This is a genomic window from Erwinia sp. CGal63 (genome assembly GCF_037026505.1).
In the GTDB taxonomy this organism is placed as follows: domain Bacteria; phylum Pseudomonadota; class Gammaproteobacteria; order Enterobacterales; family Enterobacteriaceae; genus Erwinia.
Window position 1 is genome coordinate 1313479 of record NZ_JAKUMN010000001.1, and the last position, 461373, is coordinate 1774851.

Here is a 461373-nt window from a genome sequence, read left to right on the forward strand (position 1 = left end):
ACCAAATCACGTTTTCCGTCTCGTTGACCAGATTGCCGCTCAGGCAAACAAGCTAACGCCATAAGTTCGGGTCATCCACAACGCTTTACCTACTCTTCCGCACTTTTAAAGACCTTTTTATCGTTTATCTGCCAGCCCTTTTCGAACCGCTCTTTTTCGCCCGCCAGCCGCTTTTTTTGCGCAACAATCTGATCTGGTGCAAGCTTTCCCCGCTTCGCAACCACTTTTTAATTGGTTTTCAATGGTCTGAGTAGCTATAATACGAAACGTTGTTTCACTTGAATGGTTTCAGCGTATGGTTGGCCCTTTAGCAAAAACGATAGCTGGTTGCGCAACCAAATTTTGCGCCGGCGCCAAATCCGCGTTTAAACTTCCTCTGCACGCTTTTTTTCTGTCACCTATCCTTAAGCTGTATCGCAGTTCGCCGTCAGGCAATCATGCTTTTCCGGCGCGCACTACCAACCACCGGGATTTCGCTTTATTTCATCCATTAACTTAACAGATGACTCGTCATGAAAAAGACCAAGATTGTTTGTACCATCGGTCCAAAAACCGAATCGGAAGAAATGTTGACCAACCTGCTGGACGCGGGCATGAACGTCATGCGTCTGAACTTCTCTCACGGCGACTATGACGAACACGGTAAGCGTATCGCTAACCTGCGCGCGGTGATGAGCAAAACCGGCAAACAGGCCGCTATTCTGCTGGACACCAAAGGCCCGGAAATCCGTACCATGAAGCTGGAAGGCGGCGCGGACGTTTCCCTGAAGGCCGGACAAACCTTCACCTTTACCACTGACCAGTCCGTTATCGGCAACAGCGAGCGCGTTGCGGTCACCTATTCGGGCTTTGCCGCCGACCTTTCCATCGGCAACACCGTGCTGGTGGACGATGGCCTGATCGGCCTGGAAGTCACCGAAGTCACTGAACACACCGTTGTTTGTAAAGTGCTGAATAACGGCGACCTGGGCGAAAACAAAGGCGTTAACCTGCCGGGCGTTTCCATTCAGCTGCCTGCGCTGGCCGAGAAAGACAAACGCGACCTGATCTTCGGCTGCGAACAGGGCGTGGATTTCGTCGCCGCTTCCTTTATCCGCAAGCGTTCCGACGTATTGGAAATCCGCGAGCACCTCAAGCAGCACGGCGGTGAGCATATCCAGATCATCTCTAAAATTGAAAACCAGGAAGGCCTGAACAATTTTGACGAGATTCTGGACGCTTCCGACGGCATCATGGTGGCGCGTGGCGACCTGGGCGTGGAAATCCCGGTTGAAGAGGTCATTTTCGCGCAGAAGATGATGATCAAGAAGTGTAACCGCGCGCGTAAAGTGGTGATCACCGCGACGCAGATGCTGGACTCAATGATCAAAAATCCACGCCCTACCCGTGCGGAAGCCGGCGACGTGGCTAACGCCATCCTGGACGGTACCGATGCGGTAATGCTCTCTGGCGAAAGCGCCAAGGGTAAATACCCGCTGGAATCTGTGACCATTATGGCCACCATCTGCGAACGCACCGATCGCGTGATGAAGAGCCGTATCGACTCTCAGCACGACAACCGCAAAATGCGCATTACCGAAGCGGTATGCCGCGGCGCGGTAGAAACGGCTGAGAAGCTGGAAGCGCCGCTGATTGTGGTAGCGACCGAAGGCGGCAAATCGGCTAAATCGGTGCGTAAGTACTTCCCGAACGCCACCATTCTGGCTTTAACCACCAACGAGCAGACCGCGCGTCAGCTGATCCTGAGCAAAGGCATCGTGGCTTCCGTGGTTAAAGAGATCGCTTCTACGGACGATTTCTACCGTATTGGTAAGGAAGCGGCGATCGCCAGCGGTTACGGTCAGAAAGGCGATGTGGTAGTGATGGTTTCCGGCGCGCTGGTACCAAGCGGAACCACGAATACCGCCTCTGTGCACGTTCTGTAATCAAAGATTACGCCTTGTAGTGAAAAAGCGCCCCGAGAGGCGCTTTTTTTACAATTCCGCTAACAACTTTTTCTAAAAATTCCAATCGAAATTAACGATGCAATCAGCCCATAAGCCGGGATAACTCCGATTGAAATTATCTGTTTTCGCTTAATTTTTTAGCCTTTTCCGCAAAGACGATGCATCTTTGAGCGAACGATCAAATTTAAGCACGTTCTCACCAAAAATTTATTCTCATTGGAAAAAACTTTGTGTAATACTTGTAACGCTACATGGAGATTAACTTAATCTAGAGGGTATAAATAATGAATCGTACTAAACTGGTACTGGGCGCGGTAATCCTGGGTTCAACTCTGCTGGCTGGTTGCTCAAGCAACGCTAAAATTGACCAGCTGTCTACCGACGTTCAGACTCTGAACGCTAAAGTTGACCAGCTGAGCAACGACGTGAACGCAATCCGTTCTGACGTTCAGGCTGCTAAAGACGACGCAGCACGCGCTAACCAGCGTCTGGACAACCAGGCTCACTCTTACCGTAAGTAAGAGTTCTGGTTTAAAAATGGCGCACAGTGTGCGCCATTTTTTTTGTCTGCGTTTTATCTCTGCTGAAGGGCGCTCCAGCCCGTCGAAAACTGCTCTGGCCCTCTTTCTCTCAGCTTTCTGGCAAAATCGCTTACAGCGCTTCTGACGCCTTTACAGGCGCTGCCGCTGAAGCCTCTCCGCTGTTCACCAGCACCGGCATTCCGGAACGCCTTGTCAGCGCCTCTCTAACGACCTCCCGATCGCTCAGCTCGCTGCTGATAAACTTTTTCGTTTTCGTTGTCAGAGCGATCGGTAGCGTCTGCGGATCGTCTTTTTCACTATGCGACAGCGGCTGATGCACTTCAAGGTAGCGTTTGCCGTCCGGTTCCACCGCGTATTTAACCGGCTGATTGATTATCTGCACTCGGGTGCCTTCCGGCACGCTGTTAAACAGGCTTTCAATGTCGTCAGGCCGCAGGCGAATGCAGCCGGAGCTGACGCGCATCCCGATACCGAAATCGGCATTGGTGCCGTGGATCAGATAGTGGCCTTTGCCCCAGGCCAGACGCAGCGCATAAAGTCCCATAGGGTTATCCGGGCCGGCCGGTATAGTAACCGGTAGCGTTTTGCCTTCCGCCGCATAGCGCTTGCGGATATTAGGCGTTGGCGTCCAGGTGGGATTTGGGATTTTCTGGCTGATGCGGGTGATCATCGCGGGCGTGTTAGCGCCGAGCTGGCCGATGCCGATGGGATAAACCACTACTTTATTTTCATCTTTCGGATAGTAATAGAGCCGCAGCTCCGCCACGTTGACGACTATCCCTTCCCTTTTCGTGTCGGGCAGCAGCATTTGACCGGGAATAACCAGCTGCGAGCCCGCTTTGGGTAGCCAGGGATCGGTGCCGGGGTTCGCCTCAAGCATTCCCAGCAGGCCCGTCTGAAACTGCGCTGCGATGCTCTCCAGCGAGCGGCCATCGTTGGGCACGGTGTAGAGTTGGTTTTCACCAATCAGGCGGCTGTCGGCTGCGGGAAGAGGATATTCAGCCGCATGGACGGCAATGCAGAAGAAAAACAAAAAAGAGGATAGCAGAATGTTCATTGTCGTTTCTCGTCAGGAAAATACTTCCCGTCTCGCTGACGGGAAGTCTGTCGAGAAGTGTAGCAACTTAGCCGATGCTGTCCTGCGCTTTCTGGCGAATAGCGCGGATCATCGCTTCCAGCCCCTGCGAGCGCGAAGGCGTCAGGTGCTGGGTCAGCGCCAGCTCGGCGAACCACGGCCGCACGTCGAAATCCAGGATTTCCGCTGGGGTCATCTGCTGGTAAAGTACGAAAACCACGGCAATCAGGCCTTTGACGATAGCGGCGTCGCTGTCGCCCTGTAGCAGCGCGCGACCCTGCTCATCCAAATCCATTACAATCCAGACCTGGCTCTGACAGCCGGAAATGGTGTTTTCCGGCAGGTGCTGCGACTCCGGCAGCGGTGGCAGCTTCGCGCCCAGCTCTATGACATAGAGGTATTTCTCTTCCCAGTTGGCGCAGCGGGAAAAGTTACGTACCAGTCTCTCTTTATCAGGCAAGGTTGCCATCGGTTCTCCTTTGCCGGTCTAGCCGCCCAGCAGCATATGTATACGTGTCAGGCCAGCCGCCAGGCGATCGACCTCTTCTTCGCTATTATACAAAACAAACGAAGCGCGACACATTGCCGGCACGTTGTAGTGGTGCATCAGCGGCATGGCGCAGTGATGGCCGGTACGAATAGCGATACCGTAGCGATCCAGGAAGCTGCCCACGTCATAGGCGTGATGCTGTCCCAGATTGAAAGCGATAACGCCTGCACGCGCCTGCGGGCCGTAGATGATCAGATCGGGAACAGTAGCCAGCTTCTCCATCGCGTAGCGCATCAGCTCCTGCTCGCGCTGCGCAATGTTTTCCAGCCCCAGCTCCTCGACCCACTTCAGCGCCGCGCCCAGGCCCATAATGCCGCCGGTGTTCGGCGAACCGGCTTCAAAGCGCCACGGTGCTGCGGCATAGGTCGTGCCTTCGGTCAGGCTTACGGTCGCAATCATCGAACCGCCGCCTTCCCACGGCGGCATTTTATCCAGCATGGCCTTGCGACCGTAGAGGATACCAATGCCTGATGGGCCGTAAATTTTATGGCCGGAGAAGAGGTAAAAGTCGCAGCCCAGATCCTGCACGTCAACCTTCGAGTGCATTACCGCCTGCGCGCCGTCGATCAGCGTGGCGACGCCTGCGGCTTTCGCCTGCGCCACCAGCTGTTTCACCGGGTTGATGGTGCCCAGCACGTTGGAAACATGCGTGACGGCCAGCATACGGGTACGGCTGTCCATCAGCTTCGGCAGCGCGGTCAGATCCAGCTCGCCTTCGGCCGTCAGAGGAATAAAACGCACTTCTGCGCCAGTACGCTCGGCCACCATCTGCCACGGAACAATATTGGCGTGGTGCTCCATCTCGGTAATGATGATGTTGTCGCCGGGCTGCAGCTCACTGCCGCCCCAGCTGCTGGCCACAAGGTTGATACCTTCGGTGGTGCCTTTGACAAACACAATCTCTTCCGGCGACGCGGCGTTAAGGAAACGCGCAGCGCGTGCGCGAACCTCTTCCATCTCCGTGGTCGCTTCGGCGCTCAGGGTATGAATACCCCGATGCACCGCCGCATAACCGTGCTCGTAGAAATGGCTCTCCGCGTCGATAACCGCCTGCGGTTTTTGCGCGCTGGCGGCGCTGTCGAGGTAAGCCAGCGGCTGGCCGTTTACTTCTCGCGCCAGTACGGGAAAATCAGCCCTGACGCGTGTCAGGTCGAAACTCATTTAATGCCTCCGGGAAAGCGCTGCGCGATACGCTGCATCACCGCTTCCTTCAGTACCTCGTCCGTGATGGCTTCGGTCAGCTCAGCGGCAAAGGCGTAGATAATCATGCGCTGGGCAGACTCTTCGCTGATGCCGCGAGCGCGCAGATAGAACATCTGCTCGTCATCGATACGGCCGATAGTGGCGCCGTGGCTGCACTTAACATCGTCGGCGTAGATTTCCAGCTGCGGCTTGGTGTCCACTTCCGCCAGACGTCCCAACAGCAGGTTGTTGTTGGTCATCTGTCCGTCGGTTTTCAGCGCGTGCTTCGCCACTTCGATCTTGCCGTTGAACACCGCTCTGGCTTTGTCGCGCACGATAGTTTTGTGCAGCTGACGGCTCTGGCAGTAGCCCTTGTTGTGCTCCAGATAAGTACGGCTGTCGCACACTTCTTTCTCTACCGGCAGCATCAGGCTGTTGATAAACAGCTCGGTGCCTTCGCCGTTCAGCTGCGTGCTGGTGTTATGGCGGCTCAGGCCGCTGCCCAACAGGAAGCTGTGGCTCTGCACGCGCGCATCGCGCTCGATCAGCAGATCGTTATGGGCGAAGTGGTTGCTGCTGGCGTGTTCGAAAGCCAGTTTGTAGTGCGTCAGCTGCGCGTTGTTGCCTACAGACGCGGTGAAGCGGGCGCCGGTAAAGTGCGTGCTCTCGTTCAGGCTGACGTAGTGCTCGATAACCGTGGCTTCCGCGCCGTCATCCAGCTGCAGATGATGCCGATAGTGCGAGGTATTCATCTCATCCTGAGCGCTGCCGCTGCTGATATGCAGCAGATAGACAGCGCGCGCGGCGGACTTGCCGCGCGGCAGATGAATGGTGGTCACCTCTTCCGCCAGGCTCTCCGTCAGGTGCAGGAAGATTTCCGGCTGGATCGGCGCGTTCAGCTCGCGGCGGCCTGCGGCTTTAGTCACCTGAATATCGAACAGATCGTAGCTGCTGTCGCTCAGCTGCGCATTGAAACGGCCATCGATGAAGACCAGTTTGATGGCGTCGATATCCAGCGCCAGCGCAGCGACATCGTCGGCGCTCAGCTCGGCGGCGGTCGGCAGCACAAAGTTGTGCGCCAGCAGGCCGTCCAGCGGCGTATATTTCCAGTTCTCATGCTTGCGCGTCGGCAGCCCTAAGCGCAGCACCTGCTGCCAGTGTTGCTGAGCCTGCATGGAACGCTGCTCGCCCTGGGTTTCGAACAGGTGATGCCACTGCTGCAGGGCGTTTTCACTACTCCTGTTCGGTAAGCCAGCCATAGCCTTGCTCCTCCAGTTGTTTCACCAGTGAGAAATCGCCTGATTTGACGATTTTCCCCTGATAGAGCACGTGTACGAAGTCAGGCTTGATGTAGTCCAGGATGCGCTGGTAGTGCGTGACGATGATAAAAGAGCGCTTGCCGTCGCGCAGCGTATTGACGCCGTTAGAGACGATTTTCAGCGCGTCGATATCCAGACCGGAGTCCGTTTCGTCGAGGATGCAGAGCTCAGGCTCCAGCGCCGCCATCTGCAGGATGTCGTTACGCTTTTTCTCACCGCCGGAGAAGCCGACGTTAACGGAACGGGTCAGCAGATCTTCCGGCATTTTCAGCAGGTGAATCTTGTCTTCGATAAAGTCCTGGAAATCAAAGCGATCCAGCGACTCCTGCTCGCGATATTTGCGCACCGCGTTAACCGCGGTCTGCAGGAAGAACTGGTTGCTGACGCCCGGGATTTCTACCGGATACTGGAAGGCCATAAAGATGCCTTCGCCCGCACGGTCTTCCGGCGACAGCTCCAGCAGATCTTTGCCTTTGAACTCGATGGAGCCGCCGGTGATTTCATACTCTTCGCGGCCCGCCAGCGTGGCGGAAAGCGTACTCTTGCCTGAGCCGTTCGGCCCCATAATGGCGTGCACTTCGCCCGGCTTCACCTCAAGGTTCAGCCCGCGCAGGATCTCTTTGTCTTCGATACTTACCTGTAAATCTTTAATGCTTAACATATTTTTTCCTGGGCAGTACCTGTCGGCACTGCGCAAAATGAATAAGCAGCGGGGATCAGCCCACGCTGTGTTCGAGGCTGATCGCCAGCAGTTTTTGCGCTTCCACCGCAAATTCCAGCGGCAGCTCGGAGAAAACGTCTTTGCAGAAGCCGTTGACGATCATTGAGATCGCGTCGTCTTCGCTGATGCCGCGCTGCAGGCAGTAAAACAGCTGATCTTCGCCGATGCGCGAGGTGGTCGCCTCATGCTCCAGCTGCGCGGTGTTGTTGCGCGCTTCCACATACGGGAAAGTGTGCGCGCCGCACTCCGCGCCAATCAGCATAGAGTCGCACTGCGTGAAGTTACGGGCGTTGGTCGCCGTCGGCATAATCTTCACCAGGCCACGATAGGTGTTCTGGCTTTTACCCGCCGAAATCCCCTTAGAGATAATGGTGGATTTGGTGTTCTTGCCGATATGGATCATCTTGGTGCCGGTATCGGCCTGCTGATGGCCGCTGGTCAGCGCTACGGAGAAGAACTCGCCTACGGAGTTGTCGCCGCGCAGGATCACGCTTGGGTATTTCCAGGTGATCGCCGAACCGGTTTCCGACTGCGTCCAGGACATCTTGCTGTTTTCGCCTTCGCACAGCGCGCGCTTGGTTACGAAGTTGAGGATGCCGCCTTCTGCTTCGCCGCCGGCGAACCAGTTCTGAACGGTGGAGTACTTCACTTCCGCGTCTTTATGGATGATCACTTCCACCACCGCCGCGTGCAGCTGATAGCTGTCGCGTACCGGCGCGGAGCAGCCTTCGATGTAGCTGACGTAGCTGCCTTCATCGGCAATCAGAATGGTGCGCTCGAACTGACCGGTTTTCGCCGCGTTGATGCGGAAATAGGTCGACAGCTCCATCGGGCAACGCACCCCTTTCGGGATATAGACGAAGGTACCGTCCGAGGCGACCGCTGAGTTAAGCGCGGCGAAGAAGTTATCGTTGGCCGGCACCACGCTGCCCAGATACTGTTTTACCAGCTCCGGATGGTCGTGAATCGCTTCGCCAAACGAGCAGAAGATAATGCCCTGCTCCGCCAGCTTGCCGCGGTAGGTGGTGGAAACCGATACCGAGTCGAAAATGGCGTCCACGGCCACTTCCTGGCCTTCGCGCACCGGTACGCCCAGCTGTTTAAAGGCGTTTTCCACTTCTTCCGTCAGGTAGTTCGGCGCGGCGGCGCCGGAGCTCTGCTGAGCGCCCGGCTCCGAGGCGCAGCTGTCGTCGCAGCTGCCGCAGGATGGCGCAGAGTAGTAGCTGTAATCCTGATAGTTCAGTGACTTATAGTTAGCTTTCAGCCAGTGCGGCTCTTCCATCTCCAGCCACGCCGCGTAGGCTTTAAGGCGAAACTCGAGCATCCAGTCCGGCTCGTTGCGTTTGGCGGAGATCGCACGCACCACATCTTCGCTGATGCCGTGAGCGAACTCTTCGGTTTGCAGCTGGGTGAAGAAGCCTTCCTTGTATTTCTGGCGGCTTCCTTCCCAGACCTGCACGTCGTCTGATGTATCAGTATTTCGGGACATAAAATTTACTCAACGCCAAAGCTCTCACCACAGCCACAGGCGTGTTGAGCTTTAGGATTATTAAATTTAAAAATCTGGTTCAGACCTTCACGCACGAAATCCACTTCGGTTCCGTCGATAAAAGGCATAGCCTGCAGCGGCACATAGAGGTTCGCGCCGTTATGGGTAAAGACTAAATCATCCGACGCAGGCTCTTTAATCAAATCCATGGTATAGCCGAATCCGGCGCAGCCGGACGTTTTAACGCCCAGCCGTAACCCCTTCACATGCGGGTCGCCGGCGGACAGCGCGATGATTTGCTGTGCGGCGCTGTCGGTAAGCGTCAGTCCTTTCCAGACGAAGTCGTCGGGAGAAAAAGAAGCGGTTGTTGCTGATGGCATAACATTACCTCGCGAGTCGGTAGCCCTGCGGGCTGATACCCCTATGTTAGTGATAATGATTGTCTCTTCAACCTCTTGTTTTGCAGGGATTAAGGTCAACCGTGTTTTTTTGGGCCTTTTTATTCAGTTTAGACCCTGCGAAGAGGTTTGCGATGTGTGTCACGCAGTGATTTAACGAAATGGTAACACATTGAAAAGCGGCCAGTAAATATTAGTCGCGTTGCGCTAAGCCCGAAGAATACTTATTTTAACGCTTTCACCCTTAACGCGTATCGTTATTACCAATTTTTCTGAGAGGCAGCATAAATCGATAAAAATTATTTGCGTCGGCGTTGAATATTGCGCCGGTTATAATATGATAATGATTATCATTAGCACCAACAGGAGTGCGCATGACTCTGTCGATAAATGCCTGGCTGCAACATAAAATTGATGAATACCACTTTTCTATCCGGGATATAACGGTTGATTATATTCTGGCCCTGGCCAAACTAAACCGGCCCGAGTGCAGCCCTGAACAGCTACGCAATTTTAACGATACCTGTCTTGATATCGCCGAGCTTTGCCAGCTTAACGGCGACGATCAAAGCTATTTGCATGCGTTGGGCAGGCTGCATCAGCGGCTGCTGCAGGAGCTGAGCGACACGACGCGTGAACGCCTCTTCCGTATGCAAGCCTGGCAGCTGGCACGCCATTCGCTTACCCGACTGTGCCATCAGCTGGCTTTAAACGGCGAGTGGGAAAAAGTCGTCTCGCTGCAAAATGAGTTTGTCCGCCAGGCGGCCTGGATTCTGTAGCGCGCCGCCGCAACGGGCTATTATACCCTGGCGGCGGCAAGATTTCCGCTTCTCTTTATGCAGGCTTTTACAGCAGCTCCAGCAGAGCCTGCAGCGGATGGCGCATCCCGTTGCCTTCGATGCGTTTTACCTGGCTGCGGCAGGAGTAGCCGGTCGCCAGGCAGCGCTGGCGCGGCAGCTTTTGCAGCGCCTGATGCCAGGAGAGCTCATAGATGCCCAGCGAGTTAGCGAGATTTTTCGTTTCGTGGCCGTAGGTGCCCGCCATGCCGCAGCAGCCCACGCTGACATTCTCCAGCGTTGCGCCGAAGCGGGCGAAAATCGCCGCCCACTGCTGGCTGGAAGCGGGCAGCGCGGTTACTTCGGTACAATGACCAAACAGATACCAGGCTTCGCCGCTGCGCGGCACCGGCGGCCGTTCCGGCAGCGCTTTCTGCAGCCATTCATGCACCAGCTGCACGTGAAAATCGCCTCTTTTCTCGCCCAGCACCTCTTTGTATTCGTCCCGGTAGCAGAGCACCAGCGCCGGATCGACGCCGACCATCGGCAGGCCCAGCTTCGCGACGCGATTCAGAAAATCCGCCGTTTTCTGCGCCGTTCTGGCGAATCGCTGCAAAAACCCTTTGATATGCTGCGCCTTGCCGTTCGGCGAGAAAGGTAACACCACAGGCTGATATCCCAGCTTTTCCACCAGCCGTACAAAGTCGCCGATCAGCTGCGCTTCGTAATAGCTGGTAAAGGGATCCTGAACGATCAGCACATGGCTGGCGCGCTGCTCGTCGTTCATCGCCTCCAGCTGCTCCAGCGTGACGGCGGCGGCGCGCTGGCCGGCCAGCTGTTGTTTAAGGTTGGGCGAAGAGAGCTGCGGCAGATCAACCATGCCGATATGTTTTTTGCTCAGCTCCCGCACCAGCGGCTGGCGCAGGAAGAAGTTAAAGAACTTCGGCGCTTTCGCCATCAGCGGCGCATAGCTTTCCACGCTAGCGACAAGGTGATCGCGCGCGGGACGCAGGTAGCGGGTATGGTAAAGCTGCAGAAAACGCGAACGGAATCCCGGCACGTCGATTTTTATCGGACACTGCGTGGAGCAGGCTTTGCAGGCCAGGCAGCCCGACATCGCCTCTTTAACCTCATGCGAAAAATCATACTCGCCGCGCTTCGCGTGCCAGCTGTTACGCGTGCGTTCGATCATGCCGCGCAGGCTGACCTTTGCCTGCGGCAGCGCGCGCTCCAGCGCCAGCGGATCGACGCCCTGCTCTGCCAGCAGCCGCAGCCACTCACGGGTCAGCGTGGCGCGGCCTTTCGGCGAATGAATGCGGTTGCCGGTAATTTTCATTGACGGGCACATTGGGCTGCGCACGTCGAAATTAAAGCAGAGCCCGTTGCCGTTGCACTCCATCGCGCCCCGCCAGTCGCTGCGCACCTGAACCGGGATCTGGCGGTCGAAAGTGCCACGTTTGACCGCATCCACTTTCATCATTGGTTCGTCAACGCCCCAGGGCGCGCAGATTTTCCCTGGATTGAGCCGGTTGCCCGGATCGAAAGCAGCCTTGATGCGCCGCAGATCGTTAAAAAGCTCTTCGCCGAAGAAAGCCGGACTGTACTCGGCGCGGAAGCCTTTGCCGTGCTCGCCCCACAGCAGTCCGCCATAGCGCGCCGTCAGCGCCACGACTTCGTCGGAGATCTGCTTCATCAGCATCTCCTGCTGCGGATCGCACATATCCAGCGCCGGCCGTACATGCAGCACGCCAGCGTCGACATGGCCAAACATACCGTAACTGAGGTTATGGCCATCCAGCAGCTGACGGAACTCGACGATATAATCCGCCAGATGCTGCGGCGGCACGCAGGTGTCTTCGACAAACGGGATCGGCTTGGCGCGACCTTTGGCGTTGCCAAGCAGCCCGACCGCTTTTTTCCGCATGGCGTAGATACGTTCAATGCCGCCGATATCATCGCATAGCTGATAGCCGATCACGCCCGCTTCGTTGGTCGCCATCAGGCTCTCCAGCCGCTGGCAAAGCGAGGCGACCTGGCCGTCGATCAGCGCCCGATCGTCTCCGGCGAACTCGACGATATTCAGTCCCTGCATATCGCGGTCAGGCACGTCGGTAATCAGTTCGCTAACCGAATGCCACACGATATCTTCCCGTGCCAGGTTCAGCACTTTGGAATCCACCGTCTCTACCGACAGCGCCTGCGCCTCCACCATAAAGGGCGCGCTGCGCAGCGCTGAATCGAAAGAGTCATATTTGATATTGACCAGCCGGCGCACCTTAGGGATTGGCGTGATGTTCAGCCGCGCTTCGGTGATAAAGGCAAGCGTGCCTTCCGCGCCGCACAGCAAACGGGTCAGATCCACCTGCTGTAAATCATCGCTGATAACGTGGCGCAGATCGTAACCGGTAAGAAAGCGATTGAGTTTGGGGAATTTCTCGATAATCAGCTCGCGGCGATCGCGGCAGCGCTCCAGCACAGTGCGATAGATTTCGCCCTCGCGTGTTTGCTCTTTCGCCAGCGTTTCCGCCACGCCGACCGGAATAGCCCGCGTATCCAGCATATCACCGCCGGGTAATATTGCGCGCAGCCCAAGAACATGGTCGGAGGTTTTGCCATAGACCAGCGAACCCTGCCCGGAAGCATCGGTATTGATCATGCCGCCGAGCGTGGCGCGATTGCTGGTAGAGAGTTCAGGAGAAAAAAAGTAGCCCAGCGGCTTCAGGGCGGCGTTGAGCTGATCTTTGATCACGCCCGCTTCCACTTTTACCCAACCCTGCTCCACGTTGATTTCCAGTATACGATTCATATGGCGCGACATATCCACCACAATGCCCTGATTCAGCGCCTGACCGTTGGTGCCGGTGCCGCCGCCGCGCGGCGTAAACACCAGGCTGCGATAGCGCTCTTCGCCCGCCACACGCGCGATCAGCGCAACGTCGGCGGTCGATCGCGGGAAAAGCACCGCGTCGGGCAGCAGCTGATAAATGCTGTTATCGGTGGACATGGTAAGACGGTCGGCGTAGCTGGTCGCGGTATCACCAGTAAAACCCTGCTGCTCCAGCGTCTGCAAAAAATTCAGCACCAGTTGAACGAGGCCCGGCGCCTGAGAAATCTGTGGGATCATTGTCGTGTAACCAGGTTATGTTTGCGGTGAGGCGTTTGGCATGGTTTTATCACATTTTTTTATGACCTGTCGCCATTTCAAAACCATAGCGAAAAGAATAACGTGCCGTTTCCACGGAAAATGCGTTTAATACGCAGGGTTCAGCATTCCGCCTGCCGGTCTACTCTGGCGGCTCTCTTACTCGAGGTTAACAGTCATACATGAAGAACACGCAAAACGGATGGGATATGCTGCAGATCATCTTCTCCATCCTGTTTATTACGCTGCTGATCGTCGCCTGTCTGTGGGTAGTGCAGCCCTTTGTACTGGGTTTCGCCTGGGCGAGCATGGTGGTGATCGCCACCTGGCCGCTGATGCTGAAGATCCAGGGCTGGCTGTGGGGACGCCGATCGCTGGCGGTGATCGCAATGACGCTGCTGCTGGTGCTGCTGTTTGTCATTCCGGTGGCGCTGCTGGTCAACAGCCTGATTGAAAACAGCGGGCCGGTGATCGCCTGGGCGACCTCAGGCCATCTGATGCTGCCGCAGATGCTCTGGCTGCACGATGTGCCGCTGGTAGGCAAAAAGCTCTATTCCGCCTGGCATCATCTGCTGGCTGGCGGCGGCTCGGCGATGATGACCAGCGTGCAGCCCTATATCGGCCGCACCAGCATCTTTCTGTTCGCCCAGGCCGGCCACTTCGGTCGCTTTATGTTGCATCTGGGCTTGATGCTGCTGTTCAGCGTCCTGCTCTACTGGCGCGGCGAACAGGTTGGCAACGGCATCCGCCATTTTGCCTATCGGCTGGCCCATCGTCGCGGCGACGCCGCCGTGCTGCTGGCGGGCCAGGCGATCCGCGCCGTGGCGCTTGGCGTAGTGGTGACGGCTCTGGTGCAGGGCGTGCTGGGCGGCATTGGCCTTGCAATCTCCGGCATTCCTTACGCGACCGTGCTGACGGTGGTGATGATCCTCTCCTGCCTGGTGCAGCTGGGGCCGCTGGTGGTGCTGATTCCGGCCATTATCTGGCTTTACTGGAGCGGCGATACTACATGGGGAACGGTACTGCTGATCTGGAGCTGCGTGGTGGGCACGCTGGACAACGTGCTGCGTCCGATGCTTATTCGCATGGGCGCCGATCTGCCAATGATTCTTATCCTTTCCGGCGTGATCGGCGGGCTGGTCGCCTTCGGTATGATAGGACTCTTTATCGGCCCGGTGGTGCTGGCTGTCTCCTATCGACTGGTCTCGGTCTGGATGCACGAGGAGCCTGCGCCGCTGGATGACCCGGAAGAAGTGGTAGAAGAACTGGCTGAATTTGAACAGGAAAATTCAGACAAACCGTAACTTTTCCGCGGCCAGCACGGCTGGCCGCCTCAATCTGTCAAAACCACTAATAACTTTAAAAGGGACGTTTGTTTAGCGGTTTTTACCATTATCTGCCCGGCTGCCGCCATTCCCATCTCTCTTAATAAGAATTGATTAAGATAAATACAGTTATTGCGCCCTGCGACTGCAATTCCGCTAATTAAATATAATTATCTTTAAACTAATAAGAGGATTCTTAAAGACTCATTTCAGTGTGGGGAATACTATATCGGTTATGTTTAGCGGCAACGCGCTGATTTATAAACAACCTTTTTCCCCTGAACAGAACAAAGAATTGCTGTGTGTAGTCTTTGCCCATCCCATGTGATGGGCTTTTTTTTATGTATGGTACAGCAAAAAGGCCGAACAAGTCGGCCTTTCAGGCGTTAAAGTGAACAATCGCTACGCTTTTGGCAGTTCCGCCAGACTTAGCCAGGTCTGCACTACCGTATCCGGGTTAAGCGACAGGCTGTCAATTCCCTCCTCCATCAGCCATGCGGCGAAATCTTCATGATCCGACGGCCCCTGGCCGCAGATACCGACATATTTGCCGGCTTTTTTCGCCGAGCGGATCGCCATCGACAGCAGCGCTTTAACCGCGTCATTTCGCTCGTCGAACAGCTCCGACACTACGCCAGAGTCCCTGTCCAGTCCCAGCGCCAGCTGCGTCATATCGTTTGAGCCGATAGAGAAGCCGTCGAAGTATTGCAGGAACTCGTCCGCCAGCAGCGCGTTGGAAGGGATCTCACACATCATAATGATCTTCAATCCGTTTTCACCGCGCTTCAGGCCCTGACGCTCCAGCTCTTCCACCACCGCTTTCGCCTGCGCCACGGTACGCACAAAGGGCACCATAACCTCTACGTTGGTCAGGCCCATCTCGTTGCGCACGCGCTTAACGGCCGCACACTCCAGCGCGAAGCAGTCGCGGAAGCTGTCCGCTACGTAGCGGCCCGCGCCACGGAACCCCAGCATCGGGTTTTCCTCTTCCGGCTCGTAGTTTTCGCCGCCGACCAGATTGGCATACTCATTGGTTTTGAAGTCTGACAGGCGCACAATAACCCGCTTCGGTGAAAAAGCGGCGCCAAGCGTGGCGATGCCTTCCGTCAGGCGAGCGATATAGAACTCCACCGGATCGTCAAACCCTTTCATCATCTCGCGGATCTGCTGCTGCAGTTCAGGCGTCTGGCGGTCGAACTCCAGCAGCGCTTTCGGATGCACGCCAATCATGCGGTTGATGATAAATTCCAGTCGTGCCAGGCCAACACCTTCGTTGGGCAGGCAGGCGAAATCAAAGGCGCGATCCGGGTTGCCGACGTTCATCATGATTTTCAGCGGCAGCGCGGGCATCTCGTCGACCTGAGAGCTTTTCACCTCAAAGTCGAGCAGATCGTCATAGACGTAACCGGTATCGCCTTCAGCGCAGGAGACGGTCACTTTATGCCCATCGCGCAGGCGATCGGTGGCGTCGCCGCAGCCTACCACAGCCGGAATGCCCAGCTCGCGCGCGATAATCGCGGCATGACAGGTGCGTCCACCACGGTTGGTGACGATGGCGGAAGCCTTTTTCATGATCGGTTCCCAGTCGGGATCGGTCATGTCCGTTACCAGCACGTCGCCTTTCTGAATGCGGTTCATTTCGCTGATATCATGGATGACTTTCACTTCGCCCGCGCCGATGCGGTGACCGATAGCGCGCCCTTCCACCACGATTTTACCCTTGCCCTGCAGCGTATAGCGCTCCATAACCTGGCCGTTGGAGCGAACCGTTTCCGGGCGCGCCTGCACAATAAAGAGCTTGCCGGTATGGCCATCCTTCGCCCATTCAATATCCATTGGCCGCTGGTAGTGCTTCTCTATCTGTACCGCCTGAGCCGCCAGCGCTTCCACTTCTTCGCTGTTCAGGCAGAAGCGATCGCGTTCTGCTTCCGGCACATCCTCGATTCTTACCTGCTCGCCATGCGCCTGGGAATCGGCATAGACCATGCGAATTTTTTTCGAGCCCATCGTGCGGCGGACGATTGCAGGACGCGCAGCCGCCAGCGTCGGCTTATGCACGTAGAATTCATCCGGGTTCACCGCGCCCTGAACCACCATCTCGCCCAGGCCATAGGCGGCGGTGATAAAGACGACCTGGTCGAAGCCCGACTCGGTATCGATAGTGAACATTACGCCTGCGGCGCCGACATCGGAACGCACCATGCGCTGCACGCCCGCTGACAGCGCCACGCCGCGATGATCGTAGCCCTGATGCACGCGATAGGAGATCGCCCTGTCGTTAAATAACGAGGCGTAAACATGCTTAACCGCCACCAGCACGGCGTCAAAGCCCTGGACGTTAAGGAAGGTTTCCTGCTGGCCGGCAAACGAAGCATCCGGCATATCTTCGGCCGTAGCGGAAGAACGAACGGCGAACGAGGCGTCGTCGTCATCGGCGGAGAGCTGCTGATAGGCCTCGTGGATCGCCTGCTCCAGCTCTGGCTGGAAAGGCGTTTCCACGATCCATTCGCGGATCTGTTTCCCCGCTTTGGCCAGCTCGTCCACGTCATCAATATCGGTCTTGTCCAACAGCGCATAGATCCGCTGACTGACGCCGCTCTGATCGAGGAACTGATTGAATGCATCGGCTGTAGTGGCGAAACCGTTGGGAACGGAAACGCCGAGCGATGACAAATTAGTGATCATTTCACCCAGAGAGGCATTTTTACCTCCCACCCGATCAACATCGTTCATGCCAAGCTGGTTATACCAGAGCACAAGCGGCAGTGCGCCTTGATTGGACATTGAAGCAATCCTTTTATAAATGAATTAACGGGAATAGCATCGTGCGTTTTTGAGCCTGGCATATTCCCTGCCGGGAAAGAAAGTGTTGAATCGTTCAAGCTAAATAAAAGCGCGCTTTTAAGAAAATTCCGCCAGCAATAATCTTTTTTTGCCAGAAGAAACAATATTTAAGTTATTGATTTTAAAGAAAACAACCCCAACAACTACGCGACGCGCCAATTTACCCGTTTCCGATTCGTTTTCAGAATGCTTTTCAGTTTAATATCTATTTTTATGCATAATAAAAAGAAACGTGATTTCATAATCCTCATATAAGCGTGCTGCTGACGCCCTGGCAGCATAAATGTTTCATTAAATTTAGCAATGAATTATATGTTTTGAATATCCCTGCTGGCGCTATTTGCTATAAGACTGTAGTTTAATTCAATCCTTATCGAGACGTTTATCGGGAGCCAAAAATGGAAAATAACGAGCGCAGCGTATTTTATATTTCCGACGGGACGGCCATTACCGCCGAAGTGCTGGGCCACGCGGTTCTCTCCCAGTTTCCCGTCGGCATCAACAGCGTTACCCTGCCTTTTGTGGAAAACGTTCAGCGCGCGCAGGCCGTTAAAGCGCAGATTAACGCTATCTGGCAGAAAAGCGGCGTGCGGCCGCTGGTCTTTATCTCTATCGTCACGCCGGAAATACGCGATATCATCCTGCAAAGTGAGGGCTTCTGTCAGGATATCGTGCAGTCGCTGGTGGCGCCGCTGCAGCAGGAGTTAGGTATTGCGCCCGCACCGGTCGCCAACCGTACGCATGGCCTGACGGCTAATAACCTGGGCAAATATGACGCCCGTATTGCGGCTATCGATTATACGCTGGCGCACGACGACGGCATCTCCCTGCGCGGTCTGGAAGAGGCGCAGGTTATTTTGCTGGGCGTGTCGCGCTGCGGCAAAACGCCAACCAGCCTCTATCTGGCCATGCAGTTCGGCATTCGCGCCGCCAACTATCCCTTTATCGCCGACGATATGGATAACCTGAAGCTGCCGCCCGCGCTGCGCCCTTTCCAGCAAAAACTCTTTGGCCTGACCATCGATCCGGAACGACTGGCCGCTATCCGCCAGGAGCGCGCGGAGAATACTCGCTACGCCTCTATGCGGCAGTGCCGGCTGGAAGTTGGCGAAGTGGAGGCGCTGTTCCGTACCCATCAAATCCGTTACCTCAACAGTACCAACTACTCCGTTGAGGAAATCGCCACGAAAATAATGGACATCATGGGCCTGACGCGCCGGATGTACTGAAACGTCATTTTTGATCGTGCGCCAGAAACAGTGATATTTATCCCGTTGCGCCATCCGAGCGGGCGTTTCGGGTTGAAATTGCTGGCATGTCAGGTTTATTGTGATCGCCATCACTTCCCGGTACTCCCGCCGCTGCGAAGAACAAATTTTTTGGATGGTTATGAACAAGACAGATGAACTGCGGACCGCGCGCATCGAGAGCCTGATTACGCCTGATGAACTGGCGCAGCGTCTCCCGATCACGCCGGAAATTGCCGCTAACGTTACCGCTTCCCGCCAGCGTATTGCCAAAATCCTCTCTGGTGAAGATCGTCGGCTGCTGGTGGTGATCGGCCCCTGCTCGCTGCACGATCCCGCCGCCGCCCTGGAGTACGCTGCAAAACTTAACGCGCTACGCCAGCGTCATGCGGCGGAGCTTGAGATCGTCATGCGTGCCTATTTTGAAAAACCGCGCACCGTCGTGGGTTGGAAAGGCCTGATTTCCGATCCCGATCTCGACGGCAGCTTTCGCGTCAACCACGGCCTGGCCGTCGCGCGTGAGCTGCTGCTGGAGATCAATCGTCTCGGCCTGCCTACCGCTACGGAGTTTCTGGATATGGTGGTCGGCCAGTTCCTGGCGGATCTGATTAGCTGGGGAGCCATCGGCGCCCGTACCACCGAAAGCCAGATCCATCGCGAAATGGCTTCCGCGCTCTCCTGTCCGGTCGGTTTCAAAAACGGTACGGACGGCAATATCCAAATCGCCGTCGACGCGATCCGTGCCGCCCGCGCCAGCCATATGTTTCTTTCGCCGGACAAACATGGCCAGATGACGATCTACCAGACCAGCGGCAATCCTTCCGGGCACATTATTATGCGCGGCGGCAAACAGCCGAATTATCACGCGGATGACGTTGCCGCCGCGGCCGCCAGCCTGCGTGAACATAAGCTGCCGGCGCGGCTGGTTATCGACTTCAGCCACGGCAACTGCCTTAAACAGCATCGTCTGCAAAAAGAGGTTGCCGCTTCCGTGGCGCAGCAGATCCGCAGCGGTTCGCAGACCATCGCCGGCGTGATGATTGAAAGCTTCCTGAAAGAAGGCACGCAGAAAGTGCAGCCGGGTACGCCGCTGGTTTACGGCCAGTCGATTACCGATCCCTGCCTGGGTTGGGAAGACAGCGAGGAAGTGCTGACGCTGCTGGCGGATGCGGTAGCGTCACGGTTTTGAGTAGAATCGGGCGCCGCAATGGCGCCCCTGTTTGATTATGACGAGGCATTAACGCGCTGCGTCAGTCCCGTTGCTCAGCTTGAACAGCTGACCTCCAGTTTTTTGCCCCAGTCCGGTGGGCGACGCATCAAATCCGCAAACTCCGGCGCATCATCGTAAGGCCGCAGCAGCGCCTGGTGCAGCCTGGCCAGCACGCTGACATCATCCTTTTCCGCCTGCTCGATCGCCTGCTGCGCCAGATAGTTTCTTAATACAATTGCCGGATTAACCTGCTTCATCTTCTGCTGCCGCGTCGCGTCGTCGCTCTCCTCTTTTAACAAACGCTGGCGATAAATGTTGTACCAGCTGTCAAAAGCCTCACGATCGATAAACTCATCCCGCAGCGGCGAATGCGCCTGCTGCTGCTCGCTGTCGCAGAGCATACGGAACGTCAGCGTGTAGTCGCTGCCCTCTTTGGTCATTAGCGACAGTAGTCCGGTCAGAATATCGTTATCGTCTTTGTCCTGCGTCATCAGTCCCAGCTTCGCGCGCATCTGGCTTCCCCAGCTGCGCATTAGCTCCGGCTCATATTCCGCCAGCGCCTGCTTCAGCTGCGCCGTCTCCAGCAATCCGGAGAGCGAATGCGCCAGCCTGTTCAGATTCCACAAGCCAACCACCGGCTGGTTATCAAAGCTGTAGCGTCCCTGATAATCGGAATGGTTGCAGATAAAGTCGGGCTGATAGTCGTCCAGAAAACCATATGGGCCATAATCCAGCGTAATGCCAAGGATCGACATGTTGTCGGTATTCATGACGCCGTGCGCAAAACCGATGCTCTGCCAGTGAGCGATCAGTCTTGCCGTGCGTTTCACCACATCGCTGAACCAGAGCAGATAGCGATCCGGCTCCTCCTGCAGATGCGGCCAGTGATGGCGGATCAGATAGTCCGCCAGCTCGCGGACTTTTTCCGGCTGCTGTGCGTAGAAGAAATGTTCGAAATGGCCGAAGCGGGCATGGCTTTCCGCCACGCGCAGCAGCATGGCGCCGCGTTCGGTGGTTTCGCGCTGCACCGGCTCGTCGCTGGTCACTACCGTCAGCGCGCGTGAAGTGGGCACACCAAGATGATGCATGGCTTCCGAAGCCAGGAACTCGCGTAGCGAAGAGCGCAGCACGGCTCGTCCATCGCCCATGCGCGAGTAAGGCGTCAGACCGGCGCCCTTGAGATGCCAGTCCATTTTGCGTCCGTCCGCCAGCTGCTGTTCGCCCAGCAGAATGCCTCTGCCGTCGCCCAGTTGCCCCGCCCAGACGCCAAACTGATGCCCGCTATAGATCTGCGCCAGCGGCGCCATACCCGGCAGCAGCTGCGCGCCGCTCCAGATGGGCGTTTTATCGGCGGTAAACCAGCTTTCATCCAGCCCTAGTTCCGCGGCGAGCGGCGCGCTGTGATAAAGCAGCCGTGGGTTTTTCAGCGGTGTAGGGTTGAGGGCGGTATAAAATCCCGCCAGCTCGTCATGCCAGCTGTTTTGAAAATGCATACGCTCCCCTTACTGTTTGCCGATGCCTTTGCAAGGCCAGCTTTAAGTGTAAACCTCCTGCACGGCGGCAAACACGGAGAGAGTAAAGGGATATTACAACGCTTCGCCGACCAGCTCTCTTGGCGGCACGATCAGAGAAGTGAGCGACTCTTCCGCTACCGGGGAAAAGAGCGCGCTTTGAATACCGTCGAACTGATAACGGCTCACTTTTTCCAGTCCGGTAATATCATCCACGCCCTGGACGATAACCTGCTGGCAGTGAGGTTTGATATGCTCCAGCAGCGCGTTGATAAACGGCTGAAAAGAGTTACGATTAATATTGTGCTGAATAAAGCCTTTATCCAGTTTAATGCGGGAAAAGAGATTGTCGTATACTGCTTTTGACGGCGCTTTGCCCGCGCCGTAATTCGCCAGGCATAAATCAAATCTTTCGCTAAGCGCCATCAGTCCGGGATGATCTTTCCCCAGTTTTAAATCGGCGAAGCTTTCGGTTATTTCCAGTTCCAGCCAGCCCAGCGCGTCCAGCTTGCGGCTTAAAAACTCGCTGTCGAGAATGGTTTGCGCCAGCAGCTCGTCTATTTTCAGCGTCACCTTTACTTTTTGCTGGCTGAAAAAGTCTGCGTGTTTTTCAATGCTGTTGATCTGGTTCTGCAATAAAACGATCCGCTGCTCTTTATCAAGCTGCGGTAGCAACAGCTCCTGCGGAACCGCTACGTTAGCGGTGCTGTGCGAGAAATGGGTCAGCAGTTCGACGGCGATAAGCTGCCCGCCGAAACCGTAGATCGGGTTAAATGCCGTGTGACTTATATAATCCGCTTCCAGATGGATATTCATTTTTATTCAGCCATGATGAAGTAGCCGTACAGCGCTTTAATACGCCCCTCGTCCAAACGCCGGGAAGTAAGCATGTAGCGAGTTAAGCTATCACATATTCCACAAGAAAGGTGTTTTATTATTAAATCATATTTTCGTGCCAGAAAATCCCCATAGCGCATTTCTTTAAACTCTCTTTACAAAATCCGACAAGGGAAAATCGTTTTAGCGACGATGGCGAATTAACCGACAATTAATGCCACAACTGAGTCGCCCTAAAAAAAGATGATAGTGTCAAAAGACAACCAGCAGATATATAAGCATTTTCTTAAACCCTTAGCAGGCTAAATAATTAAATGCGTCGCGCCTGCCAGAAGACTTTCTTCCAGTAAACGTTATTTAAGGAGGAGCGGATAACGCCCTGGCTGGTGGAAGCATGGATAAACTGGTCGTCGGTATCGTAAATGCCGACGTGCAGTCCGTTTTCTCCCGCACCCGTTTTAAAAAACAGTAAATCGCCGGGCAGCAGATCTTTTTTACCGATGCGCGTGCCGGTTTTCGTCTGCGCAAGCGTGGTTCGCGGCAGCTGCAGATCAAAACGATCGCGGAAGGTCAAATAAACGAAACCTGAACAGTCGATTCCCCTGCGTCCCATACCGCCGTAACGATAAGGCGTGCCGCGCCATTCGCGCAGCTGCTCGTTCAGTCGCGCGATAACCATAATGGAGTCGGAGAGATGGCCATTCGGCGGCGGCGCGTGGCTGCTGCAGCCCGCCAGCAGAACAGCCAGTAAAAAAAGCAGGTAGCGCATAACAGAATCCCTTTATTGGCTGCGATTACTCATACTTCGAATCAGAACAACGTGGTCAGTAACGAGCGCCCTTCCGCCTCGATTTTTCGGAAAGGCACCTGGTAAACCGCCGACAGCGTTGCGGGCTGTAAAACGTCCGCGGTCAATCCCTGCTTCAGCAACGCGCCCTCTTTCAACAGCCAGACGCGCCGGGCATGATGCAGCGAATGATTGATATCATGACCGCTCATAATAACCGTCAATCCTGCCGCTACTTTGTCGGCCACACAGCGATCGAACGCGGCCTGCTGCGCCAGATCCAGGCCGGTGAGCGGCTCATCCAGCAGCAGCAAACGCCCTTCCGGCTGCGCTAGCTGACCCAGCACGGCCGCCAGGCGCACTCGCTGCCACTCGCCGCCGGAGAGGCGGCTAAGCGGCTGCGCCAGCTTAGCCGTTAGCTGAAAAGTTTCGCAAAGCGCCGTCAGCGTCTGCTCATCCCCGGTTAAATCAGCCGGCTGGTGCAGCTTAAGGTAGTGCCAGACCGGCATATTGCCAACGGGCCGCTGTTGCTGGGCCAGGTAAGCGCGTCGACGCGCCAGCGCGTAGCCCGTCCAGGCGGATATTGGCCTGCCCGCGAACATAATCCGGCCTTCGGCCGCCAGCAAACCGGCCAGCGCCGCCAGCAGCGAGCTTTTTCCGGCGCCGTTCGGCCCCAGGATATGAATCAGCTCGCCTGTGTCGACGCTGGCGGTAAAAGAGGTAAGGCGTCGCGCTATCGCAACGCCTTCACACTGCAGCAGCATCTATTTTGCCAGCGCCGCTTTAATGCTTTCCATCACGATAGGATCTTCCGGCGTCATGTCTGGTGAAAAACGCTGAACTACCGTGCCGTCGCGTCCGATCAGGAATTTCTCGAAATTCCATAAAATATCGCCCGGCTCTTTCGGTGCGCGGCCTTTGCTGCGCATTTTCTCCAGAAAACCGCTCTCTTCCGGCGCTACCGCTTCGGGCCTGGCCGCAATCAGCTGGCGATAAAGCGGATGCCGATCCGGGCCGTTGACCTCAATTTTACTGAACATCGGGAAAGTGACGCCATAGGTGGTGCTGCAGAAGGTTTTAATCTCTTCGGCGCTGCCCGGCTCCTGCCCCAGAAACGCGTTGCAGGGAAAACCCAGTACCGCGAAACCGCGATCCTGCCAGGCCTTATGAATATTCTCTAACTGCTCGTACTGCGGCGTCAGACCGCATTTTGAAGCGACATTGACCACCAGCAATACTTTGCCCTGCCAGTTGGCCAGCGTGGTGTGTTCACCCTCCAGCGTTACCAGTTCTGTATCGTAAATACTCATTGGTTTTTCCTGTTTCAGTTGAGAAAAACACTGACCCGGAGTCAGTGACGATGACGTATCAGCAGCCAGATAAAAATCGGCGCGCCCAGCGTCGCCGTTACCACGCCGATCGGCAGTTCCGCCGAGACGATGGCAACGCGGGCGATAATATCGGCGGCAAGCAGAATGCCGCCGCCGGCCAGCGCGCAGGCCGGCAACAGCATACGATGATCGTTAAAGTTATTCAGTCGCAAAATATGCGGGATCACCAGGCCAACAAAGCCGATGGCGCCCGCCAGCGCTACGCTGACGCCGGTCAGCCAGCCGGTCGCCACCACCAGTAAATTGCGCCACAGCAGCAGCGGCAACCCCAGCTGTCGCGCGGAGATTTCGCCCAGCGCCAGCAGATTCAGTACGCGCCACTGCCCGCATAGCCAGAGCAGCGCGGGCAGCAGCGCCAGCATCAGGCCGCCGTCGCGCCAGTCCACGCCGCTGAAGCCGCCCATCATCCAGTACAGCAGCTGACGCAGATCCAGACTGGTGCTGAAATAAACGGTCCAGGTCATGATTGCGCTACAGATAATGCCCAGGGCGACGCCAGCCAGCAACAGGCGGCTATTGGAGAGCGAACGACGTGAAAAGCGTAGCAGGATAAAAGTGATCAGCAGCGCGCCGGCGATGGCGTAAAGACTTAACGACCACACTCCGCTCGCACCGAAAAAAATGCTCAGCGCCAGCCCGACGCCTGCCCCGTTCGCCACGCCAAGCAGGCCCGGCTCCGCCAGCGGATTTTCAAACAGCGCCTGCATCACCGCGCCGGTGACGGCCAGCGCCGCGCCAACCAGAAATACCGCCAGCGAGCGCGGCAGCCGCAGCTGCCAGACAAACAGCTGATAGTCCGTATCAAACCAGCGTTGCGGCGGCAGCCAGCGATCGCCGGCGCTCAGGCTCACTAAAAAAAGCACCAGACAAAAAGCGCCCAGCGCGGCGAGCCAGCGCCGCTGATGGCGACGAGTCAGCGCTATATGCAGAGAAAGCGGAGTCATAAATCGGTGCCTGGCTAACAAAACGAACAAAATTAAGCGATAAAAAAGGCCGCGTAAGCGGCCTTTTGCAGAGCACTGGTCAGTCTTCTTTCGGCGTAGCGTTTTCAACCCGGCTTTTCAGCTTCTGTCCCGGGCGGAAAGTGACTACGCGACGCGCCGTAATCGGAATATCCTCGCCGGTTTTGGGATTACGTCCCGGACGTTGATTTTTGTCGCGAAGGTCGAAGTTACCAAATCCTGACAGTTTTACCTGCTCGCCGTTCTCCAAAGCGCGACGCACCTCTTCAAAAAACAGCTCTACCAGCTCTTTGGCATCCCGTTTGCTAAGCCCCAGCTTTTCAAACAGGTATTCAGACATCTCAGCTTTTGTAAGCGCCATAGGTTCAATCCCTCAAGGTTGCCTGGAATCGCTCTTTTAACGCCGCAACACATTTGGCGACGGTTGCAGCGATCTCCTCTTCTTCGAGTGTCCGGCCGGTATCTTGCAAAATCAGGCTGATAGCAAGGCTCTTAAAACCTTCATTAACACCCTTACCGCGGTACACATCAAACAAGTTTACGCCAACTACCTGATTTACGCCAACTTTCTTACATTCGGCGATAATATCTGCTGCGGGGACGTTTTCGGCCACCAGCACGGCGATATCACGGCGGTTTGCGGGGAAGCGTGAAATCTCGCTCGCTTCAGGCAGGACGCGGTCTGACACCTTGTCCCACTCCAGTTCGAAGACCACGGTACGCCCGTTAAGATCCAGTTTCCGCTCAAGTTCCGGATGCACCACACCCAGATAGCCGATACGCTGCTCCTGCAACCAGATGCCGGCGCTCTGTCCCGGATGCAACGCCGGATGCGCCTCTGGGCGGAACTGAATCTGCTCCAGTTTGCCGGTCAGATCGAGGACGGATTCCAAATCACCTTTTAAATCATAGAAGTCAACTGTCTGACGCGCCAGATCCCAGTGCTCTTCGTAGCGCGCGCCGCTGATTACGCCCGCCAGCATAACGTCCTGTCGAATGCCGAGGTTTGCCTGCGTATCAGGCACAAAGCGCAGCCCGCTTTCAAACAGGCGTACGCGGCTCTGCTGACGGTTCTGGTTATAGACCACCGCCGAGAGCAGCCCCGTCCACAGCGACAGGCGCATCGCTGACATTTCTACTGAAATTGGGCTTGGCAGTACCAGATTTTCCTCGCCGGGATGCAGCAGCGCCTGCACTTTAGGATCGACGAAGCTGTAGGTAATCGCTTCCTGATAGCCTTTATCCACCAGCATCGCTTTTACGCGCTTCAGCGACAGCTTCGCTTCGCGGTGCGAAGTCATCACCAGACCAGCCTGCACCGGCACATCCGGGATATTGTTGTAGCCGTACACGCGAGCCACTTCTTCGACCAGGTCTTCTTCAATCTGCATATCGAAACGCCAGCTTGGCGCGACCGCCTGCCAGACGCCGTCGCCTGCCGTCACTTCGCAGCCCAGACGGCTCAGAATATCGCTGACTTCCTCGTCGGCGATAACGTGGCCAATCAGGCGATCCAGTTTTTCACGGCGCAGCGTGATGGTCGCGCGTGGCGGCAGCGTCGCCTCGTTGGTTTGATCGATAACCGGGCCAGCTTCGCCGCCGCAGATATCCAGCAGCAGACGGGTTGCGCGTTCCAGCGCCTTATACTGCAGCTGCGGATCTACGCCACGCTCGTAGCGATGGGAAGCATCCGTATGCAGACCGTGACGGCGCGCGCGTCCGGTGATAGCGAGCGGGCTAAAGAAGGCGCACTCAAACAGCACGTTGGTGGTTTCTTCATTAACGCCGGAATGCTCGCCGCCAAAGATGCCGCCCATCGCCAGCGCTTTGTGGTGATCGGCAATCACTAAGGTGTCCGCATTCAGCTTCGCTTCCGTGCCGTCCAGCAGAGTCAGCGTTTCGCCCTCTTCCGCCATGCGCACGTTGATCCCGCCGTCGATGCGATCCAGATCGAAGGCGTGCATCGGCTGGCCCAGCTCAAGCAGCACATAGTTGGTGATATCCACTACCGGATCGATAGAACGGATACCGCAGCGGCGCAGCTTCTCTTTCATCCACAGCGGCGTGGCAGCCTTAACGTTGATGCCTTTGATCACGCGGCCCAGGTAGCGTGGGCAAGCGTCAACCGCATCCACGCGAACAGGGAAGGTATCCTGAATGGTCGCCGCGACCGGCTCGATAACCGGCTCGTTCAGCGGCAGCTTGTTCAGTACGGCAACGTCGCGCGCGATGCCGATAATGCCCAGGCAGTCGGCACGGTTCGGCGTGACGCTGATTTCAATGGTGCTGTCATCAAGCTTGAGATAGTCGCGAATATCGGTGCCGACCGCGGCGTCCAGCGGCAGTTCGATAATGCCGTTGTGATCGTCGGCAATGCCCAGCTCGGAGTAAGAGCAAAGCATCCCTTCTGAAGGCTCGCCGCGCAGCTTAGCCGCTTTGATTTTGAAATCGCCCGGCAGTACCGCGCCGATGGTCGCCACGGCCACTTTCAGACCCTGACGGCAGTTTGGCGCGCCGCAGACGATATCCAGCAGGCGATCGCCGCCCACGTTGATTTTGGTCACGCGCAGCTTATCGGCGTTCGGATGCTGGCCGCACTCGACCACTTCGCCCACCACTACGCCATGAAAAGTGCCGGCTACCGCTTCCACGCCGTCCACTTCCAGACCGGCCATGGTGATCTGTTCGCTAAGCGCCGCGCTGTCGATGGCTGGGTTAACCCACTCACGTAACCAGAGTTCGCTGAATTTCATAGGTTTTGCCCGCCCTTACTTAAACTGTTTGAGGAAACGTAAATCATTTTCGAAGAAAGCGCGCAGATCGGTCACGCCGTAGCGCAACATGGTCAGTCGCTCCATGCCCATGCCGAAGGCGAAGCCGGAGTAAACTTCCGGATCGATGCCGACGTTGCGCAGCACGTTCGGATGCACCATGCCGCAGCCCAGTACTTCCAGCCATTTGCCGTTTTTGCCCATCACGTCCACTTCTGCGGAAGGTTCGGTAAACGGAAAGTAGGAAGGACGGAAGCGGATCTGCAGATCTTCTTCAAAGAAGTTGCGCAGGAAATCGTGCAGCGTGCCTTTCAGGTTGGTAAAGCTGATGTTTTTATCGACGATCAGCCCTTCCATCTGGTGGAACATCGGCGTGTGAGTCTGATCGTAATCGTTACGATAGACGCGGCCTGGCGCAATAATGCGGATTGGCGGCTGTTGGTTTTTCATGGTGCGAATCTGCACGCCGGAAGTCTGGGTGCGCAGCAGGCGCGTGGCGTCGAACCAGAAGGTATCGTGATCGGCGCGAGCCGGATGGTGGCCAGGGATATTCAGCGCGTCGAAGTTATGGTAGTCGTCTTCGATTTCCGGGCCGGTTTCCACGGCAAAACCCAGCTCGCCAAAGAAGGCTTCGATACGATCGATGGTGCGGGTAACCGGATGCAGGCCACCGTTTTCGATGCGGCGTCCCGGCAGCGAGACGTCGATAGTCTCCTGCGCCAGACGGGCATTCATCTCAGCGGATTCCAGCTCGCTTTTACGCGCGTTCAGCGCTTCCTGCACTTTCTGCTTGGCTTCGTTGATGACCGCGCCCGCAGCCGGACGCTCTTCCGCCGGCACATCGCGCAGCGTGGTCATTTGCAGCGTCAGGTGTCCTTTTTTGCCCAGATATTCAACGCGTACCGTGTCTAACGCGGCAACATCGTGTGCATTCTCGATGGCCGCTTGCGCGTTCGCCACCAGTTCTGCGAGATGTGACATGCTTTCCTCTTCTTCCAGCCGCCGTGGCCGGTCTGTTTTTTTATGGGGACGACGAGGCGCCCTGGATCTGCCGCGCCGGAAATAAAAAAGCCTCCACGAGGGAGGCTTTCAGCGCGATTTTTCGTTTCTTTTCTTTGCGCACAAGCCCCCGATGTTCAGGTGCTAAAGTAAAAAAAGAAACGGAAATTCGCGGTCATAATGCGTTGCCTTGTTGCCGGGTAGTGAAGCGTGGCCCTATTGAAAAACGCACGGACAAAAATGTCAATCATTTGCTGCGGTTACAAAATAAAAGAGGGAGCAAGCTCCCTCTTTCACCTGACTTACGCCAGAGCTGATTTCGCTTTTTCGACCAGGGCGGTGAACGCCACTTTGTCGAATACGGCGATGTCAGCCAGAATCTTACGGTCGATTTCGATCGAAGCCTTTTTCAGGCCATTGATGAAACGGCTGTAAGAGATACCGTTAGTGCGAGCCGCTGCGTTGATACGCGCGATCCACAGCTGACGGAACTGACGCTTACGCTGACGACGGTCACGGTAAGCATACTGACCAGCTTTGATAACAGCCTGGAAAGCAACGCGGTAAACACGTGAACGTGCACCGTAGTAGCCTTTAGCTTGTTTTAAGATTTTTTTGTGACGTGCGCGAGCAACTACACCACGTTTTACACGAGCCATTTAGCTCTCCTGTTTAATATTCTGATTTAAAAAAAATAGACTTATGCGTACGGCAGGCAGGCAATAACCAGACCCAGATCGCCTTTGGACACCAGGCCTTTCGGACGCAGGTGACGCTTACGCTTGGTAGATTTTTTGGTCAGAATATGACGCAGGTTCGCGTGTTTACGCTTGAAGCCGCCAGAGGCGGTCTTCTTGAAGCGCTTGGCCGCGCCACGTACAGTTTTAATCTTTGGCATTTAAAACATCCACTTCGCATTGTTAATAAAATAAAACAGACAGGCGAGCAGGATTCGGCGGCGAACCGCCGAACCGCTGCCACTTTATGGCCTACTGTTTCTTCTTAGGAGCGAGCACCATGATCATCTGACGACCTTCGATCTTCGAAGGGAAGGATTCGACAATCGCCAGATCCATGTCTTCACACAGATCTTTACGGACGCGGTTAAGCATTTCCATACCGATCTGCTGGTGCGCCATCTCACGACCGCGGAAACGCAGCGTGATTTTGGCTTTATCACCCTCTTCCAGAAAGCGAACCAGGTTGCGTAGTTTTACCTGGTAGTCGCCATCATCGGTACCAGGACGGAATTTAATTTCCTTAACCTGGATAATTTTTTGCTTTTTCTTCTGTTCTTTAGAAGATTTGCTTTTCTCGTAGAGGAACTTGCCGTAATCCATGATACGGCAAACGGGCGGCTCGGCGTTAGGGCTGATCTCTACTAAATCAACGCCTGCTTCCTCAGCTTTTTCTAAAGCCTCGTTCAGACTGACAATACCAATCTGCTCGCCATCGACGCCAGTCAGACGAACCTCAGTGGCGCGGATTTCTCTGTTAATGCGATTAGGACGCGCCGGTTGAACTCGTTTTCCGCCTTTAATACCTTATTCCTCCAGTTGATGAAGATTGCGACTGCGGATTTCATCCTGCAGTTTCGCTATCACTTCGTTTACGTCCATGCTGCCCAGGTCTTTACCACGGCGGGTGCGAACGGCAACCTTGCCTGCTTCCACCTCTTTATCACCACAGACCAACATATAGGGGACACGACGTAAAGTGTGCTCGCGGATTTTAAAGCCAATCTTCTCGTTTCTCAAGTCCGCTTTTACACGAATGCCCGCATTCTGAAGTTTTTGGGTCAATTCTGCAACATATTCGGACTGGCCATCGGTGATATTCATCACCACTACTTGTACAGGAGCCAGCCAGGTCGGGAAGAAACCGGCGTACTCTTCGGTCAAAATACCGATAAAGCGCTCCACAGAACCCAGGATAGCGCGGTGAATCATCACCGGCACCTGACGTTCATTATTTTCACCCACGTAGGAGGCGCTCAGGCGGCCCGGCAGCGAGAAGTCCAGCTGAACGGTGCCGCACTGCCATGCGCGATCCAGGCAGTCGTGCAGGGTGAATTCAATCTTAGGACCATAGAAAGCGCCCTCGCCCGGCAGATATTCGAACGGGATATTGTTCTCTTTCAGCGCCGCCGCCAGATCCGCCTCGGCGCGATCCCACATCTCGTCGCTGCCGATACGCTTCGCCGGACGGGTAGACAATTTCACCACGATTTTTTCAAAACCGAAGGTGCTGTACATGTCGTACACCATACGGATGCAGCTGTTGACTTCATCCCGCACCTGCTCTTCCGTACAGAAGATATGGGCGTCGTCCTGCGTAAAGCCGCGCACGCGCATCAGGCCGTGCAGCGCGCCAGAAGGCTCGTTACGATGGCAGCTGCCGAATTCCGCCATGCGCAGCGGCAGGTCGCGGTATGATTTTAGACCCTGATTGAAAATCTGCACGTGTCCGGGGCAATTCATCGGCTTGATGCAATATTCACGGTTCTCGGAAGAAGTGGTGAACATCGCCTCTTTATAGTTTTCCCAGTGGCCGGTTTTTTCCCACAGCACGCGGTCCATCATCAATGGGCCTTTAACTTCCTGATAGTCGTATTCGGTCAGCTTGCTGCGCACGAAAACTTCCAGCTCACGGAAAATCGTCCAGCCGTCGTTGTGCCAGAACACCATACCCGGCGCTTCTTCCTGCATATGGTACAGGTCGAGCTGCTTGCCGATTTTACGGTGATCGCGCTTGGCAGCCTCTTCCAGACGCTGCAGGTAAGCCGCCAGCTGCTTTTTATCCGCCCAGGCGGTGCCGTAGATACGCTGCAGCATTTTATTGTTGCTGTCGCCACGCCAGTAGGCGCCGGAAATTTTCTGCAGCTTGAAGTGATGGCAGAAGCGCATGTTAGGCACGTGCGGGCCACGGCACATATCCACGTACTCTTCGTGATGATAGAGACCGGGACGATCGTCGTGGCTGATATTTTCATCAAGAATGGTCATCTTGTAGGTTTCGCCGCGCGCAGCGAAAGCGTCGCGAGCCTCCTGCCAGCTAACCTTCTTCTTGACGACGTCATAATTGGTTTCGGCCAGCTGGTGCATACGCTTTTCCAGCAGCTCGATATCTTCCTGGGTCAGGGTATGATCGAGGTCGACGTCATAGTAGAAGCCGTTGTCGATAACCGGACCGATCGCCATTTTGGTATCCGGCCACAGCTGCTTGATCGCGTGACCCAGCAAGTGGGCGCATGAGTGACGGATAATTTCCAGACCGGCTTCATCTTTCGCGGTGATGATGGCGACGTTCGCGTCTTCCGCGATCGGGTCGACCGCATCCACCAGCTCGCCGTTTACGCGGCCTGCGATACAGGCTTTCGCCAGGCCCGGACCGATGTCCTGGGCAATGTCCATCACGCTGACGGCGCGATCGAAGGTACGCTGACTTCCATCAGGAAGTGTAATTACGGGCATGATACATCCTTACCTGCAGTGGTAACCCATACGCAAGGCTACATACAAAATTGAGTTTGATTTATATATCAGGCGGTTGTCTCTTAAAATCAACTCACGTTTGTCGATTTGGAACAGCGCCTGATACACAGGTTCAAAAGCAAGCGACGGCTAAAAACTTTCGAAGGAGTAATATCTTACACGCTATGAGCGGTACGTCAAAGCATCAAGGGAAAGAGTTTTTATGCGCGCGGAGAAGCCTTTCCGGCAGGAAGAGGATTTCGTCGCGGTCGGCGGAGAGGTTCAGGCAGTGCACAGCGGGCCGCTCGCAGCCCGCTACGGCAGACTTACATTGCGTAAGAGAGCTGGATAGTGGTTTTGGTATCCGTTTTATCCGGCGCCGACGCTGGCGGATTCTGGTTCCAGGTGACGTTATAGGCCATTTTCAGCGAGAAGTGTGAGTTAATCGCTACCTGCAAACCCGTCTCGGAGTTCACCGTGGTGTCGTCGCTGCCCAGCACGGAAACGCCCTGAATAAAGCGGGTGGTATCGGTGAGCTGCCACTGGTAGCTGGCCGCGCCGTAAGCCAGCGCCTGAGTTTCATGGCCGCCGTCGTGATAGTCGTCGTAGCGCACGCCAGGACCGGCTTCCAGACGCAGCGAGTGTACCGGGCCGTTCAGGATCTGACGACCGTAACCGGCAGCCAGAATAGAGCGGCCGTCGTAGCCGTTAAAGCGGTCGCTTAACCAGCTGGCCTGACCGAACAGGTAATCGGAAGGATTCAGGTTGTAGCGCGTACGTCCGCCTACCTGGTAAGTTTCCGACGAGCGCTCGTCATTGGAAGAGGTGTTGCTGGCATTGCCCCACAGGCTGTAGGCCATCTGCGACTGATACCAGGTCATGTTGGTGTTGGCCGTCAGCGAAGAGCTGGTGGTGTTGCCGGTCTGCGCCAGGTAACCGGCCGCCGCATTGCCTTCAAAATTCTTTTTGGCTGAAGAAGGATCATCCATGACGGTAAAGACATTGTTGTCTGCCAAAGCCTGGTGACAAAAAACGCCGCCGGAGAGTAAAAGTATTGCCGACAGCTTGTTAAGCGCTTTCATTAAATATGATCCATACGACTGTTGAAAAAAGGCTGAGTCTGAAGAGTTTTACGAGACGTTCAATCTCTTTTATAGAAAGATTGGTAACATTTTGTTAAATGCCATTGAGCGCTAACAGATAAGCCGATAAGCGGCTCGAATGGGACTATTCTCATTGCTGGAGTACGCCGCGACAGCTCTTTTTCTCCTCTAAAGTCCACAGCAAATGAGTGAAATTACCAGGTTTTTCCATATATGTGACGATGTAACTCAACACGGCCTCGCTACCAGCTATGTCGTGAAAGATGAATAGCCTTGTCAAGGTCTCTAAAAAAAAGCGCGGTAAAGGCGCTAATCTGCGCTGCTGCCCGATAACGGCTGGCGATGAACTATGCTAAGAACATTCAGGTTCACTTAAAGGAGTACAGCATGGCCCCGACAGATATCGAACAGTATGTAGTCACTTTCCACTTTAAGGATGAGGGGCTTACGGACGTGCTGGAGTTAAACAGCGCCCTTACCAATGGCGGCTTCACTACCTCTCTGCACGACAAGGAAGGTCATCCACATGAACTGGGCACCAACAGTTTTGGTATCGTCAGCGCCTTAAGCGCAGAGCAGATCCGCGAGCAGGCCATCAGCCTGGGCGAGATCGTGCTGGGAGAAAAACCCGAGGTGGACGTGACGCGCTGGGAGGCGTTACAAAACCACAGCAAAAGCTAATGTTTTGTAAAAGATGCATCCTGCACTGCGTAAATGCTGGTTTTGTATATTATTTAAGCGTTAGTATCAGCATGTCCCGCAAGACACAGCGAAAAAGAGGAAACCGCTATGTGGTCAGCCATTAGTCGTCTGTTGAGTGAGCAGTCAGGTGCCGCTGAAATCAGCCAGCGTACCGAGTTGCCGGGTGGCGATGTTCATCCGGCCTGGCGCATCCGCTACGGAGAACGCGACATTTTCGTCAAATGTAACGGGCGCGACATGCTCGATCTCTTTACCTGGGAAGCCGACCAGCTGGAGCTGCTTGCCCGCACGGGCGCGGTTCGCGTGCCGGCGGTATACGGCGTTGGCTATGACCGCGACGTCAGCTTTCTGCTGCTGGAATACCTCCCCTTATCGCCGCTGCACGCCCAAAGCGCCCATCAGCTTGGTCAGCAGCTGGCGCGCCTGCACCAGTGGAGCGAACAGCCGCAGTTCGGGCTCGATTTCGACAACAATATCAAAACGTCGCCGCAGCCCAACAGCTGGCTTAAGCGCTGGTCGCTGTTTTTCGCCGAACAGCGTATCGGCTGGCAGCTGCAGCTGGCGGCAGAGAAAGGCATTCAGTATGGCGATATCGATCTGATCGTCAGCTGCGCCAGAGGCGTGCTTGACTCGCACCATCCGCAACCTTCGCTGCTGCATGGCGATCTCTGGCCCGCTAACTGCGCGACCACCACGGAAGGGCCCTGCATTTTCGATCCGGCCTGTTACTGGGGCGACAGAGAGTGCGACCTGGCAATGCTCTCCTGGTTCCCGGAGCTGCCGCAGGAGATTCTGGAAGGCTATGAATCGGTCTGGCCGCTGCCTCGCGACCATCAGCAGCGCCAGCCGGTTTATCAACTCTACTACCTGCTTAACCGGGCGAACGTTTTCGGCGGCGAGTGGCTGAGGGAAGCCCAGCGGGCGGTTGGCGCCCTGCTGGACCAGGCGGAAGCGGGCAACAGGCTCGCCCGTCCGGCCTGAGCGGTCAGCCAATAAAGCCGGCCAGCTTCAGGACAAAATAGCCCGCGACGGCTATCAGCACCGGCAGCACATAGAGCGGGAAAAACTGCAGAAAAATCGTGTGGCGCGGCACCACGATTTTCTCTTCCAGCTGCTGGCGGCTGCGCCCTTCTTCTCCTTTTGCCTTTTCCAGGATCATCTGATCTTCGATCCCTTCGCGCACGTGTTGCGCCTGGCGCCACATTCTGGCACCGGAAGCCTGTAAAGCCAGCCCGACGAAAATCAGAATATAGATAAGCCAGAACAGCCAGTTGCCGCCCTGATTAAAATCCGGTACCGGCGAATTATGCCAGAAGGCGTTCAGAAAGCCGGTATTAAAGCGGATCATATCGATCATCACATGGGAAAAGTCCTGCATCACCGCGTTGATGCCTTCCCGCTTTTCGCGGCTCGCTTCCAGAAAGCGCAGCAGCGAAACCAGCGTGGAAATCAGTGCCGGAATAAATAGAATCCAGCCGGCGATGCGCTTTAGTATCGCGACTCTTCCAGCCTGTTGATAAGTCATGCTTTCTCCTGTCCTTAAGCTCTGAGGGCTGTAAGTTTACCCCCGCCTGGCAAACTCTGCCTGAAAAAAGTAGCGCCTTTACGACAAAAGGCGAGTTAACGCGCGCAATGCCCTATGCCGTAACTTCATGTTAAGGTGTCGGAAAACTGCTAACGGAGCCGTATTATGTCTTATTCACGTCCTGTGCTTGCCGCAATTTTTGATATGGATGGGTTACTAATTGATTCCGAACCTTTATGGGAGCGCGCGGAGCTGGACGTTTTCGCCACGCTGGACGTCGATCTGTCCCGGCGCGAAGAACTGCCGGATACCGTCGGTTTACGTATCGATCAGGTCGTGCGCATGTGGTATGAAACGCTGCCCTGGCTCGGCCCGACTCAGGAAGAGGTCACGCAGCGAATCATCACCCGCGCGCTGAACCTGATTGAAGATACGCGTCCGCTGCTGCCGGGCGTGGAGACGGCGCTAAAGCTTTGTCAGGCGGAAGGATTGAAGATTGGCCTGGCTTCCGCTTCGCCGCTTTTTATGCAGGAGCAGGTGCTGGCGATGTTCGGCCTGCGCCACTATTTCGAGGTGCTGGCCTCGGCGGAGGCGCTGCCTTACAGCAAGCCGCATCCCCAGGTCTATCTGGACGCTGCCGCCCGCCTCGGCGTCGATCCGCTCAACTGCGTGACGCTGGAGGATTCCGTCAACGGCATGATCGCCACCAAAGCGGCGCGGATGCGCTCAATCGTGGTGCCTGCGCCGATTTACGCCGAGGATGCGCGCTGGGCGCTGGCGGATGTAAAGCTAAGCTCGCTCACCGAACTAAGCAGCCGGCATCTGCTCGGCCAATAGAAACAAGGGCGTCGCCGCCCTTTTCTTCCGCTTCAGGCCGGCTGGCCAAACTGAGCGTCCAGCACGGTCCAGCTTCTGGCCTGGTCGCTAAGGGTAAAACCCAGACCAGGCCGATCTGAAAGCCACATCCTGCCGTCCTGCAGCAGAAGCTGCTCGTTAAACAGCGGATTCAGCCACTCGAAATGCTCCAGCCAGGGCTCAAGCGGATAGGCGGCGGCAAGATGCAGATGAATCTCCATCGCGTAATGCGGCGCCAGTTTTTTATGATGGCGCGCCGCTAAATCCATAATTTTCAGGAAAGGCGTGATGCCGCCTACACGCGGCGCATCGGGCTGCACAAAGTCGTTGGCGTTCGCCAGAATCAGCTGCTCATGCTCACGAAAACTGGTCAGCATCTCGCCCGTCGCCACCGGCGTGTCCAGCGCGGCGGCCAGCGCCGCATGGCCTTCCACGTCCCAGGCGTCCAGCGGTTCTTCAATCCAGACCAGATTAAACGCCTCCATCCTACGGCCCATGCGGATCGCGGTTTCACGATCCCACTGTTGATTAGCATCCACCATCAGGGGGAAATCATCGCCCAACGCTTTGCGCACGGCGCTGAGACGACGCAGATCTTCGGCGGTGTCAGGCTGGCCAACCTTGATTTTAATGCCGCCGATGCCGCTCTGCCGCGAAATAGCGACGTTTTCCAGTACCTGCTCCAGCGGCGTATGCAGAAATCCGCCGGAGGTGTTGTAGCACTGCACGGAGTCACGATGAGCGCCGAGCAGCTTCGCCAGCGGCAGACCAGCCCGTTTCGCCTTTAAATCCCATAAGGCGATATCGAAAGGCGAAATAGCCTGTACCGCCAGCCCACTGCGGCCGACGGAAGCGCCTGCCCAGAGCAGTTTGCTGTAAATCTTGTCGATATCGCTGGGGTCTTCACCCAGCAGATTGTCGGCGATCTCTTTGGCGTGCGCGTAAATGCCCTGCCCGCCGGCACGCTTGGAATAGCTGAAGCCGATGCCTTCCAGCCCGTCACGCGTCTGGATTTCGGCGAAGATAATAGCGACTTCCGTCAGGGGCTTTTGCCTGCCGGTAAGCACCTTAGCATCGCTAACCGGCGTCGCAAGCGGCAGGAAAGCCAGCGACAGCCTGACGGCGCTGATTCTGTCGCCGGATTCAGCGGCGGTTTTTCCCGTGGCGGCCTGAGCATAGCTTACGGCCTGCGAATTGGCGCTGCTGGTCATCATACTCTCCCGTTCAACGTAAATGATTGCGCTAACATTTATGCGCCACGCCTCTGTGCCATGCTATAAAAAGAACAAATAATCGCCATCTTTGTCACAAAATTAATCCTTTCTCGCTATCCGATGTGAAATAAATGTGGCAAAAATCCTGTCACTGTTTGGGCTATGATTTTATGCTGTGCGCCTGTTTCTTCTGCGTCAAAACCTCGTTATGGAGTAGCCTGGCTATGGATAAAAGCTCCGGAAAAGCTGCGCAAAAACCTCGCGCGCCAACGTTGCAGGATGTGGCGCGCAGCGCCAGCCTGTCGCCGATGACGGTGAGCCGGGCGCTGAACACGCCGCAGCTGGTGAAGGCGGCGACGCTGGCCAGGGTTATGGAAGCCGTACAGGCTACCGGTTATATCCCCAATCTGCTGGCTGGCGGCCTGGCGTCGAACCGCAGCAAACTGATTGCCGTGGTGGTGCCGCAGATCAACAACAATATGTTTACCGATACCATTCAGGCGCTCAGCGACGAGCTTTCCCTGCGCGGCTACCATATGCTGCTCTGCGTGGCGGGCTACGATCCCCAGGACGAAGAGGCGATTGTCGCCGCCCTGCTCTCCAGAAAGCCGGACGGCATCGTGCTGACCGGCATCCACCATACGCCGCTATTGAAGAAGCGGCTGCTCAACGCCGCGCTGCCGGTGGTGGAAATCTGGGATCTGACGCCAACGCCGCTGGATATGCTGATCGGCTTTTCTCACGAAAAAGCGGGTTACGCCGCGGGCGACTATATCGCCAGCAAAGGCTGTCGGCGCGTGGGTCTGCTGTGGACGGAAGATCGTCGGGCGCAGCTGCGGCTGCAGGGCGCGCGGGAAGTGCTCAACAAATATGGGGTAATTTGCCAACAGGCTTTCGTGCCGCTGCCGGCGACAATGGCAGCAGGAAGAGCAGGAATGCAAACGCTGCTGGCGGAAAAGCCGGACGCGGTGATTTGCAGTTCTGATACGCTGGCGCAGGGCGCGATGCTGGAGGCGCAAAGTCAGGGGCTGACCGTGCCCGACGATATCGCTATTATGGGGTTCGGCGATTTGGATTTCGCCGCCAGCACGCTGCCGCCGCTAACTACTCTCGCCATTGACCGCTGGCAAACAGGAAAGCTGGCGGCAGCAATGCTTACCGATAAAATCGCGGGCCTGCCGCCTGCCGACGCCATCGTCGATCTCGGTTTCTCGCTGGTGCTCAGAGGATCGGCGTAAATAAAATATTAACTTTTGGTTACAGCGTCACATATTTCTTCTACTGTATATATCCCCTATACTGGATGCATTGACAGTTCAGCTACCGAGCGTTTCCATGACGGCCGAAGGCCACGTTATTTTTGCCATTGCCAGCGCGATTTTCGCCAAGCGCGCCGAGCTGACGCCGGTGCTTGGCGACGGCGACTGGTGGCACATTATTCCCGCAACGCTGCTGACCTGTCTGCTGCCGGATATCGACCATCCGCGCTCCACGCTCGGCCAGCGCCTGCGCTGGCTCTCTCAGCCTATCGCGCGGGCTTTCGGGCATCGCGGTTTTACCCATAGCCTGCTGGCCGTTATCGGTGGCGTCTTGCTGCTCCAGCTCAGGCTGCCCTCACAGTGGGCGCTGCCTGCGGATGTTTTCCAGGGCATGGTGCTCGGCTACCTCAGCCATATTGTGGCCGATATGCTGACGCCCGCCGGCGTGCCGCTGCTCTGGCCGTGCCGCTGGCGTTTTCGCCTGCCGCTGCTGAGCAGCCGCAACGGCAACCAGCTGGAGCGGATGCTCTGTCTGGCGCTGGTCGGCCTGGCGATATGGTTTCCGGCCGGCTCGCCCTCTTTTGGTGCAGATGGCTGGCCCGTTCAGATGCTGGATTTGGTGCAAAACAGCCTCAGTCGGTTTATAAATCACCAGATGGCGCAATAAGCAGCCGACTTTATTCAATAAGTTATAAACTATTCCTTTTGATTATATTGGCCCTTCTCCGCGAGCTGTTACCATCGCCGTCACGCGTAATGGTTGCGCAATAAAAATAGCTAATTAACGAGACGGCTTTAACGTCTCGGTTTAACCGGAGATCTGGGGATGAACTTTCCATTAATCGCAAACCTGGCGGCTTTTATCCTGCTGCTGGGTCTGCTGGCTAAAAGCGGCAACGCCAGCTGGAGCCTGGCGAAAAAAGTACTGCTGGGTTTGGTGGTCGGCGTCCTGTTCGGGCTGGCCCTGCACACTATTTACGGCGCCGATAATCCGGTGCTGAAAGAGTCCATCAGCTGGTTTAACGTGGTCGGTAACGGCTATGTGCAGCTGCTGCAGATGATTGTGATGCCGCTGGTATTCGCTTCCATTCTCAGCGCCGTGGCTCGTCTGCACAACGCCTCGTCGCTGGGCAAAATCAGCGTGCTGACTATCGGCGTGCTGCTGTTTACCACGGCGATTTCCGCGTTGGTGGGCGTGTTCGTCACCTGGTTGTTTGGCCTTAATGCCAGCGGACTGGTGCAGGGCGTGCAGGAAACCGCGCGACTGTCGGCGCTGCAGTCGAACTATATCGGTAAAGTAGCCGATCTCAGCGCGCCGCAGCTGCTGCTTTCGTTTGTGCCGAAAAATCCTTTTGCCGATCTGACCGGCGCAAACCCGACATCAATTATTAGCGTAGTGATTTTCGCCGCCTTCCTGGGCGTCGCCGCGCTGCATCTGCTGCGTGACGACAAGCCTAAAGGCGAGCGCGTACTGGCGGCGATCGACGTGCTGCAGGCCTGGGTGATGAAGCTGGTGCGCCTGATTATGAAGCTGACGCCTTACGGCGTCATGGCGCTGATGACCAAAGTGGTCGCCAGCTCCAACCTGGCGGATATCATCAAGCTGGGCAGTTTTGTTATCGCCTCCTATCTGGGTCTGGCAATCATGTTCGCCGTCCACGCGCTGCTGCTTTCCGTTAACGGCGTCAGCCCCGCGCGCTTCTTCCGCAAGGTCTGGCCGGTAATCACTTTCGCCTTTACCAGCCGTTCCAGCGCGGCCACTATTCCGCTCAGCGTGGAAGCGCAAACCCGCCGCCTGGGTATCCCGGAATCGATCGCCAGCTTCTCGGCCTCGTTTGGCGCCACTATCGGCCAGAACGGCTGTGCGGGCCTTTATCCGACCATGCTGGCGGTGATGGTCGCGCCGACCGTGGGCATCAACCCGTTCGATCCGGTCTGGATCGCCACGCTGGTCGGCATCGTCACGCTGAGTTCGGCTGGCGTCGCGGGCGTTGGCGGCGGTGCGACTTTCGCCGCGCTGATTGTGCTGCCGACGCTGGGTCTGCCGGTGACGCTGGTGGCGCTGCTGATTTCCATCGAGCCGTTGATCGATATGGGCCGCACCGCGCTGAACGTTAACGGTTCGATGACCGCAGGTATGCTCACCAGCCAGTGGCTGAAGCAAACCGACAAGTCCCGCCTTAACACCGAGGCGGACGAAGAAGCCGAGCTGGCGCACAGCTAACCTCTCAGGGCCGCCTCGCGGCCCTTTTTTTATTCTCTGCAATCATTAACCTTGCGGTTTCCGGGCGTACCTCACTCACTGTTCTATAGTTACTGGATAGAAACACTCATCACAGGAGCAAGTGAGCATGTCGAAAGAAACCGATAACAAGGAAATCACCCATAACGCCCCGTTAACCGGCCCCGATCAGGCGAAGCCGGGAATGGACTCTCTGGCACCCGCAGATGGTTCGCACAAGCCTTTGTCAGAACCGACGCCGCCAGGCAAGCAGCCTACCGCGCCGGGCAGCCTGAAGGCGCCCGATACCCGCAACGCTAAACTCGATGCGCTTGAAACCTTCCGTAAAGGCGGCGAGAACTTCCCGCTGACCACCAATCAGGGTACGCGCATCGCCGACGACCAGAATTCCCTGCGCGCCGGCACCCGTGGCCCGACGCTGCTGGAAGATTTTATCCTGCGTGAAAAGATTACCCATTTCGACCATGAGCGTATTCCGGAGCGTATCGTCCATGCTCGCGGTTCCGCGGCGCACGGCTACTTCCAGCCCTATCGCGACATGAGCGACGTCACCAAAGCGGACTTCCTGCGCGATCCGGAAAAGCTGACGCCGGTATTTGTCCGCTTCTCTACCGTGCAGGGCGGCGCGGGCTCGGCGGATACGGTACGCGATATTCGCGGCTGGGCCACCAAGTTCTATACTGATGAAGGCGTTTTCGATCTGGTTGGCAATAACACGCCGGTGTTCTTTATTCAGGACGCGCATAAATTCCCCGATTTCGTGCACGCGGTAAAACCTGAGCCGCATAATGAAATCCCTCAGGGCCAGAGCGCGCACGACACTTTCTGGGACTACGTCTCGCTGCAGCCGGAAACGCTGCACAACGTTATCTGGGCGATGTCCGATCGCGGCATTCCGCGCAGCTATCGCACGATGGAAGGCTTTGGCATCCATACCTTCCGCTTTATCAATGCCGAAGGCAAAGCCACCTTCGTTCGCTTCCACTGGAAGCCGGTCGCGGGGAAAGCCTCGCTGCTGTGGGACGAATCGCAAAAGCTTACCGGCCGCGATCCCGATTTCCATCGCCGCGATCTGTGGGAAGCCATTGAAGCGGGCGACTATCCGGAGTACGAGCTGGGCGTCCAGCTGATCCCTGAAGAAGACGAGTTTAAATTCGACTTCGATCTGCTGGATGCTACCAAGCTGATCCCGGAAGAGCTGGTGCCGGTGCAGCTTATCGGCAAAATGGTACTGAACCGTAACCCGGATAATTTCTTTGCCGAGACGGAGCAGGTCGCCTTCCATCCGGGCCATATCGTTCCCGGTCTGGACTTCACCAACGATCCGCTGCTGCAGGGACGTCTGTTCTCCTATACCGACACGCAGATCAGCCGTCTCGGCGGGCCGAACTTCCATGAAATCCCGATTAACCGCCCGACCTGCCCTTACCATAATTTCCAGCGTCAGGGCATGCACCGCATGGATATCGATACCAATCCGGCCAACTACGAGCCGAACTCCATCAACGATAACTGGCCGCGCGAAACGCCGCCTTCGCCGCACCGTGGCGGTTTTGAAAGTTATCAGGAGCGTATCGAAGGCCATAAAGTGCGCGAGCGCAGCCCTTCCTTCGGCGAATACTATTCGCAGCCGCGACTCTTCTGGAACAGTCAGACGCCGGTTGAGCAGCAGCATATTATCGACGCCTTCTCTTTTGAGCTGAGCAAAGTCGCCCGTGCCTATATTCGCGAGCGCGTGGTGGATCATCTGGTGCATATCGACGTTTCGCTGGCGAACGGCGTGGCGGAAAACCTGGGTATCGCGCTCTCCGACGAGAAAATGCATACCGCGCCGCCGAAAGACGTCAACGGCCTGAAAAAAGATGCCAGCCTGAGCCTTTACGCAGTGCCAAGTGGTTCGATTAAGGGACGCCAGGTCGCGCTGCTGATCAGCGATGGCGTAGTCGCGGCGGACGTGCTGGCGATCCTGCAGGAGCTGAAGGCGCAGGGCGTACATGGCAAGCTGTTGGCGCCGCATATGGGTCAGGTTCGTGCCGACGATGGCTCCAACCTGCCGATTGATGCGACCTTCAGCGGTCTGCCTTCGCTGACCTTTGACGCGGTTATCGTGCCGGACGGCAATATCGACGCGCTGCTGCTGAGCGGCGACGCCCGTTATTTCCTGCTGGAAGCCTACAAGCACCTTAAAGTGATCGGCCTGAGCGGCGACGCCCGCCGTTTCAAATCGCAGTTTGGCCTGGGCGACAGCGAGCGCGAAGAAGGCCTGATTGAAGATGACAAGGCTGAAGGCGTGCTGATGAGCGAATTCCTCTCCGCGATGGGCGCGCACCGCGTCTGGTCGCGCAGCCAGAAAGCGCTGAGCGTGCCGGCTTAACCGCCTGTTTTGTCCTGTAAAGGTGCAGCCGGCAACGGCTGCGCCTTTTTATTTGGCTTTAACTTATTAATCCGCAAAGATAAAACGGCTTTCGCGAACCGTGGCACCAAATTTGCTTCTCTCTGATAACAACTCGTTGTTCAGGAGAAGATCCATGAGAGTCGACACCCGCTATCGCTACCGCATTTTCGCCATGCTGTTTTTTATCGCGCTGATCAACTATATCGATCGCGGCGCGCTCTCCTTCGCCGCCAATGCCATCTCCGGCGAATTTCATTTCAGTAAGACCGAGCTGGGCGTGGTGCTGAGCTACTTCGGCTTTGGCTACCTGTTCGGCTCGCTCTGCGGCGGTTTTCTGGCGGATCGCCTGGGCACGAAAAAAGTCTGGCTGCTGGCGGGCGTGCTCTGGTCGCTGCTGGAGATCGCGACGGCCTGGGCTGGCGAACTCGGCGTGGCGCTGTTTGGCGGCTCCGCTATTATGGGCTTTGCCGTGATGCGTATCCTCTTCGGCTTTGCCGAAGGCCCGGCCTATGCGCTGATGAATAAAGCCATTGCGCACTGGGCGCCCGACAACGAACGCGGCATGGCGCTGGGCATAGGTTTGTTGAGTACCCAGGTTGGCGCGCTGTTAACGGCGCCGATCGCCGTCGGGCTACTGCTGTTAACCAATGACTGGCGAATGATGTTTATCCTGTTAGGCGTGTTTTCCCTGCTCGCCATGCTGATTTTCGCGCGCATCTTTACCGATACGCCGCTGCAGCAGCCGCGCGCCAGCCAGGCGGAACGCGAGCTGATCCTGCAAGGCCAGCAGCAAAGCGCGACCGGGCCGCGCCTGCCGTGGTGGCGCTTCTTTACCAGCCGCACGCTGGTCTGTAACGCGCTGGGCTATTTCTCTTTTCTCTATGTCACTTTTACGCTGGTCACCTGGGGGCCGAAATATCTGCAGGACAGCTTCCACTACGATCTGCATTCGCTCTGGTACGTGGCGATGATCCCCTGGAGCGGCGCCTGCGTGACCGTGCTGCTGGGCGGTAAAATCGCCGACACGCTGCTGCGGCGCACCGGCAATCTGCGGCTGGCGCGCAACCTCTTCGCCGCTGTCGGACTGCTTTGCACCGCGCTCTGTTTTATGGCCATTCCGTTGATGAGTTCTGCAGCGGAAATTATCCTGCTGATGACTTTGGGCAACGCGCTAAACGCGCTGGTCAACAACGTTTACTGGTCGGTGGTGATCGACGTCACGCCGAAATCCACGGTCGGCACCTACAGCGGCATGACGCTGGCGATCGCCAATCTGGCCTCGATTATCTCGCCGATGCTGAGCGGCTGGCTGGCGCAGCACTTCGGCTATAACGCCATGTTCAGCGCCACGGCGGCAATCGCCTTCGGCAGTATGCTGGCGATGCTGCTGCTGCAGCCAGAGAAGAAGCTGAGCGCCACATCCGCGCCAGATCTGGCAGTGAACATGGAGGCTGAGTTAAGAATACGTTAAGCAGTGTAAGCAAGCCGCAATAGCCCGCGCTTGCCTCTTGCGTTTTCACTGGCCCGGCGTAATGTTATTCGCAGTGAGAACCAGGAGAAACTGTATGAAAAAGGTGATGAGTGCGCTGTTCGCCTTAACGCTGCTGTCGCCCGCGCTGGTTTCAGCGCATCCCGGCGGCTGGGGCCCGGGCTGGGATCGCGGCCACGGTTGGGATCGCGGTCCAGGCTGGGATCGCGGTCGCGGTCCAGGACGGCTCTCCTTTTTGCCGGAAGCGGCAGCGGCGGTCATTATCGGCGGCCTGACCTATTACGCGCTTAACGGCAACTATTATCAGCGTCAGAACGATAACACCTACGTGGTGGTTCAGCCGCCAGCAGAGCGTTACGGTAGCGAGATGCGTGCGCTCGACTACAGCGGCGAACGCTTCTACGTGCAGGATGGCCACTACTATCGTCGCGATATCGACGGTCGCTATCTGGAAGTGCCAAGACCGCCAGGGCTGTAAGGCAGCAGGCATCAGACGTAAAAAAACCGGCCTGGGCCGGTTTTTTCTTTACAGCGGTAAGCTTACTGACCGGCCTGCGGGTCGGTGTCGTACTCTTTACAGCTCTGGAAGCCGTAGTTCATCACGCGGCCAGTATCGCTGTAGCTGACGAAATAGGTCTGCTGTTTGCCGTCACGCTGGCCCAGCACGTAGGTCTGGCAGGTGCCGCGAGCGTGAACCATCGTAATTTCGGTAGAAGGCGGCCCGGCGATGTCACGAACCTGCTGGCGAGTCATGCCCTTCTTCACATCCTGGACGACAGGTTTGGTGACGTAGCTTTCCGCACGGTCATAGGCCGTACAGCCGGATAATACAGCAAGCGCCACTGCCGCACCGATAAATCCTGTTACCTTATTCATGATTTTTATTCCTCATTTATTGTCCATGTCGCCTTAAGCTTGGATCATAAATGCTGATTTATCAATTTTATGGAAGAAAAAAGAGGGGGACAAAACGCTTACCGCATCGCGACAAAGCGGCTTATAATACCGCCTCTGAGAATGAACGTTCATTCTCATTTACCAGCTATCGTTTTTAATAAGGCCCGCCGTATGAGCAGAGCAAACCCGGCCCGCGAGGCCCGCCATCGTCAACGCCAGGATGAGATTATCGCCGCTGGCCGGCGCTGCTTCCGCCAGTCAGGCTTTCATGCGGCCAGTATGGCGCAGCTCGCCGCCGAGGCGCAGCTCAGCGTGGGTCAGATCTATCGCTACTTTGTCAGCAAAGACGCCATCATCGAAGAGATGGTGAAACGTATTATCGACACCCGCCTGCAGCATATCAAAGAGACGGCCACAGCGGATCTGCCGCGCCTGCTCGCCTGGCGTCACGCGCTGAATGAGGAAGACGAAGCGCTGATGAGGGAAGTCGCGGCGGAAGCGACGCGCAATCCGGTGGTCGCCCGCATGATGGCGGAAGCGGATAACCGTATGTTTACGCAGGCCTGCCAGAACGTGAAGCGCGACCATCCCGAAATGAGCGACGAAGCTATTCGCGCCTGCGTGGAGGTCATGGCGGTGCTGACGGAAGGTACCGCCTGGCGTCGTCTGACGCCGCAGAAAGCGTCGGCAGATCGCCTTTACACCCTTTATCAACAAATCAACACACTACTTTTCAGGACAGAAGATTAATGACATCTGCACACCCTAACCGTTTTGGCTACGCCATTACGCTTGGCCTGCTGGCGGCGCTCGGGCCGCTTTGCATCGACCTCTATTTGCCTGCCCTTCCCGCGCTCGCCAGCGATCTGGCCGCGCCCACCGCCACCGCTCAGCTCAGCCTTACCGCCGGTCTGATCGGTCTTGGCGCAGGCCAGCTGATTTTCGGGCCGATGAGCGACAAATATGGCCGTATCAAACCGCTGCTGCTGTCGCTGGCGCTGCTGCTGATCGCTTCCGTTGGTTGCGCGATGGCGCAAACTATCCACCAGCTGCTGCTGGCACGCCTGTTTGAAGGGCTTTCCGGCGCGGGCGGCGCGGTGCTTTCACGCGCTATCGCCAGGGATATGTACAGCGGCCACGATCTGACGCGCTTCTTCGCTCTGCTGATGCTGGTCAACGGGCTGGCGCCGGTCGCCGCGCCGGTGCTGGGCGGCGCGCTGATGGCGCTGCTCAGCTGGCGCGGCCTGTTTATGGTTATCGCCGCCATCGCGCTGCTGCTGTTTATTCTGGCGCGCGTAAAGCTGAGCGAAACCCTGACGCCGGAGCGGCGCAGCCAGGGCAGCCTTTTTTCCGCCTGGGCCGCGCTGGGACAGGTCATCACGCACCGGCCTTTTATGGGCTTCTGCCTGACTCAGGGCTTTATGATGGCTGGCATGTTCGCCTATATCGGCGCTTCGCCTTTTGTGCTGCAGCAGCTCTATGGCCTGTCGCCGCAGGCGTTCAGCTTCTGCTTCGCCGCCAACGGCATCGGCCTGATTATCGCCTCGCAAACCAGCGCGCGACTCAGTCCGCTGTGGGGCGAATATCGCGTGGTTAAAGGCGCGCTGGTGCTGGCTTTCGTCTCTTCCGCCAGCCTGTTCCTCGCTGGCCTTAGCGGCGCGGCGCTGCCTTTGGTGCTGGTCGCGCTCTTCTTTAGCGTAGCGAGCAACGGCGCGGTTGGCGTTGCCGCCGCCTCGCTGGCGATGCAGAGTCAGGGGCATCGCGCGGGCAGCGCTTCCGCCGTATTGGGCGTGGTGATGTTTACGCTGGGCGGCATCGCCGTGCCGGTAACGGGCATCGGCGGCACCTCGGTGCTGACTATGACCGCCACTATCTTCGGCTGCTATATGCTGGCGATCGCTATGTTTGTGTTTCTGGCGCAAAAACCGAAAAAGCCTGAATAATCAGCAAAAGGCGTGTAAACATCGGCTTCCGCCTTGTTGTTTCGCGCCTGGCGCGTTAGTTTTAAAACAGCGACTTTCGCAACTGCCCCGACACTACATCTGAGGAGAGATAAATGGCTCTGCAACAGGAAATTATCGAAGCGCTGGGAGTGAAACCCACTATCGATGCGCAGCAGGAAATCCGTACCAGCGTCGACTTTCTGAAAGCTTACCTGAAGGCTTACCCGTTTATTAAATCGCTGGTGCTGGGCATCAGCGGCGGTCAGGACTCCACGCTGGCCGGCAAGCTGAGCCAACTCGCTATCAGCGAACTGCGCGAGGAAACCGGCAATAAAGAGTATCAGTTTATCGCGGTGCGCCTGCCCTACGGCAACCAGGCGGATGAACAGGATTGCCAGGACGCGCTGACATTTATCCAGGCGGACAAAGTGCTGACGGTCAATATCAAAGAAGCGGTGCTGGCCAGCGAAAAAGCGCTGCGCGACGCGGGCGTTACCCTTTCCGATTTTGTGCGCGGCAACGAGAAAGCGCGCGAAAGAATGAAGGCGCAATACAGCATCGCCGGCATGACTTCCGGCGTGGTGGTAGGCACCGATCACGCGGCGGAAGCGGTGACGGGCTTCTTTACCAAATATGGCGACGGCGGTACCGATATCAATCCGCTGTTCCGGCTGAACAAGGGTCAGGGCAAACAGCTGCTGAAAGCGCTGGGCTGTCCGGAACATCTCTATCTCAAGCATCCTACCGCCGATCTGGAGGACGATCGTCCTGGCCTGCAGGATGAAGTGGCGCTGGGCGTCACCTACGAGATGATCGACCAGTATCTGGAAGGGAAAAAAATCGATGACAGCGCGGCGAAAATCATTGAGGGCTGGTATCTGAAAACCGAGCACAAACGCCGTCCGCCGATCACCGTCTTTGATGATTTCTGGAAAAAATAACCTCTCTGTTCCGGCGGGCGATATTCAGATCGCCCGTTTTTCTCCCCTCTTCCCGCGCCATTCAGCCTTATTCGACTCTTTTTTATCCAGCGCGCGCCTGATACACTGTATAAGCAAACAGTAAGCGGAGTGCAATGTGGTCAGACGTACAGCCAGCCATCGCCTGTCATTTGAACCGGCGGCAATTTATCAATATCCCGAGCATCTGCGGCCTTCGCTTGAAGGGCTGCCTTCCCTGCCGGGCGTTTATACCTTTCACGGCGACAGCGAATCCCTGCCGCTCTACATCGGTAAAAGCGTGAATTTGCGCAGCCGCGTGATGTCCCATTTCCGTACGCCGGATGAGGCGAAAATGCTGCGCCAGTCGCGCTACGTCAGCTATATCACCACCGCTGGCGAGCTGGGCGCGCTCCTGCTGGAAGCGCAGATGATCAAGGTACAGCAGCCGCTGTTCAATAAGCGCCTGCGTAAAAATCGCCAGCTCTGTTCGCTGCTGATAAGCGACCTCAAGCCCAGCGTGGTTTACGCCAAAGAGGTCGATTTTTCCCATACTTCCAACCTGTTCGGCCTTTACTCCAGCCGCCGTTCCGCGCTGGAAACGCTGCAGAAAATCGCCGACGAGCAGCGCCTTTGTCTTGGCCTGCTGGGGCTGGAGAACGTCAGCAAAGGCCGCGCCTGTTTTCGCGCCAGCCTGGGCCGCTGCGCGGGCGCCTGCTGCGGCAAAGAGCCGCCGGAAGCGCACCATGAAAGGCTGCTGGCCGCGCTGGAGCGCGTGCGCGTGCAGTGCTGGCCGTGGCAAGGGGCGGTCGGCGTGTTGGAGGAAGGCCCGGAGAAAACGCAGATCCACGTGATCAATAACTGGTTCTACCTGGGGTCGGTGGATGATATCAGCGACGCGGGCAAGCTGACCTCGACGCCGCAGGGCTTTGACAGCGACGGCTACAAGATCCTCTGTAAGCCGATCCTTAGCGGTAAATTTCCCATCATCCCGCTGCAGACGTAAAAAAACCGCCGACGCTGTTCACAACATGAAAGTCATAAACAAGGTCGGCGGTCTTGATTATCCTGCCGGGCGAACGCTGTCGCCCGGTTAAGCGCCTTATTCAGCGGCTGGCGGCTGAGGCTCGCCGTGGTGCGGCTTTTCGGTCAGACGTTTTTCAAAGTTCGCGTTGAACTCTTTTTTCTGCTCTGGCGTCAGCACGTTATACATTTTGTTCTGCGTTTCCAGCATAGAGAGCGCGCGCTCTTTGCTGTTGGCGGTCATTTTCTCCGCCTGCGCTTCCGCTTTCGCTTTGTCGAAGCTGTCGGCAGCGATAATGCTGTGCAGCTCGCGGCGCTCTTCCGGAGAAGGACGCTGTTTGTCTTTATGCGCCTCTTTCATGATGGTGCGCATCTGCTCTTTCTGCGCGTCGGTCAGTTTCAGGCCTTTGAACATCTCATGTGGCCCGCCGTGACGAGGCGGCTTGTGCATCATGGGTTTATCCGCGCCTGCCGGTGGCGGCGTGATGTTGTCCGCTGCGGCGTGCACAATATTCGCCGCGCCCATTGCCAGTGTCATAGCTACAACCAGAGAAGTTAATTTACGCATTCTATTTTCCTTTTGCATTTCTGTGACGACAGCGTTGTCGTGATGTCGGAAATCAGTTTATTGCGCTGAACGTCAAGTACTCAGAACGAGAGTAAAGCCCTGAAAGCATAAAAGATAAAAAAGCGGCGATCATGGAGAGAATGCGAAGATTCAGGTGAAGAATTGCAAAAAGATATGACGATAGCGCGTTTAATGCAGAAATTGTGGAGGAGTGTAATACAGCCGACAGGAACGAGAAAGGAAAAAGTAAGGCTTGCGCCGACGGCACACTCGCCGTCGGCGCCGTCAGGCTCAGCCGCTGCCGCTGGTTTCGTTATGGGCGTTGTCCTCCACCAGCATCAGCCCGGCGCGCTGCCCTTTCGCCACGTCGGGATTAGGAAACAGCACGTACTCTCTCGCCTGCTGCACGTAGCTACGCCGGTCGCCATCCTCAGCCAGCAGCGTGCCCTGAGGAAAAGCGGTGAAGTTCAGCGTTTCCCGGCTCATATGCAGCACGAAAGCTTCGCTGAAGCGCGTAATCTGCTGCGATACCCGATAGCGCAGCGGCTCTGCCTCTACAGGCGGCAGCGGATCGCCGGAAAGCACGGCGGCCAGCGCAGCCTGCGCGGCGCCAAACTGCGTCAGATCGTTGTGGCCGAAAGGCAGCGCCTGGCCCAGCTCCAGCGTGCAGCTGGCGGCGTTAAAGTGCTGCGAACTGTAATGGGTAAAGGTGCCGCCCGGCGCGCGATGAAACACCAGCGCTTCCAGACCTGCCGCGCTCAGCCAGTGCATAAAATCGTCCGGCCACGGCGTTTCACGCAGCGGCAGCACGCCGAAGCGGCTGTGCCAGGAGCCACGGATGGCGGTATGCAAATCAAGGTGCCAGCGCGGCTCCTCAGAGCAGCCTGCCTGCCAGAACGTTTCCAGCGCCTGCTCCAGACGCCACGCGCGCTGTGCTTCCGGGTGATCGTCATATTGCTGCCAGCGGCCGCCGAAAAGGCGATTCAGATCGCAATGCCGGTAACGCTTGCCGCTGATGATCGCCTGTGGATTGCCGAGTATAACCAGCACGCGCGGCTGAAGCGGCCGTTTGCCGGCCAGCAGCTCGCCAACCAGCTGGTTAATGATTTCGATGGGCGCAGTTTCGTTGCCGTGGATGCCGGCCGAGATCACAAGCGCCTGCGAAGAGGGCTGATGCGGCGTGAGTTCAAGAATGCCGTCGTCCAGCCACTGCCAGTTTAGCTGGTCATTGCGGCCGGAAGCGCGCGCAGGCGGCTCTGTGCTTAATGTCTGCTGAAGAAAGTCCTGCATAGGTTCTCCTTATTATAGTTCCCTGCGACTACCGGCGCGCGAAGGCTCAGCCCGGCGCGCCCCGTTCCTCCCTGATTAGCGTTGAAAAGAGTAGATACTCCCTAAGTCTAGCAGCTTCGTCAGTTCATCCAGCGCTTCGCGATTTTCCTGCAGCAGCTGCGGGTCGGCCAGATCCGCCTGGCAGAGCCGGTCGCGATAGTGGCGATCCACCCATTCATTCAGCAGCGTAAACAGCGTATCGGTCAGCATCGTCGCCGGATTGACCGCCGCCAGCTCCGCCTCGTTCATCACCACGCGCAACCGCAGGCAGGCGGGCCCGCCGCCGTTGCCCATGCTTTCGCGCAGGTCGAAAACCCGCAGCTCGTCTATAATGCCGCCTTCCGTCAGCTCGCTTAGCCAGTGCCAGACGCCTTCATGGCGACGCGCTTCTTCCGGCAGCACCAGCATCATTTTACCGTTCGCTTTGCTTAACAGCTGGCTGTTAAACAGATACGTGGCAACGGCGTCGCCAACGCTGACCCGCGCCTCGGGCACGACAATGGGGGTAAAGGCCGGCAGCCTTTCGCGCAGCTGGTCGAACAGCGCCTGCTGGTGCAGGAAAGCGTGTTCGTGACAGAACAGCACCTGCTGGTTGCTGACGGCGATAACGTCATTGTGAAACACGCCCTGGTCAATAACCGCCGGATTCTGCTGCGCAAACAGCGTGCGCTGCGCGTCAAGCTGATGCAGCCGCGCCACCGCCTGGCTTGCCTCCAGCGTTTGCCGCGCCGGATAGCGCGCCGGGATCAGCCCGCCATTCCCCTCTTCGCGACCATAGACAAAGAGCTGCACGCCCGCTTCGCCGTAGCCCGCGCTGAAACGGTTATGGTTAGCCGCGCCCTCGTCGCCGAACATCGCTACCTGCGGCAGCGCGTCATGCACGCAGAAATGACGGACATCGCGGAAAATCGCGCGCAGGATCGCGGTCGTTACTGGCGCCTCCAGCGAGCGGTGAAATTTATTGTTCAGGTTCGCCACGGTGAGATGCACGCGACCGTCAGCGCTGTCGACGGAAGGGGAAACGGTGGCGGCATTGGCGACCCACATGGCGGAAGCTGAGCCGACCGCCGACAGCAGCGTCGGCGCCCGTTCGGCCGCTTTCGCCAGCACCTGCGCCTCGGTGCCGCTAAAGCCCAGCTGGCGCAGCGCGGCGATATCCGGCCTTTCATGCGGCGGGATGACGCCCTGCGCAAAGCCCATATCGGCCAGCGCCTTCATCTTCAGCAATCCCTGTTTCGCCGCCAGTTTGGGATTAGAAAGCTGGTGCCGATGACGGGCCGAAGCCTCGTTGCCGAAAGAGAGACCGGCATAGTGATGCGTTAAGCCGGGCAGACCGTCGAAATTAACCTCGCGTGCGCTCATAACGTTCCTCCTTCCGTGCTGAAATCCAGGCCGGGCGACAGCGCGGCGGGCAGCGTTAACGCAGCCGAAGCCATAGATGCCAGCGGCCAGGCGCAGTAGTCCGCCGCGTAGAAAGCGCCGGGACGATGATTGCCGGAAGCGCCGACGCCGCCAAAAGGCGCGCTGCTGGCCGCGCCGGTCAGCGGTTTGTTCCAGTTGACTATGCCCGCCCGCGCCTCGATCAGCAGCCGATCGAACTCTTCGCGCCGTGGTGAGATCAGGCCGCAGGCAAGTCCGTAGCGCGTGGCGTTGGCGATGCGGATCGCCTCGCTGAAGTCGTCATAGCGGATCACCGCCAGCAGCGGGCCGAACACCTCTTCATCGGGCAGCGGCAGCGCCGTCATATCGATAATGCCCGGCGTCAGCAGAGCGCTTGCGCGTTCCGGCCAGCGCATCGGCAGCAGCACTTGTCCGCCCGCCGCTACGCGAGCCTGCCATTCGCTATAGATATGCTCCGCCGCGTGCGGTGATATCACGCTGCCCATAAAGGGCTGCGGCTCTGCATCCCAGCGGCCCGGCTCAATCTTCGCCGCCACCGCCGTCAAACGTGCCAGAAAAGCGTCGCCCTGCGCGCCGCGTTTCACCAGCAGCCGACGCGCGCAGGTGCAGCGCTGGCCCGCAGTGATAAAGGCCGACTGAATGGCGATATGCACGGCGGCGTCGATCGCCTGCGGATCTTCGACGATCAGCGCGTTATTGCCGCCCATCTCCAGCGCCAGCATCTTCTCCGGCCGACCGGCGAACTGCCTGTGCAGCTGATAACCTGTTGCCGCGCTGCCGGTAAAGAGCACGCCATCCAGCGCTTCGGTTTGCGTCAGCGTTCTGCCGCATTCGCCGCCGCCCTGCAGCAGATTTATCACGCCATCCGGCAGGCCCGCCTGCTGCCAGAGCTTTACCGTTTGTTCAGCGGTGGCGGGCGTCTGTTCGCTGGGCTTGAACACTATGGTATTGCCAGCCAGCAGCGCGGGTACGATATGGCCATTCGGCAGATGGCCGGGAAAGTTGTATGGCCCCAATACCGCCAGCACGCCGTGCGGCCGATGTCGCAGCAGATTTTCGCCCTGTTGCGTTTCTCCGCTGCGAAGCTGATAAGCCGTAACGGAAATCGCGATTTTATTGATCATCGCCTGTACTTCGGTCATCGCCTCCCAGCGCGGCTTGCCGGTTTCCTGCGCGATAACCTCCGCCAGCGCCTTCTGGTTTTCCTGCAGCAGCACGGCAAATTTCTCCGCCACCGCGACGCGTTCAGCAAAAGGGCGACGCGCCCAGTCAGGGAAAGCGGCGCGCGCTGCCTCAACCGCCGACGCAATCTGTAACGGGCCGGCCGCTTTGCCCTGCCATAAAAGTTCGCCGTTAACCGGATCCCGCTTGCTGAGCGATTCGCCGTCGCCGCTCAGCCATGCGCCGTTAATAAAATGGGTCATGCTTTTTTCTCCTCGCAGCCCAGAGTGACCATGCGCAGGCTGTCGCCCTGCCCGCAATGTAAAATCGCCGCCTGTTCCGACGTCAGCGCGACCGTTTCCGCATGAGGATCGGCATTCAGCAGCACGGCGCGGAAATCCTCATAGCGCTCGTTGCCCGCCAGGCAGAGCGGCAGGTTTTCATCCGGCTGCCCGATAACGACCTTCAGCAAGCGACTTTTACGAATCGCCCGCACGCGATCGATTTCGCACTCCAGCGTCGGGCCGCCGTCGAAGATGTCGACGTAGTTCAGATAGCGGAAGCCCTCTGCTTCCAGCACGGCGCGCGCGGGCGCGGTTTGCGGATGTGTCTGGCCGATCGCCGCCTGCGCTTCGGCGGAGAGATAGTCGATATAGAGCGGATGCCTGGGCATCAGTTCAGCGATAAAGGTCTTTTTGCCGATGCCGCTCAGATAGTCGGCGGTGGCGAACGAGATGGAAAAAAAGCGGCTGCCTACGCTTTCCCAGAACGGGGACTGCCCGCTTTCGTCGCTGACGCCGCGCATCTCCGCCACCACTTTTTGCATAAAACGCTGGCGAAAAGCGGCCATAAAGAGAAAGCGGGATTTAGAGAGCAGATAGCCGTTTTTGCCGTTGCGGTAGTCGGGATGCAGAAACAGCGTGCAGAGCTCGCTACAGCCGGAGTGATCGTTACTGAGCGACAGCGTCGGCAGCGCTTTATAGACGTTCAGCTCGCGGGAAGCGTGTACCTGGGTGCCGACACGAAAGTTATACCAGGGTTCCTGCATGCCGACCGCCACCTCAATGGCGCAGATGCCGATAATGCGGCGTGTCTCCTGCTCTTCCAGCACAAACACATAGCCCTGTTCCGCCTGCGGTAACTGGTTGCGCCAGGTTTGCACAGCGCGTTCGATACGCGCGCTCAGCGTCGCGCTGTCGGCGGGCAGCGACGTCAGGCCGCCGCCGGTTTGACCGGCCAGCGCCAGCAGCTGCGTCAGGTCGTCATGCTCAACGGGACGGATGACCATCATGGGAAAGCTCCTCGGACGCGGCAGGTGAATTAAAAGTTTAAATAATGTTAAATCCGCGTACTTCACTCTATGTTGCAGGCTTTGTGCCAGCCAGCGAAAAAATGCATAGAAAAAAGGGTGAAAAGTAAAATCAATAAGTTAACAAGGACGCCTATTCACTTTAACTGCATATAAAGTGAATAAAGAGCGGACGGCACGCGCTGGCGAGCCGGCAAAAAAGCACGATTATGCACCCTGACAGGTTAATCTTGTTTTTGTGATCGCGAAGAGGTTCCGGCGGCGAAAAGCGTCGCAAACGCACCAGAAAAGCGCGTTACGCCCCAGCGGGAAGCGCCCGGCCAGGCCGGGCTTCAGGTCAGACGATGATATTTATCGGGCAGCGGCGCGTCGGGAAGCTCGCGCTGGTTATTCATCTCCAGCAGATTGATCTCGATATTGCTGCACATGGCATCCATCGGCAGATGGTTGTTGGCGTAGCCGAACGGCATCTCCAGCTCTTCCGCCAGCGTATCCAGCGAAAGGAAGCTATAGGCGATAAATACGGAAACCAGCGGCGTCATATAGTGCAGATCCGGCACCAGCGCGAAAGGCAGCAGCGTACAGAAAAGATATACGGTGCGGTGCAGCAGCAGGCCGTAGGCAAACGGCACCGGCACGCTGGCCAGCCGTTCACAGCCGCCCAAAACCTGCGAAAGCTGATGGATGCTGCTGTCGAGCTGGGCGTAAACGATATCGGAGATCTCGCCGCTGCGGCGCTTGTCGGCCAGCCACTGAGAGATTTTCAGTTCGATCATATTGGTGCGCGCGCGTCTTTTCAGAATGTCATCTGCCTCATCGCCCAGAAAGCGACGGAGATCGACCTGCGCGTCGCTGCGCCGAAGCTGATGCTTCAGGCTGTAGCAAAACGCCAGCAGTAACGTCGCGATGCGCGGCGCGTCGGCAGGCGAGATCGCCAGAACCTGGCGCTGGATATCACGGCAGGTAATCAGCAGGCTGCCCCACAGCTGCCGCGCCTCGGAGAAACGCGCATAGCAAACGCTGTTGCGGAAACCGAGGAAGATAGCGATGGAAACCCCCAGCAGGCTGAAAGGCGCGAGCGTCAGCTTAATGCCCAGCGTTTCATACCAGTCCAGGCAGAAGATGGCGATCACCGACATCAGCAGGTTCAGGCTAAGCCGGAACAGGATGCCGGGCAGCACGGAGCCGTGCCAGGAGAACAGCCGAATAAACCAGTGGCGATGCGGACGAACGATCATAATAAGCCAGCCGTGAGTCAAAGAAAGAAGGCGGCGACCCGCCGCCCGAATAGTTTAGCGCGCGCTGTTCGGCTCAGGGCGTCAGCAGGTTAAACTGGCCCGCGTCGGGATTTTGCAGCGTCACCGGCGGCGTTAGCTTCAGGGTAATCCAGTTGGACGTCACCCGCTGCTGCCTGCTGTCCTCTATCGTCACCGACAGATGATACTCGTTGCTCGCCTCAGGCGAGCTGTCCCAGGCCGGAATAATAATACTCCAGCCGTTGGGATTGGTGTTATCCGCCGGCGGCGTCAGGCTCAGCGCCTGGGTATCGCCCTGCCAGACGATCGCCTTTAGCGGATTAGCCTGGCGGATTTGCAGCTTCAGCGGCAGCGTTTCGCCCGGCTGCACCTGCCACGGCGGCGTCGCCAGGAATACCGACAGGGTTTTACGCTGGCGGTACTCCATCACCGGCAGATTGTTGCGCGTCACCGCATCAAAACGGCTGCCGCTCAGCGAACGCGCCGCCGCCACGTTGTCCGCAGAGAGCTGCTTGCTCAGCGCCACGCCGATCCGATAATTCATCTTTAATCCCAGCTGATCCTGGGTTTGACCGCTGTCCGCCGTTTTGTGCGAGGCGGTCAGCGTAAACAGCGGCACCGGCGTGTAGCTGACGCCCAGCTCGATAGCGGAAGGATTGCTGCTCAGCGTGCCGTTGTTAAAGAGATCGACATTGTCGCCCAGGTAGCGCTCGTAGCTGAGCGAAACGCCAAGCTGCTGGTAGAACGGCAGATAGCCCTGCGTGGTGATATCGTAGCCGCGCGCCATACGCATCTCCTGGCTCAGCGAGCGCTGCCGCCAGCCCGAGAGCGGCTGATAGTAGTTGGTGGAAAAGCGCAGAAAGTGGCTCCAGGCCTCCGCGCCCAGCGAACCGCGCTGCTGGTTGCCGGTAAACAGCTGGTCGACAAAAGCGTTATAGCCCAGCCGCCAGTTGCCCGCCAGCCAGCGCTGGCCGAGTCCCGCATTACCCACCAGGCCTTCACTGGTCTGCTCAATGCCCAGCTGGCTGAAAGTAAGATACTGGTAGTTGTCCTGCCACGGCGTGATCAGCTGCGCGGAAGAGCCGTCAAAGCTGCCGTTACTGTCGACAAGCAGCGACATATTGGCCTGTCCATAAGGAGAAAGCAGCTGCTGGCCTTCATCTTCTATACGGCGCGCCGCCTCGTCGCGAAAGTGATTAAACGCCCAGGCGCCGGCTTCGCTGCCCAACGATTTATCGTCGTCGCTGCTCATGCTCGCTTCGCCGATGCTTTTCATCGCCTGGGCGATACGTTTTTCCAGCGCGTCGTTCGGCGTGGCGCTGCTGCCCAAATCGGGCAGCTCGCGACTGAAACGGGCGGGATCGTCAAAAGGCGCCTCGGCGACGCGAGTTTCGGTAGTCAGCGCATGGCCTGCGGGCGAGAGCGCCAGCAGCGCGGTCGGAATCAGTTTCCTGGCGAAAAAAAGAACAGCGGTAAATTTTTTCATCACGTTAGCAGCGTTGGGTAACCCTTTTCTGAGTATGAGATACAGATCACAAATTTAGCCAAAGGGTAGCTTAACACTTTTGTTTTGCCAGCGGCACCCGCCGTGGCTTTTCCGCAAGTTGCTGGCGAAGCGGCGATTTATCGACCAGGCTTTGCGCAAACCGTCTGATAAGGAAACTGCTGATGAAAAGAAGTCTGCTTGCCGCCAGCCTGCTGTTGACGGCCGCGACCGCTGCCGCCGCGCCGCCGTTCACCCTTAGCTCGCCCGATTTCAACGATAACGACGTAATGGCGAAGAAATTCGCTGGCGCGGCTAAAGGTAACGCCAGCTGTACGGGCGAGAACGTTTCGCCTGCGCTGAGCTGGAATAACGCGCCGGCAGGCACCAAAAGCTTCGCGCTGGTGATAACCGATCCGGTTGGCGCAAAGGGGCTGGGCGTCGATCATCTGGTGGCCTATAACATTCCTTTTCAGCGCACCAGCTTCGCGCAGGGCGAGCTGACCGACGGCAAAGGCTATACGGGCGGCAAGAATTCGCCGGGCACGCTGCACTATCACGGCCCTTGTCCGCCGGTCGGCAGCGGCCAGCATCACTATAACTTCACGCTGATCGCCACCGATTTACCGGCGAACGGGCTGGAACAGGGCTTAACGCGCGAGGCGCTGTTCGGCAGGCTGAAAGGCCATGCGCTGGGCGCGGCTGGCCTGATTGGCCGCTTCGGCAACGACTAAGACATAATCAGTCCGCCGTCGACGTTGATGGTCTGTCCGCTGATATAGCGCGCGTCACCGGACGCCAGAACAGCCACCAGCAAGGTTTCCATATTCGCGCTGCGCTGCGACTGGAGCAATATCCACTATCTGATTACCGACAGCGGCATCTCCGCGCAGTTGGTTGCCGCCTTCGAGGCGCTGGGCGTGAAGGTGCTGGTGGCGTCGTAAAGCGAAACCACGTCGCCGATGATCAGCAGCGCGGGCGACTGCGGTTTTTCGCGCGCGACCGTGTCGGCCAGCTGGCAAAGCGAGGTAAGAGTGACGCGCTGATCGGCTCGGGTACCGCGCTCCACGATAGCGACCGGCGTATTGGCCTGACGTCCGGCGGCGCGCAACTCTTCGCTCAGTGCCTCGCACCAGGTCAGTCCCATATAGAACACCAGCGTCTGCGTGGGATCGCGCAGGCTGAGCCAGTCCAGCGCCGGCATTCCCTCTTTGCCGTGCCCGGTAATAAACCGCACCGATTGCGCCAGACCGCGATGGGTCAGCGGAATCCCCGTAGCGGCGGCGCAGCCCGTGGCGGCGGTAATGCCCGGCACGATCTCGCAGGCGATGCCCGCTTCCCGCAGCGCCAGCATCTCTTCGCCGCCGCGGCCAAAGATAAAAGGATCGCCCCCTTTCAGCCGGATGACCCGTTGCCCGGCCATTGCCAGCTCCACCAGCAGCCGATCGATCTGCGGCTGCGCCATCGCGTGGCAGCCCGGCTTTTTGCCGACGTCGATGCAAAGCGCGTCGGACGGGATCAGCGCCAGGATCTCTTCGCTGACCAGCCGATCGTAAACCACCACTTCCGCCGCGCTAATCAGCCGCAGCGCCTTAACCGTCAGCAGATCCGCGTCGCCAGGCCCGGCGCCGACCAGCCAGACATGACCTTTGGCGTCGCCCTTGCGGCAAGCCAGCAATTTATCCAGCGCAGGCAGGATCGTCGTCATAGTTACCTCGCAGTAGCCGAGCGCTCACGCGCAATCAGCTGAGTCAGTTCAGGAATACAGGAGCCGCAGTTGGTGCCGCATTTCAGCTTGTCGCCCAGCGCCGCCGCGCTGCGGCAGCCTTCTTCAATAGCGGCCAGAATCGCCTTCTCGCCGACGCCAAAGCAGCTGCAAATGGTTTTACCCTGGCCGCCGCCAGCGGCGCGGCCGGTCAGCAGATTAAAACGTTCGGCCGCCGTGGTCGGCGGCGTGGCGAAAGCGCTGTTTACCGCTTGCGCATCAATGTCGCCGCCGCTAAAAAAAGCCAGCGCCAGCTCGCCGTCGCGCCAGCCCAGCAGATAAAAGTAGTCGCCCTTCGCCTCCGCTATCTGCAGCTGCAGCCCGTTGACGAAAGCCTGCTTAAGCAGCCAGCTGCCCGCTTCGCCCTCTCCGGCGAGCTGCCAGCGCGTGGCGGCCGTTTCCGGGATTTTCGCCCACCAGCTGAGATTGTCGGGACGAGCGTCGCCCCGCAACCAGAGCGTTGCTTCCCAGTCGCGTTGCCAGCGGCTGAGCCTGACCGCCGTCTGCTTGCTTTCCGGCTGGCCCGATTGCGGGCAGACTTCGGCGGCCACCAGCGCGTCAACATGGCCCTGGCTGCAAAACTGCCGGTTCCAGTGCATCGGCAGAAACAGCGTGCCGGGCTGCTGCCCTGTCTCCAGCTTCGCCCGGCAGGCGATCCAGCCCTGCGCCGACTGCACGCGCACCAGATCGCCATCACCGATGCCGTAGCGCGCCGCGTCCTGTGGATGTAGTTCGCAAAAAGGTTCGCTGCGATGCTGCATCAGGCGCGGCACCTGACCGGTTCGGGTCATGGTGTGCCACTGGTCGCGAATGCGGCCGGTGTTGGCGATCAGCGGATAAGCCGCTGAAGGCTTCGCCACCGGCAGGCGCGGCGCGACGGGCAGCAGCCGGGCTTTGCCGTCGGCGTGGTAAAAGCGGCGATCGCTAAAGAGCCTGGCGCAGCCCTGGGGAAAGCGGGCGTTTACCGGCCACTGTATGGGCGCCAGCTTCTCCCATTGCTGATTGCTTAAGGTCGCCAGGCCGCTGATATCGAAAACGCGTTCGCCGTGATTTTCAAAGCCGGAGAGCGCGGCATGCTCGCGAAAAATCTCCGCCGGATGCCGCCAGCTGAACGCCTCGGCAAAGCCCAGCCGTTGCGCCACCTGCGCCAGGATCCACCAGTCCGGCCGCGCCTCGCCCGCCGGTTCGACAAAAGCGCGCTGACGAGAAAGGCGTCGTTCAGAGTTGGTTACCGTGCCGTTTTTCTCGCCCCATCCCTGCGCGGGCAGCAGGATATCGGCCAGCGCCGTGGTATCGGTTTGTGCGCAGACGTCGGAGACGATCACCAGCGGACACTGCTGCAGCGCCTGCGTCACCGCCTGATTGTCGGGCAGCGAGACGGCGGGATTAGTCGCCATAATCCATACCGCCTTGATTTCGCCGCGCCCCATCGCCTGAAAGAGATCCACCGCCTTAAGGCCAGGCTTGTCGGCAACATGCTGGCTGCCCCAGAAGCGCCGCAGCCGGTCGACTTCCTGCTCGCTGAAGCCCATATGCGCCGCCAGCTGATTCGCCAGGCCGCCAACCTCGCGGCCGCCCATCGCGTTTGGCTGTCCGGTCAGCGAAAAAGGGCCGCTGCCCGCTCTGCCGATTTTGCCGCTGGCGAGATGGAGATTGATAATGGCGTTGCACTTGTCGCTGCCGCTGGTGGACTGGTTGATGCCCATACAGTAGAGCGTCAGAGCTTCCGGCGAAGCGTGGAACAGCCGACAGAAAGCGACCACCTCCGCCACGCTAAGCTGGCAGAATGCCGCTACCGCCTGCGGCGTCCAGATCGCGGCAGCGCTCAGGGTTTCTTCCACGCCGTTAAGATAAGGCAGCATGGCGCTGTCGATACCGCCGTGCTGCGCCAGCCAGTTCAGCACGCCGGCAAACAGCGCCGCGTCGCTGCCCGGCTTCAGCGCCAGGTGCATATCAGCGAGATCGCAGCTCGCCGTACGCCGGGGATCGATCACCACGACTTTAAGCGCCGGATTGGCTTTTTTCGCCTGCGCCAGCCGCTGAAAGGCGACCGGATGCGCCCAGGCGGCGTTGGAGCCGGCCAGGATCACCAGATCGCTTTGCTGCAGATCCTCATAGCAGCAGGGAACCGCGTCGGCGCCCAGCGCCCGCTTGTAGCCGACCACCGCCGAAGCCATGCAGAGCCGCGAATTGGTATCGATATTGGCGACGCCGAGAAATCCCTTCATCAGCTTGTTGGCGACGTAGTAATCCTCCGTCAGCAGCTGCCCGGAAGCGTAAAAGGCTACCGCCTGCGGCCCATGCTCCGCGATGATCCGACGCAGCCGATCGGCGACCTCGTCCAGCGCCTTTTCCCAACTGGCTCGCTGACCGTCCACCTGCGGATAAAGCAGCCTGCCCTGCGGCGTCAGCGTCTCGCCCAGCGCGGCGCCTTTTACGCACAGCTTGCCGAAATTAGCCGGATGCGTCTTATCGCCAGCCACCTGATAGCCGCCGTCCCCGCCGGGCGCAATCTGCACGCCGCAGCCGGTGCCGCAATAAGGACAGGTGGTTTTCATAGCGTCACCGCTTCGATAAGCGCTGGCTGCCGCGCGGCGACCCACACTTTTCCGCCCTCGGTTTTGACTCGCCAGCTGCGCACCGCCAGGCCGCTGTTGTCCGGCGCCTGACCATCGCGCAGCCGGAAACGCTGCTTATAGAGCGGCGAAATCACGATCGGCTCGCCCTCGCTGTCGCCAAGAATGCCGCGTGACAGCACACAGGCGGAGGTGCCCGGTTCCCGATCGTCGAGCGCATAAACCCGATCGTTCAGGCGAAACAGGGCGATGCGCCGCTGCCCCAGTCGCGCGCCGATCCCCGCCTGCGGCGGAATATCCTCAAGGCTGCAGATTTCTGTCCAGGTTTCCTCAATCGGCGCGGCGCGCTCCGACAGCGGCAGATCGGCAGGCGCGATTTGGCCTCGCACCTGGCGCCACTGCACGCTTTCATCCGGCAGGTCGCTATTGAGCGTCGGGCGAAACAGCGCCAGCCGATCCGGACTGGCGAGCGTGGTTTGCCATTCGCACTGATAGCTTGCCGCCACGCGCGCCATCTCCTGTTCCAGCTCAGCGGCGACGCCCAGTGAATCGTCGATAACGACCTGGCGCAGATAGTCCAGTCCGCCCTGCAGATTGTCCAGCCAGACGCTGGTACGCTGCAGGCGATCCGCCGTGCGGATATAGAACATCAGCAGCCTGTCGACGTAGCGGATCAGCGTGGCGTCGTCCAGATCGCTGGCGAACAGGTCGGCATGGCGCGGCTTCATGCCGCCGTTGCCGCAAACGTAGAGATTCCAGCCTTTTTCCGTGGCGATCACGCCGATATCTTTGCTTTGCGCCTCTGCGCACTCCCGCGTACAGCCGGAAACGGCCATTTTGATTTTGTGCGACGCGCGCAGCCCTTTGTAGCGGTTCTCCAGCGCGATGGCGAAGCTGGTGGAATCCTGCACGCCGTAGCGGCACCACGTCGAGCCGACGCAGGATTTTACCGTGCGCAGCGACTTGCCGTAGGCGTGACCCGTTTCAAACCCGGCCGCCAGCAGCGCCTGCCAGATTTCAGGCAGCTGATCCAGCCGAGCGCCGAAGAGATCGATACGCTGGCCGCCGGTGATTTTGCAGTAAAGGTTATGGCGATCGGCTATCTGGCCGATGGCGATCAGGCCCGCTGGCGTGATCTCTCCTGCGGGAACGCGCGGCACCACCGAATAGGTGCCGTCTTTCTGAATATTGGCGAAATAGCGGTCGTTGGTGTCCTGTAAAGGCAGATGCTGCGGCTTCAGCAGATAGTCGTTCCAGCTGGAGGCGAGCAGCGAGGCGGCCAGCGGCTTGCAGATTTCACAGCCCAGGCCTTTTCCGTGCTTCGCTAAAAGTTCATCAAAGGTTTTGATGTCGCCGGTGCGGATCAAATGATGCAGCTCCTGGCGCGACCAGGCGAAGTGTTCGCAGATATCTTTCTTTACCTCCACGCCCTGGCGGGCGAGCTGGTATTCCATCACCTGTTTGACCAGCGCCGTACAGCCGCCGCAGCCGGTCGCCGCTTTGGTGCAGCTTTTAATGGCGCCCATGTCGCTACAGCCCGCCTTAACCGCCGCGCAGACGTCGCCCTTGCTGACGTTGTGACAGGAGCAGAGCTGGGCGCTCTCTGGCAGCGCCGCCACGCCGGCCGCTTTCGCCGGTTCTGTGCCGGGCAGGATCAGGGATTCCGGCGCGATCGGCAGCGGCATGGCGTTCAGCATCATCTGCAGCAGCGTGCTGTAATCGCCGCTGTCGCCCACCAGCACGCCGCCCAGCAGCCGTTTGCCGTTCGCCGAAACCACGATTTTTTTATAGGTTTGCTGCGGCTCGTTCATCCAGTAATAGCTCTGGCTGCCCTCAGTGCGTCCATGCGCGTCACCGAACGAGGCAACCTCCACGCCCAGCAGCTTGAGCTTTGTGCTCATATCCGCACCGCTGAAAGCGGCCTGTTCGCCCGCCAGGACGGCAGCCAACACGCGCGCCATCTGATAGCCCGGCGCCACCAGCCCAAAGATTTGACCGTTCCACAGCGCGCATTCGCCGATCGCAAAGATATCTTTGTCGGAAGTGGCGCAGCGATCGTCGACCAGGATGCCGCCGCGCGGCCCCAGCGTCAGTCCCGCTTCGGCGGCCAGTTGATCCCGTGGACGGATGCCGGCGGAAAACAGCACCAGGTCGGTTTCCAACGCCTCGCTGTCGGCGAAGTCGAGCCGCAGCGATCCTTCCGGCTGCGGGCTGATACTTTGCGTCGCCTTGTTGGTTAACACCGTCACGCCCAGCGCTTCGATTTTGCGCCGCAACAGGGTCGCGCCGCCGTCATCCAACTGCACCGCCATCAGCCGCGGCGCAAACTCCACCACCGAGGTTTGCAAACCGAGCTGCTTCAGCGCGTTTGCCGCCTCCAGCCCTAACAGACCGCCGCCGATTACCACGCCTCTGCTGGCTTTGCGCGCCCTGACGGCGATGGCGTCCAGATCGTCAAGCGTGCGGTAAACAAAACAGCCCGCCTGGTCATGACCAGGAATGGGCGGCACAAAGGCGTACGAGCCGGTTGCCAGCACCAGTTTGTCCCACGCCATCTCGCGGCCGCTGGCTTCGCGCACGCAGCGGCGCTCGCGATCGATAGCGACTATCGGGCAATGGCTGCGCAGCTCGATGCCGTGTTCAGCAAAGAAGTTATCCGCCACCAGCGACAGCTCGGCGTGCCCTTTGCCGGCAAAATATTCGGAAAGATGCACGCGGTCGTAGGCGACGTGCCGCTCTTCGCCATAGACCACCACATGGAATTTGCGGTGCTGGCCGCTGGCGACCAGCTGTTCAAGAAAATGGTGGCTGACCATGCCGTGGCCAACGACAACTAAAGTGGGTTTGCTCATGCTTTTGTTTCCTTCAGCCTGGGGCCGCGTTGCGTTTAGGGGATCCAGCAGCGCACGCGTGGAAAGCGGCTGCGCTGCGCGCATCTGCTGCAATAAGAGTTCGCCGTCGCTGACGTCGCCATAGAGCAGGATGCCTTTCAGGCGATCCCCGACGAAGTTCAGGCGGCGGTAGTGACCGCTTAACGGGTCAAACGAGCAGGCGGAGCGATGGTCGGCAGCGTCGCTGAGGTCGCCCGCGCTGAATACGGAGACGCCGGTCACCTTCAGGCGCGTGGCGATATCCTCGGTGTAAAAGTCGGCGATGGGCACACCCGCAAGACGATGCGCCAGCACTTTCGCCTGCGCCAGACAGGGCGCAAGCAGTCCCCAGGTTTCGCCTTCGATTTCACAACATTCGCCCACCGCGCTCACGGACGGAATGCGGGTCTGGCACTGGCGGTCAATCACTATGCCGCGTCCGCAAGGGATGCCCGCCTCGCGAGCCAGCGCGATATCCGGCGTGACGCCGGTGGCGACGATGACGCTGGCGGCGGCGAGGCGGCTACCGTCGTTTAACCCGACGCTGTGGGCGTCGATATCGGTCAGCTGCGTTTGCAAACGGCAATCAATGCCGCGCCGCTGCAGCTCGGCCAGCAGCAGCTCGCCCGCTCTGGCGTCCAGCTGCCTGTCCATCAGCCAGCCGTTGCGGTGCAGCAGCGTTACCTGACGTCCACGCAGCCGCAGCGCGGCCGCCGCTTCAATACCCAGCAGGCCGCCGCCAGCCACCACCGCCGGGCCGTCGCAGCTCAGCATGGTTTCCACATCCGCCAGCGTGCGGAAGCCGGTAACGTGCGGCAGATCGCTGCCCGTAAGCGTCGGGATGGACGGCAGCGAGCCAGTCGCCAGCAGCAGGCGATCCCAGCGCAGACGACGGCGCGCGGTGGTCACCAGGCTGTTTTGCAGATCGAGCGCCAGCGCCGCTTCGCCGCTCAGTAGCGTTATGCCGCGCTGCCGATACCATTCGGGCGGATGCAGCAGCGTTTGCGCGAAAGCTTTCTCGCCGCTCAGCACCGGCGAAAGCATGATGCGGTTGTAGTTGCCCAGCGGTTCGCGGCCAATGACGGTAATGCGATAGCGTTCGGGCGCGAGCTGCCACAGCTTCTCTACCGTGCGCATTGCCGCCATGCCGTTGCCGATCACCACCAGATGCTCTGCCATACGCCGCTCCTTACGCCGCCTGCTTTTCATAAAGAAAACGCAGGATCTGCTGGCGCAGCTGGTGATAATGCGGATCGTCCGCCAGCGCTACCCGCGAACGCGGACGCGGCAAATCCACCGTGAGGATTTCCCCAATCCTGGCCGCAGGGCCGTTGGTCATCATCACCACGCGATCGGAAAGCAGCACCGCTTCATCCACGTCATGAGTGATCATCACGATAGTGGTGTTGAGCTTCTGCTGGATCGCCATCACCGCATCCTGCAAATGCGCGCGCGTCAGCGCGTCCAGCGCGCCAAAAGGCTCGTCCATCAGCAGAACCCGCGGCTTCATCGCCAGCGCCCGGGCGATGCCGACGCGCTGCTTCATGCCGCCCGACAGCTCATCGGGACGCTTTTCCGCCGCATGGTTCATTTGCACCAGCTGCAGGTTGTGATCGATCCAGTCGCGCCGTTCGGCCCGGCTCTGCTCGCGGAATACCCGATCGACCGCCAGCGCCACGTTTTCCCGCGCGGTCAGCCAGGGCAGCAGCGAGTGGTTCTGAAAGACCACCGCCCTTTCCGGGCCTGGCCCGGCGATCTCGCGGTTGTCGCACAGCAGCACGCCCTGCGTCGGCAGCGTCAGCCCGGCAATCAGGTTCAGCAGCGTCGACTTGCCGCAGCCGGAATGGCCGATCAGGCTGACGGTTTCCCCGGCCGCTATCGCCAGGCTGACCTTGTCCAGCGCCAGAAATTCGCCCTGCGCCGTGTGAAAACGCTGGCTGACCTGCTGAATATCAAGAATGTGCGGCATTAGCTCTCTCCTCTGCGGCTGCTCTGCCAGGAAAACTGCCGGGCGAGCAGCAGCAGCGCCTGCTCCAGCAGCAGACCGACCACGCCGATCACGCCGATGGCGATCAGAATGTGTTCTACGTTGAGGTTGTTCCACTCGTTCCAGATCCAGTAGCCGATGCCCATGCCGCCGGTCAGCATCTCTGCCGCCACGATCACCAGCCAGGCGGTACTGATGGAAAGCCTGACGCCGGTCAGAATCGACGGCAGCACCGCCGGAAAGAGGATTTTGCGCATCACCGTGGCTTCCGACAGCCTGAGTACCCGCGCCACATTCAGGTAATCCTGCGGCACGTGCCGGACGCCTTCGGCGGTGTTAATCAGCATTGGCCAGATCGAGCAAATAAAAATCGTCCAGCTGGAGGCGGGTTCCGCGCGCTGGAACAGCAGCAGCCCTACCGGCAGCCAGGCCAGCGGGCTGACCGGTCGCAGCAGCGCGATAACCGGCGTGAACATGCGGCTGAGAAACAGCGAGCGTCCCAACAGAAAGCCGCCCGGAATGCCGACCAGCGCCGCCAGCCCGAACCCCACGCCGACCCGCTGCAGCGAGGCCAGGATATTCCAGCCGATGCCCTGGTCGTTCGGGCCGTTGTGGTAAAAGGGATGAGCGAAGATCTCCCGCGCCGCCAGCCAGGTGCGATAAGGGCCGGGGAAGTCCTGACGGCTCAGCGAAGCGATCTGCCAGAGCAGCAGCAGCAGCGCGATGCCGCAGGCCGCCGGAAACAGCTGCCGCATAGCGGGACGCAGGCGCCCGGAAGACCGTTTTTTACGGACTTTCAGCGGAATGACCTGGGCGGCAACCGGCGGGTTTTCGGCGATCGGCGGCACGGTGCGGGCCTGATTTTTCATAACTGACCTCCAGAGTGAAGAGTGAAACTGTCGGCATAGGCGGCAGGATCGTTGCCGTCCCAAACTTTTCCATCCAGCAGCGTGCTGCGGCGCATCACGTCGGCAGGCACGCTTACGCCCACCGCCTGCGCCGCTTGCCGATAGATGTCGATACGGTTGATTTCGCGCGCCACGCCCAGGTAGTCGGGCGCGGTTTTCAGCAGTCCCCAGCGCTTTTGCTGCGTAAGAAACCACATGCCGTCAGAGAGCCAGGGAAAGTTCACCTCGCCGTCGCCAAAAAAGCGCAGCGGATGCGCATCCTGCCAACTGCGGCCCAGCCCATCCTCGTAGCGGCCCAGCATCCGGCCTTCGATAATTTCCGGCGCGACGTTGAGATAAGCGCGCCCGGCAATGACGCGGGCGGTTTCTTTGCGGTTGGCGTCCGACGCCTCGATCCAGCGACAGGCTTCCAGCACGGCGGCGGTAAGCGCCCTTGCGCTGTCCGGATTTTCCTCGACCCACTCCGCGCGGGTAGCGAGGATCTTTTCCGGATGATCCGGCCAGATTTGCTGCGAGGTAGCGGCGGTAAAACCGACCTGGCCGCTGATGGCGCGCTGGTTCCAGGGTTCGCCTACGCAGTAGCCGCTCAGGCTGCCGATTTTCATGTTCATCACCATCTGCGGCGGCGGGATCACCAGCGTGCGGATAGCTTTAATCGGATCGATAGCGGCGTTCGCCAGCCAGTAATAAAGCCACATCGCGTGGGTGCTGGTGGGAAAGGTATGGGCGAAGGTGTAGCTGCCTGCGGGCGCGGCGGCGATTTTTCGGCGTAAACTCTCCGCGTCGGTGACGCCCGCTTCGCGCAGCTGGCGTGACAACGTAACGCCCTGCCCGTTTTGATTCAGCGTCATTAAATTCGCCATCTTGTGCGCACGGCCAGCGACGCCCAGCTGCAGACCGTAAATCATGCCGTAGAGCGCATGCGCCGCATCCAGTTCGCCTGAGGTCAGCTTGTCGCGTATCGCGGCCCAGCTCGCCTCTTTGCTCAGCTGCAGAGCAATGCCGTGTTTCCTGTCGAACCCTTTCACCGCCGCCATCACCAGCGGCGCACAGTCTGTTAAGGGAATAAATCCTATCCGCAGCGTTCGGGTTTGCGGCGCGTCCGAACCGGCCGCCCAAAGGCTGCCCGGTAGCAGCAGACTGCCGCCCAGCAGCGCGCTGCCGGTTAAAAAGCGCCGCCGGGTTAGCGGAAAAACGGGCTTGCTCATCTGGCCTCCTGAAAACAAAAAAGGCGTCCGGCCGACATGCGCTGGGCATGCGGCTGGACGCCTTTATCCACATCGTTTTCCCACCGCCGTTGGCGGGCAAACGTTTTCAGAAAACTATTGCAAAGGACGTGCCAGGTAAAAAAAGCGGCCGGACGGCGCTAATACCTCAGCAATCGCCGGGTTTCTGCCCTCTGATGGAGCGAAATACGCACGGCCTTTGTGCAACTACTCATTTGGGAGTAGAAGGAAAAACGGCGGCGACCGACAGCAGCGCGCCGGCGATATCGGCCACGCGCCGGTTTTGATCCATCGCCATTTTACGCAGGCTTTGCCAGGCCTGCTCCTCGCTAAATCCCTGGTGACGCATCAGCAGCGCTTTAGCCCGGTCGATCTGCCTGCGCTCCTCCAGCGTGGCGCGCATCGCGGCCAGCTCATCATCCTGCGCCTGCAGCCGCCGGGACTGCTCCTGCACTAACCCCAGCACAAAGCGTCCCAGCTGTGGCGTCAGGCCTTCCGTTTCCAGCGCTTGCATCTCCTGACGCAGCGCGTCCCGGCCATCCACGTAGAGGCTCCAGGCGGGATCGCTGTCGCCGTCCGCCAGCGCCAGCTCCAGCTTCGCCAGCCCGTCGTCGGCCTCTTCAGCCCGTCGGATGCTTTCGCGGCAGCGCTGCGTCAGCTGCTGCGCCAGCCGATCTTCCAGCCGTTTCAATCTGTCGATGCGGCCCGTCATCAGCTGATACCAGCCGAGCGCCATCTCCGTTCCCGCGCTGTCGGGAACGCCACGCGTGCAGGCGATGCGCCGCAAACGCTCTATATCGCCGCTTTCCGCCTCCAGCGCCTGCCACTCGGCCCGCGCCTCCTCATCGGCAAAACGGGCGAAACTGGCGAAGCAGCGCTCCTGGGCGGCGATCAGGGCGACCATCTCTTCGCTCTGCGCCACGGTAAAAGCGCCGCTGGCGTAGCCTGCCGAGCCAATGGCGCGCTCCTGACCCGCCAGCTCCTTTGCCTGCATAAAGCTGAACATCGCCACCAGCGTTCTGGCCACGGCCGGATCGCAGGCGCTGTCGATGGTGGCGAAGCCCAGATTGAGCAGCTGGCGGATAACCTGACTGAAACGCGCCATCGCATCGGCGTGGGAGAGTTGAAAGCGGCGGATTTGCTGGCGCAGCGCGGGCAAGGTTTCCAGGCCGTAGAGCGCAGCGGCGATGCGATTGCACAGACGGCTTTGGCCGCCAGCCGCGTCGCCAGGCAGCGGGAGCGCAGGCAGTCTGGCGAGAACGTGCGTCGTCGCGCTGGCTACCTGTTTTTCCCGCAGCGGCAGCTCTTCGCCGAACAGTGCGCCCTGTGAACAAAGCCAGATATTACTGGCGCCGCGCTCGCGCTGCAGCTCATGGATCAGCTGGCTCAGGGCCGCGCTCAGTTCACCTGTCTGCAACAGCATTCTGAGTTCGGCTATCTCGCACTGACGGGAGGCGGAAAGCCAGTCAATAACGGCAGGCATCATCTTCTCTCCTTCTTTTAAAAGGAGGGATTAAGCAATATTCATGCTCATTCTGTCGTCAAACGCGTTGTAATAATTCAGCGCGCCTGTCAATAACATGTTACGGCGCCGCCTGCAATTGTTCCCATTCTCAAAAGCGTCATGTAGACTAAATACAAATTTATCTTTCTGTAAAACAGAATGATTTTCACGTGGTGGCTATCGCGCCCGTGAAGAGTGGATTGCAGCCCTACCCACTGACCATATTCACGAGGATCAATGTGAAAATTAGCATCGCATTAACTCTGCTGGCAGCGCTTACCCTGTCAGCCTGTAAAGCTCCCGCGCCGCAGATAACGGACGATACCATTGTGACCTCCAGCGTTGACGGCGTCACGTTGACGCACCGCCACGCGGTTCGGGCACCGACCTCTTTTACCCCGGTCAATGAAACCTACCGCGCGCTTTACAACGCCTCCGTTATGAGCAGCCCCGATTTTGGCAGCCACGTTATCCGCTATCTGGAGAACGGCAAGCCTTTCATCGTGCTCGGCGAAGTGGAAAACCACTGGCTGGCAATAGCCGAGCCGGATCAGGAGCAGCTGATCGGCTATGTGCCTTACAAAGCGGGCGTGAAAAGCGAGCTTTACGAGGCTACGCTGCGCAGCGATCGGCCGCGCCCGCGCAAAACGAAAAAGGTTTGCGTCGATGTCGGCGGACAAAGCAAGGCCTGCCGCAATAACGACACGGCCACCTGGATTCTGGAATAGGCGCGGCCCGCAGGGAACGCCCACTCTGAGAGAGCACAAGGCGCCTGTCTGGCGCCGCCAAGCTGAGAAAGTAAAGTCTGATGACCCCGGAACACCACGCTGACGCGCCCGTTTTCGTCAGCCAGGAAAACCCGTTACTGTGCGCCGCGGCACCGTTGCTGAACGCAATCGTGCAGATCCGCCTGGCAGCAACGCATGACGATCCCGCTGGCCTGCGCCAACAGCTGGTCGATGAGATCCGCCAGTTTGAAAGCCGCTGCAAGCAGGCCGGTTTGCCTTTCGATATGATTATCGGCGCCCGCTACTGCCTGTGCAGCGTGCTGGACGAGGCCGCCGCGCAAACGCCCTGGGGCACGCGCGGCGTCTGGTCGGGCAATGGCCTGCTGGTGACTTTTCACAACGAAAGCTGGGGCGGCGAAAAAGTGTTTCAGCTGCTTTCGCGTATTTCCCAGACGCCCGCGCAGCATCTGTGGCTACTGGAGATTATTCACTACTGCCTGCTGCTGGGCTATGAAGGCCGCTATCGCGCCATTGAGCAGGGGCGGCTTCAGCGCGACACCATCCGCACCCGTCTGGCGCAGCTGATTGCGGACACGCGCGGCGAACAGCCGCAGCCGGCACTGCCGCAGCCGCTGGATCCGGTAGGGCAAAATACGCTGTGGCGTCCGCCGGTTCCGCTTTGGGCAAGCGTGGCGCTGGCAGCCTTCCTGGGCTGTCTGATCTACTCCGGACTGAACTGGCGGCTGGGCAACGCCGCGGAGCCGCTGCTGCGCGCCATCTGGCAGACGCCGCTCCCGCGCAACGAAATCGCCCGCAACAGCTCGGCTCAGGCGCTGCTGGATCTGCGGCAGAGGCTGGACGATCTGATTGCGGCCCGTCAGCTGGACGTGGCCGACGGCACCAACGGCAGCAAGGTGATTATTCCGTCCGATAAGCTTTTCAGCCCGTCGGGCAGCGATTTATTGCCGGAAGGTCGCGCCATTATCACCCGCGTCTCGGCCGCGATGGACAATATCAAAGGAACCGTATTGGTCAGCGTTTATACCGATAATCAACCGGCGCATGCCTCTAATTTCGCCTCTAACTATGAATATTCGCTCGCGCAGGCCCGCAGCATCAGCGCCCTGATGCGCCAGCAGATGCTGGAACCGAGCCATCTGATCCGCAGCGAAGGCCGCGGCGACAGCAATCCGCTGCTGCCCAACGACAGCAACGAAAACCGCGCGCGCAATCGCCGGGTTGAGATCGTGCTGCTGCCGGCCCCTGAGGTTCAAACCAGTCAGACGGGGAAATAACCATGCCTTCCGTATTTTTCAACTTATTTTCCAGCAGGCTGCTGTGGGGCTTTTTCGGCATCACGGCGCTCTCCGCGCTGATTTGGATTACCGGCCCGCTGCTGTCGCTAAACGGTATCCACTGGCTGGAGAGCAGCGTCAACCGACAGATCGCCATCGGCCTCTGCTATTTCTTCTGGATCCTGTTTCAGCTGATCCCCCAGCTCTATCGCGCCTGGTTTAACAGCAAGCTGCTGAACAACCTTCAGCACTACAGCGTCGATCACGCCGAGCAGGCGGCGGCGGAAGAGCTGCTCAGCGCCCTGTTCAGCGAAGCGGCGACGCTGCTGAAAAAAACGCACTTTCCCGTGCGCAAACAAAAAAGCGGTGGCGGCTGGCTGCAGCGTTTCAGCGCGCAGTACCTCTACCAGCTGCCGTGGTACATCATCGTCGGCGCGCCGGGCGCGGGCAAAACCACGGCGCTGCTTAACTCCGGGCTGGAGTTTCCGCTGGGCGATACGCTGGGCAGAAGCGCGCTACGCGGCGTCGGCGGCACTCGTCACTGCGACTGGTGGTTCACGGAGGAGGCGGTGCTGCTGGATACGGCCGGGCGCTATACCCTGCAGGAGAGCCAGCGCGCCAGAGACGCCAGCGAATGGCAGACTTTTATTTCGCTGCTGAAGCGCTATCGCGCTCGTCAGCCGATCAACGGGGTGATCATGACCATCAGCGTCGCCGATCTGCTCAGCGATTCGGCGGACGCGCGCCACGTACAGGCGACCGCCCTGCGCAGCCGGATGCAGGAGCTGCATCAGCAAACCGGCATTCATTTTCCGGTGTACGTCATGGTCACCAAGACCGATCTGCTGAAAGGCTTTATGAGCTACTACGGCACGCTGGACAAAAGCCAGCGCGATGAGATCTGGGGCTTTACCTTTCCCTGGGAGCCGGACAAGCTCAGCGACCCGACGCTGCGCACGCTGTTTGAACAGCAGTTCCGGCAGCTGACCTTACGTCTGCAGGCGGATCTGGCGGGAAAAATGGCGAAAGAGAACGATCTCTCTCAGCGCGCCGACTGTTTTCTTTTCCCGCAGGAGTTCGCTTCGCTGCAGCCTCTGCTGGCGGACTATCTTTCGATCGTCTTCACGCCGGAAAAAGAGGCGCTGCCCTGGGTGCCGCGCGGCCTCTTCTTTACCAGCGGCACGCAGGAAGGCCTGCCCTTCGACCGCATTATGGGCGAGCTGACGCGCAAGCTACAGCTGCCGCAGGCCTCCAGCCACTCTATCGCCAGCTGGGATACGGTACATCGCAACGCGCCTATTCCGGCCAATAAAGGGCAGAGCTATTTTATCCGTTCGCTGCTAAGCGAGCTGATTTTTCGCGAAAGCGGCCTGGCGGGGAGCGACCGCCGCTGGGAGCATCGCAACCGCCTGCTGCACTGGGCCAGCTATCTCTCGCTGGCGCTGACGCTGCTGCTGGCCACGCTGCTCTGGACCACCAGTTATTATAAAAATCAGCACTATCTGCAGCAGGTTGAAACCCGCCTGGCGCCGGTCGAGCTGCAGGCCAGGCAATTGCTGAACAATAACAACGGCGACATCCTGGATCTGCTACCCTTTCTGAATAGTCTGGTGGCCCTGCCGCAGAGCGACAGCTTCGCGCTAGACGATCCGCCTTTGAGTATGCGCGCGGGTCTTTATCGCGGCGATCAAATCAGCGCCGCCGCGCTGGGCTTTTACCAGAACGCGCTGAAAACGCTGCTGCTGCCGCGCGTGGCGCAAAATATTACTGAAACTCTGCGCAACGATAAGGGCGACGACAGCGATTTCAGCCGCAATGCCCTGCGCGCTTATCAGATGCTGTATCAACCGCGCAGCTACGACGGCGAGTTCCTGCGCGGCTGGGTAATGCAGAACCTGCAGCGGACGCTTCCCGCCGGCGTGACGACCCGCCAGCTTCAGCAGCTGGATCAGCATTTAAGCCAGCTGCTGGATCGGCAGATTCAGACGTCGCCGTTCGCCAGGGATAACGCGCTGATTATGCGCAAGCTGGCGGTGAATCTCGACAGCGCGCCCCGTCAGGAGGCGACAGCCACGGCTTCGTCTGACCGGGCCTCGAATCATTAGCGGGAAGGTGATAACCATGCCGGGAAAAAATGAGCTGGGTTGGTACGGCAAGCTGCCGGGTACCGGCGATTTTTTACAGCGCCGCATCCCTGAGCCCATAGTAGCCACCTGGTCGAACTGGTTTCAGCTCGGCCTGGCGCACTGGTATCAGCGGGACGACGCTGCGGGAGAGCTGTTCAGCCGCGCGCCCGTCTGGAACTTCGCCCTGCCCGCGACGCTTGGCGTACAGCGGGTTCAGATAGGCTGTCTGCTGCCCTCGCGCGATCGCGTCGGCCGCAGCTGGCCTCTGCTGGCGCTGCAGAGCGTGCCGGTCAGCCACTGGCATCCGGCGCAGCTTGCCGTCTCCGGCGAATGGTTTCAGGCGCTGGGCGAAGCGCTGCATCAGGCCGTGAAGCAGGCCTGTACCCCGCAACAGCTTGAGCAAAAGCTGCTTGGCCTGCCGCCGCTGTCGCTGCCCGATACCAGCCGGTCGGATATCATGGATGTTATCGGCTATCAGGATCTTCCCTGCACGCTGGCCTGGCACGAGGTCGCCAGGTGTTTCGATCCGGTGCGCTACACCAGCTACTGGTGGACGAATCAAAGCGACGGCTATCCGTTGGCCAGCCATAAACATAGCGGTAATCTTACCGCCCGGCTGTTTACGCAACTTTTTGATCCGGCCGCCGTTACGCAGCCGGGTCGTCATGGACTCTATCCACCAATGTTTGAATAGGGTGACCTTAATGCCCCAGGCTTCAGGAAAAGCGCATGCGATTTACCATTGTTGAGAGTAAAACCGAGGCGCCCGTCACGACCTGCGATTTTGCTCCGCCCGGCGGCACCATAGGCCGAAGCGTCGACAACGATCTGGTGCTGCCCGACAGCGAACGCGCTATTTCGCGTCTGCAGGCCGTCGTCCACGTGGCGGGAAACGGCGAGTGTCGGTTAACCAATCACGGCAGCGTGATCGCGGTGCTGCACAACCACGTGCCGCTGGCGCGCGGCAAGCAGATTCTGCTGCATCATGGCGATCTGCTGGGTATCGGCGACTACCAGATTGCGGTCAGCGATCCCAACCGCGTGGAAGAAGCGCCGTTCAGCGATGTCGATCCGCTGGCGCTGTTTAGCGAGAACCGGACGCAGCCCGAAGATCCGCTGGGCATTCTCAACGAGCAGGTGCCAATCGTCACGCCGGTGCCGGAGCGAGAACCTTCGCCCGTGCGGCAGCCGCCGCGTTCAGGCGACGCCCGCCTGGATATCGGCCCCATTGCCCGCGGGTCGGCTCCGGCGGAGCGCGCCGATGGCGAAAGCCATGAGCAGCGGCTGCTGGCGGCGCTGATGGAGGGGATGGGGCTGGAAAACGGGCCGGGCAAACCGCTTTTCACCGAAGAGCAGATGCGCACCACGGGCAGAATGCTGAGCCTGTTTTCTCAGGGTACCGTCGCCCTGCTCTCTTCCCGCTCGATCCTGAAGCGCGGCGTTAAGGCAGAAATGACGATGATCCTGAACGAGGCCAACAACCCGTTCAAGATCCTGCCTTCGGGCAAAACGGTACTGATGCAGATTTACCAGAGCCAGATGCCGGGCTTTATGCCGCCAGAGCAGGCGGTGCGCGACGCGCTGGTTGATTTGCAGGCGCATCAGCTTGGCATGATTGCCGGCATCCGCGCTATCATCGCCGCCATGCTGCAATCGTTTAATCCGCAGCGGCTGGAAGATCACGCCCGTCGCGACGGCAACCTGCCGCGGGTCGGGCTGAGCGCCTTAAAGAAAGCCGCGCTCTGGGACTACTTTTTGCGTCATTATCAGAATACCTCTGGTGAAATCGAGGATGATTTTCATACGCTGTTCGGCGACGCATTTTTGCAGGCTTATGATATGGAAGTGAATCAATATAAAGATTCGCAAACCAGACCGGAACAAGAATGAAGATAAACTATGCCTTTACGTCGCACACAGGCGAGCGTGAGAGTAATCAGGATGAAACGGGCGCGCGCGTAGGCGAACACAGCGCCTGCTTTCTGGTCTGCGATGGCGTGGGCGGCACCGCTGGAGGCGATCGCGCCGCCCGCATCGCTCGCGACGTGCTGCTGGCGCGTCTGGACGATCGCTCCTTTACCGCCTGCGACAGCAAAGCCTGGGTGGAACAGGCCGAACTGGCTATCCGCGAGGCGCAGAGGAAAAATCTGAATTTTGAGCGAATGAGCACCACGCTCGCCGCCCTGTTTATCGACCGCGACCGGCAACTGGCCTGGTGGGCGCACGCGGGCGACAGCCGGATTTATCACTTCCGCCGCGGCTTTATCCATAATGTGACGCGCGACCACAGCCTGGCGCAGCAGTTAAAAGACGCAGGTGTAGATAATACCGGTATTAACAGTAACTTACTCTATAATGCTCTCGGCGCGGATGGGAGCCAGTCCGTCAGCTACAGTGAAGTTATGCCGCTTGAAGATGGCGATGCCTTTCTGGTCTGCACCGACGGCTTCTGGTGCAACCTGCAATCAGGCGAAATGGAGCAGGCTTTGCGTATGGTCAGCTCGCCTCAGGAGTGGCTTGCGTTGATGCATAAGGCGATAGGTCGCAACGAGAATAAAGATAATTTAAGCGCGGTAGCTGTCTGGGTTGGCTCGCCGCAGGACACTACCCTGTTACAATCGATGGCGGATTCTGTTCGCTTCCTGCCGTCGCGTGATTAACCAAGGAAAGCTATGAAATTCTGGTTGCCGGCTGTCACATTGTTGTTTGCAACCGCCGCTCAGGCGGAAGATTACCGCGTGGTCTATTCTCCCAGCCTGGCGCTGGAGGTTTTTATCGATAACGTGGCGAGTAACGCGCCGAAAGACTGGTGTGAGGCGAGCATTCATCTGCGTATCGTCTCCGGTAAAAATAAAGAATCCAGCGTGCTGAACAGCTTCCTGCCGCGCGTGGGCAAGCTGTTGAACAACCAGTGCAGTAGCCTGACCGAGCTTCCCTGGCAGATGACCAACGAGGCCGGCTCGGTGCTCGCCTCCGGCACGGCTTCGAAAGTACAAAACTGGCGCCCTATCGTTATCGCCGACGGTACGGCTACCGCTACGGCCAGTAATGCCGAGCCGCTGGATCTTTCCCAACCGGCCAATAACGCGCCGCTGCAGCATTTCGATCTGCCGGGCGGCTGCCATTTCCGCACCTGGTGGGATGAAAACGGCCAGTCGCTGTTTATCCCGGACGCTCAGCATCTGAACTGCTCGACGGAAGGCTGGCTGGAAGGCAAAAGCGAGCTTACGCTTGCCAGCAATGGCAAAGTTCAGCAGATCCCCGTGCAGTTTTACCAGGGCTTTCCTCTGCGCAACCTGCATCCGGCAACGGGCGAGCTGACCATCGTCTCGGCCAACAACCAGCGGCTGGTGGTTAGCCTTAAGGATGCGCCTGACAGCTGGCTGCTGCTGACATTCAACCCTATGCTGCACGTCTGGTCTTTCGACGGCACGCTGCTGGTGAAAATGAGCAAAACAGAGGCGGCTGATTCCGTGCAGCTAAAAAGCCGCGTGGATGGGCTGCGTAAAACCTGGAGCAGGCTGACCAGCCCGCAGGTTAAAATTAACGTGCTGCTGGTGAACGACCTGCATGCAGACCTGGCCGATCCGGCTATTGGCGCCTGGCGCACCGTTAACTGACCGCACGTTTCCTCAGGGAAGAAGGTGGTTAACGCTTAGAGAGTGTTTACTATGTCGGCAAACGAAAAGAAAAACGTACCCAACGCCCTTCCGGCGGGGCATCGTTTTAACGAATTTGAGATCAAAGAGGTCATTGGCGGCGGCGGCTTCGGCATTGTCTATCGCGCCTGGGATCATCTGTTGGAACGCACCATCGCCATTAAGGAATACCTGCCCGTCTCGCTGGTATCACGCGATGAGCATCTGACCATTACGCTACGCGGCGAGCGCTACCAAAAACTGTTCACCGCGGGCCTTAACAGTTTCATTCAGGAAGCTCGCCTGCTGGCGCGGTTCAACCATCCTGGCCTGCTGCACGTGCTGCGCTTCTGGGAAGAGAACGGCACCGCCTATATGGGTACGCTCTACTATAGCGGCATGACGCTGAAAGAGTGGCAGCTGAGCAGCCCGGAAACCATTACCGACGCCTGGATCCGCCAGCTGTTGCCGCCGCTGTTCGGCGCTATCGATACTATTCATCAGGCCGGCTATCTGCATCGCGACATCTCGCTGGATAATATCCAGATTCAGGATAACCAGCTGCCGGTGCTGCTCGATTTCGGTTCCGCCCGCAAAACTATCGGCAATCTCTCCGACCAGACCGAAATCATGCTCAAGCCCGGCTATGCGCCGATTGAACAGTACAGCGAAGAGAGCGACAGCGATCAGGGGCCCTGGACGGATATCTATGCGTTGGGCGCGGTGCTGCATACGCTGGTGACGGGCGATCCGCCGCCGGTCAGCGTCGTGCGCTGTATTGAGGATCGCTATCAGCCGCTGACTCAGCTGCGGCCGGAAGGGTTCTCGCTGCCTCTACTGAACGCCATCGACCGGGCGCTGGCGATGAAACCGCAGGATCGTCCGCAGTCCGTCGATGAGTTCGCCGCGTTGATCGCGCTGCCGGTCAGCACGGTGGAAGAGCTGGTCAGCAGCGTGACTAAAGTTGCCGAAGAGAGTCCGGTTTCCGAGCCGCAGCCACAGCCGCAGCCACAGCCACAGCTGACTATCGCGCCCGCTTCCGCCAGCGCGGAATATGCCTCTCTGCGCCATCACAAGCTGGCGAAGCCGCTGGCGATCGCCGCTGGCGTCGCGGTGCTGGCCCTTGTCGGACTGCTGTTTGCGTTCAGCTCTTCAGACAACCCGTCGGCGCCAGAGCCTTCCGCCGCGGCAGATAACAGCGCCGATAGCGCAGCGCCTGCGGCAACGATCGCGCCAGCCAAAAGCCAGGCCATCGCCACGGTCTACCTGAAGCTGACCAGCGGCGAAACGCTGCGGCTCAACGGCAGGCCGGTCGAGGCGAAACCCAACACCAGCGGCTACGCTTCGCTTAATTTGCCAGCGGGACAGTATACTATTGAGGTACAGGCCGGAGAGAAGGTGCACAGCCAGCGACTGGATATCGACAAGCCGGGCACCTGGCTGATTAATCCCGGCTCCTGACTTTCAGGCTAACCAGCCAAATCGTTGTGATACTCCTGCAGTTCGCGCACGCGCTGCACCAGATCGGTCAGGCAGTCATCGTAAAGGCCGCGCCTTTTCAGCTCCTGCTCCAGCGAGAAGAGGTATTGTGCATTGGTACCCAGCGGCCCGCTCGCCTGGGCGATAAGCGGCGCGATAGTTTGCGGGCAGGAGTCGGCTTCATAAAGCGCGTGGCGAGGATCCATGACGAACGCCAGCGCCGTTACGCTGCGGCCGTCTGCCAGGCCAAGCTCGCACCAGGTCGGCAGGTAGCAGCCGGTGACCATTTCGCGCTTCCATAACAGCTCCAGCTCCTCCGTCAGCTTCGCCTCCGGCAGGCGAAAAGCCAGGCCAGTGGTGCTGCCGCCCTCTTTCAGCGCCAGCATACGTCCGGGCTGTTGCGCGGTGCCGCGTCCGGCGGTAAGCCGCAGGCAGAAAGCCCGATGCCAGCCCTGCAGCGTTCCTTCCGCCACCTCGTCGGATTCGAATACCGGATTCCACATCAGCGAGCCGTAGCCGAAAATCCATACCGGACTGTTATCGGGACGGCAGGCCAACGCGGCCGCCAGCGAGGCCGCACGCTGTTCACAGCTCCATAACAGCGATTCCTCAATTGCGCCAAAGGCCGTTTTACAATCCGCTTTTGCCAGGAAATCTCTTGTTAACATCAGCCCTCTCTACCCCTGCCTGCCGCCTGGTTCTGAATTTTAGTGTCGTTACGCTTAACCTGACCTTAAGTCATTTCAGGCGCGGCGATCAAGTTTGAAGCGCGTCACAAAAGAATAAATTTATCTCAGGTTTATCATCGGCGGCATAACGGGAAACTTCAGAAAGCGCGGCAGGAAAATATCAGGAGTGAGATCGCGTCCGCAAAGGGAAGCGTCGCGCCGCTGCTGGAGAACGGCGCAACAGCGTTAACGTTACTTTTTATGCCACTTGTCGTCATCGCCTTTTTCATACTGATTTTTTACCGCTGCCCAGGCGACTTTATGCGCCACTTCTTCACGCGAGTCGTCGCCTCGCCGATCTTTTTTCTCTTTGTATTCATCCCAGGCGCTGTTAAAAGCTTCCTGATAGATATCCTGCGCATGAGCGGGCAGAACGTTTTTTACGCTGTCGGGCAGAGAAGCTCTTGAACTGTATGGCATCATCTATCTCCTTGTTAACTGACTTATTAAGCCTGGAACAAAAAGTCCGGCGCTGCCAGTTAGCGCTTTTTGACAGAGCTGACAGATAACCAAATCATAACCACTGTTTGTGGCAGGAATAGCGATGAAAAATTATCGTTAAAGGTATGATAATAGCGCCAGAGTATTTAAAAAGACGTTTAAAATCATAAAATTAAATAAATAACAGGCTATTAAGACACTTACAGGCGTTAATACCTTCCCCCCGGTAAAATCGTGTAAAGTTTACCGAGTGTTAACCTTACTGCCGTTACACTGCTGCCGCTTGTTATATAATCAAATTACGCTGAAGTGGTTTCGCCTGTGCCGCAGGCTGATGGTCAGAAAAGGAAATAATGCTTATGAGCGCGCAAGAAAGCGTCAAAACCCGTCACAAAGAATCCTCCTTGGTTCTTCCTCTCGCCGCCCTGATCGTACTCTGGTTTTGGGGCGCTTCCGACTCGCTGCCGACCATTATCGGCATAAACCTGCTTGCGCTGGTCGCGATCCTCAGCAGCGCTTTTAGCGTGGTACGTCACGCCGACGTGCTGGCGCATCGTCTCGGCGAACCTTATGGCTCGCTGATCCTGAGCCTCTCTGTGGTGATCCTGGAGGTCAGCCTGATTTCCGCCCTGATGGCGACAGGCGATGCGGCGCCGATGCTGATGCGCGATACGCTTTACTCTATCGTGATGATCGTTACCGGCGGCCTGGTCGGCTTCGCGCTGCTGCTGGGCGGGCGCAAGTTTGCCACGCAATATGTCAACCTGGCCGGCGTCAAACAGTATCTTATCGCCATCTTTCCGCTGGCGGTACTGGTGCTGGTCTTTCCTAACGCGCTGCCGACCGGTAATTTTAGTATCGGCCAGTCGCTGCTGATCTCGGCGATTTCTGCGGTGATGTACGGCGTCTTTCTGCTAATCCAGACCAAAACCCACCAGAGCCTGTTTGTCTATGAGCATGAAGACGACGGCGACGATCCGCATCACGGCAAGCCTTCCGCGCACTCCAGCGTCTGGCATACCTGCTGGCTGCTGGTGCATCTGATCGCCGTCATCGCCGTGACCAAAATGGACTCCAGCACGCTGGGCGCTCTGCTGACTGAAATGAACGCGCCCGAACAGTTTACCGGTTTCCTGGTGGCGCTGCTGATCCTCTCGCCGGAAGGCCTCGGTGCAATCAAAGCCGTGCTGGCGAACCAGGTACAGCGCGCGATGAATCTCTTTTTCGGTTCGGTGCTGGCGACGATTTCTCTCACCGTGCCTACCGTGACTATTATCGCCACTTTGACCGGCCAGGAGCTGATTTTCGGCCTGGAGCCGCCGCATATGGTGATAATGCTGGCTTCGCTGCTGCTCTGTCAGATCTCCTTCTCCACCGGCAGAACCAACGTGCTGAACGGCGCGGCGCATCTGGCGCTGTTTATCGGCTATCTGATGACGGTCATGCTGTAGCCATCTGCCTGCCCTTTTCCGCAAATGTTCGAGACATCGCGCATTTGCGGAACGCAATTTCACGAAATGCTTGCCGCTTCGTCTCCTTGCTGATTACTAGTCCGATAAGCAAGCTATCAGCAAGGAGGCAGCAAAATGATTCACTGGCAGGCGCACGATTTCGATCACCCCTTTGGCCCGGACTACGTGCAGCGAACTTTTACCGTTGGCGGCTCGCTCTATAATGTCGCGTTTACGAAAATCCATACGCTGGCAGAGCTAAAAGCCTGGCATGCTGACCCGACGCAGATTTCGCCTGCTCTGACCGTTATGCCCGCCAACAGCGTAGGGTGCGTAATGTTTGATAAAATTACGCCGGACTATAACAATAATTTTCAGCACGTTATGGAATTATCCGGATTACAGGCGGTAAAAGTGATTCGATCGGTTGCTCGCGCCGTTTACGATCATTACACTGTTTGCAAGTCCGCACTTTATATGTGGGTTGCCGCAAAGGATACTGCGCGCAGGCGGAAAAGAGATTTGACCGAAATTTATGATGCCATACTGGGTTTTAATCATAAAACGGCGACGTGCATTCCGCTGACGACAAGTGTAAATCATCTCTGCACTGACAGGAGGGGCTATGCCATCATCACAAGCTATGTCTGAACTGAGCCCAACGCAAAAAGCGTTTTTCGCCATGAACAGAATGCTGCAGGAACGTGGCTGGGCACTGGCGCAGCGCAAGCTGGCGTCGGGCGAATACGTTGAAATCGACGGGAAATACTATACGGCTGCGGAGCTGCGCAAGGCAGCGACTAAATAAAGCAACAGGCCAGCGCCGTTGCGGCGGCTGGCCCTGATTATCAGTTGCTGGTATCCAGCGCCGGGAAGCCCTTCACCAGATCATCAATCGCTTTTATCTGCTTCAGGAATGGCTCCAGCTTGTCCAGCGGCAGCGCGGATGGGCCGTCGCACTTCGCGTTAGCCGGATCGGGATGCGCTTCGATAAACAGACCCGCCAGGCCAACCGCCATGCCGGCGCGAGCCAGCTCGGTCACCTGACCGCGACGGCCGCTGGAAGCGGCGCCGAACGGATCGCGGCACTGCAGCGCATGGGTGACGTCGAAAATCACCGGGCTGCCGTTGGAAACCTGCTTCATCACGTTAAAGCCCAGCATGTCCACAACCAGGTTGTCGTAGCCGAAGTTCGCGCCGCGATCGCACAGGATAACCTTGTCGTTACCGCCTTCGGCAAATTTCTCGACAATGTTGCCCATCTGGCCAGGGCTGACGAACTGCGGCTTCTTGACGTTAATTACCGCGCCGGTTTTCGCCATCGCTTCAACCAGATCGGTCTGACGCGCCAGGAAGGCCGGCAGCTGAATGACGTCCACCACATCGGCAACCGGCTGCGCCTGGCTGGCCTCGTGCACGTCGGTAATCACCTTAACGCCGAAGGTCTGCTTCAGCTCCTGGAAAATCTTCATGCCCTCTTCCAGGCCCGGCCCGCGGTAAGAACGAATGGAGGAACGGTTAGCCTTGTCAAAAGAGGCTTTGAACACGTAAGGGATGCCCAGCTTCTGGGTCACGGTGACGTAGTGCTCGCAGATACGCATGGCGAGATCGCGGGATTCCAGCACGTTCATGCCGCCAAACAGCACAAACGGCAGATCGTTTGCGACCTTCACATCACCAATGCTAACGACTTTTTGTTTCATCTCTTCGCCTTATTCTTTGTTATACAGATTAGTGCAGCGTGATCTGTTTCTGTTCAATCGAGTGAATCTGTAATTTAATCATTTCGCTGACCGGATCTTCCGGACACTGCTCAACAAAATAGGTCAGATCGCTGACAGCGACGTGTTCACACTCCAGCTGGGCGAAAATCAGCCCGCGGTCGCGAATTTCATAGGGATCTTCCGGGTCCATATTCACCAGCACCTGGCTGACCTGCAGCGCCAGCTCCATCTGCTTCTCTTCCATCAGCGCGGCCTTCAGCGTATCCAGCATCTTGTTCAGCACCAGCTGCGGCTCGGCCTCCTGCAGATCGTCATCGTACAGCTCGGCGATAGGGCCGATATTGCCCTTCAGCCAGACTTCCAGCGTATGCTCGTCCAGCGTCTCGCCGTTAAAAGGATTGATCAGCCACATCTCTTCATCAATCCAGTCGGCACGCAGGATAAGCTGCGTCGGAAAAATCACCGGCATCAGCGGTAGCGACAGCTCATGAGCGATATGCAGAAAAATAATCCCCAGCGACACGGCGGTGCCCTGACGGGTTTTCAGCACGTTATCCAGCCACAGCGTGTCGGAGAGGCGGTAAACGCCGCTGGCCCCGCCAAATCCCCACTGCTGCCAGAACAGCTCAATCAGTTTCTCCAGCTGCAGATCCTGCTCCAGCTGGCCTGGAATGGTGGCTCGCGCCTCTTCAACCAGCTCCGCCAGCTGCTTTTTTACGTCTTCAGCAGGAAAATCGGGACGGATGGCCAGCGTAGCCGCAATCACCGCCTCGCACAGCGGGGTCGCTGTGCCTTCATCAATTGCTATCGACGTCATACATTCCCCAACAATGGCATTTTTGTGACGGCCAGATGGTAAATCACCACCAGCATTGCGGCCGCCACGATAAAAGCTATCCAGCGCACTTTTTGCGCGCGTGGTTTGCGCCCGAGCGCAACAAAGCCAAGCGCGATATAGATAATAACGCCAAACAGCTTCTCAGTCAGCCAGGCGCCCTGAGGCGTAAAGGGATAAAAATGCGTTATCGCCACCAGCGCCGCACCCGACAGCAGCAGCAACGTGTCGTTGAGATGCGGCAGGATGCGCACCCAGCGCTTGTTCAGCATCGGTGAACCGGTCTGCAGCCAGAAGAAGCGCAGCAGAAACAGCGTCGCGGTAAACGCCACCGTCAACAGATGCAGGTTTTTTATCGAACCGTACCATTCAGCCATGAAGTTTCCCTCGTTCAGGGTTTTTGCGCACAGGTTACGCGATCGTTGCCGCCAAAATCCTGACGGGTGACAATATTGCAATAACCTTTTTCATTGAGGATCGCCTGCACCGCCATCGCCTGCCGCCAGCCATGCTCCAGCAGCAGCCAGCCGCCCGGCAGCAGCGCTTCCTGCGCCTGCGCGGCGATGGTTTTGATATCCGCAAGGCCGCCATCCGCCGCGACCAGCGCGCTATGCGGTTCGAAACGCACATCGCCCTGACACAGATGCTCATCGGCTTCATCGATATAGGGTGGATTACTGACGATAACGGCGAAACGCTCGCCCGCCAGCGCGCTGAACCAGTCGCTGAGGCGGAACACGGCATTATTGATACCAAGCCGCTCTGCGTTGCGCTGGGCCAGCGCCACCGCGCCCGGAATACGATCCACGCCGGTTAGCTGGCAGTCGGGACGTTCGCTGGCGATGGCCAGCGCGATAGCGCCGGTTCCTGTTCCCAAGTCCAGCACCGATACCGGCCCGGCGGGCAACAGCGCAAGCGCCTGCTCCACCAGCGTCTCGGTGTCGGGTCTGGGGATCAGCGTATCGGGAGAAACGCTGAGCGGCAGCGACCAGAATTCACGCTCGCCGATCAGGTAAGCAACGGGTTCGCCTGTGGCGCGACGGGCCAGCAGCGCATCAAGCTGCGCCAGCTCGGCCGGCGCCAGGTGAGCGTCGTCAAAGGCGATTAACCAGCTACGGGAACGGCCAGTGACAAATTCCAGCAGGATCTGCGCATCCCTTTTCGGGCTTTCACTGCCCGCCAGTTTATCGATGGCTCCTTTCAGCCACTGGCGAATTTCCATTAATCCTGCTCGGACAGCGCGGCCAGCTGATCCGCCTGATATTCCTGCACCACAGGTTCAATCAGCATATCCAGCTTGCCCTGCATCGCTTCGTCCAGGCGGTAGATAGTCAGGTTGATGCGGTGATCGGTAATACGGCCCTGCGGATAGTTGTAGGTGCGGTTGCGGTCTGAGCGATCGCCGCTGCCCAACAGGTTGCGGCGCGTTGAGGCTTCTTCCTGCTGGCGACGGGCAATTTCCGCCGCACGAATGCGTGACCCCAGCACCGCCAGCGCTTTAGCTTTGTTTTTATGCTGCGATCGCTCGTCCTGACACTCCACCACGATGCCGGTCGGCAGGTGGGTGATACGGATAGCGGAATCGGTGGTGTTGACGTGCTGGCCACCTGCGCCCGATGAGCGGAAGGTGTCAATTTTCAGGTCGCTCGGGTTGATATCCGGCAGCTCCGCTTCCGGCACCTCCGGCATCACCGCAACGGTACAGGCTGAAGTGTGGATACGGCCCTGGGATTCCGTCTCCGGCACGCGCTGCACGCGATGGCCGCCGGACTCGAACTTCAGGCGGCCATAGGCGCCCTCGCCGACGATTTTGGCGATCACTTCTTTATAGCCGCCATGCTCGCCTTCGTTGGCGCTCATCACTTCCACTTTCCAGCGGCGGGCTTCGGCATAGCGGCTGTACATCCGGAACAGATCGCCGGCGAAAATAGCGGCCTCGTCGCCGCCTGTACCCGCGCGCACTTCCAGATAGCAGTTGCGTTCGTCATCTGGATCTTTCGGCAGCAGCAGTACCTGCAGCTCCTGCTCCAGCTGCTCGCTGGCTTCACGCGCCTCTTTCAGCTCTTCCTGCGCCATATCGCGCATTTCCGGATCGTCGAGCATCTCTTCGGCGGCGGCGATATCGTCCTGATTCTGCTGCCATCTGCGGAAGCACTGACTGACATCGGTCAGCTGGGCATACTCACGCGATAGCGCGCGAAAACGCTCCTGATCGGCAATGACGCCAGCATCGCCCAGCATCGCCTCAACTTCTTCATGGCGTTCCTGCAGGGCTTCCAGTTTGGCAACAATAGAAGGCTTCATTAATATACGTACCCTGTATTTAAAGAGGTAAAAACGCTACAGCCCGAGGCCGTCGCGTAAAATCTGCAGGCGTTCGTCATCGCCGTCGCGAGCGGCCTGCTGAAGGGATTTGGTCGGCGCGTGGATTAATTTGTTGGTCAGCTTATGGGCCAGCTCGCGCAGCACGGCCTGCGCGTCGGCTCCCTGAGCCAGCGCCGCCAGCGCGCGCGCTTCCAGCTCGGCGCGCACCTGCTCGGCCTGCGAGCGATATTCACGGATGGTTTCGCTGGCGCTCTGCGCGCGCAGCCAGGACATAAACTCGCTGCTTTCCTGCACGACGATAGTTTCCGCCTGCACCGCGGCCGCCTCACGCTGCGCCATGTTGCTGTCGATAATCGCCTGCAGGTCGTCCACGCTATAAAGATAGGCGTTCGGCAGCTTGCCTACTTCCGGTTCGACGTCGCGCGGCACGGCGATATCCACCAGCAGCATCGGCTGATTGCGGCGCTGTTTCAGCGCGCGCTCCACCATTCCCTTGCCGATAATCGGCAGCGGGCTGGCGGTAGAACTGATAATAATGTCGGCTTCCGCCAGGCGCGCGTCGATTTCCGCCAGCCCAATCACTTCCGCGTCCACCTCGTCAGCCAGCTTCTGGGCGCGTTCGCGGGTACGGTTGGCAATAATCAGCTTCTGCACTTTATGCTCGCGCAGATGGCGCGCGGCCAGTTCGATGGTTTCGCCCGCGCCGACCAGCAGCACGTTGACCGTCGACAGCGATTCAAAAATTTGCCTCGCCAGCGTACAGGCGGCAAAGGCCACCGAAACGGCGCTGGCGCCGATATCGGTTTCCGTGCGCACGCGCTTGGCGACAGAGAAAGATTTCTGAAACATCCTCTCCAGCTCGCTGGAGATGGTGTGGCCGCGATGCGAATCGGCGTAGGCTTTCTTCACCTGACCTAAAATCTGCGGTTCGCCCAACACCAGCGAATCCAGCCCGCTGGCTACGCGCATCAGATGGCTGACCGCGTCGTTGTCGTGATGCCAGTAAAGGCTTTTGCGCACTTCGTCAGCGCTGAGCTGATGATAGTCGCACAGCCATTTAACCAGCTGCTCCTGCAGATTTTCCTGCTGTTCAACGCTAAGGTATAACTCGGTCCTGTTACAGGTAGACAGCACAACGCCGCCCTGTACCAGCGGCTGAGCAAGCAGGCTGTCGAGAGCCTGATCCAGCGTATCCGGCGAAAACGTCACGCGTTCGCGCAGAGCCACAGGAGCCGTTTTATGATTTATTCCGAGTGCCAGCAACGTCATGGTGATATGGTCTTGGAGATCCCACTGTTGATAGGGTTTTGTGAGGCGCATTCTACAAGATGCGCGAGATCAAGAAAAGCCACATTCACCGTTCGTTGTGATTGATATAGCTATTGAGCACGAAACAGAACAAATTGAGCATTGACGCCGTCTCTGGCGCTGGCTAGCTTAAACGGTTAATTCGCGCGAAAGCGCATGGACGAAGTCTGAGGAGCCTATCCCCTATGTTGATGAAGAGCACATTGCGTCTTCTCCCGCTTGCCAGCGTGCTGCTGGCAGCCTGTAGCGTTAATACACCCCAGGGGCCAGGGCAAAGCGTCACGTCTCCCCAATGGCAGCAGCACCAGGCGGCCGTAAAAAAAATTACGCAGTACCAGACGCGCGGCGCTTTCGCCTATCTTTCCGATCGGCAAAAGGTTTACGCGCGCTTCAACTGGCAGCAAACCGCACCGGATCGCTATCGCCTGCTGCTGACTAACCCGCTGGGCAGCACCGAACTGCAGCTGGACGCCCAGGGCAGCGTCGTGCAGCTGGTCGACAATAAGGGCAAGCGCTATACCAGCAACGACGCGGAGAAAATGATCTCGCAGCTGACCGGTATGGATATTCCGCTGAATAACCTGCGCCAGTGGATGATGGGCCTGCCGGGCGAATCGACAGACTATTCGCTGGATGACCAGTATCGCCTGCGCGAGGCCAACTACAGCCGCGACGGCCAGCAGTGGAAAGTGACTTACCAGGCTTATGACAGCAAGCAGCAGCCCGCGCTGCCTGCCAATATGGAGCTGCGCGAAGGCGATCAGCGCATCAAGCTGAAAATGGATGGCTGGACGGTAAAATGACGGCAGCCGATACGTCGGCGCGAGCTAAATGGCCCGCGCCCGCTAAGCTTAACCTGTTTCTCTATATCACTGGCCGTCGGCCTGATGGCTACCACGGGCTGCAAACGCTGTTTCAGTTTCTCGACTATGGCGATACGCTAAGCATTGAGCCGGACAGCAGCGGCAGAATTACGCTGCTGACGCCGATAGAAAGCGTGCCGGATGAAGAAAACCTGATCGTTCGCGCGGCTAAGCTGCTGCAGGAGAGCGCCAGCGCGCGAGGCACGCTGCCGGAGAACGCGGGCGCCTCCATCGCCATTGAGAAACGCCTGCCGATGGGCGGCGGACTCGGCGGCGGCTCGTCGGATGCTGCCACGGTACTGGTCGCGCTTAACCACTACTGGCAAACCGGCTTCAGCTTCAGCGAGCTGGCCGCGCTGGGATTGCGGCTTGGCGCGGACGTCCCTGTTTTTGTGCAGGGTTTCGCTGCCTTTGCCGAAGGCGTTGGCGAGACGCTGACGCCGGTCGCGCCAGCGGAAAAATGGTATCTGGTCATTCACCCTGGCGTACATATCTCGACGCCGGAGGTGTTCAACGACCCGGAACTGATCCGCGACACGCCGGTAAGGGAAATCAGCCAGTTATTAGCGGAAAATTACCGCAATGATTGTGAGCCAGTAGTAAGAAAACGTTTTCGCGAGGTTGAACAGCTCGTTTCCTGGCTGCTAGAATACGCGCCGTCGCGCCTGACCGGAACCGGCGCTTGCGTGTTTGCCGAGTTTGACACCGAGCCCGCTGCCCGTCAGGTGGCTGAGCTTGCTTTGAAAAAGTGGCAGGGCTTTGTTGCGCGAGGCGTTAACGTCTCGCCGCTGCACCGCCACCTTTCCGAGCAATAAGAGCTGCCGCGACCGCTTCACCCTGTTCCTGAAGCGGCGCGCCACTCGATTACACCCGTATGAACCCGTCAGCGGTATACCGCCCAGTGCCGCTGACGTCGTTGTTCATTCTCTGGACGCAAAGCCTGAGGTTCTTCTCGTGCCTGATATGAAGCTTTTTGCTGGTAACGCTACGCCGGAACTAGCACAACGTATTGCCAACCGCCTTTACACTAGCCTGGGCGACGCCGCCGTCGGTCGTTTCAGTGATGGTGAAGTGAGCGTACAAATCAATGAAAATGTACGCGGTGGTGATATTTTCATCATCCAGTCCACCTGCGCGCCTACCAACGATAACCTGATGGAACTGGTTGTGATGGTGGACGCTCTGCGCCGCGCTTCCGCTGGTCGTATTACTGCCGTTATCCCCTACTTTGGCTATGCTCGTCAGGATCGCCGCGTGCGTTCCGCCCGTGTGCCAATCACCGCTAAAGTGGTGGCGGATTTCCTTTCCAGCGTCGGCGTCGATCGCGTTCTGACTGTGGATCTGCATGCTGAACAGATCCAGGGCTTCTTTGACGTCCCGGTTGATAACGTTTTTGGCAGTCCAATCCTGCTGGAAGATATGCTGCAAATCGGTCTGGAAAATCCTATCGTGGTTTCTCCGGATATCGGTGGCGTGGTGCGCGCCCGCGCTATCGCCAAGCTGCTGAACGATACCGATATGGCTATCATCGACAAGCGTCGTCCGCGCGCCAACGTCTCTCAGGTGATGCACATCATCGGTGACGTGGCGGGCCGCGACTGCGTGCTGGTAGATGACATGATCGATACCGGCGGCACCCTGTGCAAAGCCGCCGAGGCGCTGAAGGAGCGCGGTGCGAAGCGCGTATTCGCTTACGCTACGCACCCGATTTTCTCCGGCAACGCCGTGGAAAACCTGCGTCATTCCGTGATTGACGAAGTGGTGGTTTGCGACACCATTCCGCTGCCGGAAGAGATCAAAGCGCTGCCGAACGTGCGTACCCTGACGCTCTCCGGCATGTTAGCCGAAGCGATCCGCCGTATCAGCAACGAAGAGTCTATCTCTGCGATGTTTGAGCACTAATTGGCTGATAGCTGAACACCCCCTGTTTTTTGGCGAAGGGGTTTAAAGCTGACAATAAAAAAGCGGGACAGAATTTCTGTCCCGCTTTTTTTAGCCCGTTTACTGATGGTGGCCGTGGCCCGAAGCGCGACGACAGCGCTTATCGCCATAGTGGCGAACCCAGTAATAGTGATCGGTGATTTTCTCGCGGCCGCTGAGGCGCGCGCCCGCCAGCCACATCAGCGCGCCGATAAAGATCGCGAAAATAGCGCCATTAACCAAAATTTGCGGCAACTGCAGCTGCGGTAGCTGATTCAGCACGGCATAGCCAATCCCCGTAACCATCACGGCCAGGCCGATGACCATCAGGGCGTTGCCGGTTAAGTTCGCATGTCTGCGTTTCATATGTCACCTCCAGGATCCTGTGCGGTTAGTACCATAAGTTTATGCAATGGCTGGCCGGATGGTTGCGGGAGAGATCACATTTGTTGCTAAAAGTTTGACAATTCTTTACTTGCAGTAGACTGATTTTTCTATAGAAAACGCATTATCACGCTGCTTAACTATTGTGACGCAGCGCGCCTTTTGAGTTCTGCCGCCGCTCTTAGTACACTAGCGCCCTTCCCCGATGCAGCCTTGCAGGAAAAGAGACAAATGAGCAGCATTAAACTGATTGTCGGCCTTGCCAATCCCGGCGCGGAATACGCCGCCACGCGTCACAACGCGGGCGCCTGGTATGTGGATTTACTGGCTGACCGACACAATCAGTCGTTAAAAGAAGAGAGCAAATTTTACGGCTATACCGCCCGTCTGAACATCGGCGGCGAGGATGTCAGGCTGCTGGTACCGACCACCTTTATGAACCTGAGCGGCAAAGCGGTAGCGGCGATGGCCACTTTTTACCGCATTGCGCCGGAAGAGATTCTGGTGGCGCACGATGAGCTGGATCTGCCGCCGGGCGTGGCGAAATTCAAGCTGGGCGGCGGCCACGGCGGTCATAACGGCCTGAAGGATATCATCAGCAAGCTGGGCAATAACCCGAACTTCCACCGGCTGCGCATCGGCATCGGGCATCCGGGCGATCGCAATAAGGTGGTAGGCTTCGTGCTGGGCAAACCGCAGGCGGCCGAGCAGACCATGATTGATAACGCTGTGGATGAAGCGGCGCGCTGCACGGAAGTATGGCTGAAGGAAGACAAGCTGAAAGCGATGAACCGACTGCACAGCTTCAAGGGCTAAGACGGCGGCTGGCGGAGAGGAAGAGAACACCGTCCCGCCAGCCGTATCCCAGCTGCTTAAGCAAACAGCTTAAGCAGTTCCGTACAGGTGAGAATAAAGACGGCCAGGCAGAGCAGCGCCCAGACCACCGAAAACCATGAGAAATTCATCCATTCCATTAATTTCCACGGGCTGGCGAAAACGCGGCTCATCACCATGCCGGGACGGCGGATAAAGGGAACGCCTTGCGGCCAGGCCGCCCAAAACACTATCGATAAAACCAGAATCGCAAGCATTGCCACCAGCGCCAGGCCGCCGTGACCGGTAGGCGGCATGGAAACCACGGCGGCAAAAAACAGCCCGCCAAAAAATAGCTGGATGACCATCAGCGAGAATATAAATTCAGTAAAAATAAACCATTGCAACCAGCGTGGCCTGCGGTGAAGGCCGAGCATAATGGCATCGCTGATATAGAGGTAAAATATCACTGTCGCAATAGCGATAGCGCTTACGGTGGTATTAATGCCTGACAGTGGAATAACCGAGTTAAAAACCAGCGCCCAGAACCCCAGTAAAAAAATCCCCTGCCAGCTGAGCGCTGCCCGCGGCTGACTCAGAAATTGCAGCATAGCCTGGTTAAGTCGTGGGGCGATCTCAGGATAGTAATTCAGCAGCCTGTTGGCCTGACGGGCGAGAAGCGTAATCATACCCGGCACCAGGCGTAACCAGAAAGGCGCTTTCTCTCTGTCGCTTTTCAGCAGGCGTATTGCCATCCTGTTCAACAACATGCCGTGCCGCTCTTCCGCCTCCATCTCTTTCCAGGCCCGATTCACTTCCGTTTCGCGCAGCCGCTCGCGCAGTGCCTCCTGAATGGGCCAGGGAATGATATGGCTGTAGTCGTACTCTTCTATTCCCCAGCCCAGCAGGTCGCTAACGCGTTCGAGCAGACCTTCGGTCAAACCGGGGATGTCGGCCAAAGCGGCCGCGAGCTGTTGATGAAAAAGCTGTTGCTGCTGCAGGCTGCCGGTGCGGGATAGCCGCTCCGACAGGCGATTCAGCGCCACAATCCCCATCATTTCGGTGTTGACCAGCTGATGCGCCAGCTTTTGCAGCTCTTCATGGCTGTAGAGCGGGTCGAACTCAGGGAAAACCTCGCTGTTTTCAACAGGGACTTCTGCACAGGTTTTACGCTGCTGCCTTAGCGGCTCAGGCTCGCTCTTCGGCTGCGCTGGTAAAACTTCGTTAACGCTGTGCTCATCGCCAACGACGATTTCAGCCTGCGCCAGACGTTTCGCCTCGTCGAAGGCTTCCCGCAGCTGCTGATAGCCTTCAGGATCGCTATCGGGCCGGTGTTTTTTTAGCTGGCGAGCATAGGCGCGGCGGATCTCGCCTTCATCGCGCGTGGGAGAGAGGTCAAGCGTTTGCCAGATATTCATTGCAGGGTACCGCTTTCGTACTGCCGGAGAACGTTTTCGGCCTCTTCTCTTACTGCGGCAATGCGGCGAAGATCCTGACTCTCCAGCGCCTGTTCAAACGCGGTGGTCAGCCCATCTACCCATGCGCGTTCGTCGCCAAGTAAGCGCTCATACAGGCGCGAACAGCGGGCAAGCAGCTCACGGTTTTCCTGACGATCGCGGGGATGCTGTTTTATATCGGTCAGTTTGCGCAGGCTGGCGGCGATTTGCTCTTCACTCATCTGGCCCGGCACTTTTTCTATCACCGTTCGCGCTACCGTTGGACTACCGTCGTAGCGGCATTCCACTTCAAGCAGGCCATCCAGGGTATAGGTAAAACGCACGTCGATGCTCATCTCGCCTGCCGCCCGTGGCGGAACGTCGATACTCATTTCGCCCAGAAAAACGTTATCCTGAACCCGCCGCCCTTCTCCCTGATAGATTTTCAGCAGCACGCAGGTCTGATTGTCGCTGACCGTATTCAGCGTCTCGTTTTTGCTTACCGGTAAAAAGGTGTTGCGCTCAATAAGCGGCAGAAAAAAGCCCGGCTCGACCTGGTTGCCGTGGCGCTTAACGACCTCGATGCCCAGCGAAAAGGGCATAACGTCGGTAAGAATAATATCTTCAACCGCGGCGTCGGCCATTACCATGCCGGCCTGGACGCCTGCGCCAAGCGCCACGGCTTCATCGGGATTCAGATCGTGACGGGGAAATCGACCAAAAAGCCGGGCGACGGTTTGCCTGACCAGCGGCATACGGGTTGCGCCGCCCACCAGCACAATGTGGTCGAGATCCTGCAGGGAAAAACGCGCGTCGTGCAGAGCCTGCTGCACCGGACGCTGCAAACGCGCCAGCAGCGGCTGGCAGCACGCGGTCAGCTGCTCTTCTGTCAGCGTCCAGTTCCACTGCCGACCGTTCCACTCCAGCGAGGCCTTCGCTTCACTGGCGTGGCTTAGCGTTTGCTTCATGATCTCCGCTTTTGCCAGCAGCTGCGCGGCCAGCGTCGCCTGCGCGGTTTTCAGTTCAGGCTGCTGGCTTAACATCCACTGCACGATCGCCTGCGAAAAATCGTCGCCGCCAAGCCGGACGTCGCCGCTGCTGGCGCGAACTTCCACCACGCCTTCGAACATATCGATAATAGAAACGTCGAAGGTTCCGCCGCCCAGATCGAAGGTGAGGTATTTCTGCTCACGATTATCCAGCAGGCCAAAAGCCAGCGAGGCGGCGGTGGGCTCATTGAGCAGGCGCAGCGCTTCCAGGCCGGCGAGTCTGGCGGCGTTCTTTACCGCCCGCCGCTGCACATCGTTAAAATAGGCCGGCACGGTGATAATGGCCTGGCTCAGCGGTTGCCCGAGCCAGTGCTCCGCATCCTCTTTTAGCTGACGCAGCAACAATGCCGACAGCTCTTCGGCGCGAAACTGCCTTGAGCCGAGAGTCAGCAAAGCTTCAGTGCCCATATAACGCTTAAAGCTGCCCTGAGTTAGCGAAGGATGAGTTTGCAGCCGCTCGCGCGCCGGACGTCCAATAATAAGGTTATCTTGCTCATCAAGGCCCACGACCGAAGGCGTTAATATCTCGCCCCATTTATTGGGAATTAAAACCGCTTTGCCGTCCTGCCAGAGGCAGACCGCGCTGTTAGTGGTGCCGAGGTCAATTCCCATGACTGGATTAATTAACATCAATTATCCTTACTTCCCTGTGGAAGCTATTTAATTGCAGATAAGGCAAATAGCGACGATAACGAATAACGTCTTGCTGGCTGAAGATAGCGTTAATATCAATGAGTATTCCTGTCTGAACAGGAGCAATAATATTATTTATTACGGCGAGATTAAATAATCTGTCCGGCGAACGGCTCGCGCCATTTATCCTCCATCCGTGCCATCAAGCGCGTCTAAGGTCATCGTCTCGGCATAATAGCCCTGCACGCCCCAGACTTTGCTCGCCGCCAGCTTTTCCAGCTGCCCTTCGTTCTCCACGCCCTGCACCAGCACGCGGTTGGTATAACGACGGATATGCGCGATTAGCACGTTGAAAAACGGCTTGCTGATGTTATCGAGGTAGAACTGGCGATCCAGTTTTACCACCTCGAACATCTTCGACTGCAGCGCGTTCAGGTTAGCGTCGCCCGCGCCCAGATCGTCCAGCCATAAGATATTCAACTGATCGGTCAGCGCGCGCAGCAAAGGATTATTGGTGCCGTCATGCAGGTTAGGAAAATCTTCGGAAAGCTTCAGCCGCACAAAAGGCAGATGGCTGAGGATTTGCTGAATAAAGGAGGATTCCGTCACCGCTCTCGCCAGCTGGAAATCGATAGTCAGACAGCAGAGCAGCCCGTGCAGCTGAAAATAGTCCGCGTAGCGTTCTACCGTCAGCAGCTGATCCAGTAGGCGATTCTCGGCATCGCCGCTTTGTGGCGCATTCTGGTGTGGTAAAACGGTAAGCTCCAGCGCTATCAGCTCGCCGCTAAGGGAATGAATCGGAACGTAACAGTAATTATTTGTCATGCTTTATAGCCAGCTCAGGACGTCCTGCCAGTGATTATATTCGCCATATCGCCCAAAACCAGTGATTAACGCTAAGGCGCTGGGCAATATAACGATTTTTGTATATATCGGCAGGACCGGCCATAGCTTTACGCTTTAGTCGCTGTCAGCCGCAACTTTATAATCAGGCGCGTCCAGCTCGTGACTACAGAAAGGGCCTGCCTGCTTTAACAAACTGATGCAATCTTCGCTAAGGTGCCGCAGCCTGACGCTTTTTCCTTCCGCGATATAGCGCGCGGTCAACTTATCAATGGCCTCAACGCCGCTGGAATCCATCACTCGCGTGCGGGCGAAATCGATCGCTACTTCCTGCGGATCTTTCGCCGGGTTAAACAGCTCCTGGAAGCTGGCGACCGAGGCGAAAAACAGCGGGCCTTCCAGCCGATAGGTTTTCCGGGTATCGCTCTCTTCCTGCGCGATGATGCTGATACGCGCGTGCTGCCAGGCGAACACCAGCGCGGAGATAATCACCCCAAAAATCACCGCCATCGCCAAATCGGTATAGATGGTTACCACGGTCACCGCAACCATAATCACCGCATCGGGCTTCGGCATCCGCTTCAGGCGCTTCAGCGAGCTCCACTCAAAGGTATTGATGCAGACCACGAACATAATGCCCGCCAGCGCCGCAACCGGCAGCAGCGCAATATATTTCGACAGGCTGACCACAAACAGAATCAGCAAAATCGCGCCGACCAGATTGGAAATACGTCCGCGACCGCCGGAGGTAAAGTTAATGATCGACTGTCCAATCATCGCGCAACCCGCAAAACTGCCGAAAAAGCCGCACAGCGTATTGCCGATGCCCTGCGCTACGCACTCTTTGTTGCCGTTACCTTTCTTACTGCCCATTTCGTCCAGCACTGCCAGCGTTAACAGCGATTCTATCAACCCAACCAGCGCGATAATCACCGAATAAGGCAGCACAATCTTCAGCGTGGCCCAGCTTAGCGGCGCTTCCGGCAGATGGAAAAACGGCAGCGTGCCGGAGATATCAGCCAGATCCCCTACTCGTTTGGTATCCAGCCCAAAGCCGATAGCAATAGCGCTGATGGCGATCAGCGCCGCCAGCGACCCTGGAATCACTTTGGTAAACTTTGGGAACAACCAGACGATCAGCATCGCCAGCGCCACCAGACCATACATTACCGGCCCCTGATCTTTAATCATCGGGATCTGCGCCAGCGCAATGACAATCGCCAGACCGTTAACAAAGCCGTAGATAGCCGGCTGCGGCACCAGCCGGATAAATTTCCCCAGCCGGAACAGGCCAATCGCCAGCTGAATCAAGCCGGCGAAGATGGTTGCCAGCAGCACGTACTCATAGCCGTGCGTTTGAATAAGACTGACCAGTACCACCACTATCGATCCCGCCGCGCCGGAGATCATGCCCGGCTTACCGCCGAACAGCGCGGTGATCAGACCCAGGATAAAGGCGGTATGCAAACCTATGGTCGGCGACAGGCCGGCCAACAGTGAAAAGGCCGTGGCTTCGGGAATAAGGGCCACAGAGACGACAGCGCCCGCCAGAACGTCATTTTTGACGTCGGCAGCCCTGAGGTTGCTCAAATTGAACATGCTGATTTCCGTTTTTCTATAAATGCAGGTGATTACCGCACCGCCAGCAAGGGGCACAGATCGAACTCGTCAGAATGACGAGAAGCGCAACAGACGTTGCCTGAAGGGAGGTTCTCAGGGTGGCGTAAGCAGGAAGCGATGCATCCGCGCGGTTCTCCGTCCGTTGTAAAGGAACGTCAGTATGGTAAAACGTGAGCAAGATCTCAAGCCCGTTCTCCTGCGCGCGGGTAGAAATCAGCGCCATCCAGGCGATAATTACGTGTATAATGCGCGAAAACTTGTGCCAACCAGCTTACCGGAGAAGCGTTCTTCTCCTGCAATTAATTAAGGTGATTCAAACATGGGATTCAAATGCGGTATTGTGGGCCTGCCTAACGTCGGGAAATCCACACTGTTCAATGCGTTAACCAAAGCGGGTATCGAAGCGGCAAACTTCCCGTTCTGTACCATTGAGCCGAATACCGGCGTGGTGCCAATGCCCGATTCCCGTCTCGACGCGCTAGCGGCGATTGTTAAGCCGCAGCGCATCCTGCCAACCACCATGGAGTTTGTGGATATCGCGGGCCTGGTAAAAGGCGCGTCGAAAGGCGAAGGTCTGGGCAACCAGTTCCTGACCAACATCCGCGAAACCGAAGCGATCGGCCACGTGGTGCGCTGCTTTGAGAATGACAACATCATCCACGTTAACAATAAAGTTAACCCGGCTGACGATATCGAAGTGATCAACACCGAGCTGGCGCTGTCCGATCTGGATACCTGCGAGCGCGCCCTGCAGCGCGTGCAGAAGCGCGCCAAAGGCGGCGATAAAGACGCGAAAGCTGAACAGGCCGCGCTGGAGAAATGCCTGCCGCATCTGGAGAACGCCGGAATGCTGCGCTCGCTGGATCTGAGCGAAGAAGATAAAGCGGCTATCCGCTACCTGAGCTTCCTGACGCTGAAACCAACCATGTATATCGCCAACGTCAACGAAGATGGTTTCGAAAACAACCCGTATCTGGATCAGGTGCGTGAAATCGCCGCCAAAGAAGGTTCTGTAGTGGTGCCGGTTTGCGCTGCCGTGGAATCCGACATCGCCGAACTGGAAGATGCCGACCGCGAAGAGTTTATGGCCGAGCTGGGTATTGAAGAGCCAGGCCTGAACCGCGTTATCCGCGCCGGTTACTCCCTGCTGAACCTGCAAACCTACTTCACCGCAGGCGTGAAGGAAGTGCGTGCCTGGACCATTCCTGTCGGCGCAACCGCCCCGCAGGCCGCCGGTAAAATTCATACCGACTTTGAGAAGGGCTTTATCCGCGCCCAGACCATCTCTTATGAAGATTACATCACCTATAAGGGTGAACAAGGCGCGAAAGAAGCCGGTAAAATGCGTTCAGAAGGCAAAGAGTACATCGTGAAAGATGGCGATGTGATGAACTTCTTGTTTAACGTTTAAGTAATTATTTTATATACTAATACTTGAATCTTTTTAGAAGTTCGCCTTTCAAAATCCACGCTCAGGCGTGGATTTCTATTTTTCACTTTCCGGGCAAGAACAAAAAAGCTCAACAGGCATCGATATCCTCCCTGTCTTAACCTTAGTAAATAACACGTCGCTCAAGCCATGATATATATTCTCAATCATTCACAATGACTACCTGATAGCGATTTTTCAGACACAACTTAATGTGATAAAGCGATTTTTAGATTCCACTTCTGAGATAAGGGCATCTGGTCGTCGCATGTATCATGCTGATTCTAAGTAACATGCCGAGGTGGGCATCCAGCCCACAAGCCTGGCCTTTACATATTATAAGTACGGTTAATTTTTTTCCATTAACCGGTCAGTTCAGAATAAAAAAATTAAACTCACGCTTCCCGAATAACCATTAGCCGCTTAGCCAGCCGTCCGTTTTGGGCAGAGCTGCCTTCCAGTGCATCCAGCTCATCCTGTAACTGCTGCACTATCGGCGTGAAAATCTGCCGAACAGTATCAGTGAAAGCTTCCTGCAGGGCCTCTTCCACTTCCGTTACCAGTTGCGACGCCTGTTCGGAAATACGCTGCAGGTAAAGGCGACGAGCTTCTTCTTGCTTCTCTTCTGCCGCTTTCGCCTGATAGTAGTCATATACTCCCATGGCCAGATCCATGGCTGGGCCGATAAAGGGCACGACTCTGGCGGCATATTTCTCCATGGTTTTCGGGCCGATGCCTTTAAATAACGCCGGGAAATAGTCTTTCCCCAGCTTCATTGCGCCAATCATGCCCTCTTTTAACGCGCCCTCGTCGAGCTTCAGCTTGCGGCCAAGCTGCACCAGATCGGCCAGATTGAAAAAAGATGGGCCTTCGCTGGAGAAAGTAGCTGCGCCGCCTAATCCGCCGCCGGAGAAACGAGGAATAGCGGAAATCAGCTTTTCCGCCTGCTGGCCGATTTCAGCAAGCGCAACGCCCAGTTCATGCTGAAAATATTCCGCGTTGTGATCCTGCCACTCTGCCAGCGAAGTTTTTACCTGTTCATATTGCTGCTCCGACAGCAGCTGGAACACATTATCTTTCATCCTTACTTTGGCAGAGCGAATATTACGTTCGGTTTTAGCCTGCAATGTCTGGCGGGATTCCGTCACGCGCGCAAGCAGCTTAGACAAGCTTTTTGCTTCGCCCTCCGGTTGTAAATCTTCAAGTTTAAAGATCGCGCTATCGATTTCATTACGCACCAGGCTCTTGAGCGTCTTCAGCATCGCTGCCTTGTCCGTCGCCATAAACAAACGCTGCACCTCACGCTCCAGCGCCTGAATATTGCTTCTGGCCAGCAGAACCGACTTCTGCTCCAGCTTGCCCTTCAGAGCCGATTTCGCGTTAATCAGCCAGACGGGAACCTGCAAGGCTATTTCGGCCAGATCTGGGCTGGCCAGACGGCACAGGTTATGTTTGATCTTATCGACAATGGCGGTGTATTCCACATCCGCTTCGCTATAGCCGCTTTTATTATTAATTACCAGCAGTAGCGGCTTGCTGGCTTCCAGAATACGGAAAATTTCCGCGTAGGTAGCCTGTTCATCAAACACGCCGTCACTGCTCAGCATAAAAATAACGGCGTCGGAGAGAGAAAGCTGTTCGCGCGTTACCAGCTCATGCTCCACCGGCGCGTCTATACCGGGCGTATCAATGATTTCAAACCGGTCAAAAGGATAGCGGGTTACCCGATCGGTCACGGGGATGTCATTCATCTCCGCCACCACTTTCCCGGCCAGCGCGTTGATAAAAGTACTTTTGCCTGCGTTATAGACGCCGTAAACCATCACGACCGGCCTGCAATTTTCAGCCCTTGCGGTCAGCTCATTGTCCAGCTTTGTGAGCCTTTCTTCAGCAAGGCAACCTGACAGCAATGGGCGTGCATCTTGCCAGAGCTGCTGAAGCAACACTAAATCTGAAAACATTTTATAACTCCTTTTGGGCATATTCCGCCGCCCAGCAACGGATTGTTTCTACCTGCATCAGCAGCTCATTTATCGTCTCTTTCATCGGCTCCAGAAGCACTCTGTTAACGTCAGATGCGCTCCTTGTAATCGTCGTATCAACGGTTTCTGTCGCCAGCGTCGTCAGGCGTTCCGCCAGCGCCAGCCTGTTATCGCCGACTTCCACTTCCGTCTGGCGAGAAGTTTTGATTTTTTTTCCGATATAGCTGCCGATAGTCTGCCCCGCCACACCGCCAATGCTGCCTCCTAATCCTCCGGTCAGCATGAAAGCCGCACCGCCAAAGAGAGCCGCGCCAAGACTGCCGCCAATGGCGGCATTGCGGCCAGAAGTGTCGATCTCGATTTTCTGATATACCGGCTCAAGCCTGATATGGTTTTTCAGATTCAGCGTGCCTGTCATCTGATTAATATCAATCGACAGCGTCTCCGTAACTTCATTGATGACAGGGGGAAGTTGGGTTTCCAACTGGATGCGTACTGCGACAGCAATCGCTTTCTCCAGCTTTGCACTCTGCTGATGCCGGGCATACTCCTCGACAAAGCCTACTATCTGGATGGCTATATCATTCGCGAGCTTGGTTTTCAGTTCTTCACAGCGCTTTTCAAGGCGGGCCTGTAGCGTAACGATGCGCTCTGCAAGCTGATTTAGCGGCGTAAGCAGCGTATTGATGCTGGTTGATTCTTCCTGCCCGGCCAGCAGTTGGCGATAAAATGCCTGTAGCGCTTTGTGCGGCACGTTTTTTTTCAGCGTCACGCCTTCGCTGTCTACCGTTTTAAGCAGCTTAGCGATAAATTCCTGCGCGCCTGATTCGAGAAAGGCTTCCGGATGATTTCCGGCACTGGCAGAGAAGCGTACCGAAAGCGTCAGCACTTCAAAATCGATCTCCTTTACGCCCAGTTCGTCGCACAGCGAGCTAAATTCCTTACTGACATAGTCTGACTGTAAGTGACGGTTTCTGGCGCTTTTCATCTGATAAGAGGTCACTATGTTACCCTCTTCATCTTCGTCGGCTTCCTGCTCATCGCAGCGCGTAATCAACAATAAAAGGCGTTTGCGTCTGCGTACCAGCTCCCGAATTTCCTGCATATCGGTTCGCCGCCCCGGCTGAGCGGAGTTCATCGGATAGATAATAAGGTCGGCGCTGTCGACGTACTTCTGCGCCAGCGCCTGGTTTTCCGGCGTAACGGAATGAATTCCCGGCGAATCGATCCAGGTTAGCCCTGGCAGCGTAAAGCCCTGAATACAGCTTGTGGCCTCGGCGGAATCGACATAAAAACCATTGCGGTGCGTGGTATCTTCCACGGAGCTCTCGCCCTTTTCTGCTACAAAAAATGTTGGTTCATGTCCCTGGCTTTTTAATTGTTCGCGCCATTCCGGCAAGGCTTTTTCCTGGCCATAGGCGATAAAGTTGCCCAGCGAACTTTTGCCCGCCTTCACTTTGCCGTAAACATAAACCAGCAGCGAATCGCCGTAATGTTTGCGGAATGAAGTATTAAGCTCGTAATTATCAATATCAGCGATCCAGCAGGCCACAACCTGTGAAATCTGACTGAGCGTTTGCGCGAAGAACTGATGCAGCGGTTCGCTGCCTTGTTCTTTCTCCTGTTGCGTAATCAGCAATTGTTCGAGAGTGCGGATCAAGGAAAAGAAATGGCTTTCATTGTTTTTGGCGGAGTGCTCTATGTCTGCCAACTCATCGTGCAACGTTTTAAGCTTATCGTAGAGCGGCAAGTGCCCTTGCAATATATCAGGCGCGACCATTATTTTTTTCCTTTTCGCTCTCCAGTGACTCAATCAGGTGAGCCAACTGCGCCAGTTCACTTTCCAGCGCCTGAATTTGCTGCGCTTCACGGCGCCGGTTTAGCCTCATCCGGCTGCCGGTGAGTGATGACAGCGCGCTCATGGCGCTTTCTGGCGTCACTGTATCAGCCTGCACAAAGGTGGCGATATCGCCCATAGTGATTTTCGTGCCTTGCAAAGAAAGACTGGCGTGGCGGGTAATCAGGCCACTGGCACCCGAGGTGGCATAAGCGCAGATATTTTTTCGCATCTCTGCTGCGCGCGTCTCTTTTTGCTGCTGCTGATATTGCTCACGCTTTTGCTGTTCAGTAGAAGAGGATGAGTTTGAGCTGTCATCACTGGTAAAAATGTCATAGGCAACTTTGCCTGCCGCTATGGCAATGGGGATTAAAAACCACATTCAGAATCGCCTCAGATGAGTTTGTTATAGTCCGCCAGCTTTTGTTGCAGCTCGCGCCGGAAATGCTGGACGTCATGCAGAAACTGCTGCTGTCGGCTCGCCATGTTATGCGTTTTATCTTGTAAAGCCGTACGGGCTGCGCGCTGACGCGTTTTTGCTGCCTGTAGCAACTGCTCAAGCAGAGCAGTGCGTCTGGCTTTCCGGTCGTTTTCCAGCTCAGCACGCAGAGCGATACTTCGCTGCTCCAGCTGCGCGATCAGCGCGGGAATGCCACTGGCGGATGCCAGCTTCAGCTTGCCTTCTCGCATGCCTTTAAAATAGCGTGGCGTGGCTACCGGGAAAATTGGAATGGGCTTTGCCGTAAAATTATTGAGCATTTCTGTAATTTCACTAATTAATCCCGTCTCTTCTTCCGCCTGCTCTGCGCCGGTAAGAACCAGTAGTACATCACTGACTTCGGCGAGCCGTTTAAAAGCCGCCGCATCCTCTTTTTGCAATGAGCCAGCGGAAAGCCGATGTACCAGCAGCACTAAATCTGCAGATGCAATCCCGTGCCGGGCAACACGATCGTCCCATAGGTCAACATCCAGTCCGGGCGTATCAATATAAATAAAATGCTCGCCTTCCCAGGCGGTTTCCGCACGGGTTTCCGGGATATCGTTTACGCGGAAAAAATCCGTCTCGTAGTGACCGGTCAGGGCATTCAGCAGCGAACTTTTACCGGCGTTATAGGTGCCATAGACCACCAGTCGCGGTTTACTCTGCCCTTCAATAGCCGTTAGCCTTTCCAGCCGTTCTGTCTCCTCTTCGCTATCAGGCAATAGCTGGCGGAGAGCGTCAAACTGCGCATTATCCATTTTTCGCCTCTGTGTCAGCGCGCTACGCGCCTTTAAAGCTTCTTTACGATATGACTTAACTTATATCGGTTAGCAGAGCGGTAATCTTGAGACAAAAAAAGAATAAATATTTGCTTCACCGGAAATAGCAGACTCATCCTGCGGAAAACCGGCTACAGACAGAGTAAACAGCCCGTATCATTGCTACAAATAACTGCATTTAATTTCCTGAATGAAATATTTCAGTACTAATTATCAAGAGGATAAAATTTCTTTCCTGATAGCAAATTTATTACGGATAAAACCTCAAGGGCATGTAAAAGAGTTATTTCTGCATACCGTATTAATGAGTAAGACTCTCAATATTTGCCACAGGCATTCTAAATCGGCCGAACTGCGTCTTATCCTGCGCCTGAATTTACTTCTTGAACAGATAATGAGCATGGAATGATATAACGCCGTAGGGTGTGAGCAGGCTGCAAAACAGCGGTATACCGCAAATCGCGCCTGGCGAAGAAGCTAATCGTCCTGCCAGCGTCCTGGCGGATCGAGGCTGCAGCATCATTCCCGATGAGCGAGGACTAACCACAGAATTGAACAATACTTTTGTGAACAACAGCGCGCTGTACAAAGCTTCCGCATAGATTACGACAGAAATGGCCGTGCAGGCTGGGTCAACCAAGATTGCCCGGACGCTGGCGGAATGAATGAGTGCCTGAATGGCAAATTTCGTCGTCGCAGAAAGCAACAGCGTTAGCTTTCGCTGTCCGTTGAAGATTTGGGTTAAGAGAAAGAAGCCTGCCGTTAGCCGACAAGCAAAGAAGTTGTGGCATTCCGTCGCCACCCTGATTTACTGCGGATGGTACGCCGTCTCTTTGGCTTTCCACACGGCAAACAACGTAATCGCCAGCGCCAGGCAAACATACAGCGACACCCATAGCGTGCTGCCCATCTCTTTATAAAGAGAAGTGATAATCAACGGCGCGAAGCCGCCGCCGACGATACCGGCAAGCGTGTAGGCCAGCGAAGAACCGGCGTAGCGCACGTGGCCAGGAAACTGCTCGGTAACGAACGCCGCCTGTGGGCCGTACATCATCGCATGGATAAGCAGTCCGCCGATGACCGCCAGCACGATCAGCAGCGGCTGCGAGCTGTCGAGCAGCGCAAAGAACACAAACGACCAGACGATAGCCAACAGCGCGCCGGTGATATAAACAGGACGCCTTCCCCACTTGTCGGACAAAGCGCCAAACATCGGCACGGTAATGGCGTTGCCGATCGCGCCGAGCATCGTCGCCGTCAGCGCCAGCGGGCGCGGCAGATGCAGCACGGTAGTTACGTATGTCAAGGTAAAGACCACCACCAACGCGTACAGCACGTCGGAACCAATCCGCGATCCGCCCGCAATCAGCAGCTGTTTGGGATAATTAAGGAAGACCTCTTTCAGCGGCGTATGGGTGGTTTTCTCCGCAGCCTGCATCGCAACAAATGTCGGCGTCTCTTCCACGCCACGGCGCAGCCACAGCCCGAACATCACCAGCAGCAGGCTCAGCAGAAAAGGAATGCGCCAGCCCCAGGCCTGAAACTGGTCAGGGCTTATCGCTACCGTCACCAGGGTGATAAACCCGGTGCCGATCAGCGTGCCGCAGGAGGGGCCAACCTGCGCGAACGAGGCGTTACGTCCGCGCTTGTTGGCATCGCCATGCTCCATTGACAGCAGCACCGCGCCGGCCCACTCGCCGCCGAGCGCGATGCCCTGCACAAAGCGCAGCGCCACCAGCAGGATCGGGCTCCAGATCCCCCAAACCGCATAGCCGGGCAGCAGCCCCATCAGCGCCGTGGTCACGCCCATAATCACCAGCGTAATAATCAGCACCGCCTTACGCCCGGCCACATCGCCAAGATGGCCAAACACAAAGCCACCAAGCGGACGCGAAATGTAGCCGACCGCATAGGTCGAGAATGCCAGAATAGTGCCTACCAGCGGGTCGAAGCTGGGGAAGAAGACGTGGTTGAACACCAGCGCGGCCATAATGTTGTAAACGGTAAAGTCATACCATTCCAGCGCGGTGCCGATGGAGCTGGCCGCCGCGAGGCGACCGGTTTTCGATTTGGCGCGCTTCTCGCGCACCGCCTGCTGCAGCGTAGAGTCGGTGTTAGCCATGCGCTTTCTCCTGTCGGGTTAACTGCCAGCTAAAGGCGTAGCGCTGAACTTCGCCGCCCAGCCGTTCCGCTGCCGCAGCGGCGAGGCGATCGCAGCACTGGGCATCGCTACAGTGGATCAGCAGCATCGGCGCCATCTGGCGATGCTCTTTGTTCTCCATCGGCAGCGGCGAGCTAAGCCCGACATCCGGCGTCAGCAGGCTGGAAGCGATATAGCCCGGTGTCTGGCCGATCTGCTGCTGCCACGCGGACAATGCGGCCTCATCGACCGTTTCAAGCGTTATCACCGCCAGCTGGCTGCCGCTGCCTTTGCCGTGCCTGTGGGTAACGGCGCTGACCCGACGCATTGGGTTGATCATCTTTTGCAGATTTTTCACCGACCATTCGGTCTGGCGCGTAAAGGCGGCGTGATAGTCCGCGCTGGTAAAGGCTTCCAGCGATTCGGTTTCGTACAGGCCCAGATATTTACGCTCCGCGTCGACCGCCTGATAGCGCGTGCCGCTTAAAAAGCCGGTGATGGCCACGCGCTCCTCGACGTGTTCATGGTCATACCACTGATTGAAATCCGCTTCGTCATCCGCGCCGATATTGGTGGCGACAAACAGCATGCCGTGAGGTTGGTTCATGTTCAGGATCTCCGGTTAAGGGCAGTTTCCACGGCGAGCGACCAGCTGATTAAGCGGGCGTCGTCGCCATGAATGGAAGCAAGGCTGAAGCCAACCGGCGCGCTGCCGGGTTGCTGACAGGGTAAAGAGACGGCGCAGCCGTCCAGCATATTGATCACGCTGGTGTTGCGCAGCATCAGGGCGTTAATGGCCATATAGCGCTGGGGGTCGTCCAGCGAGGCGATTGTCGGCGCGATCTGCGCCACAGTAGGCATAATCAGCGCGTCGAAACCTTCCAGCCTGGCGTTAACACGCTGCCGCCAGGCTTCGCGCTGTTGATAAAGTTCGGCGGCATCCTGTTCAGTTAAAAGGCTGCCGCGCTGGATGCGCATCAACACCTGCGGATCGTAAGCTTCCGGCTGCGCCAGCGCGGTGCGCTGATGCCACTGCCAGGCTTCATAAGCGGTGATGCCGCCGCGCGCGTTCATCGCGTTTAGCTCGTCCAGTTCGTCAAGCGGCAGCTCTACCAGCGTGGCGCCCGCCTCAAGCAGAAGGTCGACCGTTTGCTGCCAGGCCTGCACCACGTTCCGATCCAGATCGTCCAGCACGCGAGTCTGCGGCACGGCGAAGCGGGCGTCGCGCAGATCCAGCGTCTGCAAATCCAGAGGATATTCCGCGATAACGCTATCGAGCAGCCAGCAGCTGCGAACGTCATGGGCGATAACGCCAATGCTGTCCAGCGAGGCGGCAAGCGGCAGCGTACCGGCCTGATTGATGCGGCTGGCGGTGGGTTTAAAACCGGTTAGTCCACAAAGCGCAGCGGGAATACGTACTGATCCGCCGGTATCGGTGCCGACAGCGCCCAGGCACATGCCGTCCGCTACTGTCACCGCCGCGCCGGAAGAGGAACCGCCGGGAATACGCCGCTCTTCGCGCCGCCAGGGATTGGCTGGCGTGCCGTAGTGCGGATTGATCCCCAGGCCGGTAAAGGCAAACTCGGTCATATTGGTTTTGCCGACTATCGCCGCGCCGGCCTGAGCGAGTTTCTCCACCACGCTGGCGTTCGCTGTCGCTGGCGGCGCATCGCGCAGCAGCAGCGAGCCCGCCGTTGTCGCTTCGCCCTTCACGTCAAACAGATCCTTGATGCTGATGGGCAGCCCATCAATAGCGCTGAGCGGCCGCTTCGTCTGCCAGCGATCTTTGGCCTCTTTAGCCTGCTGTGCCGCCTGGGCCTGGTAACGGCTGATAAAGACGCGCGCGCCCTCTTTTTGCGGATCGCTTGCGGCGCGCAGCGCGGCCTCGGTAAAGGTGTCAGGTTGAGCTTCGTTGGCCTGAAGCTGTTGGCTTGCCTGCCAGAGTGTCGTCATCGTTCGGCTCCTTATGCAACGACCGGCAGCGCGGCGGTTTGGTAAACGTGCTCCAGCGTGCGGCCCAGTACCGGATCGTGCAGCGCCATGCGGAACTCGCTCGAAGGACGAATGCCGCCGATGGCGCTCAACGTGCCGCAAGACATCGCCAGCCCTTCTTCGGGCTTTTCTCCCGCCAGGTAGCGCGCCAGCAGATCCTGCGGCGTCAGCAGCGATGCCAGCGTACCCTGCTGATAAACGACCCATTCGCCCTGCTCTTTGATCCAGGAAGTCAACTCCAGCGAATCCCAGTGCTCCGCCACTTCGCTCATGCGCCAGGCGGTGCTCGCCACCGGTTTGACGCAGGCCTGTTTGGAAAGCGCGACGCTGAAGGTTTCCAGATAACGATCGGTGTGGTCGGAAGTCAGGGAAACCCAGAACTCGCCGCGATGGAAAAACACCAGCGGTTCTGCTTCGCCGGAGGTTTGATCGCCGACCACTTCCAGCGCTGCCTGCTGGCTGAGCTGATTGGCGGCGACGCGATAAAACAGCGGCACCGCACCGGGAGCGGGCACGCCTAACGCTTCCAGCTCCCTGATATGGTGCAACACAGCTTCTTTATCGCGTCCAACCCAGCCCGCGATAATCAGGCGGGTGACAGCAACATCCAGTTGGGTAGCGGCTTTATCATCGGTCATAAACTGCAGGCGCATGGCATTTCTCCTGGTTTGAAATTAGTGTGAAATTTCACACACGTTTCAAGTTAGCGATTTTCATGCCAGCTTTTTGTGTAATATGTCGCAAAGGCAAAAAAGGACGATCGAAATGAGCGAGTCAGTAAACGTGAACCCGGCGATCCGCAGCCCGTCGCTGAACGAACAGGCCTACAGGGCGTTTCGACACAGGCTGATCACGCTGCGCTACAAGCCCGGCGATTACCTGAACACGGCGCAGGTTATGGAGGATCTGGCAATGGGACGCACGCCGGTCAATCAGGCGATCCACCGGCTGGCTACCGAAGGGCTGCTGCAGATTATTCCGCGCAAAGGCGTGATGGTGGCGCCGCTGTCGATCGACGATGCGCTGGAGCTGATAGAGGTTCGCCTGGTTAACGAAACGCTCTGCGCGCAGCTTGCCAGCCAGAAGGTCGACGAGGCGCATATTATTGCGCTGCGCGAGCTGAACCAGCAGATTGCGGCAGCGAGCGAAGCGCGCGATCGGGAAAAAATGATGCTGCTGGATCGGGAGTTTCATCAGGTGCTGGCGGAGATTGCCGGAAACCGCCGCCTTGCGGATATCCTGAGCGTTATTCATGCTCAGGCGCAGCGCTTCTGGGCGATGACGCTGTCAAGCGTCAGTCATATGGACGAAGTGATTGCTGAGCATGATGAGATTATCGCCGCGCTGGCGGCGGGCGATACGCAGCGCGCTGCCGAAGCGGCCCGCGCGCATATCTACTCTTTTAAACGCGCGCTATTGGCGACCTGAATCGGTAGCGCCGCGTTCACATCGCCGCTACCTTCGCAGAGGATAACTGAGCCAGCTTACCCTGCGCAGAAGATTTAACCGGGTGCGGAGAACACAATAAAGCGGGAACATCGGCTTTATTGTGTATGGCTCAGCGGCGTTAATTTGGATCGATTAGATTAAAAAGTCGTCAAGGACGCGGCCTTGCTCAATCGCCTGCTGTACCGGCTTTGGCGTGCGGCCCTGACCAGTCCAGAAGCGCACTTCATTATTCACATCGGTATATTTATATTTGGCGGGACGCGGCGCGCGTTTAGTTTTAATTTTGCCAGCCACCTTTCCACTCTGTGAAAGCTCTGCCGGAGAAATGCCGTCTTCCAGCAGCAGTTCACGGTACATCGCCAGCTTTTCCGCTTTTTCGCGGGCTTCCGCCGCCGTAATCTGCGTTTCTTCACGACGCTCGCTGACCACGATCTTCAGCTTCGCCAGTATCTCTGCAAGATCCTCTGTAGCCATATTGCGCGCCTGCGCGCGTAATGAACGGATATTTTTCAGGCTGCTCAGGGATAAACTCATTACTAACTTCCTTAAATACTCTGATTAAAAAAACAGCGAGTATTCGCTGTCGGCGGCAAGGATAACATTTATTAAGGCGGGAATTCTGCTAATTGCCGACTATCAGGGGAGTTTGAGGAATAATTGCACCAGCTGTTATCTGGTCAAACGCATGGCGGTCGAAAATAAAATGAAAATGCATATTACCAGAAGAAAAAATCATGACTACGAGGCGGTTCCCAGCAGGGTCAATGAGTTATATATTTAACATTTCGTTCACATCCTTTTCTTGTTTTTGTGAAACGACGCGGGTTTCACAGCTAAGCAGCAACCCCTTTAAAATAAAATCTTTTATAATCAAAATATTACGTATTAGCGATTGTGCTTACAAACATTTATCCAGCCAGAAAATATAACATTTAACTTACAATAACGATGAATCCCCCTTCTTTGCCACTTCTGCCCCGCTGTTATCTGCAGGCTTCTCTATACTACAAAGTCATAGTCGGCTACGACTTTGCTTCACCCACTACCCGGCTATCAGCAGCATGTTTTGTCGCGTTGTGAGGCCTGGCCCAAACACAACCTGTCGGCGTGACTGTTTCATCTGTTACTGATCATCAGCAGTTCAGGCAGTTACACCGATCCCGAACAGCGACACATTTCCAGAATTTTCCACAAAATCCTAAAAAAAGCATATTTTCTGACCTATCCGTTATAATTAATGGAAAGAATAACAAGGGGGGAGATGCAAATGACCAGGGATACAGTTTTCGAACAACGTAAGAACCGTGCGATGGCGATAATGGAAGGTAAAGGGATGTGGCCAAGTATCTACGCGCCGCCCTGCCATATCTTTCTGTGGCGGATGGGCATCCACGTGCCGCCGCCGCCTTTCTCGCACTTCTGGACAAACTTTCTCAGCTTCGCCTGCGTGTATACGCCGTTCTGGGGCGTGGTGATGTGGTTTATTTTCTGGAAAGACCACGGCACCTCGCTGCACCTTGCCGCCGCGTCGGCCCTGTTGGCCGGTCTGGTTTTCGGCATAGCGATGGCCACGTTCCAGAAATGGCGACAAAGAGTTAACCGTTTGCCGCAATGGGAACAGCTCTGAGCACAGCGGCAGCGAAACGGCCTTCAGTCACTTTTGCAGGCCGTTTCGCGTATCTGTCGTAAAGGCTGTTAGCTGGTCTGCCCTGCAGGCCGGAAGCGTGCTGCCCGGCTATTCAGGCAGGTAGCCTGCCTGGACACGTTTCCGTTGTTCCTGTTACAGAAACCTGCCCCTGCCAGATATTTCCTGCAACAAGGCATACCCACATTATTAACAAACAATATTTTATCCTGCTTTGATTCCGTTAGCATAAAGGGCTCGCAATTTGTAAAAGGGACGGCTAATGGCAAGGAAAAAAATCTGGGCTTACGCCTGCGATAAAAATGGGCAATATATCCGCAGTGAAAAAGTCAACAAAGAGCGGCTCTATTTTATCTGGGAAGCGCTGAAAATAAGAGATAAAGATCCTGGTGCCTTTTCACAGTTAACCTTTATGAGCACGCAATCGAACAAAAAGAAACGTGCCGAGCTGGTACCGGTTAAAAAAGGTTTTTTTCGCTATAAATCTGACAGCGGAGCAGCGGATAAAACGCTCAATCCCGACCACGATTCGTTTTCTCACGAGATGGCGATTGCGGTGCTGGCAGAAATGAAAACGATTAACTTCCAGTCATACAGCCAGGCGTTTGCCATCACCTTTGACGAGCTGAAAAAAGACGATCTGAAAATCAGATTTGAAGATGGATCCGTTTACTACCCTGATCTGACAGGCTTTTTCAGCGAACCCGCCGATCTTGCCCGCAAGTGGGGCGGAAAAGTCGCTCTTGAAGTCAAAGTCACCCATGCCTGCGAACCGGCAAAAATTAAGGCTTTTCGCGACCACAATATTCCGATTATTGAAATTTTCCTGCGGCCGAGTATGCGTCTGGCGGCAGAGAAAAATAAGGTTGCTTTCGATGAGTATCAGATGGAAAGGTATTACCACTATCTGCAGGAGAAATTCTCTTCGGTAGTCTATATGGCTATTTTATCTGATCCAACCATGCCTGATGAATATGAAAAAATCGTCAATGAAAAGAGCAACGAGCTCAGTCTGGCGGAAAACACAGCGCGTCGTCTTAATGGCAACCTGAGCGATCTCTCCCGAATCAACGAGGAAAATAGCGGCATCATCGGTACGTTGAAACATCAGCAGGCTTCCGCCAGTCGACTCGCGATGACTCTTCAGGACAGCCTGGATAAAGAAAAGATCGCGAACCGGAAAATCAGCGAAGCATTGCGTCGCGAACGTGAAGATGCCGCCACGCTGCAGAAAGAAATATCCACGCTGCGGGAAACGGATTATCGTTCCATGAGCCTGCTGAAGAAATTATCCCGGCTTTTCCGCTAACAACCGCCCTTAGTGGCGAAATCCCTGACAGACCGCGATGGCGAACGGACAGCCATAGTTTTCGCCGGTTATCATAGTAATCGGTGAAATAGCTTTAATATCAGCAGAATGTTGCTGCCCCGCTCTGCTTGCCGACCAGCCAACCCCGCTATCCTCTACTACAATTAGCCCCTTACCAACTCAGTGTTAAGGAGGCCGTGTGAAGGAAATCTTTCATACAAATTATTTGAAGTTAATTACGTCAGTGACCTTCTGGGGTAACATTCTGCTGGTAGTGGTGATCACCGCCGTGACCTATTTAATCATCCGCAAGGTCATTTCGCTGCTGCAAAAACGCATCGGCTCGTGGGCGGAAAATCATGAAAACCGCGTGGCGCACCGCGTCTTTCTTGATGTGCTGGCGAAAACACGCGTCACGCTTATCTTCTTCGCTTCCTTTCTCTTCAGCCTGCAATTTATCGTGCTGCCCGGCCAGGTCAGCGGCACCATTCCGCACGCCTGGTTTCTGGTGCTGGCGTTGCAGATTGCGCTCTGGCTGGATCAGGCCGTGCAGTCCTGGCTGCGCTATTCGCTGACCAATTACGGGCCGGATTCGCACCGCAATCCGGTTACTACGATTATCCTGGGGCTGCTGCTGCGGGCGCTGGTCTGGTCAATTATGATCCTGTCGATTCTGGCCAACGCGGGCGTTAATATCACCGCGCTGGTAGCGAGCCTGGGCGTCGGCGGTATCGCGATCGCGCTGGCGGTGCAGACGGTGCTGAGCGACCTTTTCGCCTCGCTCTCCATCGGCATCGACAAGCCTTTTGAGATAGGCGACTTTGTGGTGTTTAACGATGTGGCGGGCACCATTGAGCATATCGGCCTGAAAACCACGCGCATCCGCAGCCTGAGCGGCGAGCAGATTGTCTGCGCCAACGCCATTTTGCTGCAGCAGACCATCCACAACTATAAAAGGATGGAGACGCGCCGCATCGTCTTCAGTTTTGGCGTACCGCTGGCGACCTCAGCCGAGCAGCTGCGCAAGATCGGCCCGATGATTGAAGAGGTCATCAGCAGCATCGATAAAACTCGCTTCGACCGCGCGCACCTCTCCTCTTTCGAGGCGGATCGCATTATGTTCGAAGTGGTGCATATCCTGAAGTTTTCCGATTACAACCAGTACATGGATATTCAGCAGGAGATCAACCTGCGTATCAAAGAGTACCTGGAGGAAACGGGCATCGGCCTTGCCGGGCCGCACCGCTTTGTCACCTTTGAGAATTCACTGCCGCTGGAGGAGCCAGCCTGAGGCGAACGCCGGGAGTTCGCTCCCGGCATCTTCGCGCTAATAGTCGATATCCACATTGCCGCCGTTTTTACTCTCACGCCTCGGCTTCAGGCGGTCTGGCCGCCGGGTTGCGGCACGCCAGCCCGCTATTATGAAACGCCCGATTTTATAAACCGGATTTCGGGCCGCTGACAATCCGCATTTGGCAGATCTACGGATCGGATAGCGCAGTTGCGCAAACAACCTGCAAATCGACGCGAAATCCGCCGCTCCCTTATCTGAGTGGCATCGTCCTTAACGAGAAAACACTACCGTGCGGTTGTCATATAAAAACAGCCGTCGCTCGGCATAGCAGGAAACCGCGTGCGCCAGCGTCAGCCTTTCGATATCCCTTCCTTTATCAACCAGGTCGTCGGCGTAGTCGCTGTGACTCACCACCTCGACCTTTTGGCTGATAATCGGCCCTTCATCCAGCTCCTCATTGATAAAATGCGCGGTGGCGCCGACCAGCTTGACGCCTTTGTTATAGGCCTGATGATACGGCTTCGCGCCCTTAAAACCCGGCAGCAGCGAGTGATGAATATTGATCGCCCTGCCCGCCAGCTTTTTGCTCATCTCGTCCGACAAAACCTGCATATAGCGCGCGAGGATCACCAGCTCCGCGCCGCTGCCCTGAATCACCTGCCAGACCTTTTTTTCTTGTTCGTCGCGCGTCTCTTTATTTACCGGCAGATGGTAATAAGAGAGGCCGTGCCAGCGTACCAGCGGCTCCAGATCGGGATGATTGGAAACCACGGCCCGAATATCGATCGCCAGCTTGTTGGTGCGGTGGCGATAGAGCAGATCGTTTAAGCAGTGATCGGTTTTGGACACCATAATCACTACCGGCACCCGATAGCCCGGCTCGGTCAGTTCAAAGGTCATCTCAAAAGCCGCTGCCTTCGCGCCAAACCCATCCCGAAAAGCGGCAGCGTCGAAGTTTTCCTTTTGCGGCTGAAATACGGTGCGGATAAAAAACCGCTGCGCGTGCTTATCGTCAAACGAGTGCTGCTCGGTGATATAGCAGCCGTTCTCCTTCAGACAGCGCGTAACCACATCCACGGTGCCGAGCTGGCTGGGACACTGCGCCGTCAGGATCCAGCCGGTATTGTTGCGACTCATAAAAGCGTCCTTAAGCCGGGCCGCGATGACCCGGCAGCAGAGAAAGGGTTAACGAGCGACGTTGATGCCATATTCCGCGCCCGCGTCCAGCAGCCAGCGGAAAACGTAATCCGCAAAGCTGCGCCGCACCACCAGTTCCCAGCACGCTTCGTCGGGTCTGCGCAGCGCCAGCGGCGTATTGGCGAAGACCGTAGTGACGCCTTTGCCGGGCGGGAAATTGGCCGGATGCACGTCATAGACCGCGGATTTCATCAATACCGGCAGCGTGTTTTTGCCCGTCAACGTAAACAGGGTTTGCCCGCCGCTGACGTTGACGATGGCATAGTGTTCGCCTGCCAGCTGCTCGCGCAGCCCGCGCTCAACGGCAAACTCTTCGCCCTGCGGCACAATCAGCAGCCATTCATCCGGCGCCAGCCACTGTACGCTGTAGCCCTCTTTTACAATCAGCGACAGCGGTCTGGCGGGCAGTGAAAGGTTAAGCACGCTGCGCAACGCTTTATCCAGCGCGATGGCGCCGCCGCGCAGCAGCAGATGGCCGAGGAAAGCGCGCTCGTGCAGCAGCACCGTGCTCTGCTTATCCTGCTTCGGCAGACCGGTATGCTGATACGACCACGCCAGAGGCGACTCCATCGGCATCGCGCTGGCGGGATGCGACTGAAACATTCTGTAGGCAGACTCAGGCATTCTGGCGCTCTCCTTTCGGGTCAACAAAAATGGTATCGACAATGGTGGCGGCGTTGAATTTGCCGTCGGAGGAGGCAAGCCACACTTTTTGGCCTTTACGTTGATGGCCGCCCGTGACCACCGCCAGCGCGAAGCCGCCGCCCAGCGTCGGGCTGTAGTAGCTGGATGTGACATGGCCATACATCGGCATCGGAATGCTGTGCTGCGGATCGAAAACCACCTGCGCGCCCTCTTCCAGCACCACAGAAGGATCTTCCGGCAGCAGGCCGACCAGCTGCTTACGATCTTCACGCTGTGTATCGCTGCGCTGATGGGCGCGTTTGCCGATCCAGGAGAACGGCTTGTCGTTGGCCACGCACCACTGCATGCCCAGATCCATCGGCGTCATTGAGCCGTCGGTATCCTGGCCGCCGATAATAAAACCCTTCTCTGCGCGCAGAACGTGCATGGTTTCCGTACCGTAAGGCGTCAGGCCATACTTTTCGCCGTGGCTGAACAGGGTTTCCCAGACGTGACGGGCATAGTTGGCCTGCACGTTGATCTCCCAGGAAAGCTCGCCGGTAAAAGAGATGCGGAATACGCGTGCAGGCACGCCAGCAACGTTGCCTTCCCGCCAGTCCATAAATTTAAACGCCTCTTTCGCCAGATCGATATCACAGACTTCCGCCAGCAGCTGCCTCGACAGCGGCCCGGAGATCGACAGCGTCGCCCAGTGATCGGTAACGGAGTTGAAATAAACGTTCAGCTCCGGCCACTCTGTCTGGTGCCACAGTTCCAGCCACTCCAGCACGGTCGCCGCGTTGCCGGTGCTGGTGGTCATCAGAAAGTGATTGTCACCCAGACAGCTGGTGGTGCCGTCATCAAACACCATGCCGTCGTCGCGGCACATCAGCCCGTAGCGCACGCGGCCCGGCGGCAGCTTCATCCATTTGTTGGTGTAAACACGCTCCAGAAACTCGCGCGCGTCCGGCCCCTGAATATCGATTTTGCCGAGCGTGGAGGCATCCAGAATGCCTACGCCTTCGCGCACCGCCCGGCACTCCCTGGCAACAGCTTCATGCATCGTCTCGTTTTTACCGGCCAGCGGGAAATACCACGGACGTTTCCATTGGCCGACATCCTCAAATTTCGCGCCGAACTCGACGTGACACTGATGCAGCGCGGTATAGCGCTCCGGCTGGAAAAGCTCGTTGCAGTGCCTGCCGGTGATAGCGCCAAAAGCGACCGGCGTGTAGTTGGGTCGGAACACGGTAGTGCCAACTTCCGGGATAGTGCGGCCCAGCACGCGGGCGGCAATCGCCATGCCGTTGATATTGCCCAGCTTGCCCTGATCGGTACCAAAGCCCATTACCGTGTAGCGTTTGATATGCTCTATCGACTCGAAGCCTTCGCGCGTGGCCAGCTCAATCGAGGCCGCCGTCACGTCATTCTGTAAATCGACGAACTGTTTCGGCGCGCGCATCGTCGGCTTGCTGTGCGGCACCTGATAAAGCGCCATCGCTGCGCCGTCACGCCGCTGTTTAGCCTGCGGCAGCTTCACCGCCGCAACGATACCGCCCGTTTCTTCGGCCGCGCGCAGTCCGGCGTTGCCGCCTTCCTGAATCACATCCGCCAGGCTGTAACAGCCGTGTGCGCCGCCCGCTGCAATCATCCCTTTCACCGCGCCGGGCACGAAGCCCAAAATATCCTCGCGCCAGACCGGACGCGCGCCGGTATGGGAAGAGAGATGGATTACCGGACTAAAGCCGCCGGAGCTGGCGAGCGTATCGCAAGCAAGCTTTGTGATCGGCCCTGTGACGCAAAAGCGTTCCGCGTCGATTTCGGCAACCAGCGCGCCCTGAACGCGGGAGGTACCTGTCGCTTCGATTACCGCGCTGTTGGTGATAACCCGTATCCCTTTCTGACGGGCTTCTTTGACTAATTCGCCGTCCGGATGAGGACGGGCATCGACAATCGCCACCACCTCGCGTCCGCTGTCGAACCAGTCCAGCGCGGCACGCCAGGCTTCGTCGTTAGTGGCCGAGAGCACCAGCTTCTGACCCGGCACCACACCGTAACGGCGGATGTAGGTGGAAACGGCGCCCGCCAGAAAATTGCCGGGAATATCGTTGCCGGCGTAAACCAGCGGCCGTTCAAGCGCGCCGGTCGCCAGCACCACGCGCTTCGCTCTGACGCGATGCAAACGCTGACGAGCCTGGCGCTGGCCGTTGAGCAGCGGCGCGACGATAGCCAGATGATCGGTGCGGCGCTCCACCAGCGTCACAAAGTTGTGATCGTGATAGCCGTTAGCCGTGGTGCGCGGCAGTAGCTGCACGTTCGCCATGCTTTTTAGCTGCTTCAGCGCTTCCGCTACCCAATTATCTGCCGCTGCGCCGTCCAGCTTTTCACGGCTCTCCAGCAGGCTGCCGCCCATCTCTTCCTGCTCATCCGCCAGAATGACGCGCACGCCGCTTTGTCCCGCAGCCAGCGCGGCGGCCAGGCCTGCCGGGCCCGCGCCGATAATCAGCACCTCGCAGTACTGGTTAAAATTGTCGTAAATATCGGGATCGGCTTCCTGCGGACTCCGGCCCAGCCCGGCGCCTTTGCGGATATATTTTTCATAGGTCATCCACATCGAGGCGGGTCTTTTAAAGGTTTTGTAGTAGAAGCCCGGCGGCATAAAGCGCCCCAGCAGCTTGCCCGCTACGCCCATCGCATCGTGCCTTACGTTGGGCCAGCCGTTGGTGCTGCGCGCCTCCAGCCCCTGATAAAGCGCCTGCTGCGTGGCGCGAATATTCGGGATCTGTTCCGCTTCTTTGCTGCCCAGCTGTACGATAGCGTTCGGCTCTTCCGCGCCCGCCGCAACGATGCCGCGAGGCCGGGAGTATTTAAAACTGCGGTTAACGATATCGATGCCGTTGGCCAGCAGCGCCGAGGCCAGCGTATCGCCCGCATAGCCTTCCAGCACCTCGCCGTTAAAACGGAAAGTCAGTTTGCGAGCGCGGTCGACGCGCCCGCCAGCGTTAAGACGATTAACCTGCTTCATGCGCGCTCTCCCACTTTCACCCTGATGCTTTCCGGCTCTTCGGCGGCGCGTCGCGGCAGCGGCAGCACTTCCGCCTGCGCCAGCTTCGGCTGCTCGCCGATCTTATAGGTTTCCAGGATTTCATAGGTCTGGGTATTGCGCGCAATATTAAAGAACCGGCGGCAGCCGCCGTTGTGTACCCACAGCTCGTGGTGGAGGCCGCGCGGGTTTTCCCGGAAAAACAGGTATTCGCCCCATTCGGCGTCGCTGCATTTTTCCGGTTCAGGCGGGCGAACAAGATGCGCCTGGCCTTTGGCATGAAACTCTTCTTCTTCACGGTGCTCTTCGCACCACGGACAGTAAATATGAAACATGATCCAGCTCCTTTAACGGCTTAGTGGGCTACGGCGGCGGCGCCGTGTTCATCGACCAGCGCGCCGCTGTGGAAGCGATCGATGGAGAACGGCGCGGCCAGCGGATGCATTTCGCGCTTCGCCAGGCTGGCGGCGAAAACGTGGGCCGAACCGGGCGTCGCCTTGAAACCGCCGGTGCCCCAGCCGCAGTTGAAATAGAGGCCGTCGATATCGGTTTTGGAAATAATCGGGCTGGCGTCCGGCGTGGTATCAACAATGCCGCCCCACTGGCGGTTCATGCGCACGCGCGAGAAAGCGGGGAACATTTCGACGATCGCCTGCAGGGTATGTTCGATAATCGGGTAGCTGCCGCGCTGGCCGTAACCGGTATAGCTATCAATGCCCGCGCCGATCACCAGATCGCCCTTGTCCGACTGGCTGACGTAGCCGTGAACGTGGTTGGACATCACCACGGTGTTGACCACCGGCTTCAGCGGCTCCGATACCAGTGCCTGTAAAGGATGCGACTCCACCGGCAGCCTCAGCCCGGCCATTTTCGCCAGCACGCCGGAGTTGCCCGCCACCACGCAGCCCACGGTTTTGGCTTCGATATCGCCACGGTTGGTCTGTACGCCATAAATTTTGCCGTCGCGGATCTTCAGCCCGGTCACTTCCGTCTGCTGCAGAATATCCACGCCGTGCGCGTCTGCGCCGCGAGCAAAGCCCCACGCGACCGCATCGTGACGGGCTACGCCGCCGCGCGGCTGCCACGAAGCGCCCATAATGGGAAAGCGAGCGCGGGAAGAGCAGTCCAGCAGCGGTTCCAGATCCTGTACGCCGCGCGCATCCAGCACTTCGCCATCGATACCGTTCAGGCGGTTGGCGTTGACGCGGCGCTGGATATCGCGCATATCCTGCAAGGTATGCCCCAGGTTGAGCACGCCGCGCTGAGAAAACATGACGTTGTAGTTCAGCTCCTGGGTTAAGCCTTCCCACAGCTTCATGGAGTGTTCGAACAGCGCCGCCGCCTCGTCCCACAGATAGTTGGAGCGCACGATAGTGGTGTTGCGCGCGGTGTTGCCGCCGCCCAGCCACCCTTTTTCAATCACCGCCACGTTGCGGATGCCAAACTCTTTCGCCAGGTAATAAGCCGTGCCCAGGCCGTGTCCGCCGCCGCCAATGATGATGACATCGTAAGATTTTTTCGGCACCGGGTTGCGCCAGAGCTTTTGCCAGTTTTCGTGGTAGCTCAGCCCGTGGCTGAGCAGGCCGAAGCCGGAATAACGTTGCATAGGTTCTCCTTATGGGCGAATCAGGCGAAAGCGGCTTTAGCGAGCGAGGTCTTATGGTATTCGCCGTAAACCGGATAGCGGGCGCAAAGCTCGGCGACGTTAAAACGCACCCAGGCTTCGATGTTGGTGCTCTCCTCTTTTTTGGCTAAGGCATCGAGGATGTCGCAGATCCAGCCCGCCAGGTTTTCGCAATCTTTCTGGCCGAAACCGCGTGTAGTGACTGCTGGCGTACCGATGCGCAGACCGGAAGTCACAAAAGGACTTTGCGGATCGTTTGGCACGCTGTTTTTATTCACGGTGATATGCGCGCGCCCCAGCGCCGCGTCGGCTTCTTTGCCGGTAATGCCTTTTTTAATCAGCGAAACCAGGAACAGGTGATTGTCGGTGCCGCCGGAAACGATGTCGAAACCGCGCTCGATAAAGACTGTCGCCATGGTTTTCGCGTTATCAATTACCCGCGCCTGATAGTGGATAAAGTCCTGTTCCATCGCTTCACGGAAAGCCATCGCCTTGGCGGCGATAACATGCATCAGCGGGCCGCCCTGCTGGCCGGGGAAAACCGCGCTGTTGAGCTTTTTATAGAGCGATTCGTCACCGAGCGCCGAGAGGATTAAACCACCGCGCGGGCCACGCAGCGTTTTGTGCGTGGTGCTGGTAACAACGTGGGCATGCGGCAGCGGGCTTGGGTAACAGCGTGCCGCCACCAGGCCGGCGACGTGCGCCATATCCACCATCAGCCAGGCGCCGACGCTGTCCGCAATTTCGCGAAAGCGCTGCCAGTTAACCACGCGTGAATAGGCAGAGAAGCCAGCAACGATAAGTTTTGGCCGGTGCTCCTGCGCCAGTCGCTCTACTTCGCGGTAATCGATTTCGCCGGTTTCCACATCCAGCCCGTACTGCACGGCGTGATAGTGCTTGCCGGAAACGTTAGGCGCGGCGCCGTGAGTTAAATGACCGCCATGCGCCAGACTCATGCCCAGAATGGTGTCGCCGGGCTTCAGCAGCGCCATAAATACCGCCGCGTTGGCCTGTGCGCCGGAATGGGGCTGCACGTTAGCGTAGTCGGCGCCAAACAGCAGGCAGGCGCGTTCGATCGCCAGCCGCTCTACGACGTCCACATGCTCGCAGCCGCCATAATAGCGTTTGCCCGGATAGCCTTCGGCATATTTATTGGTGAGCTGGCTGCCCTGCAGGGACATCACCTGATTGCTGACGTAATTTTCCGAAGCGATTAACTCAATATGCGCTTCCTGGCGCACCATTTCGTCAACTACGGCGGCAAACAGCTGTGGATCGACAGTATTTAAATCATTTGCGTTCATCTTTTCACCTTCAGGCGCAAGCAGTAAGGGCACAGTGGCTTTAGCGAAAATAAAGCCGGACGAAGCAGGCGGAATAAATAAGGGCGGCATCGTGAGGTAAATCACACTTTCTCAGGAGCTCGTCCACCACCGCTTCAGAATAGCCAGCCGCGTGCGCAATAAGCTTGAACGTTTGCGACAGAAAAGATGACATTTCTGCGACAATCCTTAAAAATCAAATAAATAAAATATTTTAATTTTTAAAAATCTTTGTATGAAGACTCAGGGGATATAAGAAAATATGATTGCTGGAGGCGATCGTAAAGCAGAGGGAATAATAACAATGACGCCGCTACGATAATTAAACAGGTGCCGCCTTATATTGTTATAAGGTGACCCGTGATGTTCTTAATGCTCGCTGGCAATATGTAAAAAGAAGGGATCAACATGCTCCTGAGTCCCTTTACGCACGCCGGAAGGGGGATAGCCAAAAGCCTCGCGGAAATGCCGCGAAAAGTGCGCTGAATCCGCAAAGCCGCAGCGCTCGCCGATTTCAGTCACGCTTTTGGTGGTGTAGTGCAGCAGCCATAAGCCATAGCGCAGCCTTAAGTCGCGGGCGAAACGCTGCGGCCCGACGCCTAATTCGTCCTGAAACTTACGCTCTATGTTTCTGCGCGAGGTATTCAGCCTTTTCGCCAATGCGTCGACAGAGATCACCTCGCCCATATGCTGGGAAATAATATCTATTGCGCTGCGCACCAGGCGATCGCTGACTTTTTCGAAAATAACCGGCTGCGGTTGCGGATGATCGCTGCGGCGAACCTCGTCGATCAGCATAATGTGCAGGCTTTTTATCGCCCAGGCGCGGCCCAGATGGCGCTCTACCAGGTGCGCGGCCACGTCCGCCGCCGCGACGCCGCCCGCGCAAGTGATCAGCTTGCCGTCATCCACAAACAGACGATCCGCCACCGGCGTAATCGCCGGAAAGCGCCGCGCCAGATCGCCGTGATGATACCAGCTGACGCAGCAGCGTCTGCCGTCCATTACGCCTGCCTGAATCAGGGCAAAGACGCCGGTACAGAGGCCCACCAGCGGCACGCCAAACTGCGCGGCCAGACGAAGATAGTCGATGGCGCGGCGATCCAGCTTCTCTTTTTCGTCCTGCACGCCGCCGATCACCACGATATAGTCGAATTTTTCTGGATTAATCAGCGTTTCGCACGGCGTGATCACCGCACCGCAGCTGGAGATCGCCGGCTCGCCGTTGGGAGTCATAAACGTCCAGTGACAGCGCAGCTGACGGCTGCGATCGCCCTCGTCCGCCGCCAGCCGCAGGCAGTCCACGAACGCCGCAAAAGGCAGCAGCGTAAAACGGTGCAGCAGAATAAAGCCGACGGAGAGCGGCGAGGCGGACGCGGATGCGTGAGCTGGCTTCATTGGTTCAGGCGTTTCCATAGCGGGACAAGGCGTTAATAGTTAACGAATTGTGACAAATAACGCAACGATTTTTGCCGGGCAGTCACGCTGCGGAGGATTTTAGCCTGTTGTTTCATAGCGATTCCTTAAATAAAGAAGCCGCGCGAAGATGACCTCAACAGTTGCTTCCCATTAGTGAATATCATTAAACTTAATCCCCTTTACCGCCGCCAGAGTGCAATCGCTTTCCCTGCAGCATTGAATCTGGCTCATCCTGGATTACGCGCTATGCCCGCTAAACCTGCCGCCGCGCTGTCGCGCAGCGATCTGGCCGACCTGAACGCCTTTCGTATGGTGGAGCGCCTGCGCAGCTTTACCAAAGCCGCCATTGAGCTGGGCATCACCACTTCCGCGCTCAGCCACGCCATCCGTAATCTGGAAACGCGGCTGGGCGTGCGGCTGCTTAACCGCACCAGCCGTACCGTTTCGCCGACCGAGGCAGGCGCCAGCCTGGCTTTGCGCCTGAACGTCGGCTTTCAGGAGATAGGCGACGCGCTGGACGAGATCAACCGGATGCGCGACCGGCCAGCGGGTCGCCTGCGCCTGAACGTGCTGAGCGACGGCGCGCGGCTGATTGTGGGCCGCTATCTGCCGAAGTTTCTTAGCAAATACCCGGAAGTGGAAGTGGAAGTCTGCGTGGATGACCGCATGGTCGATATCGTGGCGGAAGGCTTTGATGCGGGCATCCGCTTCGGCGGTACCGTGCCGGAAGATTTGGTCGCCGTGAAGCTGGGCGCGGATCTGAAATGGGTCGCCGTCGCCTCGCCGCGCTATCTTTATCATCGTGGGCAGCCCACGCAGCCTGAAGATCTGCGCACGCACGCCTGTATTCGCATGCGAACCGGCCAGGGCATCATTTATAAATGGGAGTTTCGTCAGGGCAACGACTATCGCGTTATTGATGTGCCGGGACAAATTTGCGTCAGCGACACCACGCTGGCGCTGGATCTGGCGCTTGCCGGATCCGGTATCGCCTACTGCCTGGAAAATCGGGTGACGGCGCAGTTGCAGAGCGGCGCGCTGCGCGTGGTGCTGCCGGACTGGTCGCCCGTCGAACCGGCCATGTATCTTTACTATCCCGGCCATCGCCGCGTGCCGCAGGGACTGCGTGAGCTGATCGCCCTGCTGCGGGAAGAGATAGCGGCGGAGGCGTTGCGCGCCGACAACGCCACTCTGAACCGCGTCGCGTCCGGCGCCGTCGCCTGATCTTCGACAGCCTGCGCGCTCAGGCTAAACCGAAACCGCTATGGAGCGATGATGAGTAATCCGCCGCAGTCCCGCAAGCGTCCGCTGAAGCTCAGCACCTCGGTCAGCCTGATGGTTGGCGCCGTGCTGGCCGCCGTTTTGCTGATCGTGCACCTTTTTTACTTTTTTCAGATTAGCCATATCACCCGCACCGGCGTTAAAGACAAGGCGCTGGCGGTGGCGCGCACCCTGGCCGACTCCGCCGAAATCCAGCGCGGCCTGCTGCTGCCGCCCGATCGCCATATTATCCAGCCGCTGACTCAGGCCGTGCAGCAGAGCAACCATCTGCTGTTTGTAGTGGTCACCGATATGCACGGCATTCGCTACTCGCATCCCAATAAAAACGCCATCAGCCGCCATTTTATCGGCGACGATCTGCAGCCCGCGCTGGCGGGTAAAGAGAACGTCTCGGTCAATCGCGGTCAGCTGGCGCAGGCGCTGCGGGTGTTTACGCCGGTTTATGACGCGCAGCAGCGGCAGATTGGCGTGGTGGCGGTAGGCATTTCGTTAAACGAGGTGGCGCAGCAGATCGCGCGCAGCCGCTGGTCGGTGCTCTGGACGGCGCTGTTCGGCATGCTGGCGGGCGCCATCGGCACTTACTGCCTGGTCAGAGCCTCGCGCCGCGTGCTCTCCGGGCTGGAGCCCTATGAGATCTCTATGCTGTTCGAGCAGCGCCAGGCGATGCTGCAATCAGTGAAGGAAGGCGTGATCGCGGTCGACGATCGGGCGCAGGTGACGCTGATCAATCGCGCCGCCCAGCAGCTATTCACCGAGGCGCGTCATCCGCAGGACGAAGCGCCCGGCCCGCTTATCGCCAACCTGCGCGAGGTGCTGCAAAGCGGCGTGCCGCAGCGGGACAAAGAGCTGCATTTTAAAGGCCGCGAGCTGCTCAGCAACACCATGCCGGTGCGCAGCAAAGGCGTAATTATCGGCGCGGTCTGTACCTTCAGGGACAAAACCGAGGTAAGCCAGCTGGTGCAGCGGCTGGACGGGCTGGTCAGCTATGTCGACGCGCTGCGCGAGCGCTCCCATGAGTTTATGAACAAGCTGCACGTCATCCTCGGCCTGCTGCATATGAAAAACTATCAGCAGCTGGAAAACTATATTCTGAAGACCGCGAACGGCTACCAGACGGAGATCGGCTCGCTGCTGCTGAAAATTAAATCGCCGGTGATCGCAGGATTCCTGCTCAGCAAGATCGAGCGCGCCGCCGAGCGCGGTCACCGACTGATTATCAGCGAAGAGAGCCTGCTGCCGGACAGCGGCAGCGAAACGCAGTCGGCCGCGCTGATTACCGTGCTGGGCAACCTGATTGAAAACGCGCTGGACGCCGCGGACGGCGAGCCAGGCGGCGAGATCAGCGTGCTGCTGCATTATCAAAACGGCTGGCTGGCCTGCGAGGTCAGCGATGACGGGCCGGGCATTCCGCCGGCACAGCTGGATGCTATCTTTGAGAAGGGCGTATCCAGCAAAGGCGAGGATCGCGGCGTGGGCTTATTCCTCGCCAGACAACAAACTGAAAGCCTCGGCGGGAAAATTATTGTAGAGTCCGAGCCCGGCGTTTATACGCAATTTTTAGTCCAGATGCCCTGGGATAGAGGAAACAAAAGCGCATGATTAACGTGTTAGTCGTCGACGATGACGCCATGGTCGCAGAGTTAAACCGCTGTTATATCGGTCAGCTGGAGGGGTTCCACTGCGTGGGCGTCGCTGCGACCCTGCAGCAGGCGAAGGAGATGGCGCTGCAGGGCAGCGTCGATTTGATCCTGCTGGATATTTATCTGCAGCAGGAGAGCGGGCTGGATCTGCTGCCCGCGCTGCGCCAGGGGAAGCAGGCCGTCGATGTGATTGTGATCTCCTCCGCGGCGGATGCCGATACCGTCAGGCAGTCGCTGCACTACGGCGTGGTGGATTATCTGATCAAGCCTTTTCAGTTCTCGCGCTTTGAAGAGGCGCTGACCGGCTGGCGTCGCCGCAAGGCGCTGATGGACAGCCAACCCTGGTATCAGCAGGCCGATGTGGATCGGCTGATCCACGGCGATCAGAACGCGCCGACGGACGGCAAACGGCTGCCGAAAGGCCTGACGCCGCAGACGCTGCGCACGCTGTGTCAGTGGATCGACGCGCATCCGGCCGAGGAGTTCTCGACCGACGAGCTGGCCTCTGCGGTGAATATTTCGCGCGTCTCCTGCCGTAAATATCTGATCTGGCTGGCGCAGTGCAATATCCTTTTTACCAGCATTCACTATGGCGCGACCGGCAGGCCGGTTTATCGCTACCGCCTGCAGGCGGAATACAGCGCGCTGCTTAAGCAATACTGTCAGTAACGTAATACGTCTCGTCCAGCAGCCGGAAAGGCTGCTGCGTCGCCAGCACCACCTGCTGCGCTCGGGTGACGAAAATCGCCTCGATTTGCGGATAGTCGGCCAGAAACGCCAGCCCTTTTTCCACGCCCAGGCCGTAGAGCAGCGTGGTAAAGATATCGCCGTCCAGCGAACTGTCGGAGATAACCGTAACGCCGAGCAGCTCGTTATCCAGCGGATAGCCGGTTTGCGGATTGAGGATATGGTGATAGCGCTGGCCGTTCAGCTCGAAATAGCGTTCGTAAACGCCGGAGGTCACCAGCGATTTATTGCTGACGGCGATCGTGCCGACCAGCGCGCCCGGCTCGCCGAACGGCTTTTGCAAGCCTATCGCCCAGCTTGCTTCGCCTGCGGGCGCGTCCAGCGTTTGCAGATTGCCGCCAAGATTGATCAGCCCGCAAAAGCAGCCGCGCTGCCGCAAAAAGGTTTTGACCACGTCGGCGATATAGCCTTTGGCTATCGCGCCCAGGTCGATCTCCATACCGGCCAGCGGCAGAAACACCGTACGCTGCTGCGCATCCAGCTCGACGCGAGCGGGATCGGTTAACGCCAGCAGCGCCTGCAGCTCGTGCGCGGGCGGCACGCTGTCGCCTTTAAAACCAATCTTCCAGCGTTTGACCAGCGGCCCGATGGCGAAGTTAAAGCAGCTGCCGGGCAGCACGCTGACCTCTCTGGCCCGTTCGATCAGGGCAAAGACTGGCGCGCTGACCGCTACGGGATGTTTGCCCGCCGCCTCGTTGATGCTCATAACCTGCGAGCCGGCGCGGTTAACGGTAAACAGATTCTCCTGCTGGCGGATCAGGCGGAACACGTCGCCCGCCAGCCGTTCGTCGGGTTCCGCCAGCTTCAGCACTATCGGCGAGCCCATCAGTACCGCAGAGTATGAGCAGAGCCGCTGTTCAACTGGCATAACGTCCTCGCCTGCTTTAGTGGCGCAGCGCGAAATCGGCCGCGTGGCGTCCGGCGAGCGTGCCGAAGATAATAATATCGGCGATGGCGTTGCCGCCGATGCGGTTGCCGCCGTGAATGCCGCCAACCACTTCGCCCGCCGCCCAGGCGCCGGTAATCACCTGCTGCTGCTCATTCAGCACCGCGGTGTCGCTGTTAATGGTGACGCCGCCCATCGTATGGTGGACGCCCGGCGCGACGCGAATTGCATAGAACGGCCCCTGATTCAGCGGATGGCGCAGCGCGGTCTGGCGGCCAAAATCTTCGTCCACCTGACGGCCAACAAAGAGGTTGTAGCGTTCCAGCGTCGCCAGCAGCGCGTGCAGATCCATATTGAGTTTGATCGCCAGCTCCTGCGGCGACGCGGCGCTGACCACAAAGCCTTTGGCGATATACTCGTCGGCGGCCTTGTTGTTGAGCCTGACCTGCTCGTCAAACACCACCCAGGCGCTTTTCTCCGGCAGCGCGATGATCTCTGCGGAGACTTTGTCGCGGGTCGCCATCTCGTTACAGAAACGGTGTCCGGCCTGGCTGACCAGAATCGCCCCGCCGCCGCGAATCGCTTCAGAGATCAGATAGGAAGTGGTCTGTTCCACGGTTGGATGGATCTGGATTTCGCCCATATCCACCGTGCCCGCGCCGATTTTCTGCAGCAGCGCGATGCCGCTGCCGGTCGCGCCTTTATGGTTAGTGGTGACGAAGCCATCCAGCTCTGGCCGGTATTTGGTGACCATCTCGCGGTTGGCGCTAAAGCCGCCGGTAGCGACGATCACGCTGCGGGCGTTGAGGATGCGGCTGTCGTAATATTCATCGACCACCTTCACGCCGGTCACTTTGCCTTCGCTGAAGATAATCTCTTCCACCGTGGTTTCCAGCAGCACTTCAATATTGCGCTTGTTGATGTTTTTCACCAGGCCGCTGATCAGGAAGCCGCCTACCGCAGAGCGATCGGCCGGACGGTGGGTACGGTCGATGCTCATGCCGCCGGTAATGGTAATGTCGTTCAGTTCGATATCTTTCGCCGCCAGCCATTCAATGGCTTCGGGCGCCAGCTCCACAAACTCTTTCAGCAGCACCGGGTTATTTTTAAAGTGGCCGCCTTTCAGGGTTTCCTCATAGAACAGCGTTTTGCTGTCCTTGATGCCTTTCAGCTTCTGGAAACGGGTTTCCGCCGCGTTCATGCCTACTGACGCTTTGATGGTGTTGCCGCCGATGGTCGGCATTTTTTCGATAATGGCTACGCGCGCGCCCTCGTCGTGCGCCTGGATAGCCGCGGCCAGCCCGGCGCCGCCGCTGCCGATGACCACCACATCATAGTTCTGCGGCGCCTGCGGGTTGCCGCCCTCTTCCAGCACATGCTCTTTGCTGGAGGTGGCCAGCGCGCGCGATACCGCTTTTTTCAGCGCCTCGCTCTGGGTGGTGGCACCGGTAATCGCATCCACATGCGGGCTGTTGGCGACCAGGATGCGGTTGCGCAGCGTTTCGAAAGTGGTGGTGAAATCGACATCCAGCGTATCGTCCGGCACCAGCGAGATATCGGTGATGCGGTCGGTATCCAGCGCGACGTTAATCTTCAGCTTCAGCGCTTCCGCCTCGACTTTCTCCTGATAGACGCCCGCCTTATATTTTCTGCCGGTAGCGCTCATATCGCGGATCATCGCGTCCACCAGCGAGAAGCGCCATAGCGGCTCCGGTATCTTCAGCTCCTCGCGGCGGTTGCTGTCGATATAGAGTTCCAGATGGTCGTTGCGGATAACGCGATCGGCCCAGTCGGGATAGGCGATGCAGGCCTTGCCGATGGCGACCAGATCGTAGCCATTTTCCAGCGCGAGTTCGGCATCCGTTTTGTTGACCACGCCGCCAACGCCGATAACCGGAATTTTCGCCAGGGTTGCGGAGCGCATGGCGCGGAATTTAGTGATAAGCGGCGTAGGATCGCTGGTGTCGACGATGGAAGGCCGCAGCAGCTGGCCCATAGAGAAATGCACGTAGTCCAGACCGCGCTCGGCGAGCTTCTCCAGCAGGTACAGGGTATCTTCAAAGCGGATGCCGGGCACTTCCAGCTCTTCCGGCGAGAAGCGATAGCCGATAATAAAGGTGTCGTCGGCAAGGCGCTCGGCCATTTTATGGGTGATATCCAGCACCGCCAGCGGGAAACGCGCCCGGTTCTCGCGGCTGCCGCCCCACTGGTCGTCGCGCTGGTTAGAGTTGGGCGAATAAAATTGCTGAATCAGGTAGGTGTTGGCGCCGTGCAGCTCCACGCCGTCGAAACCGGCCTTAATGGCGCGGTTTACCGCGTCGCCGAATTTGGTGATCATCACCTCGACTTCTTCGCCGGTCAGCGCCTGCGGCGTGGTGGTTCCTTCACGTGGCGCGGCGATGGCGCTGGGCGCCACCGGCGTTCTGCCGCCAATCAGCTCCGGCTCGACCATTCTGCCGCCGTGGTAAATCTGCAGGATCGCCTGCGAACCTTTCGACTTGATGGCGCTGGCTATGCGCGCCAGGCCGGCGATTTTGTTGTCGTTATCAATGCCGATCGCACCGGGAAAAGCAGGCCCTTTGGGATCGATAAAACAGCACTCCACGATCACGGCGCCCAGGCTGCCGGCACGGTCGCGATAGTATTCCACCAGCTCGCTGGTCACCGTGCCGTCGTAAAATCCCGTACAGGTGGTCATCGGCGCCATGACCAGGCGGTTTTTTAATACGGCGCCGTTCGGCAGCGTCAATGGATTAAGGATCGGGGTGAGCGTGTTCATTATAATCGACTCCAAAATTAGAAATTTTTGAACCGTGCCGCCTGAGACACATCATCGCTTAATTAACGGGCGCTGAATTATAGGGTGAATATAACAATTTTAATTTTATAAATTCAGTTAATTTAGTTATTAAACTTTTTAAATTATCTACGTAAATTACGCTATTATATTGCTTTATTGTCGCCATTGATTGTTACCCATAAGTTAACTAAAAGCAAATTCCAGTTTTCACCTGAAAATAAAATAATAAATATCAGTAAGTTAAAATTAGTACCAGTTATTTCAGGAAATGAAAATGCAACACCAAAGTTGCATCTGGTGTAACATTTTTTAAGATTTATTTCGGGAAAGGTTATTTTATAAAAAATGCGGAAAGTTGCTGGAAATATTTATTGATCCAGATCAATATTATTATTCGGGGCGACCTGCATTATCTTCACAGTTCCTTAATGGTGTGTTAAGAACATGTTTAAAAAGGTCATCACCTCGCCAGGGTCGCGGTATAAAATCAGGCCGTCTTCAGGCTGAATAAAGGCACGATAACCGGGGCATTATTCACTATTCCGATAACTTGCAGACCATCACTATGAAACCAAAATCAACGCCGAGTGACTCTCCCGCCTCGTCGGGATCAAAAAAACATCTTGTTATGCTTTGTCTGCCCGTGCTGGTCACGGTGCTGCTGTTGCTGACGCCGGTGCCTGCCGGGCTGGAACCTTACGCGTGGCGCTTCTTCGCGGTCTTTGTCGGCGTCATCGTCGGTTTGATCTTCGAGCCGCTGCCCGGCGCGGTGATTGGCCTGACCGGCGTCGTGGTTATCGCCCTGTTCAGCCACTGGCTGCTGTTCAGCCCGGCGGAGCTGGCGGATCCGTCATTTAAGGCCGCCACGCAATCCTTTAAATGGGCGGTCAGCGGCTTCGGCAACTCCACGGTGTGGCTGATCTTCGGCGCCTTTATGTTCGCCGCCGGCTACGATAAAACCCAGTTTGGCCGCCGTCTGGCGCTGATCCTGGTAAAATACCTGGGCCGTCGCAGCCTGACGCTGGGCTACGCTATCACCTTCGCCGACCTGCTGCTGGCACCTTTCACGCCGTCCAACACGGCGCGCAGCGGCGGCACCATTTATCCGATTATCGCTAACCTGCCGCCGCTATATGGCTCTAAGCCTAACGATCCCAGCGCGCGTAAGATCGGCTCCTATCTGATGTGGGTAGCGATTACCGCCGCCTGTATCACCAGCTCGATGTTTCTGTCGGCGCTGGCGCCCAACCTGCTGGCGCTGGCGCTGGTGAAAAACATCGTCGGCTTCGATATCACCTGGGGAAGCTGGTTCCTGGCCTTCCTGCCGCTGGGCGTGCTGCTGATCCTGACCATGCCTTTACTGGCCTACTGGTTCTATCCGCCGGAGGTGAAAATCAATGACGAGGTGCCGCGCTGGGCGAAAAGCGAGCTGGAGAAGCTGGGCAAGCTGTCGCGCAATGAGATCCTGCTGCTGATCTTCGTCTGCTGCGCGCTGCTGATGTGGATTTTTGCCGCCAGCTGGATCGAACCGGCGCTGGCCGCGCTGCTGGTGGTGGTGCTGATGCTGTGGACGGGCGTGCTGAACTGGAACGATATCACCAGCAACAAGCCTGCGTGGAATACTTTCGCCTGGTTCGCTACCCTGGTGGCGCTGGCGGATGGCCTGGCGCGCGTCGGCTTTATCGCGTGGCTGGGCAAGGAAGGCGGCCAGCTGTTGACCGGTATCGATCCGCAGGTCGCCGCCGTGATGCTGCTGGTGGCCTTCTTCCTGCTGCACTATCTCTTCGCCAGCACCACCGCCCATACCACCGCGCTGCTGCCGGCCATGCTGACCATCGCCGCCGCGATCCCCGGCATTAATATGCCGGTCTACTGCCTGATGATGGTGACGTCGCTGGGCGTTATGGGCATTATTACGCCTTACGGCACTGGCCCAAGCCCGATTTACTACGGCAGCGGCTATCTGCCGACCAAAGATTACTGGCGGCTTGGCACCATCTTCGGCGCTATTTTCCTCGGCGGCATGATGCTGATCGCCTATCCGTGGATGGTGATGATGTTCTGAGCAGGTCGTTAATAAAAGCTGGCGGCAAAACCGCCAGCACTATTTCAGCCTTACCGCGGCGCGCGCTGCGGCTTATCCGGTGAGCAAAATGTCGAATAAACCTTTCTTTTACCAACCTCCCTTTCCTCTCGCGGCCGACGATGCCGAATACTATCTGCTGAGCCGCGACCACGTTTCCGTTAGCGAATTCGACGGCCAGCCGGTGCTGAAAGTCGAGCCGGCCGCTTTGACCCTGCTGGCGCAGCAGGCGTTTCACGACGCGGCTTTTATGCTGCGCCCCGCGCACCAGCGCCAGGTTGCCGCCATTCTCAGCGATCCCGAAGCCAGCGAAAACGACAAGTATGTGGCGCTGCAGTTTTTAAGGAACTCGGAGATCGCGGCAAAAGGCGTGCTGCCGACCTGCCAGGATACCGGCACGGCGATAATTATGGGCAAAAAGGGCCAGCGCGTCTGGACGGGCGGCGGTGATGAAGCCGCATTGTCGCAGGGCGTTTATAACACTTACTGCCAGGATAACCTGCGCTATTCGCAGAACGTTGCGCTGGATATGTATCGTGAAATCAATACCGGCACCAACCTGCCCGCCCAAATCGATCTCTATAGCGTGGACGGCGACGAGTACAAATTCCTCTGCATAGCGAAAGGCGGCGGCTCCGCCAACAAAACCTATCTCTGGCAGGAGACGCGCGCGCTGCTCAATCCCGCCAGGCTGGAGGCTTTCCTGACGGAAAAAATGCGCACGCTGGGCACGGCGGCCTGTCCGCCCTACCACATCGCCTTTGTGATTGGCGGCACTTCTGCCGAAAGCACGCTGAAAACGGTCAAGCTGGCCTCAACGCATTACTATGACGGGCTGCCCTTTGAGGGCAACGAGCATGGCCAGGCCTTTCGCGACCGCGAGCTGGAGCAGGCGCTGCTGGCGGCGGCGCAGAAGCTGGGGCTGGGCGCGCAGTTCGGCGGCAAATATTTCGCGCACGATATCCGCGTGATCCGCCTGCCGCGCCACGGCGCTTCCTGTCCTGTCGGCATGGGCGTCTCCTGCTCCGCTGACCGCAATATCAAGGCGAAGATCAACCGCGAAGGTATCTGGATCGAGAAGCTGGAAGAGAACCCGGGGCGCTATATTCCGGCCGAACTGCGCCAGCAGGGCGAAGGCGAAGTGCATCAGGTCGATCTGAACCGGCCGATGGAAGAGGTACTGGCGCAGCTGTCGCGCTATCCGGTTTCCACTCGCCTGTCGCTGAGCGGCACCATTATCGTCGCCCGCGATATCGCCCACGCGAAGTTTGCTGAAAGGCTGGAACGGGGCGAAGGCTTGCCGCAGTACCTGAAGGATCATCCCGTCTACTACGCCGGCCCGGCGAAAACGCCGGAAGGCTACGCTTCCGGCTCGCTTGGCCCGACAACCGCCGGACGCATGGACTCCTATGTGGATAAGCTGCAGGCCAACGGCGGCAGCCTGATCATGCTGGCCAAAGGCAACCGCAGCCAGCAGGTAACGGACGCCTGCCATAAGTATGGCGGTTTCTACCTGGGCAGCATCGGCGGCCCGGCGGCGGTGCTGGCGCAGCAAAGCATCAAGAGCCTGGCGTGCGTGGAGTACCCGGAACTGGGGATGGAAGCGGTGTGGAAAATCGAGGTGGAGAACTTTCCGGCGTTTATCCTGGTGGATGATAAAGGCAACGATTTCTTCTCGCTGATTGCGCAAAACCAGTGCGGTAAATGCGCTAAATAAGCGGTCGCGGCCGCCTGGCTTACATAAAAGCATCAAAACGCCGTGCAGTTTGTTTTCTGCACGGCGTCATTTTTTAGTCAGAAAGACTTAAAAAAATAAGCTTCCATTTGTCATCTTCTTTGATCAGACCGACTTCGATCGCTCTTTTATCCCCCTCATCGGTCACGAAATAGCCTTCCAGCCTGGCCTTGTTGTTATTTACTGCAATACGGTTAAATGTGTACTCTTTTATTTGCGGTATCGACATTTCGGATATGACTGCGTTAAATTCATCCTGACTCAACCGCTTTTTCAGGCTGCTGGCGCTGCCCTGGTAAACCTCGGTTATCTTTCCTTCACGCAGCAGATCTATCTGATTACGGGCGCTCTCCTTGATATTCCCCATCCCTGAAAACAGGAAAAAAAGTATCGTCGCCAGTATCAGAAATCCCCCGGCAATAACAAACAATAATTTTTTATTACCGCTACCGGTAAAACCTGAGGCCCGTTTCCAACCGGCTTGTTTTATCACCGCGAAAATCGGATCGGTGATCTGAGTAGTAGAGAAACTCTGGTCGTAGATCTTACCCCAGCGCCCATCTGCTTTTCTTCCCAATGAGAAAGCCCGTTCATGATGGCGTATATTGCCCAGTATGACTTCCTTACCGAAGCGGATTGTGCCGCCATCGCTTCCCCATTCTACCTCCGTGATTTTTTGCTGGCAGTGAGCCCGCCGTTTCTTTTCGTCAAAAGAGAGCCTTATTTCAAACTGCTTTTCTAATTTACCCTGGGCAAACTTCCCGGCCCATCTGGCATTAGCAATATCCCAGCAGGCAATAATTTCATCACCTTCCTCACGAATAACATAAGGAAGATCGCCGCTGCTGTTTAATTGCAGTAGTTGCTCTTTTAGCTGGGCAGAAGAAAGGGTTGAAGCGGGTGTCGTACTCTGGTTCATCAAATTACACTCCATGTAGAAATAATTAAGGCGCGGCGTCTGGTTGAGCACACTCCGCGCTATCTAAAATAACATTTATCCTGGCCGAGGGAAAATTTACGTTCCTTTATCGACCAAACCTTGATATCCGCGTTGCCGACACGGGTAAACAGGGATAGCTGTTGAATATAACCCGCCACACCCGCAGGAGAGCCGCAAGCGCTGGCGGAAATCGATCTTATTTCCAGCGATTATTGCTGCCGGAATGCCGGAAGAGATTATTTTATCCAGCTGGCGGGAAATCTGTTCAGGTTCAACATCTTTCACATAGCGAAGTCAGCCTGCGCCGCCGCCGAGCGTATCCGGTACAGTTCCCGAGGCGGTAAATAACCTAATGCATCGTTAAAAGAAAATAAAACAGACAAACATTAATTTGCATAAATCAATAGACCCCAGCAAAGTAAACCCCATGAGCTCTATAAAAAAATTAAGACAGCCAGCCAATAATAAAAAAGTTTACTAATGATATCCTGAGGTTAATCAATTTCACGCAGGCTATAAACATTTACCCCTGACGGATTAATTATACCGCCAGGGATAAATAGTCCGTCAGGAGAGTATGGAAACTATTTCTGTGCCGCATCTTTCTCATCCGCCTGTAAAATAAGCGCATAGCGCGCCATCAGCTGTTTAAGACGATGTTCCGTTTTACCCCGCAACACGGGCGAATGCTTATCCGCCTCCAGCTGGCGCAGCAGCTCCTCCACCGGCTGCATCTCTTCCAGCGGCTGCCGGATAGTCATCAGCTGCGCTTCAAGTTCAGGATAGGAGAGACACTCTTTCCGCTGTGCTTCCTGAACGGCGACAGTGGTCAGCAGTTTTTGCAGCCGCAGGCGTGCCGTATGCCACAGCGCCAGCTGTTCCACCGGCAGCGCAACGGTAGCGGCGTCGGCCTGCCAGTTTTTCTCCTGGCTGGCCAGCTCCGGCGTTAGCTGCTGGGCGAGCATGGCGATACGCTGCGCTTTTCCCGGTACGGGCTCCGCCAGTTGAAACACCCATAACCCCAGCGCGCACAGCAGCACAGCTAACAGCATACCCGCCAGAAATCCCCGGCTGCGCTCCCACAAGCTAAAGCTGACGTTAAGCGCGCTGGAAGAGGTTAAGTCTCTCGGCACGTAGATCAACGGCGTAAACTCATCGCTGTGGCCGGCACGCTGCGCCATCGTCGCCATCGCCAGCGTCGTCTGGCTGGCGGTCGGCTGGCTTTCCGGCAAGGCGAGCTGCGTAATAAGGTTGCTGAGCTGAATAGCCAGGCGGTCAAGCTGGCTCAGATGCTTGTGCGCCAGCGCTTCCAGCGTTCTAATATTTTGTTCAAGCTGCGCCTGCAGTCGATAAAGCAGATCGAGATCGTACTCTTCCGAGGGCAGCTTCCGCAGTACCTGCTGCATCCCGACGCTCAGCCAGGTGACGATAGCCAGCCGCGCCGGGAGCGGCTGTGGCCAGAGCGTTGCCCACTGGTGCTTTAACATTGCGGTCACGATCTCAAAGCCTTCGCACAGCCCCGGCAGCCCCGCGCAGTACGCTCTGGCCAGCGTGTACCAGGCCACGCTCTGCAGATCCATGCCGTTGGCCCGGAAAAGCGCAATGGCGAGCCGCTCCACCCGCTGCCAGTTGGGGCCGGGTTCGCCTGCCATTAAGGCGATTTCCTGGCGCAGTGCGCTGAATTCCGCCAAAGCGCGGGGATCGCTGCCGGTGTGCAAGATGTTATCGCCGGGTGTCGTCATGCCAATTGTTCCTTTTTTCAATAATCCTGTCTTTCCCTGAATCTGCCGCCCGATCTGAGAGGATCAAAGTCGCCATACTTTTTTCAGGATATTGAATAAGCAAGCCACGTTGCTAATAAACTACGGTTAATATATTTATCAGCATAATGATTTGCAAAGGGAATTTTTATATCCCGTTTGTATAAAGCTCACAGATTTACAAAAACAGCGCTTTTAATTTTCATTACGCTATTAATTAACCGCCACAGATAACCTATTTAATTATTTTCGTCACTTTATTATAATTGAATTTAACAGTTACAAATAGCCGTATCACGCCTGAAACACGCTCTATTTCTCCGCAACCCCGCGGAAAAACAGCCTTAATTATTGAATTGCGATTTAAAAGGCGATGAATAAATCAGTAAAAATAATCTGGTCAGCGACTTTTTTATTAAATGTTTTAGTCATTAATCTGATGAGTTATTTCAGCTTTTCAGGCAGCGCAACTTGTCCAAAAAAAAAAGCCAGACAAGGTCACATTTCGCGGCAGATTGCCAGGCGATCCGCAGAAACTCGTCTAAAGTTTGTTTCAGGGTCAATAACTTACAGATACCCGATTGGGATATGGAGAACGACTAATGCAGAGAATTGAAAAACGTCAATGGAAAACCGCGCTGGCGCTGCCGCTGCTGATCGCTGCCCTGACGCAGGTCGGTTACGCTAACGCCGCCGATAAGCAGACCAGCAGCGCGCCGCAGCCGCCGGATATTACGCTGGGGCCGCTTTTTAAAGCGGTGCAGGCCGCCAAACTGTTTCCCGATCAGAAAACTTTTGCCGACGCGCTGCCGAAAACCAGTCCCAGTCTGATTCTGGCGGACTGGCAAATGCAGCGAAAGCAGCGCAATTTCGATCTGCGCCGCTTTGTGGAGACTAATTTCACGCTGCCCACTAAAGGCCCGGCCTATGTGCCACCAGCCGGCCAGAGCTTACGGGAGCATATCGACGGCCTGTGGCCGGTGCTCACCCGTAACGCCACGCCGGCCAGCCAGTGGGATTCCTTGCTGCCGCTGCCTAAACCTTATGTGGTGCCTGGCGGTCGCTTCCGCGAGATCTATTACTGGGACAGCTACTTCACCATGCTTGGCCTGGCGGAAAGCGGTCACTGGGATCGCGTAGAGGATATGGTCGATAACTTTGCTTCGCTGCTGGATAAATATGGTCATATCCCCAACGGCAACCGCAGCTACTACCTTAGCCGCTCGCAGCCGCCCTTCTTCAGCCTGATGGTGGATTTGCTGGCGACGCATAAAGGCAACGGCGTCTACAGACAATATCTGCCCGAGCTGCAGAAAGAGTATGACTACTGGATGAGCGACGCCGATACGGTGAAAGCGGGCGAAGCCAGCAAGCGACTGGTGAAACTAAAAGACGGTACCCTGCTTAACCGCTACTGGGACGCCCGCAATACGCCTCGCACCGAATCTTATATGGACGATGTCGCCACGGTGGAAAAAGCCGCCGATCGCGACAAGGGCGAGCTATACCGCGATTTGCGTTCGGGCGCGGCATCCGGCTGGGACTTCAGCTCGCGCTGGTTCGCTAAACCAAACGATATCTCCTCGATCGAAACAACCGCTATTCTGCCGGTCGATCTTAACTCGCTGATATTCCATCTGGAGAAAACCCTGGCGCGCGCCAACAAGGAAGCCGGTCACGCGGACGCCAGCGAGCGCTTTGCGCAGCTGGCCGAGCAGCGCCAGCAGGCGATCAACCGCTATTTCTGGGATGAAAAACAGGGCTGGTACGTCGATTACGACTGGAAAGAGAAAAAGGCGCGTACGCAGTTGACCGCCGCCGCGCTGTTCCCGCTCTATCTGAAGGCGGCGACGGAAGACAAGGCGAACCGTACGGCGGAAGCGGTGCAGTCGCAGCTGGTCAAGGAAGGCGGCCTGATCACCACCAACGTCAATAACGGTCAGCAGTGGGATGCGCCAAACGGCTGGGCGCCGCTGCAGTGGGCCGCGGTCGAAGGCCTGAACAACTACGGCAAGCAGACGCTGGCGAAAGATATCGGTATGCGTTTCCTGAAAAATGTCCAGGCCACCTACGATAAAGAGCACAAGCTGGTCGAAAAATATGTGGTGGAAGGCAGCAATCTGGGCGGCGGCGGCGGCGGCGAATATCCGCTGCAGGACGGCTTCGGCTGGACTAACGGCGTGACGCTGAAGCTGATGGATCTCTACTGCCCGAAAGGCGTGGTATGTAACAATGTCGGCGATATAACCAAAGGTCAGTAACCCTTCTCAGGCGATCGCAGATCGCCTGCTCCTCTCTTTATCCCGCGCTTGCCGTCATTATCAGAAAAATCACGGATTGTGCGCCGTAACAGTAAAGATAATAATTATCATTAAGATTATCATAATCTTTACATTTGCTGCGCGCGCTGAAGTCGCGGCGGCGTTTTTTCGTTCAATTATTGAAAGGGATAAATCAATGGTTTTCGCCCGCAAGCGCAGCGCCGTACTCTGTGCCGCCCTTACCGTTTCGCCTGCCGCCGGCTGGGCTGCGGAGACGCTGGTTGTCACCGCCGCACCAGCGGAAACAGCGACCACGCCGACCTCCGGCTATAACGTGACAACCAGCCAGGGCGCCATGAAGACCGACCGGCCGCTGGCGCGAACCGCGCAATCCGTTTCCGTTGTCACTCGTCAGCAGATTGAAGATCTGGGCGCGACCGACGTTAATCAGGCGCTCAGCTATACCGCCGGCGCCTTCACCAATTTCGCTGGCGCAGCAACCCGCTACGACACGGTTTCGCTGCGTGGCTTCCACGGCGGCGACGTGGATAATATTTTCCTCGACGGCCTGCGGCTGATGAGCGATCCCGGCAGCTACAATATCCTTCAGGTCGATCCCTGGTTTCTGGAACGTATCGACGTGATTAAAGGGCCATCTTCAGCGCTGTATGGACAAACGGTGCCCGGCGGCCTGGTGATGGAAAGTTCAAAACGTCCGCAGTTCCGTCAAGAGGGCCATTTCCGCGCCTCGGCAGGCAATAACAACAGCCGCAGCACCGCCTTCGACTATACCGACGCTATCAATGAGCAGTGGGCGTTTCGCCTGACCGGCCTGACCCGCCACAGCGATACGCAGTATCAACATACACGCGAAGAAAAATATGCCCTCTCCCCTTCGCTGCTCTGGCAACCAAACGAGGATACCTCTCTGCTGCTGCGCGCTTATCTGCAGAAAGATCCTTCCGGCGGCTATCACGGCGCGGTTCCCGGCGACGGCAGCATTACCGGGCACGCTGGCCGTAAGCTGAGCAACGGCTTTTACGACGGCGACAGCTCGCTGGATCGCTTTAAACGGCACGAGCAAATCTACAGCTATGAGTTCATGCATCAGTTTAACGATACCTGGATTTTTCGCTCCAACGCCAGCTATGCGCACTCCAACGTCGATCTCGATCAGGTCTATCAGATTGGCTGGGATGCGGACAATCCGGCGCTGCTGAACCGCTACTATTCCGGTTCGCGCTCTTCGCTGGACGCTTTCGCGCTGGATAATCAGCTGGAGGCGGATTTCGCCACCGGTCAGCTGACGCATAAAGTAGTGCTGGGCGCGGAGTATCATCAGTATAAAAACAACCTGAACGAAGCCAGCGGCAACGCCAGCCAGCTGAACGCGCTGACGGGCCAGGCGCTGGCGCCGCAGCCGGACTACGATTTTACCCGTTCGCAGCGTCGCTACTATCAGACCGGCGTCTATTTGCAGGATGAGATGCTCTGGCAACAGTGGCATCTGGATCTCTCAGGGCGCTATGACCGCATCGTTTCACAAACGGAAGATAACGCCACGGCGGATAAGCATCGTCGCCAGGACGATCACGTCAGCGGCCGCGTCGCGCTGCTTTACGCCTTCGACAACGGCGTTTCGCCTTACGTCAGCTACAGCCAGGCGATTACGCCGCAGTCGCTCTCCGATAGCAATAACAATCTGCTGAAGCCGACCACCTCGCAACAGTATGAAACAGGCCTGAAATATCAGCCGCCGGGCACAACGGATCTCTATAGCGCGGCGCTGTACGACCTGACGCAGAAAGATGTCGGCAATCGTGTGGTTAAGGAGTCTTACTACCAGCCCGCAGGTAAAGTGCATTCACAGGGACTGGAGCTCGAAGCTCACAATCAGTGGACGCCGCGTCTGAGCACGCTGGCGAGCTATACGCTGAACCACGTGCGTTATAAAGATGCCGTGGACGGTAATGACGGCCATACGCCTTACGTGACGCCGAACGCGATGGCCTCGTTTTGGGGAAAATATCAGTTTGCCTGGGGCATCAGCGCGGGCGCGGGCGTGCGCTACATTGGCAAACAGTGGGCGGATAACGAAAACACCACCAGGCTGCCTTCCGTTACGCTGTTCGATGCTTCGCTACGCGCCGATCTAGGTACCTGGTACGGCAGTCTGAAAGGCGCTTTTGTTCAGCTAAACGTGAATAACCTGACCGATCGCAACTATGTCGCCGCCTGCTACGGCACGGGCTACTGTTACTGGGGCGCTGAGCGTTCGGTGACGGCGACCGTCGGCTACGATTTCTGACGCCTTCAGGCTATAAAAGAAAAACCCCACGTCAAGGCGTGGGGTTATTCACAGTAAACTTTCCGCCAGGCGGTCAGCTCCTGACTTTACGGTAGATCCACAGTACGACAATGGCGCCGATAACCGCGACAACAAAACTGCCGAAGTTGAAACCGTCCACTCTGCCGAAGCCGAAGAGCGTACTGATCCAGCCGCCAACTACGGCACCGACGATCCCCAGGATCACGGTGATGATAAAGCCGCCGCCATCTTTACCTGGCATAATCCACTTGGCAATGATCCCGGCAATCAGACCAAAAATGATCCATGACAAAATTCCCATATACTGCTCCTTTGCTTGTACTGATTAGACGGGATAAGTATAGGCAAAGATTCTAACTCTGTGATTTAAAGCCAAACTTTTTGCACCTTTTTTTTACCCTTGCCTAAAGCGCCGCGTATTGATGCCGATAATTCGCGTATTAACGCCAGGCGCGCATTTTCTGACACTCAACCGGAGCAGGACGTGAAAGAAGAAGAAAAAGAACAATATCTCAAGCGCGGCCCGCTCGCCGTGCTTGCCGTACTAAAAAATTTGCTGAAAAATCAAACGCCCGTAATGGTTTCCCACGCCAGGGGCCAGTTTATTACCCGCCTGCTGTTCGCGGACAAAGAGCGCCTGCTCGTCGATTACGGCAGCAATGATTATGAAAACCAGCTGGCGCTGGAGATGAGCGACCTGCAGCTTACTGCCGAAACGCATGGCGCTAAGGTAGAGTTCACGCTGGCCGCGCTTGAGAACGACAGCCATGACGGCCTGCCCGCTTTCGGCGCCGGGCTTCCTGACGAGCTGTGGATGATCCAGCGCCGCGAGTTCTTTCGCGTGGCCGTGCCGCTCGACCCGGTTTTTTACTGCTACGCCAAATGGCCGGACGGCAGCGGCGAAGGCAAAATGCGGCTGCAGGATCTCTCGCTGGGCGGAATCGGCGTGCTGGGCGACTCTCCCGTTCCGGAAACGCTCCAGGGCGGCGAGGCGTTTAAAAAGATGCGCATTGAAATGGGCGAATATGGTCAGCTGGAAGTCGATGCCTCACTGATTAACGTGGGCCAGCGCAGCGTGGTAGGCAATAAAAACGAGACGGTAGTGACGCCGCGCCTGAGCTTCCGCTTCGCCTCGCTGAATTTTGCTCAGGAACGTCTGCTGCAGACTGTGATCTTCTCGCTGGAACGGCTGGCGCGAGAAAAAGCTACCCGCTTTCAGTAAGCGATAAAAACGCCGCCCGATACCGGCGGCGCTGAGAGCCGCACCATCAGATGGTGCGATAGGCCGTAGTGACTTTCCACAAATAGCGAGGCGCCTGCGCAGCGGGATGTTTGTTCTGCACGTGCTGATAAAACTCTTCCGGCGTCAGGTTATTGATCATGGCGATAGCCCGATCGCGATCGCGCGAGAAGGTTCTTAACAGCGCGCCAGCGCCGTTGGCGTAGGAGACGATAGTGGCATAGCGCAGCGTTTTTGGATCGCGAATGCCCGCCAGCGACTGATCCTGCAGAATTTTCAGATAAGCCGTACCGATATCGATATTTTTCACCGGATCGCGCAGTTCAGCGCTGCTCGGCTGGCCGTGACGCCCCTGCACCCGATAGACTTCCCGCCCGGCCGTGGAGGCTTTAATCTGCATCAATCCAATGGCATTCGACCTGCTGACTACCGTTGGATTGCCGCCCGATTCCACCGAAATAATCGCCTCGACCAGCTTCTGATCGACGCCGTAGTTGTGCGCGGCGTTTTCCGTGAACATTGACCAGGCCTGCGCGACTTTGGCCGGCGGCGCCTTAGTCAGCGGCGTTTGCGGCTGTTTTTCGTGCTGTTTATGCGACTGACCGGCACAGCCGGCCAGCAGGAACACACCCAATATTGCCGCTGTTTTTAAGTTTCTCACGCTATTTTATTCCTCTGCGCTCTGGCTTCGCGCTTTATCATAGCGGCTGTTGGCCGCAGGAAAATTACCGCTACTCTTAATTTCACACCCTGGTGGATGACTTCAGTCGCGCTTTTCGTCATTATCAGCCGTATTGGACCCTGAATTGCGCAAAATGATTCACTAACTCCGCGCGGAAAACGGCCCTTCCGCCTGAATCTGTGAGGCTAACAGCTTTTTCGCCATGTAAAACCGTTGAATAAGGGCCAAAATTTAGCCAATTAAGGATAAAAGTGAAGATTATGTCCGTTACTCCACGCACTTTTCATCTGATCGCCCCTTCCGGCTATTGTCAAAATCAGGCGGCCGCGCAGCTTGCCGTACGCCGCCTGCAGGAACAGGGACATCAGGTGAATAACCAGGCGGCGATCGCTCGTCGCAGCCAGCGCTTTGCCGGCAGCGATGAAGAGCGGCTGCGGGATTTGGATTTGCTGCAGACCGAGGCGGATATCGTCATGGCGGTTCGCGGCGGCTACGGCGCAACAAGGCTGCTTGCTGACTTCGACGCCGCCGCGCTCGCGGCGCGCCTGAAGGAGCGTCCAATGGCGATTTGCGGCCACAGCGATTTCACCGTGATCCAGATGGCGCTGCTGCAGGCGGGCGGACAAAGCTTCAGCGGCCCGATGCTGACCGCCAATTTTGGCGCGGAAACCCTGTCAGATTTTACCGTCGAGCATTTCTGGCAAGCGCTGACCTCGCCTGCCTTTACGCTGGAGTGGCAGACAACGCCGCAGGAGGTGGATGTTTCCGGCACGCTGTGGGGCGGCAATCTGGCGATGCTGACATCGCTTATCGGCACGCCGTGGCTGCCGGAGATAGAGGGCGGCATTCTGGTTATAGAAGATATCAACGAGCATCCTTTTCGGGTGGAGAGAATGCTGCTGCAGCTGGCGCAGCATGGCGTGCTGGCGCGGCAGAAAGCTATTGTGACCGGCAGTTTCACCGGCGTAAAACTCAGCGACTACGACAACGGCTACGATTTCGACAGCGTGTGGCAGCTGATCCACCAGCTTACCGGCCTGCCGGTGGTCACGGATCTTGAATTCGGTCATCACTGGCGCACCGTGACGCTGCCGCTTGGCGCCGAAGGAAGACTGCGAGTGACAGGCGACGCCGCGCGGCTGCATATTACGGGACACCCTACCTTGCAGGAGCGCGCATGAAGCAGCTGTATGAAGATCTCTGGGTTTCCACGCCGGAGTTTCCGCCTGGCGAACGCGATCCTGAAGTCATGATGCACGGTTTTTTACTGCGGCTCTCACGCGGCAACGTGCTGATATCGCGCGTTGAAAATACCCGGGATCACAATACCATCGAGTCACTAGGCGGCATCTTTCGTCACTATCTGACCCACTGGCACGAAGCGGGCCCCGGCACGCGTATTCTGCAACAGCGCTTTAATTCGGCGCTCTACTGCCACAATCGCGCGCTCGGCCCGGTCAGCCCTTTCGCCGAAGCGGACGACACTTTCAACCAGGCGGAAGTCCACTGCGGCAGCCTGCATGTGGTGCCTACACCGGGTCATACGCCGGGCAGCACCACTTATCTGTATGCGTCGCCCTACGGCAAAACCTATCTTTTCGTCGGCGATACCGTCAGCCTTAGCCACGACCGCTGGGTTACCGTGCTGGTGCCGGAAAGCAACGAGGGCGATCTGAAGCGGACGCTGGAATTTTATCGTGCGCTGCGGCCTGACGTGGTGCTGATGGGCACCACCAAAGGTCATCTCTCCTGGCAGGAAGTGACGATGCGGGAATGGCTGGCGCTGCTGGACGAGGCGGAAAGCTCGCCGCTGGATCTACGTCATCGGCCAGGAGAGCAGCAGGCAAGTTAAAGCGTTTTGGCCAGGTTCAGGACTCAACTTTACCAGCGGCGTCCGTTCGCTGCAGCGTAACCGTACTTTTTTCCCGCTCGCTGGTGCGGCTGCAGGAAACCAGATGTTTCTGCCCGTTATAGGAGAAAAAGGTTTCATCGGTGTTTTTGTTGGTAACCATCTGATCGCCATTGCGAAACAGAATAATAGCGACGCTGTCGCCGTTATCGGTATGGGAGCGCTGGCTGCCGGCGGCGACCTGGAAGTGATCGCCCGCCCACAGCAGCGTGGTCAAACCGTACTGCGCGCTGGTAACGGTCATGGTCGGCCTGCCCGGGCAGGTTATCTGATATTCGCTGTTTTGCGGCGGCGCCGCGCTGTTTGAGGCATGGGCGAAAAAGGAGCAGGCAACAAGGGCGGCGGCAACAGGTAAACGAAACATGGCTTTCTCCGGGCAGATATCTGGCCCGGTATGCTGCCTGTCTCGCGCCGCCGCCGCAATCGGAAGTGGCCTGGTCTGCGCTACAGGCTGCTCATCTCTTTAATATCCGCCTGGTTAACCGCCTGCTGTCGGCCGCTTTCATCGGTATAGATCACCATGCCGGTCGCCTTGTCGATCTCCGGCTTGCCCGACACCACTTTGGTGCTGCCGTCGCGCATATGCATAATATGATCGTTAGCGCAGCCGCTAAGCAGAGTGGCGGCGGCAATCAGCGGAACAAGGAATAATTTTTTCATCTTCTCTCTCCGTAAGTTAAAGCAGAAAAGTGTAGCCTAAGCGGACAAATCACGCTGACGACTGCGGCGTGCAGCGTCGGTCGCGCGCTTGCGGGCGAAGAAGAAAAGTTATCGCGATCATCTATAAATTTCAGTTGAAGCCGGGCGGAAATAACTGTATTTTTATCCAGCATTTATAACCAGGACCCCTCTTATGTTTGTTGAACTGATTTACGATAAGCGCAACGTTGCGGGCTTGCCAAACGCGCAGCAGCTGATTTTGGATGAACTGGAAAAGCGCATCAGGCGGGTTTTTCCGGATGCCGAAGTAAAGGTAAAACCGATGCAGGCGAACGGCGTAAAGACGGATGCCAGCAAAAACGACAAGTCGGTAATGTTGAGAATTATTGAAGAAATGTTCGATGAAGCGGACCAGTGGCTTATTGCGGAAGAATTTTGACGGCCCTCGCACTTTGGTCGCGCCGCCCCCTGTTTTAGCCCGTCGATGGTTGCATTTTGCCCTCGCCATGCCACTATTCTTCTATCAAGTTTCCCTGGTGTTGGCCCGTGATTATCCTCTTTGCGGGCATTTTTTTACCTGAAAAATGAAACAGCATTGATATATCGTCCCCGCTTACCCGGTGCCTGTCGGCATTTGTTAAAATTTTATTTATAATATTTTAAATATATATTAAATAATCACATCTTCGTCAGAAACGGAGTCGCACAGCCCGGCCTCCTTTATTGCCCTCTTCGCGCCACAGACGTTATTAATTACAGGCGATCGACAATGGTGCGGTTATAACGCGACAGGCTGGTTAAAGCAGAATGGCGAAATCCCGTACGTTTGGCATTGGAAAACGGCAGGCAGAAAAAGAGGGCTTGGCAAACAGGTAATAGTGTTTCGCAACAAAGCGCAGAACAGAATACAGGGCCGCTACGCGGGTGAAAGCGGCCCGATAATATTAGCGGGCCTGTTTCGCTTTCTGTTGTTCAGCAATTTCGGCGTAGAGCAGCTCATAGACCTGAGTCGCATAGGCCGAGCTGTCCCGCAGCATCTGAATAGCATCCTCCAGCGTCTGCGGCTCCATCTGGCCTACAATTCGCCACCCCAAAGCGATATTCTTCGCTTCTTCCAGTCGTTCCGGATGATAATCACACGCAGCTTCTGACACGAAATTCTCCTGATTTGAGTTTTGGCCCTATTTTACTGAGCAATGGCTGACCATCAACCCTTGATTTTTTGTTGATTTAGCTAATGTGCCTTTTTTACGCTTTTTTTACCGCAAAATGATTTTTTAACCGTCAACAAGCGCGGTTTTCTGGCTAAAAACAGATTAATCCTGGTAAAGTAATATCGCGAAAAACGCGATTATCAACTACTTCGTGCAAATAGTGTAAGAAATTTGATCGTTTATTCTTAAATAAGAAAGATTAACCGTAACTGAACGTTTCAACAGCATTTTATCTTTTCATTAGCCATAATTAATTTAATTAAAAAAGAGATCGGGCACAAAAAATATATTTTTTAATACAGTAAGTTAAGTGATTTTATAACTTTATGAAAGGTCGAAGAAATAGCCTGCCGTCTCATGCTATACGCCTGCAAATCGCCTTATGTCAGCATAAAATATTGCCATTGCTCTTTATTCCATCAGCGCCGCATAAAATAAGGGGGTGCTGTTGGTCAGTGCAATAGCCGGAAAGCCATCAGCATTATCTTCCCGGACGTAATACGGCAAGGATTTCCGCCACGTTGCCTCTGGAGCGAAATACAGCGGCGCAAAACACAAGGTTAATCGTGATAGAAGCCCAGCTGGCGTGATCGTAATGATCAAAAAAATAGCGGAACGGCACGGAACCGTAAGCCAGTACCAGTAAATAAGCCAGCCAGGATGCCCACCACTGGTGATGCGCGCCGGGCTTACGAAAAAACATTAGTCGCAGGGCAATTGCCGAACAGATAGAGACATTGGCAATGACCATAGGATCACTTGTGACCATGGAAGCCTCCTTTTATCCGGGAGAGCCAGGCTGCCGGATCTTGTTGATTGAAGAACGTTAAGGTCTTAATCGCCAGCGCCGACAGCAGCACGGCCCCAAGACCGTCCAGTGGTCTGTCGCTATAGCCCAGAATGCTGGCCAGTTTCGAGCCAACAACGCCAGCGCCGAATACGCCGACAATCCATGAAACCACAAAATAAGCAGCTCGCACGCGCAAGGCGATATCCGCTGCGCCGGCCACATAAAACACCGAGCCGGCAAAAGCCCCAAACAACACGCTGTAATTCATACCGCCTAACTGACTCGCCACACTCGCACCGGCTGAAGATACCGTCCCAATCCCCACTACCATCTCATGAATGAACATAGAGCCCCCTTTCTGCTTCAGCGTCTTCTCAAATGGACGAGAAAAAATCCTGATACGCGCCAGGAATAAGAAACTTCGATTTTTCATAGCTGGAGTAGTCGCTGCTTTTACATTAGTGCGGGAAATGCGTACGCGTGAGCCTGCTGTAAATTTATTTGGAGCTGATTCTGAAAACATTGAGGCCTGTTAACCGCCGTGGAATCCACTGCTGTCGGCAGCGTCGCAGGTTGCGGTGGCGCTGCCTGTCAGGCGATAAGCGTCGTTGGAGAGGAAGAGAAAACGGTAACGCCCGCCAATGCTTCAACTGTGACCAGCAGTTTATCAAGTTCCTGGGCTGTTCGACTTCCCGCCTGGTTTTTCTGCGCAAACGATTCACAATGAAGATAAGAAATGATGGCGAACAAAGTTTCCGGTTATCAGGATTGCTACCCTACCGGGCCCGTAATCCCTGCTCTTTTGGGCCTGGCTGTGAGAATGTTGGACGCTGTGACAGAAACTGAACTAAACAAATCGTTGAAAGAAAGAGTGTTTCACTCAATACTTTTTGAAGTAGTGGCCAATATCCTGATCGCGCTGATGCTGGCGGTGATATTGGCTGTTCCGGTAACAAAATCTGCCGTGCTGGCCGCACTTTCCGCCTGTACGGCGATGCTGTGGAACGTGATCTTTAACCGTCTCTTCGACGCCGTTCAGCAGCGAACCGGCTTCAGCCGTAATTTGCTCGCCAGAATCGCCCATGCCGTACTGTTCGAAGCCGGCCTGCTGGCCGTGCTGATCCCGGTGACGGCCTGGTGGTTTAACGTTTCGCTGGTCAAGGCGCTGGCACTGCAAATCGCGCTGGTCGCTTTTTTTCTTCCTTATACCGTGGTGTTTAATTATCTGTATGACTTTTTTCGGCTTCAGTGGGTCAACCGCTCCCGAGGCGCTGAGAGGTGACAATGGTTCGCATCATTTTGGTAATCTTGCTGGTTTTGCTGCTGGTAACCGTGCTTTTTGTCGCTTTCTCACTCCCTGTCCGGTACAAACTTGAAAACATGATGTACCACCTGGCGCTCTGGCTGATGCGCAATCGCACGCCATAAAAAATGCGCGTAGTCCGATTTCCGTTGTCGAGTCGAGGTATAAATGATCAGACGAGCAAGGCCTGAAGAGGCGCAGGCGCTATGGCAAATAAGAAATCTGGCGATCCGTGCCGAATGCCGGGATGCCTATGGCGAAGAAGCCGTGATGGCCTGGACTCCTGACATAATGCCAACAGGCTATCTTCGCGCCATCAGCCAGAATCCCTTCTTTGTTGTCGACACGCCTGGTTTTCCTGTAGCGACGGGCTTTCTGGATATAAAGGCGCAAAGCGTGGAGGCCATTTTTACTTTGCCAGGCCATATGGGCAACGGCTACGCCTCGCAGATTATGAGGGCTATTAAAGCCGAAGCGTCGGCCAGAGGAATAGCCGCGCTGACCCTTTCCTCCACGCCGAATGCCATGACGTTTTATCAGCGCCACGGTTTTACCCTGCTCAGGGAAACCTACTACCCTTCCGCCCTGGCGGGGGACCTGCGCTGCATGGATATGCAGGCTCACTTAACCCGCCTTCCGCCAGGCGCTTACAAATAAGGCAAACAATCCCGCTTTTCTACCCAAAACTTGCGTTCCGTCACAGATTTGCCAGGGTTAATCAGACGTTTTTTACAACAGATTTACCGCAACAGGAGGTTCATATGGCCCGTTTTCAGCAAAAAGTAGTCGTGGTGACCGGCGCAGGTTCCGGTATCGGCCAGGCAGCGGCAGAGCGCTTCGCCAGCGAAGGCGCTTCTGTGGTGCTGGTAGGCCGCACCAAAGAGAAGCTGGAGAAAACCCAGGCTTTGCTGGCTCAGGGCGAGCATCTGGTGGCGCCCTGCGACGTGGGCGAAGCGGAACAGGTGGAACAGCTGGCGAAAACCGTGCAGGAGAAATATGGCCGGGTCGACGTGCTGGTTAACAACGCCGGTCAAATCGTGCAGGGCCGCATCCATGAAATTGCCCTGGAAGACTGGAAAAGCCTGATGAAGGTCGATCTGGACGGCGTCTTCTACTGCGTGCACTACTTTATGCCTGCGCTGCTGAAGAGCAAAGGCAACGTGGTTAACGTCTCTTCGGTTTCCGGCCTGGGCGGCGACTGGGGCATGAGCGTTTATAACGCGGCCAAAGGCGCGGTCACCAACTTTACCCGTTCACTGGCGATGGATTACGGCGAAGACGGCGTGCGCGTAAACGCAATCTGTCCCGGCTTTACCTTTACCGATCTCACCGAAGAGATGAAGGATAACCAGCAGCTGCTGAACAAGTTCTATGAGCGCATTCCGCTGGCGCGCGCGGGCGAGCCGGAAGATATCGCCAGCGCCATCGCTTTTATCGCCAGCGATGACGCAAAATATATTACCGGCGTTAACCTGCCGGTCGACGGCGGCATTATGGCCTCCAACGGCCAGCCGAAACAGGCGTAACCGGAAAAGGCGGCCTCAGCGCCGCCTTCTTTTTGCTCTCTGCTAACTGCCCGTATGCGACTCACGCCACTGCCTGACCATTTCCGCCGTTACCTCTTTTGCATAGCAGATCGGCGCGTAACCGCCCTGTCGACTCCAGGCGCTTCTGCCGCCGCAGCGGCTGCCGTTTCTGGCGGCATTAAACGGACAGGCGCAGTTGCCGGGATAGCTGTCGATCGATTCCTCAATGATTTGCTGTTTTACCTCCGCATCCGACAAGCGAGCGGCTTTTTTCGCCGGCGCTGTCGACGAAATCGCCAGCAGCATCAAAGCTAAAGCTATTCTGCATACAGGTTTCAGGCCCATCCGATGGCTCCTCTTATCTATAAACATCGTTTATATATAATGGATTTCTGACGATTTGTCTTTCTGAGGTACGCGCTATACCAACAGGGCCGATGGCCTACACCAGCGGATCGGCGATTTCATCAATCAGCTCCGCGCCCTGATTGCGGATGTTGCCGACAGCTTTGTTAACCGGATGCCAGGCGAAAGCCTCAACAGGCACCACGCCTTCATGCGCAATCTCGCTCGCCTGCGCCGGCGTGGTTTTTTCACTCATCCAGGCCAGCGCGGCCTCGGGTGTCAGCACCAGCGGCCGCCGGTCGTGAATAGCGACCAGACCTTCATCGCTAGCGGCCGTCACGATCACAAAGCCCTCATTCTCCTCTTCTTTATCAAAAGGCGCTTTACCGATAGCCGCAAAGAACAGCGGCTCACCGCTTTGATGATAAATAAAGTATGGCTGCTTTTTACTGCCGTCGCGCTTCCACTCGAACCAGCCGTCGGCCATCACAATAGCTCGTCCGCCGTTCCACAGAGGTTTAAACATTTTGCCCGTCGCCGCCGTTTCCGATTTGGCGTTAATTAAGGGCTGCTTGTGCCACCAGACCGGACTGTAACCCCAGTGAACCGGATCGAGATGCAGCGCTTCATCGCGTTCGTTGAGCAGCAGCACGCGCGTGCCGGGCGCAACGTTATAGCGCCCAAGCGGTTCAGGGTCATAAGCGATCTGCCGTTCGACTTTATCTCCGAGGGCTTCCAGATAAGTCTCACGGGAGTGATACTGCGCAAAGCGTCCGCACATAGTTTCCTCTTTTCCACTGCCGGCAGATGGCTAGCGGGCCGCTTCCGTCTGCCTGGATGAAATTTTTCTCACGTGAACCAGTTCGGCAAGCGTGATGGCTGGCCGCATCAGCAGCTGCAGGCTGCCCACGACGAACAGCCAGGTCCCGCCGGTCATCAGCGAGTCAAAAAAGAACAGAATGCTGCCCGTCAGAAACCAGATGGCGATAAAGAGATCGTTCAGCGCGCCCAAGAATTTGTAGCGGCGCTGAATCACTACTTCGTCAGAACCAACTTCGAACACTTTTGTACGGTTAGCGGGCATAGCCTCTCCTTATTGATGCAATAAGGGTAGCATTCCCTGGAAAGGTTATGCCTGCCGACCGGTGTGGACGGCAGGTTTTGGTTATCAGGCATGGGCCTGACGGTCAGCAAGCAGTTCCTTAACAAAAAGGACGATTTCCGGCTTATCGCGCTCGATTTCCGCGATTTTATCACCAAACTTTGGCAGATAGTCTTTATGCGCATAGAGCAAGGCGTCCAGCACTTTAATCGCCGTGTCGCCCGCCGGGATCAGCGGATTAATGGTAAAGGCGTGCAGCGCCGCGCCATAGTTGCCGCTGACGGCCGCCTCTATCGTGGTTTCCTCCATCGCTTTCATTAGCTGGATCATGCCTCGTGCCGCGGGCGGCAGTTTTCCCCATCGCAGCGGCTCTGGCCCGTGCGCGGTAATGGCGGCGGTCACCTCCACCACGCAGTCGAAAGGCAAATCGGCGATAGCGCCGTTATTGCGCGTGGAAACCACCATCTGTTTGCCGCTGTTATTCTGGATGGCGGCGATCAGATCGCAGGCCGCGTCGCTATAGTGGGCGCCGCCGCGCTGGCTTAGCTCCTCCGGCTTATAGTTAAGATTGACGTCTTTATAGAGCTCAAACAGGCGGCGCTCGGTTTTTTTTACCACTTCCGCCCGGGTTTCGTAATTTGCGAACTCTTCAACCGCGTGCGCCAGCATCGGATCCTGCAGATAGTAATAGCGATGGTAGCCGCACGGCAGAATGCCCAGATGTTTAACCTGATCGTAGTGGAAGGGAATTTGATGAATATTTTTCAGCCCTTCGTCAGACTGTTCGCGCTGCTCGGGCGCGTAGATTTTGTCGATCAGTTCAGCGGTGCGCTCTCTGCCAGCACGATCCCAGACGCGGTGCCAGTGAAAGTGATTAAGCCCGGCGAATTTGAAATTCAGCTCGCTTTCATCCGTTTCCAGCAGTTTGCAGGCCTGCGTGATATGGCCGAAAGGCACGTTGCACAAACCTACCGTTCTCTCCCACTTACCGTATTTGATCGCCGCCTCGGTCACCATGCCGGCTGGATTAGTGAAGTCCACCAGCCAGGCGTCGGGACAAAGCGCGCGCATATCGTCAATAATCTCCAGAATAACCGGAATGGTGCGAAATGCCTTGAACAGACCGCCCGCGCCGTTGGTTTCCTGGCCCAACAGGCCGCACGCCAGCGGAATGACTTCATCTTTGAGGCGAGCATCCAGCAAACCGACGCGGAACTGCGTGGTGACATAGTCTGCGTCTTTGAGCGCCTGTTTGCGATCCAGCGTCAGATGAACCTGCCAGTCCAGACCGGCCGCCGCGATCATGCGTTTCGCCATATTGCCGACGATTTCCATTTTCTCCGCGCCGTCCGCAATATCCACCAGCCACAGCTCCGCAATGGGCAGCAGATGCTGACGAAGAATAAGCCCTTCAATCAGCTCCGGGGTATAGCTGGAGCCGCCGCCGATAGTGACAATCTTGATTCTGTTTTGCATAAAAACACGCCTTTTAAAGAGCGGATAAAAGGCTCCGGGGCTGAAAAAAGCTGGCCGAACGCCTCACCGCAGGGATGATTTGATGGGAGAACAGGTAAAAACTTTTATTAACGCTGGCTGGTCAGATAGTGATAAACGGCGCCGGTCAATCCGGCGCTATTGCCATGATGCGCGCCAGCGACGGCAATCGGCAGGTTATACCAGGCCAGATGCGCTTTGATTTCCGCGATAAATTCCGGCCTTTCGGTAATGCCGCCGCCGAGGAACAGACATTCAGGGTCGAACAGATGCGCCAGGTTATAGATCCCCGAACAGAGATCCTGATAAAACTGATCAACCAGCCGCGCGCAGATTTTTTCGCCCCGATCGTAGCGCGCGAAAACCTCTTCGCCGCTGACCTCTTCCGGCGGCCTGTCGACCATCAGGGCGTAGCGCCTTCTTAGCACCGCCAGCGTACAGTTTTCATTCATGGTGTAGCTGTTCAGCCTGCCTGAACCGGCCCTTTCGCTGAGCAGATAGCCAAATTCGCCCGCCCTGAAGCGATGGCCGCGCACCAGCGTGCCGTTGCAGAATATCGCGCCGCCGATGCCGGTGCCGACGGTCATCATCAGGAAGTTATCCATCTCCTGCGCCTTGCCGAGCCAGCGCTCCGCCAGCAGCGCACAGTTGGCGTCGTTCTCTACGGTGACGGGCAGCCCCGTTCTGTCGCGCAGCCACTTTTGCAGGGCGAAACCGTCGAAATCGCGGATGGAACCGCCCATGGTGACAAAGCCGGTCCAGGGATCGACATAGCCGGGCACGCTCAGCGCTAATCCTTCGCATTCGGGATGGCTCTCGAGCCAGACAAGAATAGCGGAGAGAATATGCTCGCCGGAAAAGTCAGGGATGGGGGTTTGCGATCTGGCGACAATCTCGCCCTGCTCGCTTAGCACGCCCATTTTTAATGAGGTGCCGCCAATATCGTAAGCCGCAATGTTCACAGGGTAACTCCCGATCCGGCTGCGGGCTAACCCGCCCGCAGCACCCGATTTAAAGCGATTCGCCGTTTGAAGCGATCACCTGCTTATACCAGTCGAAACTTTTCTTTTTGCTGCGGGAAAAGTCGCCGCTGCCGTCGTCGCTGCGGTTGACGTGGATAAAGCCGTAGCGCTTGTCGTACTGGCCGGTGCCGAAAGAGACGCAGTCCAGGCAGCCCCAGGGCGTAAAGCCCATCAGATCGACGCCATCCTCCAGCACCGCTTTTTTCATCTGCACGATATGCTCGCGCAGGTAGCTGATGCGGTAGTCGTCGTTGACCTGGCCGTTTTCAACCTTGTCATAGGCGCCGAAGCCGTTTTCCACAATAAACAGCGGCTTCTGATAGCGCTCGTACAGCGCATTGAGGGTGTAGCGCAGACCCACGGGATCGATCTGCCAGCCCCAGTCGGAAGCTTTAACGTGCGGGTTTTTGCGGCTGCCGGGATAAGCTTCCAGCGGCGTATTTTCGGTCTGCTTAGCGGTGGCGTATTCCACCGCGTTGCTCATGTAGTAGCTGAAGCCAAGATAGTCGGCGCAGCCTTCGCGCAGCGTCTGCTCATCTTCCGGCGCCATCTCGATATGGAAGCCGCGCAGCGCCCACTCTTTGCGAATATACGCAGGATAAGCGCCGCGCATATGCACATCGCCGAACAGATAGCGCTCCTGCATCGCTTTATGCGCATACATCACATCATCCGGATGGCAGGACCAGGGATAGAGCGGCACAATCGCCAGCATGCAGCCGATTTTAAAATCGGGATTGATGGCGTGACCCAGCTTCACCACTCTGGCGCTGGCGACAAACTGATGATGCAGCACCTGATACATAACCTCTTCCGGCTTTTCGTGGTCGGTAAAAATAACGCCGGAGTTGCTGTAGCCATACAGCGGCTTACGCCAGTTACGCTGGTTGTTGATCTCGTTAAAGGTCATCCAGTACTTCACTTTGTGCTGATAGCGTTTAAGCACCACTTCGCTGTAGCGCACAAAAAGGTCGATCAGCTCGCGGTTGAGCCAGCCGCCGTACTGCTTCACCAGGTGCAGCGGCATTTCGAAATGCGACAGGGTAATCACCGGTTCGATGCCGTGCTTTAACAGCTCGTCGAAGACGTCATCGTAGAACTTCAGCCCCGCTTCATTGGGCTCCAGCTCATCGCCTTTTGGAAAGATGCGTGTCCAGGCAATCGAGGTGCGGAAGCATTTAAAGCCCATCTCCGCGAACAGCGCGATGTCTTCTTTGTAGTGATGGTAAAAATCGGTGGCGAGATGGTTGGGGTAGTTTTTGCCTTCGATTACGCCATCGGTGATTTCGCGATCCACGCCGTGCGAACCGCCGGTCAGCACATCCACAATGCTCGGCCCTTTACCGCCTTCCTGCCAGCCGCCCTCGACCTGGTGCGCGGCAACGGCGCCGCCCCATAAAAAATCCGCGGGTAATTTCTCAGACATAATGATTCCTTTTCAAAGCTAAGCGCTTATTGCGTTCGGGTTTTAGTCAGCTCCTGCACTTCGCGGTGCAGCAGGATAATTTCTTCCACCAGCTCGCGACAAAGCATGGCGTTCATCAGATGATCCTGGGCATGCACCAGGATAAGGCTCACCGGAATTTTGCCGCAGCCCTCATCTGCGCCGATCAGCGCGGTCTGGATGCGGTGCGCTTCGCGCGCGGCCTGCGTCGCCTCCTGCAGCGCCGCTTCCGACTCTTCCCAGCGCTGCTTTCTCGCCGCCTGCAGCGCCTGCATCGAGGCCGAGCGCGCCTCGCCGGCGTGGATAATCAGCTCCATCACGGTGGTTTCCATATCCAGCTGTTCCGCCATTATTTCATCTCCTCTGCCAGCGTCATTTCGGTCGCCATCGCCGCTTCCTGTTGCAGCAGCTGGCGCTCATACATTTTGAAGAACGGGTAGTAGATCAGCGTGGAGAGGCCAATTAACAGGGCGACCAGCACCACTGCACGCCAGTCCCAGCCGGTTGACCAGGCCGCGCCGATCGGGCCGGGCGTGGTCCACGGCGCCAGCGAGATCACATGGTTGATCAGGTTGGTACGCGTCGCGGTCCAGGCAATTACCGCGTTGATTAACGGCGTGGTGATAAAAGGGATAAACAGCAGCGGATTCATCACCACCGGCGAGCCGAAAATAATCGGCTCGTTGATATTAAACATGCCGGGTACAAAGCCCAGACGGCCGATAGAGCGCAGATGGGCGGATTTGCTGCGCAAATAGAGGATAACCAGCCCCATCGTGGCGCCCGAGCCGCCGACCGTGATAAAAAACTGCCAGAACGGTTCAATAAAGATTTTGCTGACATCCTGCCCGGCGTTCAGCGCTTCCTGATTGATGCCCAGGTTGGTCAGCCAGAACGCCTGCAGCAGGCCGCCGACGATGGCCGCGCCGTGAATGCCGGCGAACCACAGCAGATGACACAGCAGCACCGCTATCAGTACCGCAGGAAGCGAATCCGCTGCGGAGATCAGCGGCGCGAACAGCGACATAATCGCCTGCGGCAGGATCATGCCGAAGTGGCTCTGCATCAGCAGGTTCAGCGGGTAAAGGGTCAGAAAAATCACCATAATCGGGATCAGCAGATCGAAAGACTGGCGGATTTTCGGCGGCACCTGTTCGGGAAGCTTGAAGCCGATATTGTGCTTCGTCAGCAGATGCATCACTTCCGTGCAGTAGAGGCTGATAAGAATGCCGGTAAAAATCCCTTCGCCGCCTAACGAGGCTATTGGCAGCGCGCCGTTTTGCTGTGGCGCGGCAATCAGCAGAAAGGTCATCAGCGAGAGCAGCGCGGCCATCAGGCCGTTCAGTTTGTAGCTCTGCGCCAGGTTATAGGCGATGGCGCCGGTGATAAAAACGGCCATAATGCCCATCGTCATGTTGTAAGGCATCATCAGCTGGTCGTTGTACTGTCTGACCATGCCCAGCCACCACTTTGCAAAAGCCCACTGGCTGTTTTCGCTGAACGGCGGATGTGAAAACAGCAGCATGAAAGAACCCACAATTAAAAACGGCATGGAAGCGATAAAGCCGTCTTTAATGGCAACGACATGTCTTTGTGAAGATAATCGCGCCGCTACCGGACTGATACGATTTTCAATCACGCCAAACAGCGAATCGGCCAGTGTGCTCATTATGCCCCCTGATGAGAGTTAATCAGCGCCAGGGCGGATTGCAGAATTTTTTCACCGTTAAGCATGCCGTAATCCATGGTATTAATTACGGCGACCGGCTTATTGTATTCCTCGGCGTAGCGTTGAAAATCATTCAGCTTATATTTAATTTGCGGCCCCAACAGGCAGCAGTCGAAATCGCCAATCTTTTCGCTGAACTCCTCCATGCCAACTGCCTGAATTTTCGCATTAATGGCGAGTTTAACCGCCGCTTTTTCCATACGCTGCACCACCATGCTGGTGGACATTCCCGCAGAGCAACATAATAAGATCTTGATCATAACATCCCCCTTTGTTTCCTGAACTTTTACGCGCCATTACGCGCCTCTGCAACCGGTTACAGATTCTGTTTTTGTTTTTTGTGATCCATCACCCAATCAAAACCGACGTTATTTAACGGCAAACATAAAATAATGTGAAACCGGTTGCAGATTATTTATTTCCTGCGTCTTTATAACGCGTTTAAGCGCAGGCTGTTGTTATCTTCCCGGCGACTTGTTCTCCGGGAAAATTTGCGGGTTTTACCTGAGACGTTTTTGGTTACAATGAACGGCCGATACAGAAGGAAACTTGTCATGATTACTATGCTGGACGTGGCCAGACGCGCTGGCGTTTCGAAAGCGACCGTCTCTCGCGTGCTGGCCGGGCGCGGCTACGTTTCTAAAACGGTGCGCGACAAGGTAATGAGCGCCGTGGAAGAGATGGACTATCGCCCTAACCTGCTGGCGCGCAATCTGGCGACCCGGCGCAGTCAGAGCATCGGCCTGATGGTACCCAACACGCTCTATAACGGGCCCTTTTTCAGCGAGCTGCTCTATCAGGTGGCGACGCTGACCGAACAGCTTGGCTCGCAGCTGGTGCTGGCGGACGGCAAGCATACGGCGGAACAGGAGCGTCAGGCGATCAATTTTCTGATCGACAGCCGCTGCGACGCCCTTATTCTTTATCCCAGAACGCTAAGCGTTGAAGAGATCGACGAGCTGATCCCCACTATCAGCCAGCCGCTGCTGGTGCTGAACCGCAGGCTAAAAAAGTTTCCGCACTATGCGGTCTGCGCCGACCATGAAAATGACACCTTCCAGGCAGTGAGCTATCTGATTAGCCAGGGACATCGGGATATCGCTTTTATTAAAGGTCTGTCGGGGTCGCATACCGGCCTCAGCCGCCTGAACGGCTATTTGGCCGCGCTGGAAAAACATGATATAGCTCCGCAGCCCGCGCTGCTGCTGGAGGGCGGCTGGACTAACGAAAGCGGGCGGCTTGCCGCCGTTGAGCTGCTGCAACGCCGGGTCGCCTTCTCTGCGATCGTCGCCAGCAACGACGATATGGCTATCGGCGCCATCTGCGCGCTCAACGCGGCGGGTTTGAGCGTGCCGAAGGATGTCTCTTTGCTCAGTTTCGACGATATTCCCGTCGCGGCATTCCTGACGCCTGCGCTGACTACCGTGCGCGTGCCGGTTGATAAGATGGTTTCCAGCGCCATGATGCAGCTGGCGAAAATGCTGGATGGCGAACAAGTCGGGCCGCTGGCGCTAATGCCGGGCGAGCTGATACGGCGGCAGTCGGTAGGATTAGGGCCATCTCCCCTCAAAGGATAATGAAACCAGGCAAAGATCCCTGACTAAAAAAAACCGATGTCATAACGACATCGGCTTAGAGAGTATTTCCGGTTTAATACAGGTTATTCAGGAAGCGCATAGGCAATGATGTTATCGCCGCGTTGGGCTGAGTGAGGCGATCCTCCGGCGAAAATCACAACATATTGCTTGCCCGTTTTTTCAGAGCGATAGGTAATCGGGCCGCTCTGGCTTCCCACCGGCAGGCGGGATTTCCATACCTCTTCGCCCGTGTGGCTGTTAAACGCGCGCAGATAAAAGTCCTGAGTTCCGGCAAAGAACAGCAAGCCCGAGCGCGTAGCCAGTGACGGCCCCAGCGTCGGCATACCAAGCGGCATTTGCAGTCCCACCGGAATACCCAGCGGCCCGGTGTCCTGAACTGTGCCTACCGGTATCTGCCAGACCAGTTTATGCGTCTTAAGATCGACAGCAGACAGGGTGCCAAATGGCGGAGCCTGGCACGGAACGCCCAGCGGGGACATCAGACGCTCGCGCAGCGAGCCATAGGGCAGCCCTTTCTGGACAATCCATCCCATTCCTTCGCTGGTGCCTTGTCCTGGCGGGATATCTTTGGCCGCGACCATTTTGTAATAGAGTCCCAGCCGTAAATCGTTAACGAACATCAGGTTAGTCGTAGGATCGACGGAAACGCCTCCCCAGTTGATGCCGCCAAGCGAGCCAGGATACTGCAGAGCCATATCCAGTCCGGGAGGGGTAAAGATGCCGTCATAGCGGCTTGATTTAAAGCGAATGCGGCACAGCAGCTGATCGAACGGCGTCGCGCCCCACATATCCGCTTCTTTCAGCGTTTCATTGCCAATACCCGGCATTGATGAGTACGGCTGCGTAGGCGAGTAACGTTCTCCCGGCAGGTTACCTTGCGGTACCGGGCGCTCTTCAATCGGCGCTACGGGCTTACCGTTACGACGATCGAGCAGATAAATCATGCCGGTTTTCGAGGTTTCCGCCAGCGCTGGCGTGACGGAGCCATCGTCGTTTTTGATGTCATACAGCAGCGGCGTGCCGGTAGCATCAAAGTCCCATATATCATGATGCACAGTCTGGAAATGCCAGACCGGACGGCCTGTTGCTACATTAACCGCGACGATAGATGAACTGTATTTTTCGTCCCCTTCTCTGCGCTCGCCACCGAAGAAATCAGGCGTCGCATTGCCGGTTGGCAGATAAACCATACCCAGATCGGCGTCGTAAGACATACCAACCCAGACGTTTGGCGTTCCGCGCGTGTAGCCTTCAGGCGACAAAGGTTCGCGCGTGACTTCAGGATTACCCGGATCCCACGCCCAGACCAGTTTACCGGTAACCGCATCGTAGGCACGTACCACGCCTGGCGGCTCGCCTGTTTCAAAATTATCGATGACGCGGCCGCCGACAATCACCACATTACCCGCCACCAGCGGTGCTGAGGATTGCTGATAGTAGCCAGGCTTCACTTCACCCATACCCACTTTCAGATCCACTACGCCGTTATTACCAAAGTTTGCTGCCGGCTTGCCGGTATGGGCATCAATAGCTACCAGTCGCCCATCGCCGGTAGGGAAAAACAGACGTTGCGGGCTGACAGCGGTATCCAGCGGCTTGCCTGGCGCCACGACATTTTTCGCGCTGGCCGCGTCAAAATAGCCGATGCCCCGGCAGCGCTGATAGGTTGAGTTCCCGCGTCCTGCCGTATAGCGCCACTTCTCTTTCCCGCTATCAATGTCATAGGAAATCAACGAGGTATAAGCGGTACAAACAAACAGACTATCGCCAACCTGAAGAGGCGTATTCTGATCTTCAGCATCCCCCTTGTCCGGGACTACCGCCTCGCCAGTATGGGCGGTCCAGGCAACTTTCAGGTCTTTTACGTTCTCTGGGGTGATATCACTTAGCGTTGAAAAACGGGAGCCTTTGGTATCACCAGCCCAGGCCTGCCAGTCTTTCGGCCCGGAATTTGGCGCAATATCATGCGCGTTGTCGGTATTAGCCTGCACCTCTGCGTTGCGGATAATGCCTTTAGGCTGGAACGAGCTGATGAAAGATGAAAGCACGGCAATGGCAATCACGCCGCCTACGGCCACTGACCAGCGGCGCGTTGAGCGATGCGGCGTCAGCAACGGCACGGTAAAGGCAATCAGAACGGCTCCGGCTGCGGGCGCAAACAGACGCGAGAAAAGCGGCCAGAATTGCAGACCGACTTCCCATAACGACCAGACAAGACTGAATACAAGCGTAATGCCATAAAATAGCGCACCGGCAAGACGCTGGCGGGTGAGTAATACACCGCTTACCAACAGTAAAATTCCGGCGATGATAAAATACCAGCTTCCCCCCAGCCAGGCGAGCCAGCCGCCGCCGCCAATAAAATAGATCCCTGCGAGGCCAGTGACAATGCCAATCAGCATTAACCAAAGCCGGCCCGCTTTCCCCGGATTTCTTACATCCATACATTATTTCCCGTCAGAATGAATTAAATAACGCGCACACTGCTTCAGGCCGGAATCTCCAGCCGAATATAGTTACTTTTGCCTCTCTTTTTCAGGCGACAATAACCCCACTCTCCCGCTATAAGCAGAAAAGTTAATTCACTGTTCAGGTAGTTAAACTACGTTGAAGAAGTTATGTCATGGTCAGCTTAATACCCTGTTCCCCTGTGGAAGTTGCCTGGAAAATCCTATGCATACAATCCTGCACACAAGATCGATGCGCAGCATAGAGCGCCATTGTTAACAAAGTCAATGAAGTGGGTTTACATAAATTTAAATTATGGGCAATGCAGCGGATCGTTGTGATCCGCATCACATTTTTATGAGGTGATTGAGTTGGCAGTGGCTAAGGTGCGCATCGCTGCGCACCTGAGAGTGCTGACAAACCTAAATCGCTTCTGGATGCTGGTTTTTTCTACAGCGACACAGCAGCTTTACAGCAGTACAGGATACTAGCGCACGTAATCAGCGCCGGTAATATCAATGGTCGATCCTGTGGCATGACGGCAGCGCCCGCTGGCCAGAAATGCCACCATCGCGGCAACATCGGATGGCGGCGTCACTTCACGTAACGGCAGATTGGCTGTCACCGCCGCTTCCCCTACGCTGGCGATATGGTCTTCGGCCATTGCTGTCCGTACCCAGCCCGGAGCCAGCGCATAGGCCAGCACGTTTCTGTCGCCATAACCTCGCGCGATCCCTTTGGTCAGCGCCAGTAAGCCACCTTTAGCCGCGCCATAAGCCAAATGTTCAGGCCCGTCGCCACGGTGCGACGAGCGGCTGGCCATATTGATGATAATGCCGCCGCCGCGTGAGCTGTAATGATGGATAGCTAACCGGCATAAGTCAGCGGGCGCCTGAAGATTCACCTGAAGATTCGCCTGCCAGCCCTGTTGCCACGCTTCAGTGCTGTCCAGCGGAGAGGCACAATAAATTCCCGCGTTATTCACCAGCACATCAATGTTGTCGGCCAAATCCGTTGCCTGCTGCCACAGCGTTGCCGCGCCATCAGCATGGGACAAGTCTGCCCGTACCAGTTGCAAACGCTCGGGCCAGGTTGCCAGCATCTGTCGGGCGCTTGCCTCGTCGCGGCCATAGTGCCCTATGATCTCAGCGCCCTCAGCGTGCAGAGCCTTCACAATTTCACTACCGATACCTTTAGTCGCGCCGGTGACCAGAATGGTTTTACCTGCCAGCATACTCATAGTTTCTCCTTAGACGACGGCCTGCGCGCCGGTGATTTCCAGCAGCGAGCCGCAAAGATAGGGCGCCTCGTCAGAGGCAAGAAAAGCGATGGCGGCGGCGATTTCTGCCGGTTCGCCGATACGGCCAAAAGGCACTAACGCATTGAGATCGTCGAGCGAGCGCCCGCTGCGCGCCAGGTTGCTTTCTAACATCGGCGTACGCACTTCACCCGGGCATACTGCATTTACGCGCACTTTGTCAGGCGCATAATCGCGCGCCAGATTAAGCGTAAAGGCCGCAACCGCTGCTTTTGACGTGTTGTAAGCAATATGGCCAGGCGCGGGATGCAGCCCCCATTGCGAAGCGGTATTCACGATAGCGCCGCCACCTTGCGCAATCATATGGGGCAATACTGCGCGGCACATATGAAATAACGCGTCGAGATTAACGCTAAAAGTCGTCTGCCAGTCTTGTTCACTTAATTCCAGTAGCGCGCCGCGACGATTAATACCGGCGTTATTAATCAAAACGTCAATACGCTCCGTCTGGCTTTTTAATTCTGAAATAAAGGAGAAAATATCTGCTGCGCTGGCCAGGTTGACTTCGCGCCATGCGGCATGCCCGCCTTGCTGATTAATATCCTCGGCAAGCCGCCGGGCCAATTCAGCATTGCTGTCAACAATCCAGACATGCGCGCCCTCGTTAGCAAACCGGCGACAAATTGCCTCGCCAATGCCGCCTGCGCCGCCGGTAATAATCACGGTTTTATCCTGAAAGCGATTCATCTCTACTCCTCTTTGATGACGTAATAACGAATAGCGGACGGTAAAAAGCAAAAGCAGGGCCAGGCCGGAACACGCCTGTTCCGGCTCAGGTAAGGAAAAACAGGTTAGTCGTTGAGTTTCATATCTTTTAAGAGATTACGCTGCATAAAAGTCAGAAAACGACTCTGGAATAACAGGGTATGTTCATGAGCCATTCTGTCGGCATTTTCAGCCTCGCCCGCTTTGATGGCGGCAATCAGATCGTCGTGGTCGCGGCCCAATTTTGAAGGCGCATCCTGGCGCGTCATAAAATCAAACTGGAGGTGCTGGATGCGTTGTCCTTCCGATAGCAGCTTATCGTAGTAGGCGGCCAGGTAGTTATTGCCCGCAGCCCTGGCTATCGCCAGGTGAAACTCTTTGTTACGCTCGGTCATGGCGCTAAAGTCGCCTTTATAGACCATTTCCATATAGGCTTCATTGGCCGCTTCAATATCCCGAATATCGTCATCGCTACGATGAATGGCCGCCAGCCGCGTTACCGCACGCTGCACTAAATCTAACGCGGTGATGTAATCCGGAAACTCTTCAATCGCAAACGGCGTAACTATGGCGGTACGATTCGGCAAAATCGTTACCAGTCCCTCACTCACCAGGCGCGCCATGGCATCCCGCACCGGCGAACGCGACAGGCCAAAAGCAGTGGCCAATGAAATCTCGTCAAGCTGCTCGCCGTGCTTGAGCTGCAGCGTAAGGATTTGGCGGCGCAGCTCCTCGTAGATATAACGCCCGCCATGACGACGGCCAGTCCCCTCTTCTTTTTCGTCTTTTTTGCTCATCATTTACGTCTCTGGCTGAAAGTCACAGGGGCATGTTAGCGGCGCAGGCCAGTCAGGACAATGCCGGCCCCCATGTATCACTCAGCATAAAACCTGCGGAAAGCGGATCGTCCGGATCGATTCCCAGTTGCTGGATGCCGTAAATCCAGGCCCGGCCTGTAACACGCGGCAGAACGGCAAGTTTTTCGCCTACCTGCGTGCGCCCGCGCAGCTCAATCCGGAATTCGCCGTTGATGGTGGAGCGTGAAATCAGCCGATCGCCGGGTTCCACCTCACCCCGCGTGTCGAGCGTGGCGAGATTTGCTGAACTGCCGGTGCCGCAGGGTGAGCGATCCACGCGTCCCGGCGGTAAAGTCGTACAGGTGCGCCAGACATTTTGTTCTTCGCGCTGCCTGAACATGACGTAGGCCACTTCATTAATCTGGGGCAGTAGCGGATGCTGCACCTGAATCTGCTGGTTAATATAATGGCGGAATCCCACGCCGAAAGCGGCCAGTTCACGGGCATTTTCTGGCGCGATACTGAGTTTGATTTGCTCTACGTCTATCAGCGCGTAGTAGACGCCGCCAAAGGCGATATCTGCGGTGATAGTCCCAAAATTGGGGATCTCAAACTGGCGATCGAGCTGCTCGGTAAAGGCTGGCACCATATCCAGCGATACGCTGATACAGCGTCCGTCCGAGCAGCTCGCTACTGCGGTGACCAGCCCCGCAGGCGTGTCCAGCACCACGGTAGTTTCTGGCTCCTGCATGGTGATCATGCCGGTTTCCAGCAGCGCCGTGACCACGCAGATACAGTTGCTGCCCGACATCGGGTGGGCTTTATCAGCCTGCAGCACGATAAACCCGGCGTGCGCGCCGGGCACCGTCGGCGGCAGCAGTAAGTTCACCGACATTTGCAGGCAGCCGCGCGGCTCCATCGTCACCAGCCGGCGCAGGCTGTCATCGACTTCGTTGATGTAGTTCATCTTATCGAGCATGGTGGCGCCGGGAATGTCGATCACGCCGGAGGTAATCACTTTGCCGATCTCACCTTCGCAGTGCACTTCTATTAGCTGTAACGTTTTTTTCCAGCGCATAATGTTCTCTTATTTCAGATACCAGCCCCAGGGCTGGCTGCTGTCATAACGGGTAATTTGCTTGGTTTCAAGGTAGTTATTCAGACCCCATTCGCCCAGCTCGCGGCCAATCCCGCTCTGTTTGTAACCGCCCCATGGGGCTTCGGTAAAAGTCGGCTGTGAACAGTTGATCCAGACAATGCCCGCGCGTAGTTTACGCGCCACGCGTTCGGCACGCTTCAGGTCTTCAGACATCACAGCCGCCGCCAGGCCAAAGCGTGAACGGTTAGCTGAGGCAATGGCTTCGGCCTCATCATCAAAAGCGCGCACGCAGACCACCGGGCCAAAAATTTCCTCGCGCCACAGCTCGCTCTCTTCTGTCATCTCCGTGAAAATCGTAGGCTGCAAAAAATAGCCTTTTTCGTGCTGCTGAGGACGTTTGCCGCCGCTCAGCAGCCTGGCCCCTTCTTCAACGCCCTGCGCGATGGCACGCTGGACTTTTTCATACTGTGCGGCATTAACCAGCGGCCCTAACAGCACGCCGTCATCCATACCGTTGCCGATTTTAATTTTTTCGGCTTCTTCAACCAGCCGTGCCAGCAGCGGTTGATAAAGATTGCGCTGCACTAATACGCGCGAAGTGGCAGAGCAGACTTCGCCTTTGTTCCAGAAAATGCCAAACAGGATCCACTCCACCGCTTTTTCGATGTCGCTGTCATCGAACAGGATAAAAGCGGATTTGCCGCCCAGTTCGAGGCTGACATTTTTGATCTCCGCCGCCGCGACCTGCATGATTTTGCGTCCCGTTGCTACGCTGCCGGTGAAAGCCAGTTTATCGACATCGGGATGTTCAGTCAGCGCCGCTCCGGCCTCCGCGCCCAGCCCGGTGATCACATTCAGCACGCCTGCCGGTAATTCCGCCTGATGGGCGATGTCTGCCAGCTGCAACGCGGTGAGCGGCGTCACTTCCGAAGGCTTCAGGACGACGGTGCAGCCTGCCGCCAGCGCGGGCGCTACTTTCCATGCCGCCATCAGCATCGGAAAATTCCACGGAATGATGGCGCCGCAAACGCCAACCGGCTCTTTACGCGCTACGCTGCTGAAGCGGTCGTCTGAAAGCGCTACCGCCTGCTCCTGTTGCTCATCAAGCTTTTCCGCCAGGTCGGCGTAAAAATCGAAGCAGTAAGCGGTATCGCCAATGTCCCACAGCGCTTCCGGCAGCGGCTTGCCGTTGTCACGCACTTCCAGCTCCGCCAGACTTTGCTGCTTTTCGCGGATAAGAGTGGCGATACGCCGCAGATAGCCGGCGCGTGCTTTACCGCTCAGTTCAGGCCAGCCGCCTGTCTCAAACGCTTCTCTGGCTGCTTTCACCGCAAGGTCAACATCTTCTCTGCTGGCTGCGGCAATACTGGCAATTTCTTTTTCACTGCCAGGATCGATGCTGGCGAAGCTGCCGCCTTTTAGCGGGTTAACCCATTTGCCATTGATAAAAAGTTCTGTGGTAACACTCATGTGCGATCTCCTTCCATAAAACGGTAAGCGCTGAACGGCGTCAGATCCTGCGCAGCAGGCCGCTTCGCCGCGAGCTCGGCAATAAGACGACCGGTAGTTGCGCCCAGCGTTAAGCCCAGTTGCCCATGCCCAAAGGCCATCAGTACATTACTCAAGCGGCGTGAACGGTCGATAACAGGTTTAGTATCGGGTAGGAACGGACGATGCCCCACGCCAAACTCTTTTGCCGTGTCGTTGAGCTGCGGCAGCAGTTTGCGCGCCTTCTGCAGAATAATTTCCGCGCGCTGAAAATTGGGTTTGGCATCGGCACCTGCAAACTCGATGGTGCCGCCGATCTGCAAACCGCGCGTCATCGGAGTGAAACAGAAGCCGCCGTCGGCGTAGATCACCGAATGGCGAAACTCGACTTCAGGCTGCGGCAGCAGCGCCTGATAGCCTGAGATGCCGGTTAGCGGCACGCGTACGCCCAGCGCAGAGAAAAAGCGGCGCGATCCGGTACCTGCCGCTACCACTACGTGATCGGCGGGCAGGCTACGGCCATCGCGCAGCTTCACGCCATTCGCCAGACCGTTCGCTTCCAGAATGCTTTCGGCTTCGCTATCAATACGCGTGCCGCCTTGCTGCACAAAGGCAGCCGTCAATGCGGCAATAAATCCTTGCGTATCGCTTACTGCACGCCAGTCAGGAAACAGAACGCCATGGGCAAATTTGCCCGCCAGCGCCGGTTCCAGTTCCGCAATCGCCGCCTCGTCCAGCGTTTCCGCGCTGAAACCCAGCCGCTCACGCAATTGCAGATGTTCACGCTCCGCCGCTAAACCGCGCGGCGTATCAAACACTTCAATGACCGGACGCTGGCCCAGCAGCGTTTTATCGGGACACATCGCCAGCAGGGAGGCAAAATCGGGATAGACCTGATGCGTCAGGGAAGCCATGGCCTGGGCAATCGCGTTGATGCGGCCGTGACGCGCATTAGCAATAAAGCGCAGAAACCAGGGCAGCATCGCCGGGATCGCGGCTGGACGCAGCGCCAGCGGCCCGGTTTGATCGAGCATCCAGCCGGGAATGCGTTTCAGAATGCCCGGCTTTGAAAGCGGCACGATTTCGCTTACCGCCATCTGTCCGCAGCTCCATTTAGCCGTGCTGTCGCCCGGCGCAGCCGGATCGATTAGCCACACCTGGTGGCCTTCCTTTTGCAGGTAAAGGGCGCAACAAACGCCGACGATACCGCCACCTATCACCACTGACTGCTGTTTCACCATCTTTTTTTCACTCTGAAAAGCGGCCGGTGACTATCTCAAATTCACCAGCCCGCGTCGCCAGTAAATTCAGGCCTGAGATGCTTCGAAGATTTTGCGGAATGCCGCTTTCTCTTCGGTCGTTAACGGCTGCAACGGCATACGTGCATTGCCCGCCTTAAAGCCTGCCAGTTCACAGCCATATTTCACTTTCTGAATAAACTTGCCCTCTTCCATGCTTGCCATTACCGGGAACAGCGAGCGCATCACGTTTTGCGCCCCCGTCAGATCGCCGCTGCTGAATTTGCGGTAGAACTCGCAAATATGATCGGGGAAACAGTTCGCCGGCCCGCAAATCCAGCTGCTGGCGCCCCACATAAAGAAGTCAAAGGCGACGTCATCGGAACCGCAGGAGAGCTGATAATTTTCTTTGTAGCTGTGGCCAATTTCCACCGCGCGCAGTACGCTGCCGCTGCTCTCTTTGATAGCGATGACGCGCGGATGATCTTTAAAAGCCTCAAGAACCTCAAAACCCACTTCAACGTTGGTGCGCACCGGATAGTTGTACAGCACCAGATTAATGTCGCTGAATTCATTGAGGATCGCCTGATAATGGCCAATCAGCTCCTGCTGAGAAGGCAGCGCATAGTATGGCGGCGCAATCAACAGATTGTTATAGCCGGCATCGACGGTTTGTTTAACCTGTTCCAGCACTTCACGCGTACATGAGCCATTGGCGCCGGCAATCAGGGTGCCGCGATCGCCTACCACGGTTTTTACCGTTTTTAATACCTGACGACGCTCTTCATTGGTTAGCGCGTAATATTCGCCGGTAGAGCCAAGCGGCACAAAACCGCTGACGCCTGCCTTAAGCTGATATTCCAGAATGTCCGCCAGCCGATCGTGGTCGACCGCGCCCGCTTCGTTAAATGGAGTAACCAGCGCCGGTAAAATGCCTTTCAGTTTCATTGTTACTGCTCCTGTGGATCGGTTATCAAAGGGCATAACGCCGTAACAAACGCGATTCGACCACGCCAACAAGGCGGGTTAAGGGGAATGCCACGACGAAGTAGATCACGGCGACGGCGGAGAGAAACTCAACCGGACGCGCCGTGCTATTGGAAATGTTCTGGCCGACAAACATCAGGTCAGCCACGCCAACAGAGGAGATCAGCGCGCTCTCTTTAAACAGGCTGACCACATTGGAAAGCAGCGTAGGGATCGCCCGCAGCAGCGCCTGCGGAAAGATGACGTAAAGGATTTTGGCGGCGGGCGTCAGGCTGAGCGCTATGCAGGCGTCATGCTGCTCGCCAGCAATCGACTTCAGCGAACCGCGAAAGGTTTCGCTGGTAATCGCTGCCATATACATCACCAGCGACAGGGTGACGCACATCCAGGGCGCAATGTTGAGGCGGAATACCACCGGGAAGCAGAAAAACACCCAAAATAGCTGGATCAGCAGCGGCGTTCCGCGAAAGAACTCAACATAGAGCGTAACCAGCCAGCGCAGCGGCGCCAGCGGCGACAGCCGTAGCAGGCTGATGATAAAGCCCGCCACGCTGCCCAGTACCGCGCAGCTCAGCGTAAAGGCCAGCGTCAGCCCTAAGCCCTGTAGCAGCACCTGCCAGTATGAGAAAACCTGAGTAAAATCAAGTATCATAATGCAATCCTCAGCGCGCGGCGGCCGCATCTTGTCGGCGCTCAATCCAGGCAACCAGCTGCGAAATCGGCAGTGAGAGCGCGAAGTAAATCAGCGCGATCAGCGAATAGGTTTCCAGCGGACGATAGGTTTCGGTAGCGATGTTTTTTCCGACATACATCAGATCGGAGATGGCAACGATGGCGACCAGCGCGGTTTGCTGCAAAATGGCAATGCCGTTGGTCATCAGCACCGGCAATGCGCTGCGAAGCGCCTGCGGCAACACCACATACAGCGTTTGCTGCGCTTTATTCAGTCCTAACGCGATACCGGCATCGTGATGTTCGTGCGGTACGGCCTGAACGCCTGCGCGATAAGCTTCCGCATTAAATGCCGCCAGGTTTAACCCCAGCGCCAGGAAACCCATATAAATGGGATCGATAAATAAGTTGAACATCATCGGCACGCAGTAATAAAACCAGACGATTTGCAGCAATATTGGCGTGCAGCGAAAGAACTCAATAAATACCTTTATCGGCCAGCGAATAAGAGCAAGGGAGCTCATCGCCATCATGCATAAAACAAACCCCATCGTCAGGCCAAGCATATTGGCCATTAAAGAGAGTTCAAGCGTGACTTTAAGCCCATCCCATAGAGCGTCCAGATTGCCGTTAAGAAAATTAAAGTTGAATTGATAATTCATTTTTAATCCCCTTAATCCAGGTGCAAAACTTTTTCCAGAAATTCACGCGTACGCGTTTCTCTGGGGCGGGTAAAAAGCATTTCCGGATTGCCCTGCTCGACTATTTTACCATTGGCGCAGAACACCACGCGCGAGGCAATATTACGGGCAAAGTGCATATCATGGGTCACAATAATCATCGCCATCTTTTGATTAGCCAGCTGCATCATAACGTTTTGCACTTCCGTGACCATTTCCGGATCCAGCGCTGAAGTGACTTCGTCAAACAGCATCAGTTCAGGTTCCAGCATCAGTGCCCGCGCTATGGCTACGCGCTGCTTCTGGCCGCCCGAAAGCTGGCTCGGCCAGGCATGCAGCTTACTCTCCAGACCAAAACGCGCCAGCAGGGCACGCGCTTTTTCAGTGGCCTCGCGCTTAGGGATATGGTGCACTTTGACCGGAGCCAAAATCAGGTTGCTCAATATTGAGAGATGAGGAAAAAGCGTATAATGCTGAAATACCATGCCGATCTTTTTCTGGATATTTTTATCGAGAATCTTAGCGTTTTTACTCTTATCACCAATGATATAGTCATTCTTCTGGAAATTAATCTCACCACTCTGAATCCCTTCCAGCCCCATTAATACACGCAACAAAGAGCTTTTACCGCTGCCGCTCGGCCCAATAATCACCAGGCGATCGTCATTGCGCATGCTCAGGTCAAAGTTATCCATCACTTTTAGTTCACCGTAGGATTTGCAGACTTTTTTCAAATGAATGAACTCTCCCTTATTAAACTCATTCATAAATATCGGCTGCTCACTATTTTGGCAAGACGGTGCCGTTGCCAGACTGGATGAGGCGTTCATGGTTATTCCTCCGCTGCGTGCGGTATGCACAGGGTTCGTTGAGTCGGGATGTCTTACTTAGCGGCGTTTGCTTCCTGTGAGGCTTTATTGACTAATTGATCGATTTCACCGGTGGCGCGCCGTTGCGTCAGATAAATATTGAGAACGTCCATATCAGCTTCCGAGATCGAACGCGGCAAGCCGAACGAGACGCCCTGTTTTGCCAGCGCGGGCGCAGGCAAAACTTCTTTAGCCCAGTCGGGATTAGCAACCGCGAATAAGTGGTTGGTATCGCTGGCGTCTACCAGCACGTCGGCTCGTCGGGCCATCAGCGCCATACGGCTTTCATCATTGCCGGGCAAACGCATAATTTTGCCTTTTTTAATAGCGGCGCTGATGGTTTTATCCTGAACGGTGCCGGACATGACCGCAAACGTGATGCCTTCCTTATCAAAATCGGCGAGCTTATTGCCTAACGCGTTAACTTTTGGGTTCTGCTTGTTGACCAAAAAGGAGATCTGATAATCCTGTGCCGGCGTTGAGAAGGCGACCGCCAGCGCGCGCTCGGGCGTCTGGTTCAGCCCCAGCGCCAAATCCCATTTGTCGCTCTGCAAACCGGCCACCAGCGTATCCCAGCTGGCATCGACAAACTGCACCTTAACTTTTAAGACGTTTTGTCCGAAATCGCGGCAGAGTTCTGAGAAGTAGCCGCTGTACTGCTGGGTTTTCGGATCGCGCATAACATAAGGCGCCGCAGGCGCAGCTCCGCAGCGCAGCACGCCTTTTTGTTGAATTGCCTGCCAGTAATTATCGGCGGCCACCGCGGTAAACGATGAGAGCAACAGCGTCCCGCCAACGGCCAGACAACAGGATAAATTCTTTAAAGCAGATAAATGAATGCTGACCATGATGACCTCGTCCAAACGTTATTGTTGCGAACAGGAGCAGTAAGAGATGCCTTCTTTTTACCTTTTGTATGCAATGTTGTATGCACCAGAAGTTAAGAGAATAGAAGCACGAAATTAACAAAGTCAACCAATATGGTTTACTTATGAGCAAACTTTGATGCCGATCGACTGCCACGTGTGACCGGCATCATAAAAGGGAAATTTGCGGGAAGATCAGAGCGCGAGGGATTGCAGAAATTTTTCCAGAATGGCATTTGAACGGCGTCCAGCGCGGGTAACGATGGCGATTTTGCTGCTGAAATGAAGGCGCTGTGGCGCGACGCTGCGCATCAGCTGCTTTTCGACCCACTGCGCGGCATAGTGATCCGGCAGGAAACCGATAAAACGGCCGGTAAGGATCAGAAAGGCAATGCCTTCCCGGTCTGAGGCCGTTGCCGTGCAGTGCAGTTTTTGATGCATGCCTATCGCTTCTGCCGTCATGCGGAAGCTGGGCGCTATCGCATCATAGCTCATGAGTTCCCGATCGTCCGGCGCGGCTTGCTGGCTGAAAAGCGGATGTTTATTACTACAGTAAAGGTTTGATTTTTCGTCATAAAGCTGGGTATATTCCAGCCCGGAAATCGGCGAGGTCAGCGGAAGCGCGCCAACGTGCAAACGGCCATCCATCAAACCGCGCTCAATATCAGCGGCGGTCATCATGCTGATATTAAGCCGGATATCCGGGCCATTTGCCCGCAGGGAATCCAGCGCGTGAGTGATTTTCATCCTGGGCTGCGTGACCAGGTTATTAATGATACCGATGTTAAATTCACCGCGTAACTGCTTGTGCATCTGGTTTACCTGCTGACGAAAACTCTCAATCGCCGCCATCATGCTGTCGCTGTGGCGCAAAATCTCCCGCCCTTCGTCGGTCAAAGCAAAACCTGCGCGCCCGCGCTGGCACAATCGCATGCCCAGCCGTTTTTCCAGATCGCTCATATTAAGGCTAATAGCTGAACGGGTTATACCGAGCAGGCTCTCCGCCGCCGAGAAGCTGCCGCACTCGCTTACCGTTTTAAAAATACGCAGTAATTTCAGATCAAAGTCGGTGACCTGAGCCAGCGATTTGTTTTTCATATAGGTGAGTATTTCCATAAGTGAAGGTGAGTTTATAGGGATTTAACTTAATCAACAGTTGATTGCAAACTCTTCCTACACCTGTCTGGAGGAAGAGCCCATGTCTGAAACCCCAAATATCGCGTCACTTAATTTGCAAGCGCACTGGATGCCGTTTAGCGCCAACCGTAATTTCCAGCGCGATCCGCGCTTTATCGTTGCCGCGCAGGGGCGTTGGCTAACCGACGATAAAGGCCGTCAGATTTTCGACAGCCTGTCAGGACTCTGGACCTGCGGCGCGGGCCATACGCGCAGCGAAATTCAGACGGCCGTGGCGAAACAGCTGGGCACGCTTGATTACTCGCCGGGCTTCCAGTATGGCCACCCTCTCTCCTTCCAGCTGGCTGACAAAATTGCCCGACGCATGCCGGGCGAGTTGAATCATGTCTTCTTTACCGGCTCAGGTTCCGAATCCGCCGACACCGCCGTCAAAATGGCGCGGGCCTACTGGCGCGCCAAAGGCCAGCAGGGCAAAACCAAATTCATTGGCCGTGCGCGTGGCTACCATGGCGTCAATATTGCCGGCACCAGCCTCGGCGGCATTGGCGGCAACCGGAAAATGTTCGGGCAGTTTATGGACGTCGATCATATTCCCCATACCTTGCAGAGCGATTTGCCATTTACCGCCGGCCAGGCGGAAACCGGCGGCGTTGCGCTGGCGAACGAGATGCTCAAGCTGATTGAGCTGCATGATGCCTCCAATATCGCCGCGCTGATTGTCGAGCCGCTTTCCGGGTCGGCAGGCGCCATCATTCCGCCACAGGGCTACCTGCAGCGCCTGCGTGAAATCTGCACTCAGCACAACATCCTGCTGATTTTTGATGAGGTGATTACCGGCTTTGGCCGGATGGGGCGCTGGAGCGGCGCAGAGTACTTTGGCGTGACGCCCGATCTGCTGAATTTCGCCAAGCAGGTAACCAATGGCGCAATTCCGCTCGGTGGCGTGGTGGCCAGCAGTGAGATCTATCACACCTTTATGTCGCAGCCGCTGCCGGAACATGCGGTGGAGTTCGCGCACGGTTACACCTATTCAGCCCATCCGGTCGCCTGCGCCGCAGGTCTGGCAACGCTGGATCTGCTGGAGAACGAAGCGCTGATTGCCCAGTCTGCCGAACTGGCGCCGCACTTCGAACGCACGCTACACGGGCTGCGTAACTGCCCGAACGTGGTGGATATCCGCAACTGCGGTCTGGTTGGCGCCATTCAGCTTGCGCCACGCGATGGCGATGCCGCCGTGCGTCCGTTTGATGCAGGTATGGCACTGTGGAAAGCCGGTTTTTACGTGCGCTTTGGTGGCGATACGCTGCAATTTGGCCCGATGTTCAATACGCAACCGGCGGAACTGGATCGTCTGTTCGACGCCGTGGGCGAAGCGCTGCACTACATCAACTGAACGAGGCAAGTTTATGACCATTATCACCCATCTGATCAACGGCAAGATGCGTCAGCCTGATGGCCGCACCGCCAGCGTGTTTAACCCTGCCACTGGCGAAGCTATCCGCCAGGTAGAGCTGGCAAGCGTCGCCACTGTACAGGAAGCGATTGCTGCAGCGAAAGCGGCGCTGCCCGCATGGCGCAATCTGCCGCCAGCGAAACGCGCGCAGGTTTTATTCCGCTTTAAACAGCTGCTGGAAGCGAATGAAAAAGAGATCGTCCAGCTAATTAGCGAAGAGCACGGTAAAACGCGGGAAGATGCCGCCGGAGAACTGAAGCGCGGTATTGAAAACGTCGAATACGCCAGCGCCGCGCCGGAGCTGTTAAAAGGTGAATACAGCCGCAATGCCGGGCCCGATATCGATTCATGGAGTGATTTTCACGCCGTTGGCGTTGTGGCGGGCATTACGCCTTTCAACTTCCCCGCTATGGTGCCGCTATGGATGTATCCGCTGGCGATTGCCTGTGGCAATACTTTTGTGCTTAAGCCCTCCGAGCGCGACCCAAGCTCCACGCTATTGATCGCCTCTCTTTTCCAGCAGGCCGGTTTACCTGCGGGCGTGTTAAACGTGGTCAATGGCGACAAAGAGGCGGTAGATGCATTGATTGAAAGCCCGGATGTCAAAGCGATCAGCTTCGTCGGCTCTACGCCGATTGCGGAATACATTTATAGCGAAGGCACTAAACGCGGCAAGCGCGTGCAGGCGCTGGGCGGCGCGAAAAATCATGCGGTGGTGATGCCGGATGCCGATCTTGATAACGCGGTCAGCGCACTGATGGGCGCGGCTTATGGATCCTGCGGCGAGCGCTGCATGGCTATCTCCGTAGCGGTTTGCGTGGGTGATGCAGTAGCCGATGCGCTGATCGCCAAACTCACCCCAAAAATCACCGCGCTAAAAGTCGGTGCAGGCACAGAGTGCGGTCTGGATATGGGGCCGCTGGTCACTGCTGCGCATAAGGCCAAAGTGACCGGTTACGTTGATGAGGGCGTCGCTGCGGGCGCTGAGCTGGTAATCGACGGACGGACGCTCTCCGTAAGCGGCTATGAGAACGGCTATTTCATCGGCGGCTGCCTGTTTGATCGCGTCACGCCCGAAATGCGTATCTATAAAGAGGAGATCTTTGGCCCGGTGCTGTGTGTGGTGCGTATGAATTCGCTGGATCAGGCTATCGCGCTGATTAATGAGCATGAATACGGTAACGGCACCTGCATCTTTACCCGCGATGGTGAAGCAGCGCGCACCTTCGGCAATGAGATTGAGGTTGGCATGGTTGGCGTTAATGTACCGCTGCCGGTGCCGGTTGCCTTCCACAGTTTTGGCGGCTGGAAACGTTCGCTGTTTGGCGATCTGCATGCTTATGGGCCGGATGGCGTGCGTTTCTACACGCGTCGCAAAACTATTACTCAGCGCTGGCCAAAACAGAAAGCACAGGAAGCCGCGCAGTTTGCCTTCCCCGGCAGTCACTAATCCGCTGGCGGCGCTTTCTCAAGCCGCCCATGCATGGAGTACGCCAGATGAAAGTTTTGATTTTGGGCAGCGGCGTGGTCGGTGTTACCAGCGCATGGTATCTCGCAAAGGCCGGACATGAAGTAACGGTGGTCGACCGCCAGGCGGATGCGGCTGAAGAGACCAGCGCGGGCAATGCCGGGCAGATTTCTCCCGGTTACGCCACGCCGTGGGCGGCGCCGGGCATCCCACTCAAGGCCGTTAAGTGGATGTTTCAAAAACATGCGCCGCTGGCGATCCGCGCCGATGGTTCGTTGTTCCAGCTACAGTGGATGTGGCAGATGCTGAAAAACTGTAATAACGCCAGCTATGCCACTAATAAAGCGCGTATGGTGCGCATCGCCGAATACAGCCGCGACTGCCTGCGTGAGCTCCGGCGTGATACCGGCATTCATTATCATGAACGCCAGGGCGGCACTCTACAGCTTTTTCGCAGCGCGGCGCAGTTTGAGCATGCGGCACAGGATATTGCCGTCCTGAAAGAGGCCGGCGTGCCCTATGAACTGCTGCAACCGCATCAGTTAGCGCAGGCCGAACCGGCGCTGGCGGCAGCGGCGCACAAGCTGACCGGCGGATTGCGGTTGCCCAATGATGAAACCGGCGACTGCCAGATGTTCACTAAAAAGCTGGCGCTGCGGGCAAAAGCAGCAGGCGTGACCTTTATCTATAACCGCGCAGTCGATCGTTTGCTTGATGACGGCGAACGCATTACCGGCGTGCAGTGCGGCAACGAGGTGATGACCGCCGATCGTTATATCGTCGCTTGCGGTTCCTGGTCCACGCCACTGCTTAAAGGTTTAGTGTCGATCCCGGTTTATCCGCTGAAAGGCTACTCGCTAACCATTCCCATTACCGATGCCCGTTATGCGCCCGTCTCCACCATTCTGGATGAAACCTATAAAGTTGCGGTCACGCGCTTCGAGGATCGCATCCGCGTAGGCGGTATGGCAGAGATTGTCGGTTTCAATAGCGACCTGAAACAGGCGCGGCGCAAGACGCTGGAACTGGTGGTCAATGACCTCTATCCCCGAAGTGGCAACGTAGCGCAAGCCAGCTTCTGGACCGGCATGCGTCCAATGACGCCGGACGGCACGCCGATTGTTGGCGCTACGCGGTTTAAGAATCTCTATCTCAACACCGGGCACGGCACGCTGGGCTGGACGATGGCCTGCGGTTCAGGACAATTGATTGCCGATCTGATTTCCGGCCAGACGCCTGCCATCCCCTTCAGCGATTTAGCCGTTGCGCGCTATCACGGCGGCACAGGCCAGTTATTTAACGATATCGTGACGGAATAGGGAGAAACAGATGCCGCGCCCAATTCGCGCCGAGATCGATCTCGCTGCGCTGCGTAACAATCTCAACGTCATACGCAATACCGCCGGAACGGCAAAAGTCTGGTCGGTGATCAAAGCCAATGCTTACGGTCATGGTATCGACAACATTTATGCCGGTTTACAGGCAACCGATGGCTTTGCCCTGCTGGACTTTGCCGAGGCAATCCAGCTACGCGAAAGGGGCTGGGAAGGCCCAATTCTGCTGCTGGAAGGCTTTTTTGAGCCAGACGATTTAGCGCTAATCGATCGCTATCAACTGACTACCGTCGTGCACAGTTTCTGGCAGTTAGCGGCTATTGCAGACGCGCGGCTAAAACAGCCGGTTGCTGTCTATCTCAAGGTCAATTCCGGCATGAACCGCCTGGGCTTTGCGCCCGATCGGCTACAGGCTGCCTGGCTTGAAGCCAGCGCTAACCCTAATATTGGCGAGATCGCCCTGATGACGCATTTTGCCAACGCAGATAGCGCAGAAGGCGTTGCTGAACCAATGAATTTGCTTGACGAATTTTCTCAAACAATGCGGGTTCCGCGCTGTCTGGCAAACTCGGCGGCCATCTTGTGGCATCCGCAGACACAAGCGGACTGGGTGCGGCCTGGCATCGTACTCTATGGCGCATCACCAAGCGGTAGATGGCAGGATATTGCCAGCAGCGGTTTACAGCCGGTAATGACGCTGCGCAGTGAGATCATTGCCGTCCAGCAGCTGCACGCGGGACATCGTGTTGGTTACAGCGGCCGTTACCGTGCAGGCGGCGAGCAGCGTATTGGCATTGTTGCCTGCGGTTATGCGGACGGCTATCCGCGCCATGCGCCGACCGGCACGCCTGTGATGGTAGAAGGCGTGTTGACGCAGACGCTGGGGACTGTCTCAATGGATATGATCGCCATAGACCTGACGGCTTGCCCGCCGGCAAATATAGGCAGTCCGGTTGAGCTGTGGGGAAAAAATGTCGCGGTTGATACCGTTGCCGGCTATGCGGGTACATTGGGATATGAATTACTTAGTGCTGTGACATCCCGGGTCAGGAAATATAGCGTTTAATTAAGCATCCGGTCGGCTATCTGGCTAAATAGTATTTACCCTGTTCCAGCCCGCATGCCGGGCTGGTTATCAACAAGAAGCTGGTTTCAATTATTTACTCTCCTGCGTTTTCTGGCTGAGCTTCCCTTCACTACCGCATAGGCGTATTTTCTTCTGCACTAAATACAATTTTGCGTAATTTTTCCAAAAATTATTTTTGGCAAAACAGGGTTGGGGCTTTCGGGCCTGAAAAAGACAGGCCGTCTGTTGAGGCATTTTCGAACAGGCCGCCTGTCAGCGGCGTTTTTATCCGTGTTTTCTCAGGAAATTGGCAGAGCGGTTTCATGCAGATGACGCCAGATAACCTGCCCTTGCTGGTTCACTTCAAACACCACGGTAGAGAAACGTAGCGTGGCCTCCTGGCCCGGCAACTGCTGTTTTTCCTGATAAACGACCGTTGCGCCCTTCTCGCTCTCGGCAATAACCTGCATAGCAGCAATATCAATGTTCAGCCCGGCTTTTGCGCCGCGCTGCGTGCGGAAAAAAGCGTCTAACGCCGCATAATCAAGCCGGGCACCGCTCGTCGTGACCATTGAATAGGCCGGACTAAAGCGAGCGAGCAAATTTTCACAGACTTCTGTCGGGGTTGAGGCGTTGCCAAGCCAGCGACGAATCAGCTCGTGCGCATCTAAAACTTCCTGAAAATAACGGTTCATTGCTTCTCCTGTTGAAGGGTGAGGATAACGCTTCGGTTGGCGATCCGAAGGCTGAAAAGAAGGGGAATGATGGCGCTACAGGCTGCCAGCACAAAACAGAGACGATAAGCCTGATCAACCTGCAGACCCGAATTAAGCAGCACATTCAGCAGCAGTCCGATTAGCGTGACGCCAAAACAGAAGCTCAGCTGGCGGTTAATATTCCACAGCGCGCTGGCATCGGCTAATTCGCGGTCTTCGATCTGGATAAACGCGGCGCTCTGGGCCGTGCTGCTACACAGACTGCTGCCGAACCCCATTAAAGCGAAAGCCACGGCGGCAATAGCGATACCTTCAGTCTGGTTAGTTAATGTCAGCAGCCCGATCCCGACGGCCTGAACAAGACAACCCGTAATAAAAAGAGGTTTTGGCCCCAGCTGGTTAAACTTTTTGCCGGTCAGGCTGATGGCAGCAAATGCAGCCAGCGACCAGGGGATCATCATTGCCCCAACCAGCGTGGCACGCATGCCCAGCTGATTTTGCAGATAAAACATGGTGATAAGGCTGATGCCGGTAAAAACACCGGGAACAAACTGGTAGATCAGCATGGCCGTATAAAAGAGAGGATGGCGAACCAGTTGCAGGTTGAGCAGCGGTTTTGGTTTACGTAAGGCACCACGCACATACCAGACCATCAACAGAAAGCCCGGCAGCAATAAAAGCGCGCCCTGGCGAACGCGACCGGCTTCGCCCATACAGGACAGGCCAGAAAGAATCAGCATTAGCGCTGAACAGCCAGCAAGCAGGCCGCCCGTATCAAGACGGCCGCCCGCGCCAGTCTGAGTATCGGCTTTTAACCAGCAGGCGGCCAGGATCAGCGTAACTATCGCCAAAGGTAAGCTTGCCAGAAACACCCAGCGCCAGCTGGCCCAGTCGACCAGCATGCCACCGATCACCGGCGAGAGCGCCGGCGCCAGCAAGGCCACCAGCATGACGGCTGATGAGAGTTTTGCTTTTTCATTGTTGCGATACAGCGCGTAGGTCATCGTCTGGCCAAGCGGAATAAGCAGCCCGCCGCCCATTCCCTGTAGCCAGCGCCAGGCAATAAGCTGTTGCATTGAAGAAGCCGTGCCGACGCCGCCGGTGCCGATGATAAAAATCACCAGCGACAGCATAAACAGCCGCTTTGCACCGACGCGGTTTGCCAGCCAGCTGCTGACCGGAATCACTAATGTCAGCCCCAGAATATAGCCGTTGCTGACCCAGGCCAGCAGAGCAACCGGCGCGGCAAAATGTCGCCCCATGTCAGGATAAGCAACATTGGCTATAAACATGTTAATCAGATCTATAAAAAATCCCAGCAGATACACACTGGCGACACGCACCCGATAAATCATATTTTTCCCATGAAAAGAACAGAGTGCGCGCAGTATAGGGAGTGCTTCGTCAGGAATAAATTCACCTTCGCCACGAATACTGTCAAAATTATTTTGACAATCAACTGCGTGGAGAGAGGGATTGATGTTGAATATGCAACGGCTGGAAGTGTTTACGGCGGTGGTAGAGGCGGGAAGTTTTACAGGCGCGGCCCAGACGCTTGGCCTGACCAAAGCGGTGGTCAGTTTTAACATCAAGCAGCTGGAGAAGGATCTCGGCGTTTCTCTGCTCTCCCGCAGCACCCGTAAAGTCGCGGTTACCGGCGCTGGAGAGCGTTTTTATCACCGCTGCCAGCAGCTTCTTCAGGATGCCGAGCGCGTACTGGATGAAGTGCGCAGCGATCATTCAGGCCTGAATGGCATACTGCGCATCACTACCACGTCGGAATATGGCGCAAAAGTGGTTGTGCCAGCCCTGGCTGCTTTTGCCGAACAGAACCCACAACTACGCATTCAGCATGTGTCGTCGTCGAAAAACGACGATCTTATCTCAGGCCGTTTTGACGTCGCCATTCGGTTAGGCCAGCTGGCCGACTCAACGCACCATGCCAGACTTATCGATAGCTTTGCGATTTACCCTGTTGTTTCGCCGGACTACTTAAGCCGCTGCGGCCAGCCTGCTATCGCCAGTCTGGAAGAGCTGGCCGAAGCGCGCTGGATAGGCCATAGCCGCCTTGCGACGCCGTTAAGCTGGCAGGTAGTAACGCCCTCAGGGGTAAGCCTTCTTTTCAAAGCGAATCACGCGCCTGCCATCATGGCCGACAGCGCCGCCTCGCTGCTGGCTTTTGTGAAAAGCGGAGCGGGCGTCGCCCTGCTGCCTGGCTGGCTGGTCGAAAATGACCTTAACACGGGCCGACTTATCGCTCTGCTTCCCGGTTATCGTTTTCCCCGCCAGGGGATCTATGCCCTCTACCCTAATACTCGCCATGTGCCTGAAAAAGTACGACTGTTTATCGATTTTTTTCAGCAACGCGTAGCGGAAGGCAAACACAGCATCATCCAGCCTTGAGCAAAAGCGCCGCCTTTCTGTGCGGCCCGCTCACTTATTCTTAGCGCTGCATAATCCGGCTAACTTGACCTCGCCAGAGCGATGGCGTTTTTAAAAGATGGCCCAGGTGAAAAAATTCAATAAAAAAGGGAACCCTCGGGTTCCCTTGACGTTACACCGTAACGTAATTACATATGGCTAATCATGGCTTCGCCGAACTCTGAAGATTTCAGCAGCTTAGCGCCATCCATCAGACGTTCAAAGTCATAGGTCACGGTTTTGGCCGCGATGGCGCCTTCCATGCCTTTAACAATCAGGTCTGCGGCTTCGAACCAGCCCATATGGCGCAGCATCATCTCTGCAGAAAGGATCACGGAACCTGGGTTCACTTTATCCTGACCCGCATATTTAGGCGCGGTGCCGTGGGTAGCTTCGAACAGCGCGCATTCGTCGCCGATGTTGGCGCCAGGCGCGATGCCGATACCGCCAACCTGCGCTGCCAGAGCGTCGGAGATGTAGTCGCCGTTCAGGTTCATACAGGCGATAACGTCATATTCCGCCGGACGCAGCAGGATCTGCTGCAGGAACGCATCGGCGATCACGTCTTTAACCACGATCTCTTTGCCGGTGTTCGGGTTTTTGATTTTCAGCCACGGGCCGCCGTCAATCAGTTCGCCGCCGAACTCTTCTTTCGCCAGCTGGTAACCCCAGTCTTTGAAAGCGCCTTCGGTGAACTTCATGATGTTGCCTTTGTGCACCAGGGTCACGGAATCGCGATCGTTGGTAATGGCGTATTCGATAGCCGCGCGCACCAGGCGCTTGGTGCCCTCTTCCGAGCATGGCTTCACGCCGATACCGCACTGCTCAGGGAAGCGAATTTTTGACACGCCCATTTCGTCGCGCAGGAATTTAATGACTTTGTCCGCTTCCGGCGTACCGGCTTTCCACTCGATACCGGCATAGATATCTTCGGAGTTTTCGCGGAAGATCACCATATCGGTCTCTTCCGGACGCTTAACCGGGCTTGGCGTGCCGGTGTAGTAGCGTACAGGACGCAGGCAAATGTAGAGATCCAGCTGCTGGCGCAGGGCCACGTTCAGGGAGCGAATACCGCCGCCGACTGGCGTAGTCAGTGGGCCTTTGATCGCCACACGGTACTCTTTGATTAAATCCAGGGTTTCTTGCGGCAGCCAGACATCCTGGCCGTACAGCTCTACTGACTTCTCACCGGTATAAATTTCCATCCAGGAAATTTTACGCTCACCGTTATAAGCTTTCTGCACAGCGGCATCGACCACCTTGATCATCACGGGAGAAACGTCGACCCCAATGCCGTCGCCTTCAATAAAAGGGATGATCGGATTGTTTGGGACGTTCAGCTTGCCCTGATCCAGGGTGATTTTCTGACCTTCCGCCGGAACAACTACTTTGCTTTCCATTAACCTCTCCTTCGAGCGCTTTTTTGTTAATGATTTGTAAGATGCGCGTCAATACTACTCGAATATTCACGCCGCGCCAATCTTCACCGCTTGCGCTATAATGCGCCGATTGAGAACAAGTGCAAAGACTATGCGTAAATCTTCCGTTAATAATCACCGCCTTAAACGATTCAGCCCGGCGCAGCGCCCAAAGGGACCGCGTCGCGTTATCATTTTTAACAAACCCTATGATGTGCTGCCGCAGTTCAGCGACGAAGCGGGCCGCAGCACGCTGAAAGATTTTATTCCGGTCAGCGATGTTTACGCCGCCGGACGCCTGGATCGCGACAGCGAAGGGCTGATGGTGCTGACCAACGACGGCGCGCTGCAGGCGGCGCTGACGCAGCCGGGCAAACGCACCGGCAAAATCTACTATGTTCAGGTGGAAGGCGCGCCGCAGGAGAGCGATATTCAGCCGCTGCGCGATGGCATTAATCTGAAAGATGGCCCTACTCTGCCTGCCGGCGTGGAAATCGTCGCTGAACCTGACTGGATCTGGCCGCGCAATCCGCCGATACGCGAGCGCAAGGCCATTCCCACCAGCTGGCTGAGAATTACCCTGTTTGAGGGGCGTAATCGTCAGGTTCGGCGCATGACCGCCCATATCGGTTTTCCGACGCTACGCCTGATCCGCTTCGCTATGGGCAGCACGGAGCTACAAAATCTATCGCCGGGAGAGTGGCGCGACGTTACCGCCGACTTCCCACTCTGAATTTTTCGACAGCAAGGAGCCAGCATGTTTAAACCGCACGTTACCGTCGCCACCGTCGTACAGGCGGAAGGTCACTTCCTGGTGGTCGAAGAGATGGTGCGCGGTCGCGCGACCTGGAATCAGCCCGCCGGTCATCTGGAAGCCAACGAAACCCTGCTGCAGGCCGCCGCGCGCGAGCTGCACGAAGAGACGGGCCTTGAAGGCGTGCCGCAGGCTTTCCTGCGTCTTCACCAGTGGATCGCGCCTGACAATACGCCTTTTCTGCGCTTTCTGTTCGCGCTGGATTTACCGAAAATGCTGCCGACTTATCCGCAGGATCGCGATATCGATCGCGCGCTGTGGCTGCCGCCGGAAGAGATTATCGGCGCGAAAAAGCTACGTTCGCCGCTGGTTGCCGAAAGTTTGCGGATTTACCAGCAGGGCACGCGCTACCCGCTTGAGGTGCTGAGCGCGTTCCAGTGGCCCTTTAGCGAGGATGCGCCCGCCGCCGACGCGTGGTAGACTACGCCGCAATTTTAAAGTGCAGCCTTTAACTGCAACTCAAAGTCGGGTACTTCTCATGTCAAGTCAGAAAAAAGTGATCGTCGGTATGTCCGGCGGCGTAGATTCCTCCGTTTCCGCCTGGTTGCTGCTGCAACAGGGCTATCAGGTCGAAGGCCTGTTTATGAAGAACTGGGAGGAGGACGACGGTGAGGAGTACTGTACCGCGGCGGAAGATTTAGCCGATGCGCAGGCGGTTTGCGACAAGCTGGGCATTCATCTACATACCGTGAACTTTGCGGCGGAATACTGGGACAATGTGTTCGAACATTTCCTGGAAGAGTACAAGGCCGGCCGCACGCCAAACCCGGATATTCTCTGCAATAAAGAGATCAAGTTTAAAGCCTTCCTGGAGTTCGCCGCTGAAGATCTGGGCGCGGACTTTATCGCCACCGGCCACTACGTGCGCCGTCAGGATGTCGACGGCAAAAGCCAGCTGCTGCGCGGCCTGGACGATAACAAAGACCAGAGCTATTTCCTCTATACCCTGAGCCACGAGCAGATCGCGCAGAGCCTGTTCCCGGTCGGCGAGCTGGCCAAGCCGGAAGTACGCCGCATCGCCGAAGAGCTGGAGCTGGTGACGGCGAAGAAAAAAGATTCCACCGGCATCTGCTTTATCGGCGAGCGTAAATTCCGCGACTTCCTGGGACGCTACCTGCCCGCGCAGCCTGGCCGCATCGTCAGTACGGAAGGCGAAGTCGTCGGCGAGCATCAGGGATTGATGTACCATACGCTGGGACAGCGCAAAGGGCTGGGCATCGGCGGCACCAAAGAAGGCAGCGAAGAGCCGTGGTACGTGGTGGACAAAGATGTGGCGAACAATCTGCTGGTGGTGGCGCAGGGTCACGATCATCCGCGCCTGATGTCGGTCGGCCTGATCGCTCAGCAGCTGCATCTGGTGGATCGCGAGACGATTACCGAGCCGTTCCGCTGCACGGTGAAAACCCGCTATCGCCAGAGCGATATTCCCTGCCTGGTGACGCCGCTGGGCGAAGATCGTCTGGAAGTCCGCTTTGACGAGCCGGTTGCGGCCGTAACGCCGGGCCAGTCCGCCGTGTTTTATCAGGGCGAAGTCTGCCTGGGCGGCGGCATTATCGAAGAGCGCCTGCCGCTTTAAGGGTTACACCGGGCGGCTAACCGCCTGGTGACGACGCATACAGGAGTTACCGTGGCGAAAAATTATTACGATATCACCCTGGCCCTGGCGGGCATCTGTCAGGCGGCGCATCTGGTGCAGCAGCTGGCGCATCAGGGTCACTGTCCGCCCGAGGCGCTGAAGGTGTCGCTGGCGAGCGTTATCGACCTGAATCCCTCCTCGACGCTGGCCGTTTACGGCGGCCAGGAGGAAAACCTGCGCTTCGGCCTGGAGACGCTGATCGCGGTGCTTAACAGCAGCAGCCGTCACGGCGCGGGCGCCGAGCTGACCCGCTATACCCTGAGCATGATGGTGCTGGAGCGCAAGCTGAGCGCCAGCAAAACCGCGCTCGACGATCTCTCAAAGCGCATCGCGCAGCTCGACAGGCAGCTGGTGCATTACGATTTAGAATCCGATACCCTGCTGAGCGCGATGGCCGCGATCTACGTTGACGTGATCAGCCCGCTGGGGCCGCGTATTCAGGTTACCGGCTCGCCCGCCGTACTGCAGAATACGCAGATCCAGAGCAAGGTACGCGCCGCGCTGCTTACCGGCATTCGCGCCGCCGTGCTCTGGCAACAGGTCGGCGGCGGCCGCCTGCAGCTGATGTTTTCCCGCAATCGCCTGGTAAACGAGGCGAAGCAAATTTTATCCCGTTGTTCCCAATCTCTTTAATCTTCAGGAGTTACACTGATGGAATTATCCTCTCTGACTGCCGTCTCCCCGATTGATGGCCGTTATGGCGACAAAGTCAGCCCGCTGCGCGCTATTTTCAGCGAATTTGGCCTGCTGAAATTCCGCGTCGAGGTTGAAGTACGCTGGTTACAGAAACTGGCCGCCTGCGCAGAGATCAAGGAAGTTCCTGCATTTGATGCCGACGCAAACGCTTACCTTGACGCGATCGTTACTAATTTCAGCGAAGAAGACGCGGCCCGTATCAAAACTATCGAGCGCACCACCAACCATGACGTCAAGGCGGTGGAATATTTTCTGAAAGAGAAAGTAGAGCCGGTCGCCGCGCTGCACGCCGTTTCCGAGTTTATTCACTTCGCCTGTACTTCTGAAGATATCAACAACCTGTCGCACGCGCTGATGCTGGAAACCGCACGCCGCGACGTGATTGTGCCTTACTGGAACAAAATCATCGCCGCCGTGAAAGATCTGGCAGTGCAGTACCGCGATATTCCGCTGCTTTCCCGCACGCACGGTCAGCCCGCCACGCCTTCCACGCTGGGCAAAGAGATGGCCAATGTCGCATACCGTTTTGAACGCCAGCTGCGCCAGCTGGAACGCATCGAAGTGCTGGGCAAAATCAACGGCGCGGTCGGCAACTATAACGCCCATATCGCCGCCTACCCGGAAGTTGACTGGCATCAGGTCAGCGAGAGCTTCGTCACCTCGCTGGGCATTACCTGGAACCCGTACACCACCCAGATCGAGCCGCACGACTATATCGCCGAAATGTTCGACTGCATCGCCCGCTTCAACACTATCCTGATCGACTTCGATCGCGACGTGTGGGGCTATATCGCGCTAAACCACTTTAAGCAGAAAACCATCGCCGGCGAGATCGGCTCTTCCACCATGCCGCACAAGGTCAACCCGATCGACTTTGAAAACTCCGAAGGCAACCTGGGCCTGGCTAACGCGGTGATGCAGCATCTGGCGAGCAAGCTGCCGGTTTCCCGCTGGCAGCGCGACCTGACCGACTCCACGGTGCTGCGCAATCTGGGCGTTGGCATCGGCTACGCGCTGATCGCCTACCAGGCGACGCTGAAAGGCGTCTCCAAGCTGGAAGTGAACCGCGAGCGCCTGCTGGACGAGCTGGATCACAACTGGGAAGTGCTGGCGGAGCCGATTCAGACCGTAATGCGCCGCTACGGCATCGAGAAGCCTTACGAGAAGCTGAAAGAGCTGACTCGCGGCAAGCGCGTGGACGCAGCGGGCATGAAAGCCTTTATCGACGGCCTGGCGCTGCCGGAAGAGGAGAAAACTCGCCTGAAACTGATGACGCCTGCCAACTATCTGGGCCGCGCGGTGCAGATGGTCGACGAGCTGCCGTAATTTCCCGCCGGCGCGCGCGCAAGCTGCCATACTCTTCACAGGCCGACATAAGTCGGCCTGTGTTAACCTGTTGTTTACCTGCTTTAACCTATACTTTTCTCAGATCGAAATCAGGCACCGGTCTTTGACCAAATCTACAGAAAGGATAATGTTATGCGCGTACTGATTGTGGAAGATAATCCGCTGCTGCGTCACCACCTGGCTGTCCAGCTGCGCGAAATGGGACACCAGGTCGATGCAGCGGAAGACGCGAAGGAAGCCGACTATTTTCTTACCGAACATACTCCTGATATTACCCTTGTCGATTTAGGTCTGCCGGATGAAGACGGCATGACGATGATCCGCCGCTGGCGCGGTCTGGAAGTCAAACAGCCGATTCTGGTGCTGACGGCGCGCGAAGGCTGGCAGGCCAAGGTTGAAGCGCTGGAAGCCGGCGCCGACGACTATGTCACCAAGCCTTTCCACATTGAAGAAGTGGTGGCACGGATGCAGGCGCTGATGCGCCGCAACAGCGGCCTGGCTTCGCAGATCGTGACGCTGGCGCCTTTTCAGGTCGATCTTTCGCGCCGCGAGCTGAGCATCAACGAGCAGCAGATTAAACTGACCGCTTTTGAATACACCATTATTGAAACGCTGATCCGCAACGCCGGCAAGGTGGTCAGTAAAGATTCCCTGATGTTACAACTTTATCCCGACGCCGAACTGCGCGAGAGCCACACTATCGATGTGCTTATGGGTCGCCTGCGCAAAAAAATCCAGGCCGTTTATCCTCAGGATGTGATTACCACTGTCCGTGGGCAGGGTTATCGGTTCGATCTCTGATGTCGCTGTTTCGTCCTGAAACACCCTTTTCGCTGCGTGCGCGCTTTCTGCTGGCGACCGCGGCGGTAGTGCTGATCCTGTCACTCTCCTACGGCATGGTGGCGGTGGTCGGCTATATGGTCAGCTTCGATAAAAACACCTATCGGGTAATGCGCGCCGAGAGCAACCTCTTCTTTACGCTGGCGCAGTGGCAGGATAATCAGCTGACTATCGCCCAGCCCGAGCGGATGTCGCTGAACTTCCCCACGCTGGTCTTTATTTACAACGAGAAAGGGAAACTGCTCTGGCAGCTGCGGGACGTGCCGGAAATCCGTTCGCGCATCAAGCGGGAGTGGCTAAAGCGCGCCGATTTTTATGAGATCGGCACCGACAACAGCACCAGCCGTCGGGCGCTGGGCAATAATCCGGACGCGCAGGACAAGCTGACTGCCTATGACGGCAACAACAACGACACCTTTACCCATTCGGTAGCGGTTAACCGCTACGCGGCCACGCCCACGCTGCCTGCGCTGACGGTGGTAGTGGTGGATTCGATTCCTCAGGAGCTACAGCACTCCGACGTGGTCTGGTCATGGTTCAGCTATGTGCTGCTGGTCAACCTGCTGCTGGTGATCCCGCTGCTGTGGCTTGCCGCACACTGGAGCCTGCGTCCGATAGGCTTGCTGGCCGCGCAGCTGCGCGAGCTGGAGCACGGCACGCGCGAAACCCTGGCTGACGAAACGCCGCAGGAGCTGAAAAGCCTGGTGCGCAATCTTAATTTCCTGTTAGACAACGAGCGCCAGCGCTATACCCGTTACCGCACCACGCTGAGCGATTTGACGCACAGCCTGAAAACGCCGCTGGCGGTGCTGCAGACCACGCTGCGCTCGCTGCGCGGCGGCCGCAATATTTCTGTCGAGCAGGCAGAGCCGATTATGCTGGAGCAGATTAGCCGCATTTCGCAGCAGATTGGCTACTATCTGCATCGCGCCAGTATGCAGGCCGATCACAACGTGCTGAAACGCGAGCTGCATTCCGTGCCGGCGCTGCTGGACAGCCTTTGCTCGGCGCTGAACAAGGTCTATCAGCTAAAGGGCGTTGAGCTGACGCTGGATATTTCGCCGGAGATCACCTTTGTGGGCGATCAGAACGACTTTATGGAAGTGTTGGGCAACGTGCTGGATAACGCCTGCAAATATTGCCTGGAGTTTGTCGAGGTGCGCGGCCGTCAGACCGATGACGAGCTGCATCTGATTGTCGAAGACGACGGGCCGGGCATTCCGGAGAGCAAGCGCGACCTGATTTTTATTCGCGGCCAGCGGGTTGATACGCTGCGTCCCGGTCAGGGGCTTGGCCTGGCGGTGGCGCGCGATATCCTTGAGCAGTATGCGGGCGACATCATCGCCACCACCAGCGAGCTGGGCGGCGCCAGGATGGAAGTGATCTTCCGCCGTCAGGGAATGGACAGCGAAGCCTGATTGCGGCAAATTGCGGCGCCTGCCGCAAATGCTTTTCCCCGCCCTGCTGTCCCGCTGTTATAATCGATGAAATTCAGCGTTTCAGGAACACCCATTATGGATTATCAGCTCGATCTCAACTGGCCCGATTTTATCCAGCGCTACTGGCAAAAGCGTCCCGTCGTGCTTAAGCGCGGTTTTAAAAACTTTGTCGATCCGATCTCTCCGGACGAGCTGGCCGGGCTGGCGATGGAAAACGAGGTCGACAGCCGTCTGGTCAGCCATCAGAACGACAAATGGCAGGTCGCGCACGGCCCGTTTGAAAGCTACGACCATCTTGGCGAGAACAACTGGTCGCTGCTGGTGCAGGCAGTGGATCACTGGCACGAGCCTTCGGCCGCGCTGATGCGCCCTTTCCGTTTTCTGCCCGACTGGCGCACCGACGATCTGATGATCTCCTTTTCCGTACCCGGCGGCGGCGTTGGCCCGCATCTGGATCAGTACGACGTCTTTATTATTCAGGGCACCGGTCGCCGTCGCTGGCGCGTGGGCGAGAAAGTCGCCATGAAGCAGCACTGTCCGCACCCGGATCTGCTGCAGGTCGAGCCGTTCGACGCCATCATCGACGAAGAGATGGAGCCGGGCGATATCCTCTATATTCCGCCAGGATTCCCGCATGAAGGCTACTCGCTGGAGAGCGCGCTGAACTACTCCGTCGGCTTTCGTGCGCCCAGCGGACGCGAGCTGATCAGCGGCTTTGCGGACTATGTGCTGTCACGCGAGCTGGGCAGCCGTCGCTTTAGCGATCCGGACGTGCCTGCGCGCGAACACGCCGCTGAGATCCTGCCGCAGGAACTGGACGGCATCCGCGAAATGATGCTGGAAGTGATCAATCAGCCGGAGCATTTCAATCAGTGGTTCGGCGAGTTTATTTCTCAGTCGCGGCATGAGCTGGACGTTGCGCCGCCGGAGCCGCCTTATCAGCCGGATGAGATCTACGATGCGCTGCAACAGGGCGACAGTCTGCAACGTCTGGGCGGCCTGCGCGTGCTGCTGATTGGTGACGCCGTGTTCGTCAACGGCGAGAAGCTGGAATCGCAGCAGCCTGCTGCCTTGCGCGTGCTGGCCAACCAATACGCGGTAAGCGCGGCGGATCTGGGCGAGGCGCTGGACGATCCGTCGTTCCTGGCGCAGCTGGCCGCGCTGGTCAACAGCGGCTACTGGTACTTCAGCGAAGAAGAGTAAGGTTTTACGCTGCAGAGACGCAAACGGCCCTGATTTAAGGGCCGTTTTTCATTGCGCCATTAAGGCTTTTTCGCCTCTTCGGCGGCCAGTGACGCGATGCGCATAATCACCGCGACCGTTTTTTCCATGATATCCAGCGAAGCGAACTCATGCTTGCCGTGATAGTTGTAGCCGCCGGTGAAAATATTTGGACAGGGCAGCCCTTTAAACGACAGCGCCGCGCCGTCGGTACCGCCGCGAATCGGTTTGGTTAACGGCTCCACGCCGCACTCCCGCATCGCCTGTAGCGCCAGCGCGATAATATGCGGATGCGCCTCAATTTTCTCACGCATGTTGTAGTAGCTGTCTTCTGTCTGTACCTCGACGCTTACGCCCGGCTGTTTGCCCGCGGCCAGCGTGGCGGCGATATCCTTCATGGTCTGTTTGCGGGCTTCAAAGCTCTCGCGGTCGAAATCGCGGATAATGTAGTGCAGTTCCGCTTTATCCACGCTGCCCTTGATGCCGTGCAGGTGGTAAAAACCCTCGTAGCCTTCGGTATGCTCCGGCACTTCGGCTTCCGGCATCGCCGCGTGAAAGCGCATCGCCAGATCCAGCGCGTTGACCATCACGCCTTTGGCGCTGCCGGGATGCACATTATTGCCGACGATTTTCACGGTCGCGGAAGCGGCGTTGAAGTTTTCATACTCAAACTCGCCCAGCCCGCTGCCGTCGACGGTATAGGCCCATTCCGCGCCGAACGCCGCCACGTCGAAGCAGCTGGTGCCTTTGCCGGTCTCTTCGTCCGGGGTAAAGGCGATGCGGATATCGCCGTGCGGAATATTTTCGCTTTTCAGCCGGGCGATCGCCGTGACGATCTCCGCCATGCCCGCTTTGTCATCCGCGCCCAGTAGCGTTTTGCCGTCGGTGGTGATCAGCGTGTGGCCGGTCAGGCGGTGCAGCACGGGAAACATTACCGGCGACAGCACCTCATCGCCGATCCCCAGCGCGATATCGCCGCCGCGATAATTTTCTACGATCTGCGGACAAACATTTTTACCGGTAAAATCCGGCGAGGTATCAATATGGGCGATAAACCCTATCGTTGGCACCGGCCACGCGACGTTGGCGGGCAGCGTCGCCATGACAATCGCGTGCTCGCTCAGCGTGACGTTGCTCAGACCCAGCGCTTCCAGCTCCTTTTTCAACTCGCGAGCCAGCCGCCACTGCCCTTCCGTGCTGGGGATTTGCCGAACATGCGCTTTAGACTGCGTGTCGAATGAAACATAGTGCAAGAAGCGTTCGAGTAAATTTGTCATCTGCCTTCCCTCTGAGTGCGGATGGTTATTATCTGTTATTTAGCCTGACATTTATTGCGTCAGGTCAGTTACGCGTGTGGAACATCCGGCTACATCCCCGCGTGGATAGTGGATCAGGCTGTAAAACCGCACCGGTTGCTCGCTGTCGTTGCGATAGCTGTGCGACGTGTCCGCCTGAAAGCGCAGCCCTTCCCCAGCTTTAAGCGTATGCCATTGCGCGCCGGTCGCCAGCTGCAGTTCGCCGGCAATCACCACAACGTGTTCCACTACGCCGCGTTCATGAGCGGAAGATTCGCTGAGCGCGCCTGCGGCCAGCTCTACCACCAGCATATCGAAGCCCAGCTGAGGATCGTAGGGAAACAGCGGACTGGCCTGCATGGTCGCCGCTGTTTGTGGCCTGCGGCGCCTTTCCTCTCCGGTCGCCCGCATGGCCTGTTCGTTGATAAACAGCGAGAAAGGCACATTGAAGCCCGTTGCTATCTTCCATAGCGTGGCCACGGTCGGGCTGGATTCACCGCGTTCAATCTGACCGAGCATCGCTTTACTGACGCCGGTCTGCGTGGCGGCTTCACTGAGGCTCCAGGCGCGGGCCTGCCGTAGGGTTTTCAGCACAAGGCCGGGTTCAGGACATTCTGTGGTCATTATGGCTCCTTGCAAATAGCCCCAGTATAGCGCTTGTGCGTTATAGCGCACAGTGCTAGTCTGTGCGCTATAACGCACAACCCGGAGGTTATCATGCGCCCGGCTTTCTCTCTACGTCATCTTACCCTGCCTGCCGTGGTGGCGGGATTTGTCGCGGTGCTGGTCGGCTATACCAGCTCCGCCGCGATTATTTTTCAGGCGGCGGACGCTGCAGGCGCCACCACGGCGCAGCTGGGCGGCTGGCTGAGTATGCTGGGCCTGGCGATGGGCATGACTTCGATCGGGCTATCGCTTTATTACCGCGCGCCGGTGCTGACAGCCTGGTCCACGCCCGGCGCGGCGCTGCTGGTCACCAGCCTGCCCGGCACCTCGATGCCGGAAACCATCGGCGTATTTGTTTTCGCTTCGGGTCTGATTTTTCTCTGCGGCGTAACCGGCCTGTTTGCGCGGCTGATGAACCATATTCCCCAGGCGATCTCCGGCGCGATGCTGGCGGGCATCCTGCTGCGCTTTGGTCTGGACGCCTTCGCTTCGCTGCAGCCCGACTTCGCGCTGACCGCCAGCATGTGCCTGGCTTATCTGTTGGCCCGTCGCTTTCTGCCGCGCTATGCGATTATGGTGACGCTGCTGGTCGGTCTGGCGGTCGCGGCCGCCAAAGGCGACATTCACCTTTCACAGCAGCCGCTGGCGTTTGCGCTGCCGCAGTTTATCGCGCCGCAGTTCAGCTGGTCGACGCTGCTGGGTATTGGCGTGCCTTTTTTTATAGTGACGATGGCGTCGCAAAACGCGCCGGGCATTGCCACGCTGAAAGCTGCGGGCTATCCGGCGCCGGTCTCCTCGCTGATGAGCTGGACCGGGCTGACCTCGCTGCTGCTTTCTCCTTTTGGCGGCTTTTCGGTCTGTATCGCGGCCATTACGGCGGCCATCTGTATGGGGCCGGAAGTCCATCCCGATCCACAGCGCCGCTACTGGGGCGCCGTCTGCGCGGGGTTTTTCTATCTGCTGGCGGGTCTGTTCGGCGGCGCCATCGGCCAGCTGTTCGGCGCGCTGCCGCCCGCGCTGATCCATACCATCGCGGGGCTGGCGCTGTTGGGAACCATCGCGGGAAGTTTACAGCGGGCGCTGGCGGAAGAGAAACAGCGCGAGGCAGCAGTGATAACTTTTCTGATTACGGCTTCGGGGCTCTCTTTACTGGGCATCGGCGCGGCGTTTTGGGGATTGGTCGGCGGCATTGTGGCGCATCTGATTTTCTCTTTACCGCGTCGCGGCCGCCCGGCCTGAAGAGAGAAAATAAAAAGGACGGCTGCTGCCGTCCTCCCGCTATTGCGTTTATTGCGTTTTCTGCAGCAGCCGCTGTACAAAGCGCGGCACCACTTCGCTTGCCAGCCCGTACTCTTTCTCTTCGAACTCGCTGCCGACCTGGCTTGGCTCCAGATTCAGCTCCACGGTATGCGCGCCCTGCAGCTTAGCTTCATGGACAAAGCCCGCCGCAGGATAGACATGGCCCGAAGTGCCGATAGCGATAAAGTAGTCCGCCTGCGCGATCGCCTGATAGATTTCATCCATCTGCAGCGGCATCTCGCCGAACCACACCACGTGCGGTCGCAGCACGGACGGGAACTGGCAGCAGTGGCAGCGATCCTCTTCCTTCACGTCTTCCTGCCAGTGCAGCACCTGGCCGCTGTTGACGCAGCGCACCTTCAGCAGCTCGCCGTGCATATGGATAACGTTGCGGTTGCCTGCCCGCTCGTGCAGGTTGTCGATATTTTGCGTCACCAGCAGAAAATGGTCGCCCAGCGCGGCTTCCAGCTTCGCCAGCGCCTCGTGCGCCGCGTTGGGCTGAATATCGCCGCTGGTTAACTGGCGACGGCGGGCGTTATAGAACGCCTGCACTTTTTGCGGATCGCGCGCGAAACCTTCCGGCGTCGCTACGTCCTCCACTTTGTGCTCTTCCCACAGGCCGTCTGAGGCGCGGAAAGTGCGGATGCCTGACTCGGCGGAAATGCCTGCGCCGGTCAGCACAACGACTCGCGGTAAAGGATGCATAGCTATCTCCAGGTTACGGTCGCGTTCGAAAATCCGCTGGCGAAAACGCTGCTGAACTTTGCGGCGGGTTTTCTTGTAGCGGGCCAGTCTCAACCGGCGACGGGGTGTACGCATCATAAATCCTCTAGTCCTGAATGTGCAAAAAAGCGGCGCCGCGCGTGCCGCCCGCGTCGCCATGACGGGCCTGGACGATGCGCGGCGGCTTCGCGCGCGGCAGCAGATGCGTCGCCACCTGTTGCTCCAGCCCGTCATAGAGCGCTTTAAAACCCGACAGCCCGCCGCCCAGCACCACCAGATGCGGATCCACCAGCGTCAGCCAGTTGGCCAGGCAAACGGCCAGCAGCGCCTGATAACGGGCCGTATGGGCAATAGCCTGCTGATCCTGTTGATAATAACGGCTGACGATCGCGGGCGCACTGAGATCTGACTGATAATGCAATCGCCACAGCCGGGCGAAACCTGTGCCGGAGAGCCACGGCTCGATGCAGCCGCGCTTGCCGCAGCCGCACAGCGGCTGTTCCACATCCCGGCCAGGTATCTCCAGCACCTCCAGCGCGTCCAGCGGCAGCCGCATATGGCCGAATTCGCCCGCGACGAAATTACGGCCGGTCAGCGGTTTGCCGTCCACAATCAGCCCGCCGCCCACGCCGGTGCCCAGGATCAGTCCCAGCACTACCGGAAAGGTTTTGAACTCGTCGTCCCAGGCTTCCGACAGCGCGAAGCAGTTGGCATCGTTATCGATACGGACTTCGCGGCCCAGCCGCTGGCTGAGATCGGCCTGCAGCCGCTGGCCTTGCGCCGCCGGAATATTGGCGGTGAACACGGTGCCGTCATCCGGCACCGGCAGGCCGGGAATGCCGACGCCAACGCGGCCCCGGCTGCCGCAAAACGCATCCGCTTCAAAAGTCAGCGCGGCGATCCGCTCCAGCAACAGAGCATAGTCATGCGCCGGCGTGGCGACACGTTTGCTCCAGATCTGCCGTCGCGCCTTATCATAGACGCCCAGCGCGATTTTGCTGCCGCCGACGTCGAAGCCATAATAAAAGTTATTGCCCACTGAGCACCCGAGCCGGATCGATGCGGCTGGCCCTTCGCGCCGGATACCAGCTGGCGACCAGCGAAAGCAGCAGCGAGGTGATCAGTACAATACCTACGTCCAGCCAGTGCACTTCCGACGGCAGGAAGTCGATAAAATAGATGTCGCCCGACAGGAAATGATAGCCGGTTAAGGTTTCAATACCGTGGATGATCGGCGTCAGATTAAAGGCAGCCAGCACGCCGACCACCACGCCGCTGACGCTGCCCAGCAAGCCCGCCATCAGGCCGTACCAGACGAAAATCGCGCGGATCAGCCCATCTTTCGCGCCCAGGGTGCGCAGCACGGCGATATCGCCGCTCTTGTCTTTTACCGCCATTACCAGCGTCGAGACGATGTTAAAGCAGGCCACGCCGATCACCAGCACCATCGCCAGATACATAATGGCGCGGATCATCTGGATATCGCGATACATATAGCCATAGGTGCCAATCCAGCTGCGGATATAGACGTAAGCGTGGGTGACTTCGCCCGCGTCCCGCACCAGCTTCTGCGCGGCGAAAGGATTGGTCATCTTCAGCGCGATGCCGGTAACGCTGTCGCCCATTGCCAGATAGTTTTGCGCATCCTGCAGCGGCACCAACGCCAGGCTGTGATCCAGCATGCCGCTCAGCGCCAGAATGCCGCTGACCTGCAGGCGTACGCGCTTCGGCTGCAGCAATTTATGTTCAGGATCGCTGTTAGGGATCATGATGGTCAGCCAGTCGCCCTGTTTGACTTTCAGGCTGTTGGCGACGCCCTGGCCGAGGATAATCTGCTGTTTGCCCGCGGCAAAGCTCTGCCAGGCGTTGTTTTGCACATAGGCGGGCAGCGCGCTGAGTCGGCTTTCCTGCTGCGGATCGACGCCTTTTACCTGAATCGCCTGCAGCTTCGCACCGCTTTCGATCAGGCCGGTAAAGTTGATATAGGGCGCGGCGGCGGCGATGCCGTTGACCTTTTCCACCGCCGGCAGCAGCGACTGCCAGCCGGTAAAGGGCTGGTTGACCGGTTCGATTTCGCCGTGCGGCACCACCGCCAGAATACGGTTGTTCAGCTCGCGCTCGAAGCCGTTCATGGCGCTGAGGCCGATAATCAACACCGCCACGCCCAGCGCGATGCCGACCGTGGAAATCACTGAAATCAGCGACACCATACCGCCGCGACGGCGGCCCCGGCTGAAGCGCAGCCCCAGCAGAAGAGAAAGAGAGCCTGCCATTACGCTATGCCCGCCAGCGTCAGTTCTTCGCTGAGCACGCCGTCGCGCATCTCCATCTGGCGGTTAAGCCGCTTCGCCAGATGCAGATCGTGCGTGACCACCAGAAAAGCGGTGCCCTGACGCGTGTTCAGCTCGCCCAGCAGATCGAAGATCGCGTCCGCGTTGCGCGCATCCAGATTGCCGGTCGGCTCGTCCGCCAGCACCAGCCGCGGATTGTTCACCAGCGCGCGGGCGATAGCTACGCGCTGCCGCTCGCCGCCGGAAAGCTCGGAAGGCCGATGCGCCGCGCGCTTTTCCAGCCCTACCGCACGCAGCAGCTCGGTCGCTTTCGCCTCGGCCTGCGCTTTGCTCGCTTTACCGATCAGCAGCGGCATCGCGACGTTTTCCAGCGCGCTGAAGTCGGGCAGCAGATGGTGGAACTGGTAGATAAAGCCCAACTCGCGATTGCGCAGCTCCGCTTTCGCCGTGGAAGACATGGCGTTCAGCGAGTTGCCGTTGAAGATGACGTCGCCGGAGGTTGGCGTATCCAGCCCGCCCAGCAGATGCATCAGCGTACTTTTGCCGGAGCCGGAGCTGCCGACAATCGCCATCATTTCGCCAGGCGCCACGCTGAAGGAGACGTTGCGCAGCACGTCTGTCTGAACGCTGCCTTCCTGGTAGCTTTTGCACAGGTTGTCGCACTGCAACAGAATTGGGTTACTCATAACGTAAAGCCTCAGCGGGTTGAACGGCGGCGGCGCGCCAGGAGGGATAGAGCGTGGAGAGCAGCGCCACGGCCATCGCAATAACAACAATGGTCACCACCTGAACGGCGGAAATCTCAACGGGCAGCGCCGCGCCGTCGAGGAAAAGGCCGATCAGCGGCATCAGGTTATTGAGCTGGCTGGCCAGCAGCACGCCCAGCAGCGCGCCGACCACGGCGCCGACGATGCCGGCGGTCGCGCCCTGCACCATAAAGACCATCACGATCTGACGGCGCGTCAGCCCTTGCGTTTGCAAAATCGCCACTTCGCCCTGCTTTTCCATAATCAGCAGGCCCAGTGAGGTGATGATGTTAAACGCAGCGACGGCGACAATCAGGCTGAGCAGCAGCCCCATCATGTTTTTCTCCATCTTCACCGCCTGGAACAGCTCGCCTTTGCGCTCGCGCCAGTCTTTCCACACCAGACCTGCGGGCAGCTTCTGCTGGCTGAGCGAATCGACCTGTAGCGGCTTCTCCAGCCACAGGCGCCAGCCAGTGATATGCCCGGCCGGATAGCGCATCAGGCGCGAGGCGTCCTGCTGGTTAACCAGGATCTGATAGCCGTCCACTTCGCTGTTGGCGGCGAAAGTGCCGATCACCGTGAACAGACGCTGGCTCGGCAGCCGTCCCATTGGCGTAAACTGACTGGCGGACGGCACCATCAGGCGAACCTGATCGCCGCGCTTCAGGCCCAGCTGCTCCGCCAGCTGCTCCCCGACGATAATGCGGTATTGATTGGGCTGCAGATCGCTCTGCTTCACGTTGCTTAAAAAAGGCGTGAGCGGATCGGGTTCATCAGGATTGACGCCCAGCATGACGCCAACGCCGACGCTGCGCGCGCTTTGCAGCACCACGTCGCCGGTGGTCAGCGGCGTGACGCGGCTGACTCCCTGCAGCTGCAGCGACTCCGCCGTCACCTGCTGCGGGTCGATGGAGCCTTTCTCGCTGCTAATCAGCGCTTGCGGCATCAGGTTTAGCGTGCTTTTTTCCAGCTCGTGCTCAAAGCCGTTCATCACCGACAGCACGGTGACCAGCGCCAGCACGCCCAGCGTGATGCCGATAGCGGAAAGCCAGGATACAAACCGTCCGAAGCGGTCCGATGCTCGCCCGCGCATATAGCGCAGGCCGATAAATAACGCGACAGGTTGATACATGTAATCCGTCTTCTGGCGGTAATAAGGCAAAAAGTGATCGAAGATGATAAAGGTTAGCCCGGCGTTATGGAACCTCTAAGCCGCTGACTCTTTTGCTAACTTTTGTTATCGCCTTCGCCACGCCGGTTTATTGTCGAAATATCACGCGAAAAACGACCGCTAATTACTCAATTGTTACGCACAAAAGGGCGTAAACTTACTTATCCCTCAACGGGAAAGGCAAGACGTAGCGTAGAGTAAAGGCGGGAGTCGTTATAATGTCAAAATATCCAAAAGGCAGTATTGTCCGGCACAAAACGGGCGAAATTAAGGGGTTGGTGGTAAACGTCTTCGATCAGGGCGACGCGCCCGCAGGCTATTATGTGAAATGGGACGACGGTAATCACAGCTATCACGGCGAAAAAGAGCTGGTTTGGGCAAACATTGACCGTCCCCGAATGCACTACACCCATCAATCGCCGAAATAGAGGTATACTCGGTTAGCCGAACAGGAAACGCGTCGTTTTCTGCTCTCCCTTTTTGTGAAGAGACCGACTGACTGATTATGCCTGAACAAGCCCGATATACCCTGCCAGCCAAAGCAGGCGACCAGCGCCAGCTGGGACAACTAACCGGTGCCGCCTGCGCGGTGGAATGTGCGGAAATCCTGGCGCGACACGGCGGCCCCATGATGCTGATCGCGCCGGATATGCAAACTTCGCTGCGGCTGCAGGATGAGATCCGGCAGTTTACCGACGAGCCGGTGCTGAGCCTCGCCGACTGGGAAACGCTGCCCTTCGACAGCTTTTCGCCGCATCAGGAAATCATCTCTTCTCGTCTCTCCACGCTCTATAACCTGCCGACGCTGAAAAAAGGCGTGCTGATCCTGCCGGTGAATACGCTGATGCAGCGCGTCTGCCCGCACAGCTTCCTGCATGGCCACGCGCTGGTGATGCGCAAGGGCCAGCAGCTTTCGCGGGATGCGCTGCGCGCCCAGCTGGAGCAGGCTGGCTATCGCCATGTCGATCAGGTGATGGAGCACGGCGAATACGCCACGCGCGGCGCGCTGCTGGATCTCTATCCGATGGGCAGCGAGCAGCCTTACCGCATCGACTTTTTCGACGACGAGATCGACAGCCTGCGCCTGTTCGACGTCGACAGCCAGCGCACGCTGGAGGAAGTCGAGGCCATTAACCTGCTGCCCGCGCATGAGTTTCCGACCGATAAAGCGGCAATCGAGCTGTTTCGCACCCAGTGGCGCGAACACTTCGACGTGCGGCGCGAAGCCGAGCATATCTATCAGCAGGTCAGCAAGGGCACGCTGCCCGCCGGTATCGAATACTGGCAGCCGCTCTTTTTCGAGCAGTCGCTGCCCGCGCTGTTCAGCTATCTTCCCGCCAATACGCTGGTGGTCAACACCGGCGATCCGGAAGGCGCGGCGGAGCGTTTCTGGCAGGAAGTGACCACGCGTTTTGAAAACCGTCGCGTCGATCCCATGCGTCCTCTCCTGCCGCCGGAGAAGCTCTGGCTGCGCACCGACGAGCTGTTCGGCGAGCTGAAAAAATGGCCGCGCGTGCAGCTGAAAAACGACGAGCTGGCGGAGAAAGCCGCCAATACCAATCTTGGCTATCAGCCGCTGCCGGATCTGGCCGTACAGGCGCAGGCGAAGGCGCCGCTGGACGCGCTGCGCCGTTTTCTGGAGTCGTTCAGCGGCCCGGTGATCTTTTCGGTCGAGAGCGAAGGCCGCCGCGAAGCGCTGCAGGAGCTGCTGGCGCGCATTAAACTGGTGCCGAAAACCCTTCACGCCTTAAGCGAGGCGGAACAGCCAGGCGCTTATCTGATGATTGGCGCCAGCGAACACGGCTTTATCGACAGCCTGCGCAACCGCGCGCTGATTTGCGAAAGCGATCTGCTGGGCGAGCGCGTCAGCCGCCGTCGCCAGGATACGCGCCGCTCGATCAATCCCGATGTGCTGATCCGCAATCTGGCGGAGCTGCATCCCGGCCAGCCGGTGGTGCATCTGGAGCACGGCGTTGGCCGCTATATCGGCCTGACCACGCTGGAAACCGGCGGCATTACCGCCGAATATCTGATGCTGGCCTACGCGGGCGACGCCAAACTTTACGTGCCGGTTTCCTCGCTACATCTGATCAGCCGCTACGCCGGCGGCGCCGATGAAAACGCGCCGCTGCACAAGCTGGGCAGCGACGCCTGGTCGCGGGCGCGGCAGAAAGCGGCGGAAAAAGTACGTGACGTGGCGGCGGAGCTGCTGGATATCTACGCCCAGCGCGCCGCCAAAGCGGGCTTCGCCTTTAAGCACGACCGCGAGCAGTATCAGCTCTTCTGCGACAGCTTCCCGTTTGAAACCACGCCGGATCAGGCGCAGGCGATCAACGCCGTGCTCAGCGATATGTGCCAGCCGCTGGCGATGGACAGGCTGGTCTGCGGCGACGTCGGCTTTGGTAAAACCGAAGTAGCGATGCGCGCGGCTTTCCTCGCCGTGGAGAACCACAAGCAGGTCGCGGTGCTGGTGCCAACGACCCTGCTCGCCCAGCAGCACTACGACAACTTCCGCGATCGCTTCGCCAACTGGCCGGTGCGTATCGAGATGCTCTCCCGCTTCCGCAGCGCCAAAGAGCAGGCGCAAATTCTTAGCGAGGCGCGTGAAGGGAAAGTAGATATTCTGATCGGCACCCACAAGCTGCTGCAAAGCGAAATCAAATGGCGCGACCTGGGCCTGCTGATTGTGGATGAAGAGCACCGCTTCGGCGTGCGCCACAAGGAGCGCATTAAAGCGATGCGTGCCGATGTGGATATCCTGACGCTGACCGCCACGCCGATCCCGCGCACGCTGAACATGGCGATGAGCGGTATGCGCGATCTGTCGATTATCGCCACGCCGCCTGCGCGTCGTCTGGCGGTAAAAACTTTTGTGCGCGAGTTCGACAATCTGGTGGTGCGCGAGGCGATCCTGCGTGAAGTGCTGCGCGGCGGCCAGGTTTATTATCTCTACAACGACGTGGAGAATATCGAAAAGGCCGCGCACCGCATCGCCGAGCTGGTGCCGGAAGCGCGCGTGGCAATCGGCCACGGCCAGATGCGCGAACGCGATCTGGAACGAGTGATGAACGACTTCCACCATCAGCGCTTTAACGTGCTGGTCTGCACCACCATTATCGAAACCGGCATCGATATTCCGACCGCCAACACCATTATTATCGAGCGCGCCGATCACTTTGGCCTGGCGCAGCTCCACCAGCTGCGCGGTCGCGTAGGCCGCTCGCATCATCAGGCCTACGCGTGGCTGCTGACGCCGCATCCAAAAGCGATGACCACCGACGCGCACAAGCGGCTGGAAGCGATAGCCTCGCTGGAGGATCTGGGCGCCGGTTTCGCGCTGGCGACGCACGATCTGGAAATTCGCGGCGCGGGCGAGCTGCTGGGCGAGGATCAGAGCGGCCAGATGGAAACCATCGGCTTCTCGCTCTATATGGAGCTGCTGGAAAATGCGGTAGACGCGCTGAAAGAGGGCCGCGAGCCGTCGCTGGAAGATCTCACCAACAGCCAGACCGATATCGAACTGCGGATGCCAGCGCTGTTGCCGGATGACTTTATCCCGGACGTGAACACGCGCCTGTCGTTCTATAAGCGCATCGCCAGCGCGCAGCAGGAAGGCGAGCTGGAAGATCTGAAAGTCGAGCTGATTGACCGCTTCGGCCAGCTGCCGGACGCGGCGCGCAATCTGCTGGATATCGCTGCGCTGCGCCTGCTGGCGAAAAAGATTGGCATTCGCCGCGTCGAAGCGAGCGAAAAAGGCGGCTTTATCGAGTTTGCCGAGAAAAACAAAGCCGATCCGAGGTGGCTAATTGGCCTGCTGCAGAAAGAGCCGCAGAACTGGCGGCTGGACGGCCCGACAAAGCTAAAATTTACGCGCGATTTGGCCGAGCGTAAGCTGCGCATGAAATGGGTGCGCGACTTTATGGCTCAGGTGCTGGAAAACGCGGCCTGACGCTAACCGCTTCAGCCTCTCCTGACCGTCAGGCTGAAGCGGTTATACTATTCGTCGTTGCTCGAGATCCCCAACATAAAGCCGTCTATTTCTTCTATCTTGATCCTGAGCAGGCCGTTTTTATGGTGCGAGAACTTTTCCGATCCCAGCCTGAACGAAACATCTTTCAGATGTAAAAAATTAAGCGGCACGGAAGCTTCATCATCTTCGGGCGTATAGTAAGCGTCGCCGGTGCGTTTAAAATAGTTGGCTACCGCCTGCTCTACGGAGCCTTCCTCTGTTTCGCCAAAAAAGGCGACGACGCTTTCATAGTATTCCTTGCCGGAAATGGTGTTTCCCGTTACCAGCGCGCCTTTGACAAACAGCGTCACGCCCAGCCCTACGCCTAACTTACTGGCGATATTAGCGATAAAATTCAGATCGGCGTCGCGCATTTTACTGGCGAAAACGTTGGTCATTTCACTCTGTTCAGACATGGTTATCTCCTTGCGCTGTTGCGGTAATGCATCAGCATTAGTAATGAGTTTAGTGGATTATGAAAGGCTGACCAGTTGCGCGCAGAACAGGGAATGGCCGATATGCAACAGGATGGGATGTTTGCGGCTGCCCGCCGCTTCGCTGAATTAACCTTTTCAGCTAAACAGGAGCAATCAGGATTGCGGCAGGTTATCGTTAATTAATGGCAGCGAAGTATCAGGGCCAAATAAAAGTTAGAGTCGTCGATTTGTCCATAGACATTTCGCAGGACAACATAATTTAATAAAACCCTGGGCATAATGTTCGCAGAATTAAGGCTGCTGTTTTCTTCATCCGCATAAGGAATGAACGACATGTTATAACGTATTGTAGAGACAGGAGTATTTAATTTGCGCGACGTTTAAAAGAAAAAGCGAGGCTACAAGGTAATATTCTGGAAAAATCGGGGCATAAGCGTTTCCGATTTTAAAGGTGAAAGTTTCAGGTTATATTAACGCGCATTAAATCAGAATTGGCCGAAGCCAGAACGAGTCATTATGGATAAAAAAGTTTATATTGTTGATGACGATGAAGCTGTGGTCGCCGCGCTGCAAAACCTGCTCAGTTCGGAAGGCTATCTGATTGCCACTTTTCTTTCCCCGGCTGATTTTCTGAGCCAAACGGATTACGGCACGCCTTCCTGCCTGATCGTGGATCTGAACATGCCCGGCCTGGATGGTTTTGACGTTTCGCTGCATCTTACCGAACGCGGCTACGCTATTCCTACCATTTTCCTTACCGGCTACGGCACTATCCCCATTACCGTCAGGGCGATGAAAGCCGGCGCCTTTGAGTTTCTCACCAAGCCGGTAATGCCGGACGAACTACTAAGAGTGGTTGCGGAAGCGCTGGCGCTGGCGGAGAAAAACGCCGACGCCTTCCGGGAAAAGGTTACGCTGACCGGGCGCTATAATTCGCTGACGCCCAGAGAAGCGGAGCTGATGCAGCTGACTATTCGCGGCCTGTTAAACAAACAGATCGCGGCGGCAATGGGCATCAGCGAAATCACCGCTAAAGTGCATAAGCGCCGGGTGCTGGACAAAATGCTGGTTCGTTCCGTGCCCGAACTGGTTATTGCCGCAGAGAAACTGGGACTGCTGCACGAAAGTTGATCGTCAGCGGTCGGCGATGCGCGCTCCCGCAGAAAGCTGCGGGAGGCCTTTTCAGACGGCAGTAGCTTCGCCCAGGCGCAGCGTAAACCAGAACAGGCTTCCGCCTCCCTGAGCGTTTTCCGCGCGCAACACGCCGCCGTGGCGCTTGATGATTTCGTTACTGATGGTCAGCCCCATTCCCATGCCTTCCGCTTTCGTGGTGTAAAACGAATCGAATATCTTGCCGATCACCTCGTCAGAGAGGCCCGTGCCGTTATCGGCCACCGCGATACGGATAAGGTCGCGGGTGGGATGGGAAGAAGATATCCGCAGCACGCGCGCGCCAGGATTCTCCTCCATCGCTTCGATGGCGTTTATCACCAGATTAAGCAGCACCTGCTGGATCTGGACGCTCTCGCAGCAAACCAGATCGTTTTCCGCCTTCAGATCCAGCTCCAGAGAGACGTAGCGGCGCTCCAGCTCCAGGCGGGTCAGAATTAATATATCCCGCGTAATCAGATGCAACCTGGCCGACGTAAACCCGGTGACCTGGTTACGCGTCAGCGCCTGCAGGCCGCGGATAATATCGCCGGCGCGGCGGCCTTCCCGAATAATCTCTTCGATGCTCTGGCTGGCGTTTTTCAGCTGCGCGGGTTCACGCTTCAGCCAGCGCAGGCTGGCGCCCGCGTTAGCCACGATAGACATCAACGGCTGGTTGATCTCATGCGCGATGGCGGAAGTGAGCTGGCCTACGGTGGTGGCGCGCGCGACGCGGGCGAGCTCCGCCTGAGCGATCCTGACCGCATCCTCGGCTTGACGCTGCGCCGTGATATCCGTCAGCGTGCCAAAATACTCGGCCACCTCCGGCCAGTTGTCGTTCGGCTCCCCGATCCCTTTGATATAGCGGCATTCGCCGTTGTCGCGAATAATGCGAAATTCCGCCTGCATCACCACGCCGTCGCGGACGCTGTTTTCAATCAGCTCCCTGAGACAGAGAATATCGTCCGGATGAACGCGGCTCTGGAACTCCGCCATCGAGGTGGTGGTCTGCGTCTCCGGCAGTCCCATGATGCGTTTATACTCATCGGAGATATATTGAATATCGGGTTCAAGATGCCAGTGCCAGGTGCCGGTATGGCTGATTTTTTCGCCCAGCATCAGCGAGGTCTGGCTGGCCCGCAGCTGCTTTTCGATTTTGCGACGCTGATTGTTCTCGTCCACCAGCTCGGCGTAGAGGCGCGCCGTCTCCAGTGAAACGGCGGCCTGCGCGCCAAGCATCGACACTATCCTTGAGTGATCGGCGGTAAACACATCGGGCATCAGCCGGTTTTCCAGATAGAGCACGCCGACCAGCTTCCCCTGTCTGAACATCGGCACGCACATCACCGCCGCGCCGGACGCCACCAGATAGTTATCCTGGCTGAAGGGACTGAACACTTCCGGTTTTCCGGTGCGGATCTCCTGACCGGTGCGGATCACCGCGGCTAAAACCGAAAGCGGCAGATCGGTCGCGACCGGCAGCTCGCGGACAATTTTGACCTGCACGCCTTCCACGGTGGTGGAAGCTCTCGCCTGAATTTCCGGAATATTGCCCTCGGTCAGCCGGATCAGCATGCAGTGCTGCGCGCCAGCTCGCTCAACCAGCATCACCATCAGAATATGGATCAGGCGCTCCAGATTGATCTCTTCCGTCAGCGCCCGCATCACGGTAACCATGCTTTGCAGATCGCTGCTGGTGGCGCTTTGCTCAAAAGAGACGGTGCTCAGCGCGGTCTGCGTATGATGGGCGACGAGAGCAGGATAGTCCCTTTCCAGCTGGCGAACCCTGGCCTCCGCGCCCCAGCGTTCCCAGCCTGAAATCGCGCCTTTCATATAGGCTTCTGCGGCAAACGGCATCTTGTTAGCCCAGGCCATACGCGCCGCCAGCTCACAGGCCAGCCCGTTGATATGATGGAACTGCCCTTCGCGCGACAGCGTAATGGCTTTTTCATACTGTTCAGACGCCAGCGCCGTCTCGCCTTCCAGACGAAACAGCTCGGCCCGCAGCAGCGCCTCTTTGTCGGCAAAGGTTTTCGCGTTTTCATTCGTCCAGGTGACGAGCTTATCGAGATGGGGTTTTAACCGCAGACGTAACGGATCGTCGATTGTCCCGGCCGCCAGCGGGACGGTCACGGCCAGCGCGCTGTACAGATGGAAGTCGAGCATATGCACATGGCCCGGAATAAGCGTGGTGAAGGCTGACGCGACGGTGAAACAGTGCTCCGCCAAAGCGTATTCGGCAGCGAAAAAGTGCGCCATGCCTTTATAAAGCCGCGACCAGAACTGCATCAGATACATCGGCTCCACAGCGTTTTCAGGCTTGACCACGTCCAGCTCAGGCGTCAGAAAATCATTGCCTGAAAAGAGCACGCCCCGGGGTTTACGCAGAAAAAGCACGTAGTCCAGCTGCATGCCCAGAATGACTTCCACATCGCGATACTGCGCTTTTCGCGCGAACAGCAAGCCGCGCGTGATGGAAGTGTGCAACCCATCCAGATGATCGCCACGGGCGAGAGAGTTCATCACAATATGGCGCAGCGCCAGACAGGCGGAAGTGCGATCCCCAGTTTCCACCGCGACGTCGAAGGTTTCCTTCGCCCGATCGATGGCGTAGCTTAGCGGCATCGTCCAGACGCTGACCTGATCGAGCGGCATCAGCGTGCGCGCTTTATAGCTGATAAAGTCATGTTTATACATCAGCTCGCGAGCCAGCAGCGAGCTGGCGAATCCCCGGCTGTATTCATCATACTGATCGCCGCACGCCACGCCGTACCAGGAGAGCGCGAGCGTGGAAGCGCCGCTCAGGCCGTGCGCCATCGTCAGATGAAGCAGTTTACACAGGATGATAAAGTGCAGGCGCGGATTGATAAAAGCGGCAAAGGTACTGGCGCTGGCCATCAAATCCATCACGGCTTGCGTTTTTTTACAGGTCAGCCGCGGGAGTGAACGGAAGCGGGTATAGGGATTTTTACCCACATCCTCCTTCAGCCGCAGCCTCGCCTCGTCGCACTCTTGCTTGTCGGGAAAGCGGTTCAGCTGGATGCCAAACACCGCAAGCCACGCCAGCGCCGTTTCCAGCGCGAGCTTTCCGTCCGACTGGCGCATATGAATTTCAGCAATCAAACAGGCTGCTTCCGCTTTATCGGTTATCTCGCCGGGCGAAGCCTGAATTTGCAGGCTCAGCGACAGCGCAACGGGCAGGTTGCCGTTGAGAAACTCGCATTCCGCCTCTTCCAGCAGCAGCTCCCTGCTCTCTTCCTGACCGGCGCGCAGCGAGCGGGCTTTCTGCAGGTAGCGGAGCGCCGAAACATAATCGCCAATGAATTTAGCGCGCCTGCCCGCTTTCAGCATTAACTGGCCGAATTTCTCCGCATCCGGCGCCAGCCGCGCCCTGTTTTCGAGGGTGAGCAGATGATGCGCCGCCCTGAAGAGCAGCGCATTGCTGAGATCAAGGCTGGAGGCGCGCATATAGTAGAGCGCTGCGGCGTAGTGACAGGCCTCTTTCTCCCCGGCGTCGCAAAGGTTGAGCGCCGCCTGATGCATGGTGTCATGCATAAAAGCGTAACTTGTTTCGCTAAGCGAGATCAGCCGGGAGGTCACCGCCGGCAGCAGCAGTGCAACCAGCTCGGGAACGGGAAGATGAAGGATATTGCTGACCACCTCCAGCTCTGCCGTATTGCCCAGCGTGGCCAGCTGCCCCAACAGGTGAAGCGTCGGATGCGGCAGACTCTCCATATGCGGCAGTACGCAAGCCGCCACGTTAGCCGTGAAGGGACGGTTTCTGAGCGCCTGGGCGTCGTAGCTCCAGCGGGAGGACGCCGCATGGCTAATAAAACCATCCCGTACGGCCTGGCGATAAAACTCCTGCGTGGCGAGCGGATTACCCGCCGTTTTTTCATGGACGATCTGCGCCAGCTCCGCCGTCGCCGCGCTCCGCGTGTGGAACAGTCTGGCCAGCCAGCGGGCAATATTTTTTTCCGTCAGGGGTTCAGGCGAGATATCGACGATGCGGTTGGCGCAGTGCCGAAGGCGATGCAGGCTGGCGGTGGTAGCGGGACAGAGGCTTTCCCGGTGCGAAATCACCAGCAGCAGAGGAATATCTTCACTCAGACTGAACAGATTCTGCAGCAGCAGCAGCGTGGCGCGATCGGCCCAGTGAACGTCGTCAATCAGCATCACCAGCGGACGGCCCGGCGCGCTAAAAGCTTTGACCAGTCGACAGGCCATCAGGTTAAAGCGATTTTTGGCTTCCATCGAGTGCGTGTTCAGCTGCACGGCGGCCTGCTGGTTAAGCAGAACACTGAGCTCCGGCACCAGACTTACCGCCAGTCCGGCATACTCGCCCAGCAGACGCCTGATATGCGCCTTCCAGCGCGCCACGTCGGTCGCAGGCAGACCGAGCAGATGCAGCGTCAGCGCCCGGAAAGCGGCGGTGAAAACAGCGTAAGGCAGGACGGGCGAATACTCCTCCGCTTTCACCACGGTCAGCAAAGCGTTTCTGCCGCGCAGCAGCTTAAGCGACGACGCGATCAGAGAGGATTTCCCCGCGCCGGGCGCGCCGCTGATGGCGACCAGACTATGTTTGCCGCTGCTGCTTACCTCGTCGAAAGCCGCCAGAATAGCGGCAGCCTGCGGATGATCCGTCCAGAGCGCATCGGTTGCGATCGTTGCAGGCGGCACATCCTGTAACCCCAGCGCAAAAGGTTCGATGCTGCCATCCGGCAGCAGATTGGATTCGCAGCGCCGCAGATCGGCCAGCAATCCTTCCGCGCTCTGGTAGCGCTGTTCCGGGGACTTGGCCAGCAGGCGTAGGATAATGGCGGAAAGCACCACAGGCACATCCTTGCGCAAACTGTGGGGCGGCAGCGCTTCCGAGGCGATATGGTGATGCACCCATTCGGCATGGCCGCCCGCTGCGCTGCCGTAGGGCAATCTGCCGGTCAGCAGCTCATACAGCACGATGCCAAAGCTGTAGAGATCGCTGACGCGACTGACAGGATGAGCCGCGCGGTCGGTGTGTTCAGGGGACATATAGGCCAGCGTGCCTGCCGTTACCGGCATTCGCGGCGTCGTCAGGCTATCCTTTTCCATTGAGGTTAGCCCAAAGCCGCCCAGGCAGACGCCGCCGTCATCGCTGTAAAAAAAGTTGGCCGGTTTGATATCGCCGTGCACCATTCCCTGCTGATGCAGCCTGCTCAGCGTGATGCAAAGCAGCGCCGCGCTGCTGAGAAAGTCGGCGATATCGCCTGGCGCGGCGGAGAGGCGTTCCGCCAGCGTATGATAGCTGAATGGTTTATACACCAGCGCGTAACGGCCCTGATACAGGGTATGGCGCCAGGGCTTTAGCGCCCAGCTTTCCGACAGCCGGTCGCGCAGCGAATACTCCTGTTTCAGCAGCTGCGTCACCTGAAAAACCGCTTCTTCTGCCGCTGCGGCCAGCACAAAGGTTTCACCTGAGCTGGCATTTTGGCACAGCAGCCAGTCAATATTGCCTTCCTGCGCCAGCAAGCGGAAAGCGACCTCTTCGGAGAGGATCAGCGCTTCTTTTTCTGGCCTGTTCAACGCCTGCGGATTAGTGCTCATTGGCGGGCTGCCTGTGAGGAAAACGCCTGACGAATATGTTCGAATAACGTATCAATTTCGATCGGTTTTAGCAAAAAAGCGATGGCGCCCAGCTCAAGCGCCCGGCGCAGCATCTCCTCATCGCCGTTGCCGGAGATAATAATGCCCGGCGGATTTTCGAGCCGACGGGCTAACTGGATGAACAGCTCGAAGCCGCTCATGCCCTGCAGTTGCACATCAATGATAAAAAGCGCGGCGTCGGCCATCGCCGCTTCATCATCAAGCAGAGATTCCGCCGACCCGAAGGCCTGCGTCCGGTAGCCTTCGGACTGAAGCAGGTTAGTCAACCCGCTGCGGACAGAACCTTCATCATCGACGACGACAATGCGCTGCGACAGCTGCATGCTGTTTTCCTTAAATAAAACTCGGGCGCTTCCTTAAGAGGGTTTATCACCTGAGGGCGGAGGAGTGTCGCCGATTTTATGGATATACTCGTGGCGAAACCAGCGCAGGTTAACCGGCTGGCGCTTAATCAGCCGTTTCGCCAGCGGGATCAGGTGTTCGCCAATCTGCATCCCGAACAGGCCCAGCAGCGCAATAACCGGCGGCGCCGGCGAGTTTACATCCAGCACGGCATAAATTACGCCGGCCAGCACGCCCACCGCCAGCGAGACGGAATAGGTTTTCAGCATGATCGGCCCGCCTCTCTGGTGATGAATGTCAGCGCAGCGGGCCGTTTTTCCGCGATTATCTCTGTTTTTTCGCCAGCCGAAAGCGAGGCGGTCGCCACAGGATGCAGCAGCTTGCCGCCCAGCGTACTGCCGACGATCATGCCCAGCAGACCAACCAGCGCTACCGCCGGCGGAGCCGGAGAGCGGACGTTGAGCAAGGCGTAAACAAGGCCAACTAAAATCCCCGCGCCCAGAGAGATCAATAATGGATTCACGGGTTCTCCTTATAGAGAAGGCTGGCCCGCCAGGGACTGGCCAGCCGGGCGGATTAGCGCACGTTGGCCGGAACCGGCGCCAGGGTACGATGCTCGCTCTTCTGACGCGAAGGCGCTTTATGCACCATGGTATAGGCGTAATCGACGCCGATGCCGTAAGCGCCCGAATGCTCTTTGGCGATATCCATCACCGCGTTGTAGGTCTCTTTGTGCGCCCAGTCGCGCTGCCACTCCAGCATCACCTGCTGCCAGGTCACCGGGATCACGCCAGCCTGGATCATGCGCTGCATAGCGAAGTCGTGCGCTTCTTTCGTGGTGCCGCCTGAGGCGTCCGCCACCATATAGATTTCATAATCGCCTTCCAGCATGGCGCACAGGGCAAACGTGTTGTTGCAAACCTCAGTCCACAGGCCCGACACCACGATCTTTTTCCTGCCGTTGGCCGCCAGCGCGTCGCGGACTTTCTGATCGTCCCAGGAGTTCATTGAGGTACGCTCAAGGATATCCTGACCAGGCAGCGCATCCAGCAGCTCCGGGAAGGTATGGCCAGAGAAGCTTTCCGTCTCAACGGTGGTCAGCACGGTCGGAATGTTGAAGACTTTGGCTGCCTTAGCCAGCGCCACCACGTTGTTTTTCAGCACCTGGCGGTCGATCGACTGCACGCCGAAAGCCATTTGCGGCTGCTGGTCGATAAAGATGATCTGGCTGTTCTGCGGCGTCAGTACTTCAAGTTTGCGATTGGTCATGTTTTTGCCCATTGAGGTTGAGGTGGCTAAGCTTTGTGGAAAGCTTTAACAGTATTAATTAACAGTGGCCCTGACACGCGGCGGTTGATGGCTCGTCCTGCTACGCTGACGTCAGCTAACTGTCTGAGCGCAGTCTATAAACCTTTTTTTCAGCAAACTATTATCTATAGGTATACCTATACGAACGTATAAGTATCCCTTTGTATAACTGGACGCTTTCCGGCTCGCCTGAGCATAATCCCGCCATCAATTATCCTGCGTTTACGGCAGGGCTACTCTCTGTCCGCGATGCTCTTACCGCTTCGGACACTTCACTCCAGGAGATCCTATGGTTACCCTTGGCAAAGCCGATGTGATTCTTACTAATGGCAAATTTCACACTGTCGATCGCGAAAACCCGGTCGCCGACGCCGTGGCTATCCGCGACGGTAAATTTCTGCAGGTGGGCAGCCAGGCTGAGGTCATGCAGTATCACTGCGAAGGCACCAAAGTTATCGACCTGAAAGGCCATACGGCCGTGCCGGGCCTGAACGACTCGCACCTGCATTTGATCCGCGGCGGCCTGAACTACAACCTGGAGCTGCGCTGGGAAGGCGTGCCTTCCGTCGCCGACGCGCTGCGGATGCTTAAAGAACAGGCGTTACGCACGCCTTCGCCGCAATGGGTGCGCGTGGTCGGCGGCTGGACCGAGTTCCAGTTCGCCGAACGCCGTATGCCAACGCTGGATGAGATCAACGAAGCGGCGCCGGACACGCCGGTGTTTGTGCTGCATCTCTACGATCGCGCCCTGCTCAACCGCGCCGCGCTGAAGGTGGTCGGCTACACCAAAGAGACGCCGAATCCGCCGGGCGGCGAAATCCAGCGCGACAGCAACGGCAATCCGACCGGGATGCTGATTGCCCGGCCAAACGCCATGATCCTCTACGCCACGCTGGCGAAAGGGCCGAAGCTGCCGCTGGAGCAGCAGGTAAACTCCACCCGCCAGTTTATGCGCGAGCTGAACCGTCTGGGCCTGACCAGCGCCATCGACGCGGGCGGCGGCTTCCAGAACTACCCGGACGATTACGAAGTCATCGCCGAGCTGCACGAGAAAAAGCAGATGACGATCCGTATCGCCTATAACCTGTTTACCCAGCGGCCAGGCCACGAGCTGGAAGATTTTGAAAAATGGACCGATATGCTGACGCCTGGCCAGGGCAGCGACTACTTCCGCCACAACGGCGCGGGCGAGATGCTGGTCTTCTCCGCCGCCGATTTCGAAGATTTCCTGGAGCCGCGCCCGGATTTGGCGCCGGGTATGGAAGATGAGCTGGAGCGCGTGGTGCGTCACCTGGTTGAACATCGCTGGCCGTTCCGCCTGCACGCCACCTATGACGAATCGATTAGCCGTATGCTGGACGTGTTCGAAAAGGTTAACCGTGATATTCCCTTTAACGGCCTGCACTGGTTCTTCGACCACGCCGAAACCGTTACGCAGCGCAATATCGACCGCATCAAGGAGTTGGGAGGCGGCATCGCGGTACAGCATCGCATGGCGTTTCAGGGTGAATACTTTGCCGAACGTTACGGCATTGAAGCGACCCGCCATACGCCACCGGTAGCGCGTATGCTGGAAACCGGCGTGCCGGTCGGCCTCGGCACCGACGCCACGCGCGTGGCGAGCTATAACCCGTGGACGGCGCTTTACTGGCTGGTTTCCGGCCGTACCGTGGGCGGTATGCAGATGTATGACGTCAACGCTCGCCTGGATCGCGACACGGCGCTGATGCTGTGGACGCAGGGCAGCGCCTGGTTTTCCAGCGAACAGGGGAAAAAAGGACAAATCAAAGCCGGACAGCTGGCCGATATGGTGGTGCTGAGCAAAGACTACTTCAGCGTGCCGGAAGAGGAGATCAAGGGGATCGAGTCCGTGCTCACCGTTGTGGACGGCAATATCGTTTATGCCGCTGGCGCCTTCAGTAGCGAAGCGCCGCCTTCTATTCCTGTGCTGCCCGAATGGTCGCCGGTGGTAAAAGTGCCTGGCCACTACCGCAGCGCGCCGCCGACCGCCGCAACCCGTGCCGGAATGCAGCAGATGCCTCATCAGTGCAGCGGCCCGTGCGGCGTTCACAGCCACTCGCACGATATCGCGCGCGGCGCCAGGCTGCCTGTCTCCGAGGAGAACGCCTTCTGGGGCGCGCTCGGCTGCAGCTGCTTTGCGTTTTGATCATGAGAACGTTAACTCAGCCGCCCCGCGTTGATGCGGGGCTGTTCTTCCTGCGCCTTACCGGCTGCCTGCTGCTGCTCTACGTACACGGCCTGCCGAAGGTATTTCACTTCAGCGAAGAACTGTTACGCATCGAGGATCCCTTTGGCTTCGGGCCTTATCTGAGCCTGCTGCCCGCTATTTTTGCCGAAGTGGTCTGCCCGATATTTATCCTGCTCGGCCTCTTCGCCCGGCTCGCCTGCCTGCCGATTATCGGCGTGCTGCTGGTGGCTATGGTGGTGGTGCATCCCGGCTGGAGCCTGGCGGAAGGTCAGTTTGGCTGGCTGCTGCTGATTATTTTCACCACGCTGGCCATTACCGGCCCGGGCCGCTGGCGCGCAGGCTTCCCGTATAAAGAGGTTCGCTATGGCGCAGGTTAACGAAATCAATAATGTTGTTCAGGAAGAGGCGACTGGTCACGCGCCAGCGGCGTCGCCCTGGCAGCCGCTGCGTCAGCCCGTGTTTCGTCTGCTTTGGATAGCCACGGTGGTGTCCAATATTGGCTCATGGATGAACGACGTGGGCGTGAACTGGACGATGCTGACGCTCAGCGCCGATCCGCTGAACGTTGCGCTGGTGCAGGCGGCAAGCAGCCTGCCGATGTTTCTGTTCGCCCTGCCCTCTGGCGTGCTGGCAGATATCATCGACCGGCGCAAATACCTGCTCTTTTCCCAGCTGTGGGTATTTATCGCCGCTGCGGGTCTGACCGTGCTCTCTTTTACCGGACAGGTCACGCCGCTGATGCTGCTGATAGCGGCTTTTCTGATGAGCGCCGGCGCCGCGATGAGCTCGCCGCCGTTTCAGGCCATCGTGCCGGATTTAGTGAAAAAGGAGGAGCTTGGCGCGGCGGTGGCGCTCAACTCGTTGGGCATTAATATCAGCCGCGCCATCGGGCCGGCGCTCGGCGGGCTGATCCTCTCGTTCGCCGGCCCGTGGATGGTATTTTTGCTCAACGCGCTGTCCGTTTCCGGCGTCGCGTGGGTGCTCTATCGCTGGAAAGCGGAGCCCAACGTGCAGCGCCTGCCGCCGGAACACTTCTTTTCCGCCGTGCGCGCGGGCCTGCGCTACGTGCACGCCGCACCGGTGCTGCGCAACGTTCTGGTGCGCACCGCGGCCTTTTTTGTCTTCGGCAGCGCCGGCTGGGCTTTGCTGCCGCTGGTCGCGCGCCGCGAGCTGCATCTTGGGCCAGGCGGCTACGGCATTATGCTGGCTTTTATCGGCGTCGGCGCCATCTGCGGCGCCATCCTGCTGCCGCGACTGCGTCAACGCTTTAATCCCGATCGGCTGATGACGCTGGCCAGCCTGATGTTCGCCGCCACCATGCTGGCGCTGGCGTTTATCCGGCATTTCTGGCTGCTGAACGCTTGCGAGTTCTTTACCGGGTTTGCCTGGATTACGGTGCTTTCCACGCTGAATGTGGGCGCGCAGCGCAGCGCGGCGAAGTGGGTGAAAGCCCGCGCGCTGGCCGTCTACCTGACCGTATTCTTTGGTGCCATGACCGTGGGCAGCGCCGTTTGGGGACAGCTCGCTTCCCATTACGGCATCCCGGTTTCGCTCTGCGTGGCGACGCTGGGGCTGGCGCTGGCCTCTCTTACCGCGCTGCGCTGGCGTCTGGATAAAGATCCCGATTTGAATCTGGATATCAGCGAGATGGGCGAACCCGTGCCGACACTGGATATTCATCACGATCGCGGGCCGGTACGGGTCAGCTATGAATACCGCATCCCGAAGGAAGAGGCGCGCGCCTTTACCCTCTGTATGCAGGATATGCGGCGCGTTCGCCGTCGCGGCGGCGCCATTAACTGGGCCGTCTATGAAGATATCCTGCAGCCCGGCATCTTTGTCGAGACATTTGTGGTGGGCTCGTGGATGGAACATCTGCGCCAGCTTGAACGCTACACTATGAACGATCGCAAAATAGAGCGCCGCGTCTACGCTTTCCATCAGGCCGAACAGTTGCCGACCGTACGTTACCTGGTCGCGCCTGAATAGCCGTTGTTTTTTATCCAACATCACAAGGAAACAACCATGAGCACGATTAAAACCGCTGACGGCACGCAAATTTATTACAAAGACTGGGGCACTGGTAAACCGGTGCTGTTCAGCCACGGCTGGCCGCTGGACGCGGATATGTGGGACAACCAGCTAAACTTCCTGGCGGAAAAGGGCTATCGCGTTATCGCTTTCGATCGCCGCGGCTTCGGGCGTTCCGACCAGCCCTGGACAGGCTACGATTACGATACTTTCGCCTCGGATATCAATGAGCTGGTTACCAGCCTCGATCTGCAGAACGTAACGCTGGTGGGCTTCTCGATGGGCGGCGGCGACGTGACGCGCTATATCAATAACTATGGCACTTCACGCGTGGACGGCCTGGTGCTGCTGGGCGCGGTAACGCCCATTTTTGGCCAGAAAGAGGATTATCCGCAGGGCGTCGACAGCTCGGTCTTCGCCGGTATTCAGGAAGGGCTGCGTAAAGATCGCGCGCAGTTTATCAGCGATTTCGCCACGCCGTTTTACGGCACTAATGCCGGGCAAACCGTCTCTGAGGGCGTGCTGACGCAAACGCTGAATATTGCGCTGCTTGCTTCGCTGAAAGGCACGCTTGACTGCGTCACGGCGTTCTCCACCACGGATTTCCGTCCGGATATGGCGAAAATCGACGTGCCGACGCTGGTTATCCACGGCAGCAATGACCAGGTCGTGCCCTTCGAAACCACCGGTAAACTGGCCGCGGAGATGATAGAAGGCGCGCAGCTTAAGGTCTATGACAATGCGCCGCACGGCTTCGCGGTTACGCACTCCGGGCAGCTAAGCGAAGACCTGCTGGCGTTTCTGCAGTCTCTCTGATTGCCGCTGATCGGCCGCACGCTACTCCTGAACCGGCCAAACGGCCGGTTTTTAGCCTGTAGCCCGCGCTTTGTTATTGCCCGCTCAGAGCGTTTCGCGCAGGGCGAATTTCTCCAGCGCCGGGCCGTCGAGACGATAGCGCACCCACTCCGCCAGCGGCAGCGCATCAATACTCTGATAAAAATCTTTCGCTGACTGATCCCATTCCAGCACGTTCCACTCGATACGGCTGCACTGCCTCTGTACGGCAAGCTGAGCGATATAGTGCAGCATCGCCTTGCCTGCGCCCTGCCCACGATAATCCGGGGTAAAATAGAGATCTTCCATATTCAGGCTGTAGCGGCCCAGCCAGGTCGAATAGCTCATTGAGACAATGGCGTAACCCGCGACACGCCCTGCAATTTCGCAAATGTAGGCTTCCGCCGTGGTTTGCGCAGAAAACAGCGACTGGCGGAGCGTATCGATATCCGGCACCGTCTCTCGCGGCGCTTCCCGGTAGACGGACAACCCGTTGATCATGTTATGAATGGCATCCGTATCTTCCGGTCTGGCCTGCCGAATAATCACACTCATAAAATTTCCCTGATCCTGATAATTTGATGCCTGTCAGGATAATCGGTATCGTCCAATGAATTAAGTGCAATAAAATCAATAAAGGATGAATTTCATGCATCATGCGCTGCGCCGACTGGATCTGAATCTTCTGCCGGTTTTCGATGCCGTGTTTCGACATCGTTCCGTCCGGCTGGCCGCGATTGAGCTTTCCATGAGCACCTCTGCGCTGAGCCACGCTTTGACCAGGCTACGGGAGTGTCTGCAGGACCCGCTTTTCTACCGCGACGGACATAAGATGTGCCCGAGCGTTTACGCCTGTCAGCTTGCGCCCGCTATTGCTGAAGCGCTGATCGCATTAAATCAGCATCTCAGCCCTGTTCAGCCGTTCGATCCCTCCACCAGCGACGACTCTTTTCGTATCGCCGTGACGGACTACACGGCCTTTTGCGTGTTTCCGGGACTGATGAATAAGCTGCAAAGCGTTGCGCCCCATCTGAATTTTGAACTGCGCTATTTACCTCATAATCCCGCCCTGACGGAATTGTTGGCTGGCGAGATCGATTTGGCTTTGAGCTTCAGCGAGCCCGAAGAACCGGTTCATCCGGATCTTGAAGAAATGGATCTGTTCAGCGATGAATTTGTGGTGATCGGCAATAAGAACCGCACCAGCCTGACGCTGGAGGAGTATTTGTCCTGCGGACATCTGGTGGTGACGCCCTGGAATGAAAAACAGGGGCTGCTGGACACGCATCTTGCGCGGGCAGGTTTAAAGCGCCGCATAACCATTAAGACGCCCTCTATGCTGAGCGCGCCATTTATTATTGCGGAAAGCGAGTTGCTGATGGCGATCCCCTCCTTTGTCGCCGGTAAAATTGCGCGGGCAACAGAGGTCACTACCTTTAAATTGCCTTTTAGCGCGCCCAGCTTCACCGTAAAAATCTATTCGCATAAGCGCAGCGGGAAAAGATTACCCACCGACTGGCTCAAGGCGCAGATCGGCGAAAGCGTCAGTGAAAAGGGATTTTGTCCGCCCAGCTAAACCGGGATTTCAGCTTAACGGCTACGCAGATTGTTCTTCGCGAGCAAGGATCGTCGCCAGATAGTGCTCAAGGTGATGGCGCTGTAAATAATCCCGAACCTCTCTTTCCCAATCCTTGCCATCAAGTATGGCGCGACTACAGGTAACGGCGCGGGTATAGCGGGTGTCGTACAGGTTTATCAGCGTCTTGTTGATAGCATTAATATTGATGCCGCCTGGTTTTTTCTGCTGCAGCGCCAATGAGCGAAGAACTCGATCCTGCGCCTCTTTATCAGGCGTATAAACCTGCTCCTGAATCTGGCTCAGCACCAGAAACTGAGGCTGTACGCCTTCTGCCAGCGCCGCCTGAAGCCGGTCATGCCCATCCAGAATAACAAAGGAAGCCAGCCCGCCGATAAACCAGACCAGCACGGGCGGTAAAACGCCCTCGCGGCTTTTTTTGCGCCACCATTTTACGCGTCCGCTATCAGGATCGACCGGGTAACGGGCCAGCAGTAAATAACCTCCCCACCACCAGTCGACCAGCTTAACTTTTTCCGGAGCCTGCAGATCCGGGAAATCCTCGCTGTAGAGCGTCCAGCTTATGCCAGCCTGCTCGCTGCAGGCGGGCGTCTGAAAGCGCCATTGTTCAAAGGGAAGCCGTTGGTTAAGCACACAGGGCGCTGCTGGCTTAATTTGCTCCATGGGCCTCAGCAGCCAGCGGCCCGGCGCTATCAGTGGCGTTGGGCGCGCCAGCTCTCGTGCGAAATAACGACACCAGTGACCGATCCAGTTTTCTCTGCCCGCCCGCTTCGCGCTTTCCACCTCGGCTGAATTAATAGCCGGCAGCAGTAGCTGCTGAGCGGGATGATCGGCGTTAAACACCAGCCATACACCGCCATGGTTTTTTAGCACCGTCGCCCAGAACAGCGGCTTGCCGTTCACCTGCAAAGTCATGCGCCCATGATGGCCGCTTTGCATCTCCATCGCCTGCCCGTCACCCTGCCTGACCTGCAGCTCCAGACCCTGCCAGCGACTATCGCGGTCGAGAAAATCTTTCCACCAGTAATGCTTCATCATATTCGCAGTAAGCTGCCCTGAACGCTGATTGTTTTACGCCAGCCGTTCTTCGTCTGGCCGTACAGGCCGCCTGAGTTATTGAAAATCCCCCAGAACCATTTTCCGGGTATCCGGCGAGGGTTCTGGTTTTAAGGATTCAGCCTTAATCAGACAGACGCTGCTGGCGACAATACCAAACAAAGAGTTTTCAGGAAAAGATTCCCACTGACCAACGGGTTTCCGTTTGGCGATGGCTTCGCCTGCTCCCCAATATTCAGAGAGATAGATCCGCTCGAACAGCGCTCGCTCTTTTGTATCGCAGTTAACAACGTTAACCACGCGAGAGCTGGCAATCCATAAGGACGGATTTTTTATAGGGGTTGGCGGAAGGTAGTTATTCACCGTATAAAAGCGGCGCAGACGCGTATTGCCATGATAAGCGGAAATAGTCCGAAAATCGACATAGGTTCCGCCGGTTTTGTCTTCCAGAAGCGGCATAAACCCCGCTGGTCGGGCTCCCTGCACAGGCGCATCTGTCTGCTTGTGGCTGACGCAGCCCGCTAGCAAAACGATCGCCAGGTAAAGCAAAGCGCGCCCTGTCATTTCGTTATCCCGCTAAGATCCGGCCGCAGTGAGCCAAGCACTTTGTTATCAACACTGCCCTGTACGGAACAGAGCAATTTAGTTTTGCCATTGCTGACGCTTAGCAGCGCCACTTTTTCTATAGTGCCTTTGGCTGGCGCGATGCCGCCTGCGGCGCCGGTATTTATTTTCCACTCTTTATCTTCGGGTTTTTTGATCATGGCGTTGGCGCTAAACTCATCCTCCTCCTGGTGCCAGTTGACCTCAGGGAGCGCCGCCATAACAGCTTGCGGAGAATTATCAAAAACTAGTCCCCAGTAATAATATTTCCCCATGTCACCCAGATCGTTTTGCTGCACATAGTAACCGGAGGCGGCAAGGTCATCGATTTTTAAGGGCTCAGCAAACCAGACGGTGCCGTTATTTTTTTCAGGGGGAACAAACCACGTATGATGAGCGTTATCACTCTTAACAGGAGCAAGCTTTTGGATTTGATTTCTTTGCTCATAAAGCCTGTTAAAAAAACCACTATCACAGTGAAGCAGACTTTGCGCTAAAGACTCGGCGTTAACGACGCCCGGAATGCTGAGGGTAAAAAGAAACGGCAGAACAAATTTTTTCATAAAGCGTCCTTACCTGAGTTGACCATCCTGACCAGGAAGCGTTTCAACATGCTGTAAAACAGTTAACAACGCAGCGGAACAGATAATAGTTTCTAAAAAGGCAATCTTTATGCTCACGAGCGGATCGTCATAACTTAACGCCATCAGCCCCAACCGAAAAGCCGGGGCATGATTGGGTTAAGATCAGAAGCGATAGCCAAGACCGATATTAAAACCGTTCACCGCTACGTTTTCATTATACTTAACGCGAGTCCCTTCATAACCGATATTAACGGAAAGGTAGTCTGTCGGGTTGATAGCCACGCCAGCGCCCCAGGCAAATGACGTTTTGCTGTCGCTATACTCTTCTGTGTAGTCCGGAAGGTAAGTTGTTTTATCGTCTACTTTGGTGTGCGCCATACCCGCCAGCGCGTAAAGGCTAACGTAGTCATTGATACGGTATGCCGGGCCAGCCATAAGCGAATAATATTTTACGTCCGTCTTGCCTTTATAACCGTCGATTTCGCCAAACTCTTCTACCTGCTCAGAATAGCTGTCGTCACCTTTCATATAGGTAAAAGAGCCGATAACGCTGACCGGTGAATCCCACTCATAGCGATACTGAACGTTAACGCCGCGGATATTTTTAAAATCTTCAACCTTGCTCTGCGCATAGCCAACTGAAAGCGTATGGTTGTCCGCCAGTGCGCCAGCACTAACAAACAGACCGCTGCAAAGTAATGCCATAGCTGTAATTTTTAATTTCATTATTGAGTCCATTTTAATTAGATTAATTAAATCCCTGTTCTGTCGCACGGGATTATACTACCTGATTTATTGAGATGCTTTTGACAGAAGATATAAGCTTTCTGTTAAAACATGCTGAACAGAAATAAAAACCTCTTGCCCTTTTACTGATAGCGCATTGGCCAGGAAGTAATGGCTGCGGTGAACCTTGATAACGCTAAGCTCGTCCATGCATCCGAAAGCGCTAAAGCTGCCTTTCGTTTTCCACGCCTGACCATTAAAATGTAACAAAATGTACATAGCAGGTTTTTATGCGCACATTATGCATCCTGAGATGAAAACCTCAAGAAAAAAATGCAGAAAAACTTACAGAAAACTTACGTTACCTGTCCCCTCACTGGCGTAGATAAGTAGATTAGCTAATAAATAAAAGCTAATTTCCTGGTCGATTGCTGATCTGCGACAGGAAGCCGTGTAAATGGCCACCCTTGCTAACCACCAGTAATAACTCAATATAATCAATATTTTAATTCGTGCCCATATAGATAAAAAACCTGAAAGAATGATGATATTTTATACAGTTTCTTTTTTCAATCTTTGCGAAGCGGAAAGCCGAAGAGGATTGCTTAAATTTCGATTAACAATGGCGCATTCATTTAAAAAGCCACACTAACGGTTTGAGTTAAGTCAATAGTTAACGGAGCAAATTAAGAATAAGTACATTCGGGCACAGGTTTTCATCTGTAAGAGACATGAGCAAAAAATGGACGGCTGGCACAGGTAACTGACCAGGAAAATCAGCTTTCACAGACTCGCAAAAAGTGTTAGTCCGTTAAGCATTTATATATACGATCGCAATACTGCATGAAAGTGATGCAAGGCTTGATTGCTATGGTCGAGTAAAGGTCAACTAAGGTAATAGCTGCTTTTGAAGCAGAAACCACGGTAGACTGGCCTGGTATCTAACGCTAATAGTCTGCTTCAACTCTTCGCGCGGGTTGGCCGGGCTAATGCCCTTATCGTTGCCAGCCTTGAGAGATACATTATTAGCGGCGATTCACGCGGATATAGCTACCGCTTTTCAGGGCTATTTGTTGTCCGGGCATTGGGCTGCGGCGTGAAATAAATTAATTCATTTTGTGGAGATGTCTCGCATTTTCACAGCGTATTTTTAACGAGTTAATTTGCAGTAAGGTGTATATTTGAACAGGTAAAAGCAGAAAAAGAAGGACAGAAGGACAGAAGGACAGAAGAAATGATTTTAGCGCGGCGATAGTGGGTCGCACCCCTCTATCGCCGCTGACCACCACCAACTGACAAGGAGTTGATTATGGCTGAGCCACATCATAAGCCAGAGATCGCTACATCCACAACCCGCTCTTATACCGTGGGTTATGTCAGCGATGCGAAGTATCAGCCGCTGCCATCTATTCATCTGAAGGGGCACTGGCTGGGAGAAGTCGGGTTTGAAACGGGGACGCCGATTAACGTGCGGGTGATGCCGGACTGCCTGATTATTACCCGGCAGGAACCGCAGGCAGAGCCGCCCGCCGAACCGGAAGTGGTAACCACGCTGAAGCGTGCCTGTAAGAAGCTGTCGGCCCGCAAGCAGCGGGAGATTGCGGCGTTTATCCAGGCGATCGCCACGCCGCAGAAGCGGCCACGGAAGATCCCGGATGGAACGGTTGAGTGGCGGCCTGTTTAGGGTAATTGGCTGGTTATAGATTGATAATCCCGGCTCAGCTGTAGAATGACCGGGATTATAATTTAATTATCGTATTTAAAATCGAAGTTTATCTTAAGTGTTTCAACATCCACAGTTACTTTACAACCGTGCCAGAACGGCTTTTCCTGGGAATTAAAGTTAGCAACAAAATAATTTCTTAACTCGACAAGAAGATCCAGAAGATTTTCGCTTGCATTACCAGTTTCAGTTACCCAACGTTGATCACCATGCTTATCAACATAATCATAAGTAAATTCACCACAATCACTTTCTGGCTCTAAAGTCATATGCAAAATAATTTTTGTTGCATTCTCAGGTGTGATTGAGAGTAATACTGAACCGATATCATTGTATATTTCCTGGTCAGAACGCATTACTTACCTCCAGGTGCATTGTTAGTATCCGGGCGCCGTTTTCACATTGTTCTGCCGCGCCTTTTCTTCCAGCTGCGCCTTCGCCGTCGCCATCTTTTGCGGGTCCAGCTTCGCCTTCTCGCCCGCTATCTTACCCTCAGTCCTGACGATATCGCTGACCTGCAGGCCGATATCCTCCACCGCCTGCACCGTGTCCACCCGGCGCTGCTCTTTCTCCTTATCAAAGATTTTTTCCAGCCCAGGATTCGCATTTGTCACGTCGCGGCTCAGGTTAGCAACATCCTATTACTGGCTTTACTTATCGCGAATAATAATCAGCTCTTCACTCACAGCCGCTTTTGCCTTCTTAAGCTATTGCTGCTTCCAAATTTTTATCATATGAAAAAATTCAACCGCTGGCTTTAACTTATCGTAATCTTCCCGGTTGCATGAAGCAGCTTTGTTGCTATGTAATCGGTCATCGAATCAATTTATTTTCCGCATACTCATCAGAAATCCCTCCAAAAGTTTTATACTCCTTACATTTTTTAACGGCAATGGTAATAAGACGATCCCTAATTCGCCCGTACCACTTAGTGGGTTGTTCTCAACTGCAATGTAAACTAAAAGACTATCGTTAATATAGTAAATAACCACCCTACGTTATTTTGTAATTTCCTTTACTCTCACACATCATGACCCAGCGCTAATATTCCTCCTGGAATAAGTCACACTAAAAGTATCATACAATGATGCCAGCATATCTTTGAAAAAAGGATCTTGTACGACTTCATCATAGCGTTTATGTATTTTTGCAATCAATTCTTCTGAAAACTTCATTCTGAATTGTTCTTCACTGTATTGATATAGGCCATCCATCGCTGAGCCTAATACAGGAGCAGGCATATTTTCTACATGCGTCAATACATAATTTAGAGCATAGTCTTTATTAAGGTCAAAAAGATGCCCTAAACAAAGACTATCTAAATAAGCATCTCCCACAGCACTGGATAAAATAATTCTTTTGCACAAAAATTCACATGCAGCACCATCAATAAAATGTAGCTCTGTAAGCGCCGTTGCAGCTTCATCGAGAGGATTGTCAAAAGAATTGATATCCAGATAGCCATTATCTATATAGCTGGTTAACTCTTCAATCAATTGTTCTTTGGTTCTTGGCATTTTTATTTACCATTAAAATCATTCAGTAGTTAGTCTTGACAATTTTTTCTTTACATCAGACATCAATTTCCCGATTATCCTACTCTTCACGGAATCACTTGAACAATATACCATCTTTCTGAGATTTTTCTTCCACCTGCTTTTTTCCAAAAACCAGCTTTGTCTTCTCGCCCGCTATCTTACCCTCAGTCCTGACGATATCGCTGACCTGCAGGCCGATATCCACCACCGCCTGCACCGTTTCCACCCGGCGCTGCTCTTTCTCCTTATTGAAGATTTTTTCCAGCCCCGGATTTGCGTTCATCACATCGCAGATTAGGAACGCCGGTTAACATGCGGGTGATGCAGGACTGCCTGATTATTACCCGGCAGGAGCCGCAGCCGGAATTGCCCGCCGAGCCTGAAGTGGTGACCACGCTGAAGCGGGCCTGCAAAAAGCTATCGGCCCGCAAGCAGCGGGAGATTGCGGCGTTTATCCAGGCGATCGCCACGCCGCAGAAGCGGCCACGGAAGATCCCTAATAGGGTGATTGAGTGGAGATCGATTTGAGGTCAACAGCTGATTATAAAATAAAATCCCGGTTCAGCTGTAGACTGACCGGGGTTCGTATTTAAAATTAATGTTTATCTTGAGTGTTTCAACATCCACAGTTACTTCACAACCGTGCCATAACGGCTTTTCCTGAGAGTTAAAGTTAGCAACAAAATAATTTCTTAACTCGACAAGAAGATCTAGTAAATTGCCATTGGCTCTCGCTCCGGCAGAAAACCAATTTACTTTTCCTGTAACTTTATCTACATAATCAAATTCACATTTACAGTGATCATTTTCAGGAGATAATTCTGCCCGCATGATTACCTTCAATGCAGCATCAGGAACCACTGCCAGTAATATTGAACCAATATCATTGTATATTTCTTGGTCTGTCCGCATTATTTACCTCCCGGTGCATTTTTGAAGGTTTCCTCGATAGGCCTCCCTCCATCTATCGTATATTCTACATAAAGTTTATCGGGTCTGACACTATCACCCACATATGATGGCTGGATATTGACCTTCACTTCCTTTCCTTCACTCAACGCTTTAGCCCAGGTATTTTCCATCTGCTTCCAGGCACCTTTATACAGATTACCATTCATCGGCAGAAGATTCAGTTTTTCGCCCAGCCCGTTAAAGATAGAGGCTATTAAATGGCCACCTTCCTCTCCTGCAACCCCACATTTACCCGCTTTACATTGCTGATAAGTATTTCTGTCTTTTACACTGGAGCTAAGAGTCGCTTCCACCTGGATTGGTCTTGCAAGATTATCCGTCTTGTAAACCTTATCACCATCCAATTTATAAAGTGTATTCGGCTGTGGATTATTTAAATCTTTACTCCAGTCTCCCTTACCGCCAGCGTTGATATTGGCAACCCTCAGTTCTGACACAGCATTATCACTTGTTTTTACCAGCTGGCTGACTGTCTCGGTTGATACGTTTGTACCGGTCTGCTTCTCAACCGTCATCAGCGCCTTCAGCTCTGACAACTCTTTAGTCGACATTTTACTGACTGTCGCTACCGTCAGGCCCGCTGGTGCCGCATCACCGGCAATCATATCTGCTATCCAGGTACCCACTTCATTGACACAGAGAACCGGGTTTTCTACGCAACCGCTGGCTGCGGCTCTTGCTGCGGCGATCACCTCCGGCGCGACCGTACCGGCAGCCACGGCACCGTAAGCAGCGACGGCTATTCTGGCATTTTCTTTCGCCTCTTCAAGCTTGTGTAATACCTGGATCGCTAACGGATCGCCTGCTTCAGCCTGTTCCCTGACTTCCTGCTCATATTTTTCAGTCAGCCGGTAAAGCGAGTCACCTGTTTTCTTAAACTCATCCTGATAGGCATCGGGATTGACGTACTAAAGCAGCGAGTTATTTTCAACCGCATTCTTCCTGGCCTGAGCGCCCGTCACCGCGCTGCCTGCGCTGTCTCCTGCCAGGCCGCCAGCCAGACCCGCCGCCAGCGTCCCCAGCGCGCTTATCGTCTGACGCTGCTCTTCGCTCAGGTCTTTACGGTCAACGCCCGGATAGAGCTGCTGCGCGATATACTCGCCCGCCGCGCCGCCCGACGCGCCCGCCAGCGCCGAACCGCCCGATGCCTGCGCTACCGCCGCGCCCAGCACCGCGTGCGCTATCAGGTTCGCCTCGACGTTCACCACGTCTTTGCCATTCGCATCTTTGGTGGTGGTCGCTTTATGAATAAGCTCCGCCAGGTACGGTGCCGCGCCGCCCGCTACCGCTGCCGACAGGTTCCCGCCCGCCAGCGCCGAGACGGCCGCCGTTGCCGCGCTGATGCCCTGCTGAATGGCGCTGCCCGTTCCCCACGGCGCCATGGCATTGTTGTAAGCCTGCTGCGCTATATCCTCGTATCCGGGCGCCGTTTTCACGTTGTTCTGCCGCGCCCTGTCTTCCAGCTGCGCCTTCGCCGTCGCCATCTTTTGCGGGTCCAGCTTCGCCTTCTCGCCCGCTATCTTACCCTCAGTCCTGACGATATCGCTGACCTGCAGGCCGATATCCACCACCGCCTGCACCGTTTCCACCCGGCGCTGCTCTTTCTCCTTATCGAAGATTTTTTCCAGCCCCGGATTTGCATTTGCCACGTCCCGGCTCAGGTCATTGACGTTTTGCTGCTGTTTATCGCCGTTGCGAACGGTAATGGTGCCTTCGCTTACCGCCGCTTTGGTGGTCGAACCCGCGCTGCCGCCGCCGTTGATGCCCGCCAGCATCGTGCTGGCCATATTACCCAGCATCTGGCTGCCAATCGGGCCGCCGCTGCTCATGCCCACGCTCTGGTGCTCAACCTCGTAGTCCGCGTGGTTCTCAATGTTGCTGAAGCCCAGCGTGCCGGTATCCAGCTTATTGAGGCTGGCATCCGCCGTCGAGCCGATAACCGCGCCGTTCAGCTGCGTGTGCCCGCCGACCGTTACGTCAAAGAGCGCCCCCCTAATGAAATTTCTGCATTCTGCAATATACCTCACCCCGGAGCAAATGCACCGGTGGCAGCCGCAGAAGCGCTGCTCGTCTTTGCGTAACGTAAGGCCTGTAAAAAACTATCTGCCCACAAGCAGCGGCAGATTCTGGAGTCTATTTAGGCCACTTTTAGGCCGCAAAAGCGGCCATGGAAAATCTTGGATAGGATGATTAATTGGTGAAGGATTTGAGGTTATTTGCTGTTTTTGAAATAAAAGCCCAGCCGTTTGCCTGTGACAATAATAATCACTTAATACTATTAAAAAAACCATCTATGTCAATTGGATAACGCCAGCTTTCAGTAGGTGAATATTTTGATATTTCATATACCCCCCCTAATTTACCGATGTAAATTTCAGGGAAATCGTTTCCTCGAGCTGCAAATCTCAGACAATGTCCACTCCGATATTCGTACATTTTATCTACAATCTCATCATCCTCAACATCCTCAACATCCAATATATTATAGGATAGATAGATGTTTTCTGCTAATGATTGCCCACTTAATTTATTAATTGGGATTTCATGTTCTCTAATTTCTTTTTCATGTTCAAAAAACCACTCTATAAATTCATTTACATCGACTTCCCCTACAAAAAGAGAGTGTTTTTCTCCATTCACTATTACTGACAAGTCAATTAATTGAACAGCATCACTTTCTTTGCTTTTTGTAATTAATAATTTATTCATCATTTGCCTTTTATTAATTTATTGTATTCAGCTTTAGTAACATCACCTCGATTTAAAAACTCTCGTAAGATCTTCGGTGGTGCTTCAGTACCAGGTATAGGATAGCCATGCCACCCTCCAACATTATCAGGTTGGAATTCATAAACTTTTCCACTATTCATCCCATAACGTTGCTTACCGCCTTGAATCGAGTCATTTAAAACTTCTTGCGCTTTAGTATCGCTTAAGTCCATCGGTGTTCCCCATCCCCCAAGAGCATGTTTTGGGCTGGGTACATATTTATTTTCACTGCTGTCAGACAAATAAGCCAGATCATCCTTATTCTGCTCAGGGATCGGCGTTACCGTACTGCTTCCGCCCGTATCCGGCGCACCTTCAGTATTTCCGGTATTGCTTGCGGCCTGTTCCCCAGATCGATCTGGTGTTGCCAGCCACGTTCCTTTACTTTCTTCCTGCACGGGATTAACCAACTTCCCGCCCGTCAGGTCGTCATTAACCGGCACCGTTTCGGTCTTGCTGCCAGCTTCATCCGTATGTTGCTGATTCAGTGCCATGTTCGAATTGCGCGATCTTGCAGCCTCATCGCGCGCTTCAACAATTGAAGGACCGTCAGTAATAGGTGGCGTATTTACCTCAACTCCCGCACCATTCAGCGCCTTATCCAGCTCCGACGCAATGTTATTGTTAGCGTTCTGAACAACTTTATCGCCCGGACTCAGCGCCAACCCTGGAACAGGCACCACTACTGGCCTCGGCGTTAAAAGATAATTGTTTTCCAGCGCATTCTTCCCGGCCTGAGCGCCCGTCACCGCGCTGCCTGCGCTGTCTCCTGCCAGGCCGCCCGCCAGACCCGCCGCCAGCGTCCCCAGCGCGCTGATGGTCTGACGCTGCTCTTCGCTCAGGTCTTTACGGTCAACGCCCAGATAGAGCTGCTGTGCAATTAACTTGCTGCCACATTGTCGCCTGCCAGCGCTGAATATTTGTATTAATTGCTATAAGATTTTGGAAAATAAAAATTAATTTTGTCATTCTTAATTAGACGTTTTTTAGTGAAATCAATATTATCTGAAACGGCGAAAGCATGGCGTAGTTCTAATGGAAAATCTTCAATGGATGCATATATAGTTGGAATCAAATATCTAAAGTAGTCACCCATTTTGCTTTCACCTTCATAACCGACAGGGTAGTCTTCTCCCTCACCACTCCCCTCAACTGCGTGATATTGAAAAAAACCTTTATTAATAGATAAATTAGCATCGCTATATCGACCTGAGCATTCAAAATCTTTTATAAGTTCTGCCGTTATATGCTCTCTGGAATCACTCCGTCCATAACGCCATGAAGAATATAAATCCAACTCAAAAGAACCATTTTTTTCTTTCGGATAAGGCAAATAGAGCGCTGACTCCTCCCAAATATACTCATTTATGGCATCCAATAAGAATTCAATATCCTTTTTGATAAGTAATGCCTTTGGCAAATCGCCAAAGCAATTATTTACCATCACAGCAATTCTTCCTGCCTTATCCATGGAAAACCATGTAAAAATGGTTCCAAACCTTGGTTTCCAATCAACATTTAATGTGCTCATATTTATATCCCTTTTGGTGATGTAATCTGACAACTTAAACATTATGGAATTATCGTATTAAAGCAAGAAACCCTTATCTTCTACACTTATTTATTTTTTAAAATTAAATTTCATTTTAATATTAGAGCTATACTCACGACGCCATGCAGTTATTGTAAGCCTGCTGCGCTATATCCTCGTAGCCGGGCGCCGTTTTCACGTTATTCTGCCGCGCCCTGTCTTCCAGCTGCGCCTTCGCCGTCGCCATCTTTTGCGGGTCCAGCTTCGCCTTCTCGCCCGCTATCTTGCCCTCAGTCCTGACTATATCGCTGACCTGCAGGCCGATATCCACCACCGCCTGCACCGTTTCCACCCGGCGCTGCTCTTTTTCCTTATCAAAGATTTTTTCCAGCCCCGGATTTGCGTTCATCACATCGCAGATTAGGAACGCCGGTTAACGTGCGGGTGATGCAGGACTGCCTGATTATTACCCGCCAGGAACCGCAGCCGGAGCCGCCCGCCGAACCGGAAGTGGTGACCACGCTGAAGCGTGCCTGCAAGAAGCTGTCGGCCTGCAAGCAGCGGGAGATTGCGGCGTTTATTGAGCTGGTTGCCACGCCGCAGAAGGGGCCATGGAAAATCTCTGAGGGAACGATTGAGTGGCGGACACTTTAGGGTAACCTGCTGATTGGGAAAAAAGATCCCGGCTTAACTTAGCCGGGATCTTTTTTAATCATAGCGGTAATCTAAGTTGATCTTCATTTTCTCAATATCAACTGTAATAAGGCAACCGTGCCATGCAGGCTTATGATTAGTAAGATTATTTACCACATAATATTTTCTTAGCTCAACTAGCTTTTCAAGAAGCAGTCTATCTGTGGCAGGCATTCCCGGTAAAAACCAATTTTTTACTCCTTTTGTATCAACATAATCGTATAAGAATTTTGCATGATCATCTTCAGGCGATAACTCGGCATCAAGCAAGATCCTCTGCGCACCTTCAGGCGCTGATTCAAATAATATACGCCCTATCTCTGAGTATAATTCATCATCACGAGAAGCCATCATTTACCTCCAGGTGCATTATTAAAAACCTCCCTTACTGGGCGCTCAGTATCTATTCGATAAGTAACACTAAAACTATCAGGCCTTACATTGCTCCCACTATAAGATGGCTCTATTTTAACATCAACTTTCTTTCCATCTTTTAACGCATTTGCCCATGTGTTTTCCATTTTTTTCCAGGCACCTTTATTCAGATTTCCATCCATTGGAACCAGATTGAGTTTTTCTCCGGGGCCGTTAAATATACTGGCTATCAGGTGACCTCCTTCATCACCAACAACACCACACTTACCTGCTTTACACTGTTGATAGGTATTTCGGTCATTCTTAGACCAAGCTAATGAACTTTCAACGCTCTCCGTCCTTCCCAGAGAGTCGGTTTTAAATATTTTATTATCATCCACCCTGTGAGGTGTATTCGGCTGTGGATTATTCAACTCTTTACTCCAGCCTCCCTTACCACCCGAGTTGATGTCGACAATTCTCAGTTCCGAAGCAGCATTATCACTTGTTTTTACCAGCTGGCTGACTGTTTCGGTTGATACTTTTGTACCGGTCTGCTTCTAAACCGTCATCAGCGCCTTCAGCTCTGACAACTCTTTAGTCGACATTTTACTGACTGTCGCTACCTTCAGGCCCGCCGGTGCCGCATCACCGGCAATCATATCTGCTATCCAGGCACCCATTTCATTGACACAAAGAACCGGGTTTTCTGCGCAACCGCTGGCTGCGGCTCTTGCTGCGGCGATCACCTCCGGCGCGACTGCACCGGCAGCCACAGCACCGCAAGCAGCGACGGCTATTCTGGCATTTTCTTTCGCCTCTTCAAGCTTGTGTAATACCTGGATCGCTAACGGATCGCCTGCTTCAGCCTGTTCCCTGACTTCCTGCTCATATTTTTTAGTCAGCCGGTAAAGCGAGTCACCTGTTTTCTTAAACTCATCACGGCGCCTGGCATTATTGTAAGCCTTTAAGATGATCCTGGATGTGGTCCGGCTGATTATTAATTGGCTAAAAAAAATAATAACACACTGAAATTAAAATAAAAAAATGGATGCACTGCCGGGGTTTTTTCAACAACTCAATGAATAGACCTTTCTAAAGTTACTATAAATTTTATCTAGATGGTAAAATTTTGCATCGGGAGCATCTTTTAATTCCTCATATCTCTCTATGATTTTGTTAAATAATCCTTCTGGTACGGGATAAGGATTTCTCTTATTTTTTGCACAATAGAAGTAGAAAAGCGCCTTTTCGAGCTCAGGAATGCTGATATTTTCATTTAGAATATAATTAATTGCAAATAACCATTCACTCTCAGATAGAAGTAAGTTATTAAGGCAGGCTGCTTTAAAAAAATAATCGTCAACATGCGTTGACTGCAAGGTCTTTTTACACATATCTTCAGCCAATCTGATATCTGTTGAAAAAAGAGCGTTGAGGTAGTCGATCACCTAACTAACAGTGATCTTCATAAGATTCGATATCCGCGCAACCATTCACTAAATAGTTATCTATGTTTTTTGTTAAATTTTCATTAGTCTTATCAATTATCATTGAAATGCCCATATTTTAACAGGGGCTAATCGCTTCAAACCATCGGGTACAATTTCCCTCACCGGCTTTATCGAGATTATCTGATGGTCTCGCACCAAAGGAATTACCCCCAGCCTAACCTCCATTTACCTGCTTATATTACATGATGCAACGTTAAGATAAAAGAATATTAGTAATATAATCACGATGTTTTTCCTGAAAAACTACCTCTAGTGTATGCTGCTCATAACCATACCAATGCAATACGGTATCTCTTAAAATTTCTAAATATATTTTTAGATCAGCACTTGAAATATTTGGCAGCACATCATGAACTATTATTATTTTTTCCTCATTGATCCAATCAAAATCACGCAAGCAATCTTCCAATGCATTCCAGTTGAAACCAAAATACCCCGGAAACCATAGCAGATAATAAAGTGATTTTAATAACTCATCAGTATTGGAAATTAACGGATCTAATCTGGCGAAGAAGACTTCGCCTGTGTCATATGATGCTGGGCCATCAGTAAACCTGAACACATCATTATTATCAGTCATTCGTGTTTTCCTATTTAATTCTTATAAACGTCTTATAATGGTCATTCGTATAATATGTTTCACCTTTCTGGCCAACAACTATCCGTTGGGGACCAGGACCAGAAATTCCAGGGGTTGGGTGTACATATTCCTTATAGTATCCGGGCTGTTGCGGAGGAAGCCCTGTTTCACCGGTAACCCTGTCAGGACGATTCTGGAATGTAGTTCCATCATTTCTATGTGGATAAGAACCACCAGTCTGTATCCTGTCAAGAGTAGGTTTTAAATCTACGGTTCCGCTAAAATTTTCACCTGTTTTTATATCTCGTACATTTACACCATCAATAAATCTAATTGGTTCATTCGCATTTTTCCTGGCAATATTTTCTCCAGTTGACAAATAAGCCAAATCATCCTTATTTGGTCCATTCGGAACCGGTGTTACTGTGGTATTCCCGCCTGTATCCGGCGCACCTTCAGTATTTCCGGTGTTAGTAGCACCATTTAGCTCTCGCTGATCTGGTGTGGTCAGTGTCGTTTCCCTATGGTTATCCGGAAGTGGATTTTCCAGGCTGCCAATTGTCAGCGGCTTATCCGGTGCAGGGAAGATAGTAACCAGCCCTTTCTGATCCTGTGCAACCATATAGTCATAGGCTGCCCGCTGCTCCGGCGTTAGTTTTTCTATCAAATCGGCACGACCGGTCGCAGCAACACCCAATAAGTACTCTTTATCAGTATCTGAAAGCTTATCCAGTACGGTGGCTGCGGTACCTATTCCCAGAAGACTTCCTAAACCTTTCTCGATCAAAGCATTACGACAGGCAGCGATTTTAGTACATCCTTCTGCGGCAAGTATTGCCCCTTGTCTCAGCACAGCCAGATTATTATTCTCAACCGCATTCTTCCCGGCCTGAGCGCCCGTCACCGCGCTGCCTGCGCTGTCTCCTGCCAGGCCGCCCGCCAGACCCGCCGCCAGCGTCCCCAGCGCGCTTATCGTCTGACGCTGCTCTTCGCTCAGGTCTTTACGGTCAACGCCCGGATAAAGCTGCTGCGCGATATACTCACCCGCCGCGCCGCCTGACGCGCCCGCCAGCGCCGAACCGCCCGACGCCTGCGCTACCACCGCGCCCAGCACCGCATGCGCTATCAGGTTCGCCTCGACGTTCACCACGTCTTTGCCATTCGCATCTTTGGTGGTGGTCGCTTTATGAATAAGCTCCGCCAGGTACGGTGCCGCGCCACCCGCTACCGCTGCCGACAGGTTCCCGCCCGCCAGCGCCGAGACGGCCGCCGTTGCCGCGCTGATGCCCTGCTGAAGCGCCCCGCCCGTTCCTTTACCGCTGTCCAGCATCGCTTTGTTGTATGCAGTCTGGTACAGCTGCTGAACGATATCGTCCTGCGCTGGCGTTTTGTCCGGGTTAGCCTTCTGCCACTCTGCCTTCGCTGCCGCAAGCTCTTTCGTACCGGCCCTGTTCAGCGCTTCCGTGGCTGACTTCGTTGCCGCTATCTTACCCTCAGTCCTGACGATATCGCTGACCTGCAGGCCGATATCCACCACCGCCTGCACCGTTTCCACCCGGCGCTGCTCTTTCTCCTTATCGAAGATTTTTTCCAGCCCCGGATTTGCATTTGCCACGTCCCGGCTCAGGTCATTGACGTTTTGCTGCTGTTTATCGCCGTTGCGAACGGTAATGGTGCCTTCGCTTACCGCCGCTTTGGTGGTCGAACCCGCGCTGCCGCCGCCGTTGATGCCCGCCAGCATCGTGCTGGCCATATTACCCAGCATCTGGCTGCCGATCGGGCCGCCGCTGCTCATGCCCACGCTCTGGTGCTCAACCTTATAATCCGCGTGGTTCTCAATGTTGCTGAAGCCCAGCGTGCCGGTATCGAGCTTATTGAGGCTGGCATCCGCCGTCGAGCCGATAACCGCGCCGTTCAGCTGCGTGTGTTCGCCGACCGTTACGTCAAAGCCGCCTTTCCCTGCGAAGATGCCCGTCTGCTCGTTCACGCTCTGCCAGGTGCTGTGCATCTTGTCCCGGCTCAGGTTCACGCTGACCGAGCCGCCGCCTCCACCGAAGGTATAGCTCGCTCCGGCGCTGGCGCTCTGCTGCTTCGAATCATAGCGGTCGCTGTCCTGTTCCGAGGTCAGCGTCAGGTTGCGCCCGGTGTCCACCTTCACGCTGTCGCCGCTGACCTGCGCGCCCTGAAGCAATGTATCGCGTCCGGCGTTCAGGCTCAGGGCTTTGCCCGCGTTCAGCGTGGTTTCCGTCTGGGTCACGCCGTTGCCGTTCTCACGCCCTTTGCCGGCGTTGATGCTGGCCGATACGTTGACGCCGGTGCCGCCGGAACCGGCGGTCAGGCCCACGCCGATGCTGCCGCCCTTGCTGCTGTTGGTGCTGTCGGTACGCTCGCTGTTCTGTGCGGAAAGCAGGTTGATATCATTTTTTGCCGTCAGCGCCATATCGCCGCCCGCCTGAAGCTGGCTGCCCTGCACGGTGATATCGCCCTGGTTGCCCGCCTGCGCACCCGTGGCGGTAATATTCAGATTGCCGCCCGCGCCCAGCGTGCTGCCCTGCGCCTGGCGGCTTTCGCTGCGGGTTTCGCTTTTCGATGACTGGCTGCCGTAAGAGAGGTTGACGCCAACGGTATCGGTCGAGCCTTTTTGATAGCCGTCATCGCCCGGCTTCAGGCCCAGCGCTTCATTATGCGCGTTTGCCGCAGCGGTCTGCGCGCCATCCATTTCGGCCGCCTGCGCCGCCTGCTTTACGCTCAGCGCCGCTTTGGTAGCCTGTAAGGCTTTCATACGGCCGTCGCCAGTTTCCGCCGCCGTATGGGCAACCTGCGTCGCCGTGTTCAGCGCAGAGCCAACGGTGCCGGAAAGCGCCAGCGTCAGGCCGCTCTGTTTCTGTTCGGTTTTGGTCAAAGAGGTATGGCTGTTTTCCGCCGCAGTGATTGCTACGTCGCTGCCGCTCAGCGTCAGATCCTTGCCTGCGATAACGTCGCTGCCGTGGACGTTAAGCTGATTATTGGCGCTGAGGGTAACGTTGCCTTCGCTGCTGCCGATGGTGCTGCCTTTGTTCAGCGAGCCGCTGGCGTCGGTGGTGCTTTTCTGCATCGCCTGGCCGACGGTAAAGCCGATACCGCCAGTGCCCATCAGGCCCGATTTTTTCTCTTCGCGCTGATGGATTTCCTGGCTGGACTCGCCTGCGGTGGTCACGCTGAGATCGCGGCCCGCGCTCAGCGCGACGTCCCTGGTGCCCGCCACGTTGCTGCCCGTAACGGCGATATCGCGGCCCGCCTGAAGCTGGACGCTGTCGCCGCTGAGGGTAGTGCTGAGCGCCTGCTGGTTATGCACCTCGTCGTGCGTTTCCAGGCTGCTGCCCGACAGCAGTCCTTTGCTGCTCTGTTTGCTGTGCTCAACCAGATCGCTACGGTCGTTGCCGGCATTGAGCATAATGTCGCGTCCGGCGCTGGCGGTCAGCGCGCCGCCAGCCGTGACGTCGGCAGCGTTCGCCTGAATATCCCTTCCGGCGCTGAGCTGTAGCGCGCCCGCTGCGTTAATCCGCGTGCCGACGTCCGTCTGCTGTGAAAGACGGCGATAGTTATCGCTGCCCCAGCTATCGTTTTCGCTGTGCTGCGTCGTGACAGTACCCAGCGTCAGATCCTTGCCCGCCTGGATACGCGTCGTGCCGTTCGCGCCTGCATTGCCGATATCGCTGGCGGCCAGCGTGATATTATTCAGCGCACTCAGCGACAGCGCGCCGTCACTTCCCTGAACATAGATGCCCGCCGGACGATCCACCCATCTGTCCGTGCCGTCGCCACGCAGCGTCGACTGGCTGGTGATATCGCGTCCCGCCAGCAGCGAAACGGATTTATCGCCGCTGATGGTGCCGCCGAGGTTGTTGATATCCTGACGCGCGGTCAGGCTGACCTGGTTGCCGTCGATGTAGCCGCTGTTGGTCAGCGACTGCGCGGTGAGCTGGGTGACTTCCCTTCCCAGAATAGTGCCGCTGTTGGTGATATCTTTTTGCGCGTTAATAGCCACGCTACCGCCACCGAGCAACGCGCCGTCGCCGGTTAAATCCCCTTCTTTGACCTTCGCATAGACCTGAGGCACCAGCACGGTTTGCTGCGTACCGTCCGGCAGCGTTACCGTCTGATTCACCAGCCAGACGATATCGCTGGTCAGCAGCGCCATCTGCGCCGGAGTCAGCGCCACGCCCAGCGTCAGCTGATACTCCTTGCCGAAGGCGATGCCGTTGTTCATCAACCCGCGATACTGATCTTCATCGCTGCCGTAGCCGCTGATATAGCGGCCGCCGGTCAATTGCGTGACCTGATCGCGTACCAGCCTCTGTTCATAATAGCCGTCGCCCAGCCGTTTCATGATCTGGCTGCCGTCTGTGGTGAGCGCGTTTTGCATATAGTCGCTGCCCAGCCACTGCTTTTGATTAACGAAGCGTGGATCGGTTTCCACCAGATAGCGGCTTTCGCTGGCGGGCTGTAGCTGATACAGGCTGTTGTCCGGCAGACGCGTGTCCGGCGAAACGGCGCGAATCACTGGCGTAATGGTTTGTCCATCAACCACCGTAGAAGGCAGCGTTAATGAAAACTGCTGTCCGTTCGGCAACAGCAACGGATTATTTTTGACATCGCTAAGTTTATCAAGGGTTAATGTACTGTCGTAACGCTCTCCGGCAGGCAATACCGTGTCGCCGCTGGCTACGCTACCCAGCGTTACCGCTGTTTTAGCCTGCTGGCCTTTTATCGCACCGACCGTCCCGGCCTGAGCCGTTACCGCCTGCTGTTGCAGCCCATTAGTTTGATAGCCGCTGCCCTGCGGCGCGGCATTAGCCTGCCACGTGAGGGTTTGTAGATCGATAGTTTCCGTGACCGGCGCTGGCGCGTAGTTACTGCTGCTTTTGCCCTGCGAGGTTTTAGTGCCGCCAAATTTCTTTTTCTTCTTTTTGGCGTACCAGCGTACCGATTTGCCTTTATCGGTAGTGACGCGCGTACCTTTAGTGGCTTCGTTGTCCAGCTCGCCAATCTGGCCGCCCAGCGTCGCGCCCGCCACTATCTGGCTGTCCTGGTTCATCAGCCGATCGGCGGTAAAGGTCATATTGCCGCCCGAGAGGATTTTTCCCGGATCGCTCGATTTAATCTGCGTTTCTTTCACTACGCGCTGGTAGGTGTATTCGTAAAATTCGCTGCCGCTGGTGCCGTCCGGCATACGGGCGCTGTGTACGCCATATTTGTTTTTATGGCTGGTATCTACTTCGTCCCAGTCGAAGCGATCGGTATGGCCTTTCAGGACGACATCATGATGCTGGGCGTTTTCCGTGGTGACGGTTTTCGTGGTGAGGTTGCGGTTAGTGTTGTTCACCTCGGAAACAGCAAGAGTGGCATCGCGGGCAGCTTCAATGGTCGCGCCGTCATTATTTAGCTGCCGGGCCTGTCCGGTTGCGTGGTAGCTGGCATCCAGCTGGCGACCAAAATGCATATCGCCGTCGCTGTAGATTAACGCGTGATCGCGGTTATTGATGGTGTCGGCGCCTATGTCCAGCCTCTCCCGCGCAGCGATAACGGCAGCTTTGCCCTTATCGCTGAGGTTATTCAATACCGTAGCGGCAATAGCGATACGATCGCCGTAAATGCGACCCGTGCCGATATTGTTGAGTACGTTAGCGGTAAGGTGCGTCAGGCCGCCGTCAATCAGCCCGGTGTTGGTCAGGGTATCCGCCGCTGCGATATGCGTTTCCTGCGCGCTGATTTCGCCCTTTTTATTATTGGCGACGTTCTGTGCAGAGAGCCAGAGCGCCTGCTGCGCGCTGATAGTACCCTCGTTAGTGAGGCTGCCGCCCGTAGTCAGCCGCAGCGTGCCGTTAGCTTTAACTTCAGAAGCGTTATGGAAATCTCCCGCCAGCGTAATACCAAGATCGCCCTGCGACAGCACCTGCCCGTCGCCGCTTAGCGAGGCGGCACCGATTTGGGCCTGCCTGTCGGCGATCACTGTTCCTTTGCGGTTATCGATAGCAAGCGCCTGTCCCTGAGCCGCATCCTGAACAATCAGCGTATTGGCGGAGGAGATCAGCCCGTTGAGGTTCTCCAGCGCCTGACGCACCGTCAGCGAGAGCAGGTTGCTCGCCCGTAGCGCGCCTTTGCTGTTATCCAGCGTGTCGGTTTGCAGCGTCAGCGTGCCGCCTTCAATGCCTTTGTTGTTTTGCTTGCTGTTCTGGTTGATCAGCCGTGGCGTAACAATATCCAGCGCCTGACTGCCGTGGATCAGGCCGCCCGTGTTGTCGAGCTGCTGCGTCAGCGCCAGGCTGGCATTGTCCACGCTCTGCAACTGCCCGGACTGGTTGTTGAGCTGACCAGCCTGTAGCGTTAGCGTGCCGGCAGAGAAGAGTTTACCGCTCTGGTTTTGCAGCCCGTTCGCGCCCAGATCCAGCGTTAAATCTTTGCCGCCCTGGATTTGCCCCTGCTGGTTATCCAGTTCGCCGCTGGCGATACGGCTATTTTTCGAACCGGCAATCAGGCCGCGCTGGTTACTCAGCGTCCGGCCTGCGGTATCAAGGGTGATATCGCCCGCCGACTGGAGTTTGCCGTCATCGTTATTGAGCGCCTGGCCGCTGTATGCCAGCCCGCCGTTGCCCGCTATCTGGCCCTGGCTGTTGTTCAGCTCGCCGGTATGCAGCGTCGCCTGATTGCCTGCGGCAATAAAACCGGTGTGGTTATCCGTCGCGCCGCTGCGTATATCGAGATCGCGCATGGCGACGATGCCGCGCTGGCTGCCGCTGCCGGTATTCACCAGCTGCTGGCCCTGAGTATCAAGCAGCAGATCCGTGCCTGCCTGTAGCAAGCCGCCCTGATTTTCCACTTTACCGCTGAGCAGGCTAAGCAGGCCGCTGCCGCCATTCAGCACGCCGTCCTGATTATTGACATCGCCAGCGACGATATCCGCTCCGGTTTTACCGGTAAGACCGCCTTTTTGGTTATTCAGATTGCCCGAGCGCAGCCTTAGCTTGCCGCCGCTGAACAGGCCGCCCGCGGTGCCGCTATCGCTGTTATTCAGGCTGTTGCCGTGCGTATCCAGCAGCAGATCGCCAGCGGCTTCGATTCTGCCCGCGCGGTTATTCAGCTCGCCGCTGTCCAGTTGTAAAACGCCGCGAGCCCCTAACTGCCCCAGCTGATGGTCGAACGTTTGCTGATGCGTATCTACGGTAACGTTCTGCCCGAGAATAACGCCGCTGCCGCCGTTGATTTGGCCGGTTGAGAGCAGCAGATCGCCGCCTGCAATAATGCCGCCAGTCGTGCCGCTGTCGCTGTTGGTTAGCTGCGCGCCCTGCGTATCCAGCGACAGCGCATCCCCTGCCTGCAGCAGGCCATGCTGGTTTTCTACCGCGTTGGTTATCAGATTCAGCGTTTTATCCGCGGCGAGCGTGCCGAGGTTATTGGTTAAAGCGCCGCTGTTTATCCTGGCGTCACCTGCCGCCACTATGGCGCCTGCGCTGTTATCCGTGTCGCCACTGTTCAACAGCAGATCGCCGCCTGCAATAATGCCGCCCGTCTGCGCGCTTTGCTGGTTATCCAACGCCCCGGCGGTAAGCTGCATGTCGCTGCCGGACTGAATGCGCCCCGCCTGGTTATTTAACGCGCCGCTCTCCAGCAGCAGCGTGCCCAGGGAGCTGAGGATACCGTCCTGATGCTGGAAATCCTGTTGATGCGTGTTAATGGCAATATTTCGCGCCTGAATAAAGCCTTTGCCGCCTTCGATTTCACCGGTCGCCAGTTGTAGATCGCCTCGTGCCAGGATACCGCCGCGCTCGCCGCTGTCGCTGTTGTTCAGGCTTGCGCCGTGCGTATCCAGCGACAATTCGTCGCCCGCCTGAAGTAAGCCACGCTGGTTATCTACCGCGCCAGTATCAAGAGAAAGCGCCCCATCCGACATCAGAACGCCCTCGGCATTAATCAGCGCTCCGCTGGTTATGTTGCTGTCTGAAGCAGCAGCGATTACGCCCCGGCTGTTGTCTGTGTCGCCGCTGGCGATAGCGAGCGTGCCGCCGCTGATTATTCCGGCTTTGCCGCTGTCAGTATTGGTTAACGCTTCGCCGTGAGTATTGATTGCCAGCGCCTGGCCGGACTGAATCAGGCCCGACTCGTTCTTCAGCTTGCCACTGTCGAGGTTTAGCGCGGTCTGCGCCACTATATTGCCGCTGGCGTTGTTCAGTTCGCCAGCCTGCGTAGCAACAGAGAGCTGTTTGCCCAGCAGCGTGCCGCCCTGGTTGTCCAGCCCGTGACTCTGTGTAGTCAACTGCTGCTGCGCCTCTATGCGCCCTTTGGCGTTATTAATGCGCTGGCGCGTGACCACTTTGGCTTCGCCGCCGGTGGCGGAGATCGCTCCCTGCTGGTTATTCAGGCTTGAGCCGGAAAGATTCAGGTTTTGGCCAGCGAGCATTGAGCCCTGCGTGTTGTTCAGCACATCATTCGCGCTGACATGCAAATCGCCCTGCCCGGCAGCCAGCAGCGTGCCGCGACTGTTATCCAGACTGCCTGACGCGATACGCAAATTGCCGCCGCTTTCGATGCGGCCATCCTGGTTTGCTATCGCGCCAGCCACATCCAGCGCCATTTCGCCCTCGCCGCGCTGCGACAGGACGCCCTGTTGATTATTCAGCGTGTCAGATTTGAGCGTTAACGCCTGCGCCTGGGTATGCCCCTGCGAGAGATCAAGATTGCCGCCGGTTACCTCTAACGCGCCTGCCGACAGCAGGCTGCCCTGATTGCCGTCCAGCTGCGCGATATTCAGCTTTAATTTGCCCTTGCCCGCCAGCTGAAGCGTGCCCTGCTGGTTCTCCAGCTGACGCGCATCAAGCGTAAGATTGCTGCCGTTGCCCGCGATCAGGCCGCTGCGGTTATCAATGCTGTCCGCCTTGATAGCCGTGTCGCCTTCGTTAACGATGGTGCCCTGATTATTCAGTAAAGCGCCGGTATTCAGTGCCAGCGCCTCCTGGTTTTGCTGCCGTAGCAGGCCGCGATTGTTGCTGATGTTTTTTGCCGTAACGCTCAGGCTGCCTGCGGAAAGTTTGCCATCATCATTGTTTAGTTTTGTCGCGGCGCCGATCTGAATCGCTCTGGCTGATACGGTGGCGCCCGCAGTGCTGATATCGCCTTGTGTAGAAGCCAGCCCAATGCTGTCGGCTGAAGTCTGGCTGCCGGCGAGATCGACGCGGCTGCCCTGCGCCTGAATATGGTCATGCGCCAGGTTTTTGCCCTGCGCTTTCAGCTCGCCCTGGCTGGTCAGAGAGAGATTGCCCGACTGTGTCAGCGCCCCGCTGTCATCCACGCCCGCCGCCAGCGTGCCCTCATTGGTGCTCTCAATACGATTGGCGCTAAGCGTTGCGTGACTGCCCGCGCTAACCAGCCCGCTGTTTTGCAACGTGCCGCCCGCTGAAAGCGCCACCTCTTGCTTAGCGAGTATTTTGCCGCTGTTTTGCTGATCGCCCTTGCTGGCTACCTGCAAACTGCCGCCGCTTTGCAGCGTGCCGCTGTTTTCCAGCTTGCCGTCCACGCTCAGCTTAAGTTCGCCCACGCTCGCGCCCAACTCGCCCGCGTTGCGCACGCCGACGCCTTTTTCGGTGCCGGTCAGCGTAATTTTATTGGCGTACATGCCGCCTATTGCCGCTACGTCGAGTGCGAACGCGGGACGCGTAGCTTCATCGCTGGCTTTGACCGCCGTTACGCCGCCATCGGCAGAAACCTGGTTTTTACCGGTCACAACGTTCAGCTCGCGGGCGTGCAGTCTGGCATTCACCTCGACCGACTGCGCGATAAGCTGCGTGTAGTCCGCCTCGCTGTCCTGCAGGCCTTTACCGGCGATATTGATGCGGCCGCCGTTGACGTCGAAGCCTTTCAGCTGGCCGTTTTCCATCACCGCCTGGCCCGTAGTCAGCGTATTGCGGCTGGCATTGATAAAGCCGCAGCCGTCGCAGGTGATGCCTGCCGGGTTGGCGATAACGACCGCCGCGCGTTTACCGGCAACTTCGATAAAGCCGTTGAGCTGGCTGGGATTGCGGCTGTTGACCTCGTTGAGAATGACGCTGGCTTCCTGCTTTGACAGCCAGGGATTGGCCGCCACCATCCCGCCCAGTTGGGTGCGGGTGTTCTGGTGGCTGTTGTTGAGGATGGCGCCGCGTCCGTCGACGTCGAGCTGGCTATATTTATTGCGCGAAACGCCCTGAGCATTCGGCGTCTGTATGTTGATCTGCGGCAGGCCGTTGGCGGTGGACATCACCGTCGGCTGCTGATTGCCCGGCGCGCTGCCGTCCGCAACGATATTCGCCTGCGCCGGCAAACTGACCGCGCCAGCCGCCAGCCAGAGCGCAAAGGTGACCGGACTGATACGCGCTCGCGTTTCCGTACGCGAAGCGCGCTGGCGGCAGCGGGCCACGCGTGAATAGCCGCTGCGGGCGATATCCGGCACCACCATCAGCATGCCGCGAACTTTATTAAAGATAATGCGATAGCAAAGCTTGTTCATGTTGCGCACAGTCCCTTGTCAGGCAAAAGAATGGGGTCAGTAGTTCCAGTTCAGGCTGAAGCCGAAAGTCACCGGATCGGTTTTAAAACCCGCCGGTTTCGACAGCGGTATCCCGGCAAAAAGGTCGTAGCTGAGGTTGGCGGGCGCGATGCCGCCGCGCAGGCCTGCCACGCCGCCGGCAAGATGGCGGCCGAGCAGCTCGGTGTTGGTTGTGCTGTGGCCTGCGACTTCGCCATAGTCCGCGCCCAGATAGAGCTCCTGCGCCGGAAGCGGCGTTCGCCAGGCCAGCGTGTTTTGCAGCGTCCAGCCCCGGCTGGCGCTCAGCGTCCTTTCGCCGTCGAAGCCACGCACGCTCCAGCGGTTGCCGATAGCGAACTCATCCTGCGGCGTCAAAGGCGTGTTACTCATCTGCCGACGGTATTGTATGTTGTAACTTAACTGCTGTTTGCCCAGCGTGAACGGCGCGTTCAGGCCAGCCTGCCAGGTAAGGATTTTTGACAGCGCGGTGGCGTAAGTGGCGTCCTCATAGGACTCTTCCCACGCGGGCAGCGCGCCAAACCAGCGCGTGCCGCGCTGATAACTGACGCCCGCGTCCAGCGTGGCCGCGCCAATATAGTGACGATGTGCCAGACCCAGCCGCCAGGCGCTGGTGCGGCGCTGCTGGCTGACAACTTCGGTATCGTTGATAAAGTTACGCGACTCTTTGACCAGCACATCCCAACTGGCGGTGGTTTTGGAGGTGGCGTTACGGTGCAGCACGCGACTGAGCTGAAGATCCAGCGAGCGGCTTTTGCCCGCGTAGAGGAAATCCCGGCTGTAGCCAGCCACCGTCTGATGGTAGTCGTAATCGCTGGCGGTCACGCCGACCAGCCACCAGCCGAGCGGCACAGAGTAGTGCCCGGCCAGGCTTTTGCTGCTTTTTCGACCGGCGAAGCCCAGATCGCGGCTGGCGGTAAGGTAAAAGAGATCGCTTAACGACGTGGGATTATCCAGCGCCAGCATCACGCCGCTCTGATAGCGGCCCGTGCTCTCAGTGCCGGAGTCGTCCAGCCACGCGCCGAGCCGCCAGAAGCGGCGCTGGGTGCGCTCAATAACAATATCGCTTTCGCCGGGTTTCTCGCCCGGACGTAGCGCCATATGCGCTTCCACGGTCGGCAGACGCTGCAGGTTTTCCAGCCCCTGCTCAATATCGCGCAGATCCAGCAGGTTTCCGCTATGCGCGGGCATCGCCGACCAAAGGCTGACGTGGCGCGAAGAAGAGGGTTCGAGCGTTACGCTGCGTATTCTGCCCGGCACGATCAGCAGCTTAAGCTCGCCCTGGCGCAGATCCTGCTGCGGCGCGAGCACCCGCGTGGTAACCCAGCCGTGGTTGATTAAGCGGTTTTGCAGCGTGCCCATCAGTTGATTGATGCCCTGAACGCCAATGCAATGACCAATCGCCTGATTAGCCAGCCGCTGTAAAGGCACCCAGTGCGGCAGCGCTTCCTGCCCGGAGAGCGTAACGCGATTCAGCGTAAAGCAGGGTTTTTCTGCGGGGAAAGCTATCCGGGAAGGCGCCGGAACAGGTTCAGCGAGACGCACATCCGGCGCCTGTGGCGTCAGCCTCTCTTCACGGGCTTTTTGCTGCTCCTGCTGATGCTGTAGCTGCTGGTCGCCCGGCGCGGCGTAAACGGTGCCCGTGATGATAACGGTAAGCGCGAACCACGCTATGCCCTGTCGCTTTCTCTCTTTTCCCTGCATAAGACTTCCGGCTGTGAATGTGTAACAAAATATGTATATGAGACTTTTTATGCGCACATTATGCACCCGCAAGAAAAAACCTCAATAAAAAATGTAGAAAAACTTACAAAAAACTTACATTGATAATCAGTTTGGCTTAACTAAATAAGTAACGAAGGTGACTACTCAGGCAGGCAGAAACGATTTTATTTAGCGGAAAAATGACAAGGGGTAGATAATAATATTCTTTATTATCAGAGGGTAAATGGCGAACCGCCTGTTTACAGCTGAAGGCGTACGCTATCTGAATGGCTTACAGGAAAGCTACCGGAAGGATAAATTGGAAAGATTTACTACTGCGCCTGTAAATTTCACTTAAGTCATTTACGACCAGAGATTACTGAGGCTTTATCATTCATTTTGGGTCAATACCTGAACTGACAGATTCAGATATTACCTGGCAAAGGGAGGTGGGTAGCGATAAACGCTCGTCGACAACAACCGTTCAGATACCGATAAAAACAAAAAAGCCTCATCCGCGAAGATGAGGCTAATGTTGCTGACAAGGCTGAAATGGCGCGCCCTGTTTTTCCCGTTTATTCAGGGAGAACTCAGGCCTGGTTCTGACTGTTGAGGATCAGCTGGCCGTTGCTGTTTAACGGGATGCGAGTGCCCGGATCGTTATCCATGCGGATTTTGCCCTGCTGGTCGCCGATTTTATAGGTGACGTCATAGCCCAGCGTCTTTTCCTGCTTGTCGTAAACGGTTTTGCAGCGCTGCTCTGTGGTGGTGTAGGTGTCACGATCCTGCAGCGCGCCCTGTACCTGGTTGCCGCCGTAGCCGCCCGCCAGCGCGCCTGCAACGGTCGCCACATCGCGCCCACGTCCGCCGCCGAACTGATGGCCCAGCACGCCGCCCGCAACCGCGCCCAGTACGGAACCGGCGATACGGTTTTCATCCTGAACGGCGCGTCGATGGGTCAGCGTAACGTTGCGGCACTCCTGACGCGGGTTTTTAATGGTTTCTTTAATCGGCGTGGCGGAGAGAACCTGAGCAAACTGCGGCCCGCGATCGAACACATTCATACCCGCCACAGCGGCGACGCCCAGCGCGGCCGCTACCCCAATACCAATACCTGCCAACATCGATTTATTCACAGGGCTGCCTCCTGAAACGGTTATCACGCATCTTTACCCGGCGCCCACAGGGCGCGTACGCGACGCGTTTTGTTGAGTAAAGTTTGCTTATCAGGACCAGTTGTGACAATAAGAATTCAGGACGAAATAAACCACTAAAGTCAAATGCTAAGCTTTTAAGAGAGTTCTTAGGGCGGGCTGCGGTGGCGTAAAGGCTTATAGCGACCAGAGCGCTATAAGCCCGATTACTTTAGTGGCGGCGGTACTGATTAATGCAGTTTAAGACGCGGACGGATCACCCGGTTGAGGCTGCCGACCAGCATCATCAGGCCCGTTTTAAAATAGCCGTGCAGCGCGACCTGATGCATACGGTAAAGCGAGATATAAACAAAGCGGGCGATGCGTCCTTCGACCATCATCGAACCGCGCATCAGGTTGCCCATCAGGCTGCCTACCGTACTGAAGCGCGACAGCGACACCAGCGAGCCGTGATCTTTATAGACGTAGGCCTTTTGTTCGCGTCCTTTCATCTGCGCCAGGATATTATCCAGCACGCGCGACGCCATCTGGTGCGCCGACTGCGCGCGAGGCGGCACGAATCCGCCGGAAGGCAGCGCGCAGGAAGCGCAGTCGCCAATCGCGTAGATATCCGCATCGCGCGTGGTTTGCAGCGTCGGCTGCACCACCAGCTGATTGATGCGGTTGGTTTCCAGACCGCCAATCTCTTTCATAAAGTCCGGCGCCTTGATGCCTGCGGCCCAGACCATCAGATCGGCGTCGATAAACTCGCCTGATTTGGTATGCAGGCCCTTTTCATCGGCGCTGGTCACCATCGTCTGGGTCAGCACGCGCACGCCCAGCTTGGTCAGCTCCTGATGCGCCGCCGAAGAGATGCGCGGCGGCAGCGCAGGCAGGATGCGCTCGCCCGCTTCCACCAGCGTTACGTTCAGCGCGCTGTTGTTCAGGCCTTTATAGCCGTAGCTGTGCAGCTGTTTTACCGCATTGTGCAGCTCGGCAGAGAGCTCCACGCCGGTGGCGCCGCCGCCAACGATAGCGATATTTACTTTTTCCTGACGGCCTTCGCTGGCGGAAAACTTCAGGAACAGGTTCAGCATTTCATTATGGAAGCGGCGCGCCTGATGCGGGTTGTCCAGGAAGATGCAGTGATCCTTCACACCCGGCGTGCCGAAGTCGTTGGAGGTGCTGCCCAGCGCCATCACCAGCGTGTCGTACGCCAGCTCGCGCTCGGGAACCAGCAGTTCTCCCTGTGCGTTGCGGATCTCCGCCAGCTGCAGTTTTTTATTTTCGCGATCGATTTCGGTCAGCGTTCCCAGCTGAAACTGAAAATGGTGATTACGGGCATGAGCCAGATAGCTGAGCGCATCGATCCCTTCATCCAGCGATCCGGTCGCGACTTCATGCAGCAGCGGCTTCCATAAATGGCTGTGATTGCGGTCCACCAGGGTGATTTCCGCCTTTTTTTTCCGTCCCAGTTTCTGACCAAGCTGCGTCGCCAGCTCAAGCCCGCCGGCTCCTCCGCCGACAATAACAATCTTCTTCATTGGTGTAGTCAAACGACCCCCTCAAATTGTGAACCATTCGTTAATTAAAGGTTAAATAATATCCTTAATTAACATAGGGTTGGCGATTTATTCGCTATCTGCAGGCAGAATAGCACGAGGTTATTCGGTCGTCCTGCAAAAATTGATATGGGTCAATTTTTTTAAACTATTTCTTATTACCGCCTTGATTTTCCTGAATAACTTTCCGCTTTTCAGCACGATAATTTTACCCCACTTTCTGGCGCCCTTCCCAACGGAGTAGTTTTTTATTCCGGCTTCAGGAATCAGAAGGAATAGTCATACCAGAGCCGACAGTCATCGACGAAACCGGTTTAACGTCGCCTTTCTATTCACAAAGACTCCAATAAACCCGCTTCTTGTTTTCTGAATAAGATTTTTATATTAAAAAACAATAAAGCATGTTTGAGGATTTATTTCCCGTAAATATTTAAATCTCATGCAAGGCAATATATTCGTCAGAGATCAATAAATTTTAAGATGGTCTGATTTATTAAGATTCCCTTAAGATATTCTGGCTACCCTGCCGGAAAAAGAAAAAGGGAACGGAAATGAAAACACTAAACAGATTGCTGGCAAGAAACCGCAGCTGGGCGCAGCAGCAGAAACACCGGGATGCGGAATTTTTTTTAAATCTGGTGCCCGCTCAGCAACCGCAAGCGCTTTGGATTGGCTGCTCCGACAGCCGCGTGCCTGCCGAGGTATTAACTAATGCGCATCCCGGCGAGCTATTTGTTCACCGCAATATCGCCAATATGGTGCTGGAAGAGGATGAAAGCCTGATGAGCGTGCTGCAATACGCGCTTGAACATTTAAAGATCGATACCGTTATTCTTTGTGGCCACTACGGCTGCGGCGGTATCAACGCCGCGCTGGAATTACAGGAAACCGATTCGTCGCCTTATTCCGATCCGCTCACCCGACGGCTGCAAAAACTTTATCAATCCCTTAACAGCTGGATGGCAACGTTTCAGCCTGAAAAGAAAATAGCCACGACGGATAAAGAAAAGTTAACGGAATATCACCTGATGGCGCAGGCGATTAATTTAATTAATGCCTGGCCGGTGAAAGCGGCGAAAAAAGCGGGCAGAGAAGTCGCTATTTACGGCTGTGTCTATGAACTGCACAGCGGCTATTTAAAAAGACTGGTTTAAGAAGGTGCCAAAGATGAATATGAAAAATCTACGCGACGATATATTGGCAGGCACGGTAGTATTTTTAGTGGCGCTGCCGCTTAGCCTGGGGATTGCCCAGGCCTGTGGTCTGCCGCCTTTTGTCGGGCTGCTGACCGGCGTGATCGGCGGACTGGTTGTGACGCTGTGCAGCCCTTCCCGCTTCGCCGTCAGCGGCCCGGCGGCGGGTCTGGTGACCATTGTGGTCGCCGCTATGGAGAATCTCGGCAGCTTTTCCCTGCTGCTGGCCGCGCTGGTGCTGGCGGGCTCGCTGCAAACGCTGGCCGGCATTCTGCGTTTTGGGCGCTGGATAAGCCTGATCCCGGGCTCGGTGATCCAGGGCATGATGGCGGCAATCGGCCTGCTGCTGATTCGCCAGCAGACGCCTGCCGCGCTGGATGCCGAAGGGGAAACGGTAACCAAACTCTTTTCGCCCCTGTCGGTTTTTGTGGCGCTGGGCGCGCTGTTTATTCTTTTTCTGTGGCACAAGCGCCGTCAGCACAATCGTTTTTTCGGCCTTGTGCCCGGCGAGCTGGTAGCGGTGCTCTGGGGCGGCATGGTGCTGCTGATAGCCGAGAAGCTGTTACCGCAGGCGGCCGCCACGCTGGATCGCCTGAGCCTGCCGCAGGTGGACTCCTGGGCGTCACTGGCGCAGCAGTTCAATCATCCCGACTTTTTCAACGCCTGGAGTCATCCCGCCGTCTGGCTTACCGGCCTGACGCTGGCGCTGGTGGCCAGCATGGAGACGCTGCTTAGCCAGCAGGCGCTGAAAAAGCTGGTCGACCAGCGCCCGCAGCCTTCACCGGATAAAGAGCTGCTCGCCCAGGGCGCCGGCAATATGCTGAGCGGGCTGCTGGGCGGTATTCCGGTGACGGCGGTGATTGTCCGCAGTTCGGTAAACGTCAACGCCGGCGCGCGTAGCAAGCTCTCGGTGATCCTGCATGGCGTACTGATGCTTTGCTGCGGTCTGCTTTTCGAATCGCTACTGAACCGAATCCCGCTGGCGAGCCTGGCCGCCATTCTGATCTATACCGGCTACAAGCTGGCCTCGCCGTCGCTGTTTATCAGCCAGTGGCGTCAGGGTTTGGTGCAGTTTATTCCTTTTCTGGCGACCACCTGCGGCATTATTTTTATCGGGATGCTGCCGGGTTTGCTGGCGGGCGTACTGACGCAGCTGCTGTGCAGCTCTGTCGCCAGCCACCAAAGCGCTATCCAGCTCAGCCGCTACAACGATCATTTCGTGGTGCGTTTTAATCAGAATCTGATCTTCCTGCACAATGCCCGTTTACAGCAGCTGCTGGCGAAAATCCCCGACAACAGCGTGGTGATCGTCGAACATGAGAACGCGGAGTATCTGGATAAGGATATTAAAGCGACGCTGGCGGAGTTCAGCGATATGGCCAATATGCGTAACATTACGCTGGAGCAGTGGCCCAGGCTGGAAAACGGTTAGATAAAGAATCGCCCGCCGAACTCGCGCGGGCGAAAAAGCGGCTAGCCCAGCGTCTTGAAGGCTTTGATCCGCTGCAGATGCGAGGTGATATCTTTGAATTTATGGCCCTGGCTTTCGTCCCAGACCAGCTCATAGTAGCTGCTCAGCAGCTGCGCGCTGCGCTGGCTCTCCAGCGCTTCGTCGCGGCGGGAAAGGATCGTCAGACAGCGATCGCGGTTTTTTTCGCGGAAATTGCTGACGCATTTGGTGGCGATATCAACATACTCTTCCGGCCTGTCGATTTTGCCCGGCATGTTCTCTTCCGGCCACAGGTTGGGATTGAACATCACCTGACGAATATCATTGAGAAAACCGATGCGCTCGGCCCAGTATCCGCCCAGCCCCACGCCGCAGATCAGCGCTCTTTCATCGTCGCTGGCGCGCAGCAGCTTATCGGTTTCTTTCAGCAGATGCTGCATGTCGTGTTTGGGATGCAGCGTGCTGTAGCTGAGCAGCCGTACATCCGGATCGATAAACTGTAACTGCAGCACCTTTTCATGGTTGCCGGGACTGGTTGAATCGAAACCGTGCAGATAGATGATCATCGTTTTCCCCTGTGATTTACCTCAGTCTGAACTCTCGCCGTTCTGCTACGCGCCGGATGCGGCATCCGGCGGCGTTGTTTAACGTTGCTCCAGCCAGCGCGTTTGCAGCGCGCTTAGCGCCTGACTACTCTCTTGCCAGCGCGACGAAGCCAGCAGCTCCCGGCGGGTAAAGTTACCGCCATGATAGAGTCGGGTTGCACGCTCAGCATTGATCGGTGACAGATTATCCAGCACGCTGACCGCGCCGTCGCGGTTGTTGCAAACCAGGATCATATCGCAGCCGGCATCCAGCGAAGCCTGACCGCGCTCGGCATAGCTGCCCATAATCGCCGCGCCTTCCATCGACAAATCGTCGGAGAAAATCACGCCATCAAAGCCCAGCTCGTTGCGCAGCACCTTCTTCAGCCAGTGCGACGAGCCGCTGGCCGGACGCGGATCTACCTGAGTATAGATAACGTGCGCGGGCATCACCGCATCCAGCATTTGCTCGTCAATCAGCTGTTTAAAGATTTGCATGTCGTGCTGACGAATAATCTCTTCAGGGCGTTCGTCGCGCGGCGTTTCTTTATGCGAGTCCGCGCTTACCGCGCCGTGACCGGGAAAATGCTTACCGGTGGTTTTCATGCCGGCTTCGTGCATGCCCTTGATAAAACAGCGCGCCATCGCCAGCGCTATCGCCGGATCCTCATGGAAGCTGCGCTCGCCGATCGCCGCGCTGCCGTGACCGATATCCAGCACCGGCGCGAAGCTGATATCGATATCCATTGCAATCATCTCGGCGGCCATCAGCCAGCCAGCTTCCTGCGCCAGCCTTGCCGCTTCGGTCTCGTTGTTGAGCGCGGCGAAAGATTGCATCGCCGGCAGCCGCGTAAAACCTTCGCGGAAACGCTGCACGCGACCGCCTTCCTGGTCCACCGCCAGCACCAGACGATGACGCGAAGCCGCGCGGATCTGTCTGATCAGCTCCTGCAGCTGCTCAGGATCGTGATAGTTGCGCGTAAACAGGATTAGCCCGCCCACCAGCGGATGCTGCAAAATTTCCCGCTCTTCCGCGTCCAGCTCGTAACCGAGCACATCTAACATTACCGGTCCCACAAATTACCTCTTATGATCGTACCCGCTGCCAGGCCTGCGCCGCCAGCGTATAAAATGCTTCGTTGCCGCTCTGCTGCCAGCGTAGCTCATACCAGCTGGCGGCCAGCAGCGTCAGCCAGGGCTGCCAGCGCGCCATCTGCCGCCGCAGGCAGGTCGCATCCAGCCGCTGCAGAGCGGCATAATGTTCGATTAGCGCCGACTGTTGCGTCGGCTCCAGCGCGTTTCCGGCGACCAGCGCCGCCAGCTCCAGCGCGATATCGCCATCGCTGGCGTACTCCCAGTCAATCAGCCGCAGTTTATTTTCCTGCCGAATCAGGTTGCCCGGATGCACGTCCATATGCAACAGCGCCAGCCGCAGCGGTTTCGGCTCGCCGATCCGCTGCAGGCGTCGCAGCGCGCGCAGCCAGCCGCAGTGCCGTCGCGACGGCTGACTGAGCTGCCAGTAGCGTTCCAGCAATTTTTGCAGCTGTAAAGGATAACCGCTGGGCGGCTGCCGGTGCAGCTTTGCCAGTTCGCCAGCCACGCTTTCCAGCGCCGCCGGGAAACCCTCTTCGCTCAGCGCCTCGCCCGGCAGCCAGTCAAGCAGCAGCCAGCTATCGGCGTAGCCTCTGACGGCTGGCGCCAGATCGGTCTGGCGCAGCTGGCGCAAAATGCGGTATTCGCGCTGCCGATCCACGCCTGGTAGAGACTTCTTTTGCGGCTGATAGCGAGCCAGCAGCGTCGTATGCGCCAGCTCGATTTTCGTCGTCAGCCCCGTCAGGCCGGAAAGCGGCAAAAAAGAACCGGCGGATTGCTCCGCCGGAAATCGTTGTTGGATCAGCCTTGTGAGCTTGGGATCAATGCTGTACGACACCGTTGCCTGACCAGATGATTTCGCCGGTCTGCACCAGCATCAGCTGCATCTGCAGCTCTGGCGATTTAACGTCGCCCTGCGCGTTGGTATAGAGCACATACTGCGCGCCGACGTAGCGAGCCAGACCGACCGCTTTACTGCGCGAGCCCAGGCTATCCTCGGCGGAGAGTCCCAGCGTCTGTTTAGCCGTCGCCAGCTGCTCTGGCGCCACCAGCTTGAACTGCGCATTGTTCTGCAGCGCATTCTGCAGCGCGGCGGTGGCTTTGGCCCGCTGCAGGCTGCCGTTAGTGCTGTTTTTCACGCTGTCGATCAGCAGCACGCTGCCGGGCGTGACGCCGTCCGCCTTCAGCATCTGCGCGACCAGCGGCGAGACGCTGGCGTCCCAGTTGATCGACTGCATTTTCGGCGGCTGCGGCACTGTTTCCACCGGCGGCGGCTGAGTCGGCGTCGGCACGGGCTGCGTCGGTTCCGGAACCGGCTGCGCCGGCTCTACGGGCGCGGGCTGCTGCTGCTTAATCACACAGCCGCTCAGGATAAGCGCCAGCAACACGACGCCCGAAAATTTAGTTATCTTCCTTTCCACGCAAAAATCTCCTACAGATACAGGTAAAGGCGAACCTTGTTGGCCGTCAGATTACCCGTTTGCGACGATATATCAACACTGCTGTGCGGCGCGACGGTGACCCTGCGGGGCGCTTCAAAAGGCAGGATTTCCAGCCCTTTTTCGTCATACCAGTAAAAACGATAGTGCAGCGTGACGGGTTTTTCCTGCTGGTTGTAAAGCCGCGATGACGCGCGCTGCTGGCCTTCATGTACCGACATCGTCGGTTCATCGGTAAGAATGCCCGCCGACAGCACCGACGACTCCATCACCAGCGACTGCGAAGTATCAATCGCGGCGCGATCGCTGGCGCAACCGTTTAGCGCCGCCAGCACGACGCCCAGGGCGATCATCCGCATCATAGTTGCTCCGGCATCTTATTCAGCCAGCATCGGGCCCAGCGGACGACCGCCGACCAGATGCAGATGGATATGATAGACCTCTTGTCCGCCGTGCTGGTTGCAGTTCATGATCAAACGATAGCCATCCTCGGCGATCCCTTCATCTTTGGCGATTTGCGACGCCACCACAATCATCCGACCCAGCGCGGCTTCGTGTCCCGCAACCGTGTCGTTGGCGGTTGGGATCAGAATATTCGGCACGATCAGAATGTGCGTTGGCGCTTTCGGCGAGATGTCGCGGAAAGCGGTAACCAGCTCGTCCTGATAAACGATATCGGCCGGGATTTCGCGACGGATAATCTTACTGAAAATCGTTTCTTCAGCCATGATGCATGTCCTTAAGCTATGAGTAGAGTTACGGCAGTATGAGCGAGATATTTGTTTTCTTTCAACCTTCCGCAGGATTTTCTTTGCCTGTCCGTTGCTTTTAGCAGCGGCGGCCATAAAAAAAGGGAGCTTTCGCTCCCTTGTTTCTCGACCAAATCGCTTAAGTATTACGGATGTAGTCGTCCATCTCGGTTTTCAGGTTGTCGGACTTGGTGCCGAAAATCGCCTGCACGCCGGAACCTGCTACTACTACGCCCGCTGCGCCAAGCTGTTTCAGGCCGGACTGATCCACTTTGGATACGTCCGCCACGCTGACGCGTAGACGCGTGATACAGGCGTCAAGGTTAGTGATGTTCTCTTTACCGCCGAACGCCGCCACCAGGTTAGCCGCCATTTCGTTAGCGGCGCCCGCCGTCTGCGTCGTGGTGACATCTTCACGACCAGGCGTTTTCAGATTGAGTTTGGCTATCAGCACGCGGAACACGGTGTAGTAAATCAGGCCATAGATAATACCGATTACCGGGAACAGCCAGATACGGCTGCTGTTGCCGCTCAGCACCACAAAGTCGATCAGACCGTGTGAGAAGCTGGTGCCGTCACGCATACCCAGCAGGATACAGATTGGGAATGCCAGACCGGCCAGAATCGCGTGGATCGCATACAGGATCGGCGCCACGAACATAAAGGAGAATTCGATAGGTTCGGTGATGCCGGTCAGGAACGAGGTCAGCGCAGCGGAGATCATGATACCGCCCACTTTCGCACGGTTTTCAGGCTTGGCGGAGTGCCAGATAGCAATCGCCGCCGCAGGCAGGCCATACATTTTAAACAGGAAGCCGCCGGAAAGTTTGCCCGCCGTCGGGTCGCCCGCCATATAGCGCGGGATATCGCCATGGAATACCTGACCTGCAGCGTTGGTGAACTCGCCGATCTGCATCTGGAATGGCACATTCCAGATATGGTGCAGGCCGAACGGCACCAGAGAGCGTTCAATCACGCCGTAGATGCCGAAGGCAACCACCGGGTTCTGATAGGCAGCCCACTGCGAGAACTCCTGAATCGCGGTGCCCACAGGCGGCCAGATAAAGGAGAGCACAACGCCGACGAAAATAGCCGTAAAGCCGGAAATAATCGGCACAAAACGTTTACCGGCAAAGAAGCCGAGATATTCCGGCAGCTTGATGCGGTAAAAGCGGTTAAACATATAGGCCGCGATGGAACCGGCGATAATCCCGCCCAGTACCCCGGTATCGGCAAGATGCTTGGCTTCGATCTCGCCGGCGGGCATATGCAGCACCAGCGGCGCCACCACCGCCATAGTCTTAACCATGATGCCATAGGCGACCACGGCCGCCAGCGCGGAAACGCCATCGTTGTTGGTAAAGCCTAAAGCAACGCCGATAGCGAAGATGAGCGGCATGTTGGCAAAGACGGAACCACCTGCTTCCGCCATAACGTGAGAGACGACGGCGGGCAACCAGCTGAAGTTGGCGGAGCCTACGCCAAGCAGGATACCGGCTATCGGCAGCACCGATACCGGCAACATCAGCGATTTACCGACCTTTTGCAGGTTTGCAAATGCATTTTTGAACATATGTGAAACTCCTGAGTATGGGTGCTTTTACGCGCTTTCAGACGCGATATAACGGGGGGAGGACCCGCTATGAGTGGAGCGCTGGGCGCCCTCATGATTTATTACGAACTGTAAAATAATTCCGTCAGGATTTGTTTGACGGTTATCACGTTTCACTGAACATCCGCCTGCTGTGTAGCTGATTTCCGGTTAAATCGCCAGTTTTTACCCATTAAAAAACCGTATCGCCCCCTGCGGAACGATACGGTCGACTTTTTTTCACAAATTTATTACGAGTACTGAAATAAAACCCTCAGTCTGTCAGGCGCTCTATTGGCACATGGAAAAGACGAGAAAAGTTGGCGGTTGTGGCTTCCGCCAGCGCTTCGATACTGACGCCTTTCAGTACGGCCATATATTCCGCCACGTCGCGGGTGTAAGCGGGCTGATTCTCTTTGCCCCGATACGGCACCGGCGCCAGATAAGGCGAGTCGGTTTCCACCAGGATTCTGTCCAGCGGCACATAGCGCGCCGCCTCGCGGATGGTTTCGGCGTTGCGGAAAGTCACGATGCCTGAAAATGAGATATAAAACCCCATATCCAGCAGCTTTGCTGCCGTTTCGCGATCTTCGGTAAAGCAGTGCAGCACGCCGCCGCAACCTTCCACCTGCTCTTCTTTCAAGATCGCCAGCGTATCTTCGCGGGCGTCACGCGTATGGACGATAACCGGCTTATTCAGCTCGCGACCAACACGGATATGCTCGCGAAAAGAGGCCTGCTGCTGCGCCATAGTCTCTTTTTGATAATAGTAATCCAGCCCCGTTTCGCCCATGGCGATAACGCGCTCGTCAGCGGCCAGCTGGCGCAGTTCCGCAAAATCGAATGGCTCATCCTGATTGAGCGGATGTACGCCGCAGGAGTACGCCACGTTATCACGATCGCCGATCAGCTGCGTCATGGCTTTGTAGCCTGGCAGCGTGGTCGCCACCGCCAGCATAAATTTTACGTCGCGCGCGGCGGCTTTCGCCAGCACGTCGTCCACATTCTGGTGCAGGCCCGCATAGTCGAGCCCGTCGAGATGGCAGTGTGAATCCACTAAAAACATAATTATTCCAGCTTGATTAGCCGACTACGGAGGCGTGCAGCATCTGCTCCCACGCCAGCAGCCGGTCGGTCAGTAACAGTTCGCGGTTAACGGCAACCACGTTCAGCAGGCGATCGCGGCACAGGAACCATTGACGCACGCTCTCATCCAGCGCGCTGGCCGGTAGCTGACGGGCGATCTCCGCCACCAGCGCCTGGCTGTCGGCATTGGCGATAAAACGTCCGCCGCCCTGCTGCCATTTCAGCGCGTCCACCAGCAGCGCGCAGAGCCAGCCGGTGCGCTGTGCCGCGTCGTCATGATTTAAAACAGGCAGCAAGGATAGCATATCCTGCTGCAGCGCTCCGGGCAGCGCCTCGCACAGCGTCTGACGCGCGGCCCAGTGTTTTTCCAGCAGCGTCTGCGCCGCTGCTGGCGCGCCGCCGCTCAGCCGCAGTGCGGTCAGGCAATCCTGCTGCGAGGCGTTGGTCTGCTTCTGCAGCCAGCCCAGGCTTTGCGTTTCGTCCGGCGCGGCCAGGTGAATAGCCTGACAGCGGCTGCGCAGCGTGGCCAGCAGCTGCGACGGCTGCTGGCAGCAGAGCAGAAACCAGGTATTGACCGGCGGCTCTTCCAGCGTTTTCAGCAGGGCGTTGGCAGCGGCTTCCGTTAGCTGCGCGGCATCAGGCAGCCAGACCACCTTAGCGCCGCCCTGCTGGGCATGATGGAAAAGTTTTTCCGTTACGCCGCGCACCGCGTCTATCCCCAGCGAGCTTTTGCCTTTTTCCGCCGACAGTTCGTACCAGTCCGGGTGCGTATGGGCCTGCATCAGACGGCAGGCGTGACACTCTCCACAGCTTTTCAGCCCGTCTCTGCGCTGGCACATCAGCCAGCGGCTGATGCCCCAAACCAGCGAGGCGTCGCCCATGCCCGGCAGCGCCTGCAGCAGCAGCGCATGGTGTCCGCGTCCCGCCTGATGCTGGCCGATAATCTGCCGATAGGGCTGGCTAAGCCAGGGATACCAGATCATAGCTCTTCCTGTAGCCACTGCGTCAGCGTCTGGCGGATAGCGGCGGAAACCTGCTCAATGTTTTGCGTGGCATCGATGGTTTTAATGCGTGGATCGGCAGCGGCCAGCGTCAGGTAGCGTTCGCGCGTGCGGATAAAGAAGTTCAGCGACTCCTGTTCAATCCTGTCCAGCTCGCCTCTTGCCCTGGCGCGCTGCAGGCCGATCTCCGGCGTGACGTCCAGATAGAGCGTCAGATCGGGCGCGAAGTCGCCCAGCACGCTACGCTTCAGTTGCAGCATCAGCTCGCTGTCCAGACCGCGTCCGCCGCCCTGATAGGCCTGGGAAGAGAGATCGTGACGGTCGCCGATTACCCAGGCGCCGCGCGCCAGCGCTGGTTTAATCACGTTTTCCACCAGCTGCACGCGCGCCGCATAAAGCATCAGAAGCTCTGCCCGATCGGTGATCGGCTCGCCATCAATGCCCTGCTTGATTAGCTCGCGCAGCTTTTCCGCCAGCGGCGTACCGCCGGGTTCGCGGGTAAAAACGATATCATCAACGCCGTGCTGTTTCAGTACCGCGACAAGGCTATCGCGAGCGGTGGTTTTACCCGCGCCTTCCAGACCTTCAATGACGATAAATTTACTGTTCATTTTTTTCCTTGTTCAGCTGGCGCCAGACCTGAACCGCCCGATTGTGGCTCGCCAGGTTGGTGGTAAAGGTGTGGCCGCCTTTGCCGTCCGCGACAAAATAGAGGAAATCTGTTTTTTCCGGCTGGGCGGCCGCTTCCAGCGACGCTTTGCCTGGCATGGCGATAGGCCCCGGCGGCATCCCGGCGATAACATAGGTATTATAAGCCGTCGGCGTTTCCAGATCCTTGCGGGTCAGCGTGCCCTTATAGCTGTCGCCCATGCCGTAAATCACGGTAGGATCGGTTTGCAGCCGCATCCCCAGCCGCAGCCGGTTGATAAAGACCGAAGCGACCCTGCTGCGCTCCGCGCTTACTGCCGTCTCTTTTTCCACAATGGAAGCCATCGTCAGCAGGTCGTTTTTATCTTTGTAGGGCAAGCCTTCCTTTTTGCTTTGCCACAGCGTATCGACAATTTTATCCATCTGCGCATGCGCGCGACGCAGGATCGCCACATCTGTGGTGTTGGCGGTATAGGAATAGGTATCCGGATAGAACCAGCCTTCCACGTTCTGTTCAGGGATGTCCAGCGCCTTGGCCAGCGTGGCGAAGCTGTCATCCGCTAAGGTATGTTTGATATAGGGTGCCGCACGCAGCTGCGCCAGCCACTCCTGCATACGCGAGCCTTCGATAAAGCGGATCGGGAACTGCGCTTCTTTGCCGCTGGAGAGCAGCGCCAGCATCTGGCGCACGGTCATGCCCTGGCTGAAACGATAGGTTCCCGCCTTGAAATTCGCCAGTTCCGGTTCCAGCTTCAGCAGCCAGCCAAACCAGACAGAGCGCGGGACGATTTTTTGCTGGTTGAGTTCCGCCTCCAGCGCGACGCGGCCCGAGCCGGCAGGCAGCGTAAAAATAGCTTCCTGACTGATAGCCAGCGGCGAGGCGGCGAACTGCCTGATTTGCCAGTAGCTGTAAGCCAGACCGGCGATAACAAGCACGACGATCCCGCCGACAAGTTTGCTTTTTACTGTCATAAATTTCCCTGAAAATCGTGCGCACTGATTCGGCTGAACAGCTCTCTGGAGCGATAAAGCCGTTGTTCGATCCTGGACACCGGCAGTACCGGCATCAGCGCGTTAGTTATAAAGATTTCGTCCGCTTCTGCGAGCGTCTGCGGCGGCTCGCTGACTTCGCTGACCGCTATCCCCTGCGCGGCAAGCCGCTCTATCACCCACTGCCGCTGGATGCCGTTTACGCCAGCTTCCGCGACATCCGGCGTAAAAACTCGCTCGCCCTTACGCCAGAACAAATTCGCCGCACAGCATTCCACCAGCATGCCTTGAGTGTCAAGCACCAGCGCTTCGTCGGCGCCGGTCTGCTCAAGCTCTGTACGGATCAGCACCTGCTCAAGCCGGTTAAGGTGTTTTATGCCTGCCAGCAGCGGATTGCGCGCCAGGCGTATCGTGCTCAGTGCCAGGCTGACGCCCGTTTGACGTAACTGATGATAATGGGCGGGATAGTCCGACAGCATGATGATACGCGTGGCCTCACCGCAGCCGCTGGCGCTGTAGCCGCGTCCGCCTTCGCCTCGTGAGAGAATAACTTTAAGTACGCCCTCCACGCGCGTTGCCGCGGCTAAGGTTATTTCCTGCTGCAAAGCTTGCCAGTCGACATGGCGTATCCACAGTCGTTCGCAGGCCAGCTGAAGCCGTAGCAGATGAGCATCCGGCATCACTATGCGGCCGTCCACTATCCGGGCCGTAGTAAAGCAGCCGTCGCCAAACTGCACGGCGCGGTCCCTGATCCCAATCAACTCCTGTTGCTTGCCGTTTATCCAGATCATCTGCTCTCCTTTTTGGTGGTTAAGCCTGCCTTATCCCGCTCTGTTTTACTTTTGCTGACCGTCAAAAAACAAAAAAGGCCCGCGTTTGCGGGCCTTCTGTCACAACAGGCGGATCAGATCTTACGGAAGATCAGCGAGCCGTTGGTGCCGCCAAACCCGAAGGAGTTGCACAGCGCATACTCCAGCCCTTTAACCTGACGCGCCGTGTGCGGCACGAAGTCCAGGTCGCAACCTTCATCCGGGTTATCCAGGTTGATGGTTGGCGGAATGACCTGATCGCGCAGCGCAAGGATCGAGTAGATAGATTCTACCGCGCCCGCCGCGCCTAACAGATGTCCGGTCATGGATTTAGTAGAGCTGACCATCACGCTGGACGCCGCCGCGCCAAACACCGACTTAACGGCCTGCGCTTCGGCAATATCGCCCGCCGGCGTCGAGGTGCCGTGCGCATTGATATAGCCGATCTGCTCCGGCGACAGCTGGGCGTCACGCAGGGCGTTTTCCATCGCCAGCGCCGCGCCCGCGCCGTTTTCTGGCGGAGAGGTCATATGATAAGCGTCGCTGCTCATGCCAAAGCCGACCAGCTCGGCGTAGATCTTCGCGCCGCGCTTTTTCGCATGTTCATACTCTTCCAGCACCACAATGCCCGCACCGTCGCCCAGCACGAAGCCGTCGCGATCTTTATCCCACGGACGGCTTGCCGCCTGCGGGTTGTCGTTGCGGGTGGAAAGCGCACGCGCCGCACCGAAGCCGCCAATGCCCAGCGGCGTACTGCCCTTTTCGGCGCCGCCGGCGATCATGACATCGGCATCGTTATAGGCGATGATACGCGCCGCCTGGCCGATGTTATGGACGCCGGTGGTACAGGCGGTGGAAATAGCGATACTCGGCCCTTTCATGCCGTACATGATAGTCAGATGACCGGCAATCATGTTCACAATGGTGGAAGGCACAAAGAAAGGACTGATTTTACGAGGGCCGCCGTTGACCAGCGAGCTATGGTTTTCTTCTATTAAACCAAGACCGCCGATGCCGGAGCCGATAGCGGCGCCGATACGATGCGCGTTCTCGTCAGTAATGACCAGACCGGCATCCTGCATAGCCTGAATACCAGCGACAACGCCATACTGAATAAAGGCATCCATTTTGCGCTGATCTTTACGCGAGATAAAATCCTCGCAGTTGAAATCCTTTACTAAGCCAGCAAAGCGCGTTGCATAGGCACTGGTTTCAAAATGGTCGATCGGGCTGATGCCACTCTGACCGGCAACAAGAGCATTCCAGGTAGACTCTACGGTATTGCCGACAGGAGACAACATGCCAAGACCGGTCACAACTACACGACGCTTAGACACGTTCGTCCTCCAGGGAGGGGAAAAAAGAGAATGACCTACAGATAAAATTCAGGCGGTCGAGTGACCGCCTGGAGATGCTCACTTAACCCTGGTGACCATTGATGTAATCAATAGCTGCCTGAACGGTAGTGATTTTCTCAGCTTCTTCGTCCGGAATCTCAGTATCAAACTCTTCTTCCAGAGCCATTACCAGCTCAACGGTATCAAGAGAATCAGCGCCCAGATCTTCTACAAAAGAGGCAGTGTTAACAACTTCTTCCTGCTTAACGCCAAGCTGCTCGCCAATGATTTTCTTAACGCGTTCTTCGATAGTGCTCATACTATTAAATTTCCTATCAAAACTCGCTTTCGCGATGGTTTTCGTAGTGTATAAAATGTTGAAAAAGATGCAACTAAATCCCGGCTGGTCAAACCACGATTTTACGCTATTTTGCGGGCATTACCGCAAATAACGCAAATAGTTTTCGTGATTATCAGACCATGTACATTCCGCCGTTGACGTGCAGCGTTTCACCAGTGATGTACGCAGCCTCGTCAGAGGCTAAAAATGCAACGGCACTGGCGATCTCCTGCGCGCCGCCTAAGCGACCCGCCGGCACTCCCGCCAGGATGCCTGCACGCTGCTCTTCAGTCAGCGCACGCGTCATGTCGGTTTCAATGAAACCGGGAGCCACAACGTTAACGGTGATACCACGTGACGCGACTTCCCGCGCCAGTGACTTGCTGAAGCCGATCAAACCCGCTTTTGCTGCCGCGTAGTTTGCCTGGCCCGCATTACCCATTGTTCCAACAACGGAGCCAATGGTAATGATTCGGCCCACGCGTTTTTTCATCATAGCGCGCATTACCGCTTTTGAAAGGCGGAATACGGAAGTCAGATTAGTGTCCAGGATATCCTGCCACTCGTCGTCCTTCATACGCATCAGAAGATTATCACGCGTAATGCCAGCATTATTGACTAAAATGTCCACTTCGCCAAATTCCGCACGGATCGTGGCCAGCACTTCGTCGATAGACGCGCTGTCGGTCACGTTCAGCGCCAGGCCTTTGCCATTGCTGCCCAGGTAAGCGCTAATCGCCTCTGCGCCGCTTTCGCTGGTCGCCGTGCCGATCACTTTCGCGCCGCCTTCTACCAGCTTTTCCGCGATCGCACGGCCGATGCCGCGGCTCGCGCCGGTAACCAACGCAATTTTTCCTTCGAAGTTCATCTTCATCCTCTTCTTACTGCCCGAGCGCTGCGGAGAGGCTGGCCGGATCGTTGACCGGCGCCGCCGTCAGGCTGTCTACAATTCGTTTGGTCAGGCCGGTTAACACCTTGCCTGGCCCGACTTCCAGCAGCGACGTTACGCCCTGCTGCGCCATAAGCTCTACGCACTCTGTCCAGCGAACCGGGCTATAGAGTTGGCGAACCAGCGCGCTGCGGATCGCCTCAGCAGAGGTTTCGCAGCGAACATCAACATTGTTGACCACGGGCACGGCTGGCGCGTTGAAAGTCAGCGACGCCAGCGCAACCGCCAGCTTATCCGCCGCAGGCTTCATAAGCGCGCAATGCGACGGTACGCTAACCGGCAGCGGCAGCGCGCGTTTGGCGCCGGCGGCTTTACAGGCTGCACCAGCACGTTCCACCGCCGCTTTATTGCCCGCGATAACAACCTGACCCGGCGAGTTGAAGTTCACCGGCGACACCACTTCGCCCTGAGCCGCTTCTTCACAGGCTTTGGCAATAGCCGCGTCGTCCAGGCCAATAATCGCCTGCATCGCGCCGGTCCCTTCCGGTACCGCTTCCTGCATCAGCTTGCCACGCAGCTCAACCAGCTTAATGGCGTCTTTAAAATCGATCACGCCTGCGCAAACCAGCGCACTATACTCGCCCAGGCTGTGTCCCGCCAGCATTGCAGGCTGCGATCCGCCTTTTTCCTGCCAAACGCGGAAAATAGCAACAGATGCGGCCAGCAACGCCGGCTGCGTCTGCCAGGTTTTGTTCAGTTCTTCAGCAGGCCCATTCTGCACCAGCGCCCAGAGATCGTAACCCAGCGCGTCGGAAGCTTCACGAAACGTCTGTTCAATCAGCGGATTTTCAGCTGCCAGCTCGGCCAGCATGCCAACCGCCTGCGATCCCTGACCCGGGAAAACCATAGCAAATTGCGTCATTGTTCTATCCTGTTAATCAAAAACGAACCAGCGCCGAGCCCCAGGTGAAGCCGCCGCCAAAAGCTTCCAGCAGGATCAGCTGGCCTGGCTTGATGCGGCCATCGCGTACCGCTTCATCAAGAGCGGTAGGCACCGAGGCGGCAGAAGTATTGCCGTGGCGATCCAGCGTGACCACAACTTTGTCCATTTCCATGCCCAGCTTGCGTGCGGTAGCGCTGATAATGCGCAGGTTAGCCTGATGCGGCACCAGCCAGTCGATCGCTTCGCGCTCGAGGTTGTTGGCCTGCAGCGTCTCTTCAACGATGTGCGCCAGCTCTGTGACCGCCACTTTAAACACTTCGTTGCCGGCCATGGTCACGTAGGAAGGCTGCTGCTGATTCTGGCGATCCTGATTGGCCAGCGTTAGCAGCTCGCCATAGCGGCCATCGGCGTGCAGATGGGTAGAGATAATGCCCTGCTCTTCGCTGGCGCCCAGAACCACGGCGCCCGCGCCGTCGCCGAACAGAATGATAGTGCCGCGATCGTTAGGATCGAGCATACGTGCCAGCACGTCAGAACCGATAACCAGCGCATTTTTGACCGCGCCGTTTTTGATGTACTGATCGGCGATGCTTAGCCCGTAGGTGAAACCTGCGCAGGCCGCGGCGATATCAAAAGAGGCGGCGTCTTTGATGTCCAGCATCTGCTGAATCATACAGGCGGAGCTTGGGAAAGCGTGGCTGGAAGAGGTGGTGGCGACGACAATCAGGCCGATATCGTCTTTGTCGATGCCCGCCATTTCCAGCGCGCGCTCGGCGGCCTGAAAGCCCATCGTCGCTACGGTCTCGTTTGGCGCAGCGATACGACGTTCACGGATGCCGGTTCGGGTGACAATCCACTCGTCCGACGTCTCAACCATTTTTTCCAGATCGGCGTTAGTCCGCACCTGTTCAGGCAGATAGCTGCCCGTACCGATAATCTTTGTATACATATCCGCTCAGTCACTCTTAGGTAATACAGTTTCAAGGCGGGCGGCAATCCTTTCGGGAAGTTGCCGCCGCACCGCCTGCTCTGCCTGTGTTATCGCCGCGGTGAACGCGCGCTGGCTGGCGCCGCCGTGGCTTTTCACCACGGTTTTGCGCAAGCCTAACAGACAGGCGCCGTTGTACTGGTCGGGGTTGAGGTGGCCAAAGCGCCTGGACAGACGTTTTTTTAATAAACGTCCCAGCAGCGACAGCCACCAGGCCCTTTTTTTACCTTCTGGCGATTGCAACAGCGAAAGAAAAACTCTCACTACGCCTTCCATTGTCTTTAACGTGACGTTTCCGATAAAACCATCACACACCAGGACATCCGTTTTTCCGGTAAGAAGTTCGTTGCCTTCAAGGTATCCAATATAGTTAACTTCCGGCGCATCCCGCAGAACCGCGGCAGCGTCCCGGATAGTTTCCAGACCTTTGGTTTCTTCCTGGCCAATGTTCAGCAGCGCAACGCGTGGTCGGTCGACGTTAAGCACTTCTTCCGCCATTACCGACCCCATTATCGCGAATTGCACCAGCATAGCGCTGTCGGAATCCACGTTAGCGCCTAAATCCAGCACCACCGTTTTACCTGCCCGGGTGTTGGGCAGCACGGTCATCAGTGCCGGACGCTCAATGCCCTTTAGCGGGCCGAGCACAAGTTTGGCCAGTCCCATCAGCGCGCCGGTATTGCCCGCGCTGACGCAGGCTTCTGCCCGCCCTTCTTTTACCAGTTCAAGCGCTACGCGCATAGAAGAACCGCGACTTTGGCGAATCGCCTGCGCGGGCCTGGCATCACTGGCAATAACCGACTCGGCAGGAATAATCTGCAGACGTTCCCGGAGCCTGGAATCAGCTTTTGCGAGTAATGACGTGAGTGTGTCGGGCTCGCCGACCAGAAGAAGATGCAGCTGCGGATCGGACGCCAGTGCCTGCATTGCCGCAGGCACTGTCACGCAGGGACCGAAGTCCCCGCCCATGGCATCAATCGCCAGGGTCAAACGTGTCAAAGTATCGCCGGCTGGGCCGTGGATTACTTAACGATGACCTTGCGACCGCGGTAGTAACCATCCGCAGTGATGTGGTGACGCAGATGCGTTTCGCCAGAAACTTTATCTACGGAAAGAGCAGCCGTGGTCAGTGAGTCGTGTGAACGACGCATGCCACGTTTGGAACGGGTTGGTTTATTCTGTTGTACGGCCATGGACCTTACTCCTATTACTTACGCTTTAAACTGGCTAATACGGCAAATGGGTTTGGTTTTTCCGCCTCTGCAGGCAACTTGCCAAAGACCATGTCCGCCTCGGACACTTCACAGTGTTCAGAATCATGCACCGGAACGACCGGCAGGGCGAGGATAACTTCATCTTCCACCACCGCCAGCAGGTCGATTTCGCCAAACTCGTTGACCTCGACCGGCTCGTACGCTTCCGGCAGTGCCTCCGCCTGTTCGTCAGTGACGATCGGACTGAAGCAATACGTTACGTGGACAGCATGCGGAAAGTTCTGGCCGCAGCGCTGACAGCACAGCGTGACGGAAACCGCCGCCGTACCTTTCAGCACGGCTAATCGCTGGTTGTCGATCGCGAACGACATCGAACATTCCACGTCGCTGTCCACACTCACTACCGATTCGGCAAGACGCTCCACCTGTTCAGGGGTGTAAACGCCCTGGTAGTCCAGGCGTTTCTGAGCGGTGCGAACCGGATCGAGAGTCAGGGGTAATTTTACCTTTTGCATAGGGCGCGCATATTAACTTTGTAACGAGATAGAGTCAAAGAAAAAGGCCGTTTAACAGCATCTTTCACCCATTATTCGCATCCAGTGCGGCGCATAGTTTAAAATGTCCTGCACTCCTGCGCTATCTATTCCGGAAAAAATTATGACACAGCTGGTTCTGGCTTCGACTTCCCCTTTCAGAAAAGCGCTGCTGACGAAACTGGGCATGCCTTTTATTACCGCCGCGCCCGACGTGGATGAAACGCCGCAGCCGAACGAGTCCGCGACGGATCTGGTTCAGCGCCTTGCGGCAGCCAAGGCCCGAGCGCTGGCGGAAAGCTACCCGCATCACCTGATTATAGGTTCAGATCAGGTATGCGTAATCGACGGCAAAATTACCGGCAAGCCGCATACCGAAGAGAACGCCCGCGCGCAGCTGCGCCAGGCCAGCGGTCATAGCGTGATTTTTTATACCGGTCTGGCGCTTTTCGACAGCCGCACTACTCAGCTAACGGTGGTTTGCGAACCTTTCAGCGTCGATTTCAGATTATTAACAGAGGAAGAGATTATTAATTATGTTCATAAAGAGCAGCCGCTGAACTGCGCCGGCAGCTTTAAAAGCGAAGGGTTGGGGATCACGCTGTTCGACAGATTATCGGGACGCGATCCCAATACGCTGGTCGGACTGCCGCTGATCGCGCTGTGCGAAATGCTGCGGCAAGCGGGCGTCGATCCTTTAGCGTGAATAAATAACGCCGCGCTGAGGCGGCGTTATTGCTGACAGGCTGTCGATAATATCTGCACCTTTACTTAGCGACAGCCGTTTTGCGCAGCACGGCCAGGCAATGCTTCAGCTCATCATCCAGCGGCGCTTCCACCCGCATCACTTCTCCCGTATTGGGATGGGTAAACTTCAGCGCCGCCGCGTGCAGAAAGAGCCTTTTCAGACCCGTACCCGTCAGCTGGGCATCGAAATCCCTTTCGCCATAACGATCGTCAAACGCGATAGGATGGCCCGCGTGCAGCGTATGAACGCGGATCTGATGCGTACGTCCGGTAATCGGGCTGGCTTTTACCAGCGTCGCTTTTTCATAACGCTCTTCAACTTTAAAGCGCGTTTCGGAAGGCTTACCTTCACTGCTGACCCTGACCACACGTTCGCCGCTCTGCAGAATATTCTTCAACAGCGGCGCCTGTACCGCTTTCACGTGAGAAGGCCACGAGCCGCGCACCAGCGCCAGATAATCCTTCTGCATCCCCTTTTCACGCAGCTGCTCATGCAGTGAACGCAGCGCGGAGCGCTTTTTCGCCACCAGCAAAATGCCGGAGGTGTCGCGATCCAGCCGGTGCACCAGTTCCAGGAAGCGCGCTTCCGGACGCAGCGCCCGCAGCCCTTCGATCACGCCGAAGCTCAGCCCGCTGCCGCCGTGTACCGCCGTGCCGGAAGGCTTATTCATCACCAGAATATAATCGTCTTCATAAATAATGGCGTTCGCCAGCGCGGCGACTTTATCCAGCTTAGGCGAAACGGCCGCTTCCTCGCGCTCGGCGACGCGAACCGGCGGAATACGAACTTCATCGCCAGCTTCCAGCTTATATTCCGGTTTGATGCGCCCTTTATTTACCCGCACCTCGCCCTTACGCAAAATGCGATAAATCATGCTTTTCGGCACGCCTTTTAGCTGCGTGCGTAAAAAATTATCGATGCGCTGTCCCGCGTCATCCGCGGCGATAGTCACAATCTGAACTGCAGGAGTATTGGTTTTCATGGTTGGCGATTCTAAATAGAGCGTCAGCATAGCGCCACTTCTTTTTCTGTGCTTAACTGACAGTGACCGCTGCCGCACAGTGTTTACGTCTGTTTTTTAGTCGATTTGCTGAAAAGCGCTACAAATCGTCTGAATTGCCGGAATAAACTTCGCAGAGCGGGAAAAGTCACCTTGCTATCACAAGCTTAGCAGTGGAATAATGATTCCGTTTTACTGCTCAATGTATGTGAAACAAGAGAATAGCGTTATAAGAAATTTTGCCGGATAGCGCATACACGCAGCAATGGCGTAAGACGTATTGTGCGATCAGGCATTTAGCGGGCTGCGGGTTGCAGCCTGGACGACAAGACGGGTTAGGTTCACTCTGGTTACCACTGGCGGTTCCCCCTCTTTATAAACGCGCTGTTTTTCCAGTTGAAAAGCAGGCTACCGAGATTTGCGCCCCTTGAGCTGGCGACAACCGGGAGGTTGACGGCTTTGCGACGAGACCCGGGGTCGTCGGTTTGACGCGTCCAGCGTTACTATGCCCGTAGCTTTGTCACTAATGTAAGAATAATGAGTAAGTTACGATGAAAAGAATGTTGATCAACGCAACTCAACAGGAGGAGTTGCGTGTCGCCCTTGTGGACGGACAGCGTCTGTACGATCTGGATATCGAGAGCCCCGGACACGAACAGAAAAAAGCCAACATCTATAAAGGTAAGATTACCCGCATCGAACCCAGCCTTGAAGCCGCCTTCGTTGATTACGGCGCCGAGAGGCACGGTTTTCTCCCTCTGAAAGAAATCTCCCGCGAAAACTTTCCCAGCAACTACTCCTCTCACGGTCGTCCAAATATCAAAGACGTGCTGCGTGAAGGCCAGGAAGTCATTGTTCAGATCGATAAAGAAGAGCGCGGCAACAAAGGCGCGGCGCTGACCACCTTTATCAGCCTGGCAGGCAGCTATCTGGTACTGATGCCGAACAATCCGCGGGCCGGCGGCATTTCACGCCGTATCGAAGGCGATGACCGCACCGAGCTGAAAGAGGCGCTTTCCGCGCTGGAGCTGCCGGAAGGCATGGGTCTGATTGTTCGTACCGCAGGCGTCGGCAAATCCGCCGAGGCGCTGCAGTGGGATCTCAGCTTCCGCATGAAGCACTGGGAAGCGATTAAAAAAGCCGCCGACAGCCGCCCTGCTCCCTTCCTGATCCATCAGGAAAGCAACGTTATCGTGCGCGCCTTCCGCGACTATCTGCGCCAGGATATTGGCGAAATCCTGATCGACAACCCTAAGGTGCTGGAGCTGGCTCGCCAGCATATCGCCGCGCTGGGTCGTCCGGATTTCAGCAGCAAAATCAAGCTCTACACCGGCGAAATCCCGCTGTTCAGCCACTATCAAATCGAATCGCAGATCGAGTCAGCCTTCCAGCGTGAAGTGCGTCTGCCTTCCGGCGGCTCTATCGTTATCGATACCACCGAAGCGCTGACCGCAATCGATATTAACTCCGCGCGCGCAACCCGCGGCGGCGATATCGAAGAAACGGCTTTCAATACCAACCTGGAAGCGGCCGATGAAATTGCTCGTCAGCTGCGCCTGCGTGATTTAGGCGGCCTGATCGTTATCGACTTTATCGACATGACGCCGGTTCGCCACCAGCGCGCGGTAGAAAATCGCCTGCGCGAAGCGGTTCGTCAGGATCGCGCCCGTATTCAGATTAGCCATATTTCCCGCTTCGGCCTGCTGGAGATGTCGCGTCAGCGCCTCAGCCCGTCGCTGGGCGAGTCCAGCCATCACGTCTGCCCGCGCTGTAGCGGTACCGGCACCATTCGCGACAACGAATCCCTGTCGCTCTCTATTCTGCGTCTGATTGAAGAAGAAGCGCTGAAAGAGAACACCAAAGAAGTTCACGCTATTGTTCCGGTGCAGATCGCTTCTTATCTGCTGAACGAAAAGCGTGAAGCGGTCAGCGCTATCGAAAAACGCCAGGGCGGCGTGCGCGCCATTATCGTACCTAACGATCAGATGGAAACCCCGCACTACTCCGTGCTGCGCGTGCGCAGCGGCGAAGAGACGCAGACCCTGAGCTATCACCTGCCGAAGCTGCACGAAGCCGAAATGGCGCTGCCTTCTGAAGAAGAGCATGCCGAGCGCAGACGTCCTGAGCAACCGGCTCTGGCCGCGTTTGTCATGCCGGATGCGCCGCCGGTTCCTCATGAACCCACGCCGGAAGCGACGGCTGAGCCGGTAGCAGCAGCAGCGCCACAGCCCGCTGCCGCGCCTGCCGCCAGCGAAGGTCTGGTTGGACGCTTCTTCCGCGGCCTGAAAAAAATGTTTGCGGGCGAAGAGAAGCCTGTTGAACAGCCGCAGCCTGCTGCCGCGCCAGAAGAGGAAAAAGCGCCGGAAGCCGCGCAGCCGCGCAGCGAACGCCGCAACAACCGTCGTCAGAATAACCGCCGCGACCGTAACAACGGCGATCGCTATGGCGATCGTAATGAGCGCAACGGCGAGCGTAACGACCGTAATGGCGAGCGTAACGAACGCAACAGCGACCGCAACGAACGCAACGGCGAGCGCAACGAACGCAATAATAACCGTAACGAGCGTAACAACAATCGTAACGAGCGTATGGTGCGCGACAGCGATCCGCAGGCGGAAGCCCGCGAAGAGAACCGTCGCAACAAGCGCAACGCCGCGCCGCAAAGCGATGCGCCGGTAAGCGAAGAAGCTCGCAACCAGCAGCGTGAAGAGCAGCAGCAGCAGCGCCGTGAACAGCGTGCCGAGCGTAAACGCCGTCAGGAAGAGAAGCGTCTGGCCGCCCAGGAAGAGAAAACGGCAGAAGTTGCGCAGCCGGAAGAAGCCGCAGTGGAACAGGCCGAAGAGCAGGTTCAGGTGATGCCGCGTCGCAAACCGCGCCAGCTGAACCAGAAAGTGCGTATCGAAACCGCTGAACAGACCGCGGCCCGCGCCTTTGCTCCGGAAGAGCCTGCTGCGCCAGCAGAACAGCAGCAGCCTGCGCTGAGCGAAGCGGTGGATATCGTCGAGTCGGAAGAAGAAGAGCGCGACAGCAACAGTATGCCGCGTCGCTCACGCCGTTCGCCGCGCCATCTGCGCGTCAGCGGCCAGCGTCGTCGTCGCTACCGTGACGAGCGTTATCCGAACCAGTCGCCGATGCCGCTGACCTTTGCCGCCGCTTCGCCGGAAATGGCTTCAGGCAAGGTATGGGTTTCTTACCCGGTTGCACACGTTTCCGATAACCACGAGGTTGAGCAGTCTGTGGTGCCGGATTACGGTCACGAGGACGCGGCCGCAGCCGTTGTCGCAGCAGCCGAAAGCCTGCCACAGGCAGTACAGGAAGAGACTCAGCCGGTGCAGATCGCCGAGCCGCAGTCCGTTGCGCCGGAAAACGCTGTAGAAGCCGCCGCGGTCGAAGCGCCGGCAGCAGACGACAGCGCCGCCATCGCCGCACCGGTGAATGAAGAGCCTGCCGTGATTTCAGCTGCCGATGAGCAGGTTGCGCAGGAAGTGGCTCAGCAAGCCTTCCCGGCTGCAGAGCCAGCGGAAAGCGACGCGGAAGAAGTCCAGCCTGCGCAGGAAGCGGTCAGCCAGTCTGCCGCCGCCGACGTCAGCGCGGAAACCGAGCAGCAGGTCGCAGAAGTGCTTAATGCACCGGTTGCCGCCGCCGAGCCTGTAGTGACTTCTGAGCCGCACGCGCCGGTTGCCGCCCGTGACGAACCTGTCGCCGCTTCTGAAGCCGCAGCGGCTCCGGTAACCGCGCCAGCTTCGGTTGAAGCGCCAGCGGCCCAGGCTGAAGAAGCCGTTAAGCCACAGGCAGAAGCCGCTGTTCCGGCACAGGCTGAAGAAGCCGTTAAGCCGCAGCCAGAAGCCGCTGTTCCGGCACAGTCAGAAGAAGCCGTGAAGGCTCAGGCTGAAAACGTGGTGCAAACAGGCGTGGCTGCACCAGCCATCCCTGTGGAACCCGTTGCTACTACGCCTGAGGCTTCAGCGCAGCGCAGCGCGATGGCCTCTGCGGCACCGGCTCGTCCGGCGCAAACGGCAGCAGCGCCCGTGCAGTCTGAAGCTTCAGCAGCGCAAACCGCTAATGCAACGGCCTTTAAGCATCACGCTACTGCGCCAATGACCAAAGCGCCTGCGCCAGCTTATCAGCCGGAACCTGCGCGCCGCAGCGACTGGGTACGCCCTGCCTTTAATTTTGAGGGCAAAGGCTCTGCTGGCGGCCACGCTGCCACGCATCAGGCTACGGCACCGGCAACGCGCCCGGAGTAACGCCTCGTCGTTAATAAAAAGCCCTGGTCACTGACCGGGGCTTTTTTTATGCTCCCTTCTCCGGCAACCGGTTTACGGATAGCCTTGTCGCTACCGTTGACAGGCTCGACCGCACCGATTTTATTCATTAATGCGTTTTGATAGTTAAAGGATGTCCAATGAACGAGTTTTTTAAACCTGTTGAACTCGATAAAGCCTGGCGACTTATTAACCACGGCCCGACAACATTAGTCTCGGCCAGTCATCACGGCGTCGAAAACGTGATGGCCGCGACCTGGGTTTGCGGGCTGGATTTTAAGCCGGCTAAATTGACGGTTGTACTGGATAAAAGCGCTTTCACTCGCGGCCTGATTGAAAAAAGCGGACAATTTGTCATTCAGGTTCCCAAAGCCAGTCAGGCCAGCCTTGTCCATTATCTCGGCACCCATTCCCGCCATCATCAGCAGGATAAACTTTCGCTGTCAGGCGTCACGCTTTTTTCTTTGCCGGAAATTGTTCCGCCTTTGGTTGCCGACTGCGCCGCCTGGCTTTATTGCGAACTGATCCCTGTTGCACAGAATCAGCAAGATCATGATCTATTCATTGGCGAGATCAAAAGCGCCTGGGCTGATAGCCGGATATTTCGGGAAGGTCACTGGCTGTTTGAAGAAGCGGACGAGGAGTGGCGTAGCCTTCATTATATTGCCGGAAAACATTTTTATACCACCGGCGCGCCGCTGGACGTGGAGTGAACAGAATAACAGGCAAAAAAAACCCGTCGTCAGGAGGTTACTCTGAAAACGGGGAAAAACGGACGCACCCGGTTTAAGCGCGTCCAAATGGGTAAACTTAAGAATTCATTTTAAACAGTGACATCTGCGACATTGAGCTGAACACCTTATACGAAGCCTGCAGCGCAGCCTGCTTCATGGTGTAGGCCGAAATCGTGCTGGTATAGTCCGCGTCAACCAGGCTGCTCATCTGCGTGGACTGATTCAGCGTGGTATCGTCCGCTTTCGATTCAATGTTATCCAGCTCGTTCAGCTGCGTACCCACTTCCGACTGCACTTTCAGCACGTTGTTCATGGAGTTACGCAGGCCGCGGTTAGCCTTCGCCATATCCGCCGCCGCCGCGTCTTTAGTAGCGGCATCCGCGTCCGCCAGCGGCTGTTTCAGCGAGTTAATCGCCGTGTTCAGCGTGGTGAAGATATTGCTTTCGCTGGCGCTGCCGTCCGGCTCTGGCGTGGCGTTGCTGGTCAGCGAGGTAAAGACCTGGCTGCCCGTATGGCTGGTGGTCATCACGCGGCTGGCGTCCACTTTCTGGGTGATAGCCGTATCGCCGCCGTTATAGGTCACGTTGCCGCTGGCGTCCTGAGTGAACGGCGCCGTATCCGATTTATAACCGGCGAAAATATAGCGGCCGTTGCCGTCCGTAGAGTTCGCCAGGTTCATCAGCTGATCGCGCAGGCTGGTGAGCGTGGTGGCGTAGGTCGCGCGGTCTTCATCAGACAGCGTACCGGTAGAAGCGGCGACAACCGCCGTCTGCGCCTGGGTAATAACGCTGGTTACCTGCGAAAGGTTGGTATCTTCCTGCGCCAGGCTGCTGGTGGCGAAAGTCCGCGCCGTTTTGAACTGGCTGGTTTCCGCCTGCGCCTGCGACAGCACCACGGCCTGGGCGGCCGCGACCGGATCGTCCGACGGCCTGTTTACTCGCTTACCGGTAGAGAGCTGCTCGCCGGATTTCAGCCAGCTGGCCTGCGAATCCGAAATGCCGCGCATCTGTTGGTCATAAATCATCGTGGTGCTTAAGCGCATGATGTTTTCCTTCTGCGAAATCAGCTGACGGCGCCGATCAGCGCGTTAAAAATGGTCTGGGCGGTCTGTAAAATCTGCGCGTTGGCGGTGTAGTACTGCTGATAGCGCGTCAGATTGCCATACTCTTCATCCAGGTTTACGCCCGAAACGGACTGCTGCTGATTGGTCAGCTGCGTCACCACGTTAGTCTGCGTGGTGCTGGTCGTTTCCAGGTTGCTGGTTTTGTTACCGATATCGGCAACCATGCTGGCGTAGCCCTGAGTTACCGTGCTGCTGCCATTAATGACTTTTTTAGTCTGCAGATCCAGCAGCGACTGGGCGTTGTTGTTGTTGCTGACACCGTTATCGGCATCGGCGGCGGCAATTTTAGCCTCGTCGCTGATATTCACGCTCATATTGGTGATAACGTTCGCCACCGGCTTGACCAGGAAGCTGTCTTTCGCCGTCGGCGTGCCGCTTACCGTTAACTGCAGGCCGTCAAAGCTCAGCGTGCTGTTGCCGTTGGCATCGGTACCCGCCGTCGCCGTTACGCTGGCGCTGTCGGAAAGACGCTTAACGTTCCAGTTACTGCCGTCGTAGCTTACGGTGTAGTTGGAGGCCTGAACTTTGCTGGTATCCGTCCACGCCGCCGACAAGGAGGCCGTTTGGCTGTTGTTGCTGTTTGAACTCACCGACGGGCCGCCAAGATTAAAGAAAGCCTCGCCCGCGTCGCCGTTGCTGTCGTAGCCCGCTTCGTGCTGAGTATTAAAACTGTCGCCCAGCGCCATCGCCATCTGACCAAGCTGGTTACGGGTGTTGTCCAGATCGGTACGGAAAGCCAGCAGGCCGCCCAGCGAACCTGTGGTGATCAGGCTTTCCGGGATCTCGCTGGCTTTGCCGCTGGTGGAATCCACGATGGCGACGGTTTTGCGGGTCAGATCGCTGCTGGATGAAACCGAGGCCAGCTTGTTGTAGCTGTCGCCCTGCACCAGCGAAATACCGTTGCCGATGCTGATGTTATAGCTGCCGCCATCCTGCTGGCTGACGGTCACGCCGACGATTTTATTCAGGTCGCTGACCAGCTGATCGCGCTGATCCAGCAGATCGTTGGGTTCGTTGCCCGCACCGGCGCCTTTCAGCTTGATAATCTGCTGGTTGATATTGGCGATCTGTTTGGCGTAGCCGTTGATCTGATCCACCGAAGAGGTGATCGAGGTATTCAGGCTGCTGTCCACGTTGCTCAGATAGGTGTTGGTAACTTTAAACTGGTTTACCAGTCCGTTCGCTTTCCCTAACACAGCCTGACGCGCCGAAGAGTCGGATGCGTTGCTTGTCAGCGTTTGCAGCGAGGCGAAAAAATCCTGCACGGTCGTTGACAGCGTGTTGGTGGTGCTGGAAAAAGCATCATCAATATTCGAGAGCTGCGTATACTGCGTGGTCAACGCGCTCGACTGCGAGCTGGCGGTACGCAGCTGATTGGTAATAAAAGCGTCGTATTCGCGGTTGACGCTGGCTACCGTTACGCCGTTGCCGTAGTACTGCTTGCCGTTCAGCGTGCTGTTTGCCTGAGCAAGAACCGTCGTCTGGCGCGAGTAGCCGGCAACGTTGTAGTTGCTGATATTGTTACTGGTGGTGTTCAACGCGGCCGAAGCGGCGTTGATACCGGTCAAAGCGGTGTTAATCAAGTTAGACATGTCGGTTCCTTATCGCTCCAGCACGGGCCGGCATTACAATCGGTTGCCGACGCAGCGTCGGCTTTAAAAGGTTATCGGCAAAAATAAGACAAACTTGAGCGCAAAATCAGAACAAATCACCGATATCCTGGGTATAGGCTTTCACCACTTTTTCACCCATGTTCTTGAATTGTTGGATCATTCCCACAAGCTTCTGCGCATACTTCGGATCGGTTGCGTAGCCTGCCGCCTGCAGTGCTTTCGCACCCTGCTCCGGCGTGGCCGCGGTGGTCACCGCCTGGTAGCGCGGGTTGTTGGCGATGAGCTTCACGTAGTCGTTCAGCGCATCGAAATAGGAGTCGTAAACGCGGAATTTGGCTTTCACCTTTTTCGCTTCGCCGTGCTCATATTCGGTGGTGGTGATCTCGGTGGTTTTGCCCTGCCAGCTTGAAGTCGCCTTGATGCCGAACAGGTTAAAGCTCGGCTTGCCTTCCGCAGTCAGGATTTGCCGCTGTCCCCAGCCGGACTCCAGCGCGGCCTGCGCCAGAATCAGGTGATGAGGAATACCGGTGCCGGCGCTGGCTTCGATAGCCGGCTGCGTCAGTTTGGCGATAAAGTCGCTGCTGTCGCCGCTGAGCGCCATATCCGACGAGGCCGCAGGCAAACGAGGCACGGCTTTGCGGACAATCCTCTCCTGCTCGGCGTCCATCGCCATCGCCAGCGGCGGCAGCGTGTTGATGTAGTTTTTATCCAGTAGCATCGGCACGGTGCCCGCTTTTTCATCGGGCGTCTGCGCCTGCTCCATCTGCTTGACGATCATGTCGGCCAGGCCAAGTCCTTTCGAGGCGATCTGCTGCCCAATCTGCTGATCGTACATCGAAGTAAAAAGACGCGTTTGCTCTGTGCTCAACATGCCATCCTTCGGCAGCGCGTCACGCATACTCTTCAACATCATCTGTACAAACATGCCTTCTACCTGCTTAGCCACTTCCTTCGCATGCGCTTTAGGATCGTTGCCAGCCTGGCGTTTCAGGTCATTCAGCGAGCGGCTGTCGTAAGCCGCCGCTGCCAGAGATTGGGCGTTGCTCATCAGATAATTTCCAGTTTGGCGTGCAGACAGCCCGCGCTCTGCATTGACTGCAGGATAGACATCAGGTCGATTGGCGTTGCGCCCAGCGCGTTCAGCGCACGCACCACGCTATTCAGGTTGGCGCTGGCGTTGACGCTTTGCAGCGCGCCGCCGCTCTGACGCAGGTCGATCTGCGTTTGTGGCGTCACCACGGTCTGACCACCGGCCAGCGGCGTATTCGGCTGGCTGACGTTCTGCTGCTGATTTACCGTCACCGACAGGTTGCCCTGAGCGATAGCGCAGGAGCTGAGCATCACTTCGCGGTTCATTACCACCGAGCCGGTGCGCGAGTTGATAATCACTTTCGCGTCCTGAACCGGCACAGAGACATCAATGTTCTGAATATCGGCCAGCAGGCGCACCTGCGACGTGCCGTTAGCGGAAACCTGCACCTGAACGGTACGGCCATCCAGCGCCTGGGCGGAGCCGTAGCGGCCGTTGATGGCGTCGGCGATACGCTGCGCCATGCTGAAATCTTCCTGGTTCAGATAGAGCTGAATCACGTTGGAGGCGCCGAAGCTGTTCGGCAGCTCGCGCTCGATAGTAGCGCCGCCGGTGATGCGGCCGCCGTTAACCTGGTTGACCGTCACGCTGCTGCCGCCGGCGGAAGCGCCCGCGCCGCCAACCAAAATGTTGCCCTGCGCCAACGCATAGACCTGGTTGTCCACGCCTTTCAGCGGGGTCATCAGCAGCGTGCCGCCGCGCAGGCTTTTGGCGTTACCCATAGAGGAAACCACCACGTCAATCACCTGGCCCTGACGGCCAAAGGCGGGCAGTTTGGCGGTAACCATGACCGCCGCCACGTTTTTCAGCTGCATGTTGGTGCCGCTTGGCACGGTGATGCCCAGCTGCGACAGCATGTTGTTCAGACTCTGCGTGGTAAACGGCGTCTGGGTAGTCTGGTCGCCGGAGCCATCCAGACCTACAACCAGGCCGTAGCCGATCAGCGAGTTGTCGCGCACGCCGCCGACCGTGGTCAAATCACGGATGCGATCGGCGTGGGCAAAGGTGCTGACTGCGGCCAGCACGGCCAGGGTAAACCGGAAAATAAACTTACGCATTTTAACCTCTTAGAATGGTGACAGGTTCAGGAAGAACCGTTGCAGCCAGCCCATCGTCTGCGCCTCGTTGATGTAGCCGTTGCCGACGTACTCAATGCGGGCGTCCGCCACCTGGGTCGAAACTACGCTGTTGCTGCCGCTGATGGTGCGCGGGTTGACCACGCCCGAGAAGCGGATAAATTCCGTACCCTGGTTAATCTCAATCTGTTTCTCGCCGACCACCTTCAGGTTGCCGTTCGGCAATACCTGGTTCACGGTCACGGTGATGGTGCCGGTGAAGGTGTTGTTCGCCGTCGCGCCGCCCTTGCCTGCGAAGGTGTTTTTGCCGCTGGCGTCGATATTGGTTTTGTCGCCGCCCAGCAGGCCGGTCATGGCGGAAGGCAAGGCGGTCAGGCCCAGAGAAGCGCTACCGTCGCGACCTGCGGATGCCGTCGAGCTTTTGCTCGCGCTGACGTTTTCCTGCAGGGTGATAGTCAGCGTATCGCCGATATTACGTGGGCGACGATCCTCGAACAGCGGCTGATAGCCGTAGTTCATCGGCATCACGCCCTGAAAAATGGAGCCGTTAACCACGGGCGGCGAAGCGGCCAGCGGCTGGGCCGTTGTCGAACCTTCCACCAGAGGCTTACGTGGAACTAAAGCACAACCGTTAAGCGTCAGGAGCAGCGTTGCTACCAACAAACGTCCAGGCACTGAAATTTGCTTCGCCATGGATAACTCTCTTTATTTAAATGCTTTTATTAAGCCGGGCGAACCCGGCCGTCACGCTCTGTATTACAGCTGGGTCAGCTTGGCCAGCATCTGATCGGAAGTGCTGATGGCCTTGCTGTTGATCTCATAGGCGCGCTGGGTCTGGATCATGCTGACCAGCTCTTCCGCCACGTTAACGTTGGAGGCTTCAACGTAGCCCTGATAGAGCAGGCCCGCGCCGTTGTTGCCTGGCGCGCTGTCGGTCGGCGCGCCTGAAGCCTGGGTTTCCTGGTAAAGGTTTTCACCTTTGCTCTCCAGACCGGCGTCGTTGATAAAGGTGCTCAGCGTCAGCTGGCCTACCTGCGTCGGCTGGGTCTGACCCTGAACGGTTACGCTAACCGTACCGTCGCGACCGATGGTCATGCTCAGGGCGTTGGCCGGGATAGTGATAGCCGGCTGCACCGGGAAGCCCGCGTTGGTCACCAGCTGGCCGTTCTGGTCAGTCTGGAAAGAGCCGTCACGGGTATAGGCCAGCGTGCCGTCCGGCATCTGCACCTGGAAATAACCCTGGCCGCTGATCGCCACATCTTTCGATGAGTCGGTTTTATTCAGGTTGCCCTGAGTATGCAGACGCTCGGTGGCTACCGGACGAGTACCGGTACCCAGCTGCATACCGGAAGGCAGCGTTGTCTGTTCTGAAGACTGCGCGCCAGGCTGGCGGACGGTCTGGTACATCAGGTCTTCGAACACCGCGCGCTGGCGCTTAAAGCCGTTGGTGCTGACGTTGGCCAGGTTGTTCGAGATGACGTCCATATTGGTCTGCTGAGCGTCAAGTCCGGTTTTGGCGATCCATAAAGAGTTAATCATGTTGTTTTCTCTGCTCTTAGCTCATTGACAGCAGCTGGTTAGCGCGTTGTTCGTTTTCATCGACGCTGGAAATCACTTTCATCTGCATCTCGAAGCGGCGCGAGTTGGCGATCATATCGACCATGGTCTGTGTGGAGCTGACGTTGCTGCCTTCCAGCACGCCAGGCATCACCTGAATGGTCTGATCGGCCTGTAATGTCTGCACGTTTCCGGTTGGACGGAATAAACCGTCGTCACCGCGCGTTACCTCTGAGCCGGTGGCTTTCACCAGCTTCAGGCGGCCCAGCTGGACAGTGGCGTTCGGCGGATCGCCCGGATTCAGCGCGGTGATAGTTCCGTCAGCGGCGATGGTGATCTCCGAGCCCTGCGGCACGGCGATCGGCCCGCCATCACCCATCACCAGCTTGCCCTGAATGGTCAGCTGGCCAGCGTTGTTCAGCTCCATGTTGCCATTGCGGGTGTAGGCCTCGGTGCCGTCGGCAGCCTGCACCGCCAGCCAGCCATCCTGACGCACGGCGACGTCCAGCGAGCGTCCGGTGTAGTCCATCGCGCCCGGCGTCATATCCGATCCCGGCGTTGAAGCCGTGACCAGCGTACGGGTCGGCAGCGACTGGCCCTGTACCGGCACGGCGCGCAGCGCGTTCAGCTGCGCACGGAAGCCAGGCGTGGAGGCGTTGGCGAGGTTGTTCGCCGTGACGGCCTGCTGTTCGAGGGTCTGGCTGGCAGCCCCCATTGCGGTATATATCGCGTGATCCATAAGACGATCCTGTTAGCCGAATTAACGCAGGTTGACCAGGGTGTTGAGGATCTGGTCCTGGGTTTTGATAGTCTGAGCGTTGGACTGATAGTTACGCTGTGCGACGATCATGTTCACCAGCTCTTTGCTCAGGTCGACGTTGGAAGACTCCAGCGCGCCCGCAGTCAGCGTACCGAGGTTGCCTGTACCAGCCAGACCTACCAGCGCCTGGCCGGAAGAAGCGGTCGCCGACCAGACGTTGTTGCCCTCAGACTTCAGGCCTTCCGGGTTAGCGAAGTTAGCCAGCGCGATCTGACCCAGCGTCTGGGTTTTCTCGTTGGAGTAGTTGCCCACTACGGTGCCGTCGTTGTTGATCTGGTAGCTGGTCAGTTCACCAGGCTTGTAGCCATCCTGCGTCGGGTTGCCGAAGGTGCTGGTGCCGGTGTTCTGCTGCTGGCTGCCGGCCATGCTCAGGGTAAAGTTAGTGGTCGCTGAACCGTTCAGGCCCCCCAGGGTAATCGCCTGCGTCGCGGTTGAAGTCATCTGACCGCTGCTGTCGAAGGACATGTTAAAGGTGCCCACATCAGCCGTCGGATCCGCCGCGCTACCGTCTTTCACGTTAACAGTCCAGTTATTGTCAGATGTTTTGGTGAAGTACAGGTTCAGGTTGTGCTCGTTACCCAGCGAGTCATAAGTGGTCATTGACGCTTTACTGTTGTAAGAGCTGGTGTTGTTGATATCCAGCGGCGTGGTGGTCGGCACGCTGTCGGTAGAGTTCAGGTTAGCGACCAGCGCTGCGGTGCTGGTGGCTTTCGCCGCCATGGCGGTAGTTGGCACGCTCAGCGCTACCGGGTTGGCACCGGTCTGCACGGTTGGAGGCGTGCCGGTCGCCGGATAGCCGGTCAGCTGCAGGCCGTTGGCATTAACGATGTTGCGGTTAGCGTCCAGCGTGAACTGGCCGTTACGGCTGTAGTAAACAGCGCCGCTGGCGTCGGCCATACGGAAGAAGCCAGCCTGGCTGATCGCCACGTCCAGGCCACGGCTGGTGGAGGTCGTGGTGCCGTCGTTAAAGTCCTGAGTTACCGCAGCCACTTTCACGCCCAGACCCACTTTGGAGTCGGCGAACATATCGGCGAAAGAAACGGTCGCGGACTTAAAGCCCACGGTTGCGGAGTTGGCGATGTTGTTGCCGATAACGTCCAGGTTGCTGGATGCTGCGTTTAAGCCGCTGACTGCCTGAGAAAATGCCATGTGTGTATTCCTGAATCGGGGGGTTAAGTTAAATAATCTGACGAACGTTTGCGACGGTAGTCGTGCCCATCGTGCCGAGGTCCAGAACGGCACCGCTGGTGTCGTTAGTAACCCCACTGACTAATGCGTAATTCAACGGCTGCGCGACCAGCTGACCGGTGGCGTTGCTGGCGCTGATGGCGACGTTATATTTGCCGTCGCCCGCCGTGGTGCCGTCCGCCGATGAGCCATCCCAGGAGAAGGTATGGACGCCAGCGCTTAAGCTGCCCAGGTTGATGGTCTGCACCACTTTGCCTGATGCATCGGTAATGGTCGCCGTGGTCGCCGTGGAAGCCTGTTCCAGGCTGACGCCGAACGGCGTGGTCTGGCCGCTGCCTACCAGTACCTGTGACCCGTTGACCATCACGCCGTGGCCGATCAGGGTTGAAGCCTGCAGCGACTGCGAGCTGTTGATCTGGCCGGAGATAGACCCCAGCGTGGTGTTCAGCTTCTCAATGCCGCTCAGGGTATTGATCTGCGCCAGCTGGGTAGTCAGCTGGCTGTTATCCATCGGATTCGTCGGGTCCTGGTTTTTTAACTGCGTGACCAGCAGGGTCAGGAAGTTACTTTGCAGGTCGGCCGCCGTTTTATCGGTGGTCGACGACGAGGAAGTAATAGCTGTGTTGTCAAGTGACTCATTAACGCCAACGGTAATGCCCATCTGTCTCTTCCTTATTGACCCATCGTCAGGGTTTTCATCATCATCTGTTTAACGGTGTTAAGGACTTCGACGTTGGCCTGGTAGCTGCGCGACGCCGACATGGTGTTAACCGTTTCCCCGACCACGTCGACGTTTGGCATTTTGACGTAGCCCTTCGCGTCGGCCATGGGATTGCCCGGTTCGTAGACCAGCTTCGCCGGCGTAGGATCGTCAACCACCTGCGCCACGCGTACGCCGCCGGTTGCCGCACCAGGTGCAGCGTCGGTCTGAAACACGACCTGCTTCGCCACATAAGGCTGGCCGTCCGGGCCGGTCACGCTGTCGGCGTTGGCCAGGTTGCTGGCGCTGACGTTCAGGCGCTGCGACTGGGCAGCCATCGCCGAGCCGGCGATATTAAAAATGTTCAGTAAAGCCATTTATCATTGCCCCTGTAAAACGGACATCATGCTTTTAATCTGCCCGCTGATGACGGTTAAATCCGTCTGATATTTCAGGCTGTTATCGGCGAACTCGGTACGTTCGCGATCCATATCCACCGTGTTGCCGTCCAGCGAAGGCTGGTCAGGCACGCGATACATCAGATCCATCGAGGCCGGCGCCGATGACTGGGCGGCAATATGGCGTGCCGATGTCACGGCCAGCGACATGCCCGCTCCCTGTGCACGGCCCTGCTCCATCACTTTGCTCAGCTGGCTGGCAAAATCGATATCGCGCGCCTGATAGCCTGGGGTATCCGCGTTCGCGATGTTGGATGCCAGGATTTCCTGCCGCTGAGCGCGCAGGTTCAGCGCTTCGGTGTTAAACCGCAGTGCCGCGTCAAGTTTGTCGAGCATGCTTCCTCCGCAATTGAAAATTCAGTGGGGAGAGAATAAGCGCGTTAGGAATAATCTTATCGCTGGAATAGCGCTAAAAAGCGTCGTTAATTTGCGCCTTGACTTTGCGGCGCCATCAGTAGAATCGTCGCCATGTTGTAGCGAGGATGAAAAAATGCGTGGTTTAACTCTCTTCCTGATGGGTCTTGGCATGATGGCGATGAACGCCAGCGCCGCCGACTTAACGGCCCAGCTCAATCAATTTTTTAAAACTCGCTATGGGGAAACCGGCCAGGGTGCCGATACCCTGAGCGTGGTGGTCAGGACGCCGCAGGCGCAGTGGCCCGCCTGTGAAGCTCCACAATTCTCCTTACCGGGCAATAGCCGGATGTGGGGCAACATGAGCGTGGCCGCCAACTGTGGCCAGAACCGGCGCTATCTGCAGGTGCAGGTACAGGTTGAAGGCGATTATCTGGTGGCGGCGCGGCAGGTGATACGCGGCACTGCGCTGACCGCCGACGATGTGAAAGTGCAGCATGGGCGGCTGGATACGCTGCCGGCGCGAGCGGTCATCAACGCCGCAGATGTCGCCGACGGTATCGCGCTTCGCGATATTATGCCGGGCCAGCCGCTGACCATGATGATGGTGCGTCAGCCGTGGCGCGTGAAAGCTGGCGATAACGTCAACGTGATCGCCAGCGGCGACGGCTTCAACGTCGCCAGCGAAGGCCGGGCGATGAACAACGCCACCGTCGCGCAGGCGGTCAGGGTTCGCCTGAACTCCGGCCAGATAGTTAGCGGCAAAATTGGCTCGGATGGGAATATTCTTATAACGCTATAAAGCGTTAAAGATGGCTTCAGTTCTGCCGATAGTGTAAATAACAGAAGTCGTACACTTGAGTCATTCAGGCCGCATTTGCCTGAGCAAACAGGAGCCAGATATGAGCATTGACAGAACGCAACCGATGAAGCCGGCGAGCACCGTACAGCCTCGCGAACTTCCCGAAGCGACGACGCCGAAGGCGCAGAAAGTTGAAACAAAAGCAACCGAATCAGGTACTCAGGTAGTACTGAGCGGCGCCCAGGCACAGCTGACCAAAGCGAGCTCGCAGGATATCAACACTGCGCGCGTTGAGCAGCTGAAAAGCGCCATCCGTAACGGCGAACTGAAGATGGATACCGGCAAAATCGCCGATGCCCTGATTCAGCAGGCCAGAGACTCTTTAGAAGGTTAATCAGGTAAATGAATAAACTGTTGAACGCGCTTGATAAAATGCTGGAAGTCCTGAAAAGTCTGGCTGACGTAATGGCGGCAGAGCAGCAGCAGCTCTCAGGCGGTCAGATCAACAGCAGCCTGCTGCAACGTATTACGGAAGATAAAAGTTCGCTGCTGGCGACGCTCAATTTCCTTGAGCAGCTGCGCCGCGACGCTGATAAAGAGACGGGCCTGCACGCGCCCTACAGCGGCCAGCCGGATCTGGCTCGTCGCTGGGCTGCCCTGCAGGAGCAGACGGTAAAACTGCGCGACACCAATCTGCATAACGGCATGCTGCTTAATCACCAGATCACCTTTACAGAAAAGGCGATCGAGGTCTTAAAGCCTTATCAGACCCAAAAATTCTATGGCCCGAACGGCCAGGCGACCTCAAGCAGCTTTATCAACCGCAAGGTTTAAGCGCTCGAACGCAGTGAAAGGGCTACTCAGATAGCCCTTTTTGCGTTTCTCTTTTTTAAGAAAGATTGCCGGACATTCAGGAACGCTTTGCAATGCGGACGCGCCGTGAAAGGGTTCCTGCTGGCGCGTCCCTGCGCCAGTCAGACCCTGAGGAAGGAGTTAAGCGTTAGCGGGTGGTCAGACCGCCGTCGTGCGCGCAAAATCCTTCACGCGGAAACCCAGCAGCGCCAGTACGGCGAAGTAGACGCCGCCGCCTACTGCGCAGACCGCCGCCAGACGCAGCAGACGCATCAGCATATTGCCCTGCGCCCATTCCGGCATTATCCACATCATTCCCACCAGCGCCGCCGCCATAGCGATCACCGCCAGCACCAGACGCAGCAAAAAGCTGAACCAGCCCGGCTGCGGCAGGAAAATCTTCTGCTTACGCAGCTGCCAGTAAAGCAGCGAGGCGTTGAGGCAGGCCGCCAAACCGATCGACAGCGACAGGCCGGCATGCTTCAGCGGGCCGATAAAGGCCAGGTTCATCAGCTGCGTCATAATCAGCGTGACAATAGCGATTTTCACCGGGGTTTTAATGTCCTGCCGCGAATAAAAGCCCGGCGCCAGGATTTTCACTACGATCAGGCCCATCAGGCCGACCGAATAGGCGACCAGCGCGCGCTGGGTCATGGCCGCATCGAAAGCGGAGAATTTCCCGTACTGAAACAGCGCTACGGTTAACGGTTTAGCCAGAATACCCAGCGCCACCGCGCTCGGCAGCGCCAGCACGAAACAGAGCCGCAGCCCCCAATCCATTAGCCGGTTGTATTCATCATGATTGTTGCTGGCGAAACTTTTCGCCAGTGAAGGCAGCAGAATGGTGCCCAGCGCCACGCCCAGCACGCCGGACGGGAACTCCATCAGGCGATCGGCGTAGTACATCCAGGAAACGGAGCCGGAAACCAGAAACGAAGCGAAAATGGTATTGATAATCAGGGAGATCTGGCTAACGGACACGCCCAGGATCGCTGGCCCCATCTGCCGCATAACCCGCCAGACGCCCGCATCTTTCAGATTCAGACGCGGCAGCACCAGCATACCGATCTTCTTCAGATGCGGTAACTGATAGCCCAGCTGTAAAACGCCACCGGCCACCACCGCCCAGGCCAGCGCCATCACTGGCGGATGAAAGTGCGGCGCGGCGAACAGCGCAAAGCCGATCATACTGATATTGAGCAGCGTTGGCGCGAAGGCCGGTACAGAGAAGCGGTTCCAGGTATTCAGAATGGCGCCGGTCAGCGAGGCCAGCGAAATCAGCAGAATATAGGGAAAAGTCACCCGCAGCAGCGCCGAGGTCAGCGCGAATTTATCGGCGGTATCGGCAAAGCCCGGCGCGGTCACTAAGATCACCCAGGGCGCGGCGAACATCCCGGCGACGGTGATAATCGCCAGCGCCAGCGTCAGCAGGCCCGAGACGTAAGCGATAAAAACTCGCGTTGCCTCTTCGCCCTGCTTGCTTTTATATTCCGCGAGGATCGGCACAAAAGCCTGCGAGAAAGCGCCTTCGGCAAAGATGCGGCGCAGCAAATTCGGCAGTTTAAAAGCGACAAAGAAGGCATCGGTAGCCATTCCCGCGCCGAAAACTCTTGCCACAATGGCGTCGCGCGCAAAACCCAGCACGCGAGAAAACAGGGTCATCGAACTGACCGCTGCCAGGGATTTCAACAGGTTCATGATCTTCGATTCTTATTGATGAGGTGGCGCGGCCACGGATATTTTCCGGCCGCTGCAGACGACCGAAAGCCGGCATAGTCTACTGATATGCCGTGAAATAACCACCGTCGATTGTTACAGCGTTATTCCTTGTCGCTTTCGCGCCAGAGCTTTTCAATCACTCGCTGCGCCGCCAGCGCCTGCTCGCCGGAGGTTTGCGGCATAGTCTGATTTTGCGCGCAGTTGATAAAATGATGGACAGCGCCGACAAAACCGCGCTGCTCCAGCGTGCTTTGCCAGCCGGGCACGGGATCGATAACCAGCCGTCCGGCAGTTTCCTGACGCAGCTCGCGCATCTCGTCCACCTGCCAGACGCTGCCGTCCGCTATCGCCATCACCGACTCGCGCTGAGTGCCGGCGCGGCGATGCATACTGGTGGTTATTTGTAACCTGCCGTACTGAAAGTGGTGCTCCGCATAAAGCATTTCGCCTTCGTCGTTGGTCTGCAGCGTGCCGCTCTGCAACGAGCCGCCGCCGGCCAGCCACAGCGCCGTATCCACCACGTGCAGGTAGTCGTCCAGCAGGGTAAAAAAGAGATCGTGCGGGCCGACGCTGTCGCTGCGGTGTTTATCCATGCGCAGCGAGGCCAGCCCGTCGAGGTTTTTCAACTGGAGATAGCGCGGCGCGAAGCGGCGGTTAAAGGCGACCATCAGCTTGCGGCCGCGCTGCTGCGCCAGCGTGACCAGCTGTTCGGCTTCGGCCAGCGTCGCCGCCAGCGGTTTATCCACGCAAACGTCCTTGCCCGCCAGCAGCAGCTGTTTCACGATGCTGAAGTGCGTGGCGGTCGAGGTGTGCACGAAAACCGCATCGCAATCATGCGCTAGCGCATCCAGTGAAGCGTAGAGCGGCATGCGCCAGCTGTCGCAAACCGCACGAGCCTTCTGCTGATTGGGTGAAAACGCGCCCGCCAGCCGCCAGCCCTGCGCGTTCGCCAGCACAGGTAGCCACGCCTTTTGCGCGATATTGCCTAATCCCACCATTCCCACGCGCAGCATCGTCATCTCACTCTCCTTTCAGCAGCTGAGCCAGCTGCTGCTGCATTTCCGCCATCTGACGCTCCAGCTCGGCAACTCTTGTCGCCAGATCGCCGCCTTCCGCCGTCTCAACAGAGGCTGGTAAAGCCGCCTCGTCCACTTCGCCGCTAAACAGATGCATGTAGCGACTCTCGCGTTTGCCCGGCTCGCGCGCCAGCCTGACTACAAAAGGGCCATCTTCGCGCGCGGCGAGATTTTCCAGCGTCTGCTCAACTTCCGCCATATCGGCGAACTCGTGCAGGCGCGCGCTGCGCGTTCGCAGCTCGCCCGGCGTTTGCGGGCCGCGCAGCAGCAGCGTCGTCACCAGCGCCACTTCGGCGGAAGAGAGTTTAAGCTGGCCGAACTCGCTGTTGCAGAAGCGATGTTCATATTTCACCACGCGGTTACCGAAACCGCTTTGCGAAGTCACCTGGTGTTTTTTCGCCAGCATATCCAGCGCGTCCTGCACGGCGGTTTCGCTCAGCGTCATCACCGGTTCGCGGTTCGACTTCTGATTACAGGCCGTGACGACGCCATTCAGCGACATAGGATACTGGTCGGGTGTGGTAATTTGCTTTTCCAGCAAGCAGCCGATAATGCGCGCCTCGGCGGGCAGAAGAATTTTCATTACAAAGGTCCACGTCGTTCGGGTGTCCATTCTCTGGCGGTCAGCGCGGTCAGCACGTGATCCTGCCAGCGTCCGTCAATCAGCAAATAGTCTTTGGCGTAGCCCTCTTTTTCAAAACCGAGCCGCGCCAGCAGATTGCCGCTGCGCTGATTATGCGGCATATAGTTAGCCATAATGCGATGCATACGCTGCTGGCGCTGCATATAGCGGATTGCCGCCTGTAGCGCCTCGAACATGATGCCCTGACCCTGCCACTTCTGCCCCAGCGAATAGCCGAGATAGCAGGCGTGAAAAGAGCCGCGCACCACGTTGCTGAAGTTCGCTACGCCGCGCACTTCGTTTTCATCCGGATCCATCACCGCAAAATAGTAAGCGCTACCCTGTCTGTGCATATCGGTAATCAATCCCAGCCGCGCCTGCCAGCCGGAAGGATAGCAGTGACTTTCATCCCGAATGGGTTCCCAGGGTTTCAGGAACGCCCGGTTTTCCGCGTAGTAATCCGCCAGCCGCCAGGCGTCGCGTTCGTGAACCAGACGCACCACCAGCCGGTCGGTGGTCAGACGAACTTTAGGGGCAGCGGAACGATAGCCAAACATCTTCTCTCCTGAATTCAGCCGGACAGCAATCAAAGGGCCGCTTCGGGTCGCCGCCCGCGCGTCTCTTCACTATAACCGCCTGATTGCAGTCGGGTAAAATAATGACCGGAAATTTCTGCAAAGAGAAGCGCGCACGCGGTTGAAAAGCGCGAATAAAGCTCGTGCGGCCAGACTTTATGACCAGAGTCACGGTTTGCCCTGTCAGCGGATCTCTTCCATACTCCCTGAAGACATTCAGAAGAGTAACGGTTCGCCGTTACCTTCATCGCTGTAAGGAGGCACTTTGAAACTCTATATCTACGATCACTGTCCGTTCTGCGTGAAAGCGCGCATGATTTTTGGTCTGAAAAATCTGCCGGTCGAGCTGGTGGTGATGCTGAACGATGACGAAGCCACGCCGAAAAAGCTGATTGGCCAGAAGATGGCGCCGATCCTGATGAAAGAAGATGGCAGCTGTATGCCGGAAAGTCTGGATATCGTTAACTATGTGGATAAAAGCGACGGCGAGCCGCTGCTGACCGGCCGCACCAATCCCGCAATCAGCGACTGGCTGCGTCACGTTAACAGCTATCTGAACAAGCTGCTGCTGCCCCGCATCGCCACGGCTTCTTTCGCCGAGTTCGCCACGCCGGAAGCGCGCGGCTACTTTACGCAGAAAAAAGAGGCCAGCGTCGGCAGCTTTGCCGAGCTGCGTCAGCATTCCGAAGGCTTTATCAAAAATATCAACGACGATCTCCGCAAGCTCGACAAGCTGATCGTCAAACCCAATGCGGTTAACGGCGAGCTTTCGCTGGATGATATTCATCTGTTCCCTGTATTGCGTTCCCTGTCGCTGGTGGCGGGCGTCGACTATCCGAGTCGCGTGGCCGACTATCGCGATAACATGGCCAAACAGACCCAGATTAATCTGCTCTCCTCTATCGCTGCCTGATCTTTCGGGGTCGCCTGCGCGGCCCCGCCTTATTTCGTCACAATTTTTCCCGCCGGCCCGGTGACTCTTTGCCATTTGTCGGGCAAGCTACCGCTTTGCGTCACAAGGGGTAGCTGACGTTATAACGCGATGAGGAGCACTATGAACAATTTGATGCGGGGCGCGATGGCCCTGATGCTGGCCCTGAGCCTGGCAGGCTGCAACAAGCTGACGCAGTACAGCGTCAGCGAAGAGGAGGTGAATCAGGCGCTGCAGAAGCACAATAATTATGAAAAGCAGATTGGCGTGGCCGGTCTGGTGGACGCCCATATCGTTCTGACCGATCTTAACAGCAAGATTGGTCGGGAAGAGCCGGACAGAGTAACGCTGACCGGCAAGGCCACCGTCGACGTCAGCTCGCTGTTCGGCCCGCAGCATGCGGAGATGTTGCTGACCATGAAAGCGCAGCCCTTTTTTGACAAGGAAAAAGGCGCCATCTTTCTGAAAGATATGCAGCTTGTCGATCTGCAGGCGCAGCCTGAGAAGATGCAGGGCGTATTGAATACGCTGACGCCTTATCTCAGCCAGTCGCTGAAGGACTATTTCAACCAGAAACCGGTTTACGTACTGAGTACGGATCGCAGCAAGGCGGAATCGCTGGCGAAACGCTTTGCGAAGGGGCTTGTGGTGAAACCGGGCGAATTGATTATTCCTTTCACCGAGTAAAGTTTCAGGGTTTTCCTGCGCGGCGCTGCCTTCGCTTTTTCGGCAGCGCCGCGCACTTTTTTTCTCGCGTGAATATTGCGAAGCGTTTATATTTGCCACTTTTAGCAAGTCAGCTTCTGGTATAACCCATCCGTAAATGGCGTAAGTATAGAAATCCCACTCTGAAGAGAGAATATACCAGCCTGGAACAAAATCAACCTTTATTTGATGTCAGTTTAACTCGATTCAATTTTTCTTTTGCCGTACTGGAACCTGTGCGTTAAATCGGTTAACTGTTTGCGCTAATGGAATATTCATTAACCAACAAGGAGAGACATAATGTCATGGACTTACAGTGTGATGATGAAGACCTTTAAGCATAACGGTGAATACAAGTTCAGCGCGCTTTACGCTGGTGCCCCAGGCTATAAGGATAACCCTGAGTATGAATGCTTGCGCAATAAAGGCCCGCTGCCACGAGGCAAATACAGGATTGTGGGCGTGCCGTTCACTCATAAAAAAGCGGGTGAGTTTACGCTACGGCTGGAGCCGGATAAAGGTAATAGCATGTGTGGTCGCGATGGCTTTTTGATTCATGGTGACAGCAGAAAAGAGCCTGGCACGGCGTCAAACGGCTGTATTATACTTGACCCACGATTTCGTAAGGAAATATGGAAATCAGGTGACAGGGAGTTAATTGTTGAATGAAATATTTACTCCTGCCATTAATTATTTGCAGCACCTGTCCGCTTGCCGCGCCGGTGCTTGACAATAACTGTAAGTCGCCCATATCAGGTACGGCAATAAGGATGATGGATAAAATGCATGAGGAAATGCATATTGACATCAAGAGCATACCGCCCGAAGGGGTCACTACGGAATTGCTATTTAACGAGCCTGTCTCTGATTTGCTATCACAACATTACGCCGAAAAAACCTATAAAACTGATACCCTTTTATCAATAAGCGATAATAAAGAGATTTATTCATCATATAATCCCAGAAATCTTATAATTAAGTTTACTGTTAAAAACAAAGAGGGAAAAGAAGATATTTTCCTCGTCTCTACTATCGCAAACGATTATGAGTGTAATGTAGAATTCAACGGTTATCTAATTGTTAAGCGTGAATTCTGATTGTTGCCCCTGTGTCAGCGCAGGGGCTTCTTACTGTTACTGTTATTCAATGTAGCGATTGGCTCGCCTGCTCAATGCCGCCAGGCTCTCTTTCATGATTTCAGCCACCAGCGCATTACTAAAATGTTCTCCATGCGCACGTAGTAGTTCGGGAATCTCATCAGGCGAAAATACGATTGCAGCTGGCTTAGCATCCTGATAGCTGACACGACCGTTTTCTCTCGCCATCAGTACGCGCTGGCGGTCGCCTTCCGGACAGGCAGCAGGCTGACTGATTTTAAAATAGCCCTCCCCCAGCTTCCCAGAGACTTCCTACGCTCGATCGGTTTCCAACATCTTTGCGGACAGCGCCGCGTTCTGTTCAGGGAATGAGGGAGCGAGTATTACGTGCACTATTTACAGAATCACCCGAAGAGACTCTGTGCTTAAGCGCCTGCCAGAAAAAAGAAAATAAAGCAGGTGCAAACGATTGGCTTTGCCTTTATCCTTGATACCCGGCCAAATCGCGCCATACCGATTTCACTTCTGCCGGAGCCTGTCCATGACTGCACACCCTCAGCAACTTATTATCCGCCGCCCTGACGACTGGCATATCCATCTGCGAGACGATGAGATGTTGAAAACCGTGCTGCCTTTTACCAGCGAGGTAAACGGCCGGGCAATCGTTATGCCTAACCTGGTGCCGCCGGTAACCAGCGTGGCGGCCGCTATCGCCTATCGCGATCGCATCCTGGACGCGCTGCCGGAGGAACATAGCTTTACGCCGCTGATGACCTGCTATCTGACCGATTCGCTGGAAGCCGACGAGGTGGAAAAAGGCTTCAGCTCTGGCGTGTTCACCGCCGCCAAGCTTTATCCTGCTCACGCCACCACCAACTCCAGTCATGGCGTCACCAATATCGACGCCATCGCTTCAGTGCTGGAGCGCATGCAGAAAATCGGTATGCCGCTGCTGATCCACGGCGAAGTTACCGACGCGCATATTGATATCTTCGATCGCGAAGCGCGCTTTATCGAAACGGTCATGGAGCCGCTGCGCAAGCGCTATCCCGAACTGAAAGTGGTGTTCGAGCATATCACCACCAAAGAGGCCGCCGCTTACGTAGAAGAAAGTAACGATCTGCTTGGCGCCACCATTACGCCGCAGCATCTGATGTTTAACCGCAACCATATGCTGGTCGGCGGCGTGCGGCCGCATCTCTACTGCCTGCCAATCCTTAAACGCAACGTACATCAGGAAGCGTTGCGTAAGGTGGTCGCCAGCGGTCACTCACGTTTCTTCCTGGGTACCGATACCGCGCCGCATCTGCGCCACCGCAAGGAAGCCAGCTGCGGCTGCGCGGGCGTGTTTAACGCTCCTTCCTCGCTGCCCGCCTATGCCACCGTGTTTGAAGAGCTGGGCGCGCTTCAGCATTTTGCCGCCTTCTGTTCCGAAAACGGCCCGCGTTTTTACGGCCTGCCGCTGAATGAAGGCACCATTAAGCTGGTGCGCCAGCCGTGGACGGTACCGGAAAGCGTCTCGCTGGGCGAAGATACGCTGGTGCCTTTCCTGGCTGGCGAAACGCTGAACTGGCGCGTCGAACTTTAATCCCGACAAAATGATTGCTTCCGTAAATCTTACTGTATATATTCACAGTGAATTCATCGGAGGCTTTTATGCGTATTGAAGTCACTGTAGCAAAAACGACCTCGCTGCCCGCCGGCGCCATTGACGCGCTGAGCGCCGAGCTGAGCAAGCGTATTGATAAACAATTTCCTGAATCCGCCCACAGCGTCTCGGTACGCTATGCCGCAGCGAATAATCTGACGGTAATGGGCGGCGGTAAAGAGGCGAAAGACCAGATTACCGATATCCTGCAGGAAACCTGGGAAAGCGCCGACGACTGGTTTATCACCGACTGAGCAGCGCGTCCCTCTTTCCGTTTTTTGCCGGGCTTCGCCGTCCGGCTTTTTTCTTTTCTTCCCCCCTTTGCTCCCGACAGAATCTGGCTATAGTAGAGTGACCTGATGCAAGCGGCCGTGCCGGCCTTGAGGTCTTTCCATGAATGCTGAAAACCCCGAAGAAGCGATGACGTTTGGCGAACTGCTGGCGCTGATTGCCGATCAACAGCGCCGCCTGAGCGTGCTGGAGGTTGCTTTCTCCTCCCTTTCCCTGTGCCTGGACGAGTCGGCCGCGCTGCGGCTGGTTGATAAACTGCGGCTGGAAGCGACCAGTCCGGATCACGATGAAAATAAGCAGCACTATTTCACTGCGCTGGCCGATGAGCTGGCCAAACGAGCCGGGTGAATAATATTTACTCAAGTTTTATCGCCGCGCTGCCGATATTTCTGATATCGGGAGCAGTAGTGTTTAGTTTCTGCGTACGCGATCCCGCTATAATTAAAGGCAATCGGCCCGAATTAAGATTTCATTCTGTGAGTAGCGGAATCTCTGTTATAATTATCCTGCTCTATGAAAAAAGGCCGCATTGAACCTCGATAAATCACTTCGTTGTCATTGTTAACACGAGTAATAAGGGGGTTATAATGGACAGAAACAAAGAGGTAATCCAGACACATCCCCTCATCGGGTGGGATATCAGTACCGTAGACAGCTACGATGCCATGATGATCCGTCTGCATTCGCTTTCATCCAACGAGCAGCCGAGCGATGAAGCTGAAGTGGGTCAGACCTACTGGCTGACCACCGATGTTGCCAGACAATTTATCTCTATTCTCGAAGCTGGCATAGCGAAGATCGAAGCTACTGAATATCAGGATCGCGATTACAAAAAGCACTAATTTCGCACGCGTTACCCTGAAGGCACCCAAACGGGTGCCTTTTTCATTTCTGCAACATTTTGCTATCCTGACCGCCGGTTTACTAAAGGAGCCAGGCGCAGATGGTTTATGACTTAATAGTGGTAGGCAGCGGCTCGGTAGGCGCGGCCGCCGGCTGGTACGCTACCCAGGCGGGACTTAACGTCCTGTTGATCGATCGCGCGCATCCGCCGCACCAGGAAGGCAGCCATCACGGCGAGTCGCGTTTAATCCGCCACGCTTATGGCGAAGGCGCACGCTACGTGCCTATGGTGCTGCGGGCGCAGCAGCTGTGGGACGAGCTGGAGCAGCAGTGCGGCGAACGCCTGATGCAACGCAGCGGCGTACTCAATCTGGCGCCGGAACATTCCGAATTTATCCGCAATGTACGGCAAAGCGCCGACGAATTTTCTCTGCCGGTCGAGATCCTCAGCGGCGAAGAAACTGCGCAACGCTGGCCGCAACTCTCTGTTCCTGCAGGTTATATCGGCATTTTCGAACAGCGTTCCGGCTATCTGAAATCGGAAGAAGCCGTTCGCCAACTGATCCGTCTGTGTAAAGATGCCGGCTGCGCGCAACTGTTTAACTGCGCGGTTACCGCTCTTGAGGAGCGCGACGGGCTGCAGCTGGTGGAAACGCCGGAAGGCACTTTTCGCGGTAAAAAGCTGCTGCTAAGCGCAGGCACCTGGGTCAAGACGCTGCTGCCCGAACTGCCGGTTACGCCAGTCAGAAAGGTGTTCGCCTGGCATCAGGCAGATGGCCGCTACAGCGAAAACAACAGGTTCCCCGCTTTCACCGTGGAAACGCCGGACGGCAACCAGTTTTACGGTTTCCCTGCGGAAAACAACGCCATTAAAATTGGTAAGCATAACGGTGGCCAGCCGATCGATGCGCCCGAGCAGCGCAAAGCTTTTGGTGCGGTTGTGGAAGACGGCAGCGAACTGTTCGCTTTTTTACGGCAGTTTTTACCTGGCGTTGGCGTTTGTTTACGCGGTGAAGCCTGCACTTACGATAATACGGTTGACGAAGATTTTATTATCGACACGCTGGGAGCGGATCGACTGATTATTACCGGCTTAAGCGGTCACGGTTTTAAATTCGCCACGGTATTGGGCGAAATTGCCGCGCAATTCGCGCAAAGCAAAGCGGCGGAATTTGATTTAACGCCCTTCTCTTTTTCCCGCTTTTAAATAAAAAAAGGCGGCACTTTTAAATGCCGCCCTTCCGATTTAAATAATTAAAGTTTCCGTTAATTACCGTTAGCGGCGGTCTGTTTTGCCGTCGCCGCTGCCGCCTCTTTCTTCTGCTGACGCAAACGCAGCTTTTTCACCAGCTTGTGAGCTTCTGCTTCGCTACCGACCGCAGGCGCAGAACCGGTCAGCGGCTTACGAGCCGTTTCACGCATGGTAAACACGGTAATCACGCCGATAACACCCGCGCCCATCAGATAGTAAGCCGGCATCATCAGATTATGGGTCGTTTCCACCAGCCAGGTAGTAATCAGCGGCGTAGTGCCGCCAAACAGCGAAACTGAAAGGTTGAAGCCAATCGCCAGCGCGCTGTAACGGATATCGGTCGCGAACAGCGCAGGCAGCGTGGCCGGCATGGAGCCGCTAAAGCAGGTATGCAGCACGCCAAGAATAATCAGTCCGGCGAATACCAACCACATATTGCCGGAACCAATCAGCATCAGGCACGGCACTGCCAGTATAATCAGCCCGATTGCGCCGCTCAGGATCACCGGACGACGGCCCAGGCGATCGTTCCAGTGGCCGGAAAAGAGCGTCAGCGGCATCATCACAAACATCACCACCAGAATCAGCAGCAGGCTGCTCATTTCGCTCAGTCCCAGGATACCTGTCAGATAGCTTGGCATGTAAGAGGTCAGCATATAGTTGGAGACGTTAAACAGCAGCACCAGGCCGATACACTTCAACATCTGCGCACGATATTTGCTCAGCATCTGCAGCAGCGACAGACGCGGCTTGCTGTGCTCCAGCGCATCCTGTTTTTCCATATGTTTCTGGAAAGCTGGCGTCTCTTCGAGCTTCAAGCGCACATAGAGGCCGAACAGCCCCAGCGGCGCGGCGATAAAGAAAGGAATACGCCAGCCCCAGTCCAGCAGCGTCGCCTCAGGCATCGCCGCCGTCAGGCCGGTCACCAATCCCGCGCCGAGCAGGTAGCCGCCCAGCGTGCCGAACTCCAGAAAGCTGCCCATAAAGCCGCGACGGTTATCGGTGGAGTATTCGGCGATAAACGTAGCAGCGCCGCCGTACTCGCCGCCGGTAGAGAAGCCCTGCACCAGACGCGCGACCAGCAGCAGGATTGGCGCGAGAATGCCGATACTGTCGTAGCTTGGGATCAGGCCGATACAGAAAGTCCCGATAGCCATCATAATCATGGTGACCGCCAGCACTTTCTGACGCCCTACTTTATCGCCCAGCGGGCCGAACACCAGGCCGCCGATAGGACGCACCACAAAGGCCGCCGCAAAGGCGCCGAACGCCGCCAGCAGCTGAGCGGCAGAGCTGCCGCCGGGGAAGAAGACTTTACCGATAGTCACGGCAAGGTAGCTGTATACGCCGAAATCGAACCACTCCATAGCGTTACCAAGCGCGGCCGCGCCAACGGCACGCTTCAGCATATCGTTATCCACGATAGTGATGTCGTCTACGGTGAGTTCTTTCTGTTTTTTCTGCCAGAAGTGCTTTTTGTGTCGGGTTTCTGATTGCGTGCTCATGCGTTCCCCTGTGTGAGAAATGAGTCGCAGCATCATAGCTTTCGTTGCCGATGGAGCCTGTGAAAATAGAAGGGAATGAAAGCTATAAAGCAGCGGAAAATCGTACAAAGACGTTTCTTTACTGGAATTTACTCTATACGACAGACCTGTTTTTATCAAGTTTGTGACAGAAATCGCTCCAATAGTCACTTTAATAGTGTGCCAATAGTGTTTTTCTGCTTTACCGAAGCAGGATACCCTGAGTGAAAAATTCTGTTAAAAACGGCAGCAGCGGCTGATGTATGGTTACTCTGATTTTTTAGTATGTTGTAACTATGTAGATATCGCTGAAAAGGTGTCGCAAGGAGCCAGTCTGCGCGCCGTGGATAATGGGTGGATCGTATCAGGTAAGAGAGGGTCAGCTTTCGGCGGCAAAAGCGTAATAAAAAAGGCCGGCGAAACCGGCCCTGCACTACTACTGTGAAAAATCAGCTGTCCGGCGTCGGAATTTTCAGCGTCATATTCAGCAAGCCGCGCGACTTATTGAAGATCTTATTGCCGTTTTCACGGCCAGCGCGGCGCGCGCGCTGCTCTTCCGGCGGCAGCGCCAGCTCTTCCATACAGATTGGGCTGCAGCATTCATGGTATTTTTCCGCACAGCTCGCACACTGGATAAACAACAGATGGCAGCCGTCGTTTTTGCAGTTGACGTGCGTATCGCAAACCGCGCCACACTGGTGACAGTGCGCAATGACGTCATCAGAGATGCGCTCGCCCATGCGCTCGTCAAACACGAAGTTTTTACCCTTGAAGCGTACCGGTAAGCCCTGCTCGCGTGCGCGGCGGGCATACTCGATAATGCCGCCTTCAATGTGATAGACATTTTCAAAACCGTTATGACGCATCCAGGCGCTCGCTTTCTCGCAGCGAATACCGCCGGTGCAGTACATCACAATCTTTTTGTCTTTCTCTTCCTTCAGCATATCGACGGCCATTGGCAGCTGGTCGCGGAAGGTGTCCGCCGGGATCTCCAGCGCGTTGTCGAAATGGCCCACTTCATACTCATAGTGGTTGCGCATATCGACAAAAACCGCGTCCGGATCGTCCAGCATGGCGTTAACTTGATCCGCTTTCAGGTAGCTTCCGACGTCGCTGGCGTCGAACGTTTCATCGGTAATGCCGTCGGCCACAATGCGCTCGCGCACTTTCAGGCGCAGCACCCAGAAAGATTTGCCGTCGTCGTCCAGCGCAATATTCATACGCAGGTTGTCCAGCGCCGGATCGAAGGCATAAAGCATAGCCTTCATCGCTTCATAATTGCTGGCCGGCACGCTGATCTGCGCGTTGATCCCTTCAGAAGCGACATAAACGCGACCGAAAACCTTCAGTTTGGTCAATGCGATATAGAGCGCGTCGCGAAAGGCTTTCGGGTCGTTGATAGTAAAGTATTTATAGAAAGAAACTGTGGTGCGCGGCTCGGTTTCGGCCAGCATACGCGCCCTCAGTTCTTCATTAGATACAAGGTTATGTAACACTGGCATGGTGTACGTTCCTGCGGCTGATGAGAATTTTGCGGGCGCTATCATACCTGAATGTTGTTAAAACAAAAACGGCTGGTGAAAAACAGGCAGCAGGAAAGTTATTATTCTGCAAGCAGCAGAAAAGCATATCCTGACCATCATCACAAAAAAATCCGCCTATAGTTAGCCTGTTCCGCTTCTATTTTCACGGAGAAATTGCATGAGTCAGCTATTCAGCCCAATCGAGCTGGGCAAGTTAACGCTTAAAAATCGTATCGCCATCGCGCCAATGTGCCAGTATTCCGCCGAACACGGCAAAGCTACCGCCTGGCACCGTATCCATCTTGGCCACCTGGCGCTTTCCGGCGCGGGTCTGCTGATTATCGAAGCTGCGGCCATCGAGCCTGCCGGACGCATCACGCCGCAGGATTTGGGCCTTTGGGATGACGAAACCGAACAGGCGCTCGACAGCGTGCTGCAGGATGTTCGCCGCTACTCTCCGATGCCGATCGGCATTCAGCTGGCCCACGCGGGTCGTAAAGCTTCTACCGATGTTCCGTGGCGTGGCGGCAGTTTCCTGCAGCCTGAACAGGGCGGCTGGCAGACTTCCGCGCCTTCCGCCGTGCCTTTTAACGACAGCGATAACGCGCCGACCGCACTGACCCTGGAACGTATCGAAGAGATTAAACAGGCGTTTGTCGATGGCGCAATCCGCGCAGACCGTCTGGGTCTGGATTTGGTCGAGGTACATGCCGCGCACGGTTATCTGCTGCACGAGTTCCTGTCGCCGCTTTCCAACAGGCGTGAAGATCAGTACGGCGGCTCGCTGGAAAACCGGATGCGGCTGACGCTGGAAGTGTTCCGCGAAGTACGCCGCGTCTTCCCGGCTGACAAGCCGGTCGGCGTACGTATTTCCGCCACCGACTGGGTCGACGGCGGCTGGGATCTGGAGCAGTCCATCGCGCTGAGCAAAGCGCTGGAAGCGGAAGGCTGCGCCTATATCCACGTCTCCAGCGGCGGCCTGGCGCCGGAGCAAAAAATCACCGTCGGCCCGAACTATCAGGTGCCTTTCGCGGCGGGGATTAAAAAAGAAGTGGCTATTCCGGTTATCGCGGTCGGCCTGATCACCGAACCGCGTCAGGCGGAAGCGGTGCTGGTCGAAGGCGAAGCCGATATGGTCGCGCTGGCCCGCGGTATGCTTTATAACCCGCGCTGGCCGTGGCATGCCGCCGCCGAGCTGGGCGCTAAGGTAGATGCGCCGGAACAGTACTGGCGCTGTGAACCTCACGAGGTAAAAGGTCTTTTTAACTCGTAACCCTGCCCTTCACGCCAGCGCGCCCGTGCGCTGGCGTTTAAACCTTCTGAATCGCAACGCATTATTTCAGTTCGCTGCTAAAAAATGGCACAATAGGTCATAAATAATAAATCCCGGGCAGCATAATAGTGCCCCTTTTTTGCGATCTGGAAACTCATGACTCAGCTGCCTCAGTTTACGCGTGCTTTGTTGCATCCCCGTTATTGGTTTACCTGGTTGGGTATTGGTCTGCTCTACGTGCTGGTGCTGCTGCCTTATCCTCTGCTCTATCGCCTGGGCTGTGGATTGGGCCGTCTCTCGATGCGTTTTATGACCCGTCGCGTAGCGGTAGCGCGGCGCAATCTCGAGCTGTGCTTTCCGGAAATGCCGGAGGCGGAGCGCGAGGCGATGGTGGTGCGCAATTTCGAATCTGTTGGCATGGGGCTGATCGAAACCGGCATGGCCTGGTTCTGGCCCAACTGGCGCGTCAGTAAATGGTTCCAGGTCAGCGGGCTGGAGCATATCGCTAAGGCGCATCAGCAGGGGAAAGGCGTGCTGCTGATCGGGATGCATTTCCTGACGCTGGAGCTGGGCGCCCGCATCTTTGGCATTCATAATCCCGGTATTGGCGTCTATCGTCCCAACGACAATGCGCTGCTGGACTGGCTGCAAACCTGGGGAAGAATGCGCTCCAATAAAAGTATGCTGGATCGCAAGGATCTGAAAGGCATGATCCGCGCGCTGAAAAACGGCGATATTATCTGGTACGCGCCCGATCATGACTACGGCCCGAAAAGCAGCGTGTTCGTGCCCTTTTTTGGGGTAGAGAAAGCGGCGTCAACCAAAGGCAGCTATCTGCTGATCCGCAGCGGTCAGCCTGCCGTAATCCCTTTTGTTCCCCGCCGTTTGCCGCACGGCAAAGGCTATGAAATGGTGATCCTGCCGGCGGAGGAAGAGATGCCGCTGGACGATGAGGCCGCGACTGCCGCGCGAATGAATAAAGTGGTCGAGCATGGCGTGCTGATGGCGCCGGAGCAGTATATGTGGCTGCATCGTCGTTTTAAAACGCGCCCGGCCGGCGAACCTTCTCTTTACTGATTTTCCGGGCGGAAAGCGTTCCGCTCAATCTTCAACGCCTCGTCAATTACCTGCTTTTTCAGCGGAGAGCGCTGTTAAGCGGCCAGCTTTAAGCGCATACTTAGTCTGCTAATAAACTGACCTGACGGGCGCTTATGGCTACAACCGATCTTCCTTCCTGTACCGTTAACTGGCAAAAAAATCTGTTCGTCGCCTGGTGCGGCTGCTTTCTCACCGGCATGGCTTTCAGCCTGGTGATGCCTTTTCTGCCGCTCTATATCGAGCAGCTGGGCGTCAGCGATCCGCAGGCGCTGAACTTGTGGTCGGGTTTCGCCTTCAGCATCACCTTTCTTTTCTCCGCTATCGCCTCGCCTTTCTGGGGCGGCCTGGCCGATCGCAAAGGGCGAAAAATCATGCTGCTGCGTTCGGCGCTGGGCATGGCCGTGATTATGGTGCTGATGGGGATGGCGACCTCGGTCTGGCAGTTTCTGATCCTACGGGCGCTGCTGGGCCTGCTGGGCGGATTCGTGCCAAACGCCAACGCGCTGATCGCCACTCAGGTGCCGCGGAAAAGAAGCGGCTGGGCGCTGGGCTGGCTCTCTACCGGCGCGGTCAGCGGCGCGCTGCTGGGCCCGCTGATCGGCGGTCTGCTGGCGGATAGTTTTGGTCTGCGACCGGTGTTCTTTATCACCGCGACCGTGCTCTTTATCTGCTTTGTGATGACGCTGCTGGCCATTAAGGAAGAGTTTGTGCCGGTGCAGAAGAAGGATATGCTGCACGCGCGCCAGGTTTTTACCTCGTTAAAAAATCCGAAGCTGGTGCTGTCGCTGTTCGTCACCACGCTGATTATTCAGGTCGCTACCGGCTCCGTGGCGCCAATCCTGACGCTTTATGTGCGCGATCTGGCGGGGAATATAGAGAATCTGGCGTTTGTCAGCGGCGCTATCGCTTCGGTGCCGGGCGTCGCGGCTCTGCTTTGCGCGCCGCGTCTGGGCAAGCTGGGCGATCGCATTGGCCCGGAAAAGATTTTGATCGCTATGCTGATCCTGTCGGTTCTGCTGCTGATCCCGATGTCGCTGGTGCAAAATCCGCTGCAGCTGGGCATCCTGCGCTTTCTGCTGGGCGCGGCCGACGGCGCGCTGCTGCCCGCGGTGCAAACCCTGCTGATCTATAACGTCAGCAACAGCGTCGCCGGCCGCATTTTCAGCTATAACCAGTCATTTCGCGATATCGGTAATGTCACCGGGCCGCTGATTGGCGCGATGGTGTCGGCGCACTGGGGGTTCCGGGCGGTATTTATCGTAACGGCACTTGTTGTATTGTTTAACGCGGTTTATTCATGGCAGACGCTGCGCCGCCGTTCCGCTCTGCCGGAAACATAAGTCAGGGCTTTACAGAAAAAACGTATTTTTACAGCGCGCTTGGGGATGCGCCGCAGAGCTTATTAAGTTTTTCGCAGTTAACATACGCGTAACTTATTGATAAAGACCGGAACGCTTTTTTCTGGCCTTGCCGGACAGCTTTTATGCTAAATCTGTTTAAAGTTTTTTCAGGGTGTGACGATAAATAATACAGACGGTGACGGGCATCCTGGCGCCGTATCCGAACCCTGGTAAAACTTTAAGGAAACGATTATGTCCGTTATCAACACTAACATCATGTCACTGACCACTCAGAACAACCTGAACAAATCACAGGCTTCTCTGAGCACCGCTATCGAGCGTCTTTCTTCCGGTCTGCGTATCAACAGCGCCAAAGACGACGCAGCAGGCGAAGCTATCGCTAACCGTATGAGCTCGCAGATTAAAGGTCTGACTCAGGCATCACGCAACGCCAACGACGGTATCTCTCTGACCCAGACAGCTGAAGGCTCTCTGAACGAGATGAACACCAACTTACAGCGTATCCGTGAACTGACCGTGCAGGCGAAAAACGGCACCAACAGCGCCGACGACATCGACTCAATCCAGAAAGAAGTTGACGCACGCCTGTCTGAAATCAACCGTATCGGTACGGCGACCACTTTCAACGGCACGGCAATCTTTAACTCAACCGGCAGCGTAAACATCCAGGTTGGCGCTAACGACGCGACCGACGCTAACGTCATCAGCATCGACCTGTCCGGCGCGGGTTTCCAGGCTTCTGGTCTGGGTGCCTCTTTCAGCGTGACCGGCGGCAACCTGTCTGACCTGGACGCGCGTATCAAAGATGTCGACACCGCACGTAGCGGCCTGGGTGCGATTCAGAACCGTTTCGAATCCACCATCAACAACCTGAACACCTCTGTGACTAACCTGACCGCGTCACAGTCACGTATCCAGGATGCTGATTACGCTACTGAAGTTTCCAACATGTCGAAGGCGCAGATCCTTCAGCAGGCGGGTACCTCCGTGCTGTCAAAAGCCAACCAGGTTCCACAGGGCGTTCTGTCTCTGCTGCAGTAAGTTCTGCTTCTCCTTCTCAACCCCGGCCTGGCCGGGGTTTTTTCTTTCTAAAGCAGCCTTGTTTTTCTGCCCTTCATCGCGCCAGCCAACATTTCCCAGCCACATAAACTTGTCGTCGCTAAACATAGCCCACGATCGCCGCCTGTTCATCCTGCGCGCCTTGCCTGCCGATCTGGCGAATGGGATACTTTGCTGACTGAAATCATTACAGGTAGTTAAGTATGGACAGCTTTGTGCAGTTTGTTGAAAAGTTCGATTCCTTATTCAAATTTTCACTGGCCCTGTTGATAATATTGACGATATGGCTCTATTTTTATAAAAAATCCGGTTCGCTCTACAGCATCAGCGATAAACTCTGGTCCCTGTTTGTCGGCAAAAAAGATTTTTATCATAAGCGGCTGGATGCCTTCCACAAAGAGCAGCACGATGTCGATAAATTCAACGCCATCTATAATGTGAAAGCCATTACCACTCAGGAAATAGAAGCTTTTACCCGCTGGATTAAAGAGCAAAAGCATGACGTCAGAAAAATATCGGGCCTTAAAGGCTGGTTCACGGTCTCCACGCTGACGGTCAGAAAACCCGGTATCACCTCGACCGTGCTGGTGGCGATATTTTTTATTTCCCTGATCCTGTCAGGCTTATTTGTTTCGCTATGCGGACTGACGCCAAACGCTATCGTCAGGCTTGATAAGCAAGATCCCTGGTTTGTTATCAATCATCAGCGAGCAAAGCCTCTGTTTAGCGATGTCGCTATTACGGCCAGCGATTGCGCCGATTCAGGCTATAACCGGGGCGATTTTGCCAGGCGCTCTGGCATCACGCCGTCATCGGTTAACGGTATTTGTCAGGCCTTTCAGGATAAAAAAGAAGCGGCCGCCATCGATAAAATCATTCGCAGCCAGCGGATTTTACTCTACCTGGGACTCTACATTCTCTTTTTCGGCGGCTATACCCTGAAATATTTTCACCGCAGGCTCAACGCGCTGGATTTTATCGCGCTGACAAAAAAACGCTCCGGACAGGGTTAAAAGAGGCTGGCGTAGCGCCGCTGGTCTGATGTTTCTGCCATACGGCCTCGCTCTTTCTTTAGGCATCACATCTATTTTCCTTAACTAACGCATTGATTGTTAATCATAAATAGACATTTATTTTTTTTGCGCTGCGGGTTTACCCCAGCCGATCTTCGACTATCCTTCATAAAAACCTGCAATATTCGTTATGGAGAAACCCAATGAGCATGTACGCAACGCTGGAAGAAGCTATCGACGCAGCGCGCGAAGAGTTCCTGGCCGCCAACCCGGAAATGGAAGAGGATGAAGCTTCGGTCGGCCAGTTCAACCTGCAAAAATATGTGATGCAGGATGGCGATATTATGTGGCAGGCGGAATTTCTGGCTGATGATACCGATGAAGGCGAAATCCTGGCGCTGCGCAGCGGCGAAGCGGCACAGGCAATCTTCGACGGCGATTTCGACGAGATTGAACTGCGTCAGGAGTGGCTGCCTGAGAACACGCTGCACGAATGGGATGAAGGCGAATTTCAGCTGGAGCCGCCGGGCGACACCGAAGAAGGCAAGGCCGCGGCGGAAGAGTGGGAAGATGACAACCCCGACTCCGACAGAATGGATCGCTGGGAGTAAATCTATTCGTAAGGGCCGTGATGCGCGTCCACCGGCAGCAGCAGCGTATCGAACACCAGCGACAGCGGGAGATCGATAATCGTCAGAAAGCGCCAGGGCGTATCACGGACGTCCCACTGCACGCCAGGATAGTATTGATTGCCGTGCCCCTGTCCGGGCAGGGTTCGACTGATGATGCTGCCGCAGCCGGTCAGCATCGTCAGGCAGCAAGCCAACAGTAAAACCCGTAATAGTGTTCTGGTCATCATCAAGGTCTGCCTGAAAAACGCGCTATTGTACAGTAACCGTTAACGGCAGAAAGCCCGCCTGTTGCAAAATATTTGTAAATCTCCTGACCTGAGTTTAGCCCCTTTCCGACTGGCTGTGCGCCCTTTCCTCCGGTATGACGTTTTCATGTTCTATGCTTTGTGGGCACTGCCTCGCTATCGCAAATTTTTTTGCCGCAGGCAAGACTATAAACCTGGAGTAGAAACTATGAGAGCCCTTACCTATCATGGCCCGCATCGGGTCAGCGTCGACAATATGCCCGATCCGACAATTGAAGCCCCTGACGATATCATTCTGCGCGTAACGGCTACGGCTATCTGTGGCTCCGATCTGCATCTCTATCGCGGCAAAATTCCCGGTACGCATCATGGCGATATTTTCGGCCATGAATTTATGGGCGAGGTTGTGGAAACCGGCACGGGCGTTACCGCCGTGGCAAAAGGCGATCGGGTCGTGATCCCCTTTGTCATCGCCTGCGGCGACTGCTTTTTTTGCCATATGCACCAGTATGCCGCCTGCGAAACCACCAACAGCGGCCGCGGCGCCATCCTGAATAAAAAGAGCATTACGCCGCCCGCCGCGCTCTTTGGCTATAGCGATCTCTACGGCGGCATTCCCGGCGGCCAGGCGGAATATGTCCGCGTGCCTAAAGCCAACACCGGGCCGTTTAAGGTGCCGGATACGCTGCCGGATGAGAAGGTGCTGTTTCTCTCCGATATTTTGCCTACGGCCTGGCAGGCGGTACAAAACGCGGAGATCAAACAGGGCTCCAGCGTGGCTATTTTTGGCGCCGGCCCGGTAGGCCTGTTGAGCGCGGCCTGCGCAAGGCTGGCGGGCGCGGAGCAAATATTTATGATTGACCACCACGCCTACAGACTGGCGTTCGCTCGCGAGCGCTACGGCGTCATCCCCATTAACTTCGATGAGAACGATGACCCGGCGGCCTGGATCATTGAAAACACCAAAGGCCATCGCGGCGTGGATGCCGTTATCGACGCGGTAGGTTTTGAAGCCAAAGGCAGCCTGACGGAAACGGTTCTGAGCAATCTCAAGCTGGAAGGCAGCAGCGGCAAGGCGCTACGTCAGTGCATCGCCGCCGTACGCCGTGGCGGCATCGTCAGCGTACCGGGCGTTTATGCCGGCTTTATTCACGGCTTCCTGTTTGGCGACGCCTTTGACAAAGGGCTGACCTTCAAAATGGGGCAGACGCACGTTCATGCCTTCCTGCCTGATCTGCTGAAGCTGATAGAGCAAGGCCACCTGAAGCCGGAAGAGATCGTAACGCACCATATGCCGCTGGAAGAGGCGGCGCGCGGCTATGAAATTTTTGAAAAGCGTCAGGAAGATTGTCGCAAGATTATCCTGGTGCCGGGAATGGCGGGTGAGCAGGCGACGCTGTAAACAATAAGGCCCGCCTGAGCAGGCAACAGGCGGGTAATATTCTTTTCTCCAAACCAGTTTCCCATTATCGCTTCGCCTCTGGCATAGCGCATCAATAAGATTTTGTCATCTTCAGACGCCACATCATTTTTGTTAACTTATTGTTAATCAAATCTTTACCCGACCGTCTGTGACTGGGCTCTCAGAATAGTCTCTTAAGTAAAATTTATCAGCCTGTCGGCGCCCTAAAAGCCGGGGAGCAGCTAACCTTATTCCGGTAGCTACACAGAAAATGGATGAGAATTTTCTTTCCTGTTAATGAAACGGAGTGAACCATGACGATCAAGACGCTGGAAGATTTATTTATTCATGACCTGTCAGATGTTTATAGCGCAGAAAAACAGATCTCCCGCGCCCTGCCAAAAATGGCACGTGCCGCCACCGATGAAAAATTAGTGGCCGCTTTCAAACAGCATCTTGAAGAAACCCACGGCCAGATCGAACGCCTGGATCAGCTGGTAGAGAGCACCGACGGCGTGCGCATCAAGCGTATGAAGTGCCACGCACTGGAAGGACTGGTGGAAGAAGCGCAGGAAATTATCGATTCCGTAGAGGCTGGCCCGGTACGCGATGCCGGTCTGATCGGCGCAGCGCAAAAAGTGGAGCACTATGAGATCGCCACTTACGGCACGCTGCGCGCGCTGGCGCTCAAGCTGGGCTATAAAGAGGCCGCTCGCCTGCTGGGAGAGACGCTGGAAGAAGAGAAAGCCACCGATGAGAAGCTAACCGTCATTGCGGAACAGCAATAATCTGGCTCGTCGGACAAATAAATTAAGAGGTACCGTTATGACTCATGAAGAAAACTATCTGGCCTGGGTAAAAGACGCGCACGCGATGGAAAAGCAGGCTGAAAGCATGCTGGAAAAACAGGCTGCCCGTCTGGAGCACTACCCCGATTTGAAAGCCCGTATCGTCCAGCATATCGAAGAGACTCGTCAGCAGCAGGCGCTGGTGCAGTCAGTGATCGACCGCTACGACACTTCGCACTCCGTGCTGAAGGATACCGTCGGCAAGCTGGCCGCCTTTGGCCAGGCGATGGGCGGGATGCTTGCGGATGATGAAGTCGTAAAAGGCGCCATCAGCAGCTACGCCTTTGAGAATTTTGAAATCGCCAACTACACCTCGCTGATTGCGGCGGCCGAACTGGTCGGCGATACCGAAGGCGCAAGAATTTTTGCGCAGATCCGCGAGCAGGAAGTGGCGATGGCCGACTGGGCGCTGAATCATCTGCCGGATGTCACCGAGCAGTTCCTGACGCGCTCCGCCGCACCAGGCGTAGAAGCCAAAAAGTAAAGCTGTACTCAGCGCAAAAAAAATCCGGGAAAGTTTCCCGGATTTTTTATTTCTGTCTGCCTCAGATTTTCGTTGGCTGAATAGCCAGCGGATTCATCCGCAGCGACTGATAGTAATCAAACCAGTCGTGATACTTGTCGGCATGCTGCCACAGGCGATAGTGCATCCGTGACAGCGTCACCGGATCGCTGATCAGCGCCAGACGGCGGTCACGATCCAGCTTCGCCGGCGACTCGCTCAGCGCCTGCTCGACGCGGCGATCGCGGGCGAACTCCAGGATATCGCTTTTCAGGTGACGCGAAGTCGCCATAGCACTGGCCAGCGCGTTGAACGACGGGTGGAACAGCGCGTGCATAAAGCCATCTTTCAGCGCGCGTTCGCGGTTCAGCTGGTTGTAGCGCTCGGTGTCGATCAGCTCTCGCGGCGGCTCGAACTCTTCCGGGATCAGGAAAAGTTTAGCGCGCTTTGACGCCATCCCGGTCGTGGAACGGCTTGAATACACCGACACGAAAGGCGACAGGATCAGCGAGAAAACGATCGGCGCCAGCCACCACAGGAAGTTCAAATCCAGCCAGCCCATGCCAGCCGCCCAGACAATGCCAAGCGCCATTTGCGAGCCGTGACGTTTAAATGCCTCGCTCCACGGCGTTGCGTCGTCATCACGCTGCGGCGAGTTCCAGACCACTTCCCAACCCAGGAAGGCGCTGACCACGAAGACGGTATGGAACAGCATACGTACCGGCGCCAGCAGCACCGAGAACAGCACTTCCAGGAACAGCGAAACGGTTACGCGCAATACGCCGCCGTACGGCTTCGCTCCCTTGAACCAGATCAGAATAATACTGAGCAGTTTCGGCAGGAACAGCAGCACCATAGTGGTGGAGAAAAGCGCTATCGCCAGTTCGGGACGCCACTGCGGCCAGACCGGGAATAGCTGTCTGGGCTGCAGGAAGTACTGCGGCTCCATCAGCGTATGCACGACCTGCAGCGCCGTCGACAGCGCCAGGAACATAAACCAGAGCGGCGCCGACAGATAGGACATCACACCGGTCAGGAACACCGCGCGGTGTACCGGGTGCATCCCTTTCACCAGGAACAGGCGGAAGTTCATCAGGTTGCCGTGGCACCAGCGACGGTCGCGCTTCAGCTCGTCCAGCAGGTTTGGCGGCAGCTCCTCATAGGAACCCGGCAGATCGTAAGCGATCCACACGCCCCAGCCTGCGCGACGCATCAGCGCGGCCTCCACAAAGTCGTGAGACAGGATGGAGCCGGCGAAAGAGCCTTCGCCCGGCAGCGGCGCCAGCGCGCAGTGCTCGATAAACGGCTTCACGCGGATAATGGCGTTGTGCCCCCAGTAGTGCGACTCGCCCAACTGCCAGAAATGCAGACCGGCGGTAAACAGGGGGCCATAAACGCGCGTGGCGAACTGCTGGCAGCGCGCGTAAAGCGTGTCCATACCGGAAGCTTTCGGCGAAGACTGGATGATCCCGGCGTTCGGGTTCGCTTCCATCATACGCACCAGCCCGGTCAGACATTCGCCGCTCATCACGCTGTCCGCATCCAGCACTACCATATAGCTGTACTGACTGCCCCAGCGACGGCAGAAGTCATCAATGTTGCCGCTTTTACGCTTCACGCGGCGGCGGCGGCGGCGATAGAAAATGCGCCCTTCTCCCCCAACGTCGCGCACCAGCTCCATCCACGCTTTCTGCTCGGCCATCGCGATGTCCGGGTTGTAGCTATCGCTGAGAATGTAGACGTCGAAGTGCTGCTGTTCGCCCGTTCTGACCACGGACTCCCAGGTTGCGCGCAGACCGGCGAAGACGCGTTCCACATCTTCGTTACAGATCGGCATAATCAGCGCGGTACGGTGCTCCGGATTAATCGGATCGTTGTCGTTGCTGTTATAGGAGATGCTGTATTTGTCTTTGCCGATCAGCAGCTGCAGGAAGCCCATCAGCGCCGTCCAGAAGCCGGCGGAAACCCAGCAGAACAGGACGGCGAACAGGAAGAGTATGCCCGTTTGCAGTACGTACGGCAGGATCTGCAGCACCGACTGCTGCCAGTTCTGGTTAATCATCTCCATCGGATCGATCAGCGCCCAGCCCTGGTAAGGCAGAATGGTCTTCATATACCAGGTAGCGATAACCGTCTGCGCAATCGTCAGCAGCAGCAGGATATAGCGGCGAATCGAGCCGACATGACGCCATTTCTCTTCCGCCCGCTGCTCTTCCGCATTGGCATAGCGCGGTTTGGATTGACGGCCACGCAGGGAATCCCAGGCGCGCGACACCGGATTGGTGCGCCAGGCTTCCGGATACATGGAAGAGCGCGTATGGGGCGGCATCGCTTTCAGCGTGGTGCGACCCAGCGCGTCTTTGTCGAACTGCTCGCCTTTACCGATGGAGTCCGGCCACGTCATTTCAATACGGGTTTTTACCGACGACAGCGGCGTGTCGTCGGCGCGCTCCGCTGCCTGCGCGTCGCCCAGCTTCAGATGAAGCTGGCTCAGCTCCTCTTCCGGCGACGCGTTCAGCAGCGCCTCTTTCCGCTGGGCGGGCAGAGGCAACGCATCAATATAATCAGCTTTAGTCTTATTCATTGGCAGGCAACTGATAGCTCCAGGTTTCGGTCAGCGTCTTATCGCCGTTAACCAGCGCGGCACGCATCTCTGTAGGCTGTTTGTTGTCCTTAACACGTAAACGGATCACCAGACGCCAGCCTTTGGTGACCGGATTGTAGCGCACGCTGTTTTCCACCAGCTCGCCGTTGTTCCCGATGCTCACCTGCGGCGTCAGCGGCGTGTCCGCAGGCAGCTTGCTCATATCCTGGCCGGTAAAGTCGACGATAAAGGCGACCGTGCCGTCAGGCTGGCGCACCAGATTGGACTGCTTGACGTCGCCCGTTGAGCGCAGCGTATCTTTGACGTAGGCCACATCCGGCGAATGCAGCTGGTGCTCATCGCGGGTAAAGTGCAGACGATACTTAAAGTTCATCTCTTTGCCCGCATCCGGCAGATTTTCCGGCGTCCAGAAAGCAACGATATTGTCGTTGGTTTCGTCAGCGGTAGGGATCTCTACCAGCTCGACGCGCCCTTTGCCCCAGTCGCCCTGCGGCTCGATCCAGCCGCTCGGACGCAGATCGTAGCGATCGTCCAGATCCTGGTACTGAGCGAAGTCGCGACCGCGCTGCAGCAGACCGAAGCCTTTCGGGCTCTCGACGGTAAAGGTGCTGACCGCGAGGTGTTTAGGATTGTTCAGCGGACGCCAGATCCATTCGCCGTTACCGGCGTGAATCGACAGGCCGTCGGAATCATGCAGGGAAGGACGGTAGTTAACCTGCGGCGAAGGCTGATTAGCGCCGAACAGGAACATACTGGTCAGCGGCGCCACGCCCAGCTTACCGACTTTGTCACGCAGATAGACTTTCGACTGCACGTCGACCGTGCTCTCTTTGCCCGGCGTGATCAGGAAACGATAGGCGCCGGTTGCGCGCGGTGAGTCGAGCAGCGCGTAAATCACCAGATGCTTATCGGAAGGTTTAGGCCGCTCGACCCAAAACTCTTTAAAGCGCGGGAACTCCTCGCCGGACGGCAGCGCGGTGTCGATAGCCAGTCCGCGCGACGAAAGACCATAAACCTGGCCTGCGCCGATCACACGGAAATAGCTGGCGCCCAGGAAGCTGGCGATCTCGTCATCTTTTTTATTTTTGCTGTTAAGCGGATAAAGAACTTTAAATCCGGCGAAGCCAAGATTTTTAACGGTTTCAGGATCGTGCTTAACGTTGCCGAAATTAAAAAAGTCAGGCGAATATTTAATCTCATGCACGGTGGAAGCCGTGACTTCATTAATTTTCACCGGCGTATCGAAGTACATGCCCTGGTGGTAGAACTCCAGCTTGAATGGGGTTTTCAGCTTGCTCCACCAGGCTTTATCGCGATTGAACTGGATCTGCTGATAGTCAGCATATTTCATCTCGCGCAGTTGGGAAGGTAAATTGCTTTTGGGCGCTTCATACCCTTTCCCGGCCAAATCTTTCGCCTGTTTTGCTACGTCATCAATGCTGAAAGCCCAGCCGGAACTGGCATACATTGACAGCAAAACCGTTGCGCCGATCAGACGCAATTTCATCAGTTCTGGCTTATTTTTCATTTTAATCAGCACATCCCCCCCTTTCGTGTGCTTAAATCAATCCCATCCATCTTAATGGATAATTCGAAATTCCGACAGCTCAACCCCATTTTTGTTCCTCGCATTGCTTGCTTTTAGCGCCCTGTTCTCAACTGCTTAGCGGATACGGATTCCCCTGATAGTATACCTGCGTTTTCTCAACTAGAGTAAGCGGTAAGCTTTAGCGTGCTCAGGGCGAGTTAACGCGGTAACATCTTGAAAAATAGGATAGATATGGCCAAAAATTCCGGGCAGAGAGAATATTTTTTTGATTCAATCAGAGCCTATTTAATGCTTTTAGGCGTGCCTTTTCACGTCTCTCTGATTTATTCCAGTCAGAGCTGGTCAGTAAATAGTCTGCACGCTTCCGAATGGCTGACGTTACTGAATGATTTTATCCACGCTTTTCGCATGCAGGTTTTCTTTGTTATTTCCGGTTATTTCTCTTACATGCTGTTTTTACGCTATAGCCCGCAGCGCTGGCTGAAAGTCAGGGTGGAACGCGTCGGTATTCCCATGCTGGCCGCCGTACCGCTGCTGACGCTGCCGCAATTCTTTATGCTGAAAGCCTGGACGACAAAGATTGGCGACTGGAGTCAGCTAACGCTCTATGAGAAATTCAACGCGCTTAGCTGGGATCTTATCTCGCATCTCTGGTTTCTGCTGGTGCTGGTGATATTGACTGCCGCAGGCGTCTGGCTGTTTAAAAAGCTGCGCGACGGTCGGCAATTAACGGACTATTCCGAGCTGAACTGGACGCGTCTGACGCTGGCGATCCTGCTTTGCAGCCTCATTTGGGGCGCCATCCGGCGGCTGCTGTTTATTTTCGCGCCGCAGCTGCTCGGCAATGCCCTGTTTAACTTTGTGGTTATGCAGACGCTGTTCTTCCTGCCGTTTTTTATGCTGGGCGCGATGGCGTGGAAACATCCGGCGATTAAAGCGCTGCTGATTAAACCGGTTCCCTGGACGTTTATCGGCTCCGCGCTCGCCTTTGTCGCCTATGTCGCTAATCAGAGCTGGAGCAAAGGCGAAGGCTGGCTCTACGAGATCGACGCCGTGGTGTCGATGCTGATGGGACTCTGGATGGTTAACGTGGTCTTTTCGCTGGGGCATCGCCTGCTGAACAGCCATTCGCCCCGCGTGACTTACCTGGTGAACGCTTCGCTGTTTATCTATCTGGTGCATCATCCGCTAACTATTCTCTACGGCATCTTCCTGACGCCGCTAATCGGCAGCAACACCCTGGGCTTTTTCGCCGGGCTGGCGTTTGTCTTCGGCATCGCGTTTATCCTGTATGAAATCCACCTGCGTATTCCGCTGCTGCGCTTTCTCTTTTCCGGCAAGCCGCAGCAAAAATAGCTAACCCCCTAAGCCCGGCTGCTGCCGGGCTGTTTACAGCAGCCACTCTATCGGCAATCGCCATACCAGCCGCACCAGCAGACGCTGAAAAAAGCGCGTGCCTGGCTCGTGGCGATGCACAATCTCCTTATCGCCTTCGCCCGGGTACTCCACCCAGTTGACCCTGCCCCATTTATCCAGCCGCAGCGTCCAGGCGCGATCGCGAATACGGGAGATAAAGCGCTGATGGATACTGGTCGCCAGCGATTCGCTCTCGATGACAAAGCCCATTTCGGTATTGAGCATGGCGGAGCGCGGATCGAAATTAAACGAGCCGATAAACACCTTTTCGTTATCCACGCTGAAGGTTTTGGCGTGCAGACTCGATCCGGAGTTCCCGGTCAGGCCGCGATCGTGCGGCTTGTCGCGCGTGCCGCTGTTTGGCTTCAGCTCATAAAGCGTAACGCCGTGGCGCAGCAGCTTTTTGCGCCATTTGGCATAGCCGGCATGCACCACTGAGACATCGTTCGCCGCCAGCGAATTGGTCAGGATGGCTATTTTTACGCCGTTTCTGACCAGCCCCAACAGCTGCGCCACGCCCGCGCGCGTAGGCACAAAGTAAGCGGAGATAATATCAAACTGCCGCTGAGGCTTGCCGATCACTTCCAGCATACGCTGCGGCAGCAGCGTCGCCTGTCTGGCGCGGCCCAGCCCTTTGCGCGGATCGTCGCTCAGCAGACGCGTTTTGGCCCAGGTTAGCGGCAGATCGCCTGCCGCCAGCTGGGTGGCGAAAGAGGAAGCTTCGCTACGCTGCAGATAGCGCTTAACCTGAGGATCCTCCAGCCACTCGGCGGGCAGCGACGCCGCTGAAGGTTCCGCCTTGTCTTCCACATCCACCACTTTACTGAAGGGTTCGACGGCGTGACTTTCCCAGTAACGTTCAAAATCGGCCGTAACCTCTTCCACCACCGGCCCTATCGCCAGCACGTCGAGATCGGAAAAAAGCGGCTCGCTACCCGCGCCGAAATACTCATCGCCGATGTTGCGACCGCCGACAATGGTGACTTCGCGATCGACAGTAAAGCTTTTATTGTGCATTCGCCGGTTCAGGCGGGCGAAGTCGGTAAGATAGCCCAGCGCGCGCAGCGTGCGGAATGAAAAAGGATTAAACAAACGCACCTGGATATTGTGATGGCTGCACAGCTCGCTGAGCGTGCTGTCCAGACCCATAGTGTTGTTGTCATCCAACAGCAGGCGTACCCGTACGCCACGTTGCGCCGCCGCCAGCACGGCGCTAAACAGCAGGCGGCCGGACATATCGTCCTGCCAGATATAGTATTGAATATCCAGCGTGCGTTCGGCCTTCGCTATCAGCTGATAGCGAGCGGCAAAGGCGTCCAGCCCCTCTTCCAGCGGACAGATGCCGCTGTGTTCAGGATGATTTTTTACCAGTGAGGAAACGGCGCTCGACAGCGGCGCAGACCTCTCTTCTGGCGCAAAAGCTTCAACCACGATTCTTCCTTCTCTTAACTGTTCGCCTGTTCGGGCGGCGAACAACGCCCCAGGCAAACTTCTGTTGCTGTTCCGGTTGCGGCCTGGATACGACTGTCGCAGACAGCCGCTTCACAAGGGCGCAGTGATAAACATAGTCGTTAAGCGCAATTGGTCTAGACTTAGCGCATCACGCGCAGGTTTTGCTATGGGGAAAACGTCATGAGAGTCACGCATCCGGCGCCGCCTCTGTCAGGCGATCGTCCGCTGTTTAAAAGTTTCTTTCAGGGCAGTTTCGCCTGTTCCACCGCCTGTCGCGGCGAAGGTAAAAGAGTCGATCTGGCGATTAACAGCGGCCACGATATGCTGCTGGATAAAGACTATGCGCAGCTGGCGGCTCATCAGCTGCTGACGGCGCGCGACAGCGCACGCTGGTATCTGATAGAGAAAAAGCCGGGCGAATATGACTGGTCCAGCTTTTTGCCTATGCTGCACGCGGCGGAAAACAACGGCCTGGAAATGATCTGGGAGCTGGCCCATTTTGGCTGGCCCGATCATCTTGATATCTGGCAGCCCGCGTTTATCGACAGCTTTGCCGCTTTCGCCCGCGCGATGGCCTGCCTGATGCGTGACGAAGGCTACCAGACTCCCTTCTTTACCCCAATGAATCAAATCTCTTTCTGGTCATGGGCCGGCGCAGAGGTGGCGCTGTTCAATCCGGGCGCAACGGGCCGCGGCAAGCTCCTGAAGCGGCAGCTGGTGACGGCTTCCATCGCCGCGATGCGCGCCATTCGCGAAGAGCTGCCGGGCGCACGCTTTGTGCTGCCCGATCCGCTGGTGCATGTCGCCGCGCGGGAAACGGACGCGGCGGCTCGTGAAGAGGCGCAGCGCCAGCACGACGCACAGTATGAAGCCTGGGATATGCTGAGTGGGCGGCTGCTGCCCGAGCTGGGCGGCGATCCTTCTCTGCTGGATATCATCGGGCTGAACTACTATCCCGACAATCAGTGGTTTCTGAATGGCGATCCGCTAACGCCCGAGCTGGAGGAGTATCGCGAGCTTTCCAGCCTGCTGCTGGAGGTCTGGCAGCGCTATCAGCGGCCGCTGCTGATAGCGGAAACGGGCGCGGAAGGCAATGCGCGCGCGCCGTGGCTCAGAAACGTAGTGGAACAGGTCAGGCTGGCTCGCGAACAGGGCGCCAGCGTGGAAGGCGTATCTATTTTCCCTGTGGTCGACTACCCCTCCTGGGCCGACGACAGACGTTCGCCGGGCGGACTGTTCGGTCTGCCCGACGCCAACGGCAATCGCACGATCTCAGAGCCCTATGCGCTGGAGTTGCGCAGCCAGACCATCAGGATGAAATCTTTAGGGGGATAATGGCCGACGGCGGCGTACACTCTTGCAGCGGATAAGGCACGGGCGCGCGGCGCACGTCAGAGAGCCAGGTAAGGACAAAAATAACCGCCAGGGCGATCAGCCCCGCCGCCAGCAGGCCTGTCAGCGCCAGCAGGCGATCTTCCCGAGTTTCCATGCTCTTTTCCCTCCATAAGACTTTCCGTGGTTACGTCAGTAATGTCACCATCAGGACAAAGATTATCAGCGTGAAAGAGGCGACCGCAAGCACCACTATTGCGAAGTGGGCGTCATCAAGTCGATGGCGCGGCTCGTCAGTCGGCTGGTCTTGCGAGTGTTCTGTCATCTTAATCACTATCGGCAGGTCTTGTGCAGTTCCGGCCTGGTTAATGCACAAGGCGTTCAGGGGCGAAGGTTTAGGCAGCGCATAAGTAAAACTTATGCTTCAGGATCGCTGATTCCTTCAGGTTGCTTACATCTGCCGTTTACAGGGAAAGGAGTATATCATAGCCGTAGCGCGCTATTGCAGGCATCAGCGGCAAAAAATGATAATTTCCACGCTACTGTCGTCTCATTTATCCAGTGGTTCTTATCAAGTAAAAATCAAATTTCTTTATAAATTAAGCAGGTATTTCCCTTCAAAACGCTAACCGTAAAGATTAAAGAAAGCCATTCACCAGCCGCTTCTTCTCATCCGATAGAGATTATTCCGGCAGGCTATTTCGCACGCGGCGCCGTCCAGTGCGGAACATGACACATCGCGTAAAAATGATTAACGAGCTAATAAGGGAAGAAACCGTAAAATCCGGCTTCCCTGCCGGATTAAGCGCCTGGTGTCGTTATAAGACCCGAATCTTATTCAGGCCATAGCAATTTTTTTTAGTGCGGTAGAGCGTCACCGCTATCGCCCAAAGCGCGACGACCGCCAGGAAAACGCCAAGCCCAAGCATGGCTACAAAGCCAGCGAACCGGAACAGCAGCAGACCCGCGATACAGCCACTCAGAAAGGAGAACACGGTAGTCAGGTGCGTATAAAGCTGCTTTTGCTGGAAACGACGCTCGCTGTAAGGCACGTGGCTGATAAAGGAAGAGACAAACGACCCCAGCGCGATCCCCGCATCCGTCAGCGTACCGGTAATGTGCGTCGCCCTGACGCGTCCGTTGGAAAGCTGGGTGGAGGTGGCGTTATGGATCCCCATCAGGAAACCGAGCATGACGGATATCTCTTTATTATTGCCAGGCGAATAGAAAGTCAGCTCGAATAGCGAAATTAAAGAGAGAGCAATACTCTCGGTCAGAATGATCAGACAAAAGATAGTTCGGATTCCTTTGCGCAATCCGGCCAGCACCATAAACCGCGCGCAGACCGAACCGGCGACAAAGGCGGCAATCAGCGCCGCAAGGAAAATAAGTCCCTGCGTGTCGGCGCTGAATACCTCAGAAGAGATTTGCGAGGTATTCCCGGTCATATGCGAGGGGAAAAAGCCGAAGGCACCCAGCGCCATCGCGTTAAGGATCCCTGCCGTAGTAGCTAATACCAGTGCCAGGTAGCGATCTTCCGTGTGGGACCTGACCTTCTTTTTCTTAATCAGCACATTGTTCACCATTGAGTTGCGTAAAAGGAAAAGAGACAACGTAGGGTCCGGACAATAAATCTCAGAAGTTTTAAAATTACATGGCGCTAAAAACAGGACTGAATGTTTAGCATAACTGAAGCTTAACCCACCTTTGTTATACAATTGTAAAGCTTGGGTAATGTTTTTTAATATAACCAGTGAGAACAACCAATTACAGATTAATCTGTAAAATGAGACGCAGCTTTTATAAGGGGATTGAGCGGTGAAAAGCGGGATAATCGACTGTATTCAGCCCGGCTATCCCGCCATATTAACTGGAAAAAATCAGAAATCCCAGGCCATTGAAAGCTTCAGCTGACGCGGATTGCCTTGATAAATATAGGTACCGTTGCTCTCCACGCCCGACCAGTACTTCTTGTTGGTAACGTTTTCCACGCCCAGGCGCCAGGTCACATCGTCCTGCTGCACCTTCATGCGGTAGCGTACGCCTAAATCCAGCGTGGTGTAGCTGTCGAGCTTTTTGCTGTTGGCTTCGTCAGCGTACTGCGAGCCGGAGTGCGTTACGCGCGCCAGCGCCGTCAGTCCTTCTACCGGTTTGATATCATACTCTGCGCCCAGCACCGTATAGAAGTTCGCCACGCCAACGGCGTTTTTACCATCGTAAGCGCCCGCTTCCGTTTTGCTCATTTTCGGATCGAGCCAGGTGGCGCTGCCGTTCAGGCGCAGGCCGTAAATCGGCTCGCCGAAAACATTCAGCTCCACGCCGCGATTACGCTGCTCGCCGTAGAGCCCGAACAGCTGCGTCTGCGGATTGGTAATGCCGGTCGGCTTTTTGATTTCAAACAGCGCCAGCGAGCCGCCAATGCGTCCGCTGTCCAGCTTGATGCCCACTTCATTCTGTTTAGAGAGTGAAATACCGGTGACCTGGCCGGTGTTTTTTGCGTTGCTGGGCGCGGTATCGCCAGGCTGCAGCGCTTCGATATGGTTAGCGTAGAAGGAGACCGCCTGCCAGGGTTTCACCACCAGCCCGTAGCCTGGCGTCCAGCGTGATTGGGTAAAGCGCGCGTCGGTATCTTCCACCGCCGTGCCGTAAGCGTAGTTGCGTACCACCACCTTTTGGTGACGTACGCCCGCCGTCAGCAGCACTTTATCATCCAGAAAACCCAGCGTATCGGTCAGCAGCACGCCCTGCGTCCGGATCCGGCTGGTTGGACGAGGATCGTCGAGATCGCCGCCAAAGTAAGTATTGGTCGGCGCCGCCACCGCAGAAGGGTTATAGATATTGGTCGCCCGCGAAGTCAGCGCCATGCCGTAAGCGGTTTTTTCACGTTTGCTCTGCGCCGCGTAGCCCAGATTGACGCTGTGGCTGACAAAGCCGGTAGTAAAGGTGCCGCGCAGGCCGCCCATGCCGCTGAAGGCGTCGACATATTTATTGGTATCCATACGGCTGAGGGTCGCTGAGCCATCCGCGCCGGTCAGCTTCGGCGTGCCGTAAGCGCCCATTTCATGGGAGTGCTGGCCGCCGACGGCGCCATAAGCCGTCCAGTTTGAAGTCAGATCGTACTCCGCGCGCGCCATGCCGAATTCGCTCTCCAGGTTACTGTAAACCCAGTTCTGGCTGTAGTTGCTGGTCGCCCGAGGCACCTCAGAAATAAAATCGACCTGGCTGACGTTAACGCCAAGCCGGCCGCCGTGATACTCCTGTTTTTGATAGCCTAAATCCAGCGAGGTGCGCAGTTTGTCGCCGCGATAGTCGAGTCCCAGCGAAGCCAGCGTAGTGCGGCGCTTTTCATTATCGATCGCCGTTTCGCCTTCCCGGTGTAGCAGGTTCGCGCGTACGCCCCACTGATTGTCGTCGCCAAAACGGCGGCCAACATCCAGCGAAGTGCCGATCTGCGAGGAAGACGTATAATCCACGCCCAGGCGGGTCAGCGGCGTCTCCTCGGCGTGTTTCGGCTCCAGATTGATCATGCCGCCAACGCCGCTGGTGGCAGAGCCGTTGATCAGCGCGTTTGAGCCTTTGAACACCTCAACGCGATCCACCATCTGCGTGGAGACGACCTGTCGCGGCATCACGCCAGGCAGACCGCCAAAGGTCATATCGTCGCCGTCCAGGTCGAAGCCGCGAATGCGGTAAGTTTCCGCGAAGTTGCCATAGCCCTGCACGTTTTGCACGGAAGCGTCGTTGGCGACCACCTCTTTCAGCGTTTGCGCCTGCTGATCCTGAATCATTTTACTGGTATAGCCGATGACGTTGAACGGTACGCTGTGGGCATCCTGCTCGCCCAACAGACCGAGACGGCCGCCGTTGGCGACCTGGCCATCGAGATAAGCGGGCACCAGCTGGTCGCCGCCCGCTTTGAAAGGATCGTCCGGCGTGGCGATAACCGTCATGGTTTTGTCGACGGCGTCGTCTGCAACGGCGCCCTTGTCAGAAGCGGCGGCTGTCGCCGTTACGGAAGCAGAAGCGATAAGCGTCGCCAGCAGCCTGAGGCTGAAGCGACGGTTAAACAGAACGGTATAAGCCATAGCGATTCCCTGATAGCAATCTAAGTGATAATCATTATTATTCGGATTGCGATTATCTTTATAGCTGCTGAAAATGCAAGCGCTAACGCGCTTTTTCGCTATGGACTGAGCTGCGCGCCTGGAGCGCCTGCGTATGCCAGCCGCCGCCTAACGCCCGATAAAGATCGATTTGCGCCTGCAGCAAATTGTTCTTTACCTGTACCAGATTTAGCTGCGTGCTGAACAAGGTACGCTGCGCGTCCAGCTCGTCCAGATAGGAGGCGTAGCCGTTTCGGTAACGGTTGCTGGCGATATGCAGCGCTTCGCCCACTACCTGCTCCTGTTTTTGCAGCTCGACCAGCTGCTCCTGATAACGGGCAATGGCATCCAGATCGTTGTTGACCTCGCTGAAGGCGTTGCGCACCACTTTCTCGTAGTTAAACAGCGCCTGATTACGGGCGGCCATCGATACGTCGACCTGCGCCGTCAGCGCTTCACGATTCAGAACAGGCGCCAGCACGCTGCCGCCGATGCTCCAGAGCCGGAAAGGATTATCCGCCAGCTGATGCAGCACGGAGCTTTGCAGCGTGCCGCTCGCGGTGAGATTCAGCGAAGGCAACAGACGGGCTTTCGACGAGGCCAGCTTGGCGTCTGCCGCCAGCAGCAACCGCTCTGCCTGCGCAATATCGGGGCGACGCTGCAGCAGTTCCGAGGGCAGCAGCGAGGGCAGCTGCTGCGGCGTAACCCGGGCAAAGCGGCTCTGCCGGGCGATCTCGCGAGGGTTCATGCCGGCCAGCACGCTAAGCGCGTTTTCCTGCTGCGCAATCTGGTGGCGCAGCACCGGGATCTGCGCTTTGGCTGTCTGATACTCCGATTCCGACTGTACCCACTCCAGCTTTGAGGTATAGCCGGTTTCAAACTGCCGCCTGGCCAGCCGCAGCGAGTTTTCGCGCGTGGCCAGCGTCGCTTCCGTTACGCTCAGCTGCTCGTCAAGCGCCAGCAGCGTCATATAGCCTGAAGCAACCGAGCTGGCTACGGTCAGCTCGGTTGCGGCAGACGCGGCCTGAATCGCAGCCAGCGAGGAGGCCGCCGCCGCAATATTGCTACGGCGCGCCCCCCACAAATCCACCTCATAATCGGCCTGTAGCAGCCCCTGAAAGACGGCATATTCATAAGGCTGGCCGCTGACCGAAGAGAGCGCTCTGGCATGGGTGGCGGCCACGCCCGCGTTCAGCTGTGGAAAATTATCGCCTTCCGCTGCCCGCAGTTCGGCCCGATATTGATCGACGCGGGATCGGGCGGTAAGAATATCCAGATTATGCTTTAGCGCCTGCTCCACCAGTGTATTAAGGTTGCGATCGCCAAAAGCGCGCCACCAGCCAGCCTCAACGGGTGAGGATGGCCCGGCCTGGTTGCGCCACTGTACGGGCACGGGCAGCGATCCAGGCGCTTTTTCAACCTGGGTGGCGCAGCCGCACAGCAGCACAAGGGTTAACAGCGGCCATGCCTGACGCCTCATTGCTTCTCTCCCGAGGCGGCGGTATTGATATCCACCTCGACGGACATGCCGGGCCGCAGCCGGGTGGTATTTTTACTGGTGATGGCTATCCGTACCGGAATACGCTGAGCGATTTTCACAAAGTTGCCGGTGGCGTTATCGGGAGAAATCGCGCTGAACTCCGAGCCGGCGGCTGGCGAAATATATTCCACGCTGCCCTGGAATTTTTCGCCGTCCAGCGCATCGACGGTGAAAGTCACAGGCTGGCCGGGTCTGACATGCGCCATCTGCGTCTCTTTCATATTGGCGATAACCCACAGCTGCTGCGGCACCAGCGACGTCAGTCTGGCGCCGGCGGTCACGTAAGCGCCCTGCCTCACGGCAATCTGCCCCAGTTGACCGTCGCGCGGCGCGATGATGCGGGTATTCTCCAGATCGATCTGCGCCAGTTCCAGCGCGGCCTGGGCATTTGCGACATCCGCTTCCAGCGAGGCTTGATTGGTAATCACGGTTTGCAGATCCTGACGGGAAACCTCCAGCGTGGCTTTCGCCTGTTGCACTTCGGCCAGCGTCTGGCTGTTGCTGGCGCGGGAAGCGTCGCGCTCGCGGATTGACAGCGAACCGTCGGAAACCAGATTCTCCACGCGCTTCAGATCCAGGCCGCTTTTGGTCGCCTGCGCTTTGGCATTTTCCAGCGCGGCCTGATTACGGGCGATGACCGCCTGCGCGCTGCGCCGCTGCTGGACATTGTTATCCAGCGCTGCCTTTTTCATCGCCAGCTGCGCCTGCGCCTGATGCACACGCTGGCGATAGATACGATCGTCGATGGTCATCATCACTTCGCCCTTGTGCACCGGCTGGAAGTCGAGCACGTTAACGGCGGTAACGTAGCCGCTAACCTGCGGGCTGATAAAAGTGACCTGGCCACGTACATAGGCGTTTTCCGTAGACTGGATCTGGCTGGTGAAAGGCGGCAATTGCCACGCGTAGAGGATAACCAGTACGCCGACCAGCGCGATACCTGCTCCTGTCGCTATGGATATAATCCGCAGCCTGTTATTTCTTTCGCGCCCTGCGAGCTGTTCCTGCTGACTCATTCGTTCCCCGTACTGATATTTGCCTGCAGCATCCGCCGTTCGGCTTCCGCTTCGCGTTTGGCCTGCTGCCAGTTGAGATAGCGCAGCCGCGACAAACGCCACAGTACCCAAATTAAAGTGATAAAGGCCATCGCGGCCGTAAGAAGATAGGTGTCATTATAGGCCAGCACGTTCGCCTGCAGCGTCGCCACCGTCTGGAGCTGGGCGGTGCTTTGCGCGCTGAGCAGCGCGGGATCGCCGATCAGGCTATTGAACAAGCCAGAGTACTGCGCCAGCCGTTCGGTCACGTTGGCATCCAGATAAGAGAGCTGGTCGCCCAGCAGGCTGGAGTGATATTTCTCCCGCCAGACCTGAAAGGTGCCCAGCAGCGCGGAGCCGATCAGACCGCCCAGGTTCTGGCTCATGCCGAACAGCACCACCAGACTCACCAGGTTTTTCGGCTGGGTCACCACGCTGCCAATATTGAGCAGCAGCGCCGGGGCGATAAAGAAAGTGCTGCTGAAGCCGAGCAGAAACTGGCTGAAATACATATTATTGCCGCGCGTCAGCGGACTGGACTGCGCGTCCATCAGAGAGGCCACCATAATCAGCAGCAGCGACATCACTATCGGCCAGCTGAGATGTTTGACGTTGATGGTCAGGGCGCTGGTCGCGATACCGGCGATAACGCCCAGCAAAATGGCCAGCGCCAGCCCCTGTAGCTGATCGTTCAGCAGGCCTACCTGCTGCAGGTAGCCGATAGCGCCGGTGTTCTGTTCGGCCAGGGTAACGCGCAGCATCACCATCACAATTCCCAGCCGGAAGATGGCGCCGGTTCGCAGCCAGCGCGTATTGATCAAAGGATTGCTGCGGTTATGTTCCAGCACAACGGCGGCGATCGTCAGCACCAGCCCAAGCGCCAGACAAACCCCCAGCCACGGCGTGCTGGTCCACCATTCGATGCGGCCCAGCGACAGCACGCCGCAAAACAGCGCCATGCCGGGCGCCATCAGCATAAAGGTCAGAAAATCCTTTTTTTCAAACACTTTCATTCTGTCGCCCGGCGGCAGCTTCAGGATCAGCACCGCGCCCAGGCAGATCATCGCCAGCCCCAGCTCGAAAAGATAGAGTCCGCGCCACTCATCCAGCTGCAGCAGCTCGCTGGAGAAAAGCCGCGCCAGCGGGATCGCCAGCTGCGAAGCGCCCAGACCGATAGTCATCGCTTTTAAACGATGCTTCGCCGGCCACGCCTGCACCTGATAGTAGATGCCCAGCGAGCTAAGCGCGGCGCCGACCATGCCGTGCGCAGCGCGTACGATAATTGCCGAGCTGAGATCGTTGACCAGCAAATGGAAAAACGACACCAGCGCGTAAAGCACCAGAAAGGCTTCGGTAAAGGCGCGCAGGCCAAACTGCTGGCGAAATTTCACCAGCAGCAGGTTAATGGAAATATTGCCCATCACATATACTGCAGGCAGCCAGGCGATTTCATTGCTGTAGGCGCCGAAAACGCCCTGCAAATTGCTCAGATTGGCCGTGACCAGCGCGTTACTCAGCGCCCCGGTCACGGAGATCAGCAGCCCGATAATGCCGAAGGCGATGCGTTTATGGGTTGGATGAAGCGGCGTGGACGGCGAGCCGGGCAGCATCGGCTTTTCGCCGGGCGCCCATTCGCGCGGCGCGAAAGGATCGGGACGGTTACCGCGCATGTTACTTTGTTCCGCTCGCTTGCAATATTTTTTGCAGTACCCGCTGCGCGACGATCAGCTCGTCACGGCTAACCGACACCAGCAGTTCATTACGTAGCTTATCGACCTCAATGGCGAGCCGCTGATGCAGCGCCTGCCCTTTTTCGGTGATATGCACCAGCCGCTTGCGGCGATCCGCCGCAATCTGCGTGCGCTCAATCAGCTGCTGTTTTACCAGGCGATCGATTAAAGGCACCAGGGTCGCTTCCTCCAGCCCCAGCGCTACGGCCAGCTCTTTCTGACTAATTGGCGCACTGCGGGTCGCCAGCGTCGCTATCGCGATCCAGCCGCTGGTAGTTAAGCCATCTTCTTTTACCCGACGATCGATCGCCTGCCGCCAGGCCTGGGCGGTCAGATGAAGCAAACGGGAAAAGGTAAGATCCTGAATATTCAATATATAGAAGCCTGATAATTAGGGTGCTAACCAAGACGAAAGCGCAATTATAATCAAGGATCATAGTCGACAGAAAGAAATTTGCGGTGGCCCTGATAATTTTTCCTGGTGGAAAATCACTGGCAAAATAAAAACCCGGCTTTATACGCCTGCTAAAGTCGCCTTTGACCGTCACTGCGGGAGCAGGCAGGCCAGATGATTGCATAACCGACCGGCCATGACAGAAAAATTCAAATAGTGCCAGTGTCAGGTAATCAGGAAAAATGAATAACCACGCAACACACAAAAAATCATGTCAGGAAAGATGTCAGGAAAGGAATCTCAGGCACAAAAAAACCGCCTTGCGGCGGCTCTACGACATTGCACAACGTGCTTGTTTTTATTCGTTTTAATCGGTAGTCAAAGCGTGGTGCCCGGGGCGGGACTTGAACCCGCACAGCCATAAGCCGAGGGATTTTAAATCCCTTGTGTCTACCGATTTCACCACCCGGGCATGGATGTAAAGTGGAGGCGCGTCCCGGAGTCGAACCGAGGTAGGCGGATTTGCAATCCGCTGCATGGCCACTCTGCCAACGCGCCTTTATTCTGCTTTGCTGCCAGCTGTGGTGCTGACGGCTAAATTTGGAGCGGGAAACGAGACTCGAACTCGCGACCCCGACCTTGGCAAGGTCGTGCTCTACCAACTGAGCTATTCCCGCTTTGTTCAGCGCTTTTAACAGAAGCTGCTGATTTACTTTATCTTCTGGCGACTTAGCTGCCTTTCGATGCGTTGCATTCTACTGACTGAGCGAAATGAGTCAACACAAATATCCGCACTTTTCTTCTGTTTGCTGCTTTTTAAATCGTATCGATCACCGTTCGAACAGATCGCCGCGCGCCGCGCTCAAATACTGATACATCGACCAGAAAGTCAGCACGGCAGCGATATAAAGAGCCGCCACGCCAATGCCTTCGACCAGGCGATCGGGACGCCACAGCAGCGCAAACAGCGCCAGCATTTGCGCCGTGGTTTTCACTTTGCCAATCCAGGAGACAGCGACGCTGCTGCGCTTGCCGATTTCCGCCATCCACTCGCGCAGTGCCGAAATGATAATTTCCCGCGCAATCATGGTGGCCGCCGGCAGCGTAATCCACCATTCATGAAAATGCCCTGCCACCAGCACCAGCGCGATCGCCACCATTACCTTGTCCGCGACCGGATCCAGAAAGGCGCCGAACCGCGTCGTCTGTTTCCAGCGACGCGCCAGCCAGCCGTCGAACCAGTCGGTGATCGCCGCAACGATAAAAATCAGTGCGCAGACCAGCGGCGCCCATTCAAACGGCAGGTAAAAAGCCAGCACGAAGAAAGGGATCAGCACGACACGAAGCAGAGTAAGTAAGGTCGGAATATTAAAATGCATAGGTACGCTAACTGTCTGGACAGAGTAGAATTTATCCCTATGTTCCTACAATGCCTTAACCAACGCAATGTTTAGTGTTTCAGCGCGTAAAAGATTTTCTCCGCCAGCGCCTGCGAAATCCCCGGTACGCGCGCCAGCTCTTCCACCGAGGCGTTCATCAACGGCTGCAGGCCGCCCATATATTTCAGCAACATCTGACGGCGTTTGGGGCCAATGCCTTCGATGCTTTCCAGCGCGCTGGTGTTTTTCACCTTCGCCCGTTTATTGCGGTGTCCGGTAATAGCATGGTTGTGAGAATCGTCACGGATATGCTGTATCACGTGTAGCGCTGGCGAGTCCGACGGCAAAGAGAACCCTTCCCCTTCCGGTTCAAAGAAAAGCGTCTCCAGTCCCGCTTTACGATCGCTGCCCTTCGCCACGCCCAGCAAAATAGGCCGGTCTTTATCCCACTCGACGTTCAGTTCAGCGAAGACGTTTTTCGCCTGCGCCAGCTGGCCTTTGCCACCGTCGATCAGGATCACGTCAGGGATTTTGCTCTCTTCCAGCTCTTTACCGTAGCGGCGGCGCAGCACCTGATTCATCGCCGCATAGTCGTCGCCCGGTGTGATGCCGGTAATGTTATAGCGGCGATATTCGGAACGCAGCGGCCCGTTGCTGTCGAACACCACGCACGAAGCGACCGTTTGCTCGCCCATGGTATGGCTGATATCGAAGCACTCCATGCGTTTAATTTCCGGCAGCTCCAGCACTTCGCTCAACGCCTGTAAACGCTGATGAATGGTGGATTGCTGCGACAGACGGCTGACCAGCGCGGTGCTGGCGTTGGTTCTCGCCAGCTTGAGATAGCGAGCGCGATCGCCGCGCGGATTACTTTGAATAGTGACTTTCCTGCCCGCCATTTCCGTCAGCGAAGCGGCCAGCAGATCTTTTTCCGGCAGCGCGAAGTCCAGCAGAATATCCGCCGGCAATGTGCGCGCCTGGCTGCCCTGCAGGTAGAACTGGCCGACAAAAGTCTGCACTACTTCCGCCATGTCGGTGCCGCCCGGTATTTTGGGAAAATAGCTGCGGCTGCCCAACACTTTCCCCTGACGGATAAAAAGCACGTGCAGACAGGCCAGACCGGCGTCGAAAGCCACGCCTATCACGTCCAGATCGTCGCCGTTATTGGAAACGAACTGCCGCTCCGTGACCCGGCGCACCGCCTGAATCTGATCGCGAAGACGCGCCGCTTCTTCAAACTTCAGCGACAGGCTCGCCTCTTCCATACGTCTGACCAGTTGGTTAAGCACCTGGTCGTCTTTACCGGAAAGAAAAAGCCGCACGTAGTCGGTTTGCTGCGCGTACTCTTCCTCGCTGACCAGACCCGCCACGCAAGGCCCCAGGCAGCGCCCAATCTGATATTGCAGACAGGGACGCGAGCGATTGCGATAGACGCTGTTTTCGCACTGGCGAATCGGAAAGATTTTTTGCAGCAGCGACAGCGTTTCACGTACCGCATAGCCGTTGGGAAACGGGCCGAAGTACTCGCCCTTGGCATGTTTCGCGCCGCGATGGCTCGCCAGACGAGGATGCTCGTCCGCGCTCAGAAAAATATAGGGATAAGATTTATCATCGCGCAGCAGCACGTTATAGCGCGGCTGATAGAGCTTGATGTAGTTATGCTCAAGCAGCAGCGCTTCGGTTTCGGTATGGGTCACCGTCACGTCAATCTGCTGGATACTGGCGACAAGGGCTTCTGTTTTACGACTGCCCAGATTGCCACGGAAGTAGCTGGACAGGCGCTTTTTCAGATCTTTGGCTTTACCGACATAGATAACCGTGCCGCCAGCGTCATACATGCGATAAACGCCTGGCTGGCTGGTGACCGTTTTCAGGAAAGATTTGGCATCAAAAACATCATTCACTACTGATCAACGACTCCGCATTGAACAGCCCGTGCCGGATAGCCAGGTGCGTTAACTCCACGTCGCCGCTGATGTTCAGCTTACTGAACATGCGATAGCGGTAGCTGTTAACGGTTTTTGGACTCAGGCTGAGCTGTTCGGAAATATCTGCCACTTTCTGGCCCCTGGTGATCATCAGCATAATCTGTAATTCGCGTTCCGACAAACAATCGAAGGGCGAGTCCGTTTTTTGCGGTTCGATTTGGCTGAGCGCCATCTGTTGAGCGATATCGGAAGCGATATAGCGCTGGCCGGCGTTGACCTGGCGGATGGCGTTGACCACTTCCTGCGGCGCGGCGCCTTTGCTGAGGTAGCCCGCGGCTCCCGCCTGCATGACTCTGGCGGGCAGCGGATTTTCCGTATGGATGGTGAGCATGATTATTTTAACGTCAGGACTGTAGCGCACGATTTTTCGCGTGGCTTCAAGCCCGCCGATGCCGGGCATATTCATATCCATCAGCACGACGTCAACGTCGTTATTGCGGCACCACTTCACCGCTTCTTCACCGCAGCAGGCTTCACCGACCACCTGAAAACCTTTGATGTCTTCCAGTATGCGTCGAATGCCAGCTCGCACCAGTTCATGATCGTCAACAAGAAGAACGCGTATCAAAGGGCCTCTCCAAATGGGTATTATCGGGGGGATTGATCGTTAACAGGTGGTGGATTTTACCTCTTTTTCGCTAACGTTAGAACATAAATAAACGTTCGCGCCGCTGGGGGTTATTCTGCTTTGCCGCGCCATCCGCCTGTATTGGTAAGGGAAATATGATATACTCGTTGCTTAAATGTATTATTGGCAGCGAAAATCGGGCAGCCGATCCGTTAATAAAAAAACCAGGAGAAAACATGAGCGATACTGATTTTTCAACCAGTAAAGATGCGCAGACTTTAGCTGAAGAGATGGCATGCATGAAAGCGCTGGTTACATTTATGTTGAAAGGTATGGGCCAGGCTGACGCCGGCAAGGTAATTATTAACATGGAAAAATATATTGCCCAGCTTACCGACCGCCAGCAGGCTGACGTATTCAGTAGCACGATTAGTCAAATCAAACAGGCCTACCGCCAGTAGCCATTCACCGTCAATCAGCCCGTTGTCTGCCGCTCACGCCAGCAAGGGGTTACCTTTTTGCAGGCGGAAACAATGGGCTTAATTTTTAAAGCGGTTTTGGGCGCGTTGGTAGTGGTTTTAATCGGTATCTTATCAAAAACCCGTAGCTACTATCTGGCGGGTCTGCTGCCGCTCTTTCCAACTTTCGCGCTGATCGCTCACTATATTGTCGCCAGCGAACGCGGCATCGAGGCGCTTCGCGCCACCATCATTTTTGGCATGTGGGCTATTATCCCCTACTTCGTCTACCTGCTGTCGCTGTGGTACTTTGTCGGCCTCGTACGACTTCCTCTTGCGCTGGGCGGCGCTGTAGGCTGCTGGTGCCTCGCGGCATGGCTGCTGATTACGCTCTGGGCACGCGCTCAGGCTTAGCTCTGGCGAACCGTGATTAACCTGCGCGCGCCCGAACTCAGGCCTGGCGCCCTCGTCCGCTCCAGCTAACGGAGACGCCGAGCGTCGGCAGAACTTCTTCAGGGCTGAAGCGGCGCGCGCCGCGGAATTTCTCCGCAAGATGAGGCTGGTTGACGGGGATCCTGACGGCGAAAAGATTATCTTCCGACTGGATAACGCCCGCCGTCAGCGGCTCGTAGGCCACCAGATGCTGCGCGAACATCTGTTCCAGCATTGGCGTGGCGGCGCTGTAAAGATAATCGATGCCTGACTGCTCGGCCAGCTGGACGCTGTGCCAGAGAATGCTTAAAGGCAGCTCCGGATCGACATCCAGGCGCGCGGAAAAACGTGACATTTCCCATACCGCCAGCGGATTTTTCGCCGCTTCCGGATCGGCTTCTCTGTCCTGCCACTGCATCAGGCGGGCGCAGCCGCAGATGCCCTGCTGCGCGGTCCAGGCGATTAGCCAGATAACGTCTGAGCGGTCATAGCGGTCGTATTCCTGGCCTGGCGTGCTTAAACGAGAAGGGATTGACCACCCTTCTCCGCGGGCGAAAACGCTGTAGCGATAACTTCCTAATTCTGCCAGCAAAGAGGAGGGCATGTCCCTTAGCTTAGTCTGGATAATTTTCATCATTAATCCTCTGTTGCATTCACCGCTGAATGCCTTTCCATATGGCTCAGAGCTGTCAACCCAGGCGCAGGGTAGACAACCAACCAGCGATTAGAAACTACCAAAAATAGTAGTTATTACTCAGTTAAAGCAGTCCAATGGCGGCGGCGTAAGAAGCCACCTGAGTTTTGTTTGGCGCATTAAACTTTTTTTGCATGTTTTTTTGGTGAAAATTAACGGTATGCTCCGAAATAGAGAGGATCAGGGAGATTTCCGCCGCCGTTTTGCCTTCCGCAGTCCACTTAAGGATTTCCCGCTCCCGCTGGCTCAACGGCATCGCCATCACACAAAGCGAGCTGTCGTTGATACGCTGTAGGGTTTCCAGCACCCGATCCGAAATAAACTGGAGCTTAAGCTGTTTTTCGGGCGTTAACGCAATCTTTTCAAAAGATTTACCCGAGGCCATCGACAATATTCCTGTCACCCGATTTCTGGCGATTCTCGAGCAGGAGAAGCCTGAACGGATGCCAAACTCCCTGGCCGCATCGAACACCCTTTGACCTTCTTTTACAATAGGATCGTTCCACAATAGTAAGGTTCCCGGGACCTGACAATAGCGAATAATCGGATCTATTTCTGAAAAATTCTCCTCCTGCCATCGACGCACCCACTTTTCAGGATAGTTGGAAAAAACAAATATTTTCGGGCGCGTGAAGGGAACAGGATGACGGATATAGAGTGCGTAAAAATTCAACCCGAGCTCCAGCGTGAGTCGGGCAAGCAGCTGCATTATTTCGGTTGTCGCTTCGGCCTGGAGAAAAGCCGCCTCCGTCTCCTTACACCAGCCGAAATAGTTTTCAGTAGCCATTAATGCCTCGGGAAAGCGAGCGAAAAGCCGTACCCTGCTGTAGATTCATTACCGATCCTGATAAACAGGTAATTGCGGTTAAAATTAATACCCATTGTCATTTTCCCTGACCGCAGAGTAATAACTGAAAAAGATAGCGTTAATACTCCGAAAAGCGAGTTTTTCCATCGCAACGGATAATTTTTTCGGCAATCGCTGTCAAATCGTTCATATTTACTTAAGTTGCCGTTTAGCGGGCGGAAACGAGACGTTTATACCTCTTCTCCGCGCTTAATTTAATTATCAAGAATAAGATTTTTTCCAAAAATATTCAATAACGAGCTTTTGTGTTTTGCAGACGAATCCGTCTGAAATTTTACTGTAACAGAGGGAGAAAATAGCGCATTGCTAAAGCCATGCCGAAACAAATCCTGCCTAACCCATTGACATATAGTCATTTATAATAGAAGACGCCAACCATTTGACTTTGAGAGGATTGTTTATTTTACGCTTAGCCTTTTTTTCCCGTCTGGCATTTACTTCGCGCGGAGATTTAACAAAATCAATTCAGCAGCGGATAAAAGTGCAGGCGCCGTCAGCGACAGACGCCAAAGCCGCGCATCCCTAAATGAAAATGTGACGCATGCGCGCTGTTGTAGTCTGGCCCAAGCGAGTTGCCATACCATGCGCAGCTTCGTTGAAAAGTTTGTCGTAGCCATAAAGATTCCGGATGCGTTTGTCGCCAGGCCTGTTGTACGGTAATGACTCTGCCGTCCCGCAACCGGAAACCGGTCACGTCGAGCGCCTCGGCAGTGGCATGTTCGCTCAGTCTGCCGGTAGCGCGGTGATAGATATTCCTGCAGGCATAGCTGCCGACATGATCGAGACGAACCAGCGGCGATCCCAGTTCGGCCGCTGCCAGCGGTTTCGCATCCTGAGTCACAAACAGAGTGGTGGCAAGCGCCAGTGAACAGCTGGCAAGAAAAGAGGAGCTGAGACGCACATCGCCGAACCCCTGCACGCGAACCGGATGGGAAAGCGGGCAGTTTCCCTCTACGCGCTCAACGCGACTAAATCGGATATAGCCGCCTTCCCTCGCCCGCTGCAGCGCCGCCATGCAGGCGTCAGGATCGGCCTGCAGCCGCTTCAGCTTATAGCGGGTGATCCAGCCGGGTTCGTCGGTGACATTTAGCGGGGTAAAAGGATTCAACGCGGGCGGCAGCGTTTTTTGCAGCCAGGGCACAAGCAGCAGCGCCAGCAGCAGGATAATAGCCAGACCTGTCAATCCTTTCATCCACCACCCTTTTGCTCCCGGAACACCGCCGCTTTCCCGCAGGCGGTGGAAAATAAGACGGCAGGCGTCGCGTGATAAAAAGTGTAGCGTCGTTTTTGTGCGATCGAGCCGACTGTTAATAACTTTACCTGCCAGCCACGCTCTTTTACGTTAAGATTTGCGCCCTTAAAGGGAAATGTCGTCGGCCTTGCGCCTGCGCTCCCTCGGGCGCGGCGGTTAAGCGCTTCGTCGATACGTTTTAATTAACAGCCTTCAGAGCTGACACAACATCAACAGGATAACTATTTTGGCTAATCAATCAGAAAAGCTTCTTCAGGAAGAAGCGCCGGGCGAGCTCCGGCGTAACTTACATAACCGGCATATTCAGCTTATCGCTATTGGCGGCGCTATCGGCACCGGCCTGTTTATGGGCTCCGGCAAAACGATCAGCCTGGCCGGCCCGTCGATTATCTTCGTCTATATGATTATCGGCTTTATGCTGTTTTTCGTGATGCGGGCGATGGGCGAGCTGCTGCTGTCGAACCTGGAATATAAATCCTTTGGCGATTTCGCCGCCGATCTGCTGGGTCCCTGGGCTGGCTACTTTACCGGCTGGACCTACTGGTTTTGCTGGGTGGTGACCGGCATTGCGGACGTTGTCGCCATCAGCTCCTACTTTCAGCTCTGGTTCCCTGACTTCTCGGTAGGCATGAGCGCCCTGCTCTGCATTGCGGTATTCCTGACGCTGAACATCGCCACGGTGAAGCTATTCGGCGAGCTGGAGTTCTGGTTTGCGATCATCAAAATAGTGGCCATCGTGGCGCTGATCGTCACCGGTATTGTTCTGGTCGCCATGCATTATCCTTCACCGGGCGGCGGCACCGCGGCCTTAAGTAATATCTGGGATCATGGCGGCTTGTTCCCGAAAGGGCTGAGCGGCTTTTTTGCCGGATTCCAGATCGCGGTCTTTGCCTTTGTAGGGATTGAGCTGGTCGGTACGGCGGCAGCGGAAACGCACGATCCTAAACGAGTGCTGCCGCGCGCCATCAACGCCATCCCGCTGCGTATCATTATGTTTTATGTGTTTGCGCTACTGGTGATTATGGCGGTGACGCCGTGGAGCCAGGTGGTGGCCGACCGCAGTCCTTTTGTGGAGATGTTTATGCTGATTGGCCTGCCTGCGGCGGCCAGCATCGTTAATTTTGTGGTGCTGACCTCTGCGGCGTCCTCCGCCAACAGCGGCATCTTTTCGACCAGTCGTATGCTCTATGGCCTGGCGCAGCAGGGCGTGGCGCATCCTCGCTTCGGCAAGCTGTCGCGCCGCGCGGTGCCGACTACCGGCCTCTTTTTCTCCTGCTTCTGCCTGCTGGGCGGCGTGGCACTGATCTACCTGATCCCGAACGTTATGCAGGTATTTACGCTGGTGACTACGGTCTCCGCGATTCTGTTTATGTTTGTCTGGTCGATTATCCTTTGCTCATACCTGGCTTACCGCAAGCAGCGCCCGCAGCTGCATGCTGAGTCCATCTACAAGATGCCGCTGGGCAAAATCATGTGCTGGGTTTGCCTGGCTTTCTTCGCCTTTGTGCTGGTACTGCTGTCGCTACAGGAAGATACCCGCCAGGCGCTGATGGTGACGCCGCTCTGGTTTGTGATGCTGGGCATCGGCTGGTGGCTGCGCCAGAGGAAACAGCGCTAATTTTACCAACGGGCCTTCATGGCCCGTTTTTTATCGCACGCGAATCCCTTCGATCACCATACGCTGCACGTTTTCTACCGTTTCCTGAAAAAAAGCGTCGTCGCTGAGCGTCTTTCCCGTTACCGCTTCGACCTGACTGGCGAAATCGGCGTAGTGCTGCGTAGTCGCCCACAGCATAAAAATCAGATGATGCGGCCTGACCGCCGCCAGCCTGCCCGCTTCCACCCAGCCCTGAATGATTTGCGATTTCGCCTCTACCAGCGTTTTCAGATCCCCTTCCAGCTCCTGCTTCAGCAGCGGCGCGCCCTGCAGCATCTCCAGACAGAAGAGTCGTGAAGCCTGCGGATGATCGCGCGACACCTCCAGCTTGAGACGAATGTAATCGCGGATCGCCACCAGCGGCTCCTGATCGCTGCGCAGCGCTCGTAGCGGCGCCAGCCAGACATCAAGGATCTCTTTCAGCACCGCGATATAGAGCGCCTCTTTAGAAGGAAAATAGTAAAGCAGATTGGTTTTCGAGACGTCCGCGCCTTCCGCGACTTTGTCCAGGCTGGTGCCGTGCAGGCCATAGAGTGAAAACAGCTCAAGCGCCGCCGTCAGGATAGCCGTGCGCTTGGCGGCGACGGCTTTCGAGCGCCGCGTCGGCGCCGTGGATTTTATAGAACTCACCGTAACTCCATCTTGTTTCCGGCTGGCGCATGGCCGCCGTGCACTTTTTTCGACCACATCCGCCTGCTTTTTGTGCATGACTTTTTACCAAACGGTCTGTTTTGGACCAGTTGTTCAACACTACTTTAACACAAATCTTTCAACTGTTTGAATAATAGCCTTTTTTACAAAGTGGCACAGGGCTTGCAACTTCCTTTCCGCGCCGCTTAACAGGAAGCAGGGAGCAACGCAGCGCAGACCGTCACCGTTAACTATGAGGTATCCCTATGAAAGTTGGTGTATTTATTCCTATCGGTAACAACGGCTGGTTGATCTCTACTACGGCGCCCCAGTACATGCCCAGCTTTGAGCTGAATAAAGCTATCGTTCTGAAGGCCGAGCACTATCAGTTCGATTTTGCGCTGTCGATGATCAAACTGCGCGGCTTCGGCGGCAAAACGGAATTCTGGGATCATAACCTGGAGTCGTTCACCCTGATGGCCGGTCTGGCCGCCGTGACTTCCCGCATTGAAATCTACGCTACCGCCGCCACGCTGACGCTGCCGCCCGCCATAGTAGCAAGGATGGCCGCCACCGTGGACTCTATTTCCGGCGGCCGCTTCGGCGTCAATCTGGTGACAGGCTGGCAGAAGCCCGAGTATGAGCAGATGGGCATCTGGCCCGGCGATGACTACTTCGCCCGTCGCTATGACTATCTGACAGAATATGTCACCGTGCTGCGCGATCTGTGGGGAACCGGGAAATCCGATCTGAAAGGCGAGTTTTTCACCATGAACGACTGCCGCGTCAGCCCACAGCCGCAAAAGCCGATGAAAGTGATCTGCGCCGGGCAAAGCGACGCGGGCATGGCTTTCTCCGCGCAATATGCCGACTACAACTTCTGCTTCGGCAAAGGCGTCAATACGCCGGCCGCTTTCGCGCCAACCGCCGCCCGCATGAAGAGCGCCGCTGACGCGGCAGGCCGCGATGTCGGCTCCTACGTGCTGTTTATGATTATTGCCGATGAAACCGACGAGGCCGCACGTGAAAAATGGGAGCGCTATAAGGCAGGCGCGGATGAAGAGGCGCTGGCGTGGCTGACCACGCAAAGCCAGCAGGATAAGCGCTCCGGCAGCGATACCAACGTCCGCCAGATGGCCGATCCTACTTCGGCGGTCAATATCAATATGGGCACGCTGGTCGGCTCTTACGCCAGCGTGGCGCGAATGCTTGACGAGGTAGCGGCCGTGCCGGGCACGCAGGGCGTGCTGCTGACTTTCGATGATTTCCTGCAGGGTATCGAAAACTTCGGCGAGCGCATTCAGCCGCTGATGGCCTGCCGCAGTGACATTGTCCAGCCAGCGAAAGAGGTAGCCTGATGAACGCTCAAGAAACCGTTGTTTGCACCACTGCCGCCACAAAGAACAGCGTGACGCTGCCTGCGCGACCGGAAGCTATCGCTTTCCCGCCGGAGCAAACTGCGCTGATCGTCGTGGATATGCAGAACGCCTACGCTACCCTCGGCGGCTACCTGGATCTGGCCGGCTTTGATGTTTCCGCCACCGCGCCTGTCATTGAAAAAATCAGCGTTGCGGTTACGGCGGCCAGAGAAGCCGGGATCCAGATTATCTGGTTCCAGAACGGCTGGGACGAGCAGTACGCGGAAGCGGGCGGCCCTGGCTCGCCGAACTGGCACAAATCCAACGCGCTGAAAACCATGCGCAGGCGGCCCGAACTGATGGGCAAACTGCTGGCTAAAGGGGGCTGGGACTACGAGCTGGTCGACCAGCTTCAGCCGCAGCCCGGCGATATCGTGCTGCCGAAACCGCGCTACAGCGGCTTTTTTAACACGCCGCTCGACAGCATGCTGCGCAGCCGCGGCATTCGCCATCTGATTTTTACCGGCATCGCCACTAACGTCTGCGTGGAATCAACGCTGCGCGACGGCTTTTTCCTGGAGTATTTCGGCGTGGTGCTGGAAGACGCCACTTATCAGGCCGGGCCCGCGTTCGCTCAGCAGGCCGCCCTTTTCAATATCGAAACCTTTTTCGGCTGGGTCAGCGATGTCTCGACCTTCTGTTCCGCGCTGCACACCGCCAGCGCGCCGCAAAAGCAAACGGCCTGAGGGAGGAGCTTAACATGCCAAAAACCATTATCACTCCGCCGGGCAGCGGCGTCCCGATAGCGCCTTTCGTGCCCGGCACGCTGGCGGACGGCGTCGTTTATGTCTCCGGCACTTTGCCTTTCGATAAAGAGAATAACGTGGTGCATGTCGGCGATGCGGCCGCACAAACGCGCCACGTGCTGGAGACGATCAAAAGCGTGATTGAGACGGCAGGCGGCACGATGGAAGACGTGACCTTTAACTCCATCTTTCTGACCGACTGGAGCAATTACGCCGATATCAACCGGGTTTATGCCGACTATTTTCCCGGCGAAAAACCCGCGCGTTTCTGTATCCAGTGCGGTCTGGTAAAGCCGGACGCGCTGGTAGAGATCGCTTCCATCGCGCATATCGGCCGTTAAAGGAGGCGCTATGTACCTTGAAATCTCCGGCCTGACGCAGCCTTGTGCGCCGACGCTGGTGCTTTCCGCCGGATTAGGCGGGTTGGGAAGCTTCTGGCAGCCGCAGCTGGCGGCGCTGCGCAAGGCCCATCGCGTGGTGATTTACGATCAGCGCGGTACCGGGCGCAGTCCCGATGTGCTGCCTGACGGCTACAGCATGCGCGACATGGCCGCCGAGCTGGCGGACGCGCTGGCAGAAAGAGAGATAACCCGCTTTGGTATCATCGGTCACGCGTTGGGCGGCATGGTGGCGATGCAGCTGGCGCTCGACTATCCCGAGCGCGTCGAACGGCTGGCGATCGTCAACGGCTGGCTACGGCTCAACGCCCACACTCGCCGCTGCTTTCAGGTTCGCCAGGATCTGCTGCTGAAGGCTGGCGTCGAAGCTTACGTGCGTGCGCAGCCGCTGTTTCTCTATCCCGCCGACTGGCTGGCGGAAAACGAGGCGCGGATGGAAGCCGAGGACGCACTGCACTGCGCCCATTTTCAGGGTACGGAGAATCTTCTGCATCGGCTGCACGCGCTGATGAGCTGCGACTTTACCCCTCAGGCAAGCCTGATTTCCCGGCCGGTATTGCTGATCTGCTCACAGGACGATCTGCTGGTGCCGTCGGCCTGCTCGCGGCAGCTTTATAAGGCGTTGCCGAACGCGACGCTGGAAACGATGCCGCGCGGCGGACATGCGATGAGCGTAACGGAAAGCGCCGCCTTTAACGCTATTTTACTCACCTGGCTGGACGAAACCGCGTCCGCCCTTTCCCTTTCGGAGCCACTATGGCAGAAGCCCTGAACGCGACCGCGCTGGCGACGCTGTTTACCGCCGCGCGCACTTACAATGGCTGGCAGGATCGCGCCGTCAGCGACCAGCAGCTGGCCGAGCTGTACGAATTAGTCAAAATGGGGCCGACCTCGGCCAACTGCAGCCCTGCGCGCTTCTGCTTTGTGCGCGGCGCGGAAGGCAAAGCGAAGCTTAAGCCCACACTCTCCAGCGGCAACCTGGAAAAAACCCTGACCGCGCCGGTGACGGCTATCGTCGCCTGGGATCCGGCGTTTTACAACCGGCTGCCGACGCTTTTCCCTCATGCCGACGCCAAAGCCTGGTTTACCAGCAGTCCGGCGCTGGCGGAAGAAACCGCTTTTCGTAACAGCTCGCTGCAGGCGGCTTACCTGATTAGCGCCTGCCGCGCGCTGGGACTGGATACCGGCCCGATGTCCGGCTTCGATCGGGCAGCGGTCGACGCCGCCTTTTTCGCCGACAGCGGCTGGAAAAGCAACCTGCTGATCAATATAGGCTATGGCGACGCGAACAAAGTCTATGCGCGCCTGCCCAGGCTGGCCTTCGACGACGCCTGCACCCTTGCATAAGGAACCCACTATGTCTCTGGATACGCTGCTGCCCGAAGTCGCGACGGGCGTGGAAAAACAGGAATTTCGCAATGCGATGGCGCGTCTGGGCGCCGCGGTAAACATCATCACCACCGACGGCCCTGGCGGACAAGCGGGCTTTACCGCGTCCGCCGTGTGCAGCGTGACTGATTCGCCGCCGACGCTGCTGGTCTGCCTTAACCGTTCCGCTTCCGTGTATGAGGCGTTCAACGCTAATCGTCGGCTCTGCGTCAATACGCTGGGCGCCGGGCACGAGTCGCTCTCCACGCTGTTTGGCGGTAAAACGCCGATGGCGGCTCGCTTCCAGGCCGCCGACTGGTCAACGCTGGCGACGGGCTCGCCGGTGCTGGAGGGCGCGGCGGCCTCTTTTGACTGCCACATTACGCAGATCGCCAGCGTGGGCACCCACGATGTGCTGTTCTGCGAAATCAAGGCGCTGGTCTGCAATGACCACGCTGACGGCCTGATCTGGTTCGATCGCGGTTATCACTCTCTTAAGCGGCTGTTGCCCGATTCCTGCGGCGGCTACTGATTCACTTCTCTGGAGAAGACAATGGCTGATTCCTGGTTTCCCCAATGGCGTAAGGCGTCCGCTACGGACACGGTCGCGCCCGATGAAATGCTGTCGCCGGGCCAGACGATAATTATGGGGCTACAGCATGCGGTCGCCATGTTCGGCGCCACCGTGCTGATGCCGCTGCTGATGGGGCTGGACCCCAATCTTTCCGTATTAATGTCCGGCATCGGCACGCTGCTTTTTTTTGTGGTTACCGGCGGACGCGTTCCCAGCTATCTTGGTTCCAGCGCGGCTTTTGTCGGCGTGGTGGTGGCGGTAACGGGCTTTAACGGTCAGGGCGCTAACCCTCATCTCGGCGTGGCGTTGGGCGGCATTATCGCCTGCGGCTTGCTCTATACGCTGATCGGCGTGGTGGTGATGAAAGCGGGCACGCGCTGGATAGAAAAGCTGATGCCGCCGGTAGTGACGGGCGCGGTGGTGATGGCGATCGGCCTGAATCTGGCGCCTGTTGCGGTGCACAGCGTCTCCTCCTCGGCCTTCGACAGCTGGATTGCCGTGATGACCGTGGTCTGTATCGGGCTGGCCGCCGTCTTAACGCGCGGCATTGTGCAGCGGCTGCTGATTCTGGTGGGGCTAATCGCCGCCTGTGCCATCTACGCGCTGCTGACCAACGGTCTGGGTTTGGGGAAACCGGTGGATTTCGGCCTTATCACCAGCGCGCCCTGGTTTGGACTCCCCTCCACCACCGCGCCGGTTTTTAACAGTCAGGCGATATTTCTGATCGCGCCGGTGGCGATCATCCTGGTGGCGGAAAATCTGGGACATCTGAAAGCCGTCGCGGGCATGACAGGCAGGGATCTCGATCCCTGGATGGGCAGAGCTTTTATCGGCGATGGCCTGGCGACGATGCTTTCAGGCAGCCTGGGCGGCAGCGGCGTCACCACCTATGCCGAAAATATCGGCGTGATGGCGGTCACTAAAGTCTATTCGACGCTGGTCTTTGTCGCGGCAGCGGTGATTGCCGTGCTGCTGGGCTTTTCGCCTAAGTTCGGCGCGCTGATTCACACAATTCCCGCGCCGGTGATCGGCGGCGCTTCTATTGTGGTCTTTGGCCTGATTGCCGTGGCAGGCGCGCGCATCTGGGTGCAGAACAATGTCGATTTAGGCCAGAACGGCAACCTGATTATGGTCGCCGTGACGCTGGTATTGGGCGCAGGCGACTTCGCCCTGAAAACGGGCAGCTTTACGCTGGGCGGCATCGGCACCGCCACTTTCGGCGCCATTATTCTTAACGCCCTTCTCAGCCGCCGCCGCACGCCGCTGAGCGACATAGCGCGGCAGCAAAGCTAGCCAGAAGCCTCATTAGGCGAAGTTCGCTTCGCCTTTCGTTTCAGCTTCAGCTCGCTAATCAACACGCCCAGCACAATCAGCGCCCCGCCCAGCAACGCCATCCCCGGTAAACGTTCGCCCGCTATCCGCCCGACAATTCCTGCCCAAACCGGTTCTCCCGCATAGATAACCGTTGCCCGGGTCGGCGATACGCTGCGCTGCGCCCAGTTCATGGTGACCTGAATCACCGCGCTGGCCGCGCCCAGTCCCAGCGCGCTGAACAGCAGATAGGGCGAATAGTGCGGCACGCTTTCGCCGTTTGGCGCCATCAGCGCGAAAGAGAACAGCGAGGCCGCCGCCAGCTGCACCACGGTGACCCTTTTCACGTCCACTTTGCCCGCGCAGGCGCCAATCAAAATAATTTCACCGGCAATGGCCAGCGTGCTGAGCAGCGTTGCTACTTCTCCGGCGCTGAACGCCAGCGAGCCGCCTTTCGGCCCGGCCAGCAGCAGCAGGCCGGTAAAAGCCAGCACGATGCCAGCCCAGGCCATCATGCCCGGCATACGCCGCAGGAAAAGCCACTGCAGCAGCGGCACCAGCGGCACATACATGGCGGTGATAAAGGCTGACTGGCTGCTGGCAATGGTCTGCATACCCCAGGTTTGCAGGCCGTAGCCGCCGCTGATAGCCGCGCCGATGGCGATGCCGGCTTTGCATTCTGCCAGCGTAAGACCACGCAGCGATTTGCGCGCGATCAGCGCCAGCAGCAGCGCCGCCGTGGCAAAGCGCAGCCCGACGAAAAAGAAAGGCCCGCTGACGGTCATGGCGTGATGTACGGCCAGAAAAGTGCCGCCCCAAACCATGGTGATTAGCATCAGCACCAGTTCCTGAGGAGTGAAAGAGAATTTATAACGGGAAAGTAAAGACATAGCGCGCTCGTTAAAATTTTTGGCGCAGTGTGGCAAGGGTTGGGGCCGGAAGCAATCGAAAAACGCCAGTCGGGGTTTGCGCCGCCGGAATCGTCCGACGGCGCAGAGAGGCTTCAGTCAGATGAGGTCTTGTCGCGACTGCCCCGACTGTTACGTCCCCCTTTCTCACCGGCTTGTGAAGCGCGCTGCGGGTCATTTTTAAAATTCCCGCCGCTGGCCTTGCCGCCTTTACGGCCTGCTTCTGATGCTCGCTTACGGTCTTCAGCGAAATTTCCAGATCCACCACGATGTTCTGCCATTTCTTACCTCCGAATAGTTAAGCCATCATACTGCATATCTACGGTGAGCCTGCGGCTTCACCCTCGCGACGTCATCGCCGCACGTCGCGTTATTAAGCATAGATTATCGGCGCGAAGCGGTAATTATTTTATCAAAAAGCGCCGTTTCAGGACGGTTTTACGCTGAAAAAGAGCGGCAAATCATATTATTAAAATTAATATTTATTTCAGGAATTTTTCGGAGTGCTCTCACTAATTTTCGCGTTCCGGCAACCTTCCACAGCCTCATCTATACTTTTTCCCTGAACGCTCTTTTAACCACCAATACAGGGAGTGCCCGATGGCCAAAATTTTAGTGCTTTACTATTCAATGTATGGACATGTGGAAACGATGGCGAATGCCGTGGCGGAAGGCGCACGTCGCGTTAGCGGCGCCGAAGTAACTATTAAGCGCGTGCCCGAAACCATGAATGCCGATCGTTTCGCTCAGGTTGGCGGTAAAACCGATCAGGCTGCGGACGAAGCCACGCCGGACGAGCTGCCGCAGTACGACGCTATTCTTTTCGGCACGCCAACGCGCTTCGGCAATATGTCCGGGCAAATGCGCACCTTTCTTGACCGCACCGGCGGCCTCTGGGCTTCTGGCGCCCTGTTCGGCAAACTCGCCAGCGTTTTCTCTTCCACCGGCACCGGTGGCGGCCAGGAACAGACGATTACCTCAACCTGGACTACACTTGCCCATCACGGCATGGTAATTGTGCCGATTGGCTACGGCGCGAAAGAGCTGTTTGATATTTCACAGGTTCGCGGCGGCACGCCTTATGGTGCCACCACGCTTGCTGGCGGTGACGGCTCCCGTCAACCCAGCGAAGCAGAACTGAATATCGCCCGCTATCAGGGCGAATACGTCGCCGGACTGGCGGTAAAACTGAACGGATAACCCACAGGAGAATAGTATGGCTACGCAACAATCTAAAGAACATCGCGTGGGAGAATGGGCAAGTATTCGTTCCACCTCCCCTGAAATTGCCGAAGCCATTTTTGAAGTGGCGAACTACGATGAAAAGCTCGCCGAGGGCATCTGGGAGCAACAGGGCAACGACGAAGTGCTGCTGCGCGCTTTTGAGAAGACCGATCAGGACGTGCTGACCTGGGATAATGTGCCGGTCGAGCGTAAAAACGTCTAGTCACAGGCTGGCGGGACAGCAGTTTATTCTGCTGTTCCGCCACATTCACAGCACAAACAGACACCTTCCCGCCTTGTTAAATCACCAAATCCTCTACTACGCTTATTCTCACCATTTAGCCTGACGGCCTTGAGAAGGAGCCATTATGTCTTACAAGACGATCAACCCCGCCAATAACGAGCTGATTAAATCCTGGCCGGATCATGACGACCGCCAGGTGGAAGCGGCGCTAAAAACCGCTGACGATCTTTATCACTCTTCATGGTCTAAGGGCCCGATGCAGCCACGCCTGCAGGTACTGGCAAAACTGGCCGACCTGATTGATGGCCGCGTGGACGAGCTGGCGAAAGCGGCCAGCGTTGAGATGGGTAAACTGATTGAGCAGAGCCGCGGCGAAGTGAAACTTTGCGCAAAGATTGCTCGCTACTACGCGGAAAACGCCGAGCGCTTCCTTGCGCCGACCTCTTATCCCAGCGATCTGGGCGAAGCCTGGGTCGAGAACCATCCGATTGGCGTGCTGGTTGCCGTAGAGCCCTGGAATTTCCCTTACTACCAGCTGATGCGCGTGCTGGCGCCTAACCTGGCGGTAGGGAACCCGGTACTGGCGAAACATGCCGCTAACGTGCCTCATTGCGCCACGCTGTTTGAAGAGCTGGTCACGGAAGCAGGCGCGCCAAAAGGCGCCTGGACGAATCTTTTCGTCAGCAACGATCAGATCGCTACGCTTATCGCCGACGATCGCGTGCAGGGCGCGGCGCTGACCGGCTCGGAACGCGCGGGCAGCGCCGTAGCGCAGCAGGCCGGCAAATATCTGAAGAAAACGACGCTGGAGCTGGGCGGCAACGATGTTTTCGTGGTGCTTGACGATTGCGATCTGGAGAAGGCCGTCAAGGCTGGCGTTGGCGCGCGTCTGAGCAACTGCGGTCAGGTCTGTACCGCCGCCAAACGCTTTATCGTGCATGAAAAAGTAGCCGATGCCTTTATTGAAAAATTCACTCAGGCTTTCCGCGAAGTGAAAATCGGCGATCCGCTTGATGCAAGCACTACGCTTGGCCCACTCTCTTCCGCCAGCGCTCGCGATACGCTGGTCAAACAGGTTGAGAACGCCGTGGCTAAAGGCGCTAAGCTGCTGTTGGGCGGCAAACCTGTGGAAGGCGATGGCTGTTTTTATCAACCGACCATTCTTACCGGCATTACGCGCGACAACCCGGCTTACTTTGAAGAGTTCTTTGGCCCGGTCGCGCAGATTTACGTCGTGAAGAGCGATGATGAAGTGGTGAAGCTGGCTAACGACTCGCACTACGGTCTGGGCGGCTCGGTATTTACCGGCGATATTGAACGTGGCAAAACGCTCGCCTCTCGCATTGAAACCGGTATGGTCTACATCAATTCCGCCAGCGATACCGCGCCTGAGCTACCCTTCGGCGGCGTGAAGCGCTCCGGCTACGGTCGTGAGCTTTCAGACCTGGGGATCAAGGAGTTTGTGAACCAGAAGCTGGTCGTGATCAGCAACGGCTAAGCGCAGGTAACAAAAAAGGCCGATAAGATCGGCCTTTGAATTCCCTTGCTATGACAAAGACCGGCAACGCGCCGGTCTTTTTTATGCCCGCAATCAGGAAGATTTATTCTCTGCCGGCGCGGTTTCAGACTTGCTGGCAGCTTCGTTTTCCTGCTTCGCCGCAGACTGTTCGGCTGGCGCCTTGTCCGCTTCGGCTTTCTCTGCCGCCGCTTTGTCAGCGGAGGCCTGTTTGGCCGCAGCTTTATCCGCCGCCTCTTTCTCTTTTGCTGCTTTCTCGGCTGCGGCTTTATCGGCGGCGGCTTTTTCCGCTGAGGCTTTCGCTTTCGCCGCTTTTTCCGCTGCGGCTTTATCGGCAGCCGCTTTATCCGCTTCAGCCTTATCGGCAGCGGCTTTCTGCTGCGCCGCTTTATCCGCTACAGCTTTATCTTCAGCCGACTTCGCCGGAGCCGCTTTGTCTGCCGCCGGCTTATCCGCTTCGGCTTTATCGGTCGCGTCAGCGGCAGCCGCTTCTGCCGGAGCCGCCTTGTCGCCTTCAGCTTTATCGCTTGCCGCCGCTGCCTGCGCCGCAGCCATTGGCGTACCGGCAATAGCTTTGTTCAGTACTGCTGTAAACTGATCCCACGGACAGAAACCGTTAGCGTCGGTTTTACAGCCGTTCATCTCCAGCGTCACGCGCTTGGGTGGCGTATCCAGCGAGAGCGGCGTGGCATCGCGCAGCTGATCGCTGCTCTGATAAACATATTCAACTTTTACCAGCTCGCGATCGTTTTTCTTGTCGTGCCAGCGCTGGAACTGAATCATGCCGCCAATCGGCGTGCGTTCAAACTGATCGGGCAGCGTATAGGCCTTGAAATCCAGCGCGCTCAGCAGCGAAGCGATATTGGAGTCGTGACCCACCATCAGCGTTACTTTCGGCGCGCTGGCCTTGTCTTCATCAACCAGCAAACTACGGATATAGTCCACCAGCGGCGCCGCTACATCGCGTGCCACCTCAGGCGAGGTAAACAGCGTATCCTGATAGCCGTTTTTAATAGCCGACAGCTCTTTCCACTGTTCCGGCGTTTTAATCTGTCCCCAGGCTACCTGATCCGCCGGCAGCCCTTCGTAATATTGCAGAGTAAAGGCATCGACCAGCGAATTGCCAATTTTCAGCGGGCCGCTCACCGTCGGCTCTTTGCCGTTCTCCGCAAAGAATTTATTCTGGTTAGCGCTGCTCAGATCGCACTGTTTCTTGCCGTCACAGGCCGGCGCGTTTTTGTAATCGACGATTTTTTCCAGCCGCTGGAACGCCGGTTTCAGCGTCAGCTTTTCCGCCGTACTGTTCATGGCGGTCAGCGCCTGCTTGTTAAAGGCTTCACTGTCGTCGGTAACGATTGGATTAAAGACAGGATCCATCGTGCCCATCTCATCCTGATGAGAAACCGGCACGTCGCAGCCGGGAAAAGCGCCGGCAATAAAGAACTGCGCGGTGGCGACGGTACGCTGCAGGCTGTTGGCATAGGCGTAAACTTCATCGCTACCCGGGCATTCATTCTCTTTAATCAACCCTTGCTGCGCCAGCCATTCACGGGTATAGCGCCCCATGTAGACTTCCAGCACGCCACCTTTGGTCGTGAGCTGACCGCCCGGCACATCCCACTGCGGCCATTTTTTCTTCGTGGACTGCGCCAGCACGCTGCCGTTGTCGGCCAGCGGCGCCCGAAGATTATGGCGGCTCATCATTAACACCTGCTCAAGCTGATAGTTATCGTCAGCGGCGTAAGCGGAAAAGCCGGTCAGGGCCGAACAGACCGCCAGTGCGCAAAGACTATACTTTTTAATCATGTGTTTTTTCCATTGATTCAAGGGTGGATCACCCGGCCAGCAAAGCGATGTGCCTGGCAAAAGACGGCGTCGAAAAGGCACCGCCGCGCGGCGAAAATAAGGGCCGGGTCCGGGCATTATCAGTGTTGAGAATATAGCAGACTATCGCCTTTGCCGTTACGACGCATCAGGAGATTGAAAAGAAAAGGGATGTTTTTCCCAGACGGGCTGTACGGCCGTTGAAACAGAGCCAGCGCATAGCAGAAAGCAAAACGGGCCGGCAATTGCCGACCCGTTGAATTTGATGGCGGAGGAGGAGAGATTCGAACTCTCGAACGGTTTCCCGTCGCCGGTTTTCAAGACCGGTGCCTTCAGCCACTCGGCCACCCCTCCGCACTTTATCACCTGCACTGCTGTGCAACTGATGACGCGCAGTATAGGGGGAAAGCCGACGGCTGCCAAGTACTTTTTTTGCTATTCTGTTGAATTTATGCGCTTTTATACGTCTTTTTTTAAGTTGTACAGAAAGCGTGCTGATACAGGGCAAGAAAACACCGCATAGCGGGCAATAGCAGGATAATAGCGACAGGCTTAACAAGCAGACAGCGGCATAAGACGCAAAGCAAAACGGGCCAGCTTTCGCTGACCCGTTGAATTTGATGGCGGAGGAGGAGAGATTCGAACTCTCGAACGGTTTCCCGTCGCCGGTTTTCAAGACCGGTGCCTTCAGCCACTCGGCCACCCCTCCGCAATGAGCCGAACTATAAACATCCTCCGCGCCGATGTAAAGCAAGCTTTGATTCAACTGCCTTAAAAACCATCAGTCCGGAACTATTTGCCGTAATAAGCGCCGCTTTGCTCACATTTTCTGCGCGGCGACGAGTAAAGAAGGGTAAAACGTCTTTCCCCTTAACAAAGCGCTGCATATTCTCTCAACAGTTTGATGACCTTAAGAGGCCCGTTATGGATCGCATTATCTCCGGCACCCGCGAAAGCTCCCTGCTTTCCACGCATAAAGTTTTACGCAATACCTATTTTCTGCTGGGGCTGACGCTTGCTTTTTCGGCCGTCACCGCCACGCTGAGTACTGTTTACGCCCTGCCCGCGCCTGGCCTGCTGATTATGCTGGCGGGTTTTTACGGCCTGATGTTTCTGACTTACCGTCTGGCGAACAGCCCGACCGGTATTCTGGCCGCCTTCGCCTTTACCGGTTTTCTTGGCTACTGTCTTGGCCCAATCCTAAACTCGCTACTGTCGGCTGGCATGGGCGACGTGATTGGCCTGGCGCTGGGCGGCACCTCGCTGGTGTTCTTCTGCTGCTCAGCCTACGTGCTGACCACGCGCAAGGATATGTCGTTCCTGGGCGGCATGATGATGGCGGGCTTTGTGGTGCTGTTGGTTGCAGTACTGGCCAATCTTTTCCTGCAGATCCCTGCCCTGCACCTGGCGATTAGCGTTATGTTCGTGCTGTTCTCTTCTGGCGCTATTTTGTGGGAAACCAGCAACATTATTCACGGCGGCGAAACCAACTACATCCGCGCCACCGTCAGCCTGTATGTCTCTGTCTATAACATCTTTGTCAGCCTGCTAAGCATTCTGGGCATGTCCCGCAGCAACTGATACTCTGGCGAATCTGAAGCTCCGCACTGCGGAGCTTTTTTTTGCCCAATCGTCGGGCGCAATTTTTGCTAGACTGCGCGCTGGTTACTGAAACAGAGGTTAGATGGTGTTTTTCGAAGGCAAAGAGATCGCGCGCGACGCACAGGGATACCTGATTGAAACCACGGACTGGAGCGAGGCGCTGGCGCCACTACTGGCGGAAGAAGAAGGTATTGAGCTGAGCGAGGCGCATTGGGAAGTCGTACGCTTCGTGCGGGATTTTTATCTGGAGTTTAATACCTCTCCTGCCGTACGTATGCTGGTTAAGGCGATGGCGAAAAAATATGGCGAGGAGAAAGGCAACAGCCGCTATCTGTTCCGCCTTTTCCCGAAAGGGCCGGCCAAACAGGCGACCAAAATCGCCGGCCTGCCTAAACCTGCCAAATGTCTGTGAGCCTGAGAGTTTAGCCGGTAGTAAAGCTTTCCGGCTGTTCCGGGCCGCACGGCTCCGTAAGCACTTTATCGACCCTGGCCGATCGCGGCCCGCCCGCTTTCAGCCAGGCGATCAGCGCCTCGACCTCTTTTTCCTCGCCGCAGGCCAGCACTTCCACGCTGCCGTCGTCAAGATTGCGGGCGTAGCCTTTCAGCCCGCGCGTTTTGGCTTCCTGCTGAGTGCTGTAGCGAAATCCTACGCCCTGCACGCTGCCGTGAACCCAGGCTCTTTTACAGATGGTCGTCATATTTCCTCCCGCAGAGACAGTTTGCTTTTTACGGCCAGGCACCGGACAATGGCGCCTGTTTTTCTGACTGTAAGCATAGCAAATATGACCGTTCGTTTGATTCTCGCTAAAGGGCGTGAAAAGTCCTTACTCCGCCGTCATCCCTGGGTTTTCTCCGGCGCCGTAGCCCGTCTGGAAGGCAAAGCTCAGCCGGGTGAAACCATTGACGTCTGCGACAGCCAGGGTAAATGGCTGGCTCGCGCCGCCTGGTCGCCCGCTTCGCAAATCCGCGCCCGCGTCTGGAGCTGGGAGCAGGATGAGGCGATCGATATCGCTTTCTTTACCCGCCGTTTGCAGGCTGCCCAACAGCTGCGCGACTGGCTGGCGGAGCGCGACGACCTCGACAGCTACCGTCTGATCGCGGGTGAATCTGACGGCCTGCCCGGCGTCACTATCGATCGCTTTGGCAATTTTTTGGTGCTGCAGCTGCTCTCCGCCGGCGCCGAATATCAGCGCGCCGCTCTGATTAGCGCGCTGCAAAGCTGCTATCCGGACTGCGCCATTTACGATCGCTCTGACGTCTCCGTACGTAAAAAAGAGGGACTCGAGCTGACGCAGGGCCTGGTGCTGGGCGACACGCCGCCTGAGCTGCTGCCCATTACCGAACACGGCATGAAGCTGCTGGTGGATATTCAGACCGGCCACAAAACCGGCTACTATCTGGATCAGCGCGACAGCCGCCTGGCCACGCGTCGCTACGCTAAAGACCGCCGCGTGCTGAACTGCTTCTCCTATACCGGCGGCTTCGCCGTTTCAGCGCTGCTTGGCGGCTGCCAGCAGGTCATCAGCGTGGATACCTCGCAGGCGGCGCTGGATGTGGCTCGTCAGAACGTCGAGCTGAACGGGCTGGATCTCGCCAAAGCGGAATTCCTGCGCGACGACGTTTTCAAGCTGCTGCGTCGCTATCGCGACAGCGGAGAGAAATTCGATCTGATCGTGATGGATCCGCCGAAATTCGTTGAGAACAAAAATCAGCTGGCCGGCGCCTGCCGTGGTTACAAGGACATCAATATGCTGGCGATGCAGCTGCTCAATCCGGGCGGTATGCTGCTGACATTCTCCTGCTCCGGCCTGATGCCTGTGGAACTGTTTCAGAAAATTATCGCTGATGCTGCGCTTGATGCGCAGCGTGATGTACAATTTATTGAGCAGTTCAGGCAGGCAGCCGATCATCCTGTGATCGCCAGCTATCCGGAAGGCCTCTATCTGAAAGGGTTCGCCTGCCGCGTACTGTGACTTGAAAACGCTGACCCTGCCCCCATATAGGATGGCAGAGCTATGTTTCTCAGGAGGTCGCAATGATTGCCAGCAAATTTGGACTTGGCCAGCAGGTACGACACAAGCTGCTGGGTTTCTTGGGGGTTGTCGTCGATGTGGATCCGGAGTATTCGCTGGAAGATCCGAAAATTGATGATATCGCCGAGGGCGCGCTGCGTAATGCGCCCTGGTATCACGTGGTGATGGAAGACGATAACGGCGAAACGGTGCATACCTATCTGGCGGAAGCCCAGCTTGGCTGGGAAACGCCGGGCGAGCACCCGGAGCATCCTTCCATGGATGAGCTTGCCGCCTCTATACGCGAGCAGCTTCAGGCACCGCGCCTCAGAAACTGACAAAAACCCCGCTTGCGGGGTTTTTTATTGCCTGCTCAACCCCAGCCGCGGGATTTCTATTTTCGGACAGCGGTCCATCACGACCTTCAGGCCCGCGTCCGCGGCCAGCACGGCGGCCTGCTCGTTGATCACGCCCAGCTGCAGCCATAATGATTTGGCGCCGATGGCGATCGCCTCCTGCGCCACGCCCCAGGCCGCTTCCGCATTGCGAAACACATCGACCATATCTACCGGTTCAGGAATCTCTTCCAGCTTCGCGTAGACCTTCTGCCCCAGCAGCGTCTGTCCGGCCAGTTTAGGGCTGACCGGCGTTACTTTGTACCCCTGATCCAGCAGATAAGCCATCACGTAATGGCTGGCCCTGGCGGGCTTGTCGCTGGCGCCCACCAGCGCGATATGACGGGTCGTCGTCAATACTTCGGCTATTGTTTTGTCATCCATAGCGGCTCCGTGAAGAAAGGGATGCGAAAGGTGATGATAGTTTGCGCTTATAATCATAGCCGCAAAAGATTTAGCACGAATAAATATGTAAAAATGTTAATATGCTGTCATACTGAAAGACTTTGATACATTCGCTCTTTTTCTACCTTCACGGGCATCTGGAGAAATAATGAAGCTGGGTCCGCTCCTGACAGGGTTGATGGCAATATGGGTTGCGGCCGCGGCCCAGGCAACCACCTTAAAACTCGCGCCCGATATCGATTTGCTGGTACTCGACGGCCACAAAATTTCCGGTTCGCTGCTGAAAGGCGCTGACGGTATCGAGCTGGAGCGAGGCCAGCATCAGCTGTTGTTCCGCGTGGAAAAAACGCTGGAAAGCGGCCACGCCACGCCGTGGAATTCGCCGCCCTTAATCGTCACCTTTACGGCCAACGTAAAATCCATTGCGATTACGCTACCCATTATTCGCACTTCTGGCGAGGCGCGGGCTTTTGCCCATCATCCCGATTTTCAGCTGCATGATGAGCAAGGTAAGGTTGTGGAAAACCAGCAGGATCGCCTGGCCGTCAGCGCCAGCGAAAATTTCGAACGGGCGATGGCCGCCTATAATATGCAGGGCCGCACGGCTTCGGTGCCGCGTTTTGCGCAACCGCACACTACCGGCAATGCGGTTGACGGCGATACCCTGAATTTCGCCAGCGGCGATTATCCGGGCGGTCGCGTGCTGCAGCTCTGGTATCAGCAGGTGGATTCCGCTACCCGCCAGCGTTTTGTGATGCTGTTAAGGGCGTTGCGCACAGGTTGAGCTTCGCCTGCTGGCGTCCGGGGATCGGAAGCCTTATAGTTTGCTTTTCAACGAGACAGGATACCGTTATGGAGCAGACTACCCGCAAAATCGGGGAAAAAAAACATATTGCGCTGGTCGCGCACGATCACTGTAAAGCTTCTATGATGGCGTGGGTCGACAGCCATAAAGCGTTGCTGCAGCAGCACACGCTGTACGCTACCGGCACCACCGGCAATCTGATCCAGCGTGCGACCGGCCTGCCGGTTACCGCGATGCTGAGCGGCCCGATGGGCGGCGATCAGCAGGTCGGCGCGCTCATCTCCGAAGGCAAAATCGATGTCCTGATCTTCTTCTGGGATCCGCTGAACGCGGTGCCGCACGATCCGGACGTTAAGGCGCTGCTGCGGCTGGCCACGGTCTGGAATATTCCCGTCGCCACCAATCGCGCTACCGCCGATTTTATTATCCACTCTCCGCTGTTTGCGCAGCCGCTTGATATCGCTATTCCTGACTATCAGCGCTATCTGCAATCGCGCCTGCAGTAAGCGCGGCGGGCGTGCCGGATTATGGCTTACGCAGTAGCGGCACGCCCATTGCCCTTAATTCCTCGACGAAACTGGACGGCCGCTCGCTGTCAAACAGCAGCCAGACCTGTTTTTTTGCGCGAGTCATCGCTACATAGGCCAGACGGCGCTCTTCGGCATCCGGAAAATCCTCCGGCGGAGGCAGCAGCGCCTGCTCAATGATCGATTCTCTGGCCGGTGCCGGAAAGCCCTCTTCGCCGCTTGTTAATCCGCACAGCATAACGTAATCCGCCTGCCGACCTTTACTGGCATGCACGGTAGCGAATGAGATATTCAGCCCCGGCCAGCGCGTTCTGGCTTTAGTCAGCAGCGCCGGCTGTTGATGACGGTAACGTGCGAGGATCAGAATTTGTTCGTCCGGCGCGGCATAGCCGCTGAGCTTATTCAGCAGCGCCTCCAGCTGTGAATCAGGCAAAAGCGAAATCGCTTTTTTATCGCCTTTGCGCGGGCTGTTCAGCGTTTTTTTCAGCTGGAACGGGTTGCGCTGAATAAACTCGTTGGCGATGTCGCCGATGCGCTGATTAAAACGCCATGTGGTGTCCAATACGCAGCGCTCGCCTTCGCCGAAATAGTGATGGAAAGCGGTAGTCAGCGTCATCTCCGCGCCGCAGAAACGGTAGATCGCCTGCCAGTCGTCGCCCACCGCAAACAGCGAAGTCTGGCTGTTTTGCCTGCGCAGCGCCGCCAGCAGAGCGGCCCGCTGCGGTGAGATATCCTGAAATTCATCGACCAGAATATGCTTCCACGGGCTGATGAAACGCCCCTTTTCCACGATAGCGATCGCCTGGTGGATCAGGCCGGAAAAATCTATGGCGCCTTCCTCTTTCAGCGCGTTTTTCCAGGCTTTCAGCAGCGGCGCCATCAGCTTTACTCTTTTGCTGAACAGGTCGCGAACCGCTTCCGGTGCAGATTCGATCATCGCGGCCTGCGCGCCGCCGTGCATGCGTATCAGCTCCAGCCAGCGTTCCAGCCGTCCGCCCAGCCTCTTAACCAACCGCGCATTCTGCCAGTAAGCGCCTTCGTCCAGTTCCCAGCCCAGCTCATCCTGCAGCCACTGCCGCCAGCCGTTGGCCTGCGCTTTTTTCTCGCTGCACTGCTGTTGCCAGGTTTCAATCAGCAGCTGCTGTCGACGCTCGCTGTCGGTTTCCAGCTTGCTGATAACGGGCGATTTATTGCTACCCTGTTGAATAATATGCAGCGCCAGCGAATGAAAAGTGCGGGCTTCGATATCGTCGTTATGCAGGCGCGCCTGCAGGCGTTGGCTCATCTCTTCCGCCGCCTGACGGCCAAAGGCAAGCAGCAGGATCTGCTCTGCGGTCGCTGCCTTGCGCTGCAGCAGCCAGCCCGCACGCGCGACCAGTACCGACGTCTTGCCGCTTCCGGCGCCAGCCAGCACCAGCAGCGCCTCTTCACCGTTGACGACCGCGCTCGCCTGCGCGGCGCTCAGCGGGGAACTTTCCACGCGGGCAAAAAAATCGGCGTATTGCGCCACCATTTTTTCCGTCCACCGCTCGTTACGCTGCTGACGCTGAGCTTCACTGTTTTCCAGCCAGCGCTGACATAAATGGTAGGCATCCCGGCAGCAGTCAAACTCCTCCAGCCGGACCACAGGCAAAGGCTGCGACGAGAAGGTTTCCTGAATTTTTTCCTGCCAGTCCGCCACTTCGGCACGCTTCAGCCATCTGTCCTGCTGCTCAAACTGATTGAGGCTTGCCACCTGCTGTTGCAAAACCTCCGCTGCCACCAGGCTCATCTGCTGGCTCCACGTCTGCCAGGCCTGGTTCAGATAGTGATAAAAACGCTGCGTCTCCTGCCATTCCGTGCCGTGCAGACGCACGACTTTGCCATCGGGCAAAGAGAATTCGAGTTCGCCCCATACCAGCCCGCGCTTGCAGCGAATCGCCAGCAGCTGATTAAAAGGGATCAGATATTCATGCTTCTGACCACTGACTTCGACGCCGGCAGAGAGCAGACGCACCCGGTTATAGGGATGCTGCGCCAGATGCTTACCCAGCGATGTTGCTTTCAGTTCCATTTACGGTCTCGGGCTGCGGTTAGTCTGCCGCACAGTTTACCCGGCAAGGATGTACCGCTCCAGCGTTAAAACACGGTATAATCAACGCATTGAATTTTCCTTTTTCCCGCAGCGCGAGGATCTGACCTGATGCGTACCGTTCTAAATATTCTGAATTTTTTCCTGGGCGGTTTTATCACCACCTTAGGCTGGCTCTTCGCTACGCTGCTCAGCATCGTCTTTATTATTACGCTGCCGCTGACCCGTTCCTGCTGGGAGATAACCAAACTTTCTCTGCTGCCCTACGGCAACGAAGCGGTGCACGTGGATGAACTTAATCCCGGCAAAAAAAACCTGCTGCTGAACACCGGCGGCACGCTGTTGAATATTGTCTGGTTTATCTTCTGCGGCTGGTGGCTGTGCGTGACTCATATCCTGGTCGGCATCGCCCAGTGTATTACGATTATTGGCATCCCTACGGGCATCGCTCATTTTAAAATCGCCGCTATTGCGCTCTGGCCTGTAGGTCGCCGCGTGGTCAGCGTCGAAGTGGCCAGAGCCGCTCGTGAAACTAACGCACGTCGCCGGTTTGACCGCGCATGAGCTTTTCGCTGACGCCGCGCCTGCGCCGCTACGCCTATAACAGCGCTCTGCTCTATAACCTGCGCATCTTCTTTGCGCTGGCGGGCACCGCAGGCGTGCCTCTGTGGCTGGGTCAGATTACCTGGACTATCCCGCTGACGCTGGGCGTGGTGGCGGCTGCGCTGGCCGATCTTGATGATCGCCTTAGCGGCAGATTGCGTAATTTGCTGATTACGCTGGTCTGTTTCTGCGTGGCTTCCGTTTCGGTCGAGCTGCTTTCTCCTTTTCCCTGGCTGTTTATCGTCGGCCTGGCGCTTTCCAGCTGGGGGTTTATTCTGCTCGGCGCGCTTGGCCAGCGTTATGCCACTATCGCTTTCGGCGCCCTGCTGACCGCTATCTATACCCTTCTTGGTCTGGGTCTGTTTCCGGAGTGGTATATGCAGCCGTCACTGCTGCTGCTCGGCGCTGTCTGGTACAACCTGCTGACCTTAATTGGCCATCTGATTTTTCCGGTGCGGCCGCTGCAGGAGAATATCGCCCGCTGTTTCGAAGGGCTGGCGCGCTATCTGGAAGCGAAAGCGGGCCTGTTCGATCCCGATACGGAAGAAAACGATGACGCTTCGCTGATTGAAACCGCGATGACCAATAGCCAGCTGGTCGCCACGCTCAATCAGACGAAAATTTCTATTCAGTCCCGCCTGCGGGGCGATCGCGGACAGCGCAGCACGCGGCGTACGCTGCATTACTACTTCGTCGCGCAGGATATCCACGAGCGCGCCAGCTCTTCCCATGCGCAATATCACGCGCTACGCAAAGAGTATCGCTACAGCGATATTCTGTTCCGCTTTCAGCGCCTGCTGACGATGCAGGCCCGCGCGTGTCAGCAGCTGGCCGACGCTATTTTGCTGCGCGAAGCCTGGCAGCACGATCCGCGTTTTGAGCGCGCTTTTACGCATCTGCAGGCGGCACTGGATCGCTTAACCGCCGCGCAGCCCGCCAGCAGCGAAATCAAAGCCATGCACTATCTACTGCATAACCTGAAAGCGATAGACGCGCAGCTGGCGACTATCGAATCCGAACAGGTTTTTCAGGATAACAGCGATGGCCGTCTCTCCAGTGAAGGTTTGACCGGCTGGGCGGACGTTCGCCTGCGCTTTAGCCGTCATCTGTCGCCGCAGTCGCCGCTTTTCCGCCATGCCGTGCGCATGTCGCTGCTGCTCTGTACCGGCTACGCCTTTATTCAGCTCACCGGACTGGAACACGGTTACTGGATCCTGCTGACCAGCCTTTTCGTCTGCCAGCCCAACTATAACGCCACCAAAAGACGGCTGGCGCTGCGCATCGTTGGGACGGTAGCCGGTATAGCCATCGGTCTGCCGCTGCTCTGGCTGGTACCTTCTGTGGAAGGGCAGCTACTGCTGATCGTGCTTAGCGGCGTGCTGTTTTTTGCTTTCCGGCAGTCGCAGTATGCCAACGCTACGCTCTTTATTACCCTGCTGGTGCTCTGCTGTTTTAATTTGCTTGGCGAAGGCTTTGAAATTGCGCTGCCCCGGATTATCGATACGCTGCTGGGCTGCGGCATAGCCTGGCTGGCCGTCGCCTTTATCTGGCCTGACTGGCGCTTCCGTCAGCTTGCCGCCGTCGCGGAGCGAACCCTTAACGCCAACTGCCGCTATCTGGACGCTATTCTGGTGCAGTACCATCAGGGCAAAGATAATCGTCTGGATTACCGCATCGCCCGGCGCGACGCGCATAACTGCGACGCGGAACTGGCCTCGGTGGTTTCAAATATTTCAGCAGAAAAGAATGCGAGCGGAAGCCTGCGCGAAGACGCGTTTCGCCTGCTGTGCCTGAACCACTCTTTCCTTAGCTATATCTCCGCGCTGGGCGCCCATCGGGAGAAAATTACCCGTCCCGCCATGCTGCAGCTGATGGACGACGCAGTCTGCTACGTTGACGATGTATTGCACGTCGACATTGTCGATGAAGACAAGGCGACCAGGCTGCTGGATAATCTTTCTGTTCGCCTGGCGGCGGCGGAGGCCGCGCCCGACACAAAAGAACCGCTGGTGTTGCAGCAGATGGGTCTGCTGATCGCGCTACTGCCGGAAATCGTCCGGCTGAAAAAAAAGAGGCTGGCCGCTTAGGATTTCTGCTTTTTCGCCTCGCGCCGCAGCGTCTCTTTATACCACTGGCGCAGCTCGGTCTTGACGCTCTCCGGCAGCGCTTCATGATGGCGGCCTGCAATAGCGCCTTCCAGCGCGAACAGCACTTTGATGCTTAAATTATTATTGCAGGCGCGCAGCTTCAACCAGCAGCGGCGAGCGCCCTGCTCTTTCAGCATGGCGATAGTGCTGACACCAACCTGGCGCAGCAGCATCTCCAGACGTATGGTCAGATTAGGCAAATCTTTCAGACGTTGGTTTTGCTGCTGCCGCACGCGTTGCTGCCGGGCGCCTTGCAGGCACAGACGAGAGAGCGCCAGCAGCTGGCCATGCTCATTCCAGAGCGGCTCATCGACGCGGTAGTAGTCCAGCGCGACCGGCATACCTCTTTTAGTAAAGTGCAGAGGCTCCATCTTCCGCTCCACGATATAAGGTTTTACCTGCTCGCAGGCGCGTAGATAAAGTTCGCCTTCCGCAACCAGCGCGAAAACCACACTTTCTACTGCGAGGCTGTAGCCGCCGAACTGGCTGCGGCACTCGATCTCACCCAGCTCGGCAAGCTGGTGCCGGGCTTTTTCAATCTGACTTTTTGAATCACTCATCATGTTCTCCCTGTGGACAGAATTAACCGGTTCTGTAGCTCCATTGTGGGAGGAAAAAGTATGCAATCGGAGTAACAGGTTCAATTAATAATTGTCGTTGCGGGGCGTTACATTGTGATTTTGCGAGACGTTTTCAAAAATTAAGGTTGATCTTTATGCATCGCCCTTATACTGTATATCCATACAGTGACCTGCGAGCGAAGCCGATATGCATACTCATTCCATGAAATCTCACTCTGTTAACAGCCGTTTACCTCAGCCCTGCGCTTCTTCATCCAGCAGCGGAACGACCGGCCTGATCAGCGAACTGATCTACAGCGAGAATCAGCCGGGCATGACGCAGATGCTGTTGCTGCCTCTGCTCCAGCAGTTAGGCATGCAGTCTCGCTGGCAGCTGTGGCTGACGCCGCCGCAGAAGTTGAGCCGCAGCTGGCTGGCGCAGTCGGGACTGCCGCTGGACAAGGTAATGCAGGTGCAGGGCACCGCCATCAATACGCTGGAAGCGATGATTAAAGCGCTGCAAACGGGCAACTACAGTGTGGTGCTCGGCTGGCTGCCGGAAGAACTGACGGCAGAAGATCGTCAGCGTCTGCACGATGCGGCACTCAGCGGCCAGGCATTAGGTCTGATTATGCGGCCGGATCCGGTCGAAATTGTCGCTGCCAGACCCTTTAATGGATTAAAAATTCACTCGAGTTTGTATCATTAAGTAAAAATAAGAGTTTTCTCATCACAAAATTATCCCCCGGGTAGGATAAGCGCCTGATAATGCTATGACCCGGCGGGACAATGGTTTAGCCCCCTTTTTTCCCATTACTTTCCCCTATCCCCCTTAAGCCAAATGTGTAAATTTGTGTGCAAATCCCCGTTTTTTTTCAGGTCGGCTTCACATCTTACTTGTAAGTTTGCTGGTACGTTGTAGACTTTACGTCGCCAGGGTGCTCAATAATCTCCCTTTTTTGGATGAGTCATAATCGAGCGTCATAACCCGGCGAAGGATTAATCAAAGAGCTAATGAAAGCTCATTGCCTATTTGGATGATAACGAGGCGCAAAAATGAAAAAGACAGCTATCGCAATTGCAGTGGCACTGGCTGGCTTCGCTACCGTAGCGCAGGCCGCCCCTAAAGATGACACCTGGTACACCGGTGCGAAACTGGGCTGGTCTCAGTACCACGACACGGGTTACTACGGTAACGGTTATGCAAACAACGACGGTCCAACTCACGAAAGCCAGCTGGGCGCGGGTGCGTTCGGTGGTTACCAGGCTAACCAATACCTGGGCTTCGAGCTGGGTTATGACTGGCTGGGCCGTATGCCTTACAAAGGCAACGTTGTAAACGGCGCGTACAAAGCACAGGGCGTTCAGCTGGCTGCGAAACTGAGCTACCCAATCTATGACGATCTGGACGTGTACACTCGTCTGGGCGGCATGGTATGGCGTGCAGACTCCAAGCAGAACAACAACGGCACCCGCATCAGCGACCACGACACCGGCGTTTCTCCGCTGGCGGCAGTGGGTGTTGAATACGCCGTTACCAAAAACTGGGCTACTCGTCTGGACTACCAGTGGGTTAACAACATCGGTGACGCAAACACCGTTGGCACCCGTCCTGACAACGCTATGCTGAGCGTAGGTGTTTCCTACCGCTTCGGCCAGGATGAAGCGGCTCCAGCACCGGCTCCGGCTCCAGCGCCAGCGCCAGTTGTTGAAACCAAGCGTTTCACCCTGAAATCTGACGTGCTGTTCACCTTCAACAAGGCGACTCTGAAGCCAGAAGGTCAGCAGGCTCTGGATCAGCTGTACACCCAGCTGAGCTCTCTGGATCCTAAAGACGGCAACGTCGTTGTTCTGGGCTTCACCGACCGTATCGGTTCTGACCAGTACAACCAGAAACTGTCTGAGAAACGCGCCCAGTCCGTTGTTGACTACCTCGTTTCTAAAGGCATCCCTTCTAACAAGATCTCTGCACGCGGTATGGGTGAATCTAACCCAGTTACCGGCAACACCTGTGACAGCGTGAAAGGCCGTAACGCCCTGATCGAATGTCTGGGTCCTGACCGTCGCGTAGAAATCCAGGTTAAAGGCATCAAAGACGTGGTAACTCAGCCTCAGGGCTAAGACTTCTCTTTGATAAAAAACCCCGCTTCGGCGGGGTTTTTTGTGGGCGCTAAATATGCTATGCCGGGTTACGCCTGCTGGCGCTCATTCATTCCGGCTTGCCCAGGATAGCCTGTAAATCCTGTTTCAGCAGCGACATCTGGCTGGCATACTTTTCTTTATGCTCCGCATCCTCAATCAGCTGCACAATAGTCTCTGAAAGCGTTACCTGCCGCCGCTGCGCCAGCGCAGCCAGCCGTTGCCATACCAGGTATTCCAGATCGATCGATTTTTTCCGCGTGTGCTGGTGTTCCGCGTTGAAATGGCGTTTGCGGCGCGCGCGAATGCTCTGCTTCATGCGGTTTTCCAGCGTCGGATTGATATGGCGAGCAATCCAGGTCGTAACCTCGCCGGGCCTGTGTTCTAACGCCTGTAGTTCACCGACGGCGGCCTGAGCCGCGCTTCGCTCCAGATAACGCGTGATCGCTTCACCTTCCCGATGTTTTTTCATCAGGTACGTCCATTTCCATCCGCTTTCAAGGTTTTCCAGTTGCTGATATTTCATCGGAATCTCATGCTAAACCTGTAACCTATTTAGAATAACAGCTTTTTTAACATCGCCGTATGGAAAACCAGAGCGAACTCGCAAATGCGGCTTAAGAGGCGGTTAAGGCGATCTCTGCGATGCTTAACAGGCTGAAATCTTGTATAATGCCGCATTACTCATTTCAAGAAAAATACGATAACTTTGATCAACAACCAACTTGAATGGCGCGCCCTGCAGCCCGATACCGACAGCGTTCAGTCGCTTTTCTCCTCGCTTCCTGATGATTGTGATTTCTCTGCGGTACAGCCACGTCTGTTCAGTACGTTGAGTCTGCTGCTGAACAGCCAGGCGAAACTGCCGCTAATGCTGGTTAAAATGCCGGAACATACGGCTTACCAGAGTATGTTGCAAGCTGTCATTTCAGGTTTTGATGATGAAAGCGCGACGCTTTATGGCGGTCATTATCATATCGAAGGCGCGACGGTTAGCTGGCGCCCGGCAACCTCGACGCAGGATAACTTCGCCTCTACAGGCGGCGTACAGAGTGCGGACTGGATTGAAGCAGAGCAGCTTTTTGGCTGTTTCCGTCAGTACAACAATACCTTAACTCTTGAGCCCGGACTGGTGCATAAGGCTAACGGCGGCACCCTGCTGCTTTCCCTGCGCACGCTGCTGGCTCAGCCGCTTCTCTGGCTGCGGCTGAAGCAGATCCTGACCACCGGTCAGTTTAGCTGGCACTCGCCTGACGAGTCGCGTCCGCTACCGATAGCAGTACCGTCAATGCCGATGCATTTCCGCCTGATTCTGACCGGCGAACGCGATGCGCTGGCCGATTTCCAGGAGATGGAGCCGGAGCTGGCGTCGCTGGCCTTCTACACTGAATTTGAAGAGAACATTCAGATAGTGGATGAAGACGCGTTCAGCCTGTGGATTAAGTGGGCGCGACTGGTTGCTGCCGATGCGGAACTGCTGATTGCCGACGATCTCTGGCCTGTCCTGATGCGTGAAGCGGTGCGCTATACCGGCGATCAGGAAACGCTGCCGCTCTGCCCTCTCTGGCTCACCCGCCAGTTTCAGGAAGCGGCCGCCAACAGTGACGAAAACCTGATTACCGGCGAGCATTTGCAGGACGCGCTGGAAAATCGTGAATGGCGCGAAAGTTTCCTTGCCGAGCGCGTGCGTGACGAGATCCTGCTGGATCAGATCCTGATCGAAACCGAAGGTGAAGCGATCGGCCAGATCAACGCCCTGTCGGTCATCGAGTTTCCCGGCCACCCGCGCGCATTTGGCGAACCTTCGCGTATCAGCTGCGTTGTGCACGTTGGCGACGGCGAGTTCAACGATGTGGAACGCAAAGCGGAGCTGGGCGGCAATATCCACGCCAAGGGTATGATGATTATGCAGGCCTGGCTGATCGCCGAGCTGGAGCTGGATCAGCAGCTGCCCTTCTCCGCCTCCGTGGTTTTCGAGCAGTCCTACTCGGAAGTCGACGGCGACAGCGCTTCGCTGGCGGAGCTGTGCGCACTGATTAGCGCGCTGGCGGGACAGCCGATCATCCAGCAGATTGCGGTGACCGGTTCGGTGGATCAGTTCGGCCGCGTTCAGCCGGTCGGCGGCCTGAATGAAAAGATTGAAGGCTTTTTCCACGTCTGTGCTCATCGCACCTTGACCGGCAGCCAGGGCGTTATTATTCCGGCGGCAAATGTGCGACACCTTTGCCTGCAGCAGGAAGTGGTGGATGCGGTGCGGGAAGGGAAATTCCATATCTGGGCGGTCGACAGCGTGCAGGAAGCGCTGCCGTTACTGACTAAAGTTGAATGGGAAAAAGAAGACGCGCCCTGTCTGCTAAGATCGATACAGGAGCGCATCGCGCAGATTAACCAGCAGGAAGGACGGCAGCGTCCCTGGCCGCTGCGCTGGCTGAACTGGTTCAACCAGAGCTAATCGGGCTTGCTCAGCTTACAGCTGTACGCTAACCTTCGTGCTTCATTAAAATAAGGCTTATTGAGAACATGGTAGATAAACGCAAATCCTATAGCAAAGAAGACCTGATTGCCTCTGGTCGCGGCGAACTGTTCGGCGCTGAAGGCCCACCGCTGCCGGCTGGCAACATGCTGATGATGGACCGCGTCATTGAGATGAACGAAGACGGCGGCAATTACGGCAAAGGTTTTGTGGAAGCGGAACTGGATATCAATCCCGACCTGTGGTTCTTTGGCTGTCACTTTATCGGCGATCCGGTCATGCCAGGCTGCCTGGGTCTGGATGCCATGTGGCAGCTGGTCGGCTTCTACCTGGGCTGGCTGGGTGCGGAAGGCAAAGGTCGCGCGCTGGGCGTGGGCGAAGTGAAATTTACTGGTCAGGTTCTGCCAACGGCGAAAAAAGTCTCTTACCGTATCCACTTTAAGCGCGTAATTAACCGCAAGCTGGTGATGGGCGTGGCCGATGGCGAAGTGCTGGTGGACGGCAATGTTATCTATACCGCTACCGATCTGAAAGTGGGTCTGTTCAAAGACACCACCGCTTTTTAAGCGTTCTTAAATACGAAACCTCCGCCCGGGCGGAGGTTTTCCTTTTCAGTAAACAGTGCGGATTACGCAGTAACCGTCCTGTCCTCCATGGCCTGTCGCCAGCCTCCCAACCAGTGAGATCTTGCATCTATCATTTGATAGGGACACATCTCTTTCGGGCGTCCGGTAATACCGGCCTGATAACCTCTGGAATGTGCCCGTTCTAGCCGATCTCGTTTCTGTCTCTTCATCATGCCTGTTGTCCCCTCTTCAGGTCAGGTGGAATCTGGTGGAAAGAAATCAGTGATTGCGTACGCAGCCACAATCTAGTTCTAACGCCATTTTCTCTTAAGATCAACGCGCAAATTTCACGCCAGTGTCATAAACCTGTGGCAGGATAGCGGCGGCATATTGACTGAAAACAGAGTAAAACACCGGATAACCAGCTGTATGACAATAAAAAAAGCCCCGTCTGCGCATGGTGTTGATATGCGCCAGAACGGGGCTTAACTACAACTATTAATTTTTCTAATTACTACGGATAGCGCCAGCGATATCCTGCGCCTCCTGCTGCCATCCCGCCGCCAGCGTTCTGACCAGCGCATCGTAGCCATCTTCATTTTGCGGCAGCGCCAGCGTAAACGAACGTTTGACGATCTCTCCCTGGCGTTCCAGCACCCAGTCGCCGCTAATTACCGCGTGACCATCGTAGCGACCATGAAAGCCGGTGACGTTCACATTCAGCGTTTCCTGCTGCTGGCCCAGTGGTGAAGACGATACCAGCCAGCCAGGCAGCGCTTCGCTCAGGTTAGCTACCAGCGTCTGCTGCAGCTGCTGATCCAGCGGGCTGGCCCAAAGGTTATTGGCGGCAATCACGTATTTTACGTCGCTGGTTTGATACACCAGCCCGTTACCGGACAGATAGTCCGGCACGGAGACGTGCTGTACGAAAACCGCTGGTCGCATAGCATCCGCGCTGCTGGCAACCGCGCCTTTCGCCGCAGAAGGCAGCTGGTAATAAGTCGTGTCCGGCGTGCTGCTACAGGCGCTCAGCGCCAGGGCCAGGGCCACAGGTATCCATCTTTTCATTATTTCGCCCTCTTCGGCTGTGGGTCCTGACCGGGTTTGGCTTCAAACACCAGCGCGTTGCTCTTGTTATTCAACGTTTTCAACACCGGCTGCAGCTCACGCAGTACCTGGTTGAGCTGCTGCATATCGCCGACCAGTTTGCTGTAGGCTGGCGCACCAGGCTGGAAGCCCTTCATACTGGTGTTCAGCTCGCGCAGCGTTTTCTGCAGATCGGCTGGCAGCTCTTTCATCGACTGGCTGCCGGTAATCTGATTGATGTTATCCAGCGTTTTTTGCAGCTCGCGAATAGTGCGCTGGCTCTCTTTCAGCGTGCCGGTCGCCTGATTGATCATCGGATTAAGCGGCAGCGAGTTGATCTTATCCAGCGTATCCATCAGTTTTTGCTGGATCTGCGCCAGTCCGCCGCTGGTCGTCGGGATCAGCTCATAGCCTGCGAAAGAAGCCGGGCCTTTAAACGGTTTGGCATTGCTGTCGAAATCGAGATCGATATAGAGCGAGCCGGTCAGCAGGTTGGCGGATTTCAGCGAGGCGCGCAGTCCGGCTTTTATACCGTCCTTGAGATGCTGCTCAATATCGAAGTCCTTGCCCAGCATACTCTGGAAGCGGTCCGGCTCGATGCGGATCAATACCGGAATGCGATAATCGTTGCCCAGCTGCTGCGCGACTTTGTTCGATTTGAACGGCACTTCGGCTACCGTACCCAGACGGATGCCGCGGAATTCTACCGGCGCGCCCGGCTGCAGGCCGCGAATGGAGTCGCTAAAGAACATCAGGAAATCTTTGTGTACGGTATAGAGCGAATCCTGGATGCTGCGCTGGTCGTCGAACAGCTTATATTCCGCTTTATTTTCCGCCGCCTGGCCCAGCTCCCAACCGTCCGGCACGTCAAAGCTGACGCCGCCGCTAAACAGGGTAGTCAGCGAACCCATCTCAACGCGCATACCCGAAGCGGACATATCCACAGCGATGCCGCTGTCCTTCCAGAAGCGCACGTTGGTGGTGACCAGACGATCGTAAGGCGCGGCGACAAACAGCTGATAGGTCATCATGCGTTTATCCGCGTCAAAGTGGCTGGTTTCAACGGAGCCAACGCGATAGCCACGGAACAGCACGGGATCGCCGGGATTAAGCTGACCCGCTTTCGCGCTGTCGAGCGTAATACGAATACCTTTGGCGTCCGGCGGCGCCAGCGGCGGCGCGTCCAACAGTTTGTACTCTTCCGGCTTCTCGCCTTTGCTGCCGGGCTGCAGTTCGATATAGGAGCCGGAAAGCAGCGTCCCCAGGCCGGTGACGCCTTCGCGGCCGATAGTAGGTTTCACTACCCAGAAGGCGCTGTCCGCCTTCAGCAGTTTCTCCATGCCGGAATTGAGGCGCGCGGTAATTTTGACGTGCAGCAGATCGTCGGTCAGCTCCGCGCTCTCTACCGTGCCAACATCCACACTGCGGCTTTTAATCGCCGTTTTACCGCCTTCAATGCCTTCGGCGTTGGTGGTGATCAGCGTGACCAGCGGCCCCTGATGGCTGAAGTGATATACAAGGATCCACGCGCCAATCAGAACGGTGACGATGGGTATGATCCAGACCGGCGACCAGCGTTTGATGCGATCGACCTTCGCGGTGCCGTGATTATTTTCCTGCAAAGTCTGGTTCCTCACTAGTTTTTGTACTTACCCGATCCCAGGTGAGACGCGGGTCGAAGGTCATGGCGGCGAACATCGTCAGGATGACCACCAGCGCAAACAGCAGCGCGCCCGTCGCGGGATAGATGTTCATCAGCTGGCCCATGCGCACCAGCGCGGAGAGCACGGCGATAACAAAGACGTCAATCATCGACCAGCGGCCGACGAATTCCACTACCTCATAAATTTTATGCATCCTTTCGCTGTCCTGATGCGGCTTGCTTTTACCGTTGGCATCCCAACAGAGCCAGCCGATAGCCACCATTTTCAGCGAAGGGACCATGATGCTGGCGATAAAGATGACCAGCGCCACCGGATAAGAACCTTCGCTCCACAGCAGCACCACGCCGGCCATAATGGTCGAGGTAATCTTATTGCCTAATGATTCGGTAATCATAATCGGCAACAGATTAGCAGGAATATATAAAAGCAGCGAAGTGAGCAGCAGCGCCAGCGTCCACTGCAGGCTGTGCCTGCGGCGAGCGTGGCCTGGCGTGCCGCAGCGCGGACAGTGGAGGCGATCGGCGGCCAGTACGGCCGTGCAGCAACTGCAGGAACGCATCTGCTGCTGCAGCCCGCTGATACCGGGCACCGGTTTGGCCGGCAGCGCCGGTAAAGGGGCGATACGTTGCCACATCCAGCGCCGATCGACGCACTGAAAAGCGCGCACCTGCAGCAGACAGAACAGGCACCATGGAATAAAGCTGCTGCCGATGCCGATATCGCCATAGGCCATCAGCTTCACAAAGCTGACCAGCACGCCGGCCAGGAAAATTTCCGCCATGCCCCAGGTTTTAATCTGGAACAGCACGCGCGCCATCGTTTTTTGCAACGGCGCGGGCAGGTCAACCGAATTGACCAGCAGTAGAATAATGATCATGCAAAGCGCGGGTACGGCCTGCACGAACAGCAGAAACAGCGTCGCCAGACTGCTGTAGTCAACCGAAACCATCACCTGAGGAATGCGCATCAGCGTGATTTCGCTGCTCATCCCCGCGACGTGCATATTGACGAACGGAAACAGATTCGCCAGCACCAGCATAAATAACGCCGCCAGCGCATAGCCGGTTGGCCGCTTGCGCGGCTCATCCCACTGCATCACCAGCGTGGTGTCGCAGCGCGGGCAGCTGGCTTTACTGCCCGGCGTCAGCGGCGGCAACTGTGTCATCAGGTCGCACTGCGGGCAAAGCATCCACTGGTCGGCCTGGTGCGATGAGCACATAGATTACCTCGGGGTTATTGGTTTTTTAGCGATTCCAGATATTCCCAGCGCTCGAATGCCGCTTCCAGCTCCTGCTCCGCGCGTGCAAGCGCGTCCAGCACCGGTTGCGTCGCGTCATGAGGCTGGCTGAAGAAGCTGGCGTCCGCCACTTTCGCCTGCAGCGATGCCAGTTCGCCTTCCAGCTGCTCCATTTTCTGCGGCATCTGCTCCAGCTCGCGCTGCAGGTTATAGCTCATTTTAGCCGCCGGACGCTTCGCCTGTTCGGTTTTTGCTTCCTGGGGCTGAGGCGCGGCCGCTTTGGCGGCGCTGGCGCTGCGGGTCTGTTTGTAGGCTGCCCGCTGCTGCTGCGCGTCGTGATAGCCGCCAACAAAAGCGCCGATCTCGCCGTTGCCTTCGAAAATCCAGCACTCGGTGACCGTGTTGTCGACGAACTGACGATCGTGGCTTACCAGCAGCACCGTACCCTGATAACCGTCCACCAGCTCTTCCAGCAGCTCCAGCGTTTCGACGTCCAGATCGTTGGTTGGTTCATCCAGAATCAGCAGGTTGCTTGGCTTCAGGAACAGACGCGCCAGCAGCAGGCGGTTGCGTTCGCCGCCAGAGAGCGCGCGTACCGGCGTCATGGCGCGTTTCGGATGGAACAGGAAATCCTGCAGATAACCCAGCACATGGCGTGGCTTGCCGTTGACCATCACTTCCTGCTTGCCTTCCGCCAGGTTGTCCATCACGGTGCGATCGGGATCAAGCTCCGCACGGTGCTGATCGAAATAGGCCACTTCCAGTTTGGTGCCGATATGCACACGGCCGCTCTCCGCCTTCAGCTGATCGAGCATCAGCTTCAGCAGCGTGGTTTTACCGCAGCCGTTCGGGCCGATCAGCGCAATTTTATCGCCGCGCTGTACCTGCGCGGAGAAATCGCGCACCAGCTGTTTGCCGCCAACGCTATAGTTGACGTTCTCCAGCTCAAAGACGATTTTGCCGGAGCGGCTCGCTTCGCCGACCTGCATATTGGCTTTGCCCATCACTTCACGGCGTTCGGAACGCTCGCGACGCAAGGCTTTCAACGCGCGAACGCGGCCTTCGTTACGGGTACGACGCGCCTTAATGCCCTGACGGATCCAGACCTCTTCCTGCGCCAGCTTGCGATCGAACTCCGCATTCTGCATCTCTTCCACGCGCAGCGCTTCTTCTTTCCCCAGCAGGAACTGATCGTAGTCGCCCGGCCAGGAGACCAGCTTGCCGCGATCCAGATCGACGATGCGCGTCGCCATATTGCGGATAAATGAGCGGTCGTGCGAAATAAAGATAATGCTGCCCTGGAAGGTTTTCAGGAAGGTTTCCAGCCAGTCGATGGTCTCGATGTCCAGATGGTTGGTCGGCTCATCCAGCATCAGCACGCGTGGATTGCTCACCAGCGCGCGGCCCAGCGCGGCCTTACGCAGCCAGCCACCGGAGAGTGAAGAGAGCGCCGCGTCGCCATCAAGGCCGATCTGCTTCAGGACGTCCTGAATGCGCGTTTCCAGCTGCCACAGATTCTGGTGGTCGAGAATGCTTTGCAGCCGTCCCATCTCGTTCAGGTTTTTCTCGCTGGGATCGGTCATCACCAGATGCGAGATAGCGTGATAGGCTTTCAGATACTCGGCCTGCTCGTTTACGCCCTCGGCCACAAAATCGTAGACCGACCCTTTCACATTGCGCGGCGGATCCTGCTGCAGACGCGCCACAATAAGATCCTGCTCATAAATAATACGCCCGTCGTCCAGCGGCTGCTCGCGGTTGATGATTTTCATCAGCGTCGATTTGCCCGCGCCGTTGCGGCCGACCAGACAGACGCGCTCGCCCTCTTCGATGTGCAGTTCAGTGTTATCCAACAGCGGCGCATCGCTGAATGAGAGGTAAGCGCCATGAATACTGATTAGTGACATAAAACTTATTCCTTACCGGCGTGGGTTATCAGCCAGCAGTTATGAATCTGGCGGTTGCGGGCGAAATCCTGTGACTGAGTTTTGGCCGTGATCTCCTGAGCATTCAGCTTCAGTTCGGCCAGTCCTTCAAGATCCATTTTAAAACCGCGTTTGTTGTTGGAGAACATAATGGTGCCGTGATGGCGCAGCAGCCTCTTCAGATCTTTCATCAGCAGCAGATGATCGCGCTGCACGTCGAAGCTCTCTTCCATACGTTTGGAGTTAGAGAAGGTCGGCGGATCGATAAAGATCAGATCGAACTGCTCGTCCGATTCGCGCAGCCAGCTCAGGCAGTCGGCCTGCATCAGACGATGCTGCCTTCCGGTCAGGCCGTTCAGGCGCAGGTTGCGCTCCGCCCACTCCAGGTAGGTGCGCGACATATCCACCGTGGTGGTACTTTTGGCGCCGCCCAGGCCGGCGTGAACGCTGGCGCTGCCGGTATAGGCGAACAGGTTCAGGAAATCCTTGCCTTTGCTCATCTGGCCCAGCATTTTGCGCGCGACGCGGTGATCGAGGAACAGGCCGGTATCCAGATAGTCGGTCAGGTTGACCCAAAGTTTGGCATTAAACTCAGAAACCTCGAAGAAATCGCCCTTTTCGCCCAGCTTTTGATACTGGCTCTTGCCTTTCTGCCGCTCGCGGGTTTTCAGCACCAGGCGGTTGGCCGGGAGATCCAGCACGCTCAGCGTGGCGGCGATAACGTCGAACAGGCGCTGACGCGCTTTTGTCGGCTCAATGGTTTTCGGCGGCGCGTACTCCTGCACGACAACCCATTCACCATAGCGGTCAACGGCTACGTTATAGTCCGGCAGATCGGCATCGTACACGCGGTAGCACTCGATCCCTTCCTGGCGCGCCCATTTTTCCAGCTTCTTCAGGTTCTTACGCAGGCGGTTGGCGTAGTCTTCCGCAATCTGCGCCACGCCGCCGTTAGTGTTAACGGCCAGCTGGTAGTTTTTCTGCACGCAGTCCAGCGGGCCGTTTTTCGCTTTGAACTGGCGCTCGGCGCGCAGCTGCAGGCAGCTCAGCAGCTCTGGTGAGGCGCTGAACAGCGACAGATTCCAGCCGCCGAAATGCTGTTTCATGATGCGGCCAAGCTGGCTGTGCAGCGCAATCAGCGCGGGCTCGCTCTCCAGACGCTCGCCGTATGGCGGGTTGCTCAGCACGGTGCCGGTCGCGCCTTCCGCCAGCGGATTAGTCAGCTTCAACACATCCTGAGCAGTAAAGCTAATCAGTTCAGCCAGACCCGCGCGACGGGCGTTGACGCGCGCGCGTTCAATCACGCGGCTGTCGTTGTCGTAGCCATAGAAGCGAGAGGTTGTTTCCTGTAGGCCGCGACGTGCGCGCACCTTAGCTTCGCTGGTGACTTCACGCCACAGCGCTTCGTCAAACTTGCTCCAGCCGGTAAAACCCCAATGGGTGCGATGCAGACCGGGCGCGCGATCGCTGGCGATCATCGCCGCTTCGATCAGCAACGTGCCCGAACCGCACATAGGATCGACCATTGGCGTACCCGCCTGCCAGCCGGAACGCAATACGATCGCCGCCGCCAGGTTCTCTTTCAGCGGCGCCATGCCGGTTTGCTGGCGATAGCCGCGCTGGTGCAGGCCTTCGCCGCTGAGATCCAGTGCGATGCTGGCGGTGTCTTTGTTCAGCCAGACGTTGACGCGAATATCCGGCTGCTCGCGATCCACATCCGGCCGCGGCAGGTTTTTACGGGTAAAGCTGTCCACGATGGCGTCTTTAACCTTTAACGCGCCGTACTGGCTGTTGCGGATCACCTCATTCAGCCCGCTAAAGTGCACGGCAAAGGTTTTATCGCTGCCGAACATGGCCGGCCAGTCGATGGCCTGCACGCCCAGATAGAGATCCAGGTCGCTGTAAACGCCGCACTCAGTCAACGGCAGCAGGATGCGGGAAGCCAGGCGGCTCCACATCAGGCTCTGATACATCAGACGATCGTCGCCCTGAAAATGTACGCCGCCCTGGACCACCTGGCAGCCTTCAGCCCCCAGCGCTTCCAGTTCACTTTTTAACAGCTCTTCGAGCCCACGCGCCGTACTGGCAAACAGAGAATTCATAACATCACTTATCATCTGGAAAATTGCTGCGCATTATAGCTAATCCGGGCCGCATGTCATAAAGTTAGCTTCTTTTCGTCAGCCGCTTCCGGCTCTTTTTTGCGCTGGCGCCCTCTTTTCTGCTGGAGAGTTTCGTGATTAGCCTGTCCCGACTGTTTATTCATCCTGTCAAATCGATGCGTGGCACTCAGGTTTCTCATGCTGCGGCGCTTGCCAGCGGCCTGGCTTTCGATCGTACTTTTATGCTTACCGACCCCGACGGCACCTTTATTACCGCTCGTCAGTTTCCTGAAATGGTGCTTTTCACGCCCGCGCTGCTGCCGGACGGCCTGCTGCTCATCGCACCAGACGGCAGCAGTGCCGTCATTCGCTTTGCGGATTTTAGTGCTGAACCTGCGCCGGTCGAGGTTTGGGGCAATCACTTTACCGCGCTGATAGCACCAGCAGAAATCAACAGCTGGCTGAGCGGCTTTTTTCCACGGCCGGTGCAGCTGCGTTGGGTCGGCGAGGAGATGACGCGCCGCGTTAAGCGCTTTGACCAGGTACCGCTGGGTTTCGCCGACGGCTATCCCTATCTGCTGATTAATGAAGCCTCACTGCACGATTTGCGCCAGCGCTGTCCGGCAGGCGTAAAACTGGAGCAGTTTCGCCCCAACCTGGTTATCACCGGCGCAACGGCCTGGGCAGAAGACAGCTGGTCCACGTTGCGCATCGGTGGCATCGTCTTTGACGTGCCTAAACCCTGCAGCCGCTGTATTTTCACCACCGTCAGCCCTGAGCGAGGTCGCAGGCATCCTACAGGCGAACCCCTGCATACGCTGCAGAAATTTCGTACCGCGACCGATGGCAGCGGCGACGTCGATTTCGGCCTGAACCTGGTGGCGCGCAGCAGCGGCATTCTGCGGGTCGGTGACGAGCTGGAGGTTATCGCCGATAAACCGGCGCGCGTTTACGGCGCGGGAGAAGTGGCGGAACAGCTGGAGCCGGTTACCCAGGCTCAGGAGAAAGTGGCTATTAGCTGGGAAGGCGAACGTTTTGACGGCAATAATCAGCAGGTGCTGCTGGATCAGCTGGAGATGCAGGGCTATCGCATCCCCTACTCCTGCCGCGCAGGCGTTTGCGGCAGCTGTCGCGTCAGGCTGACCTCCGGCCAGGTTCGTCCGCTGAAAAAAGGCGCGCTGCGCGAAGACGGCACGCTGCTAAGCTGCAGCTGCGTTCCCGAAGGCGACGTGGTGCTGACGGCTCGCTAAACGGCGCGGGCGAAGGTAAAGATATGTTTGCTGATAGCGGGCAGCAGACGATCGTGCATCACCTTAATAGCGTCGCCCAGCAGCATGGTTTTTCCTCCCAGCTGCAGTTCAGGCTGCGCCAGCAGGCAGAGCGCGGCGTTGTCACCCGCTTCCACCACCAGCAGCGTGGCCTCTTCGCCCGTTTCGCACAGGCGCACCGCCACCAGATCGCCATCCTGCGGCGTGCAGTGGCGCGGATGAGCGGAAAAGTGCCAGCTTTTCGGCATCTGCGGCTTCAGAAAACGTAAAGCGACCAGCGCGTTCAGGGCCAGCTCGCTACGCTGCGGCTCGGTTAGATCGCACTCCAGGCATTTTTCTGCGAAGGTGGAAAACAACGCGGCGTCGTCAACGGAGAATTGGGCGGCGTGAAAAGCATCGGGCGTCAGCATTTTACGGGGAAAGCGTGAGCAGAACAGCGTGCCTTCCGCCATATCCAACATCATGCGTTCCTGTTCGTCATCAAAAAACCAGCGCCAGCTGTCGTCAGGTTTAATCCTCATTGAAGTATCCCGTAATGATCGTCAGGGCGGCTATTAATCGCTCGGGCTGTCTGTTTCGTACCCGCTCAAAATAGTCTGAATAACAGATAAACAGGAGAAAATATAAACGAGCCAGCGGCGAAAATAAAGCCCCTGGCGCCGTTAAGCCCGCATTTAATCAGATATGGCTGACAATTTCTTTAATCAGCGGCGGCCCTTTGTAAATAAAGCCGGAATATATTTGCACCAGAGAGGCGCCCGCAGCCATTTTTTCTCTGGCCGCTACCAGCGAATCGATGCCGCCAACGCCGATAATCGGCAGACGTCCCTGCAGCTCTTGCGACAAACGACGAATAATTTCCGTACTCTTCAACTGCACGGGACGACCGCTTAATCCACCCGCTTCTTCACTGTGCTTCAGGCCGCTAACCAGCGAACGATCCAGCGTAGTATTGGTTGCGATAACGCCGTCAATATTGTGACGTACCAGGCTGTCGGCAATTTGAACCAGCTCTTCCTCGGAGAGATCCGGCGCTATTTTAACCGCTACCGGCACATATTTCTGGTGCGTTTTTTCCAGTTCCTGCTGCTTCTGTTTAATCGCATTCAGTAAATCGTCTAATGCTTCACCATATTGCAGCGTGCGCAAGCCCGGCGTATTCGGAGATGAGATATTGATCGCAATATAACCCGCCAGAGGGTAGATTTTTTCCATGCAGATTAAATAATCTTCTTTCCCCGCTTCAACCGGCGTGTCTTTATTTTTACCGATGTTGATGCCGAGTATGCCGTCATAGCGCGCCCGCTTAACGTTATTGACCAGTTGGTCCACGCCCAGATTATTAAAGCCCATGCGGTTGATGATGCCTTCCGCTTCGCGGACGCGGAACATGCGTGGCTTATCGTTGCCGGGCTGTGGACGCGGCGTCACGGTGCCTACTTCAATAAAGCCAAAGCCCATCGCGCCGAAAGCGTCGATGCATTCGCCGTTTTTATCCAGTCCCGCCGCCAGACCCAGCGGATTTTTAAACACCAGCCCCATGCAGTTAACGGGTTTGAAAGGCAGAGTCTGCCGCACCAGATGAATCAGCGGCGTGCCGGTTATCCGGTGCAGCTGCTGAAGGGTCAGTTCGTGGGCGCGCTCAGCGTCAAGCTGAAAAAGCGCATTACGGACCAGGTTGTACATGATCGCTCCTGAGTAGCCGGCAAAGCCGGGCCGCAATAAGAGTAACGGTTGCCTCGGCAACCCTGAAAACTGCCCGGTCGGCGCCCTTCCACCTTTATTATGAGGATTGAGAGGTAAGGGAAATAGCGGGCATCGACTGGCGCAGCGACGCTGCAGGCGCGGGGGAAAATGGTAAAGTCCTTTGCCGGGAAAGTAAAACGTTTGCGTCTGCTTATCCTCTTCTTTTTTGGCGCCTTCTGCGCGCGCGCCTCTTACTTATCCAAAAAGTAACTTAAATATGCCGGATAAATCATTTAAGCCGTTCGTCGCTCTCTGTCAGGATAGTTCCATAAATTCAGGAATTATTTTAATCAATAACTTTTGGTTATAAGGAGAGATGATGCGCGTTATTACTCTTGCAGGCAGTCCTCGCTACCCATCACGGTCTACCGCTTTACTGACCCTTTGTCAGCAGGCGCTGGAACAGCGAGGCGCAGAGGTCATCCCCTGGAACCTGCATAATTTTCATCCCGAAGATCTGCTTTACGCCCGCTTCGATTCTCCCGCTCTGCTGGCGTTAAAAGAGGATCTGGAAAATGCCGACGGTTTAATCGTCGCCACGCCTGTTTATAAAGCCTCTTTTTCCGGCGCGCTGAAGACGCTGCTCGATTTGCTGCCGGAACGTGCGCTGGAGCATAAGGTCGTGCTGCCGCTGGCTACCGGCGGCACTATCGCCCATATGCTGGCGGTGGATTATGCGCTTAAGCCGGTACTTAACGCGCTGAAGGCGCAGGAAGTGCTGCATGGCGTCTTCGCCGATGACAGCCAGATTAGTCACTACGACCGCCAGCCGGAGCTGTCGCCGCTGCTTGCCGAACGAATCGCGGAGTCGCTTGACACGTTCTGGCATGCGCTGACGCGTCGTCATCAGCTGCTGGCCGCCGTGGTTTGAGGAAACGCAAATGAGCCTGTTTTTACGTTTTTTCTCCGCGCTGGCTATCGGCGCGCTGCTGTCCGGCACCGCTTTTGCGGAAGAAAGGGCGCCAGCAACTTTTCATATTGGCTATCAGAAAGGTTCGGTCAGCATGGCGCTGGCCCGCTCTCATCAGCTGCTGGAGAAGCGCTTTCCCCATACGCAGATTAAGTGGATTGAGTTTCCGGCCGGCCCGCAAATGCTGGAGGCGCTGAACGTCAACAGCATCGACCTGGGCAGCACCGGCGATATTCCGCCTATTTTCGCTCAGGCGGCCGGTGCCGACCTGCTTTATGTCGGTTCTGAACCGCCGAAGCCGCAGTCCGAAGTGATTCTGGTAGCGAAAAACAGCCCGATTAAAAGCGTCGCCGATTTAAAAGGGCATAAAGTGGCTTTCCAGAAAGGCTCCAGCTCGCACAATCTGCTGCTGCGCGCGTTAACCAAAGCCGGTCTGAAATTCAGCGATATTCAGCCCGCTTATCTGACGCCCGCAGATGCCCGCGCCGCTTTCCAGCAGGGCGACGTTGATGCCTGGGCTATCTGGGATCCCTACTATTCCGCAGCGCTGCTGCAGGGCGGCGTTCGGGTGCTGGCCGATGGCGATGGCCTGAATCTCACCGGCTCTTTCTATCTGGCGACGCGTCCCTTTGCCGAAGCTAACGGCGCTTTTGTCACTGCCGTGCTGGATACCTTCAGCAAGGCTGACGAACTGACCCGTAGCGATCGCGAACGCAGTATCAAGCTACTTTCGCAAACTATCGGTCTGCCGCAACCGGTTATCGCCAGCTACCTCGATCACCGTCCGCCTACCGTTATCGGGCCGGTCAGCGCTGAAACAGCTCGCGCCCAGCAGCACACCGCCGATCTTTTTTACGCCAATCATTTAATGCCGGTAAAAGTTGATATCGCCAGCCGTATCTGGCGCGACACCGCCGCTAAACAAGGAGTTGCCCAATGAGCCTTTCTGTTTTCTGGTTTCTGCCTACCCACGGCGACGGCCACTATTTAGGAACCGCTGAAGGCGCGCGTCCGGTCGATCATGGTTATCTGCAACAGATTGCTCAGGCAGCCGATCGTATGGGATTCGGCGGCGTGCTGATCCCGACCGGTCGCTCCTGCGAGGACGCATGGCTGGTGGCGGCCTCGCTGATTCCTGTCACGCAGCGCCTGCGTTTTCTGGTCGCGCTACGTCCCGGTGTGATCTCGCCAACTCAGGCCGCGCGCCAGGCCGCCACGCTGGATCGCCTCTCTAATGGCCGCGCGCTGTTTAATCTTGTTACCGGCGGCGATGCGGAAGAGCTGGCAGGCGACGGCGTGTTCCTGGATCACCGCGAGCGTTATGTGGAATCGGCGGAGTTTACCCGCGTCTGGCGTCGCGTGCTGGAAGGGGAAACGGTGGATTACGAAGGCAAGCATGTGCACGTGCGCGGCGCGCGGCTGATGTTCAAGCCCGTGCAGCAGCCGCGGCCGCCATTATGGTTCGGCGGCTCTTCAGAACCGGCGCAGGATTTGGCGGCGGAACAGGTGGATGTCTACCTGACCTGGGGCGAACCGCCGGAACAGGTGAAGGAGAAGCTGGCGCAGGTGCGCGCGAAAGCGGCGGCGCAGGGTCGAACGGTGAAATTCGGCATCCGTCTGCACGTCATCGTGCGGGAAACCAATGAGGAAGCCTGGCAGGCGGCGGATCGGCTGATCTCGCATCTCGACGATGCCACTATCGCCAAAGCACAGGCCGCGCTGGCGAAAACCGACTCGGTCGGCCAGCATCGCATGGCGGCCCTGCACGGCGGCCGTCGCGACAAGCTGGAAATCAGCCCTAACCTGTGGGCGGGCGTTGGCCTGGTGCGCGGCGGCGCAGGAACTGCGCTGGTGGGTGATGGCGCAACCGTGGCGGCCAGGATGCAGGAGTACGCGGATTTGGGAATCGAGACCTTTATTCTCTCCGGCTATCCGCATCTGGAAGAGGCTTATCGCGTCGGCGAGCTGCTGTTCCCGCACCTGGACCTGAACGTGCCGGAGGTGCCGCAGCCGAATAAGATTACCGCGCACGGTGAAGCCGTAGCGCACGATTTTGCCCCGCAAAAAGTCTCACAGAGCTGAGGTAGCTATGAGTAGATCGCTTAAACGTATCGGCAATCAGTTAACGCCCTGGATTTTGCCTGTCGCGCTGGTGATAGTCTGGCAGATCGCTTCGCAAACTGGCTGGCTCTCTACCCGCATTCTGCCTGCGCCGGAAGCGATAGTGGTGACGTTCTGGAAACTCTCAGCCAGCGGCGAACTGTGGCAGCATCTGGCAATCAGCAGCTGGCGCGCCGCCGTTGGTTTCAGCATCGGCGGCTCTATCGGCCTGATTCTGGGACTGGTTACCGGCATGTCGCGGCTGGGCGAGCGTCTGCTGGATACGTCGGTGCAGATGTTGCGCAACGTGCCGCATCTGGCGCTGATTCCGCTGGTTATTTTATGGTTCGGCATCGATGAGTCCGCCAAGATTTTTCTGGTCGCTTTGGGGACGCTTTTTCCCATCTATCTGAACACTTACCACGGTATCCGCAATATCGATCGCGGCCTGGTCGAGATGGCCCGCAGCTATGGGCTTTCCGGCTGGAGCCTGTTTATTCAGGTGGTGCTGCCGGGCGCGCTGCCCTCCATTATGGTCGGCGTACGCTTTGCGCTGGGCCTGATGTGGCTGACGCTAATCGTGGCGGAGACGATTTCCGCTAACTCCGGCATCGGCTACCTGGCGATGAACGCCCGCGAATTTCTGCAGACCGATATCGTGGTGGTCGCCATTATTCTTTACGCCCTGCTCGGTAAACTGGCTGACGTTAGCGCGCTGTTACTGGAGCGCGTCTGGCTGCGCTGGCATCCGGCTTATCAACTGAAAGAGGAAAACGCATGAGCGAGTCAACGTCTTCTCCAGCGCGTCTCAACGCCGGTACGCCTCTGATTATCAACGGCGTCAGCAAGCAGTATCACGGGCGCACCGTACTGAACAGCATCGATCTGCATATTCCTTCCGGCCAGTTTGTGGCGGTAGTCGGACGCAGCGGCTGCGGCAAAAGCACGCTGCTGCGCCTGCTGGCCGGGCTGGAAAAAAGCACATCGGGCGAACTGCTGGCGGGCAGCGCGCCGCTGAGCGCAGCTAAAGATGATACCCGCCTGATGTTTCAGGACGCGCGTCTGCTGCCGTGGAAAAGCATTATCGATAACGTCGGCCTGGGCCTGAAAGGCCGCGCCTGGAAAAGCGCGGCGCTGGAAGCGCTGGAAGCCGTCGGCCTGGCAGAACGCGCCAATGAATGGCCTGCGGCGCTCTCCGGCGGACAAAAACAGCGCGTAGCGCTGGCCCGCGCGCTGATCCATCGTCCGGGTCTGCTGCTGCTGGATGAACCTTTGGGCGCGCTGGACGCGTTGACGCGTATTGAGATGCAGGATTTGATCGAGTCGCTCTGGCAAAAGCATCACTTTACCGTACTGCTGGTGACGCATGACGTCAGCGAAGCCGTAGCGATGGCGGACAGAGTGCTGCTGATTGAGGAAGGCAATATCGGTCTGGATTTAGTGGTCGATTTGCCGCGCCCTCGCCGCAAAGGGTCGGTACGGCTGGCCGAGCTGGAAGCGGAAGTGCTGGATCGCGTCATGAAGCGTTCGCCGGTTGAAGAGGAGAAGCGCTACGCGCAGCGCTAATCTTTAAGTCAGCGAAAAAGCCCCGAAGATCGGGGCTTTTTTACTGGCAAGGCAATTAGTCTTTCAATGCCTTACCGATCTTCTCATAGAGATCGCCGGAAAGATTATCCAGCGCTTTTAGCTGTTCCAGCGCCTTACGCATTAACGCCTGACGCTCTTCGTTATAGCGTTTAAAACGAATCAGCGGCTCGATCATGCGCGAAGCCACCTGAGGATTACGCGTATTCAGATCGGTCAGGATTTCCACCAGGAACTGATAGCCACTGCCGTCAGCCGCATGGAAAGCGGAAGGGTTGGCCGAGGCGAAAGCGCCAATCAGCGAGCGAATGCGGTTTGGATTGCTCAGCGTAAACGAACGATGGCTCAGCAGCGCGCGAACCCGGCTGAGGACATCGGCTGCCGGACTGGTGGCCTGTAGAGCAAACCACTTGTCCATCACCAGACCATCCTTGTGCCAGCGCTCGTCGAATTCGCTGAGCAGCGTTTCGCGGCACGGCAGCTGCGCCGCCACGGACGCCACCATTGCCGCCAGCGAATCGGTCATGTTATTCGCCTGGCGGAACTGGGAGGTGACCAACCTGTCGGCCAGCTCAACTTCGCCGAAAGCGAGATAGTGCAGACAGGTGTTTCTGAGCGCACGCTTGCCGATATCCGCATGATCGATGCGGTACTCCTCCACGCGCTGCGCGTTATAAACCGCCAGCCACTCATCCGCCAGCTCCGTAGCCAGCGTGCTCATCAGCGCCCGACGCACTTCCGCGATCGCGGTCGGATCGATAACGTCGAACAGCTCAGCAATCTCATTTTCCGCTGGCAGCGTCAAAATCAGCGCCATCAGCGCCGGATCGCTGTTCTCTTCCAGCAGAACGGCGCGGAAGGCGTCAGCAACGTGCAGCGGCAGCGAAAGCGGCTGTCCCTGCTGGAAACGCGCGACGTTGAGTTTGATATGAGTCGCCAGCAGGCTTTGCGCCGCATCCCAGCGTGAGAAATCGTTGCGCGCGTGGCGCATCAGGAAAGTAAGCTGCGCGTCGCTCCAGTTATAGTCCAGCTTAACCGGCGCGGAAAACTCACGCAGCAGCGAAGGAATCGGCTGATGGTAAACCTTGTCGAAAACAAAGCTCTGGAACTCTTCCGTCACGTTCAGCACGTGATGAACCGGATGGCCGTTGTGCTGCAAAGGGATTACGTTGCCTTCACTGTCATAGAGCTCGATATCCAGCGGAATATGCAGCGGCAGCTTGTTTTTCTGGTCGGCGGTCGGCGGCGTCATCTGGGTAACGTGCAGCGTGTACTGTTCCAGCTCGGCGTTGTAGTCGTCACGCACCGAGAGCACCGGCGTGCCGGACTGGCTGTACCAGCGGCGGAACTGGGATAAATCGACGTTGGAAGCATCCTCCATCGCCTGTACGAAGTCGTCGCAGGTAGCGGCGCTGCCGTCGTGACGCTCGAAATAGAGCTGCATCCCTTTCTGGAAGTTCGCTTCGCCCAGCAGCGTATGCATCATGCGGATAACTTCCGATCCCTTCTCATACACGGTCAGGGTATAGAAATTATTCATTTCGATAACCTGTTCCGGACGAATTGGATGGGCCATCGGGCTGGCGTCTTCGGCGAACTGCGCGCCGCGCATCACGCGGACATTATCGATACGGTTAACGGCGCGCGAGCCAAGATCCGAGCTGAACTCCTGATCGCGAAACACCGTCAGCCCCTCTTTCAGGCTGAGCTGGAACCAGTCGCGACAGGTGACGCGGTTGCCTGTCCAGTTATGAAAATATTCATGGCCGATAACGGCTTCAATACCCAGATAATCCTTATCGGTGGCCGTCTCCGCTTTCGCCAGCACATATTTGGAGTTAAAGACATTCAGGCCTTTGTTTTCCATCGCGCCCATATTAAAGAAGTCCACGGCGACGATCATAAAGATATCCAGATCGTATTCCAGGCCAAAGCGCTGCTCATCCCACTTCATGCTGTTTTTCAGCGAGGTCATCGCCCAATCGGCGCGATCGAGATTGCCGCGATCGACAAAGATTTCCAGCGCGACGTCACGGCCAGAGCGGGTTCTGAAGCTGTCGCGCAGCACGTCGAAATCGCCCGCCACCAGCGCGAACAGATAGCAAGGTTTTGGAAAAGGATCTTCCCATTTTACCCAGTGACGTCCGTTTTCCGCCTCGCCGCCGTCCACACGGTTACCATTGGAAAGCAGATAAGGATAGGGTTCCCGCTCGGCAATAATAGTGGTGGTAAAGCGCGCCAGCACATCGGGACGATCCAGATACCAGGTGATATGGCGGAAGCCTTCGGCTTCACATTGGGTGCAGAGCGCTTCGCCCGACTTATAAAGACCTTCCAGCGCGCTGTTTTTATCCGGATGAATGTCGTTGACGATTTTCAGGGTAAAAGTTTCCGGCAGCTGATAAATAATCAGCGCGCCTTCTTCCAGCGCGTAATCGGACCAGGGCTGGCCGTCGATCTCCAGCGCGATCAGCGTCAGATCCTCTCCGTCCAGACGCAGTGACGCATCCGCCTGACCCAGGCGCTTTACCCGGCTGACAGCCGTGACGCGAGTGGTAGCGGCATCCAGTTCAAACGTCAGATCGATGTCGGTAATGGTGTAATCCGGCGCACGATAATCATGGCGATTCTTGGCTTGTGGCAGTGACGTCATAAGTCCTTCTCTGGTCGGTAATTAGTTAACTTTCCAAGTCTATTCTGCTTACCGAAATGTTGCCATGTTGAATCGTGCCGCCGTGTGGGAATTGCTGTTAAAAGATACATTCTCTTAACAAGCGCACGGATTGCCCTCGACCTGCCCAATGGAATTATGCTGTGATCGGGTTCAATAAATGAGTATTCCAGTTATACTCCTGCGTCACTGCCACTTTTCAAACCAGGGATAACGCTCTTCGCCAGAGGATGCTGAAACGCACCATGACACGACATGCTTCCCCGATACTGACCACACTGCTGGATACGGACGCCTATAAACTGCATATGCAGCAGGCGGTATTTCATCGCTATCAGAACGTCTCCGTGGTGGCCGAGTTCCGCTGCCGGGGCGACGATCTGCTGGGCTTCTACGCTGACGAGATCGCCCAACAGGTGGCGATGATGCAGTCGCTGGCGCTCAGCGACGACGAGTGTCGCTATCTGGCCGATCTGCCCTTTTTCAGCGCGGACTATCTGCAGTGGCTGAAACAATTCCGCTACGATCCTTCACAGGTACGCATCCGTAATCATCAGGGCAAGCTGGATATCCGCATCGCCGGTCCGTGGCTTGAGGTGATTATGTGGGAAGTTCCGCTGCTGGCGCTGATTAGCGAGGTAGTGCACCGCCACCGTTCACCGCAGGCGCAGCCGGCAATGGCCGTTGAGCGTCTGCAAAGCAAGCTGCTCGACTTCAGCAGGCTGACGGCGGATATGGATATGTCGCGCTTTAAGCTGATGGATTTCGGCACGCGCCGTCGCTTCTCGCGCGACGTGCAGCTGGCGATTGTCAGCACGCTGAAAGCGGATTTTCCGTGGCTGGTCGGCTCAAGCAACTACGACGTCGCGAGGCAGCTGCAGCTGACGCCGGTCGGCACTCAGGCGCATGAATGGTTTCAGGCGCACCAGCAGATTAGTCCGGTGCTCGCCAATAGCCAGCGCGCCGCGCTGCAGGCCTGGCTGGAGGAGTATCCGCATCACCTGGGCATCGCGCTGACCGACTGCATTACCATGGATGCTTTCCTGCGCGACTTCGGCCTTAATTTCGCCAGTAGCTATCAGGGTTTGCGTCATGACTCTGGCGACCCTGTGGAATGGGGCGAAAAAGCCATCGCGCACTACGAAAAGCTTGGCATCGATCCGAAAGAAAAAACGCTGGTCTTCTCCGATAACCTCGATTTGCCAAAAGCGGTGGAGCTTTACCGCCATTTCGGCCAGCGCGTCGAGGTGATTTTCGGCATCGGCACGCGGCTGACCTGCGATATCCCACAGGTAAAACCGCTGAATATCGTGATTAAGCTGGTGGAGTGCAACGGCAAGCCGGTCGCCAAACTCTCCGACAGTCCGGGTAAAACTATCTGCCAGGATAAAGCTTTCGTACGCGCCCTGCGTAAGGCTTTCGATCTGCCGCTGGTGAAAAAAGCCAGCTGATTCCCCCGGAGAAAAAGGCATCTCGCCTTTCTCTCTGTGGACTATCGCCGTTAAGTCAACAAATCTCCCGCATCGCAACGAATTCTTCTTGTGTCTCGTCTCGCGGCAAGTAACATAGCATTGCCCCGGTATCGGGTAATTTTAATTCTGCATAAGAGAGACTTATATGAGCGTTGTGCCTGTAGCGGATGTACTGCAAGGCCGGGTCGCGGTTGACAGCGAAGTCACCGTCCGCGGCTGGGTGCGTACCCGAAGAGATTCAAAAGCCGGTATTTCCTTTATCGCCGTTTACGACGGTTCCTGCTTTAATCCTGTCCAGGCTGTGGTCAATAATTCTCTGAATAATTATCAGGAAGAAGTCCTGCGCCTGACCACCGGCTGTTCTGTCGCCATTACCGGTAAGGTAGTGGAGTCGCCGGGCGAAGGACAAAGTTTTGAAATCCAGGCCAGCGCGGTGGAAGTGGTAGGCTGGGTCGACGATCCGGATACCTATCCCATGGCGGCCAAGCGCCACAGCATTGAATATCTGCGCGAAGTAGCGCATCTGCGTCCGCGTACCAACCTGATCGGCGCCGTCGCGCGCGTTCGCCATACTCTGGCCCAAGCGCTGCACCGCTTCTTTGACGAACAGGGTTTCTTCTGGGTTTCCACGCCGCTGATCACCGCTTCCGATACGGAAGGCGCTGGCGAAATGTTCCGCGTCTCCACACTGGATCTGGAAAACCTGCCGCGTACGCCGGAAGGCAAAGTTAACTATGACGAAGATTTCTTCGGCAAAGAGGCTTTCCTGACCGTATCGGGCCAGCTTAACGGCGAAACCTACGCCAGCGCTATTTCCAAAATCTATACTTTCGGCCCAACCTTCCGTGCTGAAAACTCCCATACCAGCCGCCACCTGGCGGAGTTCTGGATGCTGGAGCCAGAGGTCGCTTTTGCCGATCTGGAAGATAACGCGGCGCTGGCTGAAGCGATGCTGAAATATGTCTTTAAAGCCGTACTGGCTGAGCGCGCTGACGATATGGCCTTCTTCGCCGAGCGCGTGGATAAAGAGGCAATTACGCGCCTGGAGCAGTTTGTGACTACCGATTTTGCGCAGGTAGATTACACCGACGCTATTGAGATCCTGAAAGCATGCGGCGAGAAGTTCGAAAACGCCGTGTCCTGGGGTATCGACCTCTCTTCTGAACACGAACGCTATCTGGCCGAGAAGCATTTTAAAGCGCCTGTGGTAGTGAAAAACTATCCAAAAGACATCAAGGCATTTTATATGCGCCTGAATGACGACGGTAAAACCGTGGCGGCGATGGACGTGCTGGCGCCAGGCATTGGCGAGATTATCGGCGGTTCACAGCGTGAAGAGCGTCTGGACGTGCTGGACGCTCGTCTGGCGGAGATGGGCCTGAATAAAGAAGATTACTGGTGGTATCGCGATCTGCGCCGTTACGGCACCGTCCCGCACTCCGGTTTTGGTCTGGGCTTTGAACGCCTGATCGCTTACGTCACTGGCGTGCAGAATGTCAGGGACGTGATCGCTTTTCCAAGAACGCCGCGCAACGCCAGCTTCTGATTTTAGCATTAAATATAAGAAATTCATATATATAACTAAGGCCAGCCTCGCTGGCCTTTTTTTATTTTTGTAAATTTAGATATAGTTCACAAAGTTCCGTATTATTTACATTTTGAAATACAAATTTTCCTTCTGTAACCAGAATAAGAGATTAGTAGCATTTTCGAGGTGGATTAACCGGACTGCCAATGGAAAGATGCGTGCAGACACAGGAAGACACCAAACTCTCATCGTAGTTCTGTAAAGAATTATTGACGGCAGTGGCAGGTGTCCAGATAACTCCAATGAGGGTAATAAATAATGATGAAGCGCAATATTCTGGCACTGGTTATTCCAGCCCTGTTAGCCGCTGGTGCAGCCAATGCAGCAGAAATCTATAACAAAGACGGCAACAAGCTGGACCTCTACGGGAAAGTTGACGGTCTGCACTATTTCTCTGACAACGACGGCGACGATGGCGACCAGAGCTATGTGCGTTTTGGTTTCAAAGGTGAAACCCAAATCAATGACATGCTGACCGGTTACGGCCAGTGGGAATACAACATCCAGGCTAACAATTCTGAAGGCGGTTCCGACGCGCAGGACGGCAACAAAACCCGTCTGGGCTTCGCCGGTCTGAAATTCGCTGAATACGGTTCTCTTGATTACGGTCGTAACTACGGCGTGGTTTACGATGCTATCGGCTGGACCGATATGCTGCCAGAGTTCGGCGGCTATTCCGGTAACTCCGATAACTTCCTGGTAGGCCGCTCTACTGGCGTAGCTACCTACCGTAACACTAACTTCTTTGGTCTGGTCGACGGTTGGAACTTTGCCGTGCAATATCAGGGCAAAAACGACCGTGACGATATTCGTCGCGCTAACGGCGACGGCTGGGGCGTATCTACCTCTTACACCTCACCAATCGGCGTAGCTATCGTAGGTGCTTACGCCTCCAGCGATCGTACCGATGCTCAGAATCAGGCTACTTATGGCCGCGGCGACAAAACTCAGCAATGGGCTACCGCGCTGAAGTATGACGCGAACAACGTCTACCTGGCGGCTTCTTACGGTGAAACCCGCAATGCGACTTATTTCAGCAATGCCAATGCCACTGACATTAACGGCAACACCGTTACTGCAACAGGCTTTGCTAACAAAGCACAGAACTTCGATATCGTAGCTCAGTACCAGTTCGATTTCGGCCTGCGTCCTTCTATCGCTTACGAGCAGTCTAAACTGAAAGACATCGAAGGCGTTGGCGATGCCGACCTGTATAAATACATCGATGTGGGCGCAACCTACTACTTCAACAAAAACATGTCCACCTATGTTGACTATCAGATCAACCTGATCGATGACAACAACCGTCTGGGCGTGAACACCGACGATATCGTAGCTGTAGGTCTGGTTTACCAGTTCTAATCAGTCAATACGCTATCATCTGACGGGGCTTCGGCCCCGTTTTTTTATTTCCGAATCTCGCGACGCTGTCTTGCCCTTCCACCTGCCCTTGATTTTTGCTGCTTCCAATGCAGTATCCGTTGCATAAAATTTCGAGCCGCGCCACAACCTCTTTATTCGGGCTAAACAAAATCTTGCCAGCCAAAAATGAAGATGAAAAAATCCTTGTCTGGTAAATAAAGGAGTTTCTATATGGATATATTTAACCCTTTTCGTCCGGTGCCAGCAGATAGTGAAAAGCAGGAAAAGAGATCGGCAAAAACGACGGAAGCGCGTTTTACCCGCATCGAAATGCACATTTCCTGGCTCAGGCATGACGTTAACGACATCAGACATGAACTGCAGGATATCCGCGGTGAAATTAAAGATGTGCGTAGGGAAGTCAAAGATATACGCGGCGAGATAAAAGACGTCCGCAAAGATATGCAGACGGATTTCCGGCTAATGTTCAGCGCGCTGATTGGCGTGGCCTTAGGGCTGGCCGGCATTATGGCTAAAGGCTTTCACTGGTTTTAAGCCTGCCGGTTAAAAGCGGCAAACCTTCTCAACGCTGGCGCAGCCTTACTTTTACCAGGCCGCTATTCTCTTTCTGTACATCAATGAATCTTTCGCAGTTTTAGCGCAAACGGTTGGCAATTTTTTCAGAGTGGCGTTACCCTGATTCCTCGCTTGGTTACAACGGACTTTTACTATGTTTGAACGCATTGCAGCTGCACCCGCCGATCCTATTCTTGGCTTAGCCGACCTTTTTCGCGCGGACGACCGTCTTGACAAGATCAATCTGGGCATCGGCGTTTATAAAGATGAAACCGGCAAGACGCCGGTGCTGACCAGCGTAAAAAAAGCCGAGCAATTTCTGCTGGAAAATGAAACCACTAAAAACTATCTCAGCATTGATGGCCTGGCCGATTTTGGCAAATGTACTCAGGAACTGCTGTTCGGCAAGGACAACGCTATCCTGCGCGACAAACGCGCGCGGACGGCGCAAACCCCTGGCGGTACAGGCGCACTGCGCGTAGCGGCGGATTTTATCGCTACGCAAACCGGCACGAAACGCGTCTGGGTAAGCAACCCGAGCTGGCCTAACCATAAAAACGTCTTTCAGTCTGCCGGACTAGAAGTCTGTGAATATCAATATTACGATGCGGCCAGCCACGCGCTGGACTTTGACGGCATGTTAAACGCGCTGCGTGAAGCGCAGTCAGGCGATATCGTGCTGTTCCACGGCTGCTGCCACAACCCTACCGGTATCGATCCTACGGCTGAGCAATGGCAGACGCTGGCCAAGATGTCGCTGGAAAAAGGCTGGCTGCCGCTGTTCGACTTCGCCTATCAGGGCTTTGCCCGCGGTCTGGAAGAGGACGCAGAAGGCCTGCGTATTTTCGCCGCTGGCCATCAGGAGCTGATTGTCGCCAGCTCCTACTCCAAGAACTTTGGGCTTTATAACGAGCGTGTCGGCGCCTTTACGCTGGTTGCCAGCGCGGCCGACATTGCCGACACCGCCTTCAGCCAGGTGAAAGCCACTATTCGCGCCAACTACTCTAACCCGCCTGCGCACGGCGCTGCCGTAGTGGCTACCATTCTGAGCGACGATTCTCTGCGCAAGCTGTGGGAGCAGGAGCTGACCGATATGCGCCAGCGCATCCATCGTATGCGCCAGCTGTTTGTTAACACGCTGCAGGAAAAAGGCGCGAAAGGTGATTTCAGCTTTATCATTAACCAAAACGGCATGTTCTCGTTCAGCGGCCTGACCAAAGATCAGGTGATCAGACTGCGCGAAGAGTTTGGCGTCTATGCGGTTAATTCAGGCAGGGTCAACGTGGCAGGAATGACGCCGGACAATATGGCGCCGCTGTGCGAGGCCATTGCCGCAGTTCTTTAGCCGATAATAAACGGAGGGCGGACAACCCTCTTCCGCCCTGTCGCGAAATAAAAAAGCCTGCGCATCGCAGGCTTTTTTACGCGTTGCTCATGAATTACTGCAGAAAAGGATTGGAAATTCTTTCTTTACCCAGCGTAGAGCTGGGGCCATGACCAGGCAGAAAAGTGACATTATCGCCCAGCGGCAGCAGCTTATTTTTAATGGCGGCAATTAAATCCGCGTGGCTGCCCTGCGGAAAATCGGTGCGTCCCACGCCGCCGTTAAAGATAACGTCTCCGGAAATCAGCAGACGGGAGGCACGATCGAAAAAGACGATATGGCCAGGCGTATGGCCCGGACAGAGCAGGATCTCCAGCGAAATATCGCCGACCCGCACCACTTCGCCCTCTTCCAGCCAGCGGTCCGGCGTCAGCGGCGCGCATTCCGGAAAACCGAACATCTGGCTTTGCATCGGCAGTCCCTGCAGCCAGAACTCATCCGCTTTATGCGGCCCAACGACAGGTACGGCATAAAAAGCGGCCAGCTCCGCCGCCGCGCCAACGTGGTCAAGGTGGCCATGCGTCAGCAGAACCTGCGTCACGGTGACGCCCTTTGCCGCTGCCTGAGCTTTGATTTTTTCGGCGTCGCCGCCCGGATCGACTACCGCCGCCTGCAGCGTGACCGGACACCAAATCAGCGAACAGTTTTGCGAAAACGCGGTTACCGGAATAGTTTCATAATTCATAGGGCTCCATTAATCCCGGTACGCCAGGATCTCTTACCAGTGCCTTGCGGGCCCGGTATCAATATGCACAAAGTTACTTCTCGGGTAGTATCCTACACCGCCTGCCTTCATGGAAAGCGCCGCTTTGCGAATATTGCTGAGAGCAATGCCCTCAATATGAAAATCCATTGCCTGGCCCAGCGTATGGTAGCTGTGCTTAGCGACGCCGCTGCCGCGTTCGCGCAGCGAATTGTTAGTAGCCAGCGTACGATAACCGGAAATCAGCTGTACGGGTTTACGCGTATCTAACAGCGCCTGCAGACGATAAAGCTGGTCAAAGAGATGCGGATCGATGCTCTTAACCTGATTGGCGCGATAATCACGAAAAAAATGGTTCAGGCGTGTCAGCTCATCTCTGTTATAGCTTTTACCATTGAAAAATTCGGTTTTCAGGCTTTCTCCGGTGTGGAGATTATTCAGCGTCAGTATGCGTGGACGTGAAGTGGAAAGCGAAGCGAAAGCCTGGCCCGGAAGCAGCGACAGGCCTAGCGCCGCGCCACCCAGAGCCAGTAATTTACGGCGATGAGAGTCGAATTTATCCATTAATCTGTGTTACCCAACTAAAAGTTCTGAAACGGCGGAAATGTTCACCGCCGGGAACCTTAACCGGGTAAAAAAGCGACGTCAACCGACGAAACGTGACGGATACGACAATTCACAGAAGGGCTGTCGTACCCGCCTGACGGCTTCACGATAACTTTCAGGCGTAACAGTTGAATAATCAACTACTAGAGCAGTAACTGACCGGCTTTAGCCAGTGCCTGCACGCCGGAGCGCGCCGTGACGTCATAATTGTAAATATCTGTACGAAACTGAGTGCGGCCATCATCAGCGACCCAGGCAGTCAGATAGTAGAGGTTAACCGGAATACGGTGACGAACCGGAATATAACGCGTGTCACCTTGCTTAAGCGTGCTGGAAATACGCGAATCATTCCAGCCTGCGTCCTGTAACAGCAAATTAGCCAGTTCAGACGCTTTATTCACCCTGACGCAGCCGGAGCTTAGCGCCCTGATATCCTTCTGGAACAGATTATGGTTAGGCGTATCGTGCAGATAAATGGCATCGGAACTTGGCATATTGAATTTATAACGTCCCAGTGAATTCGTGGCGCCTGGAGCCTGTCGAATACGATAAGGGAATGAGGCTGCAGAGACCATTTGCCAGTCAATCATGGAAGGATCGATCACCTCTGCATCGTTGCTCCAGCCGGAAAGCAGCGTGTAATTATGCTTATAGAGATAGCTCGGATCGCGCTTAACTTTGGGAATAATATCCTGCCGCACCAGCGTAGTCGGCACGTTCCACGGCGGGTTAAGCACCACGTTGTTTAATGCGCTGCGCATGAGCGGCGTTTTGCGATCGGGACGACCGACGATAACGCGCGAAGCTAAAATCTGATTGCCGTTCAGATAGTATTTCAGCGAGTAGTTGGCAATGTTGACCATAATGCCGTTGTGCATATCGTCCGGCAGCAGCCTTAAACGCTGAATATTCAGCGCCAGCAGCGAGGCACGCAGCTGGGGAGAAACATTAAGCCATTCACGCGTTCTGGGGCCGATCACGCCGTCGGCCTCCAGTCCCTGCCAGCGCTGGAATCGTTTTACGCCCTCAACCAGCTCGTCCGAATAGACATGCGTGGGATTGGCCGGCACGTCGTTTTGCACCAGCCCAACCGCGTCCGGCGTAGTGGTCAGCGGCGTCTGCGGGGCAGGAGAAGCGGAAGGACTGACCGTGACTTCTTCATCGACAAATCCCGCCGGCACCGGCGCGCCAGACACCACATCATCCGGCTTCGGCGTATCGCCTTCCGAGGTCAGCATATTAGTACGTTGCAGAATGTCACGCAGCGCGGGAACATCGTCGCTAAGCTGGCCAGGACGTAGACTTTGCCGGTTGGTCAACTGCGGCCAGGCGCGATTATCGGCCAGCAGCGCTTTCAGCGCCTGATGCATCAGCGGATACTGCGGATGCTGCGGAGCCAGCGAAGCCACAAAGGTATGCGTAGAGCCCTGCCCGACCGCGCGCTGCCACTGGTTGATCACCGATAAAGTCGGCACCTCCAGCTTGTAAGGCACGTTGCTGTAAAGCCAGGTTTCGCCTTTAGCAGGTACCAGCGAAGTGAATTGCAGATAGCCAAGCATGGCGTCTGAAAGTGCTACATCCCGCTGCATGCCGGTTACTGCGGGATCGGTAAGCATTTTAATCCACTGAGTAAATTGCGGCTGCACGCCGGAAATAGCCACTTCAGCCAGCTGCTGCTGAAACTGCTGAACCGCTTCGCGATCCTGCCACATCGGCTGCATATGATGTGCAGCGTAGAGCGATGCCAGCGTGTTGAGATAAAAAGGACGGTAGCCGCTGCTGTTAAACAACGACTGAAGCTTTGCCTGCGCCTGAGAGACGGAGACGGCGGCTTTCACTGGTGAATGCGGCGCGGCCACAGCCGCAGGAACACTCTGCCCAAGCGCTAATAGCAGGCAGCAACCTGAGCTGAACTTTGCCAAATAAGATCCTGTCAGCAACATCCCTTGCCTCCTGTAACGGGTCTGAACGGGCGACGACCCTGATTAATCACTGTTATAAGTATAGAAAAGAAAACGGCGTTTGCGTGTGCCGCAAGCGCCGTGAGAGAGAGTAATTCGGCGGCGCAAATTTTGCCATATCCGCCGCCGACTATTTTGTGCGGTTTACGTCACGAGGTCAGCTGCGGGGTGATATCCGCCGCTGAATTGGCCGAAGCCGCCGGTTCAGCCGCGAATCCGCGCAGGCCGACCACATGCACGTGTTCGCTGTTGTTGATCACTTTACGTACCAGCTTGTAGGTGGTGCCCTTCTCCGGACTGATATTCTCTGGCGCGGCGATTATCAGCTGCATCTCCAGACGGTCGCAAAGCTCGAACAGCGTGGCGATCGATTTCGCATCCAGACGCGCCGCCTCATCCAGGAACAGCAGTCGGCAAGGCGAGATATCTTTACCGCGCAGGCGACGGGATTCCTCTTCCCAGCTCTGCACCACCATTACCAGAATCGACATGCCGGTACCGATAGCCTCACCCGTTGACAGCGCACCGCTTTCCGCTCGCAGCCAGCCGTCTGAACCGCGGTTGACCTCCACCTCCATAGAGAGATAGTTGCGGTAATCCAGCAGCTCTTCGCCGATGGTTTGCGGCGTACGCTGGCCCATGTCAATCTGCGGATTCAGCCGCTGATAGAGCTTCGCCAGCGCTTCCGAGAAGGTCAGGCGCTGGCTTTTGAACAGATCCTGATGCTGCTCGTGCTGCTCGGAAAGCACCTCCAGCAACGTGGCGTGCGTTTCCCGAACGTTGACGTTAAGCCGTACGCTGTGCACCTGACCAAAGCTGACGTTTTGCAAACCCTGGTTCAGCTGGCGAATACGGTTCTGCTCGCGCTGAATGGTTTTGCGAATGATGTTCGCCACGCTGCGCGAGCTGATAGCCAGCATCTGTTCGCGGGCGGTCAGCTCTTCGCTCAGGCGGCTCAGCTCGATCTCCATCTGCTCAATCGCCTCTACCGGATCGTCCGTACGAATAATATCCTGACGGATGCGCTCGCGCAGATGCTGATAGACCGCGATAAAGAATTCGATTTTCCGCTCCGGCCGCTTTGGATCTTCCGACAGGCGCAGGATATCGCGCAGGTGTTCGTTATCGGCAACCGCCAGACGCAGCGCGCCCAGAGCCTTATCCGACATAGAGCGCAGCTCGTCGCCGCCCAGATAGGCCAGCTCGCGACGGTGCAGACGGCGCTCGACGCCGTTATCCTTCACCATACGCAGCACGGCCACCCAGCCGGCTTTGGCGCTGACTACCTGCTCGCGGCTCTGATGGTAGTCGCGTTCCACGCGCTTGAGTTTTTTCTGCAGCGCGTCCATTTCCGCTTCGCAGAAGGTCAGCTGTTTCTCCAGCTGGTTGCGGCGGCTACGATTATTGCTCAGCGCCGTGTAGAGTTCGTCACGACGCAGGCGCGCGCGCTCTTCGGCGCTGGCATCGGCCTGAACACCGATCGCCTGCATCTCCTGCTGCAGCTCTTTCAGCATATCCCGTTTGGCGTCATAAGAGCTTTTCAGCGAGGCGAGAACCTGGCTGTACTGCGTCAGCTGCGCCTGGTGACTGCGCAGCTGTTCGCGCGCTCGCGCGCGCTCCGCTTCCGCCTGCTCAAGCCGACGGCGCAGCTTCTCGTTCAGATCGCTGTTGCCGTCAAGCATACCCGCCGAATCGGCGTAGCTGAAGTGCGCGCGCCGCTGCACCACCTCGGTGATGGCAAAAGCCTGCTGCCGCGCATCGCGCTGCGCCTGCTGTGCCTGCTGATAATCCAGCATGAGCTGCTCGTGCTGCTCCGGATCGCTTTGCAGCACCGTAACCAGCGGCTCCAGTTTCGCCAGGCTGGCACCATGCTGCTGCAGGAAGCGCGCCGCTTCCTGCGCCTCGTCCAGCCGCTCCAACAGCTCTTCATGGCGATCCTGCAGCGTTTCGTCCAGCAGCAGACCAACGCGCGGCATCAGCCGGTTAAGCTGAGAAACGCCCTCTTTCGCCTGCTCGAACTGCTGGCGCTGCTGCTGGTTTTCGCTTTCGTGACTGCTGATAGCGCGCTCCAGCTCGCTGCGGCGCGCGTTCAGCTGACGAATTTCCGCTTCCGGATCCGAATCGAAAGCGATGCCCAGATGGCCGCCGATAAAGCGGCTGAACGCCTGATGCAGACGCTGCGTTTTCTGGACGTCAAAAGAGAGCGTAGCGTAACGCTCCGCCAGGGTTTCACGCTCGGCGCGCAGCAGCTCCAGCTGGCTCTCGCGGGCGGCACGGCCAAACAGCGGCACTTTAGGGAAGCGCGAGTAACGCCACTGGCGATCGCCAGCTTTAACCACCACCGCTTTTTGCAGCTCTTCAACGTTAAAGACGCTGTCGTCAAAAGATTGCGGATCGCCTTCGATCAGGTAGAGATCTTCCGGGCACTCTTCCAGGCCATCCAGCTGCTCGCGCACCAGCGACAGATCCGGCACCACGATCGCATGACGCGCCGGGCCATACAGCGCGGAGAAGTAAGGCGCATCCTCAATGGTGACGTCGTCATAGATTTCAGACAGCAGCACGCCGCCGAAGCGCTCGGCCAGCTGGTTCAGGCGCGCGTCTTCCGAACCGCCCGGCTGGCTCAGCCTTTCAATCTGGTTTTCAACCTCGCGCTTGCGGCTGGCGACCTCATCGCGCTCAACGGTGGTTTCGCGCTCACGCTCCAGCAGCCGCTGCATATGCTCGGTGACCTGCTGCCCGTTTTCCAGCGCTTCGCCAGTCTGCTCACGCAGCTGGGTCAGAATCTCCTGGGCATTGAGCCACTGCGGCGCCTGCCGCGTCAGGCGGGCGATGCGTTCGCGCACCTGCTCCAGCTCCTGCCGCATCGCCAGACGGCGTTCGCCCGCGTCGGCCACGCTTTCGGAAAGCTGCTCAATGCGTGCTTCCAGCTCGTACTGCAGGGCCTCCAGCTCTTCCGGCGCATACTGCTGGCCATGCTTTTTACAAAACTCGTTCAGCAGACGCTCGGCTTCCTGCTGCTCACGCAGCCGCTGCTCCATCTCCGCCAGACGCGAGCGCAGCGACTGTAGCTGGTCAGCATGGTAACGCTGATTGGCGGCATCGCGCAGCAGTTCGCGACCGGTCTGGTATGCTTCGCTGCGGCTCACCGGCCCGGCAATGCGCGCGACCAGCTCAAAGGCCTGCTCAAACTGGCTGTGCGCGGCCTGCGCCACGCTCATTTTTTGCTCCAGCATCAGCAGCCTTTCCGTGGCTTCCTGCTCTTTGGCCTGGAAAGTTTCCTGCCATTCCTGAGCGTTCTCGATGGTCAGCTCGCGGATTTGGCAAGTTTCCTGCGCGCGCTGCAGGGCAGCCAGCGCCTGCTGGTACTGGATCGCCCGCGTCTGCTGTACGTCCAGCGCCTGCTGATAGTCGGCCAGCTGGCTTTTCAGCTCGTCAACTTCCAGCTCGGCGGCCTCGGCGCGCGCTTCGTTCTCTTCCTGCACCTCGCGCGCTTCGGCTACCACTTCGTTCTGCTCTTCCAGACGGTAGGTCAGCTCGTCGATATCGCCTTCATAACGCTCGATCTTTTCCTGCTGGCGCATGGCGGTTTGCACCAGGTTCAGGTGATCGCTGGCGCTCTGATAGTCGGTTTCCAGATCGCTTTCCGCGGCATTGTGTTCCGCCAGCTCGCGCGCCATTTCCACATGGCGATACTGCTCGACAGCCAGCTGTTTACGGCTGCCGAACAGTTCACTGCGCTGCTGCAAAGCGCCATCCAGATGTACCCGACGCTCGTTGGCGTGGCGCATATAGTCGGCGGCGACATAGCTGGTCGCTTCAGAGATTAGGTGCTTGAAAAGATCGCGATCGGATTGCGTAACGCGAATCGCCTCCAGCGTCATGCGGTTTTCGCGCAGCGCCGCTTCCATATCCTGGAAGGCCTTACGCACGCCGCTGTTTTCCGGCAGCAGGTAGTCGCGCAGCGAGCGCGTAATGGCGCTGGAGATACCGCCGTACAGTGAGGCTTCGATCAGGCGATAATATTTGCTGCGATCGGCCGCTGAACGCAGGCGGCGCGCCACTATGCCCAGGTCGAACATCAGCGAGTGATATTCGGTAATGGAGTTAAACTGCCTGAACTGCACGCTCTCCATCGCCTCGAACTTCTCTTTCAGCTCGCTGAGCGGCAGCACGCGAGCCTGACGGGCATTCACCGTCTCGGTCAGGATTTCGGTCGGGTTAATCGAGGTTGGCAGACCGTGGATGCTGAAGGGTCTGATATCTACCTTACGATCGCGGCCAGCAATCTGCTGCAAACGTACGCCGACGATAACGCGCTGGTGCAGCGAGTTGACCACGTCCAGCGCCGCGTAGCAGACGCCCGGTTTGAGCTTGCCGTGCAGCCCTTTATCGCGCGAGCCGGAGGTGGCGCCCGCTTCCGTGGTGTTGCGAAAGTGCAGCAGCGTCAGATCGGGGATTAGCGCGGTAACGAAAGCGGCCATCGTGGTCGATTTCCCCGCGCCGTTGCCGCCGGAAAGCGTGGTGACCAGCTCATCCAGATCGAAGGTACGGGCAAAGAAACCGTTCCAGTTAACCAGCGTCAGAGAGCGAAACTTTCCGCGTTCAATCATTCTTCTTCCTCCGCCTGCACGGCGTCGTTGCCTTGTTCTTCTTCATTCTGCCGGGACGGGCCGTTTTCAATCAGCATCGCCTCGCCGTCCCGAATCATTCTCAACTGCGCTTCGCGCGGATCGTCTCCGCTGCGCACGTCCGCGCCAAAGCGGAACACGGATTCGGTAATGCGAAATTTGCTGCTGTCATGCCCCATAAACCACACCATGCCCAGACGACGCAGACGACTCAACGAAGCGCGCATTTTTTCCTGCAGCTTCTGACGATCGAGATCCGATCCCGTCGAGCGCTGGTTCACCAGCTTCAGCAGTTTGCCTTCATCCGCCAGCGCCAGCAGTTCGTCATACAGCTCCTGCTGGGTGAAGATGCCTTCGTTAGCCAGACGTTCCGGGCTGAGATAGAGCCAGCAGAGCACTTTGCCTACCATCATATCGAGTTCGGAAAGCACCGAACGCGCGATGAGCGTAGTGGAGCGCGGACGCAGATAGAAAAAGCCTTCCGGCGCGCGGATCAGCTCCACGTTGTAGCGCAGATAGAACTCTTCCAGGTACTCCTGGTAATCCATCAGAAAAGCGTGGTTGTCCAGCTCCTCAATGCCAATATGGCGGCCTGCGCGTAGCTGGCTGTCGAGCGCGGGAAACAGCGGATTGGCCAGCGCCATCGCCAGCTTAACCGGCATCACTTGTTCAATATTTATCGATGACATGCGCCTGTACCTTGGCTCCGTAATCATTAATGGCCTGCCACTCGGCGGGCAGACCGGAAAAATCAGCTTCGGCGACGCCTAAACGCACGGCCTGGTCAACGACGATCCTCGCCACGTCAAAGTGGCGGGCGCGTGGATATTGCGCCAGGTAGTCGCGCATCACCACGCCCAGGTTCAGCGGTTTTTGCTGGGCTTTATAGATCGCCAGCGCCTCTTCGATCATGGCCGCCAGCTGCTCGCGTATTTCGCTCAGCTCTTCATATTCCAGCTCGGAAGGCAGCTCGCCCATGACCTCTTCGTTGCGCAACGTCAGCTCTTCGTCGCGTACATCGTACAAACGCTCGGCGCTGGCGTAGGAGAGCGCCCAGGGCGCGTCGAAATAGCTTTGCATCGACTGACGCAGGCGCTGGGCGAAGACGCGGTTTTTATCCATATCGATCGCGGTACGGATAAATTTGTGTACGTGGCGGTCGTAGCCGATCCAGAGATCTATCGCCTGCTGGCCCCAGCTGATAATGCGGTCGAGCTTGTTCTGCAGATCGAACACCAGCTTATCGATAAAGCCTAAATCGGGGCTGCCCAGCGTCGCGTCCTGAATGCGCAGCAGGTTAGCCTGCAGCTTGTCGCCCGCCGCTTCCAGCGTATCCTGCAGCTCGCGCAGCGTACCGGAGGTTTCGTTCAGCAGCATCTCGCAGCTTTCGATGGCGGCGCGCCAGTCTTTATTCAGCAGCTGGGCGATATCGTCTTTCACCGCCTGCTGCTGCTCGTCCATAATGCGCTGGGTGATATCTATGCTGTCGAAAATCTCGGCGACGGAATATTTCAGCGGCGCGAAGACGTTGCGGTGCCAGTGAAAATCATCGCCGTCTTCTTCCGCCGCATCCGCCGCGCGCTTGAGTTCGCCGGCCACGATAGAGAGCTGCATGGAGAGCCGCAGCGTAGAAAATTCACGCTGACGGATATAGTAATCGGTGATGCCGATAGCGAGCGGCGTCAGACGATAGATTGCCTGACCTTCGGCATGTTCGCTGGTGAAGCGGTTAAGTAAACGCTGGCGTACCATATCGTTGATCGCGTTGTTGGCGCGCACGCTGACGGTTTCGCTGGTCTGTTCAAATCCTTCGCTAACGTGGCGAAAGGCGTCCGTCAGTTCGCCTTCGCTCATCTCGCCATCCATACGCTCGCCGTTAAGCGTGGCGACCGCCAACAAAAAAGCCAGACGTTCGGTAGGCAGCGAGACGGAAAAATCGTTTTTTCGCGCCCAGGCAACCAGCTCCGGCACTGTCTGGGAAAAATCACTCATGCTTCGTCCTTTATGGGCTTCCGCGCAGTTACGTGGATATAGCGACCCAAACTTAAAAATGGCTCCTGGCGACAGAAGCGTTTCTCCAGCGCCAGGATCTCTTCAAATCGTTCTGTTTGCTTGTGCTTTTCGCGCATATAGTCATGAAAGACGCGCACGCCGGCTCTGTCTTCAATAATAAATCCGGCTTCCGTCAGCCAGCGATAAACCTGCTCCGGATCGCGCGGATAGTCCGGCGACAGGGTTTTACGCTTGCGTTTGCGCAGGTCGGCCTGCATATAGCCGAAGTTGCCCAACACCAGCGTCTGCATCATCAGCCCGTTGAGGTTGTAGAACATCAGCGACAGTACGCCGCCCGGCGCCAGCGCGTCATGAAGCGCGGCCAGCGCCGCTTCCGGTTCGGCGACCCATTCAAGCACAGCGTGAAACAATACCAGATCGACGGGCCGATCCAAATGCTGACCGACCGCCTGCGCGCTGATTTGTCTGAATTCCATGTTGTCGCTCACACCTTTTTCACTGGCGTTAAGGCGGGCGCGCTGCAGCATTTCTTCAGAGAGATCACAGAGTAAGACCCGATGGCCGAGACTGGCGAGCCCGCAGCCGGTTTGCCCTTCTCCACCGCCTGCGTCGAGCACGCTCAGCGGCCTTTGCGGCAGCGTCGCCAGAATCGCTTCCAGCTCTTGCCAGACGATAGCCTGGCGAATACGGCCTTTAGTGGTGCCATAGATATTCTGCGAAAATTTTTCCGCCATATCGTCAAAGTTGCGATCCTGCATAAGCGGGCTCCGGGCTGGGCAAAAGGTGAATCCGGCGGCTATTTTGGCATACACTGAGGGAGAATGAACCTTTCCGTCACTGCTTCGCTTTCGGGTGGCGTTTTTTCGGACAAAAGGAAGCTGTTTTCATGCTTTTTACGCTTAAAAAAGCGATTGGCGGCCTGCTGCTGCCCCTGCCGCTGCTGCTGTTAATCATGGCAAGCGGGCTTTTTCTGCTCTGGTTCAGCCGCTGGCAGAAAACCGGCAAAATAATACTCTCTTCGGGATGGCTGATTTTGTTTTTGATCAGCCTGCAGCCTGTCGCCGACGCTTTGCTGGCGCCGGTCGAAAATCATTACGCTACGTGGCGCGGCAGCACAAAAGTGGATTATGTTGTGGTGTTGGGCGGCGGCTACACGTGGAATCCGCAATGGGCGCCCGGATCTAATATGATCGGCAACAGTTTACCCAGGCTGGTAGAGGGGATACGGCTGTGGCGAGAGAATCCGGGATCGAAAATGATCTTTACCGGTGCGGCCGCGCAGAATAATCCTGTCAGTTCGGCGGAAGTTACCGCGAGAGTCGCACAAACGTTGGGTGTACCACGCAGCGAAATCGTGACGCTGGATAAGCCGCGCGACACCAGTCAGGAAGCGGTCGAGGTAGCGAAAATCGTCGGCAGCCGCCCTTTTTTACTGGTGACTTCCGCTTCTCATCTGCCGCGCGCCATGCTGTTCTTTCAACAACAGGGGCTGCGCCCGCTGCCTGCACCAGCCAATCAGCTGGCGATCGCCTCGCCGCTTAATACATGGGAAAAAGCGCTGCCTTCCTCGCTCTGGCTGGGCCACAGCGAGCGCGCTGTTTATGAGTCGCTGGGCCGCCTCTGGCAGAAGCTGACCGCGCCTTCACGCCAGCCAGGGCAGCAGTGAATTGGCGGCCAGATCGAAGCGGGCGCGGTTGAACTCTCCGTGATGGATCAGCCGATCCACTTCTTCCCACAAAACATAGAGCCAGCGTCTGGCGATAAAGCCTTCCGCAACGGGCGCCTGCTGCAGATAGCGAAACAGCAGCGCCTCCGCCTGGCCTTCTTCGCACAGCCGGAACAGCTCATATTCGCGCGGCGCCCACAGTACCCTGCCGGGATTGATCATCGACAGCAGCTGATCGCTCCAGGCTTCTTTCAGCATGTTGCTCAGCGACAGATTGCCATGCACCAGCACGCAGGGATCGCTGAAGTCATCAAAAAGTGCGCACAGGTTCTGGCGACAGCGAAAAAGCAGCCGATGATCTTCCATCGTCAGCGGCTCCGGGCGCATATAGCCCAGCGTCGACCAGAGCACTTCGACACGCTGCTTGTACCAGGCGGGCCACTTGTTCTCCTGCGTGCTGTCCACCGTTCCCACCAGTCCATGACTGTCGATCCGGTGCCAGGCCAGCAGCGCGGCGACGATTTGATCCTGCAGCTGTTGCCAGCGTGCCGGCGTACGCGCTGGCGCCTCTACCGAAACGCCGCCCATCCTTTCAATCAGCAGGATCTCATGCTGCGGCGGCAGCTGGCTGACGATTAGCCCGTAAACCACGGGCATACGTACCGTGCTCTCGCGCGCCAGCATCGATAGCTTATAAGCTTCCTGCGAGGCTATGCCCCGGGTAGTGAAATATTTCGCCATCAGCGGCAGAGAATGGCCTTTGCCGTCATAAAGCGAATAAACGCTGGCATAAGGTTGCTCGCTGATACATTCGAGACGGCTGAGCGTCTCGCCCAGCACTATTGAGAGTTCTGAACGAAGTTGTTCCATCTGCTGCTCCTGATTACAAGCGAGACCAATTTGTTGTTTTTTACCTGGTAAAAGCAACGAGCAGAGAAACAGGGCCGTAATCGACCCTGAAAGTTTTACCGCATAGCGGCGCGAACGCGTTCTAAATCTTCCGGCGTATCCACGCCCGCGCCCGGAACGGCCTGGGCAACATCCACGTGGATTTTTTCGCCGTACCAGAGTACGCGCAGCTGTTCAAGCAGCTCAATCTGTTCCAGCGGGCTGGTCTGCCAGCTGACGTAGCGGCGAATAAAACCGGCGCGGTAGCCGTAGATACCGATGTGACGTAAAAAACTGTCGCCGATTTCATTTTTCGAGACGGCGAAGCGCTCGCGATCCCAGGGAATAGCCGCGCGCGAGAAATAAAGCGCGTAGCCCTCAGCATCCCTGACCACTTTCACCGCATTGGGATTAAACGCTTCAGCCGCCGAGTCGATCGGCACCGCCAGTGTCGCCATGCCCGCGCTGCGCTTCGCCAGATTTTCGGCTACCTGACGAATGATGACCGGCGGGATCATCGGCTCATCGCCCTGTACGTTGACGATAACCGTCTCGTCAGAAAACTGGTATTTCTCGATCACTTCGGCCAGCCGCTCTGTGCCGGACTGGTGATCGGCTCGCGTCATACAGACCTCGCCGCCTGCCGCTTCAACCGCGCGAGCGACTTCATCGTTGTCCGTAGCCACGATTACGCGTTCGGCGCCGGACTCACGCGCTCGCTCCATAACATGCACGATCATCGGCTTGCCATGAATATCCACCAGCGGTTTTCCCGGCAGCCTGGTAGAGGCATAGCGCGCCGGAATGATGGCGACAAAACTCATGGATGCGTCTCTTCCAGTGAAAGCGAACGCGCTTCGGTTTCCAGCAGCACCGGAATATTATCGCGCACTGGATAAGCCAGACCATCAGGCTTGCAGATAAGCTCCTGTTGATCTTTGTTGTAAAAGAGCTTGCCGTGGCAAACCGGGCAAGCAACGATTTCGAGCAAACGATGATCCATGGTATCTCCCTGGTGGATCCGGTCAGACAGAGCGTTAGAATATCATAGCTCGCGCTGAAGCAGTTAACCTCCCTGTCAGCTTAAAACATCCATTCCCGCGCCCAGTTCGCGGCTATTTCCGGCGGCAGTTTCTGCAGGTGAACCGCTTCTGCTCCCTGCCAGCGGGCAAAACGGATGATCGCCTGGCGCCAATCCGCCAGCAGTCCCTCGTTTATCTTCACGCCCGGTTCCAGCCAGAGCTGTTTGACCAGCAAAATTTTTTCTTTACGCAGCATTTTTGCGTCCAGCCGCCCTTTCAACGCCCCGCGATGAAGTATCGGCAGGACAAAATAACCGTATTGCCGCTTTGCTTCCGGCGTGTAGCACTCCAGCCGATAGGCGAAGTTAAATAATTCCAGCGCCCGCTTGCGATCCCAGACAAGCGGATCGAAAGGCGACAACAACGTGGTACAGGTTGCACGGCTGTTTTCTTCCAGCATCGACAGCCGGGAATGGTGCAGATAACACTGACCCAGCTTTTCGACGTCAACCGGCACGACCTCTCCCGTCTCCAGCCATTCCGCAAGGATGGTCTTAATCGGCGCGCGTTTCAGCCGATAATAGTCCGCCAGCCAGTCGGCGCGGAAGAGCCCGAGACTCTGCGCGCTGTTACGCAGCATCTGCCTGACCGCTTCTTTTTCTTCCAGCGCGTGAAGGGCGTCGTCCCAGTGCGGCAGCACACGCTGACGCAAATCGTAGACTCGCTGAAAGTTACGCCGCTCCACGACCATAAGTTCACCGGCGGTAAAAAGGTTTTCCAGATGACGCTTGTGCGGCTTCCATGACCACCAGCCTCCGCGCTGGCCGTCCGGCGAAGCGAAATCGGCGGATCTTACCGGCCCGTGCGCTTCGATATGCGCCAGCAGCTCCGCCACTTCCTGCTGTCTGGTTGCGGCCCATTCAGCGTTATATTTCCAGCCCATAGCCTGCGGCGAAAGCATACGATGGCGCAGCAGCGGATAATCTTCAGCAGGAATAAAGCAGGCTTCATGCGCCCAGTACTCAAACAGCTGGCCCGCCGCCAGCGCCTGTTCCAGCCACTCGGGCGGATAGTCGCCCAGCCGGCTGAACAGCACCAGATAAGGACTGCGGGCAACCACGTTGATGGTATCGATCTGCAGCAAAGACATTTGCCGCATGCTGCGGAGAAGATCGGCGAACTGCGCCTTTCGCCGTGGCGGACGCAGTAATCCCTGCGCAGCAAGATGAATATGACGAGCCTGAGTGAGCGGGAGAGATAGCATAATGCACCTGTACAGGTAAGGTGCATTCAGTTTAGCGGACTATTATCTCTAAGCGCAGCGATGCGATCCAGCAACGCACTGGCCTGCTCGGGTGGCAGTTCCGCATCTACCGGCAAATACCACCAGTTGGCGGCAGCGAAACGGCTTGCTTTGACCGCGTCTTTTTCCGTCATCAGCAGTTGCTGGCTCCCTGTGGTCAGCGCTTTGAGCTGCGCTTCGCTGTAATCCTGATGATCGGCGAAAGGCACTTCTTTAACCGGCGCAAGGCCATGCTGACGCAGCGTAGAGAAAAAGCGCGGCGGATGGCCGATACCCGCCATTGCCACCACTTCGGCAATCGCGTTCAGCGGCTGGGCCTGACGGGTCTGCAGGTTAATCGCCTGACCCGGCACAAGCCGCATCGGGATTTCACCAGCTTGCGCGCTGCCGCCGTTATTGATTAGCGCATCCACGCTTTTAAGACGCGAAGCCCGTTCCCGCATTGGGCCAGCCGGCAACCACCAGCCGTTGCCAAAACGTCGCTGACCGTCGATCACCACGATTTCAAAATCCCTTGCCAGCGCATAATGCTGCAGGCCGTCATCGGTAATAATGATATCGATATCGCCCTGCGCCAGCAGCGCCGCTACCGCCTCTTTTCGCCTGGGCGAAACAGCGACCGGCGCGCCGGTGCGCTGATGGATCAGCACAGGTTCGTCGCCCGCTTCAGCTGGCGTTGTCCGGCGATCGAGCATCAGCGGATAAGCCTGTGCTTTGCCACCGTAGCCACGAGAAACCACGGCAGGCCGCAGACCGCGCTGATGCAAAGCCTGAACCAGCCAGATCACTACCGGCGTCTTGCCGTTGCCGCCCGCCGTCAGATTACCCACAACAACGACAGGCACTGAAGCACGCCACGCTTTGCGCCAGCCAAGCCGGTAGCTCAACCGAATCAGCCAGCTAACGAGTCCGTAAAGCCAGCTGAGCGGCAGCAAAAGCCGCCACAGCCAGCATTCGCCGCTCCAGATGCGCTCAATCATTGCCCAAACTGCATTTTGTGCAGCTGGGCATAGGCGCCCCGATGTGCCAACAGTTCCGTATGGGTGCCGCGCTCCACGATATGGCCATCTTCGACCACAACGATTTCGTCCGCTTTTTCAATAGTGGAGAGACGATGCGCAATCACCAGCGAGGTGCGGTTCTTTTGCAGTTCGTCCAGCGCGGACTGAATAGCGCGTTCCGATTCGGTATCCAGCGCGGAAGTTGCCTCATCCAGAATCAGAATCGGGCAGTCGCGCAGCAGCGCGCGGGCTATAGCGATACGCTGACGCTGTCCACCGGAAAGCAGCACGCCGTTTTCACCAATCACCGTATCCAGGCCTTTATCCATTTTATTGATAAAGTCCATCGCATGAGCCATCGTTGCCGCTCTTTCAATATCTTCGCGGCTGTACTTTTCATTGCGGGCGTAGGCGATATTGTTCGCTACGGTATCGTTAAACAGGTGCACATTCTGCGAAACCAGCGCAACCTGATTACGCAGCGAGCTGAGGGTATACTCGCGTAAATCGTGACCGTCCATCAGGATTTCGCCCTGCTGAATATCATAAAAACGCGTCATCAGGCTGGCGATAGTGGATTTACCGGAGCCGGAACGTCCAACCAGCGCCACCGTTTTGCCTTCCGGGATAGCAAGATTGATATTATGCAGCGCTGGCGTTTCGCGCCCAGGGTAGGTAAAGGTGACGTTGCGGAACTCTACGTCGCCGCGGGCGCGCTCTACGACGCGAGTCCCGGTATCCACTTCCTGCTCGCTATCCAGAATGGAAAACAGCGTCTGGCAGGCGGCCATCCCGCGCTGGAACTGCGCGTTAACGTTGGTCAGCGACTTCAGCGGACGCATCAGCGCGATCATCGAAGAGAAGACGACGGTAATCGTGCCCGCCGTCAGCGTCGCCATTACGCTTGGGAAACTGGCCGCGTAGAGTACGAAAGCCAACGCCAGCGAGGCGATAAGCTGAATAATAGGATCGGAAACCGAAGAGGCGGAAACCAGCTTCATGCCCTGCTGACGCATGCGGTTGCTGACATGATCGAAACGCTGGCTTTCGATTTTTTGTCCACCGAAAATCAGGACTTCTTTGTGTCCTTTCAGCATCTGCTCGGCGCTGGTGGTCACCTGCCCCATCGTATTCTGCATATTTTTGCTGATATTGCGGAAACGTTTCGACACGGTGCGGATAGCGAAAGAAACGACCGGCGCCAGCAGGATCAGGATTAACGACAGCTGCCAGCTGTAGTAAAACATCATAATAAACAGGCCGATAATTGAAGCACCTTCGCGCACTACGGTAACCAGCGCGCTGGAAGAGGATGAAGCGACCTGCTCGGAATCATAGGTAATGCGCGACAGCAGCGTCCCGGTGGACTGCTGATCGAAAAACGCGACGGGCATTCCCATCATATGGCTGAACAGGCGGCGGCGCATCGACATCACCACGTTGCCTGAAACCCATGAGATACAATAGCTTGAGATATAGCTTGAAACGCCGCGCACCAGCATTAAGCCAATAACGGCCAGGGGCATCCAGACCAGCACGGAGGAGTCCGCTTTACCAAAACCGTCATCCAGCAGCGGCTTCAGCAGGGACATCATCAGCACGTCGCCCGCCGCATTGATAATAAGCGCAACGGAGGAGACAGCCAGACCCGCTTTGAAAGGTTTGATCATCGGCCAGAGGCGTTGAAATGTCTGCCAGGTGGAGAGATCTTTGTCCTGATGCATGAGTTAACCAGCTTCCAATTGAAATAGCCGCTCATTCTAACTGGAATAACGTGTCACGCCAAACCACTGATGATACCAACGGGGCATTATTTGCGCTCTTAACCTTAAAACGCGCCAGTTTTCCTTAGAAAATTCTACGCTGATTTGCCCCTCCACAGCCGTGTCGTACCAGCGGTAATGATTCGCCATATAGCGCTCAATTATCCTTTCCGCTGGCAGCTTCCAGGCGCTGTAGCGCGCGGCCGAAGCCAGCGCCACGCGACCAGAGACTCTTCTGAGTAAAGGCGGCGAGGACGACGTGGCGCTGCCATGATGGGGAACCTGAATGACTTCGGCGCGCAAAGCCTTGCCATAATGCCTGACCAGTTGCAGTTCCGCTGGCGCTTCAAGATCGCCTGTTAGCAGCACCCGCCATTTTCCGTCCGTTACCATGATGACGCAGGACTGGTTATTACCGCTCTCTTGCTGCGGCCGCGCCGGCCAGAGCGGCTGAAAAGTCAGCGTCTGCCAGCGCCAGCTTTGGCCCCGGTGACAGGGCAAGTGATCCTGCCAGCCCAGGCCGCTGTGGATTGTCGCAGCCGGAAATGCTTTCTGCAGGCTCTCCAGCCCGCCGATATGGTCGAGATGGCCGTGGCTCAGAATGATGTGCTGTATCGACAACCCTTGCCAGCGAAGCCAGGGAAGGATCTGACTTGAGGCGGCATCACCACCCGCCCACTTATTCCCTGTGTCATAAATAACCGCGTTTCCTCGCTGAGAAATCACCATGGCCAGACCGTGGCCGATATCCAACATATCCAGGCGCCACTCCGGCTGCCTGACGCTCAATCGCCAGCACAACAGCGCCAGACATAAACCGACCAGCGTAAAGGGAGAGCTTCGCCACCAGCTAAAACGCCATGCAATGGCGGCCAGCAGGCAAATTGGGCTCAGCCACAGTGCCTGCTGGCTAAATGCCAGCCAGCCGTCAGGCAACAATTGCAAAGGATAAAATAGCAGCGACAGCGACCCGTCGGCACCGCGCCACAACAGCTGGCTCAAAGGATAAAATGGCAGCGAGAGGATAGCGCCGAGGATCAGCGGCACGGTAATCAGCGTAACCAACGGCACCGCCCATAAATTAGCCAGTAGCGCGCTCAAACTTATGCCGTGAAAAACAGCTACCTGTAGCGGCATCAGAAGTAAAAACAGCCCCAACTGCAGATGTAGCAGCCGCAGCGGCAACCAGCGCTTGCTGTGGGTGAAGCGCCCTGAAAGCGGAAACCATTGATACCAGAAAAGCAGACCGGCAACGGCTGACGCAGAGAGCCACAGGCTATCTGACAAAATACTTAAAGGATCGAAAAAAAGGATAGCGCCGATACAAAGCTGCCAGACCTGCCAGCCGCTGCAGTTTCTTCCCTTAAGACGCAGCAGGCTCCAGCAGGCAATCGCAATAATTGCCCGCAGCGCCGGAGGGTTGCCGCCGGAAAGCCAGCAGTAGATCAGCGCCAGCAGAAAACCGCTGGCCAGCGGAAAACGATAGCCTGTACGTCTGGCAGGAAAGCAGAGCTGGATAATCCTTGCTGTCAGCCAGCCGACCGTAGCCGCCAGGCCGATATGCATCCCGGAAATCGCCATCAGATGCGCCGTTCCGGTTTCCTTTAGCAGCATTTTAATATCGCTGCCAAGTTCACCCCGCTCGCCAAATGCCAGCGCAAGCATGACGCCTTGCCAGGGCATAGCAGCAAAAATCCGTGTGCTTTTCTGGATTATTCTGTCACGCCAGCTGCAGCGGCCGTCGATCATCTGTAGCGTCAGCGCTTTGCCCGTCAGCGGCGTGCTGTTAGCCAGCGCAAAGCGCTGCGCGTCAAACCCGCCTTCGTTAAGACGTGCGTGAACGGGCCGTAGTTTCAGTTTCATCTGCCATCGCTGACCCGGGCAAAAGCTCTGTTTTAGCCCCTGGATACTGAGCAGTGCGTACACTGGCGGAAAAATTGGCTTTTTTGCTACCTCAATAACACGGACTTTGACACGCTGCGTTTGCGTCTGGAGCTGCTCAATCTCTGTTAAAGCTTCGACAGGGCCAGCAGAAAGCAGGGTTGTCTGCTGTAGCAATTTCTGCGCAGGTGAAACGGCCCAAAGAAAAAGCAGCAACACAACGGCAGCTTCCTTTAACCAGTTTCGTCGCATAGCCATCAGCAGCACGGCCAGAATAAATAGCAGACGAATTGTGCGGGCATCGGGTAAGGACGCAAGCCAGCAAAGCGGCAAGGCCGCAATGATCATCCACATAGCTAATCGACTAAGACTGTAGGGCATACTGCACTCTCCACTATTTATAGTGGGAGTCTGGCGGGATTTTGTAGCCAGCGCAGCCGAGGTTTTCTTGTTTTCAGCAGCGTTGCGCAAAGATTTCAGTGGTATTGCAGTGTGCGACAGGCTTTTTGCGAGCGGGCTTCTGACCTGATGACGATTAGCGATGGCAGATAGCAGATAGCAGACAAAAAAAAACGACACCGAAGTGTCGTTTTATTGCGTGGTAATGCGAAACCTTAGCCGTAAATATTAGCGCGATCGCGTAATTCCTTGCCCGGTTTGAAGTGTGGAACGTATTTACCTTCCAGTTCAACCTTGTCGCCCGTTTTCGGGTTACGTCCGGTGCGAGGCGCGCGATAGTGCAAAGAAAAACTGCCGAAGCCCCGGATTTCGATGCGTTCGCCCTGGGCCAGCGTTGTGGCCATGTGCTCCAGCATCTCTTTTACCGCATCCTCAACGACTTTCGCCGGAATATGAGAGTGCTGGCCAGCAAGTCTTTCAATCAGTTCTGACTTGGTCATAAATCCTCCGGTTAATCCCTGTTGGAATAAGCTCTGGCAGTAACGGCAGGTTCAGGGCAGCTTATGCCGCCCTGATGCAAGCGCAATTACTCGCCTTTAGCTGCTTTGAACGCTTCAGCCATTGCGTTAGAGAAGTTGCCTTCTTCCTGTTTGGTGTTAACAGTGTTGATGGCTTCTTTCTCGTCAGCCTGGTCTTTAGCACGAACAGACAGGCTCACAACGCGGTTTTTACGATCCACGCCGGTGAACTTGGCTTCAACATCGTCGCCTACGTTCAGAACCAGAGTAGCGTCTTCTACGCGGTCGATTGAAGCTTCAGAAGCGCGCAGGTAACCCTCAACGCCGTCTGCCAGTTCAACTGTAGCACCTTTAGCGTCAACTGCAGTCACTTTACCGTTAACAATGGCACCTTTCTTGTTCAGAGAGATGTAGTTGTTGAACGGATCTTCTGCCAGCTGCTTAACGCCCAGGGAGATACGCTCGCGCTCTGCGTCAACCTGCAGAACCACGGCTGCGATTTCGTCGCCTTTCTTGTATTCACGTACTGCTTCTTCTCCGGTAGCGTTCCAGGAGATGTCAGACAGGTGAACCAGGCCGTCGATGCCGCCGTCCAGGCCGATGAAGATACCGAAGTCAGTGATTGACTTGATTTTACCTTCAACGCGGTCGCCCTTGTTGTGGGTTTCTGCGAACTGCTGCCATGGGTTAGATTTGCACTGCTTCAGACCCAGGGAGATACGACGACGCTCTTCGTCGATGTCCAGAACCATAACTTCAACAACATCGCCAACGTTAACAACTTTAGACGGATGAATGTTTTTGTTGGTCCAGTCCATTTCGGATACGTGCACCAGGCCTTCAACGCCTTCTTCGATTTCAACGAAGCAGCCGTAGTCGGTCAGGTTGGTCACGCGACCAGTCAGACGAGTGCCTTCCGGGTAACGCTTAGCGATTGCGACCCATGGATCTTCGCCCAGCTGTTTCAGACCCAGAGAAACACGGGTACGTTCGCGGTCGAACTTCAGCACTTTAACAGTGATTTCGTCGCCAACGTTGACGATTTCGCTTGGATGCTTAACGCGTTTCCAGGCCATGTCAGTGATGTGCAGCAGGCCGTCAACGCCGCCCAGATCAACGAATGCACCGTAGTCAGTGAGGTTCTTAACGATACCTTTAACTTCCATGCCTTCCTGCAGGTTTTCCAGCAGCTGATCGCGCTCTGCGCTGTTTTCGGATTCGATAACCGCACGACGTGAAACCACCACGTTGTTGCGCTTCTGATCCAGCTTGATTACTTTGAATTCAAGCTCTTTGCCTTCCAGGTGCAGCGTGTCGCGCACTGGACGAACGTCAACTAGGGAACCTGGCAGGAACGCGCGAATACCGTTCAGCTCAACTGTGAAGCCACCTTTAACTTTGCCGTTGATAACACCGGTAACAGTTTCAGCATCTTCGTAAGCTTTTTCCAGCGTGAGCCAGGCTTCGTGACGCTTAGCTTTCTCACGGGACAGCAGGGTTTCACCGAAGCCGTCTTCTACTGCGTCCAGCGCAACGTCAACTTCGTCGCCAACCTGGATTTCCAGTTCGCCGGCTGCGTTCTTGAACTGCTCTGCAGGAATTGCAGATTCAGATTTCAGACCCGCATCAACCAGAACTACGTCTTTGTCGATAGAGACAACAACGCCACGAACAATGGAACCCGGGCGGGTTTCGATTTCTTTCAGGGACTCTTCAAAGAGTTGAGCAAAAGATTCAGTCATATTGATAATCTTCAGGATTCTTCAATTTAACGTCCATCTGACTTCCTGCCGGATGGGGTTGTTTCACATGCCCTGTGACGTCCATATCACAGGGTTAAAAAAATCGGTTCGACGACGCTACTGCGGCAGAGAAAGTTTTTCACGCGCATAATTCAGCGCTGTTTCTATTACCTGCTCGATCGACATACTGGTCGAATCCAGCACCAGCGCGTCTTCTGCCGGCCTTAACGGTGCGATAGCACGGTTACGGTCGCGGTCGTCTCGCTCTTTTATCTCGGATAAAAGGCGTTCAAAGTTAACACTAAAGCCCTTCTCCTGCAACTGTAGCATACGGCGATGAGCGCGCTCTTCCGAACTGGCATCAAGGAAAATTTTCACCTGGGCGTCCGGAAAAACCACCGTACCCATATCTCTGCCGTCTGCGATCAGGCCCGGCGCTTCGCGAAAGCCTCGCTGACGACGCAGCAGCGCCTCACGGACGCGAGGGAAAGCCGCAACCTTAGAGGCCGTGTTGCTGACCTCCTGGGTACGAATCTCGCCGGAAACGTCTTCGCCTTCAAGAATAACCGCCATTTCGCCATCAGCAGGCATAAAGCGGACGTCAAGATGCGCCGCTATCGGCACTAACGCCTCTTCAGAGGTAATATCCACCTGATGATGCAGCGCGGCCAGCGCCAGCACGCGATAAATAGCGCCTGAATCCAACAGATGCCAGTTCAATGCCTCAGCCATTGCTTTGCATAAGGTCCCTTTACCGGCTCCGCCTGGACCATCAATGGTGATCACCTGGACTATAGGCGTCATGTCGTTCTCCTGTTGGTGGGATGCCTGTACCCGCTCAGGCAAATAACGACGCATATTATACGCTGCTCCACTCGCGATAGTTACCCCTTAAGCGTAGACGCGCGAAAATATATGGCAGGGCCGTAATCTGTTTGATGGGAAATTGATGTGTAAAGCGTGAGAGAGCTCGCAACCCGCCGCACTCAGATACGGCGGGTTACCCGTTATGCCGACTGGCTAAGACGAGCGAGCTGGTCGAAATAGTCCGGGAAGGTTTTGGCCGTACATTTTGGATCAAGAATGGTGACCGGCGTACTGGATAGCGCCACCAGCGAGAAGCACATCGCCATACGATGATCGTTGTAGGTGCCTATTTCGGCATAGCGGATAGCTTCAGGAGGCGTAACGCGAATGTAATCGTGCCCCTCTTCCACTTCCGCGCCGACTTTGCGCAGCTCCGTCGCCATCGCGGCAAGGCGATCGGTCTCTTTCACGCGCCAGTTATAAATATTGCGCATTACCGTCGTGCCTTTGGCGAACAGCGCTGCCGTAGCGATGGTCATAGCGGCATCCGGAATATGGTTCATATCCAGATCGATCGCATTCAGCTCTCCGCGCGTACAGGCGATATAGTCGTCGCCCCACTCGATAACTGCGCCCATCTTTTCCAGCACGTCGGCAAAGCGAATATCGCCCTGCATACTGTTGCGGCCGATCCCCGTCACTTTCACCGTACCGCCTTTAATCGCCGCCGCCGCCAGAAAATAGGAAGCGGAAGAGGCATCGCCCTCAACGAGATAGTCGCCTGGCGAGGTGTAGCTCTGATTGCCGGCAATGCGGAAGACGCTATAGCTGTCGTTTTGCACCGTGACGCCAAACGTCTTCATCAAATTCAGAGTGATATCGATATAGGGTTTGGAAACCAGCTCACCTTTAATGGTGATAATGGTGTCGCGTGGAGCCAGCGGCGCGGTCATTAACAAAGCGGTCAGGAACTGGCTGGAAACGCTGCCGTCGACGGCGACATCGCCACCGCTAAAGCCGCCTTTGATCCGCAGCGGCGGGTAATTTTGCTGCTCCAGATAGTCGATTTGCGCGCCGCCCTGGCGTAAAGCATCCACCAGATGACCGATGGGACGCTCTTTCATGCGCGGCTCGCCCGTCAGCACGATATCGCCTTCGCCCAGGCACAGCGCGGCCGCCAGCGGACGCATCGCCGTGCCGGCGTTGCCCAGGAAAAGTTCCAGCGGCCCGGTCGACTGAAGCGGGCCACCTAATCCGAAAACTGCGCACTCGGTACGGTTTGCAGAGAGCGTGTAGCTTACGCCCAGAGCCTGCAGCGCGTTAAGCATATGGCGCACGTCATCGCTGTCTAGCAGATTGGTCAGATGAGTGGTTCCTTTCGCCAGCGCGGCAAGCAGCAAAGCGCGGTTAGAAACGCTTTTAGAGCCGGGTAGGTTGACGGTGCCGTCGATCCTGGCAATGGGCTGTAACGTCAGGGATTCCTGCATGTGAAACTTGTTCTCCAGATAAAATGCGATAAACCCTGCGGCCTGGCAGGGTTTTCGTTACAAAGCCGCAGCGGAGATTAACCGTGGCGACGTTCGAAGTCAGTCATAAAGTCGGTTAACGCCTTAACGCCTTCCAGCGGCATAGCGTTATAGATGGAAGCACGCATACCGCCGACCGCACGATGGCCTTTTAGCGCGTGCAGGCCTGCCGCAAAGGACTCCTCCAGGAAAAGCTTATCCAGCGCGGCATCGGCCAGCTGGAAAGGCACATTCATGCGCGAGCGGTTGGCCACGGCGACGCCGTTGCGGTAAAAATCGCTGTTATCAATGGTGCCGTACAGCAGATCCGCTTTCGCCTGATTGCGTTTATCCATTTCCGCCACGCCGCCCTGCTCTTTCAGCCATTTAAACACCAGGCCGGAAAGATACCATGCGAAAGTTGGCGGCGTGTTAAACATAGAGTCGTTTTCGCTCAGGACTTTGTAATCCAGTATCGACGGCAGTGCTTTCTGCGCTTTGCCCAGCAAATCCTCACGCACTACCACCAGCGTCAGACCGGCTGGCCCGATATTTTTCTGCGCGCCAGCGTAGAGCACGCCATAACGGCTGATATCAAGCGGTCGGGAAAGGATGGTTGATGACAGATCGGCCACGGCAATTTTGTCGCCGAAATCCGGTTCTTCATTAATAGCGATGCCATCAATGGTTTCGTTTGGGCAGAAATGGACATAGGCCGCTTCATCGGAAAGCGACCACTGATTCATTGGCGTAATAGCGCTTAGTCCGTCGACGCTGGTTTTGACGTCGATAACGTTAGGCGTACAGTATTTTTCCGCTTCTTTTATGGCGCTGTGCGCCCAGTAGCCGCCATCAGCATAGTCCGCAGTGCTATGACTACCCAGCAGATTCATCGGTATCGCGGCGAACTGCGCGCGTGCGCCGCCATGACAGAACAATACTTTGTAATTTGAGGGGATTTTTAGCAGATCGCGAAAGTCGCTTTCCGCTTCTACAGCCACCTGCGTAAACTCTTTGCTGCGGTGGCTGATCTCCATTACGGAAGTTCCTAATCCCTGCCAGTTGCAGAGTTCCTGTTCGGCACGACGCAGTACTTCCACCGGCAGCATTGCTGGTCCGGAGCTAAAATTGAAAACCTGGCTCATTTCCCCTCACCACATTCAGATCAATCGATTTCGAGTCTGCTATCGGTTTTATCATTGCCACCAGGCGGCTGCAATGTTTAATCGGGTCAGCCGACCAGTTATGCGGCCTGCGCTGCAACAGCTTGTAGGGTGAAACAGAGGAAGCACGATATTTTGTGAGGCGTCTTCCGGTAAGCCATTTTCATGGCCGATCTTTATTCAAGAAAATGCCACTATGGCCGGGATAAAACGGTTCGTCGGATAGCGAACAGGCGGGAAACCCCGTATCATGGCGCGCTTTCGACACAATCAAAACGAGTGGGCACTATGACGCAAACTTATATTCCAGGCAAAGACGCCGCTCTGGAAGACTCCATCGCACGTTTTCAGCAGAAACTACAGGATCTCGGTTTCCATATCGAAGAAGCTTCCTGGCTGAATCCGGTTCCTCATGTCTGGTCGGTACATATTCGCGATCGCGACTGCCCGCTCTGTTTCACTAATGGCAAAGGCGCCAGTAAAAAAGCTGCGCTGGCCTCAGCGCTGGGCGAGTATTTCGAGCGCCTGTCGACTAACTACTTCTTTGCCGATTTCTGGCTGGGCAAGGCGATCGCCAATGGCGATTTTGTCCATTACCCTGACGAAAAATGGTTTCCGCTGCCGGAAGACGACAGCTTGCCGGAAGGCATCCTCGATGCACGTCTGAAAGACTTTTACGATCCCGAGCAGTCATTAAGCGCCAGCGAGCTAATCGATCTTCAGTCGGGTAATGCCGCGCGCGGCATCTGCAGCCTGCCTTTTACTCGTCAGTCAGACCAGCAAATCGTCTATATCCCGATGAACATTATCGGCAACCTTTATGTCTCTAACGGCATGTCGGCAGGTAACACCGCTAACGAAGCGCGCGTTCAGGGGCTTTCCGAAGTCTTCGAGCGCTACATCAAAAACCGTATTATCGCCGAAGCTATCAGCCTGCCAGCTATTCCGCAAGCGGTGCTCGATCGCTATCCAGGCGTGGTTGAATCCATTGCGAAACTGGAAGCAGAAGGTTTTCCTATTTTCGCTTACGACGCCTCTCTGGGCGGTAAGTATCCAGTGATTTGCGTAGTGCTGTTTAACCCGCAAAACGGCACTTGCTTCGCTTCTTTCGGCGCGCATCCCGATTTCGGCGTAGCGCTGGAACGCACCGTAACGGAACTGCTGCAGGGCCGTGAGCTGAAAGACCTTGATGTCTTTACGCCGCCAACGTTCGACGATGAAGAAGTTGCCGAACACGCCAACCTCGAAACCCACTTTATCGATTCCAGCGGTTTGATTTCCTGGGATATGTTCAAAGACGAAGCGGATTATCCTTTTGTTGACTGGAGCTTCGCCGGCACCACGCAGGAAGAGTTCGCCACGTTAATGGCTATTTTCAAAGCGGAAGATAAAGAAGTCTATATTGCGGACTATCAGCATCTGGACGTCTATGCCTGCCGGATTATCGTACCGGGCATGTCCGATATTTATCCTGCGGAAGATCTGCTGCTGGCCAACAACAGTATGGGCGCCTATCTGCGCGACACCCTACTTTCGCTGCCTGACAGCCAGTGGGAAAAAGAAGATTACCTGGCGCTGATCGAACGCCTGGACGAAGACGGCCATGATGATTTTACCCGCGTGCGCGAGCTGCTGGGCCTGGCAACAGGTAAAGATAATGGCTGGTACACACTGCGTATCGGCGAGCTGAAAGCCATGCTGGCGCTGGCGGGCGGCGATATCGATCAGGCGCTGATCTGGACGGAATGGACCATGGAGTTTAATGCTTCAGTGTTTACGCCAGCCCGCGCCAACTACTATCGCTGTCTGCAAACGCTGCTGCTGCTGAGCCTTGAGGATGAGCGCGATCCGCTGCAGTATCATAACGCTTTCGTGCGTATGTATGGCCAGGAAGCCGTTGATGCCGCTTCCGCCGCCATTAGTGGCGAAGCGCCGTTCTACGGCTTGCAGAGCGTGGATGAGGATCTGCTCGCCTTCCCGGCTCACCAGTCATTGCTGGCCGCCTATGAAAAGCTGCAGCAGGCAAAACGTCGTTACTGGAAATAAAGTTTTCGGCCCGCCAACAAAAAGCGGGCCGTTATTCAGGACCAGTATTAAATAAAAGAAAATAAATTAACCCCGACAAAAGTTAATAAAAAGTAGCCCAATTATTTCCATAGATTAAATTTTTTATTCACTTCCGATCTTTATTGCCCTTTCCCGTAATAAAAAAATCCAGCGTTATTTAAAAAAATAATAGATATTTTAAAATTTATTTTAAACATAAATATCAACCACTTAAATCATATACCGCACCGTTTTTTTAACGTATTCAGGTCAACCAGGGTGCCAATATGATCCATATCAATTTCTTGCCTATACTCCTTTGTTAGTATTTCGTTGTTGATTAATTTTGGGAGAGGTTAGTGTGAAAGCTGGCAACCCGTTTGATTTACTCTTACCATCGGAAATGGCTAAAGTCGCTGAAGAAGCCGGCGTCTATAAAGCCTCAAAACATCCCTTCACGACATTTTTCCTCGCCATCACGGCGGGCGTCTTTATTTCGATTGCTTTTGTTTTTTATATCACCGCGACAACCGGGACGGAAGCTATACCGTTCGGCGTGGCGAAACTGATTGGCGGCATCTGCTTTTCGCTTGGGCTGATGCTGGTAGTGGTTTGCGGCGCGGACCTCTTTACCTCCACCGTATTGACTATGGTCGCTAAAGCCAGCGGCCGCATTTCATGGAGCCAGCTGGCCCGCAACTGGATCAATGTTTATGTAGGAAATTTCTTTGGCGCGATGTTTTTTGTCGGGCTGATCTGGTTTGCCGGCCAGTACATGGTGGCAAATGGTGCATGGGGTCTGAATGTTCTGCAAACAGCCGACCATAAAATGCACCATACTTTTCTTGAAGCTGTCTGCCTCGGCACGCTTGCTAATCTGATGGTTTGCATGGCGGTATGGATGAGTTACTCCGGCCGCAGCCTGACGGATAAAATGTTGGCGATGGTACTGCCCGTCGCGATGTTCGTTGCCAGCGGTTTCGAACACAGCATTGCCAATATGTTTCTTATCCCTATGGCCATCGTTATCAAAGATTTCGCCTCGCCAGAGTTCTGGCAGGCTACGGGAACCACGGCTGCGCACTTCTCCAGCCTGACGGTAGGCAATTTCATTGTTGATAATCTTATCCCCGTCACGCTTGGCAATATCATCGGCGGCGGATTGCTGGTGGGTCTGACCTACTGGGTTATCTATCTACGGGACGGCGATCATCACTGATTGCTGGCGACAGGATTAAGCCCTGCCGCCATGCGGCAGGAACGAAAGAACTTTATTGAAAAGGTGATCACATGAGCGAGCAAAATGTAAACCAGGCTGCTGCCTGGGCAGGCTTTGCAGAGGGCGAATGGCAGAACAGCATTAACGTCCGTGACTTCATTCAGAAAAACTACACGCCTTATGAAGGCGATGAATCTTTCCTGGCAGGCGCAACCGAAGCGACCAAAGCGCTGTGGGATAAAGTCATGGAAGGCATCAAGACCGAAAACCGCACCCATGCGCCGCTGGATTTTGATACCGATCTGGCCTCCACTATTACTTCCCATGATGCGGGCTATATCGACCGCAAACTGGAAACCATCGTCGGCCTGCAAACCGAAGCTCCGCTGAAGCGCGCGCTGATCCCGTTCGGCGGCATTAAAATGGTGGAAGGTTCCTGTAAAGTCTATGGTCGCGAGCTGGATGCCGGCCTGAAAAAAGTCTTTACCGAATATCGCAAAACCCATAATCAGGGCGTGTTCGACGTCTATACGCCGGATATCCTGCGCTGCCGTAAATCAGGCGTGTTGACCGGCCTGCCGGATGCCTATGGCCGTGGTCGTATCATCGGCGACTATCGCCGCGTCGCGCTTTATGGCATCGACATGCTGATGAAAGATAAGTTTGCGCAGTTCACCTCGCTGCAGAACGATCTTGAAAACGGCGTTAACCTTGAAGCGACTATCCGTCTGCGCGAAGAGATTGCCGATCAGCACCGCGCGCTGCAGCAGATCAAAGAGATGGCTGCGAAATATGGCTGCGATATCTCCGGCCCGGCAAAAACCGCTCAGGAAGCCGTACAGTGGACCTACTTCGGCTATCTGGCCGCTGTTAAATCGCAGAACGGCGCGGCAATGTCCTTTGGCCGCGTATCTACCTTCCTGGATATCTATATTGAACGCGATCTGCAGGCGGGCAAAATCACCGAACAGGATGCCCAAGAGCTGATTGACCATCTGGTAATGAAGCTGCGTATGGTGCGCTTCCTGCGTACGCCTGAATATGACGAGCTGTTCTCCGGCGACCCAATCTGGGCAACGGAATCACTGGCCGGCATGGGCGTCGACGGCCGCACGCTGGTGACCAAAAACAGCTTCCGCTTCCTGAATACGCTTTACACTATGGGGCCTTCGCCAGAGCCGAACATGACCATCCTTTGGTCAGAAAAGCTGCCGCTTAACTTTAAAAAATTCGCGGCTAAAGTCTCCATCGATACCTCCTCGATTCAGTATGAAAACGACGATCTGATGCGTCCTGACTTCAACAACGATGATTACGCTATCGCCTGTTGCGTCAGCCCGATGATCGTGGGCAAACAGATGCAGTTCTTCGGCGCCCGCGCCAACCTGGCGAAAACCATGCTTTATGCCATCAACGGCGGCGTGGATGAAAAACTGAAAATGCAGGTAGGTCCAAAAGATGCGCCAATGATGGATGACGTGCTGGACTACGATAAAGTGATGGATCGTATGGATCACTTTATGGACTGGCTGGCGAAACAGTACGTTACCGCGCTGAACATCATCCATTACATGCATGACAAGTACAGCTATGAAGCTTCGCTGATGGCGCTGCACGATCGCGACGTCTATCGCACCATGGCCTGCGGTATCGCTGGACTGTCGGTAGCCGCTGACTCCCTCTCCGCGATTAAATATGCCAAAGTTTCGCCAATCCGCGATGAGGATGGCCTGGCAGTCGACTTCAATATCGAAGGCGAATATCCGCAGTTCGGTAACAACGATGCCCGCGTAGACGATATCGCCTGCGACCTCGTTGAACGTTTCATGAAGAAAATTCAGCAGCTGCAGACCTATCGCAACGCTGTGCCAACGCAGTCAGTACTGACCATCACCTCTAACGTGGTGTACGGTAAGAAAACGGGTAATACGCCAGACGGTCGTCGTGCCGGCATGCCATTTGGGCCAGGTGCGAACCCAATGCACGGTCGCGACCAGAAAGGCGCTGTCGCTTCACTGACTTCCGTTGCGAAACTGCCTTTTGCCTACGCTAAAGACGGCATCTCCTACACCTTCTCCATCGTGCCTAACGCGTTGGGTAAAGATGACGATGTTCGTAAAGCTAACCTTGCCGGTCTGATGGACGGTTATTTCCACCATGAAGCCTCTATCGAAGGCGGCCAGCATCTGAACGTTAACGTGATGAATCGCGAGATGTTGCTGGACGCGATGGAACATCCTGAGAATTATCCTCAGCTGACCATTCGCGTATCGGGTTATGCGGTTCGCTTCGGCGCTCTGACCAGAGAGCAGCAGCAGGACGTGATTACCCGTACCTTCACCACCTCGTTCTAAAGACAACAAAGCTCCGGCTTGCCGGAGCTTTTTTTAGCCTGATTTGCCAGCCATCTCACTACAGGTTGCTGGCAAAACAGACTTAACGCAGCTGCAGACTGCGTACCAGCTTCCGGGCTGGTTTACTATGGAGAATTCATCGCAATGTCAATTAAAGGCCGTATTCACTCATTCGAATCCTGCGGAACCGTTGACGGTCCCGGCATCCGTTTTATTACCTTTTTTCAGGGCTGCCTGATGCGCTGCCTCTACTGCCATAACCGCGACACCTGGGATACGCATGGCGGTACGGAGATCACCGTAGAGGAGCTGATGAAAGAGGTAGTGACCTATCGCCACTTTATGAACGCGTCCGGCGGCGGAGTGACCGCTTCCGGCGGTGAGGCTATCCTGCAGGCGGAGTTTGTACGCGACTGGTTTCGCGCCTGTCATGCTGAAGGCATCCATACCTGCCTGGATACCAACGGCTTCGTCCGCCGCTACGATCCGGTTATCGACGAACTGCTGGAAGTCACCGATCTGGTTATGCTGGATCTGAAACAAATTAATGACGATGTGCATCAAATTCTGGTAGGCGTCTCTAATCGCCGCACTATGGATTTCGCCCGCTATCTGGCCAAAAAGAAAATCCGCACCTGGATACGCTACGTCGTGGTACCTGGCTATTCCGATGATGATGACTCAGCGCACCGGCTGGGAGAGTTCACCCGCGATATGGGCAATGTAGAGAAGATAGAGATGCTGCCCTACCATGAGCTGGGGAAACACAAATGGCTGGCGATGGGCGAAGAATATAAGCTGGACGGTGTTCATCCGCCCAAAAAAGAGACGATGGAGCGGATTAAACATATTCTGGAAGGCTATGGGCACAAAGTGATGTACTAACGAGCGGCAAGCCGCTCGTTGTTATCAGGCATGCGCAACAGGCGTGGCATGGCGATCCGCCTTGCGCAGCAGCATCATCAGGTAAATCAACGCAACCGCAGCAATCGTCACGAACAGCACCCGGTCAGAATAGCTCTGCATCAACATTGAGGTCAGCGCCGGGCCAGCCAGGCTACCGGTGGTATAGCTCAGGAGCAGCGCCTGATTCATCGCTACCAGCTCATGATGCGCGACTTTTTCGCAGGCCCAGGACATGGCAACAGGATAGAGCGTAAAGCCTGAACAGCCTAATACAAAGAGCGCTGGCGCCATTGCCGCGTTGCTGAGCATCGCCACAGCGCCCAGGATCACGCCAAACACCAGCACGCGCAGCACCAGCAGTCGACCATAGCGGTCAGCCAGACGCCCTACCGGCCATTGACCGATTATTCCTGCGCTAATCAATAATGCCATCCAGTAACCCACGCTGGAGTCGCTCATTCCCTGATGAGAGAGATAAAGCGGCATCAGACCGTACAGTGAGCCCAGCAGGATCCCGGAAATGATACAGCCGTTAATGCCCAACCGCGCGCTGCGACGACGCAGCATGGACCACATACGGCCAGCAGGCGCTTCTTCGCCTTCTTCCCTGCCGGTAACGCGGGTGAAAACCAGCGGCAGAATAGCGGCCACAATAAAGCCGGTGACCCAGGGCAAAGTATGCAGTAGCTCAGTTGAAACTTTGCTGACCAACAGTTGGCCAATTACCGTCGCTATATAGTAAACAATCATATAGGCCGCAAGCAGCTGTCCGCGGTTACGTAAGGTGCCATTGCACAACAGCGCGCTTTCCACCACTACCCAAATCAGCGCGCAGCCAATGCCTGCGACAAAACGCCAGATGGACCATGACCAGAAGCCCTGATCCAGACCCAGCGCAGCGGTAGCCAGGGCAAACAGCACGGTGGCAATATAGTAAGCGCGATTAAAACCCAGCCGCTTAATCAACCAGCCTGCCAGCAAGGTGCCAAGCAAGTTTCCCGTGAAATAGGCGGAACTGACCGTGCCGACCTGCCAGGTTGGCAACGAATCATGGGTAAGCCACAGCGGCACCAGCGTGTTAAGCACGGCGATAGCGATCGTCAGCAGCAGCAGGCCGCAAAGCAGCACAATAACGGGACGGGACCAGGTAGACATAGTCAGAAATGACCAAAATAAGGAAGATTTTGCGCGCATAATGCCATCGGGCGGATTATTGTCAACGGGCCAAATTTTACGACCGCACAATTTGCCGCGCGCTGATTTAATTCTTTTATCCGCTGTTGAGCAACTACCGATTAAAAGACAGGCAACCTTTATCTAATTAAATGAAAAACAGTACTTTATTTATAAAGAGCATTTTTAAATCGATAACTTTTATTGCTGGATGATCAGGCCGCAGACGAAAAAAAACCTGCAGGTTTAACCCACAGGTTTGTTCTCCGTCTGAAAGCGCTTAGCCAATAAACTCCAGCCCTTTCATATAAGGACGCAGCGCTTCCGGCACCTTAATGCGGCCATCCGCCTGCTGATAGTTTTCCAGTACCGCGACCAGCGTACGGCCTACCGCCAGGCCAGAGCCGTTGAGGGTATGCACCAGACGAGTCTTTTTCTCGCCTTTGCTACGGCAGCGCGCCTGCATACGGCGAGCCTGGAAATCCCCCATGTTGGAGCAGGATGAGATTTCGCGATAGGTGTCCTGCGCAGGCAGCCAGACTTCCAGATCGTAGGTTTTGCAGGAGCCAAAGCCCATATCGCCGGTGCAGAGCAGCACTTTACGATAAGGCAGCTCCAGCAGCTGCAGCACTTTCTCCGCATGGCCGACCAGCTCTTCCAGCGCCTGCATAGAGTCTTCCGGACGCGTAATTTGCACCATTTCAACTTTATCGAACTGGTGCATACGGATCAGTCCGCGCGTGTCGCGACCGTAGGCGCCCGCTTCAGAACGGAAACAAGGCGTATGCGCGGTCAGTTTTAGCGGCAGCGACTCTTCTTCCAGAATCTCATCGCGCACTAAATTGGTCAGCGGCACTTCTGCGGTCGGGATCAGCGCATAATTGCTGGAGGAAGCCTCTTCATCCAGCGGACGAGTATGGAAAAGATCTTCGCCGAACTTAGGCAGCTGGCCCGTACCATAAAGCGTGGCATGGTTCACCAGATAAGGCACATAGGTTTCCAGATAACCATGCTGTTCGGTATGCAGATCGAGCATAAACTGGCTGAGCGCGCGGTGCATCAGCGCAATCTGCCCTTTCATTACCACAAAGCGCGAGCCGGTCAGCTTAGCCGCAGCGGCGAAATCAAGACCAGCGGCCATCTCGCCCAGCTCAACGTGATCGCGCACGGCGAAATCGTATTTACGCGGCTCGCCCCAGCGACTGACTTCCTTGTTTTCGCTGTCGTCTTTGCCCAGCGGCACTTCGTCAACAGGGATATTAGGGATCGCTAAAGCAATGTCGCGAATTTCGTTCTGTAACGCATCCAGTTCCGCTTTGGCCGCGTCCAGGCGTTCGCCCAGCGCGTTCACTTCCTGACGTAACGGCTCGATATCTTCCCCACGCGCTTTGGCCTGCCCGATAGATTTGGATCGGGCGTTACGTTCAGCCTGCAGCGTTTCGGTTTCGACCTGCAGAACTTTGCGGCGCTCTTCCTGAGAGCGCAGCGTGTCAACGTCCAGCTTATAGCCCCGGCGTGCCAGTTTTTCAGCGACTGCGTCTGGCTCATTACGCAGCAGATTGGGATCGAGCATGCTTGTCCTGTGATTAGTAAAAAAAGTGGGCGCATCCGCCAGGCGAATGCATTGAATTCCTTGCTAACCTTACCGCAACGCCCGGATCAGCGATAGCGTTTTGTCGGGCTATTTTGATCCTGTTCAGCCAGCCAGGCCAGCTTTTCGCCAATCTTTCCCTCCAGCCCGCGCGAGGTTGGCTGATAATAGCGCGTCTGCGCCATTTCACCCGGAAAATAGTTCTCTCCGGCGGCGTAAGCGCCCGGTTCATCATGCGCGTAACGATATTCGGCGCCCAGCCCCATCTCTTTCATCAGCTTTGTCGGCGCATTGCGCAGATGTTCAGGCACATCATAATCGGGCCTTTCGCGCGCATCGCGCATCGCGGCTTTAAAGGCGGTATAAACGGCGTTGCTTTTCGGCGCGCAGGCAAGATAGACAATCGCCTGAGCGATAGCCCGTTCGCCCTCAGCCGGGCCTACGCGCGTAAAGCAGTCCCAGGCGGCGATGGCTACCTGCATACCGCGCGGATCGGCGTTGCCGACATCTTCGGAGGCGATAGCCAGCAGGCGTCGGGCGACATAGAGCGGATCGCCGCCGGCGGTGATAATACGGGCATACCAGTAAAGCGCAGCGTCGGGAGCAGAGCCGCGTACTGATTTATGCAGCGCGGAGATCAGATCGTAAAAACGATCGCCTTTGTTATCGAATCTGGCGCTGCGCTCGCCGGAAACTTCATTAAGCAGCTGCGGCGTCAGCAGACGCTCGCCTTTGTCGTTAACCTCCGCCATATCCGCCATCATTTCCAGCGTGTTCAGCGAGCGGCGGGCGTCGCCGTTTACCAGCTCAGCGATCATTCTGCGCGTCTCGTCCGGCAGAACGATATTCTGTTTGCCGTAACCGCGCTCGCTGTCCTTCATCGCCTGATCCAGTACGGTTTCAATATCTTCGCTGGTTAACGACTTGAGTAGATAAACGCGCGCGCGGGACAGCAAGGCGGAGTTCAGCTCAAATGAGGGATTTTCGGTAGTGGCGCCGATAAAAGTGATGGTGCCGTCTTCAATATGCGGCAGAAAGGCATCCTGCTGGCTTTTGTTAAAGCGATGAACTTCGTCAACAAAGAGTATGGTACGGCGTCCGGCATTGCGGTTCTGTCGTGCACGCTCGATCGCTTCGCGGATCTCCTTCACGCCAGAGGTCACGGCGGAAATACGTTCCACATCAGCCTGGCCGTAGCGGCCAATAATCTCCGCCAGCGTAGTTTTACCGGTGCCGGGCGGCCCCCACAGGATCATCGAATGCAAATGTCCGGCTTCGATAGCCCGCGGCAGCGGCTTACCCGCGGCCAGCAGATGCTGCTGGCCGATATACTCGGCCAGCGTACGCGGCCGCATTCGGGCAGCCAGCGGTTGAAAGTCATTGCTCGAGAAATCCAGAGAGAGTGTGCTCACGCTAACCTCACTGACGTTGATCGTCCAGCGTCACGCCTTTCGGCGGCGTAAAGCGGAACTTATCGGGACTCACCGCGCCGTTTTGCTGACTTTTCAGCGTATAGCTGCTGCGCTGCCCGTCCTGCTCAACCGCGCTGAACTGATTGATAGTGCCGTTAGAAGAAACGTTAATCGTAAACTGTTTCAGGTTGCCGTCGGCGGATTTAGGGGTCAGCTCGAAGTTGTCGCCCAGCTGACTGATATTATATTGCTTCCAGTCGCTGCGCTGATTACGAGCGATTAGCATAAACGGTGTATTGCTGGTGGCGTCTTTTAACCAGGTCGCGCTGACCTGCTCGACAAAAGGATTGTAGAACCACAGCGTCTTACCATCCGAGATCAGGATGCTTTCGTCCGGCGCGGTCATATGCCAGTTAAACAGATCCGGGCGTTTAACCCACAGTTCGCCTTCGCCTTCCTGTACGGACTGACCGCTGCCGTCGGTAACTTTTTGCTGAAAGCTGGCGTGAAAACTGGTGACCTTGTCCAGACGCTGTTGCAGATCGGACGAGGCGTCCGCCATTACGCTGGCGGAAGCTGCAAGCAAACAGCAGGTAATCGTGAGTTTTTTCATTTACGGCATCCTTATTGAAACTTTTGTATCCCGGTTAGCGGGCAGGCTTAACTGTAGCCAGGCAGCGACGAAAGCAACAGGGGAATAAGCTGATTACGATGGATATGAGATGGGGACAAAACGCTAAAATTCAACGGGCCGGATTAACCGGCCCGTTACTTTTGACAAAAAATTACATCTCGTGCGGCGGCGGCGAAAGCACCTCGCGGTTGCCATTATGTCCAGGCGGCGACACGATACTTTGCGCTTCCATCTGCTCAATTATACGCGCTGCACGGTTGTAGCCGATGCGGAATTGCCGCTGGACGCCGGAAATAGAGGCGCGACGCTTTTCAACCACAAAGGCGACGGCCTGATCGAACAGCGGATCCAACTCTTCATCACCTTCTAGGCCCAGACCTGCGCTTTCGCTCTCCTCGCCAGCGGTAATGCTTTCGATATACTGCGGACGACCACGCGCTTTCCAGTCCTGCACTACGGCATGCACTTCCTCATCCCGCACAAAAGCGCCATGTACGCGCATTGGCATAGAAGAGTTCGGCGGCATATAAAGCATATCGCCCATGCCCAACAGTGACTCCGCGCCACCCTGATCGAGGATAGTGCGTGAGTCGATCTTGCTGGAAACCGTAAACGCAATACGGGTTGGAATATTCGCCTTAATCAGTCCGGTAATCACATCGACCGACGGTCGCTGCGTTGCCAGCACAAGGTGAATACCGGCGGCGCGAGCTTTTTGCGCCAGACGCGCGATCAGCTCTTCGACCTTTTTGCCTACCGCCATCATCAGATCGGCAAACTCATCCACCAGCACGACGATATAAGGCAGTTTCTCCAGCATCGGCGGCGAGGTTTCCATGCTGTCGCCAGGCTTCCAGAACGGGTCAGGAATAGGCCGTCCCATCTCTTCCGCCAGCTTAACTTTTTCGTTGTAGCCTGCCAGATTACGCACGCCCAGCGCCGACATTAGTTTGTAGCGGCGTTCCATCTCGCCAACGCTCCAGCGCAGCGCATTGGCGGCGTCTTTCATATCCGTAACCACTTCGGTCAACAGATGTGGGATGCCTTCATAGACCGACAGCTCAAGCATTTTTGGATCGATCATAATAAAGCGCACTTCTTCCGGCGTGGCTTTATAGAGCATGCTGATAATCATGGCGTTGACGCCGACAGACTTACCAGAACCAGTCGTACCCGCCACCAGCAGATGCGGCATTTTCGCTAAGTCGGCGACGACCGGCTGACCCGCGATATCTTTACCTAACACCACCGACAGCGGCGAAGGATTGTCGCGGAACTTGTCGCACTCAAGCACTTCACGCATATAAACCGTCTGACGATGTTTATTCGGCAGCTCCAGTCCAACATACGGCTTGCCTGGAATGACTTCTACTACGCGTACCGCAACGGCGGAGAGCGAACGGGCCAGATCGCGCGACAGGTTGGAGATGCGGGCCGCCTTGACGCCAGGCGCAAGATCCAGCTCAAAGCGCGTGATGACCGGCCCTGGCGAGATCCCCACGACTTCCGCCTTGACCCGATAATCGGCAAGGCGCGCCTCCACCAGGCGAGCGGTCTGTTCAAGTGCGAACATATCGACAGGCTCGGCTTCCAGCGGCGGCGGCGTCAACAGATCAAGAGTAGGCAGCGGCGTAGTCGGCTTCTCCAACGGCTGCTCATGACGCACCAGGAAAGGATGGAACAGGCTGTCCTGCTGAATTGGCTCCGCAGGACGAGCAGGCTCCTGCTGCGCCGCTGGCTGCCACGATGGCGCCGCCGGTTGTGTCGGTTCCTGCTGTGCCGCTGGCTGCCACGATGGCGCCGCCGGTTGTGCTGGTTCCTGCTGTGCCGCTGGCTGCCACGATGGCGCCGCCGGTTGCGCTGGTTCCTGCTGTGCCGCTGGCTGCCACGATGGCGCCGTCGGTTGCACCGGTTCCTGCTGTGCCGCTGGCTGCCACGATGGCGCCGCCGGTTGCACCGGTTCCTGCTGTGCCGCTGGCTGCCACGATGGCGCCGCCGGTTGTGCCGGTTCCTGCTGTGCCGCTGGCTGCCACGATGGCGCCGCCGGTTGTGCCGGTTCCTGCTGTGCCGCTGGCTGCCACGATGGCGCCGCTTGTTTTACCGGTTCCTGAGGCTGGGTCTGTTGCTGCCACTGAGGCTGCGTTGTCGGTTCGATCTGACTTGTTTCCGGTGGCAGAGTAAACAAAGGCTCGCCCGGGCCGTCGTCGACAAGATCTGCCATCGGGGAAAAATCGAAGGCACCCGCGGTATCCAGCTTGAAAGCTGGCGAATCCGGCTGCGGTTGCAAATAACGCTGATTTTGCTGTCCGGCGAACTGGCGTGCCAGCTCTGCCTGATGACGGGCTTCCTCTTCGTCTTCAGTGGCGCCATCCATCCTCGATTCACTTTCAGCAGCGGCATGAGTTTCGCCATAGCGTGCCTGCTGCTGGGCTGCAAAAGCCTCACGCAAGTGCGTTTCGTCCTGACTCTGTTCCTCAGGCGTTACCGCAGAGGATTCCTGTAAACGCTGCTCCTCTTCCTTCGCTTTTTCCTCGGCCATTCGCTGTGAAGGCAGCTTGATACCATAAGAAGCCAGCTCGCGACGGGTTGGCAGCTTAACCGGGTTTGGTCGCGGCAGCGTTGGGCCGATCCCCTGCTTAACCTGAGGGTTAGCGGGCGCTGCTTCGCTGGTCGCACTAAAGCCCGGCATAAACGCAGCAGCAGCTGCAGACGCTTGTGCCGCGCTGGCCGCATGCTGCGCCACTTGTTCAGGCTGCGGTGTGGAAAAGTCGAATGGTGACGCTTCGGCTTCACGCCAGTTACCCATTCGCGGCGCATCATCCTCATCGGTGACGGGAAGTGACGGCGCAGGAGTTTCTGCAGGCATTTCAAAACGGTAAAGTTCCGGCGCTTCTGCAGCGGAAGCCTGGCCGACTGGCCGAGCGGAGGCTGGCTGCGGCTGCATCGTTGCGGACGCAGCAGCTGGCTGAACCGATGAAATAGCCGGTGCTGCCGGTGCTGCCGGTGCTGCCGGTGCTGCCGGTGCTGCCGCAGGTTTACTCAACAGCGGATCGTTGTCATCCTCATCCGCATAAATTTTTTCTGGTGCGGCCAGCAGAATATCGTCTTCATCATCATAACGAGCACGTTGATTTGAAACAGGTTTGGGTGCCTGCTCTTCTTCATCATCCTCATACCACTGCTCATCGCTGCGTGAACGTCCGCTGGCAAAGGTCAGTACGCCCATGACGGCCGCGCCGATTTTTTCAGCAATAGTCAGCCAGGACCAGCCGGTATAAAGGGTCAGCCCGGCTGCCCAGACGCAGAGCAGCGTCAGTGTGCCGCCCGCAGAGTTGAACCATGGCGTCATTGCATTGCTCAACAGACTGCCGATTACGCCGCCGGAAGCGAAATACCAGATATCATCGGCGTTAATCGCCGCCAGCCCGCAGGAGGTCACCACCAGCGCCAGCACGCCAATTAAACGCAGCGCCACGGCAAAATAGTCGATGTAATCCTGCGAGTGCCGCTGGCGGAACGTAATCCAGCACAGCCCCAGAATCACCGGAGGAATGGCATAGGCCATTACGCCAAAAATGAAAAACAGCGTATCCGCCAGCCATGCGCCGACGCCACCACCCAAATTATGGATAGGCTCATGCCAGGCGGTCTGCGACCAGCTGGGATCGGAGGGGTTAAAGCTCAACAGCGCGACCATCAGATAGACGGCGAAAAGAGCAACAACAATCAGTAACGCTTCGAGCAGTCGACGGCTGCTGCTGAGCGGCTGTAACGAAACGTCTTTATCTTCTGTATATTCCTGGCTCAAGAGTACTCTCCAGGTGCCTGTAAAATAGGGACGCGACAGCGTCGGGCAAGCCCGACGCTGAAACTGTATGAATTCACAGGAGTGTACCGAAAACTACCAGGTTTTGCACCTGCCCTGTGTTACCGTGTCTTGATGACTAAGCGGTTACTTTGTTTCACTTCTTCCATGACCACATAGGTCCGCGTATCGTTTACGCCAGGCAGGCGCAGCAGGGTTTCGCCCAGCAGTTTACGGTAGGCAGACATATCCGGTACGCGGGTTTTCAGCAGATAGTCAAAATCCCCTGAAACCAGGTGACACTCTTGAGTTTCCTCAAGTTTTTGCACGGCGGCGTTAAATTGTTCAAACACGTCGGGCGCGCCACGATTCAGAGTAATCTCAACAAACACCAGCAGCGAAGCATCCAGATAGTGCGGATTCAGCTGGGCGGTATAGCCAAGAATAAAACCCTGTCTTTCAAGACGACGAACACGCTCAAGGCATGGTGTAGGTGATAAACCTACGCGTTTGGAAAGCTCGACGTTAGAGATGCGCCCATCCTTTTGCAGTTCGTTGAGGATATTGCGATCGATTCTGTCGAGATCTTTTCCAGGTCGTTTTTTATTGTCTACCATTATTATTGTCTCTCTTAATGCCTTCCCTTTGCCTGCCACACCCTGAACGCCTTCTCTGTTGCAGGGTTGTTCTAAGTGAAGTCTGGAGCCTGCTGCGGTTTACCACGCCCATCCGCCTGACGCATGCTGTCTGTCCACACCATGCGTCATGACCAATGACAGACCGAGTCGACCGGGCTGGATGCAGCGCAACAGGGATTATTTGCCCTGTCAGCCCGAATGTCCTCTGCTTCCCACACTGTTTTCGCAAAAGCGCAGCCGATTGTCAAAGTAAAACAACCAAAATCAGTACAACATGCCAGATGTTAAACTGCGTCACTGTTTTATAATGAAAAAATTTCCTTACTGCACCATTTGAATGCAGCTTTTTCCCCGTTTTGGCACAGGCTTGTTGAGGCTCCATAAGGTAAATTGGTTAAACCTTTTGCAGCTATCGCTAACAAAATCGCAGAATGCTTTTTTTGCCGCCCTAAATTCCCTACAATCGAAAAAATGGTTGTCAGCTAATTAATGAGGGTCTCATGAGCAAGGCCAGACACAGTAAATTACTTATTTTAGGATCCGGCCCCGCTGGATATACGGCAGCCGTTTATGCTGCACGTGCCAATCTGAATCCGGTATTGATTACCGGACTGGAAAAAGGCGGTCAGCTGACCACGACCACAGAAGTCGAAAACTGGCCGGGCGACCCGCACGATCTTACCGGCCCAGGTTTGATGGAGCGTATGCACGAGCATGCGGTAAAATTTAACACCGAGATTATTTTCGATCATATCCATAGCGTGGATTTGCAAAACCGCCCTTTCCGTCTGATTGGTGATAGCGGCGAGTATACGGCTGACGCGCTGATTATTGCGACGGGCGCCTCTGCCCGCTATCTCGGTTTGCCTTCCGAAGAAGCCTTTAAAGGACGCGGCGTCTCGGCGTGCGCAACCTGCGACGGATTCTTCTATCGCAATCAGAAGGTTGCCGTTATCGGCGGCGGCAACACGGCCGTAGAAGAAGCGCTGTATCTGGCGAATATCGCTTCGGAAGTTCATCTGATTCACCGTCGCGACAGTTTCCGTGCGGAGAAAATTCTGATCGATCGCCTGATGGAAAAAGTGCGCAATGGCAATATCGTGCTGCACACTAATCAGACGCTGGATGAAGTCATGGGCGACCAGATGGGCGTTAGCTCGCTGCGCCTGCGCTCCACGGTGGATGATTCGCAGCAGGAGCTGAGCGTAGCGGGCCTGTTTGTGGCGATTGGACACAGTCCCAACACGGCGATCTTTAAAGATCAGCTGGAGCTGGAAAACGGCTATATCAAAGTTCAGTCCGGCCTGCATGGCAACGCGACCCAGACCAGCATTCCGGGCGTGTTCGCCGCAGGCGATGTGATGGATCATATCTACCGCCAGGCGATCACTTCCGCCGGCACCGGCTGCATGGCGGCGCTGGATGCCGAGCGCTACCTGGACGGATTGGTTAAAGAATCTCAGTAAATTTTATTACTTTGATGCGATCTTAATGAAGGCGGCCTGTTCAGGTCGCCTTTTTGCTTTCTGCGCTGTACCATTGCCCGCGATTATCCCTGTTAAAGATAAGGCATTCAGTTTTTATGCTGACTGTTTGGCACGCTGGTAGATCATGAAGACATCACGGCAGCAAGAACTTCTCCGCTGGTTGAAAAAACAGCGCGTATACGGCAACGTCTGGTTCAGAGTTTCGCTGCTACTGGGCGTTTCAGGCGCCCTGCTTATCCTTTGCCAGGCGTGGCTGCTCGCTACGCTGTTACAGGCGCTAATTGTCGACGGTGTTTCCCGCGCTACGCTTTTACCCCAGTTTCTGCTGCTTTTTTCCTGCTTTTTCCTGCGCGGATTGCTGGTGTGGCTGCGTGAAAAAGCCGGTTTCGCCTCTGGCTGCGCCATCAGAAAGAAACTGCGCCAGATCTTGCTTGATAAACTCGAAGAAGTGGGGCCGGCCGTTATTTATGGCAGGCCTGCCGGCAGCTGGGCCACGCTGTTACTGGAGCAAATTGAGGATATGCAGGATTACTATGCGCGCTATCTGCCGCAAATGCTGCTGGCGGTGCTCGCGCCCTGTTTTATCCTTATCCTTCTTTTTCCCGTCAACTGGGCGGCGGCGCTGATTTTACTGGTGACAGCGCCACTTATTCCGCTCTTTATGGCGCTGGCGGGCATGGGCGCAGCCGAGGCAAGCCGACGCAACTTTCAGGCGTTGGCGCGGCTTAGCGGCTATTTTCTGGATCGCCTGAAAGGGCTGGATACGCTGCGGTTGTTCAGTCAGGCCGAAGCGGAAACCGGACGCATCCAGACTGCTTCCGCCCGCTTTCGCGAGCGGACGATGGAGGTGTTGAGGCTGGCTTTTCTCTCTTCCGCCGTGCTGGAGTTTTTCGCCTCCGTTTCTATTGCGGTCGTCGCAGTGTATTTCGGCTTTTCCTACCTCGGCGAGCTCGATTTTGGTCACTACAACGCTGGCGTATCGCTCTTTGCCGGCTTTCTTTCGCTGATTCTTGCGCCGGAATTTTTTCAGCCGCTCAGGGAGCTTGGCACTTTCTATCATGCCAAAGCCCAGGCGACAGGAGCGGCCGATACGCTGGAAACATTCTTGGCCGCGCCTCATTTGCAGCCGCAAACCGGTACGCTGACACCCGATTTTAGCGCAGGCATCGCTATCGCTGCTGTCGATTTGATTATTGTCACGCCGCAAGGAACTCCGCTCGCCGGGCCGCTAAATCTTACGCTGGATGCGGGAAAGCGTGTAGCGTTGATTGGCCAAAGCGGCGCGGGAAAAACATCGCTGCTGAATGTTTTATCAGGCTATCTGCCCTATCAGGGATCGCTAAAAATCAACGGCGTTGAGCTACGCGATATTTTGCCGGCCTGGTGGCAGCAGCAGCTTGCCTGGGTAGGACAGAACCCGCACCTGCCCGCAGCGACGCTACGCGAAAATATTGTGCCAGATGGCGCCTGCGATCCGCTCAGGCTGCAGCAGGTTTGCGCGCAGGCTGGCGTGGACGAATTCCTGGCGCGTCTGCCCGCTGGTCTGGAAAGCGTCATTGACGAACAGGCAGCAAACCTGTCTGTGGGACAGGCGCAGCGTATTGCTGTCGCCAGAGCGCTTTATAAATCCTGCCGTTTATTATTGCTGGATGAGCCCGGAGCCAGCCTCGACGGGCCGAGCGAACGGCACGTTAATCAGGCGCTGCTCGCCGCTTCTTTTAATCAAACCACGCTGTTGATTACCCACAGGCTCGATCAGCTTGAAGAGTGGGATGAAATCTGGCTGATGCAAAATGGCAGGATTGCGCAGCAAGGCAATAAAGCGAGCCTGCTGCAGCAGGACGGGCCTTTTAAAGCGCTGCTGGCGCGACGTAAGGAGGCGCTGCTATGAAGCTTTTGCGCCCCTGGCTTGCCCTGCTTCGTCTGCACGCGGGACGCCTGACGCTCGGCATCCTGCTGGCGGTTATCGCATTGCTGGCCAGCATTGCGCTTCTGACGCTTTCCGGCTGGTTTCTGGCGGCCTGCTCACTGGCTGGCGCCGCCGGACTTTACAGCTTCAACTACATGCTGCCCGCCGCTGGCGTCAGAGGCGCGGCTATCATCCGCACTGCCGCGCGTTACGCTGAAAGGATCGTCAGTCACGACGGCACTTTCCGTATCCTGGAACGTCTGCGCGTTTTCACCTTCAGCAAGCTGATTCCCCTTTCTCCCGGCGCGCTTGCCGGTTTTCGTCAGGGTGATTTGCTTAACCGGCTGGTAGCGGACGTGGACACGCTCGATCATCTTTATCTGCGCCTGCTTTCTCCCCTGCTGGGCGCTTTAATCGCGATTGCTGCAGTAACGCTTTTTCTGGGATGGCTGAACTGGCCGCTGGCGCTGATGCTGGGCGGCGCTATGCTGCTGACGCTGCTGCTGCTGCCGCCACTGTTTTACCGGCTGGGTCAAAAAAAGGGCGAAGCCCTTATCCGCTTGCGTTCGCACTATCGCAGCCAGCTGACGACATGGCTGCAGAGCCAGGCGGAACTAAGAATTTACGGTGCCGCGCGGCGTTTTCGCGACCGGCTTGATAAAACTGAAATCCAGTGGCTGCAAGCCCAACGCGATCGCGCCGCGCTGGTTGGCCTGTCCCAGGCGCTGCTGACGGCTATTACCGGCGCAACAGCCGTTGCAATGCTCTGGCTGGGCGCAGGCTGGTTTTCTCATGACGCCAGCCTTGCGCTCTTTCTGTTTTGCGCGCTGGCGGCCTTTGAAGCGCTGGCACCCGTGGGCGGCGCATTTTTACATCTTGGCGAAGTGTTAGCCTCCGCCGCTCGGGTCAATGAAATCATTACGCAAAAGCCGTCCGTGATTTTTCCAGCGGCGAACAGGCAGGCCACTCAGGGCGTTCGGCTGAGCCTGCACAACGTCAGCTTCCGCTATGACAACGGCTTTATGGCGCTACAGGGCATTTCTTTGGATATTGCCCAGGGCGAACATCTCGCGCTGCTTGGCAGCAGCGGCTGCGGTAAATCCACGCTGCTCCAGCTGTTAACTCGCGCCTGGGATCCGCAAAAAGGAAACGTTATTTTTAACGGTCGTCCGCTGTCCGAATGGGATGAAACCGCTTTACGTCAGGCGACCAGCGTTGTTACCCAGCGCATTCACCTGTTCAGCGCCACGCTTCGTGATAACTTGCTGATCGCTGCACCGCACCGCACCGATGAAGAGCTGATCCTTATGCTGCAAAAGGTAGGGTTACAGCAGCTACTTAACGATCCGGAAGGGCTTGACGCCTGGCTGGGCGAAGGCGGCCGCCAGCTGTCCGGCGGGGAGCTGCGTCGCCTGGGGCTGGCCAGAGCGCTGCTGCACGACGGCTGCCTGCTGCTGCTGGATGAACCAACCGAAGGGCTGGATGCGCAGACTGAACATCAAATCCTGGCGCTGCTGCGTGAGGCCGCCTGCGGCAAGACGATGATTCTGGTAACGCATCGTCCGCAGGGCCTGCAGCATTTCGACAGGATTTGCCTTATGGAGAACGGCGCCGTAATCGAACAGGGGTCGCACGTCGAATTAATCTCAAAACGCAGCCGTTATTACGCTTTCCTGCAGCGTATTGCGTTATAGTCATAGCCTCTCGTATTACAGAGACCGTTACCATGCGTCTGATGCAGCTCTCCAGAGAATCATTTAATTTTCCGCCGCCGGAAATGGCGTTACGCGAGCCTAATGGGCTGCTGGCAATGGGCGGCGACCTGAGCGTGCCACGCCTGCTTAACGCCTATCATCGCGGTATCTTTCCCTGGTTTTCGCCGGGCGATCCGATTTTATGGTGGTCGCCCGATCCGCGCGCGGTGCTCTGGCCGGAAAAATTCCATTTAAGCCGCAGCATGAAGCGGTTTCATCGACATTCGCCCTATCGCGTTACGCTAAATCAAAGTTTCAGCGAGGTGGTTGAAGGTTGCGCCAGCGATCGTCATGAAGGAACCTGGATTACGCCTGCGGTGAAACACGCCTGGCAGAAACTTTTCGATGCCGGCGACGCGCAGTCGATAGAGGTCTGGCATCACAATGAGCTGGTCGGCGGCATGTACGGTCTGGCGCTGGGACAAATTTTTTGCGGCGAGTCGATGTTCAGCCGCTGCGAAAATGCCTCAAAAACGGCGCTGCTGGTTTTCAGTCGCTACTTTGCGCAGCAGGGCGGCAGGCTAATCGACTGTCAGGTACTGAATCCCCACACCGCTTCGCTCGGAGCCGAGGAGATCTCTCGCGCCGACTACCTCAAACAGCTTGATTTACTGGCTAAGCAGCCGCTCCCGGTGGAATGCTGGCGGCAGCAAACCCTTTTTTAAAGCCGCGTAACGATGTTTTCCACGCAGAGCGGGATAATAATGGTATAATAAGAGAGCTTGGTATGCGTAAATAAGCCTTTTTGAAGACCGCACTTTCCCCCCGGTTTTGTACCAACTCTTGATTACGTGTTTTCCTGCGCTGCCTGTGCCGCAGGAAGGCCGATGCTGGTGGAATCATCAGCAATTCTTTACATAACGTTCTTAAGTCGGCATTATTTGCCGATTAGAGACAAAGGTTATAACACCCAGAGGATTTGATGGCCAAAGAAGATAATATTGAAATGCAGGGTAAGATAGTGGATTCGTTACCTAACACTATGTACCGTGTTGAGCTGGAAAACGGACACATCATCACTGCCCATATCTCCGGAAAGATACGCAAAAACTATATCCGTATCTCAACGGGCGACCAGGTTACCGTAGAACTGACGCCATACGATCTGAACAAAGGTCGTATCACCTTCCGTATCCGCTAACCTACTCTTTACTGCAGATGCTGGCGCCTGACGCGCCGCACGAGTAAAAAAAAGGCCGAAGAATCTTCGGCCTTTAGTTTTTAGTGCACTGTACCTTCCGCTTTGCGCTTCTCGGCGCTAAGGAAGTGGTAGGTCAGCTGGTTTTTCTCTTTGTCGAGCGCCACCGACACCGACCCGCCATCCACCAGCGAGCCAAACAGCAGCTCGTTCGCCAATGGCTTCTTCAGGTTTTCCTGCACCGTACGCGCCATCGGACGCGCGCCCATCGCTTTATCGTAGCCTTTTTCAGCCAGCCAGTTGCGCGCTTCGTCGCTGACTTCCAGCGAGACGCCCTTCGCATCCAGCTGCGCCTGCAGCTCGACGATAAACTTGTCCACCACCTGATGGATCACCACGCTGTCGAGGTGTTTGAACCAGATAATGTTGTCGAGACGGTTACGAAACTCTGGCGTAAAGATCTTTTTGATCTCTTCCATAGCATCGGTGCTGTTGTCCTGCTGAATCAGGCCGATCGATTTACGTTCGGTTTCGCGCACGCCTGCGTTGGTAGTCATCACCAGCACCACGTTGCGGAAATCGGCTTTACGACCGTTATTGTCGGTCAGCATACCGTTATCCATTACCTGCAGCAGCAGGTTAAAGACGTCCGGATGCGCCTTCTCGATCTCATCCAGCAGCACCACCGCGTGCGGATGCTTGATAACCGCATCCGTCAGCAGGCCGCCCTGATCGAAACCAACATAGCCCGGAGGCGCACCGATCAGGCGACTGACGGTGTGACGCTCCATATATTCCGACATATCGAAACGCAGCAGCTCAATGCCCAGCGCTTTCGCCAGCTGTACGGTGACTTCTGTTTTACCTACGCCCGTCGGGCCGGCGAACAGGAAAGAGCCTACAGGCTTGCGTTCCTGACCCAAACCGGCGCGGCTCATCTTGATCGCTTCGGTCAGGGCTTCAATCGCATTATCCTGGCCAAAGACCAGCATTTTCAGACGGTCGCCAAGCGTTTTCAGCGTATCGCGATCGGTCGCGGAAACGCTTTTCTCCGGGATACGCGCAATACGCGCCACCACGGATTCGATATCCGCCACGTTGACCGTTTTCTTACGCTTGCTGACCGGCAGCAAACGCGCCCGCGCGCCCGCTTCGTCAATCACGTCGATCGCTTTGTCCGGCAGATGGCGATCGTTGATATATTTCACCGCCAGTTCGACCGCTGCCCGTACCGCTTTCGCGGTATAGCGTACGTCGTGATGCGCCTCATACTTAGGCTTAAGACCGTTCAGGATCTGCACGGTTTCATCTACTGACGGCTCGGTAATATCAATTTTCTGGAAACGACGCGCCAGCGCGCGATCTTTTTCAAAGATATTGCTGAACTCCTGATAGGTCGTGGAACCCATCACGCGAATTTTACCGCTGGAAAGCAGCGGCTTGATCAGGTTAGCCGCATCCACCTGGCCGCCGGAAGCGGCGCCCGCGCCGATGATGGTATGGATCTCATCGATAAACAGGATGCTGCTGTTGTCCTGCTCCAGCTGCTTGAGCAACGCCTTAAAGCGCTTTTCAAAGTCGCCGCGGTATTTGGTGCCTGCCAGCAGCGAACCGATATCCAGTGAATAGATCGTGGCGTCTTTCATGACTTCCGGCACGTCGCCCTGCACGATACGCCAGGCGAGCCCTTCGGCGATGGCGGTTTTACCTACGCCGGATTCGCCCACCAGCAGCGGATTGTTTTTCCGGCGACGGCAAAGCACCTGAACGGTACGTTCCAGCTCTTTATCCCGCCCAATCAGCGGGTCGATGCCGCCTACGCGAGCAAGCTGATTAAGATTGGTGGTGAAGTTTTCCATACGTTCCTCCCCGCCTGCTTGCTCTTCGTTAACAGGATTTTCCGCGCCCGAAGCGGGACCGGATTCATCTTTACGCGTACCGTGAGAAATAAAGTTGACGACGTCAAGACGGCTGACTTCATGTTTGCGCAGCAGGTAGGCCGCCTGAGACTCCTGCTCGCTGAAGATGGCGACCAGCACGTTGGCGCCCGCGACTTCGCTGCGGCCTGATGACTGCACGTGGAAAACGGCGCGCTGCAGGACGCGCTGGAAGCTGAGCGTAGGCTGCGTGTCGCGTTCCTGTTCGCTGACCGGCAACACCGGGGTCGTTTGTTCAATGAAGGCTTCAAGCTCCTGCCGCAGAGCCACGATATCAACCGTGCAGGCCTCCAGAGCCTCTCTTGCCGATGGATTACTGAGTAACGCCAGCAGCAGGTGCTCGACGGTCATAAACTCATGTCGGTGCTCGCGCGCTCTGGCGAAAGCCATGTTTAAACTGAGTTCCAGTTCTTGATTGAGCATAGGCACCTCCCCCAATAGATCGCCTTATTCAGGCTTTTTCCAGCGTACACAACAACGGATGTTCGTTCTCCCTGGCGTACTTATTGATATGCGCGACCTTGGTTTCCGCCACCTCAGCGGTGAAAATGCCGCAGATCGCCTTTCCCTGATAGTGAACCGTCAGCATCAGTTGCGTTGCACGTTCAACATCATAAGAAAAGAACTTTTGCAGTACGTCAATAACAAATTCCATAGGTGTATAATCGTCATTATTCAGAATAACTTTATACATTGAAGGTGGCTTGAGGCCTTCACGGAGCTTGTCATCTGCAAGATGTTCAAAGTTAAGCCAGTCGTTAGTGTTTCCCATACGTATCCACTATGAAAACCTTGCCGCCAGCAGCAGACTAACATCATAAAGCGTAAGTTTAGCACGCCCAAAATGCTGTCCGAAGCCGGTGAATATTTGCAACAACCTGCAACTACGCGACCTTCATCACAAAAAAAGGCAATAGCGTTAACTACCTCAAATTTTGATGATTTCGTCCCGGCCCTGACCCTTCATTCGCTTGACGCCTGGTACGATTTCTCTACATTACAGGCGTGTGCTGGATGCGTTTTGACCAGCTTTGAGGCCAATGCCTCACTACCTCACCCATTTGAATGTCTTGCGAGGGATCCAAAAGCATGGAGACGGGTACTGTTAAATGGTTCAACAATGCCAAAGGCTTCGGCTTTATCTGTCCGGTTGGTGGCGGCGAAGACATCTTCGCTCATTACTCCACTATCCAGATGGATGGCTACCGAACGCTGAAAGCCGGGCAGCAGGTTCAGTTTGATGTGCATCAGGGGCCAAAAGGCAATCACGCCAGCCTAATCGTTCCTGTTGATGCCGCAGCGGCAGCCGTTACTGCCTGACCGCTTAATGACTCATTCTGACCAACCTTGCAATAAAATGCCAGCCAGCGTTGCTGGCATTTTTATGGGTAACTTTTACCAACACTAGTAAATTGGCGTCGTCCTGTCATTTTTCAAGGCCATTTCTGCGAAAATTAATTGGCCATGATGCTTTCCGGGTTTCTCTCCTTTATCAGCAGACAAAAATTGTTCTGAATCAAACTCAGCTCGTTTTTTCAGCGCACATGCCCGCTTAAAGGATTAAAGTTGCATTTTAAATGCAACTTTATGGAGGCAGCACCATGTTTTGCGTACAGTGTGAACAAACACAGCGTCGCGCCACGGGCAACGGTTGTACCGGCACGCAGGGCGCCTGCGGAAAGTTAGCGCAGACGTCGGATCTACAGGATTTACTTATCGCCACCCTACAGGGGCTTTCCGCCTGGGCTATAGAGGCGCGTAAGCAAAATATTATTTTGCATGAGATCGATAGCTTCACGCCAAAAGCGCTGTTCGCCACCTTAACTAACGTCAATTTCGATTCAGAACGTATTGCGGCTCTGGCTAAGCAGGCCATCAGCTATCGGCAAGCGCTGCAGGCGCGCTGCCAGCTACCCTGCAACGCGCAAGATCATCCAATGGCGGCAATCGAGCTGGAAAGCGGGGATCTGCAGCAGCTTCAGCGTCAGGCTCAGGCGTTTCGGCCCAATCGTGGAGAAGCGCATGAGGATATTCTCGGCCTGCGCCTGCTCTGCCTTTATGGGCTGAAAGGCGCCGCCGCCTATCTGGAACATGCTCACGTGCATGGCTATTTCGACGAATATATTTATAAGCAGTTCCACCAGATTATGGCCTGGCTGGGCACCGAGCCGGATGAGGCCAGCGAACTGTTGGCGACGGCGATGGCCATAGGCAAAATGAACTTTGGCGTGATGGCGATGCTGGATAAAGCGCAAACCACAGTTTACGGCGCACCGCAACCAGCAATGGTCAACATCAGCCCGGTCGCCGGCAAAGCGATTCTGGTTTCAGGACACGATCTGCGCGACCTGCAACTGCTGCTGGAACAGACCGCGGGCACCGGCGTCAATATCTATACGCACGGCGAAATGTTGCCTGCGCACGGTTATCCGCAGCTGAAAAAACACGCCCATTTGGTCGGCAACTACGGCAGCGGCTGGCAGAATCAGCAGAAAGAGTTCGCCGCTTTTCCCGGCCCGATCGTCATGACCTCCAACTGCATTATCAATCCTTTCCGGGGCGCTTATCAGCAACGTATCTGGACGCGCAGCATTGTCGGCTGGCCCGGCGTTAATCATCTGCCGGACGACGATTTTTCAGCGGTGATCGCTCAGGCGCAGAGCATGGCGGGATTCGCCGACAGCGAACCGGCTCAGACCATCACGGTTGGCTTTGGCCGTCAGGTGCTGCTTGATACCACAGACAAACTGCTGGATCTGGTCGCACAACGGCAGCTCCGGCATGTTTTTCTGATTGGCGGCTGCGATGGCGTCCGCACGCAGCGCAGCTATTTTACCGATTTAGCAAAGTCTGTGCCGGACGATTGCCTGATCCTGACGCTGGGCTGCGGAAAATACCGCTTTAACAAACTCGATTTCGGCACGCTTGACGCGCTGCCCCGTTTACTCGACATCGGCCAGTGCAACGACAGCTACGCGGCTATTATGCTGGCGGTCAGGTTGGCGGAAAAACTCGACTGCGGCGTCAACGAGCTGCCTTTGTCGCTGGTGCTCTCCTGGTTCGAGCAGAAAGCTATCGTGGTGCTGCTTACGCTGCTCTCTTTGGGCGTAAAAAACATCTATACCGGCCCGACGGCGCCCGCCTTTTTGAGCGACAATCTGCTGGCGCTGCTGAACAAGGAGTTTGGTCTGCAGCCCATTTCCACGCCGGAAAACGATCTGGCGACTCTGCTAGGCTGAGCCGGCCTGATAAAAGCGTTTACAGATTAAAGACGGCGCGGAACACCGCTTCCCGCCCTCTTCTTCTTCCAGCTTCGACTATGCTTTTTGCTGAAGATCATCCTGCCATCGGGACGATGACTCATTAAAACCGTAAAGGAGCCAGAGATGAAGCAAACGCTAGCCGCACTGGTGGCTAAAACGCTTGAAAACGCCGGCGTTAAACGCATTTGGGGCGTCACCGGGGATTCGCTTAACGGCCTGAGCGACAGTCTGAATCGCATGGGCACCATTGAATGGATGCCAACCCGCCACGAGGAGGTCGCCGCTTTCGCTGCCGGCGCCGAAGCACAGGTCAGCGGCCAGCTTGCCGTCTGCGCCGGTTCCTGCGGGCCTGGCAACCTGCACCTGATTAACGGGCTATACGACTGCCATCGCAATAACGTTCCCGTGCTGGCTATCGCCGCCCATATTCCCTCAAGCGAGATCGGCAGCGGCTATTTTCAGGAGACGCATCCGCAGGAGTTATTTAAAGAGTGCAGCCATTATTGCGAACTGGTTTCTAACCCCGAACAGCTGCCACAGGTTCTTGGCATCGCTATGCGCAAAGCCATTATCAATAAAGGCGTTTCGGTAGTGGTTATCCCTGGCGATATCGCGCTGCAGCCTGCGCCTGAAGGCGCCAGCGCCGAATGGTATCCGCCGCAGTTCCCTATTGTGCAACCGCCGTCGGCCGAGCTGGCTAAACTGGCTCAGGTGCTTAACGAAGCGAAAAACATCACGCTGATGTGCGGCTACGGCTGCGCGGGCGCCCATGAAGAAGTGGTGCAGCTGGCGGAAACGCTCAAGGCGCCCATCGTGCATGCGCTGCGCGGGAAAGAGCATATCGAATATGACAATCCCTATGACGTCGGTATGACCGGCCTGATTGGCTTCTCTTCCGGCTATCACGCCATGATGAACGCCGATACGCTGGTGCTGCTCGGCACGCGCTTCCCCTATCGCGCCTTTTATCCCACCGACGCCAAAATTATTCAGATCGATATCGATCCCGGCAGCATCGGCTCCCACTGTCATGTCGATATGGCGCTGGTGGGCGATGTCAGAGCCGCCCTGTGCGCGCTGTTGCCGAAACTTGAAGTGAAGCAGGATCGCGCTTTTCTCGATAAGGCGCTGAAACACTATCAGGAGGCCAGAAAAAGCCTGGACGATCTGGCCACCGCTAACGATAAACAGGCGATCCATCCGCAATATCTGGCGCAGCAGCTCAGCGAGCTGGCCAGCGAGGATGCCGTTTTCACCTGCGATGTCGGGACGCCGACCGTCTGGGCCGCGCGCTATCTGAAAATGAATGGCAAACGTCGTCTGCTGGGCTCTTTCAATCATGGCTCCATGGCCAACGCCATGCCGCAGGCGCTGGGCGCGCAGTCGATCGACAGGCAGCGCCAGGTTATCGCCATGTGCGGCGACGGCGGTTTTTCCATGCTGATGGGCGATTTTCTGACCGTGGCGCAGCTGAAGCTGCCGGTAAAGCTGGTGGTGTTTAACAACAGCGTGCTGGGCTTTGTGGCGATGGAAATGCAGTCCGGCGGCTATCTGACCGACGGTACCGAACTGCATAACCCCGCTTTCGCCGATATCGCTAAAGCCTGCGGCGTCAAAGGCATCCGCGTGGAGCGCGCCTCTGAACTGACCGGGGCGATTCAGGAGATGCTGGCGCACGACGGCCCGGTGCTGCTGGATGTGGTCACCGCCAGCGAAGAGCTGGTGATGCCGCCGCAGATTAAAATGGAGCAGGCGAAAGGCTTCAGCCTCTATATGCTGCGCGCCCTGATTAACGGTCGTGGCGATGAAGTCGTCGAGCTGGCAAAAACCAACTGGCTGCGGTAAAACCTTGTAAGAGCTACTATTACGGACGCTGCGGCGTCCTTTTTGCCATTTAAGGAGCGCAACAGTGATCGATCTACGCAGTGATACGGTAACCCGCCCTTCCGCCGCCATGCTGTCAGCAATGATGGCTGCTGAAACCGGCGATGATGTCTATGGCGACGATCCGACGGTGAATGCCCTGGAGGCCCGGGCAGCCGAACTTAGTGGTAAAGAGGCAGCGTTGTTTCTGCCGACGGGCACCCAGGCCAACCTGGTGGCGCTACTCTGCCACTGTCAGCGCGGTGAGGAATATATCGTCGGTCAGCTGGCGCATAACTACAAATATGAGGCGGGCGGCGCGGCCGTGCTCGGCAGCATTCAGCCGCAGCCGATTCTGGCGGCAAAAGACGGCACGCTGCCGCTGGATATAGTCGAGCAGTTTATCAAGCCGGATGACTTTCACTTTGCGATAACCCGATTGCTGAGCCTTGAAAATACCCACAACGGCAAGGTGCTGCCGCTGAGCTACCTACAGGAGGCGTGGGAGTTTACGCGTAAGCATAAACTGGCGCTGCACGTTGACGGCGCGCGAATTTTTAACGCGGTGGTCGCGCTTGGCGTATCGCTGCGCGACCTTACGCAGTATTGCGATACCCTGACGATTTGCCTGTCAAAAGGGCTTGGTACGCCGGTTGGCTCGCTGCTGTGCGGCAGCAAAGAGTATATCGAACGCGCAAAACGCTGGCGCAAGATGACCGGCGGCGCGATGCGCCAGTCAGGTATTCTGGCTGCCGCAGGCCTCTATGCGCTGGAGCACAACGTGGCGCGGTTGCAGGAGGATCACGACAACGCCGCCTGGCTGGCCGCGCAGCTCAAGGCAGCTGGCGTGCAGGTTTCCAGCCAGAATACCAATATGGTATTTGTTCACCTGCCGGAAAACCAGGCGGCGCCGCTGCAGGCCTGGATGCGCGAGAAAGGCATCGTGCTGCATACCGGCGCCGTCACGCGTATGGTCACGCATCTGAATGTGGATCGTCAGGCGCTGGAAAAAGTGGTGGCGGAGTGGAAAGCCTTTTTAGCCAGCCAGCCGGACTAATCGCTATATTTCTCCAACAGCGCGGCGGCTATCGCTTCGGTTTCCGCGTCCGCGACGCCTGAATAATTCGCCGGGCGATAATGCATTTGAAAAGCGGCAATGACTTTCTGTTGCTGCTTATCTGTCATAGCGGACGAGACCTCGTAGCCGTAATGCGCCAGCAGCTTCAGCAGATAAGCGCCGTCCGTAGGCTGCTGCGGCGCTCTTCCCGCCAGGTAATAACGTACGCGTTCCGCATCCGGCCAGGCGCCAATACCCTGCTGATAAAGCCAGTGCCAGGGGAAAAGCGGGCCGGGATCCTGCTTACGCTGCGGCGCGATATCGCTGTGTCCCACAATATCCTGTGGCTGTATGTTGTAACGAATCACGATATCGCGCATTAGCGGCAGCAGCGCGGCCATCTGTTTATCGGGAAAGGGATACCAGACCCGAGCGCCGGCTACACGGCGATAGCCCTGATTTTCCAGCTCAATGCCGATTGAGGTGTCGTTGAGCCTGGTGGCGCCGCGCCAGAAACTATTCCCCGCGTGCCAGGCAAGCTGCGATTCCGGCACCAGGCGCAGCACCAGCGGCTGCCTGCCGTAGAGCGGCGGATTAGCGGCGATCAGATAGTGCGCGCTGACCTCTTTATCGGTAAGCGTGGCCAGCGAGCGGGGAAAGTCTTCGGCGGTATAGTGGATCACCAGCGCTTTAATGCGAGGACGAGCGCCGTAAGCGGCATGACGCGTATCCACCACGTACCCTTCTTTTTTCTCCAGCCCGGCTGTACAGGCGCTCAGCAGCGCGGCCGCAACCAGCGCTATCAGCAGACGAATCAACGGCGTGTCTTGACGGCGGTGCCGCTGACGCTGACCATCAGCATACTGCTGTCCTTGCCGACGGTTTCATAATCGATATCAATGCCGACCACGGCGTTCGCACCCAGCGCTTTCGCCTGCTCTTCCAGTTCAGCGAAGGCTATCTGGCGAGCCTTGCGCAGCTCTTTCTCATAGGCGCCCGAGCGGCCGCCGACGATATCACGGATACCGGCGAAAAAATCGCGAAAGATGTTGGCGCCCAGAATCGCTTCGCCGGTAACAACGCCGCAATATTCCGTGATGGGTTGGCCTTCCAGCGTTGGGGTAGTGGAAAATTGCATGATCTCTCCTTTACTACGAATATTGGGTTTTAGCTCTTATCGCCAGGCAGAGCAGCTATACTGTATGCTAAAAAACGCCATCCAGAAACCATAAGGAAATCAAGATGAAGTTACAGCTTGCCGCTCTGGCTCCGCTGGCGCTGCTGCTCAGCGCCTGTACCTCGGTACAACCTGTCTATAAGGATAATGGCAGCCGCACCTCGCCCTGCGTTGATGGCGGCCCGGATTCTGTTGCCCAGGCGTTTTACGATCTCCGTCTTGAGCAGCCTGCTCAGGGCCTGCCGGACGCCGCGCAGTTGGCTAAGTATCGCCCTTACCTTAGCGACAGGCTTTATCAAACCCTGCTCAAAGCCAACAGCGATCCGCGAAAAGAGGCCACTTTACGTGGCGATATCTTCTCCAGCCAGCCGGCAGGCGCGACCTCGGCCAGCGTGGCGGACGCTTCCACTATTCCTAACCGCGACGCGCGCAATATCCCGCTGCGTGTCAAACTCAGCCGGGACGGCGACAAGCCGCAGACCTGGCAGGACGAGGTGCTGATGATCCATGAAGGCACCTGTTGGGCAGTGGACGACGTGCGCTATCTTGGCGCCGCGCCGCATATCGACGGCGGCTCGCTCAGCCAGCGCCTGCTGCGCTAGCTTTTCCCGCGTACCGCCTGTGCCGCGGTACGCGTTTTACCCTGCCGCTTTTTCGTTCGACGCCCCTGATTTTGTGCTAGCCTTGTAGTTAACTTCCCTGCATAAGCGAATTTTCCGCCGCGCTGATTGCATAACTATGCCGTCGACGTTAAGATTCGCAGAACTAATCGCTATTCACTTTTTGCGCATGAGTATTCAACTTAACGCTGTAAACTGCTTCTACGGCGCCCATCAGGCGCTTTTTGATATAGAACTCGCCTGTCCGGAGGGCGAAACGCTGGTTTTACTGGGCCCAAGCGGCGCCGGTAAAAGCTCGCTGCTGCGCGTGCTGAATCTGCTTGAGATGCCGCGTTCCGGCACGCTGGGCATCGCCGGGCATCATTTTGATTTCAGCCGGGCGCCAGGCGACGCCGCGATTCGGGAACTGCGGCAGAACGTCGGCATGGTGTTTCAGCAGTATAACCTCTGGCCGCACCTGACGGTGATGCAGAACCTGATCGAAGCGCCCTGCCGCGTGCTGGGATTAAGCAAGGATCGGGCGCTGGCCCGCGCCGAAAAACTACTGGAACGTTTACGGCTGACCAAATTCGCCGATCGTTTTCCACTGCATCTTTCCGGTGGTCAGCAGCAGCGTGTGGCCATTGCCCGCGCGCTTATGATGGAGCCGGCCGTACTGCTGTTCGATGAGCCGACTGCGGCGCTGGATCCGGAAATTACCGCGCAGATAGTGGCGATTATTCAGGAACTTTCCCAAACCAATATCACTCAGGTGATCGTTACCCACGAAGTGGAAGTGGCACGTAAAACGGCCAGCCGCGTCGTCTATATGGAAAATGGTTATATCGTGGAACAGGGTGACGCCAGCCGCTTTACACAGCCGCAAACCGAAGCGTTTGCTAACTATCTTTCGCACTGATGCAGGACATAATGATGAAAAAAATCGTACTTGCCGCGCTGTTAGCCAGCGTGAGTTTAAGCGCAGGCGCCGCGCAAACCATTCGTTTCGCTACCGAAGCTTCCTATCCGCCTTTTGAATTTGTCGATTCAGATAATAAAATTCAGGGTTTTGACGTCGATCTGGCGAACGCCTTATGTAAAGAGATTAACGCGACCTGTACTTTTACCAACCAGGCCTTCGACAGCCTGATCCCCAGCCTGAAATTCCGTCGTTTCGACGCGGTAATGGCCGGAATGGATATCACGCCTGAACGCGAAAAACAGGTGCTGTTTACTAAAGCCTATTATGACAACTCCGCGTTGTTTATCGCGCAGAAAGGCAAAGTTGCTGACGTAGCCGCGCTGAAAGGTAAACGCGTTGGCGTGCAGAACGGCACCACGCACCAGAAATATCTGACCGAGAAGCTGACGGACGTGAAAATCGTGCCTTACGATAGCTATCAGAACGCTATTCTGGATCTGAAAAACGGCCGTATCGACGCTGTGTTCGGCGACACTGCGGTTGTCAACGAATGGCTGAAACAGAATGCCGCGCTGGCGCCGGTCGGCGAGAAAGTCACTGATAAAGCCTATTTCGGCACCGGCCTGGGTATCGCTCTCCGTCAGGGCAACACCGAGCTGCAGAGCCAATTCAACGCCGCGCTGGAGAAAGTCAAAGCTGACGGCACCTACAAAACCATCTACGGCAAATGGTTCCAGCAATAACGGAATGAACGAACTTTATCCTCTTGCAAGCGCCGCCGGGATGACCGTCGGCCTTGCTGTTTCTGCGCTGGTCGCAGGACTGATTCTGGCGATGATTTTCGCCGTCTGGGAATCCGCGCGCTGGCGGCCAGTGGCCTGGTTCGGCACTGCGCTGGTGACGCTCTTTCGCGGGCTGCCGGAGATCCTGGTGGTGCTGTTCGTCTATTTCGGCGCTTCGCAGCTGCTGCTGACGCTTTCCGACGGCTTTACGCTGCATCTGGGCTTTACTACGCTGCCGGTACAAATGACGATAGAGAACTTTGACGTCAGCCCCTTTCTTTGCGGCGTGATCGCACTGTCTATCCTTTACGCTTCCTACGCTTCGCAAACGCTGCGCGGCGCGTTAAAAGCCGTGCCTCAGGGACAGTGGGAATCGGGCCAGGCGCTGGGAATGAAAACGCCAGCGATTTTCTTTCGTCTGATCCTGCCGCAAATGTGGCGCCACGCGCTGCCGGGTTTAGGCAACCAGTGGCTGGTGCTGCTGAAAGATACGGCGCTGGTTTCGCTAATCAGCGTCAACGATATCATGCTGCAGACCAAAAGCATCGCTTCCCGCACGCAGGAGCCCTTTACCTGGTACATGATAGCGGCCGTGATCTATCTGGTTATTACGCTGCTCAGCCAGCAGGTTTTGCAGCGTATTGAAACGCGCGTCACTCGTTTTGAGCAGGGAAATAACTGATGCTGAGCTATTTACCCGAGTTGCTGAAAGGATTACATACCAGCCTGACGCTGACGCTCGCTTCGCTGCTGCTGGCGCTGCTGTTGTCGCTGCTGTTTACGGTGATCCTGTCGCTAAAGTGGCCGGTGCTGAGCCAGCTGGTGCGCGGTTATATCACCATCTTCACCGGCACGCCGCTGCTGGTGCAGATTTTTTTGATTTACTATGGGCCAGGCCAGTTTCCGGCTATTCAGGCGATCCCGTGGCTGTGGAACCTGCTTTCGCAGCCCTGGCTTTGCGCTCTGCTGGCGCTGTCGCTTAACAGCGCCGCCTACACCACGCAGCTTTTTTACGGCGCGGTCAGGGCGATCCCGGCAGGCCAGTGGCAATCCTGTGCCGCGCTGGGCATGAATCGCTGGAACACGCTGCGTATTCTGCTGCCCTATGCTTTTAAACGCGCGCTATCCTCTTACTCCAATGAAGTGGTGTTGGTGTTTAAGAGTACTTCGCTGGCCTACACCATTACGCTGATGGAGGTGATGGGTCAGGGGCAGCTGCTTTACGGCCGAACCTATGACGTCACGGTTTTTGCCGCCGCCGGCGTGATTTATCTGTGCGTGAACGGTCTGCTTACGCTGATGATGCGGCTGATCGAGCGGCGGGCGCTGGCTTTTGAGCGTCGCAACTGAGGATTTGCCGGCGGCGTCTGTCGCCGGCATTCGCCTGAAAACAGCGCTTAACTACCAGCTATTTAGCGGATAGGCCCTTGTCTGCTACAGGCATACTACCCCGATAATAATCACGCAGGAACCGGAGTCATGCTTAAGGTTTGCGTTTTTCTTCTTCTGGGATTGACCACCAGCGCGCTGGCCAGCGCTCCGCTTCGTTTCGCCACTTCCGCGACCTACCCTCCCTTTGTTTATCTTAGCGCCACACATCAGCTGGTTGGTTTTGATATCGATCTGGCGAAAGCGCTGTGCGAAAAGATCCAGCGCCAGTGCCTTTTTACCAATAACGACTTCGATCGCCTGCTGCCGTCGCTGAAATATAATCGCTATGACGCGGTAATTTCCGGAATGGATATTACCGAAGAGCGTCAGGAAGAAGTGAGTTTTACCCATCCCTACCTGGAGAGCTCCGCGACGATGATCGCCGTTAAGGGTAGCTACGGCTCTTTAGAGCAGCTGCGAGGCAAGCGCGTGGGCGTCGCTGACGCGACAACTTTACAGGCGTGGCTGCAAAGCTCATGGCCGGATATCATTCCCGTCGCTTATGACAACTATCAGAACGCGCTGCTGGATATCCGCAACGCCAGGCTGGACGGCATTTTCGGCATGACGCCTTCCATGCAGACGATGCTGAGAAACAATGCTGGCTTGGCCGCAGTAGGCCAGCCAATCAAAGATGGTCGCTACTTTGGTTCCGGTATGGGCATAGCGGTGCGCAAGAATGATAAGGCGCTGCAAAGTCAGCTGAACGAAGCGCTACAAAGCCTGAGCGAGGACGGCACGCTGCAACAACTCAAACAGCGCTGGTTCGGCTCCTCGGCCAGCCTGCCTGCTGAATCACAAACGCCTTAGCAGCGTCAAAACCTCGCTATGCGCGGTATGGGGAAACATATCGAACAGCTGTACTTTAACGATGGCGTAATCGCTGAGTCGGGCGATATCGCTGGCCATCGTCTGCGCGTTGCAGCTGGAGTAAAGAATAAACGGCGGCGCCACGCGGCTTAAATAGTCGCAAAGCGCGGTGCCGATGCCGCGGCGCGGCGGATTAACCAGCACCAGATCCGGCGCGCTGCCTTCGCCGGTAGCGAAAGCCGTGGAGTCAAGCGCGGCAAAGCTGACACGCTGTAGCCCCATTTTTTCAGCCGAGCGCCTGGCGCAGGCGATCGCTTCCGCGCTGATTTCAATGCCGGTCAGCGCCATCTGCGGCGTAGCGCAGTGCAGGCCAAAACCGCCTACGCCACAAAACAGATCCCACATGCTGCGGATATCCAGTTCGCTTACCCAGGCTCTGGCCGTGGCGTACAGCGAAGCGGCTACCGCCGGGTTGGTCTGAAAAAAGCTTTGCGGTCGGATCCACAGCGGGACGTCATTTAGCTGTTCGGCCAGCGCCTGATTTTCCGTCAGCGGAATTTCCTCTTCGCCTTCCAGAATCGCCATATGCACCGGCTGGATATTGGCGGATATCACGCTTAACTGCGGCAGCTGCGCCTGCAAAGCGGGCAGCGCTTTAATCAGCTGAGCCAGCTTTTCTCTGGAGCGCAGCACAAAACGCAGCATCAGTGCGCCGCTGCTGCTCTCGGTCAGCAAAATGAATTTCAGCTCGCCGCGTTTGCGCGCTACGTTGTAAGGCGTCAGGCCTGCACGGGCGATAAAAGGCTTAAGCTGCGCAAAAACGCCGGCGAAACTGGCGGGATAGAGCGGGCAAGCGCAAAGATCGATCGGCGTGCCGTCAGGATGCGTGATACCCAAAATAGGCCGCTCTACGCTACCGCTAACCACCATTTTCGCTTTATTACGAAAACCCTGCTGCGCTGAAGTGACCGGCGGCAGCCATTCGCTTACCGCCTGGGCTGAAAGCAGGTCGCGCAGCTGAGACTGCTTCTGTTCCAGCTGTTGCGGATAGGGGCGATCCAGCCACTGGCAGGAGCGGCAGCGATCGGCATCATAAAGGGCGCAGTGCATGTAGAATCTCGTCAAACCAAAACGGGCGGGGATTGTATCACTCCGGATTCAGCGCTGCCGAAAAAATTCCCGACTGCTGGCAGGCAAAAACAGCAGCGTCAGCACCAGCAGGTCTGGCAGCTTTTGTGAAAGCAGCAGGTGGCTCTTTTCGCCGCTGAGATTGAAGATTACCGGGCTGGCCCAGCCAGCAGCGACGAACAGCATATAGCCTGTTACGATCAGCTGCGAGCAGCCGTAGCCCAGGCGCCCCCAGTTATGGCCGCGCAGCAGCGCAAGCGCGCAGCGTAGTTCGATAAAAAAGAGCAGCTGGCTGGCGATAAATATCAGGGTAGCGCTCCAGCTTTGCGCGGCAAGCCGCACAAACATCAGCAGCCCGTTGATGCCCATTTCATGAACTTCCAGCGCCACGCCGAGACAGCGTGTCATAATGATAGCGATCGCCGCGACCATTATCGGTACGGGAACCTCATAACCAGGCAAACTCCCCTGCTTAAGCGCTTCTGACATCGCTTCCTCCTGACTATGCCCCTTTTTAGTGCAGCCGCGCCAGCATAGCGTTCGCCTGCCCCTTTTTGGTCTTTCTCAGGAAAATCCCCTTATTTCGCCGCTGTCTGGTCGCAGGCATACGCGGCCTCGGGAGGCGATTTTTTCCTGGCTGTCCTTTCTGGCACGATATCTGCTTTATCCCTGTTGAAAAGACAGCAATTTATGTTTAGTCCAGTTTGCGCACTATTTCCACTGGGCGAATTCACTACTCGTTTTGCAGGGAGTTATCAGATGGATACAGAATCGGCGAAAGCCCGGCAGTCATGGTCGCCTGGCGTTGGCGCTTACCTGGCCCTGATCGTGGCCATCCTCTTTTTTTCCGGCCTGTTCTTAAACGTTGAAAACGCGAAATGGCTGGGCGCTTTTGACTTCACGACGCTTGGCGGCAAGTTCGGCACCATTAAAGATGCCGCTCACGCCACCTTTCTGGGGGCCGGCGGCACGGGCGCTAAAGCCGGTTTTCTGTTCGCGCTTTCGCTGGTGCCTACGGTAATGCTGGCGCTCGGCCTGTTGGAGATATTTACCCACTATGGCGCTATTCGCGCCGCCCATAAGCTGCTTACGCCGCTGCTGAAACCGCTGCTCGGTATTCCGGGGCGCTGCGGGCTGGCGCTGATTACCGATCTGCAAAGCACTGACGCGGGCGCCGCGCTGACCAAGGAGCTGCACGACGAGAAACAAATCAGCAAAAAAGATGTGGTGATCATGGCCGCCTGGCAATATTCCGGCGCGGGCATGATCAATAACTATTTTGCCATCGGCTCGGCGCTGTTCGTCTCGCTTTCCGTTCCGGTATTGATACCGCTGGTGCTGATGTTTGTGCTTAAGTTCGTCGGCGCCGCCATCGTGCGCCTGGTGTTAACCACTTTTTATAAGCAGGATTTCCAGCATGAAAAATAACCCGCCGGTCGCCGTTTCCAACAACCCTTTTGATGTCTTCGTTATCGGCGCGCGTAAAGGTTTCCATATCGCCATTCACAACCTGATGCCCAACGTCATCATGGCTTATGTGATTGCCGAAATGCTTAATTTGCTGGGCGTAATGGCGTTTATCGGCAAGGTCTTTGCACCTGTCATGGGTCTGTTTGGGCTGCCGGGCGAAGCCGTGACGGTGCTGCTGACCGCCTGGCTCTCCTCTTCTGCCGGTACCGGCGTAGCGGTGAGCCTGCTGGCGAAAGGCGTGCTGACCGGCGCCGATATCACCATCCTTGCTCCGGCTATCTTTTTAATGGGCTCACAGCTGCAATATATGGGTCGCCTGCTGGGCGTCGCCGACGTGCCGAAAAAATATTGGCCGCTATTGATGCTGACCAGCATTCTGAACGCCGTTATCGCCATGCTGGTGATGCGTCTTATCGCCTGATCGCTGAAGGGAGAACTTACCTTGTTAAAAGTTTTGGAGCATTACGCTAATCTGCACGAAATCCCGGAGCTGGGTTTTCAGGAGTTTAAAACCTCGGCTTACCTCAGCCAGCAGCTGAAGGCCGCCGGTTTTCAGGTGAAGGAGAACGTTAACGGCACCACCGGCATCGTCGCCCTGCTCGACAGCGGCAAGCCGGGCCCTACGCTGGCGCTGCGCGCCGATATGGACGCGCTTGGCCATATCATTGACGGCGAAGCCTGCGCGCGTCACACCTGCGGCCACGACGCTCACTCTTCCGTGGTGCTGACCGCCGCGCAGGAGCTGATGGCGGAAAACGCGGTAAAAAAAGGCCGTCTTAAGCTGATTTTCCAGCCGGCGGAGGAGTTAGGCACCGGCGCGCTGGCTATGGTGGAAGGCGGCGCGGTGGATGACGTGGATATGCTGTTGGGCTTTCATCTCCGACCTGCGGAAGAGTGCGCTGTCGGCACCGCCATTCCCGCGATGTACTACTCCGCCTGCGTCACTATTGAAGCCACAATTCGCGGACAAACCGCTCACGCCGCGCGGCCGCATCTGGGCATCAACGCGCTGGACGCTGCCGTCAGCGCCGTGCAGGCAGTGAACGCCGTGCATCTGCCGCCGGGCAAAAGCTGGAGCGCCAAGGCAACCCGCTTTTTATGCGACGCGGGCGTTACCAACTCGGTGCCTGATGTGGCCCGCGTGGTATTCGACCTGCGCGCGGCGGAAAACGAAGAGATGACGCTGCTGCAAAGCCGGGTCGAACGGGCGATTAGGCAGAGCGCGTTGGCCTATGGCGCTACGGCAGAGATCGAAGTGATGAAAGCGATGCCTGCCGCAGAAATTAACGGTGAGATGACCGCGCTGGTAGCGGAAGCCATTAAAGAGGTATTGGGCGAAGCGGCGCTGATGCCGGAACGCTCGACGCCGGGCAGCGAGGATTTCTTTCACTACGCCGTCCAGCGCCCGACGGTTAAATCAGGTTTCTGGGGACTTGGAACCGGTTTAACGCCAGGCCTGCATCATCCGGAAATGCGTTTCGATCTCAACGCGCTGCCGGTTGGCGTAAAGATATTTAAAGCCTGCGTGGTTAAGGTATTAGGCTAATAAAAAGCCGGTCATCGCTGACCGGCTCAGACTGCTGACAAACCCAAACCGTTTCTGGATTTTGGTTTTTTCTGTAGCAACACGGCAGCTTGATAGCGGCAGAGGCTGAACGGATAAATGGACCGTTTGGCGCAGGGAGGCGCCAACCGAGCCTCCAGGGACGGATTAACGGCGAGTCCATGTTCCGATCTGCCTCTGCCGCTCCGTCATCAATTTAAACGCGGCCTCATCAACCTCAGCCGGTCATCGCTGACCGGCTCGGTTTTAGCGTCCGCCGCGTGCGCGCTGGATATCCCGAATGCGCTGCTTCTCTTCATGCGCCATAAACCGCCAGGCGATAAAGCCAACAATACCCACCACAAACAGGATCAGCGAAGCCAGCGCGTTAATTTCCGGATTGATGCCGCGCCGCACGGTGGCGAAAATTTGCATCGGCAGCGTGGTGGCGCCTGGCCCGGTAACAAAACTGGCGATCACCAGATCGTCCAGTGAAAGCGTAAAGGCCAGCAGCCAGCCGGTGACGATCGCCGGCGCGATCATCGGCACGGTAATCACAAAAAAGACCTTTAGCGGTGTGGCACCCAGATCCATCGCCGCTTCTTCAATCGAGCGATCCAGTTCGCGCAGGCGCGCATTGATGACGACCGCTACATAGGCGGTACAGAAAGTCACGTGCGCCAGCCAGATGGTCAACATGCCGCGATCGCCAGGCCAGCCGAAAGCATTGCCCATCGCCACAAACAGCAGCAGCAGCGACAGGCCGGTAATCACATCCGGCATCACCAGCGGCGCGGTGAGCATAAAAGCAAAACCAGTAGATCCCTTGAAACGGCCAAAGCGCACGATAACCACCGCCGCAATGGTGCCCAGCACCACCGCCGCCGTAGCCGATAAGGCGGCGATGGTCAGACTCAGCGTCACCGCACTAATCATCGCATCGTCGTGGAACAGCACCTTGTACCAGTGCAGCGAAAAGCTTTCCCACGCCGCCAGCTGTGACGAGTTAAAAGAGTAAACCACCAGCAGCACCATCGGCGCATACAGGAAGAAGAAGCAAACCATCAGGATGGCAATGCGCCACGGAGAACGCACGGTTGGCAAACTGCTCATGCTTTTTCTCCCAACTCTTTGTTCTGATGCTTATGGAACCAGATAATCGGCAAAATAAGGATCAGCAAGATAATAACCGCCAGCGCCGAGGCTACCGGCCAGTCGCGGTTGTTAAAGAACTCCTGCCACAGCACGCGTCCGATCATAATGCTGTCCGGCCCGCCGAGCAGCTCCGGGATCACATACTCGCCAACCGCCGGAATAAAGACCAGCATCGAACCAGCGATAATGCCGCCCTTCGTCAAAGGCACAATCACGCTGAAAAAGGTTTTCAGCGGACGGGCGCCCAGATCCAGCGAGGCTTCCACCAGCGAATAGTCGATGCGCGTCAGCGCGGTATAGATGGGCAGCACCATAAAGGGCAGATAGCAGTAAACGATGCCGATATAGACCGCAAGATTGGTATAGAGAAGCGCTATCGGATGATCGGTAATGCCGCTCCACATCAGGAAACGGTTCAGCACGCCGTTATCATTCAGTAGCCCCATCCACGCGTAAACGCGCACCAGGAAAGAGGTCCAGGAAGGCAGAATAACCAGCAGCAGCAAAATGTTGCGGGTCGAGGGCGAGCTGTAGGCCACGGCCCAGGCCAGCGGATAGCCGATAACCAGACAGACAACGGTGGAGATGGCCGCCACCTGCAGCGAATGCAGATAGGCGTCGATATAGAGCGGATCGTCCGTCAGCGTCAGATAGTTGCCGAAGTTGATGACCGCGGTCAGTTGACCATCCGCCCAGCTAAGCAGATCCGTATAGGGCGGGATCGCGCGAGCAATATCGGCGAAGCTGATCTTCAGCACGATCATAAACGGCAGCAGAAACAGCAGCACCAGCCATAAATAGGGCAGCGCGATAACCAGCTTGCGGCTGGATCGCACTCTGTTCAGCCAGGTCGGACGCCGCATTGGCGCAGCACGTTGAGTCATAAAGCTTCCCCCGCTACTGCGTCAGCACAACGCAGCTATCCGTATCCCAGCAGAGACGAACTTCATCTCCCCAGGTCGGCGTGCCTTTACGAAAGCGATAAGCATTCTGCAGCTGCGCGCTAATCATCTGCCCGCTGTGCAGACGCACATGATAGATGGAGAGATCGCCCAGATAGGCGATATAGACCACCTCGCCTACCGCAAAATTGCAGCCGTCGGCAGGCACTTCGTCGCAAAGCATCACTTTCTCCGGGCGCAGCGCCACGTGGACGGGCACGCCATCCACTATCGAAGCGTCGGAATCCACCTTCAGCGGATGGATCAGGCCGGGACTGTCGATAATCAAACCGTCAGGCTGGCGTTCGCGCAGCATCCCCTGGAAAAGATTGACCGAACCGATAAACTCGGCGCTGTAGCGCGTGGTCGGATGCTCATAGATCTCTTCCGGTTCGCCGATCTGCACAAACTTGCCGCGGTTCATAATGGCGATACGTCCCGCCATGGTCATCGCCTCTTCCTGATCGTGCGTCACCATAACGCAGGTCGCGCCGACGCGCTCCAGGATATCCACCACCTCCAGCTGCATACGGTCACGCAGCTTTTTATCCAGCGCGCCCATAGGCTCATCCAGCAGCAGCAGCTTGGGACGTTTAGCCAGGCTGCGAGCCAGCGCCACGCGCTGACGCTGACCGCCGGAAAGCTGGTGCGGCTTGCGTTTCGCGTACTCTTGCATATGCACCAGCGCCAGCATCTCAGCCACGCGCGCGGCGATTTCCGCTTTCGGCAGCCGATCCTGCTTCAGGCCGAACGCGATATTCTGCTCTACCGTCATATGTGGAAACAGCGCGTAGGACTGAAACATCATATTGACAGGACGCTGATAGGGAGGAACATGCGAGAGATCCTGGCCGTCCAGCATAATCTGCCCGGAAGTGGGCGGCTCAAAACCGGCCAGCATACGCAGCAGCGTCGACTTGCCGCAGCCGGAAGCGCCGAGCAGGGCAAAAATTTCGCCTTTATAAATAGTCAGATTGACATCGTCAACGGCATGCTGTCCGTCAAAGGATTTGGTGAGATTACGAATTTCCAGCAGCGGCGTAACGGCCTTGCTGACTTTTTTTTGCGGACGAGGGATCGCGTCGTTCACTTCCATTACACTCCAACGCTTTTAAAACGGCCATGCCGTATAAAAAAGAAAACAGAGGCGAATGCGCCTCTGTGATAACTCAGCGGGGCTTCAACTACTTGCCGCTTTTAACTTTAGTCCACGCTCGCGTACGCACACGATCGAGTTTCGGATCCTGGACTTTCAGCACAAACAATTTCGCCATCGTTTCGGGCGTTGGATAAATCCCCGGATTATTACGCACGGCGGCATCCACTAACGGCACTGATGCTTTATTGCCGCTGGCGTAAAAAATCTTGTTGGAGATGTTCGCCATAACGGCCGGTTCCATCAGGTAGTTCAGGAACTGATAGGCTTCATCCAGATTTTTAGCGTCTTTCGGGATCGCCAGCATATCGAAGAACGCCAGCGCGCCCTCTTTCGGAATGCTGTAGGCGATATTCACGCCGTTTTTCGCGGCGGCGGCGCGATTCTTCGCCTGCAGCACATCACCAGCCCAGCCGATAGCCACGCAGGTGTTGCCGTTCGCCAGATCGTTGATGTATTGCGAAGAGTGGAAATAGCGAATATTCGGACGCAGCTTCAGCAGCAGGTCGGTCGCGGCGCCAGAATAATCTTTCGCATCGCTGCTGTTAGGATCTTTACCTAAGTAATTAAGAACGGTAGCGAATATCTCTTCAGGCGCGTCCAGGAAAGAGACGCCGCAGCTTTTCAGCTTCTCCAGGTTTTCCGGCTTCAACACCAGATCCCAGCTGTCTACCGGCGCGTCTTTGCCCAGCGCGGCTTTCACCTTATCGACGTTATAGCCGATGCCGGTGGTAGCCCACAGATAAGGGATGGCGTATTTATTGCCCGGATCGTGCTGTTCGACTTTTTTCAGCAAATCGGGATCGAGATTTTTATAGTTTGGCAGCTTGCTCTTATCCAGCGGCTGAAACACGCCGGACTGCAGCTGACGCGCCAGGAAACTGGAGGATGGCACCACAATATCGTAGCCGGTGCTGCCGGCCATCAGCTTGCCTTCCAGCACTTCATTGGAATCAAAAACGTCGTAAACCACCTTAATGCCGCTCTGCTTCTCGAAGTCAGGTACGGTATTGGGCGCGATATAGTCGGACCAGTTATAGACGTGCAGAGTTTTATCCGCCGCCATCGAGCTGGCGGAAACCGCCATCACCAGGCCTGCGATCGCAACCGACCATTTCTTACGCTGGTTGAACATATTTTCCATCCTCCTGAACAGAGCTAACTACGGCTAAAAAGGCCAACGGCTGACTGGCTAAATGTAAGGCGTGTTCGCCGCGTTGTTTAATAGAAAAAACCTATGTCCGTTGCGACGTTGCGCCCAAAACGCAGTTTCGCAAGAATAGCCCTACAATCCGGGCCAGACCAGATGCGCACGCAAAAAACGCCATTTATCGAGTTTTAGCTGGATTTACTCTATATGGAGAAGGCGCTGGGGTAAAAAGGCCGTGGAAAATAGGGAAAAAGCGGACAGCGGTAGCATAAACGCGGGTGAAAAAGGCGAGAAAACCTGGTGAAATAATGAGTTTCGCTGTTAAACGGGGAAATATGCGCCAGTCAGAGCCGGACAGCTCTGACCGTTGAGTAAAAATCAGTGCAGCATTGAGTGCGAGGAGACGAATTCGCCGCGCTCTTCTTCTTCGCTCATCATCAGCAGGTGGTTGGCAAAGGCTTCCATCACCACCATTGAGATCTGCTCTTCGCTCTGCTTCATAAAATGCACGAACTGACCATAGGTCAATCCGGCCGTGACGCTGAGCGACTGGCAGACAATCAGCTTGGGCAGATTGTCATCCTGAATATCGACG

General features: G+C 56.5%; 417 protein-coding genes, 5 tRNA genes, 1 other RNA gene, 2 pseudogenes and 1 other annotated feature (1 of these 426 only partly in view). Of the genes and pseudogenes, 168 read left to right on the top strand and 257 right to left on the bottom strand.

Annotated elements, in window-relative coordinates; all coding sequences use genetic code 11:
- Positions 1–512 precede the first annotated feature (512 nt).
- Together pykF and MKZ79_RS05965 are read left to right on the top strand one after the other, a co-directional pair.
- Positions 513–1925 (top strand): pyruvate kinase PykF, encoded by a 1413-nt coding sequence (gene pykF, locus MKZ79_RS05960; protein WP_336140702.1) that lies wholly within the window; start codon positions 513–515, stop codon positions 1923–1925.
- 305 nt (positions 1926–2230) lie between these two features.
- Positions 2231–2467, top strand: coding sequence for a major outer membrane lipoprotein (locus tag MKZ79_RS05965; protein WP_016169824.1), 237 nt, complete (start codon positions 2231–2233; stop codon positions 2465–2467).
- Between the two features lie 130 nt (positions 2468–2597).
- Here the strand turns inward: MKZ79_RS05965 and MKZ79_RS05970 are convergent, their stop codons facing one another.
- The 7 genes from MKZ79_RS05970 to sufA form a co-directional block, all read right to left on the bottom strand.
- Positions 2598–3545 (bottom strand): L,D-transpeptidase family protein, encoded by a 948-nt coding sequence (locus MKZ79_RS05970; RefSeq protein ID WP_336140703.1) that lies wholly within the window; start codon positions 3543–3545, stop codon positions 2598–2600.
- 67 nt (positions 3546–3612) lie between these two features.
- Entirely contained in the window at positions 3613–4032 is a 420-nt protein-coding gene (gene sufE, locus MKZ79_RS05975) for a cysteine desulfuration protein SufE (RefSeq protein WP_336140704.1), read from the bottom strand.
- A gap of 18 nt (positions 4033–4050) precedes the next feature.
- Positions 4051–5274, bottom strand: coding sequence for a cysteine desulfurase SufS (gene sufS, locus MKZ79_RS05980; protein WP_336140705.1), 1224 nt, complete (start codon positions 5272–5274; stop codon positions 4051–4053).
- Positions 5271–6554: a Fe-S cluster assembly protein SufD gene (sufD, locus tag MKZ79_RS05985; RefSeq protein WP_336140706.1), complete on the bottom strand. Its 1284-nt coding sequence runs from the start codon at positions 6552–6554 to the stop codon at positions 5271–5273. The genes sufS and sufD overlap by 4 nt, the downstream gene beginning before the upstream one ends.
- Positions 6529–7275: a Fe-S cluster assembly ATPase SufC gene (gene sufC / locus MKZ79_RS05990; protein ID WP_336140707.1), complete on the bottom strand. Its 747-nt coding sequence runs from the start codon at positions 7273–7275 to the stop codon at positions 6529–6531. Before sufC ends, sufD begins: the two co-directional genes overlap by 26 nt.
- A 55-nt stretch (positions 7276–7330) precedes the next feature.
- A complete protein-coding gene (gene sufB / locus MKZ79_RS05995) occupies positions 7331–8824 on the bottom strand; it encodes a Fe-S cluster assembly protein SufB (protein ID WP_336140708.1) in 1494 nt (497 codons plus the stop codon).
- A 5-nt stretch (positions 8825–8829) separates the two neighbouring features.
- On the bottom strand, positions 8830–9204 hold the full coding sequence (gene sufA, locus MKZ79_RS06000; RefSeq protein ID WP_336140709.1) for a Fe-S cluster assembly scaffold SufA: 375 nt from the start codon (positions 9202–9204) through the stop codon (positions 8830–8832).
- Positions 9205–9596: 392 nt separating this feature from the next.
- Here sufA and MKZ79_RS06005 point away from each other — a divergent pair, with 392 nt between their 5' ends.
- Entirely contained in the window at positions 9597–10001 is a 405-nt protein-coding gene (locus MKZ79_RS06005) for a hypothetical protein (protein ID WP_336140710.1), read from the top strand.
- A 67-nt stretch (positions 10002–10068) separates the two neighbouring features.
- Here MKZ79_RS06005 and ydiJ read toward each other — a convergent pair whose 3' ends face one another.
- On the bottom strand, positions 10069–13122 hold the full coding sequence (gene ydiJ, locus MKZ79_RS06010; protein WP_336140711.1) for a D-2-hydroxyglutarate dehydrogenase YdiJ: 3054 nt from the start codon (positions 13120–13122) through the stop codon (positions 10069–10071).
- Between the two features lie 200 nt (positions 13123–13322).
- Between ydiJ and ydiK the strand changes: the two genes are divergently transcribed.
- Together ydiK and rprA are read left to right on the top strand one after the other, a co-directional pair.
- Positions 13323–14444, top strand: a complete 1122-nt coding sequence (gene ydiK / locus MKZ79_RS06015; RefSeq protein WP_336140712.1) for an AI-2E family transporter YdiK — start codon at positions 13323–13325, stop codon at positions 14442–14444.
- A gap of 263 nt (positions 14445–14707) precedes the next feature.
- Positions 14708–14808: antisense sRNA RprA (rprA, locus tag MKZ79_RS06020), an RNA gene on the top strand.
- A gap of 59 nt (positions 14809–14867) precedes the next feature.
- Here the strand turns inward: rprA and ppsA are convergent.
- Positions 14868–17249 (bottom strand): phosphoenolpyruvate synthase, encoded by a 2382-nt coding sequence (ppsA, locus tag MKZ79_RS06025; protein WP_336140713.1) that lies wholly within the window; start codon positions 17247–17249, stop codon positions 14868–14870.
- Between the two features lie 458 nt (positions 17250–17707).
- On the opposite strand from ppsA, the gene ppsR reads away from it, so the two are divergent.
- Positions 17708–18538, top strand: coding sequence for a posphoenolpyruvate synthetase regulatory kinase/phosphorylase PpsR (ppsR, locus tag MKZ79_RS06030; RefSeq protein ID WP_336140714.1), 831 nt, complete (start codon positions 17708–17710; stop codon positions 18536–18538).
- A gap of 160 nt (positions 18539–18698) precedes the next feature.
- Positions 18699–19745 (top strand): 3-deoxy-7-phosphoheptulonate synthase, encoded by a 1047-nt coding sequence (locus MKZ79_RS06035; protein WP_336140715.1) that lies wholly within the window; start codon positions 18699–18701, stop codon positions 19743–19745.
- 74 nt (positions 19746–19819) lie between these two features.
- Here the strand turns inward: MKZ79_RS06035 and MKZ79_RS06040 are convergent, their stop codons facing one another.
- The 14 genes from MKZ79_RS06040 to MKZ79_RS06105 form a co-directional block, all read right to left on the bottom strand.
- The gene (locus MKZ79_RS06040) at positions 19820–21259 is read right to left on the bottom strand and encodes a protein adenylyltransferase SelO (protein ID WP_336140716.1); all 1440 of its coding nucleotides are present in this window, start codon (positions 21257–21259) and stop codon (positions 19820–19822) included.
- Between the two features lie 93 nt (positions 21260–21352).
- Positions 21353–22093, bottom strand: coding sequence for an EAL domain-containing protein (locus tag MKZ79_RS06045; RefSeq protein WP_336140717.1), 741 nt, complete (start codon positions 22091–22093; stop codon positions 21353–21355).
- Between the two features lie 331 nt (positions 22094–22424).
- Positions 22425–22883, bottom strand: a complete 459-nt coding sequence (locus MKZ79_RS06050) for a C40 family peptidase (RefSeq protein ID WP_336140718.1) — start codon at positions 22881–22883, stop codon at positions 22425–22427.
- A 41-nt stretch (positions 22884–22924) separates the two neighbouring features.
- Positions 22925–23665, bottom strand: a complete 741-nt coding sequence (btuD, locus tag MKZ79_RS06055; RefSeq protein ID WP_336140719.1) for a vitamin B12 ABC transporter ATP-binding protein BtuD — start codon at positions 23663–23665, stop codon at positions 22925–22927.
- Complete coding sequence (locus MKZ79_RS06060) at positions 23666–24211, bottom strand: glutathione peroxidase (protein WP_336140720.1); 546 nt, start codon at positions 24209–24211, stop codon at positions 23666–23668. It abuts the gene before it with no gap.
- A gap of 41 nt (positions 24212–24252) precedes the next feature.
- The gene (btuC, locus tag MKZ79_RS06065; RefSeq protein WP_336140721.1) at positions 24253–25236 is read right to left on the bottom strand and encodes a vitamin B12 ABC transporter permease BtuC; all 984 of its coding nucleotides are present in this window, start codon (positions 25234–25236) and stop codon (positions 24253–24255) included.
- 79 nt (positions 25237–25315) lie between these two features.
- Complete coding sequence (ihfA, locus tag MKZ79_RS06070; RefSeq protein WP_004157378.1) at positions 25316–25615, bottom strand: integration host factor subunit alpha; 300 nt, start codon at positions 25613–25615, stop codon at positions 25316–25318.
- A 4-nt stretch (positions 25616–25619) separates the two neighbouring features.
- Positions 25620–28007, bottom strand: a complete 2388-nt coding sequence (gene pheT / locus MKZ79_RS06075) for a phenylalanine--tRNA ligase subunit beta (protein ID WP_336140722.1) — start codon at positions 28005–28007, stop codon at positions 25620–25622.
- Positions 28008–28022: 15 nt separating this feature from the next.
- Positions 28023–29006 (bottom strand): phenylalanine--tRNA ligase subunit alpha, encoded by a 984-nt coding sequence (gene pheS, locus MKZ79_RS06080; protein WP_336140723.1) that lies wholly within the window; start codon positions 29004–29006, stop codon positions 28023–28025.
- 80 nt (positions 29007–29086) lie between these two features.
- Positions 29087–29212: a sequence feature (Phe leader region), on the bottom strand.
- A 114-nt stretch (positions 29213–29326) separates the two neighbouring features.
- Positions 29327–29683 (bottom strand): 50S ribosomal protein L20, encoded by a 357-nt coding sequence (rplT, locus tag MKZ79_RS06085; RefSeq protein WP_016169860.1) that lies wholly within the window; start codon positions 29681–29683, stop codon positions 29327–29329.
- Positions 29684–29724: 41 nt separating this feature from the next.
- A complete protein-coding gene (gene rpmI / locus MKZ79_RS06090) occupies positions 29725–29922 on the bottom strand; it encodes a 50S ribosomal protein L35 (RefSeq protein ID WP_010275699.1) in 198 nt (65 codons plus the stop codon).
- A 91-nt stretch (positions 29923–30013) separates the two neighbouring features.
- Positions 30014–30565 carry a translation initiation factor IF-3 gene (gene infC, locus MKZ79_RS06095; protein ID WP_336141363.1) on the bottom strand — a complete coding sequence of 184 codons (552 nt, stop codon included), beginning with the start codon at positions 30563–30565 and terminating at the stop codon, positions 30014–30016.
- A gap of 3 nt (positions 30566–30568) precedes the next feature.
- Complete coding sequence (gene thrS, locus MKZ79_RS06100; RefSeq protein WP_336140724.1) at positions 30569–32497, bottom strand: threonine--tRNA ligase; 1929 nt, start codon at positions 32495–32497, stop codon at positions 30569–30571.
- A 326-nt stretch (positions 32498–32823) separates the two neighbouring features.
- Complete coding sequence (locus MKZ79_RS06105) at positions 32824–33579, bottom strand: DUF481 domain-containing protein (protein ID WP_336140725.1); 756 nt, start codon at positions 33577–33579, stop codon at positions 32824–32826.
- 408 nt (positions 33580–33987) lie between these two features.
- Between MKZ79_RS06105 and ghoS the strand changes: the two genes are divergently transcribed.
- Both ghoS and MKZ79_RS06115 read left to right on the top strand, forming a co-directional pair.
- The gene (ghoS, locus tag MKZ79_RS06110; protein WP_336140726.1) at positions 33988–34281 is read left to right on the top strand and encodes a type V toxin-antitoxin system endoribonuclease antitoxin GhoS; all 294 of its coding nucleotides are present in this window, start codon (positions 33988–33990) and stop codon (positions 34279–34281) included.
- Positions 34282–34389: 108 nt separating this feature from the next.
- On the top strand, positions 34390–35283 hold the full coding sequence (locus MKZ79_RS06115) for a fructosamine kinase family protein (RefSeq protein WP_336140727.1): 894 nt from the start codon (positions 34390–34392) through the stop codon (positions 35281–35283).
- 4 nt (positions 35284–35287) lie between these two features.
- Here MKZ79_RS06115 and MKZ79_RS06120 read toward each other — a convergent pair whose 3' ends face one another.
- A complete protein-coding gene (locus tag MKZ79_RS06120) occupies positions 35288–35827 on the bottom strand; it encodes a YniB family protein (RefSeq protein ID WP_336140728.1) in 540 nt (179 codons plus the stop codon).
- A gap of 165 nt (positions 35828–35992) precedes the next feature.
- On the opposite strand from MKZ79_RS06120, the gene hxpB reads away from it, so the two are divergent.
- Positions 35993–36664 carry a hexitol phosphatase HxpB gene (hxpB, locus tag MKZ79_RS06125; protein ID WP_336140729.1) on the top strand — a complete coding sequence of 224 codons (672 nt, stop codon included), beginning with the start codon at positions 35993–35995 and terminating at the stop codon, positions 36662–36664.
- A gap of 32 nt (positions 36665–36696) precedes the next feature.
- Here hxpB and MKZ79_RS06130 read toward each other — a convergent pair whose 3' ends face one another.
- Positions 36697–37893 carry an L-talarate/galactarate dehydratase gene (locus tag MKZ79_RS06130; RefSeq protein WP_336141364.1) on the bottom strand — a complete coding sequence of 399 codons (1197 nt, stop codon included), beginning with the start codon at positions 37891–37893 and terminating at the stop codon, positions 36697–36699.
- Positions 37894–38120: 227 nt separating this feature from the next.
- On the opposite strand from MKZ79_RS06130, the gene MKZ79_RS06135 reads away from it, so the two are divergent.
- From MKZ79_RS06135 to MKZ79_RS06160, 6 genes are all read left to right on the top strand, one after another.
- Entirely contained in the window at positions 38121–39134 is a 1014-nt protein-coding gene (locus MKZ79_RS06135; RefSeq protein ID WP_336140730.1) for a LacI family DNA-binding transcriptional regulator, read from the top strand.
- 97 nt (positions 39135–39231) lie between these two features.
- Positions 39232–39822 carry a metal-dependent hydrolase gene (locus tag MKZ79_RS06140; RefSeq protein ID WP_336140731.1) on the top strand — a complete coding sequence of 197 codons (591 nt, stop codon included), beginning with the start codon at positions 39232–39234 and terminating at the stop codon, positions 39820–39822.
- A gap of 159 nt (positions 39823–39981) precedes the next feature.
- Positions 39982–41379, top strand: a complete 1398-nt coding sequence (locus MKZ79_RS06145) for an L-cystine transporter (RefSeq protein WP_336140732.1) — start codon at positions 39982–39984, stop codon at positions 41377–41379.
- Between the two features lie 127 nt (positions 41380–41506).
- Positions 41507–43771 carry a catalase HPII gene (katE, locus tag MKZ79_RS06150; RefSeq protein ID WP_336140733.1) on the top strand — a complete coding sequence of 755 codons (2265 nt, stop codon included), beginning with the start codon at positions 41507–41509 and terminating at the stop codon, positions 43769–43771.
- A 154-nt stretch (positions 43772–43925) separates the two neighbouring features.
- Positions 43926–45263: an MFS transporter gene (locus MKZ79_RS06155; RefSeq protein ID WP_336140734.1), complete on the top strand. Its 1338-nt coding sequence runs from the start codon at positions 43926–43928 to the stop codon at positions 45261–45263.
- 94 nt (positions 45264–45357) lie between these two features.
- On the top strand, positions 45358–45759 hold the full coding sequence (locus MKZ79_RS06160; RefSeq protein ID WP_336140735.1) for a DUF6515 family protein: 402 nt from the start codon (positions 45358–45360) through the stop codon (positions 45757–45759).
- Between the two features lie 62 nt (positions 45760–45821).
- On the opposite strand, the gene osmE is transcribed toward MKZ79_RS06160, so the two are convergent.
- Entirely contained in the window at positions 45822–46157 is a 336-nt protein-coding gene (gene osmE / locus MKZ79_RS06165) for an osmotically-inducible lipoprotein OsmE (protein ID WP_336140736.1), read from the bottom strand.
- Between the two features lie 192 nt (positions 46158–46349).
- Between osmE and MKZ79_RS06170 the strand changes: the two genes are divergently transcribed.
- The 4 genes from MKZ79_RS06170 (at position 46350) to cho (ending at position 50065) form a co-directional block, all read left to right on the top strand.
- The gene (locus tag MKZ79_RS06170) at positions 46350–46928 is read left to right on the top strand and encodes a TetR/AcrR family transcriptional regulator (RefSeq protein WP_336140737.1); all 579 of its coding nucleotides are present in this window, start codon (positions 46350–46352) and stop codon (positions 46926–46928) included.
- Positions 46928–48121 (top strand): multidrug effflux MFS transporter, encoded by a 1194-nt coding sequence (locus MKZ79_RS06175; protein ID WP_336140738.1) that lies wholly within the window; start codon positions 46928–46930, stop codon positions 48119–48121. Before MKZ79_RS06170 ends, MKZ79_RS06175 begins: the two co-directional genes overlap by 1 nt.
- 113 nt (positions 48122–48234) lie before the next feature.
- Positions 48235–49062 carry an ammonia-dependent NAD(+) synthetase gene (gene nadE, locus MKZ79_RS06180; RefSeq protein WP_336140739.1) on the top strand — a complete coding sequence of 276 codons (828 nt, stop codon included), beginning with the start codon at positions 48235–48237 and terminating at the stop codon, positions 49060–49062.
- A gap of 136 nt (positions 49063–49198) precedes the next feature.
- On the top strand, positions 49199–50065 hold the full coding sequence (gene cho / locus MKZ79_RS06185) for an excinuclease Cho (RefSeq protein ID WP_336140740.1): 867 nt from the start codon (positions 49199–49201) through the stop codon (positions 50063–50065).
- Positions 50066–50161: 96 nt separating this feature from the next.
- Here the strand turns inward: cho and spy are convergent, their stop codons facing one another.
- From spy to MKZ79_RS06220, 7 genes are all read right to left on the bottom strand, one after another.
- Positions 50162–50650, bottom strand: coding sequence for an ATP-independent periplasmic protein-refolding chaperone Spy (spy, locus tag MKZ79_RS06190; RefSeq protein WP_336140741.1), 489 nt, complete (start codon positions 50648–50650; stop codon positions 50162–50164).
- Between the two features lie 291 nt (positions 50651–50941).
- Positions 50942–51940, bottom strand: a complete 999-nt coding sequence (astE, locus tag MKZ79_RS06195; protein ID WP_336140742.1) for a succinylglutamate desuccinylase — start codon at positions 51938–51940, stop codon at positions 50942–50944.
- Between the two features lie 75 nt (positions 51941–52015).
- On the bottom strand, positions 52016–53341 hold the full coding sequence (astB, locus tag MKZ79_RS06200; RefSeq protein ID WP_336140743.1) for an N-succinylarginine dihydrolase: 1326 nt from the start codon (positions 53339–53341) through the stop codon (positions 52016–52018).
- Positions 53338–54804, bottom strand: coding sequence for a succinylglutamate-semialdehyde dehydrogenase (gene astD, locus MKZ79_RS06205; RefSeq protein ID WP_336140744.1), 1467 nt, complete (start codon positions 54802–54804; stop codon positions 53338–53340). Before astD ends, astB begins: the two co-directional genes overlap by 4 nt.
- Positions 54801–55832, bottom strand: coding sequence for an arginine N-succinyltransferase (astA, locus tag MKZ79_RS06210; protein WP_336140745.1), 1032 nt, complete (start codon positions 55830–55832; stop codon positions 54801–54803). Before astA ends, astD begins: the two co-directional genes overlap by 4 nt.
- 350 nt (positions 55833–56182) lie before the next feature.
- Positions 56183–57088, bottom strand: a complete 906-nt coding sequence (locus MKZ79_RS06215) for a bestrophin family protein (RefSeq protein ID WP_336140746.1) — start codon at positions 57086–57088, stop codon at positions 56183–56185.
- Between the two features lie 73 nt (positions 57089–57161).
- Positions 57162–58592 carry a YchO/YchP family invasin gene (locus MKZ79_RS06220; protein ID WP_336140747.1) on the bottom strand — a complete coding sequence of 477 codons (1431 nt, stop codon included), beginning with the start codon at positions 58590–58592 and terminating at the stop codon, positions 57162–57164.
- 182 nt (positions 58593–58774) lie between these two features.
- Here MKZ79_RS06220 and MKZ79_RS06225 point away from each other — a divergent pair, with 182 nt between their 5' ends.
- Entirely contained in the window at positions 58775–59323 is a 549-nt protein-coding gene (locus tag MKZ79_RS06225; RefSeq protein WP_336140748.1) for a YbhB/YbcL family Raf kinase inhibitor-like protein, read from the top strand.
- On the opposite strand, the pseudogene MKZ79_RS06230 reads toward MKZ79_RS06225, so the two are convergent.
- From MKZ79_RS06230 to MKZ79_RS06265, 8 genes and pseudogenes are all read right to left on the bottom strand, one after another.
- Positions 59320–59403, bottom strand: a pseudogene (locus tag MKZ79_RS06230) (SDR family oxidoreductase); the annotation flags it as partial. The gene MKZ79_RS06225 and the pseudogene MKZ79_RS06230 overlap by 4 nt on opposite strands.
- Positions 59404–59448: 45 nt before the next feature.
- Positions 59449–60297 (bottom strand): uroporphyrinogen-III C-methyltransferase, encoded by an 849-nt coding sequence (gene cobA, locus MKZ79_RS06235; protein WP_336140749.1) that lies wholly within the window; start codon positions 60295–60297, stop codon positions 59449–59451.
- A 2-nt stretch (positions 60298–60299) separates the two neighbouring features.
- Positions 60300–62912: a nitrate reductase gene (locus MKZ79_RS06240; RefSeq protein ID WP_336140750.1), complete on the bottom strand. Its 2613-nt coding sequence runs from the start codon at positions 62910–62912 to the stop codon at positions 60300–60302.
- Positions 62909–66979 (bottom strand): nitrite reductase large subunit NirB, encoded by a 4071-nt coding sequence (gene nirB / locus MKZ79_RS06245; protein ID WP_336140751.1) that lies wholly within the window; start codon positions 66977–66979, stop codon positions 62909–62911. The genes MKZ79_RS06240 and nirB overlap by 4 nt, the downstream gene beginning before the upstream one ends.
- A gap of 10 nt (positions 66980–66989) precedes the next feature.
- Positions 66990–67769: an ABC transporter ATP-binding protein gene (locus tag MKZ79_RS06250; protein WP_336140752.1), complete on the bottom strand. Its 780-nt coding sequence runs from the start codon at positions 67767–67769 to the stop codon at positions 66990–66992.
- Positions 67769–68656: a nitrate ABC transporter permease gene (gene ntrB, locus MKZ79_RS06255; RefSeq protein ID WP_336140753.1), complete on the bottom strand. Its 888-nt coding sequence runs from the start codon at positions 68654–68656 to the stop codon at positions 67769–67771. Before ntrB ends, MKZ79_RS06250 begins: the two co-directional genes overlap by 1 nt.
- Complete coding sequence (locus tag MKZ79_RS06260) at positions 68653–69903, bottom strand: CmpA/NrtA family ABC transporter substrate-binding protein (RefSeq protein ID WP_336140754.1); 1251 nt, start codon at positions 69901–69903, stop codon at positions 68653–68655. Before MKZ79_RS06260 ends, ntrB begins: the two co-directional genes overlap by 4 nt.
- 229 nt (positions 69904–70132) lie before the next feature.
- Positions 70133–71404, bottom strand: coding sequence for a nitrate- and nitrite sensing domain-containing protein (locus tag MKZ79_RS06265; protein WP_336141365.1), 1272 nt, complete (start codon positions 71402–71404; stop codon positions 70133–70135).
- A gap of 260 nt (positions 71405–71664) precedes the next feature.
- On the opposite strand from MKZ79_RS06265, the gene MKZ79_RS06270 reads away from it, so the two are divergent.
- The 8 genes from MKZ79_RS06270 to MKZ79_RS06305 all read left to right on the top strand — a co-directional run bounded on the left by MKZ79_RS06270 (position 71665) and on the right by MKZ79_RS06305 (position 80673).
- On the top strand, positions 71665–72153 hold the full coding sequence (locus MKZ79_RS06270; protein ID WP_336140755.1) for an SH3 domain-containing protein: 489 nt from the start codon (positions 71665–71667) through the stop codon (positions 72151–72153).
- A gap of 80 nt (positions 72154–72233) precedes the next feature.
- Positions 72234–73448 (top strand): type IVB secretion system protein IcmH/DotU, encoded by a 1215-nt coding sequence (icmH, locus tag MKZ79_RS06275; RefSeq protein WP_336140756.1) that lies wholly within the window; start codon positions 72234–72236, stop codon positions 73446–73448.
- Between the two features lie 2 nt (positions 73449–73450).
- A complete protein-coding gene (gene tssM, locus MKZ79_RS06280; RefSeq protein WP_336140757.1) occupies positions 73451–75553 on the top strand; it encodes a type VI secretion system membrane subunit TssM in 2103 nt (700 codons plus the stop codon).
- Positions 75554–75569: 16 nt separating this feature from the next.
- The gene (gene tagF, locus MKZ79_RS06285) at positions 75570–76268 is read left to right on the top strand and encodes a type VI secretion system-associated protein TagF (protein WP_336140758.1); all 699 of its coding nucleotides are present in this window, start codon (positions 75570–75572) and stop codon (positions 76266–76268) included.
- 35 nt (positions 76269–76303) lie between these two features.
- Entirely contained in the window at positions 76304–77464 is a 1161-nt protein-coding gene (tagH, locus tag MKZ79_RS06290; RefSeq protein ID WP_336140759.1) for a type VI secretion system-associated FHA domain protein TagH, read from the top strand.
- On the top strand, positions 77461–78234 hold the full coding sequence (locus MKZ79_RS06295; RefSeq protein WP_336140760.1) for a PP2C family protein-serine/threonine phosphatase: 774 nt from the start codon (positions 77461–77463) through the stop codon (positions 78232–78234). Before tagH ends, MKZ79_RS06295 begins: the two co-directional genes overlap by 4 nt.
- Positions 78235–78246: 12 nt before the next feature.
- A complete protein-coding gene (locus tag MKZ79_RS06300) occupies positions 78247–79194 on the top strand; it encodes a hypothetical protein (RefSeq protein ID WP_336140761.1) in 948 nt (315 codons plus the stop codon).
- Between the two features lie 51 nt (positions 79195–79245).
- On the top strand, positions 79246–80673 hold the full coding sequence (locus MKZ79_RS06305) for a serine/threonine protein kinase (RefSeq protein WP_336140762.1): 1428 nt from the start codon (positions 79246–79248) through the stop codon (positions 80671–80673).
- An 8-nt stretch (positions 80674–80681) separates the two neighbouring features.
- Here the strand turns inward: MKZ79_RS06305 and MKZ79_RS06310 are convergent, their stop codons facing one another.
- Complete coding sequence (locus MKZ79_RS06310; RefSeq protein WP_336140763.1) at positions 80682–81359, bottom strand: gamma-glutamylcyclotransferase; 678 nt, start codon at positions 81357–81359, stop codon at positions 80682–80684.
- A gap of 252 nt (positions 81360–81611) precedes the next feature.
- Entirely contained in the window at positions 81612–81839 is a 228-nt protein-coding gene (gene chaB / locus MKZ79_RS06315; RefSeq protein WP_336140764.1) for a putative cation transport regulator ChaB, read from the bottom strand.
- A 380-nt stretch (positions 81840–82219) separates the two neighbouring features.
- Between chaB and chaA the strand changes: the two genes are divergently transcribed.
- The 3 genes from chaA to MKZ79_RS06330 all read left to right on the top strand — a co-directional run bounded on the left by chaA (position 82220) and on the right by MKZ79_RS06330 (position 84119).
- Positions 82220–83311 carry a sodium-potassium/proton antiporter ChaA gene (gene chaA, locus MKZ79_RS06320; RefSeq protein WP_336140765.1) on the top strand — a complete coding sequence of 364 codons (1092 nt, stop codon included), beginning with the start codon at positions 82220–82222 and terminating at the stop codon, positions 83309–83311.
- 135 nt (positions 83312–83446) lie between these two features.
- Complete coding sequence (locus tag MKZ79_RS06325) at positions 83447–83962, top strand: hypothetical protein (protein ID WP_336140766.1); 516 nt, start codon at positions 83447–83449, stop codon at positions 83960–83962.
- A complete protein-coding gene (locus MKZ79_RS06330) occupies positions 83937–84119 on the top strand; it encodes a hypothetical protein (RefSeq protein WP_336140767.1) in 183 nt (60 codons plus the stop codon). The genes MKZ79_RS06325 and MKZ79_RS06330 overlap by 26 nt, the downstream gene beginning before the upstream one ends.
- Before the next feature lie 40 nt (positions 84120–84159).
- On the opposite strand, the gene kdsA is transcribed toward MKZ79_RS06330, so the two are convergent.
- From kdsA to hemA, 6 genes are read right to left on the bottom strand one after another with little or no spacing between them, the layout of a single operon-like run.
- The gene (gene kdsA, locus MKZ79_RS06335) at positions 84160–85014 is read right to left on the bottom strand and encodes a 3-deoxy-8-phosphooctulonate synthase (protein ID WP_336140768.1); all 855 of its coding nucleotides are present in this window, start codon (positions 85012–85014) and stop codon (positions 84160–84162) included.
- 28 nt (positions 85015–85042) lie between these two features.
- Complete coding sequence (sirB1, locus tag MKZ79_RS06340; RefSeq protein WP_336140769.1) at positions 85043–85852, bottom strand: invasion regulator SirB1; 810 nt, start codon at positions 85850–85852, stop codon at positions 85043–85045.
- Positions 85849–86247, bottom strand: coding sequence for a SirB2 family protein (locus MKZ79_RS06345; protein WP_336140770.1), 399 nt, complete (start codon positions 86245–86247; stop codon positions 85849–85851). Before MKZ79_RS06345 ends, sirB1 begins: the two co-directional genes overlap by 4 nt.
- A 14-nt stretch (positions 86248–86261) precedes the next feature.
- Positions 86262–87092 (bottom strand): peptide chain release factor N(5)-glutamine methyltransferase, encoded by an 831-nt coding sequence (gene prmC / locus MKZ79_RS06350; protein ID WP_336140771.1) that lies wholly within the window; start codon positions 87090–87092, stop codon positions 86262–86264.
- A complete protein-coding gene (gene prfA, locus MKZ79_RS06355) occupies positions 87092–88174 on the bottom strand; it encodes a peptide chain release factor 1 (protein ID WP_336140772.1) in 1083 nt (360 codons plus the stop codon). Before prfA ends, prmC begins: the two co-directional genes overlap by 1 nt.
- A 36-nt stretch (positions 88175–88210) precedes the next feature.
- Positions 88211–89464 carry a glutamyl-tRNA reductase gene (hemA, locus tag MKZ79_RS06360; protein ID WP_336140773.1) on the bottom strand — a complete coding sequence of 418 codons (1254 nt, stop codon included), beginning with the start codon at positions 89462–89464 and terminating at the stop codon, positions 88211–88213.
- Between the two features lie 224 nt (positions 89465–89688).
- On the opposite strand from hemA, the gene lolB reads away from it, so the two are divergent.
- The 3 genes from lolB (at position 89689) to prs (ending at position 92268) form a co-directional block, all read left to right on the top strand.
- Positions 89689–90306, top strand: a complete 618-nt coding sequence (gene lolB / locus MKZ79_RS06365) for a lipoprotein insertase outer membrane protein LolB (protein WP_336140774.1) — start codon at positions 89689–89691, stop codon at positions 90304–90306.
- Positions 90303–91181, top strand: coding sequence for a 4-(cytidine 5'-diphospho)-2-C-methyl-D-erythritol kinase (ispE, locus tag MKZ79_RS06370; RefSeq protein WP_336140775.1), 879 nt, complete (start codon positions 90303–90305; stop codon positions 91179–91181). The genes lolB and ispE overlap by 4 nt, the downstream gene beginning before the upstream one ends.
- Before the next feature lie 139 nt (positions 91182–91320).
- Positions 91321–92268 carry a ribose-phosphate diphosphokinase gene (prs, locus tag MKZ79_RS06375; RefSeq protein WP_124232585.1) on the top strand — a complete coding sequence of 316 codons (948 nt, stop codon included), beginning with the start codon at positions 91321–91323 and terminating at the stop codon, positions 92266–92268.
- A 99-nt stretch (positions 92269–92367) separates the two neighbouring features.
- Here the strand turns inward: prs and ychH are convergent, their stop codons facing one another.
- Positions 92368–92652, bottom strand: a complete 285-nt coding sequence (gene ychH / locus MKZ79_RS06380) for a stress-induced protein YchH (protein ID WP_336140776.1) — start codon at positions 92650–92652, stop codon at positions 92368–92370.
- A gap of 249 nt (positions 92653–92901) precedes the next feature.
- Between ychH and pth the strand changes: the two genes are divergently transcribed.
- Complete coding sequence (pth, locus tag MKZ79_RS06385; RefSeq protein ID WP_336140777.1) at positions 92902–93486, top strand: aminoacyl-tRNA hydrolase; 585 nt, start codon at positions 92902–92904, stop codon at positions 93484–93486.
- Positions 93487–93542: 56 nt separating this feature from the next.
- Here pth and MKZ79_RS06390 read toward each other — a convergent pair whose 3' ends face one another.
- From MKZ79_RS06390 to MKZ79_RS06405, 4 genes are all read right to left on the bottom strand, one after another.
- Positions 93543–94901, bottom strand: coding sequence for a J domain-containing protein (locus MKZ79_RS06390; RefSeq protein WP_336140778.1), 1359 nt, complete (start codon positions 94899–94901; stop codon positions 93543–93545).
- On the bottom strand, positions 94898–96598 hold the full coding sequence (locus tag MKZ79_RS06395; protein WP_336140779.1) for an Hsp70 family protein: 1701 nt from the start codon (positions 96596–96598) through the stop codon (positions 94898–94900). The genes MKZ79_RS06390 and MKZ79_RS06395 overlap by 4 nt, the downstream gene beginning before the upstream one ends.
- Before the next feature lie 186 nt (positions 96599–96784).
- Positions 96785–97426 (bottom strand): EAL domain-containing protein, encoded by a 642-nt coding sequence (locus MKZ79_RS06400; protein WP_336140780.1) that lies wholly within the window; start codon positions 97424–97426, stop codon positions 96785–96787.
- A 135-nt stretch (positions 97427–97561) separates the two neighbouring features.
- Entirely contained in the window at positions 97562–99043 is a 1482-nt protein-coding gene (locus MKZ79_RS06405) for a SulP family inorganic anion transporter (RefSeq protein ID WP_336140781.1), read from the bottom strand.
- A gap of 340 nt (positions 99044–99383) precedes the next feature.
- Here MKZ79_RS06405 and ychF point away from each other — a divergent pair, with 340 nt between their 5' ends.
- Entirely contained in the window at positions 99384–100475 is a 1092-nt protein-coding gene (gene ychF / locus MKZ79_RS06410) for a redox-regulated ATPase YchF (RefSeq protein WP_336140782.1), read from the top strand.
- A gap of 413 nt (positions 100476–100888) precedes the next feature.
- Here ychF and MKZ79_RS06415 read toward each other — a convergent pair whose 3' ends face one another.
- The 8 genes from MKZ79_RS06415 to MKZ79_RS06450 all read right to left on the bottom strand — a co-directional run bounded on the left by MKZ79_RS06415 (position 100889) and on the right by MKZ79_RS06450 (position 110357).
- Entirely contained in the window at positions 100889–102454 is a 1566-nt protein-coding gene (locus tag MKZ79_RS06415) for a GTPase (RefSeq protein WP_336140783.1), read from the bottom strand.
- A 1-nt stretch (position 102455) separates the two neighbouring features.
- Positions 102456–104255 (bottom strand): dynamin family protein, encoded by a 1800-nt coding sequence (locus tag MKZ79_RS06420; RefSeq protein WP_336140784.1) that lies wholly within the window; start codon positions 104253–104255, stop codon positions 102456–102458.
- A complete protein-coding gene (locus MKZ79_RS06425) occupies positions 104242–104694 on the bottom strand; it encodes a hypothetical protein (protein ID WP_336140785.1) in 453 nt (150 codons plus the stop codon). The genes MKZ79_RS06420 and MKZ79_RS06425 overlap by 14 nt, the downstream gene beginning before the upstream one ends.
- 11 nt (positions 104695–104705) lie before the next feature.
- Complete coding sequence (locus MKZ79_RS06430; RefSeq protein WP_336140786.1) at positions 104706–105551, bottom strand: GTPase domain-containing protein; 846 nt, start codon at positions 105549–105551, stop codon at positions 104706–104708.
- 829 nt (positions 105552–106380) lie between these two features.
- Complete coding sequence (locus MKZ79_RS06435) at positions 106381–107694, bottom strand: MFS transporter (protein WP_336140787.1); 1314 nt, start codon at positions 107692–107694, stop codon at positions 106381–106383.
- On the bottom strand, positions 107687–108319 hold the full coding sequence (locus MKZ79_RS06440) for a hypothetical protein (RefSeq protein ID WP_336140788.1): 633 nt from the start codon (positions 108317–108319) through the stop codon (positions 107687–107689). Before MKZ79_RS06440 ends, MKZ79_RS06435 begins: the two co-directional genes overlap by 8 nt.
- A gap of 2 nt (positions 108320–108321) precedes the next feature.
- Positions 108322–109665, bottom strand: a complete 1344-nt coding sequence (locus MKZ79_RS06445) for an amidase (protein ID WP_336140789.1) — start codon at positions 109663–109665, stop codon at positions 108322–108324.
- Between the two features lie 11 nt (positions 109666–109676).
- Entirely contained in the window at positions 109677–110357 is a 681-nt protein-coding gene (locus tag MKZ79_RS06450; RefSeq protein ID WP_336140790.1) for a DUF2848 domain-containing protein, read from the bottom strand.
- A gap of 112 nt (positions 110358–110469) precedes the next feature.
- Here MKZ79_RS06450 and MKZ79_RS06455 point away from each other — a divergent pair, with 112 nt between their 5' ends.
- Complete coding sequence (locus MKZ79_RS06455) at positions 110470–111132, top strand: GntR family transcriptional regulator (protein ID WP_336140791.1); 663 nt, start codon at positions 110470–110472, stop codon at positions 111130–111132.
- A 153-nt stretch (positions 111133–111285) separates the two neighbouring features.
- Here MKZ79_RS06455 and MKZ79_RS06460 read toward each other — a convergent pair whose 3' ends face one another.
- Positions 111286–111687, bottom strand: coding sequence for an H-NS family histone-like protein (locus MKZ79_RS06460; RefSeq protein WP_336140792.1), 402 nt, complete (start codon positions 111685–111687; stop codon positions 111286–111288).
- Between the two features lie 733 nt (positions 111688–112420).
- On the opposite strand from MKZ79_RS06460, the gene MKZ79_RS06465 reads away from it, so the two are divergent.
- From MKZ79_RS06465 to MKZ79_RS06475, 3 genes are all read left to right on the top strand, one after another.
- Complete coding sequence (locus tag MKZ79_RS06465) at positions 112421–112780, top strand: DUF6404 family protein (protein WP_336140793.1); 360 nt, start codon at positions 112421–112423, stop codon at positions 112778–112780.
- 280 nt (positions 112781–113060) lie between these two features.
- Entirely contained in the window at positions 113061–114107 is a 1047-nt protein-coding gene (locus tag MKZ79_RS06470) for a hypothetical protein (RefSeq protein WP_336140794.1), read from the top strand.
- Positions 114108–114306: 199 nt separating this feature from the next.
- Entirely contained in the window at positions 114307–115398 is a 1092-nt protein-coding gene (locus MKZ79_RS06475) for a mechanosensitive ion channel family protein (protein WP_336140795.1), read from the top strand.
- 273 nt (positions 115399–115671) lie between these two features.
- On the opposite strand, the gene purU is transcribed toward MKZ79_RS06475, so the two are convergent.
- From purU to MKZ79_RS06510, 7 genes are all read right to left on the bottom strand, one after another.
- The gene (gene purU, locus MKZ79_RS06480) at positions 115672–116538 is read right to left on the bottom strand and encodes a formyltetrahydrofolate deformylase (protein WP_336140796.1); all 867 of its coding nucleotides are present in this window, start codon (positions 116536–116538) and stop codon (positions 115672–115674) included.
- A 48-nt stretch (positions 116539–116586) separates the two neighbouring features.
- On the bottom strand, positions 116587–117222 hold the full coding sequence (locus tag MKZ79_RS06485) for a sarcosine oxidase subunit gamma (RefSeq protein ID WP_336140797.1): 636 nt from the start codon (positions 117220–117222) through the stop codon (positions 116587–116589).
- Positions 117215–120247 (bottom strand): sarcosine oxidase subunit alpha family protein, encoded by a 3033-nt coding sequence (locus MKZ79_RS06490; protein ID WP_336140798.1) that lies wholly within the window; start codon positions 120245–120247, stop codon positions 117215–117217. The genes MKZ79_RS06485 and MKZ79_RS06490 overlap by 8 nt, the downstream gene beginning before the upstream one ends.
- On the bottom strand, positions 120244–120600 hold the full coding sequence (locus MKZ79_RS06495; protein ID WP_336140799.1) for a sarcosine oxidase subunit delta: 357 nt from the start codon (positions 120598–120600) through the stop codon (positions 120244–120246). Before MKZ79_RS06495 ends, MKZ79_RS06490 begins: the two co-directional genes overlap by 4 nt.
- Positions 120601–120620: 20 nt before the next feature.
- Positions 120621–121871 carry a sarcosine oxidase subunit beta family protein gene (locus MKZ79_RS06500; protein WP_336140800.1) on the bottom strand — a complete coding sequence of 417 codons (1251 nt, stop codon included), beginning with the start codon at positions 121869–121871 and terminating at the stop codon, positions 120621–120623.
- Positions 121872–121891: 20 nt separating this feature from the next.
- Complete coding sequence (gene glyA, locus MKZ79_RS06505) at positions 121892–123193, bottom strand: serine hydroxymethyltransferase (RefSeq protein ID WP_336140801.1); 1302 nt, start codon at positions 123191–123193, stop codon at positions 121892–121894.
- 387 nt (positions 123194–123580) lie between these two features.
- Positions 123581–124609 carry a GlxA family transcriptional regulator gene (locus MKZ79_RS06510; protein ID WP_336140802.1) on the bottom strand — a complete coding sequence of 343 codons (1029 nt, stop codon included), beginning with the start codon at positions 124607–124609 and terminating at the stop codon, positions 123581–123583.
- A 267-nt stretch (positions 124610–124876) separates the two neighbouring features.
- On the opposite strand from MKZ79_RS06510, the gene MKZ79_RS06515 reads away from it, so the two are divergent.
- The 3 genes from MKZ79_RS06515 to dcuR are packed head-to-tail and all read left to right on the top strand — an operon-like array spanning position 124877 to position 128220.
- Positions 124877–125854, top strand: a complete 978-nt coding sequence (locus MKZ79_RS06515) for a LysR family transcriptional regulator (RefSeq protein WP_336140803.1) — start codon at positions 124877–124879, stop codon at positions 125852–125854.
- A 51-nt stretch (positions 125855–125905) separates the two neighbouring features.
- Positions 125906–127510 (top strand): sensor histidine kinase, encoded by a 1605-nt coding sequence (locus tag MKZ79_RS06520; protein ID WP_336140804.1) that lies wholly within the window; start codon positions 125906–125908, stop codon positions 127508–127510.
- On the top strand, positions 127507–128220 hold the full coding sequence (gene dcuR, locus MKZ79_RS06525) for a two-component system response regulator DcuR (protein ID WP_336140805.1): 714 nt from the start codon (positions 127507–127509) through the stop codon (positions 128218–128220). The genes MKZ79_RS06520 and dcuR overlap by 4 nt, the downstream gene beginning before the upstream one ends.
- On the opposite strand, the gene MKZ79_RS06530 is transcribed toward dcuR, so the two are convergent.
- Positions 128201–129166, bottom strand: a complete 966-nt coding sequence (locus MKZ79_RS06530) for an FAD:protein FMN transferase (protein WP_336140806.1) — start codon at positions 129164–129166, stop codon at positions 128201–128203. The genes dcuR and MKZ79_RS06530 overlap by 20 nt on opposite strands.
- Before the next feature lie 16 nt (positions 129167–129182).
- Entirely contained in the window at positions 129183–131963 is a 2781-nt protein-coding gene (locus MKZ79_RS06535; protein WP_336140807.1) for a flavocytochrome c, read from the bottom strand.
- A 586-nt stretch (positions 131964–132549) separates the two neighbouring features.
- Between MKZ79_RS06535 and MKZ79_RS06540 the strand changes: the two genes are divergently transcribed.
- Positions 132550–134049: an anion permease gene (locus tag MKZ79_RS06540; RefSeq protein WP_336140808.1), complete on the top strand. Its 1500-nt coding sequence runs from the start codon at positions 132550–132552 to the stop codon at positions 134047–134049.
- A gap of 88 nt (positions 134050–134137) precedes the next feature.
- Positions 134138–135784 carry a class I fumarate hydratase FumA gene (gene fumA, locus MKZ79_RS06545; RefSeq protein WP_336140809.1) on the top strand — a complete coding sequence of 549 codons (1647 nt, stop codon included), beginning with the start codon at positions 134138–134140 and terminating at the stop codon, positions 135782–135784.
- 73 nt (positions 135785–135857) lie between these two features.
- On the opposite strand, the gene MKZ79_RS06550 is transcribed toward fumA, so the two are convergent.
- Positions 135858–136721, bottom strand: coding sequence for a hypothetical protein (locus MKZ79_RS06550; RefSeq protein WP_336140810.1), 864 nt, complete (start codon positions 136719–136721; stop codon positions 135858–135860).
- A gap of 605 nt (positions 136722–137326) precedes the next feature.
- Positions 137327–138484, bottom strand: coding sequence for a type VI secretion system ImpA family N-terminal domain-containing protein (locus tag MKZ79_RS06555; protein WP_336140811.1), 1158 nt, complete (start codon positions 138482–138484; stop codon positions 137327–137329).
- Between the two features lie 620 nt (positions 138485–139104).
- Between MKZ79_RS06555 and treA the strand changes: the two genes are divergently transcribed.
- Positions 139105–140763: an alpha,alpha-trehalase TreA gene (gene treA, locus MKZ79_RS06560; protein WP_336140812.1), complete on the top strand. Its 1659-nt coding sequence runs from the start codon at positions 139105–139107 to the stop codon at positions 140761–140763.
- A gap of 196 nt (positions 140764–140959) precedes the next feature.
- Complete coding sequence (locus MKZ79_RS06565) at positions 140960–143071, top strand: TonB-dependent siderophore receptor (RefSeq protein WP_336140813.1); 2112 nt, start codon at positions 140960–140962, stop codon at positions 143069–143071.
- Between the two features lie 73 nt (positions 143072–143144).
- Here the strand turns inward: MKZ79_RS06565 and MKZ79_RS06570 are convergent, their stop codons facing one another.
- Positions 143145–143393 (bottom strand): GlsB/YeaQ/YmgE family stress response membrane protein, encoded by a 249-nt coding sequence (locus tag MKZ79_RS06570; RefSeq protein ID WP_336140814.1) that lies wholly within the window; start codon positions 143391–143393, stop codon positions 143145–143147.
- A gap of 183 nt (positions 143394–143576) precedes the next feature.
- Between MKZ79_RS06570 and MKZ79_RS06575 the strand changes: the two genes are divergently transcribed.
- Positions 143577–144314: a flagellar brake protein gene (locus MKZ79_RS06575; protein WP_336140815.1), complete on the top strand. Its 738-nt coding sequence runs from the start codon at positions 143577–143579 to the stop codon at positions 144312–144314.
- Between the two features lie 46 nt (positions 144315–144360).
- Here MKZ79_RS06575 and emtA read toward each other — a convergent pair whose 3' ends face one another.
- Positions 144361–144993, bottom strand: coding sequence for a membrane-bound lytic murein transglycosylase EmtA (emtA, locus tag MKZ79_RS06580; protein ID WP_442897130.1), 633 nt, complete (start codon positions 144991–144993; stop codon positions 144361–144363).
- A 281-nt stretch (positions 144994–145274) separates the two neighbouring features.
- On the opposite strand from emtA, the gene ldcA reads away from it, so the two are divergent.
- Both ldcA and MKZ79_RS06590 read left to right on the top strand, forming a co-directional pair.
- Complete coding sequence (gene ldcA, locus MKZ79_RS06585) at positions 145275–146195, top strand: muramoyltetrapeptide carboxypeptidase (protein WP_336140816.1); 921 nt, start codon at positions 145275–145277, stop codon at positions 146193–146195.
- Positions 146192–146866, top strand: coding sequence for an MBL fold metallo-hydrolase (locus MKZ79_RS06590; protein WP_336140817.1), 675 nt, complete (start codon positions 146192–146194; stop codon positions 146864–146866). Before ldcA ends, MKZ79_RS06590 begins: the two co-directional genes overlap by 4 nt.
- A 16-nt stretch (positions 146867–146882) precedes the next feature.
- Here MKZ79_RS06590 and MKZ79_RS06595 read toward each other — a convergent pair whose 3' ends face one another.
- Both MKZ79_RS06595 and MKZ79_RS06600 read right to left on the bottom strand, forming a co-directional pair.
- Entirely contained in the window at positions 146883–147287 is a 405-nt protein-coding gene (locus tag MKZ79_RS06595) for a hypothetical protein (protein WP_336140818.1), read from the bottom strand.
- Between the two features lie 80 nt (positions 147288–147367).
- Positions 147368–147583 carry a YgdI/YgdR family lipoprotein gene (locus tag MKZ79_RS06600; protein ID WP_336140819.1) on the bottom strand — a complete coding sequence of 72 codons (216 nt, stop codon included), beginning with the start codon at positions 147581–147583 and terminating at the stop codon, positions 147368–147370.
- Positions 147584–147776: 193 nt separating this feature from the next.
- On the opposite strand from MKZ79_RS06600, the gene MKZ79_RS06605 reads away from it, so the two are divergent.
- Positions 147777–148022 carry a DinI-like family protein gene (locus tag MKZ79_RS06605; protein ID WP_336140820.1) on the top strand — a complete coding sequence of 82 codons (246 nt, stop codon included), beginning with the start codon at positions 147777–147779 and terminating at the stop codon, positions 148020–148022.
- A gap of 505 nt (positions 148023–148527) precedes the next feature.
- On the opposite strand, the gene MKZ79_RS06610 is transcribed toward MKZ79_RS06605, so the two are convergent.
- The 3 genes from MKZ79_RS06610 to MKZ79_RS06620 form a co-directional block, all read right to left on the bottom strand.
- Positions 148528–148737 carry a hypothetical protein gene (locus tag MKZ79_RS06610; protein ID WP_336140821.1) on the bottom strand — a complete coding sequence of 70 codons (210 nt, stop codon included), beginning with the start codon at positions 148735–148737 and terminating at the stop codon, positions 148528–148530.
- Between the two features lie 541 nt (positions 148738–149278).
- Positions 149279–149566: a phage holin family protein gene (locus MKZ79_RS06615; protein ID WP_336140822.1), complete on the bottom strand. Its 288-nt coding sequence runs from the start codon at positions 149564–149566 to the stop codon at positions 149279–149281.
- On the bottom strand, positions 149553–149933 hold the full coding sequence (locus MKZ79_RS06620) for a putative holin (RefSeq protein WP_442897139.1): 381 nt from the start codon (positions 149931–149933) through the stop codon (positions 149553–149555). Before MKZ79_RS06620 ends, MKZ79_RS06615 begins: the two co-directional genes overlap by 14 nt.
- Before the next feature lie 474 nt (positions 149934–150407).
- Here MKZ79_RS06620 and MKZ79_RS06625 point away from each other — a divergent pair, with 474 nt between their 5' ends.
- The 3 genes from MKZ79_RS06625 to MKZ79_RS06635 all read left to right on the top strand — a co-directional run bounded on the left by MKZ79_RS06625 (position 150408) and on the right by MKZ79_RS06635 (position 152416).
- Positions 150408–150869, top strand: coding sequence for a PACE efflux transporter (locus tag MKZ79_RS06625; protein ID WP_336140823.1), 462 nt, complete (start codon positions 150408–150410; stop codon positions 150867–150869).
- A gap of 189 nt (positions 150870–151058) precedes the next feature.
- Complete coding sequence (locus MKZ79_RS06630) at positions 151059–151547, top strand: GNAT family N-acetyltransferase (RefSeq protein WP_336140824.1); 489 nt, start codon at positions 151059–151061, stop codon at positions 151545–151547.
- Between the two features lie 104 nt (positions 151548–151651).
- A complete protein-coding gene (locus MKZ79_RS06635) occupies positions 151652–152416 on the top strand; it encodes an SDR family NAD(P)-dependent oxidoreductase (RefSeq protein WP_336140825.1) in 765 nt (254 codons plus the stop codon).
- A 42-nt stretch (positions 152417–152458) separates the two neighbouring features.
- Here the strand turns inward: MKZ79_RS06635 and MKZ79_RS06640 are convergent, their stop codons facing one another.
- The 9 genes from MKZ79_RS06640 to MKZ79_RS06680 form a co-directional block, all read right to left on the bottom strand.
- The gene (locus MKZ79_RS06640; RefSeq protein ID WP_336140826.1) at positions 152459–152761 is read right to left on the bottom strand and encodes a hypothetical protein; all 303 of its coding nucleotides are present in this window, start codon (positions 152759–152761) and stop codon (positions 152459–152461) included.
- A gap of 97 nt (positions 152762–152858) precedes the next feature.
- Positions 152859–153542, bottom strand: a complete 684-nt coding sequence (locus tag MKZ79_RS06645; protein ID WP_336140827.1) for an SOS response-associated peptidase family protein — start codon at positions 153540–153542, stop codon at positions 152859–152861.
- A 30-nt stretch (positions 153543–153572) separates the two neighbouring features.
- Positions 153573–153845: a YrhK family protein gene (locus MKZ79_RS06650; RefSeq protein ID WP_336140828.1), complete on the bottom strand. Its 273-nt coding sequence runs from the start codon at positions 153843–153845 to the stop codon at positions 153573–153575.
- A gap of 84 nt (positions 153846–153929) precedes the next feature.
- Positions 153930–155339, bottom strand: coding sequence for a 6-phospho-beta-glucosidase (locus tag MKZ79_RS06655; protein ID WP_336140829.1), 1410 nt, complete (start codon positions 155337–155339; stop codon positions 153930–153932).
- A gap of 107 nt (positions 155340–155446) precedes the next feature.
- On the bottom strand, positions 155447–156319 hold the full coding sequence (locus MKZ79_RS06660; protein ID WP_336140830.1) for an ROK family protein: 873 nt from the start codon (positions 156317–156319) through the stop codon (positions 155447–155449).
- Between the two features lie 49 nt (positions 156320–156368).
- Positions 156369–157805 (bottom strand): 6-phospho-beta-glucosidase, encoded by a 1437-nt coding sequence (locus MKZ79_RS06665; protein ID WP_336140831.1) that lies wholly within the window; start codon positions 157803–157805, stop codon positions 156369–156371.
- 26 nt (positions 157806–157831) lie between these two features.
- On the bottom strand, positions 157832–158161 hold the full coding sequence (locus MKZ79_RS06670) for a PTS lactose/cellobiose transporter subunit IIA (RefSeq protein WP_336141368.1): 330 nt from the start codon (positions 158159–158161) through the stop codon (positions 157832–157834).
- 11 nt (positions 158162–158172) lie between these two features.
- A complete protein-coding gene (locus MKZ79_RS06675) occupies positions 158173–159492 on the bottom strand; it encodes a PTS sugar transporter subunit IIC (protein ID WP_336140832.1) in 1320 nt (439 codons plus the stop codon).
- A complete protein-coding gene (locus tag MKZ79_RS06680) occupies positions 159492–159812 on the bottom strand; it encodes a PTS sugar transporter subunit IIB (RefSeq protein WP_336140833.1) in 321 nt (106 codons plus the stop codon). Before MKZ79_RS06680 ends, MKZ79_RS06675 begins: the two co-directional genes overlap by 1 nt.
- Before the next feature lie 294 nt (positions 159813–160106).
- On the opposite strand from MKZ79_RS06680, the gene MKZ79_RS06685 reads away from it, so the two are divergent.
- Positions 160107–161129, top strand: coding sequence for a LacI family DNA-binding transcriptional regulator (locus MKZ79_RS06685; RefSeq protein WP_336140834.1), 1023 nt, complete (start codon positions 160107–160109; stop codon positions 161127–161129).
- Positions 161130–161212: 83 nt separating this feature from the next.
- Here MKZ79_RS06685 and MKZ79_RS06690 read toward each other — a convergent pair whose 3' ends face one another.
- From MKZ79_RS06690 to MKZ79_RS06750, 13 genes are all read right to left on the bottom strand, one after another.
- Complete coding sequence (locus MKZ79_RS06690) at positions 161213–163594, bottom strand: membrane-bound PQQ-dependent dehydrogenase, glucose/quinate/shikimate family (protein ID WP_336140835.1); 2382 nt, start codon at positions 163592–163594, stop codon at positions 161213–161215.
- 491 nt (positions 163595–164085) lie between these two features.
- On the bottom strand, positions 164086–164838 hold the full coding sequence (locus tag MKZ79_RS06695; RefSeq protein ID WP_336140836.1) for an SDR family NAD(P)-dependent oxidoreductase: 753 nt from the start codon (positions 164836–164838) through the stop codon (positions 164086–164088).
- Positions 164839–164847: 9 nt separating this feature from the next.
- Positions 164848–165603, bottom strand: coding sequence for an SDR family NAD(P)-dependent oxidoreductase (locus tag MKZ79_RS06700; RefSeq protein ID WP_336140837.1), 756 nt, complete (start codon positions 165601–165603; stop codon positions 164848–164850).
- A 104-nt stretch (positions 165604–165707) separates the two neighbouring features.
- A complete protein-coding gene (locus MKZ79_RS06705) occupies positions 165708–166421 on the bottom strand; it encodes a GntR family transcriptional regulator (protein WP_336140838.1) in 714 nt (237 codons plus the stop codon).
- 49 nt (positions 166422–166470) lie between these two features.
- Positions 166471–167496 (bottom strand): proline racemase family protein, encoded by a 1026-nt coding sequence (locus tag MKZ79_RS06710; protein ID WP_336140839.1) that lies wholly within the window; start codon positions 167494–167496, stop codon positions 166471–166473.
- 9 nt (positions 167497–167505) lie between these two features.
- The gene (locus MKZ79_RS06715) at positions 167506–168987 is read right to left on the bottom strand and encodes an aldehyde dehydrogenase family protein (RefSeq protein ID WP_336140840.1); all 1482 of its coding nucleotides are present in this window, start codon (positions 168985–168987) and stop codon (positions 167506–167508) included.
- Positions 168984–170246: an NAD(P)/FAD-dependent oxidoreductase gene (locus MKZ79_RS06720; protein WP_336140841.1), complete on the bottom strand. Its 1263-nt coding sequence runs from the start codon at positions 170244–170246 to the stop codon at positions 168984–168986. Before MKZ79_RS06720 ends, MKZ79_RS06715 begins: the two co-directional genes overlap by 4 nt.
- Before the next feature lie 66 nt (positions 170247–170312).
- Complete coding sequence (gene dapA, locus MKZ79_RS06725; protein ID WP_336140842.1) at positions 170313–171191, bottom strand: 4-hydroxy-tetrahydrodipicolinate synthase; 879 nt, start codon at positions 171189–171191, stop codon at positions 170313–170315.
- Positions 171192–171216: 25 nt separating this feature from the next.
- Entirely contained in the window at positions 171217–171882 is a 666-nt protein-coding gene (locus tag MKZ79_RS06730; RefSeq protein ID WP_336140843.1) for an amino acid ABC transporter permease, read from the bottom strand.
- 10 nt (positions 171883–171892) lie between these two features.
- Positions 171893–172564: an amino acid ABC transporter permease gene (locus MKZ79_RS06735; protein ID WP_336140844.1), complete on the bottom strand. Its 672-nt coding sequence runs from the start codon at positions 172562–172564 to the stop codon at positions 171893–171895.
- A gap of 11 nt (positions 172565–172575) precedes the next feature.
- The gene (locus tag MKZ79_RS06740) at positions 172576–173412 is read right to left on the bottom strand and encodes an amino acid ABC transporter ATP-binding protein (protein ID WP_336140845.1); all 837 of its coding nucleotides are present in this window, start codon (positions 173410–173412) and stop codon (positions 172576–172578) included.
- Positions 173413–173465: 53 nt separating this feature from the next.
- Complete coding sequence (locus MKZ79_RS06745) at positions 173466–174212, bottom strand: substrate-binding periplasmic protein (protein WP_336141369.1); 747 nt, start codon at positions 174210–174212, stop codon at positions 173466–173468.
- Between the two features lie 300 nt (positions 174213–174512).
- The gene (locus tag MKZ79_RS06750) at positions 174513–175415 is read right to left on the bottom strand and encodes a LysR family transcriptional regulator (RefSeq protein ID WP_336140846.1); all 903 of its coding nucleotides are present in this window, start codon (positions 175413–175415) and stop codon (positions 174513–174515) included.
- Between the two features lie 100 nt (positions 175416–175515).
- Between MKZ79_RS06750 and MKZ79_RS06755 the strand changes: the two genes are divergently transcribed.
- Genes MKZ79_RS06755 through dadX form a run of 4 tightly spaced genes read left to right on the top strand, consistent with a single transcriptional unit; the run spans position 175516 to position 180775 of the window.
- Positions 175516–176847, top strand: a complete 1332-nt coding sequence (locus MKZ79_RS06755; RefSeq protein WP_336140847.1) for an aspartate aminotransferase family protein — start codon at positions 175516–175518, stop codon at positions 176845–176847.
- 13 nt (positions 176848–176860) lie between these two features.
- Positions 176861–178357: a CoA-acylating methylmalonate-semialdehyde dehydrogenase gene (locus tag MKZ79_RS06760; RefSeq protein WP_336140848.1), complete on the top strand. Its 1497-nt coding sequence runs from the start codon at positions 176861–176863 to the stop codon at positions 178355–178357.
- A gap of 29 nt (positions 178358–178386) precedes the next feature.
- Entirely contained in the window at positions 178387–179694 is a 1308-nt protein-coding gene (locus MKZ79_RS06765; protein ID WP_336140849.1) for a D-amino acid dehydrogenase, read from the top strand.
- A gap of 10 nt (positions 179695–179704) precedes the next feature.
- The gene (gene dadX, locus MKZ79_RS06770) at positions 179705–180775 is read left to right on the top strand and encodes a catabolic alanine racemase DadX (RefSeq protein WP_336140850.1); all 1071 of its coding nucleotides are present in this window, start codon (positions 179705–179707) and stop codon (positions 180773–180775) included.
- Positions 180776–181074: 299 nt separating this feature from the next.
- Here dadX and MKZ79_RS06775 read toward each other — a convergent pair whose 3' ends face one another.
- Both MKZ79_RS06775 and MKZ79_RS06780 read right to left on the bottom strand, forming a co-directional pair.
- The gene (locus MKZ79_RS06775; RefSeq protein ID WP_336140851.1) at positions 181075–181470 is read right to left on the bottom strand and encodes a DUF4440 domain-containing protein; all 396 of its coding nucleotides are present in this window, start codon (positions 181468–181470) and stop codon (positions 181075–181077) included.
- On the bottom strand, positions 181467–182846 hold the full coding sequence (locus MKZ79_RS06780; RefSeq protein WP_336140852.1) for an MFS transporter: 1380 nt from the start codon (positions 182844–182846) through the stop codon (positions 181467–181469). The genes MKZ79_RS06775 and MKZ79_RS06780 overlap by 4 nt, the downstream gene beginning before the upstream one ends.
- 124 nt (positions 182847–182970) lie before the next feature.
- On the opposite strand from MKZ79_RS06780, the gene MKZ79_RS06785 reads away from it, so the two are divergent.
- The gene (locus tag MKZ79_RS06785; RefSeq protein ID WP_336140853.1) at positions 182971–183894 is read left to right on the top strand and encodes a LysR family transcriptional regulator; all 924 of its coding nucleotides are present in this window, start codon (positions 182971–182973) and stop codon (positions 183892–183894) included.
- A 167-nt stretch (positions 183895–184061) separates the two neighbouring features.
- Here the strand turns inward: MKZ79_RS06785 and icd are convergent, their stop codons facing one another.
- A complete protein-coding gene (gene icd / locus MKZ79_RS06790; RefSeq protein WP_336140854.1) occupies positions 184062–185312 on the bottom strand; it encodes an NADP-dependent isocitrate dehydrogenase in 1251 nt (416 codons plus the stop codon).
- Positions 185313–185442: 130 nt separating this feature from the next.
- Here icd and rluE point away from each other — a divergent pair, with 130 nt between their 5' ends.
- The 8 genes from rluE to MKZ79_RS06830 all read left to right on the top strand — a co-directional run bounded on the left by rluE (position 185443) and on the right by MKZ79_RS06830 (position 193305).
- Positions 185443–186063 (top strand): 23S rRNA pseudouridine(2457) synthase RluE, encoded by a 621-nt coding sequence (gene rluE / locus MKZ79_RS06795; RefSeq protein WP_336140855.1) that lies wholly within the window; start codon positions 185443–185445, stop codon positions 186061–186063.
- A gap of 24 nt (positions 186064–186087) precedes the next feature.
- Positions 186088–186564 (top strand): NUDIX hydrolase, encoded by a 477-nt coding sequence (locus MKZ79_RS06800; RefSeq protein ID WP_336140856.1) that lies wholly within the window; start codon positions 186088–186090, stop codon positions 186562–186564.
- A gap of 58 nt (positions 186565–186622) precedes the next feature.
- Positions 186623–187720 (top strand): tRNA 2-thiouridine(34) synthase MnmA, encoded by a 1098-nt coding sequence (gene mnmA / locus MKZ79_RS06805; RefSeq protein WP_336140857.1) that lies wholly within the window; start codon positions 186623–186625, stop codon positions 187718–187720.
- A gap of 51 nt (positions 187721–187771) precedes the next feature.
- Positions 187772–188413: a high frequency lysogenization protein HflD gene (gene hflD, locus MKZ79_RS06810; RefSeq protein WP_336140858.1), complete on the top strand. Its 642-nt coding sequence runs from the start codon at positions 187772–187774 to the stop codon at positions 188411–188413.
- Between the two features lie 18 nt (positions 188414–188431).
- The gene (gene purB, locus MKZ79_RS06815) at positions 188432–189802 is read left to right on the top strand and encodes an adenylosuccinate lyase (RefSeq protein WP_336140859.1); all 1371 of its coding nucleotides are present in this window, start codon (positions 188432–188434) and stop codon (positions 189800–189802) included.
- A gap of 153 nt (positions 189803–189955) precedes the next feature.
- On the top strand, positions 189956–190624 hold the full coding sequence (gene phoP / locus MKZ79_RS06820; RefSeq protein WP_336140860.1) for a two-component system response regulator PhoP: 669 nt from the start codon (positions 189956–189958) through the stop codon (positions 190622–190624).
- Positions 190624–192081: a two-component system sensor histidine kinase PhoQ gene (phoQ, locus tag MKZ79_RS06825; RefSeq protein WP_336140861.1), complete on the top strand. Its 1458-nt coding sequence runs from the start codon at positions 190624–190626 to the stop codon at positions 192079–192081. Before phoP ends, phoQ begins: the two co-directional genes overlap by 1 nt.
- A 96-nt stretch (positions 192082–192177) precedes the next feature.
- Positions 192178–193305 (top strand): ribosomal protein uL16 3-hydroxylase, encoded by a 1128-nt coding sequence (locus tag MKZ79_RS06830; protein ID WP_336140862.1) that lies wholly within the window; start codon positions 192178–192180, stop codon positions 193303–193305.
- Positions 193306–193364: 59 nt separating this feature from the next.
- On the opposite strand, the gene pepT is transcribed toward MKZ79_RS06830, so the two are convergent.
- Positions 193365–194600 (bottom strand): peptidase T, encoded by a 1236-nt coding sequence (gene pepT, locus MKZ79_RS06835; RefSeq protein ID WP_336140863.1) that lies wholly within the window; start codon positions 194598–194600, stop codon positions 193365–193367.
- Between the two features lie 51 nt (positions 194601–194651).
- Positions 194652–195242: a helix-turn-helix domain-containing protein gene (locus tag MKZ79_RS06840; RefSeq protein ID WP_336140864.1), complete on the bottom strand. Its 591-nt coding sequence runs from the start codon at positions 195240–195242 to the stop codon at positions 194652–194654.
- A 93-nt stretch (positions 195243–195335) separates the two neighbouring features.
- Between MKZ79_RS06840 and MKZ79_RS06845 the strand changes: the two genes are divergently transcribed.
- Entirely contained in the window at positions 195336–196523 is a 1188-nt protein-coding gene (locus MKZ79_RS06845) for a benzoate/H(+) symporter BenE family transporter (RefSeq protein ID WP_336140865.1), read from the top strand.
- Positions 196524–196571: 48 nt separating this feature from the next.
- Here the strand turns inward: MKZ79_RS06845 and cobB are convergent, their stop codons facing one another.
- The 5 genes from cobB to lolC are packed head-to-tail and all read right to left on the bottom strand — an operon-like array spanning position 196572 to position 201475.
- Positions 196572–197402 carry a Sir2 family NAD+-dependent deacetylase gene (gene cobB / locus MKZ79_RS06850; RefSeq protein WP_336141370.1) on the bottom strand — a complete coding sequence of 277 codons (831 nt, stop codon included), beginning with the start codon at positions 197400–197402 and terminating at the stop codon, positions 196572–196574.
- Between the two features lie 10 nt (positions 197403–197412).
- Positions 197413–198345: an N-acetylglucosamine kinase gene (nagK, locus tag MKZ79_RS06855; protein WP_336140866.1), complete on the bottom strand. Its 933-nt coding sequence runs from the start codon at positions 198343–198345 to the stop codon at positions 197413–197415.
- Positions 198335–199579, bottom strand: coding sequence for a lipoprotein-releasing ABC transporter permease subunit LolE (gene lolE / locus MKZ79_RS06860; protein WP_336140867.1), 1245 nt, complete (start codon positions 199577–199579; stop codon positions 198335–198337). Before lolE ends, nagK begins: the two co-directional genes overlap by 11 nt.
- Positions 199579–200283 carry a lipoprotein-releasing ABC transporter ATP-binding protein LolD gene (gene lolD, locus MKZ79_RS06865; protein ID WP_336140868.1) on the bottom strand — a complete coding sequence of 235 codons (705 nt, stop codon included), beginning with the start codon at positions 200281–200283 and terminating at the stop codon, positions 199579–199581. The genes lolE and lolD overlap by 1 nt, the downstream gene beginning before the upstream one ends.
- Positions 200276–201475, bottom strand: coding sequence for a lipoprotein-releasing ABC transporter permease subunit LolC (gene lolC, locus MKZ79_RS06870; protein ID WP_336140869.1), 1200 nt, complete (start codon positions 201473–201475; stop codon positions 200276–200278). Before lolC ends, lolD begins: the two co-directional genes overlap by 8 nt.
- A 257-nt stretch (positions 201476–201732) precedes the next feature.
- On the opposite strand from lolC, the gene MKZ79_RS06875 reads away from it, so the two are divergent.
- Positions 201733–201942, top strand: coding sequence for a hypothetical protein (locus tag MKZ79_RS06875; RefSeq protein WP_336140870.1), 210 nt, complete (start codon positions 201733–201735; stop codon positions 201940–201942).
- Between the two features lie 77 nt (positions 201943–202019).
- The gene (gene mfd, locus MKZ79_RS06880) at positions 202020–205463 is read left to right on the top strand and encodes a transcription-repair coupling factor (protein ID WP_336140871.1); all 3444 of its coding nucleotides are present in this window, start codon (positions 202020–202022) and stop codon (positions 205461–205463) included.
- A 47-nt stretch (positions 205464–205510) separates the two neighbouring features.
- On the opposite strand, the gene MKZ79_RS06885 is transcribed toward mfd, so the two are convergent.
- On the bottom strand, positions 205511–205939 hold the full coding sequence (locus MKZ79_RS06885) for a hypothetical protein (protein ID WP_336140872.1): 429 nt from the start codon (positions 205937–205939) through the stop codon (positions 205511–205513).
- A gap of 537 nt (positions 205940–206476) precedes the next feature.
- Here MKZ79_RS06885 and MKZ79_RS06890 point away from each other — a divergent pair.
- Positions 206477–207091, top strand: a complete 615-nt coding sequence (locus tag MKZ79_RS06890; protein ID WP_336140873.1) for a response regulator transcription factor — start codon at positions 206477–206479, stop codon at positions 207089–207091.
- A 51-nt stretch (positions 207092–207142) separates the two neighbouring features.
- Here the strand turns inward: MKZ79_RS06890 and MKZ79_RS06895 are convergent, their stop codons facing one another.
- The 5 genes from MKZ79_RS06895 to MKZ79_RS06915 are packed head-to-tail and all read right to left on the bottom strand — an operon-like array spanning position 207143 to position 214363.
- A complete protein-coding gene (locus MKZ79_RS06895; protein WP_336140874.1) occupies positions 207143–212692 on the bottom strand; it encodes an AAA family ATPase in 5550 nt (1849 codons plus the stop codon).
- Positions 212689–213075, bottom strand: a complete 387-nt coding sequence (locus MKZ79_RS06900; RefSeq protein WP_336140875.1) for a response regulator transcription factor — start codon at positions 213073–213075, stop codon at positions 212689–212691. Before MKZ79_RS06900 ends, MKZ79_RS06895 begins: the two co-directional genes overlap by 4 nt.
- A 33-nt stretch (positions 213076–213108) precedes the next feature.
- Positions 213109–213363 carry a DUF1427 family protein gene (locus tag MKZ79_RS06905; protein WP_336140876.1) on the bottom strand — a complete coding sequence of 85 codons (255 nt, stop codon included), beginning with the start codon at positions 213361–213363 and terminating at the stop codon, positions 213109–213111.
- On the bottom strand, positions 213357–213617 hold the full coding sequence (locus MKZ79_RS06910) for a DUF1427 family protein (protein WP_336140877.1): 261 nt from the start codon (positions 213615–213617) through the stop codon (positions 213357–213359). The genes MKZ79_RS06905 and MKZ79_RS06910 overlap by 7 nt, the downstream gene beginning before the upstream one ends.
- A 53-nt stretch (positions 213618–213670) precedes the next feature.
- Positions 213671–214363, bottom strand: a complete 693-nt coding sequence (locus tag MKZ79_RS06915) for a hydrolase (RefSeq protein WP_336140878.1) — start codon at positions 214361–214363, stop codon at positions 213671–213673.
- 328 nt (positions 214364–214691) lie between these two features.
- Here MKZ79_RS06915 and MKZ79_RS06920 point away from each other — a divergent pair, with 328 nt between their 5' ends.
- From MKZ79_RS06920 to MKZ79_RS06935, 4 genes are read left to right on the top strand one after another with little or no spacing between them, the layout of a single operon-like run.
- Positions 214692–216569 (top strand): amidohydrolase, encoded by a 1878-nt coding sequence (locus tag MKZ79_RS06920; RefSeq protein WP_336140879.1) that lies wholly within the window; start codon positions 214692–214694, stop codon positions 216567–216569.
- Positions 216570–216571: 2 nt separating this feature from the next.
- Positions 216572–216988 (top strand): DoxX family protein, encoded by a 417-nt coding sequence (locus MKZ79_RS06925; protein WP_336140880.1) that lies wholly within the window; start codon positions 216572–216574, stop codon positions 216986–216988.
- Positions 216975–218600, top strand: coding sequence for an MFS transporter (locus tag MKZ79_RS06930; protein ID WP_336140881.1), 1626 nt, complete (start codon positions 216975–216977; stop codon positions 218598–218600). Before MKZ79_RS06925 ends, MKZ79_RS06930 begins: the two co-directional genes overlap by 14 nt.
- Before the next feature lie 36 nt (positions 218601–218636).
- Complete coding sequence (locus tag MKZ79_RS06935) at positions 218637–219458, top strand: alpha/beta fold hydrolase (RefSeq protein ID WP_336140882.1); 822 nt, start codon at positions 218637–218639, stop codon at positions 219456–219458.
- 84 nt (positions 219459–219542) lie between these two features.
- Here MKZ79_RS06935 and MKZ79_RS06940 read toward each other — a convergent pair whose 3' ends face one another.
- Positions 219543–220031 carry a GNAT family N-acetyltransferase gene (locus tag MKZ79_RS06940; RefSeq protein ID WP_336140883.1) on the bottom strand — a complete coding sequence of 163 codons (489 nt, stop codon included), beginning with the start codon at positions 220029–220031 and terminating at the stop codon, positions 219543–219545.
- Positions 220032–220116: 85 nt separating this feature from the next.
- Here MKZ79_RS06940 and MKZ79_RS06945 point away from each other — a divergent pair, with 85 nt between their 5' ends.
- Entirely contained in the window at positions 220117–221052 is a 936-nt protein-coding gene (locus MKZ79_RS06945; protein ID WP_336140884.1) for a LysR family transcriptional regulator, read from the top strand.
- A gap of 21 nt (positions 221053–221073) precedes the next feature.
- Here MKZ79_RS06945 and MKZ79_RS06950 read toward each other — a convergent pair whose 3' ends face one another.
- The 4 genes from MKZ79_RS06950 to MKZ79_RS06965 all read right to left on the bottom strand — a co-directional run bounded on the left by MKZ79_RS06950 (position 221074) and on the right by MKZ79_RS06965 (position 224042).
- Positions 221074–222108 (bottom strand): hypothetical protein, encoded by a 1035-nt coding sequence (locus MKZ79_RS06950; protein WP_336141371.1) that lies wholly within the window; start codon positions 222106–222108, stop codon positions 221074–221076.
- A 78-nt stretch (positions 222109–222186) separates the two neighbouring features.
- Positions 222187–222693 carry a surface-adhesin E family protein gene (locus MKZ79_RS06955; RefSeq protein WP_336140885.1) on the bottom strand — a complete coding sequence of 169 codons (507 nt, stop codon included), beginning with the start codon at positions 222691–222693 and terminating at the stop codon, positions 222187–222189.
- Positions 222690–223295 carry a hypothetical protein gene (locus MKZ79_RS06960; RefSeq protein ID WP_336140886.1) on the bottom strand — a complete coding sequence of 202 codons (606 nt, stop codon included), beginning with the start codon at positions 223293–223295 and terminating at the stop codon, positions 222690–222692. The genes MKZ79_RS06955 and MKZ79_RS06960 overlap by 4 nt, the downstream gene beginning before the upstream one ends.
- A gap of 183 nt (positions 223296–223478) precedes the next feature.
- Positions 223479–224042: an Ail/Lom family outer membrane beta-barrel protein gene (locus MKZ79_RS06965; RefSeq protein ID WP_336140887.1), complete on the bottom strand. Its 564-nt coding sequence runs from the start codon at positions 224040–224042 to the stop codon at positions 223479–223481.
- Between the two features lie 1309 nt (positions 224043–225351).
- Here MKZ79_RS06965 and MKZ79_RS06970 point away from each other — a divergent pair.
- Complete coding sequence (locus MKZ79_RS06970) at positions 225352–225726, top strand: SymE family type I addiction module toxin (protein WP_336140888.1); 375 nt, start codon at positions 225352–225354, stop codon at positions 225724–225726.
- A gap of 62 nt (positions 225727–225788) precedes the next feature.
- Here the strand turns inward: MKZ79_RS06970 and MKZ79_RS06975 are convergent, their stop codons facing one another.
- From MKZ79_RS06975 to MKZ79_RS06990, 4 genes are all read right to left on the bottom strand, one after another.
- Entirely contained in the window at positions 225789–226121 is a 333-nt protein-coding gene (locus MKZ79_RS06975) for a hypothetical protein (protein ID WP_336140889.1), read from the bottom strand.
- Between the two features lie 21 nt (positions 226122–226142).
- Complete coding sequence (locus MKZ79_RS06980; protein WP_336140890.1) at positions 226143–226379, bottom strand: hypothetical protein; 237 nt, start codon at positions 226377–226379, stop codon at positions 226143–226145.
- 414 nt (positions 226380–226793) lie between these two features.
- Entirely contained in the window at positions 226794–227282 is a 489-nt protein-coding gene (locus tag MKZ79_RS06985) for a hypothetical protein (protein WP_336140891.1), read from the bottom strand.
- A 94-nt stretch (positions 227283–227376) separates the two neighbouring features.
- Entirely contained in the window at positions 227377–227586 is a 210-nt protein-coding gene (locus MKZ79_RS06990; protein ID WP_336140892.1) for a hypothetical protein, read from the bottom strand.
- 29 nt (positions 227587–227615) lie between these two features.
- On the opposite strand from MKZ79_RS06990, the gene MKZ79_RS06995 reads away from it, so the two are divergent.
- Positions 227616–227831: a hypothetical protein gene (locus tag MKZ79_RS06995; protein ID WP_336140893.1), complete on the top strand. Its 216-nt coding sequence runs from the start codon at positions 227616–227618 to the stop codon at positions 227829–227831.
- Between the two features lie 33 nt (positions 227832–227864).
- Here the strand turns inward: MKZ79_RS06995 and MKZ79_RS07000 are convergent, their stop codons facing one another.
- The 6 genes and pseudogenes from MKZ79_RS07000 to MKZ79_RS07030 all read right to left on the bottom strand — a co-directional run bounded on the left by MKZ79_RS07000 (position 227865) and on the right by MKZ79_RS07030 (position 232984).
- Positions 227865–228215 carry a hypothetical protein gene (locus MKZ79_RS07000; RefSeq protein ID WP_336140894.1) on the bottom strand — a complete coding sequence of 117 codons (351 nt, stop codon included), beginning with the start codon at positions 228213–228215 and terminating at the stop codon, positions 227865–227867.
- Positions 228215–230257: pseudogene (locus MKZ79_RS21230) on the bottom strand (DNA/RNA non-specific endonuclease); the annotation flags it as partial. The pseudogene MKZ79_RS21230 and the gene MKZ79_RS07000, both read right to left, overlap by 1 nt.
- A gap of 283 nt (positions 230258–230540) precedes the next feature.
- On the bottom strand, positions 230541–230987 hold the full coding sequence (locus tag MKZ79_RS07015) for a hypothetical protein (protein WP_336140897.1): 447 nt from the start codon (positions 230985–230987) through the stop codon (positions 230541–230543).
- Positions 230984–231970: a VENN motif pre-toxin domain-containing protein gene (locus MKZ79_RS07020; RefSeq protein ID WP_336141372.1), complete on the bottom strand. Its 987-nt coding sequence runs from the start codon at positions 231968–231970 to the stop codon at positions 230984–230986. The genes MKZ79_RS07015 and MKZ79_RS07020 overlap by 4 nt, the downstream gene beginning before the upstream one ends.
- Positions 231970–232575: a hypothetical protein gene (locus MKZ79_RS07025; protein ID WP_336140898.1), complete on the bottom strand. Its 606-nt coding sequence runs from the start codon at positions 232573–232575 to the stop codon at positions 231970–231972. Before MKZ79_RS07025 ends, MKZ79_RS07020 begins: the two co-directional genes overlap by 1 nt.
- Positions 232576–232708: 133 nt before the next feature.
- Positions 232709–232984: a hypothetical protein gene (locus tag MKZ79_RS07030; RefSeq protein WP_336140899.1), complete on the bottom strand. Its 276-nt coding sequence runs from the start codon at positions 232982–232984 to the stop codon at positions 232709–232711.
- Between MKZ79_RS07030 and MKZ79_RS07035 the strand changes: the two genes are divergently transcribed.
- The gene (locus tag MKZ79_RS07035; protein ID WP_336140900.1) at positions 232975–233229 is read left to right on the top strand and encodes a hypothetical protein; all 255 of its coding nucleotides are present in this window, start codon (positions 232975–232977) and stop codon (positions 233227–233229) included. The two genes, MKZ79_RS07030 and MKZ79_RS07035, sit on opposite strands and share 10 nt — an antisense overlap.
- Positions 233230–233283: 54 nt before the next feature.
- Here MKZ79_RS07035 and MKZ79_RS07040 read toward each other — a convergent pair whose 3' ends face one another.
- The 8 genes from MKZ79_RS07040 to MKZ79_RS07075 form a co-directional block, all read right to left on the bottom strand.
- On the bottom strand, positions 233284–233622 hold the full coding sequence (locus MKZ79_RS07040; RefSeq protein WP_336140901.1) for a hypothetical protein: 339 nt from the start codon (positions 233620–233622) through the stop codon (positions 233284–233286).
- Positions 233619–234056, bottom strand: coding sequence for a DNA/RNA non-specific endonuclease (locus MKZ79_RS07045; protein WP_336140902.1), 438 nt, complete (start codon positions 234054–234056; stop codon positions 233619–233621). Before MKZ79_RS07045 ends, MKZ79_RS07040 begins: the two co-directional genes overlap by 4 nt.
- 636 nt (positions 234057–234692) lie before the next feature.
- On the bottom strand, positions 234693–235031 hold the full coding sequence (locus MKZ79_RS07050) for a hypothetical protein (RefSeq protein WP_336140903.1): 339 nt from the start codon (positions 235029–235031) through the stop codon (positions 234693–234695).
- A 298-nt stretch (positions 235032–235329) separates the two neighbouring features.
- Positions 235330–235716 carry a barstar family protein gene (locus tag MKZ79_RS07055; protein WP_336140904.1) on the bottom strand — a complete coding sequence of 129 codons (387 nt, stop codon included), beginning with the start codon at positions 235714–235716 and terminating at the stop codon, positions 235330–235332.
- 10 nt (positions 235717–235726) lie between these two features.
- On the bottom strand, positions 235727–246235 hold the full coding sequence (locus tag MKZ79_RS07060) for a hemagglutinin repeat-containing protein (protein WP_336140905.1): 10509 nt from the start codon (positions 246233–246235) through the stop codon (positions 235727–235729).
- 36 nt (positions 246236–246271) lie between these two features.
- Positions 246272–247975 carry a ShlB/FhaC/HecB family hemolysin secretion/activation protein gene (locus MKZ79_RS07065; protein WP_336140906.1) on the bottom strand — a complete coding sequence of 568 codons (1704 nt, stop codon included), beginning with the start codon at positions 247973–247975 and terminating at the stop codon, positions 246272–246274.
- A 590-nt stretch (positions 247976–248565) separates the two neighbouring features.
- Positions 248566–249111: a glycine zipper 2TM domain-containing protein gene (locus MKZ79_RS07070; protein WP_336140907.1), complete on the bottom strand. Its 546-nt coding sequence runs from the start codon at positions 249109–249111 to the stop codon at positions 248566–248568.
- Between the two features lie 248 nt (positions 249112–249359).
- On the bottom strand, positions 249360–250664 hold the full coding sequence (locus MKZ79_RS07075) for an NAD(P)/FAD-dependent oxidoreductase (RefSeq protein ID WP_336140908.1): 1305 nt from the start codon (positions 250662–250664) through the stop codon (positions 249360–249362).
- 557 nt (positions 250665–251221) lie between these two features.
- Between MKZ79_RS07075 and MKZ79_RS07080 the strand changes: the two genes are divergently transcribed.
- Positions 251222–251824 carry a carbonic anhydrase gene (locus MKZ79_RS07080; protein WP_336140909.1) on the top strand — a complete coding sequence of 201 codons (603 nt, stop codon included), beginning with the start codon at positions 251222–251224 and terminating at the stop codon, positions 251822–251824.
- A gap of 13 nt (positions 251825–251837) precedes the next feature.
- Positions 251838–253295, top strand: coding sequence for a SulP family inorganic anion transporter (locus MKZ79_RS07085; RefSeq protein ID WP_336140910.1), 1458 nt, complete (start codon positions 251838–251840; stop codon positions 253293–253295).
- A gap of 41 nt (positions 253296–253336) precedes the next feature.
- Here MKZ79_RS07085 and ycfP read toward each other — a convergent pair whose 3' ends face one another.
- The 20 genes from ycfP to yceD all read right to left on the bottom strand — a co-directional run bounded on the left by ycfP (position 253337) and on the right by yceD (position 269528).
- On the bottom strand, positions 253337–253879 hold the full coding sequence (ycfP, locus tag MKZ79_RS07090; RefSeq protein WP_336140911.1) for an alpha/beta hydrolase YcfP: 543 nt from the start codon (positions 253877–253879) through the stop codon (positions 253337–253339).
- 78 nt (positions 253880–253957) lie between these two features.
- Positions 253958–254974, bottom strand: a complete 1017-nt coding sequence (gene nagZ / locus MKZ79_RS07095; protein ID WP_336140912.1) for a beta-N-acetylhexosaminidase — start codon at positions 254972–254974, stop codon at positions 253958–253960.
- A gap of 10 nt (positions 254975–254984) precedes the next feature.
- Positions 254985–255827, bottom strand: coding sequence for a thiamine kinase (thiK, locus tag MKZ79_RS07100; RefSeq protein ID WP_336140913.1), 843 nt, complete (start codon positions 255825–255827; stop codon positions 254985–254987).
- Positions 255811–256410, bottom strand: coding sequence for a penicillin-binding protein activator LpoB (lpoB, locus tag MKZ79_RS07105; protein WP_336140914.1), 600 nt, complete (start codon positions 256408–256410; stop codon positions 255811–255813). The genes thiK and lpoB overlap by 17 nt, the downstream gene beginning before the upstream one ends.
- An 11-nt stretch (positions 256411–256421) precedes the next feature.
- Entirely contained in the window at positions 256422–256787 is a 366-nt protein-coding gene (locus MKZ79_RS07110; RefSeq protein ID WP_336141373.1) for a YcfL family protein, read from the bottom strand.
- Positions 256788–256805: 18 nt separating this feature from the next.
- A complete protein-coding gene (hinT, locus tag MKZ79_RS07115) occupies positions 256806–257156 on the bottom strand; it encodes a purine nucleoside phosphoramidase (protein WP_336140915.1) in 351 nt (116 codons plus the stop codon).
- 160 nt (positions 257157–257316) lie between these two features.
- Positions 257317–258750 (bottom strand): PTS glucose transporter subunit IIBC, encoded by a 1434-nt coding sequence (gene ptsG / locus MKZ79_RS07120; RefSeq protein ID WP_336140916.1) that lies wholly within the window; start codon positions 258748–258750, stop codon positions 257317–257319.
- 292 nt (positions 258751–259042) lie between these two features.
- Positions 259043–259834, bottom strand: a complete 792-nt coding sequence (locus MKZ79_RS07125; RefSeq protein ID WP_336140917.1) for a metal-dependent hydrolase — start codon at positions 259832–259834, stop codon at positions 259043–259045.
- Between the two features lie 16 nt (positions 259835–259850).
- Positions 259851–260837 (bottom strand): DNA polymerase III subunit delta', encoded by a 987-nt coding sequence (gene holB / locus MKZ79_RS07130; protein ID WP_336140918.1) that lies wholly within the window; start codon positions 260835–260837, stop codon positions 259851–259853.
- The gene (tmk, locus tag MKZ79_RS07135; protein ID WP_336140919.1) at positions 260834–261466 is read right to left on the bottom strand and encodes a dTMP kinase; all 633 of its coding nucleotides are present in this window, start codon (positions 261464–261466) and stop codon (positions 260834–260836) included. The genes holB and tmk overlap by 4 nt, the downstream gene beginning before the upstream one ends.
- Positions 261456–262475, bottom strand: coding sequence for an endolytic transglycosylase MltG (mltG, locus tag MKZ79_RS07140; RefSeq protein ID WP_336140920.1), 1020 nt, complete (start codon positions 262473–262475; stop codon positions 261456–261458). The genes tmk and mltG overlap by 11 nt, the downstream gene beginning before the upstream one ends.
- The gene (gene pabC / locus MKZ79_RS07145) at positions 262472–263284 is read right to left on the bottom strand and encodes an aminodeoxychorismate lyase (RefSeq protein WP_336140921.1); all 813 of its coding nucleotides are present in this window, start codon (positions 263282–263284) and stop codon (positions 262472–262474) included. The genes mltG and pabC overlap by 4 nt, the downstream gene beginning before the upstream one ends.
- 113 nt (positions 263285–263397) lie before the next feature.
- Entirely contained in the window at positions 263398–264639 is a 1242-nt protein-coding gene (gene fabF / locus MKZ79_RS07150) for a beta-ketoacyl-ACP synthase II (protein WP_336140922.1), read from the bottom strand.
- An 82-nt stretch (positions 264640–264721) separates the two neighbouring features.
- Positions 264722–264958 carry an acyl carrier protein gene (gene acpP, locus MKZ79_RS07155; protein ID WP_124233666.1) on the bottom strand — a complete coding sequence of 79 codons (237 nt, stop codon included), beginning with the start codon at positions 264956–264958 and terminating at the stop codon, positions 264722–264724.
- A 154-nt stretch (positions 264959–265112) separates the two neighbouring features.
- Positions 265113–265847, bottom strand: a complete 735-nt coding sequence (gene fabG, locus MKZ79_RS07160; RefSeq protein ID WP_336140923.1) for a 3-oxoacyl-ACP reductase FabG — start codon at positions 265845–265847, stop codon at positions 265113–265115.
- A gap of 13 nt (positions 265848–265860) precedes the next feature.
- Entirely contained in the window at positions 265861–266790 is a 930-nt protein-coding gene (gene fabD, locus MKZ79_RS07165) for an ACP S-malonyltransferase (protein ID WP_336140924.1), read from the bottom strand.
- 16 nt (positions 266791–266806) lie between these two features.
- Complete coding sequence (locus MKZ79_RS07170; protein WP_336140925.1) at positions 266807–267760, bottom strand: beta-ketoacyl-ACP synthase III; 954 nt, start codon at positions 267758–267760, stop codon at positions 266807–266809.
- 6 nt (positions 267761–267766) lie between these two features.
- Positions 267767–268798, bottom strand: a complete 1032-nt coding sequence (gene plsX / locus MKZ79_RS07175; RefSeq protein ID WP_336140926.1) for a phosphate acyltransferase PlsX — start codon at positions 268796–268798, stop codon at positions 267767–267769.
- Between the two features lie 23 nt (positions 268799–268821).
- The gene (rpmF, locus tag MKZ79_RS07180; RefSeq protein ID WP_004157101.1) at positions 268822–268992 is read right to left on the bottom strand and encodes a 50S ribosomal protein L32; all 171 of its coding nucleotides are present in this window, start codon (positions 268990–268992) and stop codon (positions 268822–268824) included.
- A 14-nt stretch (positions 268993–269006) separates the two neighbouring features.
- A complete protein-coding gene (gene yceD / locus MKZ79_RS07185) occupies positions 269007–269528 on the bottom strand; it encodes a 23S rRNA accumulation protein YceD (protein WP_336140927.1) in 522 nt (173 codons plus the stop codon).
- A 142-nt stretch (positions 269529–269670) separates the two neighbouring features.
- Here yceD and MKZ79_RS07190 point away from each other — a divergent pair, with 142 nt between their 5' ends.
- Positions 269671–270252, top strand: a complete 582-nt coding sequence (locus MKZ79_RS07190) for a Maf family protein (RefSeq protein ID WP_336140928.1) — start codon at positions 269671–269673, stop codon at positions 270250–270252.
- A gap of 61 nt (positions 270253–270313) precedes the next feature.
- On the opposite strand, the gene rluC is transcribed toward MKZ79_RS07190, so the two are convergent.
- The gene (gene rluC, locus MKZ79_RS07195; protein ID WP_336141374.1) at positions 270314–271276 is read right to left on the bottom strand and encodes a 23S rRNA pseudouridine(955/2504/2580) synthase RluC; all 963 of its coding nucleotides are present in this window, start codon (positions 271274–271276) and stop codon (positions 270314–270316) included.
- A 569-nt stretch (positions 271277–271845) separates the two neighbouring features.
- On the opposite strand from rluC, the gene rne reads away from it, so the two are divergent.
- Complete coding sequence (gene rne, locus MKZ79_RS07200) at positions 271846–275541, top strand: ribonuclease E (RefSeq protein WP_336140929.1); 3696 nt, start codon at positions 271846–271848, stop codon at positions 275539–275541.
- A 158-nt stretch (positions 275542–275699) separates the two neighbouring features.
- Positions 275700–276272 (top strand): flavin reductase family protein, encoded by a 573-nt coding sequence (locus tag MKZ79_RS07205; protein ID WP_336140931.1) that lies wholly within the window; start codon positions 275700–275702, stop codon positions 276270–276272.
- A gap of 97 nt (positions 276273–276369) precedes the next feature.
- On the opposite strand, the gene flgL is transcribed toward MKZ79_RS07205, so the two are convergent.
- The 11 genes from flgL to flgB all read right to left on the bottom strand — a co-directional run bounded on the left by flgL (position 276370) and on the right by flgB (position 286254).
- A complete protein-coding gene (flgL, locus tag MKZ79_RS07210; protein ID WP_336140933.1) occupies positions 276370–277335 on the bottom strand; it encodes a flagellar hook-associated protein FlgL in 966 nt (321 codons plus the stop codon).
- 20 nt (positions 277336–277355) lie between these two features.
- The gene (gene flgK, locus MKZ79_RS07215) at positions 277356–279008 is read right to left on the bottom strand and encodes a flagellar hook-associated protein FlgK (protein WP_336140934.1); all 1653 of its coding nucleotides are present in this window, start codon (positions 279006–279008) and stop codon (positions 277356–277358) included.
- Between the two features lie 106 nt (positions 279009–279114).
- Complete coding sequence (gene flgJ, locus MKZ79_RS07220; RefSeq protein ID WP_336140936.1) at positions 279115–280077, bottom strand: flagellar assembly peptidoglycan hydrolase FlgJ; 963 nt, start codon at positions 280075–280077, stop codon at positions 279115–279117.
- The gene (locus MKZ79_RS07225; RefSeq protein WP_336140937.1) at positions 280077–281177 is read right to left on the bottom strand and encodes a flagellar basal body P-ring protein FlgI; all 1101 of its coding nucleotides are present in this window, start codon (positions 281175–281177) and stop codon (positions 280077–280079) included. The genes flgJ and MKZ79_RS07225 overlap by 1 nt, the downstream gene beginning before the upstream one ends.
- 9 nt (positions 281178–281186) lie before the next feature.
- Positions 281187–281888 carry a flagellar basal body L-ring protein FlgH gene (gene flgH, locus MKZ79_RS07230; protein ID WP_336140938.1) on the bottom strand — a complete coding sequence of 234 codons (702 nt, stop codon included), beginning with the start codon at positions 281886–281888 and terminating at the stop codon, positions 281187–281189.
- Between the two features lie 63 nt (positions 281889–281951).
- The gene (gene flgG, locus MKZ79_RS07235) at positions 281952–282734 is read right to left on the bottom strand and encodes a flagellar basal-body rod protein FlgG (RefSeq protein ID WP_336140939.1); all 783 of its coding nucleotides are present in this window, start codon (positions 282732–282734) and stop codon (positions 281952–281954) included.
- 16 nt (positions 282735–282750) lie between these two features.
- Positions 282751–283491 (bottom strand): flagellar basal body rod protein FlgF, encoded by a 741-nt coding sequence (locus MKZ79_RS07240; RefSeq protein ID WP_336140940.1) that lies wholly within the window; start codon positions 283489–283491, stop codon positions 282751–282753.
- A gap of 21 nt (positions 283492–283512) precedes the next feature.
- Entirely contained in the window at positions 283513–284721 is a 1209-nt protein-coding gene (gene flgE, locus MKZ79_RS07245; RefSeq protein WP_336140941.1) for a flagellar hook protein FlgE, read from the bottom strand.
- Positions 284722–284749: 28 nt separating this feature from the next.
- Positions 284750–285421, bottom strand: coding sequence for a flagellar hook assembly protein FlgD (gene flgD / locus MKZ79_RS07250; RefSeq protein WP_336140942.1), 672 nt, complete (start codon positions 285419–285421; stop codon positions 284750–284752).
- An 11-nt stretch (positions 285422–285432) separates the two neighbouring features.
- Positions 285433–285837, bottom strand: a complete 405-nt coding sequence (gene flgC / locus MKZ79_RS07255; RefSeq protein ID WP_253454607.1) for a flagellar basal body rod protein FlgC — start codon at positions 285835–285837, stop codon at positions 285433–285435.
- A gap of 3 nt (positions 285838–285840) precedes the next feature.
- Positions 285841–286254: a flagellar basal body rod protein FlgB gene (gene flgB, locus MKZ79_RS07260; protein WP_336140943.1), complete on the bottom strand. Its 414-nt coding sequence runs from the start codon at positions 286252–286254 to the stop codon at positions 285841–285843.
- A 154-nt stretch (positions 286255–286408) separates the two neighbouring features.
- Between flgB and flgA the strand changes: the two genes are divergently transcribed.
- From flgA to flgN, 3 genes are all read left to right on the top strand, one after another.
- Positions 286409–287074, top strand: a complete 666-nt coding sequence (gene flgA / locus MKZ79_RS07265; RefSeq protein ID WP_336140944.1) for a flagellar basal body P-ring formation chaperone FlgA — start codon at positions 286409–286411, stop codon at positions 287072–287074.
- A 100-nt stretch (positions 287075–287174) separates the two neighbouring features.
- A complete protein-coding gene (gene flgM, locus MKZ79_RS07270; protein ID WP_336140945.1) occupies positions 287175–287468 on the top strand; it encodes a flagellar biosynthesis anti-sigma factor FlgM in 294 nt (97 codons plus the stop codon).
- Positions 287469–287476: 8 nt separating this feature from the next.
- A complete protein-coding gene (gene flgN / locus MKZ79_RS07275; protein ID WP_336140946.1) occupies positions 287477–287908 on the top strand; it encodes a flagellar export chaperone FlgN in 432 nt (143 codons plus the stop codon).
- A 177-nt stretch (positions 287909–288085) separates the two neighbouring features.
- On the opposite strand, the gene murJ is transcribed toward flgN, so the two are convergent.
- From murJ to rimJ, 4 genes are all read right to left on the bottom strand, one after another.
- Positions 288086–289624: a murein biosynthesis integral membrane protein MurJ gene (gene murJ / locus MKZ79_RS07280; protein ID WP_336140947.1), complete on the bottom strand. Its 1539-nt coding sequence runs from the start codon at positions 289622–289624 to the stop codon at positions 288086–288088.
- Positions 289625–289746: 122 nt separating this feature from the next.
- Positions 289747–290664, bottom strand: a complete 918-nt coding sequence (locus tag MKZ79_RS07285) for a Gfo/Idh/MocA family protein (protein WP_336140948.1) — start codon at positions 290662–290664, stop codon at positions 289747–289749.
- A gap of 1 nt (position 290665) precedes the next feature.
- A complete protein-coding gene (locus MKZ79_RS07290; protein WP_336140949.1) occupies positions 290666–291304 on the bottom strand; it encodes a DUF480 domain-containing protein in 639 nt (212 codons plus the stop codon).
- Complete coding sequence (gene rimJ / locus MKZ79_RS07295) at positions 291304–291900, bottom strand: ribosomal protein S5-alanine N-acetyltransferase (protein ID WP_336140950.1); 597 nt, start codon at positions 291898–291900, stop codon at positions 291304–291306. Before rimJ ends, MKZ79_RS07290 begins: the two co-directional genes overlap by 1 nt.
- 283 nt (positions 291901–292183) lie before the next feature.
- Between rimJ and grxB the strand changes: the two genes are divergently transcribed.
- From grxB to MKZ79_RS07315, 4 genes are all read left to right on the top strand, one after another.
- Positions 292184–292831 (top strand): glutaredoxin 2, encoded by a 648-nt coding sequence (gene grxB / locus MKZ79_RS07300; RefSeq protein WP_336140952.1) that lies wholly within the window; start codon positions 292184–292186, stop codon positions 292829–292831.
- A gap of 141 nt (positions 292832–292972) precedes the next feature.
- Positions 292973–293536 (top strand): lipoprotein, encoded by a 564-nt coding sequence (locus MKZ79_RS07305; RefSeq protein WP_336140953.1) that lies wholly within the window; start codon positions 292973–292975, stop codon positions 293534–293536.
- 318 nt (positions 293537–293854) lie between these two features.
- Entirely contained in the window at positions 293855–294223 is a 369-nt protein-coding gene (locus MKZ79_RS07310; protein ID WP_336140954.1) for a tlde1 domain-containing protein, read from the top strand.
- Entirely contained in the window at positions 294220–294651 is a 432-nt protein-coding gene (locus tag MKZ79_RS07315) for a hypothetical protein (RefSeq protein WP_336140955.1), read from the top strand. Before MKZ79_RS07310 ends, MKZ79_RS07315 begins: the two co-directional genes overlap by 4 nt.
- A 42-nt stretch (positions 294652–294693) precedes the next feature.
- Here the strand turns inward: MKZ79_RS07315 and MKZ79_RS07320 are convergent, their stop codons facing one another.
- Positions 294694–294879 (bottom strand): hypothetical protein, encoded by a 186-nt coding sequence (locus tag MKZ79_RS07320; RefSeq protein WP_336140956.1) that lies wholly within the window; start codon positions 294877–294879, stop codon positions 294694–294696.
- 313 nt (positions 294880–295192) lie between these two features.
- On the opposite strand from MKZ79_RS07320, the gene pyrC reads away from it, so the two are divergent.
- The 5 genes from pyrC to solA all read left to right on the top strand — a co-directional run bounded on the left by pyrC (position 295193) and on the right by solA (position 298640).
- Positions 295193–296239, top strand: a complete 1047-nt coding sequence (gene pyrC / locus MKZ79_RS07325; protein WP_336140957.1) for a dihydroorotase — start codon at positions 295193–295195, stop codon at positions 296237–296239.
- Positions 296240–296307: 68 nt separating this feature from the next.
- Positions 296308–296553: a DNA damage-inducible protein I gene (dinI, locus tag MKZ79_RS07330; protein WP_246758723.1), complete on the top strand. Its 246-nt coding sequence runs from the start codon at positions 296308–296310 to the stop codon at positions 296551–296553.
- 139 nt (positions 296554–296692) lie between these two features.
- Positions 296693–296938, top strand: a complete 246-nt coding sequence (locus MKZ79_RS07335) for a hypothetical protein (protein ID WP_336140958.1) — start codon at positions 296693–296695, stop codon at positions 296936–296938.
- Positions 296939–297177: 239 nt separating this feature from the next.
- Positions 297178–297432, top strand: coding sequence for a biofilm formation regulator BssS (bssS, locus tag MKZ79_RS07340; protein ID WP_336140959.1), 255 nt, complete (start codon positions 297178–297180; stop codon positions 297430–297432).
- 101 nt (positions 297433–297533) lie between these two features.
- The gene (gene solA / locus MKZ79_RS07345) at positions 297534–298640 is read left to right on the top strand and encodes an N-methyl-L-tryptophan oxidase (protein WP_336140960.1); all 1107 of its coding nucleotides are present in this window, start codon (positions 297534–297536) and stop codon (positions 298638–298640) included.
- A gap of 59 nt (positions 298641–298699) precedes the next feature.
- Here solA and proP read toward each other — a convergent pair whose 3' ends face one another.
- Both proP and trhO read right to left on the bottom strand, forming a co-directional pair.
- Positions 298700–300190 carry a glycine betaine/L-proline transporter ProP gene (gene proP / locus MKZ79_RS07350; RefSeq protein WP_336140961.1) on the bottom strand — a complete coding sequence of 497 codons (1491 nt, stop codon included), beginning with the start codon at positions 300188–300190 and terminating at the stop codon, positions 298700–298702.
- A gap of 467 nt (positions 300191–300657) precedes the next feature.
- A complete protein-coding gene (trhO, locus tag MKZ79_RS07355; protein WP_336140962.1) occupies positions 300658–301710 on the bottom strand; it encodes an oxygen-dependent tRNA uridine(34) hydroxylase TrhO in 1053 nt (350 codons plus the stop codon).
- Positions 301711–301909: 199 nt separating this feature from the next.
- On the opposite strand from trhO, the gene MKZ79_RS07360 reads away from it, so the two are divergent.
- From MKZ79_RS07360 to MKZ79_RS07385, 6 genes are all read left to right on the top strand, one after another.
- Entirely contained in the window at positions 301910–303004 is a 1095-nt protein-coding gene (locus MKZ79_RS07360) for an NADH:flavin oxidoreductase/NADH oxidase (RefSeq protein WP_336140963.1), read from the top strand.
- A gap of 156 nt (positions 303005–303160) precedes the next feature.
- A complete protein-coding gene (locus tag MKZ79_RS07365; protein WP_336140964.1) occupies positions 303161–304081 on the top strand; it encodes a Kdo(2)-lipid IV(A) acyltransferase in 921 nt (306 codons plus the stop codon).
- Between the two features lie 134 nt (positions 304082–304215).
- Positions 304216–305442 (top strand): multidrug efflux MFS transporter MdtG, encoded by a 1227-nt coding sequence (gene mdtG / locus MKZ79_RS07370; protein WP_336140965.1) that lies wholly within the window; start codon positions 304216–304218, stop codon positions 305440–305442.
- 252 nt (positions 305443–305694) lie between these two features.
- Positions 305695–306504, top strand: coding sequence for a flagellin N-terminal helical domain-containing protein (locus MKZ79_RS07375; RefSeq protein ID WP_336140966.1), 810 nt, complete (start codon positions 305695–305697; stop codon positions 306502–306504).
- 221 nt (positions 306505–306725) lie between these two features.
- Entirely contained in the window at positions 306726–307535 is an 810-nt protein-coding gene (locus MKZ79_RS07380; protein WP_336140967.1) for a DUF6216 family protein, read from the top strand.
- A gap of 203 nt (positions 307536–307738) precedes the next feature.
- Positions 307739–308146 carry a MysB family protein gene (locus tag MKZ79_RS07385; RefSeq protein WP_336140968.1) on the top strand — a complete coding sequence of 136 codons (408 nt, stop codon included), beginning with the start codon at positions 307739–307741 and terminating at the stop codon, positions 308144–308146.
- A gap of 2 nt (positions 308147–308148) precedes the next feature.
- Here the strand turns inward: MKZ79_RS07385 and MKZ79_RS07390 are convergent, their stop codons facing one another.
- Positions 308149–308391, bottom strand: coding sequence for a YceK/YidQ family lipoprotein (locus MKZ79_RS07390; protein WP_336141375.1), 243 nt, complete (start codon positions 308389–308391; stop codon positions 308149–308151).
- Positions 308392–308620: 229 nt separating this feature from the next.
- On the opposite strand from MKZ79_RS07390, the gene MKZ79_RS07395 reads away from it, so the two are divergent.
- The 3 genes from MKZ79_RS07395 to MKZ79_RS07405 all read left to right on the top strand — a co-directional run bounded on the left by MKZ79_RS07395 (position 308621) and on the right by MKZ79_RS07405 (position 311146).
- Positions 308621–309814 carry a zinc-dependent alcohol dehydrogenase gene (locus MKZ79_RS07395; protein ID WP_336140969.1) on the top strand — a complete coding sequence of 398 codons (1194 nt, stop codon included), beginning with the start codon at positions 308621–308623 and terminating at the stop codon, positions 309812–309814.
- A gap of 314 nt (positions 309815–310128) precedes the next feature.
- Positions 310129–310602, top strand: coding sequence for a YciE/YciF ferroxidase family protein (locus MKZ79_RS07400; RefSeq protein WP_336140970.1), 474 nt, complete (start codon positions 310129–310131; stop codon positions 310600–310602).
- A 37-nt stretch (positions 310603–310639) separates the two neighbouring features.
- Complete coding sequence (locus MKZ79_RS07405) at positions 310640–311146, top strand: ferritin-like domain-containing protein (RefSeq protein WP_336140971.1); 507 nt, start codon at positions 310640–310642, stop codon at positions 311144–311146.
- A gap of 61 nt (positions 311147–311207) precedes the next feature.
- On the opposite strand, the gene mdoH is transcribed toward MKZ79_RS07405, so the two are convergent.
- Together mdoH and MKZ79_RS07415 are read right to left on the bottom strand one after the other, a co-directional pair.
- Positions 311208–313748, bottom strand: coding sequence for a glucans biosynthesis glucosyltransferase MdoH (gene mdoH / locus MKZ79_RS07410; RefSeq protein ID WP_336140972.1), 2541 nt, complete (start codon positions 313746–313748; stop codon positions 311208–311210).
- Entirely contained in the window at positions 313741–315279 is a 1539-nt protein-coding gene (locus MKZ79_RS07415; RefSeq protein WP_336141376.1) for a glucan biosynthesis protein G, read from the bottom strand. Before MKZ79_RS07415 ends, mdoH begins: the two co-directional genes overlap by 8 nt.
- A gap of 270 nt (positions 315280–315549) precedes the next feature.
- Between MKZ79_RS07415 and mdoC the strand changes: the two genes are divergently transcribed.
- A complete protein-coding gene (mdoC, locus tag MKZ79_RS07420) occupies positions 315550–316674 on the top strand; it encodes a glucans biosynthesis protein MdoC (protein ID WP_336140973.1) in 1125 nt (374 codons plus the stop codon).
- Positions 316675–316707: 33 nt separating this feature from the next.
- Here the strand turns inward: mdoC and MKZ79_RS07425 are convergent, their stop codons facing one another.
- A complete protein-coding gene (locus MKZ79_RS07425) occupies positions 316708–318165 on the bottom strand; it encodes a phospholipase D family protein (protein WP_442897131.1) in 1458 nt (485 codons plus the stop codon).
- Between the two features lie 201 nt (positions 318166–318366).
- Here MKZ79_RS07425 and MKZ79_RS07430 point away from each other — a divergent pair, with 201 nt between their 5' ends.
- Positions 318367–319521, top strand: coding sequence for a beta-glucosidase (locus tag MKZ79_RS07430; protein WP_336140975.1), 1155 nt, complete (start codon positions 318367–318369; stop codon positions 319519–319521).
- Here the strand turns inward: MKZ79_RS07430 and MKZ79_RS07435 are convergent.
- From MKZ79_RS07435 to uvrY, 13 genes are all read right to left on the bottom strand, one after another.
- The gene (locus MKZ79_RS07435; RefSeq protein ID WP_336140976.1) at positions 319496–319675 is read right to left on the bottom strand and encodes a hypothetical protein; all 180 of its coding nucleotides are present in this window, start codon (positions 319673–319675) and stop codon (positions 319496–319498) included. The two genes, MKZ79_RS07430 and MKZ79_RS07435, sit on opposite strands and share 26 nt — an antisense overlap.
- Before the next feature lie 661 nt (positions 319676–320336).
- Positions 320337–321092, bottom strand: coding sequence for a YoaK family protein (locus MKZ79_RS07440; RefSeq protein WP_336141378.1), 756 nt, complete (start codon positions 321090–321092; stop codon positions 320337–320339).
- 306 nt (positions 321093–321398) lie between these two features.
- Entirely contained in the window at positions 321399–323603 is a 2205-nt protein-coding gene (locus MKZ79_RS07445) for a TonB-dependent receptor (protein ID WP_336140977.1), read from the bottom strand.
- 82 nt (positions 323604–323685) lie between these two features.
- Positions 323686–325101 (bottom strand): efflux transporter outer membrane subunit, encoded by a 1416-nt coding sequence (locus MKZ79_RS07450; RefSeq protein WP_336140978.1) that lies wholly within the window; start codon positions 325099–325101, stop codon positions 323686–323688.
- Positions 325098–326177 carry an HlyD family secretion protein gene (locus MKZ79_RS07455; RefSeq protein ID WP_442897132.1) on the bottom strand — a complete coding sequence of 360 codons (1080 nt, stop codon included), beginning with the start codon at positions 326175–326177 and terminating at the stop codon, positions 325098–325100. The genes MKZ79_RS07450 and MKZ79_RS07455 overlap by 4 nt, the downstream gene beginning before the upstream one ends.
- A complete protein-coding gene (locus tag MKZ79_RS07460; RefSeq protein ID WP_336140980.1) occupies positions 326174–327865 on the bottom strand; it encodes an MFS transporter in 1692 nt (563 codons plus the stop codon). The genes MKZ79_RS07455 and MKZ79_RS07460 overlap by 4 nt, the downstream gene beginning before the upstream one ends.
- A gap of 1 nt (position 327866) precedes the next feature.
- Positions 327867–328298 (bottom strand): MarR family winged helix-turn-helix transcriptional regulator, encoded by a 432-nt coding sequence (locus MKZ79_RS07465; protein ID WP_336140981.1) that lies wholly within the window; start codon positions 328296–328298, stop codon positions 327867–327869.
- Between the two features lie 407 nt (positions 328299–328705).
- A tRNA-Leu gene (locus tag MKZ79_RS07470) sits at positions 328706–328791 on the bottom strand.
- 12 nt (positions 328792–328803) lie between these two features.
- Positions 328804–328877 (bottom strand) — tRNA-Cys (locus MKZ79_RS07475).
- Between the two features lie 43 nt (positions 328878–328920).
- Positions 328921–328996 (bottom strand) — tRNA-Gly (locus MKZ79_RS07480).
- Between the two features lie 153 nt (positions 328997–329149).
- Positions 329150–329698, bottom strand: coding sequence for a CDP-diacylglycerol--glycerol-3-phosphate 3-phosphatidyltransferase (gene pgsA, locus MKZ79_RS07485; protein WP_336140982.1), 549 nt, complete (start codon positions 329696–329698; stop codon positions 329150–329152).
- A gap of 71 nt (positions 329699–329769) precedes the next feature.
- Entirely contained in the window at positions 329770–331602 is a 1833-nt protein-coding gene (gene uvrC, locus MKZ79_RS07490; protein WP_336140983.1) for an excinuclease ABC subunit UvrC, read from the bottom strand.
- Complete coding sequence (gene uvrY, locus MKZ79_RS07495; RefSeq protein WP_336140984.1) at positions 331595–332254, bottom strand: UvrY/SirA/GacA family response regulator transcription factor; 660 nt, start codon at positions 332252–332254, stop codon at positions 331595–331597. The genes uvrC and uvrY overlap by 8 nt, the downstream gene beginning before the upstream one ends.
- 236 nt (positions 332255–332490) lie before the next feature.
- On the opposite strand from uvrY, the gene MKZ79_RS07500 reads away from it, so the two are divergent.
- Together MKZ79_RS07500 and MKZ79_RS07505 are read left to right on the top strand one after the other, a co-directional pair.
- Positions 332491–332715 (top strand): DUF2594 family protein, encoded by a 225-nt coding sequence (locus tag MKZ79_RS07500; protein WP_336140985.1) that lies wholly within the window; start codon positions 332491–332493, stop codon positions 332713–332715.
- A 72-nt stretch (positions 332716–332787) separates the two neighbouring features.
- Positions 332788–333126 (top strand): GlpM family protein, encoded by a 339-nt coding sequence (locus tag MKZ79_RS07505; protein WP_336140986.1) that lies wholly within the window; start codon positions 332788–332790, stop codon positions 333124–333126.
- A 37-nt stretch (positions 333127–333163) separates the two neighbouring features.
- Here the strand turns inward: MKZ79_RS07505 and MKZ79_RS07510 are convergent, their stop codons facing one another.
- From MKZ79_RS07510 to MKZ79_RS07520, 3 genes are all read right to left on the bottom strand, one after another.
- Positions 333164–333778 (bottom strand): autoinducer synthase, encoded by a 615-nt coding sequence (locus MKZ79_RS07510; RefSeq protein ID WP_336141379.1) that lies wholly within the window; start codon positions 333776–333778, stop codon positions 333164–333166.
- Positions 333779–333902: 124 nt separating this feature from the next.
- Positions 333903–334625 (bottom strand): transcriptional regulator SdiA, encoded by a 723-nt coding sequence (sdiA, locus tag MKZ79_RS07515; protein WP_336140987.1) that lies wholly within the window; start codon positions 334623–334625, stop codon positions 333903–333905.
- A gap of 574 nt (positions 334626–335199) precedes the next feature.
- Positions 335200–335898: an extensin-like domain-containing protein gene (locus tag MKZ79_RS07520; protein WP_336140988.1), complete on the bottom strand. Its 699-nt coding sequence runs from the start codon at positions 335896–335898 to the stop codon at positions 335200–335202.
- Positions 335899–336184: 286 nt separating this feature from the next.
- Between MKZ79_RS07520 and cycA the strand changes: the two genes are divergently transcribed.
- Positions 336185–337576 carry a D-serine/D-alanine/glycine transporter gene (cycA, locus tag MKZ79_RS07525; protein WP_336140989.1) on the top strand — a complete coding sequence of 464 codons (1392 nt, stop codon included), beginning with the start codon at positions 336185–336187 and terminating at the stop codon, positions 337574–337576.
- Between the two features lie 30 nt (positions 337577–337606).
- On the opposite strand, the gene rutR is transcribed toward cycA, so the two are convergent.
- Positions 337607–338236 carry an HTH-type transcriptional regulator RutR gene (gene rutR / locus MKZ79_RS07530; RefSeq protein WP_336141380.1) on the bottom strand — a complete coding sequence of 210 codons (630 nt, stop codon included), beginning with the start codon at positions 338234–338236 and terminating at the stop codon, positions 337607–337609.
- A 275-nt stretch (positions 338237–338511) separates the two neighbouring features.
- Between rutR and rutA the strand changes: the two genes are divergently transcribed.
- The 7 genes from rutA to rutG are packed head-to-tail and all read left to right on the top strand — an operon-like array spanning position 338512 to position 344042.
- On the top strand, positions 338512–339603 hold the full coding sequence (gene rutA / locus MKZ79_RS07535; RefSeq protein WP_336140991.1) for a pyrimidine utilization protein A: 1092 nt from the start codon (positions 338512–338514) through the stop codon (positions 339601–339603).
- Positions 339603–340349 (top strand): pyrimidine utilization protein B, encoded by a 747-nt coding sequence (gene rutB / locus MKZ79_RS07540; RefSeq protein WP_336140992.1) that lies wholly within the window; start codon positions 339603–339605, stop codon positions 340347–340349. Before rutA ends, rutB begins: the two co-directional genes overlap by 1 nt.
- 14 nt (positions 340350–340363) lie before the next feature.
- The gene (rutC, locus tag MKZ79_RS07545) at positions 340364–340750 is read left to right on the top strand and encodes a pyrimidine utilization protein C (RefSeq protein WP_336140993.1); all 387 of its coding nucleotides are present in this window, start codon (positions 340364–340366) and stop codon (positions 340748–340750) included.
- Positions 340751–340760: 10 nt separating this feature from the next.
- Positions 340761–341579, top strand: coding sequence for a pyrimidine utilization protein D (rutD, locus tag MKZ79_RS07550; protein ID WP_336140994.1), 819 nt, complete (start codon positions 340761–340763; stop codon positions 341577–341579).
- Positions 341564–342154, top strand: coding sequence for a malonic semialdehyde reductase (locus tag MKZ79_RS07555; RefSeq protein ID WP_336140995.1), 591 nt, complete (start codon positions 341564–341566; stop codon positions 342152–342154). Before rutD ends, MKZ79_RS07555 begins: the two co-directional genes overlap by 16 nt.
- A 10-nt stretch (positions 342155–342164) precedes the next feature.
- The gene (gene rutF / locus MKZ79_RS07560; RefSeq protein ID WP_336140996.1) at positions 342165–342707 is read left to right on the top strand and encodes an NADH-dependent FMN reductase RutF; all 543 of its coding nucleotides are present in this window, start codon (positions 342165–342167) and stop codon (positions 342705–342707) included.
- Between the two features lie 21 nt (positions 342708–342728).
- Entirely contained in the window at positions 342729–344042 is a 1314-nt protein-coding gene (rutG, locus tag MKZ79_RS07565; RefSeq protein ID WP_336140997.1) for a pyrimidine utilization transport protein G, read from the top strand.
- Here the strand turns inward: rutG and MKZ79_RS07570 are convergent.
- Positions 344039–344950 (bottom strand): DMT family transporter, encoded by a 912-nt coding sequence (locus MKZ79_RS07570; protein WP_336140999.1) that lies wholly within the window; start codon positions 344948–344950, stop codon positions 344039–344041. The two genes, rutG and MKZ79_RS07570, sit on opposite strands and share 4 nt — an antisense overlap.
- A 113-nt stretch (positions 344951–345063) precedes the next feature.
- Positions 345064–345249, bottom strand: a complete 186-nt coding sequence (locus MKZ79_RS07575) for a general stress protein (protein WP_336141001.1) — start codon at positions 345247–345249, stop codon at positions 345064–345066.
- Positions 345250–345568: 319 nt separating this feature from the next.
- Here MKZ79_RS07575 and wrbA point away from each other — a divergent pair, with 319 nt between their 5' ends.
- The 3 genes from wrbA (at position 345569) to MKZ79_RS07590 (ending at position 347934) form a co-directional block, all read left to right on the top strand.
- Positions 345569–346168, top strand: coding sequence for an NAD(P)H:quinone oxidoreductase (wrbA, locus tag MKZ79_RS07580; RefSeq protein WP_336141002.1), 600 nt, complete (start codon positions 345569–345571; stop codon positions 346166–346168).
- Between the two features lie 16 nt (positions 346169–346184).
- A complete protein-coding gene (locus tag MKZ79_RS07585; RefSeq protein WP_336141004.1) occupies positions 346185–346415 on the top strand; it encodes a YccJ family protein in 231 nt (76 codons plus the stop codon).
- A 145-nt stretch (positions 346416–346560) separates the two neighbouring features.
- Entirely contained in the window at positions 346561–347934 is a 1374-nt protein-coding gene (locus MKZ79_RS07590; protein ID WP_336141005.1) for an NAD-dependent succinate-semialdehyde dehydrogenase, read from the top strand.
- A 93-nt stretch (positions 347935–348027) separates the two neighbouring features.
- Here MKZ79_RS07590 and agp read toward each other — a convergent pair whose 3' ends face one another.
- From agp to MKZ79_RS07605, 3 genes are all read right to left on the bottom strand, one after another.
- Positions 348028–349758 (bottom strand): bifunctional glucose-1-phosphatase/inositol phosphatase, encoded by a 1731-nt coding sequence (gene agp, locus MKZ79_RS07595; RefSeq protein ID WP_336141006.1) that lies wholly within the window; start codon positions 349756–349758, stop codon positions 348028–348030.
- A gap of 284 nt (positions 349759–350042) precedes the next feature.
- Positions 350043–350130, bottom strand: a tRNA-Ser gene (locus MKZ79_RS07600).
- A 267-nt stretch (positions 350131–350397) separates the two neighbouring features.
- Positions 350398–350485 (bottom strand) — tRNA-Ser (locus MKZ79_RS07605).
- Between the two features lie 215 nt (positions 350486–350700).
- On the opposite strand from MKZ79_RS07605, the gene yccA reads away from it, so the two are divergent.
- Both yccA and tusE read left to right on the top strand, forming a co-directional pair.
- Positions 350701–351357, top strand: a complete 657-nt coding sequence (yccA, locus tag MKZ79_RS07610) for an FtsH protease modulator YccA (RefSeq protein WP_336141007.1) — start codon at positions 350701–350703, stop codon at positions 351355–351357.
- Between the two features lie 103 nt (positions 351358–351460).
- Positions 351461–351790, top strand: coding sequence for a sulfurtransferase TusE (gene tusE, locus MKZ79_RS07615; protein WP_336141008.1), 330 nt, complete (start codon positions 351461–351463; stop codon positions 351788–351790).
- 10 nt (positions 351791–351800) lie between these two features.
- Here tusE and yccX read toward each other — a convergent pair whose 3' ends face one another.
- Complete coding sequence (gene yccX, locus MKZ79_RS07620; RefSeq protein WP_336141009.1) at positions 351801–352076, bottom strand: acylphosphatase; 276 nt, start codon at positions 352074–352076, stop codon at positions 351801–351803.
- Positions 352077–352160: 84 nt separating this feature from the next.
- Here yccX and rlmI point away from each other — a divergent pair, with 84 nt between their 5' ends.
- On the top strand, positions 352161–353351 hold the full coding sequence (rlmI, locus tag MKZ79_RS07625; RefSeq protein ID WP_336141010.1) for a 23S rRNA (cytosine(1962)-C(5))-methyltransferase RlmI: 1191 nt from the start codon (positions 352161–352163) through the stop codon (positions 353349–353351).
- Between the two features lie 62 nt (positions 353352–353413).
- Positions 353414–353728 (top strand): heat shock protein HspQ, encoded by a 315-nt coding sequence (gene hspQ, locus MKZ79_RS07630; RefSeq protein WP_336141011.1) that lies wholly within the window; start codon positions 353414–353416, stop codon positions 353726–353728.
- Positions 353729–353752: 24 nt separating this feature from the next.
- Here the strand turns inward: hspQ and MKZ79_RS07635 are convergent, their stop codons facing one another.
- Positions 353753–354169 (bottom strand): CoA-binding protein, encoded by a 417-nt coding sequence (locus MKZ79_RS07635; RefSeq protein WP_336141012.1) that lies wholly within the window; start codon positions 354167–354169, stop codon positions 353753–353755.
- Positions 354170–354338: 169 nt separating this feature from the next.
- Between MKZ79_RS07635 and MKZ79_RS07640 the strand changes: the two genes are divergently transcribed.
- Together MKZ79_RS07640 and MKZ79_RS07645 are read left to right on the top strand one after the other, a co-directional pair.
- Complete coding sequence (locus MKZ79_RS07640) at positions 354339–354974, top strand: YccT family protein (RefSeq protein WP_336141013.1); 636 nt, start codon at positions 354339–354341, stop codon at positions 354972–354974.
- 68 nt (positions 354975–355042) lie between these two features.
- The gene (locus tag MKZ79_RS07645; RefSeq protein ID WP_336141014.1) at positions 355043–355501 is read left to right on the top strand and encodes a methylglyoxal synthase; all 459 of its coding nucleotides are present in this window, start codon (positions 355043–355045) and stop codon (positions 355499–355501) included.
- A gap of 19 nt (positions 355502–355520) precedes the next feature.
- On the opposite strand, the gene helD is transcribed toward MKZ79_RS07645, so the two are convergent.
- Entirely contained in the window at positions 355521–357575 is a 2055-nt protein-coding gene (helD, locus tag MKZ79_RS07650) for a DNA helicase IV (protein WP_336141015.1), read from the bottom strand.
- 129 nt (positions 357576–357704) lie between these two features.
- On the opposite strand from helD, the gene MKZ79_RS07655 reads away from it, so the two are divergent.
- Positions 357705–358157: a YccF domain-containing protein gene (locus tag MKZ79_RS07655; protein ID WP_336141016.1), complete on the top strand. Its 453-nt coding sequence runs from the start codon at positions 357705–357707 to the stop codon at positions 358155–358157.
- Positions 358154–360283, top strand: coding sequence for a YccS family putative transporter (gene yccS / locus MKZ79_RS07660; RefSeq protein ID WP_336141018.1), 2130 nt, complete (start codon positions 358154–358156; stop codon positions 360281–360283). The genes MKZ79_RS07655 and yccS overlap by 4 nt, the downstream gene beginning before the upstream one ends.
- Here yccS and MKZ79_RS07665 read toward each other — a convergent pair.
- Entirely contained in the window at positions 360280–360903 is a 624-nt protein-coding gene (locus MKZ79_RS07665) for a TfoX/Sxy family DNA transformation protein (protein ID WP_336141019.1), read from the bottom strand. The two genes, yccS and MKZ79_RS07665, sit on opposite strands and share 4 nt — an antisense overlap.
- A 208-nt stretch (positions 360904–361111) precedes the next feature.
- On the opposite strand from MKZ79_RS07665, the gene sulA reads away from it, so the two are divergent.
- Positions 361112–361612, top strand: coding sequence for an SOS-induced cell division inhibitor SulA (gene sulA, locus MKZ79_RS07670; RefSeq protein WP_336141020.1), 501 nt, complete (start codon positions 361112–361114; stop codon positions 361610–361612).
- Between the two features lie 347 nt (positions 361613–361959).
- Complete coding sequence (gene ompA / locus MKZ79_RS07675; RefSeq protein WP_336141021.1) at positions 361960–363024, top strand: porin OmpA; 1065 nt, start codon at positions 361960–361962, stop codon at positions 363022–363024.
- 88 nt (positions 363025–363112) lie between these two features.
- Here the strand turns inward: ompA and matP are convergent, their stop codons facing one another.
- A complete protein-coding gene (matP, locus tag MKZ79_RS07680) occupies positions 363113–363568 on the bottom strand; it encodes a macrodomain Ter protein MatP (RefSeq protein WP_336141022.1) in 456 nt (151 codons plus the stop codon).
- 183 nt (positions 363569–363751) lie between these two features.
- Here matP and MKZ79_RS07685 point away from each other — a divergent pair, with 183 nt between their 5' ends.
- Positions 363752–365494: a Lon protease family protein gene (locus tag MKZ79_RS07685; RefSeq protein WP_336141024.1), complete on the top strand. Its 1743-nt coding sequence runs from the start codon at positions 363752–363754 to the stop codon at positions 365492–365494.
- Positions 365495–365562: 68 nt separating this feature from the next.
- A complete protein-coding gene (gene fabA / locus MKZ79_RS07690) occupies positions 365563–366081 on the top strand; it encodes a bifunctional 3-hydroxydecanoyl-ACP dehydratase/trans-2-decenoyl-ACP isomerase (protein ID WP_336141025.1) in 519 nt (172 codons plus the stop codon).
- A 62-nt stretch (positions 366082–366143) separates the two neighbouring features.
- Here the strand turns inward: fabA and rmf are convergent, their stop codons facing one another.
- From rmf to rlmKL, 6 genes are all read right to left on the bottom strand, one after another.
- On the bottom strand, positions 366144–366311 hold the full coding sequence (rmf, locus tag MKZ79_RS07695; protein ID WP_125288886.1) for a ribosome modulation factor: 168 nt from the start codon (positions 366309–366311) through the stop codon (positions 366144–366146).
- A 277-nt stretch (positions 366312–366588) separates the two neighbouring features.
- Positions 366589–367149 (bottom strand): membrane integrity-associated transporter subunit PqiC, encoded by a 561-nt coding sequence (gene pqiC / locus MKZ79_RS07700; protein WP_336141026.1) that lies wholly within the window; start codon positions 367147–367149, stop codon positions 366589–366591.
- Positions 367149–368789 carry an intermembrane transport protein PqiB gene (gene pqiB / locus MKZ79_RS07705; RefSeq protein ID WP_336141027.1) on the bottom strand — a complete coding sequence of 547 codons (1641 nt, stop codon included), beginning with the start codon at positions 368787–368789 and terminating at the stop codon, positions 367149–367151. Before pqiB ends, pqiC begins: the two co-directional genes overlap by 1 nt.
- The gene (pqiA, locus tag MKZ79_RS07710) at positions 368776–370050 is read right to left on the bottom strand and encodes a membrane integrity-associated transporter subunit PqiA (RefSeq protein ID WP_336141028.1); all 1275 of its coding nucleotides are present in this window, start codon (positions 370048–370050) and stop codon (positions 368776–368778) included. The genes pqiB and pqiA overlap by 14 nt, the downstream gene beginning before the upstream one ends.
- A 14-nt stretch (positions 370051–370064) precedes the next feature.
- Complete coding sequence (locus tag MKZ79_RS07715) at positions 370065–371975, bottom strand: ABC transporter ATP-binding protein (protein WP_336141029.1); 1911 nt, start codon at positions 371973–371975, stop codon at positions 370065–370067.
- 5 nt (positions 371976–371980) lie between these two features.
- Positions 371981–374095 (bottom strand): bifunctional 23S rRNA (guanine(2069)-N(7))-methyltransferase RlmK/23S rRNA (guanine(2445)-N(2))-methyltransferase RlmL, encoded by a 2115-nt coding sequence (rlmKL, locus tag MKZ79_RS07720; RefSeq protein WP_336141030.1) that lies wholly within the window; start codon positions 374093–374095, stop codon positions 371981–371983.
- A gap of 134 nt (positions 374096–374229) precedes the next feature.
- On the opposite strand from rlmKL, the gene MKZ79_RS07725 reads away from it, so the two are divergent.
- Positions 374230–375345: a YcbX family protein gene (locus tag MKZ79_RS07725; RefSeq protein ID WP_336141031.1), complete on the top strand. Its 1116-nt coding sequence runs from the start codon at positions 374230–374232 to the stop codon at positions 375343–375345.
- Here MKZ79_RS07725 and MKZ79_RS07730 read toward each other — a convergent pair.
- Both MKZ79_RS07730 and pyrD read right to left on the bottom strand, forming a co-directional pair.
- On the bottom strand, positions 375342–375884 hold the full coding sequence (locus MKZ79_RS07730) for a cell division protein ZapC (RefSeq protein ID WP_336141032.1): 543 nt from the start codon (positions 375882–375884) through the stop codon (positions 375342–375344). The genes MKZ79_RS07725 and MKZ79_RS07730 overlap by 4 nt on opposite strands.
- Before the next feature lie 157 nt (positions 375885–376041).
- Positions 376042–377052, bottom strand: a complete 1011-nt coding sequence (pyrD, locus tag MKZ79_RS07735) for a quinone-dependent dihydroorotate dehydrogenase (RefSeq protein ID WP_336141381.1) — start codon at positions 377050–377052, stop codon at positions 376042–376044.
- Between the two features lie 376 nt (positions 377053–377428).
- Here pyrD and ssuE point away from each other — a divergent pair, with 376 nt between their 5' ends.
- The 5 genes from ssuE to ssuB are packed head-to-tail and all read left to right on the top strand — an operon-like array spanning position 377429 to position 381685.
- Positions 377429–377980 carry an NADPH-dependent FMN reductase gene (ssuE, locus tag MKZ79_RS07740; protein ID WP_336141033.1) on the top strand — a complete coding sequence of 184 codons (552 nt, stop codon included), beginning with the start codon at positions 377429–377431 and terminating at the stop codon, positions 377978–377980.
- A gap of 10 nt (positions 377981–377990) precedes the next feature.
- Positions 377991–378959 (top strand): sulfonate ABC transporter substrate-binding protein, encoded by a 969-nt coding sequence (locus tag MKZ79_RS07745; protein ID WP_336141034.1) that lies wholly within the window; start codon positions 377991–377993, stop codon positions 378957–378959.
- Positions 378956–380101, top strand: coding sequence for an FMNH2-dependent alkanesulfonate monooxygenase (gene ssuD, locus MKZ79_RS07750; protein ID WP_336141035.1), 1146 nt, complete (start codon positions 378956–378958; stop codon positions 380099–380101). Before MKZ79_RS07745 ends, ssuD begins: the two co-directional genes overlap by 4 nt.
- Before the next feature lie 7 nt (positions 380102–380108).
- Positions 380109–380900: an aliphatic sulfonate ABC transporter permease SsuC gene (gene ssuC, locus MKZ79_RS07755; RefSeq protein ID WP_336141036.1), complete on the top strand. Its 792-nt coding sequence runs from the start codon at positions 380109–380111 to the stop codon at positions 380898–380900.
- Complete coding sequence (gene ssuB / locus MKZ79_RS07760; protein ID WP_336141037.1) at positions 380897–381685, top strand: aliphatic sulfonates ABC transporter ATP-binding protein; 789 nt, start codon at positions 380897–380899, stop codon at positions 381683–381685. Before ssuC ends, ssuB begins: the two co-directional genes overlap by 4 nt.
- 55 nt (positions 381686–381740) lie before the next feature.
- Here ssuB and pepN read toward each other — a convergent pair whose 3' ends face one another.
- Positions 381741–384356 (bottom strand): aminopeptidase N, encoded by a 2616-nt coding sequence (gene pepN / locus MKZ79_RS07765; protein WP_336141038.1) that lies wholly within the window; start codon positions 384354–384356, stop codon positions 381741–381743.
- A gap of 263 nt (positions 384357–384619) precedes the next feature.
- Here pepN and pncB point away from each other — a divergent pair, with 263 nt between their 5' ends.
- From pncB to MKZ79_RS07790, 5 genes are all read left to right on the top strand, one after another.
- A complete protein-coding gene (pncB, locus tag MKZ79_RS07770; RefSeq protein ID WP_336141039.1) occupies positions 384620–385825 on the top strand; it encodes a nicotinate phosphoribosyltransferase in 1206 nt (401 codons plus the stop codon).
- Between the two features lie 166 nt (positions 385826–385991).
- Complete coding sequence (gene asnS / locus MKZ79_RS07775; RefSeq protein ID WP_336141040.1) at positions 385992–387392, top strand: asparagine--tRNA ligase; 1401 nt, start codon at positions 385992–385994, stop codon at positions 387390–387392.
- Between the two features lie 300 nt (positions 387393–387692).
- Positions 387693–388796, top strand: coding sequence for a porin OmpF (gene ompF / locus MKZ79_RS07780; RefSeq protein ID WP_336141041.1), 1104 nt, complete (start codon positions 387693–387695; stop codon positions 388794–388796).
- A 231-nt stretch (positions 388797–389027) separates the two neighbouring features.
- On the top strand, positions 389028–389351 hold the full coding sequence (locus MKZ79_RS07785) for a hypothetical protein (RefSeq protein WP_336141042.1): 324 nt from the start codon (positions 389028–389030) through the stop codon (positions 389349–389351).
- A 175-nt stretch (positions 389352–389526) separates the two neighbouring features.
- Positions 389527–390717 carry an amino acid aminotransferase gene (locus MKZ79_RS07790; RefSeq protein WP_336141043.1) on the top strand — a complete coding sequence of 397 codons (1191 nt, stop codon included), beginning with the start codon at positions 389527–389529 and terminating at the stop codon, positions 390715–390717.
- Between the two features lie 94 nt (positions 390718–390811).
- Here the strand turns inward: MKZ79_RS07790 and MKZ79_RS07795 are convergent, their stop codons facing one another.
- The 7 genes from MKZ79_RS07795 to cmoM form a co-directional block, all read right to left on the bottom strand.
- Positions 390812–391441: an MBL fold metallo-hydrolase gene (locus MKZ79_RS07795; RefSeq protein ID WP_336141044.1), complete on the bottom strand. Its 630-nt coding sequence runs from the start codon at positions 391439–391441 to the stop codon at positions 390812–390814.
- Positions 391442–391474: 33 nt separating this feature from the next.
- Positions 391475–392023, bottom strand: a complete 549-nt coding sequence (locus MKZ79_RS07800; RefSeq protein ID WP_336141045.1) for a YcbK family protein — start codon at positions 392021–392023, stop codon at positions 391475–391477.
- Positions 392024–392208: 185 nt separating this feature from the next.
- On the bottom strand, positions 392209–394008 hold the full coding sequence (gene ldtD / locus MKZ79_RS07805) for a L,D-transpeptidase (protein ID WP_336141046.1): 1800 nt from the start codon (positions 394006–394008) through the stop codon (positions 392209–392211).
- 167 nt (positions 394009–394175) lie between these two features.
- Positions 394176–398639, bottom strand: a complete 4464-nt coding sequence (gene mukB, locus MKZ79_RS07810) for a chromosome partition protein MukB (protein WP_336141048.1) — start codon at positions 398637–398639, stop codon at positions 394176–394178.
- Entirely contained in the window at positions 398636–399346 is a 711-nt protein-coding gene (gene mukE, locus MKZ79_RS07815; RefSeq protein ID WP_336141049.1) for a chromosome partition protein MukE, read from the bottom strand. The genes mukB and mukE overlap by 4 nt, the downstream gene beginning before the upstream one ends.
- The gene (mukF, locus tag MKZ79_RS07820) at positions 399327–400649 is read right to left on the bottom strand and encodes a chromosome partition protein MukF (RefSeq protein WP_336141050.1); all 1323 of its coding nucleotides are present in this window, start codon (positions 400647–400649) and stop codon (positions 399327–399329) included. Before mukF ends, mukE begins: the two co-directional genes overlap by 20 nt.
- Positions 400646–401428: a tRNA uridine 5-oxyacetic acid(34) methyltransferase CmoM gene (gene cmoM, locus MKZ79_RS07825; protein WP_336141051.1), complete on the bottom strand. Its 783-nt coding sequence runs from the start codon at positions 401426–401428 to the stop codon at positions 400646–400648. The genes mukF and cmoM overlap by 4 nt, the downstream gene beginning before the upstream one ends.
- 128 nt (positions 401429–401556) lie before the next feature.
- On the opposite strand from cmoM, the gene elyC reads away from it, so the two are divergent.
- Positions 401557–402336, top strand: coding sequence for an envelope biogenesis factor ElyC (gene elyC / locus MKZ79_RS07830; RefSeq protein WP_336141052.1), 780 nt, complete (start codon positions 401557–401559; stop codon positions 402334–402336).
- Here elyC and MKZ79_RS07835 read toward each other — a convergent pair.
- The 12 genes from MKZ79_RS07835 to serC all read right to left on the bottom strand — a co-directional run bounded on the left by MKZ79_RS07835 (position 402313) and on the right by serC (position 416310).
- Positions 402313–403206, bottom strand: coding sequence for a YcbJ family phosphotransferase (locus MKZ79_RS07835; RefSeq protein ID WP_336141053.1), 894 nt, complete (start codon positions 403204–403206; stop codon positions 402313–402315). The two genes, elyC and MKZ79_RS07835, sit on opposite strands and share 24 nt — an antisense overlap.
- A gap of 95 nt (positions 403207–403301) precedes the next feature.
- Positions 403302–404048, bottom strand: coding sequence for a 3-deoxy-manno-octulosonate cytidylyltransferase (kdsB, locus tag MKZ79_RS07840; protein ID WP_336141055.1), 747 nt, complete (start codon positions 404046–404048; stop codon positions 403302–403304).
- Positions 404045–404227: a Trm112 family protein gene (locus tag MKZ79_RS07845; protein ID WP_336141056.1), complete on the bottom strand. Its 183-nt coding sequence runs from the start codon at positions 404225–404227 to the stop codon at positions 404045–404047. Before MKZ79_RS07845 ends, kdsB begins: the two co-directional genes overlap by 4 nt.
- Positions 404228–404307: 80 nt before the next feature.
- On the bottom strand, positions 404308–405510 hold the full coding sequence (locus MKZ79_RS07850; RefSeq protein ID WP_336141057.1) for a winged helix-turn-helix domain-containing protein: 1203 nt from the start codon (positions 405508–405510) through the stop codon (positions 404308–404310).
- A gap of 26 nt (positions 405511–405536) precedes the next feature.
- Positions 405537–406529: a tetraacyldisaccharide 4'-kinase gene (lpxK, locus tag MKZ79_RS07855; protein WP_336141058.1), complete on the bottom strand. Its 993-nt coding sequence runs from the start codon at positions 406527–406529 to the stop codon at positions 405537–405539.
- Entirely contained in the window at positions 406526–408274 is a 1749-nt protein-coding gene (gene msbA, locus MKZ79_RS07860; protein WP_336141060.1) for a lipid A ABC transporter ATP-binding protein/permease MsbA, read from the bottom strand. The genes lpxK and msbA overlap by 4 nt, the downstream gene beginning before the upstream one ends.
- Positions 408275–408310: 36 nt before the next feature.
- Positions 408311–410575: a ComEC family protein gene (locus MKZ79_RS07865; RefSeq protein ID WP_336141061.1), complete on the bottom strand. Its 2265-nt coding sequence runs from the start codon at positions 410573–410575 to the stop codon at positions 408311–408313.
- A gap of 233 nt (positions 410576–410808) precedes the next feature.
- Positions 410809–411093, bottom strand: coding sequence for an integration host factor subunit beta (gene ihfB, locus MKZ79_RS07870; RefSeq protein WP_013201528.1), 285 nt, complete (start codon positions 411091–411093; stop codon positions 410809–410811).
- Positions 411094–411179: 86 nt separating this feature from the next.
- Positions 411180–412853 carry a 30S ribosomal protein S1 gene (gene rpsA, locus MKZ79_RS07875; RefSeq protein WP_336141063.1) on the bottom strand — a complete coding sequence of 558 codons (1674 nt, stop codon included), beginning with the start codon at positions 412851–412853 and terminating at the stop codon, positions 411180–411182.
- 117 nt (positions 412854–412970) lie between these two features.
- Entirely contained in the window at positions 412971–413657 is a 687-nt protein-coding gene (gene cmk / locus MKZ79_RS07880) for a (d)CMP kinase (protein WP_336141064.1), read from the bottom strand.
- Positions 413658–413860: 203 nt separating this feature from the next.
- A complete protein-coding gene (gene aroA, locus MKZ79_RS07885; protein ID WP_336141065.1) occupies positions 413861–415147 on the bottom strand; it encodes a 3-phosphoshikimate 1-carboxyvinyltransferase in 1287 nt (428 codons plus the stop codon).
- A 77-nt stretch (positions 415148–415224) separates the two neighbouring features.
- Positions 415225–416310, bottom strand: coding sequence for a 3-phosphoserine/phosphohydroxythreonine transaminase (gene serC, locus MKZ79_RS07890; protein ID WP_336141066.1), 1086 nt, complete (start codon positions 416308–416310; stop codon positions 415225–415227).
- Between the two features lie 306 nt (positions 416311–416616).
- Between serC and ycaO the strand changes: the two genes are divergently transcribed.
- The 4 genes from ycaO (at position 416617) to pflA (ending at position 422832) form a co-directional block, all read left to right on the top strand.
- Complete coding sequence (ycaO, locus tag MKZ79_RS07895) at positions 416617–418374, top strand: 30S ribosomal protein S12 methylthiotransferase accessory factor YcaO (protein WP_336141067.1); 1758 nt, start codon at positions 416617–416619, stop codon at positions 418372–418374.
- Positions 418375–418735: 361 nt separating this feature from the next.
- Positions 418736–419593, top strand: coding sequence for a formate transporter FocA (gene focA, locus MKZ79_RS07900; protein ID WP_336141068.1), 858 nt, complete (start codon positions 418736–418738; stop codon positions 419591–419593).
- 71 nt (positions 419594–419664) lie between these two features.
- Entirely contained in the window at positions 419665–421947 is a 2283-nt protein-coding gene (gene pflB, locus MKZ79_RS07905; RefSeq protein WP_336141069.1) for a formate C-acetyltransferase, read from the top strand.
- 144 nt (positions 421948–422091) lie between these two features.
- Entirely contained in the window at positions 422092–422832 is a 741-nt protein-coding gene (gene pflA, locus MKZ79_RS07910) for a pyruvate formate lyase 1-activating protein (protein WP_336141070.1), read from the top strand.
- A gap of 24 nt (positions 422833–422856) precedes the next feature.
- On the opposite strand, the gene MKZ79_RS07915 is transcribed toward pflA, so the two are convergent.
- The 6 genes from MKZ79_RS07915 to lrp form a co-directional block, all read right to left on the bottom strand.
- Entirely contained in the window at positions 422857–424008 is a 1152-nt protein-coding gene (locus tag MKZ79_RS07915; RefSeq protein WP_336141071.1) for an MFS transporter, read from the bottom strand.
- A 298-nt stretch (positions 424009–424306) separates the two neighbouring features.
- Positions 424307–425599, bottom strand: coding sequence for a serine--tRNA ligase (gene serS, locus MKZ79_RS07920; RefSeq protein ID WP_336141072.1), 1293 nt, complete (start codon positions 425597–425599; stop codon positions 424307–424309).
- Between the two features lie 86 nt (positions 425600–425685).
- A complete protein-coding gene (locus tag MKZ79_RS07925) occupies positions 425686–427029 on the bottom strand; it encodes a replication-associated recombination protein A (protein WP_336141073.1) in 1344 nt (447 codons plus the stop codon).
- 7 nt (positions 427030–427036) lie between these two features.
- A complete protein-coding gene (lolA, locus tag MKZ79_RS07930; RefSeq protein WP_336141074.1) occupies positions 427037–427642 on the bottom strand; it encodes an outer membrane lipoprotein chaperone LolA in 606 nt (201 codons plus the stop codon).
- Positions 427643–427814: 172 nt separating this feature from the next.
- Entirely contained in the window at positions 427815–431471 is a 3657-nt protein-coding gene (locus MKZ79_RS07935) for a DNA translocase FtsK 4TM domain-containing protein (protein ID WP_336141075.1), read from the bottom strand.
- A gap of 119 nt (positions 431472–431590) precedes the next feature.
- The gene (gene lrp / locus MKZ79_RS07940) at positions 431591–432085 is read right to left on the bottom strand and encodes a leucine-responsive transcriptional regulator Lrp (RefSeq protein ID WP_006118610.1); all 495 of its coding nucleotides are present in this window, start codon (positions 432083–432085) and stop codon (positions 431591–431593) included.
- Positions 432086–432606: 521 nt separating this feature from the next.
- On the opposite strand from lrp, the gene trxB reads away from it, so the two are divergent.
- The 5 genes from trxB to infA all read left to right on the top strand — a co-directional run bounded on the left by trxB (position 432607) and on the right by infA (position 438397).
- Complete coding sequence (gene trxB, locus MKZ79_RS07945) at positions 432607–433572, top strand: thioredoxin-disulfide reductase (protein WP_336141076.1); 966 nt, start codon at positions 432607–432609, stop codon at positions 433570–433572.
- Between the two features lie 145 nt (positions 433573–433717).
- On the top strand, positions 433718–435484 hold the full coding sequence (cydD, locus tag MKZ79_RS07950; protein ID WP_336141077.1) for a heme ABC transporter permease/ATP-binding protein CydD: 1767 nt from the start codon (positions 433718–433720) through the stop codon (positions 435482–435484).
- Positions 435481–437196, top strand: coding sequence for a heme ABC transporter ATP-binding protein/permease CydC (gene cydC, locus MKZ79_RS07955; RefSeq protein WP_336141078.1), 1716 nt, complete (start codon positions 435481–435483; stop codon positions 437194–437196). Before cydD ends, cydC begins: the two co-directional genes overlap by 4 nt.
- Before the next feature lie 32 nt (positions 437197–437228).
- Positions 437229–437921, top strand: a complete 693-nt coding sequence (gene aat, locus MKZ79_RS07960) for a leucyl/phenylalanyl-tRNA--protein transferase (protein ID WP_336141079.1) — start codon at positions 437229–437231, stop codon at positions 437919–437921.
- Between the two features lie 257 nt (positions 437922–438178).
- Positions 438179–438397 carry a translation initiation factor IF-1 gene (infA, locus tag MKZ79_RS07965; protein WP_336141080.1) on the top strand — a complete coding sequence of 73 codons (219 nt, stop codon included), beginning with the start codon at positions 438179–438181 and terminating at the stop codon, positions 438395–438397.
- Between the two features lie 80 nt (positions 438398–438477).
- Here the strand turns inward: infA and clpA are convergent, their stop codons facing one another.
- Both clpA and clpS read right to left on the bottom strand, forming a co-directional pair.
- Positions 438478–440754 carry an ATP-dependent Clp protease ATP-binding subunit ClpA gene (gene clpA / locus MKZ79_RS07970; RefSeq protein ID WP_336141081.1) on the bottom strand — a complete coding sequence of 759 codons (2277 nt, stop codon included), beginning with the start codon at positions 440752–440754 and terminating at the stop codon, positions 438478–438480.
- Between the two features lie 28 nt (positions 440755–440782).
- The gene (gene clpS, locus MKZ79_RS07975) at positions 440783–441103 is read right to left on the bottom strand and encodes an ATP-dependent Clp protease adapter ClpS (RefSeq protein ID WP_336141082.1); all 321 of its coding nucleotides are present in this window, start codon (positions 441101–441103) and stop codon (positions 440783–440785) included.
- A 317-nt stretch (positions 441104–441420) separates the two neighbouring features.
- Between clpS and cspD the strand changes: the two genes are divergently transcribed.
- The 4 genes from cspD to ltaE all read left to right on the top strand — a co-directional run bounded on the left by cspD (position 441421) and on the right by ltaE (position 446514).
- A complete protein-coding gene (cspD, locus tag MKZ79_RS07980) occupies positions 441421–441651 on the top strand; it encodes a cold shock-like protein CspD (RefSeq protein ID WP_336141083.1) in 231 nt (76 codons plus the stop codon).
- A gap of 281 nt (positions 441652–441932) precedes the next feature.
- The gene (gene hcp / locus MKZ79_RS07985; protein ID WP_336141084.1) at positions 441933–443570 is read left to right on the top strand and encodes a hydroxylamine reductase; all 1638 of its coding nucleotides are present in this window, start codon (positions 441933–441935) and stop codon (positions 443568–443570) included.
- 147 nt (positions 443571–443717) lie between these two features.
- A complete protein-coding gene (poxB, locus tag MKZ79_RS07990; protein WP_336141085.1) occupies positions 443718–445439 on the top strand; it encodes a ubiquinone-dependent pyruvate dehydrogenase in 1722 nt (573 codons plus the stop codon).
- A gap of 64 nt (positions 445440–445503) precedes the next feature.
- A complete protein-coding gene (gene ltaE / locus MKZ79_RS07995; RefSeq protein WP_336141086.1) occupies positions 445504–446514 on the top strand; it encodes a low-specificity L-threonine aldolase in 1011 nt (336 codons plus the stop codon).
- Here the strand turns inward: ltaE and MKZ79_RS08000 are convergent.
- The gene (locus MKZ79_RS08000) at positions 446511–447329 is read right to left on the bottom strand and encodes an N-acetylmuramoyl-L-alanine amidase (protein WP_442897140.1); all 819 of its coding nucleotides are present in this window, start codon (positions 447327–447329) and stop codon (positions 446511–446513) included. The genes ltaE and MKZ79_RS08000 overlap by 4 nt on opposite strands.
- On the bottom strand, positions 447329–447652 hold the full coding sequence (locus MKZ79_RS08005) for a heavy metal-binding domain-containing protein (protein ID WP_336141089.1): 324 nt from the start codon (positions 447650–447652) through the stop codon (positions 447329–447331). Before MKZ79_RS08005 ends, MKZ79_RS08000 begins: the two co-directional genes overlap by 1 nt.
- A 104-nt stretch (positions 447653–447756) precedes the next feature.
- On the opposite strand from MKZ79_RS08005, the gene MKZ79_RS08010 reads away from it, so the two are divergent.
- The 6 genes from MKZ79_RS08010 (at position 447757) to MKZ79_RS08035 (ending at position 452235) form a co-directional block, all read left to right on the top strand.
- Positions 447757–448293 carry a lipoprotein gene (locus MKZ79_RS08010; RefSeq protein WP_336141090.1) on the top strand — a complete coding sequence of 179 codons (537 nt, stop codon included), beginning with the start codon at positions 447757–447759 and terminating at the stop codon, positions 448291–448293.
- Positions 448294–448480: 187 nt separating this feature from the next.
- Positions 448481–449209 carry an arginine ABC transporter ATP-binding protein ArtP gene (artP, locus tag MKZ79_RS08015; RefSeq protein ID WP_336141091.1) on the top strand — a complete coding sequence of 243 codons (729 nt, stop codon included), beginning with the start codon at positions 448481–448483 and terminating at the stop codon, positions 449207–449209.
- A gap of 14 nt (positions 449210–449223) precedes the next feature.
- A complete protein-coding gene (artJ, locus tag MKZ79_RS08020; protein ID WP_336141092.1) occupies positions 449224–449955 on the top strand; it encodes an arginine ABC transporter substrate-binding protein in 732 nt (243 codons plus the stop codon).
- A 4-nt stretch (positions 449956–449959) separates the two neighbouring features.
- Positions 449960–450676: an arginine ABC transporter permease ArtQ gene (gene artQ / locus MKZ79_RS08025; RefSeq protein ID WP_336141093.1), complete on the top strand. Its 717-nt coding sequence runs from the start codon at positions 449960–449962 to the stop codon at positions 450674–450676.
- The gene (artM, locus tag MKZ79_RS08030) at positions 450676–451344 is read left to right on the top strand and encodes an arginine ABC transporter permease ArtM (RefSeq protein WP_336141094.1); all 669 of its coding nucleotides are present in this window, start codon (positions 450676–450678) and stop codon (positions 451342–451344) included. Before artQ ends, artM begins: the two co-directional genes overlap by 1 nt.
- Positions 451345–451473: 129 nt before the next feature.
- Positions 451474–452235, top strand: a complete 762-nt coding sequence (locus tag MKZ79_RS08035; protein ID WP_336141095.1) for a transporter substrate-binding domain-containing protein — start codon at positions 451474–451476, stop codon at positions 452233–452235.
- Here the strand turns inward: MKZ79_RS08035 and rlmC are convergent.
- Together rlmC and MKZ79_RS08045 are read right to left on the bottom strand one after the other, a co-directional pair.
- Entirely contained in the window at positions 452221–453345 is a 1125-nt protein-coding gene (gene rlmC, locus MKZ79_RS08040; RefSeq protein ID WP_336141096.1) for a 23S rRNA (uracil(747)-C(5))-methyltransferase RlmC, read from the bottom strand. The genes MKZ79_RS08035 and rlmC overlap by 15 nt on opposite strands.
- A 48-nt stretch (positions 453346–453393) precedes the next feature.
- Positions 453394–453852, bottom strand: coding sequence for a YbjO family protein (locus MKZ79_RS08045; protein ID WP_336141097.1), 459 nt, complete (start codon positions 453850–453852; stop codon positions 453394–453396).
- 270 nt (positions 453853–454122) lie between these two features.
- On the opposite strand from MKZ79_RS08045, the gene MKZ79_RS08050 reads away from it, so the two are divergent.
- The 3 genes from MKZ79_RS08050 to MKZ79_RS08060 are packed head-to-tail and all read left to right on the top strand — an operon-like array spanning position 454123 to position 456379.
- Positions 454123–454791 (top strand): nucleoside recognition domain-containing protein, encoded by a 669-nt coding sequence (locus MKZ79_RS08050; protein WP_336141098.1) that lies wholly within the window; start codon positions 454123–454125, stop codon positions 454789–454791.
- The gene (locus tag MKZ79_RS08055) at positions 454781–455254 is read left to right on the top strand and encodes a YjiG family protein (RefSeq protein ID WP_336141099.1); all 474 of its coding nucleotides are present in this window, start codon (positions 454781–454783) and stop codon (positions 455252–455254) included. The genes MKZ79_RS08050 and MKZ79_RS08055 overlap by 11 nt, the downstream gene beginning before the upstream one ends.
- 21 nt (positions 455255–455275) lie before the next feature.
- Positions 455276–456379 (top strand): M20 peptidase aminoacylase family protein, encoded by a 1104-nt coding sequence (locus MKZ79_RS08060; RefSeq protein WP_336141101.1) that lies wholly within the window; start codon positions 455276–455278, stop codon positions 456377–456379.
- 264 nt (positions 456380–456643) lie between these two features.
- Here the strand turns inward: MKZ79_RS08060 and potI are convergent, their stop codons facing one another.
- The 5 genes from potI to MKZ79_RS08085 form a co-directional block, all read right to left on the bottom strand.
- On the bottom strand, positions 456644–457489 hold the full coding sequence (gene potI / locus MKZ79_RS08065; protein ID WP_336141102.1) for a putrescine ABC transporter permease PotI: 846 nt from the start codon (positions 457487–457489) through the stop codon (positions 456644–456646).
- Positions 457486–458415, bottom strand: coding sequence for a putrescine ABC transporter permease PotH (potH, locus tag MKZ79_RS08070; protein WP_336141103.1), 930 nt, complete (start codon positions 458413–458415; stop codon positions 457486–457488). The genes potI and potH overlap by 4 nt, the downstream gene beginning before the upstream one ends.
- Before the next feature lie 13 nt (positions 458416–458428).
- Complete coding sequence (gene potG, locus MKZ79_RS08075) at positions 458429–459562, bottom strand: putrescine ABC transporter ATP-binding subunit PotG (protein ID WP_336141382.1); 1134 nt, start codon at positions 459560–459562, stop codon at positions 458429–458431.
- Positions 459563–459656: 94 nt separating this feature from the next.
- The gene (gene potF / locus MKZ79_RS08080; RefSeq protein WP_336141104.1) at positions 459657–460763 is read right to left on the bottom strand and encodes a spermidine/putrescine ABC transporter substrate-binding protein PotF; all 1107 of its coding nucleotides are present in this window, start codon (positions 460761–460763) and stop codon (positions 459657–459659) included.
- Between the two features lie 393 nt (positions 460764–461156).
- Positions 461157–461373, bottom strand: the end of a protein-coding gene (locus MKZ79_RS08085) for a YbjN domain-containing protein (protein ID WP_336141105.1). Its footprint extends 263 nt past the window's final position; the window shows 217 of its 480 coding nt (coding positions 264–480); its start codon lies beyond the right edge, outside the window — the gene reads right to left on this strand; the stop codon is at positions 461157–461159.

Bases quoted from the DNA above. Each gene is read 5' to 3' on its own strand.
- aroA (WP_336141065.1), bottom strand. From the start codon at position 415,147: ATGCAGGAATCCCTGACGTTACAGCCCATTGCCAGGATCGACGGCACC.
- MKZ79_RS06705 (WP_336140838.1), bottom strand. From the start codon at position 166,421: ATGATGAGCAAAAAAGACGAAAAAGAAGAGGGGACTGGCCGTCGTCAT.
- ssuD (WP_336141035.1), top strand. From the start codon at position 378,956: ATGAGCCTTTCTGTTTTCTGGTTTCTGCCTACCCACGGCGACGGCCAC.
- btuD (WP_336140719.1), bottom strand. From the start codon at position 23,665: ATGCTGCTGCAGTGTGAAGGCGTTGCGATAGCGCGACGCCTTACCTCT.
- MKZ79_RS07590 (WP_336141005.1), top strand. From the start codon at position 346,561: ATGTCTTACAAGACGATCAACCCCGCCAATAACGAGCTGATTAAATCC.
- ihfA (WP_004157378.1), bottom strand. From the start codon at position 25,615: ATGGCGCTTACAAAAGCTGAGATGTCTGAATACCTGTTTGAAAAGCTG.
- MKZ79_RS06885 (WP_336140872.1), bottom strand. From the start codon at position 205,939: ATGTCTGAACAGAGTGAAATGACCAACGTTTTCGCCAGTAAAATGCGC.
- MKZ79_RS06955 (WP_336140885.1), bottom strand. From the start codon at position 222,693: ATGACAGGGCGCGCTTTGCTTTACCTGGCGATCGTTTTGCTAGCGGGC.
- MKZ79_RS07645 (WP_336141014.1), top strand. From the start codon at position 355,043: ATGGAGCAGACTACCCGCAAAATCGGGGAAAAAAAACATATTGCGCTG.
- clpA (WP_336141081.1), bottom strand. From the start codon at position 440,754: ATGCTCAATCAAGAACTGGAACTCAGTTTAAACATGGCTTTCGCCAGA.
- rpmF (WP_004157101.1), bottom strand. From the start codon at position 268,992: ATGGCCGTACAACAGAATAAACCAACCCGTTCCAAACGTGGCATGCGT.
- rutG (WP_336140997.1), top strand. From the start codon at position 342,729: ATGGCTGATTCCTGGTTTCCCCAATGGCGTAAGGCGTCCGCTACGGAC.
- MKZ79_RS06800 (WP_336140856.1), top strand. From the start codon at position 186,088: ATGTTTAAACCGCACGTTACCGTCGCCACCGTCGTACAGGCGGAAGGT.
- MKZ79_RS06700 (WP_336140837.1), bottom strand. From the start codon at position 165,603: ATGAATCGCTTTCAGGATAAAACCGTGATTATTACCGGCGGCGCAGGC.
- ldtD (WP_336141046.1), bottom strand. From the start codon at position 394,008: ATGTTGCTGACAGGATCTTATTTGGCAAAGTTCAGCTCAGGTTGCTGC.
- aat (WP_336141079.1), top strand. From the start codon at position 437,229: ATGCGTCTGATGCAGCTCTCCAGAGAATCATTTAATTTTCCGCCGCCG.
- pgsA (WP_336140982.1), bottom strand. From the start codon at position 329,698: ATGCATTTTAATATTCCGACCTTACTTACTCTGCTTCGTGTCGTGCTG.
- ssuB (WP_336141037.1), top strand. From the start codon at position 380,897: ATGAGCGAGTCAACGTCTTCTCCAGCGCGTCTCAACGCCGGTACGCCT.
- MKZ79_RS06240 (WP_336140750.1), bottom strand. From the start codon at position 62,912: ATGAAAACCACCTGTCCTTATTGCGGCACCGGCTGCGGCGTGCAGATT.
- hspQ (WP_336141011.1), top strand. From the start codon at position 353,414: ATGATTGCCAGCAAATTTGGACTTGGCCAGCAGGTACGACACAAGCTG.
- MKZ79_RS06695 (WP_336140836.1), bottom strand. From the start codon at position 164,838: ATGAGTATGCTGGCAGGTAAAACCATTCTGGTCACCGGCGCGACTAAA.
- MKZ79_RS06775 (WP_336140851.1), bottom strand. From the start codon at position 181,470: ATGAACCGTTATTTTCAGGAAGTTTTAGATGCGCACGAGCTGATTCGT.
- pheS (WP_336140723.1), bottom strand. From the start codon at position 29,006: ATGTCACATCTCGCAGAACTGGTGGCGAACGCGCAAGCGGCCATCGAG.
- MKZ79_RS07285 (WP_336140948.1), bottom strand. From the start codon at position 290,664: ATGACGATGCTGCGCGTGGGAATGGTGGGATTAGGCAATATCGCGCAA.
- MKZ79_RS06250 (WP_336140752.1), bottom strand. From the start codon at position 67,769: ATGCCGCACATTCTTGATATTCAGCAGGTCAGCCAGCGTTTTCACACG.
- MKZ79_RS07500 (WP_336140985.1), top strand. From the start codon at position 332,491: ATGAGCGATACTGATTTTTCAACCAGTAAAGATGCGCAGACTTTAGCT.
- MKZ79_RS06540 (WP_336140808.1), top strand. From the start codon at position 132,550: ATGAAACCAAAATCAACGCCGAGTGACTCTCCCGCCTCGTCGGGATCA.
- MKZ79_RS07190 (WP_336140928.1), top strand. From the start codon at position 269,671: ATGACACAGCTGGTTCTGGCTTCGACTTCCCCTTTCAGAAAAGCGCTG.
- MKZ79_RS07390 (WP_336141375.1), bottom strand. From the start codon at position 308,391: ATGACCAGAACACTATTACGGGTTTTACTGTTGGCTTGCTGCCTGACG.
- MKZ79_RS06435 (WP_336140787.1), bottom strand. From the start codon at position 107,694: ATGGCTAACACCGACTCTACGCTGCAGCAGGCGGTGCGCGAGAAGCGC.
- MKZ79_RS06740 (WP_336140845.1), bottom strand. From the start codon at position 173,412: ATGAACGCCTCATCCAGTCTGGCAACGGCACCGTCTTGCCAAAATAGT.
- MKZ79_RS06050 (WP_336140718.1), bottom strand. From the start codon at position 22,883: ATGCGCTACCTGCTTTTTTTACTGGCTGTTCTGCTGGCGGGCTGCAGC.
- MKZ79_RS06630 (WP_336140824.1), top strand. From the start codon at position 151,059: ATGATCAGACGAGCAAGGCCTGAAGAGGCGCAGGCGCTATGGCAAATA.
- rutD (WP_336140994.1), top strand. From the start codon at position 340,761: ATGTACCTTGAAATCTCCGGCCTGACGCAGCCTTGTGCGCCGACGCTG.
- holB (WP_336140918.1), bottom strand. From the start codon at position 260,837: ATGATCTGGTATCCCTGGCTTAGCCAGCCCTATCGGCAGATTATCGGC.
- MKZ79_RS07110 (WP_336141373.1), bottom strand. From the start codon at position 256,787: ATGCGGATGATCGCCCTGGGCGTCGTGCTGGCGGCGCTAAACGGTTGC.
- MKZ79_RS06625 (WP_336140823.1), top strand. From the start codon at position 150,408: ATGTTGGACGCTGTGACAGAAACTGAACTAAACAAATCGTTGAAAGAA.
- spy (WP_336140741.1), bottom strand. From the start codon at position 50,650: ATGCGTAAATTAACTTCTCTGGTTGTAGCTATGACACTGGCAATGGGC.
- MKZ79_RS06155 (WP_336140734.1), top strand. From the start codon at position 43,926: ATGAGAGTCGACACCCGCTATCGCTACCGCATTTTCGCCATGCTGTTT.
- dinI (WP_246758723.1), top strand. From the start codon at position 296,308: ATGCGTATTGAAGTCACTGTAGCAAAAACGACCTCGCTGCCCGCCGGC.
- MKZ79_RS07205 (WP_336140931.1), top strand. From the start codon at position 275,700: ATGAACGAGTTTTTTAAACCTGTTGAACTCGATAAAGCCTGGCGACTT.
- nadE (WP_336140739.1), top strand. From the start codon at position 48,235: ATGGCTCTGCAACAGGAAATTATCGAAGCGCTGGGAGTGAAACCCACT.
- cmoM (WP_336141051.1), bottom strand. From the start codon at position 401,428: ATGCAGGATCGCAACTTTGACGATATGGCGGAAAAATTTTCGCAGAAT.
- pflA (WP_336141070.1), top strand. From the start codon at position 422,092: ATGTCAATTAAAGGCCGTATTCACTCATTCGAATCCTGCGGAACCGTT.
- fabD (WP_336140924.1), bottom strand. From the start codon at position 266,790: ATGACGCAATTTGCTATGGTTTTCCCGGGTCAGGGATCGCAGGCGGTT.
- lolD (WP_336140868.1), bottom strand. From the start codon at position 200,283: ATGAGTAACCCAATTCTGTTGCAGTGCGACAACCTGTGCAAAAGCTAC.
- MKZ79_RS07065 (WP_336140906.1), bottom strand. From the start codon at position 247,975: ATGCAGGGAAAAGAGAGAAAGCGACAGGGCATAGCGTGGTTCGCGCTT.
- MKZ79_RS07845 (WP_336141056.1), bottom strand. From the start codon at position 404,227: ATGGATCATCGTTTGCTCGAAATCGTTGCTTGCCCGGTTTGCCACGGC.
- MKZ79_RS06875 (WP_336140870.1), top strand. From the start codon at position 201,733: ATGTCAAAATATCCAAAAGGCAGTATTGTCCGGCACAAAACGGGCGAA.
- potH (WP_336141103.1), bottom strand. From the start codon at position 458,415: ATGACTCAACGTGCTGCGCCAATGCGGCGTCCGACCTGGCTGAACAGA.
- pyrC (WP_336140957.1), top strand. From the start codon at position 295,193: ATGACTGCACACCCTCAGCAACTTATTATCCGCCGCCCTGACGACTGG.
- MKZ79_RS07505 (WP_336140986.1), top strand. From the start codon at position 332,788: ATGGGCTTAATTTTTAAAGCGGTTTTGGGCGCGTTGGTAGTGGTTTTA.
- MKZ79_RS07400 (WP_336140970.1), top strand. From the start codon at position 310,129: ATGACGATCAAGACGCTGGAAGATTTATTTATTCATGACCTGTCAGAT.
- MKZ79_RS07380 (WP_336140967.1), top strand. From the start codon at position 306,726: ATGGACAGCTTTGTGCAGTTTGTTGAAAAGTTCGATTCCTTATTCAAA.
- MKZ79_RS06760 (WP_336140848.1), top strand. From the start codon at position 176,861: ATGACCATTATCACCCATCTGATCAACGGCAAGATGCGTCAGCCTGAT.
- MKZ79_RS07025 (WP_336140898.1), bottom strand. From the start codon at position 232,575: ATGAGCACATTAAATGTTGATTGGAAACCAAGGTTTGGAACCATTTTT.
- lpxK (WP_336141058.1), bottom strand. From the start codon at position 406,529: ATGATTGAGCGCATCTGGAGCGGCGAATGCTGGCTGTGGCGGCTTTTG.
- tusE (WP_336141008.1), top strand. From the start codon at position 351,461: ATGGTGTTTTTCGAAGGCAAAGAGATCGCGCGCGACGCACAGGGATAC.
- tagF (WP_336140758.1), top strand. From the start codon at position 75,570: ATGCCGGGAAAAAATGAGCTGGGTTGGTACGGCAAGCTGCCGGGTACC.
- phoQ (WP_336140861.1), top strand. From the start codon at position 190,624: ATGTCGCTGTTTCGTCCTGAAACACCCTTTTCGCTGCGTGCGCGCTTT.
- MKZ79_RS07850 (WP_336141057.1), bottom strand. From the start codon at position 405,510: ATGCTATCTCTCCCGCTCACTCAGGCTCGTCATATTCATCTTGCTGCG.
- pqiA (WP_336141028.1), bottom strand. From the start codon at position 370,050: ATGTGCTCATCGCACCAGGCCGACCAGTGGATGCTTTGCCCGCAGTGC.
- tagH (WP_336140759.1), top strand. From the start codon at position 76,304: ATGCGATTTACCATTGTTGAGAGTAAAACCGAGGCGCCCGTCACGACC.
- acpP (WP_124233666.1), bottom strand. From the start codon at position 264,958: ATGAGCACTATCGAAGAACGCGTTAAGAAAATCATTGGCGAGCAGCTT.
- flgC (WP_253454607.1), bottom strand. From the start codon at position 285,837: ATGGCTTTACTGAACATTTTTAATATCGCCGGCTCGGCGATGGCTGCC.
- MKZ79_RS07745 (WP_336141034.1), top strand. From the start codon at position 377,991: ATGAGCCTGTTTTTACGTTTTTTCTCCGCGCTGGCTATCGGCGCGCTG.
- rluE (WP_336140855.1), top strand. From the start codon at position 185,443: ATGCGTAAATCTTCCGTTAATAATCACCGCCTTAAACGATTCAGCCCG.
- sirB1 (WP_336140769.1), bottom strand. From the start codon at position 85,852: ATGACGTCGATAGCAATTGATGAAGGCACAGCGACCCCGCTGTGCGAG.
- chaA (WP_336140765.1), top strand. From the start codon at position 82,220: ATGAGCGCGCAAGAAAGCGTCAAAACCCGTCACAAAGAATCCTCCTTG.
- MKZ79_RS06565 (WP_336140813.1), top strand. From the start codon at position 140,960: ATGGTTTTCGCCCGCAAGCGCAGCGCCGTACTCTGTGCCGCCCTTACC.
- bssS (WP_336140959.1), top strand. From the start codon at position 297,178: ATGGACAGAAACAAAGAGGTAATCCAGACACATCCCCTCATCGGGTGG.
- MKZ79_RS07655 (WP_336141016.1), top strand. From the start codon at position 357,705: ATGCGTACCGTTCTAAATATTCTGAATTTTTTCCTGGGCGGTTTTATC.
- MKZ79_RS07835 (WP_336141053.1), bottom strand. From the start codon at position 403,206: ATGGAACAACTTCGTTCAGAACTCTCAATAGTGCTGGGCGAGACGCTC.
- MKZ79_RS06730 (WP_336140843.1), bottom strand. From the start codon at position 171,882: ATGATACTTGATTTTACTCAGGTTTTCTCATACTGGCAGGTGCTGCTA.
- MKZ79_RS07430 (WP_336140975.1), top strand. From the start codon at position 318,367: ATGAGAGTCACGCATCCGGCGCCGCCTCTGTCAGGCGATCGTCCGCTG.
- rutB (WP_336140992.1), top strand. From the start codon at position 339,603: ATGAACGCTCAAGAAACCGTTGTTTGCACCACTGCCGCCACAAAGAAC.
- MKZ79_RS06615 (WP_336140822.1), bottom strand. From the start codon at position 149,566: ATGGTCACAAGTGATCCTATGGTCATTGCCAATGTCTCTATCTGTTCG.
- flgN (WP_336140946.1), top strand. From the start codon at position 287,477: ATGAATAAACTGTTGAACGCGCTTGATAAAATGCTGGAAGTCCTGAAA.
- icd (WP_336140854.1), bottom strand. From the start codon at position 185,312: ATGGAAAGCAAAGTAGTTGTTCCGGCGGAAGGTCAGAAAATCACCCTG.
- MKZ79_RS07320 (WP_336140956.1), bottom strand. From the start codon at position 294,879: ATGGCGAGAGAAAACGGTCGTGTCAGCTATCAGGATGCTAAGCCAGCT.
- MKZ79_RS06550 (WP_336140810.1), bottom strand. From the start codon at position 136,721: ATGAACCAGAGTACGACACCCGCTTCAACCCTTTCTTCTGCCCAGCTA.
- MKZ79_RS06845 (WP_336140865.1), top strand. From the start codon at position 195,336: ATGCGCCCGGCTTTCTCTCTACGTCATCTTACCCTGCCTGCCGTGGTG.
- MKZ79_RS07055 (WP_336140904.1), bottom strand. From the start codon at position 235,716: ATGACTGATAATAATGATGTGTTCAGGTTTACTGATGGCCCAGCATCA.
- MKZ79_RS06735 (WP_336140844.1), bottom strand. From the start codon at position 172,564: ATGAATTATCAATTCAACTTTAATTTTCTTAACGGCAATCTGGACGCT.
- rlmKL (WP_336141030.1), bottom strand. From the start codon at position 374,095: ATGAATTCTCTGTTTGCCAGTACGGCGCGTGGGCTCGAAGAGCTGTTA.
- MKZ79_RS06570 (WP_336140814.1), bottom strand. From the start codon at position 143,393: ATGGGAATTTTGTCATGGATCATTTTTGGTCTGATTGCCGGGATCATT.
- flgE (WP_336140941.1), bottom strand. From the start codon at position 284,721: ATGGCATTTTCTCAGGCAGTCAGCGGCTTAAACGCAGCATCCAGCAAC.
- MKZ79_RS06555 (WP_336140811.1), bottom strand. From the start codon at position 138,484: ATGACGACACCCGGCGATAACATCTTGCACACCGGCAGCGATCCCCGC.
- MKZ79_RS07790 (WP_336141043.1), top strand. From the start codon at position 389,527: ATGTTTGAACGCATTGCAGCTGCACCCGCCGATCCTATTCTTGGCTTA.
- MKZ79_RS07000 (WP_336140894.1), bottom strand. From the start codon at position 228,215: ATGCGGACAGACCAAGAAATATACAATGATATTGGTTCAATATTACTG.
- ychH (WP_336140776.1), bottom strand. From the start codon at position 92,652: ATGAAACGCAGACATGCGAACTTAACCGGCAACGCCCTGATGGTCATC.
- cspD (WP_336141083.1), top strand. From the start codon at position 441,421: ATGGAGACGGGTACTGTTAAATGGTTCAACAATGCCAAAGGCTTCGGC.
- MKZ79_RS06530 (WP_336140806.1), bottom strand. From the start codon at position 129,166: ATGCCAGTTGAACAGCGGCTCTGCTCATACTCTGCGGTACTGATGGGC.
- rmf (WP_125288886.1), bottom strand. From the start codon at position 366,311: ATGAAGAGACAGAAACGAGATCGGCTAGAACGGGCACATTCCAGAGGT.
- cobA (WP_336140749.1), bottom strand. From the start codon at position 60,297: ATGACGACGATCCTGCCTGCGCTGGATAAATTGCTGGCTTGCCGCAAG.
- MKZ79_RS07125 (WP_336140917.1), bottom strand. From the start codon at position 259,834: ATGTTTTTAGTGGATTCACACTGCCATCTCGACGGGCTCGACTATGCG.
- MKZ79_RS08010 (WP_336141090.1), top strand. From the start codon at position 447,757: ATGAAGTTACAGCTTGCCGCTCTGGCTCCGCTGGCGCTGCTGCTCAGC.
- yceD (WP_336140927.1), bottom strand. From the start codon at position 269,528: ATGCAAAAGGTAAAATTACCCCTGACTCTCGATCCGGTTCGCACCGCT.
- MKZ79_RS06645 (WP_336140827.1), bottom strand. From the start codon at position 153,542: ATGTGCGGACGCTTTGCGCAGTATCACTCCCGTGAGACTTATCTGGAA.
- MKZ79_RS07015 (WP_336140897.1), bottom strand. From the start codon at position 230,987: ATGATGAATAAATTATTAATTACAAAAAGCAAAGAAAGTGATGCTGTT.
- cydD (WP_336141077.1), top strand. From the start codon at position 433,718: ATGAAGACATCACGGCAGCAAGAACTTCTCCGCTGGTTGAAAAAACAG.
- glyA (WP_336140801.1), bottom strand. From the start codon at position 123,193: ATGAACGCAAATGATTTAAATACTGTCGATCCACAGCTGTTTGCCGCC.
- purB (WP_336140859.1), top strand. From the start codon at position 188,432: ATGGAATTATCCTCTCTGACTGCCGTCTCCCCGATTGATGGCCGTTAT.
- potI (WP_336141102.1), bottom strand. From the start codon at position 457,489: ATGAGCAGTTTGCCAACCGTGCGTTCTCCGTGGCGCATTGCCATCCTG.
- hcp (WP_336141084.1), top strand. From the start codon at position 441,933: ATGTTTTGCGTACAGTGTGAACAAACACAGCGTCGCGCCACGGGCAAC.
- pepN (WP_336141038.1), bottom strand. From the start codon at position 384,356: ATGACGTCACTGCCACAAGCCAAGAATCGCCATGATTATCGTGCGCCG.
- MKZ79_RS06965 (WP_336140887.1), bottom strand. From the start codon at position 224,042: ATGAAATTAAAAATTACAGCTATGGCATTACTTTGCAGCGGTCTGTTT.
- flgG (WP_336140939.1), bottom strand. From the start codon at position 282,734: ATGATTAACTCTTTATGGATCGCCAAAACCGGACTTGACGCTCAGCAG.
- MKZ79_RS06750 (WP_336140846.1), bottom strand. From the start codon at position 175,415: ATGAAAAACAAATCGCTGGCTCAGGTCACCGACTTTGATCTGAAATTA.
- msbA (WP_336141060.1), bottom strand. From the start codon at position 408,274: ATGCATCAGGACAAAGATCTCTCCACCTGGCAGACATTTCAACGCCTC.
- MKZ79_RS06680 (WP_336140833.1), bottom strand. From the start codon at position 159,812: ATGATCAAGATCTTATTATGTTGCTCTGCGGGAATGTCCACCAGCATG.
- astD (WP_336140744.1), bottom strand. From the start codon at position 54,804: ATGACCCATTTTATTAACGGCGCATGGCTGAGCGGCGACGGCGAATCG.
- icmH (WP_336140756.1), top strand. From the start codon at position 72,234: ATGACCCCGGAACACCACGCTGACGCGCCCGTTTTCGTCAGCCAGGAA.
- thrS (WP_336140724.1), bottom strand. From the start codon at position 32,497: ATGCCCGTAATTACACTTCCTGATGGAAGTCAGCGTACCTTCGATCGC.
- MKZ79_RS06765 (WP_336140849.1), top strand. From the start codon at position 178,387: ATGCATGGAGTACGCCAGATGAAAGTTTTGATTTTGGGCAGCGGCGTG.
- MKZ79_RS06105 (WP_336140725.1), bottom strand. From the start codon at position 33,579: ATGAAAGCGCTTAACAAGCTGTCGGCAATACTTTTACTCTCCGGCGGC.
- katE (WP_336140733.1), top strand. From the start codon at position 41,507: ATGTCGAAAGAAACCGATAACAAGGAAATCACCCATAACGCCCCGTTA.
- MKZ79_RS06495 (WP_336140799.1), bottom strand. From the start codon at position 120,600: ATGTTTCATATTTACTGTCCGTGGTGCGAAGAGCACCGTGAAGAAGAA.
- osmE (WP_336140736.1), bottom strand. From the start codon at position 46,157: ATGAATAAGGTAACAGGATTTATCGGTGCGGCAGTGGCGCTTGCTGTA.
- sdiA (WP_336140987.1), bottom strand. From the start codon at position 334,625: ATGGCTACTGAAAACTATTTCGGCTGGTGTAAGGAGACGGAGGCGGCT.
- btuC (WP_336140721.1), bottom strand. From the start codon at position 25,236: ATGACTCCGCTTTCTCTGCATATAGCGCTGACTCGTCGCCATCAGCGG.
- MKZ79_RS07665 (WP_336141019.1), bottom strand. From the start codon at position 360,903: ATGAGTGATTCAAAAAGTCAGATTGAAAAAGCCCGGCACCAGCTTGCC.
- sulA (WP_336141020.1), top strand. From the start codon at position 361,112: ATGCATACTCATTCCATGAAATCTCACTCTGTTAACAGCCGTTTACCT.
- dapA (WP_336140842.1), bottom strand. From the start codon at position 171,191: ATGAAACTGAAAGGCATTTTACCGGCGCTGGTTACTCCATTTAACGAA.
- MKZ79_RS07060 (WP_336140905.1), bottom strand. From the start codon at position 246,235: ATGAACAAGCTTTGCTATCGCATTATCTTTAATAAAGTTCGCGGCATG.
- MKZ79_RS06915 (WP_336140878.1), bottom strand. From the start codon at position 214,363: ATGACCAATCGCAAACTTGAAGTACTGACGCCGCAGAACAGCCAGATC.
- pflB (WP_336141069.1), top strand. From the start codon at position 419,665: ATGAGCGAGCAAAATGTAAACCAGGCTGCTGCCTGGGCAGGCTTTGCA.
- MKZ79_RS07375 (WP_336140966.1), top strand. From the start codon at position 305,695: ATGTCCGTTATCAACACTAACATCATGTCACTGACCACTCAGAACAAC.
- pth (WP_336140777.1), top strand. From the start codon at position 92,902: ATGAGCAGCATTAAACTGATTGTCGGCCTTGCCAATCCCGGCGCGGAA.
- MKZ79_RS06440 (WP_336140788.1), bottom strand. From the start codon at position 108,319: ATGAACCAACCTCACGGCATGCTGTTTGTCGCCACCAATATCGGCGCG.
- MKZ79_RS07915 (WP_336141071.1), bottom strand. From the start codon at position 424,008: ATGTCTACCTGGTCCCGTCCCGTTATTGTGCTGCTTTGCGGCCTGCTG.
- MKZ79_RS06665 (WP_336140831.1), bottom strand. From the start codon at position 157,805: ATGTCTGAGAAATTACCCGCGGATTTTTTATGGGGCGGCGCCGTTGCC.
- MKZ79_RS06960 (WP_336140886.1), bottom strand. From the start codon at position 223,295: ATGAAAAAATTTGTTCTGCCGTTTCTTTTTACCCTCAGCATTCCGGGC.
- ghoS (WP_336140726.1), top strand. From the start codon at position 33,988: ATGGCCCCGACAGATATCGAACAGTATGTAGTCACTTTCCACTTTAAG.
- MKZ79_RS06990 (WP_336140892.1), bottom strand. From the start codon at position 227,586: ATGAACGCAAATCCGGGGCTGGAAAAAATCTTCAATAAGGAGAAAGAG.
- artP (WP_336141091.1), top strand. From the start codon at position 448,481: ATGAGTATTCAACTTAACGCTGTAAACTGCTTCTACGGCGCCCATCAG.
- infA (WP_336141080.1), top strand. From the start codon at position 438,179: ATGGCCAAAGAAGATAATATTGAAATGCAGGGTAAGATAGTGGATTCG.
- MKZ79_RS06900 (WP_336140875.1), bottom strand. From the start codon at position 213,075: ATGCAGCTGTCGCAGCGCATTGTCGTCGTCGATGATGAAGGTTCTGTC.
- dcuR (WP_336140805.1), top strand. From the start codon at position 127,507: ATGATTAACGTGTTAGTCGTCGACGATGACGCCATGGTCGCAGAGTTA.
- MKZ79_RS07360 (WP_336140963.1), top strand. From the start codon at position 301,910: ATGAGTCAGCTATTCAGCCCAATCGAGCTGGGCAAGTTAACGCTTAAA.
- MKZ79_RS06720 (WP_336140841.1), bottom strand. From the start codon at position 170,246: ATGGTGAAACAGCAGTCAGTGGTGATAGGTGGCGGTATCGTCGGCGTT.
- MKZ79_RS06640 (WP_336140826.1), bottom strand. From the start codon at position 152,761: ATGGGCCTGAAACCTGTATGCAGAATAGCTTTAGCTTTGATGCTGCTG.
- MKZ79_RS06490 (WP_336140798.1), bottom strand. From the start codon at position 120,247: ATGAAGCAGGTTAATCGTCTTAACGCTGGCGGGCGCGTCGACCGCGCT.
- ispE (WP_336140775.1), top strand. From the start codon at position 90,303: ATGACGGCAGCCGATACGTCGGCGCGAGCTAAATGGCCCGCGCCCGCT.
- MKZ79_RS06905 (WP_336140876.1), bottom strand. From the start codon at position 213,363: ATGCTGAAAACCTATTCCGTCTCGCTGGCGGTGGGCGTGCTGGCCGGC.
- ssuE (WP_336141033.1), top strand. From the start codon at position 377,429: ATGCGCGTTATTACTCTTGCAGGCAGTCCTCGCTACCCATCACGGTCT.
- pykF (WP_336140702.1), top strand. From the start codon at position 513: ATGAAAAAGACCAAGATTGTTTGTACCATCGGTCCAAAAACCGAATCG.
- MKZ79_RS06830 (WP_336140862.1), top strand. From the start codon at position 192,178: ATGGATTATCAGCTCGATCTCAACTGGCCCGATTTTATCCAGCGCTAC.
- lrp (WP_006118610.1), bottom strand. From the start codon at position 432,085: ATGGTAGACAATAAAAAACGACCTGGAAAAGATCTCGACAGAATCGAT.
- astB (WP_336140743.1), bottom strand. From the start codon at position 53,341: ATGAGCGCACGCGAGGTTAATTTCGACGGTCTGCCCGGCTTAACGCAT.
- sufB (WP_336140708.1), bottom strand. From the start codon at position 8,824: ATGTCCCGAAATACTGATACATCAGACGACGTGCAGGTCTGGGAAGGA.
- pabC (WP_336140921.1), bottom strand. From the start codon at position 263,284: ATGATCTGGATAAACGGCAAGCAACAGGAGTTGATTGGGATCAGGGAC.
- yccX (WP_336141009.1), bottom strand. From the start codon at position 352,076: ATGACGACCATCTGTAAAAGAGCCTGGGTTCACGGCAGCGTGCAGGGC.
- tssM (WP_336140757.1), top strand. From the start codon at position 73,451: ATGCCTTCCGTATTTTTCAACTTATTTTCCAGCAGGCTGCTGTGGGGC.
- MKZ79_RS06500 (WP_336140800.1), bottom strand. From the start codon at position 121,871: ATGCAACGTTATTCCGGCTTCGGCCTGCTCAGCCACGGGCTGAGCTAC.
- MKZ79_RS06890 (WP_336140873.1), top strand. From the start codon at position 206,477: ATGGATAAAAAAGTTTATATTGTTGATGACGATGAAGCTGTGGTCGCC.
- MKZ79_RS06265 (WP_336141365.1), bottom strand. From the start codon at position 71,404: ATGCCTGCCGTTATTGACTGGCTTTCCGCCTCCCGTCAGTGCGAGATA.
- MKZ79_RS07865 (WP_336141061.1), bottom strand. From the start codon at position 410,575: ATGCCCTACAGTCTTAGTCGATTAGCTATGTGGATGATCATTGCGGCC.
- hinT (WP_336140915.1), bottom strand. From the start codon at position 257,156: ATGGCTGAAGAAACGATTTTCAGTAAGATTATCCGTCGCGAAATCCCG.
- MKZ79_RS06170 (WP_336140737.1), top strand. From the start codon at position 46,350: ATGAGCAGAGCAAACCCGGCCCGCGAGGCCCGCCATCGTCAACGCCAG.
- rpsA (WP_336141063.1), bottom strand. From the start codon at position 412,853: ATGACTGAATCTTTTGCTCAACTCTTTGAAGAGTCCCTGAAAGAAATC.
- MKZ79_RS07445 (WP_336140977.1), bottom strand. From the start codon at position 323,603: ATGGCTTATACCGTTCTGTTTAACCGTCGCTTCAGCCTCAGGCTGCTG.
- MKZ79_RS06595 (WP_336140818.1), bottom strand. From the start codon at position 147,287: ATGTTTCGTTTACCTGTTGCCGCCGCCCTTGTTGCCTGCTCCTTTTTC.
- MKZ79_RS06215 (WP_336140746.1), bottom strand. From the start codon at position 57,088: ATGATCGTTCGTCCGCATCGCCACTGGTTTATTCGGCTGTTCTCCTGG.
- mdoC (WP_336140973.1), top strand. From the start codon at position 315,550: ATGGCCAAAAATTCCGGGCAGAGAGAATATTTTTTTGATTCAATCAGA.
- MKZ79_RS06755 (WP_336140847.1), top strand. From the start codon at position 175,516: ATGTCTGAAACCCCAAATATCGCGTCACTTAATTTGCAAGCGCACTGG.
- MKZ79_RS06460 (WP_336140792.1), bottom strand. From the start codon at position 111,687: ATGAGTTTATCCCTGAGCAGCCTGAAAAATATCCGTTCATTACGCGCG.
- MKZ79_RS06005 (WP_336140710.1), top strand. From the start codon at position 9,597: ATGACTCTGTCGATAAATGCCTGGCTGCAACATAAAATTGATGAATAC.
- MKZ79_RS06675 (WP_336140832.1), bottom strand. From the start codon at position 159,492: ATGAGCACACTGGCCGATTCGCTGTTTGGCGTGATTGAAAATCGTATC.
- rluC (WP_336141374.1), bottom strand. From the start codon at position 271,276: ATGAAAACCAATACTCCTGCAGTTCAGATTGTGACTATCGCCGCGGAT.
- MKZ79_RS07435 (WP_336140976.1), bottom strand. From the start codon at position 319,675: ATGGAAACTCGGGAAGATCGCCTGCTGGCGCTGACAGGCCTGCTGGCG.
- ompF (WP_336141041.1), top strand. From the start codon at position 387,693: ATGATGAAGCGCAATATTCTGGCACTGGTTATTCCAGCCCTGTTAGCC.
- MKZ79_RS06535 (WP_336140807.1), bottom strand. From the start codon at position 131,963: ATGAACACGCTCACCCCGATCCTTAATCCATTGACGCTGCCGAACGGC.
- MKZ79_RS06925 (WP_336140880.1), top strand. From the start codon at position 216,572: ATGAGAACGTTAACTCAGCCGCCCCGCGTTGATGCGGGGCTGTTCTTC.
- MKZ79_RS06160 (WP_336140735.1), top strand. From the start codon at position 45,358: ATGAAAAAGGTGATGAGTGCGCTGTTCGCCTTAACGCTGCTGTCGCCC.
- rutA (WP_336140991.1), top strand. From the start codon at position 338,512: ATGAAAGTTGGTGTATTTATTCCTATCGGTAACAACGGCTGGTTGATC.
- MKZ79_RS07305 (WP_336140953.1), top strand. From the start codon at position 292,973: ATGAACAATTTGATGCGGGGCGCGATGGCCCTGATGCTGGCCCTGAGC.
- flgA (WP_336140944.1), top strand. From the start codon at position 286,409: ATGCGTGGTTTAACTCTCTTCCTGATGGGTCTTGGCATGATGGCGATG.
- sufC (WP_336140707.1), bottom strand. From the start codon at position 7,275: ATGTTAAGCATTAAAGATTTACAGGTAAGTATCGAAGACAAAGAGATC.
- pepT (WP_336140863.1), bottom strand. From the start codon at position 194,600: ATGACAAATTTACTCGAACGCTTCTTGCACTATGTTTCATTCGACACG.
- MKZ79_RS06130 (WP_336141364.1), bottom strand. From the start codon at position 37,893: ATGACCAGCAGCGCCAATTCGCAGGCCGTAAGCTATGCTCAGGCCGCC.
- MKZ79_RS06470 (WP_336140794.1), top strand. From the start codon at position 113,061: ATGGCAAGGAAAAAAATCTGGGCTTACGCCTGCGATAAAAATGGGCAA.
- MKZ79_RS06395 (WP_336140779.1), bottom strand. From the start codon at position 96,598: ATGTTAATTAATCCAGTCATGGGAATTGACCTCGGCACCACTAACAGC.
- MKZ79_RS07800 (WP_336141045.1), bottom strand. From the start codon at position 392,023: ATGGATAAATTCGACTCTCATCGCCGTAAATTACTGGCTCTGGGTGGC.
- MKZ79_RS06400 (WP_336140780.1), bottom strand. From the start codon at position 97,426: ATGACAAATAATTACTGTTACGTTCCGATTCATTCCCTTAGCGGCGAG.
- MKZ79_RS08050 (WP_336141098.1), top strand. From the start codon at position 454,123: ATGGATACAGAATCGGCGAAAGCCCGGCAGTCATGGTCGCCTGGCGTT.
- artJ (WP_336141092.1), top strand. From the start codon at position 449,224: ATGAAAAAAATCGTACTTGCCGCGCTGTTAGCCAGCGTGAGTTTAAGC.
- MKZ79_RS06465 (WP_336140793.1), top strand. From the start codon at position 112,421: ATGACCAGGGATACAGTTTTCGAACAACGTAAGAACCGTGCGATGGCG.
- MKZ79_RS06225 (WP_336140748.1), top strand. From the start codon at position 58,775: ATGAAAAGAAGTCTGCTTGCCGCCAGCCTGCTGTTGACGGCCGCGACC.
- MKZ79_RS06520 (WP_336140804.1), top strand. From the start codon at position 125,906: ATGAGTAATCCGCCGCAGTCCCGCAAGCGTCCGCTGAAGCTCAGCACC.
- flgD (WP_336140942.1), bottom strand. From the start codon at position 285,421: ATGGGCATTACCGTTGGCGTTAATGAGTCACTTGACAACACAGCTATT.
- MKZ79_RS07635 (WP_336141012.1), bottom strand. From the start codon at position 354,169: ATGGATGACAAAACAATAGCCGAAGTATTGACGACGACCCGTCATATC.
- MKZ79_RS06140 (WP_336140731.1), top strand. From the start codon at position 39,232: ATGACGGCCGAAGGCCACGTTATTTTTGCCATTGCCAGCGCGATTTTC.
- MKZ79_RS06635 (WP_336140825.1), top strand. From the start codon at position 151,652: ATGGCCCGTTTTCAGCAAAAAGTAGTCGTGGTGACCGGCGCAGGTTCC.
- sufD (WP_336140706.1), bottom strand. From the start codon at position 6,554: ATGGCTGGCTTACCGAACAGGAGTAGTGAAAACGCCCTGCAGCAGTGG.
- flgK (WP_336140934.1), bottom strand. From the start codon at position 279,008: ATGTCTAACTTGATTAACACCGCTTTGACCGGTATCAACGCCGCTTCG.
- rpmI (WP_010275699.1), bottom strand. From the start codon at position 29,922: ATGCCAAAGATTAAAACTGTACGTGGCGCGGCCAAGCGCTTCAAGAAG.
- MKZ79_RS07030 (WP_336140899.1), bottom strand. From the start codon at position 232,984: ATGAACGCAAATCCGGGGCTGGAAAAAATCTTTGATAAGGAAAAAGAG.
- rne (WP_336140929.1), top strand. From the start codon at position 271,846: ATGAAAAGAATGTTGATCAACGCAACTCAACAGGAGGAGTTGCGTGTC.
- MKZ79_RS08005 (WP_336141089.1), bottom strand. From the start codon at position 447,652: ATGCAATTTTCCACTACCCCAACGCTGGAAGGCCAACCCATCACGGAA.
- MKZ79_RS06455 (WP_336140791.1), top strand. From the start codon at position 110,470: ATGAGCGAGTCAGTAAACGTGAACCCGGCGATCCGCAGCCCGTCGCTG.
- mdoH (WP_336140972.1), bottom strand. From the start codon at position 313,748: ATGAATAAGACTAAAGCTGATTATATTGATGCGTTGCCTCTGCCCGCC.
- ycaO (WP_336141067.1), top strand. From the start codon at position 416,617: ATGACGCAAACTTATATTCCAGGCAAAGACGCCGCTCTGGAAGACTCC.
- MKZ79_RS06940 (WP_336140883.1), bottom strand. From the start codon at position 220,031: ATGAGTGTGATTATTCGGCAGGCCAGACCGGAAGATACGGATGCCATT.
- ppsR (WP_336140714.1), top strand. From the start codon at position 17,708: ATGGAAAATAACGAGCGCAGCGTATTTTATATTTCCGACGGGACGGCC.
- rimJ (WP_336140950.1), bottom strand. From the start codon at position 291,900: ATGTTTGGCTATCGTTCCGCTGCCCCTAAAGTTCGTCTGACCACCGAC.
- pncB (WP_336141039.1), top strand. From the start codon at position 384,620: ATGACACGACATGCTTCCCCGATACTGACCACACTGCTGGATACGGAC.
- nirB (WP_336140751.1), bottom strand. From the start codon at position 66,979: ATGGCAGAGCATCTGGTGGTGATCGGCAACGGCATGGCGGCAATGCGC.
- MKZ79_RS06115 (WP_336140727.1), top strand. From the start codon at position 34,390: ATGTGGTCAGCCATTAGTCGTCTGTTGAGTGAGCAGTCAGGTGCCGCT.
- MKZ79_RS06920 (WP_336140879.1), top strand. From the start codon at position 214,692: ATGGTTACCCTTGGCAAAGCCGATGTGATTCTTACTAATGGCAAATTT.
- MKZ79_RS06510 (WP_336140802.1), bottom strand. From the start codon at position 124,609: ATGAAGCCAGCTCACGCATCCGCGTCCGCCTCGCCGCTCTCCGTCGGC.
- MKZ79_RS06515 (WP_336140803.1), top strand. From the start codon at position 124,877: ATGCCCGCTAAACCTGCCGCCGCGCTGTCGCGCAGCGATCTGGCCGAC.
- chaB (WP_336140764.1), bottom strand. From the start codon at position 81,839: ATGCCATACAGTTCAAGAGCTTCTCTGCCCGACAGCGTAAAAAACGTT.
- asnS (WP_336141040.1), top strand. From the start codon at position 385,992: ATGAGCGTTGTGCCTGTAGCGGATGTACTGCAAGGCCGGGTCGCGGTT.
- MKZ79_RS06310 (WP_336140763.1), bottom strand. From the start codon at position 81,359: ATGTTAACAAGAGATTTCCTGGCAAAAGCGGATTGTAAAACGGCCTTT.
- ssuC (WP_336141036.1), top strand. From the start codon at position 380,109: ATGAGTAGATCGCTTAAACGTATCGGCAATCAGTTAACGCCCTGGATT.
- MKZ79_RS06975 (WP_336140889.1), bottom strand. From the start codon at position 226,121: ATGCGTTCTGACCAGGAAATATACAATGATATCGGTTCAGTATTACTC.
- MKZ79_RS06935 (WP_336140882.1), top strand. From the start codon at position 218,637: ATGAGCACGATTAAAACCGCTGACGGCACGCAAATTTATTACAAAGAC.
- ychF (WP_336140782.1), top strand. From the start codon at position 99,384: ATGGGATTCAAATGCGGTATTGTGGGCCTGCCTAACGTCGGGAAATCC.
- lolE (WP_336140867.1), bottom strand. From the start codon at position 199,579: ATGGCAGGCTCTCTTTCTCTTCTGCTGGGGCTGCGCTTCAGCCGGGGC.
- MKZ79_RS06840 (WP_336140864.1), bottom strand. From the start codon at position 195,242: ATGACCACAGAATGTCCTGAACCCGGCCTTGTGCTGAAAACCCTACGG.
- kdsB (WP_336141055.1), bottom strand. From the start codon at position 404,048: ATGAGTTTTGTCGCCATCATTCCGGCGCGCTATGCCTCTACCAGGCTG.
- artQ (WP_336141093.1), top strand. From the start codon at position 449,960: ATGAACGAACTTTATCCTCTTGCAAGCGCCGCCGGGATGACCGTCGGC.
- mdtG (WP_336140965.1), top strand. From the start codon at position 304,216: ATGGCTACAACCGATCTTCCTTCCTGTACCGTTAACTGGCAAAAAAAT.
- lolA (WP_336141074.1), bottom strand. From the start codon at position 427,642: ATGAAAAAACTCACGATTACCTGCTGTTTGCTTGCAGCTTCCGCCAGC.
- serC (WP_336141066.1), bottom strand. From the start codon at position 416,310: ATGAGCCAGGTTTTCAATTTTAGCTCCGGACCAGCAATGCTGCCGGTG.
- MKZ79_RS06135 (WP_336140730.1), top strand. From the start codon at position 38,121: ATGGATAAAAGCTCCGGAAAAGCTGCGCAAAAACCTCGCGCGCCAACG.
- trxB (WP_336141076.1), top strand. From the start codon at position 432,607: ATGAGCAAGGCCAGACACAGTAAATTACTTATTTTAGGATCCGGCCCC.
- mnmA (WP_336140857.1), top strand. From the start codon at position 186,623: ATGTCAAGTCAGAAAAAAGTGATCGTCGGTATGTCCGGCGGCGTAGAT.
- MKZ79_RS06420 (WP_336140784.1), bottom strand. From the start codon at position 104,255: ATGGTCGCGCCTGATATATTGCAAGGGCACTTGCCGCTCTACGATAAG.
- MKZ79_RS06785 (WP_336140853.1), top strand. From the start codon at position 182,971: ATGTTGAATATGCAACGGCTGGAAGTGTTTACGGCGGTGGTAGAGGCG.
- MKZ79_RS07715 (WP_336141029.1), bottom strand. From the start codon at position 371,975: ATGTCACTAATCAGTATTCATGGCGCTTACCTCTCATTCAGCGATGCG.
- MKZ79_RS06590 (WP_336140817.1), top strand. From the start codon at position 146,192: ATGAAGCAGCTGTATGAAGATCTCTGGGTTTCCACGCCGGAGTTTCCG.
- MKZ79_RS06945 (WP_336140884.1), top strand. From the start codon at position 220,117: ATGAATTTCATGCATCATGCGCTGCGCCGACTGGATCTGAATCTTCTG.
- phoP (WP_336140860.1), top strand. From the start codon at position 189,956: ATGCGCGTACTGATTGTGGAAGATAATCCGCTGCTGCGTCACCACCTG.
- MKZ79_RS06620 (WP_442897139.1), bottom strand. From the start codon at position 149,933: ATGTTCATTCATGAGATGGTAGTGGGGATTGGGACGGTATCTTCAGCC.
- ldcA (WP_336140816.1), top strand. From the start codon at position 145,275: ATGTCCGTTACTCCACGCACTTTTCATCTGATCGCCCCTTCCGGCTAT.
- MKZ79_RS06715 (WP_336140840.1), bottom strand. From the start codon at position 168,987: ATGAGTGTTACCACAGAACTTTTTATCAATGGCAAATGGGTTAACCCG.
- MKZ79_RS07225 (WP_336140937.1), bottom strand. From the start codon at position 281,177: ATGCGTAAGTTTATTTTCCGGTTTACCCTGGCCGTGCTGGCCGCAGTC.
- MKZ79_RS06485 (WP_336140797.1), bottom strand. From the start codon at position 117,222: ATGCCTGAGTCTGCCTACAGAATGTTTCAGTCGCATCCCGCCAGCGCG.
- MKZ79_RS07460 (WP_336140980.1), bottom strand. From the start codon at position 327,865: ATGCGCGGTAACCGTCCCGATCCTTTCGCGCCGCGCGAATGGGCGCCC.
- ntrB (WP_336140753.1), bottom strand. From the start codon at position 68,656: ATGAAAAATCAGGCCCGCACCGTGCCGCCGATCGCCGAAAACCCGCCG.
- MKZ79_RS07450 (WP_336140978.1), bottom strand. From the start codon at position 325,101: ATGAGGCGTCAGGCATGGCCGCTGTTAACCCTTGTGCTGCTGTGCGGC.
- MKZ79_RS06330 (WP_336140767.1), top strand. From the start codon at position 83,937: ATGCCATCATCACAAGCTATGTCTGAACTGAGCCCAACGCAAAAAGCG.
- MKZ79_RS06685 (WP_336140834.1), top strand. From the start codon at position 160,107: ATGATTACTATGCTGGACGTGGCCAGACGCGCTGGCGTTTCGAAAGCG.
- yccS (WP_336141018.1), top strand. From the start codon at position 358,154: ATGAGCTTTTCGCTGACGCCGCGCCTGCGCCGCTACGCCTATAACAGC.
- rlmI (WP_336141010.1), top strand. From the start codon at position 352,161: ATGACCGTTCGTTTGATTCTCGCTAAAGGGCGTGAAAAGTCCTTACTC.
- MKZ79_RS06895 (WP_336140874.1), bottom strand. From the start codon at position 212,692: ATGAGCACTAATCCGCAGGCGTTGAACAGGCCAGAAAAAGAAGCGCTG.
- MKZ79_RS07365 (WP_336140964.1), top strand. From the start codon at position 303,161: ATGACTCAGCTGCCTCAGTTTACGCGTGCTTTGTTGCATCCCCGTTAT.
- MKZ79_RS06345 (WP_336140770.1), bottom strand. From the start codon at position 86,247: ATGGCTGAATGGTACGGTTCGATAAAAAACCTGCATCTGTTGACGGTG.
- MKZ79_RS05970 (WP_336140703.1), bottom strand. From the start codon at position 3,545: ATGAACATTCTGCTATCCTCTTTTTTGTTTTTCTTCTGCATTGCCGTC.
- MKZ79_RS07455 (WP_442897132.1), bottom strand. From the start codon at position 326,177: ATGAGTCAGCAGGAACAGCTCGCAGGGCGCGAAAGAAATAACAGGCTG.
- MKZ79_RS06325 (WP_336140766.1), top strand. From the start codon at position 83,447: ATGATTCACTGGCAGGCGCACGATTTCGATCACCCCTTTGGCCCGGAC.
- mfd (WP_336140871.1), top strand. From the start codon at position 202,020: ATGCCTGAACAAGCCCGATATACCCTGCCAGCCAAAGCAGGCGACCAG.
- rplT (WP_016169860.1), bottom strand. From the start codon at position 29,683: ATGGCTCGTGTAAAACGTGGTGTAGTTGCTCGCGCACGTCACAAAAAA.
- helD (WP_336141015.1), bottom strand. From the start codon at position 357,575: ATGGAACTGAAAGCAACATCGCTGGGTAAGCATCTGGCGCAGCATCCC.
- MKZ79_RS07640 (WP_336141013.1), top strand. From the start codon at position 354,339: ATGAAGCTGGGTCCGCTCCTGACAGGGTTGATGGCAATATGGGTTGCG.
- tmk (WP_336140919.1), bottom strand. From the start codon at position 261,466: ATGAACAGTAAATTTATCGTCATTGAAGGTCTGGAAGGCGCGGGTAAA.
- MKZ79_RS06415 (WP_336140783.1), bottom strand. From the start codon at position 102,454: ATGTTTTCAGATTTAGTGTTGCTTCAGCAGCTCTGGCAAGATGCACGC.
- MKZ79_RS06175 (WP_336140738.1), top strand. From the start codon at position 46,928: ATGACATCTGCACACCCTAACCGTTTTGGCTACGCCATTACGCTTGGC.
- solA (WP_336140960.1), top strand. From the start codon at position 297,534: ATGGTTTATGACTTAATAGTGGTAGGCAGCGGCTCGGTAGGCGCGGCC.
- MKZ79_RS06995 (WP_336140893.1), top strand. From the start codon at position 227,616: ATGCGGGTGATGCAGGACTGCCTGATTATTACCCGGCAGGAGCCGCAG.
- hemA (WP_336140773.1), bottom strand. From the start codon at position 89,464: ATGACGTTGCTGGCACTCGGAATAAATCATAAAACGGCTCCTGTGGCT.
- ycfP (WP_336140911.1), bottom strand. From the start codon at position 253,879: ATGATCATCTATCTGCACGGTTTCGATTCAACCAGTCCCGGCAACCAT.
- MKZ79_RS06040 (WP_336140716.1), bottom strand. From the start codon at position 21,259: ATGCATTTTCAAAACAGCTGGCATGACGAGCTGGCGGGATTTTATACC.
- ihfB (WP_013201528.1), bottom strand. From the start codon at position 411,093: ATGACCAAGTCAGAACTGATTGAAAGACTTGCTGGCCAGCACTCTCAT.
- mltG (WP_336140920.1), bottom strand. From the start codon at position 262,475: ATGACAGTAAAAAGCAAACTTGTCGGCGGGATCGTCGTGCTTGTTATC.
- MKZ79_RS07290 (WP_336140949.1), bottom strand. From the start codon at position 291,304: ATGAAAATTCTTCTGCCCGCCGAGGCGCGCATTATCGGCTGCTTGCTG.
- MKZ79_RS07570 (WP_336140999.1), bottom strand. From the start codon at position 344,950: ATGTCTTTACTTTCCCGTTATAAATTCTCTTTCACTCCTCAGGAACTG.
- MKZ79_RS06655 (WP_336140829.1), bottom strand. From the start codon at position 155,339: ATGCAAAACAGAATCAAGATTGTCACTATCGGCGGCGGCTCCAGCTAT.
- MKZ79_RS07240 (WP_336140940.1), bottom strand. From the start codon at position 283,491: ATGGATCACGCGATATATACCGCAATGGGGGCTGCCAGCCAGACCCTC.
- MKZ79_RS06045 (WP_336140717.1), bottom strand. From the start codon at position 22,093: ATGAATATCCATCTGGAAGCGGATTATATAAGTCACACGGCATTTAAC.
- flgL (WP_336140933.1), bottom strand. From the start codon at position 277,335: ATGCGCTTAAGCACCACGATGATTTATGACCAACAGATGCGCGGCATT.
- MKZ79_RS06970 (WP_336140888.1), top strand. From the start codon at position 225,352: ATGGCTGAGCCACATCATAAGCCAGAGATCGCTACATCCACAACCCGC.
- MKZ79_RS06035 (WP_336140715.1), top strand. From the start codon at position 18,699: ATGAACAAGACAGATGAACTGCGGACCGCGCGCATCGAGAGCCTGATT.
- ompA (WP_336141021.1), top strand. From the start codon at position 361,960: ATGAAAAAGACAGCTATCGCAATTGCAGTGGCACTGGCTGGCTTCGCT.
- pqiC (WP_336141026.1), bottom strand. From the start codon at position 367,149: ATGAAAAGATGGATACCTGTGGCCCTGGCCCTGGCGCTGAGCGCCTGT.
- MKZ79_RS06060 (WP_336140720.1), bottom strand. From the start codon at position 24,211: ATGAGTATTTACGATACAGAACTGGTAACGCTGGAGGGTGAACACACC.
- MKZ79_RS07335 (WP_336140958.1), top strand. From the start codon at position 296,693: ATGAATGCTGAAAACCCCGAAGAAGCGATGACGTTTGGCGAACTGCTG.
- sufA (WP_336140709.1), bottom strand. From the start codon at position 9,204: ATGCCATCAGCAACAACCGCTTCTTTTTCTCCCGACGACTTCGTCTGG.
- flgB (WP_336140943.1), bottom strand. From the start codon at position 286,254: ATGCTCGACAAACTTGACGCGGCACTGCGGTTTAACACCGAAGCGCTG.
- purU (WP_336140796.1), bottom strand. From the start codon at position 116,538: ATGAGTCGCAACAATACCGGCTGGATCCTGACGGCGCAGTGTCCCAGC.
- artM (WP_336141094.1), top strand. From the start codon at position 450,676: ATGCTGAGCTATTTACCCGAGTTGCTGAAAGGATTACATACCAGCCTG.
- MKZ79_RS06145 (WP_336140732.1), top strand. From the start codon at position 39,982: ATGAACTTTCCATTAATCGCAAACCTGGCGGCTTTTATCCTGCTGCTG.
- MKZ79_RS06405 (WP_336140781.1), bottom strand. From the start codon at position 99,043: ATGTTCAATTTGAGCAACCTCAGGGCTGCCGACGTCAAAAATGACGTT.
- MKZ79_RS06295 (WP_336140760.1), top strand. From the start codon at position 77,461: ATGAAGATAAACTATGCCTTTACGTCGCACACAGGCGAGCGTGAGAGT.
- pheT (WP_336140722.1), bottom strand. From the start codon at position 28,007: ATGAAATTCAGCGAACTCTGGTTACGTGAGTGGGTTAACCCAGCCATC.
- MKZ79_RS07405 (WP_336140971.1), top strand. From the start codon at position 310,640: ATGACTCATGAAGAAAACTATCTGGCCTGGGTAAAAGACGCGCACGCG.
- lolC (WP_336140869.1), bottom strand. From the start codon at position 201,475: ATGTATCAACCTGTCGCGTTATTTATCGGCCTGCGCTATATGCGCGGG.
- ydiJ (WP_336140711.1), bottom strand. From the start codon at position 13,122: ATGATCCCACAGATTTCTCAGGCGCCGGGCCTCGTTCAACTGGTGCTG.
- prmC (WP_336140771.1), bottom strand. From the start codon at position 87,092: ATGGAAATTCGCCAGTGGCTGAAAGGAGCCATCGATAAACTGGCGGGC.
- MKZ79_RS07510 (WP_336141379.1), bottom strand. From the start codon at position 333,778: ATGAAAATTATCCAGACTAAGCTAAGGGACATGCCCTCCTCTTTGCTG.
- MKZ79_RS06690 (WP_336140835.1), bottom strand. From the start codon at position 163,594: ATGGATGTAAGAAATCCGGGGAAAGCGGGCCGGCTTTGGTTAATGCTG.
- MKZ79_RS06445 (WP_336140789.1), bottom strand. From the start codon at position 109,665: ATGACGACACTCTGGCAGGCAAGCCAACAGCTTCAGGCCAACGAAGCT.
- wrbA (WP_336141002.1), top strand. From the start codon at position 345,569: ATGGCCAAAATTTTAGTGCTTTACTATTCAATGTATGGACATGTGGAA.
- MKZ79_RS06220 (WP_336140747.1), bottom strand. From the start codon at position 58,592: ATGAAAAAATTTACCGCTGTTCTTTTTTTCGCCAGGAAACTGATTCCG.
- treA (WP_336140812.1), top strand. From the start codon at position 139,105: ATGCAGAGAATTGAAAAACGTCAATGGAAAACCGCGCTGGCGCTGCCG.
- ptsG (WP_336140916.1), bottom strand. From the start codon at position 258,750: ATGTTCAAAAATGCATTTGCAAACCTGCAAAAGGTCGGTAAATCGCTG.
- astA (WP_336140745.1), bottom strand. From the start codon at position 55,832: ATGATGGTCATCCGTCCCGTTGAGCATGACGACCTGACGCAGCTGCTG.
- MKZ79_RS06305 (WP_336140762.1), top strand. From the start codon at position 79,246: ATGTCGGCAAACGAAAAGAAAAACGTACCCAACGCCCTTCCGGCGGGG.
- potF (WP_336141104.1), bottom strand. From the start codon at position 460,763: ATGTTCAACCAGCGTAAGAAATGGTCGGTTGCGATCGCAGGCCTGGTG.
- prfA (WP_336140772.1), bottom strand. From the start codon at position 88,174: ATGAAGCCTTCTATTGTTGCCAAACTGGAAGCCCTGCAGGAACGCCAT.
- rutC (WP_336140993.1), top strand. From the start codon at position 340,364: ATGCCAAAAACCATTATCACTCCGCCGGGCAGCGGCGTCCCGATAGCG.
- flgJ (WP_336140936.1), bottom strand. From the start codon at position 280,077: ATGAGCAACGCCCAATCTCTGGCAGCGGCGGCTTACGACAGCCGCTCG.
- elyC (WP_336141052.1), top strand. From the start codon at position 401,557: ATGCTTTTTACGCTTAAAAAAGCGATTGGCGGCCTGCTGCTGCCCCTG.
- MKZ79_RS07795 (WP_336141044.1), bottom strand. From the start codon at position 391,441: ATGAATTATGAAACTATTCCGGTAACCGCGTTTTCGCAAAACTGTTCG.
- MKZ79_RS06985 (WP_336140891.1), bottom strand. From the start codon at position 227,282: ATGCCAAGAACCAAAGAACAATTGATTGAAGAGTTAACCAGCTATATA.
- kdsA (WP_336140768.1), bottom strand. From the start codon at position 85,014: ATGAAACAAAAAGTCGTTAGCATTGGTGATGTGAAGGTCGCAAACGAT.
- MKZ79_RS06120 (WP_336140728.1), bottom strand. From the start codon at position 35,827: ATGACTTATCAACAGGCTGGAAGAGTCGCGATACTAAAGCGCATCGCC.
- MKZ79_RS06600 (WP_336140819.1), bottom strand. From the start codon at position 147,583: ATGAAAAAATTATTCCTTGTTCCGCTGATTGCCGCCGCCACTCTGCTT.
- MKZ79_RS07040 (WP_336140901.1), bottom strand. From the start codon at position 233,622: ATGATGGCTTCTCGTGATGATGAATTATACTCAGAGATAGGGCGTATA.
- MKZ79_RS08035 (WP_336141095.1), top strand. From the start codon at position 451,474: ATGCTTAAGGTTTGCGTTTTTCTTCTTCTGGGATTGACCACCAGCGCG.
- MKZ79_RS07395 (WP_336140969.1), top strand. From the start codon at position 308,621: ATGAGAGCCCTTACCTATCATGGCCCGCATCGGGTCAGCGTCGACAAT.
- MKZ79_RS07085 (WP_336140910.1), top strand. From the start codon at position 251,838: ATGAATATGAAAAATCTACGCGACGATATATTGGCAGGCACGGTAGTA.
- fabA (WP_336141025.1), top strand. From the start codon at position 365,563: ATGGTAGATAAACGCAAATCCTATAGCAAAGAAGACCTGATTGCCTCT.
- MKZ79_RS05965 (WP_016169824.1), top strand. From the start codon at position 2,231: ATGAATCGTACTAAACTGGTACTGGGCGCGGTAATCCTGGGTTCAACT.
- trhO (WP_336140962.1), bottom strand. From the start codon at position 301,710: ATGCCAGTGTTACATAACCTTGTATCTAATGAAGAACTGAGGGCGCGT.
- MKZ79_RS06650 (WP_336140828.1), bottom strand. From the start codon at position 153,845: ATGCCCGCTAACCGTACAAAAGTGTTCGAAGTTGGTTCTGACGAAGTA.
- clpS (WP_336141082.1), bottom strand. From the start codon at position 441,103: ATGGGAAACACTAACGACTGGCTTAACTTTGAACATCTTGCAGATGAC.
- MKZ79_RS07080 (WP_336140909.1), top strand. From the start codon at position 251,222: ATGAAAACACTAAACAGATTGCTGGCAAGAAACCGCAGCTGGGCGCAG.
- cmk (WP_336141064.1), bottom strand. From the start codon at position 413,657: ATGACGCCTATAGTCCAGGTGATCACCATTGATGGTCCAGGCGGAGCC.
- flgM (WP_336140945.1), top strand. From the start codon at position 287,175: ATGAGCATTGACAGAACGCAACCGATGAAGCCGGCGAGCACCGTACAG.
- hxpB (WP_336140729.1), top strand. From the start codon at position 35,993: ATGTCTTATTCACGTCCTGTGCTTGCCGCAATTTTTGATATGGATGGG.
- MKZ79_RS07555 (WP_336140995.1), top strand. From the start codon at position 341,564: ATGGCAGAAGCCCTGAACGCGACCGCGCTGGCGACGCTGTTTACCGCC.
- MKZ79_RS07520 (WP_336140988.1), bottom strand. From the start codon at position 335,898: ATGAAAGGATTGACAGGTCTGGCTATTATCCTGCTGCTGGCGCTGCTG.
- murJ (WP_336140947.1), bottom strand. From the start codon at position 289,624: ATGAACCTGTTGAAATCCCTGGCAGCGGTCAGTTCGATGACCCTGTTT.
- MKZ79_RS07585 (WP_336141004.1), top strand. From the start codon at position 346,185: ATGGCTACGCAACAATCTAAAGAACATCGCGTGGGAGAATGGGCAAGT.
- serS (WP_336141072.1), bottom strand. From the start codon at position 425,599: ATGCTCGATCCCAATCTGCTGCGTAATGAGCCAGACGCAGTCGCTGAA.
- poxB (WP_336141085.1), top strand. From the start codon at position 443,718: ATGAAGCAAACGCTAGCCGCACTGGTGGCTAAAACGCTTGAAAACGCC.
- MKZ79_RS06930 (WP_336140881.1), top strand. From the start codon at position 216,975: ATGGCGCAGGTTAACGAAATCAATAATGTTGTTCAGGAAGAGGCGACT.
- agp (WP_336141006.1), bottom strand. From the start codon at position 349,758: ATGATTAAAAAGTATAGTCTTTGCGCACTGGCGGTCTGTTCGGCCCTG.
- sufE (WP_336140704.1), bottom strand. From the start codon at position 4,032: ATGGCAACCTTGCCTGATAAAGAGAGACTGGTACGTAACTTTTCCCGC.
- ppsA (WP_336140713.1), bottom strand. From the start codon at position 17,249: ATGTCCAATCAAGGCGCACTGCCGCTTGTGCTCTGGTATAACCAGCTT.
- mukB (WP_336141048.1), bottom strand. From the start codon at position 398,639: ATGATTGAACGCGGAAAGTTTCGCTCTCTGACGCTGGTTAACTGGAAC.
- fumA (WP_336140809.1), top strand. From the start codon at position 134,138: ATGTCGAATAAACCTTTCTTTTACCAACCTCCCTTTCCTCTCGCGGCC.
- MKZ79_RS06450 (WP_336140790.1), bottom strand. From the start codon at position 110,357: ATGCGCCTGCAGTTTATGACCGATGATAAAGCCGCTACCCAACTGGAT.
- flgH (WP_336140938.1), bottom strand. From the start codon at position 281,888: ATGGCGAAGCAAATTTCAGTGCCTGGACGTTTGTTGGTAGCAACGCTG.
- MKZ79_RS07730 (WP_336141032.1), bottom strand. From the start codon at position 375,884: ATGAGGATTAAACCTGACGACAGCTGGCGCTGGTTTTTTGATGACGAA.
- MKZ79_RS06260 (WP_336140754.1), bottom strand. From the start codon at position 69,903: ATGAGCAAGCCCGTTTTTCCGCTAACCCGGCGGCGCTTTTTAACCGGC.
- MKZ79_RS06710 (WP_336140839.1), bottom strand. From the start codon at position 167,496: ATGCGCTGGAAAAAAACGTTACAGCTAATAGAAGTGCACTGCGAAGGT.
- rutF (WP_336140996.1), top strand. From the start codon at position 342,165: ATGTCTCTGGATACGCTGCTGCCCGAAGTCGCGACGGGCGTGGAAAAA.
- cobB (WP_336141370.1), bottom strand. From the start codon at position 197,402: ATGCGTACACCCCGTCGCCGGTTGAGACTGGCCCGCTACAAGAAAACC.
- MKZ79_RS07315 (WP_336140955.1), top strand. From the start codon at position 294,220: ATGAAATATTTACTCCTGCCATTAATTATTTGCAGCACCTGTCCGCTT.
- MKZ79_RS06950 (WP_336141371.1), bottom strand. From the start codon at position 222,108: ATGAAGCATTACTGGTGGAAAGATTTTCTCGACCGCGATAGTCGCTGG.
- sufS (WP_336140705.1), bottom strand. From the start codon at position 5,274: ATGAGTTTCGACCTGACACGCGTCAGGGCTGATTTTCCCGTACTGGCG.
- mukE (WP_336141049.1), bottom strand. From the start codon at position 399,346: ATGTCATCGATAAATATTGAACAAGTGATGCCGGTTAAGCTGGCGATG.
- MKZ79_RS06430 (WP_336140786.1), bottom strand. From the start codon at position 105,551: ATGGATAATGCGCAGTTTGACGCTCTCCGCCAGCTATTGCCTGATAGC.
- cydC (WP_336141078.1), top strand. From the start codon at position 435,481: ATGAAGCTTTTGCGCCCCTGGCTTGCCCTGCTTCGTCTGCACGCGGGA.
- fabG (WP_336140923.1), bottom strand. From the start codon at position 265,847: ATGAACTTCGAAGGAAAAATTGCGTTGGTTACCGGCGCGAGCCGCGGC.
- MKZ79_RS07785 (WP_336141042.1), top strand. From the start codon at position 389,028: ATGGATATATTTAACCCTTTTCGTCCGGTGCCAGCAGATAGTGAAAAG.
- mukF (WP_336141050.1), bottom strand. From the start codon at position 400,649: ATGAGTGATTTTTCCCAGACAGTGCCGGAGCTGGTTGCCTGGGCGCGA.
- MKZ79_RS07385 (WP_336140968.1), top strand. From the start codon at position 307,739: ATGAGCATGTACGCAACGCTGGAAGAAGCTATCGACGCAGCGCGCGAA.
- astE (WP_336140742.1), bottom strand. From the start codon at position 51,940: ATGCAGGACTTTCTTCAGCAGACATTAAGCACAGAGCCGCCTGCGCGC.
- matP (WP_336141022.1), bottom strand. From the start codon at position 363,568: ATGAAATATCAGCAACTGGAAAACCTTGAAAGCGGATGGAAATGGACG.
- MKZ79_RS08055 (WP_336141099.1), top strand. From the start codon at position 454,781: ATGAAAAATAACCCGCCGGTCGCCGTTTCCAACAACCCTTTTGATGTC.
- lolB (WP_336140774.1), top strand. From the start codon at position 89,689: ATGTTGATGAAGAGCACATTGCGTCTTCTCCCGCTTGCCAGCGTGCTG.
- ydiK (WP_336140712.1), top strand. From the start codon at position 13,323: ATGAAGAACACGCAAAACGGATGGGATATGCTGCAGATCATCTTCTCC.
- MKZ79_RS06780 (WP_336140852.1), bottom strand. From the start codon at position 182,846: ATGATTTATCGGGTGCGTGTCGCCAGTGTGTATCTGCTGGGATTTTTT.
- MKZ79_RS06425 (WP_336140785.1), bottom strand. From the start codon at position 104,694: ATGTGGTTTTTAATCCCCATTGCCATAGCGGCAGGCAAAGTTGCCTAT.
- yccA (WP_336141007.1), top strand. From the start codon at position 350,701: ATGGATCGCATTATCTCCGGCACCCGCGAAAGCTCCCTGCTTTCCACG.
- MKZ79_RS07310 (WP_336140954.1), top strand. From the start codon at position 293,855: ATGTCATGGACTTACAGTGTGATGATGAAGACCTTTAAGCATAACGGT.
- MKZ79_RS07170 (WP_336140925.1), bottom strand. From the start codon at position 267,760: ATGTATACAAAGATTATCGGTACGGGCAGCTATCTGCCTGAACAGGTG.
- proP (WP_336140961.1), bottom strand. From the start codon at position 300,190: ATGAGCACGCAATCAGAAACCCGACACAAAAAGCACTTCTGGCAGAAA.
- rlmC (WP_336141096.1), bottom strand. From the start codon at position 453,345: ATGCACTGCGCCCTTTATGATGCCGATCGCTGCCGCTCCTGCCAGTGG.
- MKZ79_RS08045 (WP_336141097.1), bottom strand. From the start codon at position 453,852: ATGTCAGAAGCGCTTAAGCAGGGGAGTTTGCCTGGTTATGAGGTTCCC.
- dadX (WP_336140850.1), top strand. From the start codon at position 179,705: ATGCCGCGCCCAATTCGCGCCGAGATCGATCTCGCTGCGCTGCGTAAC.
- MKZ79_RS06605 (WP_336140820.1), top strand. From the start codon at position 147,777: ATGTTTGTTGAACTGATTTACGATAAGCGCAACGTTGCGGGCTTGCCA.
- MKZ79_RS07575 (WP_336141001.1), bottom strand. From the start codon at position 345,249: ATGGCAGAACATCGTGGTGGATCTGGAAATTTCGCTGAAGACCGTAAG.
- MKZ79_RS06300 (WP_336140761.1), top strand. From the start codon at position 78,247: ATGAAATTCTGGTTGCCGGCTGTCACATTGTTGTTTGCAACCGCCGCT.
- MKZ79_RS06390 (WP_336140778.1), bottom strand. From the start codon at position 94,901: ATGAATATCTGGCAAACGCTTGACCTCTCTCCCACGCGCGATGAAGGC.